This window comes from Streptomyces longhuiensis, from assembly GCF_020616555.1.
In the GTDB taxonomy this organism is placed as follows: domain Bacteria; phylum Actinomycetota; class Actinomycetes; order Streptomycetales; family Streptomycetaceae; genus Streptomyces; species Streptomyces longhuiensis.
In genome coordinates this window covers 6,048,874-6,507,115 of sequence record NZ_CP085173.1, presented here as the reverse complement: position 1 = coordinate 6,507,115, position 458,242 = coordinate 6,048,874, and the positions used below count along the sequence as shown (strand labels likewise).

The 458,242-nt window shown below is 70.8% G+C and carries 402 protein-coding genes, 3 tRNA genes, 3 pseudogenes and 3 riboswitches (2 of these 411 running past the window's edge); of the genes and pseudogenes, 163 read left to right on the top strand and 245 right to left on the bottom strand.

All coding sequences use genetic code 11. The annotated features are described in order from the left end of the window. Positions 1-161, top strand: the 3' end of a protein-coding gene (locus tag LGI35_RS30090) for a DUF427 domain-containing protein (RefSeq protein ID WP_227297330.1). 163 nt of this gene lie to the left of the window's left edge; 161 of the gene's 324 nt are visible here — the last part of the coding sequence; its start codon lies beyond the left edge, outside the window; it ends in the stop codon at positions 159-161. Positions 162-202: 41 nt separating this feature from the next. Continuing rightward, on the top strand, positions 203-982 hold the full coding sequence (locus tag LGI35_RS30085) for an alpha/beta fold hydrolase (RefSeq protein ID WP_227297329.1): 780 nt from the start codon (positions 203-205) through the stop codon (positions 980-982). Between the two features lie 39 nt (positions 983-1,021). On the opposite strand, the gene mnmA is transcribed toward LGI35_RS30085, so the two are convergent. Next, the gene (mnmA, locus tag LGI35_RS30080) at positions 1,022-2,152 is read right to left on the bottom strand and encodes a tRNA 2-thiouridine(34) synthase MnmA (protein ID WP_116509612.1); all 1,131 of its coding nucleotides are present in this window, start codon (positions 2,150-2,152) and stop codon (positions 1,022-1,024) included. An 84-nt stretch (positions 2,153-2,236) separates the two neighbouring features. On the opposite strand from mnmA, the gene LGI35_RS30075 reads away from it, so the two are divergent. After that, positions 2,237-2,941 carry an N-acetylmuramoyl-L-alanine amidase gene (locus tag LGI35_RS30075; protein ID WP_227297328.1) on the top strand — a complete coding sequence of 235 codons (705 nt, stop codon included), beginning with the start codon at positions 2,237-2,239 and terminating at the stop codon, positions 2,939-2,941. A 94-nt stretch (positions 2,942-3,035) separates the two neighbouring features. Here the strand turns inward: LGI35_RS30075 and LGI35_RS30070 are convergent, their stop codons facing one another. The 3 genes from LGI35_RS30070 to LGI35_RS30060 all read right to left on the bottom strand — a co-directional run bounded on the left by LGI35_RS30070 (position 3,036) and on the right by LGI35_RS30060 (position 4,845). After that, on the bottom strand, positions 3,036-4,205 hold the full coding sequence (locus LGI35_RS30070) for a cysteine desulfurase family protein (RefSeq protein ID WP_227297327.1): 1,170 nt from the start codon (positions 4,203-4,205) through the stop codon (positions 3,036-3,038). 79 nt (positions 4,206-4,284) lie between these two features. Then, a complete protein-coding gene (locus tag LGI35_RS30065; protein WP_227300589.1) occupies positions 4,285-4,503 on the bottom strand; it encodes a DUF4190 domain-containing protein in 219 nt (72 codons plus the stop codon). A 180-nt stretch (positions 4,504-4,683) separates the two neighbouring features. Next, a complete protein-coding gene (locus tag LGI35_RS30060) occupies positions 4,684-4,845 on the bottom strand; it encodes a hypothetical protein (RefSeq protein WP_165914619.1) in 162 nt (53 codons plus the stop codon). Between the two features lie 114 nt (positions 4,846-4,959). Between LGI35_RS30060 and LGI35_RS30055 the strand changes: the two genes are divergently transcribed. Both LGI35_RS30055 and LGI35_RS30050 read left to right on the top strand, forming a co-directional pair. Continuing rightward, a complete protein-coding gene (locus LGI35_RS30055) occupies positions 4,960-5,577 on the top strand; it encodes a TetR family transcriptional regulator (protein WP_227297326.1) in 618 nt (205 codons plus the stop codon). Between the two features lie 77 nt (positions 5,578-5,654). Beyond that, on the top strand, positions 5,655-6,512 hold the full coding sequence (locus tag LGI35_RS30050) for an alpha/beta fold hydrolase (RefSeq protein WP_227297325.1): 858 nt from the start codon (positions 5,655-5,657) through the stop codon (positions 6,510-6,512). Here the strand turns inward: LGI35_RS30050 and LGI35_RS30045 are convergent. The 12 genes from LGI35_RS30045 to LGI35_RS29990 form a co-directional block, all read right to left on the bottom strand. Beyond that, positions 6,475-7,449 (bottom strand): helix-turn-helix transcriptional regulator, encoded by a 975-nt coding sequence (locus tag LGI35_RS30045; protein ID WP_227297324.1) that lies wholly within the window; start codon positions 7,447-7,449, stop codon positions 6,475-6,477. The two genes, LGI35_RS30050 and LGI35_RS30045, sit on opposite strands and share 38 nt — an antisense overlap. Positions 7,450-7,539: 90 nt before the next feature. Beyond that, positions 7,540-8,394 carry a thioesterase family protein gene (locus LGI35_RS30040; RefSeq protein WP_227297323.1) on the bottom strand — a complete coding sequence of 285 codons (855 nt, stop codon included), beginning with the start codon at positions 8,392-8,394 and terminating at the stop codon, positions 7,540-7,542. Positions 8,395-8,462: 68 nt separating this feature from the next. After that, positions 8,463-9,134: a trimeric intracellular cation channel family protein gene (locus LGI35_RS30035; protein ID WP_116509627.1), complete on the bottom strand. Its 672-nt coding sequence runs from the start codon at positions 9,132-9,134 to the stop codon at positions 8,463-8,465. A gap of 53 nt (positions 9,135-9,187) precedes the next feature. After that, positions 9,188-10,582 carry a M1 family metallopeptidase gene (locus LGI35_RS30030; protein ID WP_227297322.1) on the bottom strand — a complete coding sequence of 465 codons (1,395 nt, stop codon included), beginning with the start codon at positions 10,580-10,582 and terminating at the stop codon, positions 9,188-9,190. A gap of 95 nt (positions 10,583-10,677) precedes the next feature. Continuing rightward, positions 10,678-12,048: an ABC transporter ATP-binding protein gene (locus tag LGI35_RS30025; RefSeq protein WP_227297321.1), complete on the bottom strand. Its 1,371-nt coding sequence runs from the start codon at positions 12,046-12,048 to the stop codon at positions 10,678-10,680. A gap of 8 nt (positions 12,049-12,056) precedes the next feature. Continuing rightward, positions 12,057-13,157, bottom strand: a complete 1,101-nt coding sequence (locus LGI35_RS30020) for an ABC transporter ATP-binding protein (protein WP_227297320.1) — start codon at positions 13,155-13,157, stop codon at positions 12,057-12,059. Then, entirely contained in the window at positions 13,154-14,161 is a 1,008-nt protein-coding gene (locus tag LGI35_RS30015) for an ABC transporter permease (RefSeq protein ID WP_227297319.1), read from the bottom strand. Before LGI35_RS30015 ends, LGI35_RS30020 begins: the two co-directional genes overlap by 4 nt. A 72-nt stretch (positions 14,162-14,233) precedes the next feature. Next, the gene (locus LGI35_RS30010) at positions 14,234-15,985 is read right to left on the bottom strand and encodes an ABC transporter substrate-binding protein (protein ID WP_227297318.1); all 1,752 of its coding nucleotides are present in this window, start codon (positions 15,983-15,985) and stop codon (positions 14,234-14,236) included. A 57-nt stretch (positions 15,986-16,042) separates the two neighbouring features. Beyond that, positions 16,043-17,041, bottom strand: coding sequence for an ABC transporter permease (locus LGI35_RS30005; RefSeq protein WP_227297317.1), 999 nt, complete (start codon positions 17,039-17,041; stop codon positions 16,043-16,045). A gap of 457 nt (positions 17,042-17,498) precedes the next feature. Continuing rightward, positions 17,499-18,299, bottom strand: coding sequence for an enhanced serine sensitivity protein SseB C-terminal domain-containing protein (locus LGI35_RS30000; protein ID WP_227297316.1), 801 nt, complete (start codon positions 18,297-18,299; stop codon positions 17,499-17,501). Between the two features lie 169 nt (positions 18,300-18,468). Continuing rightward, positions 18,469-19,236 (bottom strand): enhanced serine sensitivity protein SseB, encoded by a 768-nt coding sequence (locus LGI35_RS29995; RefSeq protein ID WP_116509671.1) that lies wholly within the window; start codon positions 19,234-19,236, stop codon positions 18,469-18,471. 106 nt (positions 19,237-19,342) lie between these two features. Further along, entirely contained in the window at positions 19,343-19,960 is a 618-nt protein-coding gene (locus LGI35_RS29990) for an AAA family ATPase (protein WP_116513399.1), read from the bottom strand. 197 nt (positions 19,961-20,157) lie between these two features. Beyond that, a riboswitch (glycine riboswitch) is annotated at positions 20,158-20,261 on the top strand. After that, positions 20,262-20,373: riboswitch (glycine riboswitch) on the top strand. A 47-nt stretch (positions 20,374-20,420) separates the two neighbouring features. Between LGI35_RS29990 and gcvT the strand changes: the two genes are divergently transcribed. From gcvT to LGI35_RS29970, 4 genes are all read left to right on the top strand, one after another. Beyond that, entirely contained in the window at positions 20,421-21,545 is a 1,125-nt protein-coding gene (gcvT, locus tag LGI35_RS29985) for a glycine cleavage system aminomethyltransferase GcvT (protein ID WP_227297315.1), read from the top strand. Positions 21,546-21,637: 92 nt separating this feature from the next. Next, the gene (gene gcvH / locus LGI35_RS29980) at positions 21,638-22,021 is read left to right on the top strand and encodes a glycine cleavage system protein GcvH (protein ID WP_116509676.1); all 384 of its coding nucleotides are present in this window, start codon (positions 21,638-21,640) and stop codon (positions 22,019-22,021) included. Between the two features lie 13 nt (positions 22,022-22,034). Next, on the top strand, positions 22,035-23,294 hold the full coding sequence (gene glyA, locus LGI35_RS29975; RefSeq protein WP_279348655.1) for a serine hydroxymethyltransferase: 1,260 nt from the start codon (positions 22,035-22,037) through the stop codon (positions 23,292-23,294). A 152-nt stretch (positions 23,295-23,446) separates the two neighbouring features. Beyond that, positions 23,447-24,817, top strand: a complete 1,371-nt coding sequence (locus tag LGI35_RS29970) for an L-serine ammonia-lyase (protein ID WP_227297313.1) — start codon at positions 23,447-23,449, stop codon at positions 24,815-24,817. 29 nt (positions 24,818-24,846) lie between these two features. On the opposite strand, the gene LGI35_RS29965 is transcribed toward LGI35_RS29970, so the two are convergent. Further along, the gene (locus LGI35_RS29965) at positions 24,847-25,833 is read right to left on the bottom strand and encodes a L,D-transpeptidase (protein ID WP_227297312.1); all 987 of its coding nucleotides are present in this window, start codon (positions 25,831-25,833) and stop codon (positions 24,847-24,849) included. A gap of 244 nt (positions 25,834-26,077) precedes the next feature. On the opposite strand from LGI35_RS29965, the gene LGI35_RS29960 reads away from it, so the two are divergent. After that, positions 26,078-26,629 carry a glycoside hydrolase family 25 protein gene (locus LGI35_RS29960; protein ID WP_227297311.1) on the top strand — a complete coding sequence of 184 codons (552 nt, stop codon included), beginning with the start codon at positions 26,078-26,080 and terminating at the stop codon, positions 26,627-26,629. Between the two features lie 21 nt (positions 26,630-26,650). Here LGI35_RS29960 and LGI35_RS29955 read toward each other — a convergent pair whose 3' ends face one another. Together LGI35_RS29955 and LGI35_RS29950 are read right to left on the bottom strand one after the other, a co-directional pair. Next, positions 26,651-27,310 (bottom strand): NADPH-dependent F420 reductase, encoded by a 660-nt coding sequence (locus LGI35_RS29955; protein WP_227297310.1) that lies wholly within the window; start codon positions 27,308-27,310, stop codon positions 26,651-26,653. A gap of 108 nt (positions 27,311-27,418) precedes the next feature. Beyond that, positions 27,419-28,111, bottom strand: coding sequence for a FadR/GntR family transcriptional regulator (locus tag LGI35_RS29950; RefSeq protein ID WP_227300588.1), 693 nt, complete (start codon positions 28,109-28,111; stop codon positions 27,419-27,421). A gap of 276 nt (positions 28,112-28,387) precedes the next feature. On the opposite strand from LGI35_RS29950, the gene leuA reads away from it, so the two are divergent. Beyond that, a complete protein-coding gene (gene leuA, locus LGI35_RS29945; RefSeq protein ID WP_227297309.1) occupies positions 28,388-30,112 on the top strand; it encodes a 2-isopropylmalate synthase in 1,725 nt (574 codons plus the stop codon). A gap of 83 nt (positions 30,113-30,195) precedes the next feature. Here the strand turns inward: leuA and LGI35_RS29940 are convergent, their stop codons facing one another. Both LGI35_RS29940 and LGI35_RS29935 read right to left on the bottom strand, forming a co-directional pair. Then, complete coding sequence (locus LGI35_RS29940) at positions 30,196-30,411, bottom strand: EF-hand domain-containing protein (protein WP_127831077.1); 216 nt, start codon at positions 30,409-30,411, stop codon at positions 30,196-30,198. A 41-nt stretch (positions 30,412-30,452) separates the two neighbouring features. Continuing rightward, a complete protein-coding gene (locus LGI35_RS29935; protein ID WP_227297308.1) occupies positions 30,453-31,370 on the bottom strand; it encodes a helix-turn-helix domain-containing protein in 918 nt (305 codons plus the stop codon). Between the two features lie 57 nt (positions 31,371-31,427). Here LGI35_RS29935 and LGI35_RS29930 point away from each other — a divergent pair, with 57 nt between their 5' ends. Continuing rightward, complete coding sequence (locus LGI35_RS29930; protein WP_227297307.1) at positions 31,428-32,072, top strand: GNAT family N-acetyltransferase; 645 nt, start codon at positions 31,428-31,430, stop codon at positions 32,070-32,072. A gap of 28 nt (positions 32,073-32,100) precedes the next feature. Here LGI35_RS29930 and LGI35_RS29925 read toward each other — a convergent pair whose 3' ends face one another. From LGI35_RS29925 to LGI35_RS29900, 6 genes are all read right to left on the bottom strand, one after another. Then, entirely contained in the window at positions 32,101-33,294 is a 1,194-nt protein-coding gene (locus LGI35_RS29925; RefSeq protein WP_227297306.1) for a YncE family protein, read from the bottom strand. Beyond that, on the bottom strand, positions 33,291-34,076 hold the full coding sequence (locus tag LGI35_RS29920; RefSeq protein ID WP_227297305.1) for a polysaccharide deacetylase family protein: 786 nt from the start codon (positions 34,074-34,076) through the stop codon (positions 33,291-33,293). The genes LGI35_RS29925 and LGI35_RS29920 overlap by 4 nt, the downstream gene beginning before the upstream one ends. A 324-nt stretch (positions 34,077-34,400) precedes the next feature. After that, a complete protein-coding gene (locus LGI35_RS29915) occupies positions 34,401-35,009 on the bottom strand; it encodes an ATP-binding protein (RefSeq protein WP_376223558.1) in 609 nt (202 codons plus the stop codon). Between the two features lie 232 nt (positions 35,010-35,241). Then, a complete protein-coding gene (locus tag LGI35_RS29910) occupies positions 35,242-36,009 on the bottom strand; it encodes an enoyl-CoA hydratase/isomerase family protein (RefSeq protein ID WP_116509701.1) in 768 nt (255 codons plus the stop codon). 88 nt (positions 36,010-36,097) lie between these two features. Beyond that, positions 36,098-37,300, bottom strand: a complete 1,203-nt coding sequence (locus LGI35_RS29905; RefSeq protein WP_227297304.1) for a L,D-transpeptidase — start codon at positions 37,298-37,300, stop codon at positions 36,098-36,100. Positions 37,301-37,484: 184 nt separating this feature from the next. Next, positions 37,485-38,678, bottom strand: coding sequence for a L,D-transpeptidase (locus LGI35_RS29900; protein ID WP_227297303.1), 1,194 nt, complete (start codon positions 38,676-38,678; stop codon positions 37,485-37,487). A 174-nt stretch (positions 38,679-38,852) separates the two neighbouring features. Between LGI35_RS29900 and glgX the strand changes: the two genes are divergently transcribed. Beyond that, on the top strand, positions 38,853-41,156 hold the full coding sequence (gene glgX, locus LGI35_RS29895) for a glycogen debranching protein GlgX (protein ID WP_227297302.1): 2,304 nt from the start codon (positions 38,853-38,855) through the stop codon (positions 41,154-41,156). Here glgX and LGI35_RS29890 read toward each other — a convergent pair. The 4 genes from LGI35_RS29890 to LGI35_RS29875 are packed head-to-tail and all read right to left on the bottom strand — an operon-like array spanning position 41,153 to position 44,808. Further along, positions 41,153-41,797, bottom strand: a complete 645-nt coding sequence (locus tag LGI35_RS29890; RefSeq protein ID WP_227297301.1) for a response regulator — start codon at positions 41,795-41,797, stop codon at positions 41,153-41,155. The two genes, glgX and LGI35_RS29890, sit on opposite strands and share 4 nt — an antisense overlap. Next, the gene (locus LGI35_RS29885) at positions 41,787-43,040 is read right to left on the bottom strand and encodes a sensor histidine kinase (protein WP_227297300.1); all 1,254 of its coding nucleotides are present in this window, start codon (positions 43,038-43,040) and stop codon (positions 41,787-41,789) included. The genes LGI35_RS29890 and LGI35_RS29885 overlap by 11 nt, the downstream gene beginning before the upstream one ends. Positions 43,041-43,099: 59 nt before the next feature. Beyond that, positions 43,100-43,873, bottom strand: coding sequence for an ABC transporter permease (locus tag LGI35_RS29880; RefSeq protein WP_227297299.1), 774 nt, complete (start codon positions 43,871-43,873; stop codon positions 43,100-43,102). Continuing rightward, positions 43,870-44,808 carry an ABC transporter ATP-binding protein gene (locus LGI35_RS29875; RefSeq protein ID WP_227297298.1) on the bottom strand — a complete coding sequence of 313 codons (939 nt, stop codon included), beginning with the start codon at positions 44,806-44,808 and terminating at the stop codon, positions 43,870-43,872. The genes LGI35_RS29880 and LGI35_RS29875 overlap by 4 nt, the downstream gene beginning before the upstream one ends. 174 nt (positions 44,809-44,982) lie before the next feature. On the opposite strand from LGI35_RS29875, the gene LGI35_RS29870 reads away from it, so the two are divergent. The 4 genes from LGI35_RS29870 to LGI35_RS29855 all read left to right on the top strand — a co-directional run bounded on the left by LGI35_RS29870 (position 44,983) and on the right by LGI35_RS29855 (position 53,003). Continuing rightward, positions 44,983-46,830, top strand: a complete 1,848-nt coding sequence (locus tag LGI35_RS29870; protein WP_227297297.1) for an ABC transporter ATP-binding protein — start codon at positions 44,983-44,985, stop codon at positions 46,828-46,830. Further along, entirely contained in the window at positions 46,827-48,701 is a 1,875-nt protein-coding gene (locus LGI35_RS29865) for an ABC transporter ATP-binding protein (protein ID WP_227297296.1), read from the top strand. The genes LGI35_RS29870 and LGI35_RS29865 overlap by 4 nt, the downstream gene beginning before the upstream one ends. Positions 48,702-49,066: 365 nt before the next feature. Further along, positions 49,067-51,127 carry a M4 family metallopeptidase gene (locus LGI35_RS29860; RefSeq protein WP_227297295.1) on the top strand — a complete coding sequence of 687 codons (2,061 nt, stop codon included), beginning with the start codon at positions 49,067-49,069 and terminating at the stop codon, positions 51,125-51,127. A 292-nt stretch (positions 51,128-51,419) separates the two neighbouring features. After that, the gene (locus LGI35_RS29855) at positions 51,420-53,003 is read left to right on the top strand and encodes a M4 family metallopeptidase (RefSeq protein ID WP_227297294.1); all 1,584 of its coding nucleotides are present in this window, start codon (positions 51,420-51,422) and stop codon (positions 53,001-53,003) included. Positions 53,004-53,060: 57 nt separating this feature from the next. On the opposite strand, the gene LGI35_RS29850 is transcribed toward LGI35_RS29855, so the two are convergent. The 4 genes from LGI35_RS29850 to LGI35_RS29835 all read right to left on the bottom strand — a co-directional run bounded on the left by LGI35_RS29850 (position 53,061) and on the right by LGI35_RS29835 (position 61,380). After that, positions 53,061-53,582, bottom strand: a complete 522-nt coding sequence (locus LGI35_RS29850) for a GNAT family N-acetyltransferase (RefSeq protein WP_227297293.1) — start codon at positions 53,580-53,582, stop codon at positions 53,061-53,063. 83 nt (positions 53,583-53,665) lie between these two features. Further along, positions 53,666-56,278 (bottom strand): alpha-glucan family phosphorylase, encoded by a 2,613-nt coding sequence (gene glgP / locus LGI35_RS29845; protein WP_227297292.1) that lies wholly within the window; start codon positions 56,276-56,278, stop codon positions 53,666-53,668. 198 nt (positions 56,279-56,476) lie between these two features. Then, the gene (locus LGI35_RS29840; protein ID WP_227297291.1) at positions 56,477-58,795 is read right to left on the bottom strand and encodes a protein kinase domain-containing protein; all 2,319 of its coding nucleotides are present in this window, start codon (positions 58,793-58,795) and stop codon (positions 56,477-56,479) included. A gap of 26 nt (positions 58,796-58,821) precedes the next feature. Next, complete coding sequence (locus tag LGI35_RS29835) at positions 58,822-61,380, bottom strand: serine/threonine-protein kinase (protein ID WP_227297290.1); 2,559 nt, start codon at positions 61,378-61,380, stop codon at positions 58,822-58,824. A gap of 338 nt (positions 61,381-61,718) precedes the next feature. Here LGI35_RS29835 and LGI35_RS29830 point away from each other — a divergent pair, with 338 nt between their 5' ends. The 5 genes from LGI35_RS29830 (at position 61,719) to glgB (ending at position 70,747) form a co-directional block, all read left to right on the top strand. After that, positions 61,719-62,924, top strand: coding sequence for a S8 family peptidase (locus tag LGI35_RS29830; RefSeq protein ID WP_227297289.1), 1,206 nt, complete (start codon positions 61,719-61,721; stop codon positions 62,922-62,924). 194 nt (positions 62,925-63,118) lie between these two features. Next, the gene (locus LGI35_RS29825) at positions 63,119-65,245 is read left to right on the top strand and encodes an alpha-1,4-glucan--maltose-1-phosphate maltosyltransferase (RefSeq protein ID WP_227297288.1); all 2,127 of its coding nucleotides are present in this window, start codon (positions 63,119-63,121) and stop codon (positions 65,243-65,245) included. Continuing rightward, positions 65,242-66,939 carry a maltose alpha-D-glucosyltransferase gene (treS, locus tag LGI35_RS29820; protein WP_227297287.1) on the top strand — a complete coding sequence of 566 codons (1,698 nt, stop codon included), beginning with the start codon at positions 65,242-65,244 and terminating at the stop codon, positions 66,937-66,939. Before LGI35_RS29825 ends, treS begins: the two co-directional genes overlap by 4 nt. A gap of 152 nt (positions 66,940-67,091) precedes the next feature. Continuing rightward, positions 67,092-68,513: a maltokinase N-terminal cap-like domain-containing protein gene (locus LGI35_RS29815; RefSeq protein ID WP_227297286.1), complete on the top strand. Its 1,422-nt coding sequence runs from the start codon at positions 67,092-67,094 to the stop codon at positions 68,511-68,513. Next, a complete protein-coding gene (gene glgB / locus LGI35_RS29810) occupies positions 68,510-70,747 on the top strand; it encodes a 1,4-alpha-glucan branching enzyme (protein ID WP_227297285.1) in 2,238 nt (745 codons plus the stop codon). Before LGI35_RS29815 ends, glgB begins: the two co-directional genes overlap by 4 nt. Positions 70,748-70,805: 58 nt before the next feature. Here the strand turns inward: glgB and LGI35_RS29805 are convergent, their stop codons facing one another. From LGI35_RS29805 to LGI35_RS29790, 4 genes are all read right to left on the bottom strand, one after another. Next, positions 70,806-73,067, bottom strand: coding sequence for a HelD family protein (locus LGI35_RS29805; protein WP_227297284.1), 2,262 nt, complete (start codon positions 73,065-73,067; stop codon positions 70,806-70,808). A gap of 199 nt (positions 73,068-73,266) precedes the next feature. Further along, positions 73,267-73,593 carry a thioredoxin gene (trxA, locus tag LGI35_RS29800; RefSeq protein ID WP_279348654.1) on the bottom strand — a complete coding sequence of 109 codons (327 nt, stop codon included), beginning with the start codon at positions 73,591-73,593 and terminating at the stop codon, positions 73,267-73,269. Between the two features lies 1 nt (position 73,594). Then, positions 73,595-73,999: a MerR family transcriptional regulator gene (locus tag LGI35_RS29795; RefSeq protein ID WP_227297283.1), complete on the bottom strand. Its 405-nt coding sequence runs from the start codon at positions 73,997-73,999 to the stop codon at positions 73,595-73,597. Positions 74,000-74,041: 42 nt separating this feature from the next. Then, positions 74,042-75,841 (bottom strand): DHA2 family efflux MFS transporter permease subunit, encoded by a 1,800-nt coding sequence (locus LGI35_RS29790; RefSeq protein ID WP_227300585.1) that lies wholly within the window; start codon positions 75,839-75,841, stop codon positions 74,042-74,044. 169 nt (positions 75,842-76,010) lie between these two features. Between LGI35_RS29790 and LGI35_RS29785 the strand changes: the two genes are divergently transcribed. Then, complete coding sequence (locus LGI35_RS29785; RefSeq protein WP_227297282.1) at positions 76,011-76,607, top strand: TetR/AcrR family transcriptional regulator; 597 nt, start codon at positions 76,011-76,013, stop codon at positions 76,605-76,607. A 6-nt stretch (positions 76,608-76,613) separates the two neighbouring features. On the opposite strand, the gene LGI35_RS29780 is transcribed toward LGI35_RS29785, so the two are convergent. Beyond that, a complete protein-coding gene (locus LGI35_RS29780) occupies positions 76,614-77,990 on the bottom strand; it encodes a cation:dicarboxylate symporter family transporter (protein ID WP_227297281.1) in 1,377 nt (458 codons plus the stop codon). 182 nt (positions 77,991-78,172) lie between these two features. Between LGI35_RS29780 and LGI35_RS29775 the strand changes: the two genes are divergently transcribed. The 5 genes from LGI35_RS29775 (at position 78,173) to LGI35_RS29755 (ending at position 83,693) form a co-directional block, all read left to right on the top strand. Continuing rightward, entirely contained in the window at positions 78,173-79,804 is a 1,632-nt protein-coding gene (locus tag LGI35_RS29775; RefSeq protein WP_227297280.1) for a sensor histidine kinase, read from the top strand. After that, positions 79,801-80,499 carry a response regulator gene (locus tag LGI35_RS29770; RefSeq protein WP_227297279.1) on the top strand — a complete coding sequence of 233 codons (699 nt, stop codon included), beginning with the start codon at positions 79,801-79,803 and terminating at the stop codon, positions 80,497-80,499. Before LGI35_RS29775 ends, LGI35_RS29770 begins: the two co-directional genes overlap by 4 nt. Positions 80,500-80,619: 120 nt before the next feature. Next, positions 80,620-81,987 (top strand): extracellular solute-binding protein, encoded by a 1,368-nt coding sequence (locus LGI35_RS29765; RefSeq protein WP_227297278.1) that lies wholly within the window; start codon positions 80,620-80,622, stop codon positions 81,985-81,987. Beyond that, positions 81,984-82,862, top strand: coding sequence for a carbohydrate ABC transporter permease (locus tag LGI35_RS29760; protein WP_227297277.1), 879 nt, complete (start codon positions 81,984-81,986; stop codon positions 82,860-82,862). The genes LGI35_RS29765 and LGI35_RS29760 overlap by 4 nt, the downstream gene beginning before the upstream one ends. Continuing rightward, the gene (locus tag LGI35_RS29755) at positions 82,863-83,693 is read left to right on the top strand and encodes a carbohydrate ABC transporter permease (RefSeq protein ID WP_227297276.1); all 831 of its coding nucleotides are present in this window, start codon (positions 82,863-82,865) and stop codon (positions 83,691-83,693) included. A gap of 64 nt (positions 83,694-83,757) precedes the next feature. Here the strand turns inward: LGI35_RS29755 and LGI35_RS29750 are convergent, their stop codons facing one another. Further along, on the bottom strand, positions 83,758-84,444 hold the full coding sequence (locus LGI35_RS29750) for a DUF2848 domain-containing protein (RefSeq protein WP_227297275.1): 687 nt from the start codon (positions 84,442-84,444) through the stop codon (positions 83,758-83,760). 134 nt (positions 84,445-84,578) lie between these two features. On the opposite strand from LGI35_RS29750, the gene LGI35_RS29745 reads away from it, so the two are divergent. Together LGI35_RS29745 and LGI35_RS29740 are read left to right on the top strand one after the other, a co-directional pair. Continuing rightward, positions 84,579-85,934 carry an MFS transporter gene (locus tag LGI35_RS29745; protein ID WP_227297274.1) on the top strand — a complete coding sequence of 452 codons (1,356 nt, stop codon included), beginning with the start codon at positions 84,579-84,581 and terminating at the stop codon, positions 85,932-85,934. Positions 85,935-85,980: 46 nt separating this feature from the next. Continuing rightward, complete coding sequence (locus LGI35_RS29740; RefSeq protein ID WP_227297273.1) at positions 85,981-86,775, top strand: carbon-nitrogen hydrolase family protein; 795 nt, start codon at positions 85,981-85,983, stop codon at positions 86,773-86,775. Between the two features lie 27 nt (positions 86,776-86,802). On the opposite strand, the gene LGI35_RS29735 is transcribed toward LGI35_RS29740, so the two are convergent. After that, positions 86,803-87,429 carry a GntR family transcriptional regulator gene (locus LGI35_RS29735; RefSeq protein ID WP_227297272.1) on the bottom strand — a complete coding sequence of 209 codons (627 nt, stop codon included), beginning with the start codon at positions 87,427-87,429 and terminating at the stop codon, positions 86,803-86,805. A gap of 111 nt (positions 87,430-87,540) precedes the next feature. Between LGI35_RS29735 and LGI35_RS29730 the strand changes: the two genes are divergently transcribed. Further along, positions 87,541-88,254 (top strand): helix-turn-helix domain-containing protein, encoded by a 714-nt coding sequence (locus LGI35_RS29730; RefSeq protein ID WP_227297271.1) that lies wholly within the window; start codon positions 87,541-87,543, stop codon positions 88,252-88,254. A gap of 31 nt (positions 88,255-88,285) precedes the next feature. Here the strand turns inward: LGI35_RS29730 and LGI35_RS29725 are convergent, their stop codons facing one another. After that, positions 88,286-89,311, bottom strand: a complete 1,026-nt coding sequence (locus LGI35_RS29725) for an ATP-dependent 6-phosphofructokinase (protein ID WP_116513406.1) — start codon at positions 89,309-89,311, stop codon at positions 88,286-88,288. A gap of 285 nt (positions 89,312-89,596) precedes the next feature. Between LGI35_RS29725 and pta the strand changes: the two genes are divergently transcribed. The 3 genes from pta (at position 89,597) to pyk (ending at position 94,430) form a co-directional block, all read left to right on the top strand. Further along, a complete protein-coding gene (gene pta, locus LGI35_RS29720) occupies positions 89,597-91,672 on the top strand; it encodes a phosphate acetyltransferase (protein WP_227297270.1) in 2,076 nt (691 codons plus the stop codon). 23 nt (positions 91,673-91,695) lie between these two features. Then, positions 91,696-92,925 (top strand): acetate kinase, encoded by a 1,230-nt coding sequence (locus tag LGI35_RS29715; RefSeq protein ID WP_227297269.1) that lies wholly within the window; start codon positions 91,696-91,698, stop codon positions 92,923-92,925. 74 nt (positions 92,926-92,999) lie between these two features. Continuing rightward, positions 93,000-94,430 (top strand): pyruvate kinase, encoded by a 1,431-nt coding sequence (gene pyk / locus LGI35_RS29710; RefSeq protein ID WP_227297268.1) that lies wholly within the window; start codon positions 93,000-93,002, stop codon positions 94,428-94,430. A 102-nt stretch (positions 94,431-94,532) separates the two neighbouring features. Here the strand turns inward: pyk and LGI35_RS29705 are convergent, their stop codons facing one another. From LGI35_RS29705 to LGI35_RS29690, 4 genes are all read right to left on the bottom strand, one after another. Next, positions 94,533-95,780 carry a hypothetical protein gene (locus LGI35_RS29705; protein WP_376568752.1) on the bottom strand — a complete coding sequence of 416 codons (1,248 nt, stop codon included), beginning with the start codon at positions 95,778-95,780 and terminating at the stop codon, positions 94,533-94,535. Further along, positions 95,770-96,327, bottom strand: a complete 558-nt coding sequence (locus LGI35_RS29700; RefSeq protein WP_227297266.1) for a DUF6114 domain-containing protein — start codon at positions 96,325-96,327, stop codon at positions 95,770-95,772. Before LGI35_RS29700 ends, LGI35_RS29705 begins: the two co-directional genes overlap by 11 nt. 136 nt (positions 96,328-96,463) lie before the next feature. Beyond that, on the bottom strand, positions 96,464-97,081 hold the full coding sequence (locus LGI35_RS29695; protein ID WP_227297265.1) for a DUF6230 family protein: 618 nt from the start codon (positions 97,079-97,081) through the stop codon (positions 96,464-96,466). Between the two features lie 628 nt (positions 97,082-97,709). Further along, positions 97,710-98,678 carry a tetratricopeptide repeat protein gene (locus LGI35_RS29690; protein WP_227297264.1) on the bottom strand — a complete coding sequence of 323 codons (969 nt, stop codon included), beginning with the start codon at positions 98,676-98,678 and terminating at the stop codon, positions 97,710-97,712. A 316-nt stretch (positions 98,679-98,994) separates the two neighbouring features. Between LGI35_RS29690 and LGI35_RS29685 the strand changes: the two genes are divergently transcribed. Next, positions 98,995-99,621, top strand: coding sequence for a TetR/AcrR family transcriptional regulator (locus tag LGI35_RS29685; RefSeq protein ID WP_227297263.1), 627 nt, complete (start codon positions 98,995-98,997; stop codon positions 99,619-99,621). A gap of 30 nt (positions 99,622-99,651) precedes the next feature. Here LGI35_RS29685 and LGI35_RS29680 read toward each other — a convergent pair whose 3' ends face one another. The 6 genes from LGI35_RS29680 to LGI35_RS29655 all read right to left on the bottom strand — a co-directional run bounded on the left by LGI35_RS29680 (position 99,652) and on the right by LGI35_RS29655 (position 104,273). Then, the gene (locus LGI35_RS29680; protein WP_227297262.1) at positions 99,652-100,740 is read right to left on the bottom strand and encodes an alpha/beta fold hydrolase; all 1,089 of its coding nucleotides are present in this window, start codon (positions 100,738-100,740) and stop codon (positions 99,652-99,654) included. A 96-nt stretch (positions 100,741-100,836) separates the two neighbouring features. Then, positions 100,837-102,537 (bottom strand): coenzyme B12-dependent isobutyryl-CoA mutase large subunit, encoded by a 1,701-nt coding sequence (gene icmA, locus LGI35_RS29675; RefSeq protein ID WP_116509789.1) that lies wholly within the window; start codon positions 102,535-102,537, stop codon positions 100,837-100,839. 93 nt (positions 102,538-102,630) lie between these two features. Beyond that, complete coding sequence (locus LGI35_RS29670; RefSeq protein WP_227297261.1) at positions 102,631-102,969, bottom strand: DUF3817 domain-containing protein; 339 nt, start codon at positions 102,967-102,969, stop codon at positions 102,631-102,633. Positions 102,970-103,012: 43 nt separating this feature from the next. Next, the gene (locus LGI35_RS29665; protein ID WP_116509794.1) at positions 103,013-103,522 is read right to left on the bottom strand and encodes a MarR family winged helix-turn-helix transcriptional regulator; all 510 of its coding nucleotides are present in this window, start codon (positions 103,520-103,522) and stop codon (positions 103,013-103,015) included. Positions 103,523-103,632: 110 nt separating this feature from the next. Next, complete coding sequence (locus tag LGI35_RS29660; protein WP_127831024.1) at positions 103,633-103,932, bottom strand: MTH1187 family thiamine-binding protein; 300 nt, start codon at positions 103,930-103,932, stop codon at positions 103,633-103,635. Next, the gene (locus LGI35_RS29655; protein WP_227297260.1) at positions 103,929-104,273 is read right to left on the bottom strand and encodes a DUF3817 domain-containing protein; all 345 of its coding nucleotides are present in this window, start codon (positions 104,271-104,273) and stop codon (positions 103,929-103,931) included. The genes LGI35_RS29660 and LGI35_RS29655 overlap by 4 nt, the downstream gene beginning before the upstream one ends. Positions 104,274-104,437: 164 nt before the next feature. Between LGI35_RS29655 and LGI35_RS29650 the strand changes: the two genes are divergently transcribed. The 4 genes from LGI35_RS29650 (at position 104,438) to LGI35_RS29635 (ending at position 107,090) form a co-directional block, all read left to right on the top strand. Next, positions 104,438-105,076, top strand: a complete 639-nt coding sequence (locus LGI35_RS29650; RefSeq protein WP_227297259.1) for an AIM24 family protein — start codon at positions 104,438-104,440, stop codon at positions 105,074-105,076. Position 105,077: 1 nt separating this feature from the next. Then, positions 105,078-105,728 (top strand): AIM24 family protein, encoded by a 651-nt coding sequence (locus LGI35_RS29645; RefSeq protein ID WP_227297258.1) that lies wholly within the window; start codon positions 105,078-105,080, stop codon positions 105,726-105,728. Next, complete coding sequence (locus LGI35_RS29640; protein WP_227297257.1) at positions 105,725-106,498, top strand: AIM24 family protein; 774 nt, start codon at positions 105,725-105,727, stop codon at positions 106,496-106,498. Before LGI35_RS29645 ends, LGI35_RS29640 begins: the two co-directional genes overlap by 4 nt. Positions 106,499-106,613: 115 nt before the next feature. Next, on the top strand, positions 106,614-107,090 hold the full coding sequence (locus tag LGI35_RS29635) for a MarR family winged helix-turn-helix transcriptional regulator (RefSeq protein ID WP_227297256.1): 477 nt from the start codon (positions 106,614-106,616) through the stop codon (positions 107,088-107,090). Positions 107,091-107,132: 42 nt separating this feature from the next. Here LGI35_RS29635 and LGI35_RS29630 read toward each other — a convergent pair whose 3' ends face one another. Both LGI35_RS29630 and LGI35_RS29625 read right to left on the bottom strand, forming a co-directional pair. Beyond that, on the bottom strand, positions 107,133-108,593 hold the full coding sequence (locus LGI35_RS29630) for a sensor histidine kinase (RefSeq protein WP_227297255.1): 1,461 nt from the start codon (positions 108,591-108,593) through the stop codon (positions 107,133-107,135). Beyond that, the gene (locus LGI35_RS29625; RefSeq protein WP_227297254.1) at positions 108,590-109,255 is read right to left on the bottom strand and encodes a response regulator transcription factor; all 666 of its coding nucleotides are present in this window, start codon (positions 109,253-109,255) and stop codon (positions 108,590-108,592) included. Before LGI35_RS29625 ends, LGI35_RS29630 begins: the two co-directional genes overlap by 4 nt. A 139-nt stretch (positions 109,256-109,394) precedes the next feature. Between LGI35_RS29625 and LGI35_RS29620 the strand changes: the two genes are divergently transcribed. Then, a complete protein-coding gene (locus tag LGI35_RS29620; RefSeq protein ID WP_341483425.1) occupies positions 109,395-110,195 on the top strand; it encodes a PepSY domain-containing protein in 801 nt (266 codons plus the stop codon). 46 nt (positions 110,196-110,241) lie between these two features. Here LGI35_RS29620 and LGI35_RS29615 read toward each other — a convergent pair whose 3' ends face one another. From LGI35_RS29615 to LGI35_RS29605, 3 genes are all read right to left on the bottom strand, one after another. Continuing rightward, positions 110,242-111,492, bottom strand: coding sequence for an MFS transporter (locus LGI35_RS29615; RefSeq protein WP_227297253.1), 1,251 nt, complete (start codon positions 111,490-111,492; stop codon positions 110,242-110,244). Positions 111,493-111,673: 181 nt separating this feature from the next. Continuing rightward, the gene (gene meaB, locus LGI35_RS29610) at positions 111,674-112,630 is read right to left on the bottom strand and encodes a methylmalonyl Co-A mutase-associated GTPase MeaB (RefSeq protein WP_116509816.1); all 957 of its coding nucleotides are present in this window, start codon (positions 112,628-112,630) and stop codon (positions 111,674-111,676) included. A 61-nt stretch (positions 112,631-112,691) separates the two neighbouring features. Beyond that, on the bottom strand, positions 112,692-113,894 hold the full coding sequence (locus LGI35_RS29605) for an acetyl-CoA C-acetyltransferase (RefSeq protein ID WP_116509819.1): 1,203 nt from the start codon (positions 113,892-113,894) through the stop codon (positions 112,692-112,694). A gap of 137 nt (positions 113,895-114,031) precedes the next feature. On the opposite strand from LGI35_RS29605, the gene mce reads away from it, so the two are divergent. The 7 genes from mce to LGI35_RS29570 all read left to right on the top strand — a co-directional run bounded on the left by mce (position 114,032) and on the right by LGI35_RS29570 (position 123,882). Further along, positions 114,032-114,472, top strand: a complete 441-nt coding sequence (mce, locus tag LGI35_RS29600; RefSeq protein ID WP_100595983.1) for a methylmalonyl-CoA epimerase — start codon at positions 114,032-114,034, stop codon at positions 114,470-114,472. 208 nt (positions 114,473-114,680) lie between these two features. Continuing rightward, the gene (gene scy, locus LGI35_RS29595; RefSeq protein ID WP_227297252.1) at positions 114,681-118,769 is read left to right on the top strand and encodes a polarized growth protein Scy; all 4,089 of its coding nucleotides are present in this window, start codon (positions 114,681-114,683) and stop codon (positions 118,767-118,769) included. A 183-nt stretch (positions 118,770-118,952) separates the two neighbouring features. Beyond that, positions 118,953-119,888, top strand: a complete 936-nt coding sequence (locus LGI35_RS29590; RefSeq protein ID WP_100595833.1) for a coiled-coil domain-containing protein — start codon at positions 118,953-118,955, stop codon at positions 119,886-119,888. A gap of 74 nt (positions 119,889-119,962) precedes the next feature. Then, the gene (locus tag LGI35_RS29585; protein WP_227297251.1) at positions 119,963-120,964 is read left to right on the top strand and encodes an ABC transporter ATP-binding protein; all 1,002 of its coding nucleotides are present in this window, start codon (positions 119,963-119,965) and stop codon (positions 120,962-120,964) included. Between the two features lie 3 nt (positions 120,965-120,967). After that, positions 120,968-121,738 (top strand): ABC transporter permease, encoded by a 771-nt coding sequence (locus LGI35_RS29580; RefSeq protein WP_227297250.1) that lies wholly within the window; start codon positions 120,968-120,970, stop codon positions 121,736-121,738. Positions 121,739-121,861: 123 nt separating this feature from the next. Further along, positions 121,862-123,028: an ABC transporter ATP-binding protein gene (locus LGI35_RS29575; protein WP_227297249.1), complete on the top strand. Its 1,167-nt coding sequence runs from the start codon at positions 121,862-121,864 to the stop codon at positions 123,026-123,028. Then, entirely contained in the window at positions 123,025-123,882 is an 858-nt protein-coding gene (locus tag LGI35_RS29570; RefSeq protein ID WP_227297248.1) for an ABC transporter permease, read from the top strand. The genes LGI35_RS29575 and LGI35_RS29570 overlap by 4 nt, the downstream gene beginning before the upstream one ends. Before the next feature lie 44 nt (positions 123,883-123,926). Here the strand turns inward: LGI35_RS29570 and LGI35_RS29565 are convergent, their stop codons facing one another. Next, the gene (locus LGI35_RS29565; RefSeq protein WP_227297247.1) at positions 123,927-124,268 is read right to left on the bottom strand and encodes an ATP/GTP-binding protein; all 342 of its coding nucleotides are present in this window, start codon (positions 124,266-124,268) and stop codon (positions 123,927-123,929) included. Positions 124,269-124,482: 214 nt separating this feature from the next. Between LGI35_RS29565 and LGI35_RS29560 the strand changes: the two genes are divergently transcribed. After that, a complete protein-coding gene (locus LGI35_RS29560; protein ID WP_227297246.1) occupies positions 124,483-125,511 on the top strand; it encodes an LLM class flavin-dependent oxidoreductase in 1,029 nt (342 codons plus the stop codon). A 99-nt stretch (positions 125,512-125,610) separates the two neighbouring features. On the opposite strand, the gene LGI35_RS29555 is transcribed toward LGI35_RS29560, so the two are convergent. Next, positions 125,611-126,003 (bottom strand): SCO5389 family protein, encoded by a 393-nt coding sequence (locus LGI35_RS29555; RefSeq protein WP_116509837.1) that lies wholly within the window; start codon positions 126,001-126,003, stop codon positions 125,611-125,613. A gap of 290 nt (positions 126,004-126,293) precedes the next feature. Here LGI35_RS29555 and nucS point away from each other — a divergent pair, with 290 nt between their 5' ends. Next, the gene (nucS, locus tag LGI35_RS29550; RefSeq protein ID WP_189492137.1) at positions 126,294-126,965 is read left to right on the top strand and encodes an endonuclease NucS; all 672 of its coding nucleotides are present in this window, start codon (positions 126,294-126,296) and stop codon (positions 126,963-126,965) included. A 72-nt stretch (positions 126,966-127,037) separates the two neighbouring features. Here the strand turns inward: nucS and LGI35_RS29545 are convergent, their stop codons facing one another. From LGI35_RS29545 to LGI35_RS29535, 3 genes are all read right to left on the bottom strand, one after another. Beyond that, complete coding sequence (locus LGI35_RS29545; RefSeq protein WP_227297245.1) at positions 127,038-129,605, bottom strand: ATP-binding protein; 2,568 nt, start codon at positions 129,603-129,605, stop codon at positions 127,038-127,040. 217 nt (positions 129,606-129,822) lie between these two features. Beyond that, entirely contained in the window at positions 129,823-130,146 is a 324-nt protein-coding gene (locus tag LGI35_RS29540) for an STAS domain-containing protein (RefSeq protein ID WP_227297244.1), read from the bottom strand. Positions 130,147-130,313: 167 nt separating this feature from the next. Then, complete coding sequence (locus LGI35_RS29535) at positions 130,314-131,162, bottom strand: 3-hydroxyacyl-CoA dehydrogenase family protein (RefSeq protein ID WP_227297243.1); 849 nt, start codon at positions 131,160-131,162, stop codon at positions 130,314-130,316. Between the two features lie 319 nt (positions 131,163-131,481). On the opposite strand from LGI35_RS29535, the pseudogene LGI35_RS29525 reads away from it, so the two are divergent. Next, positions 131,482-131,748, top strand: a pseudogene (locus LGI35_RS29525) (ABC transporter permease); the annotation flags it as partial. Positions 131,749-131,761: 13 nt separating this feature from the next. After that, positions 131,762-132,334, top strand: coding sequence for a cob(I)yrinic acid a,c-diamide adenosyltransferase (locus tag LGI35_RS29520; protein WP_116509852.1), 573 nt, complete (start codon positions 131,762-131,764; stop codon positions 132,332-132,334). Here LGI35_RS29520 and LGI35_RS29515 read toward each other — a convergent pair. Beyond that, complete coding sequence (locus LGI35_RS29515; RefSeq protein WP_227297242.1) at positions 132,331-132,900, bottom strand: hypothetical protein; 570 nt, start codon at positions 132,898-132,900, stop codon at positions 132,331-132,333. The genes LGI35_RS29520 and LGI35_RS29515 overlap by 4 nt on opposite strands. Positions 132,901-133,069: 169 nt before the next feature. On the opposite strand from LGI35_RS29515, the gene LGI35_RS29510 reads away from it, so the two are divergent. The 3 genes from LGI35_RS29510 to LGI35_RS29500 all read left to right on the top strand — a co-directional run bounded on the left by LGI35_RS29510 (position 133,070) and on the right by LGI35_RS29500 (position 136,910). After that, on the top strand, positions 133,070-134,263 hold the full coding sequence (locus LGI35_RS29510) for a sensor histidine kinase (RefSeq protein WP_227297241.1): 1,194 nt from the start codon (positions 133,070-133,072) through the stop codon (positions 134,261-134,263). Further along, a complete protein-coding gene (locus LGI35_RS29505; protein ID WP_227297240.1) occupies positions 134,260-134,904 on the top strand; it encodes a response regulator in 645 nt (214 codons plus the stop codon). The genes LGI35_RS29510 and LGI35_RS29505 overlap by 4 nt, the downstream gene beginning before the upstream one ends. 176 nt (positions 134,905-135,080) lie before the next feature. Further along, complete coding sequence (locus LGI35_RS29500) at positions 135,081-136,910, top strand: glycoside hydrolase family 18 chitinase (RefSeq protein ID WP_227297239.1); 1,830 nt, start codon at positions 135,081-135,083, stop codon at positions 136,908-136,910. A 179-nt stretch (positions 136,911-137,089) separates the two neighbouring features. On the opposite strand, the gene LGI35_RS29495 is transcribed toward LGI35_RS29500, so the two are convergent. The 26 genes from LGI35_RS29495 to LGI35_RS29370 form a co-directional block, all read right to left on the bottom strand. Then, positions 137,090-137,539, bottom strand: coding sequence for a DUF2550 domain-containing protein (locus tag LGI35_RS29495; protein ID WP_116509859.1), 450 nt, complete (start codon positions 137,537-137,539; stop codon positions 137,090-137,092). A 156-nt stretch (positions 137,540-137,695) separates the two neighbouring features. Next, positions 137,696-138,070 carry a F0F1 ATP synthase subunit epsilon gene (locus LGI35_RS29490; RefSeq protein WP_116509861.1) on the bottom strand — a complete coding sequence of 125 codons (375 nt, stop codon included), beginning with the start codon at positions 138,068-138,070 and terminating at the stop codon, positions 137,696-137,698. Positions 138,071-138,212: 142 nt separating this feature from the next. Then, positions 138,213-139,655 (bottom strand): F0F1 ATP synthase subunit beta, encoded by a 1,443-nt coding sequence (atpD, locus tag LGI35_RS29485; RefSeq protein ID WP_227297238.1) that lies wholly within the window; start codon positions 139,653-139,655, stop codon positions 138,213-138,215. Beyond that, positions 139,655-140,575, bottom strand: coding sequence for a F0F1 ATP synthase subunit gamma (locus LGI35_RS29480; protein WP_227297237.1), 921 nt, complete (start codon positions 140,573-140,575; stop codon positions 139,655-139,657). The genes atpD and LGI35_RS29480 overlap by 1 nt, the downstream gene beginning before the upstream one ends. 20 nt (positions 140,576-140,595) lie before the next feature. Continuing rightward, positions 140,596-142,188 carry a F0F1 ATP synthase subunit alpha gene (gene atpA, locus LGI35_RS29475; RefSeq protein ID WP_227297236.1) on the bottom strand — a complete coding sequence of 531 codons (1,593 nt, stop codon included), beginning with the start codon at positions 142,186-142,188 and terminating at the stop codon, positions 140,596-140,598. 120 nt (positions 142,189-142,308) lie between these two features. Next, complete coding sequence (locus LGI35_RS29470) at positions 142,309-143,130, bottom strand: F0F1 ATP synthase subunit delta (protein WP_227297235.1); 822 nt, start codon at positions 143,128-143,130, stop codon at positions 142,309-142,311. After that, positions 143,127-143,675: a F0F1 ATP synthase subunit B gene (locus tag LGI35_RS29465; RefSeq protein ID WP_227297234.1), complete on the bottom strand. Its 549-nt coding sequence runs from the start codon at positions 143,673-143,675 to the stop codon at positions 143,127-143,129. Before LGI35_RS29465 ends, LGI35_RS29470 begins: the two co-directional genes overlap by 4 nt. A gap of 41 nt (positions 143,676-143,716) precedes the next feature. Continuing rightward, complete coding sequence (atpE, locus tag LGI35_RS29460) at positions 143,717-143,956, bottom strand: ATP synthase F0 subunit C (protein ID WP_227297233.1); 240 nt, start codon at positions 143,954-143,956, stop codon at positions 143,717-143,719. A gap of 78 nt (positions 143,957-144,034) precedes the next feature. Next, a complete protein-coding gene (atpB, locus tag LGI35_RS29455; RefSeq protein ID WP_481006929.1) occupies positions 144,035-144,853 on the bottom strand; it encodes a F0F1 ATP synthase subunit A in 819 nt (272 codons plus the stop codon). Between the two features lie 225 nt (positions 144,854-145,078). Then, a complete protein-coding gene (locus LGI35_RS29450; protein ID WP_116509880.1) occupies positions 145,079-145,528 on the bottom strand; it encodes a Cg1360 family ATP-synthase-associated protein in 450 nt (149 codons plus the stop codon). Positions 145,529-145,790: 262 nt separating this feature from the next. Then, positions 145,791-147,179 (bottom strand): MraY family glycosyltransferase, encoded by a 1,389-nt coding sequence (locus LGI35_RS29445; RefSeq protein ID WP_227297231.1) that lies wholly within the window; start codon positions 147,177-147,179, stop codon positions 145,791-145,793. A 129-nt stretch (positions 147,180-147,308) separates the two neighbouring features. Beyond that, positions 147,309-148,577 carry a serine hydroxymethyltransferase gene (locus tag LGI35_RS29440; protein ID WP_227297230.1) on the bottom strand — a complete coding sequence of 423 codons (1,269 nt, stop codon included), beginning with the start codon at positions 148,575-148,577 and terminating at the stop codon, positions 147,309-147,311. A gap of 255 nt (positions 148,578-148,832) precedes the next feature. Further along, positions 148,833-149,474, bottom strand: coding sequence for an arsenate reductase/protein-tyrosine-phosphatase family protein (locus LGI35_RS29435; protein ID WP_116509886.1), 642 nt, complete (start codon positions 149,472-149,474; stop codon positions 148,833-148,835). Next, a complete protein-coding gene (locus tag LGI35_RS29430) occupies positions 149,471-150,118 on the bottom strand; it encodes an L-threonylcarbamoyladenylate synthase (RefSeq protein ID WP_227297229.1) in 648 nt (215 codons plus the stop codon). Before LGI35_RS29430 ends, LGI35_RS29435 begins: the two co-directional genes overlap by 4 nt. 116 nt (positions 150,119-150,234) lie before the next feature. Beyond that, on the bottom strand, positions 150,235-151,074 hold the full coding sequence (gene prmC / locus LGI35_RS29425; RefSeq protein ID WP_100595862.1) for a peptide chain release factor N(5)-glutamine methyltransferase: 840 nt from the start codon (positions 151,072-151,074) through the stop codon (positions 150,235-150,237). An 82-nt stretch (positions 151,075-151,156) separates the two neighbouring features. Continuing rightward, positions 151,157-152,233, bottom strand: a complete 1,077-nt coding sequence (prfA, locus tag LGI35_RS29420; protein WP_227297228.1) for a peptide chain release factor 1 — start codon at positions 152,231-152,233, stop codon at positions 151,157-151,159. Positions 152,234-152,377: 144 nt separating this feature from the next. Then, positions 152,378-152,599 (bottom strand): 50S ribosomal protein L31, encoded by a 222-nt coding sequence (rpmE, locus tag LGI35_RS29415; RefSeq protein ID WP_100595864.1) that lies wholly within the window; start codon positions 152,597-152,599, stop codon positions 152,378-152,380. 172 nt (positions 152,600-152,771) lie between these two features. Next, positions 152,772-153,893 carry an LCP family protein gene (locus LGI35_RS29410; RefSeq protein WP_227297227.1) on the bottom strand — a complete coding sequence of 374 codons (1,122 nt, stop codon included), beginning with the start codon at positions 153,891-153,893 and terminating at the stop codon, positions 152,772-152,774. A 216-nt stretch (positions 153,894-154,109) separates the two neighbouring features. Then, positions 154,110-155,843 carry a trypsin-like serine protease gene (locus LGI35_RS29405; protein ID WP_227297226.1) on the bottom strand — a complete coding sequence of 578 codons (1,734 nt, stop codon included), beginning with the start codon at positions 155,841-155,843 and terminating at the stop codon, positions 154,110-154,112. 142 nt (positions 155,844-155,985) lie between these two features. Then, the gene (gene rho, locus LGI35_RS29400) at positions 155,986-158,007 is read right to left on the bottom strand and encodes a transcription termination factor Rho (RefSeq protein WP_227297225.1); all 2,022 of its coding nucleotides are present in this window, start codon (positions 158,005-158,007) and stop codon (positions 155,986-155,988) included. Positions 158,008-158,385: 378 nt separating this feature from the next. Then, positions 158,386-159,303: a homoserine kinase gene (thrB, locus tag LGI35_RS29395; protein ID WP_116509898.1), complete on the bottom strand. Its 918-nt coding sequence runs from the start codon at positions 159,301-159,303 to the stop codon at positions 158,386-158,388. 272 nt (positions 159,304-159,575) lie between these two features. Beyond that, positions 159,576-160,634 (bottom strand): threonine synthase, encoded by a 1,059-nt coding sequence (thrC, locus tag LGI35_RS29390; protein WP_227297224.1) that lies wholly within the window; start codon positions 160,632-160,634, stop codon positions 159,576-159,578. A 6-nt stretch (positions 160,635-160,640) separates the two neighbouring features. Continuing rightward, entirely contained in the window at positions 160,641-161,930 is a 1,290-nt protein-coding gene (locus tag LGI35_RS29385; protein ID WP_227300583.1) for a homoserine dehydrogenase, read from the bottom strand. A gap of 130 nt (positions 161,931-162,060) precedes the next feature. Further along, the gene (lysA, locus tag LGI35_RS29380) at positions 162,061-163,452 is read right to left on the bottom strand and encodes a diaminopimelate decarboxylase (RefSeq protein WP_227297223.1); all 1,392 of its coding nucleotides are present in this window, start codon (positions 163,450-163,452) and stop codon (positions 162,061-162,063) included. A gap of 19 nt (positions 163,453-163,471) precedes the next feature. Beyond that, complete coding sequence (gene nrtL, locus LGI35_RS29375) at positions 163,472-164,767, bottom strand: ArgS-related anticodon-binding protein NrtL (protein WP_227297222.1); 1,296 nt, start codon at positions 164,765-164,767, stop codon at positions 163,472-163,474. A 90-nt stretch (positions 164,768-164,857) separates the two neighbouring features. Further along, positions 164,858-165,337 (bottom strand): response regulator, encoded by a 480-nt coding sequence (locus LGI35_RS29370; protein ID WP_227297221.1) that lies wholly within the window; start codon positions 165,335-165,337, stop codon positions 164,858-164,860. 147 nt (positions 165,338-165,484) lie between these two features. On the opposite strand from LGI35_RS29370, the gene LGI35_RS29365 reads away from it, so the two are divergent. Then, positions 165,485-165,556, top strand: a tRNA-Arg gene (locus LGI35_RS29365). A gap of 279 nt (positions 165,557-165,835) precedes the next feature. Beyond that, on the top strand, positions 165,836-166,474 hold the full coding sequence (locus LGI35_RS29360; protein ID WP_227297220.1) for a hypothetical protein: 639 nt from the start codon (positions 165,836-165,838) through the stop codon (positions 166,472-166,474). A gap of 7 nt (positions 166,475-166,481) precedes the next feature. Here LGI35_RS29360 and LGI35_RS29355 read toward each other — a convergent pair whose 3' ends face one another. The 3 genes from LGI35_RS29355 to LGI35_RS29345 all read right to left on the bottom strand — a co-directional run bounded on the left by LGI35_RS29355 (position 166,482) and on the right by LGI35_RS29345 (position 168,897). Next, the gene (locus tag LGI35_RS29355) at positions 166,482-166,898 is read right to left on the bottom strand and encodes a hypothetical protein (RefSeq protein WP_227297219.1); all 417 of its coding nucleotides are present in this window, start codon (positions 166,896-166,898) and stop codon (positions 166,482-166,484) included. 177 nt (positions 166,899-167,075) lie between these two features. Further along, a complete protein-coding gene (locus LGI35_RS29350; protein ID WP_227297218.1) occupies positions 167,076-168,290 on the bottom strand; it encodes a damage-control phosphatase ARMT1 family protein in 1,215 nt (404 codons plus the stop codon). Next, entirely contained in the window at positions 168,277-168,897 is a 621-nt protein-coding gene (locus tag LGI35_RS29345) for a TetR/AcrR family transcriptional regulator (protein WP_227297217.1), read from the bottom strand. Before LGI35_RS29345 ends, LGI35_RS29350 begins: the two co-directional genes overlap by 14 nt. Positions 168,898-169,180: 283 nt before the next feature. On the opposite strand from LGI35_RS29345, the gene LGI35_RS29340 reads away from it, so the two are divergent. After that, positions 169,181-170,185, top strand: coding sequence for a class I SAM-dependent methyltransferase (locus LGI35_RS29340; protein WP_227297216.1), 1,005 nt, complete (start codon positions 169,181-169,183; stop codon positions 170,183-170,185). A 44-nt stretch (positions 170,186-170,229) separates the two neighbouring features. Then, positions 170,230-170,595 (top strand): PH domain-containing protein, encoded by a 366-nt coding sequence (locus LGI35_RS29335; protein ID WP_116509971.1) that lies wholly within the window; start codon positions 170,230-170,232, stop codon positions 170,593-170,595. 160 nt (positions 170,596-170,755) lie between these two features. On the opposite strand, the gene ku is transcribed toward LGI35_RS29335, so the two are convergent. Continuing rightward, positions 170,756-171,880, bottom strand: coding sequence for a non-homologous end joining protein Ku (gene ku, locus LGI35_RS29330; protein ID WP_227297215.1), 1,125 nt, complete (start codon positions 171,878-171,880; stop codon positions 170,756-170,758). Positions 171,881-172,123: 243 nt separating this feature from the next. Here ku and ligD point away from each other — a divergent pair, with 243 nt between their 5' ends. The 3 genes from ligD (at position 172,124) to LGI35_RS29315 (ending at position 174,754) form a co-directional block, all read left to right on the top strand. Then, on the top strand, positions 172,124-173,008 hold the full coding sequence (ligD, locus tag LGI35_RS29325) for a non-homologous end-joining DNA ligase (protein ID WP_227297214.1): 885 nt from the start codon (positions 172,124-172,126) through the stop codon (positions 173,006-173,008). A gap of 90 nt (positions 173,009-173,098) precedes the next feature. Further along, positions 173,099-174,001 (top strand): ATP-dependent DNA ligase, encoded by a 903-nt coding sequence (locus tag LGI35_RS29320; protein WP_227297213.1) that lies wholly within the window; start codon positions 173,099-173,101, stop codon positions 173,999-174,001. Between the two features lie 108 nt (positions 174,002-174,109). Further along, the gene (locus LGI35_RS29315) at positions 174,110-174,754 is read left to right on the top strand and encodes a DNA alkylation repair protein (RefSeq protein ID WP_423835777.1); all 645 of its coding nucleotides are present in this window, start codon (positions 174,110-174,112) and stop codon (positions 174,752-174,754) included. Positions 174,755-174,761: 7 nt separating this feature from the next. Here LGI35_RS29315 and LGI35_RS29310 read toward each other — a convergent pair whose 3' ends face one another. Beyond that, positions 174,762-175,565, bottom strand: a complete 804-nt coding sequence (locus LGI35_RS29310) for a nuclease-related domain-containing protein (protein WP_227297211.1) — start codon at positions 175,563-175,565, stop codon at positions 174,762-174,764. A gap of 211 nt (positions 175,566-175,776) precedes the next feature. Between LGI35_RS29310 and LGI35_RS29305 the strand changes: the two genes are divergently transcribed. The 6 genes from LGI35_RS29305 to LGI35_RS29280 all read left to right on the top strand — a co-directional run bounded on the left by LGI35_RS29305 (position 175,777) and on the right by LGI35_RS29280 (position 182,393). After that, positions 175,777-176,046: a hypothetical protein gene (locus LGI35_RS29305; protein WP_227297210.1), complete on the top strand. Its 270-nt coding sequence runs from the start codon at positions 175,777-175,779 to the stop codon at positions 176,044-176,046. A 103-nt stretch (positions 176,047-176,149) separates the two neighbouring features. Continuing rightward, positions 176,150-176,953 carry a hypothetical protein gene (locus LGI35_RS29300; protein WP_227297209.1) on the top strand — a complete coding sequence of 268 codons (804 nt, stop codon included), beginning with the start codon at positions 176,150-176,152 and terminating at the stop codon, positions 176,951-176,953. 397 nt (positions 176,954-177,350) lie between these two features. Then, positions 177,351-178,649: a sensor histidine kinase gene (locus LGI35_RS29295; protein ID WP_227297208.1), complete on the top strand. Its 1,299-nt coding sequence runs from the start codon at positions 177,351-177,353 to the stop codon at positions 178,647-178,649. Between the two features lie 191 nt (positions 178,650-178,840). After that, positions 178,841-180,253, top strand: a complete 1,413-nt coding sequence (locus LGI35_RS29290; protein WP_227297207.1) for an FtsW/RodA/SpoVE family cell cycle protein — start codon at positions 178,841-178,843, stop codon at positions 180,251-180,253. Further along, positions 180,250-181,716, top strand: a complete 1,467-nt coding sequence (locus LGI35_RS29285) for a peptidoglycan D,D-transpeptidase FtsI family protein (RefSeq protein WP_227297206.1) — start codon at positions 180,250-180,252, stop codon at positions 181,714-181,716. Before LGI35_RS29290 ends, LGI35_RS29285 begins: the two co-directional genes overlap by 4 nt. Positions 181,717-181,832: 116 nt before the next feature. Further along, on the top strand, positions 181,833-182,393 hold the full coding sequence (locus LGI35_RS29280) for a DUF3291 domain-containing protein (RefSeq protein WP_227297205.1): 561 nt from the start codon (positions 181,833-181,835) through the stop codon (positions 182,391-182,393). Here the strand turns inward: LGI35_RS29280 and LGI35_RS29275 are convergent. Together LGI35_RS29275 and LGI35_RS29270 are read right to left on the bottom strand one after the other, a co-directional pair. Next, positions 182,374-183,246: a hypothetical protein gene (locus tag LGI35_RS29275; RefSeq protein ID WP_227297204.1), complete on the bottom strand. Its 873-nt coding sequence runs from the start codon at positions 183,244-183,246 to the stop codon at positions 182,374-182,376. The two genes, LGI35_RS29280 and LGI35_RS29275, sit on opposite strands and share 20 nt — an antisense overlap. 68 nt (positions 183,247-183,314) lie before the next feature. Beyond that, the gene (locus LGI35_RS29270) at positions 183,315-184,424 is read right to left on the bottom strand and encodes a ferritin-like domain-containing protein (protein ID WP_227297203.1); all 1,110 of its coding nucleotides are present in this window, start codon (positions 184,422-184,424) and stop codon (positions 183,315-183,317) included. Between the two features lie 149 nt (positions 184,425-184,573). On the opposite strand from LGI35_RS29270, the gene LGI35_RS29265 reads away from it, so the two are divergent. The 5 genes from LGI35_RS29265 to LGI35_RS29245 all read left to right on the top strand — a co-directional run bounded on the left by LGI35_RS29265 (position 184,574) and on the right by LGI35_RS29245 (position 189,426). Continuing rightward, entirely contained in the window at positions 184,574-185,512 is a 939-nt protein-coding gene (locus LGI35_RS29265) for an AurF N-oxygenase family protein (protein ID WP_116510004.1), read from the top strand. Between the two features lie 72 nt (positions 185,513-185,584). Then, entirely contained in the window at positions 185,585-186,310 is a 726-nt protein-coding gene (locus LGI35_RS29260; RefSeq protein ID WP_227297202.1) for a TetR/AcrR family transcriptional regulator, read from the top strand. A gap of 46 nt (positions 186,311-186,356) precedes the next feature. Next, positions 186,357-186,587, top strand: a complete 231-nt coding sequence (locus tag LGI35_RS29255; RefSeq protein WP_227300580.1) for a hypothetical protein — start codon at positions 186,357-186,359, stop codon at positions 186,585-186,587. 161 nt (positions 186,588-186,748) lie between these two features. After that, positions 186,749-187,900 (top strand): C40 family peptidase, encoded by a 1,152-nt coding sequence (locus tag LGI35_RS29250; protein WP_227297201.1) that lies wholly within the window; start codon positions 186,749-186,751, stop codon positions 187,898-187,900. Between the two features lie 800 nt (positions 187,901-188,700). Continuing rightward, a complete protein-coding gene (locus LGI35_RS29245) occupies positions 188,701-189,426 on the top strand; it encodes a hypothetical protein (protein ID WP_227297200.1) in 726 nt (241 codons plus the stop codon). A 285-nt stretch (positions 189,427-189,711) separates the two neighbouring features. On the opposite strand, the gene LGI35_RS29240 is transcribed toward LGI35_RS29245, so the two are convergent. From LGI35_RS29240 to LGI35_RS29220, 5 genes are read right to left on the bottom strand one after another with little or no spacing between them, the layout of a single operon-like run. Further along, a complete protein-coding gene (locus tag LGI35_RS29240; protein WP_227297199.1) occupies positions 189,712-190,965 on the bottom strand; it encodes a styrene monooxygenase/indole monooxygenase family protein in 1,254 nt (417 codons plus the stop codon). 33 nt (positions 190,966-190,998) lie between these two features. Beyond that, a complete protein-coding gene (locus tag LGI35_RS29235; RefSeq protein ID WP_375988987.1) occupies positions 190,999-191,682 on the bottom strand; it encodes a GTP-binding protein in 684 nt (227 codons plus the stop codon). Further along, positions 191,663-192,088 carry a DUF742 domain-containing protein gene (locus LGI35_RS29230; protein ID WP_375988989.1) on the bottom strand — a complete coding sequence of 142 codons (426 nt, stop codon included), beginning with the start codon at positions 192,086-192,088 and terminating at the stop codon, positions 191,663-191,665. Before LGI35_RS29230 ends, LGI35_RS29235 begins: the two co-directional genes overlap by 20 nt. Further along, positions 192,085-192,588 (bottom strand): roadblock/LC7 domain-containing protein, encoded by a 504-nt coding sequence (locus LGI35_RS29225; protein ID WP_227297198.1) that lies wholly within the window; start codon positions 192,586-192,588, stop codon positions 192,085-192,087. Before LGI35_RS29225 ends, LGI35_RS29230 begins: the two co-directional genes overlap by 4 nt. Further along, positions 192,585-195,473: a sensor histidine kinase gene (locus tag LGI35_RS29220; protein ID WP_227297197.1), complete on the bottom strand. Its 2,889-nt coding sequence runs from the start codon at positions 195,471-195,473 to the stop codon at positions 192,585-192,587. The genes LGI35_RS29225 and LGI35_RS29220 overlap by 4 nt, the downstream gene beginning before the upstream one ends. A gap of 344 nt (positions 195,474-195,817) precedes the next feature. On the opposite strand from LGI35_RS29220, the gene LGI35_RS29215 reads away from it, so the two are divergent. After that, entirely contained in the window at positions 195,818-196,606 is a 789-nt protein-coding gene (locus LGI35_RS29215) for a protein phosphatase 2C domain-containing protein (protein ID WP_227297196.1), read from the top strand. A gap of 19 nt (positions 196,607-196,625) precedes the next feature. Here LGI35_RS29215 and LGI35_RS29210 read toward each other — a convergent pair whose 3' ends face one another. After that, complete coding sequence (locus tag LGI35_RS29210) at positions 196,626-197,129, bottom strand: MarR family winged helix-turn-helix transcriptional regulator (RefSeq protein WP_227297195.1); 504 nt, start codon at positions 197,127-197,129, stop codon at positions 196,626-196,628. 218 nt (positions 197,130-197,347) lie between these two features. Between LGI35_RS29210 and LGI35_RS29205 the strand changes: the two genes are divergently transcribed. Then, positions 197,348-198,181: a lysozyme gene (locus LGI35_RS29205; RefSeq protein WP_227297194.1), complete on the top strand. Its 834-nt coding sequence runs from the start codon at positions 197,348-197,350 to the stop codon at positions 198,179-198,181. Positions 198,182-198,252: 71 nt separating this feature from the next. Here the strand turns inward: LGI35_RS29205 and LGI35_RS29200 are convergent, their stop codons facing one another. Further along, positions 198,253-201,099: a M4 family metallopeptidase gene (locus tag LGI35_RS29200; protein ID WP_423835733.1), complete on the bottom strand. Its 2,847-nt coding sequence runs from the start codon at positions 201,097-201,099 to the stop codon at positions 198,253-198,255. 148 nt (positions 201,100-201,247) lie between these two features. Between LGI35_RS29200 and LGI35_RS29195 the strand changes: the two genes are divergently transcribed. Further along, positions 201,248-202,267 carry a helix-turn-helix transcriptional regulator gene (locus LGI35_RS29195; RefSeq protein ID WP_227297193.1) on the top strand — a complete coding sequence of 340 codons (1,020 nt, stop codon included), beginning with the start codon at positions 201,248-201,250 and terminating at the stop codon, positions 202,265-202,267. Between the two features lie 77 nt (positions 202,268-202,344). On the opposite strand, the gene lon is transcribed toward LGI35_RS29195, so the two are convergent. Continuing rightward, positions 202,345-204,768 carry an endopeptidase La gene (lon, locus tag LGI35_RS29190; RefSeq protein WP_227297192.1) on the bottom strand — a complete coding sequence of 808 codons (2,424 nt, stop codon included), beginning with the start codon at positions 204,766-204,768 and terminating at the stop codon, positions 202,345-202,347. A gap of 175 nt (positions 204,769-204,943) precedes the next feature. After that, positions 204,944-205,570, bottom strand: coding sequence for a rhomboid-like protein (locus tag LGI35_RS29185; protein ID WP_376568858.1), 627 nt, complete (start codon positions 205,568-205,570; stop codon positions 204,944-204,946). Positions 205,571-205,969: 399 nt separating this feature from the next. Here LGI35_RS29185 and LGI35_RS29180 point away from each other — a divergent pair, with 399 nt between their 5' ends. The 5 genes from LGI35_RS29180 to LGI35_RS29160 all read left to right on the top strand — a co-directional run bounded on the left by LGI35_RS29180 (position 205,970) and on the right by LGI35_RS29160 (position 213,037). Next, entirely contained in the window at positions 205,970-206,671 is a 702-nt protein-coding gene (locus LGI35_RS29180; RefSeq protein ID WP_227297191.1) for a spermidine synthase family protein, read from the top strand. Positions 206,672-206,764: 93 nt separating this feature from the next. Next, positions 206,765-207,502, top strand: a complete 738-nt coding sequence (locus LGI35_RS29175; protein WP_116510033.1) for a response regulator transcription factor — start codon at positions 206,765-206,767, stop codon at positions 207,500-207,502. After that, positions 207,499-208,689: a HAMP domain-containing sensor histidine kinase gene (locus tag LGI35_RS29170; RefSeq protein ID WP_227297190.1), complete on the top strand. Its 1,191-nt coding sequence runs from the start codon at positions 207,499-207,501 to the stop codon at positions 208,687-208,689. The genes LGI35_RS29175 and LGI35_RS29170 overlap by 4 nt, the downstream gene beginning before the upstream one ends. Before the next feature lie 261 nt (positions 208,690-208,950). Beyond that, a complete protein-coding gene (locus tag LGI35_RS29165; RefSeq protein WP_227297189.1) occupies positions 208,951-212,769 on the top strand; it encodes a multifunctional oxoglutarate decarboxylase/oxoglutarate dehydrogenase thiamine pyrophosphate-binding subunit/dihydrolipoyllysine-residue succinyltransferase subunit in 3,819 nt (1,272 codons plus the stop codon). 85 nt (positions 212,770-212,854) lie between these two features. Beyond that, a complete protein-coding gene (locus LGI35_RS29160; protein WP_019075209.1) occupies positions 212,855-213,037 on the top strand; it encodes a DUF6104 family protein in 183 nt (60 codons plus the stop codon). 33 nt (positions 213,038-213,070) lie between these two features. On the opposite strand, the gene LGI35_RS29155 is transcribed toward LGI35_RS29160, so the two are convergent. Then, complete coding sequence (locus LGI35_RS29155) at positions 213,071-213,919, bottom strand: hypothetical protein (RefSeq protein ID WP_227297188.1); 849 nt, start codon at positions 213,917-213,919, stop codon at positions 213,071-213,073. A gap of 179 nt (positions 213,920-214,098) precedes the next feature. On the opposite strand from LGI35_RS29155, the gene LGI35_RS29150 reads away from it, so the two are divergent. Further along, a complete protein-coding gene (locus LGI35_RS29150) occupies positions 214,099-215,019 on the top strand; it encodes a DUF4097 family beta strand repeat-containing protein (RefSeq protein ID WP_227297187.1) in 921 nt (306 codons plus the stop codon). Position 215,020: 1 nt separating this feature from the next. Further along, positions 215,021-216,061 (top strand): PadR family transcriptional regulator, encoded by a 1,041-nt coding sequence (locus LGI35_RS29145; RefSeq protein ID WP_227297186.1) that lies wholly within the window; start codon positions 215,021-215,023, stop codon positions 216,059-216,061. Between the two features lie 98 nt (positions 216,062-216,159). Here LGI35_RS29145 and LGI35_RS29140 read toward each other — a convergent pair whose 3' ends face one another. After that, complete coding sequence (locus LGI35_RS29140) at positions 216,160-217,122, bottom strand: zinc-binding dehydrogenase (RefSeq protein ID WP_116513425.1); 963 nt, start codon at positions 217,120-217,122, stop codon at positions 216,160-216,162. A gap of 123 nt (positions 217,123-217,245) precedes the next feature. Beyond that, entirely contained in the window at positions 217,246-218,490 is a 1,245-nt protein-coding gene (locus tag LGI35_RS29135; RefSeq protein WP_227297185.1) for an NAD(P)-dependent malic enzyme, read from the bottom strand. 581 nt (positions 218,491-219,071) lie between these two features. Between LGI35_RS29135 and LGI35_RS29130 the strand changes: the two genes are divergently transcribed. From LGI35_RS29130 to LGI35_RS29120, 3 genes are read left to right on the top strand one after another with little or no spacing between them, the layout of a single operon-like run. Then, on the top strand, positions 219,072-220,034 hold the full coding sequence (locus LGI35_RS29130; RefSeq protein ID WP_227297184.1) for an ABC transporter substrate-binding protein: 963 nt from the start codon (positions 219,072-219,074) through the stop codon (positions 220,032-220,034). Between the two features lie 42 nt (positions 220,035-220,076). Continuing rightward, on the top strand, positions 220,077-221,018 hold the full coding sequence (locus LGI35_RS29125; protein WP_227297183.1) for an amino acid ABC transporter permease: 942 nt from the start codon (positions 220,077-220,079) through the stop codon (positions 221,016-221,018). Continuing rightward, complete coding sequence (locus LGI35_RS29120; RefSeq protein ID WP_279348653.1) at positions 221,018-221,785, top strand: amino acid ABC transporter ATP-binding protein; 768 nt, start codon at positions 221,018-221,020, stop codon at positions 221,783-221,785. The genes LGI35_RS29125 and LGI35_RS29120 overlap by 1 nt, the downstream gene beginning before the upstream one ends. A gap of 70 nt (positions 221,786-221,855) precedes the next feature. Here LGI35_RS29120 and LGI35_RS29115 read toward each other — a convergent pair whose 3' ends face one another. After that, positions 221,856-222,629, bottom strand: a complete 774-nt coding sequence (locus tag LGI35_RS29115; RefSeq protein WP_116510054.1) for a class I SAM-dependent methyltransferase — start codon at positions 222,627-222,629, stop codon at positions 221,856-221,858. 91 nt (positions 222,630-222,720) lie between these two features. Here LGI35_RS29115 and LGI35_RS29110 point away from each other — a divergent pair, with 91 nt between their 5' ends. Then, complete coding sequence (locus LGI35_RS29110; protein ID WP_227297182.1) at positions 222,721-223,350, top strand: CGNR zinc finger domain-containing protein; 630 nt, start codon at positions 222,721-222,723, stop codon at positions 223,348-223,350. On the opposite strand, the gene sodX is transcribed toward LGI35_RS29110, so the two are convergent. Next, positions 223,254-223,697 carry a nickel-type superoxide dismutase maturation protease gene (sodX, locus tag LGI35_RS29105; protein WP_227297181.1) on the bottom strand — a complete coding sequence of 148 codons (444 nt, stop codon included), beginning with the start codon at positions 223,695-223,697 and terminating at the stop codon, positions 223,254-223,256. The two genes, LGI35_RS29110 and sodX, sit on opposite strands and share 97 nt — an antisense overlap. A gap of 165 nt (positions 223,698-223,862) precedes the next feature. On the opposite strand from sodX, the gene sodN reads away from it, so the two are divergent. Then, entirely contained in the window at positions 223,863-224,258 is a 396-nt protein-coding gene (gene sodN, locus LGI35_RS29100; protein WP_116510060.1) for a superoxide dismutase, Ni, read from the top strand. A 395-nt stretch (positions 224,259-224,653) separates the two neighbouring features. Here the strand turns inward: sodN and LGI35_RS29095 are convergent, their stop codons facing one another. Both LGI35_RS29095 and LGI35_RS29090 read right to left on the bottom strand, forming a co-directional pair. After that, positions 224,654-225,382 carry an SDR family oxidoreductase gene (locus tag LGI35_RS29095; protein WP_227297180.1) on the bottom strand — a complete coding sequence of 243 codons (729 nt, stop codon included), beginning with the start codon at positions 225,380-225,382 and terminating at the stop codon, positions 224,654-224,656. Positions 225,383-225,482: 100 nt separating this feature from the next. Then, entirely contained in the window at positions 225,483-226,151 is a 669-nt protein-coding gene (locus LGI35_RS29090; RefSeq protein ID WP_227297179.1) for a nitroreductase, read from the bottom strand. Positions 226,152-226,298: 147 nt separating this feature from the next. On the opposite strand from LGI35_RS29090, the gene LGI35_RS29085 reads away from it, so the two are divergent. Then, positions 226,299-226,949 carry an FMN-dependent NADH-azoreductase gene (locus tag LGI35_RS29085; protein WP_227297178.1) on the top strand — a complete coding sequence of 217 codons (651 nt, stop codon included), beginning with the start codon at positions 226,299-226,301 and terminating at the stop codon, positions 226,947-226,949. Between the two features lie 121 nt (positions 226,950-227,070). Here LGI35_RS29085 and LGI35_RS29080 read toward each other — a convergent pair whose 3' ends face one another. Continuing rightward, positions 227,071-227,556, bottom strand: a complete 486-nt coding sequence (locus LGI35_RS29080) for a MarR family winged helix-turn-helix transcriptional regulator (protein WP_227297177.1) — start codon at positions 227,554-227,556, stop codon at positions 227,071-227,073. Between the two features lie 182 nt (positions 227,557-227,738). On the opposite strand from LGI35_RS29080, the gene LGI35_RS29075 reads away from it, so the two are divergent. After that, positions 227,739-228,575, top strand: coding sequence for an ATP-grasp domain-containing protein (locus tag LGI35_RS29075; protein WP_227297176.1), 837 nt, complete (start codon positions 227,739-227,741; stop codon positions 228,573-228,575). On the opposite strand, the gene LGI35_RS29070 is transcribed toward LGI35_RS29075, so the two are convergent. The 8 genes from LGI35_RS29070 to LGI35_RS29035 all read right to left on the bottom strand — a co-directional run bounded on the left by LGI35_RS29070 (position 228,555) and on the right by LGI35_RS29035 (position 234,913). Then, positions 228,555-229,040, bottom strand: coding sequence for a GNAT family N-acetyltransferase (locus LGI35_RS29070; RefSeq protein WP_227297175.1), 486 nt, complete (start codon positions 229,038-229,040; stop codon positions 228,555-228,557). The two genes, LGI35_RS29075 and LGI35_RS29070, sit on opposite strands and share 21 nt — an antisense overlap. Further along, a complete protein-coding gene (locus tag LGI35_RS29065; protein WP_227297174.1) occupies positions 229,037-229,576 on the bottom strand; it encodes a hypothetical protein in 540 nt (179 codons plus the stop codon). Before LGI35_RS29065 ends, LGI35_RS29070 begins: the two co-directional genes overlap by 4 nt. Before the next feature lie 25 nt (positions 229,577-229,601). After that, positions 229,602-231,047 (bottom strand): MFS transporter, encoded by a 1,446-nt coding sequence (locus LGI35_RS29060; RefSeq protein WP_227297173.1) that lies wholly within the window; start codon positions 231,045-231,047, stop codon positions 229,602-229,604. Between the two features lie 85 nt (positions 231,048-231,132). After that, entirely contained in the window at positions 231,133-232,074 is a 942-nt protein-coding gene (locus LGI35_RS29055) for a hypothetical protein (RefSeq protein WP_227297172.1), read from the bottom strand. 100 nt (positions 232,075-232,174) lie between these two features. Continuing rightward, positions 232,175-232,513: a DUF952 domain-containing protein gene (locus LGI35_RS29050; protein WP_227297171.1), complete on the bottom strand. Its 339-nt coding sequence runs from the start codon at positions 232,511-232,513 to the stop codon at positions 232,175-232,177. 62 nt (positions 232,514-232,575) lie between these two features. Further along, positions 232,576-233,802, bottom strand: a complete 1,227-nt coding sequence (locus tag LGI35_RS29045; RefSeq protein WP_227297170.1) for an RNA polymerase sigma factor — start codon at positions 233,800-233,802, stop codon at positions 232,576-232,578. After that, on the bottom strand, positions 233,796-234,212 hold the full coding sequence (locus LGI35_RS29040; protein WP_227297169.1) for a YciI family protein: 417 nt from the start codon (positions 234,210-234,212) through the stop codon (positions 233,796-233,798). The genes LGI35_RS29045 and LGI35_RS29040 overlap by 7 nt, the downstream gene beginning before the upstream one ends. A 101-nt stretch (positions 234,213-234,313) precedes the next feature. Further along, entirely contained in the window at positions 234,314-234,913 is a 600-nt protein-coding gene (locus tag LGI35_RS29035) for a dihydrofolate reductase family protein (RefSeq protein ID WP_227297168.1), read from the bottom strand. Positions 234,914-235,088: 175 nt separating this feature from the next. Between LGI35_RS29035 and LGI35_RS29030 the strand changes: the two genes are divergently transcribed. After that, a complete protein-coding gene (locus LGI35_RS29030; RefSeq protein ID WP_116510086.1) occupies positions 235,089-235,679 on the top strand; it encodes a TetR/AcrR family transcriptional regulator in 591 nt (196 codons plus the stop codon). A 25-nt stretch (positions 235,680-235,704) separates the two neighbouring features. On the opposite strand, the gene LGI35_RS29025 is transcribed toward LGI35_RS29030, so the two are convergent. The 3 genes from LGI35_RS29025 to LGI35_RS29015 all read right to left on the bottom strand — a co-directional run bounded on the left by LGI35_RS29025 (position 235,705) and on the right by LGI35_RS29015 (position 239,021). Beyond that, complete coding sequence (locus LGI35_RS29025; RefSeq protein ID WP_227297167.1) at positions 235,705-236,316, bottom strand: GNAT family N-acetyltransferase; 612 nt, start codon at positions 236,314-236,316, stop codon at positions 235,705-235,707. A 183-nt stretch (positions 236,317-236,499) separates the two neighbouring features. Next, entirely contained in the window at positions 236,500-237,588 is a 1,089-nt protein-coding gene (locus LGI35_RS29020; protein ID WP_227300566.1) for a family 2 encapsulin nanocompartment cargo protein polyprenyl transferase, read from the bottom strand. A 26-nt stretch (positions 237,589-237,614) separates the two neighbouring features. Next, positions 237,615-239,021, bottom strand: coding sequence for a family 2B encapsulin nanocompartment shell protein (locus LGI35_RS29015; RefSeq protein WP_227297166.1), 1,407 nt, complete (start codon positions 239,019-239,021; stop codon positions 237,615-237,617). Between the two features lie 211 nt (positions 239,022-239,232). Between LGI35_RS29015 and LGI35_RS29010 the strand changes: the two genes are divergently transcribed. The 3 genes from LGI35_RS29010 to LGI35_RS29000 all read left to right on the top strand — a co-directional run bounded on the left by LGI35_RS29010 (position 239,233) and on the right by LGI35_RS29000 (position 241,235). Further along, complete coding sequence (locus LGI35_RS29010; protein ID WP_227297165.1) at positions 239,233-239,466, top strand: hypothetical protein; 234 nt, start codon at positions 239,233-239,235, stop codon at positions 239,464-239,466. 209 nt (positions 239,467-239,675) lie between these two features. Continuing rightward, entirely contained in the window at positions 239,676-240,266 is a 591-nt protein-coding gene (locus tag LGI35_RS29005) for an N-acetylmuramoyl-L-alanine amidase (RefSeq protein ID WP_227297164.1), read from the top strand. 48 nt (positions 240,267-240,314) lie between these two features. Beyond that, positions 240,315-241,235: a 1-aminocyclopropane-1-carboxylate deaminase/D-cysteine desulfhydrase gene (locus LGI35_RS29000; RefSeq protein WP_227297163.1), complete on the top strand. Its 921-nt coding sequence runs from the start codon at positions 240,315-240,317 to the stop codon at positions 241,233-241,235. A 7-nt stretch (positions 241,236-241,242) separates the two neighbouring features. On the opposite strand, the gene LGI35_RS28995 is transcribed toward LGI35_RS29000, so the two are convergent. Further along, positions 241,243-242,841 carry a Na+/H+ antiporter gene (locus LGI35_RS28995; RefSeq protein WP_227297162.1) on the bottom strand — a complete coding sequence of 533 codons (1,599 nt, stop codon included), beginning with the start codon at positions 242,839-242,841 and terminating at the stop codon, positions 241,243-241,245. A 53-nt stretch (positions 242,842-242,894) separates the two neighbouring features. On the opposite strand from LGI35_RS28995, the gene LGI35_RS28990 reads away from it, so the two are divergent. From LGI35_RS28990 to LGI35_RS28980, 3 genes are all read left to right on the top strand, one after another. Continuing rightward, a complete protein-coding gene (locus tag LGI35_RS28990) occupies positions 242,895-243,155 on the top strand; it encodes a UBP-type zinc finger domain-containing protein (RefSeq protein WP_227297161.1) in 261 nt (86 codons plus the stop codon). A gap of 256 nt (positions 243,156-243,411) precedes the next feature. Continuing rightward, on the top strand, positions 243,412-243,825 hold the full coding sequence (locus LGI35_RS28985; RefSeq protein WP_100595936.1) for an ATP-binding protein: 414 nt from the start codon (positions 243,412-243,414) through the stop codon (positions 243,823-243,825). Continuing rightward, complete coding sequence (locus LGI35_RS28980) at positions 243,822-244,868, top strand: RNA polymerase sigma factor SigF (RefSeq protein ID WP_116510126.1); 1,047 nt, start codon at positions 243,822-243,824, stop codon at positions 244,866-244,868. The genes LGI35_RS28985 and LGI35_RS28980 overlap by 4 nt, the downstream gene beginning before the upstream one ends. A gap of 34 nt (positions 244,869-244,902) precedes the next feature. Here the strand turns inward: LGI35_RS28980 and LGI35_RS28975 are convergent, their stop codons facing one another. Continuing rightward, positions 244,903-245,370, bottom strand: coding sequence for a hypothetical protein (locus LGI35_RS28975; protein ID WP_227297160.1), 468 nt, complete (start codon positions 245,368-245,370; stop codon positions 244,903-244,905). Between the two features lie 127 nt (positions 245,371-245,497). Between LGI35_RS28975 and LGI35_RS28970 the strand changes: the two genes are divergently transcribed. Together LGI35_RS28970 and LGI35_RS28965 are read left to right on the top strand one after the other, a co-directional pair. After that, on the top strand, positions 245,498-246,466 hold the full coding sequence (locus LGI35_RS28970) for a diacylglycerol/lipid kinase family protein (protein WP_227297159.1): 969 nt from the start codon (positions 245,498-245,500) through the stop codon (positions 246,464-246,466). Positions 246,467-246,784: 318 nt separating this feature from the next. Then, on the top strand, positions 246,785-247,042 hold the full coding sequence (locus LGI35_RS28965; RefSeq protein ID WP_016639615.1) for a WhiB family transcriptional regulator: 258 nt from the start codon (positions 246,785-246,787) through the stop codon (positions 247,040-247,042). Between the two features lie 223 nt (positions 247,043-247,265). Here the strand turns inward: LGI35_RS28965 and LGI35_RS28960 are convergent, their stop codons facing one another. From LGI35_RS28960 to LGI35_RS28950, 3 genes are all read right to left on the bottom strand, one after another. Beyond that, positions 247,266-248,732, bottom strand: a complete 1,467-nt coding sequence (locus LGI35_RS28960; RefSeq protein WP_165914730.1) for a sensor histidine kinase — start codon at positions 248,730-248,732, stop codon at positions 247,266-247,268. Between the two features lie 254 nt (positions 248,733-248,986). Further along, positions 248,987-249,628: a TetR/AcrR family transcriptional regulator gene (locus LGI35_RS28955; RefSeq protein ID WP_227297158.1), complete on the bottom strand. Its 642-nt coding sequence runs from the start codon at positions 249,626-249,628 to the stop codon at positions 248,987-248,989. A 57-nt stretch (positions 249,629-249,685) separates the two neighbouring features. Continuing rightward, complete coding sequence (locus LGI35_RS28950; RefSeq protein WP_227297157.1) at positions 249,686-250,756, bottom strand: SIS domain-containing protein; 1,071 nt, start codon at positions 250,754-250,756, stop codon at positions 249,686-249,688. A gap of 272 nt (positions 250,757-251,028) precedes the next feature. Between LGI35_RS28950 and nagB the strand changes: the two genes are divergently transcribed. Continuing rightward, positions 251,029-251,814, top strand: a complete 786-nt coding sequence (gene nagB / locus LGI35_RS28945; protein WP_227297156.1) for a glucosamine-6-phosphate deaminase — start codon at positions 251,029-251,031, stop codon at positions 251,812-251,814. Between the two features lie 153 nt (positions 251,815-251,967). Here the strand turns inward: nagB and LGI35_RS28940 are convergent, their stop codons facing one another. The 4 genes from LGI35_RS28940 to LGI35_RS28925 all read right to left on the bottom strand — a co-directional run bounded on the left by LGI35_RS28940 (position 251,968) and on the right by LGI35_RS28925 (position 256,671). Next, on the bottom strand, positions 251,968-253,461 hold the full coding sequence (locus LGI35_RS28940; protein WP_227297155.1) for a glycoside hydrolase family 3 protein: 1,494 nt from the start codon (positions 253,459-253,461) through the stop codon (positions 251,968-251,970). Positions 253,462-253,470: 9 nt separating this feature from the next. Next, the gene (locus LGI35_RS28935) at positions 253,471-254,310 is read right to left on the bottom strand and encodes a carbohydrate ABC transporter permease (RefSeq protein WP_227297154.1); all 840 of its coding nucleotides are present in this window, start codon (positions 254,308-254,310) and stop codon (positions 253,471-253,473) included. Further along, positions 254,307-255,293: a carbohydrate ABC transporter permease gene (locus LGI35_RS28930; RefSeq protein ID WP_227297153.1), complete on the bottom strand. Its 987-nt coding sequence runs from the start codon at positions 255,291-255,293 to the stop codon at positions 254,307-254,309. The genes LGI35_RS28935 and LGI35_RS28930 overlap by 4 nt, the downstream gene beginning before the upstream one ends. Positions 255,294-255,390: 97 nt before the next feature. Further along, positions 255,391-256,671, bottom strand: a complete 1,281-nt coding sequence (locus LGI35_RS28925) for an extracellular solute-binding protein (RefSeq protein ID WP_227297152.1) — start codon at positions 256,669-256,671, stop codon at positions 255,391-255,393. Positions 256,672-256,973: 302 nt separating this feature from the next. Here LGI35_RS28925 and LGI35_RS28920 point away from each other — a divergent pair, with 302 nt between their 5' ends. From LGI35_RS28920 to mctP, 3 genes are all read left to right on the top strand, one after another. Then, positions 256,974-257,762, top strand: coding sequence for a GntR family transcriptional regulator (locus LGI35_RS28920; RefSeq protein WP_227297151.1), 789 nt, complete (start codon positions 256,974-256,976; stop codon positions 257,760-257,762). Positions 257,763-257,935: 173 nt separating this feature from the next. Next, the gene (locus tag LGI35_RS28915) at positions 257,936-258,190 is read left to right on the top strand and encodes a DUF3311 domain-containing protein (protein WP_116510150.1); all 255 of its coding nucleotides are present in this window, start codon (positions 257,936-257,938) and stop codon (positions 258,188-258,190) included. Next, positions 258,187-259,818, top strand: coding sequence for a monocarboxylate uptake permease MctP (mctP, locus tag LGI35_RS28910; protein WP_227297150.1), 1,632 nt, complete (start codon positions 258,187-258,189; stop codon positions 259,816-259,818). The genes LGI35_RS28915 and mctP overlap by 4 nt, the downstream gene beginning before the upstream one ends. 69 nt (positions 259,819-259,887) lie before the next feature. Here the strand turns inward: mctP and LGI35_RS28905 are convergent, their stop codons facing one another. Beyond that, on the bottom strand, positions 259,888-260,622 hold the full coding sequence (locus LGI35_RS28905) for a hypothetical protein (protein ID WP_227297149.1): 735 nt from the start codon (positions 260,620-260,622) through the stop codon (positions 259,888-259,890). Between the two features lie 89 nt (positions 260,623-260,711). Beyond that, positions 260,712-260,828, top strand: a riboswitch (cobalamin riboswitch). A 117-nt stretch (positions 260,829-260,945) separates the two neighbouring features. Here LGI35_RS28905 and LGI35_RS28900 point away from each other — a divergent pair. Together LGI35_RS28900 and LGI35_RS28895 are read left to right on the top strand one after the other, a co-directional pair. After that, positions 260,946-263,342 carry a ribonucleoside-diphosphate reductase subunit alpha gene (locus LGI35_RS28900; RefSeq protein ID WP_227297148.1) on the top strand — a complete coding sequence of 799 codons (2,397 nt, stop codon included), beginning with the start codon at positions 260,946-260,948 and terminating at the stop codon, positions 263,340-263,342. Next, complete coding sequence (locus tag LGI35_RS28895; protein WP_116510160.1) at positions 263,342-264,355, top strand: ribonucleotide-diphosphate reductase subunit beta; 1,014 nt, start codon at positions 263,342-263,344, stop codon at positions 264,353-264,355. The genes LGI35_RS28900 and LGI35_RS28895 overlap by 1 nt, the downstream gene beginning before the upstream one ends. Here the strand turns inward: LGI35_RS28895 and LGI35_RS28890 are convergent. Further along, on the bottom strand, positions 264,352-264,528 hold the full coding sequence (locus LGI35_RS28890; protein ID WP_227297147.1) for a hypothetical protein: 177 nt from the start codon (positions 264,526-264,528) through the stop codon (positions 264,352-264,354). The genes LGI35_RS28895 and LGI35_RS28890 overlap by 4 nt on opposite strands. A gap of 94 nt (positions 264,529-264,622) precedes the next feature. Between LGI35_RS28890 and LGI35_RS28885 the strand changes: the two genes are divergently transcribed. Beyond that, positions 264,623-265,585: a GlxA family transcriptional regulator gene (locus LGI35_RS28885; protein ID WP_227297146.1), complete on the top strand. Its 963-nt coding sequence runs from the start codon at positions 264,623-264,625 to the stop codon at positions 265,583-265,585. A gap of 75 nt (positions 265,586-265,660) precedes the next feature. On the opposite strand, the gene LGI35_RS28880 is transcribed toward LGI35_RS28885, so the two are convergent. From LGI35_RS28880 to LGI35_RS28835, 10 genes are all read right to left on the bottom strand, one after another. Then, on the bottom strand, positions 265,661-267,040 hold the full coding sequence (locus LGI35_RS28880) for a bifunctional albaflavenone monooxygenase/terpene synthase (protein WP_227297145.1): 1,380 nt from the start codon (positions 267,038-267,040) through the stop codon (positions 265,661-265,663). Continuing rightward, on the bottom strand, positions 267,037-268,137 hold the full coding sequence (gene cyc1 / locus LGI35_RS28875; RefSeq protein ID WP_423835731.1) for an epi-isozizaene synthase: 1,101 nt from the start codon (positions 268,135-268,137) through the stop codon (positions 267,037-267,039). Before cyc1 ends, LGI35_RS28880 begins: the two co-directional genes overlap by 4 nt. Before the next feature lie 322 nt (positions 268,138-268,459). Further along, positions 268,460-269,110: a peptide deformylase gene (gene def, locus LGI35_RS28870; protein ID WP_116510169.1), complete on the bottom strand. Its 651-nt coding sequence runs from the start codon at positions 269,108-269,110 to the stop codon at positions 268,460-268,462. 65 nt (positions 269,111-269,175) lie between these two features. Then, positions 269,176-270,156 (bottom strand): tetratricopeptide repeat protein, encoded by a 981-nt coding sequence (locus tag LGI35_RS28865; protein ID WP_227297143.1) that lies wholly within the window; start codon positions 270,154-270,156, stop codon positions 269,176-269,178. 150 nt (positions 270,157-270,306) lie between these two features. Beyond that, positions 270,307-271,665: an HD-GYP domain-containing protein gene (locus tag LGI35_RS28860; RefSeq protein ID WP_376218259.1), complete on the bottom strand. Its 1,359-nt coding sequence runs from the start codon at positions 271,663-271,665 to the stop codon at positions 270,307-270,309. Then, positions 271,584-272,909: an HD-GYP domain-containing protein gene (locus LGI35_RS28855; protein ID WP_227297142.1), complete on the bottom strand. Its 1,326-nt coding sequence runs from the start codon at positions 272,907-272,909 to the stop codon at positions 271,584-271,586. Before LGI35_RS28855 ends, LGI35_RS28860 begins: the two co-directional genes overlap by 82 nt. Positions 272,910-273,111: 202 nt before the next feature. After that, positions 273,112-273,423, bottom strand: a complete 312-nt coding sequence (rsrA, locus tag LGI35_RS28850) for a mycothiol system anti-sigma-R factor (RefSeq protein ID WP_116510175.1) — start codon at positions 273,421-273,423, stop codon at positions 273,112-273,114. Beyond that, positions 273,420-274,085, bottom strand: coding sequence for an RNA polymerase sigma factor SigR (sigR, locus tag LGI35_RS28845; protein ID WP_199841903.1), 666 nt, complete (start codon positions 274,083-274,085; stop codon positions 273,420-273,422). The genes rsrA and sigR overlap by 4 nt, the downstream gene beginning before the upstream one ends. A gap of 305 nt (positions 274,086-274,390) precedes the next feature. Then, a complete protein-coding gene (locus LGI35_RS28840) occupies positions 274,391-275,068 on the bottom strand; it encodes an alpha/beta hydrolase family protein (RefSeq protein ID WP_227297141.1) in 678 nt (225 codons plus the stop codon). A 1-nt stretch (position 275,069) separates the two neighbouring features. Then, on the bottom strand, positions 275,070-275,885 hold the full coding sequence (locus LGI35_RS28835; RefSeq protein ID WP_227297140.1) for an SOS response-associated peptidase: 816 nt from the start codon (positions 275,883-275,885) through the stop codon (positions 275,070-275,072). 49 nt (positions 275,886-275,934) lie between these two features. On the opposite strand from LGI35_RS28835, the gene LGI35_RS28830 reads away from it, so the two are divergent. The 4 genes from LGI35_RS28830 (at position 275,935) to LGI35_RS28815 (ending at position 279,498) form a co-directional block, all read left to right on the top strand. After that, entirely contained in the window at positions 275,935-276,657 is a 723-nt protein-coding gene (locus LGI35_RS28830; RefSeq protein ID WP_227297139.1) for a M50 family metallopeptidase, read from the top strand. 56 nt (positions 276,658-276,713) lie between these two features. Beyond that, on the top strand, positions 276,714-278,030 hold the full coding sequence (gene aroA / locus LGI35_RS28825) for a 3-phosphoshikimate 1-carboxyvinyltransferase (RefSeq protein ID WP_227297138.1): 1,317 nt from the start codon (positions 276,714-276,716) through the stop codon (positions 278,028-278,030). 16 nt (positions 278,031-278,046) lie between these two features. Continuing rightward, entirely contained in the window at positions 278,047-279,057 is a 1,011-nt protein-coding gene (gene rsgA, locus LGI35_RS28820) for a ribosome small subunit-dependent GTPase A (protein WP_227297137.1), read from the top strand. A gap of 117 nt (positions 279,058-279,174) precedes the next feature. Beyond that, complete coding sequence (locus LGI35_RS28815) at positions 279,175-279,498, top strand: DMT family transporter (RefSeq protein ID WP_100595965.1); 324 nt, start codon at positions 279,175-279,177, stop codon at positions 279,496-279,498. A 62-nt stretch (positions 279,499-279,560) separates the two neighbouring features. On the opposite strand, the gene LGI35_RS28810 is transcribed toward LGI35_RS28815, so the two are convergent. Continuing rightward, positions 279,561-280,160, bottom strand: a complete 600-nt coding sequence (locus tag LGI35_RS28810) for a TetR/AcrR family transcriptional regulator (RefSeq protein ID WP_227297136.1) — start codon at positions 280,158-280,160, stop codon at positions 279,561-279,563. Positions 280,161-280,300: 140 nt separating this feature from the next. Between LGI35_RS28810 and hisN the strand changes: the two genes are divergently transcribed. Beyond that, entirely contained in the window at positions 280,301-281,095 is a 795-nt protein-coding gene (gene hisN, locus LGI35_RS28805; RefSeq protein ID WP_227297135.1) for a histidinol-phosphatase, read from the top strand. 199 nt (positions 281,096-281,294) lie between these two features. Beyond that, the gene (locus LGI35_RS28800; RefSeq protein ID WP_227297134.1) at positions 281,295-281,696 is read left to right on the top strand and encodes a CBS domain-containing protein; all 402 of its coding nucleotides are present in this window, start codon (positions 281,295-281,297) and stop codon (positions 281,694-281,696) included. A 109-nt stretch (positions 281,697-281,805) separates the two neighbouring features. Here the strand turns inward: LGI35_RS28800 and LGI35_RS28795 are convergent, their stop codons facing one another. Next, on the bottom strand, positions 281,806-283,287 hold the full coding sequence (locus LGI35_RS28795) for a catalase (RefSeq protein WP_279348652.1): 1,482 nt from the start codon (positions 283,285-283,287) through the stop codon (positions 281,806-281,808). Positions 283,288-283,449: 162 nt separating this feature from the next. On the opposite strand from LGI35_RS28795, the gene LGI35_RS28790 reads away from it, so the two are divergent. The 4 genes from LGI35_RS28790 to LGI35_RS28775 all read left to right on the top strand — a co-directional run bounded on the left by LGI35_RS28790 (position 283,450) and on the right by LGI35_RS28775 (position 286,874). Further along, a complete protein-coding gene (locus LGI35_RS28790; protein WP_227297132.1) occupies positions 283,450-283,866 on the top strand; it encodes a Fur family transcriptional regulator in 417 nt (138 codons plus the stop codon). A gap of 197 nt (positions 283,867-284,063) precedes the next feature. Further along, complete coding sequence (locus LGI35_RS28785) at positions 284,064-284,846, top strand: ABC transporter ATP-binding protein (RefSeq protein WP_227297131.1); 783 nt, start codon at positions 284,064-284,066, stop codon at positions 284,844-284,846. Next, on the top strand, positions 284,843-285,706 hold the full coding sequence (locus tag LGI35_RS28780; protein WP_227297130.1) for an ABC transporter permease: 864 nt from the start codon (positions 284,843-284,845) through the stop codon (positions 285,704-285,706). The genes LGI35_RS28785 and LGI35_RS28780 overlap by 4 nt, the downstream gene beginning before the upstream one ends. A gap of 31 nt (positions 285,707-285,737) precedes the next feature. After that, on the top strand, positions 285,738-286,874 hold the full coding sequence (locus tag LGI35_RS28775) for an ABC transporter substrate-binding protein (protein ID WP_227297129.1): 1,137 nt from the start codon (positions 285,738-285,740) through the stop codon (positions 286,872-286,874). 75 nt (positions 286,875-286,949) lie between these two features. Here LGI35_RS28775 and LGI35_RS28770 read toward each other — a convergent pair. The 4 genes from LGI35_RS28770 to LGI35_RS28755 all read right to left on the bottom strand — a co-directional run bounded on the left by LGI35_RS28770 (position 286,950) and on the right by LGI35_RS28755 (position 292,320). Then, positions 286,950-287,023, bottom strand: a tRNA-Met gene (locus LGI35_RS28770). Between the two features lie 138 nt (positions 287,024-287,161). Beyond that, positions 287,162-289,027, bottom strand: a complete 1,866-nt coding sequence (locus LGI35_RS28765; protein ID WP_227297128.1) for a tetratricopeptide repeat protein — start codon at positions 289,025-289,027, stop codon at positions 287,162-287,164. Between the two features lie 209 nt (positions 289,028-289,236). Further along, positions 289,237-289,310: transfer RNA gene (locus LGI35_RS28760), tRNA-Met, on the bottom strand. A gap of 43 nt (positions 289,311-289,353) precedes the next feature. Next, a complete protein-coding gene (locus tag LGI35_RS28755; protein WP_227300562.1) occupies positions 289,354-292,320 on the bottom strand; it encodes a UPF0182 family membrane protein in 2,967 nt (988 codons plus the stop codon). Between the two features lie 140 nt (positions 292,321-292,460). On the opposite strand from LGI35_RS28755, the gene LGI35_RS28750 reads away from it, so the two are divergent. Beyond that, positions 292,461-293,003, top strand: a complete 543-nt coding sequence (locus tag LGI35_RS28750) for a PPA1309 family protein (RefSeq protein WP_227297127.1) — start codon at positions 292,461-292,463, stop codon at positions 293,001-293,003. A 62-nt stretch (positions 293,004-293,065) separates the two neighbouring features. Here the strand turns inward: LGI35_RS28750 and LGI35_RS28745 are convergent, their stop codons facing one another. From LGI35_RS28745 to LGI35_RS28730, 4 genes are all read right to left on the bottom strand, one after another. Beyond that, positions 293,066-294,154, bottom strand: coding sequence for a YlbL family protein (locus LGI35_RS28745; protein ID WP_227297126.1), 1,089 nt, complete (start codon positions 294,152-294,154; stop codon positions 293,066-293,068). Positions 294,155-294,179: 25 nt separating this feature from the next. Beyond that, the gene (locus tag LGI35_RS28740; RefSeq protein ID WP_227297125.1) at positions 294,180-294,416 is read right to left on the bottom strand and encodes a hypothetical protein; all 237 of its coding nucleotides are present in this window, start codon (positions 294,414-294,416) and stop codon (positions 294,180-294,182) included. Between the two features lie 147 nt (positions 294,417-294,563). Beyond that, positions 294,564-295,028 carry a molybdenum cofactor biosynthesis protein MoaE gene (locus LGI35_RS28735; protein ID WP_227297124.1) on the bottom strand — a complete coding sequence of 155 codons (465 nt, stop codon included), beginning with the start codon at positions 295,026-295,028 and terminating at the stop codon, positions 294,564-294,566. A 120-nt stretch (positions 295,029-295,148) separates the two neighbouring features. Further along, positions 295,149-296,261, bottom strand: a complete 1,113-nt coding sequence (locus tag LGI35_RS28730; protein ID WP_227297123.1) for an SDR family oxidoreductase — start codon at positions 296,259-296,261, stop codon at positions 295,149-295,151. A 190-nt stretch (positions 296,262-296,451) separates the two neighbouring features. Between LGI35_RS28730 and LGI35_RS28725 the strand changes: the two genes are divergently transcribed. Together LGI35_RS28725 and LGI35_RS28720 are read left to right on the top strand one after the other, a co-directional pair. Then, complete coding sequence (locus tag LGI35_RS28725; RefSeq protein WP_227297122.1) at positions 296,452-297,915, top strand: zinc-dependent metalloprotease; 1,464 nt, start codon at positions 296,452-296,454, stop codon at positions 297,913-297,915. After that, positions 297,912-298,436: an NUDIX hydrolase gene (locus tag LGI35_RS28720; protein WP_227297121.1), complete on the top strand. Its 525-nt coding sequence runs from the start codon at positions 297,912-297,914 to the stop codon at positions 298,434-298,436. The genes LGI35_RS28725 and LGI35_RS28720 overlap by 4 nt, the downstream gene beginning before the upstream one ends. Before the next feature lie 77 nt (positions 298,437-298,513). On the opposite strand, the gene LGI35_RS28715 is transcribed toward LGI35_RS28720, so the two are convergent. The 4 genes from LGI35_RS28715 to LGI35_RS28700 form a co-directional block, all read right to left on the bottom strand. Continuing rightward, on the bottom strand, positions 298,514-299,269 hold the full coding sequence (locus tag LGI35_RS28715; RefSeq protein WP_227297120.1) for an AIM24 family protein: 756 nt from the start codon (positions 299,267-299,269) through the stop codon (positions 298,514-298,516). Positions 299,270-299,285: 16 nt separating this feature from the next. After that, positions 299,286-299,966, bottom strand: a complete 681-nt coding sequence (locus LGI35_RS28710) for an AIM24 family protein (protein ID WP_227297119.1) — start codon at positions 299,964-299,966, stop codon at positions 299,286-299,288. A gap of 11 nt (positions 299,967-299,977) precedes the next feature. Next, entirely contained in the window at positions 299,978-301,672 is a 1,695-nt protein-coding gene (locus tag LGI35_RS28705) for a TerD family protein (RefSeq protein WP_227297118.1), read from the bottom strand. A 181-nt stretch (positions 301,673-301,853) separates the two neighbouring features. Then, positions 301,854-302,450, bottom strand: coding sequence for a M48 metallopeptidase family protein (locus tag LGI35_RS28700; protein WP_116510229.1), 597 nt, complete (start codon positions 302,448-302,450; stop codon positions 301,854-301,856). Positions 302,451-302,766: 316 nt separating this feature from the next. Between LGI35_RS28700 and LGI35_RS28695 the strand changes: the two genes are divergently transcribed. Next, positions 302,767-303,960 carry a ThiF family adenylyltransferase gene (locus tag LGI35_RS28695; protein ID WP_227297117.1) on the top strand — a complete coding sequence of 398 codons (1,194 nt, stop codon included), beginning with the start codon at positions 302,767-302,769 and terminating at the stop codon, positions 303,958-303,960. A 41-nt stretch (positions 303,961-304,001) separates the two neighbouring features. Continuing rightward, positions 304,002-305,348, top strand: a pseudogene (locus LGI35_RS28690) (ABC1 kinase family protein); the annotation flags it as partial. Between the two features lie 269 nt (positions 305,349-305,617). Here the strand turns inward: LGI35_RS28690 and LGI35_RS28685 are convergent. From LGI35_RS28685 to LGI35_RS28665, 5 genes are all read right to left on the bottom strand, one after another. After that, a complete protein-coding gene (locus tag LGI35_RS28685; protein WP_227300775.1) occupies positions 305,618-305,827 on the bottom strand; it encodes a hypothetical protein in 210 nt (69 codons plus the stop codon). 86 nt (positions 305,828-305,913) lie between these two features. Beyond that, on the bottom strand, positions 305,914-306,237 hold the full coding sequence (locus LGI35_RS28680; RefSeq protein WP_116510236.1) for a hypothetical protein: 324 nt from the start codon (positions 306,235-306,237) through the stop codon (positions 305,914-305,916). Then, on the bottom strand, positions 306,234-306,602 hold the full coding sequence (locus LGI35_RS28675; RefSeq protein WP_227297115.1) for a WhiB family transcriptional regulator: 369 nt from the start codon (positions 306,600-306,602) through the stop codon (positions 306,234-306,236). Before LGI35_RS28675 ends, LGI35_RS28680 begins: the two co-directional genes overlap by 4 nt. Positions 306,603-306,773: 171 nt before the next feature. Further along, entirely contained in the window at positions 306,774-307,097 is a 324-nt protein-coding gene (locus LGI35_RS28670) for a hypothetical protein (RefSeq protein WP_227297114.1), read from the bottom strand. A gap of 163 nt (positions 307,098-307,260) precedes the next feature. Next, entirely contained in the window at positions 307,261-309,480 is a 2,220-nt protein-coding gene (locus tag LGI35_RS28665; protein WP_227297113.1) for an ATP-dependent DNA helicase UvrD2, read from the bottom strand. 218 nt (positions 309,481-309,698) lie between these two features. Here LGI35_RS28665 and LGI35_RS28660 point away from each other — a divergent pair, with 218 nt between their 5' ends. Further along, positions 309,699-309,962 carry a mycoredoxin gene (locus LGI35_RS28660; protein WP_227297112.1) on the top strand — a complete coding sequence of 88 codons (264 nt, stop codon included), beginning with the start codon at positions 309,699-309,701 and terminating at the stop codon, positions 309,960-309,962. A 214-nt stretch (positions 309,963-310,176) separates the two neighbouring features. Here LGI35_RS28660 and nudC read toward each other — a convergent pair whose 3' ends face one another. The 5 genes from nudC to LGI35_RS46300 all read right to left on the bottom strand — a co-directional run bounded on the left by nudC (position 310,177) and on the right by LGI35_RS46300 (position 320,512). Continuing rightward, on the bottom strand, positions 310,177-311,127 hold the full coding sequence (nudC, locus tag LGI35_RS28655) for an NAD(+) diphosphatase (RefSeq protein ID WP_165914633.1): 951 nt from the start codon (positions 311,125-311,127) through the stop codon (positions 310,177-310,179). 85 nt (positions 311,128-311,212) lie between these two features. Continuing rightward, on the bottom strand, positions 311,213-312,625 hold the full coding sequence (locus LGI35_RS28650) for a dipeptidase (protein WP_227297111.1): 1,413 nt from the start codon (positions 312,623-312,625) through the stop codon (positions 311,213-311,215). Positions 312,626-312,635: 10 nt separating this feature from the next. After that, a complete protein-coding gene (locus tag LGI35_RS28645; protein WP_227297110.1) occupies positions 312,636-316,370 on the bottom strand; it encodes an ATP-dependent DNA helicase in 3,735 nt (1,244 codons plus the stop codon). Positions 316,371-316,523: 153 nt separating this feature from the next. Next, positions 316,524-319,862 (bottom strand): ATP-dependent helicase, encoded by a 3,339-nt coding sequence (locus LGI35_RS28640; RefSeq protein WP_227297109.1) that lies wholly within the window; start codon positions 319,860-319,862, stop codon positions 316,524-316,526. Between the two features lie 275 nt (positions 319,863-320,137). After that, a complete protein-coding gene (locus tag LGI35_RS46300) occupies positions 320,138-320,512 on the bottom strand; it encodes an MGMT family protein (protein ID WP_423835730.1) in 375 nt (124 codons plus the stop codon). A 162-nt stretch (positions 320,513-320,674) separates the two neighbouring features. Between LGI35_RS46300 and LGI35_RS28630 the strand changes: the two genes are divergently transcribed. The 3 genes from LGI35_RS28630 to LGI35_RS28620 all read left to right on the top strand — a co-directional run bounded on the left by LGI35_RS28630 (position 320,675) and on the right by LGI35_RS28620 (position 327,101). Then, positions 320,675-323,629, top strand: coding sequence for a lysylphosphatidylglycerol synthase transmembrane domain-containing protein (locus tag LGI35_RS28630; RefSeq protein WP_227297107.1), 2,955 nt, complete (start codon positions 320,675-320,677; stop codon positions 323,627-323,629). 197 nt (positions 323,630-323,826) lie between these two features. Then, positions 323,827-325,371, top strand: a complete 1,545-nt coding sequence (locus tag LGI35_RS28625) for an alpha/beta hydrolase (protein WP_227297106.1) — start codon at positions 323,827-323,829, stop codon at positions 325,369-325,371. A 140-nt stretch (positions 325,372-325,511) separates the two neighbouring features. Then, positions 325,512-327,101 (top strand): alpha/beta hydrolase, encoded by a 1,590-nt coding sequence (locus LGI35_RS28620; RefSeq protein ID WP_227297105.1) that lies wholly within the window; start codon positions 325,512-325,514, stop codon positions 327,099-327,101. 151 nt (positions 327,102-327,252) lie between these two features. Here the strand turns inward: LGI35_RS28620 and moeZ are convergent, their stop codons facing one another. The 12 genes from moeZ to LGI35_RS28565 all read right to left on the bottom strand — a co-directional run bounded on the left by moeZ (position 327,253) and on the right by LGI35_RS28565 (position 342,527). Beyond that, complete coding sequence (gene moeZ, locus LGI35_RS28615; protein WP_116513428.1) at positions 327,253-328,431, bottom strand: adenylyltransferase/sulfurtransferase MoeZ; 1,179 nt, start codon at positions 328,429-328,431, stop codon at positions 327,253-327,255. A gap of 63 nt (positions 328,432-328,494) precedes the next feature. Continuing rightward, positions 328,495-329,244 (bottom strand): spherulation-specific family 4 protein, encoded by a 750-nt coding sequence (locus tag LGI35_RS28610; RefSeq protein WP_227297104.1) that lies wholly within the window; start codon positions 329,242-329,244, stop codon positions 328,495-328,497. Further along, on the bottom strand, positions 329,232-330,191 hold the full coding sequence (locus LGI35_RS28605; protein WP_116510264.1) for an NAD-dependent epimerase/dehydratase family protein: 960 nt from the start codon (positions 330,189-330,191) through the stop codon (positions 329,232-329,234). The genes LGI35_RS28610 and LGI35_RS28605 overlap by 13 nt, the downstream gene beginning before the upstream one ends. A 213-nt stretch (positions 330,192-330,404) precedes the next feature. Beyond that, complete coding sequence (locus LGI35_RS28600; protein WP_227297103.1) at positions 330,405-331,565, bottom strand: hypothetical protein; 1,161 nt, start codon at positions 331,563-331,565, stop codon at positions 330,405-330,407. 722 nt (positions 331,566-332,287) lie between these two features. Beyond that, positions 332,288-334,174 (bottom strand): DUF3492 domain-containing protein, encoded by a 1,887-nt coding sequence (locus LGI35_RS28595; RefSeq protein ID WP_227297102.1) that lies wholly within the window; start codon positions 334,172-334,174, stop codon positions 332,288-332,290. Positions 334,175-334,362: 188 nt separating this feature from the next. Beyond that, entirely contained in the window at positions 334,363-335,940 is a 1,578-nt protein-coding gene (locus LGI35_RS28590; RefSeq protein ID WP_227297101.1) for a dipeptide ABC transporter ATP-binding protein, read from the bottom strand. Next, complete coding sequence (locus LGI35_RS28585) at positions 335,937-336,926, bottom strand: ABC transporter permease (RefSeq protein ID WP_227297100.1); 990 nt, start codon at positions 336,924-336,926, stop codon at positions 335,937-335,939. Before LGI35_RS28585 ends, LGI35_RS28590 begins: the two co-directional genes overlap by 4 nt. Then, positions 336,923-337,921 carry an ABC transporter permease gene (locus LGI35_RS28580; protein ID WP_227297099.1) on the bottom strand — a complete coding sequence of 333 codons (999 nt, stop codon included), beginning with the start codon at positions 337,919-337,921 and terminating at the stop codon, positions 336,923-336,925. The genes LGI35_RS28585 and LGI35_RS28580 overlap by 4 nt, the downstream gene beginning before the upstream one ends. A 4-nt stretch (positions 337,922-337,925) precedes the next feature. Beyond that, a complete protein-coding gene (locus LGI35_RS28575) occupies positions 337,926-339,644 on the bottom strand; it encodes an ABC transporter substrate-binding protein (RefSeq protein ID WP_227297098.1) in 1,719 nt (572 codons plus the stop codon). A gap of 183 nt (positions 339,645-339,827) precedes the next feature. Continuing rightward, positions 339,828-339,920, bottom strand: coding sequence for an Ms4533A family Cys-rich leader peptide (locus LGI35_RS46395; RefSeq protein ID WP_323182959.1), 93 nt, complete (start codon positions 339,918-339,920; stop codon positions 339,828-339,830). 56 nt (positions 339,921-339,976) lie between these two features. Continuing rightward, a complete protein-coding gene (locus LGI35_RS28570) occupies positions 339,977-341,521 on the bottom strand; it encodes a DUF3152 domain-containing protein (RefSeq protein WP_376598535.1) in 1,545 nt (514 codons plus the stop codon). Continuing rightward, positions 341,508-342,527 (bottom strand): alpha/beta fold hydrolase, encoded by a 1,020-nt coding sequence (locus LGI35_RS28565; RefSeq protein ID WP_227297096.1) that lies wholly within the window; start codon positions 342,525-342,527, stop codon positions 341,508-341,510. Before LGI35_RS28565 ends, LGI35_RS28570 begins: the two co-directional genes overlap by 14 nt. 148 nt (positions 342,528-342,675) lie before the next feature. On the opposite strand from LGI35_RS28565, the gene LGI35_RS28560 reads away from it, so the two are divergent. The 4 genes from LGI35_RS28560 to LGI35_RS28545 all read left to right on the top strand — a co-directional run bounded on the left by LGI35_RS28560 (position 342,676) and on the right by LGI35_RS28545 (position 344,560). After that, positions 342,676-342,894: a hypothetical protein gene (locus LGI35_RS28560; protein ID WP_116510277.1), complete on the top strand. Its 219-nt coding sequence runs from the start codon at positions 342,676-342,678 to the stop codon at positions 342,892-342,894. 144 nt (positions 342,895-343,038) lie between these two features. Continuing rightward, positions 343,039-343,680, top strand: coding sequence for a TetR/AcrR family transcriptional regulator (locus LGI35_RS28555; protein ID WP_116510278.1), 642 nt, complete (start codon positions 343,039-343,041; stop codon positions 343,678-343,680). A 144-nt stretch (positions 343,681-343,824) separates the two neighbouring features. Then, the gene (locus LGI35_RS28550) at positions 343,825-344,052 is read left to right on the top strand and encodes a DUF3107 domain-containing protein (RefSeq protein ID WP_227297095.1); all 228 of its coding nucleotides are present in this window, start codon (positions 343,825-343,827) and stop codon (positions 344,050-344,052) included. Positions 344,053-344,293: 241 nt separating this feature from the next. Further along, positions 344,294-344,560, top strand: coding sequence for a hypothetical protein (locus LGI35_RS28545; RefSeq protein ID WP_227297094.1), 267 nt, complete (start codon positions 344,294-344,296; stop codon positions 344,558-344,560). Positions 344,561-344,588: 28 nt separating this feature from the next. On the opposite strand, the gene LGI35_RS28540 is transcribed toward LGI35_RS28545, so the two are convergent. Beyond that, positions 344,589-345,320, bottom strand: coding sequence for a ferritin-like fold-containing protein (locus tag LGI35_RS28540; RefSeq protein ID WP_116513430.1), 732 nt, complete (start codon positions 345,318-345,320; stop codon positions 344,589-344,591). Between the two features lie 337 nt (positions 345,321-345,657). Between LGI35_RS28540 and LGI35_RS28535 the strand changes: the two are divergent. Next, positions 345,658-347,977: pseudogene (locus LGI35_RS28535) on the top strand (DEAD/DEAH box helicase). Between the two features lie 148 nt (positions 347,978-348,125). Then, positions 348,126-349,004: an alpha/beta fold hydrolase gene (locus tag LGI35_RS28530; protein WP_227297093.1), complete on the top strand. Its 879-nt coding sequence runs from the start codon at positions 348,126-348,128 to the stop codon at positions 349,002-349,004. Between the two features lie 15 nt (positions 349,005-349,019). Here the strand turns inward: LGI35_RS28530 and LGI35_RS28525 are convergent, their stop codons facing one another. Continuing rightward, positions 349,020-349,919, bottom strand: a complete 900-nt coding sequence (locus tag LGI35_RS28525; protein WP_116510282.1) for an NYN domain-containing protein — start codon at positions 349,917-349,919, stop codon at positions 349,020-349,022. Positions 349,920-350,182: 263 nt separating this feature from the next. Between LGI35_RS28525 and LGI35_RS28520 the strand changes: the two genes are divergently transcribed. Beyond that, on the top strand, positions 350,183-350,335 hold the full coding sequence (locus tag LGI35_RS28520) for a hypothetical protein (RefSeq protein ID WP_165914635.1): 153 nt from the start codon (positions 350,183-350,185) through the stop codon (positions 350,333-350,335). 110 nt (positions 350,336-350,445) lie between these two features. Here the strand turns inward: LGI35_RS28520 and LGI35_RS28515 are convergent, their stop codons facing one another. The 3 genes from LGI35_RS28515 to LGI35_RS28505 form a co-directional block, all read right to left on the bottom strand. Further along, complete coding sequence (locus tag LGI35_RS28515) at positions 350,446-351,051, bottom strand: MarC family protein (RefSeq protein ID WP_100596641.1); 606 nt, start codon at positions 351,049-351,051, stop codon at positions 350,446-350,448. A gap of 124 nt (positions 351,052-351,175) precedes the next feature. After that, positions 351,176-352,039: a PHP domain-containing protein gene (locus LGI35_RS28510; protein ID WP_227297092.1), complete on the bottom strand. Its 864-nt coding sequence runs from the start codon at positions 352,037-352,039 to the stop codon at positions 351,176-351,178. Between the two features lie 95 nt (positions 352,040-352,134). Beyond that, complete coding sequence (locus tag LGI35_RS28505; RefSeq protein WP_227297091.1) at positions 352,135-352,773, bottom strand: DUF6758 family protein; 639 nt, start codon at positions 352,771-352,773, stop codon at positions 352,135-352,137. Between the two features lie 239 nt (positions 352,774-353,012). On the opposite strand from LGI35_RS28505, the gene LGI35_RS28500 reads away from it, so the two are divergent. Continuing rightward, positions 353,013-354,278: an MFS transporter gene (locus LGI35_RS28500; RefSeq protein ID WP_227297090.1), complete on the top strand. Its 1,266-nt coding sequence runs from the start codon at positions 353,013-353,015 to the stop codon at positions 354,276-354,278. 31 nt (positions 354,279-354,309) lie between these two features. Here LGI35_RS28500 and LGI35_RS28495 read toward each other — a convergent pair whose 3' ends face one another. Further along, positions 354,310-354,906 (bottom strand): suppressor of fused domain protein, encoded by a 597-nt coding sequence (locus LGI35_RS28495; RefSeq protein ID WP_116510288.1) that lies wholly within the window; start codon positions 354,904-354,906, stop codon positions 354,310-354,312. A gap of 459 nt (positions 354,907-355,365) precedes the next feature. Here LGI35_RS28495 and LGI35_RS28490 point away from each other — a divergent pair, with 459 nt between their 5' ends. Next, positions 355,366-356,481: a magnesium and cobalt transport protein CorA gene (locus tag LGI35_RS28490; RefSeq protein WP_116510290.1), complete on the top strand. Its 1,116-nt coding sequence runs from the start codon at positions 355,366-355,368 to the stop codon at positions 356,479-356,481. Positions 356,482-356,513: 32 nt separating this feature from the next. After that, entirely contained in the window at positions 356,514-357,029 is a 516-nt protein-coding gene (locus tag LGI35_RS28485; protein WP_227297089.1) for a hypothetical protein, read from the top strand. 21 nt (positions 357,030-357,050) lie between these two features. On the opposite strand, the gene LGI35_RS28480 is transcribed toward LGI35_RS28485, so the two are convergent. Then, on the bottom strand, positions 357,051-357,803 hold the full coding sequence (locus tag LGI35_RS28480; RefSeq protein ID WP_376218317.1) for a hypothetical protein: 753 nt from the start codon (positions 357,801-357,803) through the stop codon (positions 357,051-357,053). Positions 357,804-357,980: 177 nt separating this feature from the next. Here LGI35_RS28480 and LGI35_RS28475 point away from each other — a divergent pair, with 177 nt between their 5' ends. From LGI35_RS28475 to LGI35_RS28465, 3 genes are read left to right on the top strand one after another with little or no spacing between them, the layout of a single operon-like run. Beyond that, positions 357,981-359,267 (top strand): magnesium transporter MgtE N-terminal domain-containing protein, encoded by a 1,287-nt coding sequence (locus LGI35_RS28475; protein WP_227297088.1) that lies wholly within the window; start codon positions 357,981-357,983, stop codon positions 359,265-359,267. Further along, complete coding sequence (locus LGI35_RS28470; protein ID WP_227297087.1) at positions 359,254-359,829, top strand: DUF1003 domain-containing protein; 576 nt, start codon at positions 359,254-359,256, stop codon at positions 359,827-359,829. Before LGI35_RS28475 ends, LGI35_RS28470 begins: the two co-directional genes overlap by 14 nt. 43 nt (positions 359,830-359,872) lie before the next feature. Further along, positions 359,873-361,006, top strand: coding sequence for an Mrp/NBP35 family ATP-binding protein (locus LGI35_RS28465; protein WP_227297086.1), 1,134 nt, complete (start codon positions 359,873-359,875; stop codon positions 361,004-361,006). A 66-nt stretch (positions 361,007-361,072) separates the two neighbouring features. Here the strand turns inward: LGI35_RS28465 and LGI35_RS28460 are convergent, their stop codons facing one another. From LGI35_RS28460 to sigE, 5 genes are all read right to left on the bottom strand, one after another. Then, a complete protein-coding gene (locus LGI35_RS28460; RefSeq protein WP_227297085.1) occupies positions 361,073-361,732 on the bottom strand; it encodes a hypothetical protein in 660 nt (219 codons plus the stop codon). A gap of 167 nt (positions 361,733-361,899) precedes the next feature. Then, positions 361,900-362,352 carry a sec-independent translocase gene (locus tag LGI35_RS28455; protein WP_227297084.1) on the bottom strand — a complete coding sequence of 151 codons (453 nt, stop codon included), beginning with the start codon at positions 362,350-362,352 and terminating at the stop codon, positions 361,900-361,902. A gap of 249 nt (positions 362,353-362,601) precedes the next feature. Continuing rightward, entirely contained in the window at positions 362,602-364,611 is a 2,010-nt protein-coding gene (locus LGI35_RS28450) for a trypsin-like peptidase domain-containing protein (protein ID WP_227297083.1), read from the bottom strand. A gap of 169 nt (positions 364,612-364,780) precedes the next feature. After that, positions 364,781-365,764, bottom strand: coding sequence for a zf-HC2 domain-containing protein (locus tag LGI35_RS28445; RefSeq protein ID WP_227297082.1), 984 nt, complete (start codon positions 365,762-365,764; stop codon positions 364,781-364,783). After that, positions 365,761-366,534 (bottom strand): RNA polymerase sigma factor SigE, encoded by a 774-nt coding sequence (gene sigE, locus LGI35_RS28440; protein ID WP_227297081.1) that lies wholly within the window; start codon positions 366,532-366,534, stop codon positions 365,761-365,763. Before sigE ends, LGI35_RS28445 begins: the two co-directional genes overlap by 4 nt. A 156-nt stretch (positions 366,535-366,690) precedes the next feature. On the opposite strand from sigE, the gene LGI35_RS28435 reads away from it, so the two are divergent. Then, entirely contained in the window at positions 366,691-367,389 is a 699-nt protein-coding gene (locus tag LGI35_RS28435) for an O-methyltransferase (RefSeq protein ID WP_116510313.1), read from the top strand. A 117-nt stretch (positions 367,390-367,506) separates the two neighbouring features. Here the strand turns inward: LGI35_RS28435 and LGI35_RS28430 are convergent, their stop codons facing one another. After that, complete coding sequence (locus tag LGI35_RS28430) at positions 367,507-367,674, bottom strand: DUF3117 domain-containing protein (protein WP_003966491.1); 168 nt, start codon at positions 367,672-367,674, stop codon at positions 367,507-367,509. A gap of 312 nt (positions 367,675-367,986) precedes the next feature. On the opposite strand from LGI35_RS28430, the gene chcB reads away from it, so the two are divergent. Next, on the top strand, positions 367,987-368,790 hold the full coding sequence (chcB, locus tag LGI35_RS28425) for a 2-cyclohexenylcarbonyl CoA isomerase (protein WP_227297080.1): 804 nt from the start codon (positions 367,987-367,989) through the stop codon (positions 368,788-368,790). A gap of 80 nt (positions 368,791-368,870) precedes the next feature. Here chcB and LGI35_RS28420 read toward each other — a convergent pair whose 3' ends face one another. Next, on the bottom strand, positions 368,871-369,464 hold the full coding sequence (locus LGI35_RS28420) for a DNA-3-methyladenine glycosylase I (RefSeq protein ID WP_116510315.1): 594 nt from the start codon (positions 369,462-369,464) through the stop codon (positions 368,871-368,873). Further along, entirely contained in the window at positions 369,461-369,820 is a 360-nt protein-coding gene (locus tag LGI35_RS28415; RefSeq protein WP_227297079.1) for a DivIVA domain-containing protein, read from the bottom strand. Before LGI35_RS28415 ends, LGI35_RS28420 begins: the two co-directional genes overlap by 4 nt. A gap of 150 nt (positions 369,821-369,970) precedes the next feature. Here LGI35_RS28415 and folP point away from each other — a divergent pair, with 150 nt between their 5' ends. Then, positions 369,971-370,831 carry a dihydropteroate synthase gene (gene folP, locus LGI35_RS28410; RefSeq protein WP_100596624.1) on the top strand — a complete coding sequence of 287 codons (861 nt, stop codon included), beginning with the start codon at positions 369,971-369,973 and terminating at the stop codon, positions 370,829-370,831. An 18-nt stretch (positions 370,832-370,849) separates the two neighbouring features. Here the strand turns inward: folP and LGI35_RS28405 are convergent, their stop codons facing one another. Beyond that, a complete protein-coding gene (locus tag LGI35_RS28405; protein WP_227297078.1) occupies positions 370,850-371,599 on the bottom strand; it encodes an LOG family protein in 750 nt (249 codons plus the stop codon). Between the two features lie 73 nt (positions 371,600-371,672). Next, complete coding sequence (dapE, locus tag LGI35_RS28400; RefSeq protein ID WP_227297077.1) at positions 371,673-372,752, bottom strand: succinyl-diaminopimelate desuccinylase; 1,080 nt, start codon at positions 372,750-372,752, stop codon at positions 371,673-371,675. Positions 372,753-372,814: 62 nt separating this feature from the next. Here dapE and LGI35_RS28395 point away from each other — a divergent pair, with 62 nt between their 5' ends. Both LGI35_RS28395 and LGI35_RS28390 read left to right on the top strand, forming a co-directional pair. Continuing rightward, entirely contained in the window at positions 372,815-373,741 is a 927-nt protein-coding gene (locus LGI35_RS28395) for a heavy metal transporter (RefSeq protein ID WP_227297076.1), read from the top strand. Positions 373,742-374,041: 300 nt separating this feature from the next. After that, entirely contained in the window at positions 374,042-374,500 is a 459-nt protein-coding gene (locus LGI35_RS28390; RefSeq protein WP_227297075.1) for an ATP-binding protein, read from the top strand. 198 nt (positions 374,501-374,698) lie between these two features. Here the strand turns inward: LGI35_RS28390 and LGI35_RS28385 are convergent, their stop codons facing one another. Next, a complete protein-coding gene (locus LGI35_RS28385; protein WP_227297074.1) occupies positions 374,699-375,802 on the bottom strand; it encodes a bifunctional succinyldiaminopimelate transaminase/glutamate-prephenate aminotransferase in 1,104 nt (367 codons plus the stop codon). Between the two features lie 103 nt (positions 375,803-375,905). Beyond that, positions 375,906-376,226, bottom strand: a complete 321-nt coding sequence (gene fdxA / locus LGI35_RS28380; RefSeq protein WP_030573070.1) for a ferredoxin — start codon at positions 376,224-376,226, stop codon at positions 375,906-375,908. Positions 376,227-376,367: 141 nt separating this feature from the next. Here fdxA and LGI35_RS28375 point away from each other — a divergent pair, with 141 nt between their 5' ends. Further along, a complete protein-coding gene (locus tag LGI35_RS28375; RefSeq protein WP_227297073.1) occupies positions 376,368-377,393 on the top strand; it encodes a GNAT family N-acetyltransferase in 1,026 nt (341 codons plus the stop codon). 11 nt (positions 377,394-377,404) lie between these two features. Next, entirely contained in the window at positions 377,405-378,247 is an 843-nt protein-coding gene (locus LGI35_RS28370) for a transglutaminase family protein (RefSeq protein ID WP_227297072.1), read from the top strand. Positions 378,248-378,251: 4 nt separating this feature from the next. On the opposite strand, the gene LGI35_RS28365 is transcribed toward LGI35_RS28370, so the two are convergent. The 8 genes from LGI35_RS28365 to LGI35_RS28330 form a co-directional block, all read right to left on the bottom strand. Then, a complete protein-coding gene (locus tag LGI35_RS28365; protein WP_227297071.1) occupies positions 378,252-378,866 on the bottom strand; it encodes a response regulator transcription factor in 615 nt (204 codons plus the stop codon). Continuing rightward, on the bottom strand, positions 378,863-380,032 hold the full coding sequence (locus tag LGI35_RS28360) for a sensor histidine kinase (protein WP_227300557.1): 1,170 nt from the start codon (positions 380,030-380,032) through the stop codon (positions 378,863-378,865). The genes LGI35_RS28365 and LGI35_RS28360 overlap by 4 nt, the downstream gene beginning before the upstream one ends. A gap of 5 nt (positions 380,033-380,037) precedes the next feature. Continuing rightward, a complete protein-coding gene (locus tag LGI35_RS28355) occupies positions 380,038-380,778 on the bottom strand; it encodes an ABC transporter permease (RefSeq protein WP_116510336.1) in 741 nt (246 codons plus the stop codon). Further along, complete coding sequence (locus LGI35_RS28350; RefSeq protein ID WP_227297070.1) at positions 380,775-381,695, bottom strand: ABC transporter ATP-binding protein; 921 nt, start codon at positions 381,693-381,695, stop codon at positions 380,775-380,777. The genes LGI35_RS28355 and LGI35_RS28350 overlap by 4 nt, the downstream gene beginning before the upstream one ends. Positions 381,696-381,838: 143 nt before the next feature. Then, positions 381,839-383,809 (bottom strand): hypothetical protein, encoded by a 1,971-nt coding sequence (locus tag LGI35_RS28345; RefSeq protein WP_227297069.1) that lies wholly within the window; start codon positions 383,807-383,809, stop codon positions 381,839-381,841. A gap of 143 nt (positions 383,810-383,952) precedes the next feature. Further along, positions 383,953-384,432: a DUF6113 family protein gene (locus LGI35_RS28340; RefSeq protein ID WP_227297068.1), complete on the bottom strand. Its 480-nt coding sequence runs from the start codon at positions 384,430-384,432 to the stop codon at positions 383,953-383,955. Continuing rightward, the gene (gene mshB, locus LGI35_RS28335; RefSeq protein WP_227297067.1) at positions 384,432-385,325 is read right to left on the bottom strand and encodes an N-acetyl-1-D-myo-inositol-2-amino-2-deoxy-alpha-D-glucopyranoside deacetylase; all 894 of its coding nucleotides are present in this window, start codon (positions 385,323-385,325) and stop codon (positions 384,432-384,434) included. The genes LGI35_RS28340 and mshB overlap by 1 nt, the downstream gene beginning before the upstream one ends. A gap of 31 nt (positions 385,326-385,356) precedes the next feature. Continuing rightward, positions 385,357-385,551: a hypothetical protein gene (locus LGI35_RS28330; protein WP_100596611.1), complete on the bottom strand. Its 195-nt coding sequence runs from the start codon at positions 385,549-385,551 to the stop codon at positions 385,357-385,359. Positions 385,552-385,716: 165 nt separating this feature from the next. On the opposite strand from LGI35_RS28330, the gene LGI35_RS28325 reads away from it, so the two are divergent. Next, complete coding sequence (locus LGI35_RS28325) at positions 385,717-387,849, top strand: S9 family peptidase (protein ID WP_227297066.1); 2,133 nt, start codon at positions 385,717-385,719, stop codon at positions 387,847-387,849. A gap of 159 nt (positions 387,850-388,008) precedes the next feature. On the opposite strand, the gene LGI35_RS28320 is transcribed toward LGI35_RS28325, so the two are convergent. The 13 genes from LGI35_RS28320 to LGI35_RS28260 all read right to left on the bottom strand — a co-directional run bounded on the left by LGI35_RS28320 (position 388,009) and on the right by LGI35_RS28260 (position 407,040). Then, positions 388,009-389,082 carry an ABC transporter ATP-binding protein gene (locus tag LGI35_RS28320; protein WP_227297065.1) on the bottom strand — a complete coding sequence of 358 codons (1,074 nt, stop codon included), beginning with the start codon at positions 389,080-389,082 and terminating at the stop codon, positions 388,009-388,011. Beyond that, positions 389,075-390,049 carry an ABC transporter ATP-binding protein gene (locus LGI35_RS28315; protein WP_227297064.1) on the bottom strand — a complete coding sequence of 325 codons (975 nt, stop codon included), beginning with the start codon at positions 390,047-390,049 and terminating at the stop codon, positions 389,075-389,077. The genes LGI35_RS28320 and LGI35_RS28315 overlap by 8 nt, the downstream gene beginning before the upstream one ends. A 6-nt stretch (positions 390,050-390,055) precedes the next feature. Beyond that, positions 390,056-391,072 (bottom strand): ABC transporter permease, encoded by a 1,017-nt coding sequence (locus LGI35_RS28310; protein WP_227297063.1) that lies wholly within the window; start codon positions 391,070-391,072, stop codon positions 390,056-390,058. Beyond that, positions 391,065-391,988, bottom strand: a complete 924-nt coding sequence (locus LGI35_RS28305) for an ABC transporter permease (RefSeq protein WP_227297062.1) — start codon at positions 391,986-391,988, stop codon at positions 391,065-391,067. The genes LGI35_RS28310 and LGI35_RS28305 overlap by 8 nt, the downstream gene beginning before the upstream one ends. 62 nt (positions 391,989-392,050) lie before the next feature. Continuing rightward, the gene (locus LGI35_RS28300; protein WP_227297061.1) at positions 392,051-393,685 is read right to left on the bottom strand and encodes a peptide ABC transporter substrate-binding protein; all 1,635 of its coding nucleotides are present in this window, start codon (positions 393,683-393,685) and stop codon (positions 392,051-392,053) included. Positions 393,686-393,769: 84 nt separating this feature from the next. Next, positions 393,770-395,083 (bottom strand): serine hydrolase domain-containing protein, encoded by a 1,314-nt coding sequence (locus tag LGI35_RS28295; RefSeq protein ID WP_227297060.1) that lies wholly within the window; start codon positions 395,081-395,083, stop codon positions 393,770-393,772. 140 nt (positions 395,084-395,223) lie between these two features. Then, the gene (locus tag LGI35_RS28290; RefSeq protein WP_227297059.1) at positions 395,224-396,354 is read right to left on the bottom strand and encodes an ABC transporter ATP-binding protein; all 1,131 of its coding nucleotides are present in this window, start codon (positions 396,352-396,354) and stop codon (positions 395,224-395,226) included. Between the two features lie 27 nt (positions 396,355-396,381). Then, positions 396,382-397,443, bottom strand: coding sequence for an ABC transporter ATP-binding protein (locus LGI35_RS28285; RefSeq protein WP_227297058.1), 1,062 nt, complete (start codon positions 397,441-397,443; stop codon positions 396,382-396,384). A 10-nt stretch (positions 397,444-397,453) separates the two neighbouring features. Beyond that, entirely contained in the window at positions 397,454-398,431 is a 978-nt protein-coding gene (locus LGI35_RS28280; RefSeq protein ID WP_227297057.1) for an ABC transporter permease, read from the bottom strand. A gap of 109 nt (positions 398,432-398,540) precedes the next feature. Next, positions 398,541-400,337, bottom strand: a complete 1,797-nt coding sequence (locus LGI35_RS28275; RefSeq protein WP_116510366.1) for an ABC transporter substrate-binding protein — start codon at positions 400,335-400,337, stop codon at positions 398,541-398,543. Between the two features lie 104 nt (positions 400,338-400,441). Beyond that, complete coding sequence (locus LGI35_RS28270) at positions 400,442-401,473, bottom strand: ABC transporter permease (RefSeq protein ID WP_116510368.1); 1,032 nt, start codon at positions 401,471-401,473, stop codon at positions 400,442-400,444. 914 nt (positions 401,474-402,387) lie between these two features. Continuing rightward, positions 402,388-404,295 (bottom strand): translational GTPase TypA, encoded by a 1,908-nt coding sequence (gene typA, locus LGI35_RS28265; RefSeq protein WP_227297056.1) that lies wholly within the window; start codon positions 404,293-404,295, stop codon positions 402,388-402,390. Positions 404,296-404,622: 327 nt separating this feature from the next. Next, on the bottom strand, positions 404,623-407,040 hold the full coding sequence (locus LGI35_RS28260; protein WP_227297055.1) for an ABC transporter family substrate-binding protein: 2,418 nt from the start codon (positions 407,038-407,040) through the stop codon (positions 404,623-404,625). Between the two features lie 401 nt (positions 407,041-407,441). Between LGI35_RS28260 and LGI35_RS28255 the strand changes: the two genes are divergently transcribed. Genes LGI35_RS28255 through LGI35_RS28240 form a run of 4 tightly spaced genes read left to right on the top strand, consistent with a single transcriptional unit; the run spans position 407,442 to position 411,317 of the window. Then, the gene (locus LGI35_RS28255; protein WP_227297054.1) at positions 407,442-407,729 is read left to right on the top strand and encodes a hypothetical protein; all 288 of its coding nucleotides are present in this window, start codon (positions 407,442-407,444) and stop codon (positions 407,727-407,729) included. Between the two features lie 20 nt (positions 407,730-407,749). Then, complete coding sequence (locus LGI35_RS28250) at positions 407,750-408,577, top strand: hypothetical protein (RefSeq protein ID WP_227297053.1); 828 nt, start codon at positions 407,750-407,752, stop codon at positions 408,575-408,577. Positions 408,578-408,594: 17 nt separating this feature from the next. Beyond that, positions 408,595-410,547, top strand: coding sequence for a fumarate reductase/succinate dehydrogenase flavoprotein subunit (locus tag LGI35_RS28245; protein WP_227297052.1), 1,953 nt, complete (start codon positions 408,595-408,597; stop codon positions 410,545-410,547). Next, entirely contained in the window at positions 410,544-411,317 is a 774-nt protein-coding gene (locus LGI35_RS28240; protein ID WP_116510382.1) for a succinate dehydrogenase/fumarate reductase iron-sulfur subunit, read from the top strand. Before LGI35_RS28245 ends, LGI35_RS28240 begins: the two co-directional genes overlap by 4 nt. Positions 411,318-411,329: 12 nt before the next feature. Here LGI35_RS28240 and LGI35_RS28235 read toward each other — a convergent pair whose 3' ends face one another. Beyond that, on the bottom strand, positions 411,330-412,013 hold the full coding sequence (locus tag LGI35_RS28235; RefSeq protein ID WP_227297051.1) for a hypothetical protein: 684 nt from the start codon (positions 412,011-412,013) through the stop codon (positions 411,330-411,332). Positions 412,014-412,137: 124 nt separating this feature from the next. Here LGI35_RS28235 and LGI35_RS28230 point away from each other — a divergent pair, with 124 nt between their 5' ends. Next, on the top strand, positions 412,138-414,246 hold the full coding sequence (locus LGI35_RS28230) for a TPM domain-containing protein (RefSeq protein WP_227297050.1): 2,109 nt from the start codon (positions 412,138-412,140) through the stop codon (positions 414,244-414,246). A 56-nt stretch (positions 414,247-414,302) separates the two neighbouring features. Beyond that, positions 414,303-415,016 (top strand): PspA/IM30 family protein, encoded by a 714-nt coding sequence (locus LGI35_RS28225; protein ID WP_227297049.1) that lies wholly within the window; start codon positions 414,303-414,305, stop codon positions 415,014-415,016. A gap of 23 nt (positions 415,017-415,039) precedes the next feature. Here the strand turns inward: LGI35_RS28225 and LGI35_RS28220 are convergent, their stop codons facing one another. From LGI35_RS28220 to LGI35_RS28195, 6 genes are all read right to left on the bottom strand, one after another. Then, complete coding sequence (locus tag LGI35_RS28220; RefSeq protein ID WP_227297048.1) at positions 415,040-417,748, bottom strand: SpoIIE family protein phosphatase; 2,709 nt, start codon at positions 417,746-417,748, stop codon at positions 415,040-415,042. A 300-nt stretch (positions 417,749-418,048) separates the two neighbouring features. Continuing rightward, complete coding sequence (locus LGI35_RS28215; RefSeq protein ID WP_227297047.1) at positions 418,049-418,537, bottom strand: ATP-binding protein; 489 nt, start codon at positions 418,535-418,537, stop codon at positions 418,049-418,051. Positions 418,538-419,016: 479 nt separating this feature from the next. Continuing rightward, positions 419,017-419,412: a (deoxy)nucleoside triphosphate pyrophosphohydrolase gene (locus tag LGI35_RS28210; RefSeq protein WP_227297046.1), complete on the bottom strand. Its 396-nt coding sequence runs from the start codon at positions 419,410-419,412 to the stop codon at positions 419,017-419,019. A 31-nt stretch (positions 419,413-419,443) separates the two neighbouring features. After that, positions 419,444-419,635, bottom strand: a complete 192-nt coding sequence (locus tag LGI35_RS28205; RefSeq protein ID WP_116510396.1) for an SPOR domain-containing protein — start codon at positions 419,633-419,635, stop codon at positions 419,444-419,446. A gap of 195 nt (positions 419,636-419,830) precedes the next feature. Further along, positions 419,831-421,516 carry a purine-cytosine permease family protein gene (locus LGI35_RS28200; protein WP_227297045.1) on the bottom strand — a complete coding sequence of 562 codons (1,686 nt, stop codon included), beginning with the start codon at positions 421,514-421,516 and terminating at the stop codon, positions 419,831-419,833. 154 nt (positions 421,517-421,670) lie between these two features. After that, complete coding sequence (locus tag LGI35_RS28195) at positions 421,671-422,423, bottom strand: GntR family transcriptional regulator (protein WP_227297044.1); 753 nt, start codon at positions 422,421-422,423, stop codon at positions 421,671-421,673. Positions 422,424-422,697: 274 nt separating this feature from the next. Between LGI35_RS28195 and LGI35_RS28190 the strand changes: the two genes are divergently transcribed. Continuing rightward, entirely contained in the window at positions 422,698-425,391 is a 2,694-nt protein-coding gene (locus LGI35_RS28190) for a glycosyl hydrolase family 65 domain-containing protein (RefSeq protein ID WP_423835729.1), read from the top strand. An 83-nt stretch (positions 425,392-425,474) separates the two neighbouring features. On the opposite strand, the gene LGI35_RS28185 is transcribed toward LGI35_RS28190, so the two are convergent. The 9 genes from LGI35_RS28185 to ychF form a co-directional block, all read right to left on the bottom strand. Beyond that, on the bottom strand, positions 425,475-426,902 hold the full coding sequence (locus tag LGI35_RS28185; protein ID WP_227297043.1) for a sodium:solute symporter family protein: 1,428 nt from the start codon (positions 426,900-426,902) through the stop codon (positions 425,475-425,477). Then, entirely contained in the window at positions 426,899-427,129 is a 231-nt protein-coding gene (locus LGI35_RS28180; protein ID WP_227297042.1) for a hypothetical protein, read from the bottom strand. Before LGI35_RS28180 ends, LGI35_RS28185 begins: the two co-directional genes overlap by 4 nt. 60 nt (positions 427,130-427,189) lie before the next feature. Continuing rightward, positions 427,190-428,671 (bottom strand): amidase, encoded by a 1,482-nt coding sequence (locus tag LGI35_RS28175; RefSeq protein WP_227297041.1) that lies wholly within the window; start codon positions 428,669-428,671, stop codon positions 427,190-427,192. Positions 428,672-428,841: 170 nt separating this feature from the next. Further along, complete coding sequence (locus tag LGI35_RS28170) at positions 428,842-429,846, bottom strand: Lrp/AsnC family transcriptional regulator (RefSeq protein WP_227297040.1); 1,005 nt, start codon at positions 429,844-429,846, stop codon at positions 428,842-428,844. A 267-nt stretch (positions 429,847-430,113) separates the two neighbouring features. Further along, a complete protein-coding gene (locus LGI35_RS28165; RefSeq protein WP_227297039.1) occupies positions 430,114-430,512 on the bottom strand; it encodes an Imm7 family immunity protein in 399 nt (132 codons plus the stop codon). Positions 430,513-430,516: 4 nt separating this feature from the next. Further along, entirely contained in the window at positions 430,517-435,181 is a 4,665-nt protein-coding gene (locus LGI35_RS28160; RefSeq protein WP_227297038.1) for a putative T7SS-secreted protein, read from the bottom strand. Between the two features lie 3 nt (positions 435,182-435,184). Then, positions 435,185-435,844 carry a hypothetical protein gene (locus LGI35_RS28155; RefSeq protein ID WP_227300553.1) on the bottom strand — a complete coding sequence of 220 codons (660 nt, stop codon included), beginning with the start codon at positions 435,842-435,844 and terminating at the stop codon, positions 435,185-435,187. Then, positions 435,841-436,287, bottom strand: a complete 447-nt coding sequence (locus LGI35_RS28150) for a hypothetical protein (RefSeq protein ID WP_227297037.1) — start codon at positions 436,285-436,287, stop codon at positions 435,841-435,843. The genes LGI35_RS28155 and LGI35_RS28150 overlap by 4 nt, the downstream gene beginning before the upstream one ends. A gap of 279 nt (positions 436,288-436,566) precedes the next feature. Beyond that, entirely contained in the window at positions 436,567-437,655 is a 1,089-nt protein-coding gene (gene ychF, locus LGI35_RS28145) for a redox-regulated ATPase YchF (RefSeq protein ID WP_116510423.1), read from the bottom strand. A gap of 150 nt (positions 437,656-437,805) precedes the next feature. Here ychF and LGI35_RS28140 point away from each other — a divergent pair, with 150 nt between their 5' ends. After that, on the top strand, positions 437,806-438,477 hold the full coding sequence (locus LGI35_RS28140) for a DUF6542 domain-containing protein (protein WP_376222028.1): 672 nt from the start codon (positions 437,806-437,808) through the stop codon (positions 438,475-438,477). Between the two features lie 145 nt (positions 438,478-438,622). On the opposite strand, the gene ppgK is transcribed toward LGI35_RS28140, so the two are convergent. Next, positions 438,623-439,372, bottom strand: coding sequence for a polyphosphate--glucose phosphotransferase (gene ppgK, locus LGI35_RS28135; protein ID WP_227297036.1), 750 nt, complete (start codon positions 439,370-439,372; stop codon positions 438,623-438,625). A gap of 30 nt (positions 439,373-439,402) precedes the next feature. Then, entirely contained in the window at positions 439,403-440,401 is a 999-nt protein-coding gene (locus LGI35_RS28130; protein WP_116513438.1) for a 4-hydroxy-3-methylbut-2-enyl diphosphate reductase, read from the bottom strand. Positions 440,402-440,499: 98 nt separating this feature from the next. Between LGI35_RS28130 and LGI35_RS28125 the strand changes: the two genes are divergently transcribed. The 4 genes from LGI35_RS28125 (at position 440,500) to LGI35_RS28110 (ending at position 444,270) form a co-directional block, all read left to right on the top strand. Then, a complete protein-coding gene (locus tag LGI35_RS28125) occupies positions 440,500-441,888 on the top strand; it encodes an APC family permease (RefSeq protein ID WP_227297035.1) in 1,389 nt (462 codons plus the stop codon). Positions 441,889-441,988: 100 nt separating this feature from the next. Further along, positions 441,989-443,236: an exodeoxyribonuclease VII large subunit gene (gene xseA, locus LGI35_RS28120; RefSeq protein WP_227297034.1), complete on the top strand. Its 1,248-nt coding sequence runs from the start codon at positions 441,989-441,991 to the stop codon at positions 443,234-443,236. Further along, positions 443,233-443,469 carry an exodeoxyribonuclease VII small subunit gene (locus LGI35_RS28115; protein WP_227297033.1) on the top strand — a complete coding sequence of 79 codons (237 nt, stop codon included), beginning with the start codon at positions 443,233-443,235 and terminating at the stop codon, positions 443,467-443,469. Before xseA ends, LGI35_RS28115 begins: the two co-directional genes overlap by 4 nt. Positions 443,470-443,679: 210 nt before the next feature. Beyond that, the gene (locus tag LGI35_RS28110; protein ID WP_116510431.1) at positions 443,680-444,270 is read left to right on the top strand and encodes a malonic semialdehyde reductase; all 591 of its coding nucleotides are present in this window, start codon (positions 443,680-443,682) and stop codon (positions 444,268-444,270) included. Positions 444,271-444,379: 109 nt separating this feature from the next. On the opposite strand, the gene LGI35_RS28105 is transcribed toward LGI35_RS28110, so the two are convergent. Next, complete coding sequence (locus tag LGI35_RS28105; RefSeq protein WP_116510433.1) at positions 444,380-444,901, bottom strand: DUF4245 domain-containing protein; 522 nt, start codon at positions 444,899-444,901, stop codon at positions 444,380-444,382. A 149-nt stretch (positions 444,902-445,050) separates the two neighbouring features. On the opposite strand from LGI35_RS28105, the gene glpX reads away from it, so the two are divergent. Beyond that, complete coding sequence (glpX, locus tag LGI35_RS28100; RefSeq protein ID WP_227297032.1) at positions 445,051-446,085, top strand: class II fructose-bisphosphatase; 1,035 nt, start codon at positions 445,051-445,053, stop codon at positions 446,083-446,085. A gap of 99 nt (positions 446,086-446,184) precedes the next feature. On the opposite strand, the gene LGI35_RS28095 is transcribed toward glpX, so the two are convergent. Next, a complete protein-coding gene (locus LGI35_RS28095; protein WP_116510437.1) occupies positions 446,185-446,562 on the bottom strand; it encodes a WhiB family transcriptional regulator in 378 nt (125 codons plus the stop codon). A 152-nt stretch (positions 446,563-446,714) separates the two neighbouring features. Further along, on the bottom strand, positions 446,715-447,377 hold the full coding sequence (locus LGI35_RS28090; RefSeq protein WP_227297031.1) for a DUF1707 SHOCT-like domain-containing protein: 663 nt from the start codon (positions 447,375-447,377) through the stop codon (positions 446,715-446,717). A gap of 154 nt (positions 447,378-447,531) precedes the next feature. On the opposite strand from LGI35_RS28090, the gene LGI35_RS28085 reads away from it, so the two are divergent. Beyond that, positions 447,532-449,211 carry a fumarate hydratase gene (locus LGI35_RS28085; protein ID WP_227297030.1) on the top strand — a complete coding sequence of 560 codons (1,680 nt, stop codon included), beginning with the start codon at positions 447,532-447,534 and terminating at the stop codon, positions 449,209-449,211. An 81-nt stretch (positions 449,212-449,292) separates the two neighbouring features. Here the strand turns inward: LGI35_RS28085 and LGI35_RS28080 are convergent, their stop codons facing one another. After that, the gene (locus LGI35_RS28080; RefSeq protein WP_376568971.1) at positions 449,293-450,816 is read right to left on the bottom strand and encodes a ricin-type beta-trefoil lectin domain protein; all 1,524 of its coding nucleotides are present in this window, start codon (positions 450,814-450,816) and stop codon (positions 449,293-449,295) included. 116 nt (positions 450,817-450,932) lie between these two features. Between LGI35_RS28080 and LGI35_RS28075 the strand changes: the two genes are divergently transcribed. From LGI35_RS28075 to LGI35_RS28060, 4 genes are all read left to right on the top strand, one after another. Then, positions 450,933-452,339, top strand: coding sequence for a class II fumarate hydratase (locus LGI35_RS28075; RefSeq protein ID WP_227300548.1), 1,407 nt, complete (start codon positions 450,933-450,935; stop codon positions 452,337-452,339). A 73-nt stretch (positions 452,340-452,412) separates the two neighbouring features. Beyond that, positions 452,413-453,105: a cytidylyl-2-hydroxypropylphosphonate hydrolase gene (fomD, locus tag LGI35_RS28070; protein ID WP_227297029.1), complete on the top strand. Its 693-nt coding sequence runs from the start codon at positions 452,413-452,415 to the stop codon at positions 453,103-453,105. A gap of 93 nt (positions 453,106-453,198) precedes the next feature. Beyond that, the gene (locus LGI35_RS28065; protein WP_376568969.1) at positions 453,199-453,948 is read left to right on the top strand and encodes a class I SAM-dependent DNA methyltransferase; all 750 of its coding nucleotides are present in this window, start codon (positions 453,199-453,201) and stop codon (positions 453,946-453,948) included. 49 nt (positions 453,949-453,997) lie between these two features. Continuing rightward, on the top strand, positions 453,998-456,154 hold the full coding sequence (locus tag LGI35_RS28060; RefSeq protein WP_227297027.1) for an ATP-binding SpoIIE family protein phosphatase: 2,157 nt from the start codon (positions 453,998-454,000) through the stop codon (positions 456,152-456,154). 63 nt (positions 456,155-456,217) lie between these two features. Here LGI35_RS28060 and LGI35_RS28055 read toward each other — a convergent pair whose 3' ends face one another. Further along, positions 456,218-458,242: the 3' portion of a transglycosylase domain-containing protein gene (locus LGI35_RS28055; RefSeq protein WP_227297026.1), read on the bottom strand. Its footprint extends 252 nt past the window's final position; 2,025 of the gene's 2,277 nt are visible here — the last part of the coding sequence; its start codon lies beyond the right edge, outside the window; its stop codon occupies positions 456,218-456,220.

Genomic DNA, 458,242 nt, shown 5'->3' with positions numbered 1-458,242 from the left:
TGACCCCGTCCGACACACAGACGTACTGCCCCTTCAAGGGAACGGCGTCCTACTGGTCCCTGCCGGACGCCCCGGACCTGGTGTGGTCGTACCCGGACCCGAAGCCGGACGTGGCCGAGATCAAGGACCACCTGTGCTTCTACGAGGTGGAAACCGCCTGACCGCGTGATGAGTTCCACCGGGCGGGGGAGTCTTCACGTTCATGGACAAGAAGACGAACTCCCCGGACGGCACGGCCATCGCGTACGAGCGCACCGGCGCCGGTCCGGCGGTCATCCTGGTGAGCGGCGCCCTTTCGGCGGGCTCGTCGATGGAGCCGCTGGCCGCCCGGCTGAGCGGCGGACTCGACGCCGTCCCGTACGACCGCAGGGGCCGTGGCGCGAGCGGTGACACGGCCCCGTACGCGGTCGCCCGCGAGGTGGAGGACATCGCGGCGCTCATCGACGCGGTGGGCGGCAGCGCCGCGCTGTACGGCATGTCCTCGGGCGCGGCGCTGGCCCTGGAGGCCGCGGCGAGCGGGCTTGCGGTGACCCGAGTCGCCGTGTACGAACCCCCGTTCGCGCTCGACGAAGGGGGCGGCAAGGAGCGCGCGGAGTACACACGGCGGCTGTCCGCGCTCCTGGCCGACGGCCGCAACGGGGACGCGGTGGAGCTGTTCATGTCGCTCACCGGCACGCCCGCCGAGATGATCGCGGGCGCCCGGCGGTCACCCTGGTGGCCGGACATGGAGGCGGTCGCGCCGACCCTCGCCTACGACGACGCCGCGATGGGGGACGGTCTGGTGCCGCGGGAGCGGCTGGCCTCGATCACCGTGCCCCTGCTCGCCGTCGCGGGCGGGGCGAGCCCCGCATGGATGCGCGAGGCGGCGCGCACGGTGGCGGAGGCGGTGCCCGACGGGACGTACCGCACGCTGGAAGGCCAGACCCACGCGGTGGATCCGGACGCGCTCGGCCCGCTGCTCACCGAATTCTTCTCGGCGTAGGCCCGCCCGTCCCGTGAGCGACGGACGGGACTGGGCGGACTAGGCGACGGCCTTCGCGCGCGTGGTCGTCGCGATCGTCGCCGAGCCGACCACGCGGGTGCCGTCGTAGAGCACGATGGCCTGGCCGGGAGCGACGCCGCGAGCGGGCTCGTCGAAGGTGACGGTCAGGGTGCCGTCGACCAGCTCCGCCGTCACGGGCGTCTCGTCGCCGTGGGCGCGCAGCTGCGCGGTGTACGTGCCCGGTCCCGAGGGGGCCGTGCCGCACCAGCGGGGCTTGATGGCCGTGAGGGCCGTGACGTCGAGGGAGTCGACGGGGCCGACCGTCACCGTGTTGTTCACCGGCGAGATGTCGAGGACGTAGCGCGGCTTGCCGTCGGGGGCCGGGGTGCCGATGCGCAGCCCCTTGCGCTGGCCGATCGTGAAGCCGTACGCGCCCTCGTGCGTGCCGACCTTGCTGCCCGTCTCGTCGACGATGTCGCCCTCGGCCTTGCCCAGGCGCGACGCCAGGAAGCCCTGGGTGTCGCCGTCCGCGATGAAACAGATGTCGTGCGAGTCGGGCTTCTTCGCGACGGCGAGGCCACGCCGCTCGGCCTCCGCGCGGATCTCGTCCTTCGTCGTGACCGTGTCGCCGAGGGGGAACAGGGCGTGCGCGAGCTGGCGGTCGTCGAGCACCCCGAGGACGTACGACTGGTCCTTGGCCATGTCGGAGGCACGGTGCAGTTCGCGGGTGCCGTCCGGGTGCTCGACCACCTTCGCGTAGTGGCCGGTGGCGACGGCGTCGAAGCCGAGGGCGAGCGCCTTGTCGAGGAGCGCGGCGAACTTGATCTTCTCGTTGCAGCGCAGGCAGGGGTTCGGGGTGCGCCCGGCCTCGTACTCGGCGACGAAGTCGTCGACGACGTCCTCGCGGAACCGCTCGGCGAGGTCCCAGACGTAGAAGGGGATGCCGATCACGTCGGCGGCCCTGCGGGCGTCGCGGGAGTCCTCGATGGTGCAACAGCCGCGGGCTCCGGTGCGGAACGACTGCGGGTTCGCGGAGAGGGCAAGGTGGACGCCCGTCACGTCGTGGCCCGCTTCCGCCGCGCGGGCGGCGGCGACGGCGGAGTCCACGCCGCCCGACATGGCGGCGAGGACGCGAAGGGGGCGGGTGCTCTGCGGGGTCTGCGAAGTCATAGCTCTAACAGGGTACGGGGCCGCGGGAACCGAATCCCGCGAGTATCCGTTGTGGATCTCGTACGACGTGAACGGGGGCGGGTCGTGGGAGCACAGGGAAAGTCCCGGCGGAAGTCCGGGGGCCGCGCGCAGCGCGACGGTGACCGGGGGGTCAGCCGGCGGACGCTGCTGATCGGCGGCGCGGCGACGGCCGTCGGTGTGGGCCTGCTCGCCCGCAGCGACCTGGCGCACATGTGGTGGCAGATGCCCGGCGTCGACAAGCCGCGCAAGGCCGGCGAGGTCGACTTCAGGGGCGCGGAGTGGGTGGCAGCGGCGGCGGCGAACTGGCGCCGGGCGGACCGCCCGGCGGACTACACGATCGACCGCGTGATCATCCATGTCACACAGGGCAGCTACCAGGGCACGCTGAAGGTCTTCAAGGACCCGTGGCACGGGGCGGCCGCGCACTACGTGGTGCGCAAGGACGGGCACATCGCGCAGATGATCCGCGAGCTGGACGTGGCGTTCCACGCGGGGAACAAGGACTTCAACGAGCGCAGTGTGGGGATCGAGCACGAGGGGTTCGTGGACCGCCCGGCCGACTTCACGGACGCCATGTACGCGTCCTCCGCGCGGCTCACCGCCGGGATATGCAGGCGCTACGGGATACCCGTCGACCGCAAGCACATCATCGGGCACGTCGAGGTGCCGGGCACGGACCACACCGATCCGGGTCCGCACTGGGACTGGGACCGGTACATGCGGCTGGTGAAGCGCGCCCATGAGGAAGGGCGCACGGCCAAGGCGTAGGCCGCCGGTCGCGGGCCGGACACACCCTGGCCCAGCCCGGCGTCAGCCCGGCCCGGCCGTCAGCTCGGCGCGGTCAGCTCACCTCGGCCGGCCGTCAGCTCAGCCCGGCCGTCCTGGCCCGCTCCACCGCCGGGCCGATCGCGTCCGCCACCGCTGCGACGTCCGCCTCGGTCGACGTGTGGCCGAGGGAGAAGCGCAGGGTGCCGCGGGCGAGGTCCGGGTCGGTGCCGGTGGCCAGCAGTACATGGCTGGGCTGCGCCACACCGGCCGTGCACGCGGAGCCGGTTGAGCACTCGATGCCCTGCGCGTCCAGGAGCAGCAGCAGGGAGTCGCCCTCGCAGCCGGGGAAGGTGAAGTGGGCGTTGGCGGGCAGCCGGCCGCCGGGGGCCGGGTCGCCGCCGAGGATCACCCCGGGGACGGCCGCGCGCACGGCGTCGACCAGATCGTCACGCAGGCCGCCGATCTCACGGGCGAACCACTCGCGCTGTTCGGCGGCGAGCCGCCCGGCGACGGCGAAGGCGGCGACGGCCGGCACGTCGAGCGTCCCGGAGCGCACATGCCGCTCCTGACCGCCGCCGTGGAGCACGGGTACAGGGGTGTACTCGCGGCCCAGGAGGAGTGCCCCGATGCCGTACGGGCCACCGATCTTGTGGCCGGAGACAGTCATCGCGGCGAGGCCGGACGCGGCGAAGTCGACGGGGAGCTGACCGTAGGCCTGGACGGCGTCGGCATGCAGCGGGACGCCGAACTCTGCGGCCACGTCGGCGAGTTCACGGACGGGCTGGACCGTGCCGATCTCGTTGTTCGCCCACATGACGGTGGCCAGGGCCACGTCGTCGGGGTTGCGGGAGATCGCCTCGCGCAGGGCGTCCGGGTGCACACGCCCGTACGTGTCGACGGGCAGGTACTCGACGGTGGCGCCCTCGTGTTCACCGAGCCAGTGCACGGCGTCGAGGACGGCGTGGTGTTCGACGGGGCTGGAGAGGACGCGGGTGCGGGCGGGGTCCGCGTCGCGGCGGGACCAGTACAGGCCCTTCACCGCGAGGTTGTCTGCCTCGGTGCCACCCGAGGTGAGGACGACCTCACTGGGGCGGGCGCCGAGGGATTCGGCGAGGGTCTCGCGGGACTCCTCGACGGTGCGTCGGGCGCGCCGGCCCGCTGCGTGCAGCGAGGACGCGTTGCCGGTGACGGCGAGCTGGGCGGTCATCACCTCGACGGCCTCCGGGAGCATCGGAGTGGTCGCGGCGTGGTCGAGGTAAGCCATGGTGGGCTCGATTCTACGAGCCCCGGTCCCGGTGCTCCGCGCCGCGTGGGGTCCCGTCCCACGCGGAGCGTGACAGGGGTCAGCCCGTGAGGCTCCAGGACAGCGTGTGGTCTGCGGCGACGAACGCCGCGAGGACCGCCAGGTCGGCCACGCCGAGCCCGAGTCCGAGCAGCGCACGGCCACGGCGGGCGGTGCCGCGCCACAGGGCGAGGCCGGCGAGCACGATGGCGACAGGGCCGAGGAAGAGGTTGAGGACGAGCAGTCCGAGCAGCCCGAGGACGAACGAGGCGACGGCCATTCCGTCGGCGTCGCGCGCACCGGCGCGGGCCTGCTCCGCAGCGGCCGTCCCGGCCACGGCGTCGGTGTGGGTGCTGGTGCCGGTGCTGGTGTCAGCGGTGATGTGCATGGTGGTACCCCCTCTTGGATCAGACGTGATCAGACGTGATCAGACGCGATCAGACGTGATCGGGCTGATGACTCAGTGCTGGTGGCGTCGCCGGGCGGTCCGCTCGCGCACGGCGAAGACGACCAGCCAGATGCCGATGACGGCGGCGGCGACGAGGGTGACGGGAAGAGGCGCGTGGGCCACGGAGCCCAGCGCGACGCCGAGCAGAAGCAGGGCGGCTACGAGGAACAGCATGAGTGCCTCTCATGGTCGGGTCCGTGACGGTTGGGATTACAACCGTTCACTGACTCCCGAGTCTAGCGCGCGCACGGCTTCCGAATTACAGAGAACAAGTGTTAACTGCATGGCATGAGTCACACCCTCGGCGTCCGGCAGGCCCAGAAGCAGAAGACCCGACAGGCGCTGCTCGACGCGGCGTTGGAGCTGCTCGAGGACCAGAGCCTGTCGAGCCTGGGGCTGCGCGAGGTCACCCGGGCCGTCGGGGTCGCGCCGACCGCGTTCTACCGGCACTTCGACTCGACGGCCGAGCTCGGCGTCGCGCTCGTCGAGGAGGCGCTCGGCAGCCTGCACGAGACGATCAGCACGATGCTGACCCAGACGGGGAGCAATGAGGAACGCCTCGGCCGGACGGTCGAGTTGATCGCCCGTCTGGTCCGCACGCACCCCTCCCACGTGCGCTTCATCGCGCGTGAGCGGCACGGCGGCGTCCAGCGGGTGCGGGATGCCATCGGCGGGCAGCTCACGCGGTTCACCGAGGAGGTGACCGAGGGGCTGGCCGCGGACCCCGTGTCCGCCGGCTGGAGCCGCGACGACCTGCGGATGCTCGCCTGGCACTACGTCGAGCACATGGTGATGACCGCGTGCGTCTTCCTGGAGACCCCGCCGGAGCGCATGGACGCGGCGATCGACCTCGCCACACGGCAGTTGCGCCTCGTCAACCTCGGCAGGGCACACTGGCTGGACTGACACCGGCCCACCGGTGACCTGCCGCGGACGCCCGCGCCCCCACACCCCCGGCCGGGACAAGCCCTAGCCTGAAACGCATGACCGCCGACTGGAATCTCGACCGCTCCTACGCCAGTTCGTCCGGTGACGTCGCCTGGGCCGCGCGCGGCCCCGCGGACGCGCCGCCGGTCGTCCTTGTCCACGGCACGCCCTTCTCGTCGTACGTCTGGCGCGGCCCGGCCCGCGCGCTCGCCGCCCGGCACCGCGTGTACGCGTGGGACCTGCCCGGGTACGGCGCCTCGGCCAAGCACGACGGGCAGGACGTCTCCCTGGCCGCCCACGCCCGTGTCCTGACCGAGCTCCTCGGCCACTGGGGCCTGGACCGGCCCGGCGCCGAACCCGCCGTCGTCGCCCATGACTTCGGCGGCTGCGTCGCCCTGCGCGCCCGCCTGCTCCACGGCGCGCGCTACGAGCGGCTCGCGCTCGTCGACCCGGTGGCGCTCGCCCCGTGGGGCTCCCCCACGTACCGCCATCTCGGCGCGCACGCCGAGGTGTTCGCCCAGCTCCCGCCGGCCCTGCACGAGGCGCTGGTGCGCGAGTACATCAGGTCGGCGAGCCACCGCGGCCTGCACCCGGCGACACTCGACCGACTGGTCGCACCCTGGTGCACTCCCGAGGGGCAGCCCGCCTTCTACCGTCAGATCGAGCAGAACGACCAGCGTTTCACCGACGAGATCCAGGGCCGGTACGGGGAGTTGGACCTGCCCGTGCTCATCTGCTGGGGCACCGACGACACGTGGATCCCGGTCGCGCGGGGGCACGAGCTGGCGAAGCTGATCCCCGGCGCCGAGCTGCGGCTGATCGAGGGCGCGGGGCATCTCGTGCAGGAGGACGCACCCGCCGAACTGACCGGTGCCGTCACGGAGTTCCTGTGGGCGGGCCGTACACGCCGGTGATCGCGGCGGCGCAGCGGGCCAGTTCCTCACGGATCTCGGGCGGGCCGGTGACCTCGACGTTGTCGGCGAAGGACAGGAGTGAGCGCGCCTCGCGCACCTCCCCGTAGCCGAGGCGCACGGTGATCCACTCGCCGCGGCCGTCGTCGTCGGGCGGCGCCGTCAGCGCGTTGCCGCACAGCCGCAGGAACAGGTCGAGGTGGGTGCGCCGCACGCGCGCGGTGGCTTCGACGGCGCCCGGCCTGTCCTCGACCTGACGCTTCAACACGGCCCAGGCGTCGACTAGTTGGACCCCCGGGCGCCGCCGTACGGGCGCGTCCGTGAGGGTCGCCTCGCGCACCCGGTCCGCCCGGAAGAGCTGGGGCTCGGCGCGCCGGTCGGCGACGAGGTACCAGACCCCGGCCTTGGAGACGAGTCCGTACGGATCGACGGTGTAGGTGCGGGGCGTGTCGGTGCCGCTGTGCCGGTAGCGCAGGCGCAGACGCCGCTCGGCGAGCACCGCCTCCTGGAGCACGCCCAGGTCCACGGCGGGCATGGGCCCGCCCCGCCAGCGTGACGCCTCCACGAGGATGCGGCGGCTGGTCAGCTCGGCGGCGGGACGATGCGGTTCGGGCAGCGCGGCCATCACCTTGCGCAGGGCTGAGCGGAACGCGGAGTCGAGACCGAGCGCGCTGTGGGCGCCCTGGGCGGCCAGGATGAACAGGGCGCGCGACTCGTCGGCGGTGAGTCCGGTGACGTCCGTGCGATAGCCGGGCAGCAGGGCGATGCCTCCGTGCCGGCCGCGCTCGGCGTACACCGGGACGCCGCTGGCGGAGAGCGCCTCGATGTCGCGGTAGATGGTGCGCACGGACACTTCGAGCCGCTCGGCGAGTTCGGGGGCGGCGACGCGCCCACGGGTCTGGAGCAGCAGCAGGATCGAGAGCAGCCGGTCGGATTTCACATGTCAGAGGATCTCGCGGCGCGCGGCGCCCGAGGGCGCCGGGCTCACGTCACACCCCGACCCTGCGCACGCCGTGCGACCGAGCCCCGTTCAGCTCAGCTTCGCCCGCGCGAGCTGACGGGACTGGGCCACGAGACGGTCCTCGCTGTCCCAGACCTCGGCGTCCTCCTCCAGGAAGCCGCCCGCGAGGTTGCGGGTGGTGATGGAGACGCGCAGGGGGCCGGGCGCGGGGCGGCAGCGCACGTGGACGGTCAGTTCGACGGTCGGGACCCAGCCGGTCAGGCCCATCTCGAACGCGGTCGGGGGCAGTGCGTCCACGGCGAGGAGCAGGGAGAGCGGGTCCGCGTCGCGCCCGTCCGCGAGGCCGAACCAGGCCCGCATCTCGCCCTTGCCGGAGGGCGCACCGACCGCCCAGCCGAGCGTGGCCGGGTCGAGCTTGAGGGCGAGCCGCTCGGTGATGGCGGAGCTGCCCTTGATCGGCGTGGGGCCGTCCTGCGCGCCGAAGCACTGCTCGACCGGCGGGAGGTGCGGGGGCTTCGCGGTGGTGCGGACGTCGTCCGGGAGCGCGTCGAGGTCGCCGTAGGAGGCGAGGACGCGGATCCGCTCGACCTCGGCGCCCTCGTCGTCGTACTGGAAGAGGGAGGCCTGGCCGGTGGAGAGGGTGCGGCCGGTGCGGACCACGTCGGTCCTGATCACGGCGGGTCCTGGCCGGGACGCGGTCAGGTAGTGCGCGGAGATGGTGAACGGGTCCCTGTGCGGCAGCGCGTCACCGAGGGCGCGGCCGAGCACGGCCAGCAGGTAGCCGCCGTTGACGGCGCTGATGATCGTCCAGCCGGCCGAGAGGTCGATGTCGTACACGCCGGGCTCGCGCCGGGTGACCGCGGTGTCGCGGTCGAACTCACTGTCGCCGATGACCGCCTGCGCGGCGGACGATACCTGTGCCATGCAGGTACGGTACAACAGGAAACTACTAAGCGGTAGCTTTTATCGCGAGCCGAGCGCCGGGACCCCGGTCAGGGCGTCTCCTCCGGCACCTCGGCCGCCGACGACCTGCGGTGCCAGGCCCGCGGCGCCCGCCAGTGGTAGCGCATCGCCAGGAGCCGCAGCACGAACGCCGTGATGACCGCGGCGCCGCTGCTGAACGCGGACAGCACGTCGAAGCGGATGCACAGGACGATGATCGTCGACCCGACGATCGCCGGCACCGCGTACAGGTCACGGTCCCAGCGGACCAGGGACGGGACCTCGTTGGCGATGATGTCACGCAGCACGCCGCCGCCCACGGCAGTCGTGAGGCCGAGCGCCGCGGAGGCCGTGAGCCCGAGCCCGTAGTCGTACGCCTTGACCGTGCCGGTGACGCAGAACAGGCCGAGGCCCGCCGCGTCGAAGATGTTCACCGCGACCTGGGTGCGCTCCACCTCGGGGTGCAGGAAGAACACGAGGCCGGCGGCGACCAGCGGGGTCAGGAAGTACCCGAGGTCGGTGAACGCGGCCGGCGGGACGGCACCGATGATCACGTCACGGAACAGCCCCCCGCCCAGCGCGGTGACCTCGGCGAGGACGGCGATGCCGAAGACATCGAAGTTCTTGCGGACCGCGAGGAGAGCGCCGGAGATCGCGAAGACGAAGATCCCGATGAGGTCCAGCCAGTGCTGGACGGAGGGGGTGAAGAGTTCCAGAAGCACCCGACATTGTTACGCACCGCCGGGTGCCCCCCGAGCCAGGTGTGGCGCGGGACCTACAGGGCGGGCTTGCCCTTCGTGTAGAGCCATGTCCGGAAGAGCCCGTCGAGGTCCTGCCCGGAGACCTTCTCGGCGAGGCGGATGAAGTCGGCGGTCTGCGCGTTGCCGTAGCGGTGCGTGGCGGTCCAGGTACGCAGCAGCTTGAAGAAGTCCTTGTCGCCGATCTGCTCGCGAAGGACCTGGAGTGTCATCGCGCCACGGTTGTAGACGGCGCTGTTGAACATGGTGTCGCGCTGCGGGTCGGCGACGACGCTCTGCCAGAAGGACGAGGAGGCGGGGACGGAGTTGTAGGCGGCGAGGAAGGAGTCGTGGGCGCTGGAGCGGCCCTTGTGCTCGTTCCACAGCCAGGGCCCGTAGCTGGCGAAGCCCTCGTTGAGCCAGATGTCCTTCCACTGCCGCACCGAGACGGAGTCGCCGAACCACTGGTGGGCCAGCTCGTGCACGATCGTGCCCTCGGAGCGGACGGCGGAGTAGCTCGGCTTGGACTGCGTCTCCAGGGAGAAGCCCGCCTGCGGCATGTCGTCGACGACCGCGCCGGTCTCCTCGAACGGGTACGGGCCGAACACCTTCGACCAGTAGTCGGTGACCTCCGCGGTGACGCCGTACACGTCGACGTTGTTGCTGTTCTTCAGGACCGGGTCGATGGCTACGTAGATCGGGATGCCCGAGGGGGTCCGACCGGTCCTGACGTCGAACTTCCCTATGGAGGCGGTCGCGAGGTAGGTAGCCATCGGCCGGGACTCGCGCCAGTGGTGCACGGTCTGCCCGCCCCGGACGTCGTACGTGTCGACGAGGCGGCCGTTGGAGACGCCGGTCAGGCCCTTGGGCGCCTTGATGCGGATGTCGTACGTCGCCTTGTCCGAGGGATGGTCGCTGGAGGGGAACCAGGTGGAGGCGGCGTTGGGTTCGCAGGCGACGAAGACGCCGTCGTCGGTCTTCATCCAGCCATAGTCGGAGCCGAAGACGATGGGGCCGTTGAGCGCCTCGGGGACGCCGCCGTAGGTGACCGTGACGGAGAACGTGCGGTGGTCGCGGATCGCGTCGCCCGGGGTGACGCGTATCTCGTCGCCGGAGCGCGTGAACTGGGCGCGTCTGCCGTTCACTTCGACGGAGGTGACGGTCAGCTTCTGGAGGTCCAGGTCGAAGGAGGACAGGTTCTGGGTGGCGCGCGCGGTGACGGTGGTGACGCCGTCGAGGCGGTCGGTCGCGGGGTCGTACGCCACGTTCAGGTCGTAGTGGGTGGCGTCGAAGCCGCCGTTGCCGAGCTGCGGGAAGTACGGGTCGCCGATGCCGTCCGAGCCGGGGGTGGGGGCCGGGGCGGCGGCGATCAGACAGAACGAGGCGGCCGCTGTCGCGACCGCCGCCAGACGTGCCGAACGGGAGAGTGCCATGAGTCGTCCCTTCGCGCGTGTTCCGATGTAACGGACACGCAGACTCTGCACTCTCCCGTCAGGGCGTGTACATGACCTGCTCGGTCAAATCCCCGCTAACTGCCGGACGACTCCTGTACGTCATCCGTCCCGTCCGCGTCACCCGCGTCGTCCGACGGCTGTACGTCACTGTCGTCACCGGCGTCGGCAGCCGCCTCGGGAGCCTCGGCAGACTCCTCGGCCGACGTCTTCACCGGCGCCTCGGCCGACTCCTTGGCAGGCGTCTCGACCGGCGCCTTCGCCGAGGCCTCGGCCGGCTCCGCGGCCGGCTCGTCCGCAGCGTCGTCCGCGTCCGTCCGCGCCAGCGTCACCACCTCGATCGCCTCCTTGGCGACCGCGAGCAGCTTGGTGTCGCCCGGCGCCTGGTCCTCGGCGTTCTCCGGGTGGTGGCAGGCCACTTGGCGGCCGGGGGCGAGCTGGAGCAGCGGCGGTTCGGTCGTCCTGCAGATCTCCGTCGCCTTCCAGCACCGCGTGTGGAAGCGGCAGCCGCTCGGCGGTGAGATCGGCGAGGGCACGTCTCCCTTGAGCAGGATCCGCTCGCTCTTGGCGCCCCGGCGCTTGGGGTCCGGCACCGGCACGGCCGACATCAGGGCCTTGGTGTACGGGTGCATCGGCGCCTCGTAGAGCGAGGTGCGGTCGGCGAGTTCGACGACCTTGCCGAGGTACATCACCGCGATGCGGTCCGAGACATGGCGGACGACGGAGAGGTCGTGCGCGATGATCACGTACGTCAGGCCGAGCTCGGACTGCAGGTCGTCCATGAGGTTGACGACCTGCGCCTGGATCGACACGTCGAGCGCGGAGACCGGCTCGTCCGCAACGACCAGCTTCGGCTTGAGCGCGAGCGCGCGGGCGATGCCGATGCGCTGGCGCTGGCCGCCGGAGAACTCGTGCGGGTAGCGGTTGAAGTGCTCGGGGCTGAGGCCCACCAGCTCCAGGAGGCGCTGGACCTCCTTCTTCACCCCGCCCTCGGGCTCCACGCCCTGGAGCCGGAACGGCGCCGAGACGATCGAGCCGATGGTGTGCCGGGGGTTCAGGGAGCCGTACGGGTCCTGGAAGATCATCTGGATGTCCCGGCGCAGCGGGCGCATGCCCCGCGTGCCGAGGCGGGTGATGTCCTGGCCCTCGAACTCGATCTTGCCGCCGGTGGGTTCGATCAGCTTCGTGATGACCCGGCCCATGGTCGACTTGCCGCAGCCGGACTCGCCGACGACGCCCAGGGTCTCGCCCTTGCGGACCTCGAAGTCGATCCCGTCGACGGCCTTCACCGCGGCGACCTGCCGCTGGAGGATCCCCTTCTTGATCGGGAAGTGCTTCACCAGGCCCTCGACCTTGAGCAGCACCTCCCGGTCCTCGGGGGACGCCGCCTGCGCGGGGACCGTGGCCGTCGCGGTGTCCCCTGCGTCTTCCTTCTTCGTCTCGCTCACGGGCTCACTCACAGCTTCGGCGCAATCTCTTCGGTCCAGATCCGCGTACGGTCCTCCGGCGAGAGGTGGCAGGCGGAGAAGTGGTCGCTGCCGACCTCGTGCAGCTCGGGCCGCTGGGTGCGGGTGATGCCGCCCTTGGGCAGGTCCGCGTACGGGCAGCGCGGGTGGAAGGCGCAGCCCGAGGGGACGTTGATGAGGGACGGCGGCTGGCCCTTGACGGGGATGAGCCGCTCGGTCTGCTCACGGTCGATGCGCGGCATCGATCCGAGCAGACCCCAGGTGTACGGGTGCTGCGGCTCGGCGAAGATCTTGTCGACGGGACCGCGCTCCACGCAGCGACCGCCGTACATGACCAGGACCTGGTCGGCGATCTCGGCGACGACACCCAGGTCGTGGGTGATGAGGACGACCGCGGACTCGAACTCCTTCTGCAGATCCCTGATCAGGTCGAGGATCTGCGCCTGGACGGTGACGTCGAGGGCGGTGGTCGGCTCGTCCGCGATGAGCAGCTGCGGGTTGTTCGCCAGCGACATCGCGATCATCGCGCGCTGGCGCATACCGCCGGAGAACTCGTGCGGGTAGCTGTCGACGCGCTTGGCCGGCTCGGGGATGCCCACCCGGTCGAGCAGTTCGACGGCCCGCTTGCGCGCGGCCTTCTTGGTCACGTCGTTGTGGACGCGGTACGCCTCCACGATCTGGCTGCCGACCGTGTAGTACGGGTGCATCGCGGACAGCGGATCCTGGAAGATCATCGCCATCTCGCGGCCGCGGAGCCGGCGCACGTCGTCCGGGGCGGCCTCGATCAGCTCCTTGCCGTCGAGCCAGATCTCGCCGGACATCTGCACGTTCTTGCCGCGCGCGCCGAGCCGGTGCAGGCCCATGATCGCCAGCGATGTCACGGACTTGCCGGAGCCGGACTCGCCCACGATGGAGAGGGTCTGGCCCTTCTCCAGCTTGAAGCTGAGCCCGTCGACGGACTTGACGAGACCGTCGTCGGTCGGGAAGTGCACCTTGAGGTCGCGCACTTCGAGGAAGGCGGTCGAGGGCTTGGCCGGGCCCGCGGCCACCGGCTCGCCCACGGCGGCACCGGTTTTGGACAGTTCGGTCACGAGAGCCTCACCCGCGGGTCGGCGGCGGCGTAGAGAAGGTCCACCAGGAGATTGCAGAACACGACGAAGAACGCGGCGAGCAGCGTCACGCCGAGGACCTTGGGCAGGTCGTTGTCGGTGATGCCCTGGACGGCGTACTCACCGATGCCGTGCAGGGAGAACACGTTCTCGGTGATGACGGCGCCGCCGAGCAGCAGACCGACGTCCATGCCGAAGACGGTGACGATCGGGGTGAGTGCGGCGCGCAGGCCGTGCCGGCCGACCACCGTGCGCTCACGCAGGCCCTTGGCGCGCGCGGTGCGGATGAAGTCCTCGTTCATCGTCTCCAGCATGCCCGCGCGGGTCAGCCGGGCGTAGATGGCGGAGTACAACAGAGCGAGTGAACACCAGGCCGGGAAGAGGGTGTTGGCCCACTGCGCCGGATTTTCCGTCAACGGTACGTAGGTACGGCCGAAGATCGGAATCTGATAGGTGAAGACGAGTAGCGCCAGCTGGCCCGTGAAGAAGATGGGCAGCGAGACACCGGCAAGGGCCACACCCATGAACGCGCGGTCGAAGAACGATCCGGGCTTGAGCGCCGAGATCACACCGACCGTGACACCGGACACCAGCCAGATGACGGCGGCACCGGCGGCCAGCGACAGGGTGATGGGCAGCCTGTCGGTCAGCTCGGGCCACACCGCGACGTGGTTCTTGAAGGAGTAGCCGAAGCACGGCGCGTTGCAGTGGACCGTGGTGGGGCCGAGGTCGTAGGTGGACCCCGCGAAGATCCCCTTGATGAAGTGCCAGTACTGGGTGTAGACGGGCTGGTCCAGGCCGAGGTTGTGCTTGACCGCCGCGATGTCCGCGGCCGAGGGACTCTTGCCGATGTACTGCTGCGCGAGCTGTTCGGCGGTCTGGCCGGCAATTCTCGGCAGCAGGAAAAAGATGCCAAAGGTGACCGCGGTGACGACCAGCAACAGGATCACTGCCGCGATCAGCCGGCGGATGATGTACGAGATCACGGGGACCGGCGCTGGTGCCCGCGGACCGTGCGGCCCGCGGGCACCAATGCCTTCACCTGCCTTCCGGGGCTGCTACTTCTTCGTGGTGCCGATGTTGAGGTAGTCGTACTGCCCGCTGAAGGCGGCCGTGGACACCAGGTTGGTGGCGTACGGCGAGCGGTACAGCAGGACCTTGAAGTAGGTCAGCGGAACGAGCGCCGCGTCCTCCATGGCCCGCTTGTCGATCTGCCCGTACAGCTCGTTGCGCTTGGCCTCGTCGGGCGCCCCGATTGCCTCGGCGAGCATCGAGTCGACCTTCTTGTCGTCGAGCTCCGACAGGGCGGTGTTGCCGGACTGGCCGATCGCCTTGCTGTTCAGGATCTGCTGCAGGAAGCCGTAGCCGGACGGCCAGTCGGCGCCCCACTGCATCATCATGATGCCGACGTTGTTCTTCTGGTTGAACTTCGGGACACCGGCGTAGTCGGTGAAGTACTTGCCCGACGGGAACTGCTTCAGGCTGGCGTTGATGCCGACCTTCTTCAGGGACTCGATGAGCGCCTGGGCGCCGGAGACCTCTTCGTCACGGTCGCTGCGCGCCGTGATCGTGGTGTTGATCGTCTTCTTGCCGCAGGCCTTCAGGGCGTCCTTGGCCTTGGTCACGTCACCCTTGTTGCCGCTGGTGGCGTAGACGTCTTCCTTGGCGTAGCCCGTGATGTCCGGGGGCAGCACCGTGGTGGCGATGTCACCGCGGATCGGGCCGCCCTCAGCGGTCTGCACCGAGACCTTGTCGATCGCGTACTGGACGGCCTTGCGGCACTCGACGTTCGTGAACGGCTTCAGCTTGGTGTTGATCGCCGCGTAGACGAGACGGCCGCCGTAGGCGTTGTCCGTGTTCGCCATCTTCGACTTGTCGTTGACCAGCTGCGCCTGGGTCTGCGTGTCGACGCCCTTGCCCTGCATGTCGATCAGGGTGTCGCCGGACTGCAGGTCCTTGTCGATCGTCTGCTGGTTGACCTTCAGGTTGACGACGATCTTGTTCGGGTACTGCTTGCGCAGCGGGTCGGTCTTCGGGTCGAAGTTCTTGTTGCGGACCAGGACGGCCTGCTTGCCCTCCTGGTAGCTCTGGAACTGGTACGAGCCCGAGGACACGATGTGCTTGACGTAGTCGATGCCGTCGTCCTTGGCCTTCGGCACCGGCGCGGTCTGCGGGGTGGCGACCAGGTAGTCGAACTCCTGGAAGGCCTGGTTGAGATGGAAGACGATCGTGGTGTCGTCCGGCGTCTCGATGGACTTCAGGCCCTCGTCGCTCTTGTCCTTGTACGGGCCCTTGTACTTGTCGCCGCCCTTGAGGAACTGCTGGAAGTAGTTCGGGCCGAGCGAGAGCACGTCACGCGCGAAGTTCGAGCGCTCGACGGCGTACTTGACGTCCTTGGACGTGATCGGCGTGCCGTCCTGGTACTCGAGACCCTTGCGGATCGTGTACGTCCAGGTCTTGCCGCCGTCGGACTGCTTGCCCGGTGCCGAGGCGAGGTCGGGGACGAGCGTGTTGCCCTTCTCCCCCGCGTCGGGCTTGAACGTCATCAGCGGGCGGGCGTACAGCCGGCTGAAGTTGTACATGTACGCGTAGTACGTGTTGCCCGGGTCGAACGAGTCGGGGACGTCCGACATCGCGTAGGTGACCGTGCCGCCCTTCTTCGTCGAGGCGTTGACGACGTCCTTCGTGGCGGCGTTCGCACCGGCCGACTTGTTGCTGTCGTCGGAGCCGTCGTCGGCCTTGCTGCAGCCGGCGAGCAACAGGCTCACGCTGCCGATGGCCGCGACCGCGGCGATTGATGACCTTCGCATGATGGTCGGAATCCCCTCCATTGTCGGAAACTTGTGGAGCACTCGATGCGGCCCGGGTCAGCGGCTGCGCGGGTCGAGGGCGTCGCGGAGACCGTCACCGAGCAGGTTGAACGCGAGCACGGTGACGAAGATGGCGAGGCCCGGGACGATCATGTATTGCGGATCGACCTGGAAGTAGTCGACGGCCTGGTTGAGCATGCCGCCCCAGGAGGCCTGCGGCGGCTGGATGCCCACGCCCAGGAAGCTCAGCGACGCCTCGAAGATGATGTTCGTCGGGATCAGCAGCGTCGAGTAGACGATGATCGGGCCGACCAGGTTGGGCATCAGTTCCCGGAACAGGATGTACGGGCCACGGGCACCCATCCCGCGGGAGGCGTCCACGAATTCCCGCTCGCGCAGCGCCAGGGTCTGACCGCGCACGATGCGTCCGAGGTAGGGCCAGTTGAAGAACCCGATCACGAAGATCAGTACGCAGATGTGCAGCGGCAGGCCGTTCAGTCCGAACGCGCCACCCTGCAGCGTCGCGGAGATCGAGATCGCGAACAGCAGGAGGGGGAACGCCAGGAACGTGTCCATCATGCGGCTGATGACGGAGTCGACCCGGCCGCCGTAGTACCCGGCGACGACGCCGAGGATCGCGCCGATCACGTTCGACAGAACGGTGGCGCCGAAGGCGACGACGAGCGAGACCCATGATCCCTCGAGGATGCGGGCGAGGATGTCACGGCCGAACTTCGGTTCCACGCCGAGGGGATGGTCACCGCTCATGCCACCCAGCCCGCCCTTGGGAAGCGACGTGGTGGGGTCGATGAGGTCCTGGTGGAAGGTGTTCGGGTCAAGGCCGAGCAGGGACTGGAGCGGGCGCGACAGGGCGGCCACGAGAATCAGGAGGATGACGATGACGCCGCCGGCGACGGCGACCTTGTCCCTCTTGAAACGGTTCCAGGCGATGCGCCCGAGGGAGCGCCCCTCGATCTGCTGCCCCTTGGTGCCGGCGAGCACAGCCTCGGGCTGCACCTCGGCCTGGGCCCCAGTGGTCTCGATCGGTGCGGTCACGGTGTGGTTGACCCCTCTCGGCCGACGGTGGCCGGCCCACGCCCGCCGCGGTAGCGGCTTGATCCTGTTTCACACGCTGGACAGTCCGGGGGCATGGCCTCGTAGTTGACCGTTCAGCTCGTACACAGAGTCGAAACCCCGTGTCTGCAGGGAGTCTTCAATGCGCCTGTGACCAGCCGCCAGCCCTCACAGTGAAAGGTTGCGCAACCGTGATGAGGCGACAGGAGTGCAGTATGCGGACGCGGGAACCGGCTGAGCGGACAATTCGCTCCGGTCCGAGAGCGCTTCGCCGGGTCCGGAATGCTAAACGGTGACCGATGTGGCGAGAATGCCCCGGTGGGGCACCAACTCCGCGGAAAACAGGGCGGAATGGGTGTTTGTCCCGCCGGCGCCGTCGGGTCAGGTCAATCCGGCAGTTTCCGGCGGCAGTTGGAACAGAGCCCCGCGGCGAACGGTTTCAGTACGTCCCGTGCGGCGGCGGGTACCCGTACCCCGCGACGGGGGCGGGCGCGGACGGGGCGGCGTGGGCCTCGCGGTCGTAGAACGGGCGGGCGTTGGCGCGCAGCCACATGGCGACGGGGTCGTGCTCGTCGGACATCGCGACCGTGGAGACGGGCAGTCCGTCGGGCACGGCGACGATCGACTGCTGCATCATCGCGCGCACCGCGTCCACGGACACCGGCGACGTGTCGTACACATCGAGGCCGATCGCCAGATAGGGCGCGCCGAGCGTCGGCTGGACCCAGGCGCGGCGCAGCGAGCGGATCGCGGTGGTCCGGTGCGCGTTCTGCGTCAGCAGGGCGTAGAACTGGGGGATTTCGATGGCGGGGTCGCTCAGCCGCAGGGGCCCGGCGGGCTGGCGGTCGAGACCGCCCGCGATCCGGCGCAGGTCGAGCCACGGGATGCCGACGCCGCCGCCGGGCGCGTGCGGGTTGAGCCAGAGGCCGTAGTGGTCGGGGTAGAGCGTGCGGGCCGCGTCGACCCCACTGACGACCTCGTACGCGCGGCTCCAGCCGGAGGCCGACAACTCCTGGGCGGAGGTGACGCAGGGGGCGTACGAGGTGCCGTCGACGTCCATGTTCCCGTACTGCGCGTCAGGGGATCCGGCCTGGCCGTGCCAGAGCAGCATCCACACCTGGCCGGCGCCGGGATCCGCGAGCGCGTTGAGCAGCGCCTCGTAGGCGTCGTAACGCCCCGGCGTCACCTGGCGCAGCATGTGCTCGACCTGACCGGCCGCGGCCGTGCCCGACGCACTCACCCGTAACCGCCCCTTCGTGACGTACTCGACGATTTCGACCCGCTCCCCGCGGCGGGACCGCCCAGACAGGTCATGAAACCAGCTTAAGCGGCGATCCTGACACCGACTTGACGTACGCGCGGTCGGCCGCTTTCCCGAGTTCTCCCGAACGGGGACCGGCGCCGGGCTTTCAGTGACCCTGCGTGTAGAACGGCCGCAGCGTGGCTCGCATCCAGTCACCGACCGGGTCCTGGGTGATGTCGAGCAGGACGAGGTTCACCGGCCAGGGCGCCGGCACCCGGCCCAGAGCGCGGCCCAGGGCGTCCATGGGCAGGTTGCGCGCGGGACCCTCCCACTGCGACACCTCGACGCCGACGAAGAGGACGGGGTCGCCGCCCTCGACGCTGGCGAGGCAGCGGCGGGCGGTGAGCACGACGCCGGACGCCTCGAACTCCTCGCGCACGGCGGCCAGGAAGTCGACCGGGTCGTTCTGCCAGTCGGGCTCGTAGAGGCTGACCCGGCCGCCCGAGGCGGGCCCGTCCAGCGGCGTGCGACCGGACCTGCACAGCTCGGCGACGGCGGGCGGGGGCAGCGGGACGCCCACGGCGCCGTCCGGGTTCACCGCGATGCCGACCTGCGGGGGCAGCCCGCGCGCGAACTCGACGGCCGGCGCGACCGTGCAGCCCATCCGGTCGCCGACGACCGCGAGGAACTGCTCCTCGGAGCTGAAGACGGGCACATAGGCCTGGCCCTCGATCTCCAGCGTCGGCAGGTCGAGGTTCGGGCTGCCGGGCCCGCCGCCCTGGGGCAGCGGTATCCACACCTGACTGCGTCCGAGGACCTCGACGATCCGGCCGCCCGCCGAGTCGACCCCGAGGGAGGCGGCGAGCACCTCCTCCAGCTCGTTGGCCGGCCACCCGCCGTACGGATGTGCATGAGCCTGCGCCGGAATGTCCATGTGCCTACCACCCGCTCTGGAACCGCTCTGTCTGCGGCCGAACCCTAGCGCGTGCGACCGACATGACACCCTCCGCATCCACACGGCCACAGGGGGTCGCCGGGGGTCAGCCGCCCTCGAACGCGATCCCGTTCAGCACATCCGTCGCGTCCCGGTCCAGCAGCACCGCGGACGCGCAGCCCCACGGCAGGTCACCGCGCTCGGCCGACTCCACGAGACCCGCGACCGCGCGGCGGTGCCGGGCGAACGCGTAGCGCGAGACCCCGCGGCCGCGGTCCCGCTGGCCGGCGAGCGCCGTGTCCGCGTCGACGTCGAGCAGCATCAGATGCAGGTCCGCGCCGCGCCGCCCGGCCTCCCTGGCCAGCCAGCGCCGCACCCAGGCCTGCGTGCCGCAGTCGTGCAGGACGACGCTGCCTCCCGAGCGCAGGGCCCGCCGCAGCCCGGCGAAGTGCGCGAGCCGCACGAGCGGGCGGTACACGGCGTACGGGAGGAGCCGGGGCAGCCGGGCCGCCCAGCGGTCACGGGCGTCCTGCGAGTCGATGCGCACGGCTCCGCCGGCGCCGACCACGCGGCGCATCAGCGTGGACTTGCCGCTGCCCGGGAGCCCCGAGACCACGATCAGGTCACCCCGCGCGAAGCCGAGGCGCCTCGGGGTGCGGCCGCCTCTGCCGCGCAGATCCCTGACGACCGGACCGCGCCCCGTCACCGACCTCGGGCGGGGCATCGCACGCTGTCCGACCCCTGCCGCCGCGTACGCACCCGCCGCTGCCTTATGCACCGTGATCGTCCTCCCCGTTCCGGTCACGCCACCCTTGCCCGTCAAGTGTAAAGAGACGGTAATGCCGTACAAGTGGTTTCCCCGTACGGTCGGCATGCAATGATGTGCGCGCCAAGAGCACGACCAACTGCATACCGGCCGCTTGAATCCGCGCGGGAGAGCTCCCCGGACGCCTACGCGTCCCCGGGGGCGCCGAAGGAGCAAGTTCCTCCCTTGAATCTCTCAGGCCCCGTACCGCGCGGGCGAGGCATATCTGAAAAGCGGGCGGCCCTCGGCCGCTCCACCCAAGGTGCAAGCCGCGACCACCTTTACGTGTGGCGCCGGCGAACCTCTCAGGTTCCGATGACAGATGGGGAGGAAGACCATCGCCCTCGTCTGTCATGCCTGGGATCCTGGAGCACCACTCATGAGCAACGCCCCCCGTAAGACCGCCCTCGACGCACTGCACCGCTCGCTGGGCGCGACGATGACCGACTTCGCGGGCTGGGACATGCCGCTGCGGTACGGCAGCGAGCGCGACGAGCACCTCGCGGTCCGCACCAAGGCCGGCCTCTTCGACCTGTCGCACATGGGTGAGATCACCGTCACCGGGCCGCAGGCCGTCGACCTCCTCGACTACGCCCTCGTCGGCAACATGTCCACGATCGGCCCCGGCCGCGCCCGCTACACCATGATCTGCCAGGAGGACGGCGGGATCGTCGACGACCTGATCGTCTACCGCCTGGGCGAGCAGGAGTACATGGTCGTCGCCAACGCGGGCAACGCGCAGATCGTCCTCGACGCGATCACCGGGCGCGCCGAGGGCTTCGACGCCGAGGTCCGCGACGACCGCGACGCCTACGCGCTGATCGCCGTCCAGGGCCCCGAGTCCCCCGGGATCCTGAAGTCCCTCACGGACGCCGACCTGGACGGTCTCAAGTACTACGCGGGCCTGCCCGGCACCGTCGCCGGCGTCCCGGCCCTCATCGCCCGGACCGGCTACACCGGCGAGGACGGCTTCGAGCTGTTCGTCGCCCCGGAGCACGCCGAGAAGCTGTGGCAGGCGCTGACCGACGCGGGCGCGCCGGTCGGGCTCGTCCCCGCCGGCCTCTCCTGCCGCGACACGCTCCGCCTGGAGGCCGGCATGCCGCTGTACGGGCACGAGCTGACGACGGCGCTGACCCCGTTCGACGCCGGTCTCGGCCGCGTCGTGAAGTTCGAGAAGACGGGCAACGAGGGCCGCTTCGTGGGCCGCGAGGCGCTCGAGGCCGCCGCCGAGCGCGCCGAGACCGCCCCGCCGCGCAAGCTCGTCGGCCTGATCGCCGAGGGCCGCCGCGTGCCGCGCGCCGGGATGTCCGTGGTCTCCGGCGGCCAGGTGATCGGCGAGGTCACCTCCGGCGCCCCCTCCCCCACGCTCGGCAAGCCGATCGCCATCGCCTATGTGGACGCGGCGCACGCCGCCCCCGGCACCGAGGGTGTCGGCGTGGACATCCGCGGCGCCCACGAGCCGTACGAGGTCGTGGCGCTGCCGTTCTACAAGCGCCAGAAGTAGCCCGACCAGTCCTCACGGGGGCCGCCGGAAGTAACCCAGCGCACACCCCTCTCGTTCCGCAGCACCCATTCGCGTACAGGAGAATTCAGATCATGAGCAACCCCCAGCAGCTGCGCTACAGCAAGGAGCACGAGTGGCTGTCGGGCGCCGAGGACGGCGTCTCGACGGTCGGCATCACCGAGTTCGCGGCCAACGCGCTCGGCGATGTCGTCTACGCCCAGCTCCCCGAGGTCGGCGACACGGTGACCGCGGGCGAGACCTGCGGCGAACTCGAGTCGACCAAGTCCGTCAGTGACCTGTACTCCCCGGTCACCGGCGAGGTCGTCGAGGCGAACCAGGACGTCGTGGACGACCCGGCGCTGGTGAACTCCGCCCCGTTCGAGGGCGGCTGGCTGTTCAAGGTCCGCATCTCGGATGAGCCGAAGGACCTGCTCTCCGCGGACGAGTACGACGCGTTCTCCGGCTCCGGCAACTAGGGACACCACGACCATGTCGCTCATGAACACCCCCCTGCACGAGCTCGACCCGGACGTCGCCGCCGCGGTCGACGCCGAGCTGCACCGCCAGCAGTCCACCCTCGAGATGATCGCGTCGGAGAACTTCGCTCCGGTCGCCGTCATGGAGGCGCAGGGCTCGGTCCTGACCAACAAGTACGCCGAGGGCTACCCCGGCCGGCGCTACTACGGCGGCTGCGAGCACGTCGACGTCACCGAGCAGATCGCCATCGACCGGGTCAAGGACCTCTTCGGCGCCGAGTACGCCAACGTCCAGCCCCACTCCGGCGCCTCCGCCAACCAGGCCGCCCTCTTCGCGCTCGCCAAGCCCGGCGACACGATCCTGGGCCTGGACCTGGCGCACGGCGGCCACCTCACCCACGGCATGCGCCTGAACTTCTCCGGCAAGCAGTTCGACGTCGTGGCCTACCACGTCGACGAGGCCGGCCTGGTGGACATGGCCGAGGTCGAGCGCCTCGCCAAGGAGCACCGCCCCAAGGTCATCATCGCGGGCTGGTCCGCCTACCCGCGCCAGCTGGACTTCGCCGCGTTCCGCCGCATCGCGGACGAGACCGGCGCCTTCCTGTGGGTCGACATGGCCCACTTCGCCGGACTCGTCGCGGCCGGACTGCACCCCAACCCGGTCGAGTACGCCGATGTGGTGACCTCCACCACGCACAAGACCCTCGGCGGGCCGCGCGGCGGGATCATCCTCGCGAAGAAGGACTTCGCGAAGAAGCTGAACTCCTCGGTCTTCCCCGGCTTCCAGGGCGGCCCCCTGGAGCACGTGATCGCCGCCAAGGCCGTCTCCTTCAAGGTCGCCGCGAGCGAGGACTTCAAGGAGCGCCAGCAGCGCACCATCGAGGGCGCCCAGATCCTCGCCGCCCGTCTGACCTCGGACGACGCACGCGCCGCCGGCGTGAACGTGCTGTCCGGCGGCACGGACGTGCACCTGGTCCTGGTCGACCTGCGCGAGTCCGAGCTCGACGGTCAGCAGGCCGAGGACCGTCTCCACGAGGTCGGCATCACCGTCAACCGCAACGCGGTCCCGAACGACCCGCGCCCGCCGATGGTCACCTCCGGCCTGCGGATCGGCACCCCGGCCCTGGCCACCCGTGGCTTCCAGGCCGAGGACTTCACCGAGGTCGCCGACATCATCGCCGAGGCGCTGAAGCCGGAATACAACGCGGCGTCCCTCAAGGCCCGCGTCACCGCCCTCGCCGACAAGTACCCCCTGTACCCCGGCCTGAAGTAGTTTCGTACGCATTTGTACGTATGAAATTTCGGGGCACCGCGCACACTGGACAGTGAGAGCGGTGCCCCGCCCCATGCACCGCCCTCCGTATCTGCTTGCGCACCACCCGGCGGACAACGGCGTCCGCCGAAACCCCACCTAGGAGTTCCCCCGTGGCCATCTCGGTCTTCGACCTGTTCTCGATCGGCATCGGCCCGTCCAGCTCCCACACGGTCGGCCCGATGCGGGCGGCCCGCATGTTCGCGCGCCGCCTGAAGAACGAGGGCCTGCTCGCCCACACCGCCTCGATACGGGCGGAGCTCTACGGCTCCCTCGGCGCCACCGGACACGGCCACGGCACCCCCAAGGCGGTGCTGCTGGGTCTGGAGGGCGACTCCCCCCGCACCGTCGACGTGGAGAAGGCCGACGACCGCGTCGAGGCGATCAAGACCTCCGGGAAGATCAACCTGCTCGGCGTCCACGAGATCCCGTTCAGCTTCGACGACGATCTGGTCCTGCACCGCCGCAAGGCGCTCCCGTACCACGCCAACGGCATGACGATCTTCGCCTACGACCACGAGGGCGCCCTCGTCCTGGAGAAGACGTACTACTCGGTGGGCGGCGGCTTCGTCGTCGACGAAGATGCGGTGGCCGGCGAGAACCCGATCGTCCCCGACGACACGGTCCTCAAGTACCCCTTCCGCACCGGCGACGAGCTGCTCCGCCTCGCCGAGGAGACCGGCCTGTCCATCTCCGCCCTGATGCTGGAGAACGAGAAGGCCTGGCGCACCGAGGACGAGATCCGCTCCGGTCTGCTCGACATCTGGCGCGTCATGCAGGCCTGCGTCTCGCGCGGCATGTCCCGCGAGGGCATCCTGCCCGGCGGCCTCAAGGTCCGCCGCCGCGCCGCGAACTCGGCCCGCCAGCTGCGCGCCGAGGGCGACCCGATGGCCCGCGCCATGGAGTGGATCACCCTCTACGCGATGGCCGTCAACGAGGAGAACGCCGCGGGCGGCCGCGTCGTGACCGCGCCCACCAACGGCGCCGCGGGCATCATCCCCGCGGTCCTGCACTACTACATCAACTTCGTGCCCGGCGCCGACGAGGAGGGCGTCGTCCGCTTCATGCTCTCCGCGGGCGCCATCGGCATGCTCTTCAAGGAGAACGCCTCCATCTCCGGCGCCGAGGTCGGCTGCCAGGGCGAGGTCGGATCCGCCTGCTCGATGGCCGCGGGCGCCCTCGCCGAGGTCCTCGGCGGCACCCCCGAGCAGGTCGAGAACGCCGCCGAGATCGGCATGGAGCACAACCTCGGCCTGACCTGCGACCCCGTCGGCGGCCTCGTCCAGATCCCCTGCATCGAGCGCAACGGCATGGCCGCCGTGAAGGCCGTCACCGCGGCCCGCATGGCCATGCGCGGCGACGGCAGCCACAAGGTCTCCCTCGACAAGGTCATCAAGACCATGAAGGAGACCGGCGCCGACATGTCCGTCAAGTACAAGGAGACGGCCCGCGGCGGGCTCGCGGTGAACATCATCGAGTGCTGAGGATCAGCGGGCGTCGAGGGCGGCGGCGGTCACAGGGTCGCCGTCGTGCCCTCCCCGGCCCCGCTCCCCGCGAGCCACTGGTCCCAGCTCAGGTTGAAGGCCGCGTAGCCGTTGTCGGCCGGAGCCTTGGCGCGCGGCGAGCCCGTGATCGTGACGGGGTCGCCCTGCTTGACCTGCCCGTAGAACCACTTGGCGTCGGCCAGCGACAGGTGGACGCAGCCGTGTGAGCCACGGGCGGAGCCGCTGCCCGGGTTCGGGTCGCCGGTCGAGTAGTGGACGTAGGTGCCGGACTGGGTGAGGTGGACGTCCCAGGGCAGCGTCAGGTCGTAGTAGTTGGCGCTGCCCTTGTTGCAGCTGATGCCGACGCTGCAGGAGGTCATGTGGACCTCCTTCTGCTTGTCGATGACGGCCATCGTGCCGTTCCAGGTCGGGAACTCGGCGCTGCCGGCGTTGATCGACAGCGTGCGCACCGCCTGGCCGTTCTTGGTGACCTTCATGGTGTGACCGGTGACGGAGACGTCGGCCCGGACGTCGTCGCCGACCGTGAAGGTGTGCGTGTAACCGTGCACGCCGTAGCGGCCGTTGCCGTTGCTGACGCCCTTCATGTCGGCGTCGATCTTCACCTTCGTACCGGAGGGCCAGTACTCCTTCGGGCGCCAGTCCGCGCGCTTGTCGCCGAACCAGTGCCAGGCGCCGGCCACCGGCTGCGAGGTGCTGACCTTCATGTGCTTCTCGACGGAGGCACGCGCCTTGGCGGCCACCGGGTCGGTGAAGACCACCGAAATCGGCATCGCCACACCGACCTTGGCGTCGTTCAGCGGAGTGATCGTCTCAAGCAGCATGGGCGGACCCTTGGGCTTCGCCGGTTTGGGCGAGGCGCTCGACCTCGGCTTCCCCGCCGCCTTCCCGTCGTTCCCGCCCGCTTCCTTGTCGCCACCGCCGCCGCAGGCGCTCGCGCCCACCAGCACCGCGACCGTCACGAGCGCGATCCCTATTCCGCCCTTGCGCCGTCCCACGACCTGCCCCACTCTCCGAGTCACCCGACGGCCCCCAACGGGACCAACTCCCTGTCAGACAGCGACACGGCTCCGGCAGTTGCACGAAGCCGTGTAAAGCGTGTTCCAAGACTGCGGCCGTCGAAACGTCCTGGCGGCGCCGCGTCACACAGGTGGATCAACGTGCGGAAAGAGGTACCCCCGCGGGATCCGATCGGGGACGATGGATGTTCGACCTCGTCGCCCCACCGACCAGGAGGCCAGCATGCTGCGCGGTATCGACGTCAGCTCGTACCAGTCCACCTTCGACACGGACGGCCAGTCGTTCGTCTTCATCAAGGCGACGGAGGGGCGTTCGTACGTCAATCCGCGGCTCACGGCGCAGACGAAACTGGCCCGCGACGGCGGCTGCGTCGTCGGCTTCTACCACTTCCTGTGGCCGGGCAACCTCACGGCCCAGGCCGAGTACTTCGTGAGCAAGGCCCCGGAGAAGGCGGGGGACCTGCTCGCCGTGGACTGGGAGACGACCGGTGAGGGCACCCGCGCGAGCAACGCGGAGAAGGACCGCTTCATCCGCGAGGTGAAGCGCCTGCGCCCCCATCACCGGGTGCTGCTCTACACGAACCGCAACTTCTGGCTCAACGTCGACACGACGTCCTACGCCGGTGACGGCCTCTGGATCGCCGACTACACGACGGCCGGCAAGCCGCGCATCAAGGCGGCCTGGAAGTTCCACCAGTACACGGACAGTCCGATCGACAAGGACGTCGCCCAGTTCACGAGCAAGGGCGCGCTGCGGGACTGGGCCACCCCGTGACACGCCCTCGCACCGGGTGACTCAGGCGCGCCACTCCGCCGTGCGTTCCGGGGACGCCTCGGCGAGGGCCTTGCGGACGGTGTCCGCGTCCGCCGCGAGGCCGTAGACGGGGGTGCCGGGCTGCTGGCGCCAGGACTCGTCGAGGCCGCCCGTGTCCACGGAGTCGAAGCCGATCCCGTCGAGCAGGGCGCGTACGACCGTCTTGGCCGCGTCGTCGTCGCCGGCGACGGGCAGGGCGATGCGCTCGGGGTCGCCCTTGGGGCGCGGCCTGTCGAGGAGTTCGTGGGCGTAGGTGCCGTTGAAGACCTTGACGACCGGGTGGCCGAGCTGGAGCTCGGTCCAGCGGCTCTCGGGCATGCCCTCCTCGATGGCGGCGATCCGGCCGTCGCGCTGCTGCGGGTAGTAGTTGCCGGTGTCGATGACGGTGACGCCTTCCGGCGCGTCGTCGAGGAGGTCGGCGGGCAGACCGGGGACGGCCTTCATGGGGACGGTGACCACGACGACGTCGGCGCCGCGGGCCGCCTCTGCGACGGTCACCGGCGTGGCACCGGTCTCCCCGGCGAGGTCACGCAGGGTCTCGGGGCCGCGCGAGTTGGCCACGGACACGTCGTGGCCGGCCGCGGTGAAACGGCGGGTGAGATTGCCGCCGATGTTGCCGGCGCCGATGATGCCGATCTTCATGTGGAGCCCTTCCGGAGGAGCGTGCGTACGCGCGTGGTCACGTACCTCCGGGCCGACCGGGCCATGCCGGTCCGGCGCGGGTGCCACACGAACGGGGCCGCACCTGCCTCAGTCCTGGCGCGCCAGTTTGCCCCGCATCACGGCCAGCTCCTCCCGCGCCTCGCGTTCGGCGGCGTCCTCGTCGCCCGACGCGACGGCGTCCACGAGCGCGGTGTGCGCCGCGTCGCCGTGGCCGGCCTCGGCGGCGCGGACGTCGACGAGGTCGAGCAGGTCGACGAGGCCTTGGCGCAGGGCGGGCGCGAACTCGGCGAAGAGGTCGGTGAGTACGGGGTTGTGGGCGGCGGCCACGACCGCCGCGTGGAGCGCGATGTCGGCGTCGACGAACGCGGCGCCGCCCACCTCCGCCGTCGCTCTGCGCGCGTCGAGGGCCGCGCGCATCGCCGTGACGTCCTCGGGGGTGCGGCGGCGCGCGGCGAGGCGCGCGGCCTGGACCTCCATCAGGACGCGGACCTCGTAGACGTCGGCGACGGCCGCGGCGCGCAGCCGCGCGGGCCAGTCCTCGACGGGCCGGTCGGCGGTCACGAAGACGCCCGCGCCCTGCCGGGCCCGGACCAGTCCGGCGCCGGCGAGGGCGCGCAGTGCCTCGCGGACCGTGGAGCGGCCGACGCCGAGTTCCCTGGCGAGGGTCGTCTCGCCGGGCAGCTTGGTGCCGACCGGCCAGTGCCCCGACGCGATCTGCTCGCGCAACCGCTCGGCGGCCTGTTCGACCAGAGGGCTGGGACGGAGCGCGCCGAGCGCCACGGGAATCACCTGCTCTTCTTGAACACCGCTGTTGAACACCGCGGCTCGTCCTGGACACCGCGTGAACGCGGAGACTTTATCCCTCTGCGGACCGGACCTTTCCATTTTCCCGAACAACTTGTCTGAGGACCTGAGCTGTGACTAGCCTACTGCTCGTGATCTTCCGCGGTCTCCTCCTTCTCGGCTGCCGCGGCGGGGCCTGACACGACCGGCACCCCGCCGCGGGATGCCGTGCTGCCGGTCGTCGTCCGACCGAGCCGAAGGACACGTCACCGCATGACCACCGCCCATGACTGGAACCGGCAGCAGCCGGGCCCCATGCCGTACCACCGCTACCGCCCGCACCACGACCGCGTCGACGTCCCCGTGCGGGAGCGGAGCTGGCCGGGCGCCCGGATCGAGCGGGCGCCCCTGTGGGTCCCCGTCGACCTGCGCGACGGCAACCAGGCGCTCGCCGAACCGATGGACACCGGCCGCAAGCGCCGCTTCTTCGATCTGCTCGTCCGCACGGGGTTCAAGGAGATCGAGGTCGGCTACCCGTCGGCGAGCCGCACCGACTTCGGCTTCGTACGCCACCTGGTGACGTCGGGAGCCGTGCCCGACGACGTCACGCCCGTCGTCTTCACGCCCGCGCGGCGCGATCTGATCGAGCGGACCTTCGCGTCGATCGAGGGCCTGCCGCGCGCGGTCGTCCATCTGTACATCCCGACCTCTCGCGTCTGGCGCGACGTCGTGCTCGGCCGGGACCGCGCGCAGGTGTGGGAGACCGTGCGGGACGCCGCCGCGCACATGGCGCGCCTCGCGGACGCCCGGCCCGGCGCGCACATCCGCTTCCAGTTCGCCCCGGAGACCTTCAACGTCACCGAGCCGGACTTCGCCCTGGAGATCTGCGACGGCCTGACCGAGCTGTGGGACGCGAGCCCCGACCGGCCGGTCACGCACAACCTCCCGGCGACGGTCGAGATCGCGACGCCGAACGTGTACGCCGACCAGATCGAGTACATGCACAAGAACCTGTCCCGCCGCGACGCGGTGATCCTGTCCGTGCATCCGCACAACGACCGCGGCACGGGCGTCGCCTGCGCCGAACTCGCGGTCCTCGCGGGCGCCCAGCGCGTCGAGGGCTGCCTCTTCGGCAACGGCGAGCGCACCGGCAACGTCGACCTGGTCACCCTGGCCATGAACCTGTACGCGCAGGGCGTCGACCCGATGGTCGACTTCTCCGACATCGACGCCGTACGGGAGGTGGTCGAGCACTGCAACCGGCTGCCCGTGCACCCCCGCCACCCCTACGGGGGCGACCTCGTCTACACGGCCTTCTCCGGGACGCACCAGGACGCGATCAGCAAGGGCCTCGCGCATCACGCGGCGGCGGCAGCGGCGGCCGGGGTCCCGGCGCGGGAGGCGCGCTGGGACGTGCCGTACCTGCCGATCGACCCGGCCGACGTGGGCCGCAGCTACGAGGCAGTGATCCGCGTCAACTCGCAGTCGGGCAAGGGCGGAATGGCGTATCTGCTCGCCACGCACCACGGCGTCGACCTGCCGGCGCGGATGCGGCCCGACTTCGCGCGGGTGGTCCAGGAGGCCACGGACGACAGCGGGCACGAGGCGACCCCGAAGGACCTGTACGAGCTGTTCCGCTCGACCTGCCTGGAGCCGGGGCGCGGCGCCGGGCACGTGTCCCTGACGGCGTGGTCGACGGACGGCGAGGGGCAGGCGCGCCGGTTCGTGTGCACCCTCCAAGTGGGCGACCGCACGGGCGACTTCGAGGGGCGGGGCGGCGGGACCCTGTCCGCCTTCGTGGACGCGCTCGCGGCGGCCGGGGTCGGCGTCGACATCGTCGACTTCACCGAGGACGCGCACGGCGAGGAGGCGGCGGCGTACGCGCAGTGCCGGGTCGACGGCGTGACGGCGTGGGGCGCGGGCCGCGACCCCTCGCCGCTGGTGGCGTCGGTCCAGGCGGTCCTGGCGGCCGTGAACCGGGCGGTGGCGGCCCGGTAGGAACGCGGCAGGAAGCGCAGGGGGCGCCCGCCGGGAGTCCGGTGGGCGCCCCCTCGAAGACGCTGGAGCTGGGGTATCGGCGCTCAGGCCTTGTTCAGGTTCGCCCAGAACTCGTCGAACGAGAGGACCTTGTCCCCGTTGGCGTCCTGCCGGGCGATGAGCGCCTCGGCGACCGACTCGGTGACGTTGAAGTCGCCCATCTGAGCCATCGCGCTCTTGTACTCGGCCGCCGTGATGAAGCCGTCGCCGTCCGCGTCGAACCGCTGGAACGCCTTGCGTGCTTCCTCGATGTCCGCCACCGGGTCCACCCCTTCTTGCTGTAACACTGACGGAGGTCAGATTAACGGGCGGTGCGAGCGCGCAGTGCGGCGACCACCCACGCGAACTCCTCGTTGTGCCGGGGCAGCGTCTCCAGGCCCCGCACCAGGGACACCAGGTCACGAAAGCGGGCCACGTCGTCGTTGGCGGCGGCCTCCATGCGCTCCAGTACGGCGGCCAGGTCGGCGCCGGCGCCGAGCAGCCCCCGCAGCACCTCCTCCGCCTCGGGCGACTCGGGCGCGACGCCGCGCTCCCGTGCCTCCCCGGCGAGCTGCACGAGGCGGCTCATGAACCACAGCGAGCTGCCCGGCGGCACGTCGGGCCCGCGGTCGGCGGCGTTGAACTCGATCATGCTGCGCATGTGCGCCCGGAAGTCCGGGTCCTGCATCAGCTCGGCCAGCTCCACCCACGCGTCGACCTGCTCGGTCGTCGGGTCGTCCGGCAGGTCCGGGACCATGACCCGCATCCGGGTGCGGATGTCCGGGTCGGCGGCGTCCAGGCCGCCGAAGGTCTGCTCCATGAAGTCGTCGATGATGTGCTTGCGCTCGGCGGCGCTCAGCCGCGCCAGCTTGTTCATCAGGGCCATCTCCTCTGCGCTCGAGTTCCTCTTCGCGACGGTCGAAAGGACGGCCCGGTTCAGCCGCAGCGAGCGGATCTGCGCATCCAGCGCCGCCACGTGCGCGGCGGCCACGGACGCGATGTCCGACTCCCCGTCCACCACGCTGCGTACGTCGTCCAGGCCGAGGCCCAACTCCCGCAGGGTGCGGATGAGTTCGAGCCGTGCGAGGGACTGCGCGTCGTACAGGCGGTAGCCTCCCGAGCTGCGTCCGACGGGTGGCAGGGCGCCCACGTCGGACCAGTAGCGGATGGTGCGCACCGACAGGCCGGTGCGCCGGGACAGCTGCCCGATGGTGAGCAGCCGCGAGCCGTCGTCGATCATGTCGAGGAGTCTGGGCCTTCCAGTGGGTGGAGACTCAAGCGAGCCGAGGGGAACGTCATGCCGGGCACTCTGCGGGACATTCTGGACGCCGCCGCGCGGGGAGTCTTCCCGCCGCCGGACGGGGGCACGACGGTGGTGCCGCAGACGGATCACCGGGACGCGGGTGTGCTGTCCTTCACCGCCCACTCGGTGGTGTTCACGGACGAGGACCCGGGGTGGGTGCACGAGACGCTGCGCGGCCTCGACTGCGATCCGCTGGCGGCGACGATGAATCCGCGGTTCCTCGGCGCGCTCCTGGAGCGGACCGGGCGCCGTCACGACACGACGGACCTGCTCACGGTGGCTCCGGCGCTGCCCGGCGGGCCGCCGGTGGCCCTGAAGGAGATCGCGGAACGGGACCATCCGCGGGTGGCGCGGGCGCGGCTGCGCCGCGACGACGTGCGGATGTGGGCGGCGGAGGGCGGGGTGCTGGTCCTCGGGCGCGGCGTCGCGGGCCGCTGGGAGACGGCGATCGAGGTCGACGAGGAGGCGCGCCACCGGGGCCTCGGCCGCCTTCTCGCGGTGTCCGCCCGGCATCTGGTCCCGGACGGCGGGCCGGTGTGGTCCCAGCAGTCCCCCGGGAATGCCCGCAGTGTGCGGGCGTTCCAGGCGGCCGGTTACCGTCCCGTCGGCGCGGAGGCGCTGTTCACCGCGCCCCGGTAGCGGCCCGGCCCGATCCGGACGAGAGGCCCTAGCGGAAGATGCCGGTGTGGCCGAGCGAGTAGCGGCCGGGCTGCGGGTACACGGCCAGGCCGTGCGGGCCGTCCCCGACGGGGATGCGGGCGATCTGCTTCCCCGTACGCGTGTCGATGGCGTACACCTCGGAGTCGTAGCGGCCGGACAGCCAGAGGACCTTGCCGTCGGAGGAGACGCCGCCCATGTCGGGGCTGCCTCCGTCGGGCAGCGTCCACTTCTTGGTCAGCTTGTTCTTCGCGAAGTCGAAGATGGAGATGGTGCCCTCGCCGCGGTTGGAGATGTACATCTCGCGGGAGTCCCGGCTGACGTAGAGCCCGTGGGTGCCCTTGCCGGTGGGCAGGAGCTCGGGGGTCGTGAAGTTCTTGCCGTCCAGGACCCACATGCCGTTGGCGACCATGTCGGCGATGTAGAACGTCTTGCCGTCCGGGGAGATCTTGACGTCCTGCGGCATCGCGCCCTTGAAGGGCAGCCGCTCCTGGCCGACGACCTTCATCTTCGCGGTGTCGACCTTGAGGAGTTCGCCGCTGAACTCGCAGGAGACGATGAAGTACCGGCCGTCGGCCGAGAAGTCGGCGTGGTTGACGCCGTAGCAGCTGACGGGCACGGTCTTGACCGTCTTCATGGTGTGCGCGTCGCGGAAGACCAGCTCACGGTCGAGCGAGGCCATCACGATGGAGTACTTGCCGTCGGGCGTGAAGTAGAGGTTGTACGGGTCGTGCACGTCCACCGTCCTGCCGGCCTTGCCGGTCTTCGGGTCGATGGGCGTGAGCGTGTTGCCCTTGTCGTTGTTGACCCACAGCGTCTTCATGTCCCAGGACGGCACGACGTGCTGCGGCTGCCTGCCGACGGGGATCGTCTCGATGACCTTGTACGTCTTGGGGTCGATGACGGAGACGGTGTCGGACTCGGTGTTGGGCACGTAGACGCGGGACGGGAAGTCCTTGACGACCGGCGACAGCTTGTCGGGGCGGTCGGCGGCGTAGAGGTCCTTGGGGTCGAGGACGGGCGGCATGCCGGGCAGGCCCCGGTCCACCGGCTTCGGCTTCGGCTCGGCGGCCTTCACGCCGTGCGTACCGAGCGCCTCGGCGGCCCGGTGCGCCTTGGGCTCGGCGCTGCAGCCCGCGAGGGCCGCGAGGACGGTGGTGGCGGCGATGAGACTTGCGGTGGCTCGGGTGCGGCGCGGTGTCATGTCAGCAGCTCCGTGGTGGTCACCGCGGCCAGTCCGCGGCGGTCGATGGCTTCCAGGAGGGCGGGCAGCGCGGCGACCGTGTCCGCGTAACCGAAGTGCAGGCTCACGACCGAGCCTTCGCGGAGTTCCGAGGTGACCTTGCGCGTCACCACGTCGGCACCCGGTGAGGTGAAGTCGAGGGAGTCGACGTCGTACGACAGGACGTGCGGGTAGCCGGCGGCGGCGGCCAGGCTCACGACGAGCGGGGTCGCCCGCTGGGTGCGCGAGGGCCGGAACCAGGTGCCGATGGAGCCGGTGAGCCGGCGGATGCGGTCCGCGCAGCCGGTGATCTCCGCGCGCGCCTCGGCCTCGGACATCGCGTTGATGTCACTGTGGTTCAGGGTGTGGTTGCCCAGGTCGTGGCCGCCGTCGAGGATGCGCCGGGCCACGGCGGGGTGCTCGTCGAGCCAGGTGCCCACGGCCAGGACCGTCACCCTCGCGTGGGCCCGCTCGGCCTCCTTGAGGAGCGCGTACGCGATGGCCGGATCGCCCTGGCCGTGGAAGGTGAGGGCGACGCGGGGGCGGTTGCGGGGCCCGTGGTCGATCTGGGCGGGCTGCCCGGGGAAGCGGCGGGGGCGCGGGGCCACCGGGGCGGCGCGCGCGGGGTGGGCCGGGCTCGCGGAGTGCCCGGCGGCCACGGGGTCGCGGTCCGTGGTGGAGCAGCCGGTGGTGAGGGCGGCGGCGGTGAGTCCGGCGCCGAAGCGGAGGGCTCCGCGGCGGTCGGTCGTGGTCACCCGCCGCATTTAAGTCCAATACGGCACAAAAGGGACTTACCGACCCGAGGGTCTTAATAATTACTGGACGGGGTCATTAATAAATCTTCATTTGCCAGGCTCGTGGCCCACATCACCGACGATTCATTTGGCCTCACGGGCCGAGGTCTGCCATAGTCGGGAACACGACCCCCATTGACCCGGGCTCGGTCGTCGACAGCTGCCGTGGATAACACCCCCACCGTCCACGGCGCTCCACGAAAGCCCCCGCGGCGCCCCACAAGGCGAAAACGGGGGCTTTCGTGTACCCCCGAACGCCCCCGACGCCCGCGCTGCCGCCGGGCGGACCCGCACTCAGCGGTCGGCGACCCGCATCTCGAACCAGGTGGTCTTGCCGCGCGGCAGCAGATCCACGCCCCAGCGGTCGGACAGCTTGTCGACGAGACAGAGTCCGCGCCCGCTGATGTCGAGCTCGTGGACGGGCATCAGACAGGGGAGGCCGCGCGAGGGATCCCGCACCTCGACCCTGATCCAGCCGCGCCTGCGGACCATCCGTAACCCGAAGATCCTGGCCCCCGTGTGCCGCACCGCGTTGCCGACGAGCTCGGAGACGAGCAGCACGACGTCCTCGGTCATCTTCGGGGAGAGCCCCCAGTGCCGCAGGACGACCACCTGGGCGAGCCTGCGCGCGGTCGCCGCCGACTCGGGTCGCGACGGCAGCGGCACCTCCGCCTCGGCCGGATTCCCGAACAACTCCAGTGCTTTCAGAGCCCGTTCGTCCTCGACCGCAGGCGACCAGCGCGCCGCGGTCGCACTCCCGTGCCTCCGCGGCTGTTCGATACCCTCCAGCCCCGCCATGCCCCCATCATGGCTGCCCACAGCGCGTTCCGGGGCCGTTCCTGCTGAATAAGCCCCCCGGAACCTTCCGTTCCGGGGGGCTGGTTTGGCATATGACACTGGCAGTTAGACCGTTGCCGCATACCTGCTGAGCTGCGACGATCGCGCGATTCGACCCGATCACCGACCTCGGCGACCGGAACGGCCTTAAGGTTCTCTTAAGGCTGCGATAAACCGCCCCAACGAGGGACAGCGGTGAGACATCCCGTCAACTGCAAGTGGCTCAGGGGAAGTTGATACGGGCGTCTCGCGCGGTCCGCGAGCCCGTGCACCGGCGCCGGGCGTACCGGCGTACCGGCTAGAGGAACTTGGCCTTGCCCGGGCCCTCTTCGACGAAGCTCCGCATGCCGCGCTCACGGTCCTCGGTGGCGAACAGGCCCGCGAACCAGTTCCGCTCGACCGCGAGACCGGTGTCGATGTCCGTCTCCAGGCCCACGTCGATGGACTCCTTCGCGGCGCGCAGCGCGAGCGCCGGCCCCTGCGCCAGCTTCGCGGCCCAGGCGTGCGCCTGCTCGTAGACCTCCGCGGCGGGCACGACCCGGTCCACCAGGCCGATGGCGAGGGCCTCTTCGGCCTTCACATGGCGCCCGGTGAAGATGAGGTCCTTCGCCTTGGAGGGGCCGACCAGACGCGCGAGGCGCTGCGTGCCGCCCGCGCCGGGGATCAGGCCGAGCAGGATCTCGGGCTGGCCGAGCCGGGCGTCGTCGGCGGCGATGCGGAAGTCGGCGCACAGCGCGAGCTCACAGCCGCCGCCGAGCGCGTAGCCGGTGACCGCGGCGACGACCGGCTTGGGGATGCGCGCGACGGCCGTGAACGAGTCCTGCAGGGCGCGGGAGCGCACGATCATGGCCGCGTGGTCCATGGCCTGCATCTCTTTGATGTCCGCGCCCGCGGCGAACGCCTTGTCGCTGCCGCGGACGACCACGGCGCGCACGTCGTCGCGGCGCGAGGCCTCCTCGGCGAGCTCCTTGATGCGGTCCTGGGTGGCGATGTCCAGAGCGTTCATCGGCGGCCGGTCGAGCCGGATCGTGCCGACGCCTTCGGCGACTTCGAGGTAGGCAGTCATGGACAGCAGGTTAGTGCGCGTTAACGGGAGAGGCCCGGTGCACTTGGTCACAGTGCGCCGGGCCTCTTCGCTCAGGGACGGAAAGGGGTCAGGCCTTCCACTTCTCCCAGGACATGTTCCAGCCGTTGAAGCCGTTGTCCGGGGCCACCGTCCGGTCCTGCGAGTTCTTCACCTCGACGACGTCACCGATCATCGAGCTGTTGAAGAACCAGGCCGCGGGCACCTTGCTGTCGTAGCCGCCGCGCACGTCGCGCAGGCCCACGCAGCCGTGGCTGGCGTTGTAGTTGCCGAAGGCGCCGCCGCCCCAGTAGTTGCCGTGGATGAACGTGCCGGACGTCGTCAAGCGCATCGCGTGCGGCACGTCCTTGATGTCGTACTCGCCGCCGTAGCCCACCGTTTCGCCGTTCATACGGGTCACGGTGAGCTTCTCGCTGATGACCATCTGGCCGTTCCACGTGGAGTAGCCCGGCTTGCCCGTGGTGATCGGGACCTTCTTGATCGTCTTGCCGTCGCGCTTCACGGTCATCATGTGCGTCTTGGCGTCGACCGTGGAGACCTGGCTGCGGCCGATCGTGAACTTCACGGTCTTGGCCTGCTTGCCGTAGACGCCCGGCCGGCCCTCGACGCCGTCGAGGTTGAGCTTGACGGTCACCTTGGTGCCCGCGGCCCAGTACTTCTCGGGGCGGAAGTCGAGACGGTCGTTGCCGAACCAGTGGCCCTCGACCGGCACGGACGGCTCCGTCTTGATCTCGATGGCCTTCTCCACGTCCTCCGGGTGCGTGATGCCCCGGGTGAAGTGGACCGAGAACGGCATGCCGACGCCGACCTTCGAGCCGTCCTCCGGCGTGAACTGGCCGACGAATGTGTTCTTCGGGACCAGCGTCGTGAACGCGACGTCCTTCGCGGACTCACGGCCCGCGGAGTCCTTGGCGACCGCGTGCACCTTGTACTTGGTGGAGGCGGCCAGGTGATGGGCGGGCGTCCAGCCGGCGCCGCCGTCCACGATCTTTCCCTCGACCGGGTTGCCCTTGGTGTCGGCGACCTTCACCTCGGTCAACTTGCCCTTGTCGGCGGTGATCCGGAGGTCTCCGCTGGTGGCCACGCCGTCCGCGCCGTCCTTCGGGGCGATGGTGACGACGGCCTGGGAGGGCTTGTTGGTGTCCGCCTTCCCCGAGTCGCCGCCCTTGCCGTCACTTCCCGCACCGGAGCCGCCGCCCCCTCCGCCGCAAGCCGTGGCCAGCAGCAGAGCGGCCCCCAGCAGAGCCCCCGATATCGGTCGTCGCCCGTTCACGATCTTGTCTCCCCTCGCGCAAGGCCGGTCAGGCCCGCACCCCAGCGCGTCCTAGCGCGCACTGCGACAGATAACCACACGACCTGCGGTTATGGATCCCCAGGTATGTCACCGTTCAGTCCCAACTGGCCCGGCTTTGACGGGGCGTGGGGTGAGGCATGGGCCGGGCCGGCCCTCGCGGGGCTCAGCGCGCTGCCGTGCCCGCCTTCCAGTCCTTCCAGTTCATGTTCCAGCCGCTGAGGCCGTTGTCGGGGGCGACCACCTTGTCCTTGCTGTTGACCACTTCGATGACGTCCCCGACGAGGGTGCGGTCGAAGAACCAACCCGCGGGCGAATCCGAGCTGCCGCCCCTCTCATCGGCCAGCCCGATGCAGCCGTGGCTGATGTTGCGGTCACCGAAGGCGTCCGATGTCCAGTAGTTGCCGTGCAGGAACGTTCCGGATGTCGTCAGCCGGATGGCGTGCGGCACGTCGGGGACGTTGTACTCGCCGCCGAACCCGACGGTGCGGCTGTCCATCCGGGTCATCTCGAGCATCTCGCTGACGACCATCTTCCCGTTGTACGTGGGAGTCTTGGCCGCCCCGGCGGTGATGGGGATGGTGTCGACGAGTTCGCCGTCGCGGCGCACCTCCATGGTGTCCTCGTCCGCGTCCACCACGCTGGTCTGGCTGCGACCGATGGTGAAGGCGATCTTCTTGTGCTGCACGCCGTACACACCGGGGGCCGACTGCACGTCGCGCAGCCCCAGATCGACGGTGACCTTCGTGCCCGGCTTCCAGTAGTCGCGCGGCCGGAAGTCGAGGCGGGTCTTGCCGAACCAGTGCGGGGCGACCTCCACGGCGGGCTTCGTCGTGATGTGGATGGCGCGTTCGACGGCGGCCCGGTTCGCGATGGCCCTGTTGAACTCGAGCGAGACGATCATGCCGGTGCCGACGGTGGACCGGTCCTCCGGCGTGACGTAGCCGACGAACCGCTTGGCGGGGACGGACGTCGTGAACGTGGTGTGGCGGGCCGAGCGGTGACCGTCCTCGTCGCGCGCGACCACGTCCACGGTGTACTTGGCGGCGAGGGAGAGCTGCTTTTCTCCGGTCGGCCGCCATCGCGTGCCGTCTTCGTCGATCCGGCCGCGGACCGGAGCCTCCTCCCCGTCCTGGAGCTTCACGACCTTGACCGTTTGCAGGCGCCCGTCCGGCACCTTCACCTCGATCGGCCGGTCGGCCGCTACGTTCTTGGTCCCGTCGGCCGGGACGACCTTGATCGCTTCCTCGGGGGACCCCGGCTTGCCGAGCAGATCCTCCGCGGCGGTGCATCCGGTGACTCCGGTCAGCACCACCGCCCAGGTCAGTACGGCGGCCAGGGTGGCCCCTGCGTTTCTCACAGTTGTTCTCACACCCGATCAACGACTGTCACCCCGCCGGGGAAACGTGAGTGCGACCCAAGCTCTGGGCAGAACACTGGGGAGGACGACGCGACGGGGAGCCGCGGCCGGGACGCCGCACGCCCTTCCCCTGCCGGTGGCGCCGGCCCGACCGAGCCGCGGGAGGCATGACAGGTGGCGAGCGCACCCGAGCAGGAGGCACCACAGGATGCCCTGGTGGAACGGCCCGCGGGGCTTCCGCAGGCGCGCTCCGCGACCGGACGGAGGGGCCGCCGCACGAGAGAGAGGCCGCCGCCCGTCGAGCCGGTGTGGCCCGGCGCCCCGACCCCGCTGGGCGCGCGCTTCCGGGTGGGACCGGACGGCACGGCGGGCACCAACTTCGCGCTCTGGGCGGGCGGCGCGGAGTCGGTCGACCTCTGCCTCTTCGACGACGCGGGCCGCGAGCGGCGCGCCCCGCTGACCGAGCTGACCCACGAGATCTGGCACGGCTTCGTACCGGACGTGCTGCCGGGGCAGCGGTACGGGTTCCGGGTGCACGGCCGCTGGGACCCGTGGACGGGCGCGCGCTGGAACCCGGCGAAACTGCTCCTCGACCCGTACGCGCGGGCCGTGGACGGGGACTTCGTGCTGCCGCCCGAGGTCTACGGCCATGTGCGTGACTGGCCCGAGCAGCATGTGGCAGACACCGTGCGCGACGACCGGGACTCGGCCCCGTACGTCCCCAAGGGGGTGGTCGTGCACGACGACGCACCCGACGACGAGTGGACGGACGACCGGCGGCCGAAGACGCCGTGGGCGGATTCGGTGATCTACGAACTGCATGTGAAGGGGTTCACCCAGCGGCACCCGGGGATCCCCGAGGAGCTGCGGGGGACGTACGCGGGGCTCGCGCATCCCGCGGCCGTGGAGCATCTGGTGAAGCTGGGGGTGACGGCGGTCGAGCTGCTTCCCGTGCACCAGTTCGCCCATGAGGACCACCTGCTGAGGCGGGGCCTGCGCAACTACTGGGGCTACAACTCCATCGGCTACTTCGCCCCGCACGCGGCGTACGCGGCGTCGGGGACGGGCGGGCAGCAGGTCGGCGAGTTCAAGCGGATGGTGCGGGCGCTGCACGAGGCCGGTATCGAGGTCATTCTCGACGTGGTCTACAACCACACGGCGGAGGCGGGCGAGCTCGGCCCGACGCTTTCCCTGAAGGGCATCGACAACCGCGGCTACTACCGCCTCCAGGACGACGCGCGCCGGTACGCGGACTACACGGGCTGCGGCAACACCCTGCACGTCGTGCAGCCGCACGTGCTGCGCCTGCTCACCGACTCCCTGCGCTACTGGGTGACGGAGATGGGCGTGGACGGCTTCCGCTTCGACCTGGCGGCGGCACTGGCCCGCTCGATGCACGACGTGGACATGCTGTCGCCGTTCCTCGCGGTGATCGCGCAGGACCCGGTCCTGCGGCGGGTGAAGCTGATCGCGGAGCCCTGGGACGTGGGCTCGGGCGGCTACCAGGTCGGCGCCTTCCCACCTCTGTGGACCGAGTGGAACGACCGCTACCGCAATGCCGTACGGGACTTCTGGCGCGGCGCCCTGCCCGATGTGCGGGACCTGGGCTACCGCCTGTCCGGGTCGAGCGACCTCTACGCGTGGGGCGGGCGCCGCCCGTACGCGTCGGTCAACTTCGTCACCGCCCACGACGGGTTCACGCTGCGCGACCTGGTGTCGTACGGCCACAAGCACAACGAGGCCAACGGCGAGGGCAACCGCGACGGCACCGACGACAACCGGGCCTGGAACTGCGGCGCGGAGGGCGAGACGGCGGACGAGGGCGTACTCGCCCTGCGCAGGCGACAGCTGAGGAATCTGGTGACGACGCTGCTGCTGTCCACCGGGGTGCCGATGCTCGTCGCCGGTGACGAGCTGGGGCGCACGCAGGGCGGCAACAACAACGCGTACTGCCAGGACAACGAGATCAGCTGGGTGGACTGGTCGCTCCTCGAAGAGCCGGGCTGGCGGGCCCTGTTCGACCTCACGTCGCGGCTGATCGCCCTGCGGCACGCCCATCCGGTGCTGCGGCGGCGCGCGTTCTTCTCGGGGCGCGCGCACTCGGCGGACGGGCTGCGGGACCTCGCGTGGTTCACGGCCGGCGGCACGGAGATGACGGAGCGGGACTGGTACGCGCCCGCGGCCACCCTCGGGATGTACCTCTCCGGGCGCGACATCCCGGGCCGCGACGCACTGGGCACGCCCGTCACGGACGACAGCTTCCTCGCGGTCCTGCACGCCGGGGACCGGCCGGAGAGCTGTGTCCTGCCCGGCGGACCGTGGGCACGGGCGTACGAGGTCGTGGTCGACACGTCGCTGGAGGAGCAGCAGGACACACCGGCGGTGACGCACGCGGCGGGGGCCGTCATCACCGTGCCCGGGCGCACGGTCCTGCTGCTGCGGGTGCTCCCCTCGGACGCCGGGGAGGACCGCCCTTAGCCGAGGATCTTCCGGTCGTACGCCACGGCGACCGCCGCCGCGCGGTCCTTCACGCCCAACTTGCCGTACACGTGGGTGAGATGGGTCTTCACCGTCGCCTCGCTGATGAACAGGACACGGGCGATCTCCTTGTTCGACGTGCCCTTGGCGACCAGGGCGAGCACCTCGCGCTCCCGGGCCGAGAGGGGTTCGTCGGCGGGGGCGGCCGGGGTGCGGACCGCGGTGACCAGGCGGGAGGCGACCGCCGGGGACAGCACGGTGCGGCCGTCGGCGGCGGCGCGTACGGCCGTGAACAGCTCCTCGCGCGGGGCGTCCTTGAGGAGGTAGCCGGTGGCGCCCGCCTCGATCGCGGGCAGCGTGTCCGAGTCCGTGTCGTACGTGGTCAGGACGAGGACGCGGGAGCGGGCGCCTCGGCGGGTGAGTTCCTTGATGGCGTCCACGCCGTTGCCGCCGGGCATGCGCAGGTCCATGAGGACGACGTCCGGGTCGAGGCGGGCGGTCAGTTCGACGGCCTCGACGCCGTTCGACGCCTCGCCGAGGACCGTGAAGTCGTCGGCCGACTCGAACATGCCGCGCAGGCCGTCCCGTACGACGGGGTGGTCGTCGACGATCAGCAGGGAGATGAGGGAGTCACTGGTCATGGCGGACCAACGGTACGCGAGCCGAGACGGCCGTGCCGCCGCCGGGCTCCGACTCCACCGTCAGCGCGCCCGCGATGCGTTCGGCCCTGGCCCGCATCCCGTCGAGGCCGAACCCGCCGGTGCCGGTGCGGGCGGGCCGCTCCAGAGGATCGAAGCCGCGGCCGTCGTCGCGTACGTCGAGGGTGACCTCGCCCGCCATGTAGGACAGCGTGACGCCGAGCCGTCCGGCGTGGGCGTGCCGGGCCGCGTTCGACAGGGCCTCCTCGGCGATGCGCAGGAGGGTCGCCTCGATCTCGTCGTGCAGCTGCTCGGTGGTGCCGGTGACGGTGAACTCGGCGCGTACGCCGGTGCGCCGGGACCACTCGGTGACGGTCTTCTTCAGCGCCTCGGACAGGGAGGCGTTCTCCAGGGCCGCCGGGGAGAGGTTGTGCACGGAGCGGCGGGCCTCGCCGAGGCTGTGCCGGGCGAGGTCGGCGGCGCGGTCGAGGTGCTGACGGGCCTGTTCCGGGTCGGGGGTGCCCGCGACGACCTGGAGCTGGGCGATGATCCCGGTCAGGCCCTGCGCGATGGTGTCGTGGATCTCGGCGGCGAGCCGGCGGCGCTCGTCGGCGACGCCGGCTTCCCTTGCCTGGACGAGGAGTTGGGTGTGCAGGGCGGCGTTCTCCGCCATGGCGTCCTGGAGGGCCTTGTTCGTGCGCTCCAGTTCGGCGATGGTCTCTGCCTGGACGCGGTTGCGCTCCTCCTCCTTGACGTTGATGTGCATCATGACGGAGACGAGACCCATGTTCACGGCGAGCAGCGCACCGAAGACGGCCCAGGTGAGCGGGCCCTTCGGCGGGAACCCGCCGGCCTCGGAGCCGGCCATGACGACGGCGGTGGCGAACAGTCCGGTGCGCACGAACCGGCGCGGCAGCAGCCGGTCGGCGCTGAAGTAGCCGATGACGGCGTAGAACACGAAGAACGGGTTGAGCCAGGCCAGGACGAAGGCGATGGCCCAGCGCACCGTGTAGTAGCCGGCGCCCGTCGCGGACGGGCCGGGGTGGCGCAGTGCCCGCCTGCCCCACACACTCTCCAGGAGCAGGGCCGCCGCGACGAGGCCGCCGGCGAGATACCACTGGAACCGCTCCCGGCCCATGCCGGCGATGTCCGACGTCGCCAGGACCAAGGGGATGCTGAAGGCCAGCAGGGCGTAGGGGCCGTAGCGGTGGAACATGGCCCACCGCTGCCGGATGGTGGTGTCCATCGCACCTGTGCCGTGCATTTCCATCGCTCCAGTCTGCACGGGCCGGACCTGGCACACGCTCACTCCCAGCGGAACCAGCGCGCGGACGCCGCGGTCAGGACCACGGCCCACGCGGCGAGCACGGCCAGGTGGGACCAGGACGGCCAGTCACCGGCCGCGGCCTGGTTCATGGCCTGGGCCGCGGCGCCGAACGGCGTGAGCTCGACGACGTTCGCCAGGGCCGTCGGCATCGACTGCACCGGCAGCCACACCCCGGCGCAGAACATGCTCGGGAAGAACACGGTGGAGCCGATGGCGCTCGCGACCTTCGCGGTGCGGGCGCGGGCGGAGACCAGCGCGCCGAGCGACAGAGCGACGACGACGGACAGCAGCAGGGCGAGCAGATACCCGAAGGCCTGCTGCGGCAGCTTCACGTCGAACGCGAGCCGCCCGATGGCGAGCGAGAGCAGCGACGAGGTGAGCGCGGCGACGCCGTGGATGGTCATCTGCGCGCCGAGCAGCGCGGGCGGCTGCACGGGCGTGGTCGACATGCGGCGCAGGATGCCCCGCTCCCGGTAGCCGGCGATGACCGGCGCCATCGCCTGCAGACCCGCGACGATCATCGGGAGCAGCACGGTGATGGGGACGTACGCGTCGATGAGGCGCAGTCCGGCCGGGCCCGAGTCGGCCTCCCGGAACGCGGGGATGGAGCCGAGGATCACGAGCAGGGCCGGCGGGAAGACCATGACTCCGAAGAGGCTGCCGGGTTCGCGCAGGAAGAGGCGGACCTCGCTCCTGAGGACGGCGGAGTTGGCTCCGCGGCCGCGGACAGGGGTGGCGGTGATGGCGCTCATGACTGGGTGGCTCCCGTCAGGTCCAGGAACGCGTCGTCCAACGTGGCGTCGGACACGCGGAGTTGGTGGGCCGTGATGTGGTGGCGGGCGAGCAGCGTGATGACGGCGTTGACCGTCTCGTCGGTGCCGCCCAGGGTGACGCGGCCGTCCCGGTGCTCCACGGACGCGAGCGCGGGCAGACCCCGCAGCACCTCCTCGTCGAGGGGCGCGGACGGCGTGAACGACATGACGGTGGACCCCGCGGCCCGGCTGATGAGGCCCGCCGGGGTGTCGAGCGCGGCGATCCTGCCCTTGTCGATCACGGCGATCCGGTCGCAGAGGCGCTGTGCCTCCTCCATGAAGTGCGTGACGAGCAGGACGGTGACGCCGCTGTCGCGGACGTCCTCGATGAGCTGCCAGGTGTCGCGGCGGGCGCGCGGGTCGAGGCCGGTGGTCAGCTCGTCGAGGACGACGACCCGCGGGTTCCCGATCAGCGCGAGCGCGATGAACAGGCGCTGCTTCTGGCCACCGCTGAGCTTCGCGAACCGGGTGCCGAGCTTGTCCGTGAGGCGCAGGCGCTCGGCCAGGGGTCGCCAGTCGGCGGGGTTCGGGTAGAACGACGCGTACAGTTCGAGCGCCTCGCGGACGGTGAGTTTCGCCTGGAGTTCGCTCTCCTGGAGCTGGGCGCCGAGGATCTCGGTGACACGGTCGTGGTCGGCGACGGGGTCGAGGCCCGCGACGCGGACGCGGCCGGCGTCGGGGACGCGCAGCCCCTCGACGCACTCGACCGCGGTCGTCTTGCCGGCGCCGTTCGGGCCGAGGATGCCGAAGATCTCGCCCTCCCCGACGGTGAACGAGAGGTCGTCGACGACGGCCCGCCCGGCATAGACCTTGCGGAGCCCGGCGACCTCGATCAGGGGCCTGTCGCCCCGCACTGCGCTGTGTGTCGTCGTCATGCTCCGAGAATCCCGGCACGGGCCCCTTCGCGGCATCGCCCATCGCGCTCGAAGGGGCATCAGCCGATCGGTTGACTCGGCGCTACGACCCCTGCGGGGCGGGCCTTGGCGCGGGGGCGGGTTCGCCGGAAACCCGGTGGGCGTTGTCAGTGCCGATCCGTAGTCTCACTCCTGATGCCCACTACACATGCACCGGCCACGGATCCCGACCAACTCGTCCCGGCGGCAGAGCAGTCCGCCGTGCGCACACTGCTGCGCCTGTGGCCGTACGTACGGCCGGTGCGGGCGCGCTGGGCGGGAGCGGCGACGGTCGCCGTGGTCGCCTCCTGTCTGTCACTCGTCTTCCCCATAGTCCTGAAGTGGATCGTGGACGGGCCGGTCACGGACCACGACCCGGGCGGGGTGTGGCTGGGCGCGGGCGCACTGCTGGCCCTCGGGGTCGCCGAGGCGCTGCTCTTCGGGCTGAGACGGTGGCTGGTGGCGCGGCCGCTGGCGAGCGTCGAGGCGGCCATGCGGGGGGATCTGTACCGGCATCTCCAGCGGCTGCCCGTCGCGTTCCACGACCGGTGGGCCTCGGGCCAGTTGCTGTCACGCGGGACGACCGACCTCATGGTCGTACGCATGTTCCTGGCCTTTCCGCTGACGTTCCTGATCGTCAACGGCGTGACGATCGTCGCCGGGTTCGTGCTGCTCATCGCGCAGGACTGGGGGCTCGGCCTCGTCCTGCTGGCGCCCGCGCTGCCGCTGATGGTGCTCTGCTACCGCTTCGAGTCGAAGTACGCGTCGGCCGCGCGCCGCGCCCAGGACCAGGTAGGGGATCTGACCACGGTGGTCGAGGAGTCCGTTCTCGGGATCCGGATCATCAAGGGGTTCGGGCGGCACCGCAGCCAGGCGCGGGCCTTCCGTGACCTGTCGCGCACGCTGCGCGGGACCGAGCTCACCAAGGCGCGGCTGCTGGCGGGGATCCTCGGCGTCATCACGCTGCTGCCGGAGATGGCGCTCGGGGCCGCGCTGGTGCTCGGGTCCGTGCAGGTCGCGGACGGGAAGCTGTCCGCGGGAACGCTGGTGGCCTTCCTGTCGACGGCCCTCGCGCTGCGCTGGCCGATCGACTCCATCGGGTTCCTGCTCGCCATGAGCCAGGAGGCGGCGACGGCGACCCGGCGGTTCTTCGAGGTCATGGACGAGCCGGAGGAGAGCGAGGGGGGCTCGGCGGCGGGCACCCCCGCGACGGAGGACGGTGCGGGCGGGCTGCGGTTCGAAGGGGTCCGCTTCCGGTACCCGGACGCCCCCGACGCGTCCGAGCCCGTCCTGGAGCGGATCGACCTGCATGTGCGGTCCGGGGAGACCATGGCGCTCGTCGGGGCGACCGGCAGCGGCAAGACGACCCTGACCGCGCTCGTGCCCAGGCTGCACGAGCTCACCGGCGGGCGGATCACGCTCGACGGGCGGGACATCCAATCCATGGAGCGCGAGGAGTTGCGCACCCTCGTCTCCGTGGCCTTCGAGGAGCCGACGCTGTTCTCGGCGTCCGTCGCGGAGAACGTGCTGATGGGTGCGGTCGACGCGGACGCCGCGCAGCTCGACCGGGCGCTCGGCGTCGCGCAGGCCGGGTTCGTGAAGTCGCTGCCGGACGCGGCCGGCACGCAGGTCGGCGAGCAAGGGCTCAGCCTCTCCGGCGGGCAGCGGCAGCGGCTCGCGCTCGCCCGCGCGGTCGTGGGAAGCCCGCGCTTCCTCGTGCTCGACGACCCGCTGTCCGCGCTCGACGTCCACACGGAGGCCCTGGTGGAGGCAGCCCTGCGGGAGGTGCTCGCCGCGAGCACGGCGCTCGTCGTCGCGCACCGGCCGTCGACGGTGCTGCTCGCCGACCGCGTCGCCCTCCTGTCGGGCGGGCGGATCACCGCCGTGGGCACGCACCAGGAACTGCTGCGCGCGAACGCGGAGTACCGGCATCTCATGTCCGGTGCCGACCTGGAGAGCGAAGACGACGGGCCGCACGGGCCGGAGGGGAAGGGCACGCGATGACCACGACGACCAAGCCGGACCGTACGCCGCAGGATCCGGCCGCCGAGGACGGCGAGGAACTGCGGCTCCCCTCCCCCGGCGACCCCTTCGACCAGGACGATCTGCCCACCCCCAAGGGCGCGACCGGCGCGTTGCTGCGCTCGCTGCTCGCGCCGAGCCGGCGCACGGTGTGGCTGGCCGTGCTGTGTCTGCTGCTCCAGCAGGCCGCCGTGCAGGCGGGGCCGCTGCTCGTCGCGTACGCCATCGACAGCGCGGTGCCCGCCTTCCGTGCCAGTGACCACGGCCCGCTGATCGCGGTCGCGGTCGGCTATCTCCTGGCGGCGTCCTGCTCCAGCCTCTTCCAGTTCGCGTTCGTGCAGGTGTCGGCGCGGGTGAACCAGAACGTGCTGCTCGATCTGCGCGGCCGGATCTTCCGGCACGCGCAGGCCCTCAGCGTCGACTTCCACGACCGCTACACGTCCGGGCGGCTCATCTCCCGCGCGACGACGGACGTCGAGTCCCTGCGCGAGCTGCTGGCCGAGGGGCTCCAGGAGCTCATCAACATCATCCTGGCCTCCGTGTACATCACGGCGATGCTGCTCTGGCTCGACGTCGGCATCGGCACCGTGGCGGCCCTGTCGTTCCTGCCGCTCGCCGTCCTCATCCAGCTGTACCGGCGGCGCGCGGCCCGGGTGTACGCGGAGCGGTCATCGGCGATCGCGCGCGTCATCGTCAAGTTCGCCGAGACGATGAACGGGATCAGGCCGGTGCGCGCCTTCCGCCGCGAGCGCGCCAACGACGCGGACTTCGCCGGGCTGAACCACCGTCACGAGCGGGTCAACGGGGACGCGCTGCTCGAGATGGCGCGCTACGTCGTCGGCTCCCGTCTCCTCGCGAACACCGCCGTGGCCGGAATGGTCCTGTGGGGCGCCTACCGTGTCGCCGACGGCACGCTCGAACTGGGCGTCCTCGCGGCCGCCGTGCTGTTCATCCGCCGCCTGTACGACCCCATCGACCGGCTCGCGATGTTCCTCAACTCCTATGAGTCGGCGGCGGCCTCGCTGCGCAAGATCGCGGGGCTGCTGCACCAGACGCCGACGGTGCCGGAGCCGTCGTCGCCGCGCGATCTGCCCGAGCTCGCCGGCGACCGTCCGGGCCGCGAGGTCGTCTTCGACCAGGTCTCGTTCGGCTATCGCACCGGTGGCGAGGTGCTCCCCCGCTTCGACCTCACGCTGCCCGCGGGACAGACGGTCGCCGTGGTCGGCTCCACGGGCGCCGGGAAGTCGACGCTGGCCAAGCTCCTGGCCCGCTTCTACGACCCCTCGGCGGGCCGGGTCCTGCTCGACGGCGTCGACCTGCGCGACCTGGGCACGGCCGAACTGCGGCGGGGTGTGGTGATGGTGACCCAGGAGGCGTTCCTGTTCTCCGGCACGGTCGCCGAGAACATCGCGATCGGCCGGCCCGAGGCGAGCCGCGAGGAGATCGAGCACGCGGCGAAGGCGATCGGCGCGCACGACTTCATCACGGCGCTCCCGGACGGCTACGACACGGATGTACGCAAACGCGGGGGTCGAATTTCGGCCGGGCAGCGACAGTTGGTCGCGTTCGCACGCGCGCTGCTCGCCGACCCGGCGGTCCTGATCCTCGACGAGGCGACGAGCTCTCTGGACATCCCCGGCGAGCGGGCGGTGCAGCGCGCGATGCTCACGGTGCTACGCGGCCGTACCGCGGTCGTCATCGCGCACCGGCTGTCGACGGTGGAGATCGCCGACCGTGTTCTGGTCATGGAACACGGGCGGATCGCCGAGGACGGCACACCGGACCAACTGATCTGCGGTACAGGAGCGTTCGCCGATCTGCATCGTGCCTGGCGGGAGAGCGTGGTCGGCTGAGGCGGGGCCCGGACGCGGCCGCTCCGCGCCCGGGCGACAGCTCCGTATATCGAACGTGAACCTCCGGGCAACGGACCGTTTCCGGCCAACATAATGACGCGCTCCTGACAGACAACGCTCTCTGCTGCCACTCTTCCCTCGGCCTCGCACAGCTGTCCCACAGCCGAACTGGCGGGTCGCGTTCGTGAACTGCAGCACGACCTGTTGTGCCCAGATGTGCCCAGTTGTGCCCGGCTTCGCAGTTTCACCCCGTAACGCCCAGCACTGCCCTGTTCTGCCTTGTTCTGCCTTGTTCTGCCCGGACGGTCATTCGCCGTCCGGTCTTCCCCGGCCGTGCGATCCGCGGCCCGCAGAAGGAGTCAGCCTTGAGATCGTCCGACACCTCCCACAGATCCGCCTCCCGCAAGCGAGCCACCGCCTACGGCGCGCTCGCTGCAGCCACCGCCCTGCTCGCCGGCGCCGTCCAGGCGGGCGCCACGGCCTCGGCGGACGTCCAGCCGGCCGCGGCGGCCGCCAAGGCCGTCGCGAAGGGTGCCGACCCCGGCGCCCTCCCGGTGAAGCTCTCCCCCGCCAAGCGCGCGGAGCTGCTGCGCGAGGCCAACTCCACCAAGGCGGACACCGCCAAGGACCTCGGCCTCGGCGCCAAGGAGAAGCTCGTCGCACGGGACGTCCTCCAGGACCGTGACGGCACGACGCACACCCGCTACGAGCGCACCTACGACGGGCTGCCCGTCCTCGGCGGCGACATGGTCGTCGACACCGCCAAGTCCGGGAAGACCGAGGGCGTGACGCGTGCCGCGAAGTCGGCGCTCAAGGGCGTCGCCACCACCGCGGCGGTCAAGCCGGCCACCGCGGAGCGGCAGGCGGTCAAGGCCGCGGCGGCCGACGGATCGAAGAAGACCGGGGCGGACCGGGCGCCGCGCAAGGTCGTGTGGATGGCGCAGGGCAAGCCGACCCTCGCGTACGAGACCGTGGTCGGCGGTCTCCAGGAGGACGGCACGCCGAACCAGCTGCACGTCGTCACCGACGCGGCGACCGGCAAGAAGCTGTACGAGTGGCAGGGCATCGAGAACGGCACGGGCAACACGCAGTACAGCGGCTCCGTGACGCTCGGCACGGCCCTGTCCGGATCGTCGTACACGCTCAACGACACCGGGCGCGGCGGGCACAAGACGTACAACCTGAACCACGGTTCGTCCGGCACCGGGACGCTCTACTCCGGCGCGGACGACGTGTGGGGCAACGGCAGCGCCTCGAACACCGAGACCGCGGCCGCGGACGCGCACTACGGCGCGGCGCTGACGTGGGACTACTACAAGAACGTGCAGGGCCGCACCGGTATCCGCGGTGACGGTGTCGCCGCGTACTCGCGGGTCCACTACGGCAACGCGTACGTCAACGCGTTCTGGGACGACAGCTGCTTCTGCATGACGTACGGCGACGGCTCGGGCAACCTCAAGCCCCTCACGTCGATCGACGTGGCGGGCCACGAGATGACCCACGGCGTCACCGCCGCGACGGCCGGTCTCAACTACAGCGGTGAGTCCGGCGGTCTGAACGAGGCCACGTCCGACATCTTCGGCACCGCGGTCGAGTTCTACGCCAACAACGCCAGTGACGTCGGTGACTACCTCATCGGCGAGAAGATCGACATCAACGGCGACGGCACCCCGCTGCGCTACCAGGACAAGCCCAGCAGGGACGGCACGTCCCCGGACAGCTGGTACTCCGGGATCGGCAACCTCGACGTGCACTACTCGTCGGGTCCCGCCAACCACTTCTTCTACCTGCTCAGCGAGGGCAGCGGCGCCAAGGTCATCAACGGCGTCAGCTACAACTCGCCGACCGCGGACGGCCTTCCGGTCACCGGCATCGGCCGCGACAAGGCCGCGCTGATCTGGTTCAAGGCGCTCACCACGAAGTTCACCTCGACCACGAACTACGCGGCCGCGCGCACCGGCACGCTCGCGGCGGCCGGTGAGCTCTACGGCACCACGAGCGCCGAGTACAAGGCCGTGCAGGACGCCTGGGCCGGCATAGCCGTCGGCTCGCGCTCCGGTGGCGGCGGCGGTGGCGGTACGTCGTTCGAGAACACGACCGACGTCGCGATACCGGACGCCGGCGCCGCGGTCACCTCGTCGATCGCCGTGACCGGCCGTACGGGCAACGCCCCGAGCAACCTCTCGGTCGCCGTGAACATCGTGCACACCTGGCGCGGTGACCTGGTCGTCGACCTGGTGGCCCCGGACGGGTCCACGTACCGCCTGAAGAACTCCAGCGGCAGCGACTCGGCGGACAACGTCAACGCGACCTACACGGTCAACGCGTCCTCCGAGGTGGCCAACGGCACCTGGAAGCTGAAGGTCCAGGACGTGGCCGCGCAGGACACCGGCTACATCAACAGCTGGAAGCTCACCTTCCCGTAAACCGCACGCAGTGGTGACACACGGCCGATCGTGAGCTGTTCGGCCCGCACGGTCTGGGCGCGTCGCCCCGGGTGAGTGAACTCCCTGGGACGGCGCGCCCGTTCATGTTCCGTTCGCAATACGTACAAGAGACATCGCTCAACGGACGATTTCCGGCCAACCTGTGATCGCCCTCCTGACATGTACAAGCCTCAACTGGCACGCTTCCCCCACGCACCACACGCACCACACAGCTAAGCGCCACTCAGTTCAGCACCACACAGCTCTCTTACCCCACACACAAGGAGCTTGCGTGACCCCCCACATAGCGCGCTTCACCAAGAAGCGTTCGACTCTGGCCATAGCCACCGCAGTTGCCGCCGGAGCCCTGCTGACCGCCGGAATGACCACCGGCGCGTCCGCTCAGCCCGTGGCCGACGCGACGCCCGCCGGCGCGCCCATGAAGCTCTCGGGCGCCGCCCGCGCCGGCCTCCTCCAGGACGCCGACGCGAAGAAGGCCGAGACGGCGAAGGAGCTGAAGCTCGGCTCCAAGGAGAAGCTCGTCGTCCGTGACGTGGTCAAGGACCGCGACGGCGCGACGCACACCCGCTACGAGCGCACCTACGACGGACTCCCGGTCCTCGGCGGCGACCTGGTCGTGCACGAGTCCAAGGCCGGCAAGTCCGAGGGCGTCACCCGCGCGACCTCGAAGAGAATCGCGGTGGCCACGGCCTCCGCCTCCCTCAAGGCCGTCCCCGAGGGCGCCCGCAAGGTGGTCTGGGCGGCGTCGGGCACCCCGCGCCTCGCCTACGAGAAGGTCGTCACCGGCACGCAGAAGGACGGCACGCCGCGCAAGCTGCACGTCGTCACGGACGCCGCGACCGGCAAGAAGATCTTCGAGTGGGACGCGATCCACACCGGCGCCGGCGAGAGCCAGTACAGCGGCAGCGTCACCGTCGGCTCCACCAAGTCCGGCTCCTCGTACGCCCTCACGGATGCGGAGCGCGGCGGCCACAGCACGTACGACCTCAAGCACGGGTCGTCCGGCAAGGGCACGCTGTTCACCGACGCGGACGACAAGTGGGGCGACGGCACCACCAACGACGCGGCCACGGCAGCGGTCGACGCCGCCTACGGCGCCCAGGTGACGTGGGACTACTACAAGGACGTCCAGGGCCGCAGCGGCATCAACGGCGACGGCAAGGGCGCGTACTCGCGGGTGCACTACGGCAACGCGTACGTCAACGCGTTCTGGGACGACAGCTGCTTCTGCATGACGTACGGCGACGGCGAGGGCGACAAGAAGCCCCTCACGTCGATCGACGTGGCGGGCCACGAGATGTCGCACGGCGTCACCGCGGCGACCGCGGGCCTCATCTACAGCGGTGAGTCCGGCGGTCTGAACGAGGCCACGTCCGACATCTTCGGCACCGCGGTCGAGTTCCACGCGAACAACGCCAAGGACGTCGGTGACTACCTCATCGGCGAGAAGATCGACATCAACGGCGACGGCACCCCGCTGCGCTACATGGACAAGCCCAGCAAGGACGGCGCGTCCCTGGACAACTGGAAGAGCGGCGCGGGCAACGTCGACGTGCACTACTCGTCGGGCATCGCGAACCACTTCTTCTACCTGCTGTCGGAGGGCAGCGGGAAGAAGGAGATCAACGGGGTCTCGTACGACTCCCCGACCGCGGACGGCCAGCCGGCCGCGGGCATCGGCCGCGACAAGGCCGAGAAGATCTGGTTCAAGGCCCTGACGTCGTACTTCACGACGAACACGGACTACGCCAACGCGCGCAAGGGCACGCTGAGCGCGGCGTCCGACCTGTACGGCGCCGACTCGGCGGAGTACAAGGCGGTCGACCGGGCGTGGGCCGCGGTCAACGTCAAGTGACGTAGGACGCGGGCAGGTCGGGGGCGGCGCCGGTGTCGGTGCCGCCCCCTTCGCGCGTCAGCTCTCGTATTCCGTGAGGTCGATCTCGTGCACCTGGAGCGGGTAGCCGTGCTTCGGGTGCGCGAACTCGTGTCCCTCCGTCATGCCCAGCTTGCGGGCGATGTTCTCCGACCCCGTGTCGCCCGGCCGGATCAGGGCGACGACCCGGTCGACGCCGCGGTCCTGGAGGGCGAACTCCAAGGTGGCCTGGGCGGCCTCGGAGGCGTAGCCCTGGCCCCAGAACTGGCGGCCCAGCCACCAGTTGATCTCGATGCCGGGCTGGAGCTCCGACACCGAGAGGCCGACGACGCCGGCCAGCTCGCCGGAGGCGAGGAGTTCGACGGCGAACGGGCCGAAGCCCTCCTCGTCCCAGTCCTCCTCCCAGCGCTCGATGTCCTCGGCCGTCCGCTCCAGGTCGCGCGGCCCGCCGTCGCCGACCCGGCGCATGACCTCCGGGTCCGCCTGGATCTCGGAGAGGGCCACGAGGTCGTCGTCGGACCAGCGGCGGAGCAGGAGGCGGGGCGTCTGGATCTCGGTCATGGGTCCATCTTCGCCGAGACCCACGACGCCGCCGACCATCCGGCCGCCCCTGAAGGCGTCCGCCGTGCGTCCTCAGCGCGTCCTCAGCGCATGAGGACCCCCGCGGCCTCCGCGGTCGCCTCCGAGGGGACGGTCACCAGGCCCGTCTCCGCCGGTGAGGCGAGCAGCCGGTGGGCGGGCAGGATACGGACCGTGTAGCCGTAGGGGCCCGTGCGGTCGAGGGAGAGCGGCCCCTCGTACGCCCAGCGGCCGTCCAGGTCCGGGCCGCCGGCCGGTTTCAGGGCCACCGTCGTCGCGTCGGTGATGCGGTCGCCCGAGTCGACGCGGCCGGCCACCGCCTGGACCTCGACGTCCTCGGGGCCGAGCTCGTCGAGCGCCACCCGCACGCGGAGCACCAGCGTCGCGCCGAGCTCGGCCGCGGACGTCGACGCCTCCACGTGGTCGACGGCCACCCGTGGCCAGGACGCGCGGACCCTCGACTTCCACCGGGCGAGTTCGCGCGCCGCGTCGGGGGTGAGGGCGCGGCCGGAGCGGGCCGCGGGCGCGTACAGCTTCTCGACGTACTCGCGGACCATGCGCCCGGCGAGCACCTTCGGGCCCAGATGGGTGAGGGTGCGGCGGACCATCTCGATCCAGCGGTCGGGCAGCCCTTCGGGGCCGCGCTCGTAGAAGCAGGGCGCGACCCTGCGCTCGACCAGGTCGTAGAGGGCAGCGGCCTCCAGGTCGTCGCGCCGCTGCTCGTCGGTCGCGGTGCCGTCCGCGGTGGGGATCGCCCAGCCGAAGTCGGGCGTGAACCACTCGTCCCACCAGCCGTCGAGGACGGAGAGGTTGAGGCAGCCGTTCAGGGCGGCCTTCATGCCGGACGTCCCGCAGGCCTCCAGGGGACGCAGCGGATTGTTGAGCCAGATGTCGCAGCCGGGGTAGAGCTTCTGCGCCATGGCCATGCCGTAGTCCGGCAGGAACACGATGCGGTGGCGCACCCGCGGGTCGTCGGTGAAGCGCACCAGCTCCTGCACGAGGCGCTTGCCGCCGTCGTCGGCCGGGTGTGCCTTGCCCGCGACGACGATCTGGACGGGCCGGTCCGGGTCGAGGAGGAGGCGCCTCAGGCGGTCCGGGTCGCGCAGCATCAGCGTGAGCCGCTTGTAGGAGGGGACGCGGCGGGCGAAGCCGATGGTGAGGACGTCGGGGTCGAGCACCCCGTCGATCCAGCCGAGTTCCGCCGCGCCCGCGCCGCGCTGGCGCCAGGACGCGGTGAGGCGCTCGCGCACCTCGTCCACGAGGCGGCCGCGCAGCTCACGGCGCAGCTCCCAGATGTCCTGGTCGGCGATCTCGGTGACGGAGTCCCAGCGGTCGGAACCGCCGACGACCAGCGCGTCCAGGGTGCGCTGCTCACCGAGGTGGCGGGCGCCGAGCCGCAGGACCTCGGGGGCCACCCAGGTCGGGGCGTGCACGCCGTTGGTGACGGACGTGATGGGGACCTCCTCCGGGTCGAAGCCCGGCCACAGGCCCGAGAACATCTCGCGGCTGACCCTGCCGTGCAGGGTGGAGACGCCGTTGGCGCGCTGGGCGAGGCGCAGGCCCATCACGGCCATGTTGAAGACGCTCGGGTCGCCGCCCGCGTACGTCTCCGTGCCGAGGCCCAGGATGCGTGCGGCGTCGATGCCGGGGAGTTCGGCGCCGGGCCCGAAGTGACGGGCGACGAGCTCCCGGTCGAAGCGGTCGATACCGGCCGGGACGGGAGTGTGCGTGGTGAAGACGGTCCCGGCGCGTACGGCTTCGATGGCGGCGTCGAAGTCCACGCCGCGTCCGGCGAGCTCGTGGATCCGCTCGACCCCGAGGAATCCGGCGTGTCCCTCGTTCGTGTGGAACACCTCGGGCTCGGGGTGGCCGGTGAGGCGGCAGTAGGCGCGCACGGCCCGCACCCCGCCGATGCCGAGCAGCATTTCCTGGAGGAGCCGGTGTTCGCTGCCGCCGCCGTAGAGCCGGTCGGTGACGTCGCGTTCGCGGGGGCCGTTCTCCTCGACGTCCGAGTCGAGGAGGAGCAGGGGCACACGGCCGACCTGCGCCTGCCAGACGCGGGCGAGCAGCCGGCCGCCGCCGGGCAGGGCGAGCGCGACGCGGCAGTCGGTGCCGTCCGGTTCGCGCAGCGGGGTCAGCGGCAGTTCGTGCGGGTCGAGGACGGGATAGTGCTCCTGCTGCCAGCCGTCCCTGGACAGGGACTGCCGGAAGTAGCCGTGCCGGTAGAGGAGCCCTACGCCGATCAGTGGCACCCCGAGGTCGCTGGCCGCCTTCAGGTGGTCGCCGGCGAGGATGCCGAGGCCGCCGGAGTACTGCGGCAGAGCGGCGGTGATGCCGAACTCGGGCGAGAAGTATCCGATGGCGGCGGGCAGGCCACCGCTCTGCTTCTGGTACCAGCGGTCGCCCTCCACATAGGACCTGAGGTCGTCCGCGGCCTCGCCGAGCAGGCGCAGGAAGCCCTCGTCGGACGCGAGTTCGGCGAGCCGCGCGTGCGGCACGGCGCCGAGGAGCCGCACCGGGTCCCCGTCGGACGCGTTCCAGCGCCCCGGGTCCACGGCCTGGAAGAGGTCGCGCGTCCCGGTGTGCCAGGACCAGCGCAGGTTACGGGCCAGCTCGTGGAGGGGGGCGAGGGGCTCGGGCAGGACGGGACGAACGGTGAATCGACGGATGGCCTTCACGTTCTCACCTCTGTAGGGGGACGCGGCGGGCATACGCGCACACGTGCGAGGAGGACACGCTCCGTCGCGCGGCCTCCGGCTGTCACCTCCGACGGTACGGCCACCGGGCTCCGGCTACCACGGCGCACGGAGTCGCGAAGTCCCCCGTGTCACCCGGTTCCCGGCGGTACGCGGGGGTCGGCGGCGGCCGGAGCGAGGTCACGGGGCGTAACCGGAGACGACCTTGCCCTCGTCGGTGTCGGCGAACAACGCGCCGCCCAGATAAAGGGGTTGGCCCAGGTGTATGGCCGTCGCCCCGGTCCCCGACCCGGTGCGCGGGGTGTCCCTCTTGCGGAGCGTGTCGACGTCGCCCGAGGTGTTCCGCCCTTCGAGGGCGTACGCGCCGAAGGACAGCACCCGTTTGCCCGCGAGGGCGAGGCCGGCGGTCTCCTGGGGCGCGCCGTAGTGCCACAGGCGCCGGCCGGTGCGCCAGTCGTACGCCGTGAGGAAGTGGTCGACGGGGTCCGACGCGTCCTCGTTGCCGGCCGGCACGACGAGCACGCCGTCCGCGCCGACGACGGGTCCGGGCAGCGTGGGCCGCGCGTCGGCCGCGACGGTGCGCCGGGTGGCGAGGGTGCGGCCGTCGAGTTCCCGTACACCCGGGTGTTCGAGGTCCCAGCACAGGACGGACGACGCGTGGCGCAGGAGGGCGAAGCAGGTGGCGGTGGGCGCGGAGGCGGCGCGGGAGCCGTCCTTCGTGGAGAGGGCGAGCACTCCGCCGCCCTCGGCGGCCAGGTAGACCCGGCCGTCGCCGGTCAGGAGCGGGCCCTGCGGCTTGGGCAGCGCGGCGGTCCGCCACAGCTCGTTTCCGTCGGAGGCGCGCCGGGCCCGCACGACCGTGCTGCGGGACATGCGGGTGCCGGGAGTCATGGCGAACTCGGCGGTGTAGACGACGCCCTTCGCGTACGCCAGGGCGAGCAGGCCGGTGTACCGGGGCAGGCGGTGGCGCCAGCGGACGGTGCCGGTCGCGGCGTCGACACCGGTGACTCCGAGCTCGCTGGGCACGAACACGCGGGTGCCGTCGCTCTCGGGCGGCAGCTCCTGGATGCCCTGGAGGTCGTCGGGTCCGGCCGTGAACCCGCGGGACGTCCAGCCGCCCCGGCCGCTCGCGGCGTCGAACGCGGCCGCCGCGCCCTTGCTGTCGCGGCAGATCAGCCGCGGCAGGACCAGCACGCAGCCGCGGCCTCGGTCGTCCAGGGCGGCGGGGCGGTCCACGGACCAGGGCTTCCATCCGTCGGGGCGGGCGGAGGCCCGGGTGCCGACCGTGCCGAACTCTCCTGACCGGTCGGCGGATCCGTAGGCGGTGACGACGCGGGAGGCGCCCGGGGGCCTGGAGCCTTCGTGTCCGGGTGACGTGCCACCGTCCGCGCCCGTGCCGCCCCCACCCGGCAGGACGACCGCCGCGACCGCCACCGCGGCTCCGACGACCGCGGCCGCGACCAGCCACGGCCAGCGGCGGGGCGTCCCGCGGCCGGGCGGGGCCGGGGGTGCCTCAGGCATCGAAGGTGTGGCGGGCGGCGTGGGTCCGGTCCCGGTCGCCGTGTCGGCCGCCGCGAACGACCGTGCGGCCACGTCCTGTTCGCAGCGGGCCACGGCCTCCCGGTGCTCGGCGAAGAGCGAGAGCACCTCGGTGGGCCAGGGCACCGGGGCGTCGGCGGGGCCCGGGTCGAGCCGCCGTGCGAGCTCCGCCGCGCCGGGACGCTCCTCCGGCGCCACCCGCAGGCACGCGGCGACCGTCTCGCGCAGCGCCTCCGGGACCGCCGACAGGTCCGCGTCCCCCTGGGTGATGCGGAAGATGACCGACGCGAGTTCGGGGTCGTCGAAGGGGCCCCGGCCCGTGGCGGCGTGGCAGAGCACGGCGCCGAGCGCGAAGACGTCCGAGGCGGGCACGACGGCGTGGCTGCCCTCGATCTGTTCGGGCGCCATGAATCCGGGGGTGCCGACGACCATCCCCGCGGCCGTGAGCGCCGTGGCCTCGAAGGCCTGCGCGATGCCGAAGTCGATGAGCCTGGGGCCCCCGGGCGTGAGCAGGACGTTGCCGGGTTTGAGGTCCCGGTGCAGGACGTGCGCCGCGTGCACGGCGGCGAGGGCGCGGGCGAGTCGGGCGCCGAGGGCGCGCACCGCGGGGACGGGCAGCGGACCGCAGCGGGCGACCGTCTCGGCGAGCGCGGGCCCGGGCACGTACTCCGTGGCCAGCCAGGGCACTTCGGTGTCGGCGTCCCCGTCGAGGAGCGCGGCCGTGCCAGGGCCGGAGACGGCACGCGCGGCGGCGATCTCGCGGCGGAACCTGATCCGGAACTCGCGGTCGATGTCGAGGTCCGCCCTGACCGTCTTGACGGCGACGAGCGGTGCCCCCGGCCGGTGTTCCCGTGCCAGGTACACCTCGCCCATGCCGCCCGCGCCGATGAGGGCGAGCAGCCGGTAGGGGCCGATGTGCCGCGGGGGCCCGGGCAGCGGGTCGAGCAACGGATCCTCCAAGGACCGGGGCGGTGCGGGACGCGTGACTACGCCGGGATCTCCAGGGACACGACGGTCCCCTGGTCGTAGACGAGCGTCACGACCCCGCCGAGCAGCAGGAGCGTCGGGGGCCGCGGCGAGTCGGCGATGACCGTGCCGGGGTCGGTGTGCTCCTTCACCTGCGGGTTTCCGGGTGCCCCCGGGATCACCGTCGTGCGGGCCTTGCCCTTCGCCCCCAGCGGCACGGACCGCAGCGTGGTGTTGTCGGCGGTCAGGGCGTGGTCGCCGGTGATCAGCGGTCCCGACGAGACCGGCCGCTTGATCACGTCGGTGACGGTCGTGAGGGGTTCCCTGCGGGTGACGCGCCCGTGGCGCGCGTCGGCGACCAGGAGCTTCTCGTTCGTCGTGTCGTAGGCGACCGCGGCGCGGGGTCCGACCGCGCTCACGACGACATCGAGCCCCGGGAAGCCGTCCGGCTGCACCGCAGGCGCCTTGAAGCCGAAGGTGCCCTCGACCGCGAGCGTGCGGGAGTCGAGGCGGGTGACCCTGGTCTGGGGCGTGGTGTCGGGGTCGTCGAAGGAGCCGTCGCCGGACAGGACCTGGGTGCACAGGACCTGTCCGTCCTGCGCCATGAGGGTGCGGCACTGCCCCTTGTCGTACGGGGTGCCGACCCGGGTGCCGGTCCGCTCGTCGAGTGCGACGACGCCCTCTTTCGCGTCTGCGTAGACGAGCCCGCCGTGGGCCAGGTCGGCTGTGTAGGCGCCCAGTTCGGCACCGGCGAGATCGCCGCTGCTGAGCGTGTGGGTCCAGCCGGGAACGCCGTCCTTCAGGCCGAACACCCTCAGCTTCGCGCCCGACGGTCCGTCCACGCCGTCCGCCGAGCCCTCTTGGGACGTGACGAGGCGGCCTTCCTCGGTGAGCAGGGCCGCGGTGAAGTGCGTGCCGCCGTCGGGCGCGGCCGACCAGCGCACGCCGCCCGAGCGGGAGTCCCTCACCTGGAGGCGGCCCTTGTGGGCGATGACCGCGGTGCCGCCGCGGACCGTCGGGGCCAGCGAGTCGCCGGGCATGAACAGCTTGCCGGAGGGACTGATGTAGGCCTCGTCGCCGACGTCACCGTCCGCGGGCGAGCGCCCGTCCGACGTCCACAGCCGCTTGCCGCTGCTCGCGTCGAGCGCCACGTACGTCCCGTCGGTGAGCAGGCAGACGACGGCCCGGGTGTCGGCGGCGCAGCTCATCGGCGCGTGCCCGAGCCTGCCCCGCCACGGCTTCCAGCCCTTGGGCCGCTGCTCCCGGAACTGCGGGACGTAGCCGCTCCGGTCGTCCGTCCCGGCCTTGTCCACCCCGGCCCGCGCGACGAGCGCGGCGGGCGAGAGCGTGGTGGAGGGCGTGGGTCCGGCACCCTGACCGCCCGGGCCGCCGGCCTCGTCGCCCGTGTCGGGGCCGCGCAGCGCGAGCAGCGCGCCGACGGCTCCGCCCGCCACGGCCACCGCGAGGACCGTGGCGAGGACGGTACGGCGGCTCAGGGCCCGGCGCGCGGGTGCGGCCGGCGGGACGGCGGGCCGGGCCGCGCCCATGGTGGGCAGGTCGTGCGGCGCGAGGGCGGGCGGGGTCGAGCCCTGCGTCGGGGTACGGGTGGGGGTGCGCGTGGGCGTGCGGCCGTCCGGCGCGCCGTCCTGCGGGAGCGGCAGCAGGGGCTGTCCGGCGGCGCACAGGTGCGCCACGTCCCGCCGCGTCTCGTCGATCGACTCCACCACGGGGTCCGGCCAGCCGGCGTCGGGCCCGCCGGAACCGGCCAGGGCGGCGAACCGCTCGGCGAGTGCCTCCGGCCCGGGCCGCGCCCCGGGGTCCTGAACGAGACACCCGGCCAGAACGTCTCTCAACTCCTCGCGCACGCCGTCGAGTTCGGCCTCCGCGCGGGAGACCCGGTAGAGGACCGCCGCCACCGGGCCGTCGCCGAACGGGTCGCGCCCGGTCGCCGCGTGGGCGAGGACCGAGGCCAGACAGAACACGTCGGAGGCGGCCACCACGTGCCGCCCGCCCGCGACATGCTCCGGCGACATGAAACCGGGCGTTCCGACCAGCAGCCCGGTCGAGGTCATCGTGGTGGCGCCGGGGGTGCGCGCGACGCCGAAGTCGATCAGTTTGGGTCCGTCGGCGCCGAGCAGGACGTTCGCCGGCTTCAGATCCCGGTGCAGGGCGCCCGCGGCGTGCACCGCGGACAGCGCGCGTGCCATCCCGGCGCCGAGCGCGAGGACGGCGGGCGCGGGCAGCGGCCCGTGCCGGCGCACCGCCTCGGCGAGGGTCGGGCCGGGGACGTACTCCGTGGCGAGCCAGGGCTGCCCGGCGTCGGCGTCACCGGCGACGAGCCGCGCCACGAAGGGGCTCGTCACCGACGCGGCGACGGCGATCTCACGCCGGAACCGGGCGCGGAACGCCGGGTCCCCCGCGACCTCGCGGCGGATCGCCTTCACGGCGACCAGGGACTCCGGGACGCGCGGCCCGTCGGTGGCGAGGAACACCTCGCCCATGCCGCCCGCCCCGAGCCTGGCCAGCGTCTCGTACGGACCTATGCGCGCGGGCGACCCCTCCCGCAGCCGGCCGATCATCCGCCCCGTCCCCCCGTGCCGTTGTCCGGATCCCGCGCCCCAACTGTGCGCGTGCGTACCTTCCGTGACGCTCCGGCAGATTACTGCGTGCGCCGCGGAGCACGGGGGCCGAGGTCCGCGTACCGGCCGGAGGAAGTCCGGTTTTCGCCGCAACCTTCACCGCGATCGCCACCGGAACCTCACGGGCGATATGGCCGATTCCACCCCCTCATGCGGTCTTGTAGGGCCTGACATCGCACGAGAGGCTGCCAAGCGGTGTGCGTGGATTCCGGCCGTCAGGACCGGCGGCCGCGCAACTCCGGTCCTCGCGCGCCGAGTCGAGGAGGGGAACTCGCGACATGACACTGACGCGCAAGAGGCGTCTGCGCTGGGCGGGCGCGCTCACCGCCGCGGCCACGGCGGCGGTACTCTCGGCCGGCACGCTGCCCGCGCATGCCGCGCCCCCGCTGGGGCGCATACTCGGCGCCGGTGAGCCCGGCGCCGTCGCAGGCAGTTACATCGTGACGCTCAAGGGGGGAACGAAGGCGCCGTCCGACATGGGTCAGGGCCTCGCCGAGAAGTACGGGGCGAAAATACGCCACACCTACAGCACGGCGCTGAACGGGTACGCGGTGCGCGCGGACGAGACGCAGGCCAGAAGGCTCGCGGCCGATCCGTCGGTCGCCGCGGTCGTCCAGGACTCACGGGTCTCGCTCGACCACACCCAAAAGAACCCGCCGTCCTGGGGGCTGGACCGCGTCGACCAGGGCGATCTGCCGCTCGACAACTCCTACACCGGGCCCGAGTCGGCGGGCTCGGGCGTGACGGCGTACGTCATCGACACCGGCATCCGGATCTCGCACCGGGACTTCGGCGGCCGGGCGCGCTACGGCTGGGACTTCGTCGACGGCGACGCCACCGCGCAGGACGGCAACGGCCACGGCACCCATGTGGCCGGAACCGTCGTCGGGTCGGGCCACGGCGTCGCGAAGAAGGCGGACGTGGTCGCGGTGCGCGTGCTCGACGACGCGGGCTCCGGGACGACCGCCCAGGTCATCGCGGGCATCGACTGGGTGACGAAGCACGCGCGCAAACCGGCCGTCGCCAATCTGAGCCTCGGCGGCCACGCCAACGCGCAACTGGACGCGGCGGTAAGGAGCTCCATCGCCTCCGGGGTCACGTACACGGTCGCGGCCGGCAACGGCGGGCTCCCCGCGAGCCTCTACTCGCCGGCCCGCGTGAAGGAGGCCATCACGGTCGGCGCGACCGACCGCACGGACCGGCGCGCCGACTTCTCGAACTGGGGCACCCGGCTCGACCTGTTCGCCCCCGGCGTCGACATCACCTCGGCGTCTGTCGCGAGCGACACGGGGAAGGCGACCTACTCCGGTACGTCGATGGCGTCACCGCACGCGGCGGGCGCCGCCGCGCTGTACCTGTCCGACCACACCTCGGCCACGCCGGCCGAGGTGAGCCGGGCGCTGACGAGGCGCGCGGCGACGGGCCGGGTCACGGACACGCTGCCCGGCTCGCCGAACAAGCTGCTCCAGGTCGACAACCCGTAACCGAAGGGTGAGTTCATGGTCCGGTCCCGTCGTTCGCGGCGGGGTCGGACTTGTCTGTGTGCTTACGCGCGAGTAGTTAACAAAGCACCGGATTGCCCACCCTGCGACGGTGGAAGGCTCCCCCGGTACACACTGCGCGACCCTCTTCCTCACCCCCGTTTCCGCAAACCGAACCCCCGCGGTCAGGAGCGGTCATGCCCGCACAGAGTCCCTCGCCGAAGCCGCACAAGGATCCGGCGAAGCAATCGGCCAGAAGCGCGAAATCGCAGAAACCACCGGGCCGGCGGCGCCCACCGGCCACCACCGCCGCCACCACGCTCGGGCGGATCCCCGTCCTGGACGTCCAGCCCCTCGTGGACCACGGCCGCCGGCCCGCCAAGGCGGTGGCGGGCGAGTCCTTCCAGGTCAGCGCGACCGTCTTCCGCGAGGGCCACGACGCGGTCGCCGCGAACGTGGTGCTCCGCTCGCCGCGCGGCCGCACGGGCCCCTGGACCCCGATGCGCGAGCTGGCCCCCGGCACCGACCGCTGGGGCGCGCAGGTCACGCCCACGTCGGAGGGCCGCTGGACCTACACCGTCGAGGCGTGGGGCGACCCCGTCACCACCTGGCGCCGCCACGCGCAGATCAAGGTCCCGGCGGGTATCGACACCGAACTCGTCCTGGAGGAAGGCGCGTTGCTGCACGAGCGCGCCGCCGAGGGCGTGCCGCGCAAGGGGCAGCGCGAGACCGTACTGCGCGCCGCCGCCGCGCTCCGGGACACCGCGCGCCCCGCCGCGGCCCGCCTGGCCGCCGCGCTCACCCCGGAGGTCGACGAGGTCCTCGCCCGCCACCCGTTGCGCGAGCTGGTCACCAGCTCCGACCCGCTGCCGCTCCTCGTGGAGCGCGAGCGTGCGCTGTACGGAGCGTGGTACGAGTTCTTCCCGCGTTCGGAGGGCGCGATCGTGCGCGAGGGGGAACCGCCGGTCTCCGGCACGTTCCACACCGCGGCGAAGCGCCTCCCGGCCATCGCCGCGATGGGGTTCGACGTCCTCTATCTGCCGCCGGTCCACCCCATCGGCACCACGTACCGCAAGGGGCCCGACAACTCGCTCTCCCCCGGGCCGCACGACGTGGGCGTCCCCTGGGCGATCGGCTCCCCGGAGGGCGGTCACGACGCGATCCACCCGGATCTCGGCACCCTCGACGACTTCGACGCGTTCGTGAGCCGGGCCTCGGACCTGGGCCTGGAGATCGCACTCGACTTCGCGCTCCAGTGCTCGCCCGACCACCCGTGGGTGGAGAAGCACCCCGAGTGGTTCCACCACCGGCCGGACGGCACCATCGCGTACGCGGAGAACCCGCCGAAGAAGTACCAGGACATCTACCCGATCGCCTTCGACCAGGACATGCCCGGCCTGGTCGCGGAAACGACCCGGGTCCTGCGCTTCTGGATGGACCACGGCGTGCGCATCTTCCGCGTCGACAACCCGCACACCAAGCCCGTCGTCTTCTGGGAACAGGTCATCAGGGGGATCAACCGCACCGACCCCGACGTGATCTTCCTGGCCGAGGCGTTCACCCGCCCCGCGATGATGCGCGCCCTCGCGCAGGCCGGCTTCCAGCAGTCGTACACCTACTTCACCTGGCGCAACTCGAAACAGGAACTCACCGAGTACGCGACCGAGTTGGCGAAGGAGACGGCCGCGTACATGCGCCCCAACTTCTTCGTGAACACGCCGGACATCCTGCACGCCTACCTCCAGAACGGCGGGCGCCCCGCGTTCGAGGTGCGCGCGGTCCTGGCCGCCACGCTCTCGCCGACCTGGGGCGTCTACAGCGGCTACGAACTGTGTGAAAACGCCCCGCTACGCCCCGGTAGCGAGGAGTATCTCCATTCGGAGAAGTACGAACTGCGGCCGCGCGACTGGGAGTCCGCCGAGCACGAGGGGCGCTCGATCGCGCCCCTCATCACCCGGCTCAACGACATCAGGCGCCGCAGCCCTGCCCTTCACCGGCTGCGTGACGTGCACTTCCACCACACCGACCAGGACGCGGTGATCGCGTACTCCAAGACGGTCGCAGGCGCGCACGGTTCGAACACGGTTCTGGTGGTCGTCAACCTCGACCCCCACCACACCCAGGAGGCGACGGTGTCGTTGGACATGCCGCAACTGGGACTCGGCTGGCACGAGTCCGCGCCGGTGCGCGACGAGCTCACCGGTGAGACCTATCACTGGGGCAGGGCCAACTACGTGCGCCTCGAGCCGGGCCGTGCGCCCGCGCACATCCTCACCGTCCTGCGACCGTCCTCACCGTCGATCGGAGGGTCACCCACACCATGACCGTCAATGAACCCGTCCCGGACACCTTCGAGGACACCCCCGCCAAGGACCGGGATCCCGACTGGTTCAAACGTGCCGTCTTCTACGAGGTCCTCGTCCGCTCCTTCCAGGACAGCAACGGCGACGGCGTGGGCGACCTCAAGGGCATCACCGCGAAACTGGACTATCTCCAGTGGCTCGGCGTGGACTGCCTGTGGTTGCCACCGTTCTTCAAGTCCCCGCTACGGGACGGCGGTTACGACGTCTCGGACTACACGGCGGTCCTGCCGGAGTTCGGTGACCTGGCCGACTTCGTGGAGTTCGTCGACGCGGCGCACCAGCGCGGGATGCGCGTGATCATCGACTTCGTCATGAACCACACGAGCGATCAGCACGAGTGGTTCCAGGAGTCCCGCAAGGACCCCACCGGCCCCTACGGCGACTACTACGTCTGGGCCGACGACGACAAGCAGTACGAGGACGCGCGGATCATCTTCGTCGACACCGAGGCGTCGAACTGGACGTTCGACCCGGTGCGCAAGCAGTACTACTGGCACCGCTTCTTCTCCCACCAGCCGGATCTCAACTACGAGAACCCGTGCGTCCAGGAGGAGATCATCGCGGCCCTGCGCTTCTGGCTGGACCTCGGCATCGACGGCTTCCGGCTCGACGCGGTGCCCTACCTCTACGCCGAGGAGGGGACCAACTGCGAGAACCTGCCGGCCACGCACGAGCTCCTCAAGCGGGTCCGCAAGGAGATCGACGCGCACTACCCGGACACGGTGCTGCTGGCCGAGGCCAACCAGTGGCCTGAGGACGTGGTCGACTACTTCGGCGACTACGCCTCCGGCGGCGACGAGTGCCACATGGCGTTCCACTTCCCGGTCATGCCGCGCATCTTCATGGCGGTGCGCAGGGAGTCGCGCTACCCGGTCTCGGAGATCCTGGCCAAAACGCCTGCCATTCCGTCGAGTTGTCAGTGGGGCATCTTCCTGCGCAACCACGACGAGCTCACGCTCGAGATGGTCACCGACGAAGAGCGCGACTACATGTACGCGGAGTACGCCAAGGACCCGCGGATGCGCGCCAACATCGGCATCCGGCGCCGCCTCGCGCCCCTCCTCGACAACGACCGCAACCAGATCGAGCTGTTCACCGCTCTGCTGCTCTCCCTGCCGGGCTCGCCGATCCTCTACTACGGCGACGAGATCGGCATGGGCGACAACATCTGGCTGGGCGACCGCGACGCCGTGCGCACGCCGATGCAGTGGACACCCGATCGCAACGCGGGTTTCTCGTCCTGCGACCCGGGCCGGCTCTCGCTCCCCACGATCATGGACCCCGTCTACGGCTACCAGGTCACGAACGTGGAAGCGTCCATGTCGTCCCCGTCCTCGCTGCTGCACTGGACGCGCCGGATGATCGAGATCCGCAAGCAGAACGAGGCGTTCGGCCTCGGCTCGTACACCGAACTGCCGTCGACGAACCCGGCGGTGCTCGCGTTCCTGCGCGAGTACAAGGACGACCTCGTCCTGTGCGTGCACAACTTCTCCCGCTTCGCCCAGCCCACCGAACTCGACCTCCAGGCCTTCAGCGGCAGCCACCCGGTCGAGCTGATCGGCGGGGTGCGCTTTCCGGCCATCGGTGAACTGCCCTATCTCCTCACCCTCGCAGGTCACGGCTTCTACTGGTTCCGGCTGCGCAAGGAAGCCTGACCGCCACCCGGGGAGGGTCGGTTTCCACCGCCCCTCCCTGGGCACCCATCACCACACACCCCGACACGTCCCGCACGTACTGCCTCTGCCGCATTTCCGGGACGCCGCCCCGCACCCAGTCGCGGCCCGCCCCGGGGAAAGGACGTGACGCCATGCCGGATGCCGTCACCCGAACCGGCCCGACCGCGCGACCCGAGTTGCTCGCCTCGCTCGATCCGCTCCTGCGTGCGTGGCTGCCCCGGCAGCGCTGGTTCGCGGGCAGAACAGCACCCGCCCTCACCCTGCTCGCCGCCACGGACCTGCTGCCGGCCACGGCACGGCAGCCGGGCCTGATCCACGCCCTCCTGCGCATCGAGCCCACCCAGGACACGTACCAACTCCTGCTGGGCGTACGGGAGTCGCTGCCCCCGTACCTGGCGCCGGCCCTCATCGGCCACGTCACGCAGGGGCCCCTCGCCGGGCGCACGGTCTACGAGGCCCTGCTCGACCCCCGCCTGACGGACCTCCTCCTGGAGCGGCTGCGGCACCCGGGCCGCCTGGACGGACTCCGTTTCGCGCACGACGGCGAGACCCCGATCCCGCCCGGTCTCGCTCCCCGCCCCCTCGACGCGGAGCAGTCCAACTCGTCGATCATTTACGGAGATACGTTCATTCTCAAGGTCTTCCGCCGCGTCACGCCGGGCCTCAATCCGGATCTGGAACTCCAGCGCGCACTGGCCGACGAGGGCTGCGCACGCGCGCTCGCCCCGGTGGCGTGGTTCGAGACGACGGACGGCGACCCGCTCTCGCTCGGCCTGCTCCAGCCCTACCTCACGGGCGCCACGGACGGCTGGGACCTCGCGCTCGGCGAACTGTCCAAGGGGCAGGACTTCCGCCACGAGGCCCGCGAGCTCGGCCGCGCCACGGCCGAGATACACCTCGCCCTGGCGCACGCCCTGCCGACGGTCACCCTGGGCCGCGCCCACACCGTGCAGCTGGCGCAGTCGATGAAGGACCGCCTCGACAAGGCGGCCCGGGCCGTACCGGCGCTCCATCCCTACGCACCCGCGCTGCACACCGCCTTCGACGCCCTCGCCGCCGACACGACCCCCCGCACCGCCCAGCGCGTCCACGGGGACCTGCACCTGGGCCAGTGCCTGCGCTCGCCCGCCGGCGCCTGGTCGGTCATCGACTTCGAGGGCGAGCCCTCACGGCCCCTGCCCGAACGCCGGCTGCCGCACCCGCCCGCCCGGGACGTGGCCGGCATGCTGCGCTCCTTCGACTACGCGGCCCGCACGAACCGGCCGTGGGCGCCGGACTGGGCGCGCCGGTGCCGGGACGCGTACTGCGCGGGCTACGCGCAGGCAGCCGGTGACGACCCGCGCACGGACCCGGTCCTGCTGCGCGCGTACGAGACGGACAAGGCGGTCTACGAAGCCGTCTACGAGGCCCACCACCGGCCGGACTGGCTGTCGATCCCCCTCTCGGCGATCGAGCGCCTCGCCGCGGAGGCCTCCGGCATGCCGCGCCCCCGCCCCGAAGACGCGGCACCGCAGCACCCCATGCCGACCCCGAGCCAGGAGGCCACTCCGTGACGCACGACCCCTCCCGCTCCACACCTCCGACACCCGTCACCGCCGCCCCGGCCCCCACCCCCGCCGCCGACCGCGACCGCCTCCTCGCCGGCACCCACCACGACCCGCACTCCACGCTGGGCGCGCACCCCACGCCCACCGGCACGGCATTCAGGGCGCTGCGCCCGTACGCCCGCACGGTCACCGTCGCGGCGGACGGCCTCAGGGTCCTGCTGCACGACGACGGCGACGGCTTCTTCTCGGGCCTCGTCGACCTGCCCGCGCCCCCGGACGCGTACCGCCTCCTGGTCACCTACGAGGGCGCCGACCACGAGACCCCGGACGCGTACGGGCTGCTGCCCGCGCTCTCCGAGTTCGACCTGCACCTGATCGGCGAGGGCCGGCACGAGCAGCTGTGGCAGGCGCTCGGCGCGCACCCCATGACGCATCAGGGCATCACCGGCACCCGCTTCACCGTCTGGGCGCCCAACGCCCAAGGGGTGTGCGTCGTGGGCGACTTCAACTACTGGAACGGGACGGGCCACCCGATGCGCTCGCTGGGCTCCACGGGGATCTGGGAGCTCTTCGTGCCGTCGATCGGCGAGGGTGAGCTGTACAAGTTCGAGATCACCCGCCCGGACGGCTCGAAGACGATGCGCGCGGACCCGCTGGCCCGCCGCACGGAAGTCCCGCCCGCCAACTCCTCCGTCATCGACGCGTCGCACCACACCTGGCACGACGACGCGTGGATGGCCGGCCGCGCCACGCCGGTCGCGCACGAGGCCCCTTTCTCGGTCTACGAGATCCACCTCGCGTCCTGGCGCCCCGGCCTCACCTACCGCCAGCTCGCCGAGCAACTTCCCCGCTATGTGGCCGACTTGGGGTTCACGCACGTAGAGCTGATGCCGGTGGCCGAGCACCCCTTCGGCGGGTCGTGGGGCTACCAGGTCACCGGCTTCTACGCCCCGACCGCCCGCATGGGCACGCCGGACGACTTCCGGCATCTCGTCGACGCGCTGCACCAGGCGGGCATCGGCGTCCTCATGGACTGGGTGCCGGCCCACTTCCCGCGCGACGACTGGGCGCTCGCCGAGTTCGACGGCCGCACCCTGTACGAGCACGAGGACCCGCTGCGCGCCGCCCACCCCGACTGGGGCACTCTCGAGTTCGACTACGGCCGCAAGGAGGTCCGCAACTTCCTCGTGGCCAACGCCGTGTACTGGTGCGAGGAGTTCCACATCGACGGCCTGCGGGTCGACGCGGTCGCCTCGATGCTCTACCTGGACTACTCACGCGAGCACGGGCAGTGGACCCCGAACGAGTACGGCGGCCGGGAGAACCTGGACGCGGTCGAGTTCCTCCAGGAGATGAACGCGACGCTGTACCGCAGGATCCCCGGCGTCGTGACGATCGCCGAGGAGTCGACGGCATGGGACGGCGTGACCCGGGCGACCCACCACATCGGGCCGGGCGGCTTCGGGGGGCTCGGCTTCGGCCTGAAGTGGAACATGGGCTGGATGCACGACTCGCTCGGCTACGTGTCCCACGACCCGGTCCACCGCAGCTACCACCACGACGAGATGACCTTCTCGATGGTGTACGCGTACAGCGAGAACTACGTCCTGCCGATCTCGCACGACGAAGTGGTGCACGGCAAGAAGGCCCTGGTGTCCAAGATGCCGGGCGACTGGTGGCAGCAGCGGGCCACCCACCGCGCCTACCTGGGCTTCATGTGGTCCCACCCGGGCAAGCAACTCCTGTTCATGGGCCAGGAGTTCGCGCAGGGAGCCGAGTGGTCGGAGGCGCACGGACCGGACTGGTGGCTGCTCGACCCGTCGTACCCGGCGGAGCCCGACCACCGCGGTGTCCGGGACCTCACCCGCGACCTGAACGCCGTCTACCGGGGCGAACCGGCGCTCTGGCAGCGGGACATGGACCCGGCGGGCTTCGAGTGGATCGTCGGTGACGCGGCGCAGGACAACGTGTTCGCGTACCTGCGCCGCGCCGCCGACGGCAGCCCGCTCCTGTCGGTGTCCAACTTCTCGCCGGTGGTCCGCCACGAGTACCGCCTCGGCGCCCCCGACGACGTACCGGCCTGGCACGAGGTCCTCAACACCGACGCGGCCCGTTACGGCGGCGGCGGCGTCGGGAACCCGGACCCGGTCAAGCCGGACGCCCAGGGTGCCCACGGGCGTCCGGCAAGTGTCCGGCTCACGCTGCCGCCGCTCGCGACGGTGTGGCTCAGGCCCGCGTGATCAGGGCCTGCCCCGAGTTCCCGGTCGTCCGCGCGCAGCGCGGGCGACGCGGCGGGCGTCACGCCGCAGGCGGGGAACTCGGGACAGGCTCCAGCACGCCGCGCAGGGACTCGGGCAGCTCCCCGCCGTGCACGACGCCGAGGGTCTGGGTGGCCCGGGTCAGCGCGACGTAGAGGTCGCTGACGCCGTACTCGCCGGGCTCCACGACCAGTACGCGGTCGAACTCGAGCCCCTTGGCCTGGCGGGGGTCGAGCAGCACCAGGTGCTTGGTGAGGTCGGGCTCGCCGCCCGCCACGACGTCCGGCAGCACGGCGGCGAGCGCCGCGTGCAGCCGGCGGGGGGCGATCACCGCGAGCCGCCCCTCCTCGGGCGTCGCCGCGACGGCCTCCTCGGCCACGGCCTTCACGACGTCGTCGGCCGCGCGCGCCCAGGGGCGCACGCCCGTCGAGCGGACCGAGGACGGCGGCTCGAAGCCGGGGTGCTCGGCGCGCAGCACGGCCGCCGCCACATCCATGATCTCGGACGGCGTGCGGTAGTTGACGCCGAGCCGGGTGTGCTCCCAGCGGTCCTCGACGTACGGCGCGAGGATCTTCTCCCACGATCCGACGCCGGCCTCCTCGGCGGTCTGCGCGGGGTCGCCGACCAGTGTCATGGACCGCGTCGGCGAACGCCGCATCAGCAGCCGCCACGCCATGGGCGACAGCTCCTGCGCCTCGTCGACGATGATGTGCCCGAACGCCCAGGTCCGGTCGGCCGCCGCGCGCTCGGCGGCGCTGCGGTGGTCCTCCTCCTCGTACCAGTCGGCGACCCGCTCGGCGTCGACGATGTCGTGCGCGGCGAGTACCTCGGAGTCCTCCTCGTCCTCGAACTCGTACGTCTCGGAGCCGCGCGAGAGTTCGAGGACGCCCTGCGCGTAGGCGATCCGCTCCTGGCGCGCCGCCTCGGCCAGGGCGCGCTCGGCGCTGTCGTCGACGCCGATCAGCTCGGCGGCCTCGTCGAGGAGCGGAACGTCGGCGGGGGTCCAGTCCGCCGGCCCCGTCACGTCCCGCCGGATCGCCTTCGCGTCCTCGCCGGCCAGCTGCACGGGCTCGGCCAGGAAGTCCGCGACGAGGTCCTGCGGGGTGAGCCGGGGCCACAACTCCTCGATGGCGGCGTGCACTTCGGCGCTGGCGGCGACGCCCTTGCCGATCTGGGCGAGGTCGTCGGGACCGAGGAAGTTGGGCCCGCCGTACGGGTCGGCGCCGATGCGCTCCGCGAGCTGGGCCGTGAGCGCGTCGATGATCCGGAAGGCGAAGTGGGGGCGGGCGAGGTTGTGCGGCAGGAGCGTGTCGCGGGCCGCCTGCCGGGCCTCGTAGGCGATCTCCCAGTCGAGGATCAGGTCACCGTCGTCGTGCCGGACGACCATCGGGGCGCCGGGCTCGGGCAGCTGCTGCCGGTCACGCACGGCGAGCGCGAGGGCGTCCACCATGGCCTCGGCGCCCTTGACGGCGGCGGCGTGGGGGGTGTCCTCGGCGGTGGCGTGCACGCCGGGGAACAGCTCGCCGAGCGACGCGAGCAGCACACCGGTCTCGCCGAGCGCGGGCAGGACCTCGCCGATGTAGCCGAGGAAGGCGGGGTTCGGGCCGACGATGAGCACGGCCCGCTTGGCGAGGAGCTCGCGCTGCTCGTACAGGAGGAACGCCGCCCGGTGCAGCGCCACCGCGGTCTTGCCCGTGCCGGGGCCGCCCTCCACCACGAGGACACCGCGGTGCGAGTGGCGGATGATCCGGTCCTGCTCGGCCTGGATGGTCTGCACGATGTCGCCCATGCGGCCGGTGCGGGCCGAGTTCAGGGCGGCGAGCAGCACGGCGTCGCCGGTCGGGTCCTCGAACCCGGTGCGCTCCTCGTCACTCAGGTCGAGGATCTCGTCGTGCAGCTCGGTGACGGTGCGGCCCTCGGTGGTGAGGTGGCGGCGCCGCCTGATGCCCATGGGCGTGTGCCCGGTGGCGAGATAGAAGGGGCGGGCGACCGGCGCGCGCCAGTCGACCAGAATCGGGGTGTGCTCGCTGTCGTCCTCGCGAATTCCGATGCGCCCGATGTGATGCGCGGTGCCGCCCGCCTTTTCGGTGAGATCGATCCGGCCGAAGCACAGCGAACCGTCGACCGCGTTCAGCGCGGCGAGCAGGCCGGAACGCTCGACGACGAGGAGATCCCTTTCGAGCCGCGCCTGCTGGCCGGTGCCGACCGGTGTCAGGGCGTCCGTGACCGACTCCGCGGCGTCGCCGCGCAGTACATCGACACGCGCGTAAAGCCGGTCGATGAATTCCTGCTCTTTCTGCAATTCAGCGATTTCACGCGCTTCACGGGTTGACAAAGCGGCTCCCTGCCAGGTACGGTGTGTTTATTCGGCCCCTCGTGAGGGGCCTTTTCTGTGGGCACACAGAAACACTAAATATACCCCCTGGCAGGGTCCAATTGCACCCCGGGGATTTCACCGCCGCTATTCGGCCCGGTCACCGGCCTCCGTCACACCGGCGTGGTCAGACGACCTCCGCCAATTCCTCCAGCAGTCGCCGCTTCGGGCGTGCCCCGACCCGCGACCACACCGGCTCGCCGTCCTTGAAGACCATGAGCGTCGGCATCGACAGCACCCCGTAGCGCACCGCGGTCTCCGGGTTGCGGTCCACGTCGATGACCACGACGTCGAGCCGCTCCCGTTCCTCGTCCGCGACGGAGCGAAGCACCGGCGCGAGCTGCCGGCACGGCCCGCACCACTCGGCGGTGAACTCCACCAGGACCGGCCTCCCGGCCCCCAGCACCTCCGCGCCGAAGTCCGCGTCCGTGACGTCCCTCAGATCCGTGCTCACATCACCCTCCCAGTTCGCAGCGCGGCGACGGGTCCTCGCCCGCCAGCGCGCCCATGGCCTCTTCGGCGCGCTCCAGCTGCGCGCCGACCTTCTCCCGTACGGCGGTCAACTCGCCGATCAGCGCATCGAGTTCGCCGAGCTTGCGGCGGTACACCGCGAGCGAGGCCGGGCACGAGTCGCCCTCCGGATGCCCGGCCCGCAGGCACTCCACGAAGGGCCGGGTCTCCTCCAGCTCGAAACCGAAGTCCTGCAGCGTCCTGATCTGCCGCAGGGCCCGCAGGTCCGCCTCGTCGTACGTGCGGTAGCCGTTGCCCGCGCGCCGCGCGGGCAGCAGCCCGCGCGACTCGTAGTACCTCAGCGTCCGCGTGGACGTCCCGGCCCGCTCCGCCAGCTCTCCGATGCGCATGTCCTCGACGGTAGACGTTGACGCCGACGGCAAGGCCAGCGATTACGCGTTGCTCTGCGCGGCCGACTCCTTCTCGGGGGCGACCGACGCGCCCTCGGCGTCCGGCTCGGCGGAGGCATCCGCCTCGACAGCGGCGTCCGGCTCAGCGGCGCCATCCGACTCGACAGCAGCATCCGGCTCAGCGGCGCCGGACGGGTCGACGGCGGCGTCCGCCTCCGCCACCCGCTCTCCCCGCCGCGGCAGCAGTACCGCCACCAGCACCGTCCCGACGCCGAGGATCACCGCGCCGACGACGCTCGTGTGGGCCACCGCGTCCGAGAACGCGGAGCCCACCGCGTCGGCCATCTGCCGCGCGCCGCCCGCGAGCTGCTCGGCCTGCGCCTTGAGCTGGGCCGCCTGCTCGGGGCTGGTCGCGCCCGCCGCCTTCTCGGCGATCTTGTGGGCCTGGTCCCCGATGCCCTGCGCCACCGCGTAACCCGCGCCGACCGAGTCCTGCGCGGTGCTCAGCGCGTCGGCGGGCAGCTTCGAACCGGCCGTGTTGTCCGCCAGCCGCGACGAGTACGAGCCGGCCAGGACCGAGCCGAGGATCGCGATGCCGAGTGAGCCGCCGAGTTCGAGCGACGTGTCGTTGACCGCGCCGCCCACGCCCAGCTCCGACTCGGGGAACGAACCCATGATCGCGTCGGTGCACGGCGAGAGGGCGAGGCCGATCGCGAGGCCGAGGATGACGAGGGGCAGCACGAAGTCCCCGTACGAGGACGTGGCGTCGACGCGCGTGAGGAGGGCGAGGGCCGCGGTGCCGCCGACCATGCCGGCCGTCACCGTGATCTTCATGCCGATGCGCGGGGTGAGGTACCCCGTGAGCGCCGAGCCCACGAAGACCGCTCCGGCGAGCGGCAGCATGCGGACGCCGGTGGCCAGCGCGTCGTAGCCGAGGACGAACTGAAGGTGCTGGGTCAGGTAGTAGAAGGCGCCGAAGACCGCGAGGAAGAAGAGGGCGACCGCGAGGTTCGAGCCGGAGAAGCGGCGGTCCGTGAAGCGGCGGACGTCCAGGACCGGGCGCGGGTGGCGCAGCTCCCACAGGACGAAGGCCACCAGGGCCACGCCCGCGACGACCGCGGCGCCGATCGCCTTGGCGCCCCAGCCGAAGTGCGGCCCCTCGATGATCATGTAGACGAGGGCACCGACCCAGACGACGGAGAGCAGTCCGCCGACGTAGTCGATGCGGTGCTGGTGGGCGGCCTTGGACGGCGGTACGAGGACGAGGGCGCCGACGAGGGCGACGGCGGCCACGGGCACGTTGATCAGGAACGTCGACGACCAGCCGTGGTCGCGCAGGAGCGCCCCGGCGACCAGCGGCCCGGCCGCGATGGCGAGGCCCGCGGTGGCGGTCCACAGCACGATGGCCTTGGCGCGCTCGGCGCGCGGGAAGGTGGCCGCGAGCAGCGACAGCGTGGCGGGCATGATCATGGCCGCGCCGACGCCCATCACCGCGCGGGCCGCGATGACGCCGGTGGAGCTGTCGACGAGCGAGCCCGCGACGGCGCCGCCGCCGAAGACGACGAGGCCGAGGACGAGCGCCCCGCGCCGGCTGTACTTGTCGCCGATCGCGCCGAGCAGCAGCATCAGGGCCGCGTACGGGACGGTGTAGCCGTCGATGACCCACTGGAGGTCCGCGCTGGTCAGGCCGAGGTCCTTGGTCATGTCGGGTGCCGCGACGGTGAGCGCGGTGTTCGCCATGACGATGATCAGCAGGCTCAGGCAGAGCACGATCAGGGCCCACCAACGACGGGCGTACGGCCGGTCCATCCTCTCGACCGGTTCCTTCATGACGAGGCGCATTCCCTTGCCACCCTCCGGGGCGCTCGGCCCCCACAGTCCACGAGTCCACGTGTCCGCAGACATTGCACAGCACTGTGCAATTACACAGCACCGTGCAATTTACGTCATTGCACAGCACTGTGCAAAACCACACGTGAACGGGGTCGGGGCCGGGGTGCAGAATGGGCGCGTGACTTCAGGCCGAGCCGATACCAACCGCCGCCGCATCCTCGACGTCGCCCTCGCCGAGCTGCTGCGCGACCCCGACGCGTCCATGGACCAGATCGCCAGGGCCGCGGGCGTCGTCAGGCGTACGGTCTACGGGCACTTCCCCAGCCGCGAGGCGCTCGTCGCCGCGCTGGTCGACGACGCCGTCGTCGCGGTCGAGGCCGCGCAGACCGAGGGGCGCGCGGGCGTGAGCGACCCGGCCGAGGCGGTGGCCCGCTCACTGCTCGCCGTGTGGGAGGTCGCCGACCGCTACCGCCTGCTGGTCGCGCTCGCGCAGCGCGCCGTCACCGTCGAGGGCATCCGAGCCAGGCTCAGCCCGGTCCGCGACAGCTGCACCGAACTGCTCCAACAGGGCCTGGAATCGGGCGAGTTCATCTCTCCCCTGCCGCCGCCGGCCCTCGCGTACGTCCATGAGCAGGTGCTGTTCGGGCTGCTCGAAGCGGTCAACGACGGGCTGGTCCCAGCAGAAGAGGCGGGCCGCTCCGCCGCGGTCACCGTACTGACCGCGGCGGGCGTACCCGCCTCACGCGCCACCGAACTGGTGGCCAGGATCGACTGACCGAGGTCAGGCCTTCGCCAGCTCCTTGTCGTCGCCGCCCCGCTGCTCGGGGACGTCGGCCGCCGGGGCGTGACTCCCGTCGTCCACGAGCGTGCGCTCGTCGAAGGGCAGGTCACCGGCGAGCACGCGCTGGACGCGGTCCTTGTCGACCTCGCCCGTCCACGTACCGATGAGGAGCGTGGCGACCGCGTTGCCCGCGAAGTTGGTCAGGGCGCGGGCCTCGCTCATGAAGCGGTCGATGCCGATGATCAGGCCGACGCCGTCGACGAGCGCGGGCTTGTGCGACTGGAGTCCGCTGGCGAGCACCGCGATACCGGAGCCCGAGACACCCGCGGCGCCCTTCGACGCGACCATCATGAACAGCAGCAGGCCGATCTGCTGGCCGATGCCGAGGGGCTGGTCCATGGCGTCCGCGATGAACAGCGAGGCCATGGTCAGGTAGATCATCGTGCCGTCGAGGTTGAACGAGTACCCGGTCGGCACGGTGATGCCGACGACGGGACGGCTGACGCCCAGGTGCTCCATCTTCGCGATGAGCCGCGGCAGCGCGGACTCGGACGACGAGGTGGACAGGATCAGCAGGAACTCGCGGCCCAGGTACTTCAGGAGCGCGAACAGGTTGTACCCGGTGGCCAGGCGCAGCACCGTCCCGAGGACCACCACGACGAACAGGATGCAGGTCACGTAGAAGCCGAGCATGATCGTGGCCAGGGCCTTCAGGGCGTCCACGCCGGTCTCGCCGATGACGGCCGCCATCGCGCCGAACGCGCCGACGGGCGCGGCCCACATGATCATGCCGAGGACGCGGAAGACCAGCTTCTGGATGTGCTCGACACCCTTGAGGACCGGCTCACCGGCGCGCCCCATGGCCTGGAGCCCGAAGCCGACGAGCAGGGCGACCAGGAGCGTCTGGAGCACCTCGCCCTCCGTGAACGCCGACACGAGGGTCGTCGGGATGATCCCGAGGACGAAGTCGACGGGGCCCTCGGCGGCGTCCTTGGCCGCGGTGTGGCCGACGTCCTTCACGGCCTGCGTGAGGTGCATGCCGTCGCCCGGGTGCAGGATGTTGCCGACGACCAGGCCGATGGCGAGCGCGACCACGGACATCACCATGAAGTAGCCGAGCGCGAGCCCGCCGACCTTGCCGATCTTGGCGGCCTTGCGTACGGAACCGACGCCGAGCACGATCGTGCAGAAGATGATCGGCGAGATCATCATCTTGATCAGGTTCACGAAGCCGGTGCCGACCGGCTTGAGCTCCTTGGCGAAGTCCGGCCAGATGAAGCCGACCGCGATGCCGAGAAGGACGGCACCGATCACGGCGATGTACAGGTAGTGGGTGCGGTCTCTCTTGGCGGCGGCTGCCACCTGGGTCTCGGCCACGGGTGCCTCCTGACGACGATGTCTGGCGTACTGCGCACGCGAACCTGCACGTACGCGCCATGCGTGCGGCTCACGTCTGGCGAATCACGAGGACTATCTCCCGGCTTGTGAGGGCCGTCACCCTTCCGTTCATTTAGTTCACGCTTATACGTTCAGCTCAGACCGAGAGGCACACTGGGCCCATGCGCCTCCCCCTCCTGCCACGCGCCCGCAGCCTGGCCGGCCAGCTCTTCGCGATGCAGGTCGTCCTGGTCGCCGTCGTGGTCGCGGGGTGCGCGCTGTTCACGTACATCAGCGACGGCAACCAGGCCGAGCAGGCCGCCACGCGCCAGGCGACGGCGGCGGCCCGCGCGGTCGCGGACGCGCCCTCCGTCCGCGGGGCGATCACCGGGGGCGGCGACCCGACCCGCACGCTCCAGCCGTACGCGAGCGACGTCCAGCGCCACACCGGCGTGGACTTCGTCACGATCATGGATCCGCACGGCATCCGCTGGACGCACCCCGACGAGCGCCGCATCGGCGAGCGCTTCCTCGGCCACATCGGGCCCGCTCTGCGGGGCCGGACCTTCTCGGAGACGTACACGGGCACCCTCGGCCCGTCCGTACGCGTGGTGACCCCGATCAGGTCGGGACAGCGGATCGTCGGCCTGGTCAGCGCCGGCATCACGGTCGAGGAGATCAGCGCGCAGGCGCGCGGCCAGGTGATGGCGGTGGCCGGCGTCGCGGCGGGCGCCCTCGTGCTCGGCGGCATCGGCACGTACGTGATCAACGCCAGGCTGCGGCGGCACACCCACGGCATGAACGCGACCGAGCTCAGCCGCATGCACGCCTACCACCAGGCGGCGCTGCACGCGGTGCGCGAGGGGCTGGTGATGCTCGACGGGCAGCGCAGGATCGCGCTCATCAACGACGGGGCGCGCGAGCTGCTCGACGTCGGCGACTCGGCGGTCGGGCGCAACGTCGCGGAGCTCGGCCTGCCCACCCCGCTCACCGGCGCGCTCCTCGCGGCGGAGCCCCGCGTCGACGAGGTGCACCTCACCACCGACCGCGTGGTCGTCGTCAACACCTCCCCCGTCTCCAGCGGCGACCGGCGCGGCACCGTGGTGACCCTGCGCGACCACACCGAACTCCAGGCGGTCATGGGTGAGTTGGACTCGGAGCGGGGGTTCACGCAGGCGCTGCGCTCGCAGGCCCACGAAGCCGCGAACCGGCTCCACACCGTCGTCTCGCTGATCGAGCTGGACCGGGCCGACGAGGCGGTCGACTTCGCGACGGCCGAGCTGGAGCTGGCGCAGACCCTCACCGACCAGGTCGTCGCCGCCGTGAGCGAACCGGTGCTCGCCGCGCTCCTGCTCGGCAAGACGGCGCAGGCCAACGAGCACGGCGTGGAACTGGAGATATCCGAGGACAGCCGCATCGACGACGGTCTGGTGCCGCCCACCCTGCCGGCCCGCGACCTCGTGACGATCCTCGGCAACCTGCTCGACAACGCGGTCGACGCGGCGCAGGGCTCCCCGCACGCGAAGGTCACGGTCACGGCCCGCGCGCAGGACGACACCCTCCTGCTCCGGGTCACGGACACCGGCCCGGGTGTCGCCGACGGCCACGCGGACGCGGTCTTCCAGCGGGGGTGGTCCACCAAGCCGGCCGGCCCCGGCGGGCGCGGCCTCGGACTCGCGCTCGTCCAGCAGTCCGTCGCCCGTAACTCCGGCACCCTGACCCTGACCGAATCCCCCACGGGCGGCGCGCAGTTCACCGTCGTCCTGCCCCTCCAGCGCACGAGCGCGACCACGCCCACGGGAGGCACCGCGTGACCGATCCCGACGCCACCGGCGGCACCATTCGCGTACTGGTCGTCGAGGACGACCCGGTGGCCGCCGACGCCCACGTCCTGTACGTGAACCGGGTCCCCGGTTTCACCGCGATCGGCAAGGCGCACACGGCCGCCGAGGCCCACCGCGCCCTGGAGCGCACCCAGGTCGACCTGCTCCTCCTCGACCTGCACCTCCCGGACGGCCACGGCCTCCAGCTGGCGCGCTCACTGCGGGCGGCGGGCCATCACACGGACGTCATCGCGGTGACCTCGGCCCGCGACCTCGCGGTGGTCCGCGAAGGGGTCTCGCTCGGTGTGGTGCAGTACGTACTGAAGCCCTTCACGTTCCCGACGCTGCGCGACCGGCTCGTGCGCTACGCGGAGTTCCGGGCGGCGGCGGGCGAGGCGGGCGGCCAGGACGAGGTCGACCGCGCCCTGGCCACGCTGCGCGCCCCCGGTCCGGCCGCGCTGCCCAAGGGGCTGAGCGCGCCGACCCTCGAGCGCGTCACGCGGACGCTGCGCGCCGCCCCGGAGGGTCTGACCGCCGCAGCGGCGGCCGAGTCCGTGGGCATCTCGCGCATCACGGCCCGCCGCTACCTGGAGCATCTCGTCGAGTCGGGCCGGGCCGCCCGCAGCCCTCAGTACGGCCAGGTGGGCCGACCGGAACTGCACTACCGCTGGCTCACAGCGGTGTAGACCATTGGTCAACCACCCACTCCTGCACGGGGATTGACCTTGGTCCGACCTCGCCCGTACGTTCACCGGGCAGCCCCGCTCGGCAAGCCGGCCGGCGGCGGCCCGTAGGAGGTCGTGCCCGTGCGCCCCACCGCTCCAGTGCTCCTCAGCGCCACTCTGCTCATCGCCGCGACCGGCCTGACGGCCTGCGGCAGCGGCTCCGGGGACGACCCGGACACCGTCAGGATCTCCTTCAAGCAGTCGACCGACAACCAGATACGTGTCATGGACAAATACCTGGCGTCGATGAAGACACAGTTCGAGAAGGACCATCCGGGCAAGAAGGTGAAGCTGGTGCCGATCAAGGCGCCGGACTCCGAGTACTACACCAAGCTCCAGCAGATGCTGCGCTCCCCGAAGACGGCTCCGGACCTGGTCTACGAGGACACGTTCCTCATCAACTCGGACATCACCAGCGGCTACCTGAAGCCCCTCGACCCGTATCTCGCCAAGTGGCCCGACTGGAACCAGTTCATCGACACGGCGAAGAACGCGGCCAAGGCCCAGGACGGCAAGACGTACGGCGTCCCGGACGGCACGGACACCCGCGGGCTCTGGTACGACAAGGGCATCTTCGCGAAGGCCGGCATCAAGACCCCCTGGCAGCCCAAGACCTGGGACGACGTCCTCGACACGGCCCGCACGATCAAGAAGAAGGTCCCCTCCGTCACCCCGCTCAACGTCTACACGGGCAAGCCCGGCGGCGAGCAGTCGGCGATGCAGGGCTTCGAGATGCTGCTGTACGGGACGGGGTCGGACACGGCGGACCCGCTGTACGACAAGGCGTCCAACAAGTGGATCACCGCGGGCAAGCCGTTCAAGGACGCGCTGAACTTCGTGAAGACGGTCTACGGCGAGAAGCTCGGCCCCGACGTCTCCGACGCCCTCGACCCGAACATCGGCACCCGGGTCCGCGGCGAGCTGCTCCCCGAGAGCAAGCTGGCGATCAACCTCGACGGCTCCTGGCTCCCGCAGGACTGGCTGAAGGGCAGCGGCCACGAGTGGCCCGAGTGGTCGCAGAAGCTGGGCCTCGCGCACATGCCGACGCAGAACGGCCAGGCGCCGGGCAAGGTCAGCATGTCGGGCGGCTGGACGTGGTCGATCCCGTCGAAGGCGTCCAACCCCGACCTGGCCTTCGAGTTCATCAAGACCATGCAGACCAAGGCCAACGCCCAGAAGTGGTACATCGCCAACTCGGGCATCGCGGTCCGCAAGGACGTCGCGGCCGACCCGGCGTACGTGAAGGCGCAGCCCGGCATCAAGTTCTTCACCGACCTGGTGGCGTCGACCCACTACCGGCCCGCGTACCCGGCGTACCCGAAGGTCTCCACGGCGATCCAGGAGGCGATGGAGTCGGTCACGACCGGCGACAGCTCGGTGGAGAAGGCGGCGAGCACCTATGACGAGCAACTCAAGACGGCGACGGACGGCAAGGTGATCACCAAGTGAAGGTGGGGCGGGGCGGTGCACGCCGCCCCCTGACACGCGCCCTGCCCCTGGCCCCTTCCCTGGTCCTGCTGCTGCTCTTCCTCGCCGGCCCGATCGCGTACTGCGCGTACATCGCCTTCACGGACCTGCAGCTGACGGGCCAGGCCCACTCCTCCTTCGTGGGCTTCGACAACTTCACGGCCGCGTTCAAGGACGACGCGTTCCTGAACGCGGTCTGGCTCACCCTCGTCTTCACCGTCCTGTCCTCGCTCATCGGGCAGAACACGCTGGGCCTCGCCCTCGCCGCGCTGATGCAGCGAGCGTCGAAGACGGTCCGCACGGTCACGGGCGCGGTCGTGATCTGTGCGTGGGTCCTGCCGGAGGTCGTCGCCGGCTTCCTCCTCTACGCGTTCTTCCGCCGCGAGGGCACGCTCAACGCGATCCTGGACTGGCTCCATCTGCCCACCCAGAACTGGCTGTTCACGCTGCCGATCCTCGCGGTGTCCTTCGCCAACGTGTGGCGCGGGACGGCGTTCTCCATGCTGGTCTACTCGGCGGCGCTCGGCGAGATACCCAAGGAGATCACCGAGGCGGCGGAGATGGACGGCGCGGGCGGCTGGCGCCGCATGTGGCACATCACGCTGCCGATGATCCGCCGCTCCATCGGCACGAACCTCATGCTGAACACCCTGCAGACGCTGTCCGTCTTCGGCCTGATCTGGGTGATGACGCGGGGCGGGCCCGGAAACCGCAGCCAGACCCTGCCCCTGTTCATGTACGAGCAGGCCTTCCAGAAGAGCATGATCGGCTACGGCACGGCGGTCGCCCTGCTCCTCCTGGTCGTCGGCTCGCTCTTCTCGCTGGTCTATATGCGCCTGCTGCGCTCGGAGGCCTGAGTGTCCTCACCCCGCACCGTCCGCCACCGCCTCGCGGCCGACGCCGGACTCCTGATCGTCGCCGCGGCGTTCGTCCTGCCGCTGGCGTGGGTGGTCCTCTCCGCGCTCGACGCGCACGCGAACCTCCAGGTGAAGATCCCCGACGGCGTCACCCTGGACAACTTCGACGCGGTCCTGACCCCCGACATCACCTTCACACCGCTCCTCAACAGCCTGCTGCTGTGCGGCGGCGCGACCCTCCTGACGGTGGCGAGCGCGGCCCTCGCGGCATACCCGCTGTCCCGCTACCGCTCCCGCTTCAACAACCCGTTCCTGGCGACGGTCCTGTTCGCGACGTGCCTCCCCATCACGGCGATCATGGTCCCGGTCTACGCGCTCTTCGTGCAGGTCGATCTGATCGACACGATGCAGGGCACGATCTTCTTCTTCGCCGCGTCCCAACTCCCGTTCGCCATCTGGCTGATGAAGAACTTCATGGACGGCGTCCCGAAGGAGCTGGAGGAGGCGGCCTGGACGGACGGGGCGTCCTCGTTCCAGTCCCTGATCCGCATCGTGCTCCCCTTGATGGGGCCAGGCATATCGGTGGTCACGGTCTTCTCGTTCGTCATGATGTGGGGCAACTTCTTCGTCCCCTTCATGCTCCTGCTCACCCCCGAGCAGATGCCGGCCTCGGTGAGCATCAACGACTTCTTCGGCAACCGGGGCACGGTCGTCTACGGCCAGCTGGCAGCCTTCTCGATCATCTACTCGACGCCGGTGATCCTGCTGTACGTCCTGGTGGCCCGGCGCTTCGGCGGGGGGTTCGCGCTGGGGGGTGCGGTCAAGGGCTGACCGGCCGATCCGCATCCCGCACCCTCGCGCCCCGCACTGATCGACGGGCCGCCCGGCCGTCTCCTCAGCCGATCGGCACCGGCATCCTCACCACGTCGTACGCCAGGTCGATCGTGTCGCCCGTGGCCGGGTCGGTCAGTTCCACGCGCCAGTGGGGGGCGAACTGGTCGACGCCCTCGGCCATCGGGATCGTGCCGGAGATCAGGACCGTGCCGGGCACCAGGTCGCCGCGCTCGCGCAGGACGTCGGCCCAGTAGGCCGGCGTGAGCAGCTCGGCCAGGGTGCCGTCCTGGATCAGGGTCTCCCGGCCGTCGTGGGTCACCCAGGCGCGCAGGGTCAGGTCGTCGAGGCGCTCCTGCACGTCGGCGAGGCGCCAGGCGCGGCGGGCGAGGACGTCGGGGCTCGCGTTCTTGCTCCATGCCACGCCGTGCACCTCCAGCTCGCGGTCGGTGTGGTCGCAGGCGGCCGTCAGCAGCAGGTCGCCGTCCTGATCGACGACCAGCGCCCACTCGGCCTCGCCCGAGGTGCGCCCGTGCTGGACGCGGACCTGGTCGGTGTGCTGGGCGAGGTAGGGGGAGACGGGGTAGAGCGCGGGGGTCACGGACGGCGCGGGCACCCCCAGCTCGGCGAGTTCCGCCACGTGGGCGGCGACGTCGTCCTGGCTGCGCCCGGCGTATCCGGCGTTGAGCACCTGCACGACATCGACCTTGCGGGTGGTGCCGTCGGGCAGTTCGAAGGTCAGCAGCGCCATGGGTTTCTCCACATCGTTCGCGGTATCGGGGAGGTTAACTTTGCGCGGAAGGCTTGCGCATACGACCTGTATACAAGAAGTATGCCGGAAGGTCGACAGTTAACCTCACCCAAGGAACCTCAGGGACGGACGTCGTGAACCACACCAGCACGAGCACGGAAAAGACCCCGCTCGGCGGGTCCGCGGTCCGCCGCGCCTTCTTCGCCAGCCTGACCGGAACCGCACTGGAGTGGTACGACTTCGCCATCTACTCCGTCGCGGCGGCGCTGGTCTTCGGCGATGTCTTCTTCCCCTCGGAGGACCCCGCCACCGGCACCCTGCTGGCGTTCTCCACGTACGCCGTCGGCTACGTGTCGCGCCCGCTCGGCGGTTTCGTCTTCGGCCGCCTCGGCGACAAGCTCGGCCGCAAGAAGGTCCTGATCGCGACACTCGTCCTGATCGGGGCCGCGACCCTCGCGATCGGCCTGCTCCCCTCCTACGCCACGATCGGCGTCGCCGCGCCGATCACCCTCGTGATCCTCCGCTTCGCCCAGGGCGTCGGTGTCGGCGGCGAGTGGGGCGGGGCGGTGCTGCTGTCCAGCGAGTTCGGCGATCCACGCCGGCGCGGCTTCTACGCCTCGGCCGCTCAGATCGGCCCGCCGGTCGGCAACCTGCTCGCCAACGGCGTACTCGCCGCCCTCGGCGCCCTCCTGACGGAGGCCCAGTTCACGTCCTGGGGCTGGCGCGTGGCGTTCCTGCTCTCCGGCGTGCTCGTCTTCTTCGGCCTGTGGATCCGCGCGAAGCTCGAGGAGACCCCCGTCTTCAAGGCGATGGAGGCCGAGCAGAAGCGCCCCGAGGCCCCGATCCGCGAGGTCTTCACGACGCACCCGCGCGCCCTGGCGGCCGCGATCCTCAGCCGCGTGGCCCCGGACGTCCTGTACGCGCTCTTCACCGTCTTCGTCCTGACCTACGCGACCGGCGAGCTCGGCATGTCCCGCGGCTCCGCCCTGGCCGCCGTCCTCATCGGCTCCTCCCTCCAGGTCTTCCTGATCCCGCTGGCCGGCGCCCTGTCCGACCGCGTCAACCGCCGCGTCCTGTACGGGGTCTCGGCCGCGGCCGCCGGCGTGTGGCCGTTCCTGTTCTTCCCGATGATCGGCGGCGGGAGCTGGCCGCTGCTCGCGCTCGGCGTCGTGGTGGCGCTGGTCTTCCACTCCGCGATGTACGGGCCGCAGGCGGCCTTCATCGCCGAGCAGTTCTCCCCGCGACTGCGCTACACAGGCTCCTCGCTCGCGTACACGCTGGCCGGTGTCATCGGCGGCGCCGTCGCGCCCCTGCTGTTCACGGCGCTGCTCGACGCGTACGACTCGTGGATCCCGCTGGCCCTCTACGTCGCGGGCACCGCGATCGTCACCATCGCCGGGCTGTGCCTGGGCCGCGACGGCGACCGCAGCGACGAGGAGCTGCTGAGCGGCGAACCGGTCCGCTCCCCCGCCGCGTCGACGGCGTCCTGACTCCAGACCGCGCATTCCCGAACGCCCACACGAGGAGGAACGTCTCATGCGTATCGCGCTGAGCCAGATCACCACCGGCCCCCGCCCCGAGGAGAACCTCGCGCTCCTGCGCGAACAGGCCCGTCTCGCGGCGGACGCGGGCGCCCGCGTCGTCGTCTTCCCGGAGGCCGCGATGGCCTGCTTCGGGACCCCGCTGGCGCCGCTGGCCGAACCGCTCGACGGCCCGTGGGCCACGGCGGTGCGCCAGATCGCCAAGGAGGCCGACCTCGTCGTCGTCGCGGGCATGTTCACCCCCGCCCCGGACGGAAAGGTGGCCAACACCCTGCTCGCCACCGGCCCCGGCGTCGAGGCGGCGTACGACAAGATCCATCTCTACGACGCCTTCGGCTTCGCCGAGTCCGACACGGTGGCACCCGGGTCCGAGGTCGTCACCTTCGACGTCGACGGCACCCGCATCGGCCTCGCGACCTGCTACGACGTCCGCTTCCCCGAGCTGTTCAGGGCCCACGCCGACGCGGGCGCGGTGGTGTCCGTGCTCCCCGCCTCATGGGGCGCGGGCCCGGGCAAGCGGGAGCAGTGGGAGCTGCTGATCCGCGCCCGCGCGCTCGACGCCACGCTCTGGCTCGCCGCCGTGGACCAGGCGGACCCGGCGGCCTCCGGCGTCACCGCCGCGTCGAACGCCCCCACCGGCATCGGCCACAGCGCCGTCGTCGGCCCGGACGGAACCGTGCGCGAGCGCCTCGAAGAGGGACCGGGGCTGCTCGTCGCGGACCTGGACCTCGACGAGGTCGCCTCGGTCCGCCGTTCCATCCCGGTACTGGCCAACCGCCGGAGCCTTTGACGACGAGCCGGATGCCCGGCAGGCCCGCTATCCCGCGAGCAGCACCTTGAGCGTCGACTCCAGGTGGCTGTCGATCGCGGTGCACGCGGCCTGCCGGTCGCCGGAGGCGATCGCGTCGAGGATCGCCTCGTGCTCATGGAGCACGGACTCCTGCCGGCCGTGCTGGTTGAACAGCGCCACCACCCCGGCCCGGATCTGGCGGCTGCGGAGCCCGTCGTAGTGGCGGTCGAGCAGGGCGTTGCCGGCCGCCGCCACGATCGTCGCGTGGAAGAGGTGATCCACCGCGATGAACTCCTTGGCGTGCTCGGCCCCGCTGAGCGTGCGCTGGCGGTCGAGCAGCGCGGTCAGCTCGGACACGGGGGCGTTGCCCCCGGCGATGACCCGCTCCGCGGAGTACCGCTCGACGATGCCGCGCAGCTCCATCAGCTCGGTGATCTCCCGCCCCGACAGCGGTACGACCTGTGCCCCGCGCTTGGGGACCAGCCGTACGAGGTCCTCGGCGGCGAGCAGCAGGAGCGCCTCGCGGATCGGGGTGCGGGAGACACCGATCCGGTCGGCGAGCTCCTGCTCGGAGAGGAACTCCCCTTGCCTGTCCGGGTCCGCGAGCACGTTCTCCTTGAGAAACGCGTAGGCCTTGTCCCGTCCCGACGTCACGACTGCCCCCAGAGTTGCATACAAGGAGTATACGGATCTGGTCACCCGGAGTCCGGTCCCCGTAGGTTCCTACGACAAGTAACCCGGTGCGAACAGACCGTAGCCACCGGCATGTCCCACACCTACCGTGTGCCCGTGCACCCAAGCGACTCCGCCCCACCGTTCAACGCTCCGGCCGCCCGACGCCTCCGTGAGGCCCTCGGGATGGCGCCCGGGCATGTCGCTTACGGCATGCGCGCCTCGTACGGCCAGCATCACGTCACGCCCGACACGATCATCGCCTGGGAGCGCGGGCTCACGTCGCCGACCTCGGCGGAGCTCACCGCGCTCGCGGGTGCCCTGTGGTGCTCGCCGGGTGATCTCATAGGCGCGGCGCGGACGCTGCGCGAGCACCGGATGGCCCGCGGCATGGCGCCGGAGGACGTGGCGCGCACGGTGGGGGTGGAGATCCATTCGTATCTGCGGATGGAGGAGACCGGCGAGTGGCGCGGCAACGAGCGCCAGTCGGCCACCCTCGCCGAGGTGCTCGGCCTTGCGCCGCCGGACTTCTCGACCGTCACGGGCCGCGACGAGCAGCTGGCGGATTTCCTGCGCAGCGCGGTGACCACGCGCTGGCAGGCGTACACGCGCCCGATCACCAAGCTCGTCCCCGTGCACAAGGGTCAACTGGAGGAAGTCCTCCAGGAGATGCAGCTCGAGTACCAGGCGCTGATGGCCGCGACGCTCAGCTGGGGCGGCGGTGCGGGGCGCGAGTCGGGCGAGGCCGGGCGGGAGTTCCTCGACGGGATCCTCGACGAGTTCTGGTCGAGGATGCGCACGTCGTAGGCGGTGGCGGCGGTCGCCGGACGGTGGAGCTCTAGAAGACCGATTCCGCCTCGTCCATGCGGTCCTTCGGGACCGTCTTCAGTTCGGCGACGGCCTCGGCGAGCGGGACCATCTCGATCTCCGTGCCGCGCAGCGCCGTCATGCGGCCGGAGACGCCCTGGTGCGCGGCCTCGACGGCGTGCCAGCCGAAGCGCGTGGCGAGGACCCGGTCGTACGCGGTCGGGGTGCCGCCGCGCTGGACGTGGCCGAGAATGACCGGCTTCGCCTCCTTGCCGAGGCGGCGCTCCAGCTCGAACGCGAGGGCCGTGCCGATGCCCTGGAAGCGCTCGTGGCCGAAGCGGTCGATCGCGCCGGTCTGGTAGTCCATCGTGCCCTCGGCGGGGTGCGCGCCCTCGGCCACGCAGATGACGGCGAACTTCTTGCCGCGCGCGAAGCGCTCCTCGACCATCTTGACCAGGTCGGCCGGGTCGAAGGGGCGCTCGGGCAGGCAGATGCCGTGCGCGCCGCCCGCCATGCCGGACTCCAGGGCGATCCAGCCCGCGTGCCGGCCCATCACCTCGACGACCATGACGCGCTGGTGGGACTCGGCGGTGGTCTTCAGCCGGTCCATGGCCTCCGTGGCGACGCCGACGGCGGTGTCGAAGCCGAAGGTGCGGTCCGTGGCGGAGATGTCGTTGTCGATGGTCTTCGGGACGCCGACCACGGGCAGGCCCGCGTCGGCGAGCATCCGGGCGGCGGTCAGCGTGCCCTCGCCGCCGATGGGGATGAGGACGTCGAAACCGATCTCGGTGGCGAGTTCCTTGGCGTTCTCGCAGGCGGCGCGGAAGCGGTCGCGCTCGAGCCGGGAGGAGCCGAGGATGGTGCCGCCGCGGGCGAGGATGCCGCTCACGGCGTTCAGGTCGAGGGTGCGGTAGCGCCCGTCGAGCAGTCCCGCGTATCCGTCCTCGAAGCCGATCACCTCGTCGCCGTGGTGCGTGACGGCGCGGTGCACGACCGACCGGATCACTGCGTTCAGGCCAGGACAGTCGCCGCCGGCGGTGAGAACTCCGATACGCATCGTGCGTGTCTCCTGCTCGCTGTTGAGACTTGTGAGCCGCTTCGATTCTTTCACGGCCGTGGGGGCGATGGGGGTCACCGCCGGGCGCGGGGGCCCGTGCGGCGCGTGTTCCGGGGGTCTTTCGGCCCCCGGACCAGGGCCTTTGTCCGGCGGGCGACCTAGCCACCCCCGGAGGTATTGTCAAGAGGGCACGGCTACGACTTTCATCAGAGGCCGGTTCAGCGGCCGAATCTCTGCGGCAGAGGCCCCTTCTCTGCGGCCCGTCCAACGAAAGGGAGAGCACGCGTGACGCGCAGCGTGTACGTGACCGGGATCGACCGGGGTGACGGCCGGCAGGTCGTGGAGCTGGGAGTCATGGAGCTCCTGACCCGGCAGGTCGACCGCGTGGGAGTCTTCCGCCCCCTCGTCCACGACGGTCCCGACCGGCTCTTCGATCTGCTGCGTGCGCGCTACCGCCTCTCCCAGGACCCGGCGACGGTCTACGGCCTCGACTACCACGAGGCGTCCGCCGTGCAGGCCGAACAGGGCACCGACGAACTGGTCTCGCGCCTCGTGGACCGCTTCCACCAGGTCGCCCGCGACTACGAGGTCGTCCTCGTCCTCGGCACGGACTTCGCCGACACCCAGCTCCCCGACGAGCTGGCCGTCAACGCCCGCCTCGCCAACGAGTTCGGAGCGTCCGTCATTCCCGTCGTGGGCGGCCGCAAGCAGACCCCGGAGTCCGTGCACGCCGAGACCCGCAACGCGTACCGCGCGTACGAGGTCCTCGGCTGCGACGTGCTCGCGATGGTCGTGAACCGGGTGGCGGCGCAGGACCGCGAGGAGATACGCGAGAGCCTGGCGGCCCATCTCCCGGTCCCCACCTACGTACTGCCGGACGAGCCCGCCCTGTCCGCGCCGACGGTCTCCCAGATCGCGCAGGCGCTCGGCGGCGAGGTGCTGCTCGGCGACGACGCGGGCCTCGCGCGCGACGCGCTGGACTTCGTGTTCGGCGGCGCGATGCTGCCGGCCTTCATCAAGGCGCTGACGCCGGGCTGTCTGGTCGTGACGCCCGGGGACCGCGCGGACCTCGTGGTGGGGTCGCTCGCCGCGCACAGCGCCGGGACCCCGCCGATAGCGGGCGTCCTGCTGACCCTCGACGAGCGGCCGGGCGAGGAGATCCTGACGCTCTCCGACCGCCTCGCGCCCGGCACGCCGGTGGTGGCGGTGAAGGGCGGTTCCTTCCCCACGGCGGGCGAACTGTTCTCCATGGAGGGCAAGTTGAACGCGGCGACGCCCCGCAAGGCGGAGACGGCGCTCGGTCTCTTCGAGCGGTGGGTCGACACGGCCGGCCTGCTGGAGCGCGTCTCGGCGCCGAGCAGCGACCGCGTCACCCCGATGATGTTCGAGCACAAGCTCCTGGAGCGGGCCCGCGCCGACAAGCGCCGCGTCGTGCTGCCCGAGGGCACCGAGGAGCGCGTCCTGCGCGCGGCGGACGTCCTGCTGCGCCGCGGGGTGTGCGACCTGACGCTGCTCGGCCCGGTGGAGCAGATCCGCAAGAAGGCCGCCGACCTGGGCGTCGACCTGGTGGACTCGCAGCTCATCGACCCGGCCACGTCCCAGCTGCGGGACCGGTTCGCCGCAGAGTACGCGCAGCTGCGCGCCCACAAGGGCGTCACGGTCGAGCTCGCGTACGACGTGGTGGCGGACGTGAACTACTTCGGGACGCTGATGGTGCAGGGCGGTCTGGCGGACGGCATGGTGTCGGGTTCCGTGCACTCGACGGCCGCGACGATCCGCCCGGCCTTCGAGATCATCAAGACGAAGCCGGACGCCGACATCGTGTCGTCCGTCTTCTTCATGTGCCTCGCCGACAAGGTCCTCGTGTACGGCGACTGCGCGGTGAACCCGGACCCGGACGCGCAGCAGCTCGCCGACATCGCGGTCCAGGCGGCCGCCACGGCCGAGCAGTTCGGCGTGGACCCGCGGATCGCGATGCTGTCGTACTCGACGGGTACGTCGGGCTCGGGCGCGGACGTCGACAAGGTGCGCAAGGCCACGGAGCTGGTGCGCGAGCGGCGCTCCGACCTGAGGATCGAGGGCCCCATCCAGTACGACGCGGCGGTCGAGCCGTCGGTGGCGGCGACCAAGCTGCCCGGCTCGGAGGTCGCGGGCCAGGCCAGCGTGCTGATCTTCCCCGACCTGAACACCGGCAACAACACGTACAAGGCCGTGCAGCGTTCGGCAGGCGCCATCGCCGTCGGTCCGGTCCTGCAGGGTCTGCGCAAGCCGGTCAACGACCTGTCGCGCGGCGCGCTCGTGCAGGACATCGTCAACACGGTCGCCATCACGGCGATCCAGGCCCAGACGCCGGCCTCCTGACCCCTACGAAGAGGTAAGCACCTGTGACCGCCACGCCCAGCCGAGTTCTCGTCCTCAACTCCGGCTCCTCGTCGCTGAAGTACCAGCTGCTCGACATGGAGAGCGGCGCCCGGCTCGCCGTGGGCCTCGTCGAGCGCATCGGCGAGGAGACGTCCCGCCTCAAGCACACGCCGCTGACCGGAGGCGGCGAGGCACGCGAGGTGAACGGCCCGATCGCCGACCACGACGCGGCCCTGAAGGCGGTCGCCGGGGAGCTGGCCCGCGACGGGATGGGCCTGGACTCCCCCGAGCTCGCCGCGATCGGCCACCGGGTGGTGCACGGCGGCATGTTCTTCACCGAGCCGACCGTCATCGACGACGCGGTGCTCGCGGAGATCGAGCGGCTGATCCCGGTCGCTCCGCTGCACAACCCGGCCAACCTCACGGGCATCCGCACCGCGATGGCGTTGCGCCCGGACCTGCCGCAGGTCGCCGTCTTCGACACGGCGTTCCACACGACGATGCCGGAGTCGGCGGCGCGCTACGCGATCGACGTGAAGACCGCCGACGAGCACCGCATCCGCCGCTACGGCTTCCACGGCACGTCGCACGCGTACGTGTCCCGCAAGGCGGCCGAGCTCCTCGGCAAGGACCCCGAGGAGGTCAACGTCATCGTGCTGCACCTGGGCAACGGCGCCTCGGCGTCGGCGGTGCGCGGCGGCCGGTGCGTGGACACGTCCATGGGCCTGACGCCTCTGGAGGGCCTGGTGATGGGGACGCGTTCGGGCGATGTGGACCCGGCCGTCATCTTCCATTTGATGCGGGTGGGCAACATGTCCGCCGACGAGATCGACGTACTGCTCAACCAGAAGAGCGGTCTCGTCGGTCTCTGCGGCGACAACGACATGCGGGAGATCCGGCGCCGTATCGACGAGGGCGACGAGGAGGCGCGGCTCGCCTTCGACATCTACATCCACCGTCTGAAGAAGTACATCGGCGCCTACTACGCGGTGCTCGGCCGGGTGGATGCCGTGGTGTTCACGGCGGGGGTCGGTGAGAACGCGGCGCCGGTGCGCGAAGCTGCCGTCGCGGGTCTGGAGGAGCTGGGCCTCGCGGTCGACGGCGAGCTCAATTCCGTACGTTCCGACGAACCGCGGCTGATCTCGCCGGAGTACGCGCGGGTGGCGGTCGCCGTCGTCCCGACCGACGAGGAACTGGAGATCGCGCGGCAGGCCTACGCCCTCGTGCACGACCCCGCGTCCCGCAACGACTGAGCGCACCACCGCCCATTTGTAGATTCCACCAGACGGAATATTCCGTAGCGAAACAAACCGATAGGATCGCCCCCATGCGCCGTTCCAAAATCGTCTGCACGCTGGGCCCCGCCGTCGACTCCGAAGAGCAGCTCGTTGCGCTGATCGAAGCCGGCATGAATGTGGCCCGCTTCAACTTCAGCCATGGCACGCACGCCGAGCACCAGGGGCGGTACGACCGTGTCCGGGCCGCCGCGGAGAGCACCGGCCGCGCCGTCGGCGTCCTCGCGGACCTCCAGGGCCCCAAGATCCGTCTCGAGACCTTCGCCGAAGGCCCCGTCGAGCTGGTGCGCGGTGACGAGTTCACCATCACCACCGACGATGTCCCGGGCGACAAGTCGATCTGCGGCACGACCTACAAGGGTCTGCCCGGCGATGTCTCCAAGGGCGACCAGATCCTCATCAACGACGGCAACGTCGAGCTGCGCGTCGTCGAGGTCGACGGGCCGCGCGTGAAGACGATCGTCGTCGAGGGCGGTGTCATCTCCGACCACAAGGGCATCAACCTGCCCGGCGCGGCCGTGAACGTGCCCGCGCTGTCCGAGAAGGACGTCGACGACCTGCGCTTCGCCCTGCGGATGGGCTGCGACATGGTCGCCCTGTCCTTCGTGCGCGACGCCGACGACGTCCAGGACGTCCACAAGGTGATGGACGAGGAGGGCCGCCGGGTCCCCGTCATCGCCAAGGTGGAGAAGCCGCAGGCGGTCGACAACATGGAGGGCGTCGTCGCGGCGTTCGACGCCGTGATGGTGGCCCGCGGTGACCTCGCCGTCGAGTACCCGCTCGAGAAGGTCCCGATGGTGCAGAAGCGCCTCGTGGAGATGTGCCGCCGCAACGCCAAGCCGGTGATCGTCGCGACCCAGATGATGGAGTCGATGATCACCAACTCCCGCCCCACGCGCGCCGAGGCGTCCGACGTCGCCAACGCGATCCTGGACGGCGCGGACGCGGTCATGCTGTCCGCCGAGTCCTCCGTGGGCGCCTATCCGATCGAGACCGTGAAGACGATGTCGAAGATCGTCGTCGCGGCCGAGGGTGAGCTCCTGTCCAAGGGCCTCCAGCCGCTCGTGCCCGGCAAGAAGCCGCGCACGCAGGGCGGTTCGGTCGCCCGCGCGGCCTGCGAGATCGCCGACTTCCTGGGCGCCAAGGGCCTCGTGGCCTTCACCCAGTCCGGCGACACGGCCCGCCGCCTGTCCCGCTACCGCGCGGCCCAGCCGATCCTGGCCTTCACCACGGACGAGGGCACCCGCAACCAGCTGACGCTGAGCTGGGGCGTCGAGTCGCACATCGTGCCGTACGTCGACAACACCGACGCGATGGTCGACCTGGTCGACGCCGAGATGGTGAAGCTGGACCGCTTCAACGACGGTGACACCGTGATCATCACGGCCGGTTCGCCCCCCGGTGTCCCCGGCACCACCAACATGGTCCGGGTGCACCACCTGGGCGGCGGAGAGCGCGACTGACGCCTCCCCCCGAACCGCGCCGAGGGCGCCCCCTGTTGAAGGGGGCGCCCTCGGCGTTTGTGCGGCTCCCGGACGGGTCCGTGGCTGCGCGCGGCAGCGGGGTCAGTCGGTGAGGTACTGGTGGAGACCCGGCACGTGCAGGTCACCACCGAACTGACCGGCCTGCTTGACCTTCACGTTCGTGAAGTAGATCAGCGGGATGTTCAGCGGCGGCGGGTGCTCCGCGTCGAACGTGATCGGGATCAGCCCCAGGAGGTTGCCCGAGATCGACTCCGTGTACATGGTGGTCTTCCCACCACGGATGGTGGACGTGGTGCCCTTGCCGGCCTGGACGTGGTACGTCTTGCCGCCCGGGCCGTCGACCGTCTGGTGCAGGTCACCGATGTCGGTGCCGTTCGAGATGACGTACTTCAGGACCTTCTTGACCGTGCCGTTGGGCGTGCGCACGTTCACGACGCCCTGGTAGTCCGCGCCCTTGAGGGTCAGCGAACTGGCCTCCAGGTGCCACGAGTCGTTCGGGACCTGAGCAGGGGTCTGCTCGTTGCCCCCCTCGTCGTCCGTGGCGACCGGGCAGTTGTCCGGCACACCGGTCTCGCTCGCCGAGGGCGTGGGGACCACGTCGGTGGCCTTGTCCGCGGTGTCGTCGACGGCCTTTCCGGCCTTGTCCACCGTGTCCTTGACCGCGTCCCCGGCCTTGTCCGCCGTGTCCTTGACGGGGTCGGTGACCTTGTCGACGGTGTCCTTGACGGTGCCGCCCACATCCGCGGACTTGGACGCCGAGGGGGTCGGGGTCGCCGACTCCTTCTGATCCGGCGTCAGCAGGTCCTTGAGCGCGTCGCCGACACCCAGCGGGTCGAGCGGGTTCTTGGTCTCGGTGGGCGTCGGGGTCGGCGTGGCCGTCTTGCCGCCGGCCGTGCTGTCGTCCGAGGGAGCGTCCGTGGACTTGGACGCGGAGGGCGACGGGGTGGGCTCGGCCTTGTCGCCCGAGTCCGCCTTGTCGTCCGACGTGTCCTTGCTCGCGGACGCGGAGGGCGACGGGGTGGGCGAGGCGGACTCGTCCCCCTTGTCGTCGGCCGCGTCCTTGCCGTCCTTGGACGCCTTGATCGCGTCGGCGCACGCCTTGTAGTCGTCCGCCGAGAACTTGGTGGGGTTGTCCTTGGCCTGCGCGAGCGTGGGGGTCAGCCCCATGCCCATGAGCACGGCCGTGGGCATCGCCGCAATGGCGATGGCTTTGCCCGCGGGCATGTGCAGCCTGGTGAACAGCGGCTTTCTGGGGGCTGCATGCCGCGGCCCGGTTCTCTCACGGAACTCTGCAGCAGAGTTCTCGTGGTGCACCTCGTCAGCCGGCACGGTGCCTCCCGTTCGTCCCGTCGTTGCCGTTCGGGCTCGTTCCTGACAGATCGTCCGACGCACCACCGAAGGCATCGAAGGCCGCCGTCTCGCTCTTCGCGGAGTCGGCGTCGTCCGCGGGCTTCATGCCGCCGGTCTCCGTCTTCGCGGCCCGTGAGGGCCCCCAGGAGATGCCGAGAGCGCCACCGAGCAGCGCCAGCAGGAAGCCGATGACGAAGCCACCGAAGTTGGAGACCACCAACGAGACCAGGGCGAGCAGGATCGCCGCGACGCCCGCGAAGACGCGGGACATCGGCTGGAACCAGAGCGTCAGGCCGAGCACCACAAGCAGGACGCCGATGATCAGCGAACCGGCGCCGGCGGTCGTCGACATCCGGATGGTCATCGAGCCGAGCGTGAGGTTCGCGTACGGGAAGTACATGATCGGAATGCCGCCCAGCAGCGTCAGCAGACCACCCCAGAATGGGCGCTGACCGCGCCACCCTCGGAACGATCGGCGCGTCCGGCCGAGCCTGTCGCCCAGCCCTGCTTGCGCTTCGGCGCTCATGTCGTACAGCTCCTCGGGAATGGCGTTGTTCTGTGGTGATGGTGCGTGTCGGATACGGGCACGGGGACGTCCCGGAGCTTCCCGTTCGTCCCCGCGCCCGGCCGTTCAGCGCTGTGAGTGAGCTAGACCCTGGGGCCTAGTAGCACTCGTGTGCGCCCTTCTGCACCTGCATGTGCAGGCCGGAGAGCTTGAAGGTGCCGGCCGTGGTCGCCCACGCGCGCTGCTTGACATCTTCGAAGTGCACCGAGTCGGCCTGCTGCGAGAACGAGTCCGGGACGTACTTGTCGCCCTTGGCCGGACCCGGGCCCTTGGTGGTCGAGTCGATTCCGACGCCGATGTCGATGTTCTTGAACGTGGCGTTGGTCGACAGGTCGTCGGCGTCGATGTACAGCTTCTTCGCCTCGACGCGGGGGCCGCCCGCACCGCCCGCGCTGAGCTTCATCGACACGTCGCCGAAGACCGGCACCGGCACGACGACCGACTGGCACAGGTTGGTGATCTTCGCCTCGTTGAGGCCGACGACGGCAACCGGGTGTGCACCCGACTTACCGCTGTCGAGGGCCCCGTACTGGACGAATCCCGTACCGTCGAGCGAGTCTGCCGTCACCTTGAACGACTGGCCCGAAACACTGAACGATGCCGCAAGCGCACCCTGCGAGAGGGCGACGCCTATCACGGCAGTCGCCGCGACGCTCGGCACCATGACTACGGCGAACCGCTTCCATCTGGTTCCGCCACGAGCCACGGACTCCATGACTTTCCTCCTTCTCGGACGTACATCTCCGGCCCTGACAGCGCCTCTTGGGACGCTCAGCCGGGCAGGGATGGGAGAAGTGCTACGTCCTCGGGAAGGAGAGCGCCCGCATCGGGGGCGCGCATTGGCACCCGAATCACCGGCGATCACCCCCGAGCGACAACCACTGGTCGCACCTGACAGTCACGCGCAACCTGCTGGACAGGCCCTGCCGGAAAGCAGAGACCCCCCTGCCCAAGGCCGGCGGCACTGCTACCGGCCTGCTCGGTGGGGACCCTGAAACCCCGCGACCCGATTGGCTGTCGGACTGCGGGATGAGGACCGAGCGTCGCCGATCGTGGTGCATTCTCGGCGCGGGCACAAGGGGGTTCGTTACTCGCTAGTAACGGACGGATAACCGAACAACGACCCGACGGTGTCACCCGACAACGCAGGGTGGCGTCAAGCGAGTTGCCAAAACAGAGGAAGGAGGGGCGTAACCGGACAGAAGGCGGCCTCTGACTTACTCCAAGTAACAGCAGCCGCCTTTACCAAGTTTTGGTAAAGCGCGACCGCTGTGTACCCGTGGGAACAGAACTTTCACCTGGGCACCACATCGCCCGGCGTTTAGGAACTGGTCAGAAACGGCTCAGAAGAGAACCCGGGCCAGAGCCGCACGGCCCGTAACCACCCGCGGGTCGTCGGCACCGACGACCTCGAAGAGTTCGAGCAGTCGCACGCGTGCGGCGTCCCGGTCCTCGCCCGCCGTGACCCTCACCGTGTCGACAAGTCGGCCGAACGCGTCCGCGACATGGCCTCCGACCAGGTCGAGGTCGGCCGCGGCGATCTGCGCCGCCACGTCGGAGGGGCGGTCCGCGGCGTCCTGACGGACCTTCTGCGGATCCAGGTCCTGCACACGCAGGAGCAACTCGGCCTGCGCCAGGCCGAGCTTGGCCTCGGTGTTGGCGGGGTCGTCGTTCAGCACGTTCTTGTACGCCTGGACGGCACCGGCGAGGTCGCCGGCGTCAAGAGCCTGCACGGCCGCTTCGAGCAGAGCGTCGTGCGGACCGGCCGGAGCCTCCACGACCGGTGCAGATCCCTCCGCATCGGGGTCGACCGTGATGCCGGTCAGACCGAAGCGCTCCTCGGCGACCTGGATCAACTGGTCGAGCGTCGCGCGGATCTGCTCGGCCGGCGCGGCCCCCTGGAAGAGCGGCAGGGCCTGCCCGGCCACCACCGCGAAGACCGCCGGGATCCCCTGGACCCCGAACTGCTGCATCAGCATCTGGTTGGCGTCGACGTCGATCTTGGCGAGCACGAACCGGCCGTTGTACTCGGCCGCGAGGTCTTCGAGCAGCGGGCTCAGCTGCTTGCACGGCTCGCACCACTCCGCCCAGAAGTCGATGACGACGGGCACCTCGGCCGAGCGCTGGAGGACATCGCGCTCGAAACCGACCTCGTCGACGTCGATGACGAGGCTCGACGGGGAGACGGCCCCGCCCCCGCCCTGCCGAGCGGACTCGGCACGCGCCTGCTCCGCCTTCGCCTTGGCCTCCTGGGCCGCCTTCACCGCGGCGAGGTCGACGACTCCGCTCATGGACATGTTCCGTGGCTGCATGAGTACATCCTCCCCCTTCCGCGGCGCGTTGTGGGCCGGGACCACCCGTCTCGGCCTCCCGCCGGACTGCGGGTGCCGTCGAGGATGTGGTCACGGACTTGGTCTGCGGCCCCGAGAGGGGCTGTTCTGCGGCCCGAAGGGGCCCTGTTCGGCGCCGGGTCCCCACCCGGGCCTCGTGGTTGTCGCAAGGCTCACTGAGCTTTCGCTACGGGTCGTAGCGTAACTCTCGCGCGGGCCGCGTGGGGAGGGGGTCTCCGTGATCTTCGCTGTGGTCTGCCTCACGGCGCTATCCCTACCGGCCGGTATCGTCACTTTCATGCAGAGCCGCACGCCCCCGCCCCTCCCGAGAACGGGCCGTCCTCGAAGCGCCGCCGCCGACGCGGCGATCCTCGAGGCGACCCGCGCGGCGCTGGTGGACCTCGGCTGGTCCAAACTCACGATGGGCGACGTGGCGACCCGCGCGGGCGTCGCCAAGACGACGCTCTACCGGCGCTGGGCAGGCAAGAACGAGCTCGTCGTGGACGCGGTGGCGGTCCTCTTCGACGAGCTCGAACTCCCGGACAACGGCAGCCTCGCCGCCGACATCGGGGGTGTGGTCCTCCAGTTCGCGGCGCTCCTGAACCGCCCGGAGACCAAGACGGCGCTGATGGCGGTGGTCGCCGAGTCGACGCGCGACGAACCGCTGCGCGAGCGCATCCGCACCTCGATCGTGGACCGGCAGAAGCGCCTGGTCCTGGAGGGCCGCGCCCGCGCCCACGCCCGCGGCGAACTCCCCCTCGAATCCGACCCGGCCGCCGCCGCCCGCACCGCCGACCTCATCTTCGACGTAGTCGCGGGAGCCGTGGTGCACCGCACGCTGGTGAGCGCGGAGCCGGTGGACGAGGAGTGGGTCGACCGCTTCACCGCGCTGCTCCTGGGCGGACTCGCCTCCGTACAGGCCTAGGGCTCTTCGTTCGGACCAGGCCGGACCCGGTCAGCCGTTCCAGGCGCAACTGCCCAGCGTGGCACGCTTCTTGGCGACCAGTCGGGCCGCCTCGTCCGCCGGCAGGACGCGGGTGTGCGAGCTCCGGCACACGACCGTGCGGTCCCCGTGTCCGGCGAGGTCCACGAGGATCTGGTCCCAGTGGCGGTACTGCACGTCGTGCGCGGAGTCGGCGTAGGTGCGGACCGTGACGCGGTCCGCGGCGAACTGCTGCCGCCAGGTCGCGAGGGTGGCCGGCGGGACCGTGGTGTCCTTGTCCCCGCCGTACAGATGGACGGGGGCCGTCAGCTTCGACAGGTCGGGGCCCGGCCGCCCGCAGTACAGCCTCTGCTCGTGGACCTGCGGCGCCGGATCGGCCTGCTGACCACGCTGGTTGTAGGTGCGGGCGCCGTCCTCGTACGCCGTGTCCGCGAAGCCCGGTATGGACTTGACAGGGCTGTCGTCGGGGAACGCCCACCACTTGCGCGGGTCGGTGATGGAGTCCTTCAGGGCCGCGGTGAGCGCGTCGTCGGACATCGCGCAGTACGCGGGCTTCTCTCCGTACGGGGGCAGGGCGGCGACCAGGTGCAGGGCGGAGACGCGGCCGGGTGCGCGGGCGGCGAGTTCGGCGGCGTAGGGACCGCCTCCGGAGATCGCGACGATCCTGAACTTCTCGACGCCGAGGCGGTCGAGCACGTCCAGGGCGTCCCGCGCGAAGTCGGCCGTGCCGAGGGCGGGATCGTACGCGGTGTCGCCGAAGCCGTTGCGCTCGACGGAGATCAGCCGCAGGCCCAGGTCCGAGCGCGTGGTGCGGAAGAAGTCGGTCATGTGGACGGCCCGCGCGCTGGTCCCGGTGCCGCCTATGTAGAGGACCGGAACGCCGTCGCGCGGGCCCGAGTCGGTGTAGTGGGCCGTGCGTCCGGAGGGCAGCTTCGCGGCGCGTACGTCGGGGCCGAGCGGGTCGAAGGTGTTCTGCACCTTGGGCTCGGCCGGCGGGCTCGCGCTCACCGCCCCGGATCCGCCGAGGACCATCCCGCCGAGCAGGGCGAGGGCGGCACAACCGACGGTGGTGGTAGTGCGGTTGAGTCCGGACAGGCGCACGGGAACTCCTGGGGCAGGCGACGATGGACGTGCCCGCGCCTACCCCGGCCCGCGCCGGGTGACACCTGTCACTCTGTCCCCCGGCGCGAACTCCCGTCAGAATCCGGCGGGTTCGGTGTACACGCCCCACTCGTCGCGCAGCACCCCGCAGATCTCGCCCAGGGTGGCCTCGGCGCGCACGGCGTCGAGCATGGGCGGGATCATGTTGCCGCCGTCGCGCGCGGCCTTCAGCATCTCGTCGAGGGCGGAGCGCACGCGGGCGTCGTCCCTGGCCGCCTTGCGCGCGCCGAGCTCGCGCACCTGCTCGCGCTCGACCTCGTGGCTGACCCGCAGGATCTCCAGGTCGCCGGTGACGGACCCGTGGTGCGCGTTGACGCCGACGACCCGCTTGTCGCCCTTCTCCAGCGCCTTCTGGTACTGGAACGCGGACTCGGCGATCTCGCCGGTGAACCAGCCGTCCTCGATACCGCGCAGGATGCCCGAGGTCATCGGCCCGATCGGGTGCTGCCCGTCCGGGTGGGCGCGCAGGCCGCGCTCCTTGATCTGCTCGAAGATCTTCTCGGCGTCGGCCTCGATCCGGTCCGTGAGCTGCTCCACGAACCACGAACCGCCCAGCGGGTCCGCGACGTTGGCGACGCCGGTCTCCTCCATGAGCACCTGCTGTGTGCGCAGCGCGATCTCGGCGGCCTGCTCGGAGGGGAGCGCCAGGGTCTCGTCGAGGGCGTTCGTGTGCAGCGAGTTGGTGCCGCCGAGCACGGCCGCGAGCGCCTCGACGGCGGTCCGCACGACGTTGTTGTACGGCTGCTGCGCGGTCAGGGAGACCCCGGCGGTCTGGGTGTGGAAGCGCAGCCACTGCGCCTTGTCGGTCTTCGCCCCGTACACGTCCCGCATCCAGCGCGCCCAGATGCGGCGGGCGGCACGGAACTTGGCGATCTCCTCGAAGAAGTCGAGGTGTGCGTCGAAGAAGAAGGAGAGGCCGGGCGCGAAGACGTCCACGTCGAGCCCGCGCGACAGGCCGAGCTCCACATAGCCGAAGCCGTCGGCGAGCGTGTACGCCAGCTCCTGCGCGGCCGTGGAGCCGGCCTCGCGGATGTGGTACCCGGAGACCGAGAGCGGCTTGTACGCGGGAATGCCCTCCGCGCAGTGCTCCATGAGGTCGCCGATCAGGCGCAGATGCGGCTCGGGCTGGAAGAGCCACTCCTTCTGCGCGATGTACTCCTTGAAGATGTCGGTCTGCAGCGTGCCGTTGAGGACGGCCGGGTCGACGCCCTGGCGCTCGGCGGCCACGAGGTACATGCAGAAGACGGGCACGGCGGGGCCCGAGATCGTCATGGACGTCGTGACGTCCCCGAGCGGGATGTCCTTGAACAGGACCTCCATGTCGGCGGCGGAGTCGATGGCGACGCCGCAGTGCCCGACCTCGCCGAGCGAGCGCGCGTCGTCGGAGTCGCGGCCCATCAGCGTCGGCATGTCGAACGCGACGCTCAGCCCTCCTCCGCCGGCGGCGAGGATCATCTTGTACCGCTCGTTGGTCTGCTCGGCGTTCCCGAACCCGGCGAACTGCCGGATCGTCCACGTACGGCCCCGGTACCCGGTCGGGTACAGGCCGCGCGTGAACGGGTACTCGCCGGGCCATCCGATCCGCTCGAAGCCCTCATAGGTGTCCCCGGGACGTGGCCCGTAGGCCGGTTCGACCGGGTCCCCGGAGAGCGTCGAGAAGTCGGCGTCCCGCTTGCGGGCGGAGTCGTACCGGGCCTGCCAGCGACGGCGGCCCTCTTCGATGGCGTCAGCGTCCATGCTTCCCATGCTTTCAAATTTACTAGGACGTCCTAGTAAATGTCGATGGCAAACCGCCCGCACATCGTGCGGGCGGTGGAGTGGCGCGGTTCGTCAGGCCTTGGCGACGGCGGGGGCGCCGTCGGCGACCTTGGAGTCCAGCTCGCGGGAGACCTTCCGCTCCACGAAGAACGCGGCGGTCGGGATCGTGCCGGCGATCAGCACCCACAGCTGCTTGCCGACCGGCCACTTCGCCTTGGAGCCCAGGTCGAAGGCGAAGACCAGGTAGATCACGTACAGCCAGCCGTGCGCGATGGCGACGACGCGCGTGACGTCCGCCGCGCCGTCGATGCCGAGCACGTACTTGGCGATCATGCCGAGGCACAGCAGGACCAGCAGGACGCCCGTGACAAAGGCCATCACCCGGTACCGGGTCAGCACGCTTCGTTTCATGGATACGAGCGTAACGGCCCGTTTTGCGCGATCTTCGCGCGGGTCAGGCCTCGTCGAAGTCGTGGGCGGCGACCCGCAGCGGCCGCAGCATCGCGAAGATCTCGCCGCACTCCTCGGCGTCGTACACCCCGAGCCCGAAGTCCATGGCCATCAGGTCGCGGGTGGCGGCGTCGCAGACCTCGCGGCCCTTGGCAGTGATGGAGGCGAGCGTTCCGCGGCCGTCGTTCGGGTTGGGCCGCTTGTCGACGAGCCCGGAGCGCACCAGGCGGTCGACCGTGTTCGTGACCGAGGTCGGGTGCACCATGAGCCGCTCGCCGATCTTCGACATCGGCAGCTCGCCGGCCTTGGAGAAGGTGAGCAGCACCAGCGCCTCGTAGCGCGCGAAGGTCAGCCCGTACGGCTTCACGACCGCGTCGACCTCGGCGAGGAGGATCTGGTGCGCGCGCATGATCGAAGTGATCGCGCCCATGGACGGCACGGATCCCCAGCGCTGCTTCCAGAGTTCGTCTGCACGGGCGATGGGATCGAAGGCAAGGCTGAGCGGCTTCGGCACGCCCAAGACCTTACCGGCCGGTCATATGCTGGTCAGCCCCGTCTCGCCCTTCGGTCGGGGCCACGCGAAAGCCCCGGCCCTACCGGGCCGGGGCTCACGGGAAAAGAGGGTCACTCGGCGGCGAGGTGCCGCTCGACCGTCGCGACCTTCGACGTCATGCCGTCCGTCACACCGGGGCGGATGTCCGCCTTGAGGACGAGCGATACGCGCGGGGCACGCGCCTCGACGGCGGCGACGGCGCGCTTCACGACGTCCATCACCTCGTCCCAGCTCTCGCCCTCGATGGTGGTGAACATCGCGTCGGTGCGGTTCGGGAGGCCGGACTCGCGGACGACCCGGACGGCGTCTGCCACGTACTCGCCGACGTCCTCGCCGACGCCGAGCGGGGAGACCGAGAAGGCGACGATCATGCGTTCACGACCTTCTCCTGGCGGGCGCGGGACGCGATGACCGCGGCCTCCGCCTCGCGCTTCAGCTTGCGCTCGGCGAAGAAGCCGCCGGTCGGCAGGACGGAGAGGACGAAGTAGAGGGCGGCGGTCTTGAAGCCCCACTTCGTACGGTTCCACGCGTCGAGCCAGAAGATCACGTAGAGAACGAACAGGACGCCGTGCACCATGCCCATGACCGGGACGGCGTCGAACTCCGTGGTCCGCTTCAGCACCGAGCAGACGAGGAGCAACAGGAAGGAGACGGCCTCAGGAGCGGAGACCAGGCGGAGTCGGCGGAGTGCGGAGGCGGTCTTGATGTCCACGGGGCACCTTCGGCAGAAGCGGTGAGGGGGCGAGCGTTCGATCTTGTGAACGTAAGCACAAGCGCTGCCCATTGTGGCATCGGGGATGACCCGGGGCTCGCTCAGGGTTCGTTCAGGGCCGGGACCCCTGTCCCGGGGGGCATCTCGCCCATTACCGTCACATCGTGGCTACGTTCCGGCTTCAAGGCAGCAGAGTGCTCGCCGTCGACATGACGGGCGACAGCGTCAAGGCGAAGAACGGCTCGATGGTCGCGTACGACGGCCGGATGGCGTTCAAGAAGATGACGGGCGGCGGCGAGGGCATCCGCGGCATGGTGACCCGCCGCCTCACCGGCGAGGAGATGACGGTGATGGAGGTGAAGGGGCAGGGCACGTGCTGGTTCGCGGACCGGGCGAGCGAGATCAGCGTCGTGAACCTGCGGGGCGACAAGCTCTTCGTCGAGTCGAGCAATCTGCTCTGCACGGACGCGGGCCTGCGCACCGGCACGTCCTTCACCGGCGTGCGCGGCGCCTCGCAGGGCAACGGCCTGTTCACGACGACCGTCGAGGGCAACGGCCAGGCAGCGATCATGAGCGAGGGCCCCGCCGTCGCGCTCCGCGTCAGCCGGGACCACCCCCTGACCGTCGACCCGGGCGCGTACGTCGCGCATCAGGGGAATGTGCGGCAGTCCTTCCAGTCCGGCGTCACGTTCCGCACCTTCATGGGCGAGGGCGGCGGCGAGGCCTTCCAGATCCGCTTCGAGGGCGACGGCCTGGTCTACGTACAGCCCAGTGAGCGCAACACGATCGCGGGAGACGTGTGAGATGCCCTTCCGTGAGATCAACTCGAAGATGGTCGAGGCGACGGTCGTCCCCGGGCAGCGGATCTACAGCCAGCGCGGCGCGATGCTCGCCTACAGAGGGGACGTCACCTTCACGCCCAGCATCCAGGGCGGCCAGGGCGGCGTGATGTCCATGATCGGGCGCCGCGTGGCGAACGAGGCGACGCCGCTGATGACCGTGGACGGCAGCGGCACCGTCCTGTTCGGGCACGGCGGCCATCACGTCCAGGTGATCGCCCTCTCCGGAGACACCCTCTATGTGGAGGCGGACCGTCTGCTCGCCTTCGACGGGAGCCTTCGGCAGGGCACGATGTTCATGGGCTCGCAGGGCGGCGTCATGGGGATGGTGCGCGGCCAGGTCACCGGGCAGGGCCTGTTCACCACGACCCTCGAGGGACATGGCGCGGTCGCCGTCATGGCGCACGGCGGCGTCATCGAGCTGCCGATCACGCCGGGCCGCCCCGTCCATGTCGACCCGCAGGCGTACGTCGCGCACCACGGCGACGTGAGGAACAAGCTGTCGACGGCCCTCGGCTGGCGCGACATGGTGGGGCGCGGCTCCGGCGAGGCGTTCCAGCTGGAGCTCAGCGGCAGCGGCGCGGTGTACGTCCAGGCCTCGGAGGAGAAGCTGTGAGCACCCCGGTGATCTTCGACCCGGCCACCCTGCCGGCCGACGACAATGTGAACGCGTACACGTTCTGCGTGGAGCTCAAGGGCAGCAGCTGGTTCCTGCAGAAGGGCAAGATGATCGCCTACTACGGGCGCATCGACTTCAACGGGATCGGGCACGGCCGCCTCGACCGCCTCGTACGGACCTCCTTCCACTCCCCGCTGCACGCGAGCGACTGGGTCGTGGCGGAGGGCTCGGGCAAGATGCTGCTCGCCGACCGGGCCTTCGACGTGAACTCGTACGACCTGGAGAACGGGAACCTGACCATCCGCTCGGGCAACCTGCTCGCTTTTCAGCCAACTCTCGCGCTGAAGCAGTCGATCGTTCCCGGCTTTCTGACACTCATTGGCACGGGCAAATTCGTGGCGGCCTCGAACGGCCCGGTGGTCTTCATGGAGCCGCCGATCCGCGTAGATCCACAGGCCCTGGTCGGCTGGGCCGACTGCCCGTCACCCTGCCACCACTACGACCACTCCTATCTGACGGGCGTGATCGGCGGTCTACGTGCGATGACGGGCGTCGGAGGCGTGTCCGGGGAGGAGCACCAGTTCGAGTTCGTGGGCGCCGGGACGGTGTTACTGCAGTCCACGGAGACGTTGATGGCTGAACAGGCGACGGGTGCCGTGCCGCATCAGGCGGGGGTGCCGGGTGGTCAGGGGGTGCCGGGGCAGCAGCCGGGGGTACCGCGTCTTCCCGGACAGCTCGGCGACCTCCAGCGTCGCTTCGGACTGTGAGCGGTAACCTGCGGAGTGTGACGTCGAACGCGTGACCCCTTTGTGCCACCAGGGGTGGGAGGCGTCACACCCCCCACTTTCGTTCGCATTTCAACTTCTTAGGTAGAATCAATATATGGAGACCGAGACGGCCACACGCTGGCTGACCGACGAGGAACAGTGCGCCTGGCGCACGCACGTAGAGGTCAACAGAATGCTGACGTATCAGCTCGAGAAGGACCTCCAGCCGTTCGGCCTGACGATGAACGACTACGACATCCTCGTGCATCTCTCCGAGACGGACGACCACCGGATGCGCATGAGCGATCTCGCGACCGCCACTTTGCAGTCCAAGAGCCGACTCTCCCATCAGATCACTCGTATGGAGAACGCCGGACTCGTCCGCCGTGAGAACTGCGAGTCCGACCGCCGCGGCCTCTACACCGTCCTGACCGAGGACGGCATGGAGACCATGAAGAAGGTCGCCCCGCACCACGTGGCGTCCGTACGGCGGCACTTCGTCGACCTGATCTCCCCGGAGGAGCTCGACGCCCTCCACAAGGCCCTGACCCCGATCGCCGAACACCTGCGTTCGCAGCGCGGCAAACCGTGACCATTGCGAACGGGGAACACCGGCCTTCCCCGTCCGCGGGCCTCAGGTCACCGGCGCCACCGGCAGCCTGAGTTCGAAGAGCGCTCCGCCCGCGGGCGACGAGCGGACCGTCAGGGCGCCGCTGTGCCGCACGGCGACGTCCCTGGCGATGGCGAGTCCCAGACCCGCCCCGCCGTCGTCCCGGGCCCGCGCGTCGTCCAGGCGCACGAACCTCTCGAAGATCCGCTCCCGCTCGGTCTCCGGCACGCCCGCGCCGTCGTCCGCGACCTCGACAACCGCCCACGGCCCCTCGTCCCGCACGGCGATGTCCACGCGGGACCGGGCGTGACGCTGCGCGTTGTCCAGCAGATTCCCGACCACCCGCGCCAACTGGCTGCGCGAGCCCACCACTTCGACGGGTTCGAGGTGCGTCCGGACCGCGACGCGGCCCGCCGGGCGCTGCGACAGCTCCTCGCCGGCCAGCGTCGCCAGATCGACCCGCGCCTCCCCCGGCCGCTCCCCCGCGTCGAGCCGGGCGAGCAGCAAAAGCCCCGAGGCGAGTTCCTGGAGCCGCACCGTGTCGGCCACCGCCCCCTCCACGTCGAGCAGTTCGGGGTGGGCGGCGCCCACTTCCAGCTGGGTGCGCAGCGACGCGATGGGGCTGCGCAGCTCGTGCGAGGCGTCGGCGACGAACCGGCGCTGGCGCTCCACGGACGTCTCCAGCGCGGCGAGCGTCTCGTTCGTGGTCCGCGCGAGGCGCGCCACCTCGTCGTGCGTGGCCGGCTCCGGCACCCGGCGCGCCAGGTCCTGCGACGCGGTGATCGCGGACATCTCGCTCCGGATGTCCTCGACGGGGCGCAGCGCCCTGCGGGTCATGAGCCAGGTGACCGCGCCGACGACGCCGAGCAGCACCGGGAAGCCGATCAGCATGACGGTCAGCGCGGTGCCGACGGCGCTCTGCTCGGCGGACAGCGAGGCGCCCGCGTACACGGTGAGGTCGCCCTGCCGGGTGTTCTTCACCTCCAGCGAGGCGAACCGGTGGTCCCGGGTCTCCCCGTCGACGGTGGCCGAGCCCTGGCCGCCCTCGGCGTCGTCGGCGATCTCCCCGTAGGCGTACGAGTCGTCGTCCCCGCCCTTGCCCCCATGACGGTCGGAGCCGCCGCCGTCGTCGTCGCCACCGTCGTCGTCGACCGGCGGGGTCACCGGCTTGACGGCGGACGAGCCGGTCCCGCTGATCCGCTCCAGGTCCTCACTGGCGGCCAGCAGCCGGCCGTCACCGTCCACGACCTGCACCGGGGTGTCGTCCCCGTCCGGGAGTTCGAGGGCGGCGGGCGCGGTGCCGGTCGCGATCGACACGGCGACCTTGCGGGCGGAGGACTCCGCCTCGCTCGACGCCTGGTCGGTGAGGTTGGACCGCAGCGCGAGCAGCACGGCCGCCCCGGCGGCGAGGAGCGCCACGGCGACGACGAGGGTCGCGCCGAGCGTGGCTCTGGCGCGTACGGAACCGAACAGCCGCCGCCTCATCGCGGCGCCTCCAGGCGGTAGCCCGCGCCGCGCACGGTCCTGATCAGCTCCGCGCCCAGCTTCTTGCGCAGGGTGCTGACGTACACCTCGACGATGTTCGGGTCGCCCTCGTACGCGAAGTCCCAGACGTGCTCCAGGATCTCCGCCTTCGAGACGACCTCGCCAGCCCGCACCACCAGTTGCTCGAGGACCGCGAACTCCTTTGTCGTGAGAGGTACTTCGGTCTCGCCGTGCAGGACGCGGCGCGCGCCGGTGTCGACCCGCAGCGGGCCGAGCGTGCGCACGGACGAGCCGCCGCCGGTGCCACGCCGCCGCAGGAGCGCCTTCACGCGCGCGACGAGGACGACGTACGAGAACGGCTTGGTGAGGTAGTCGTCGGCGCCCGTGTCGAGCCCCTCGGCCTCGTCGTACTCGCCGTCCTTGGCCGTGAGCATGAGGATCGGCACGTCGTGGCCGGCGGCGCGCAGGGCGGCGCAGACGCGGTAGCCGTTCATGCCCGGCAGCATGATGTCGAGCACGACCAGGTCGTACGCGCCCTCGCCCGCCCGGTGGAGCCCTTCGAGGCCGTCGTGGACGACGTCGACGGCGAACCCCTCCGCGGTCAGGCCCCGGGCGAGGGACAGGGCGAGACGCTTTTCGTCTTCCACGATGAGCAGGCGCATGAGGGCCAGGGTCGCAAACGGACCCTGAAGAAGTCTTCAGGGTCCTTCAGCGGGGCTTCAGCATCGGTCGGCCACTGTGGTCCTCGTCGAAGCGCACCGGATGTCCGGTGGGCCGGGAACCGTCTCGGGGAGGACCCTCATGAAGCGCAACATCGTGATCGCCACCATCGCCGCCGTCGCCCTGATCGGCGGCGGCACCGCGACCGCCGTCGCGGTGTCGGGCGGCGACGACGACACCACGTCGGCGGGCACGTCGACCGCGTCGCGGGGCACGGGGCACGACGACGACCGCGCGGAGCACGTCACCGAGCTGAAGACCGCGAAGGTGACGGCCTCGGACGCCATCGCCGCCGCCCTCAAGTCGGTGCCCGGCACGGCGGTCTCCGCCGAGCTCGACGACGAGAACAACCGGGTGGTCTGGGAGGTCGAGGTCCTGAACGGCACGACGTGGCACGACGTCCTCGTCGACCCCGCCACGGGCAAGGTCACCGGCTCGCACACCTCGCGCCACGACGACACGGCCCGCGTCACCGCCGTCCTGAAGGACGCGCGGACGACGGCGCAGGACGCGGCACGGGCCGCCGCCGTGAAGGGGACGGTCACCGAGATCGACCTCCACGACGACGGCACGGCCCACGCCTGGGAGGCCGAGACCACGGCGGCGAACGGCACCGACGCCGACTGGCGCGTCGACCTCCGGACCGGCGCGGTGACCCCGGACCGCTCGTCCCACGACGACGGTGACGACCACGGCCGTGACAACACCGCCACCCACGACGCCGGTGACGACCACGGCCGTGACAACACCGCCACCCACGACGCCGGTGACGACCACGGCCGCGACAACACCGCCACGCACGACGCCGGTGACGACCACGGCGACCACGGCCGCGGTCACGACGACCACGGCGACCACGGCGACCACGGCGACGACGACTGACGTCGGCGCCGACCGACGAGCCCGGCTCGGCGCGGATCGGCTCAGCTCATCGCGCCGCCGTGCCCGTCTCCTGAGCCGCGTCCGGGACACCGTCCCCGGGCGCGGCTTCCGCCGTCGTACGGACGCCGCGCGCACCCCGTACCCCCCACGCCGCCGCAGCGACCGGCGCCGCCGCGGCCACCGCGAAGCAGACGGCGAGCGGGAGGCGGGCCACCAGGAGGCCCGCTCCCGCGGTGCCGGCCGAGATCCCGGCGTTCACCGCTGTGTTGACCCAGGCCCCGCTCTGGGTGCGGAACGCGGGCCCGGCCGCCTCGTCCGCCACGAGATACGCGGTCGTCAGGGCGGGCGCGACGAAGAGGCCCGCGATCACGGCCGTCGCGCCGAGCGTCACCAGGCCGGGCGCGAGCGCCGCCGCCCCCAGCGCGGCGGCGAGCCCCGCGGCGAGGAACGGCAGCCGCACGCGGGCGGGGGTGGACCAGGGCACGGCGCCGTTCGCGAGGCCGCCGATCGCGCTGCCCGCCGAGAGCGCGGCCATCACCCAGGCCACGGCGTCGGCGTGCTGACGCGCGTCGGCGAAGGCGAGGACGAGCAGGTCGAGGGCGCCGAGGGCGAGGCCGACGCCCACGGCGACGACCACCGGCTGCGCGAGGCCTCGCACCGGCGAGATCCCGCCGGAGGGCCCGCGCCGCCCCGCGTCCCGGCCCGCGAGGCCCCGTACGGCAGGGGACGCCACGAACGCGGCGGTTCCCACGGCCACCAGGGCCGCGCTGGCGGCGACGCCGAACGCCGCGGGGGCGAACTGCACGAGCACGCCCACGAGGAGCGGGCCGGACACGAACAGCAGCTCCTCGGCCACCCCGTCGAGGCTGTACGCGCGCTGGAGCAACCCCTCGCGCTTGCCGACGAGTTCGCTCCACACGGTCCGCATGGTCGGCCCGAGGGGCGGGGTGCACGCGCCGGCGGCGAGGGCGGCGACACCGAGCAGGAGCCCGGAGGCCCCCGGCCGCCAGGTCAGCGCCGCGAGCACGCCGAGCAGGACGGCGTACGCCCCCGTCATCGGCGGGAGCGCGCGGCGCGGCCCGTACCGGTCGACGAGGAGCGCGCGCAGGGGCGAGAGGAAGACGCTCGCGGCGCCGAAGAGGGCCATGGCCGTGCCCGCGACGGTGTACGAGCCGGTGGCGGACTTCACCGCGAGCATCAGGGACAGGGACACGGTCCCGTAGGAGAGCCGCCCGAGCAGGGCGGCACCGAAGGTGCGGCGGGCATGCGGAACCCGCAGCAGGGCTGCGTACGACATGGGTGGGAGTTCCTCGGAACGAAGGGCACACGGACGCCGAGGACCGCGACGTCACCGTTCGACGGTGGTCGCGGCCGGGTCGTGCCCTACGCACAGAGAAGGAACATACGTCCAACGTACCAGCGGGGGGCGGGAGTTGGCGATGGGCGAAACCGCGGCACGGTCCCGCCCTGCCGTCCTCTCAGGCCTCCGTCAGGCCCTCCACCAGGGAGTCCGCCGCCCGGTACGGGTCGAGTTCGCCCGCCACGATGCGCTCGGCCAGCGAGCTGAGGCGGCGGTCGCCGTGCAGGTCCGCGATGCGCTCGCGCAGGGCCGTGACGGCGATCGTCTCGACCTCACGGGAGGCGCGGGCGAGGCGGCGCTCCTGGAGGACACCGTGCTCCTCCATCCACGCCCGGTGCTTCTCCAGCGCCTCGACCACCTCGTCGATGCCCTCGCCGCGGGCGGCGACGGTCTTGACGATGGGCGGGCGCCAGTCACCGGCGCCCCGGGACTCGCCGAGGCCCAGCATGTGGTTGAGCTCGCGGGCGGTCGCGTCCGCGCCGTCGCGGTCGGCCTTGTTGACGACGTACACGTCGCCGATCTCCAGGATTCCGGCCTTGGCCGCCTGGATCCCGTCGCCCATGCCGGGGGCGAGCAGGACGACGGACGTGTCGGCCTGCGAGGCGATCTCGACCTCGGACTGGCCGACGCCGACCGTCTCCACCAGGACGACGTCGCAGCCGGCCGCGTCGAGCACGCGGATCGCCTGCGGCGCGGCCCACGCGAGCCCGCCCAGGTGCCCGCGCGTGGCCATGGAGCGGATGTACACGCCGGGGTCGGACGCGTGCTCCGACATGCGGACACGGTCACCGAGCAGGGCGCCGCCGCTGAACGGCGACGACGGGTCGACGGCGAGCACACCGACCCGCTTCCCGGCCCGTCGGTAGGCGCTGACCAGGGCGGACGTGGACGTGGACTTGCCCACGCCCGGCGACCCGGTCAGCCCGACGACGTACGCGTGCCCCGCGAGCGGGGCCAGCGCCGCCATCACCTCGCGCAGCTGCGGGGACGCCCCCTCCACCAGGGAGATCAGCCGGGCCACGGCCCTGGGCCGGCCTTCCCTGGCCTGGGCCACCAGGGTGGAGACGTCCTGCATCACAGCTCCGTTCACTCGGTTTCGTCCGACATCCGTACCGGCATGCGTGCCGGCGGAAGGGTTACGCCTTGGGTACCCGCACGATCAGCGCGTCACCCTGGCCACCGCCGCCGCACAGCGCGGCCGCGCCGACGCCGCCGCCGCGCCGCTTCAGCTCGAGCGCGAGGTGCAGGACGACACGGGCGCCGGACATCCCGATCGGGTGACCGAGGGCGATCGCGCCGCCGTTGACGTTCACCTTTTCCGAGGACACGCCGAGGTCCTTCATTGACTGCACGGCGACGGCCGCGAAGGCCTCGTTGATCTCGACGAGGTCGAGGTCCTCGACGCCCAGGCCCTCCTTCTTGAGGGCGTGCCGGATGGCGTTCGACGGCTGCGACTGGAGCGAGTTGTCGGGGCCCGCCACGTTCCCGTGGGCGCCGATCTCGGCGATCCACTCCAGGCCGAGCTCCTGCGCCTTCGCCTTGCTCATGACGACGACCGCGGCGGCGCCGTCGGAGATCTGCGAGGACGTGCCGGCCGTGATCGTGCCGTCCTTGGTGAACGCGGGCCGCAGCTTGCCGAGCGACTCGGCGGTCGTCTCGGCGCGGATGCCCTCGTCCTTGCTGAACAGGACCGGGTCGCCCTTGCGCTGCGGGATCTCGACGGGGGTGATCTCCGCCTCGAAGAGGCCGTTCTTCTGGGCGGCGGCGGCGCGCTGGTGCGACTGGGCGGCGATCTCGTCCTGCTCGGGACGCTTGATGCCGAGGCGGGTGTTGTGCTTCTCCGTCGACTCACCCATCGGGATGTTCTCGAAGGAGTCGGTCAGGCCGTCGTACGCCATCGCGTCGAGCATCTCGACGGCGCCGTACTTGTAGCCCTCACGGGACTTGGGGAGCAGGTGGGGAGCGTTCGTCATGGACTCCTGGCCGCCCGCGACGACGACGTCGAACTCGCCGGCGCGGATCAGCTGGTCGGCGAGCGCGATGGCGTCGAGGCCCGAGAGACACACCTTGTTGATGGTCAGCGCCGGCACGTTCATGGGGATGCCGGCCTTGACGGCCGCCTGGCGCGCGGGGATCTGCCCTGCCCCCGCCTGGAGCACCTGGCCCATGATCACGTACTGCACCTGGTCTCCGCCGATCCCCGCCCGGTCGAGCGCCGCCTTGATGGCGACCCCTCCGAGGTCGGCTCCGGAGAAGGACTTCAGCGAGCCGAGCAGCCGGCCCATGGGCGTACGGGCGCCCGCGACGATCACTGAGGTGGTACCGGTCGTTCCAGACATGAGGCACGGCCCCTTGGAGATGAGGAGTGAACGAGGGTTTACTCGAATGTACTGAGCAGTACCTCCCACGTCACCGGCCGAACGGTGTGATCGCGCGCACGTTGCGTAACCACCTCCGACCGCGCTGCACTTACAGCATGCTGACGCGAATCGACCACATCGGAATCGCCTGTTTCGACCTCGACAAGACCGTTGAGTTCTACCGCGCTACCTACGGCTTCGAAGTGTTCCACTCCGAGGTGAACGAGGAGCAGGGCGTGCGCGAGGCCATGCTCAAGATCAATGAGACGAGTGACGGCGGCGCCTCCTACCTCCAGCTCCTCGAGCCCACCCGGGAGGACTCCGCGGTCGGGAAGTGGCTGGCCAAGAACGGCGAGGGCGTCCACCACATCGCCTTCGGCACGGCGGACGTCGACGCCGACTCCGCGGACATCAGGGGCAAGGGCGTACGCGTCCTGTACGACGAGCCGCGCATCGGTTCGATGGGGTCCCGCATCACCTTCCTGCACCCCAAGGACTGCCACGGAGTACTGACCGAACTCGTCACTTCCGCACCGGTTGAGTCACCTGAGCACTGACCTCCGTATATCTGGGCCGGTAGGGTTGGGGGCGGCCGTCCGTCACACGGACGGCCGCGGGCCGGGGTCCGGGTTTCGGGGGGCGAGCGACGGGGCAGCAGCCCATGCTCCGCCGTTGATCTGACACCATTCCCCGGGGGCCCCGTTCGGCGGATGGACGGTGCTCGTTTGGAGAGACTTGCGACCAGGGGACGGATGGGACCGCGCAGTGCGGGGCTACGAGAGCCAGGACAGCCGGCGGCCGGCTGAGACCGACCATCTCTCGCGGTTCGAGGCCGAGATGGACCGGCTGAAGACCGAGCGGGAGAAGGCGGTCCAGCACGCCGAGGACCTGGGCTACCAGGTCGAGGTGTTGCGCGCCAAGCTGCACGAGGCGCGCCGCAACCTCGCGTCCCGTCCTGCCTACGACGGCGGGGACATCGGGTACCAGGCCGAGCAGCTGCTGCGTAACGCGCAGATCCAGGCCGACCAGCTGCGCGCCGACGCCGAGCGCGAGCTGCGCGACGCCCGCGCCCAGACGCAGCGCATCCTCCAGGAGCACGCCGAGCAGCAGTCCCGGCTGCAGTCCGAGCTGCACGCCGAGGCCGTCTCGCGTCGCCAGCAGCTCGACCAGGAGCTGGCCGAGCGCCGCCAGACCGTCGAGGCGCACGTCAACGAGAACGTGGCGTGGGCCGAGCAGCTGCGCTCCCGCAGCGAGCAGCAGGCCCGCCGGCTCGTCGACGAGTCCCGCGCCGAGGCCGACCAGGCGCTCGCCGCCGCCCGCGCCGAGGCCGAGCGGGTCGCCACCGAGGCCCGCCAGCGCCTGACGTCGGAGGCCGAGACCGCCCGCGCCGAGGCCGAGGCCCTGCTGCGCCGCGCCCGCACCGACGCCGAGCGCCTCCTGAACGCCGCGTCGACACAGGCGCAGGAAGCCACCGACCACGCCGAGCAGCTGCGCTCGTCCACGGCCACCGAGTCGGACACCGCCCGCCGCCAGTCCGCCGAGCTGAGCCGCGCCGCCGAGCAGCGCCTGTCCGAGGCCGACACGGCGCTGCGCGAGGCGCGCGCGTCGGCGGAGAAGGTCCTCACCGAGGCGAAGGACTCCGCGGCCAAGCAGCTCGCGAACGCCGAGTCGGCGAACGAGCAGCGCACGCGCACCGCCAAGGAGCAGGTCGCCCGGCTCGTCTCGGAGGCCACCAAGGAGGCCGAGGCCACCAAGGCGGAGGCCGAGCAGGCCGTCACCGACGCCAAGGAGCAGGCGGAGAAGATCCTCGCCGAGGCCGGCGAGAAGGCACGCAACGTCACGGCCGAGGAGACCGCCTCCCAGCTCGCCAAGGCCGCCCGCACGGCCGAAGAGGTGCTCAACAAGGCCTCCGAGGACGCCAAGGCCACCACGAAGGCCGCCTCCGAGGAGGCCGAGCGGCTGCGCAGCGAGGCCGAGGCCGAGGCGGACCGGCTGCGTGGCGAGGCGCACGACATCGCCGAGCAGCTCAAGGGCGCCGCGAAGGACGACACCAAGGAGTACCGCGCCAAGACGGTCGAGCTCCAGGAGGAGGCCCGCCGGCTGCGCGGCGAGGCCGAGCAGCTGCGGGCCGAGGCCGTCGACGAGGGTGAGCGGATCCGCAGCGAGGCGCGCCGCGAGGCCGTCCAGCAGATCGAGGAGGCGGCCAGGACCGCCGAGGAGCTGCTCGCCAAGGCGAAGGCGGACGCGGACGAGCTGCGGGCCGGCGCGCAGACCGAGAGCGAGCGGGTCCGCACCGAGGCCATCGAGCGCGCCACGAACCTGCGCAAGCAGGCCGAGGAGACCCTGGAGCGCACCCGCGCCGAGGCCGAGCTGCACCGCGAGGAGGCCGGCGAGCAGGCCGAGGCCACCAAGGCGGAGGCCGAGCGGGCCGCGCAGGAGCTGCGCGAGGAGACCGAGCGCGCGGTCGCGGCCCGGCGGGCCGAGGCCGCCGACGAGCTGACCCGGCTGCACACCGAGGCCGAGCAGCGCCTGACGGCGTCCGAGACCACGCTCACCGACGCGCGGGCCGAGTCGGAGCGCATCCGCCGCGAGACCGCGGACGAGACCGAGCGGCTGCGCGCCGAGGCGGCCGAGCGGATCCGTACGCTCCAGGCGCAGGCCGAGACGGAGGCCGACCGGCTGCGCACCGAGGCCGCGTCGGACGCGTCCGGGACCCGCGCCGAGGCGGAGAACGTCGCCGTACGTCTGCGGTCCGAGGCCGCGGCCGAGGCCGAGCGGCTCAAGTCGGAGGCGCAGGAGAGCGCGGACCGGGTGCGCGCGGAGGCCGCGGCCGCGGCCGAGCGGGTCGCCACGGAGGCCGCGGAGGCGCTGTCCGCCGCCCAGGAGGAGGCCGCCAGACGCCGCCGCGAGGCCGAGGAGACCCTCGGTTCCGCGCGCCAGGAGGCCGACCAGGAGCGCGAGCGGGCCCGCGAGCAGAGCGAGGAACTCCTCGCGGTCGCCCGCGCCCGCGTCGAGGAGGCGCAGGCGGAGGCCGTACGTCTCGTGGAGGAGGCCGACCGGCGCTCCACCGAGATGGTCGGCGCCGCCGAGCAGACCGCGCAGCAGGTGCGCGACTCCGTCTCCGGGCTCCAGGAGCAGGCGCAGGAGGAGATCGCGGGCCTGCGCAGCGCCGCGGAGCACGCGGCCGAGCGCACCAAGCACGAGGCGCAGGAGGAGGCCGACCGGGTCCGCGCCGACGCGTACGCGGAGCGCGAGCGGGCCACCGACGACGCCAACCGCGTCCGCGGCGAGGCCGCCGCCGAGTCGGAGGCCGCCAAGTCCCTTGCGGAGCGCACGGTTTCGGAGGCGATCACCGAGTCGGAGCGGATGCGGTCCGAGGCGTCGGAGCACGCCCAGCGGGTCCGTACGGAGGTCTCCGAGCGGCTCGCGTCGGCCGAGCAGGACGCGTCCCGTGCCCGGGCCGACGCCCGCGAGGACGCCAACCGGATCCGTTCGGACGCCGCCACGCAGGCGGACACCCTCATCACGGAGGCCACGAGCGAGGCCGAGCGCCTCACGAACGAGACCAACGCCGAGGCGGAGCGCGTCCGCGCCGAGTCGACGGCCGCGGCCGAGAAGCTCGTCGGCGACGCCACGGAGGCCGCCGAGCGCCTCACGAACGAGACCAACGCCGAGGCGGAGCGGGTCCGTTCGGAGTCCGTCGCTCGCGCCGAGCAGCTCGTCGGCGACGCCACGACCGAGGCCGCCAGGCTGCACGCGGAGTCCACCGCCGCGGCCGATCAGCTCACGAACGAGACCCTCACCGAGGCCGAGCGGGTGCGCGCCGAGTCGGTCGCCAGGGCCGAGAAGCTCATCGCGGACGCGACCGGGGACGCCGAACGGCTGCGCGCCGAGGCGGCCGACACCGTCGGGTCCGCGCAGCAGCACGCCGAGCGGATCCGCAGCGAGTCGGAGCGCGTCAAGGCGGAGGCGGCAAAGGAGGCCGAGCGGCTCACGTCCGCGGCGCGCGCCGAGGCCGAGCGGACCCTCGACGAGACCCGCAAGGACGCCAACAAGCGCCGCTCGGAGGCCGCCGAGCAGGTCGACAAGCTCATCACGGAGGCGAGCGCGGAGGCCGAGAAGCTGACGTCCGAGGCGCAGCAGGCCGCGCTGAAGGCGACCGCGGACGCCGAGTCGCAGGCCGACACGATGGTCGGCGCGGCCCGCAAGGAGGCCGACCGGCTGGTCTCCGAGGCGACCGTCGAGGGCAATTCCCTGGTGGAGAAGTCCCGTACGGACGCGGACGAGTTGCTCGTCGGCGCGCGCCGCGACGCGACGGCGATCAGGGAGCGCGCCGAGGAGCTGCGCGAGCGCATCACCGGCGAGATCGACGAACTGCACGAGCGGGCGCGGCGCGAGTCCGCCGAGGCCATGAAGACGGCCGGCGAGCGGTGCGACGCGCTGGTGAAGGCCGCCGAGGAGCAGCTCACCGAGGCGCAGGCGAAGGCCAAGGAGATGGTCTCGGAGGCGGGTTCGGAGGCGAGCAAGGTCCGGATCGCCGCCGTGAAGAAGGCCGAGGGCCTGCTCAAGGAGGCCGGGGCGAAGAAGACCGAGCTGACCCGCGAGGCCGAGCGCGTCCTGTCCGAGGCGCAGGCGGAGGCGGAGCGCACGGTCGCCGAGGGCAAGCGCGAGCTGGAGGTCCTGGTCCGCCGCCGCGAGGACATCAACGCCGAGATCTCCCGCGTCCAGGATGTTCTGGAGGCGTTGGAGTCCTTCGAGACCCCGTCCGCCGGCGGCGGCGCCAAGGAGGGTGCCGTCAAGGCGGGAGCCGCAGCGGGCGCTACCCGATCGGGTGGCAAGGGGTCGGATGGGTAGCCAGGACAGCAACGGGCGTGCTTGGTAAGGACCTTCGGCGCTGCCGCTGGCAAGCCATCCTGCGGTTAGCCACTCAAAAGGGGTGTCATTCTCCAGATCAAACGGGCATCTGCTCGATGACACGCCGCTTTGACCCCTAGGATTCCCCCTATCACCTCACCGGTCTCATTCGACAGGAACCCCATGAGCGACACTTCCCCCTACGGCTTCGAGCTTGTGCGGCGTGGGTACGACCGCGCTCAGGTGGACGAACGCATTTCCAAGCTCGTCTCCGACCGTGACAGCGCTCTCGCTCGTATCACTGCTCTGGAAAAGCGCATCGAAGAGCTCCACCTCGAGACGCAGAACGCCCAGGCGCAGGTGAACGACGCCGAGCCGTCGTACGCCGGTCTCGGCGCGCGCGTCGAGAAGATCCTCCGCCTCGCCGAGGAGGAGGCGAAGGACCTGCGCGAGGAGGCCCGGCGCGCCGCCGAGCAGCACCGCGAGCTCGCCGAGTCGGCGGCCCAGCAGGTGCGCAACGACGCAGAATCGTTCGCTGCGGAGCGCAAGTCCAAGGCCGAGGACGAGGGCGTCCGGATCGTCGAGAAGGCCAAGAGCGAAGCGGGCACCCTGCGCGCCGAGGCCCAGAAGGACGCTCAGTCGAAGCGTGAGGAGGCGGACGCCCTCTTCGAGGAGACCCGCGCCAAGGCCGCCCAGGCCGCCGCGGACTTCGAGACGAACCTGGCGAAGCGCCGCGAGCAGTCCGAGCGCGACCTGGCCTCGCGTCAGGCGAAGGCCGAGAAGCGTCTCGCGGAGATCGAGCACCGCGCGGAGCAGCTCCGCCTGGAGGCCGAGAAGCTGCGCACCGACGCCGAGCGCCGCGCCCGCCAGACGGTGGAGACCGCGCAGCGTCAGGCCGAGGACATCGTCGCCGACGCGAACGCCAAGGCCGACCGGATCCGCTCGGAATCGGAGCGCGAGCTCGCCGCGCTGACGAACCGCCGCGACTCCATCAACGCGCAGCTCACCAACGTGCGCGAGATGCTGGCGACGCTCACCGGTGCGGCCGTCGCCGCCGCGGGCGCGCCCGCGGAGGACGAGCCGATCTCGCGTGGGGTTCCCGCCCAGCAGACCCGCTGAGCAGCCGCAGTCGAACGCCGAAGCCCCTTGCCGCTCCAGTGGCAGGGGGCTTTGTCCCGTTCTAGCGTTGCCGCATGATCGAGCTCGAGGGGCTGACCAAGCACTACGGCGAGAAGCTGGCCGTCAACAACCTCACCTTCACCGTCAGACCGGGCATCGTCACGGGGTTCCTCGGCCCCAACGGCGCCGGCAAGTCCACGACGATGCGGATGATGCTCGGGCTCGACAACCCGTCAGCCGGCGATGTGCGCATCGACGGGAAGCACTACGCGCAGCTGAAGGACCCGCTGCGGTACATCGGCGCGCTCCTCGACGCGAAGGCCATGCACGGCGGCCGCAGCGCGTACAACCACCTGCTGTGCCTGGCGCAGAGCAACGGCATCCCGCGCACCCGCGTCGCCGAGGTCCTCGACACGGTGGGTCTGACGACCGTCGCCAGGAAGAAGGCGAAGGGGTTCTCGCTGGGCATGGGCCAGCGCCTCGGCATCGCGGGCGCGCTCCTCGGCGACCCGCGGATCCTGATGTTCGACGAGCCGGTCAACGGGCTCGACCCCGAGGGCATCCACTGGATCCGCAATCTGATGAAGTCCCTCGCGGGGCAGGGCCGTACCGTCTTCGTCTCCTCGCACCTGATGAGCGAGATGGCGCTGACCGCGGACCACATCGTCGTCATCGGCCAGGGCCATCTCCTCGCCGACACCTCGATGTCCGACTTCATCCAGCAGAACTCCCGCTCGTACGTGCGTCTGCGCTCGCCGCAGCAGGAGCGGCTCCTCGATGTGCTGCACGAGGCCGGGATCACGGTCGTCGAGGCGGGCAACGGCACGCTCGAGGTGGACGGCCACAGCCCCGAGCAGCTCGGTGACCTCGCGGCCGCCCACCATCTCGTCCTGCACGAGCTGAGCCCCCAGCAGGCCTCGCTCGAGGAGGCGTTCATGCAGCTCACCGCGGAGTCGGTGGAGTACCACGCGCACACCGACGAGCCCGGGGTGCCGCCGCCGGTCGGGCTGCCGCCACCGCCACAACAGCAGGGCTGGGGCGAGAGCTGGGACCGTACGAGGAACAAGGGAGCCTGACCGATGGCCACGACCCAGGTCCTCCGGTCCGAGTGGACCAAGATCAGGTCCGTCGCTTCGACGGTGTGGACGCTCGGCCTCGCGGCGGTCCTGACGATCGCGCTCGGCGTGCTGATCTCGATCCTGTCCAGGAACGAGTTCAAGAACATGAACGCGAGGGACCGGCTGTCCTTCGACCCCACCTTCATCAGCTTCGCCGGGATGAGTCTCGGTCAGCTCGCGATGATCGTCTTCGGTGTCCTCGTCGTCTCGAACGAGTACAGCACCGGGATGATCCGCACCTCGCTCGCCGCGGTCCCCCAGCGCGGCACGTTCCTGTTCAGCAAGGTCGCCGTGGCCACCGTGCTGGCGTTCGTCGTGGGCCTCGCCACGAGCTTCATCGCGTTCTTCCTCGGGCAGGCGATCCTCGGCGCGCACCGGGCGCAGATCGGTGACCCGGGCGTGCTGCGCGCGGTCATCGGCGGGGGCCTCTACATGACGCTCATCGCCATGTTCTCGATGGGCGTCGCGTCGATGCTGCGCAGCCCGATGCTGTCGCTCGGCATCCTGATGCCGTTCTTCTTCCTGATCTCGAACATCCTGGGCAACGTCTCGGCGACGAAGAAGATCGGCCGGTTCCTGCCCGACCAGGCCGGCAGCAAGATCATGCAGGTGGTGACGCCGATCGACGACGACACCCCGTACGGGCCGTGGGGCGGTCTGGGCATCATGGTGATCTGGGTGATCCTGGCCCTGTTCTTCGGATATGTGGTCCTCAAGAAGCGGGACGCCTAAGGGTTCCGGGCAGCTCCAGGGGCTTTGCCTCGTCTTGGCCGGAACCGTCAGCGCCCCGATATCCTCCTAACCCTTACGGGGGCTTGTGCCCCGATGTCCTGAACCTTTCGATGGGTGCGGAGAATGATCGAGGCAGTCGGCCTGACGAAGCGCTACGGCGCCAAGACAGCCGTGTACAACCTTTCCTTCCAGGTCCGGCCGGGTACGGTGACCGGCTTCCTGGGTCCGAACGGGTCCGGCAAGTCGACGACCATGCGCATGATCCTGGGTCTCGACCAGCCGACGACAGGCCAGGTGACCATCGGCGGCTACCCGTACCGCAAACTCCCCAACGCCCCGCGCCAGGTCGGCGCCCTGCTCGACGCCAAGGCGGTGCACGGCGGCCGGCACGCCCGTAACCACCTGCTCTGCCTCGCGCAGCTGTCCGGCATCCCGGCCCGCCGCGTGGACGAGGTGCTCGGCGTCGTCGGCCTCCAGGACGTGGCGAAGAAGCGCTCCAAGGGCTTCTCGCTCGGCATGGGCCAGCGCCTCGGCATCGCGGCCGCGCTGCTCGGCGACCCGCAGGTGCTCCTCTTCGACGAGCCGGTCAACGGCCTCGACCCGGAGGGCATCCTCTGGGTCAGGAACCTGATGAAGTCGCTCGCCGCCGAGGGCCGCACCGTCTTCGTCTCCTCGCACCTGATGAGCGAGATGGCGCTGACCGCCGAGCATCTGATCGTCATCGGCCGCGGGCAGCTCCTCGCCGACATGAGCGTGCGGGACTTCATCTCGCACAACTCGGCCGACTTCGCGCGGGTGCGCACGCCGGAGACGGAGCCGCAGCAGCGCGAGAAGCTGACGGCCGCGCTGACCGAGGCGGGCGGCCAGGTGCTGCCCGAGCAGGACGGCGCGCTGCGCGTCACGGGCCTGCCGCTCCCCCGCATCAGCGACCTGGCGCACGGCGCCGACGTACGGCTGTGGGAGCTCTCGCCGCACCAGGCCTCGCTGGAGGAGGCGTACATGCGGATGACGCAGGGCGCCGTCGACTACCGCTCGACCGTCGACCAGCGCGCCGGTCTGCAGCAGCAGCTCCCGCCGGGCGCGATGCCGCAGCAGCAGTTCCCCGCGCCCGGCCAGGGCCAGCCGGACTGGTACGCGCCGCCGCCGCCCCAGCAGGGCGGTCAGCCGTTCGCCCCGCCGCAGGCCGCGCCGGGCGGGCCGAACCCGTACGCCGCCCCGCCGCAGCAGCCGCCGGCCGCGCCCGCGGCCCCTGCCCCCGCCGACCTGAACAAGCCCGAGGACCCCCGATGACGACGCCGCCCCCGCAGCCGGCTCCGCAGGCCTACGCCCAGCAGAGCGCGCCCAACTGGCAGGGCGCGCCCGGCACTTCGTACACCTCGCCCATCCCGGTCACGCGCACGCACCTGGGGCACGCACTCGCCTCGGAGTGGACGAAGATCAAGTCCGTGCGCTCCACGCTCTGGACGCTCGGCATCTTCCTGTTCCTGGTGCTCGGCGGCGGCCTGTTCGTCTCCGCGCAGACCGAGGACCTCAACTACCAGGACCTGCCCTTCACGTTCCCGGCCTTCATCGGCCTGCTGCTCGGCCAGATCTGCCTGATCACGCTGGGCGTCCTGGTGACGTCGTCGGAGTACGGCACCGGCATGATCCGCACGACGTTCACCGCGTCGCCGCAGCGCTACCGGGTGTTCGCCGCCAAGATCCTGGTGTTCTTCGCGGTCTCGTTCGTGGTCTCCGCGGGCTCCATCCTGCTGGTGGGCCTGCTCACGTCGTCGATGCACAGCGGCCCCGAGGCGGGCGACCTGAGCTGGGGCGGCACGGTCCTCAAGGGCGGGCTCTACGTGTCCCTGCTCGGCGTCCTCGGCCTCGCCGTGGGCTCGATGCTGCGGCACTCGGCGGGCGCGATCACCGCGATGCTCGGCATCGTGCTGCTGCCGTCGATCCTGCCGGTCTTCCTGATGATCTCGCGCAGCACGCGGACGCTCGGCGAGAAGATGCAGGAGTACAACGCCATCAACTCCCTCGCCAAGATCTTCGGCGCGGACGGCGGGAGTTCGGGCGGGTCCCAGGTCTGGCTGCTCGTCGGCGTCACGGCCGCGGCCGTGGTCGGCGCGTTCGCGCTGCTCGAGCGGCGCGACGTGTAGAGCTGTCGGCCCGGGGAGCCGTCGGCCCCTGCCGGCGAGGCGCGTCAGTAACGAGGCGCGTTCCTGGACCGCTGCACCCGTGTGGTGCGGCGGTCCTTCGCGTTCCAGCAGGCCTTGTGCCAGTGCCGGCGCTCGTCGACACCCGAGTGCTCGGGCCAGGCCACCACGTGTGCGACCCCGGAGGGGATCTCCTGGTCGCAGCCGGGGCACCGGTACGTCTTGCCGGCGGCGCTCGCGCCCGCGACCTGGCGCACGCTCCACTCCTCGCCCTGCCAGCTCTCCCTACGCTCGAACCCGCCGTAGCGGCTGCCCTGCTCCTCGTCCGGTGCCTTGCTGGACGGTCGGCCGCCGCGACGGGGCGACGTCTGGTTTCGGCGCGGGGACACCGGATCTCCTCTAGGACTTGTACAGGTGCCTGCACAGGGACTGGGGCTCACGTCCAGCGTACGCGGACGCCTCTCGGGTACCCGCACACCGTCACCCCCATGAGTTCTACGGAAAATCTGCCAATCTCCATGGCAAGCCGTGCCCTTGGCACTTGTCAGCCGTTAATGCCTGTAGGGGGAGTGCCGCGTCGGCGCCAAGAAAGGCAGGAGTGCGATGCGCGTAGGAACTTTTGTACTGGCGGCCCAGTTCCCCGGCCAGGGACAGGGGGAGGCGCTGCACCGGGCGGCGCGGTCCGCCGAGGTGGCCGAGGAGGCCGGCCTCGACTCGGTCTGGCTGGCGGAGCACCACTTCGTGCCGTACGGCACGTGTCCGTCCGCGGTGACGCTCGCCGCGTTACTGCTCGGCCGCACCCGGCACATCCGCGTCGGCACGGCGGTCAGTGTGCTGCCGACCGCCCACCCCGTCGCCCTCGGCGAGCAGGCGGCGCTGCTGCACGTGACGTCCGGCGGCCGCTTCTCGCTCGGCGTCGGCCGCGGCGGCCCCTGGGTGGACCTGGAGGTCTTCGGCTCGGGCATCGAGGCGTACGAGGAGGGGTTCCCGGAATCCCTGGACCTGCTCCTGCGCTGGCTGCGCGAGCCCCGCGTCGAGGCCGAGGGGGAACGGTTCGGCTTCCGCGAGGTCGCCGTGGTCCCGCGCCCCGACGAAGCGCTGAACTCTCCCGACGGTCCCGAGGTGGTGGTGGCCTGCACCTCACCGAAGAGCGTGCGCCTCGCGGCGGAGCGCGGCCTTCCGATGCTGCTCGGCATGCACGCCGGGGACGAGGAGAAGGCCGAGATGGTCTCCCTGTGGCGCACACACGCGCGGGCCGCCGGCCACAGCCCGGAGGAGATCCGCGCCGCGGCCCACGTCTCGGCCGGAGTGGCCCAGATCGGCGATCGCGAGGCGCAGGCGCGGGAGACGCTCCTCAAGGCGATGCCCGGCTGGCTGAAACAGGGGCTCGACGCCCATGTGACGGTGGACGGCCGCGCGCGGTCCATGCGGGACCCGGTCGCGTACACGGAACTGCTGTGCGAGCTGCACCCGGTGGGGACTCCCGAGCAGTGCGCGGACCGGCTCGCGGCGACCTCGGAGCGCACGGGCATCACGCGTTTCGCGCTGCTCGTCGAGGGCTCCGGAGATCTCGCGGCCACCGAGGAGAACGTGCGCAGGCTGGGCGCCGAGGTACTCCCCCAGCTGCGCTGAGACGCGTCACCGCCGTGCGGCCCGTAGTCCACCGCTCCGTACTTGTGCACCTCCCGCGTACGGAGCGGCAGACCATCCGATTCCGCCTCCAACCGGCTGTCAGCAGTCCCTGAGTTCAGGGGACTGGTTCAACAGCTGGTTGCGGGCCGAGGTGAAGCGGGCCAGCGTGCCGTCCACCGACGGGTCCTGGGGGAACACCGCCAGACGGTGGCAGTTCTGGAAGGCCAGCCGTACACCGAAGTGCCGCTGCAGCGCGCCACGAATCGCGTCACTCGCGAGCGCACGCAGCAGCTGCCCACGTGCCTGCTCGTCCGGCGGAGGCGTCTGGTTGTCGGCGAAGTCTCCGCCGTCGACCTTCAGCTGGGCCACCAGGGAGCTGATCATCTCCCATGCGTAAGGCAGGGAGGTCCGGACGCAGTCGACGAAGTCAGCTTCGTCGACCTCGCCTCGCTCGGCCTGTTCCAACAGTGCCGGTGAGACGTCGAGCGACATGGGTTCTCCTCTCGCACCCCCGCGGGGAGCGGGGGCTGACGGGCAGGTAAGGAGCGCGCGACGACGTACGACCACGAACACGCTGCGTACAGGCGTCGCGACCTCCCGCTTATACGGTAAGCAACCTGCGGGGCCCGCAACAGAGGATCGCAGGCACAGTCGGTTCACAACCGGCCAATAACGAACGGCGACAAATGGGGGCGACCCGGAGGGTCTCTGCATAAGGGCGGTGGCGGGCGACGGGTGGGCGAATCGCGTGGACCACTCTTCGTCGAGTAGCGTTGCCGACCATGCGTCTCGTCATCGCCCGCTGCTCCGTGGACTACGCGGGCAGGCTCACAGCCCATCTCCCGTCGGCTCCCCGCCTGATCCTCGTGAAGGCGGACGGCAGCGTCTCGATCCACGCGGACGACAGGGCCTACAAACCGCTCAACTGGATGTCCCCGCCCTGCACCCTGAAGGAGGGCACGGGCGACGACAGCGGCACCTGGACCGTCATCAACAAGGCGGGCGAGAAACTCATCATCACGATGGAGGAAGTCCTCCACGACTCCTCGCACGAACTGGGCGTGGACCCGGGCCTCATCAAGGACGGCGTCGAGGCGCACCTCCAGGAGCTTCTCGCCGACAGGATCGACACCCTCGGCGAGGGCTACACGCTCATCCGCCGCGAGTACCCGACGGCGATCGGGCCCGTCGACATCCTGTGCCGGGACGGCGACGGCGCGACCGTGGCCATCGAGATCAAGCGGCGCGGCGAGATCGACGGCGTGGAGCAACTCACGCGCTATCTCGAGCTGTTGAACCGCGACCCGCACCTCGCCCCGGTGCGCGGCATCTTCGCCGCCCAGGAGATCAAGCCGCAGGCCCGCGTCCTGGCCACGGACCGCGGCATCGGCTGCACGGTCCTGGACTACGACGCCCTGCGCGGCATCGAGGACGACAAGCTCCGCCTGTTCTGATCCGTCAGGCATGACTGAGGGCCGGGTTCACAGGAACCCGGCCCTCAGTCATGTGCCGCGTACGTACGGCCGTCAGATCGTCGACGAGCCGCCCGGCCCGCCGGGCGAACCCGGCGAGCTGTCCGCCGGGCTGCTCATCGCGGAGCTGTCGCTCGGCGCCGGACCACTGGCCGAATTCGACGTGTCCGGGGACGACGGCGGGGTGGTCGGCGGCTCGGACGACGGGGGCGGGGAGCTCGTCGGGGGCTTGGACGTCGGCGGCTTCGACGTCGGGGGCTTGGAGGTGGGCGGCTTGGTGGACGGCGGCTTCGACGTGGTCGGCTTGTCCGACGGCTTGCCGGAGGGCTTGCCGCTCGGCTTGTCCGACGGCTCGCCGCTCTCGGACGACGGCCCGGTGCTGGGCGTCGGGTCGTCCGACGTGTTCGGGATGCCGTCCTTGCCCGGGTCGGCGGGCCGCCGGGTGGAGCCCGCGTCGTCGCCCTGGTCCGCCTTGTCCGCGCCGATGTCGCCGCCGTCCTCGCCCTGCGAGGCCGACGGGTTCACGTTGACGCTGTCGGACGGGGTGTCGTTGTTCGACGTGGCGCCGAGCGTCACGACGGTGCCGAGGACGGCCGCGAGGAGCGCTCCGGCGCCCGCGGCCACGAGGTTGCGCCGCGTGCCGGTGAGGACGGCACGACGGGCCCCACCGGGCTTGGCGCCGGGTCCGGGTCCGGCCTGCCGGGAAACCAGCGTGTCGGGCTCCGGGCGCGGCGGCGCGGGCGGCGCGAACGCGGCCGGCACCCCGCCGGGGGGCGACGCCGATTCCTCGTGGCGCGCGGCGGTGACCTCTTCGCCCGCCGCCGTACGCCCGCCGGGGAGTGCGCCGCCGGAGCGGTCCGCGACCAGGGCGAGGGCGCGGCGGCCCGCGATGGTGCCCCGCTTGTCGGCCAGCGCGCCGCGCAGGGCGATGGAGGCCTCCAGCTCGGCGCGGGCCCGGTCGAGTTGCCCGCCGAGCAGCGCGAGGATGCCCAACTCGTGGTGGAAATAGGCCTCTTCGGCCACTTCGCCGGAGAGCCGCGCGGCCTCCTGGCCGGCCCGCAGGCACCGCTCCCACACGGTCCAGCTGAGCCCGGCGGCGAACGCGGGCGCGGCGGTACGGGCGAGCAGCACCGCGACGCTGCCCTCCTCGTCCGGACCGGCCGGCGCCGTGACGGGGACGAGCACGGTCAGCGCGGCGAGCAGCGCGTCGGCCTCGGCCGCGACCCGCTCGGGCCCGACCGAGGGATGTCCGGCCCACCACGCGTAGTGCTGGGCGGCGGTGTGCGCCTGGCCGCCGGTGTCGTCGGCGTACCCCGCGGCCGCCAGCTGCTCCGGCACGCCGGAGGCCAGGCGGTAGCGGCCGCCGACCGGGGTGACGAGGGCGCAGCCGACGAGTTCGGCGAGGGCCGCGTCGGCGTGCGTGTCGCCCACGAGGGCGGGCAGGTGGGCCTGGTGCGGTATCTCCCCGCCGAGCGCGACCGCGAACCGCAGGGTGGCGCGGGCCGATTCGCTGAGCCGGGACGCGAGCAGGGCCGCGGGCGCGGCACCGTCGGCGAGCGAGGGCAGCGGCACGTCGTGGCCGTCCTCGGCGTCGAAGGGCGCGTCCACGGGCGGGGCGCCGGGGCCTCCGAAGTAGCCGAACTCGTCGAAGGCGTTCGGGTCGGCGCGCAGCTGGTCGCGCTGGCGCAGGAGCGCGCCGGCCTGCACGAAGCGCAGCGGGAGCCCCTCCGACTCGAACCAGAGGTCGCCGGCCCAGTTCGCCTCCTCGTCCGTGAGGACGCGGCCGACGGACCGCTCCAGGAGTTCGAGGCCACCGCCGCGGCCGAGGCCGCCGAGGAAGACCTCTTCCAGGTGCGAGTCGGCGGACGGCGCGGCGACATCGGGTGTGGCCGCGACCAGGAAGGCACACTCGGGCGTCGCTTCGAGGAGCTCGTCGAGCGCGGCGCCGCCGAACTCGAGGTCGTCGAGGACGACGACGGCACCGATGTCGTGGACGAGTTCGAGGAGCAGGGCGCGGTCGGGGCGGTGCAGCGGCGCGTTGTACACGGCCGCGAAGAGGTCGTACAGCAGGTCGTTCGACGAGCGGCGGTGTCCGGAGAGCCGGACGACGCCGTCGGGCGCGATGTCCGCGCAGTCCTCGGCGACGGTGTCGAGCAGCGCGGTGCGCCCGGAGCCCGAGGGTCCGGTGAGCCGCACGGAGCGCCCGCGCGCGACGAGCCGGACGAGCCGCTCGCGCTCCTCCTGCCGCTCCAGGAGCGGCAGCCGGGGCAGCGGGGGTCCGGCCGGCAGCGGCGGACGGGCGGCGCGGGCCATCTCGGCGCGTTCCGCCGGTGCGTACTTGACGGGCCGTCCCGGCCGCTCCCCCGGCGGGCAGGGCTCGATCTCGCTGCCGTCGACGGGGTTGACGGTGAGCAGGAAGTCGCCGGACACGAGCTGCACGGTGCGGGCGAGCCCCTGTGAGGGCTGGCCGAAGTCAGGAGTGAGGGGATCCCTGGGCGGGCGCGGGCGGCTCGCCTGGGCGTCGCTCTCGTCGTCGTGGTGGCCACGGTCCGCGCGGTCGTAAGGATCCCCGCCGTACGGATCGTGCCCGAAGTCTTCCGGTCCCCGGTTCATCGGGTCCATGGTCAAAGCCCCCCAAAAGCGTGGTGTGCCGATGCCCCTCCCGGCCTGTGCACACTGCGCTGTCGCTTCTGGTCCGGTGCCTGCGAGTGGGTCCGTCAATCCGCGGGCGACCGAACCCTAGACCTGGGTCAGTATCTCCGAACAGCCGGGGTGCCGCGCCGTCCGAGACGTCACAGTCTCGTGAGGATTGTGGGCGCTGCACACCGGAACGCCCGATTCACACCCTGGGCAGCGATTCGACCCCGATGCCGCCCTCGATGGCGAGGATCCGGTGCAGTCGCGTCGCCACCAGGAGGCGCTGCATCTGGGGCGGCACACCCCGCAGCACGAGCCTGCGGCCGCAGCGTCCGGCCCGCCGGTGGGCACCCATGATGACGCCGAGACCCGTCGCGTCCCACGAGTCCAGCTCTGACAGGTCGAGCACCAGGTCGCCGACGCCGTCGTCGAGGGCCGTGTGCAGGACCGTACGGGCGTCCGCCGCGCTGCGGACGTCGAGGCGGCCCCCGACGACCAGCCCGGCGTGGTCGCCCCTGATGTACATATGCGCTCCCCGAGAGTGCTTGTGTGCCGTGATTCCAGTGGTCTCTGTGTCGTACGGCGATCTGGGTATGTCACTGCAACTGACTGGCGCGGGGGCGCAGAAGTTGCCGTCTGTAAGCGAACCGATACCGAATTCACCCCATGGGGTTACCCACGGAGTGGCGAGGATCAGTGCTTGTAGAACCCCTGCCCGCTCTTGCGCCCGATGTCACCGGCGTCAACCATCCGGCGCATCAGCTCGGGCGGGGCGAACTTCTCGTCCTGGGACTCGGTGTAGATGTTGCTGGTGGCGTGCAGCAGGATGTCGACGCCCGTGAGGTCGGCGGTGGCGAGCGGTCCCATGGCGTGGCCGAAGCCCAGTTTGCAGGCGATGTCGATGTCCTCGGCGGTGGCGACGCCGGACTCGTACAGCTTGGCGGCCTCGACGACGAGGGCCGAGATCAGCCGCGTGGTCACGAAGCCGGCGACGTCGCGGTTGACGACGATGCAGGTCTTGCCGACCGACTCGGCGAACTCCCGCGTGGTGGCCAGCGTTTCGTCGCTCGTCTTGTAGCCGCGGACCAGCTCGCACAGCTGCATCATCGGGACCGGCGAGAAGAAGTGGGCGCCGACGACGCGCTCCGGGCGCTCCGTGACGGCCGCGATCTTCGTGATCGGGATGGCGGAGGTGTTCGAGGCGAGCACGGCGTCCTCGCGGACGATCTTGTCGAGCGCCCGGAAGATCTCGTGCTTGACCTCGAGCTTCTCGAAGACGGCCTCGACGACGATGTCGGCGTCGGCGACCGCGTCCAGGTCGGTGGTCGTGGTGATGCGCCCGAGCGCGGCCTCGGCGTCCTGCGCGGACAGCTTGCCCTTGCTCACGAACTTGTCGTACGAGGCCTTGATGCCGTCGGTGCCACGGGCCAGGGCGGCGTCGGTGACGTCGCGCAGGACGACGTCCCAGCCCGCCTGCGCCGAGACCTGGGCGATTCCGGACCCCATGAGTCCGGCTCCGATGACGGCGAGCTTCCCTGCCACTGTGCGACTCCCCTTACCCGCTGACCGCGTACCACTTGCAACTGACCGCTAACCGCTGTTCACGTATCTCTCCGGCGGACATTAGCGTCCGTGAGGGGTCGTGTGGCCGCGAAGTAATGCGCGTCACGTCTCGAATGACGGACATCACACCGGACGGGCCATCAGGCTTCGCGTGCGGCGTAGTTGAGCACCGGCTCGCCCAGGAGACCCTCCATCTGGTCGAGCAGGCCCGGTGCTTCGCGGGACACCTCCCCGGCCGGCCCGGCCTTGATCATCCCTGCGGCGACACGGGAGAACAGCGCCGTGTGAGGCCGACCGGCCGCAGGAGTTCGGCCCGATCGTCAACACCGTGTCGATGCCGTCGATGCTCCTGTCCGGGCCGATGCCGCCGATGGCGCTCGCGCCCGGCCGGCTCGACGTCCTGTCGCACGTCACGCCGATCCGCTGTGCGGTGGACGCGATGGGCGACGCGTACGTCGGCCACCACGCGACGGCGCACATGCCGTACGGGGTCCTGGTCGCCCTCGCCCTGGCGGCGCTCGCCGTGACGGTCGGCACACGTGGCTTCCGCGGGGCGGCCGCGTAACTACGCTGACCCCATGGTCAATCTGACGCGTATCTACACCAGGACCGGCGACCAGGGCACGACCGCCCTCGGCGACATGAGCCGGACCGCCAAGACCGATCTGCGGATCTCCGCCTACGCCGACGCCAACGAGGCCAATGCCGTCATCGGCACGGCGGTCGCGCTCGGCGGGCTCGACGAGGAGGTCGTGCAGGTCCTCGTACGGGTCCAGAACGACCTGTTCGACGTGGGCGCCGACCTGTCGACGCCGGTGGTCGAGGATCCGAAGTACCCGCCGCTGCGCGTCGAGCAGTTCTACGTCGACAAGCTGGAGGCGGACTGCGACCGCTTCAACGAGCGGCTGGAGAAGCTCCGGTCCTTCATCCTGCCCGGGGGCACGCCGGGTGCGGCGCTGCTGCACCAGGCGTGCACGGTGGTCCGCAGGGCCGAGCGCTCCACGTGGGCGGCGCTCGAGGTGCACGGCGAGTCGATGAACCCGCTGACCGCGACGTATCTGAACCGCCTCTCCGACCTCCTGTTCATCCTGGCGCGTACGGCGAACAAGGAGGTCGGGGACGTGCTCTGGGTCCCGGGCGGCGAGCGCTAGCGGGCCGAGGGCGGCGAGCCCTGCCGGTCGAGGGCGGGCGCCTTCTTCGGGAACAGCGTGTAGCTCAGCGCGATCACGAGGTTGAGACCGATCACGAAGAGCATCTTCTGCTGCCACATCCGCAGCGAGCCGGTGTTCCCGTCGGCGCCCACGTACCAGACGGCGCCCTGGAGCAGGGTGAGCGCCACGGCGCAGGCGAGGATCCAGCGCGCGGCCGTCCGCCACTCGTGGGCGGCGCGCGCGGCCCCGTACCTCGGCGGCTTCACCGGGGGCGGTCCCCCGGCGAACCGGTGGGCGACGCGGGCGTCCACCCACTTGACGGTGGAGTGGCCGAGCCCCACGGAGAAGCCGATGTAGACGGCGGCGAGGCCGTGCTTCCAGTCCGGTTCGGCCCCGTTCTTGAGGTCCGTCGCGGTGACGACGAACAGGACGACCTCCAGGAGCGGCTCGCACAGCAGGACGCCGACGCTCGTGCGCGGCATCTTCGCCACGTAGCGCAGGGCGAGTCCCGCGGCGAGCAGTACCCAGAAGCCGATCTCGCAGGCGACGATCAGCGTGACGATCACGGCGGGCTCCTCGGGACGGGCTTGTGTTTCCTTCCAGCGTCCCGTCGGTACGGCCGCCGATCGTCGTCGGCGGTGACGAATCGGGACTGCATCCTTCGATGTACGTCGGCCGCACGGTCCCGCCCGCAAGGTGCAGGCGCCGCCCCGTCCGGCCGTATTCAATGGAGGCATGCCCCTGCCCCTGTCCCGCCCGCACCGCGACGACGTCCGTATCGCGGCGGTCGGCCTGCTCGGCGGTCTCCTGTTGTGGGCGCTCGGCCTGACCAACAGCCAGGGCTGGCGGGTCCTCGGCGACGGCTGGCTGCTGGTACCGCTCTGCGCGATGGCGGGTCTGGAACTGCTGCGCAGGACCGCGCCCCAGACCGCCCTGGTCCTCGGCACCCTCGTCCTGATCGCGGACCAGTTCACGCTGGGCAGTCTCGCGACGACGCTGATGTTCACCGACCTCGTCTACGCGGCCGTCCTGTACGGCACCCCGGCCGCCGCCCGCCGCATCCCGGTGACCACGGCGCTGATCACCATCGCAGTGGCCCTGGGTTTCCTCGCCTGGTTCCGCAAGCCGGAGGCGCTTCTGATCGGGGTCGTGACCGGCCTCGTGTCGTTCGCGCCCGCGGCCACCGGCGTCCTCGTACGCAACCACCGGGAGGCCGCCGAGTCCGCGCGGCTGCGCGCCGAACAGACCGCGCTGCTCGCGGAGATGGACCGCACGCAGGCGGTCGTCGCCGAGCGGGCGCGGATGGCCCGCGAGCTGCACGACATGGTCGCGAACCACTTGTCCGCGATCGCCATCCACTCCACGGCCGCGATCTCACTGGACGATCCGAGGACCACGCAGCAGGCGCTGACCGTCATCCGCGAGAACAGCGTGGAGGGCCTCGCCGAGATGCGGCGCCTCATCGGCATCCTGCGGGACGACAGCGGCGACTCCCCGGGCGAGCCCGTCGCCGCGCCCACGCTGGACGGCCTCGGAGCCCTCGTCGAGCAGTCCCGCACCAACGGCCTCGACGTCGCGTTCACCCTCGGCGAGAGCGTCGGCGGCCTGCCCGCGCCGATCGAGCTCGCCGCGTACCGCATCGTGCAGGAATCCCTCACGAACGCCCTCAAGCACGCGTCGCACGGCACCGTCTTCGTGGCCGTCCACCGCACCGACGGGGCTCTGACCGTGCGGGTGACCAGCCCGTACGGGGATCTGGACGGCCCGCGCGCACCCGGCTCGGGCGCCGGGCTCATCGGGATGCGCGAGCGCACCGCTCTGCTGCACGGCACGTTCGAGGCGGGTCCCGAGAGCGGGCCCGACGGCAAGATCTGGCAGGTCTGGGCGGAGCTGCCCGTCGACCCGGCCGACGAAGGAGTGTCCGAGTGATCCGCGTGCTCGTCGCCGAGGACCAGTCCGCCGTGCGGGCGGGGCTCGTCCTGATCCTGGGCAGCGCCCCCGACATCGACGTCGTCGGGGAGGCGGCGGACGGCGAGCAGGCGGTGGCCATGGCGCGCGCACTTCGGCCGGATCTCGTCCTCATGGACATCCAGATGCCGCGCCTCGACGGCGTCTCGGCGACCCGTCAGGTGGTCTCCGAGGGGATCGCGGACGTGCTCGTCCTGACGACGTTCGACCTCGACGAGTACGTCTTCGGGGCGCTGCGCGCGGGCGCCGGCGGGTTCCTGCTGAAGAACACCGAGGCGAAGGACCTGATCGAGGGGGTCCGCACGGTCGCGCGTGGTGAGGGGCTGATCGCTCCGGCGGTGACCCGCAAGCTCATCGCCGAGTTCGCGGCGAAGCCCGTACGCCCGGAGCCGGGGCCCGCGCCCGCGGGGCTCGACACCCTCACGCGCCGGGAGCGGGAGGTGCTTTCCTGCCTCGGTGACGGGTTGTCGAACGCGGAGGTCGCGCTGCGTCTGGGGATGGCGGAGGCGACGGTGAAGACACACGTCAGCAGGCTGCTCGGCAAGCTGGAGCTGCGCAGCAGGGTGCAAGCGGCCGTTCTGGCACAGGAGTTGGGGCTGTGAGCGGCCGATTCCTTTAATTGGTTTAGACCTTGACCGCTGGTCCAGACCTTTCTATTCTCACGGCACTGCGGTGAGCGCAGCCATGCACATGACCAGCACGGCGATGCTCACGGGCGGCGCAGGGTTTTACCCCCCGTCATGTCCCCCGGACACCACCCGAGGAGCACCCCTTGCGCTTGAGACTCAGACAGAGAGCCGTGGCAGGCCTCACCACCCTGCTGCTCCCGGCCGCCGCCCTCGTCGGCCTCGCCACCCCCTCGCACGCGGCCGCCGCCGCGAGCACCGCCACCGCGACCTACGCCAAGACCCAGGACTGGGGCACCGGCTTCGAAGGCAAGTGGACCGTCAAGAACACCGGTACCACGGCCCTCAGTTCATGGACCGTCGAGTGGGACTTCCCCGCCGGCACCAAGGTGACCTCCGCCTGGGACGCCACCGTCACCAACTCCGCCGACCACTGGACCGCCAAGAACCTCTCCTGGAACGGGTCGCTCGCCCCCGGCGCCTCGGTCTCCTTCGGGTTCAACGGCTCGGGCCCCGGCGCGCCCTCCGGCTGCAAGCTCAACGGCGCCTCCTGCGACGGCGGCGACGTCCCCGGCGACGCGGCCCCCTCCGCGCCCGGCACCCCCACCGCCTCCTCCGTCACGGACACCTCGGTCAAGCTCGCCTGGACCGCGGCCACCGACGACAAGGGCATCAAGAACTACGACGTCCTGCGCGACGGCTCCAAGGTCGCCACGGTGACCGGGACTTCGTACTCCGACACCGGGCTCACCGCCGGCACCGACTACTCGTACACCGTCCAGGCCCGTGACACCGCCGACCAGAGCGGACCTGCCTCCGGCTCCGTCAGGGTGCACACGACCGGCGGCGGCACGGACCCGGGCCCCGGCGGCAAGGTCAAGCTGGGGTACTTCACCGACTGGGGCGTCTACGGCCGCCAGTACTTCCCGAAGAACCTGGAGACCTCCGGCTCCGCCGCGAAGGTCACCCACATCAACTACGCCTTCGGCAACGTCCAGGGCGGCAAGTGCACCATGGGCGACTCCTACGCCGACACCGACATGGCGTACACCGCGGCCAACTCCGTCTCCGGCCAGGCCGACACCTGGGACCAGCCGCTGCGCGGCGCCTTCAACCAGCTGCGCCAGCTGAAGGCCAAGCACCCGAACCTCAAGATCATCTGGTCGTTCGGCGGCTGGACCTGGTCCGGCGGCTTCCCGGAGGCCGCGAAGAACCCGGCCGCGTTCGCACAGTCCTGCTACGACCTGGTCGAGGACCCGCGCTGGGCCGACGTCTTCGACGGCATCGACATCGACTGGGAGTACCCCAACTCCTGCGGCCTGTCCTGCGACACCTCGGGCCAGGACGCCCTGAAGAAGCTGGCGTCCGCGCTGCGCGCCAAGTTCGGCTCCAACAACCTGGTGACGGCGGCGATCACGGCCGACGCGTCCACCGGCGGCAAGATCGAGAAGAACGACTACGCGGGCGCGTCCCAGTCCTTCGACTGGTACAACGTCATGACCTACGACTTCTTCGGCGCGTTCAACGCCCAGGGTCCGACAGCCCCGCACTCCCCGCTCACCTCGTACGCCGGCATCCCGCAGCAGGGCTTCAACTCCGCTGACGCCATTGCCAAGTTGAAGGCCCAGGGAGTCCCGTCGAGCAAGCTCCTGCTCGGCATCGGCTTCTACGGCCGCGGCTGGACCGGCGTCACACAGAAGGAACCGGGCGGCACCGCGACCGGCCCCGCCGCCGGCACCTACGAGCAGGGCATCGAGGACTACAAGGTCCTCAAGACCAAGTGCCCCGCCAACGGCACCGTCGCCGGCACGGCCTACGCATACTGCGGCAGCGACTGGTGGTCCTACGACACCCCCGCGACCATCAACTCCAAGATGGCCTGGGCCAAGAGCCAGAACCTCGGCGGCGCCTTCTTCTGGGAGTTCAGCGGCGACACCACCAACGGCGAACTGGTGACCGCCATCGACAGCGGCCTGAAGTAGCAGCGCCGGGCCGCACATGACGGAAGCCGGGTGAACGGGGCCGCCCCCTGTTCACCCGGCTTCTCCATGCGAAACCTCAGGCCACGCCCACGCCGCCACGCGACGTTCACCCTCCCCCAAGGAACTCCGCTGCGCTCCGCCCCAGGGGGGACCCCCATCCAGCGGGGCCCCGAACGCCGCTACGCGACGTTCACCCGCTGTCCCGGAGGCGCCGCCTCCAGCCAAGCCAGGAAACCGGTCAGCGCGTCCTCGCTCATCGCCAGTTCGAGACGCGAGCCGCGGTGCGAGCACGCGAGGACGATCGCGTCCGAGAGCAGGGCCAGCTCCTCCTCGCCCTCCGGCGCGCGCCGTCCCGTCACCTCGATCGCCGAACGCTCCAGGGTGCGACGGGGCCTGATCGCGTAGGAGAAGACCCGGAACCACTCGATCCGGTCGCCGTTGTAGCGGGCCACGCCGTAGCCCCAGCCCTTGCCGGAGGCGTCGCCCCCCTCGGGCACGTCCCACCGCAGGGAGCAGTCGAAGGTGCCCCCGGAGCGCTGGATCAGCCGGCGCCTCAGGCCGAAGACGAACAACCCCAGCAATACGAGTACGACGACCGCGACCACGCACAGCACGAGAACGAGGACCATTCGTACCGACCTCCTCGCCTCATCTGATAACGGGCCCGACAGCGGATCCGATAACGGAACTGCAAAATTGACCAAGGATCGCCTCAGCCGCGACCCGGTCCGGAGAGGTTCTCCGGTCCTGGCCGCGGCTGAGTCATGTCACTCCGCGCGCTGGTCTCAGCGCGTCGCCACCGCACGCAGTCGGACGTCCGCGCGACGCTCGGCGGATGCGTCGGCATCCGACTTCGCGCGCTCGAGCGCCCGCTCCGCACGCTGGACATCGATCTCGTCCGACAGCTCGGCGATCTCGGCGAGCAGGGACAGCTTGTTGTCGGCGAACGAGACGAAACCGCCGTGCACAGCGGCGACAACCGTCCCGCCGTCGCTCGTGCGGATCATCACCGGGCCCGACTCCAGCACACCGAGAAGCGGCTGGTGACCGGGCATGACGCCGATGTCGCCGGACGCGGTGCGCGCGACGACCAGGGTGGCCTCGCCGGACCAGACACTGCGGTCCGCGGCGACGAGCTCGACATGCAGCTCAGCAGCCAAGGTGGGCTCCTCGGGTCACCACCCGGCGGTTGCTGCCGGGTGTTGGGTCAAAGTCTAGTCGGCGTACGGAGAGGGGCGGGACACACCCTGCGGGTATCCCCCGCCCCTCTCCCACGAGTCTGTGCTTCCGGAGAAGCCAGAATCAGGAGACGCCGAGCTCCTTGGCGTTGGCCTTCAGGTCCTCGATGCCACCGCACATGAAGAACGCCTGCTCGGGGAAGTGGTCGTACTCACCGTCGCAGATCGCGTTGAACGCGGTGATCGACTCCTCGAGCGACACGTCCGAACCGTCCACGCCGGTGAACTGCTTGGCGGCGTGGGTGTTCTGCGACAGGAAGCGCTCGACGCGACGGGCACGGTGGACAACGAGCTTGTCCTCCTCGCCCAGCTCGTCGATACCGAGGATCGCGATGATGTCCTGAAGATCCTTGTACTTCTGCAGGATCGTCTTGACGCGCATCGCGGCGTCGTAGTGGTCCTGCGCGATGTAGCGCGGGTCCAGGATGCGGGACGTGGAGTCCAGCGGGTCCACGGCCGGGTAGATGCCCTTCTCGGAGATCGGACGGGAGAGAACCGTCGTCGCGTCGAGGTGGGCGAACGTGGTGGCCGGGGCCGGGTCGGTCAGGTCGTCCGCGGGGACGTAGATCGCCTGCATCGAGGTGATCGAGTGACCACGGGTCGACGTGATGCGCTCCTGGAGGAGACCCATCTCGTCGGCGAGGGTCGGCTGGTAACCCACCGCGGAGGGCATGCGGCCGAGCAGGGTCGAGACCTCGGAACCGGCCTGCGTGAAGCGGAAGATGTTGTCGATGAAGAACAGCACGTCCTGCTTCTGCACATCGCGGAAGTACTCCGCCATGGTCAGACCGGCCAGGGCGACGCGAAGACGCGTGCCCGGCGGCTCGTCCATCTGGCCGAAGACCAGCGCGGTCTTGTCCAGAACGCCGGCTTCCTCCATCTCGACCATGAGGTCGTTGCCCTCACGGGTGCGCTCGCCGACACCGGCGAAGACGGAGACACCGTCGTGCAGCTTGGCCACACGGACGATCATTTCCTGGATCAGAACGGTCTTGCCGACACCGGCACCACCGAACAGACCGATCTTTCCACCCTTGACGTACGGGGTGAGAAGGTCGACGACCTTCAGGCCGGTCTCGAACATCTCGGTCTTGGACTCGAGCTGGTCGAAGGCCGGGGCCTTGCGGTGGATCTCCCAGCGCGGGGCCGCCGAGACGCTGGACGCGTCGTCGTTCAGCACGTCGCCCAGGGTGTTGAACACGCGGCCCTTGGTCAGGTCACCGACGGGCACCGAGATGCCGGCGCCGGTGTCCGTCACGGCGGCCTGGCGGACCAGGCCGTCGGTGGGCTGCATCGAGACCGTACGGACCACGCCGTCACCCAGGTGCTGGGCGACCTCGAGGGTCAGCGTCTTCTTCGCGCCCTCGGTGGCCGGGTCGTCGACCTGGACGTGCAGGGCGTTGTAGATCTCCGGCATCGCGTCGACGGGGAACTCCACGTCGACGACCGGGCCGATGACCCGGGCGACGCGGCCCGTGGCAACGGCCGTCTCAACAGTGGTCGTCATTACTTGTCACTCCCCGCGGTCGCGTCGGCCAGGGCTGCAGTGCCGCCGACGATCTCGCTGATTTCCTGGGTGATTTCGGCCTGGCGGGCCGCGTTGGCAAGTCGGGAGAGCGAGTTGATCAAGTCTCCCGCGTTGTCGGTGGCCGACTTCATCGCGCGGCGCGTGGCGGCGTGCTTGGAAGCAGCCGACTGGAGCAGCGCGTTGTAGATACGGCTCTCGACGTAGCGCGGCAGCAGGGCGTCGAGGACGTCCTCCGCCGACGGTTCGAAGTCGTACAGCGGAAGGATCTCGCCGCCCTTGGACTTCGACTCCTCCGCCACCTCTTCGAGGCTGAGCGGAAGCAGACGGCCGTCAACGGCCGACTGCGTCATCATCGAGATGAACTCCGTGTAGACGATGTGGAGTTCATCCACGCCGCCCTCCGCCGAGTCCTTCTCGATCGCCTCGATCAGCGGGCCCGCGACCTTCTTGGCGTCCGCGTACGTGGGCTCGTCGGTGAAGCCCGTCCACTGCTCCGCGATCTTGCGCTCACGGAAGTTGTAGTGGGCGACACCACGGCGGCCGACGATGTAGATCACGACCTCCTTGCCCTCGGCCTCGAGGCGCGCGGTCAGCTTCTCCGCGGCCTTGATGGCGTTCGAGTTGAAGGCGCCGGCGAGACCGCGGTCGCTCGTGAGGAGCAGCACCGCGGTGCGCGTCGCCGTCTCCGGCTCCGTCGTCAGCGGGTGGTTCGTGTTCGAACCGGTGCCGACAGCCGTGACCGCGCGGGTGAGCTCGGTCGCGTACGGCGTGGAGGCCGCCACCTTGCGCTGTGCCTTGACGACACGCGAGGCGGCGATCATCTCCATCGCCTTGGTGATCTTCTTGGTCGCGGTGACGGATTTGATGCGACGCTTGTAGACCCGGAGCTGGGCTCCCATGAGTCAGGTCCCTTCCGTCGTCACTTACCGGCGGCGGCCGGAGCGTCCTCGCCGAGAAGCTTCCCGTCCGAGGTCTCGAACTGCTTCTTGAAGTCCGCGATGGCCTCGGCGGTGGCGGTCAGGGTGTCGTCAGACATCTTGCCGCCCTCCTTGATGGAGGTCATCAGGCCCTGCTCCTTGCGGTGCAGGTGGTCGAGCAGCTCCCGCTCGAAGCGCCGGATGTCCACGACCGGGACGTCGTCCATCTTGCCGGTGGTGCCGGCCCAGACGGAGACAACCTGGTCCTCGGTCGCCATCGGCTGGTACTGGGGCTGCTTGAGCAGCTCCACCATGCGCTGACCGCGCTCCAGCTGGGCCTTCGACGCGGCGTCCAGGTCGGAACCGAAGGCGGCGAACGCCTCGAGCTCACGGAACTGGGCGAGGTCCACACGGAGGCGGCCGGAGACCTGCTTCATCGCCTTGTGCTGCGCGGAACCACCGACTCGGGAGACGGAGATACCGACGTTCAGCGCGGGGCGCTGACCGGCGTTGAACAGGTCCGACTCCAGGAAGCACTGGCCGTCGGTGATGGAGATGACGTTGGTCGGGATGAACGCCGACACGTCGTTCGCCTTGGTCTCGACGATCGGCAGACCGGTCATCGAGCCCGAGCCCATCTCGTCCGAGAGCTTCGCGCAGCGCTCGAGGAGGCGGGAGTGCAGGTAGAAGACGTCACCCGGGTAGGCCTCGCGCCCCGGCGGGCGGCGGAGCAGCAGGGACACGGCGCGGTAGGCGTCGGCCTGCTTCGAGAGGTCGTCGAAGACGATGAGGACGTGCTTGCCCTCGTACATCCACTGCTGACCGATGGCCGAACCGGTGTACGGCGCCAGGTACTTGAAGCCGGCCGGGTCGGACGCCGGGGCGGCGACGATGGTCGTGTACTCCAGCGCGCCGGCCTCTTCCAGGGCGCCACGCACGGAGGCGATGGTCGAGCCCTTCTGGCCGATGGCGACGTAGATGCAGCGGACCTGCTTCTTCGGGTCGCCCGAGCGCCAGTTGTCGCGCTGGTTGATGATCGTGTCGACAGCCAGGGCGGTCTTGCCCGTCTGGCGGTCGCCGATGATCAGCTGACGCTGACCGCGGCCGATCGGGGTCATCGCGTCGACGGCCTTGTAGCCGGTCTCCATCGGCTCGTGCACCGACTTGCGCTGCATGACCGTGGGGGCCTGCAGCTCAAGGGCACGACGCGCGCTGGTCTCGATCTCGCCGAGGCCGTCGATCGGGTTGCCGAGCGGGTCGACGACGCGACCCAGGTAGCCCTCGCCGACGGCGACGGAGAGCACCTCACCGGTGCGCTGCACCGGCTGGCCCTCCTCGATACCGGTGAACTCACCGAGCACGATGGCACCGATCTCGCGCTCCTCGAGGTTGAGGGCGAGGCCGAGGGTGCCGTCCTCGAACTTCAGCAGTTCGTTGGCCATGGCCGAGGGCAGGCCCTCGACCTTCGCGATGCCGTCGCCGGCAAGGGTGACCGTACCGACCTCCTCGCGCGAGGCCGCGTCCGGCTTGTACGCCTGGACAAAGTTCTCCAGCGCGTCCCGGATCTCCTCCGGCCGGATCGTGAGCTCCGCCATCTGGGTTCCCTGCTCTCCTTGTTGGGCCCGAAGTTTTCTTGGGGGGTCTGGGGTCAGCCCCCAGGAATCCTCTGCACGGCCCAACTAGGGCCGTAGGTACTACTACGTTGTGCGAGTCGGCTAGCCGGCCATGCGGCGGCTGGCGTCCTCAATGCGGTCCGCGATGCTTCCGTTGATGAGCTCGTCGCCCACCTGCACGTTGATCCCGCCGAGGACCTCGGGGTCCACGTCGAGGTTCAGGTGCATCTGACGCCCGTAGAGCTTCGCCAGGGCGGCGCCCAGGCGCTGCTTCTGCGCGTCGCTCAGCGGAACCGCTGTGGTGACGACGGCCACCGTGCGGTCCCGGCGCTCCGCGGCGAGCTTGGACAGGGACTCGAGTCCCCCCTCCAGGCTACGTCCACGCGGCTGGGTCACAAGGCGCTCGACCAGACGCTCGGTGGTGGCCGTGGCGCGACCGCCGAGCAGGCTGCGCAGCAGCTCACCCTTGGCCGTGCCCGTGGCGATACGGTCCGTGAGCGCGGCGCGCAGCTCGGTGCTCGAGGAGACGATCCGGCCGAACCGGAACAGCTCGTCCTCGACGTCGTCCAGCTCGCCCGCCTTCTGCGCCGCGGTCAGCTCGGCGATACTGGCCAGCTCCTCGACGGAGTCGACCAGGTCGCGCGGGGCGGACCAGCGGGAGCGGACCAGGCCGGCCACCAGATCGGCGGTTGCACCGCTGACCTGGCTGCCCAGCAGGCGGCCCGCGAGCTCGGCCTTGGCCTCGCCGGACTGCGCCGGGTCGGTCAGGACCCGACGCAGCGACACCTCGCGGTCGAGCAGCGCGGTGACCGCGGCCAGCTCTGCGGCAAGCTGTCGGGCGTCGACCGAGGTGCTGTCGGTCAGCGCGTCGAGACGCTCACGTGCGGAGGCGAGTGCCTCGCGGCTCGCTCCGTGGGCAGTCATCGAACAGCCTCGGCCTTCTCCTCGAGGTCGTCGAGGAAACGGTCGATCGTGCGCGACTGCCGGGCGTGGTCCTCGAGGGACTCGCCGACCAGCTTGCCGGCCAGGGTGGTGGCCAGCTGGCCGACGTCCTGGCGCAGCGCCTGAGCGGCGGCCTTGCGGTCGGCCTCGATCTGCGAGTGACCGGCGGCGATGATTTCCTCACGCTGCCGCTGGCCTTCCGCGCGCATCTCGGCGATGAGCGTGGCGCCCTGCTCCTGCGCCTCCTGGCGCAGCCGCGCGGCCTCGTGACGGGCCTCGGCCAGCTGAGCCTTGTACTGCTCGAGCACGCTCTGGGCCTCGGTCTGTGCGGCTTCGGCCTTCTCGATACCGCCTTCGATCAGCTCGCGACGCTCTTCCAGCACCTTGTTGATGCGCGGGAGGAGCTTCGTGGCGAAGAAGAAGAAGACGATGGCGAAGGCGATGGTGCCGACGAGCAGCTCGGGGCCGGGCGGGATAAGCGGGTTCTGCTTCTCCTCGGCCGCCAGCTGTACCAGGTTGGCGATCACATCAGTGCCTTTCGTCGAATAGTGGTCGGTGAGGAGTTAGATCACTGACCGTAAACGAACGGCAGAACGATGCCGATGAGGGCGAGCGCCTCACAGAAGGCGAAGCCCAGGATCTGGTTGGCACGGATCAGGCCGGCGGCCTCGGGCTGACGGGCCAGGGCCTGGGTGCCGTTACCAAAGACGATGCCGACGCCGATGCCGGGGCCGATGGCAGCGAGACCGTAGCCGATGGAACCGAGGGAGCCGGAGACGCCAGCGGCGAGTTCGATGGTCGCGGACATGCCGTTACTTCCTTCTCTTTAACGAACCGGTGGGGGTTGGCCACCGGACGAATGAAATATGACGGGACGGGACTTGGCTCAGTGGTGCTCGGCGAGCGCGCCCTGGATGTACGAGCTGGCGAGGAGCACGAAGACGTACGCCTGGACCGCCTGCACGAAAAGCTCGAAGAGGATCATGACCATGGTCATGACGAAGGAGACGCCCGCGGCCGGAATCATCCAGCTGTTCAGCAGGTACCAGGAGGCGACGGTGAACATCACCAGCATCAGGTGACCGGCGAACATGTTGGCGAACAGTCGCACCGCGTGCGTGAACGGCCGGACCAGCAGGTTCGAGAAGAACTCGATGAACGAGACGAGCCACTTGATCGGGCCGAGCGAGCTGTCGTAGCCCGTGATGTTCTTCCAACCGCCCACGAAACCATGCCGCTTGAAGGTCAGCGGCACCCAGATCAGGTAGACGATGGCCGCCAGGACCACGGGGTACGCGAAGATCGACGCGACCGGGAACTGGGTCAGCGGGACCACGGACCAGATGTTCATGATCCAGATGAAGAAGAACAGCGACACCATCAGGGGGACGTACTTCTCGCCCTCCTTCTTGCCCATCGTCTCGTAGACGATGCCGCGGCGTACGAAGTCGTACCCCGCCTCGGCCGCCATCTGAAGCTTGCCCGGGACGACCTTGGCCTTGCCGAACGCCGCGTAGAAGACACTGACGACGACGAGCGTCGTCAGGAGGGCGAGCAGCATCACCTTGTTGAACTCGAACCCACCGACGGTGAACAGCGGCTTGAAGAGGAACGAGTGCAGGCCGGGAGCCGGAAAGCCGCAGCCGTTGTCGGACATGATCCGACAGCTCCAGTCAAAGGCGAGCTCAGTCTGGTCAGCACTCACCACGGGCTCCTTCGGCGTGACGCATAGGTACGGCAACCTCGTTGTGTCGTTGCGGCGCGCAGCCGCGGATCGGCACCGGTCTGGTGTTTCGGATGTGGGGGCGGCAGGCAGGCAGTGAGCCTCGCAGTCGAGCAGGCGTCAGCTCAGATGCCCGCGCCCGCAGTGCCGCAGTTGGCACCGGACGATAGCAGTAACGCGAACCCGCACTTATCCCGGCCCTACCCCTCATGAGGACGACCCTGAATTCTCGGGCTTGTCGCTCTTCTCGGAGTCTTTCGCCGAGTCGGGATCGATATAGAAAATCTTGGCCTTCATGTGCGCACGCGCCTGCGCGGCCATCCATACGACGGTGGCGGCGACGAGTGATGCGGCGAAGGCCTTGGGGTTGAACAGCGTCGTGTCCTTGAAGACGGCGACGAAGATCAGAAGCAGCAGCAACTGGGCGACGTAGAGCATCAGCCCCATCGCCTGGAAGAGCTGCGGAAGCGATTTTGCCGTCCGCTGGAGGACGATCTGCCCGAGGCCCATGAAGGCGATGACGACCACCGTGCCGATGACTGCACCGAGGGCCCCCTTGCCGCCGGCGACCACACCACTGATCACGGCGGCAAGCGCGCCGGCAATGGCTGTGGGCACAACGGCCTGCAGGAGGATCCGTGCGTCGTTGGAGGGCATGGCGGCAGCTCCCTTTAGTGGGTGGGGGCAGGGTGTCGTCATGGACGAGCGTAAACCGGGGCCGAGAGGGAACTTCGGGCCAATGGGCCGTCGCACTACGGTCCTTCGGCTCTATCCCCGGGTCTCGTGAACGGTATCACAAACTATTTGATGAGGTCTTTACCTGTGTAGTGTGCTCACTGTCACACGTGAGAGGTAATCCGCGCGTCTGTGCAAAAAAGCGGCCAACTTGTCTGGTAATGAGGCGTTTTCGTCTCTCGCGTCAGCGCGACGAGTGCGCCTTGCGTCGATCCAGGAAGCGCGAACGGGGGCCAATGGCCGTCGCCCCGTTGACTCCTGCGGGCATCGGCGTGCGCGCGCCCTCGTCCTCGGGCGCCTGTGCGTCCCCACCTGCCCCGGCCGCATCCTCGGCCGGCCCGGCCGCTGCCTGAGCCGCGTACGACGGCGACGCCTCGGGCTCCTGGGCCGCCGCCCGCTCGGCCCGCCTGCGCCGGTAGCGCGGCGGCAGGAAGGCCTCCGCCCAGCGCGGGGCGCGCGGCGTGAAGCGCGGCAGCAGAAGCAGTACGAGACCGACGAAACTCAGCGCGACGATCGCCAGGACGATCCACATGGACGTCGAGTGAACGGAGTAGGCGACCGCTCCGAAGGCGAACAGCGCCGACCAGAAGTACATGATCAGGACCGCGCGGCTGTGGGAGTGGCCGATCTCCAGGAGCCGGTGGTGCAGGTGCCCGCGGTCGGCGGCGAACGGCGACTGGCCCTTCCAGGTGCGGCGCACGATCGCGAGGACCAGGTCCGCGAACGGGATCGCGATGATCGTCAGCGGCATCAGCAGCGGGATGAAGACCGGGATCATCGCGTGGGTGGCGTCACGGGTGCCGCCGAAGTTCAGCTTCATCAGGCTCGGGTCGACCTGGCCGGTGATGGAGATGGCACCGGCGGACAGGACGAGGCCGATGAGCATCGACCCGGAGTCGCCCATGAAGATCCTGGCGGGGTGCATGTTGTGCGGCAGGAAGCCCAGACACATGCCGATCAGGATCGCCGCGAACAGCGTCGCGGGGGCGGCCGCCTCGATGCCGTAGCCGTACCAGAGGCGGTACGAGTACAGGAAGAACGCCGACGCCGCGATGCACACCATGCCGGACGCGAGACCGTCGAGGCCGTCGACGAAGTTGACCGCGTTGATGCTGATCACGACCAGGGCGACGGTGAGGAGTGTGCCCTGCCACTGCGTGAGCGAGACCGTGCCCACACCCGGGATCGGCAGCCACAGGATCGTCAGACCCTGCATGACCATGACGCCGGCGGCGATCATCTGGCCGCCCAGCTTGATCAGGGCGTCGATCTCGAACTTGTCGTCCAGGACACCGATCAACCAGATCAGGGCGGCTCCGGAGAGCAACGCCCGCGGCTCGTTCGACATCTTGAAGACGGGGCTGAGGTTCGTCAGGTGGTCCGCGACGAGGAGACCCGCGCACAGGCCGAAGAACATGGCGATCCCGCCGAGCCGGGGCGTGGGCTCCCGGTGCACGTCGCGGGCGCGGATCTCCGGCATGGCGCCGGCCACGATCGCGAACTTCCGCACCGGGCCGGTCAGCAGGTATGTCACCGCGGCCGTGATGCAGAGCGTCAGCAGGTATTCACGCACGGGCTTCCCCACAGATATCGCTGGCCATCTCAGCCCCACACCCTAGCTTCGCGCGCATGTGGTGGAGGACTGCCGGGTAGCGATGATGGTTGCACGAGTGACGGACCACCCATGCCCGCCTACCCCTGTCTAGTCCGGATACGGCGGAAATCTTCCGGTGAGATCGCGCACTTCCGCACGGGCCGTACGCGGATCGACCTCGTCCCGCAGCACCCCGGCGAAGACCACCGCGATGCGCGCCATCTCCTGCTCGCCCATGCCCTGGGTGGTGACGGCGGCGGTGCCGAGGCGCAGGCCGCGCCCGTCGCCGAAGGGCAGCGCGCAGGTGTCGAGGACCATGCCGGCCGAGGCCAGCCGCCCCCGGGCGGTCGGGCCGTCGACGCCCAGCGACGTGGGGTCGGCGGTCAGCAGATGGGTGTCCGTGCCGCCGGTGGTGACCGCGAGGCCCTCGGCGGCGAGCGCGGCCGCGAGGACCCTCGCGTTGGCGACCACCTGACGGGTGTACGCGGCGAAGGCCGGGGTCTCCGCCTCGCCGAACGCGACGGCCTTGGCGGCGATCGTGTGCATCTGGGCGCCGCCCTGCGTGAACGGGAAGACGGCCCGGTCGATGCGTCCGGCGAGCTCGGCCCCGCACAGGACCATGCCGCCGCGGGGGCCGCGCAGCACCTTGTGCGTGGTGGCGCAGACGACATCGGCGTACGGCACGGGGTTCGGCGCCGCTCCCCCGGCGACCAGGCCGATGGGGTGCGCGGCGTCGGCGATGAGGTAGGCGCCCACGTCGTCGGCGATGTCGCGGAAGGCCGCGTAGTCGATGTGCCGGGGATAGGCGATCGAGCCGCAGACGATCGCCTTCGGGCGGTGGGCGCGGGCCAGCGCGCGGACCTGGTCGTGGTCGATGAGGCCCGTCTCCGGGTCGACGCCGTAGGGCACGAAGTCGAACCAGCGGCCCGAGAAGTTCGCGGGCGAGCCGTGGGTGAGGTGGCCGCCGTACGGGAGCCCCATCGCGAGGACGGTGTCGCCGGGGCGCAGCAGGGCGGCGTACGCGGCGAGGACCGCCGAGGAGCCGGAGTGGGGCTGCACATTGGCGTGCTCGGCGCCGAAGAGCGCCCTGGCCCGGTCGACGGCGATCCGCTCGGCCACGTCGACGAGCTCGCAGCCGCCGTGGTGGCGGGCGCCGGGGTAGCCCTCGGCGTACTTGTTGGCGAGCGGGGAGCCGAGGGCCGCGAGGACGGCCGGCGACGTGAAGTTCTCGGCGGCGATCAGTTGCAGCGACGTGGCCTGCCGGGCCGCCTCGCCGAGGATGATCTCGGCGATCTCGGGGTCCTGCCGACGCAGCACGTCGAAGCCGGCGTGCGCGTACGTCGCACCGGCGGGGGCTTGTTCAGTGGTGACCGGCATCTTGGGCTCCGGGCCTCGCGGGGGTGACCTCAAAACCAATGTAGGCCCGCACCGCCCGCGGCGCCCGAAACTCAGGTACGAGCGGGTAATCCGGCAGTCGCTGTCACCACGTTCAGCGGCAGGCCGGAACACCCGTCAGCGACGTCACCACGGGATCCAGGGCACCGCCGAGCCCCACCCCGACGCCCCACTCGCACCGCTCGGCCCCGAAGGGCCCCCGGCTTCGCCCTGCTGCGCCGGACCCCGTCCGCCGGTTCAACGACAGGCCGGAACACCCGTCAATGCCGTCACCACGGGATCCAGGGCCTCGCTGATCTCCTCGCCGACCGAGCGGAAGAAGGGCAGAGGTGCGCCGTACGGGTCGTAGACCTCGTCGGCCTCGGCGTTCGGGGCGAGAAGCCACCCGCGTAGAGCCGCCGCGGCGCGCACCAGTGCGCGTGCGCGCTCCACCACGCCGCCGTCCAGCGGGTCGGGCAGCGTGGCCGGATCGATGGCCTGGACGAGGCGCGTGAACTCCTTCAGCGTGAAGGTGCGCAGGCCCGCGCTGTGGCCCATGGAGATGACCTGGGCGCGATGGTCGCGGGTGGCCGTGAGGACCAGGTCCGCGCGGATCACGTGGTCGTCGAGGAGCTCGCGCCCCACGAAGCCGGAGGCGTCCGCACCGAAGTCCGCGAGGACGGTCTCGGCGTTGGCCTCCATGGGCGCGCCCTCGTGGCCCCAGGTGCCCGCGCTCTCGACGATCAGACCGCGTACGAGGGGGTCTCCGAGCCTGCCCACCAGGGCATGCCGGGTCAGCCGCTCGGTGATCGGCGAGCGGCACACGTTGCCGGTGCTGACATGGAGGATGCGGAAGGAGTCCCCGGTGCCTATGCCACGCCCCGTCTCAGGGGCTGTCAATTCGCCACCTCGAGGTCGGGTACGACCTTGCGCAGCTCGTCCGCGGTCAGGGCACCCGCGCGCAGGAGCACCGGAACCTTCCCGGTCACGTCGACGATCGAGGACGGGACGATGCCGGGCGTGGGGCCGCCGTCGAGGTAGACGGAGACGGAGTCGCCGAGCATGTCCTGCGCGGCGTCGCAATCCTCGGGGGCGGGGTGCCCCGTGAGGTTCGCGGAGGACACGGCCATGGGGCCGACCTCGGTGAGCAGCTCGATCGCGACCGGGTGCAGGGGCATGCGGACGGCGACGGTGCCACGGGTGTCGCCGAGGTCCCACGCCAGGGACGGCTGGTGCTTGGCGACGAGCGTGAGAGCGCCCGGCCAGAACGCGTCGACGAGTTCCCAGGCCATCTCGGAGAAGTCCGTGACGAGGCCGTGCAGCGTGTTCGGGGAGCCGATGAGGACAGGGGTCGGCATGTTGCGACCGCGTCCCTTGGCCTCCAGCAGGTCACCGACGGCCTCGGGGGTGAAGGCGTCGGCGCCGATGCCGTACACGGTGTCGGTGGGCAGCACGACCAGCTCACCGCGGCGGACGGCGGACGCGGCTTCACGAAGACCGGTCGTACGGTCCGACGCGTCGTTGGTGTCGTATCGCCGAGCCATTTAGCGGGCCTCCTCGTACACGAAGTACACGTAGTCCATGCGAGAGATGCGGGAGAAGCGGGAACTGCTGGTGCTGGTACCGCTGTTGCTGCTGTTGCTGCGCTGATTCTGTCGCGTCACGGCATCGCCTTGCGGGCGGTCGCGAAGCGCGGGCGGTTGTTCAGGTCGGGGTGGTCGGCGGCGTCGGCCCAGCCCCGTTCCTCGGTGAAGATCCACGGGACCTGGCCGCCCTGGGTGTCGGCGTGCTCCACGACGACGACGCCACCGGGGCGCAGCAGGCGGTGCGCCGTGCGCTCGATGCCGCGGATCAGGTGGAGCCCGTCCTCGCCGGAGAACAGCGCGAGTTCAGGGTCGTGGTCGCGGGCCTCGGGGGCGACGTACTCCCACTCGGTGAGCGGGATGTACGGCGGGTTGGAGACCACCAGGTCGACCTGGCCGTCGAGCTCGGGGAAGGCCTCCAGGGCATCTCCCTGACGCAGGTCGACCCTGGACCCCTCGACGTTCTTGCGCGTCCAGCGCAGGGCGTCCTCGGACAGCTCCACGGCGTGCACACGGGAGCGCGGGACCTCCTGCGCGAGAGCGAGCGCGATGGCGCCCGAGCCCGTGCACAGGTCGACGATGAGCGGCTCGACGACGTCCATGGCCCGTACGGCGTCTATGGCCCAGCCGACCACGGACTCCGTCTCGGGCCGCGGCACGAACACGCCCGGCCCCACCTGGAGTTCGAGGTAGCGGAAGTAGGCGCGCCCGGTGATGTGCTGGAGCGGCTCACGGGCCTCGCGGCGCGCGGTGACCTCCCAGTAACGGGCGTCGAAGTCCGCGTCCTTGACCAGATGCAGCTCGCCCCGCTTCACGCCGTGCACGAAGGCGGCGAGCTCCTCCGCGTCGTTGCGGGGCGAGGGCACGCCCGCGTCGGCGAGGCGCTGGGTGGCCTGGGCGACTTCCGCGAGCAGCACGCTGCGGGGGTTTGGGGGTCGCCCCCCAAGATGTTGCTGCACGCTGGTCCTCCGGGGCTGAGCTGGTCTTTTTTGGTGTGGCTTAGGCGGCGGCGAGCTTGGCGGCCGAGTCGGCGTCGACACAGGCCTGGATCACCGGGTCGAGCTCACCGTCGAGCACCTGGTCCAAGTTGTACGCCTTGAAACCGACGCGGTGGTCCGAGATGCGGTTCTCCGGGAAGTTGTATGTACGGATCTTCTCGGAGCGGTCGACGGTACGGACCTGGCTGCGGCGCGCGTCCGCGGCCTCGGCCTCGGCCTTCTCGACCGCTGCCGCGAGGAGCCTGGAGCGCAGGATACGCATCGCCTGCTCCTTGTTCTGGAGCTGGCTCTTCTCGTTCTGGCAGGAAGCGACCACTCCGGTGGGCAGGTGCGTGATGCGCACCGCGGAGTCCGTCGTGTTGACGGACTGACCGCCGGGGCCCGACGAGCGGTAGACGTCGATGCGGAGGTCGTTCGCGTGGATCTCGACGTCGACGTCCTCGGCCTCGGGCGTCACGAGGACGCCGGCCGCGGAGGTGTGGATACGGCCCTGCGACTCGGTCGACGGCACACGCTGCACGCGGTGCACGCCGCCCTCGTACTTCAGACGGGCCCAGACGCCCTGGCCGGGCTCGGTCGCGCCGTTGCCGCCCTTGGTCTTCACGGCGACCTGGACGTCCTTGTAGCCGCCCAGCTCGGACTCGGTGGCGTCGATGATCTCGGTCTTCCAGCCGACGCGCTCCGCGTACCGCAGATACATGCGCAGCAGGTCGCCGGCGAAGAGGGCCGACTCGTCGCCGCCCGCGCCCGCCTTGACCTCGAGGATGACGTCCTTGTCGTCGTTGGGGTCCCGGGGGACCAGCAGGAGCCGCAGCTTCTCGGTGATCTCCTCGCGCTGCTTCTCGAGGTCCTTGACCTCGGCGGCGAAGTCCGGGTCATCCGCGGCGAATTCACGCGCGGTCTCGATGTCGTCACCGGTCTGCTTCCAGGAGCGGTAGGTGGCGACGATCGGGGTCAGCTCGGCGTAGCGCTTGTTGAGCTTGCGCGCGTTCGCCTGGTCGGCGTGGACCGAGGGGTCCGCGAGCTTCGTCTCGAGATCGGCGTGCTCACCGATGAGGTCCTCGACGGCCTCGAACATCTCCGGCTCCTGAAGTGAGGTACAGCGAAAGGGAACGGCCACCGGCCGGCCGGGGAAGACCCCCGGGTCCCCGGCCAACCAAAAACAAGCACGCCGGTCCCGGCCCGCCCCGAAGGGCGGCCGTGGACCGGCGCAAGTGGCTCGCTACTTGTTGGCGGCAGCAGCCTTGCCGAAGCGGGCCTCGAAGCGGGCCACGCGGCCACCGGTGTCGAGGATCTTCTGCTTGCCCGTGTAGAACGGGTGGCACTCGGAGCAGACCTCGGCACGGACGGTGCCGCTGGAGATCGTGCTGCGGGTGGTGAACGACGCGCCACAGGTGCAGCTGACCTGCGTCTCGACGTACTCGGGGTGGATGTCGCGCTTCAAGGTGTCTCCTATGATCTCGGAGGGCTCCGGGTCGCTTCCGCGGATTGCGGGGGCGTGAACCGGGGCCGACGTACCAGTCTGCCAGGACTGGCCGTATCCCCCAAAACCGGGGTCGGGGCGGAACTATTCCCGAAGGGTCACCGACAAGTGGTGACCGGCGTCCGGTGGCCGGCTAGTGGCTGCTCACGACGGAGCCCGCGGAGCCCTTGTCACCGGCGGAGCCCTTGAACGCGGAGGCCGGAACGGGCTGGTCCGTCTTGAGCGCCTCCCAGACCCGCGCGCCCGCCTTCTCCAGCGGGAGTACGCGGTTCGGGTCGGCGGGGTCGTACTGGACGGGGAGCGTCACCATCTTCATGTCGTCCGCGCCGATGCCCTTGAGGCCGCCGGCGAAGCCCACCAGTTCGTTGACCGAGTTGAGCTCGGAGTCGGTGGTGACGGCGCTGGTGGCGGTGTCCGCGAGGTCGTAGAGCTTCTTGGGGCTGGTGAAGACGCCGACGTCCTTGATCTGGTTGATCAGCGCCTTCATGAAGGCCTGCTGGAGCTGTATTCGGCCCAGGTCGCTGCCGTCGCCGACGGCGTGCCGGGTGCGGACGAGGCCGAGCGCCTGCTCGCCGGTGAGGGTGTGCTTCCCGGCCGCCAGGTGCAGATGGCTCTTGTCGTCCTCTATGGCCTGCTGGGTGGTGATGTCGACGCCGCCGAGGGTGTTGATGAGCTTCTTGAAGCCCGAGAAGTCGACCTCGACGTAGTGGTCCATGCGGATCCCGGACATCTTCTCGACGGTCTTGACGGCGCAGGCCGGGCCGCCGACCTCGTACGCCGTGTTGAACATCTGCTGGTTGCCGCCCGCGACCGTGTTGCCGGCGCTGTCGGTGCAGGCCGGGCGGGTGACGAGGGTGTCGCGCGGTATGGAGACCACGCTGGCCTTGCGGTGACCCTTGTACACGTGGACGACCATCGCGGTGTCGGAGCGGGCGCCGCCGCCGTCCTTGCCGTACTTGGCGTTCGCGCCGGAGCGCGAGTCCGAGCCGAGGACGAGGATGTCCATCGAGCCGTTGTCGACGTTCGCGGGGCGGTCGGTGCCGAGCGCGGCGTTGATGTCGACGCCCTTGATGTTCCCGTTGAGCTTGAAGTACAGGAAGCCGGCGCCCGCGCCCGCCAGGACGACGAGTCCCGCCGCGGTGCAGGCCGTGATGACGAGGGCCTTGCTGCGCTTGGCGCGCGGCTTGCGCCGCCGGCCGCCGCCGCGGGTGGGGCGGCGCGGATCGGTGGTCGCGGGGCTGCTCTCGTCGGGCATGTGCTCCTCAGTCCTCAGCTGCTCGGTTGGCCGGTTACCCCCTGTTTGCAGGGTCAGGCGCGGACGGACGTCTCTTCGTCCGCCTCTTCGTCCGTCTCTTCGCGAGACGTGGAAACCGGGAAGAAGGGTTGCACAACGCGCTGTGCCCGCCGCGAAGCTCGCGACGGGCACAGAGAGTGCTGACGAGAGCCGACCGTCCGGCTCTCACCTGCGGGTTTATCCGAAGATGTTGTACTGCGTGTAGCCGGTCCCGATCTTGATGCGTGTGGCAAAGATCTCCGAGGAGGCGGTCCCCGTGCCCGGGTACAGGTAGAGCGTGCCGCCGGGCGTGCGGGCCACGTAGTCGGCCTTGCCGTCGCCGGTCACGTCACCCGGCGCCGCGAACGCGTTGTACCCGTCCCAGGTGCGCACCTGCACGCCGGCCTCGAAGGGCGCGGACGCCTTGCCGGTGCCCTTGAGGAGGTACAGCTTGCCGCCGCTGCCGCGGGCGATCAGGTCGCTCCTGCCGTCACCGGTGAAGTCGCCCTTGCCGCGCAGGGAGTTGAAGACCTGGTAGCCGCTGCCGACGGTGGTGCGGGTGCCGTACGTCCCGTCGCCCTTGCCCGGGTACAGGTAGAGCGTGCCGCCGGAGGTCACCGACAGCAGGTCGGGGTACCGGTCACCGGTCACGTCGCCGGGTACCACGATGAACTTCCGCGTCGTCCAGTCGCTCGCGATCTTCGTGTCCGTGTACGTCGAGCTGGACGCGGACCGGTGCCGCCAGTAGACGTTCCCGTCCGACCGGCGGCGGATGATGAAGTCCTGGTAGCCGTCGCGGTTCATGTCGGCCTGGAGGACGAGGTTGTACGCGCTCCAGGACCCGCTCAGCGTCTTGCGCGTGGCGAACCCGCTGCCCGTGGACTCCTTGACGTAACCCTTGCCGCCGGAGGAGGCCCGGACGAAGAGGTCGGCCTTGCCGTTGCGGCTGATGTCGGTGTCGTCGATGCGCGGACGGACCTTGGGCTGGTACGTGGAGACCTTGGTGAAGGCCTCGTACGTGCCGGCGACGTTGCAGAGCTGGCTGCCCTGGCTGATGCCCCAGGAGACGATGCCGACGACCTTGTCGCCCACGACGAGCGGGCCGCCCGAGTCACCCGGGCACGTGGTCTTGCCGGTGCTGTCGTCGCCGGTGCCGAGCTGTCCGGCGCAGATCATCTTCCCGGCCTGGAAGTACGGGTCCAGGTTCTGGGTGCAGGCGTCGTCGGAGTTCAGCGGCAGGGTGACCTTCTGCAGCTGGGACGCGATGTCGGCGGTGTCCTCGTTCGAGCTGGTGAGACCCCAGCCGTACACGGTGGCGTTCGTGCCGGCGGCGTACAGCGCGCTGTCACTCGGCCCGGCCAGCTCCAGCGTGGTCTGGGCGACCGGCTTGGCGAGGGTGAGCAGGGCGACGTCGTTCGTGATGGCGTCGGGGTCGTAGCCGTCGCGCACCCAGCTGCGGGTGACGTCGATGTACGTGGCGCCGTTGCCGGCGACGGTGACGCTCTTGCTGGTGCCCACGGCGACTTCGCCGTACTTGCCCCAGTCCTGCCGGTTGCCGTTCTCGTCGTGCAGGCAGTGCGCGGCGGTGAGCACCTTGTTCGGCGCGACCAGCGTGCCGCCGCAGACGAAGTACGAGCCGCCCGCGGGGTCGTTGTAGACGAGCTGCACCATCCAGGAGGCGGCGCTCGAGGTGCCGCCGATGATGCGGGGCGTGACCGTCTTGTCACCGGTCGGCGACGCGGACGCGGTGGTGGCGTCGGCGGTCTTCGTGCCGGGCGGGGGCTGCACGACCCGGCCGGTGTCGGACTCCCCCGCGTACGACGTGACGGCGAACGCGCCCGCGCCGATCAGGGCGAGCCCGGCCGCGGCGGCCGGCAGCACCTTGCCGAGTCTTCGACGGTGCCGGCCGGAGCCGGATACGGATATGTCCACGCAAGTCCCCCCAGGGAGCGATGAGTTGAACGTTGGATGAAGAGCGCGATCGTACAACCCGCCCCGGAGCGCACAAAGGGCCGCCCCCGTCACATCCGTGACGGGGGCGGCCCTTGAGCGGTACTACCGCCGAGCGAAGCGCTTAGTCGTTGCCGTTGCCCGGCGTCGGCGTCGTCTTCGCGATCTGCATCAGGAACTCGGCGTTCGACTTCGTCTGCTTCATCTTGTCGAGAAGCAGCTCGATGGCCTGCTGCGAGTCGAGCGCGTGCAGCACCCGGCGCAGCTTCCAGACGATCGCCAGCTCTTCCGCGTTGAGCAGGATCTCTTCCTTACGGGTGGAGGACGCGTCGACGTCCACCGCCGGGAAGATGCGCTTGTCGGAGAGCTTGCGGTCGAGCTTGAGCTCCATGTTGCCGGTGCCCTTGAACTCCTCGAAGATCACCTCGTCCATGCGCGAGCCGGTGTCGACCAGCGCGGTGGCGAGAATGGTCAGCGAGCCGCCGTCCTCGATGTTGCGCGCCGCACCGAAGAAGCGCTTCGGCGGGTAGAGCGCGGTCGAGTCGACACCACCGGACAGGATGCGGCCGGAGGCCGGCGCCGCCAGGTTGTAGGCACGGCCCAGACGCGTGATCGAGTCGAGCAGGACGACCACGTCGTGACCGAGCTCCACGAGACGCTTCGCGCGCTCGATGGCGAGCTCGGCGACCGTGGTGTGGTCCTCGGCCGGACGGTCGAAGGTCGAGGAGATGACCTCGCCCTTCACCGACCGCTGCATGTCCGTGACCTCTTCCGGACGCTCGTCGACCAGGACGACCATCAGGTGGCACTCGGGGCTGTTGGTGGTGATCGCGTTGGCGACCGCCTGCATGATCATGGTCTTGCCGGTCTTCGGCGGGGCCACGATCAGGCCTCGCTGGCCCTTACCGATCGGCGACACGAGGTCGATGATGCGGGTGGTCAGAATGCCCGGATCGGTCTCCAGACGGAGCCGGTCCTGCGGGTAGAGCGGCGTCAGCTTGTTGAACTCCGGCCGCCCGCGCCCGGATTCGGGCGCCATGCCGTTGACGGAGTCGAGGCGGACCAGCGCGTTGAACTTCTCGCGGCGCTCGCCGTCCTTGGGCTGGCGGACCGCGCCGGTGACGTGGTCACCCTTGCGCAGGCCGTTCTTGCGGACCTGGGCGAGCGACACGTAGACGTCGTTCGGACCGGGCAGGTAGCCGGAGGTCCGGATGAACGCGTAGTTGTCGAGGATGTCCAGGATGCCCGCGACGGGGATCAGGACGTCGTCCTCGGAGACCTGCACCTCGTTGCCGAAGCCGGCCTCGTCGCGGCCACGACGGCCACGGCGGTCGCGGTAGCGGCCACGGCGTCCGCGGCGGCCACCCTCGAAGTCGTCGTCGTCCTGCGGACCGTTGTCACGCTGACGGTCCTGGCGTCCGCCGCCCTGCGGCTGGCGGTTGCCGCCCTGCTCCTTGCCCTGCTCGTCGCCCTTGCCACGGCGGTCGCCGCGGTCACGGCCACCGCGCTCACCGCGGTCGCCGCCACGGTCACCGCGGTCACGACGGTCACGGCGCTCGCGACGGCCCTCGGCGCCGTTGTCACCGGCGTCGCCCTTGGCCTCGCCCTGGGCGTCCGTCTTGGTCTCGGTCTTCGCCTCGGCCGTGACGGTCTCGGGGCTGCCGGCCTCGGAGGTGGCGCGGCGGCGGCGGCGCTCGCCGGCCTTCTCGTCGCTCGCCGGCTGGCCGGGGATGTCGATCTGCTGCTGAGCGGCGGCCTTCGCGGCCTTGGCGTCCTCGGCCTTGGTCGCCTTGGCGGCGGGGGCCTCGGTGCCGTTCGCCGCGGCCTCGTCACCGGTGCGCGCCTTGGAGGTGGCGCGGCGCTTCGGCTTGGTCTCGGTGGTGTCGGCGCTCTTCGCGGGAGCGCCTCCCCCGGCCTGCGCCTCCTTGATGACCTCGATCAGCTGGCTCTTGCGCATACGCGCGGTGCCCCTGATACCGAGGCCCGATGCGACCTGCTGGAGCTCGGCCAGCACCATGCCCTCGAGGCCGGTACCGCGGCGCCGCCGGGAGCCCGAAGCACCGGCAGCAGGGGCATCCGCAGCGGCGGAGGGCGCGGCAGCGGAGCTGTCGGCGCTCACGCCCATCAGATCGGTGGTGTCGCTCACGAAGGGTCCTTCCCTGGAGCGGACGTCGGCCTGTCTGGCTCGGCGACCGGTTGTGCTGTCCGGCGGTGGTCCTGTCGGTATGGACCGTGCCGGGGCGGTGGTCCGCCAACGCGGCGGAAGAATTCATTGGTGACGGCGAGTCCCGAAGCCGCGGGTTTCACTGAAATGTCTGTGTCACCCGGCTCGATCACACCGGTTCCGGAGCATGCTCGAAACGGCTCAGTGCATTGCACAGAGCAATTTGCGGGGCTCCCGGAAGAATGGTTGTCCCGGAGGGGGACACACAGCACCTCGCCATGGTGGGGTCGGGTGCAGACTTGAGGTTAACACTACCGGATCCAACAAATATTCCCCCTCTCGAATTCCGGCAACCGTGTGTCAGTGAGCAAGCGGCAGCACGCTCGCTCCGTCGACATCGAGGTCGAGGCGGTTCGCCGCCCATCCCTCGCCGGCCAGCCGGGCGACCTTGTCGGCCGCTGACTCCTCCACAAGGGCAAGGACCGTGGGGCCCGCCCCTGAGATCACCGCGGGAACGCCGTCGGCCCGCAGCCGTTCCACGAGTGCGAGGCTCTCCGGCATCGCGGGAGCCCGGTATTCCTGGTGGAGCCGGTCCTCGGTGGCGGGCAGCAGCAGCTCGGGGCGCCTCGTGAGGGCCTCGACGAGCAGGGCCGCTCGGCCCGCGTTCACCGCGGCGTCCACATGAGGGACGCTGCGCGGCAGGAGACCGCGTGCGGTCTCGGTGAGTACCGGCTTTCCCGGTACGAAAACCACCGGAACGATGGAACCCGCGGGATCCATCCTGATCGCCCGGGCCGCGCCGCCGTCCATCCAGGAGAGCGTGAAGCCGCCGAGCAGGCAGGCCGCGACGTTGTCCGGGTGCCCCTCGATCTCGGTCGCGAGCTCCAGCAGGGCCGCGTCGTCGAGGCGGGCGTCGCCGCCTATCGTCACGGCGCGCGCGGCGACGATGCCGGCGCAGATGGCGGCCGACGAGGAGCCGAGGCCGCGGCCGTGCGGGATCCGGTTGGCGCAGACGACCTCGAGGCCGCGCGGCTGTCCGCCGAGCAGGTCGAAAGCGGTGCGCAGGGAACGTACGAGCAGATGGGACTCGTCGCGCGGAAGGGTGTCGGAGCCCTCACCTGCGATGTCGATGTTCAGGCCGGAGTCGGCGACCCGGACGACCACGTCGTCGTAGAGACCCAGCGACAGGCCGAAGGCATCGAAGCCCGGGCCGAGGTTGGCGCTGGAGGCGGGGACGCGCACCCTGACGGCGGCGGCGCGGAAGGCGGGACCGGCCATCGCTCGATGACACTCCTTGAGCTGCGGTTCTTGCGTGATGAACGAGGTGACTGCGGTAGAGATCCGATGATTGCTGCCCGTGTGAGAACCCGAAGGCCGCGTGGGCTACGACAACGCCCGCGGCACCGCGGCATATGCGTATGCGGCGGGGTGGGTTCGGTACAGCTTATCGAAGGAAGGTTCTGTGGCGACATAGGGCGCACAGGAGGCGCACGATGCGTGTCGAAAGCCCCCTGTGCACCCCCTGTGCGGAGTTGACCGGTCCGGTCCGCTTACGCCAGGCCGAGGCGTTCGGCCGCGGTGGCCGCGTCGACCGGGACGGTGACGGGCTGCGGGGCGCCCGCGACGGCCCAGTCGGGGTCCTTCAGGCCGTTGCCCGTGACGGTGCAGACGATCTTCTGCCCCTTGTCGACCTTGCCCTGCTCGGCCGCCTTGAGCAGACCGGCGACGGAGGCGGCCGACGCGGGCTCCACGAAGACACCTTCCTGGGACGCCAACAGCTTGTAGGCGCGCAGGATTTCACGGTCCGTCACTTCGTCGATCAAGCCGCCGGACTCGTCACGGGCGGCCAGCGCGAAGTCCCAGGACGCGGGGTTGCCGATGCGAATCGCGGTGGCGATCGTCGACGGGTCCTTGACGATCTCGCCGCGCACGATCGGCGCGGACCCCGAAGCCTGGAAGCCCCACATGCGCGGCGTGTGCGTGGCGATGCCGTCCGCCGCGTACTCCTTGTAGCCCTTCCAGTAGGCCGTGATGTTGCCGGCGTTGCCGACGGGAAGGACGTGGATGTCCGGCGCGTCGCCGAGCGCGTCGACGATCTCGAACGAGGCGGTCTTCTGGCCCTCGATACGGAACGGGTTGACCGAATTGACCAGCGCCACCGGGTAGTTCTCGGAGAGGGCGCGGGCCAGGTTCAGGCAGTCGTCGAAGTTGCCGTCGACCTGGAGGATCTTCGAGCCGTAGACCAGCGCCTGGCCCATCTTGCCGAGCGCGATCTTGCCCTGCGGGACGAGCACGGCGCAGACCATGCCGGCGCGCACGGCGTAGGCCGCGGCAGAGGCGGAGGTGTTGCCGGTGGAGGCGCAGATGACGGCCTGCGCGCCCTCCTCCTTGGCCTTCGTGATCGCCATCGTCATGCCGCGGTCCTTGAAGGACCCGGTCGGGTTGGCACCCTCGACCTTGAGGTGGACCTCGCAGCCCGTGCGCTCGGAGAGCACCTGGGCGGGCACGAGCGGCGTGCCGCCCTCGCGCAGCGTGACGACCGGCGTGGTGTCGGACACCGGAAGCCGGTCGCGGTACTCCTCGATGATTCCGCGCCACTGGTGGGTCATTGCTCGTTACTCCCCTTCAACACGCATGATGCTGGCGACACCACGCACGGTGTCGAGCTTGCGCAGCGCGTCGACGGTCCCGGTGAGGGCCGCGTCCGCCGCACGGTGGGTGACCACGACGAGGGAGGCCTCGCCGTCCTTGCCCGATTGGCGCACCGTGTCAATGGATACGCCGTGCTCGGCGAAGACCGTCGCGACCTGGGCGAGGACGCCCGGCTTGTCGGCCACGTCGAGGCTGATGTGGTAGCGCGTCACGACCTCGCCCATGGGCGAGACGGGCAGCTGGGTATAGGCGGAGTCACCGGGTCCGGTGGCCTCGCCGAGCTTGTTGCGGCACACGGCCACGAGGTCGCCGAGCACGGCCGACGCGGTGGGCGCGCCGCCGGCCCCGGGCCCGTAGAACATGAGCTGGCCGGCGGCATCGGCCTCGACGAACACGGCGTTGTACGCGCCGCGCACGGAGGCCAGCGGGTGGTCGAGCGGGATCATCGCGGGGTGCACGCGCGCGGTGACGGACCCGCCGTGCGCCGCCCGCTCACAGATGGCGAGCAGCTTGATGGTGCAGCCCATCTCCTTCGCGGAAGCGAAGTCGGCGGCGGTCACCTCGGTCATGCCCTCGCGGTAGACGTCGTCGAGACGTACGCGGGTGTGGAAGGAGATCCCGGCGAGGATGGCGGCCTTGGCGGCGGCGTCGAAGCCCTCGACGTCGGCGGTCGGGTCGGCCTCGGCGTAACCGAGCGCGGTGGCCTCGTCGAGGGCCTCCTGGTAGCCGGCGCCCGTCGAGTCCATCTTGTCGAGGATGAAGTTCGTGGTGCCGTTGACGATGCCCATCACGCGGTTGATCTTGTCTCCGGCGAGGGACTCGCGCAGCGGCCTGATCAGCGGGATCGCACCGGCGACGGCGGCCTCGTAGTAGAGGTCCTTGCCGTGCTCCTCGGCGGCGGCGTGCAGCGCGGCGCCGTCCTGGGCGATGAGCGCCTTGTTGGCGGAGACGACGGAGGCGCCGTGCTCGAACGCCGTCATGATGAGACCGCGGGCCGGCTCGATGCCTCCGATGACCTCGACGACCACGTCGATGTCGCCCCGTTTGACCAGCGCGGTCGCGTCCGTCGTCACCAGCGAGGGGTCGATGCCCTCGCGCACCTTCGACGGGCGCCGGACGGCGACCCCGGCCAGTTCCACGGGGGCGCCGATCCGGGCCGCGAGGTCCTCGGCGTGCGTCGTCATGATGCGCGCCACCTCTGAGCCGACTACCCCACAGCCAAGGAGCGCCACCTTCAGCGGACGCGTACGCATCATCGACCTACGCCTTTCATTGAACCCAGCTCGGAGAGCTCAGCCTGCTTGATACTGCTTCAGTGGACCAGTCTCACCCACCGGACCGGGGTTTCTGCCCCCGGTCCGAATCCTGAGACGTGTATTTCATTTATCCGACGTCGAGACGCAGGAGATCTTCCTCCGTCTCACGCCGGACGATCACCCGCGCCGCACCGTCGCGCACGGCGACGACGGGCGGGCGAAGTGCGTGGTTGTAGTTGCTGGCCATGGACCGGCAGTACGCGCCGGTCGCCGGTACGGCGATGAGGTCACCGGGTGCGAGGTCCGCGGGCAGGAAGGCGTCCTTGACCACGATGTCGCCGCTCTCACAGTGCTTGCCCACCACGCGGACGAGCATCGGCTCGGCGTCGGAGGTCCGCGAGACGAGGGCGACCGTGTACTCGGCGTCGTAGAGGGCGGTGCGGATGTTGTCCGACATGCCGCCGTCCACGGACACGTACGTACGGAGGGTTTCGAGCGGCTTGATGGTGCCGACCGTGTAGAGCGTGAAGGCGGTCGGGCCGACGATGGCGCGGCCCGGCTCGACGGAGATACGCGGCGTGCGCAGACCGGCGGCCTCGCACTCGCGCGTCACGATCTCACCGAGCGCCTTGGCGATCTCGTGCGGCTCACGGGGGTCGTCATCGGAGGTGTACGCGATGCCGAGCCCGCCGCCGAGGTCGATCTCGGGCAGCTCGACACCGTGCTCGTCGCGCACCTCGGCCAGCAGCGACACGACGCGCCGCGCGGCGACCTCGAAGCCCGCCATGTCGAAGATCTGCGAGCCGATGTGGCTGTGGATGCCGATGAGCTCGAGACCGTCGAGCTTGAGCGCACGCCGTACGGCCTCGGCGGCCTGTCCCCCGGCGAGCGCGATCCCGAACTTCTGGTCCTCGTGCGCGGTGGCGATGAACTCGTGCGTGTGGGCCTCGACGCCGACCGTCACGCGGATCTGCACGGGCTGGCGCTTGCCGAGCCGCTCGGCGATGTGCGACACCCGCACGATCTCCTGGAACGAGTCGAGCACGATCCGCCCGACGCCGACCTCGACGGCCCGCTCGATCTCTTCCTCGGACTTGTTGTTGCCGTGGAAGGCGATGCGCTCCGCGGGCATCCCGGCGGACAGCGCGGTGGCCAGCTCTCCACCGGAGCAGACATCAAGATTGAGCCCCTCCTCGTGCAGCCAGCGCACCACGGCGCGGGAGAGGAACGCCTTGCCGGCGTAGAAGACGTCGGCGTCGGACCCGAAGGCGTCACGCCAGGCGCGGCAGCGGGTCCGGAAGTCGTCCTCGTCGAGGAAGTAGGCGGGAGTGCCGAACTCCTCGGCGAGCCGGGCCACTTCGATGCCGCCGACACGGACCGCGCCGTCGCCCGCACGGGTGACGGTCCGCGACCACACCTTCGGGTCGAGGGCGTTGAGATCGGCGGGCGGGGCGGCGTAGTGCCCCTCGGTCAGGACATCGGCGTGGCGGGGCCCGGCGGGGTGTGCGGAACGGCTCATGACTGTCTTCTGCGCTCTCTCAGAGATGTTCGGGTGCGTCGATACCGAGCAGGGAAAGGCCGCCGGCGAGCACCGCCCCGGCGGCTTCGGCAAGCGCGAGCCGGGCACGGTGGGCGGCCGAGGGTTTCTCCTCCCCCTGCGGCAGCACGGTGTGCTGAAACCCGAGCAGCGCATCGGCCACCACGACAAGCTGCCGGGCAAGCCGGTCGGGTGCGTGGTGGGTGGCGGCGAGGGTGAGGGCCTGGGGGTAGGCGGACAGGGCGGTGTGGAGGGCGGCCGCGGCGTTCGCTCGGGCGCGGACGGCGACCCCCGAGTCGATCGCCGTGTCGTGGTCGCGGACGTCGCCGGGGGTCGATGGGGCGTCGGGGGCGGACGGGGCGTCGGCGAGGGCGGGGGTGGCACTGGGGGCGCCTGTGGTACTGGGGGCACCGGTGGCCCTTAGGGCGCCGGTGGTGCTGGGGGCGTCACCTGCGGCGGACGCCTGGTCGCGGACGTCGCCGGGTTCGGCGGTGAAACCGAGAGCGGCGGCGTTGCGGGTCAGGGCGCCGGTGGCACTGGAGGCGTCACCTGCGGCGGACGCCTGGTCGCGGACGTCGCCGGGTTCGGCGGTGAAACCGAGAGCGGCGGCGTTGCGAGTCAGGGCCTTGGTGCGTGCGTGGGCGTAACGAACGCGGAAGAGGGGGTTGCCCTCGCGCTGGGCGAGATGCTCGTCGTCGATACGGGGCCGGTCGTGCGCGGCGGGCAGAAGCAGGGCCCAGCGGGACGCGTCGCGGCCGAGGACGGCGGGGTCGCAGGGAGCAGGCACGGGGCGCAGATTCACGACGTGCGCGGCACTCGACTCGGCCGTCTCACCATGGACCACGTGAGCCTGGGCCCCCTGCGTGGCGAGGATGCGGCGGAGAGAATCGGCGACGACCTCGGCCCTGACCTCGTACGGAATACGGATCTCAATGCGCTGACCTGCAAGAACATCACTGGCCCCATACCCGCCGCCCCGAGCGAGGATCTCGCGGGCAAGCGCGCCGGGGTCGTCGTCGGCGAGGGTGAGATTGAGGAATCCGGGACCGGTGACCTCGACGCCGGCGATGCCGGGGCTGTCGGAGAGACGCCGCGAGAGAAGTTCGGCGACGTGCCGGGGCGGGCGTCCGGCGGGCCCGGCGAGTTGCAGCGCGACGTTCGTGGAGTAGTCCCCGCACCCACCGGGCCGCGGCCGCTCGACCACGACGCGTGCCGGCACGGCCACGCTCAGCTCACCGTCGTCGACCGCGCGGCGCACGGCGCGCAGGACGGTACGGGAGAGCTCTACGGGGGTCACGGGACAAGCGTATGGGAGGAGGGGGGTGGGTGAGCGACCCGGTTTACGGGATGGTCCGGCATACGGACACGCTCCGCGCCCCCGTACCGCCTAGCCCCCGGTACGCCCGGCGCGCTCGGCTTCTTCGGCACCGCGACCGCCGCCGCGCCCACGCTCACTCAACTGCCGTACGACCCGTACGAGTTCACTGGGCTCGAAGGGCTTGGCGAGAAAGTCATCGACCCCGACATCAAGTCCCGTATCAACCTCTTGGATGGTGCAAGCGCTGACGATCACGATGGGGACACCGCGCGTATGGGCGTCGGAACGAAGCCGCGCGGCGGTCCGCAGCCCGTCGAGTCGGGGCATCACGACGTCCAGGGTGATCACATCAGGCCGAACCTGATGCACCACATCCAGACACTCGGCACCATCGGCCGCGGTCACGACCTCGAAGCCCTCCAGCTCGAGATTGACCCTGATCAGCTGCCGAATCACCTTGTTGTCGTCCACAACAAGCACTCGGCCGGACGCGCCTGGCACAACTCGAGAGTAGGTCCGCCGACGCCACCGCGTCCGGGTTTTCCCCACTTCCGCCCCGTACAGGGGACTACCACCCTCCAGCGCCCCGCGCACAGCCCTCCGAGGACGCCACCTCGCAGGCGAATTAACTGTTCATGGGGACCCCGACAGAGCTGGTACTGTTCTACCCGTCGCCACGCCAGCCGCGGCGAACACGCCCCCGTAGCTCAGGGGATAGAGCAACGGCCTCCGGAGCCGTGTGCGCAGGTTCGAATCCTGCCGGGGGCACCTTGTATGAGGTGCCCAAAGACCCCGCCATCAGCGCTTTCGCTGAGGACGGGGTCTTCGTGTGTCTACGGGCGTGTGCAGCTCTGCGCCGCCCAAAGCCGCCATGTGTCGGGGTCCGGGGACGACCTGTGGACGGGATCTTGGAGCGTTTCCGCAGGTGGGATCAGCTATCCGCGCTTCCCGGCATTCTGGACCCCACGGCCTCCCGTCACAGGAACCGGGCATGTCAGAGGCGTGCGCTTGGATGAGCGAGTGACCGTTCAAGACGTTGCTCGGCAGATGCCCGAGATATCCGTGCTCCGCGAGCACTGCCGTTCCTTGTCTGTGCTGGACGCCATCCTGAGCCCTGAATGGGAGGACCGGTACTACTCCTTCAACGACCGATGGTCCGAGACGGAGTCGCTGGCCTCCATGCGGAACGGGTCGGGCGACGAGTTCTCGATCGTCTTCTCCCTCGTCGGCGCCTACGTTCGCGGGTTCGCGCACGAATCACCGATGAGCCCCTACACAGAAGACGGGCCCTGGCCGGGGGTGCTCGACGAGGTTCCCGACGTCTTTCGACCGTGCGTCGAGGAGCCGGCGTTCTGCGACGAGGACGGGATGCCCGTCGTCACAGCGTGCATGTGGCGAGAGACAGACCATGCCTCTTGGAAGGCAGGAACGATCGACTACCCCGACGAGCAGCCGGACGACCCTGACGGCGCGGGGTACCTTTTCCAACTGCTCGTGGACCGCTCACCGGAAGCGTTCCAGCAGTGGGCCGAGGACTACTACGAAGTTCCGGTCGCATTGGAGGCCGTGTCCCATGTCTTCGCTTCCCGTCCTCTGAGCGACTCAGTCGTCAACGCGTTGAACCCAGAGGTCACCGTGGCCGATCTCGCCAAGGATCTCGCGGAGATCGGCTACCCACTGAACTAGTGCCGCATCAGGCCGCGTTCGCCCTGGTGAGGAACCAAGCCAACACAGCCACGCCGATGGGCAACGCAACAAGGTAGCCGACGAGGATACCGACGCCCGGATCAGCCAGCGCAGGAAAGGCCCAGTTCACTGCTGCAGCCACGAGCAGGCTCACCGTTGCCAGCGCAAGGAGAGCGGCGACAACAGCAAGCCGACGCGGCGTGCCCGCCCCGCGGTACAACTCAGCCGCAGGCTCGAACGCGATAAAGCCCGTCACGATGAGGACGAAACCAGTGTCGGGCAGCCACCCGAACGGCCACCCCACCAGAGCGACCAACCCGGAGACAGCAAGGCCGCCCAGTTCCAGCGCGACGGTGGCCACTACCGGGTGGTCCCACGAGGGACGTCGGATCGAGCCACTCCCACTGTCCTCTTCATCGGCCACATCGTCAGAGTAGCCATCGGCAGGGCGAACGTTGCCTGATGCGGCACTAGATCCGATGAGAAGTGACGAGGCCCCTGGACTAGTTGCCAGGGGCCTCAGTTGACGAAATCGGTGTCACTCGTACTCGCGCAGCAGGTCCTCAATGCGCCGGTGCATGAGGCAGCGCGGCTTCCGTCGTCACTCGCCCCGTACCTGGATCACGGCGTGCGTACCGCTTGTTCGCCATGCACGGTCTTCCGATTCGTTCAGCGTTCGTTCCATCTCCTCGGTCAAGCCCGCGATGACGTCCGACTTGAGGGTGCGCAGGGCAGCCACCGGGGACGGGAAGTAGGACGTGAGGGCGGTGAACGAGGTTGCGGGGGGACGGAGTTGGTCTCCTAGCAGACGGCGGTAGTTCAGGTCGCCCTTCAGGATCGTGAGAGTGGCTGTCTCGAACGACTTCTTCAGGTCGTCCGGCATTGCGGCGTACGGCAGTGGGGCGCAGGAAAAGGGGTGCGTGCGGAGTTGTAGGTGGCCTGCTGAGGTTGCGTGCCATAGTCGTTCGCCCGCATTGCCCGCCTCGCCCGGGGCTTGTTTCAGGTGGCGTAGGGCGTCGATCACGTCCATGGGGGTCGCGTCGGAGACGTAGTACGGGTGTGGCTTCACCTGGAGGATCACTTGTTCCGCGTGTGCGTGGCGCAGGAAGTGGTCGATGAGGAGGAGGTCGGGCACCAGTTCGCGGCCCGCGTTGTCCGCCACCACGTGGACCGTGCTCCCGGCCCCCGGCGGCAGCAGCGACCACAGATGCTCCGAGTCGTCCGCCAGGAGGGGTGTGGTGGCGGTGTCGGTGGCGTTCGCGGTGAGTTGGAAGCCCAGGTCCGCACGGTTGCCCCACAGGGAGCCGTGGAGCAGGGCCCGGGCCTGGGTTTCCCGTGGTTCCTGCGCGAGGCGGTCCAGGGCCGTCAGTTCCGCCTGCGCCTCCGGACTCCGTAGCTCCGCCCGCTTGAAGGGGCGGAACGGGTCGATGCCCTGCCACGGTCCGGCGGCGTCGAAGTAGCCGACCGCGTCCAGGAGCCTGCGGTAGAAGTAGCTCTCCGCCCACAGGAACGGCGCGTCGAACCACGACCCGCCCACATGCTCACCGCTCCCCCACCCCTCCCACTGTTCGCGGTCCCGGGCGTCGGCCGGCAGCGGTTCCATCACGCCGGCCGGATCCGTGCTCTCCCTCAGGAGCGCGTCCAGCGCCCGCCGCCGCTCCGGGTCGTACGGGAACGCGTCGCGCATCCGCCGGATGAGCGCCGGGTGCCGTTCGCGCAGCACGCTGTACGGGAACGATCCCGGGGCGTTGCTCCGGATCACCTCGCCAACTTCGCCGACATCGCCGACATCGCCGACGCCTTCAACGTTCTCCATGGCCGATTGATCCTCCGGTCGTCGGGCCCAGCAGCATCGTCACCAGTCTTTCGGTCTGCTCGCCCGGATCGCGTGCCGTGTCTCCCCATGTCGTCATCAACAGGTGGTGGACCGTCCCGACCAGCGCCAGCGCCAGCGCCGTCGTGTCCGTGGCGGAGGCGAGACGGCCCCGTTCCACTTCCGCGTCCAGGTAGTGCGCGATCGACTGCTGGATCGCGTCGAAACCCGGGGCGCCCGTCTCCAGAGCCTCCCGGATACGCAGCGAAGCCGCCGGGGTCGAGACCGCCAGGCCCGCCGTCGTGGGGTTCAGGGACGTCAGGAGCGCGTAGCCGATCGTCTTCAGGTTGGCCGCCACCGTGGACTCGCCCGCGCGGCCCGGGAGCTCCTCCGCCAGACGCGCCGTGCTGGCGAAGCGCGCCAGGACCAGCTCCGCGACAAGTTCGTCCAGGCCCGCGAAGTGCTTGTGCAGCATGCCTTTCGCGCAGCCGGCCTCGGTCGTGATCGCCCTGCTCGTCAGGCCCGACGGGCCCTCCCGCGCCAGGATCCGCTCCGCCGCGTCGAAGAGCCGCTCTCTTACATCGGGGATCGCCACTCCGCGCGGGGACATGCTGCCTCTTCCCATCAAGTGTGTGTGCGTGCGCCATCGGTCCGGCCGCCACGTCCGGTTCCGGTCCGGCCGTCACGTCCAGTTCCGGTCCGGCCGTCACGTCCAGTTCCGGTCCGGCCGTCACGTCCGGCTTCGGTGCGACCGTATGTCGACCGTCCCGGGCCATGCGTCACCCTCAGCGCCCTTGCATCGGTATGGGCGTGCGCCCATACTTTGTTTGGGCGCACGCCCATACTAGTCGCCGTCGGCCGCCCCGCCATCACGAGGACAAGGGGATTCCGTCATGCCGCACATCGTGAACGTCGATCAGTCCCAGGCCTGGAACGGGTACGAAGGCGAGCACTGGGCCCGCAACCAGGACCGCTGGGACGCCGTGAACGCAGGGTTCGACCAGCCTCTCCTCGACGCCGCCGCAGTCCGCCCCGGCGAGCGGGTCCTCGACGTCGGCTGCGGCGCCGGGGCCACCACCCGCCTCGCCGCCCGGCGCGCGGGCCCGGGCGGGCGGGCGCTGGGGGTCGACCTGTCCGGGCCCATGCTGACCCGGGCCGAGGAGACCGCTCGGGAGGAGGCCGCTCGACAGGAGACCGGTCGGGCAGAGACCGGTCAGGAGGAGACCGCGCAGGAGGAGACCAGTCGGCAGGCAGGGGCGGTCGACGTCAGCTTCGAGCGGGGTGACGCCCAGGTCCATCCCTTCCCCGCCGGGGCCTTCGACGTCGCCATCAGCCGGTTCGGGGTGATGTTCTTCGCCGACCCCGTCGCCGCCTTCGCCAACATCCGGCGCGCCCTCCGGCCGGGCGGGAGGCTGGCGTTCATCTGCGCCGCCGAGCCCGAGCGCCACGACTGGCTGCGGGCCATCGCCGGGCTGCGGGCCATCCTGCCCGTCGGCGACTTCGGGGCTTCGGGCGAGCGGGGCACTTCGCGCAGCCCGGGGATGTTCTCCCTGGCCGACCCCGACGCCACGCGCGGCGTGCTGTCCGACGCCGGGTTCGCCGGCGTCGGGGTGCGACGCATGGAGGGGTACGGACTGTGGGGGCGGGACGCCGGTGACGCCGCCGCGTTCCTGCTCGACTCCGGACCCGGAAGGCACCTGACCGAACAAGTCGACTGCAGGATAAGAGAGTTGGCTCACCGCACCCTCACGAACACCCTGCACGCATACGAGCGCGCCAGCGGCGGGGATGCGGACGGGAGCGGCGAGGTGTGGATGAAGAGCGTGGGATTTCTCGTCACCGCACACAACCCGGAAGAGGCCCCCTGCCCCCTGGCCAACACCTCACATACAGTGTGAAGATCCTGTGCCTACGCAGGAGTTCATCATCTTTGGGGGGCCTCATGGCACTGTTCGGAAACGCGCACACCGTCGACCCTGTCGGCGCGCAGCAGGAGTACGCCAAGCTGTTCGGTCAGGGCGAGCAGGTGCAGGCCGCGTACCTGCTCATCCGCGACACCATCCTCTTCACCGACCGGCGCCTGATCCTCGTCGACAAGCAGGGGATCACCGGCAAGAAGGTGGAGTACCACTCCATCCCCTACCGCAGCATCACGCACTTCTCCGTCGAGACCGCGGGTCACTTCGACCTCGACGGTGAGCTCAAGATCTGGATCTCCGGCACGGCGGCGCCCGTCCAGAAGACGTTCAGCAAGGGCGTGGACATCTACGAGGTGCAGGCGATCCTGACGCAGTTCGTGGCCCGCTAGGCGCAGCGGACACAACAGTGGCCTGGCGGCGGCGCCTTCGTACGTATGCGTATCCGCGTACGACCGCCGCCAGCCCACCGCCCCCTACCTGAGCACACCACCCTCTCCCAGCTCACCGCCCCCTCCTGAGCCCACCGCCCTCGCCCAAGTCGCCCGTCGGCTAAGACGCCCGTCTGCGCGACGCCGTCTTCTTCGCGGATGACTTCTTGGCGGTCGTCTTCTTGGCCGCGGCCTTCGAGGCGCTCGCCTTCGACGTACCGGCCTTGGACGACGCACCGGCCTTGGACGTACTCGCCCTCGACGTGCTCGCCTTGTCCGCGGCCTCCGTCCTCGACGAGGCGGCCGACTTCTTGGCCGTCGTCTTCCTCGCCGTGCCGCTCCCGGACGCCGCCGGCTTCGCCTTCGTCGACGTCGATTTCTTCCCGCCGACCTCCTTCGGCGCCGTACGGGACTTCAGCGGGGTCACCGGGCTCGCCTTCGCCTCCCGCTCGGGCGCGGCCGCGTCGCCCCGGGCCTCCTTGGCCGCCTTGACGCTGCTCTTCAAGGCCGCCATCAGGTCGATGACCTTGCCGCCACCCTCGGGGGCGGCGGGCGCCTCCACCACGCCCTCGCCGGACGCCTTCGCCTCGATCATCTCTTCGACCGCGGAACGGTAGTCGTCGTGCAACGACTCCATGTCGACCTCACCGAGGGTGTCCATCAGCGCGTCCGCCAGGTCGAGTTCGGCCTCGCGCACGGTCACCTGGGTCTCGGGCGCCGCCTCCTCGGGGGCGCGCACCTCGTCGGGCCACAGCAGACCGTGCATCGCGATCACGTCGTCGACGACGCGCAGCATGCCGAGCCGCTCCCGCCCCCGAAGGGCGAACTTGGCGATGGCGACCTTCTTGTTCCGCTTGAGCGCCTCGCGCAGCAGGGTGTACGGCTTCGCGGCGGGGACGCCATTCGCGGAGAGGTAGTAGGCGGCGTCCATCTGGAGGGGGTCGATCCGGTCGGCGGGGACGAAGGCCACGATCTCGATGGTCCGCGCGGTCGGGATCGGCAGGGAGGCCAGATCCTCCTCCGTGATGGGGATGATCGCGCCGTCCGCCGCCTCGTACCCCTTGCCGATCTCCGCCGACGCGACCTCCTTCTCCTCCAGCTCGCAGAACTTGCGGTAGCGGATGCGGCCGCCGTCCTCCAGATGGATCTGCCGGAAGGAGATCGAGTGGCTCTCAGTGGCGTTGACCAGCTTGATCGGGATGCTGACAAGGCCGAATGAGATGGCGCCGTTCCATATGGATCGCACGGTGTCCCTCTCTGCGTAGTGCTCTGCCGTGTGCTCTGCCGTGTGCTCTGCCGTGAGCTCTGCGCAGTGCTTAGCGCTCTGCCGCGTGCCCTGCGCAATGCCCTGCCGCGTGGCCCTGCTCTGCGCCCTGCCGGAGCCGAGCCCGTCGGCCACCCCTCCGTCGCCGCAGCCGAAGCCACCACCGCAGCCACCACCGCAGCCCTTTGGGATAGCTCGTCACGATTTCCGTGGGATTCTCATCGTATGACGCCCATCACAGAGGTGGAGGGGCGGCGGCTCGCGCTCAGCAACCTCGACAAGGTGCTGTACCCGGCGACCGGGTTCACCAAGGGCGAGCTGCTGCACTACTACGCGACCGTCGCCGGGTCCCTGCTCGCACACCTGTACGACCGGCCCGTGTCCTTCCTGCGCTACCCGGACGGGCCCGAGGGCCAGCGGTTCTTCACCAAGAACGTGCCGCCGGGCACGCCGGCGTGGGTGCGGACGGCGGAGGTGCCGCATTCGAGGAGTGCCCCGTCCCGCCAGGTCCTCGTACAGGATCTGGCGTCACTCATGTGGGCGGCCAATCTGGTGACGGAGTTCCATACGCCACAGTGGCAGGCGGACGCGCCCGGAGAGGCCGACCGGCTGATCCTGGACCTGGATCCCGGGGAACCGGCGGACGTGGTGGAGTGCTGCGCGGTCGCCCTCTGGCTTCAGGAGCGGCTGAGTGTGGACGGGCTTCACTCGTACGTGAAGACCTCCGGTTCCAAGGGGCTGCACATGCTCGTGCCGCTGGAACCGACGCCGTCCGATCGGGTGAGCGCGTACGCGAAGACCCTCGCGGTGGAGGCCGAGGCGGAGCATCCGGAGCTGGTCGTCCACCGCATGACCCGCAGCCTGCGCCCCGGCAAGGTCTTCGTCGACTTCAGCCAGAACGCCGCCGCGAAGACGACGGCGACCCCGTACACGTTGCGTGCCCGCCCGGAGCCGACCGTGTCGGCGCCGGTGACGTGGGAGGAGGTCGAGGCCTGCACGGACGCGCGGGAGCTGACGTTCCTGGCCGACGACATCGCCCCCCGCCTCGAACGCTACGGGGACCTGCTCGGCCCTCTGATCAACCTGAACCGCGCGGGTCGGGTGCCGTGAGCGGCGGCGCCGGGGCTGTCCCGGTGACAGTCCGACGCGAAGGGCGAGCCTCTCCCCACCCGGCGGGCCGGCCGGGCAGACCCTGACGGAATGGACGAAAACGCGCCGGCAGTAGCCCTGCGACCGCCCGTCGACGTCATGCGTCCCCAGGCTGTGGACGAAATCCCGGCACAATCAGGCGCGCCGGAGCGTCTCCAGTACTCCCTCAAACTCGACGGATTCCGCGCCCTCGCCTTCGTCCTCGAAGGCGGCCGGGTTTTCCTGCAGTCCCGCTCACAAAGGGACCTGGCCCGGGAGTTTCCCGAAATCGCCGCATATCTCGGAGAGCATCTGCCCGCCGGAACCGTGCTGGACGGCGAACTGTGCGCCTACCGCGACGGGCGTCTGAGCTTCACCGATCTCCTGCGCTCCCACGCCGATCGCGAGCGGTCGGGCATCCCGGTGTCCTACGTGGTGTTCGACATCCTCGGCGTCCCGGGCCGCGATGTCAGAGCCCTGCCGCTGAGAAAACGCTGGGAGCTGCTCGGTGCCGCGCTGCAGAACGTCGGCCCGCCCCTTCAGCCCGTACTGGCGACGCTGGACGAGGAAACCGCCCGTATCTGGTTCCGCGACATGAGAGCGGCCGGCGTCGAAGGAATCGTGGCGAAGGAACTGCGCTCGACCTATCGGGCAGGTGGAACGCGGGCGTGGAGAAAGATCAGGCACGCGGACACGACGGACGGGGAACTCCTCGGCGTATTCGGCCCGTTGGACAGACCGCAGGCGCTTCTCGTGCACCTCCCGGATGGTCGCACCGTGAAGACGTCGCCCCGCCTGACCCCGACGCAGTCACGGCAGGTCGGCGCATTCGTGCACGATCGGCTGGAGCAGCTGACCGACCACCCGGAACACGGCCCGGTGAGGATGCTGACAGCCCCCCTCCTCATCGAGTTGCGCCAGGCGGCCGGACGCCACGAGACCGTCCGCTTCGTACGGGTGCGGTCCGACGGATAGGCAGTGGTCCCGTCGTCATAGGGTGAAATCTCGCGCGGGACGGACGGGACGGACGGGAGGACCGAGGTGGCCGAGACGACGCCGACCGGGACGACGGTCGCCGAGGTGATGGCCGAGCTGGCCGCGCTCGAGGACCCGAAGGCACGCGCCGTGAACGAGAAGCACGGTGACGATCACGGCGTGAACCTCGGCAAGCTCCGCGCGCTCGCGAAACGGCTGAAGACGCAGCAGGACCTCGCGCGCGGGCTCTGGGAGACGGACGACACCGCGGCACGACTCCTCGCCCTCCTCATCTGCCGCCCGAAGGCGTTCGGGCGGGACGAGCTGGACGCCATGGTGCGCGAGGCGCGCGCGTCCAAGGTGCACGACTGGCTCGTGAACTACGTGGTGAAGAAGAACCCGCACGCCGAAGAGCTGCGACTGGCCTGGTCGGCCGATGAGGATCCGGTCGTCGCGAGTGCCGGCTGGGCGCTGACCACGGAACGCGTGGCGAAGAAGCCGGATGGCCTCGACCTCTCGGCGCTCCTCGACATCATCGAGGCGGAGATGAAGGACGCCCCGGACCGCCTTCAGTGGGCGATGAACCACTGCCTGGCCCAGATCGGGATCGACCACGCCGACCACCGCACCCGGGCGATGGACATCGGCGAGCGCCTCCAGGTACTCAAGGACTACCCGACGCCCCCCGGCTGCACGTCCCCGTTCGCACCTGTCTGGATCACCGAGATGGTGCGCCGCAGGCAAGCCCCGTAGAGCGGCCTCAGACCCGCAGCCACGTGTGGCGGTCGCGGGCCATCGCGTGCAGGGCCTCGACGTCGGCCGGTTTCAGGACGCCGCCCGTGCGCGCGAGTGACTGGAGTTCCGTGTCCAGGACGATGCGTACGTCCCGTGGGGGTGCCGCCACCTCGACGGTCGTGGCGCCCGCCACGGCCAGGACCGGGCGGACCTCCGCGGTCAGGGCGAACGACGCGCGGGACGCGTCCGCGCGGACGCGGCGCAAGAGCGGGTGCGGCTCCGAGCGGCCGGTCATCACCATCGGGTCGGCGACGCGGACGCGCTGCTTGCGGGCCGGGAGCGTGTGCAGCGCGTAGAGGCCGCCGGGGCCGATGAGGAGGTGGTGGATGCGGGCGCCGCCGGGCAGCGGCACGGAGTGCAGCGCGCGCCAGCCCGCCCGCTCGAACGCGTCGAGCGCTCCGCCGACGGCCTGCTCGGCCTCCAGGGCCCGGCGCCGCGGGTCCCCGCGCAGGCGCCGCGGCGGGCCCGGGTCGCGGTCGACGGCGATCTGGAGGGCCTCGCCGGGCCGGTTCGGCGCGAGGTCGTCGTCCGGGTGGAGGGCGAGCCTGGCGAGTTCGGCCGGGGTGGGCACCGGGGGCGGTCCGACCGTGACCTGGCCGGTCAGGAAGGGCCCGAGGACGTCGAGAACGGCGTCCCGGCGGGCCTCGCTGATCAGATTGACGCGGCCGGCCTCACGGTCGTACCAGGCGACGTTCCTGCCGTCGTCGTCGCAGACATAGAGCCGCTCCCGACCGTGCCGCCAGGTCGGTATGACGCGCAGACGTCTCATGCACCATCACCCCACGACCATGGGAACAGCCCCGGAGCCGCAGGGCAATATGCCGTCCGGCCCCTCGGTGACACCACCGCCCGAAGAGCTTCGGCCCGCTGTTACACAGCTGCCGAATTGCCGTGATGAGGGTTCCTTACGGTGAAGACGTCCGCTTTTACGCCACCTGGTGGAGCGCACCGCACCGGGAGCAGAGCAGAGGAGACGTTCCGTGAGCACCACCCGTCGAGCAGGCCTGCTGGCCCGGGGCACCTTCGTCGCCGCCGTTCTCGGCGGCGCGCTCCTGGTCCCGACGGCCGCGTTCGCGCACGCACAGCCCGACCGGCACGCGGCCTCCGCTCCGGCGAGCTCACCGGAGCAGGCCGACTCCGACGCACCCGAAACGCACCCGCTGTTCCTGGCGGCGGGCGGCGGAATGGCGATGGCGGGCGCGGGCGGACTCGCCTTCTCGATGTACCGGCGCGGACGCACCGACGACTGAGGGTTCGAGGTGCGCACGGTCCCGTGGGTCAATAAAAAGGGATTCCTCACCAAATAAGGTGTCAATGGAGTGACCGACCGGCACGCGGACAGGCGGGAGTCCAGTGAATTCCAGGCGCACCTGTACCGCGGCCGCAGCCGTGACGGCGTCGTCGGCACTGCTGCTGGCGGGGTGCGGCGACTCGGGCGAGCTGCGCAGCGCGGGTCCGACGTCCACGGCGGTGGGGCCGGCCCGGCTGTGGCCCACACTGCCGCCGGCGTCCGCCGCGGCCGACGACTACGGCTCGGGCCACACCGAGGTCGTGAAGGGCATCACCGCCAAGGGTGACGACATCCACCGCGTGAACCCGGTCGACGTGGTCCGCGCCCAGGCGGCGGCCGTCGCGGCATCGCCGAGCCCGTCCCCGAGCCCGGACAACGTCGTAGGGCTGAACGACTGCGGCACGGACGCCGGTACCAAGTGCCCGGTGCTGAAGGCGTACTACCGGGACCTGACCGGCGACGGCAAGGACGAACTGATCGTGGGGATCCGGCTGCCGAAAGGCCAACTGGCCGTGCGCTGCTACATGTTCGAGGACCACAAGCTGACGCAGATCATGGGAACGTCGGACGCGGTGGTGAGCGTGGAGATCGCGGGCCGCGACGTGATCCTGCGGGCGGTGGCGGACCTACCGGGCTACGAGTACCGCACGGCGTGGTCCTGGGACGCGCACCAGCGCGCGATGCTCCCCACCCGGGACGAAATCCTCCGCACAGGCCCACCCGCATCCCCAACCGAGCCCCCCAGGCCCAGCCCCACCTCCCCGACAACCTCCCCCACCCCCACCCCTCCGAAATCCCCGACAACCTCCCCCACCCCCACCCCTCCGAAATCCCCGACGACAACGCCATCGGCCCCGCCGCGATGACGACACACACGAGCCCGGGACCACGCCCCCACACAACGGGCCGGCACCCGCCCACGCACACGGCCCGGCGGACACCGCCCCCGAGGCGGCCGCACCCGCGCGCGAACGGAAGGGGCCGGGCCGGTATGTCCGCCCGGAACCGGCACACACAACTGACGCGCACGAGATCCGACGCCGAACCATCCAAGCGAGGACGGACATACCGGCCCGGCCCCGCACCCGCCCACAAACGCAGCGCGCAGAACCCCGGCACCGACGCCAGCCCCGGCACCGGCACCGGCACCGGCACCGGCACCGGCCTCACTCCCACCCACACCCACACCCACACCCCCACCGCCCGGCACGAGACCACCGCCCCAGAACACCCGCACCCCCGGCAGCCCCCCAAGAGCCGCCCATGACCCCCACCACATCCGGCGCCACCTCCCGCGCCACGAGCCACGCCAGACCCAAACCCCGACTCCCCGCCTGGACCGCCACCCTCACCTGGAAGGCCGCGGTCTTCATCACGGTGATGTGCTGCGCACTCGCCGCACTCCTGGGCGCCCTGGTCCACGTATCGGTCGCCAACCAGACCGTCGGCCAGGCCCGCGACCGCGCACTGGGCCGGCTGGACGAGGCCACCGCGGCGTACGAGGCCGGAGCGAGGCTGGGCCCGCTCGCGGGGATCGATCCCCCCGGCCTGCCCGACTCGCTGCGCAGGCTCGCCGCGGGCGGGGATCGCGGCACGATGGTGAGCCGCGCGAAGGCACCCACGATGTGGGCGGCGGGACCGATCGACGGGAACCGCGTACTGGCGGTGGAGGTCGACTACTCGCAGGGCGCCCGCACGATCGACGGCCTGGACCAGGCGATCGTCGGCTCGTCCGTGCTGGCGATCGGCGCGACGCTGCTGGTGGGAGCGTTCGCGGTGACCCGTGTGACGCGGCGCCTGCACGCGACGGCGAGGGTGGCCCGGCGGATCAGCGGCGGGGACCTGGACGCGCGCGTGGACGATCCGAGGACGAGAAATCCGGCCAGGCACCAGGACGAGGTGGCCGCGGTCGCGGGCGCGCTGGACAGCATGGCGTCGTCGTTGCAGCGCAAGCTGCTCAGCGAGCAACGGTTCACGGCGGACGTGGCGCACGAACTGCGGACACCGCTGACGGGCCTGCACGCGGCGGCCGAACTCCTCCCGCCGGGCCGCCCGACGGAGCTCGTACGGGACCGGGTCGCCGCACTGCGGACCCTCACCGAGGACCTGCTGGAGATCTCGCGCCTGGACGCGCGCAGCGAGCGCCTGGACCTGGACGACAACTGGCTCGGTCCGCTCACGGAGCGGGTGGTGCGGGGGTCAGGCACGGAGACGGAGGTGGTCGTGGTGCGCGACGTCTGCGTACTGACGGACCGCCGGCGCCTGGAGCGGGTGCTGGGCAACCTCGTCGCGAACGCGCACCGGCACGGCAGCCCGCCGGTGGTCCTCACGGTGGACGGCCCGGTGATCACGGTGCGGGATCACGGGGAGGGCTACCCGGACTACCTGGTGGAGGGCGGTCCGCAGCGCTTCAGGACGGAGGGCGGCGCGAGGGGCCACGGCCTCGGTCTGACGATCGCGCTGGGCCAGGCAAAGGTGCTCGGCGCCTCGCTCAGGTTCGCGAACGCGGAGGACGGCGGAGCGCTGGCGACACTGACACTGCCGTACGACGACCAGCCCTGACCGCACCACACCCACCCGGAACCCGCGCGGAACCCCTCCCGCACCCCACTCCCACGCCCTCGCGGAACCCCTCCCGCAACCCCCACCCACACCCCCGCAGAACCCCTCCCGAAACCCCCACCGGACACACACCCAGTCAGATTAAAGCGACATAGCGGCATTTCCCGGCTGTCGCTTGTTACGTTCCCGCCATGACCGGATCGACCGGATCGACAGGATCGGCGGGACCCACGGGCCCGGCAGGCACGGGAGCCGGCGTCGGCCCTCCCGCTGTCCCCGCTCTCCGCCTCCCGCGGCGCCGTGGCACCGAACTCGTCCTGATCGTTCTGGCCGTCCTGCTCAGCGTCTACGGATACTGCGCCGTAGGACTCGCCAAGAACGGCTCCGTACCGCCCGGCGCCGCGGGTTACGGCGCGGGGCTCGGCGTGCTGGCGCTCGTGGCGCACGGCGCGATCCGTCTGCGCGCCCCGTACGCGGACCCGCTTCTGCTGCCCATCGGCGTGCTGCTCAACGGCCTCGGCCTGGTCCTGATCTACCGGCTCGACCTGGAGACGCCCGACGACCAGGCGGCGCCGACCCAGCTCGTCTGGTCCACGCTCGGCGTGGCCCTGTTCATCGCGGTCGTGATCTTCGTGCGCGACCACCGGGTGCTCCAGCGGTACGCGTATCTGTCGGCCGTCGCCGCGCTGTTCCTGATGGTCCTGCCGATCTTCTTCCCGGCGGTGAACGGCGCCCGCATCTGGCTCAGGATCGGCGGATTCTCCATCCAGCCGGGCGAGTTCGCCAAGGTGCTGCTCGCGATCTTCTTCGCCAGCTATCTCGCGGCGAACCGCAACGCGCTCTCGTACACGGGAAAGAAGATCTGGCGCTTCCAGCTCCCCACCATGCGGGTCTTCGCGCCGATCCTGGTCTTCTGGCTGATCAGCGTGGGCGTCCTGGTCCTGGAGCGTGACCTGGGGACCTCGCTGCTGTTCTTCGGCCTCTTCATCGTGATGCTGTACGTGGCGACGGGCCGCGGCAGCTGGATCGCGATCGGGCTCCTCCTCGCGGCGGGCGGCGCGGTCTTCGTCGGCGCGCTCGAACCGCATGTGAACAGCCGCGTCCACGACTGGCTGCACCCGTTCGCCTCGATCGACGCGGGCGAGGGTCCCGGTCAGCTCGCGCAGTCGCTGTTCGCGTTCGCGGCGGGCGGCATGCTCGGCGAGGGGCTCGGGGCGGGGCACTCGATCCTCATCGGGTTCGCCGCCAAGTCGGACTTCATCCTGGCGACCGCGGGCGAGGAGCTGGGGCTCGTCGGCCTGACGGCGATCTTCCTGCTGTACGCGCTGCTCGTGGAGCGCGGCTACCGTGCCGGGCTGGCGCTGCGCGACCCGTTCGGCAGGCTCCTCGCGATCGGTATCGCGTCGATCGTCGCGCTCCAGGTGTTCGTGATCGCGGGCGGCGTGATGGGCCTGATCCCGCTGACCGGCATGGCGATGCCGTTCCTCGCGCAGGGCGGCTCGTCCGTCGTCACGAACTGGATCATCGTGGCGCTGCTCGTCCGGATCAGTGACTCCGCGCGTGACCAACTCCTGCCGGACGAAGCGCTGGAGGCGCATCGGTGACCCGCTACATCCGCCGCGCCTCGGTCTTCTGCCTGCTGCTGCTCGTCGCGCTGCTGGTCAACTCCGCCCGCGTAATGATCTTCGAGGCGGACTCCCTCGACGACAACCCGGCCAACCGCCGCAACACCATCGCGCGCTACGCCCAGCCGCGCGGCAACATCCTCGTCGACGGCAAGACCGTCACCGGCTCCAGGAACACCGGCGAGCAGCTCCGTTACGAACGGACGTACAAGAAAGGCCCGTTGTACGCGCCGGTGACCGGGTACGCGTCGCAGGTGTACGGCACCTCGCTGCTGGAGTACGCCGAGGACGACATCCTCTCCGGCACGGACCCGATGCTCGCCCCGCTCCCCCTGTTCAACGACCTGACGCGCTCGCAGCAGCCGGCCGGCAATGTGGCGACCACGATCAACGCGGCGGCGCAGAAGGCGGCGTACTCCGGGCTGGCCGGGCGCCGGGGCGCGGTCGCGGCGCTCGATCCGGCGACCGGGGAGATCCTCGCCCTGGTGAGCAGCCCCTCGTACGATCCGGGGGCGATCGCGGGGACGGATGCGGCGACGACATCGGCGTGGAAGCGCCTGAACGGCTCGCCGAGTCAGCCGATGCTCAACCGGGCGATCCGGCAGACGTATCCGCCCGGCTCGACCTTCAAGATCGTCACCGCGGCGGCGGCCCTCGACTCGGGCGTCGTGTCGGATGTGGACGAGCCGACGGAAACACCGAGCCCCTGGCGCCTGCCCGACACGTCGACCTTGCTGCAGAACGAGGCGCGCGGCTGTGAGGACGCGTCGCTCGCGGACGCGATCCGGGTCTCCTGCAACACGGTGATGGCGAAAATCGGGGTCCAGGTGGGGCTGAAGGGGATGGTGTCGGCGGCCAGGAAGTTCGGCTTCAACGATGCGGGGGTGAGGATCCCGTCGAGCGTCTCGCGGAGCAACTTCGACACCGACATGGACCGTTCGCAGCTGGCGCTCTCGTCCATCGGCCAGTTCAACACGACGGCGACGCCGCTGCAGATGGCGATGGTCTCGGCCGCCGTAGCCAACGGCGGGGTCCTCATGGCGCCGCATCTGGTCGAGCGGACCACGGACAAGCACGGCAACACCGTGGCGCAGACCGGTTCGAAGGCGTACCGCCAGGCCATGAACCCGGCCACGGCCGTGCAGCTCCAGCAGATGATGCAGGACGTCGTGGACTTCGGCACGGGCACGAACGCGCAGATCCCCGATGTGATCGTGGGCGGCAAGACGGGCACGGCGCAGCACGGCGTGGGCAACAAGGGCGCCCCGTACGCGTGGTTCATCTCCTGGGCGCGGGCCCCGGAGGCGGGCAATGCGGAGGTCGCGGTCGCGGTGGTCGTCGAGGACGCGTCGGCGAACCGTTCGGACATCAGCGGCGGCGGGAGCGCGGCGCCGATCGCGCGGGACGTGATGGAAGCGGCACTGAACTCGGCGGAGCGATAGCTCGGCGGAGCGGCAACTCGGCGGAGCGGCAAGGGAATCGGCCCGCAAGTGGCCCCCGATACCAACAGGTGAAATGGCCCTCTACGGCGCCGCGCCCCCTGCCTATCGTGCAGCCCATGACTGACAACGGGACTGCGAAGACGACGGAATACGGGACTCGCCACGAACTCGCCCAGGTGAACATCGGCCGCCTGACCGCCCCGCTCGACTCGGAGCAGCTGAGGGACTTCGCGGAGGGACTCGATCCGGTGAACGCCGTCGCCGACGCTTCGGACGGGTTCGCGTGGCGCCTGAAGGACGACAGCGGGGACGCGACGAGCTTCCGGATCTTCGACGACGCGTGGCTGCTCGTGAACATGTCGGTGTGGCGGGACACGAACGCGCTGACGGCGTTCATGTACCAGGGACAGCATCGTGAACTGCTCGCGCGCCGCCGGGAGTTCTTCGAGCGTCTCGACGAGGCGGTGACCGCTCTGTGGTGGGTGCCGGCCGGGCACCGGCCCACCCTCGAGGAGGCGGAGGAACGCCTGGTCCATCTGCGGACGCACGGCCCGACGCCGTACGCGTTCACTCTGCGTACGGCGTTCCCGGCGGGCGACGCCGGCCCCGAACCGGAGCCGGAGTCGGAGTCGGAGTCGGAGTCGGAGTCGGAATCCGTCAGCCGATCGGCTTCCTGATCTCCGAGCGGATCTTCGCCGCGGTCGCGGCCGCCGCGTCGAGGTCCACGTCCGAGGGGTCCTCAAGGGCGATCTCGGGGGTGATCTCGGCGACGGTGGCGCCGGTGTTCCCGTCGGCCCAGGCGCACATCGGGATGGTCGCCTGCTGCTTGGTGAGCACCTGACAGGTGATGGTGACGTCGGAGCCGGCCGGCTTGAAGTCCTTCGCGGGCACGGCGACTTCGGCGCCGTCGCTCTTGGCGGCGCCCTGCATCATGTTCTTGCGGGCGAGGTCGGTGTTCTTGAAGCGGCCGTACATGCCGGAGATCACCACGCCCGCGTTCTTGTGAGCGGGGTCGGTCGCGGCGTACTGGCCGACGGCCGCCTTGGTGTCCCGCGCGTCCCAGGCGCCGTCCGCCTCGTCCTCGATCTCCTTGCCCTGGGTGCCGGACAGATCCTGGGTGAGGGTGTACCTGCCGTCGAGGACGGTCTTCGGGATGGTCAGCTTGTACTCGGCCTTCGGGAAGCTCTTGTCGACCTCCGAGCCGAGCATGGCGACCGCGACGATCCCGACGACGACGACGGCGAGCGCACCGCCGACGATGCCGAGGATCATCCCGACCCGCCGCTTCTTGGGCGGCGGACCCATGGGGGCACCGCCCCATCCGGGGTAGGGGGCACCGCCCGGGTAGGGCTGCTGGCCGTACGGACCGGGCTGGCCCGGCTGGGCGTACGGGCCCGGCTGGCCCGGCTGGCCGTACGGACCGGGTTGACCGGGCTGCTGCGGCGGGCCGTAGGGGCCGGGCTGGCCGTAGGGCGCGGCCGGGGGCTGCTGGCCGTACGGGTTGGGCTGGGGCGGCTGAGGCGTGGACACGTCAGCAAACTACTGCATGCGGGTGACACGCCCTCACGCCCCGGACACCACGGGCCCCCGGGCACGCCCTAGGGCAGTTGCGCGCCCTCCCCGATCGTCGACTCCACCTCCGCGACGCGCTCCAGCTCCTCCGCCGCGAAGCGTTCCGCGTCGAGCTTCTCGGCGATCTCCTCGTCCTCGGCCATCAGCTGGTCGAGATTCGAGTTGCCCATCTCGAAGACGCCCATGTCGACGTACGCCTGCTGGAGGCGCTTGCCCCACAGGCCGATGTCCTTGACGCAGGGCACGATCCGGGAGAAGAGCAACTGGCGGAAGAGGGCCAGGAACTCGGACTGCTCGCTGTACTCCTCGGCCTCCGCCTTGGAGATGCCGAAGTTCTCCAGGACCTCGACGCCGCGCAGCCGGTCGCGCATCAGGTAGCAGCCCTCGATGACGAACTCCTCGCGCTCGCGCAGTTCGGCGTCGGTGAGCTGCTTGTAGTAGTCGCGCAGGGCCATCCGCCCGAAGGCCACGTGGCGGGCCTCGTCCTGCATCACGTACGCGAGGATCTGCTGGGGCAGCGGCTTGTCCGTGGTGTCGCGGATCATGCCGAACGCGGCGAGCGCCAGGCCCTCGATGAGGACCTGCATGCCGAGGTAGGGCATGTCCCAGCGGGAGTCGCGCAGGGTGTCGCCGAGGAGCGACTGGAGGTTGTCGTTGATCGGGTAGAGCATCCCGATCTTCTCGTGCAGGAAGCGGCCGAAGATCTCCGCGTGCCGGGCCTCGTCCATGGTCTGGGTCGCCGAGTAGAACTTGGCGTCCATGTCGGGGACGGACTCGACGATGCGGGCGGCGCACACCATCGCGCCCTGCTCACCGTGCAGGAACTGGCTGAACTGCCAGGACGCGTAGTGCTTGCGCAGCTCGCCCTTGTCCCGGTCCGTCATCTTCGCCCAGTGCCGGGTGCCGTAGAGCGTGAGCGCCTCGTCGGGGGTGCCGAGCGGGTTGTGGGGGTCGACCTCGAGGTCCCAGTCGATGCGCTTGGCGCCGTCCCACTGCTTGTCCTTGCCCTTCTGGTAGAGCGCGAGGAGGCGGTCCCTGCCCTCGTCGTACTCCCAGCTGAATCTTGCCGCGCCGGCCGCCGGTATCTGCCAGCCGAGCTCCTCGGGCGCCCTGGTGTACAGCTCATGCGTCGACATACAGGCAGGCTCACACGCTCGTGGACACCGGGTCAACAAGTCGCGCACAAGGGATTGACGGCCTTGCTGACAGGCAGTCTCATAAGACGTGACCGCCGGTAACTCCTGTGCCGCGGAGCCCGTTTCCCGTACGACGAGGTGGGACAGCCATGACGACCGTGACGGAAGCCGACGCGTTCGAGGGTCTGCGCGACGCGCTCGGGCTGCTCAAGGACCGCGAGCAGGTGGCCGAGCGCCTGCTCGACTCCTCCGCCAAGCACTCCTTCGACCCGGACAAGGAGCTGGACTGGGACGCCCCCGACGTCGAGGGCATGTGGTACTGGCCCCCGGAGCTCTGCTCGCTCTACGACACCCCCATGTGGAAGCGGATGCCGCAGGAGCAGCGCATCGAGCTCTCCAAGTACGAGGCCGCCTCCATGGCGTCGATGGGCGTCTGGTTCGAGATCATCCTGATGCAGCTCCTCGTACGGCACATCTACGACAAGTCGCTGACCAGCAGCCATGTGCGCTACGCCCTCACGGAGATCGCCGACGAGTGCCGGCACTCCATGATGTTCGCCCGCATGATCAAGCGGAGCGTCGGCGAGAGCTTCCCCATGCCGCGCGTGCACCACAACCTGGGGCGCGTGCTCAAGACGATCTCCACGACGCCGGGATCCTTCGCGGCCACGCTGCTCGGCGAGGAGATCATCGACTGGATGCAGCGGATGACGTTCCCGGACGAGCGCGTCCAGCCCCTGGTGCGCGGCATCACCCGCATCCACGTCATCGAGGAGGCGCGGCACGTGCGCTACGCCCGCGAGGAACTGCGCCGCCAGATGGTGACGTGCGGCCCGGCCGAGGCGGCGTACACCCGGATCGTGTGTGGCGAGGCGGCCCGCGTGATCTACACGGCGTTCCACAACCCGGCGGCCTACGAGCGGGCCGGGCTCGACCCGAAGGAGGCGCTGGCGCAGGTCAAGGCCAGCGGCCACCGCCGCGAGATCATGCAGACCGGCGCCAAGCGCCTGACCGACTTCCTGGACGACATCGGGGTCATGCGGGGCGTCGGACGCAGGCTGTGGAAGTCGTCCGGGCTGCTCGCCTAGGACCGCGCCCGGGACCGTGCGGGGCGCCTCCGTACAGGACCTCCGCACGAAAAGCCGGTTACGCTGCGGGACATGACCTCGGCACCCGGCACCCGCGCGTACCGACGGCTCAGCGTCGAGGAGCGTCGCAGTCAGCTCCTCGTCGCCGCGCTGTCCCTCTTCGCGCACCGGGCACCCGAGGAGGTGTCCCTCGACGACGTGGCGGAGGCGGCCGGTGTCTCACGGCCGCTCGTCTACCGCTACTTCCCCGGCGGCAAGCAGCAGTTGTACGAGGCCGCTCTGCGCTCCGCGGCCGACGAGCTGGAGAAGTGCTTCGCGGAGCCGCAGGAAGGTCCGCTGAGCGGCCGGCTCACGCGGGCGCTCGACCGCTACCTCGGGTTCGTGGACCAGCACGACATGGGGTTCGCCGCCCTGCTCCAGGGCGGCAGCGTCGTGGAGACGTCACGCACGACGTCGATCGTGGACGGCGTGCGCAGGGCGGCGGCCGAGCACATCCTGAGCCATCTCGCCGTGGCGGACCCGGGTCCCCGGTTGCGGATGACCGTACGTATGTGGATCACGGCGGTGGAGGCGGCCTCGCTGATCTGGCTGGACGAGGACAAGAAGCCGCCGCTCGACGAGCTGCGCGACGGGCTCGTCGACCAGTTCATGGCGGTCCTCACGGCGACGGCCGGCCGCGACCCGCAGACCGCCGGGGCGGTGCGGCACGCGCTGGCCCTGGAGACGCAGGACGGACCCGTGGGCCGGCTGGCGCGCCTGGTGCTGCCCGTGGTGAGTGACGCGGCACATCTCTTGTGACACTGGTGCCGTGAAGAGCGAAGAGACGCCGTTCGTCGGCGGGCCGATGGACGGACGGGTGCTGCCCGTGCTGCTCGGGCCCACGGGGCATCCGCCGAAGGTGTACCGCATCCCCGTGCCGGGCCTCGACGGCTCCGCGGGCACGGTGCTCATCTACCGGCGGGTGCCGATGGTCCCCGGCAAGATCCGGTTCACCCGCCGCTGGAAGTACGAGTACGACCCCTCGGGGCGCGACGACAGCGGCCTGCGGTGGCCGTGGTCCAGGCCGCGTCCGTAGCGGCCGACTACGTAGATCACCTTCTTAGATCACCTTCGTGGAGTCCCCCGGCAGGGTGAGGTCCTTGGGCCGAACCGCCCAGCAGGAGACGCGCGGGCAGGCGGAGGTGTCGATGCTCACGGTGCGGGACGGACGGGCTGCCCCGCACCGGAGGTGATGATGTGTCAGGAAGCCTTCTGCGGTGGGCCTGTGCCGCGACGGTGGCCTCGGTGCTCGCGGCGCCGGGACCCGCGACCGCCGCGGCCGCACCGGACCCCGCCCCCCTTCCGGCGCCCGGCAGCAAGTCGGTCGCCACACTTCTGACGGATCTTCAGCGCCTGTACCAGGAGGCCGAGAAGGCCACCGAGACGTACAACGCGACCGCGGAGAAGCTCAAGAAGCGTCAGAAGACGGCCGGTGACCTGGCCCGCAAGCTGTCCGGGGCCCGCACCTCGCTCCACGACAGCCGCACCGCGGCCGGCCGCCTCGCCCGCGAGCAGTACCAGGGCAGCAGCAACATCTCCCCGTACTTGCGCCTGCTCCTCGCCCGCGACCCCCAGCACGCCCTCGACCAGGGCCATGTGATCCGGCGCGTGGCCCAGGAGCGCATCGCGACCGTGGACCGGCTCGTCGGCGGCGAGAAGCGCGCCGACGACCTGGCGGCCCGGGCGCGCAAGGCGCTCGCCGAGCAGACCCGGCTCTCGGATCGGCAGAAGAAGGAACGGGACACGGTCCGGACCCGCCTCAAGGCCGTCGAGAAGCTGCTCACCTCGCTCAGGCCGGACCAGCTCGCCGAGCTGACCCGTCTGGAGAACACGGGGATGGCGAAGGCCCAGAGGACGTTCATGGCGTCGGGCGCGCTCAGCTCGCGGCGGGCGCCGTCGCGGGCCGGGGACACGGCACTCGCGTACGCGGTGCAGCAGATCGGGAAGCCGTACGTGTGGGGCGCGGAAGGCCCCGCGTCGTTCGACTGCTCGGGGCTCACGTCGAAGGCGTGGGAGCACGCGGGCCAGGTCATCCCCCGCACATCGCAGGAACAGTGGGCGCGGTTGCCCCGCGTCCCGCTGAACGAGCTGCGGCCCGGGGACCTCGTCGTGTACTTCCCCGAGGCCACGCACGTGGCGATGTACCTGGGCGACGGCTTGGTGGTGCAGGCGCCACGGCCGGGCGCGAAGGTCAAGGTGTCACCGATCGCGGCCAACCCACTGCTCGGCGCCGTCCGCCCCGACCGGGGCGCCACGTCGATGAAAGGCTACACCCCGCCGGCGCTGCCCGAGGGCGCGACGGGCGGTGACGACACCGGATACGGCGCCGCGGGGGCGCCCACCGGCTGACCGGTGCGCCCCGCCGCGGATCAGCCGGAGACGGACGCCAGGTGGGCGTCCGTCTCGTCGGGCTTCGGGGTCCGGCGTGTGGCCGCGTGCTTTGACCTGGGCACAGAAGTCGTTTCTGAGGTCCAGGTGGCGCTGGGTGAGTGCGTTTCGGGGGACGCCGGCTTTCTGGGCGAGGGCGACGATCGTCAGAGCTCCGTCGGAGTTCTGAGGCTCCGAAGGGCTGCGGGTCGCTGCCCTTCGGAATAGGCCGCCGAAGGGGCTGGCGTCCAGTCCGTGGCCAATGGTCCGCTGCCCTCCGTAATACGAATTAGCCATGCCTCATTGCCTTTCCGGTCGCATATGCGGCATCGCCATTGCGGACGGCAGAGCCGGTCGGCCGGCCCATCGAGCTGGTAAAGCGGAGGTATAATCGCCGCATAAGAAGATCTCGGATGACAGGGAGGTCGCGTCCACGACGCGATCAAGAGCCGGAGCGCATGTCATTCCACGTCTGAGCCGTGACTACGAGGGCGTGTGGCGAATTTCCGTCCGTCCATAGGCCGTGGGCGCCCGGCATCTGGACTGCCCCCTCGGGAAACGATTTTCCGCCGCGCAAACGGGCGGCTCAGCCCCCACCAAGCCGCCGGTTCTTCGCTGGTCAAATCAAGTCACGTCTTGTCGCGACGTGCCGGGAGGCCTCCAGCCCGATTCATTGGAAGCAGATCCCGTCGGGGCAGCCCCGGACAACAGGGAGCCGCGAATATCCCAGATTTCCATGCGAGGCGAATGCAGAACTCCTCAATTCCGAATTGAGAATTCCGATGACCAAGCGTTCCTGGAATCGCCGTCTTGTGGTGGTCTCGGCTTCCGTGGTGCTGGCCGGTGGCGGCCTGACACTGCCGATGACCGCCATGGCTGCACCGGTAGCCCTGCAGCATGGCCCAGCCGCCTTGGATGACGACCCTGACGGCGGCAACGAAAGAGATACTTCCAACGACGACGGGTTCGGCGTCCAGCTCCCCGTCGACCCGCCCGCCGACGACACCGAAACCCAGAACAGCACGCACTACACAGAAGACCCCGACGGCGTCAACGAAACAAACACACCCAACGACGACGGATTCGGCACCCAACTCCCCATCGACCCACCCACCGACGACACCGAAACCCAGAACAGCACGCACTACACAGAAGACCCCGACGGCGTCAACGAAACAAACACACCCAACGACGACGGATTCGGCACCCAACTCCCCATCGACCCACCCACCGACGACACCGAAACCCAGAACAGCACGCACTACACAGAAGACCCCGACGGCGTCAACGAAACAAACACACCCAACGACGACGGATTCGGCACCCAACTCCCCATCGACCCACCCACCGACGACACCGAAACCCAGAACAGCACGCACTACACAGAAGACCCCGACGGCGTCAACGAAACAAACACACCCAACGACGACGGATTCGGCATCCAACTCCCCATCGACCCACCCACCGGAGACACCGAAATCCAGAGCCGCATCCAGGCCCCCTTCTAGTTCCGGGGCGCCGGCTCGGTCAGGGACCCGGTGAAGGGCGTGGCGCGCGAGGACCGTAGACCTCTCCGCCCGACGGATGGCGCCGGTCCCGGGCCGCGCTCCTTCTCCAGCGCTCCCTGCTGGTGTCCGGGGCTTGGGTGAAGCGCTCGGGCAGCCTCTCCGGATCGCCGTGACAGGCTCGACTCCGACCACCTGACGCCCGGGCCGTCCGTGGGCCGTGAAGCAACGGCCCACGACGGCCGGCAACGACCAGTAACGATGACAACGTTACTGGTCAAAGCCCTATCAGGCCCCGGATACGGAGGCCAGGTAGGCGTTCGTCTTCTCCGGCTCGTAGAAGAAGTTCTCGAAGTCGGCCGGGTTGTTGAAGCCGTTCGCGAAGCGGTCGGCGACCGGCTGGAGCTGGCCTGCGGCGCCGATCAGGTTGAGGACGTGCTCCGGCGGGACGCCCAGCATCGCGTTGGTCCACTTCACGACGTGCTGCGCGGTGTCCCAGTAGCGGTCGAAGGTGGACTGCATCCACTCCTCGTCGAACGGCTTGTCGCCGTGCTCGACGATGGAGTCGAGGTACGAGGCGGCGCACTTGGACGCCGAGTTCGAACCCTGGCCCGTGATCGGGTCGTTGGCGACGACGACGTCGGCGACACCGAGGACCGCGCCGCCGCCGGGCAGCCGCCCGATCGGGTTGCGGACGGTCGGCGCGTAACGGCCCGCGAGGGTCGCGTTGGCGTCGGTCAGCTCGACCTTCGTGGCGCGCGCGTACTCCCAGGGCGTGAACTTCTCCATCAGCTCCAGGGTGAGGGCCAGGTGCTCCGAGGGGTCCTTGACGCCCTTGAAGGCGTCCAGCGGACCGCCGGGGATGCCCTCCCAGAACAGGATGTCCGCGCGGCCCGAGGTGGTGAGGGTCGGCATGACGAACAGCTCGCCGACGCCGGGCACCAGGTTGCAGCGCACCGCGTCGAAGTCCGGGTGCTCGGGGCGGGGGCCCATGCCGTGCACGTACGCGACGGCCAGCGCGCGCTGCGGCTCGGTGTACGGGGAGCGCGACGCGTCGCGGCCGAACATCGAGACCAACTCGCCCTTGCCGGCGGAGACGAGCACGAGGTCGTAGGTGCGGGCGAAGTAGTCGAGGTCGGAGACCGCGGCGCCGTGGATGACGAGCTGCCCGCCGCGCTGCGCGAACGTCTCCATCCAGCCGGCCATCTTCACGCGCTGGTCGACGGACTGCGCGTAGCCGTCGAGCTTGCCCACCCAGTCGATGGCGCGCTGCGAGGGGCCCGGGTCGAAGGAGCCGGGGGCGGCGACGGAGACGCCGAGGCCCTCGATCTTCGGGGCCTGGGACTCCCAGAAGTTCACCTGGAGGTCGCGCTCGTGCTGGAGCGCCGTGTCGAACATGCACTGCGTGGACATGACCCGGCCGGACCGGATCTCGTCCGCGGTGCGGTTGGACATCAGGGTGACCTCGTACCCGTTCGACTGGAGGCCGAGGGCGAGCTGGAGACCGGACTGACCGGCTCCGACGACGAGTATCTTCCGCATGCGGGTGCCTCTTCTACTGCTGAGGGGTGGTGGCTATTCGGGGGTGGCGTCGAGCGCGTGGCCGACGAGGGCCAGGAGGGTCTCGACGACCGAGATGCGCTGCCGCGCGTCCATGATGAGGACAGGGATGTGCGGCGGCACCGTCAGGGCCTCGCGCACGTCGGCGGCCGCGAACTCGTCGGAGCCGTCGAAGTGGTTGACGGCGACGACGTACGGGAGCCCGCAGCTCTCGAAGTAGTCGAGGGCCGGGAAGCAGTCGGGCAGCCGCCGGGTGTCGGCGAGCACGACCGCGCCGATCGCGCCGCGCACCAGGTCGTCCCACATGAACCAGAAGCGCTGCTGCCCCGGCGTGCCGAAGAGGTAGAGCACCAGGTCGTCATCGAGCGTGATCCGCCCGAAGTCCATGGCGACCGTGGTCGTGGTCTTGTCGGGGGTGGCGGTGAGGTCGTCGGTCTCCTCGCTCGCCTGGGTCATCAGCGCCTCGGTCTGGAGGGGCTGGATCTCCGAGACGGCGGTGACGAGGGTGGTCTTGCCGACGCCGAAGCCGCCGGCGACCACTATCTTCGTGGCGATCGGGGCGCGGGTGCGGTCCGTCTGCCAGGCCTGGAGCTCCTCCTGGGGCTCGAAGGCGATGGCATCACGGCCGGACGACGGCTGGGCAGGTACGAAGGCGGGCGTGGCGCCCTCGGTGACGCCTTCAGAGACGACGGAGTCCACTCAGCACCCTTTCAAGCAGTGCGCGGTCCGGCTGGCCCGGGCCGTGGCCGGTTCCGTAAACGCGGATCTTTCCCTGGTCGGCGAGGTCGCTGAGCAGTACGCGGACCACGCCGAGGGGCATCTTCAGGAGCGCGGCGATCTCGGCGACCGTGCGCATGCGGCGGCACAGCTCCACGATCGCCCGCATTTCCGGCATGATCCGCGTCGAGAGCGTGCCCTGGCCTATCTCGAGGCGTTCCTCGGGCGCTTCGAGCGCGGCGACGAACGTCTCGACGAGCAGCACGTGGCCGAAGCGGGTGCGGCCGCCGGTGAGCGAGTAGGGGCGCACCCGGGCCGGCTTGCGGTCGCCGCCCCGGGTGGGAAGTTTCTGGCCGCCGGTACTGAGGTTCGTGATGCTGCTGCTCACTTGGCGTTCTCCATCGACTGGCGCAGTTCACTGCGGAGTTCGGGCGTGAGGACGTGCCCGGCACGGCCGACGAAGAGCGCCATGTGATAGGCGACGACGCTCATGTCGCAGTCCGGGGTGGCGTGCACGCCGAGCAGTGAGCCGTCGCTGATGGACATGACGAAGAGGCTGCCTTCCTCCATCGCGACCATGGTCTGCTTGACGCCCCCGCCGTCCATCAGCTTGGCGGCGCCGATGGTGAGGCTGCCGACGCCGGACACGATCGTGGCCAGATCGGCACTGGAGCCCTTGGGCCCGCCGCTGTGGTCGGCAGGGCGCTCATTGTTCCTGCCGGGGTCGGAGGAGAGCAGGAGCAGCCCGTCGGAGGAGACGACCGCGACCGAGAGGAGCCCTGGCACCTCCTCCACCAGATTGGTGAGCAGCCAGTGCAGGTTGCGGGCTTCGGTGCTCAGTCCGAATCCAGGGGTGGACGCACTCGGCGTGCGACTGGGCGCAGTCAACTGCTTGCCTCCTCGACTGTGTCCCCCTTGGGTTCTGCGGTCGGATCCGTTCCGCCGATCTCGGCCTCGACGTCCCGCCGGCCTTTGCTGGCCCCTTGGTGGAATCCGCCGAGGCGGCGGCGCAGGGCGTCGGCGTCGACGGATCCGGTGCGCGGTGCCGCGGCGGGCGCGGGGGCCGAGATCTTGGGGGTCCTCTTGGGCAGGCCCTTGTCCGTGACGCGCTCCCACTGGGAGGTGCGGGCCGCGGGGATCGCGGGCTCGCCCGCCGCCTCGGGGGCGGGAGGCGTGTCGGCCTTGGGCCGGGTGGGCAGGCCCGGGGTTCCGCTGGTCTCCGCGGCGTCCGTCTCGTCGGCGACCCGCTCGTGCGCGGGCTCGTCGTCGAGGTGCAGGGACCGCGGCGCGGGCTCGGGGGCCGCCGCCGGTACGGGTTCCGGGTCGACGGCGCGTACCGGCTCCGGATCGACGGCGGGGATGGGCGCGGTCAGGGTCATGGTCGTCTCGGCGGGCGACTCGGGCGGGACCGTGGGCTCGGTGGGCGCCGGTTCGGGGTCCGCCTCGGGCGCCCGCGGCGCTTCGGCGTCCGGCCCCGCTTCCCGTACGGCGTGCTCCGCCGCGGCGATCAGCGGGTCGTGGCCGTCCTTGGAACGGCTGCTCAGGACGTTGGAGTTGGCCTCGGCCTCGGATCCGGGCAGGTGCACGGCGGGCGCGGCGCCCGCCACCGGGACCCGCGGGGGCGCGGCCGCCGCGGGGGCCGCCGCGAGGAGCGCCCTGGGCAGCACGACGACGACGGCGATCCCGCCCTGCTTCTGCTCGCGCAGCTGCACCCGCACGCCGTGGCGCGCGGCGAGGCGGGCCACGACGTACAGGCCGAGGCCGAGTCCGTCACCGTCCTCGGGGTCGAACATCTCGTCGTCCGCGAAGGCGGCGAGGCGGGCGTTGAGCTCCTTCATCCGCTCGTCGGTCATGCCGATGCCCTCGTCCTGGACGGAGAGCATGACCTCGCCGCTCTCCAGGAGCCAGCCGGACACCTCGACGGAGGCGTCGGGCGGCGAGAACGAGGTGGCGTTCTCCAGGACTTCGGCGACGAGGTGGCTGAGGTCGTCGGCGGCGAACCCGGCGAGGTGCGCGTGCGGCGGGAGCGCGGAGATCCGGACCCGTTCGTAGCGCTCGATCTCGCTGACCGCGGCGCGCACGACGTCGACCAGCGGGACGGCGCCGGGGTTTCCGTGGCCGTGCTCGGCGCCGGCGAGGACGAGGAGGTTCTCGCTGTGCCGCCGCATGACGGTGGCGAAGTGGTCGAGCTTGAAGAGGGTCGCGAGGCGCTCGGGGTCCTGCTCGCGCTCCTCCAGGTTCTCGATGACGCCGAGCTGGCGCTCCACGAGGCCGAGGGTGCGCAGGGCGAGGTTCACGAACGTGCCGTGGATGCTGTGCCGGACCCGGTCCAGGTGGGCCGCGGCCGAGGCGAGTTCGGCGCGCAGCTTCTCGCGCTCGTCGGCCATGGTCGCGCGCTGGCCGATCAGGTGCTTGCGGTCGGCCTCGAGCGTGGTGAGGCGCTCGTGGAGGCCGAGTGCGTGCGCGTGCAGTGCGTTGACGGACCGTACGACCTGGGCGAACTCGTCGTTGCGGCCGGTGAACTTGACCGGCTCCTCGCTCGCCGGGTCCGCGGCGAGCCGGGCCGAGCCGAGGCGGAGCACCGCGAGCGGCCTGGTCAGCGTGCGGGCCATGGCCATCGAGACGCCGACGGCGACGAGCAGGCACAGACCGGCCAGCGCGATACGGACCTCGAGCGCGGTGACGTCGTCGTCGCGCAACAGCGCGAGGTCCTTGGTACGCCGGTCGTAGAGGGACGACTCGGCGCCGCGCATCAGGTCGATACGGGCGGAGAGCGCGGCGTCGATGTTCTTGGGACTGGCCGCGAGGTCGCCGGCGGACAGCGTGGGCTCGTCCGTGAGGGCGGCCAGGTACTTGTCGGCCTTGGTGACGTCGGGCCCGGTGACCGTCGCGTCGTAGGAGGCGACGGACGCGGCCGGGCCGGCGTCCTCGAAGTCGGCGAGCGCGGCCTGTTCGCGTACGTGGGCCTGCTGGGCGGCGGCGCTCAGGGCGTCGCGCTGCTTGCCGTCGGCGGAGTCCTGGGAGACGACCGTCTTCGGGAGTCCGGTGACCGGGTCGATGACCGTGGACGTCTGGTTGGTGCGGGGCACGGCGAACGCGGCCAGCAGGAGCCCGCGCGCCGCGGAGGCCTGCTCGACGGCCCGGTCGAGGTCGGCGAAGGCGTGCGCCCCGGAGCCCGCGCGGGGCGGGGTGCTCTCGGCGAGCTGCTCGGCGGTGCCGTGCAGCTCGTTGATCGCGCCGGAGTACGCCTTGTGCGCCTCGAGGGCGCTGCTCTTGCCGGTGAGCGCGGCCCGGCGGACGGCCGCGATGCCGGCGAGGTCGCGTCGCAGGGGGGCCGGGGCGTCGGTCCGGAGCTCTTCGAGCTGCCGGTCGACGCGGGCGCTGCGGCTCTCGGAGAGCCCCTGTCCCTTGGGCCGCCCGGCGGCGATGAAGGCGGTGACCTCGTCGCGCTCGTCGGCCAGGGAGTGGGAGAGCGTGACGGTCTGCTGGGTGCGTGCCGCGAGGTCGACGAGCTCCTGCGAGTCGCTGACCTGACCGGACGCGGTCATGAGGGCGGGTGCGGCAGAACCGGCGATCGCCGCGGCGACGACCGCTACGGCGACGATGAGCCGGTTGCGCACCCGCGCGGTGCGTCGTCCTTCGGGGTCGGCGGGGCTGCCCGCTGGGGTGTGCACGGCGGATCCTGCGGGAACCGTCGTGCGCCCCTCGTCCGCTTCGGAGGCCGCTTGCTTGCCCTTGCGTCGAGGCCGCATCTTCCGCACCGGTGCTCGCATTCCTGACTCGTCTACCCATGGGCCCGGGTGACGATCTGTCAACACGCGCGCCCCCTGGTATGGCTCCAGACCATTCCAGTGCCGGTGAGCAGTGGTCGCGCATCACCTAGCCAGCCACCCGAAGGAGTGAACATCGAGCGGGAGTTGGGGAGCAAGTCCCGGTGGCATGGGCACGGGGCCCGAACGGGGCGCCGGTTGGACGTCTCTCACAGGCTTTGGCAAGATGCCCCGCCACTCCCCGACGGAGTTGATCATTCCGGTCTAAACCAGGCGTCTGACCTGCCGATGCGGCTCAACTCCCGGCTCAACGGGCCGCTTGTGAAGGCCTCGTGCAGACTGGCCGGATGCGCATCGAACTCGCGACGGAGCCCGGAAACCCCGACCGGCCCAACGAGGACTTCGCCTCGGCGGCCGTACCCGCCTCCGGACAAGGGGGAACACTGGTGGTCCTGGACGGGGTCACACCACCCCGGAGCGAGAGCGGCTGCCTGCATTCCGTCCCCTGGTTCACGGCCCGGCTCGGCGGCGCATTGGGTGAACTGTCCGTTTCGCGGCGGGATATGACGTTGACCGCCGTCCTCGCCGAGGCAATCCGCCGCACCGCCGACACCCATCGGCACACCTGTGACCTTTCTCACCCCCGCACGCCTCAGGCAACCGTGGCCCTGGCGCGGTGGGACGAGGAGCGGGTCGAGTATCTGGTGCTGTCCGACTCGGTGTTGCTGGTCGAGGACGCGTCCGGTTCGGTCACGGCGCTGGTGGACGACCGGCTCGACCGCGTGCCGCGCTCCTCCCTCGTCTCGGACGAGGTGGCCGACGCGACCGTACGCAACAAGGAGGGCGGCTTCTTCACGGCGGCCGCCGACCCCTCGGTCGCCGCCCGCGCGGTCACGGGCGAACTCCCCCGCGCGCGGACACGCACGCTCGTGGCGCTGACCGACGGAGTCACGCGCTGGGTCGAGAAGTTCCACGAGGGCGACTGGGCGGACCTGTTCGCGCTCGTACGCAAGGAGGGCGCCGAAGCGGTGGTCGCGCGCGTACGGGCCCTGGAGGACGCGGACGAGCGGGACCGGGTCTTCCTGCGGCGCAGCAAGACCCACGACGACGCGACGGCGGTGTACGTGGAGCTCTAGGGCCCCCGCGCGCGAGGCCCTAGCTCTCGGCGCCCGCGTTCAACTGGTGGAGCAGTCGGGCCAGTTCCGCCACCTCGCTGCGGTCCCAGCCCGCGAGCTGGCGTACGTACGTGGCGCGGCGGGCGTCGCGGACCTGCCGGAAGTTGGCGCGGCCCTCGTCGGTGAGGTGGACGAGCCAGGCGCGGCCGTCGGCGGGGTCGGGCTCGCGCGCGACGAGACCGAGGTCCTCCAGGGCGCGCAGCTGCCGGCTCATGGTGGCCTTGCCGACGCCGACGTACGCGGCGAGTTCGGTGGCCCGCTGCCGGCCGCACTCCTCCAGGCGCGCGAGGAGACCGTAGGCGGCGGGTTCGAGGTCCGGGTGGACGGCGCGCGCCATCTCGCCGGAGGACGCGCGAGCTCGCCTGAGGAAGACCGTCAACTCCCTTTCCAGGGACAAGAATTCGTGGTCCACACCACTCTCCGTCGCATCGAATTCGGCGCCCGGCCGCGCGCCGTTCCCGTCCTCGTGCACGTCAGCACCCATGCCAGGGTTTCCCGTTTCTGAAAGTTTCCGCCATTCGCGGCCATTGCCGCAGCTCCGCCAGTATTTCGCAGGAGTAGACCAACGGCAGCATCCGGGCCCCCTTCCCTCCCTGCGGTCTACGTGCGTAGCTTCATTGGTGACATGTCCACACCAGTGACATGTCGAAAGGTCCCCCCACCGAGCTCGCAGAAGCTCAACGAGGCCTTCGGAGGCACGCAATGCCCGTGCACAGATCCGGAACCGTCCGCCGCCCGCGCCTGAGGCGCTTCCCGGCGGCCGGAGTCATCCTCGCAGCGCTCTCGCTGCTGTTCACCCTGCCCACCGCGGCCCAGGCCGCCGACGTCCCCGCCCGTGGCTCCGCCACGATGGGCATGGGCGTCGCCGAGCACGACGGTCGAGGCGGCCTGCCCGCCGGCGACAAGGCCGTCCAGACCGAGGGCGTGGACACCAGCAGCCACAACGGCAACGTGGCCTGGTCGACGCTCTGGAACAGCGGCGTGAAGTGGGCCTACGTCAAGGCCACGGAAGGCACGTACTACACGAACCCGTACTTCGCCCAGCAGTACAACGGCTCCTACGACGTCGGCATGATCCGCGGCGCGTACCACTTCGCGACCCCGGACACGACGACCGGCGCCGCCCAGGCCAACTACTTCGTGGATCACGGGGGCGGCTGGTCCAAGGACGGCAGGACCCTGCCGGGCGCGCTCGACATCGAGTGGAACCCCTACGGCGCGTCCTGCTACGGCAAGACCGCGGCCGGAATGGTCAGCTGGATCCGTGACTTCCTGAACCAGTACAAGGCCCGCACCGGCCGCGACGCCGTCATCTACACGGCGACGAGCTGGTGGACCGAGTGCACCGGCAACTCCGGCGCGTTCGGGGCGACCAACCCGCTCTGGATCGCGCGCTACAACACCGACCCGGGCGCGCTCCCGGCCGGCTGGGGCTTCTACACGATGTGGCAGTACACGTCGTCCGGCCCGACGGTCGGTGACCACAGCAAGTTCAACGGCGCCTACGACAGGCTTCAGGCGCTGGCCAACGGCTGAGCGGCACCAGCGAGAGGCGGCCGGGCTCTCCCCTCCGAGAGCCCGGCCCCTTTCGTGTTCAGTGCGTCAGATCAGCACTTGCCGGCCGGCCTGTCGCGCTTGACCAGGTTCGTGTAGCCGGTGGTGCCGTCCAGCCACAGGACCCGCTGGCCGGTGTCGGCGGCCGGGTAGACCTGGTCACCGCGGTTGCAGGAGACGCGCTGCGCGCCGCCCTTGCCGTCGGGCGCGACCTGGTACAGCTTCGGCAGCGTCTCGTTGGCCCACGACGTGGCCGGCGGCAGCGTCAGCACGGTGACCGCGTCGTCGGAGGCCGTCAGCTGGTAGGCGTACAGCGAGCCCGCTCCGGACTCCGGCGTGACCGTGGTGCGGTTCGTGCCGTCGAAGTCGGCGCGCATCACGGCGGCCTGACCGGTGTCGGTGATGTCGTCGTCCTCGACCCAGAAGACACCGTCGTCGGTGATCTCGGTCTGGCCGATGCCGTAGACGGTGCTCTTGTCGATCGGCATCAGCTGCCGCTTGCCCGTGGCGGTGTCATAGACCTCGACGCCGAGCTTGTAGCCGTCGGACTCGCCCCACAGCTTCGCGTAGGCGATCTTGCCGTCGTGGACGGAGGCCAGGCCCGTCACCATGACCGGGTTGGTGCTGAGCTCGGTCACCGCACCCGTCTTGATGTTGACGTAGCGGCTCTGGGTGGCACCGCTCTGCGGGTTCACGTAGCTGTAGACCAGGGCGTCGCCGTCGAGGGAGACCGAGGTGACGTTGGCACCGACCGCGGTCACGACCTTGTCGACACCGCCGCCGACCGGGCGCACGTGGATGTGCACCGAGTCATAGGCGTACTCGGCCCACGCGACGTTCTTGCCGTCGGTGCTCGCGTAGACGTTGTAGTTGCCGTTGTTGGGGCTCACCAGCTGCGGCTGGCCCTTGCCGGAGGTGTTGCCGGCCCACACCGCGTACGGCTCGCTGCCGTCCTCGTTGGAGCGCGAGACCGCGTACTTGCCGCCGCCCGCACCGACGCCGGTGCCCGCGACGTTGTCCTTGGCGATGAGCGTGTCGGTGTCGACGCCGAGTGCCGTCTCCCAGCCCGGGACGATGCCGTGCGCGGCGAACGCCCGCTTGACGTCAGTGAGTTGGGTCTTCGTGACACCGAGCTCCTGCGCGGCGGCGATGACCGCGGCGCGGCCCTCGGTGAAGCCGTCGAGCGGGGTCATGTAGGCGGTCAGCGCACGGTAGACGATCTGGTCTGCCAGCTCTGCGCCCACGTCCTGGCGGATGTCCCACAGCGCGCCGGAGAAGATCGTGGAGTTGAGGTGCACACCGCCGTTGTCACCGCGGTAGCTGGTGCCGATGAAGTCCTTGGACGTGGTGTGGCCGTCGTTGAGGTCGCGCAGGGCGCACTCGCGCGGGCTGAGCGTCGTGCACAGGTCCTCGCCGAGCAGGCCCGCGTCCGGGTCGTCCATCGACTGACCATTGGCCTCGAGGTCGATGGCGTTGCCGAAGTAGTCGGAGATCGCCTCGTTCATCGCGCCGGACTGGCCCGCGTAGACCAGGCCCGCGCTGTGCTCGGTGACGCCGTGCGTCATCTCGTGGCCGACGACGTCGGTGTCGGCGGAGAACGTGCGGAAGTCGCCGCCGCCCTTGCCGTACACCATCTTGGAGCCGTCCCAGAAGGCGTTGTTGTACGGCTGGCCGTTGGCGGTGACACCGACCAGCGAGTACATGAACCCGTCGTTGTCGTCGATCCCCTTACGGCCGAAGTGGTCCTTGTAGTACGCGTACACCTTGTTGGCGGCCCAGTGGGCGTCCACCGCGCCGGAGTTGGTGAAGTCCGCACCGAGGTCCGGGGTGGTCGACTTGAAGATCGACGCGCCGCTGGGCCAGGCGCCCGACGCGGCCGAGACGTCGACGCCGCGGGCGTCCCAGGTCTGCAGCAGGGGGCCGGAGAACGGGGTGGCGGCGTCCCGGAACCCGTAGTCGTACATCTGGTAGGTGCCGTCGGAGCCCTTGTACAGGTTCAGATCGGCCTTCTGGCCGTTGTAGCGGGTTCCGGAGCCCTTGACGACGAACGACGGAGCAGCCGTCGGGGTGGCGTCGTCCGGGAGCGTCGCGGCGCCGGCCGCGGCGCCGGAGGCTGCGGCGGTCGAGCCGAACGTCTGGATGCCGCTGTACTGCATGACCGGGAAGCCGGAGTGGGCGTCGACGTACACCTCCTGCTTGACGGCCGTGCCGTCCGCCGGATCGGTGCCCGTGACGGTGATGTGCCGGGTGAGCACGCCGGTGCCCTGCGGCAGGACGGTGACGCCGACGGCCTTGCCGGTGAGTTCGGCCTTCGCGTTCTTGTCGCCCTTGGCCGGCGCGTGCAGCGGGGCGCCGCCGAGCTGCGAGATGACGGCGCCGATGGCGCGCTCGACCGCGACGTCCTCGGAGACCTTCGGGGTGACCGTGTCGAGCTTCAGCTGGGTGAAGTACTTGCCGGAGGTGCCGGTGACGGTGCGCTTGCCGTCCTTCTTCGTCATGCGGACGACGTACTCGCCGCCGAGGACGGACACGCCCTTGTACTTCTGCTGGAGACGGACCGTCTCCTTGCCGCCCTTGGCGTCCTCGGTGGAGACCGTCTTGAGGTCGCCCTTCGCGTCGGCGATGTGGTAGCGGCCCTTCTTGGCCGCGAGGTGCTCACGGGCGGCGTCGGCGGCGCTCGCGCTCGCGTCGGCCGACTCGTTCAGACCGGTGACGAGCGAGGGGGTGTCGGTGTCGTCGCCCGGGCTCACGGACGACGCGGCGGTGGGGGTGTCGGTGTCCGCGTGGGCGGCCGGCATCGCGGTCACCATGAGGCCCGCGGCGGCCAGCAGTGCGGCTACGCCTTGGCCGACGGCTATGCCTCTGGCCCTGTCTGTCGTTCTGCGTGCTGAAGTCCGCACGGTGCTCCTCCGGTGCCACTGGTACGTGAACGGATGTCGGATGCGGACATGCAAATACCGGTGACGGTGTCTGAACAATGCGTTCCGGCTGTCTACTTGTGTACGTCCACACTTGTGTGGACCACTCCGACCGGCCAAGATCTCCGGCGTGGGGTGGGACGGTCCGGACAACGACGCACAGTGGCAGGCCCTCGGACTCGGAGCCGACGAACTCCGGGTGTACGAGGCCCTGCTGAACGTTCCCGCGCCTGCCTCACGGTCGGCCCTGGCCCGGTCCGTCGGCCTGTCGGTGCGCCGGGCCACCGCCTCGCTGGACCGGCTCGACGAGCGCGGCTTCACCCAGCCCGTCCGGGAGGGCGGGCTGCCGAGCGCCGTCCCGCCCGCCACCGCACTGCGCAGCCTGATCCACCTCCACCAGGCGCAACTGCTGCACAGGTCGGCCGAGCTGGAGGAGCTGACGGGTTCCGTGGACCGGCTGGCGGCCGGGCTCCTGAACACCGCGCACGCGACCCGCGCGATCGGCATCGAGACGATCCGCGGCAGCGCGGCCATCGCCGAGCGCGTCGCCGCGCTGCTGGTCTCCGCGACCGAGGACGTGGCGCTCCTGGACCGGCCGCCCTACGCGGCGAGCGAGCCGGACGGCATGCCCGCCCCGCTCGACGTGACCGATCCGGTGCGGCGCGGGGCGCGGGTGCGGGTGGTGGTGGACCGGGAAGGGCTGAGCTTCCACGGCCGCGCCCGGGGCCTGGTCGACCTGTCCGCGCAGGGTGTGCAGATCCGGGTGGGCACCCAGCTGCCGACGAAGCTGATCACCGTCGACCGGCGGGTGACACTGCTCCCGCCGACCGACGCGGCGGACCCGACGGCGACCGCCCTGGTGGTGAGCGACTCCCTGCTCAGCCATGCTTTGGTGCCGCTCTTCGACGCGGTGTGGGGGCGTGCCGTGCCCATCGGGTCGGTCACGGACGAGGAGATCACCGAGGAGGACCGGGAGTTGCTGACACTTCTCACGTCCGGCCTCAAGGACGAGGCGATCGCCCGCCGCCTGGACGTCCACGTGCACACGGTGCGCCGGCGCATCACCCGGCTGATGGTGGTGCTGAACGCGGAGACCAGGTTCCAGGCGGGGGTTCAAGCGGCACTGCGCGGCTGGCTGACGATCGACTAGGGCCTGTCCGCACCGGGCACATGCGGAAGGCCCGAGCCCCCAAGGGGACTCGGGCCTTCGTCATCCGGCAGCGTCCGTCACGCCGCCACCGGAACCTCCACCGCGGCCGGAGCCAGCGCCAGTTCGAGCACCTGACGCACGTCCGTCACCGGGTGCACGTCCAGCTTCTCCAGGACCTCGGCGGGGACGTCGTCCAGGTCCGCCTCGTTCCGCTTCGGGATGACGACCGTGGTGATGCCGGCCCGGTGCGCGGCGAGCAGCTTCTGCTTGACGCCACCGATCGGCAGCACGCGCCCGGTCAGCGACACCTCACCGGTCATCGCCACGTCCGTACGGACCTGGCGCCCGCTGAGCAGCGACGCGAGAGCGGTCGTCATGGTGACACCCGCGCTCGGGCCGTCCTTCGGCACCGCGCCCGCCGGGAAGTGGATGTGCACGCCCCGGTCCTTCAGGTCGGCGACGGGCAGCTCCAGTTCGGCGCCGTGCGAGCGCAGGAAGGAGAGCGCGATCTGCGCCGACTCCTTCATCACGTCACCGAGCTGACCGGTCAGGGTCAGGCCGGCCGCGCCGGTCTCCGGGTCGGCGAGGGACGCCTCCACGTAGAGGACGTCGCCGCCCGCTCCGGTGACCGCCAGTCCGGTGGCCACGCCCGGCACCGCCGTGCGCCGCTCGGCCGGGTCCTGCGCCGCCTCGGGCACGTGATGCGGGCGCCCGATGAGGCTCCGCAGGTCGGTGTCCTCGACGGTGAACGGCAGCTCGCGCTCGCCCAGTTCGTGCTGGGCCGCGACCTTCCTCAGCAGCCGTGCGACGGACCGCTCCAGGTTGCGCACGCCGGCTTCCCGCGTGTACTCCCCCGCGAGCTTGCGCAGCGCGCTCTCGCCGAGCGTGACCTCGCCCTTGTCCAGGCCGGCCCGCTCCAGCTGGCGCGGGAGCAGGTGGTCACGGGCGATGACGACCTTCTCGTCCTCGGTGTAGCCGTCGAGGCGGACGAGCTCCATACGGTCGAGCAGGGCCTCCGGGATGGCTTCCAGGACGTTCGCCGTCGCGAGGAACACGACGTCGCTGAGGTCGAGTTCGACCTCCAGGTAGTGGTCGCGGAAGGTGTGGTTCTGCGCCGGGTCGAGCACTTCGAGCAGGGCGGCCGCCGGGTCGCCCCGGAAGTCGGACCCCACCTTGTCGATCTCGTCGAGCAGCACGACCGGGTTCATCGACCCGGCCTCCTTGATCGCGCGCACGATCCGGCCCGGCAGGGCACCCACGTACGTACGCCGGTGTCCGCGGATCTCCGCCTCGTCCCGTACGCCGCCGAGGGCGACGCGGACGAACTTGCGGCCCATGGCGTGCGCCACGGACTCGCCGAGCGAGGTCTTGCCGACGCCGGGCGGGCCGACGAGCGCGAGCACCGCGCCGCCCCTGCGTCCGCCGACGACGCCGAGCCCGCGCTCGGAACGCCGCTTGCGCACGGCGAGGTACTCGGTGATGCGCTCCTTCACGTCCTCCAGGCCGGAGTGCTCGGCGTCGAGGACGCGCTGGGCGCCCTGGATGTCGTACGCGGAAGCGCTGTCATCGGTTCGCTCGTTCCACGGCAGTTCGAGGACGGTGTCGAGCCAGGTGCGGATCCACGAGCCCTCGGGGGACTGGTCGCTGGACCGCTCCAGCTTCTCGACCTCCTTGAGCGCGGCCTCACGGACCTTCTCGGGAAGGTCGGCGGCCTCGACCCGCGTGCGGTAGTCGTCGGACTCCTCGCCCTCCGACTCGCCGTTCAGCTCGCGCAGCTCCTTGCGTACGGCGTCCAGCTGGCGCCGCAGCAGGAATTCGCGCTGCTGCTTGTCGACGCCTTCCTGCACGTCCTTGGCGATGGACTCGGCCACGTCCTGCTCGGCGAGGTGCTCGCGCAGCTGCTCGGTGGCCAGCTTGAGCCGGGCGACCGGGTCGGCCGTCTCCAGGAGCTCCACCTTCTGCGAGGTGCTCAGGAAGGGCGAGTAGCCGGAGTTGTCGGCGAGCGCGGAGACGTCGTCGATCTGCTGGACGCGGTCCACGACCTGCCAGGCGCCACGCTTCTTCAGCCAGTTCGTGGCGAGTGCCTTGTATTCGGTGACCAGCTCGGTCACGGAGCCGGGCAGCGGCTCCGGCACGGTCTCCTCGACCGCGAGGCCCTCCACCCACAGGGCGGCGCCGGGGCCGGTCGTGCCCGCGCCGATCCGCACGCGGCTGCGGCCGCGGATCAGGGCGCCGGGGTCGCCGTCGGCGAGCCGGCCCACCTGCTCGACGGTGCCGAGCACGCCGGTGTTCGCGTACGTGCCGTCGATCCGGGGAACAAGAAGCACCTTCGGCTTGCTGCCGCCCACGGATCCGCTGGAACGGGCCGCTGCCTGGGCGGCCTCCACCGCGGCGCGTACGTCGTTGTCGTTGAGGTCCAGGGGCACCACCATTCCGGGCAGCACGACCTCGTCGTCGAGCGGCAGCACGGGCAGGGTGAGCGGTGTGGACGTCGATGCCATGATCTCCCCTTAAGCAGTCAAGTTGAGCTATGGAGACTCAATGCACGTGAGCCCCTGAATGTTCCCCCGGCACTGTTCGCTCTCGGCGATCAGTGGGCGGGCAGGGGAAAGCCGCAGCTCAGAAGGGGTTTGTGACGCGTACGACAAAGGGCCGGCCGAGGGACGGGAGGACGCGTCAGACTGCGGACGCTCCCGGCACGCCGCGCCACCGGCGCACCAGCGGCCAGGTCCCGACGCCGATGGCCAGCGCCATGAGGTGACCCCAGCTCGTCATCGGGTCCGCGAACACGACGAGGTCCTCGACCAGCATTCCGCCGACGACGACGAGCACGGCCCAGCGCAGCCAGGGCGTGAGGAGACCGGCGAGCGCGCCGATGCTCGCGGCCACGCCGAAGCTGATCCCGTAGTCGAGGCGGTGCAGCGAGCTCTCGGGCAGATGCCCGGCCATCACGGAGAGCCCGACGGGGACCTCGGTGGCGAGCGTCGCCACGGTGTGACCGAGGACGAAGACACCGGCGGTGCACCACCCGCCGATCCGGCGCTCCAGGGCCGTGAGGACGACCAGGAAGGCGACCGCGAACGGGGACGTGATCCCGCCGTCGATCCACAGCGCACTGGCGACCAGCACGAACACAGGGGTGTGCGCGAGGTGCGCCACGTCGGTGCTGGAACCCCGCAGCGCGGACGCGACGACGCCGGGATCGGCGAACAGCGCGAAGAGGGACGTGCCGACGAGCACGGCGGCGTAGGCGAAGGTGAACGGCGCCCCCGTGGGCGTCGGCAGCAGCCGCCAGGGGCGCATCCGGCGCCTGGGTCCGGCGGTCTCGGGCGGGGTGCGCTCGCCGGTAGAGGATCCGGGAGCGGCTGGTGCCCCGCCACAGGCCGCCGGCTGGGCCGGGACGGCATCGAGCAGGGGCCGCGAAGCCTCGAGCAGGGCCCCCGAAGAAAGCGCCCCCGGAGAAACGGTCCTCGAGGAAACAGCCTTCGAAGAGACGTCCGCCTCGTCGGCCTCGACCGTCACGCCACGCTCCACCTGCGGCATCCTTTCCCTTCCGGTCCGCCCCAGCCTTCGCCTCCTGTACCCGCGCTGTCCATGACCGACGCCACGTGCGGCATGATCCACAGGACCTGCACAGGAGCGCCCCCAACTCCCTTTCCAGGGACGGCCAGGCGTCGCGCAGGTTGCGGCAGGATGGACACCATGTCCACCTCGTACCCCGTCCCGTACGACACCGACCACACCGCCCCCGTCGTCCTCGACCGGCGCGAAGGGCCGTTCGGAGAGGTCGTACTGCGGCGCCACGGCGCGCTGCTCCAGATCATCGCCAACGGCTGCTTCCTGATGGACACGTCCGACGGCCGCTCCGAGCGCCTCCTGGTCGACGCGGCGCTGGACGCTCTCGACGACCGCCCGGCGCCCGGAATTCTCATCGGCGGGCTCGGTGTCGGATTCTCCCTCACACACGCGGCTGCCAATTCCCGCTGGGGCCGCATCGCCGTCGTCGAGCGCGAGCCGGCGATCGTCGACTGGCATCGCGAGGGCCCGCTGTCCGAACTGTCACGGTCCGCGCTGGCCGATCCGCGCACGGAGATTGTGGAGGCGGACCTTGTCTCGTACGTCCGGGAATCGACCGAGACGTACGACGCACTGTGCCTCGATATCGACAACGGACCCGACTGGACGGTGACGGAGGGTAATGACAGTCTCTACTCACCGGTAGGTATCGCGGCCTGCCTGGCGCGGCTCGCGCCTGGCGGCGTGCTCGCCGTGTGGTCCGCACAGCCCTCCGCAAATTTTGAAGGAACCTTGCGGAATGCCGGATTCCGGTCGGTCCGCACCGAAGAGATCCCGGTTGTCCGGGGCGTTCCGGACGTCGTACATCTCGGGGTCAGGCCTGCGTAGCCGACTCGCGGTAACTCCCCGTACGCTGACTGCCGAAACCCAGATCATTCAAGCGTCAAGCGCACACGGATGTGCGCATTCAGGGGCGGGGCGATGGAGCAGACACACACCTCCCACAACGGCAGCACGGCGACGCCGGGTGCCCAGCGACGGGTCCTCGTGGTCGAGGACGACCCCACGATCGTCGATGCCATCGCCGCGCGGCTGCGTGCCGAGGGATTCCTCGTGCAAACGGCACAGGACGGTCCGGCGGCGGTCGACACGGCCGAGGCATGGCAGCCGGACCTGCTGATCCTCGACATCATGCTGCCCGGCTTCGACGGGCTCGAGGTCTGCCGCCGTGTGCAGGCGCAGCGGCCGGTGCCGGTGATGATGCTCACGGCGCGCGACGACGAGACGGACATGCTCGTCGGGCTCGGCGTGGGTGCCGACGACTACATGACGAAGCCCTTCTCGATGCGGGAGCTCGCGGCGCGCGTGCACGTCCTGCTGCGGAGGGTCGAGCGCGCGGCGCTCGCGGCGGCCACGCCCAGGAGCGGCATCCTGCGGCTCGGCGAGCTGGAGATCGACCACGCGCAGCGCCGGGTACGGGTGCGCTCCGAGGACGTCCATCTGACGCCCACGGAGTTCGACCTCCTGGTCTGCCTGGCCAACACGCCCCGCGCCGTCCTCTCGCGTGAGCAGCTGCTCGCCGAGGTGTGGGACTGGGCGGACGCGTCGGGCACCCGGACCGTCGACAGCCACATCAAGGCGCTGCGCCGGAAGATCGGCGCCGAGCGGATCCGCACCGTCCACGGTGTGGGCTACGCGCTGGAGACGCCGACGCCATGAGCGGCAGCGGCGGCGCATCCGACGTACGGGACGCGGACGGGTACGAGCCGGGGCCGCCGGGCCTGCCGCCCGGCACTCCCCCGGCCGCCCGGCCCCTCGCGGGCCACTGGGTGCAGAGCGGTCTGCGGCCGTTCTCCATCAAGACCAAGCTCGGCACGCTGGTCGTCGTCTCGGTGTTCATCACGACCGGACTGCTGATGGTCGCCGTCCGCACCCAGACCGAGCTCCGCTTCATCACGGTCTTCTCGGTCATCGCGACGCTCCTCATCACCCAGTTCGTGGCGCACTCGCTGACCGCGCCGCTCGACGAGATGAACACGGTCGCCCGCTCCATCTCGCACGGTGACTACACGCGCCGGGTCCGCGGCGCCGACCGGCGCGACGAGCTGGGCGACCTGGCCGCGACCATCAACCGCATGGCCGACGACCTGGAGGCCCAGGACCAGCAGCGCAAGGAGCTCGTGGCGAACGTCTCGCACGAGCTGCGCACGCCGATCGCGGGTCTGCGCGCCGTCCTGGAGAACGTCGTGGACGGGGTCTCGGCCGCCGACCCCGAGACCATGCGCACCGCCCTGAAACAGACCGAGCGCCTGGGCCGGCTGGTCGAGACACTGCTCGACCTCTCGCGGCTCGACAACGGCGTGGTCCCGCTCAAGGCGCGCCGCTTCGAGGTGTGGCCCTATCTGTCGGGCGTCCTGAAGGAGGCCAACATGGTCGCCTCGCAGCGCGCCGGCATCGCCTCGGGCTCCGGCACCCACACGCGTACGGACGTGCATCTGCACCTGGACGTGTCCCCGCCCGAGCTGACCGCGCACGCGGACCCCGAGCGGATCCACCAGGTGGTGGCCAATCTCATCGACAACGCCGTGAAACACAGCCCACCGCACGGCCGCGTGACCGTGCTCGCGCGGCGCGGCCTCTATCCGGAGTCGCTCGATCTGGAGGTCCTCGACGAGGGCCCCGGCATCCCCCGCTCCGAGTGGCACCGCGTCTTCGAGCGCTTCAACCGGGGCGGCCATGTGAAGGGCGCCGCGCACGGCCCCGGCAGCGACGGCGGCACCGGTCTCGGCCTCGCCATCGCCCGGTGGGCCGTGGACCTGCACGGGGGCCGGATCGGTGTGGCCGAATCGGCTCGCGGCTGCCGGATCCAGGTCACTCTTCCGGGCCTGCCCCGCGCTCAGAGTTGACGTAGGGTTCGAACCGGAAGCACAAGATCGCCGTGCCATTCGTCACGGGGTGCGGGCCCAGGGGCCGCACTCGTACAAGGACGTACCCAAGGTGAACCGGAACCCCGCTTGTTTCCCGCCATTTCCAGCGCCGAAACACGGCTTCCGGTGTGACTTACGCGACGGATGACCGGCCCGGTCTGCAAGTCCCGGTGTTGGAGGCGTAGCCTTTATTCCCGCTGTCCATCACCTTGTGAGAAGCGGAAGAGGGCGGTTACCGCCGTGTCGCCACAGTCCCCCAGTAACTCGAGCACCTCGACCGACCAAGAGGGGCAGGGCAAGAGCCCTGCTGCCGCTTTCGGTCCCAATGAGTGGCTCGTCGACGAGATCTATCAGCAGTACCTCCAGGACCCGAATTCGGTTGACCGAGCCTGGTGGGACTTCTTCGCCGACTACAAGCCGGGTGCCCCGGCCCAGCCGACGACCGGAGCCCCCGCACAGGGTTCCGGTCCCGGCACCGCCGGTACCGCAGCCGCGGGGGCTGCGGGCACTGCCGCGGCGCCCGCCGCTCCGGCAGCCCCGGCTCCGGCCGCGGCTCCGGCTCCGGCTCCGGCCAAGGCGGCTCCGGCCGCCCCGGTGGCCAAGCCCGCCGCAGCGGCGCCCGCGAAGCCGGCCGCCGCTGCCGTGAAGGCCCCGGCTCCCGCCAAGGCGCAGCCCGCGACCGAGGCCGCCGGCGGCCCCGAGTTCGTGACGCTGCGCGGCCCGAGCGCCGCCGTCGCGAAGAACATGAACGCCTCCATCGAGGTCCCCACGGCCACGTCCGTGCGCGCGGTCCCGGTGAAGCTGCTGTTCGACAACCGCATCGTCATCAACAACCACCTGAAGCGTGCCCGGGGCGGGAAGATCTCCTTCACCCACCTCATCGGCTACGCGATGGTGCAGGCCATCAAGGCCATGCCGTCGATGAACTACTCCTTCGCGGAGAAGGACGGCAAGCCGACGCTGGTCAAGCCGGAGCACGTGAACTTCGGCCTCGCCATCGACCTGGTGAAGCCCAACGGCGACCGCCAGCTGGTCGTCGCGGGCATCAAGAAGGCCGAGACGCTGAACTTCTTCGAGTTCTGGCAGGCCTACGAGGACATCGTCCGCCGCGCCCGCGACGGCAAGCTCGGCATGGACGACTTCACCGGTGTCACGGTCTCGCTGACCAACCCCGGCGGCCTCGGCACCGTCCACTCCGTGCCGCGCCTGATGCCCGGACAGTCGGTCATCATGGGCGTCGGCTCGATGGACTACCCCGCGGAGTTCCAGGGCACGTCCCAGGACACCCTGAACAAGCTCGGCATCTCGAAGGTCATGACGCTCACGTCGACCTACGACCACCGGGTCATCCAGGGCGCCGCCTCCGGCGAGTTCCTGCGGATCGTCGCGAACCTCCTCCTCGGCGAGGGCGAGTTCTACGACGAGATCTTCAAGGCGCTGCGCATCCCCTACGAGCCGGTCCGCTGGTTCAAGGACATCGACGCCTCGCACGACGACGACGTCACGAAGGCCGCCCGCGTCTTCGAGCTGATCCACTCCTTCCGGGTCCGCGGCCACGTCATGGCCGACACCGACCCGCTGGAGTACCGCCAGCGCAAGCACCCCGACCTGGACATCGCCGAGCACGGCCTCACCCTGTGGGACCTGGAGCGCGAGTTCGCGGTCGGCGGCTTCGCCGGCAAGTCGATGATGAAGCTGCGCGACATCCTCGGTGTCCTGCGTGACTCGTACTGCCGCACCACCGGCATCGAGTACATGCACATCCAGGACCCGAAGCAGCGCAAGTGGCTCCAGGACCGCGTCGAGCGCCCGCACACCAAGCCGGAGCGCGAGGAGCAGCTGCGCATCCTGCGCCGGCTGAACGCGGCCGAGGCGTTCGAGACGTTCCTGCAGACGAAGTACGTCGGCCAGAAGCGCTTCTCCCTGGAGGGCGGCGAGTCCGTCATCCCGCTGCTCGACGCGGTCATCGACTCCGCCGCCGAGTCGCGCCTGGACGAGGTCGTCATCGGCATGGCCCACCGCGGCCGTCTGAACGTCCTGGCGAACATCGTCGGCAAGTCGTACGCGCAGATCTTCCGCGAGTTCGAGGGCAACCTCGACCCGAAGTCGATGCACGGCTCCGGCGACGTGAAGTACCACCTGGGCGCCCAGGGCACCTTCACCGGCCTGGACGGCGAGCAGATCAAGGTCTCGCTGGCCGCGAACCCGTCCCACCTGGAGACGGTCGACCCGGTCATCGAGGGCATCGTCCGCGCCAAGCAGGACATCATCAACAAGGGCGGCACGGACTTCACGGTCCTGCCGGTCGCCCTGCACGGTGACGCGGCCTTCGCGGGCCAGGGTGTGGTCGCCGAGACGCTCAACATGTCGCAGCTGCGCGGCTACCGCACGGGCGGCACGGTCCACATCGTCATCAACAACCAGGTCGGCTTCACCGCCGCCCCGGAGTCGTCGCGCTCCTCCATGTACGCCACGGACGTGGCCCGCATGATCGAGGCGCCGATCTTCCACGTGAACGGCGACGACCCCGAGGCCGTCGTCCGCGTTGCCCGACTGGCCTTCGAGTTCCGCCAGGCGTTCAACAAGGACGTCGTCATCGACCTGATCTGCTACCGCCGCCGCGGGCACAACGAGTCGGACAACCCGGCGTTCACGCAGCCGCTGATGTACGACCTGATCGACAAGAAGCGCTCGGTGCGCAAGCTCTACACCGAGTCCCTCATCGGCCGTGGCGACATCACGCTCGAAGAGGCCGAGCAGGCGCTGCAGGACTTCCAGGGCCAGCTGGAGAAGGTGTTCGCCGAGGTCCGCGAGGCCACGGCGCACCCGGTGTCGGCCCCCTCGGCCGACCCGCAGGCCGAGTTCCCGGTCGCCGTCAGCACCGCGATCTCCCAGGAGACCGTGAAGCGGATCGCCGAGTCGCAGGTCAACATCCCCGACCGCGTCACCGTCCACCCGCGTCTGCTGCCGCAGCTGCAGCGCCGCGCGGCGATGATCGAGGACGGCACGATCGACTGGGGCATGGGCGAGACGCTCGCCATCGGCTCCCTGCTCCTCGAGGGCACCCCGGTGCGCCTCTCGGGCCAGGACTCGCGCCGCGGCACGTTCGGCCAGCGTCACGCGGTCCTGATCGACCGTGAGACGGGCGAGGACTTCACCCCGCTGCTGTACCTCTCGGACGACCAGGCGCGTTACAACGTCTACGACTCCCTGCTCTCCGAGTACGCGGTCATGGGCTTCGAGTACGGCTACTCGCTGGCCCGTCCCGAGTCGCTCGTGATGTGGGAGGCGCAGTTCGGCGACTTCGTCAACGGCGCGCAGACGGTGGTGGACGAGTACATCTCGGCCGCCGAGCAGAAGTGGGGCCAGACCTCCGGCGTCACGCTGCTCCTGCCGCACGGCTACGAGGGCCAGGGCCCGGACCACTCGTCCGCCCGCCCGGAGCGCTTCCTCCAGCTGTGCGCGCAGAACAACATGACGGTCGCCATGCCGACGCTCCCGTCGAACTACTTCCACCTCCTGCGGTGGCAGGTGCACAACCCGCACCACAAGCCGCTGGTGGTCTTCACGCCGAAGTCGATGCTGCGCCTCAAGGCCGCCGCGTCGAAGGCGGAGGAGTTCACGACGGGCGGCTTCCGTCCCGTCATCGGCGACAGCTCGGTGGACCCGGCCGCGGTCCGCAAGGTCGTCTTCTGCGCGGGCAAGGTCTACTACGACCTTGAGAACGAGCGCCAGAAGCGCGGCGTGACGGACACGGCGATCATCCGCATCGAGCGCCTGTACCCGCTGCCGGGTGCCGAGCTCCAGGCGGAGATCTCCAAGTACCCGAACGCGGAGAAGTACCTGTGGGCGCAGGAGGAGCCGGCGAACCAGGGCGCATGGCCCTTCATCGCCCTCAACCTGATCGACCACCTGGACCTGGCGGTCGGCGCCGACGTCCCGCACGGTGAGCGCCTGCGCCGCATCTCGCGGCCGCACAGCTCGTCGCCGGCGGTCGGCTCGGCGAAGCGTCACCAGGCGGAGCAGGAGCAGCTGGTGCGCGAGGTCTTCGAGGCCTGAGCAGCCTGACCTCGTACGTACGATTGTGGGGCCCGGAACGTTGTTCCGGGCCCCACGTCCGTATCACCCCAGGAGCGACTGGACCATGTACTTCACCGACCGCGGCATCGAGGAACTGGAGAAGCGGCGCGGCGAGGAGGAGGTCACCTTCGAGTGGCTCGCCGAGCAGCTGCGTACGTTCGTCGATCTGAACCCGGACTTCGAGGTGCCGGTCGAGCGGCTGGCGACATGGCTGGCACGGCTCGACGACGAGGATGACGACGAGTAGGACGAGTAGCGGGTCCCGTCCCGGGAGCAGGCCTCAGTCCCAGGCGCGCAGCCGGTCGTAGGCGAGGCCGAGCGCGCCGTGTACGACCAGGAGCGCGCCCGCGAGCGCCCAGCCGGTGCCGCGCCGGCGCAGGCCCCACACGGTGAGCGGGATGCCCACGGCGAGCTGGACCGCCGCCGCCGTGCGCGCCTTGGGACCGCGCAGCCAGGGCCCTATGGCGCTGCGTTCCACGACGTCGAGTTCCGCGCGGACGGCGTCGCGCCAGCCGGACCACTCGATGTGTTCGGCGCCGGGCTGCACGCGCGCGACCTCGCGCAGCCGGTCGGCGGGCTCCCCGGGGGTCAGGCCGGCCGGGAGAATCAGCCCCGCGCGCGTGAGGACCGCGAGCAGGCCGAGCAGACGGGCGCGGGAGTCCGCCCCGCTGTCGGACCGGGTGAGTTCCTCCAGGGACTGCATGTCCAGGACCGGGTCGAGGCCGAGGCGCCCGGCGAACGTGCGCATCGCCTCGTCCTCGCCGACAGGTGTGCCGTTCGCCAGCCATACGTAGCCGACGGGGCGGCGGAACCCCGACGCGAGGGTGTAGCCGCTGTGTTCGGCGTCCCACCACAGGGCGAGCACCGGCCAGGGGACGCTGACGGCGAGGGCCGCGGCCCAGCCCGCGAGGACGCTGTCGATCCGTTCGCCGTCGTGCAGCCAGGGCTTGCCCTCGGGGACCAGGACGCTCCACTCGGGTCCCGCCGGGGCGAGGAGCATGCGCTCGCGCAGGAGCTGGGCGGCGGGACCGGCGGTGGCGGGGTCGGCGCGGCACAGCAGCAGCGCTCCCGCGGCCCTGGCCTGCGGGGCGGGGGTGCCGGCGGAGTCGGCGGTGGCGTCGGACGGCATGAATCCAACGCTAGGTCAGTTCGTGCGGTTTGGCCCATGAATACCCCTGTACAGGGTGGCCCGTACGGCGGAATCCAGTCGCGACTGTCTTGACTTTCCGTATCCGCGATATATCGTGTCTTGCAAGGGTGCGATACAAGGCGTCCGCTCCCGATCCGTCCCGCCGAGGAGGTCGCACCATGCCCGAGTGGTCCGTGGCAGAGCCCCACAAGCTCGCCTTCGACGAGCCCGTGACGACGCTCCACGTACGCATCGTCAACGGAACGGTGAACGTCGTGGGCACCGACGAAGGTTCCACCCGCCTCGAGGTGTCCGAGATCGAGGGCCCGCCGCTCCAGGTGACCCTGGCGGACGGCGTGCTGACCGTCGCGTACGACGATCTGCCCTGGAAGGGCTTCCTGAAGTGGCTCGACCCCAAGGGCTGGCGCCGCAGCGCGGTCGTGTCCCTGGCGGTCCCGGCCGGTACGGGAGTCGAGGTGGGCGTCGTCGGAGCCGGCGCGGTCGTGTCCGGGATGCAGGGGCGTACGGAAGTCAAGGGCGTCACCGGCGACACGACGCTGGTCGGCGTCGCGGGCGATGTGCGCACGGACACCGTCTCCGGGAATGTCGAGGCCCAGGCGGTGACAGGGGACCTGCGCTTCAACTCCGTCTCCGGGGACCTGACCGTCGTCGAGGGCGCGGGCCCCTCCGTGCGGGCCGACTCGGTGAGCGGCTCGATGATCGTGGACCTCGACCCGGCCGCCCGGGCGACGGATGTGAACCTGACGAGCGTCTCGGGCGAGATCGCGATCCGTCTCCCGCACCCCGCGGACGCGGAGGTCGAGGCGAACACGGCGAGCGGATCCGTGTCGAACGCCTTCGAGGATCTGCGGGTCGGCGGCCACTGGGGTGCCAAGAGCATCACGGGCAGGCTCGGCACGGGCCGCGGAAAGCTGAAGGCGACGACGGTCTCCGGATCGATCGCGCTCCTGCGGCGGCCTCCGGCGGAGGACGACGCCCATGCTCCCGCCACGGGCGCCCCCGTCGAGCACTCCCCCGCCGACTCCCCCTCCGCCCCTGACGCCGCCACCGGCGGCCCGGCCGACAAGAAGGTGCTCTGACATGGCCCCCGTCTTCGCCCACGGCCGACTGCGCCTCTACCTCCTGAAGCTGCTCGACGAGGCCCCGCGCCACGGGTACGAGGTGATCCGGCTCCTGGAGGAGCGCTTCCAGGGCCTGTACGCGCCCTCGGCCGGCACGGTGTACCCGCGCCTGGCGAAGCTGGAGGCCGAAGGGCTGGTCACTCACACCACGGAGGGCGGCAGAAAGGTCTACTCGATCACCGACGCGGGCCGCGCCGAGCTGGCCGACCGCAGCGGTGAACTGGCCGACCTGGAGCTGGAGATCCGCGAGTCCGTGGCGGAGCTCGCCGCCGAGATCCGGGACGACGTGCGGGGCGCGGCGGGCGATCTGCGCCGCGAGATGCGCGCGGCCGCCTCGGAGGCGCGGAACGGTTCGGGGACGACCACGCGCAAGAGCGAGCGGCCGGGCCCGTTCGGCGACTTCCAGGACTTCGGGGACAAGGAGGCGTGGCGCGCGGCCAAGGAGGAGCTGCGCCGCGCCCGGCAGGAGTGGAAGGAGCAGGCGCGGCGCGCGAAGGACGAGAGCCGCCGGGCCCGCGAGGAGGCCCAGCGGGCCCGCAGGCAGGCCAAGGAGGCGCAGGAGCAGGCGCGCGAGCAGGCGCAGGAGCAGGTCCAGCGGCTGGCGAAGCGGGTGCAGGACCAGGTCCAGGACCACTTCGCGCAGGGCGACTGGCCCACGGGGGTCCGGGAGGGCCTGACCGAACTGGCCAAGGAGTTCGGTGACTTCGGCAAGTACTTCGGCAAGGAGCCGGGCGGCGCGGCCCGTTCGGACGGCGCCGGGCCCGAGGTGCGGGTCACCCATGGCGACATCCCCGCGGAGTATCTGCCGTCGTGGAGCCACGAGGACTCGACCGGCGACCCGGCCCGTGATCTGGACCGCCTCCTCGACCGCTTCCGCGACGACATCCGCGACACGGCCAGGGACCGCGGGGTGACGGAGGACCAACTCCGTGAGGCCCGGCGCCGGTTGTCGGAGGCGGCGGCACACATCGGGGCGTCCTTGCGGACACCCAAGGGCTGACCCGCGCGACGTCCGGGGACGGGACGGGTCGAGGGGCGCGCCGCCCCTCGACCCTCACGGATCCGCAAGGTCAGACAGGATCCAGCAAGGTCAGACCGTCAGACCGTCAGCACGATCTTGCCGAACTGGCCGCCGGCCTCCATCCGCTCGAAGCCCTCGCGGGCGCGGTCCAGCGGGAGGGTCTCGTCGATCACGGGGCGCACACCGGTGGCCGCACAGAACGACAGCAGGTCCTCCAGCTCGTCCTTCGAGCCCATCGTCGAGCCGACGATCTTCAGCTCCAGGAAGAAGACACGGGTCAGCTCGGCGTGCGAGGGACGGTCACCGCTGGTGGCACCGGAGATGACGACCGTGCCGCCGGGCCGGAGCGACTTGATGGAGTGCGACCAGGTGGCCGCGCCGACCGTCTCGATGACGGCGTCCACGCGCTGCGGCAGCCGCGCACCCGACTCGACGGCCTCGACGGCGCCGAGCTCCAGGGCACGCTTGCGCTTGGCCTCGTCACGGCTGGTCGCGAAGACCTTGAGACCGGCCGCCTTGCCGAGGACGATCGCGGCCGTGGCGACCCCGCCGCCGGCGCCCTGCACGAGCACGGAGTCACCGGGACGCACACCGGCGTTGGTGAACAGCATGCGGTACGCCGTCAGCCACGCGGTCGGCAGGCAGGCCGCCTCCTCGAAGCTGAGCTCCTTCGGCTTGGGCAGTACGTTCCACTCGGGCACGGTCACCTGCTCGGCGAAGGTGCCCTGGTACTTCTCGGTGAGGATGGACCGGCCCTCCCGGGGCCCGACCCCGTAACCGGCCTGGCCGATGACGGAGTGCAGGACGACCTCGTTGCCGTCCTGGTCGATCCCGGCGGCGTCGCAGCCGAGGATCATCGGGAGCTTGTCCTCACCGAGTCCGACCCCGCGCAGGGACCACAGGTCGTGGTGGTTGAGGGAGGCGGCTTTGACGTTCACGGTCGTCCAGCCGGGGCGGGCCTCGGGGGCCGGGCGATCCCCCAACTCAAGGCCGTTCAGCGGCTGGTCACGGTCGATTCGGGCGGCGTAGGCAGCGAACATGACCTTGACCCTAGGTCCGCCGGGTGCCGTGCGGAACACCGTAGGGCTGTGACACGCGCCGCGCCCCGTGCCCCACGGAGTCGATCCGTGGCGCACGGGGCGCGGTCGGGGCCTGCGGCGTGATCAGCGTCGGGCGACGCCCTCGGCGCGCGCGGCGGCGGCGACGGCCGCGGTCACCGCGGGAGCGACCCGCTCGTCGAACGGCGAGGGGATGACGTACCCGGCGTCCAGGTCGTCACCGACCACGTCGGCGAGCGCGTCCGCAGCGGCGATCTTCATGCCCTCGGTGATCCGCGACGCCCGCACCTGGAGCGCACCGGCGAAGATGCCGGGGAAGGCGAGGACGTTGTTGATCTGGTTCGGGTAGTCGGAGCGCCCCGTCGCGACGACCGCCGCGTACTTGTGGGCCACGTCCGGGTGAACCTCGGGGTTCGGGTTGGCCATCGCGAAGACGAAGGCGCCGGGCGCCATCGAGGCGACCGCGGGCTCCGGGACCGTACCGCCGGAGACGCCGATGAAGACGTCCGCGCCGGCGAGCGCGGTCTCGAGCGAACCCGTGATGTTGGCCTTGTTGGTGATCTCGGCCAGCTCGCGCTTGACGTCCGTGAGGTCCTCGCGGTCCCGGCTGACGATGCCCTTGCGGTCCGCGACCGCCACGTCGCCGAGCCCCGCCTCGAGGAGGAACTTGGCGATGGCGACACCGGCCGCGCCGGCGCCCGAGATCACGGCGCGCAGCTCGCCGAGCGTGCGCCCGCTGAGCTTGGCCGCGTTCTTCAGCGCCGCCAGCGTGACCACGGCGGTGCCGTGCTGGTCGTCGTGGAAGACCGGGATGTCGAGCCGCTCCTGGAGCCTGCGCTCGATCTCGAAGCAGCGCGGCGCCGAGATGTCCTCGAGGTTCACACCGCCGAACGAGGGAGCGAGGCGGACGACGGTCTCGATGATCTCGTCCGTGTCGGTCGTGCCGAGCGCGATCGGCACCGCGTCGACGCCGCCGAACTGCTTGAACAGGATCGCTTTGCCCTCCATCACCGGGAGGGACGCCTCGGGACCGATGTCCCCGAGGCCGAGCACCGCGGTGCCGTCGGTGACGACGGCCACGACGGACGATTTCCACGTGTAGTCGTGGACGAGCTCGGGATTCTCCGCGATCGCGGAGCAGACCTTCGCGACGCCCGGCGTGTACGCCAGGGACAGGTCGTCCTTGTTGCGCACCGGCACGGTGGCCTGCACGGCCATCTTGCCGCCGCGGTGCAGTGCGAAGGCCGGATCGAAGGGCTCTTCGGTGCTTTCGTTGCCGGTATGCGCCGGGCCCGCACTGGCCTGGCCGGAACCGGCGTCGCTGCGAGGATTGACGATCTCCGCTGCCACTTGTATGACCCCTTAAGTCTTAATCATCAGTTGAGGGTGGGTCCGCTCCTGGTTGAGGAACGGGCGGGCACCGCGTATGACCCACGTGTCGGGTGTCTTGCACTCGTACGGGTCAGTACGCGATGGGCGCGCCGCACGCGCGCCCTGAGCCCCGGATGAGGGGTGTAAAGAACCTTCTTACCTGACGGACGCCACCTCGGACGAGTCCATTTGTGATCGATCACAGCGCGGTGACATGACTCATAGCCGAGGATCCGGATATTAGGGGCCGGACCTCAAGTCGAGCTCAAAGCCGATGGGGCGTCGCTCACATGGTGAGACGCGAGCCGCGGGGCCGCAGATCTTCCGGCCTGATGGCGCTGTCGCCGCAGATATTCGCTCGCCCGTTGGGGCGATGTACCGACCTGTCGGGGTTCGGGAGCGGTACGGGGGTAACCCGTTATCCGATTTTGACATAGGAGGGGCCCTGAATGGCCCGGTCCGAATGGCAAGATGCCGTAATCACACGAGGTCGCGACACTCGAAGATGTGTGCCGGATCTCTGCATCGGCTACTCCCTCACCCTGCCGGAGGAACCAGAAATGACCGCAAGCACCACCCGTCGTTCGACCGCTGCGAAGTCCGCGAAGTCCCGGATTGCCGTGGTCGGCGCGATCGCGGTCGCAGGCACTCTGCTGCTGTCCGGCTGCGGTGACCAGACCAAGGACAAGAGCGCGCCCGCCGACTCCACCAAGAGCGCCCCGCTCGCGGACAAGCTCCCCAAGGAGATCCGCGACAGGGGCGTCATCAAGGTCGGTTCGGACATCGCTTACGCGCCGGTCGAGTTCAAGGACAAGTCCGGCAACACGGCGGGCATCGACCCCGACCTCGCGGCCGCCATGGGCAAGCAGCTCGGGGTGAAGTTCGAGTTCCAGAACGGCACGTTCGACACCCTCATCACCGGTCTGCGCTCCAAGCGCTACGACATCGCGATGTCGGCGATGACGGACACCAAGGACCGGCAGAACGGTGTCGACTCCGACACCGGCAAGAAGGTCGGCGAGGGCGTCGACTTCGTGGACTACTTCGACGCGGGCGTCTCGATCTACACGCCGAAGGGCAAGACCCAGGGCATCAAGACCTGGGACGACCTGTGCGGCAAGAAGATCGTCGTCCAGCGCGGCACGGTCTCGCACGACCTGGCCAAGGCGCAGGCGAAGAAGTGCCCGGCCGGCAAGAAGCTCGCCATCGAGTCCTTCGACGACGACCAGCAGGCCCAGACCCGACTGCGCTCGGGCGGCGCGGACGCCGGCTCCTCCGACTTCCCGGTCGCCGCGTACGCGGTGAAGACCGCGGGCGGCGGCAAGGACTTCGAGATCGTCGGCGACCAGGTCGAGGCCGCCCCGTACGGCATCGCCGTCGCCAAGGGCAACGACCAGCTGCGGGACGCCCTGAAGGCGGCGCTCGACGCCGTCATCAAGAACGGCGAGTACGAGAAGATCATCGCGAAGTGGGGCGTCGAGGCGGGCGCGGTCAAGGAAGCCACCGTCAACGGCGGCAAGTGACCGCACCCCTCTCGTCACCCAGCCGTTTGAAAGGCAACACCCGTGTCTGTTGACATAGACAAGACGGACGGGCCCGAGGACGTCCCGACGCCCAAGGCGGGACCCGAGGCCATCAGGGCCATCCCGGTCCGGCACTACGGCCGCTATGTGGCCGCGGTCGTCGCGATCGCCGTCCTCGTCGCGATCGTCTACGCGTTCGCCCAGGGCAAGATCAACTGGGGTGCGATCCCCGACTACTTCTTCGACAACCGCATTCTCAAGGGTGTCGGCCAGACCCTGCTGCTGACGGCGATCTCCATGATCATCGGCGTGGCGGGCGGTGTCCTGCTCGCCGTGATGCGCCTGTCACGCAACCCGGTGACGTCGTCGATCGCCTGGTTCTACATCTGGTTCTTCCGCGGGACGCCGGTCCTGGTCCAGCTGTTCGTCTGGTTCAACCTGGGCCTGGTCTTCGAGTACATCAACCTCGGTCCGATCTACAAGGACTACTGGTCCTCGTTCATGACGCCGTTCCTGACGGCGCTGCTCGGACTCGGCCTGAACGAGGCCGCGTACATGGCCGAGATCTGCCGCGCCGGTCTGCTCTCGGTCGACGAGGGCCAGACGGAGGCCTCGCACGCCCTCGGCATGAGCCACTCCAAGACCCTGCGCCGGATCGTGATCCCGCAGGCGATGCGGGTGATCGTGCCGCCCACGGGCAACGAGGTCATCAACATGCTGAAGACGACCTCGCTGGTGTCGGCGGTGCAGTTCTACGAACTCTTCCGCTACGCCCAGGACATCGGCCAGAACTCCGGCGCACCGGTGGAGATGTTCTTCCTGGCCGCGGCCTGGTACCTGGTGATGACATCGGTCCTGAGCGTCGGCCAGTACTACCTGGAGCGCTACTACGCCCGCGGCTCCAGCAGGTCGCTTCCTCCGACGCCGTTCCAGAAGATCCGGGCCAACCTGCTGTCGCTCGGCCGGCCGAAGGGAGCCGTGTGATGACCACCAACGCCATGGTGAAGGCCGAGGGCGTCCACAAGTCCTTCGGCCACGTCGAGGTCCTCAAGGGCATCGACCTGGAGGTCAAGGAGGGCGAGGTCTTCTGCCTCATCGGCCCCTCCGGCTCCGGCAAGTCGACGTTCCTGCGGTGCATCAACCACCTGGAGAAGGTCAACGCCGGCCGGCTCTACGTCGACGGCGAGCTGGTCGGCTACCGGCAGAAGGGCGACAAGCTCTACGAGCTGAAGGACAGCGAGGTCGCGCTCAAGCGCCGGGACATCGGCATGGTGTTCCAGCGCTTCAACCTCTTCCCGCACCTGACGGCGGTGGAGAACGTCATGGAGGCGCCGGTCCAGGTCAAGCGCCAGTCCCGGTCACAGGCGCGGCAGCGGGCCAACGAGCTCCTGGAGCGTGTGGGCCTCGCCGACAAGGCGGGGAACTACCCCTCGCAGCTGTCCGGCGGCCAGCAGCAGCGCGTCGCCATCGCGCGGGCCCTCGCCATGGACCCGAAGCTGATGCTCTTCGACGAGCCGACCTCGGCCCTCGACCCCGAGCTCGTCGGCGACGTCCTCGACGTGATGCGTGACCTCGCCGAGTCCGGCATGACGATGATCGTCGTGACGCACGAGATGGGCTTCGCGCGCGAGGTCGGCGACAGCCTCGTCTTCATGGACGGCGGCGTGGTCGTCGAGTCGGGCAACCCGCGCGACGTCCTGACGAACCCGCAGCACGAGCGCACGCAGTCCTTCCTGTCGAAGGTGCTGTAGCTCCGCGTACGCAGAAAGAGGGGGCGGTACGGACCTGGTGTCCGTACCGCCCCCTCCCTTGTGCGCGGGGCTACTTGACCGCGAGCACGAGTGCGTCCGAGGGCGAGCGCCACACGGGGCGGGCCTCGGCGAACCCGGCGGCGCGCAGGGTGCGGGCGTGCCAGTCGGCCGACGGGGTCTCGCCGTCGGCGTGCTCCCCGTAGATCTCGAAGCGCTTCGCGGTGGGCCCGGCGAGTACCGGGTCCTTGGCGGCGAGGGCCCACCACTCGGCCCAGTCGAGCGCGCCGGAGGCCTTGGCGCGGTCCATCTGCGCGTGGCGGTGGGCGCGTTCGGCGGCGTTGATCCGGGGCGTGGTGTCGTCGATCATGTGGTCGGCGTTCATGAAGACACCGCCGTCGCGGACGAGGCCGGCGATCTGTCCGTAGAGGGTGGCGAGCGGCTCGTTGTGCAGCCAGTGCAGGGCGGTGGCGGTGAGGACGGCGTCGTACGAGGTGTGCGGCAGCCGCGCGGCCCAGTGCGGGTCCTTGAGGTCGGCGGTCACGAAGGTGACGCGGTCGTCGCCCGCGAAGGTGCCCTCGGCGATGGCGAGCAGCGCGGGGTCGAGGTCGACGCCGACGCTGGTGGCTCCGGGGAACCTCTTCAGGAGCCGGTCCGTAATACTTCCCGTACCGCACGCGAGGTCGAGCACGCGCGGCGTGGGCCCGGCGAAGGCCTCCACCATGTCGAGCATGACCCGCAGCCGCTCCTCGCGGTCGGGCATGTACCACTCCTGCTGCCGGTCCCAGCTGTCCTGCCAGGCGCGCCAGTCGGCGGTGACTCCGGCGGTTTCCGTAGATCCCGTCATCGAGAACCCTCCCGTACGTAATACCCTCGAAGCAAGAGCAGCTATTACTCCCGTCACTGACGAAGATAGACCGCCCCGGTAAGGACTACAAGTGGAACTGGCCTATTACTCGGACTACGCCGTGCGTCTGGTCAACAGCGAGGAGCCGGGGCGTGGCAAGGACTCCCTGACCACGGTCGAGGCGGTGCGCGACCTGTTCGGCGCGAACCAGTCGGCGGCCCGGCGCGCCACGGACGCCGACCTGACCCGCTTCCGCGGCGTACGGGCGCGCCTGCGCTCGGTGTTCGAGGCGGCGGACGGCGGCGACGAGACGCTCGCGGTCGACCTGCTGAACTCGCTCCTCCTGGAGTTCCCGGTGAGCCCGCAGATCTCCGGGCACGACCACCGGGACGACGACGACCGCCCGTTGTGGCACATGCACCTCGCGGACCACCCGTCGAACGCGACAGCGGGATACGCGGCGATCGCGGCGATGGGCCTCGCCTTCCACCTCACGGAGTACGGCGTGGACCGCCTCGGGCTGTGCGAGGCGTCGCCGTGCCGCAACGCCTACCTGGACACGTCGACGAACCGCTCCCGGCGCTACTGCTCGGACCGCTGCGCGACCCGCGCCAACGTGGCCGCCTACCGCGCCCGCAAGCGCGCCGAGGCGGACCGGTCGGACAGCACGGGGCGCAGCGCCGAGAAGGCCCACGAGGCCACGGCCGCCACGGACCGCTGACGCTCACCCTCCACCCACGGCTTGCGGCGGCGCAGGCGCCCGCGGACCTTGGCGAGCACGAGGTCGTCGGGCACCGCCCCGTACACCTCGCTGTCGCCACCGGCGTCGGGGTTGTCGCCGAGCACCCACCAACCCCCGTCCCGCCGCGCGGAAATCCGCTTCACCACGAGCAGATCCTGCTGGAAGGGGTGCCGCAGAATGACCACGTCGCCCGGGCGCACCCGGGCGCCGTGCTGCACGAGCATCCAGTCGCCCGGATACAGCGTGGGCACCATGGACGGCCCGTCCACCTCGATGATTTGGAACGGCACCCTGGCCTCCCGCGTCTCCTTTGCCGTCTCAGGCATCAGACATCCTCCCCGGTTCCGCCCGCCGGTCCTGCGGTCCCATCCTCCACCAGTCCCGGTCTGGCCCTGGACTTTTGTCCTAAGCCCATGGGGGCACCCGAGAAAACCCCTCTGTCACGGAGTAATGTCCCACCTGAGAAGACGATCACGAGGAAGGACAGCTACATGCTTTCCCGCCTGTTTGCCCCCAAGGTGAAGGCCAGCGCGCACTGCGACCTGCCGTGCGGCGTGTACGACCCGGCCCAGGCCCGCATCGAGGCGGAGTCGGTCAAGGCCGTCCAGGACAAGATGGCCGCCAACGACGACCCGCAGTTCCAGACGCGCGCCATCATCATCAAGGAGCAGCGCGCCGAGCTCGCCAAGCACCACGTGTCGGTGCTGTGGAGCGACTACTTCAAGCCCCCGCACTTCGAGAAGTACCCGGAGCTCAGCCAGCTGGTCAACGACACCCTGAAGGCCCTCTCGGCCGCCAAGGCGTCGAGCGACCCGGCGACGGGCCAGAAGGCTCTGGACTACATCGCCCAGATCGACAAGATCTTCTGGGAGACGAAGAAGGCCTGATCTTCGATCATGCCTTTTGACCTGCGATTCCTCAGGTCGCAGTGTCTCCTGGTCCGCACCCGGTCCGCGCAGGACGCCGAGAACGGCGTCCATGGCGGTCCGGGTGCGGTTTTTTTCGCCCGGCCACAGATGGGCGTACGAGCCGCGACATGATGACGGCGCACGCGTGACCGGGGGTCAGCCGGGCCTGCTCGACGCTCACTCCGCCGGCCATGAGGGCGAAGACGCCTTCCGGCGACGGTGGTTGAGAGGCTCGGCGGCGGTCGTTGAGGGGCGCGCCCTCCTCCGCCGTGAAGAACGGCCCGCCCCTGGCCGCCGTGCCGAGTTCTTTCGTCACCCACGGCAGGCCAGGGCTTGATCCCTGCGGCCTGCGCGCCTGGCGGGCCGCGAGCGGGTCAGGAGAGCCAGTCGGCGTAGCGGGTGGGGGCGAGGTGAGCGTTCTTGTCGGTGAGGACGTCCCCCTTGACGGCGCCGAACATACCGGCGGTGGGGTCGGTGACGACGGTGCGGTGGTCGCCCTTGTGGGACAGGGTGATGCGGCCCAGCTCGTCCAGGGTGAAGATCTCGGGGCCGCCGATGTCGCGGATGCCGTTCAGTGGCGCGCCGGCGGCGACCTGCGCCACCTCCTCGGCCACGTCCTTGGCGGCGATCGGCTGGATCGGCGTGGCGGGCAACCGAACGGTGTCGCCGTCGGCCGTCCACGACAGAGCGGCATCCATGAACTCCATGAACTGCGTCGCCCGGACGATCGAGTAGGGAACCGACGCGTCCACGAGGAGCTTTTCCTGGAGCACCTTGGCCCGGTAGTAGTCCAGCTCCGGCACCTGGTCCACACCGACGATCGACAGGATGACGAAGTGGCCGACGCCGCCCTTGCGGGCCGCGGCGAGAAGGTTGTCCATCGAGGCCTGGAAGAAGGCCGGGGAGGCTTCGTCGAAGGTCGGGGAATTCGTCAGGTTGACGACGACGTCGGCTCCCGCCACCGCCTCCTCCACTCCCCGGCCGCTGATGACGTCGACTCCGCTGGACTTCGAGTGCGGTACCGCCTCGTGCCCGGCAGCGTTCAGGTTCTTGACGACCTGCGAACCGATCAGGCCGGTACCGCCGATGACTGCGATCTTCATGACATGCCTTTCGTGGGAGTACATGCGCAATGTGGCACATGAACGCATATGTGGACGCAGCAAGAAACGGCGCCTCGACCAGTTGAAGAGGTGGACGGCGTCACGGACCGTCGACGAACGTGACCGTCTCCTCGAGCGGCGCCCGGCTCGCACGGGCGTCACTCACCGTGACGTCCTCGAATCCGATCGACATGCCACAGAAGAGCATGAGCTCGTCCGGGGGTGACACGACCTCCGCAACGGTCCGGTGGAACTTCGCCCATGCCATCTGCGGGCAGCTGTGCAGCCCTTCGGCGCGAAGCAGCAGCATGACGGTCTGCAGATACATCCCGACGTCGGACCATTGGGGCCGCCCCAGGTCGCGGTCGATGTAGCAGAACAGGGCGGCGGGCGCACCGAAGCAGTCCCAGTTCGCGGCAGCGGCCCGCTGACGCGCCTCCGTGTCCTCCCGCGGGATGCCGAGCGCTCCGTAACGCTGCTCGCCGAACGCGAACCGGCGCTCGCGGTAGGGGGACGTCAGTGCGGGCGGGTACATCTCGTACTCCGGCTCGTCCCAGGAGTCACCTGCGGCCAGGCGCTCACCGCAGCGCTTCTTCAGCTCGACCAGCGGCGCACCCGTCACCACAAAGGCGTGCCACGGCTGGAGGTTCGAGCCGGACGGCGCCCAGGCCGCGGCGGACAACACGCGCTCCAGCGCCTGCCTCGGGACGGGCCGGCCGGTGAATCCGCGCACCGCCCGTCGAGTGGTGACCGCCTCATAGGCGTCCATGATCACCCTCCTCCTTCTGTTCAAGGGGATCGCCTTCGCTACACTCACGATGGTATCAATCGCGACTATCTCGTGTGCAACCATCATCGAGCATGAATCCCCGGCCCCTGGTTCCCCGCCTCGGGCACCATTGATTGGAGAAAGTCCATGGCCACGCTGCTGCACATCGACTCGTCCGTGTTTCCCGGCGAGGCGTCCTCGTCCCGTTCGGTCACGGCCGCCTTCCGCAGGACCTGGGAGGAACAGCACCCGCAGGGCACGGTGATCTACCGCGACCTCGCCGCGAACCCCGTCCCGCACATCACCGCCGACGCCTGGTCCGCCGGTTACACCGCCCCGTCCGGGCGCACCCCGGAACAGTCCGCCGCGTTCGCCGCGCGCGTGAAGCTCATCGAGGAGCTGGAACGGGCGGACGCCGTCCTGATCGGCGCACCCATGTACAACTACGCGATCCCGTCGACCCTCAAGGCATGGCTGGACAACGTGCTCCTGCTCGGCCGCACGGCGGGCGAGACACCCTCCGCCCAGGGCACACCCGTCATCGTCATCGCCAGCCGCGGCGGCTCCTACGCTCCGGGTACTCCGCGCGAGGGATACGAGTTCGTACAGAACTACCTGGAGGCCGTGTTCACGGGCACCCTCGGCCTGGATCTCGACTTCATCGTCACGGAGCTCACCATGGCACCCCGCAACCCGGCCATGTCCGAACTGGTCCCCCTCTACGAGGCCTCCCGCCGGCGCGCCTTCGAGGACGCGACCGCCAAGGCCAAGGAACTCGCGGAGCGCCTCGCCGCGTAACCCCCGGGCCCGCAGACGCCGCGTGACGGCTCACCCCAGGACGTCGCGCGGCCCCCTCAGCACCTGCGCGCGCTCCGGCGGTACGGGTGGCGCCGTGACCCCGGGCCGACCGCTTCGGTGCTTACGCGTCCCCGCCCTCGGGATAGGTGATCCGAGTCAGCAGATCCGTCAGCTGCGCGGACTCGCCGGGCCCCAGGTCGAGAACCAGGCGCCCGGCCAGCGGTTCCGCCGCCGCGTGGGCCGCGTCGAAGAGTTCGAGCCCCTGAGGCGTGATCTCCACCGCCCGCGCCCGCCGGTCCCCCGGAACGGCCTTGCGTACAGCCAGCCCCTTGCGCTCCAGGTCGTCCACGACCCGCATGATTCCGGCCTTGTCCGAGCCCGTCGCAGCCGCCAGGTCCCGCTGCACCGTGGGCCCATGGTTGACCAGCTCGATCAGCACGGCGAAATGCCTCAGCTCGATGCCGAGCGGCCTCAGCGCCTCGGTCATCACCGCGGCCGCGCGCCAGTGCGCCCGGCGCAGCAGCAGGCCGAGAGCGAAAGGGGACGTGTCCCCCGGGCGATCGGTCGCACGCGGGGTGGCGTCTTGGTGAGGAGCGTCAGCGGCCATCAACACAAAATACCAGCCATCGACTCATTCGATACGGTATCGCTCGTGACCAAGTGCGCCGCATCGACGAAGAAGGCCGGACGCCATCACGTCACCTGTCCGACAGCACCCGGCTCCACCCGGCGTCCGCGTGGAGCCGGGTGCTGTCGGCGTCTTCGGCCCCCTCGGGTAGCGTCGCCCGGATGGACCACTCGCGTCGCCCCCGCATCCTCTACGTCACCGATCTCGCCTACCCGGCCCGTGGCCGCCGCTACTGCGACGAGGACATCGCCCTCTCGGCGCGGCTTCGCGAGGACTTCGACGTGGCGCTGTGCCATCCGCTGGACGCCGCCGCGCTGATGGACGGCTTCGACGCGGTCGTCGTGCGCAACAGCGGGCCCGTGCTGCACTACCAGGCCGCCTACGACGCGTTCCGCGAGCAGGCGCTCGCGCGCGGGGTGCGGGTCTACAACGCGCTGTCCGGGAAGGCCGACATGGCGGGCAAGGGGTATCTGCTCGACCTGACCGCGGCCGCGTATCCCGTCATCCCGACCGTCGCCCGCGCCGCCGATCTCCCGCTGCTGCCCGAGGCGGACGAGTACGTGGTCAAGCCGCTGCTCGGCGCCGACTCCATCGGTCTCGAGTTCGTCGGCCGCGAGGCGCTGCCCGGCCTGGAGTTCGACGGCATCCTCGTCCAGCCGCGGATCCGCTTCCGGTACGAGGTGTCGTTCTACTTCGTCGACCGCACTCTCCAGTACGCCCTGTACGCGCCCCGGCCGGACGAGCGGTGGGTCCTCGAACCGTACGAACCCACCGACTCCGACCGGGAGTTCGCGCAGAAGTTCGTCGACTGGAACACCATCGGCCACGGCATCCAGCGCGTGGACGCGTGCCGCACGCCGGAGGGCGAACTGCTCCTGGTCGAGCTGGAGGACCTCAATCCGTATCTGTCCCTGGACCTGGTCGACGCGGGCACACGGGACGCGTTCGTGGCGGCGATGGCGGACTCGCTGCGGGGGCTACTGGCCGACGGGGCCTGAGGAGGACGGCCGGCTGAAGCGGAGCTTGTCCTTCTCGCGGGCGCCCAGGCGCCGGTAGAAGCGGATCGCCCCGTCGTTCCAGACCGGCGTCTGCCACTGGATCTCGCCGATCCCGAGCGCTCGGGCCTCCGCGGCCACGGCGTCCATGAGGAGCGGTCCGAGGCCGAGTCCGCGGTGGCCGGGGCGGAGGTACAGGCAGTCCATGTGGAGGTACTCGAACCCGTCCCAGGTGGAGATCGCGGGCTCGCAGGTCGCGTAGCCGGCGAGCGGGCCGCCGGCGGGCTCCGCGACCAGGCAGCGCAGGCGGGGCGTGGCGGTGGCGAACAGGAGCGTGTGCAGACGGTCGGCGAGGCCGGGCGCCGGCGGGTCCGCCTTCTCGTACGCGGCGTGTTCCGCGGCGAGTCGGGCCACTTCGGGCAGGTCGCCGGGCCGGGCGTGCCGGACGCTCACCTGTGCGTCGGTCACCGGGCGTCCTCCTTCGTGACGTCCGCGGACCAGGCCGCGAGGCGGTCCGCGAGGGGGCCTTCGCCGTCGAGGACGTGGCGGGTGAACGCGGTCCGCTCGTGGGCGAGTACGGCCGCCTCCCAGACGCAGGGGGCGAGGCCGGTGCGGCCGGGCCGCAGCAGTTCCGGGTGGCCCGCGGGTCCGGTGAAGACCGCCAGGTCGGACATGTGACCCTCGATCCAGGTGTGGACGAGGACGTAGTCCCCGTCTCCCCCGGCGTGCAGCAGGACCACGGCGAGGCCGAGCGAGCCCCGGACGGCACCGAGCGCCAGATGGGCGTCGACGAGCGGCGTGACCGCGGCGACGTCCCGCTCCGTCACCGCGCGCCCCGGCGCCTCGACGGCGTACGTCTTGACGAGGTGACCGCCGTGCTCACCGCTGCCCAACGGGCGTACGGCGCGGGCGTGGTGGCCGTCGGCGAGGACGAGGAGCGCGTCCTGGTCGACGGCCACCGGGAGGGCCGGTACCGCGGCTGTGTTCTCCGTGTGGTCGGACATGGCCCCATCATGCAGGGCCGGGGGTTCAGGCGTCCGTCCTGTCACGCGGTCGCCGGGGCGCGAGGAACAGCGCGGCGAGCGCCGAACCTGCGGCCACCAGGAGGGAGTTGACGAGTACGGCCGTGGAGACTCCGGACAGGACCGCGTCCGGACCGCTCGCCCCGCCCATGCGGGCCGTGGCGATCGCGCTCATCACCGGGATGCCCAGGGTGATCCCGACCTGCTGGGTCATGGTCGCGAGGCCGGTGGCGAGGCCCTGCTCCTCGTCGGGCAGCCCGGAGGTGGCCGTCACCATGAAGCCGACGATCACCAGCATGTTGCCGATGCCCCCGACGAACGTGGCGGCGAGGAGCAGCCAGATCCAGGCCCCCGACGTGCCGAGCGCCACCAGGGCGAGCGTGGCGACGGCCTGGACGGCGCCGCCGACGACGATCGTGGTCCGGTTGCCGAGGCGTCCGACGGCGCGGCCGCCGAGCGTGCCGCCGATCACGGTGCCGAGCCCGAGGACACCGAAGGCGAGCCCGGTCGCGAGCGGCGAGTAGCCGAGGACTTCCTGGAGGTAGAGCGTGAGCAGGAAGACGAGGGACGTCTCGGTGACGAAGGCGATGAGCCCGGCCGCGTTGCCCCAGATCACGGTGCGCCGCTTGAGGATGCGGAGCGGTACGAGGGGCGCGGCGGCCCGCTTCTCGACGAACCGGAAGGCGACGAGGAGCGCGGCTCCGGACAGGAGCGGGGCCAGGGTCGCGGGGGCGCCCCAGCCGGTCTCGCCGGCCTGCGTGAGCCCGTAGACGAGGAGCAGGAGTCCGCCGGTGACGGTCGCGGCGCCCGGTACGTCGAGACGCGGGCGGCGGTCGGGGCGTGAGTCGGTGATGACGGACGGGGCGAGGACGAGGACGAGCGCGGCGACGGGGACGTTGACGAAGAACGCCCAGCGCCAGGAGAGCAGGTCGGTGAGGAGCCCGCCGAGGATGGCTCCCGCGGTGAACCCGGCGGACATCAGGGCGCCGTTGAGGCCGAGGGCGCGCTCACGCAGCGGCCCCTCCTTGAAGGCGGTGGTCAGGAGGGCGAGCCCTGCCGGGGTGACGGCCGCCGTCGCGAGCCCCTGCAACACCCGTGCCACGAGCAGGATGTCGGGCGAGGTGGCGAGGCCGCCGAGGAGCGAGGAGGCGCCGAGGACCGCCATGCCGGCGAGGAACAGCCGCTTGCGGCCCACGAGGTCGGCCACGCGGCCGAAGAGGAGCGTGAATCCGGCGGCGGCGAGCGCGAACGCCGTGGCGATCCACTGGAGACGGGAGAGCGGGAAGCCGAGCCCCTCGCCGACGACGGGCAGCGCGACGTTCAGGATCGAGAAGTCCACGGCGATCATGAACTGAGCGCCGAGGAGGAGGGTGAGGACGAGCTTCTGGCGGGCCGTCATGCGCGGGGATGGTGCGACGGCCGGGGCGGGGGCGGTCTGCGTGGGCGCCGACATGGGGCACTCCTTAAATGGTTCTGCGTTCCCGTTAAGGCACCCCAAACGTAGCAGCACGGAGGGCCTTAAGGGAACTACAGTCCCGTTACTTGGTGGCGAGCACCTCGCGCATGTTGTCCCGCACCGCCTCCTGGCCCCGGCGCACCGACTCGTACGCGGACCTGTGGCGCGCCAGGTCGGTCCGCTGCTCCTTCGACAGCACGGACCACCACACCCCGGCCGTGTTGTGCTCGCGCTTGCACTCGACGTCGGCGACGGCCGTGTTCCGCTCGCGCCGCGAATGCGAGGTGTTGCCACCGTTGCCGCGCTTCCACGCCTTGTCGCGGAAGGCGTCGTCGGGGGTGGCGTACCGCTTGAGCCCCTTGTCCACGACGCACTGCGACCAGGCCTTGAGCACCTGCCTCATCCGCCTGTCCTTCATGGCCGCCTTCTCCAGGACGACCTCCCGCCGCGCGACGTACGCCCATGTCCGGCGTATGTCGCGCACGCCGCGGTAGAGGCGCGTGTCCGCGCGGCCCAGACAGCCCTCCTCGGGGACACGCCTGCCGAGGATCGTCGGCCTCCCGCCCGTCCGGTGCCCCCAGTAGACGTACGACTCGTCGACCGTCATACGACGCCCCGCGGGCTCGACATCGACGTCCCGCTTCGGGTCCCAGCCGTATCCCCAGCGCCGCGCCTTCTCCAGATCGAACTCCCCCGCGGGATCCTGGTTCACGGCCACGATGGCCAGCGCGCCGGGATTCGGGCTCTTCGGGTCACGCGGGAAGTCGGCGAACCCGAAGTCCCGCATGCACCGCTGGGCGAGGAGCCTCTGGGCGCGCTTGAGCGTGCCGTACGCCTCGTCGTCCTCGGCGGTGAACTGGTAGCGGTGCAGCGGTAGTTCGGGCATGTCCTTCGCCTCGCGGACGATCGGGACTCCGTCCGCCGTCCGCTGCCCGCCGGGCGGCGCACCGTCGCACCCCGCCAGCAGGATCATTGCCACCGCCGCCGCGACCCCTACGGGGCCGCCCCCTCGCCGTACGCGCACCGAACCCCCTCGGCCGGCTCGCGCCGGCCCGTCCCCGTCCGGGGGCGAGCCGCCCCTGGATCCGAACGCCCGTCCGACTGACGGGCGGAACGAGGGGACCTTAGCGGACCGGCCCGCCGCCCCAGACCCTCACCTCGGTGACGGCCTCGACCGGCAACGGCCCGTAGATGTGCGGGAATTCGTCGGCACCCGGCTCCGGCGCCTCGAACCTGACCGGCGCGGGCACCCGCTCGCTGTCGACGACCAGCACCACCAGCTCGTCGGGCCCGTCGTACCCGCCGTACAGGAAGTCGGCGACCCCCCGCAGCTGGTGCTCCAGCGAGCAGTGGATGAAGCCCTCCTCGGCGAGGGTCCTGCCGCGCGTGGACATCTCGTAGGCGCCGGACGCGCGGGCCGCGTCCCACAGGGAGCGCTCGGTGATGTGCAGGAGTTCGGTCATGCGCACCAACCTACGAGCTGATCGCTCGGGCCGGTATCGTCCCTCGGCCGACGCGGCCCGCGTCAGCCGAGCCGGGCCGCACGCAGCTGGAGGTAGCGCTGCTCCGGGCGGCTGAGCGTGCCGGCCGCCGCCTCCTGATAGGCCGCCCGCGCAGCGCCGCGGTCCCCGGCCAGCTCCAGGAGGTGGCCCCGGACGGCGGCGAGCCGGTGGTGCCCGCCGAGGGCGTCCGCGAGCTTGTCCGTCTCCGTCAGGCCCGCCTCGGGGCCGTGCACCATGGCGACGGCGACGGCCCGGCCGAGCGCGGCCATCGCCTCCCCCTCGGGCACGACCCGCACGAGCACGTCGTAGAGGGCGAGGATCTGCGGCCAGTCGGTGTCCTCGGCGTCAGCCGCCTCGTCGTGCAACGCGGCGATGGCCGCCTGGAGTTGATATGGGCCGACCGGTCCGCGCGGGAGGGCGAGGGCGACCAGGGCGACTCCTTCGTCGATCTCGGCGCGGTCCCACAGGGTGCGGTCCTGTTCGTCGAGGCGGACCAGTTCGCCCGCCGCGTCGGTGCGGGCGGCGCGGCGCGCGTCGGTCAGCAGCATGAGGGCGAGCAGCCCCTCGACCTCGCTGTCGCCAGGCAGCAGCGCCCGCACGGCCCGGGTCAGCCGGATCGCCTCGCGGGCCAGGTCGGCGCGCTGCAACTGGGGCCCCGACGTGGCCGTATACCCCTCGTTGAAGATCAGGTAGAGGATCTGGAGCACGGCGGGCAGCCGCTCGCGCCAGTCCTCGGGCAGGCGGAACCGCACGCCTCGTACGCGCTGCTTGGCGCGGCTGATGCGCTGGGCCATCGTCGGCTCGGGGACCAGGTGGGCGCGGGCGATCTCGGCGGTCGTGAGGCCGCCGACGGCGCGCAGGGTGAGGGCGACCTGGGCGGCGGGGGTCAGCTCCGGGTGGCAGCACAGGTAGAGCAGGGTGAGGGTGTCGTCCTCGGAGGGGGCGCGGCTCTCGCCGGGCGGCGGGGCCGTGAACGCGTCGCGCGGGGTGAGCGCGGCGTCCGCCTCCTCGCGCCTGCGCCGCGCGTCGTCACTGCGCAGGGTGTCGACGAGGCGGCGCGACGCGACCTTGATGAGCCAGCCGCGCGGGTTGTCGGGCACCCCGGCGTCGGGCCACTGGCGTGCGGCGGCGAGCAGCGCCTCCTGCACGGCGTCCTCGGCGGCGTCGAAGTGCCCGTAGCGGCGGACCAGCGCACCGAGGACCTGCGGCGCGTGGCGGCGCAGCAGGTCCTCGGTCGACGCGGTCAGCAAAGGTCGCCACCGCTGTCCAGGATGGGGCGGATCACGACGGGGCGGGCCGGTGCGCCCGCGGGGGCGGGGCACTCGGCCACGCGCTCGGCGATCTCGGTGACCCGGTCGAGGCTCTCGCACTCGAGGATCCAGAAACCGGCGAGCAGTTCCTTCGTCTCCCCGTAGGGGCCGTCACTGACGACGGGCCGCCCCTTTGCGTCCGGCGTGACGAACCGGGTCTTCGCGGGCTCCGCCAGACCTTCCCCGGCGAGCATCTCGCCGGTCTCGGCGAGGTCGTCGTTGATCTTCTGCATGTGGGCGAACATCGCTTGGATGTCCTTCTCGCCCCAGGCCGGATTGCCCTCGGACGCCTTGCCCGCCATGGCCTCGTAGTCGAGCTGGGTGCCCGTCACCATCATCAGGTACTTCATGGCTGTGCGCTCCTTCGGCCAAGCCGCCCGCCGGGCGCGGGCGGCTTCACTGGAGACGTCGGAGCGGCAGCAGCGTTCTCGACACCGCCCGGAGAAAAATTCTAGCCGGGGAGCCCCTGCCTCTTCCTGCTGTACGTCCGCACGATCACGCCGTTGCCGAACGTCCGGTTCTCCTCCAGGGCGAACTCGCCGATCGCGAAGCCGGAGCCGAACATCGGCATGCCCGAGCCGAACACCAGCGGGTACGTCTTGATCACCAGCTCGTCCACCTCGTCGGCGAGCACACCGGCGAGCGTCGCGCCGCCGCACAGCCAGACGCCGAACTCGCTTTCCTCCGCCTTCAGTTCGCGGACCTTGCCGACGACGTCCTCGGCGACGATCTCCACGTTCGGGTCGGGGGACTTCTCGATCGAACGCGCCGCGACGTACTCGCGCAGGTGCCCGTACGGGCTGGTCAGGCCGGCGTCGAGGCCGACCTGGTAGCTGGCCCGGCCCTGGATGACGGTGTCGAACCGCTTGTTGGCCAGGTGCTCCAGGCCGAGGATCCGCCGGCCCTCCGCCGAGATGGTCTCGGGGTACTCGGTCGTGAGGAACTCGAGGAACTCCTCGTCCACGAAGGGCATGAAGGCGTTCGCGTCTCCGTCGGGACCGCCGATGAAACCGTCGATCGACACGGCGACGAAGTACGTGAGCTTTCGCAAGTGGGTCTCTTTCCGCAGGTGACAGGGGTGTTCGGGTGGGTCGCTGCACGGGCTCGCCCGCCGGTGGCCTCGCTCGAACAACTACAGTTATAGTGCTTCATCTGTAGTGGTTGCAAGGGGATGCGGGAATCCGGTTCGGCGGGCTTCCGGATCTCCGGTCGGAAGGAGCGCACGGATGGCACGGAACGCGGAACGCAGGGTGGCCCTGGTGAACGCCGCGGTGGAGGTGCTCGCGGCCGAGGGCGCGCGCGGCCTGACCTTCCGCGCGGTGGACGCGGCGGCGGCCGTCCCCACGGGCACGTCGTCGAACTACTTCACCAGCCGGGACGACCTGCTGCACCAGATCGACGCATGGCTGCACGAGCGGCTGGCACCGGACCCGGCGGTGGTGGCGGAACTCCTTCGGCGGCCGCGGGACCGCGAGCTGGTCGCCGCGTTCATGCACGATCTGCTGGGCCGCGCCCAGCGCGACCGCACGGGCTATCTGGCCATGATGGAGATGCGCCTGGAGGCGGGTCGCAGGCCCGAACTGCGGGCGTCCCTCATGAAGTCGCTCCGCGGCGACCTGGACTTCGGGATCTCGTTCCACACCGAGTCCGGGCTCCCCGGCGGCGCGGAGACGGTGACCGTGCTCTACCTCGCCGCGCTGGGGCTCATCCTGGAACACCTGACGATGCCGGGGATGCTGGACGGCGCCGTGCCCGGCGTCAGTGTCCCCGAAGGGCTCATGGACCGGATCGTCCGCACGATCGTGCCGCAGGAGTAGCCGCCCGCACCCCGACGGCCGGGGCTCAACTCGTCCGCGGGTCGCGCCACATGGGCCACATCGTCGGCCCGTCCGGCAGCGCGATCCCGCTGCCGGTGCACGTGAAGCCGAGCCGCTCGTACAGCACACGGCTACGGTCGCTGCTCGCCTCCAGGTACGACGCCACGCCGTCGCGGTCGCAGCGGTCGAGGACGGGCTCCATCAGCGCGGTGCCGAGGCCCTGACCCTGTCGCGCCGGGTCCACGGCGATCATCCACAGGTACTCGTGCGCGCGGTCGCGCGGGTGGATCCCGGAGGTCAACCGGCCGATCTCCTCGACCCGTTCGTTGTCCGGGTCCACGGCGGCGCGCAGCTGCGCGGGGCCGTCGTCACCCTCGTCCGGGCCGCCCGTCCCGTGCGGCTGGGCGGGCACGGACAGCCAGAGCGCGGCTGCGGCGCCGTCCTCGGTGATGTCGACGTATCCCTCGCTCAGCGAGATGTCGATGAAGGCCGCCATGAGTCCGGCGTGCCTGCGGCGCCGGTGCGCCAGGCCGGGGAAGACCCAGCCGCTCACCGGGTCGTCCATGAACGCCTCGTCGAGCAGCCGGACAAGGTCCGCCCGATCGCCCTCCGTGGCCCTCCGGATCGCCACGCCCATGGCCCCGCCCCCTCACGTCGCGGCCCGCCTCAACGAGCCGTGTCCCTGCGCCGGTCGGCCGCCACGCGCCGGCCCGCTGCAGCCTAGGCGATCGGTTCCGCACACGCGTACGGACCCCGCGCTCCTCCCGGAGTGCGGGGCCCGCCGTCGGTTCAACTCCCCTCCGCTGCTGGTGGATTCCCCCTAGTGGCTGCGCCGCGTCACGAACTCCGCCAACGACAGCAGTCCGTCCGCGGCCTCCGGTGCCGGAACCGCCCTGGACAGCTGGTGCACCGCCCGGGACATCCGGTCCGCCGCGTGCAGCTGCGCCCAGTCACGCCCCCCGGCGCGCTCGACGACCAGCGCCATGGCCTCCAGCTCCCCCTCCTTCGGCGGGCCGTCCTCCGGTCTCAGCACCCCGTAGAGCGCGGCCAGTTCACCGGCTTCGGGCGTATCCGAGGCCAGCGCCGCCACCACCGGCAGCGACTTCTTGCGCACCGCGAGATCGGCGCCCGCCGCCTTGCCCGTACGGGCCGGATCCCCCCAGATCCCTATGACGTCGTCGATCAGCTGGAACGCGAGCCCGGCCTGTCTGCCGAACCCGTCGAGGGCCGCGACCTCCTCCTCTCCGGCCCCCGCGTACAGCCCCCCTACCGCGCAGGCGCAGCCGAGCAGCGCACCCGTCTTCGCCTCCGCCATGACGAGGCACTCGTCCAGCGTGACCTGGTCGGGTTCGCGCCTCTCCAGGGCGACGTCGGCGACCTGCCCCTCGCACAGCTCCATCACACAGGCCGCGATCCGGGCCGCCGCAGGCCGGGCCGCCGGGTGCGGGTCCTCGGCGAGCAGCCGCTGCGCGAGCGCCTGGAGCGCGTCGCCCGCCAGGATCGCGTCGGCTTCCCCGAAGACGGTCCACGCGGTCGGCCGGTGCCTGCGCGTGGTGTCACGGTCCATCACGTCGTCGTGCAGGAGCGTGAAGTTGTGGACGAGTTCCACGGCCGCCGCCGCCCGCACCGCGGGCTCCGGAGCGCCCCCCAGCGCCCGTACCGCGGCGAGGACGAGCGCCGGCCTGATGGCCTTGCCCGCGTGCCCCGCGGCCGCGGTGCCGTCCGCCTGCTCCCACCCGAAGTGGTAGCGCGCGATGCGACGCAGCGCGGTGGGCAGGGTCTCCACGGCCCTGCGCAGCTCCGGGTCGACCTGCGCCCTGGCCTGCGCCAGGATCACCGCCGCTTCCTGGCCGTCCACGGCCACCTCTGCGTCCCGTCCGCCCGGTCCCCCTTGCTGCTGCGGCGCTATGGCCTGCTTCGTCTGCGTCTTGAGCTTCAACGCCACCTGCCGATCTCGACGTTCTCCAGGACACCGAGCGCGTCCGGCACGAGCACCGCCGCCGAGTAGTACGTCGTCACCAGGTACGAGATGATCGCCTGCTCGCTGATGCCCATGAACCGCACCGACAGGCTCGGCTCGATCTCGTCCGGGATGCCCGCCTGCTGGAGGCCGATGACGCCCTGCTCCTCCTCGCCGGTACGCATGCAGATGATCGACGTCGTGCGCGCGTCGGACACGGGGATCTTGTTGCTCGGGAAGATCGGCACCCCGCGCCACGTCGGGATGCGGTTGCCCCCCACGTCGATGGACTCCGGGACGAGCCCCCGCTTGTTGCACTCGCGGCCGAACGCGGCGATGGCGCGCGGGTGGGCGAGGAACAGCTTCGAGCCCCGGCGGCGGCTGAGCAGCTCGTCCATGTCGTCCGGGCTGGGCACGCCGTCGTGCGGCTGGAGCCGCTGCTCGTACTCGCAGTTGTTGAGCAGGCCGAACTCCCGGTTGTTGATGAGCTCGTGCTCCTGGCGCTCCTTCAACGCCTCGACGGTGAGCCGGAGCTGGTGCTCCGTCTGGTTCATCGGCTGGTTGTACAGGTCCGCCACGCGCGAGTGGATGCGCAGGACCGTCTGCGCGACGCTCAGCTCGTACTCGCGCGGCGCCGCGTCGTAGTCGACGTACGTGCCCGGGAGCACCGCCTCGCCGACGTGGCCGGCGGAGACGTCGATCTGCTTCTCGCCGAACTTGTTCGCCCGCTGCTCCGGGATGGACCGCAGCGCTCCCAGGTGCCCGGCGAGGCTCTCGGAACGCTCCGCGACCTGCTCCAGGTCCTGGCGGGGCAGCGCGAGCACGGTGCACGCGGTCACGGCGCGCGCCGTGTACTCCCAGATGGCCTCCGGGTCGAGCAGCGACTGCTCGCCGAAGTACGCCCCGTCGGCCAGGACTCCGAGGACGGCGTCGTCCCCGTAGGGGCCGGTGCCGATCTTCTCGACCCTGCCGTGGGCGAGCAGGAACACCTCGTCCGCAGGGCTGCCGAACGAGACGAGCAGTTCACCCGGCGCGTACTCCCGCTGCCGGCACCGCACCGCGAGCTCCTCGAGCACCTCCTGGTCCCCGTAGTCCCGCAGCACCGGCAGTTCGCCGAGCTCAGCGGGGATGACCCGCACCTGGTCTCCGGTCTTCACGAACGTCACGCGTCCGTCGCCGACCGAGTAGCTGAGCCGCCGGTTCACCCGGTACGTGCCGCCCTGCACGTTCACCCAGGGCAGCATCCGCAGCAGCCACCTGGAGCTGATCTCCTGCATCTGTGGCGCGGACTTGGTGGTGGTGGCCAGATTCCGCGCGGCGGATGTGCCGAGACTCTGCTGCTGCCCGGCCTGCTCCGTACGGACTTCTTCGCCTACCGACATGGGCTATGCCTCCCGATCAAGAACTGACCTGCGGCGACAAGACTTCCAGCACGCATTGTGGCCGCGCCATTACACAAACGAGCGGGGTTGGGTGAGAGTGGACGGGGCACGATGCCCGTTTTTCCGGGTAGGGAACTTTTTGCCGGCGGAACTTCAAGATCCCGGCGGCCGTTCAACTGGTACACCGAGGCACCGATGACGGGAGACAGCGATGACAGGCTTCCTGGACCGCGCCAAGGAGCAGGCGCAGCGAGGGCTCACGCAGGGCAAGCAGAAGCTGGACGAGGTGCAGGCGCAGCGGGCGGGCGGCGACCTCCTGAAGAAGCTGGGCGCCGCCTGCTACGCGGAGCGGAAGGGCACCGGCACCCCCGAGGCGACCCAGGCCGCGCTCGGAGCGCTGGAGCACCACATCGCGGAACACGGGGACGGCTTCCTGCGGAGCTGAGGCCGCCGCACCGCCTCCCGCCCGACCGCACGCGGGCACATAGGTATGCGGGCCCGCCCGCCTGCACGCCTCCCTGACCGGAACAGCCCGCGATGTCCGGAACGGCTCGCACGCGATGCGAACAAGTAGTTCCGGTGGGCCGGTTCGGGTACAAGCGGCGTACGAGACGGACGCGCCCCGCTTCCGTCGCACCCGCGAAGGAGGCGGCCATGGCCCCACCCATGTCCGCGAGCAGCTTCCTGGACGCCCTCAGGCGTGAAGGCCTGACGGTGGTCGAGGTCGGCGACTGGAGACACCACAACCGCAACCACAAGGGACCCTGGGGCCCGGTGAACGGCGTGATGATCCACCACACCGTGACCTCGGGCACCCGGCAGACCGTCGACCTCTGCCGGAAGGGACGCGCGGACCTGCCGGGGCCGCTGTGCCACGGCGTCATCACGAAGGACGGCCACGTCCACCTCGTCGGCTACGGGCGGGCCAACCACGCGGGCCTCGGCGACGACGACGTGCTGCGGGCGGTCGTCGCGGAGAAGGCACTGCCCCACGACAACGAGGCGAACACGGACGGCAACCGCCACTTCTACGGCTTCGAGTGCGAGAACCTCGGCGACGGCGAGGACCCCTGGCCCGCCGCGCAGCTGGAGGCCATCGAGCGGGCGGCGGCCGCGGTGTGCCGCCACCACGGCTGGACGGAGCGCTCGGTGATCGGCCACCTGGAGTGGCAGCCGGGCAAGGTCGACCCGCGCGGCTTCACGATGGCCTCGATGCGGGGACGCATCCGCGACCGGCTCAAGTAGCCACCCTCCGCCACGCGGCCCGCGCCCTCCCGCTTGCACAATGAGCAGGTGACCACGCACCTCGCGCGCCCGCCCCTGCACCCCCGGCTGCCCTCGCCGGTGGAGCCGATCGCCGACGACCGGTTCCACCGTCACGGGGTGCGGCTCCTGCTCAAGCGCGACGATCTCATCCACCCCGACCTGCCCGGCAACAAGTGGCGCAAGCTGGCCCCGAACCTGGCGGCGGCGACCGCCGCGGGCCACGGCACGCTGCTCACGTTCGGCGGCGCCTACTCCAACCACCTGCGCGCCACGGCCGCCGCGGGCCGCCTGTTGGGCCTGCGGACCATCGGCGTCGTCCGAGGCCAGGAGCTCGCGGGGCAGCCCCTGAACGCCTCTCTCGCGCGCTGCGCGGACGACGGCATGCGCCTGCACTTCGTCGACCGGACGACGTACCGGGAGAAGCGGGATCCGGCCACGCTCGCGCGCATCCTGCGCGAGGTGGCGCCGCCGGGCGAGGACACCCCCTACGTCGTCCCCGAGGGCGGCAGCAACGCCGAGGCCGTCCGCGGCTGCGCGGAGCTCGGGCAGGAACTGCGAGGCGCGGCCGGCGTGGTGGGCGTCGCCTGCGGCACGGGCGGCACGCTCGCCGGACTCGCCGCCGGGCTCGGCGAGGGGCAGCGCGCGCTCGGCATACCCGTCCTGAAGGGCGGCTTCCTCGGCGACGAGATACGCACCCTCCAGCAGGCGGCGTTCGGCGGTCCGCGGGGCGACTGGTCCCTGGACGAGCGCTTCCACTGCGGCGGCTACGGCCGCACCACCCCCGCCCTCCTCGCCTTCGCCGAGGACTTCGAACAGCGTCACGACCTGCCCGTCGAGCGCCTCTATGTGGCCAAGCTCCTGTACGGGCTGCTCACCCTCACCGAGGAGGGCGCGTTCGCACCGGGCACCCGGCTCATGGCCGTCGTCACGGGCACGCCCTCTCCGTAGCGACCGGTCAGTCGCCCACCTCCCGGTAGGCGGCCGCCTCCTCCAGGTCGAGCTTGCGCAGCAGCGTGCGCATCATCTCGTCGTCGATCCGCCGCTCGTCCCGCATCCGTACGAAGACCTCGCGCTCGGCCGCGATGGCCTCCCGCGTGAGCCTGCGATAGGTGCCGTCGGCGGACTCCCCCGTCACCGGGTTGGCCTGGCCGAGCCGCTCCCACACGGAGTTGCGGCGGCGCTCCAAGACGGTCCGCAGCCGGTCCTCCAACGGCTCGGGCAGACAGTTGCGCTCGTCCTGCATCAGCTCGTTCACACGCTCCTCGGCGGCCTGCGAGGCGGCGTTCTGCGCCTGCGCCTCGGCGAGCGTCTCGGCCTGCGTGTCGCGTCCCGGCAGCTTCAGGATTCTGATCAGCCAGGGCAGCGAGAGCCCCTGCACGACGAGGGTTCCGATCACCGTCGTGAACGTCAGGAACAGGACCAGGTTGCGAGCGGGGAAACGGCTCCCGTCGTCGGCGAACAGCGGGATCGAGAAGGCGATCGCGAGCGACACGACACCGCGCATCCCGGCCCAGCTCACCACGAGCGGCCGCCGCCAGTCGCTGTCCTTCTCCCGCTCCCTGATCCGCGCCGACAGCCACCAGGGCAGGTAGGTCGCCGGATACGACCACACGAACCGCATCACCACGACGAGCACGAACACCACGACGGCGTACCCGAGGGCCTCTGCGACGCTGTACTCGCCGAGGTCCTTGAGGACGACGGGCATCTGGAGTCCGATGAGCGCGAAGACCGCCGACTCCAGGATGAAGGCGACCACCTTCCACACGGCGGCCTCCTGGAGCCGTGTCTCGAAGTCGACCTGCCAGGAGCGGTGGCCCAGGTAGAGGGCGACCGTGACCACGGCGAGCACTCCGGAGGCGCCGACCTGCTCGGCGGCCGCGTAGGCGACGAACGGGATGAGCAGGGAGAGCGTGTTCTGGAGGATCGCCTCCTTCAGGTGCGTCCGCAGCCAGTGCAGCGGCACCATCAGGACGAGGCCGACGCCGACGCCGCCGACCGACGCCACCAGGAACTCCCTGATCCCGCCCGCCCAGCTCGCGCCCTCCCCGATGGCGGCGGCCAGCGCCACCTTGTAGGCGGTGATCGCGGTGGCGTCGTTGACCAGGGACTCGCCCTGGAGGATCGTCGTGATCCGCGAGGGCAGCCCCACCTTGCGCGCGATGGCCGTCGCGGCCACCGCGTCCGGCGGGGCGATCACCGCGCCAAGCACCAGCGCGGCCGTCAGCGGCAGATCGGGGATCAGCTCGTACGCGAGCCAGCCGACGGCGACGGTCGCGAACAGCACGTACCCGACGGAGAGCAGCGCGACCGGCCTGACATTGGCCCGCAGGTCGAGGTACGAGCTCTCCAGGGCCGCGGTGTGCAGCAGCGGAGGCAGGATGAGCGGCAGCACGATGTGCGGGTCGAGCGTGTACTGCGGCACTCCGGGCAGGTACGACGCCACCAGTCCGACCGCGACGAGCAGCAGCGGCGCGGGGACCGGGGTCCGGCGCGCGGCCCCCGCGACCGCCGCGCTCGCCGCGATCAGTGCCACCAGGGGCAATACGTCCATCAACCCGTCCCTCCGCCGTCCGCCACGCCGCCACCCGTCGTAACCTGGCCATCATGAACGAGTGCCCGCACGTCGACGCGCTGCCTCAGCCCGAACCCGCGCCCCTGAGCGACACCTGCCTGGAGTGCCGCGCGGCCGGCAGCCACCCGGTGCAGCTGCGGCTCTGCCTGGAATGCGGGCATGTGGGCTGCTGCGACTCCTCGCCCTTGAAGCACGCGACGCAGCACTTCAAGGAGTCGGGCCACGCGGTGATCCGGACGTTCGAGCCCGGCGAGAGCTGGCGCTGGTGCTTCGTGGACAACCTGCTCGTCTGAGGACCGCGCCGGTTTGCGGTTCGACCGTGCGAGGCCTGGGTACGTCAACCCGGCGCCCGCTCTTTCCAATTGAGACCGCACACCCTCTAGCCACTGTCCGTACTCATAGGCTTACTATGAGTGACACCAACGGGCCGGGGGTCCCCGGGACAGAAGACTTGGGCGCGCGGTAGCGTCACCGCTGAACACATAGCGCGTCACCCGGGGGACGTACCCTCCGGAGCCCGAAAGTGCTTGTACCACCATGGAGGTGAGGGTGTCCCAGATCGCAGGCGAGCCCGGGAATCAGGACTTCGTAGAAGTCCGGCTGCCGGCTGCGGGTGCCTACCTGTCGGTGCTGCGGACGGCCACGGCCGGCCTCGCGGCGCGTTTGGACTTCACCCTCGACGAGATCGAGGACCTCCGCATCGCGGTCGACGAGGCGTGCGCGATCCTGCTCCAGCAGGCCGTGCCCGGCTCGGTGCTCAGCTGCGTCTTCCGGCTCGTCGACGACTCGCTGGAGGTGACGGTCTCGGCGCCCACCACCGACGGCCGCGCCCCGGAGCGCGACACCTTTGCCTGGACTGTGCTGTCGGCCCTCGCGGGCAAGGTGGACTCCACGGTCGCCGACGACAACACCGTCTCGATCAGCCTCTACAAACAGCGCGGCGCGGGTCCCGGGCCGGCGTGACGAACGGGGACGGGCCGGTGCGGGACGAGAAGCACGGCACACAGGACCTCCCGGCCGACGGCGGGGACGGGATGCGGCGGCTCGCCGACGGCATCCCCGAACAGCAGGCCCGGCCGCACCCGGAGGACCCCGCGGACCTCGAACGGCCGGGTCCGCCGGCGGTGGCCGATGCGTCGGAGCAGGCAGAGCCGGCCGGCGGGGAGAAGATCTCCGCAGGACCGGACGCGCGACGGGCGGGATGGATGAGCGAGCACGAGCGACACGGTGACCAGCAGCGCACGCACGATCCGCGGGACCGCAGCGGCGCACGGCTGATGTTCATCGAGCTGCGCACCCTGAAGGACGGCAGCCCGGAGTACGCGGACCTGCGCAATCAGCTGGTCCGCATGCATCTGCCGCTCGTCGAGCACCTGGCCCGCCGCTTCCGCAACCGTGGCGAGCCGCTCGACGACCTGACCCAGGTCGCCACGATCGGCCTGATCAAGTCGGTGGACCGCTTCGACCCGGAGCGCGGAGTGGAGTTCTCCACGTACGCGACGCCGACGGTGGTCGGTGAGATCAAGCGGCACTTCCGCGACAAGGGCTGGGCGGTGCGCGTCCCGCGGCGCCTTCAGGAGCTGCGTCTCGCGCTGACGACGGCGACGGCCGAGCTGTCCCAGCTGCACGGCCGCTCCCCCACGGTCCACGAGCTCGCCGAGAAGCTGGCGATCTCGGAGGAGGAGGTCCTGGAGGGCCTGGAGTCGGCCAACGCGTACTCCACGCTGTCCCTGGACGTCCCGGACACGGACGACGAGTCGCCTGCGGTGGCGGACACGCTGGGATCCGAGGACGAGGCGCTGGAGGGCGTCGAGTACCGCGAGTCCCTCAAGCCGCTCCTGGAGGACCTGCCGCCGCGTGAGAAGCGGATCCTGCTTCTTCGCTTCTTCGGGAACATGACGCAGTCGCAGATCGCGCAGGAGGTCGGCATCTCCCAGATGCACGTCTCGCGCCTGCTGGCCCGCACCCTGGCCCAGCTGCGCGAGAAGCTCCTCGTCGAGGAGTGAGACCCGGGGGTGAGACCCGAGACGTACGGGCCGGTTACTCCCGGCCCTGTACGTCGCCCGTGGCGCCCGGGGTCGTGATGCCGAGCGCCCGGGTCGTGGCCGGGTTCACCAGGAGCACCAGCGCCGTCACGGCGACGACGGCGAGCGCGATCCCGCCCGGGATCATCACACTGTCGGCCTGGAGCAGCGTGTAGGCGACCGGCAGCGCCATGATCTGCGTGATGATCGCGGGCCCCCGGCTCCAGCTGCGCCGCTTCAGCAGCCCGCGCGCCGCGATCAGCGGCAGCAGCGCGAGGACGACGAGCGTGACGCCGCCGGTCACGGCCTGCTCGGGGTTGTCGGGGTGACCCGCGAGGCCCATGACGAGCATGGAGACACCGCCGACGAGCAGGGCGGCCCCCTCGAGACCGGCCAGCGCGGCGGCCGCGGTCAGCCGCCCGGGGCGCGGGCCGTCGTCGGTGGTCGCGGCGTCTTCGGGGCTGGGGTTCTGCTCTGAGGTCACCCAAGCAGGGTAGCCCTCGGCCCGTGCCTCCCGGCCGCCCCGGGTGGGGCCCGCGGCGACGCCGGTTTCTTACCCGACTCCTACCTCGGTCTGGGCCGAGTACCACCCGGTAGGTACCCTGCTTCGCATGCGTGCACTTCTTGTGGTCAATCCGGCGGCAACCACCACCAGTGCGCGTACGCGTGACGTACTGATCCACGCGCTCGCGAGCGAGATGAAGCTCGAGGCGATCACCACGGAGTACCGCGGGCACGCCAGAGACCTCGGCCGGCAGGCCGCGGAGAGCAAGGACATCGAGCTGATCGTGGCCCTCGGCGGCGACGGCACGGTCAACGAGGTCGTGAACGGCCTGCTGCACCACGGCCCCGACCCGGACCGCCTCCCCCGCCTCGCCGTCGTCCCCGGCGGCTCCACCAATGTCTTCGCCCGCGCCCTCGGCCTGCCGAACGACGCGGTGGAGGCGACGGGCGCCCTGCTCGACGCTCTGCGCGAGGGCCGGGAGCGCACGGTGGGTCTCGGCCGCGCGGGCGGCACGCCGGGTACGGCGGACGAGGCCGCCCCGTCCCGGTGGTTCACGTTCTGTGCCGGTCTCGGCTTCGACGGAGGGGTCATCGGCCGGGTCGAACAGCAGCGCGAACGCGGAAAGCGATCGACACACGCGCTCTATTTGCGTCAGGTCGTACGCCAGTTCCTCGGCGAGCACGACCGCCGGCACGGCGCGATCACACTGGACCGGCCGGGTGAGGACCCCGTCACCGATCTGGTCCTGTCCATAGTCTGCAATACCTCCCCATGGTCATATCTGGGGAACCGGCCGCTCTACGCATCCCCCCGAGCGTCCTTCGACACCGGCCTTGACGTGCTCGGACTCAAGAAATTGTCCGCCCCTTCGGTGGCCCGTTACGGCACCCAGCTGCTCACCTCGTCACCCGACCGGGGGCCCCACGGGAAGAACGCCGTGACCCTGCACGACCTGACCGACTTCACCTTGCATTCGAAGGTCCCCCTGCCCCTCCAGATGGACGGTGACCACCTGGGGCTGCGGACGAGCGTGACGTTCACAGGCGTACGCCGTGCACTGCGTGTGATTGTGTGAGTGGAAGAGCCCAAAGTCCTTTATCTCGAACGTTTGGGCCAGGATCCACCCCATGGAAGTACGGCTGTGACCTAGCCGACACCGAGGAATCAAAAAAAACTTTCCTGAAGGGGTTGTATCCGCCGCCGAGGTTTGCGAATCTCTACATGGCGCTCGGGACGGCCCGCAACATCGGCCCCACAGAGAGCCCGAACCCCCTCCTCAACACACAGGACATCGTCGCAGATGTGACGGAAGTCCCTTCCGTTGTCGAGGGATTCGTGAAAGCGTTCACATTCACAAGCAACCCGCACGTAATACCAAGGAGAGGTAGCAGCCATGGACTGGCGTCACAACGCCGTTTGCCGCGAAGAAGACCCCGAGCTCTTCTTCCCTATCGGCAACACCGGTCCTGCGCTGCTGCAGATCGAGGAAGCCAAGGCCGTCTGCCGCCGCTGCCCCGTCATGGAGCAGTGCCTGCAGTGGGCGCTCGAGTCCGGCCAGGACTCCGGCGTCTGGGGTGGCCTCAGCGAGGACGAGCGCCGCGCAATGAAGCGTCGCGCCGCCCGCAACCGTGCTCGCCAGGCCAGCGCCTGACGCCCACGCCCCCCACGAGCCTGAGCCCGGCGGCGCGTACAGCGAGTACGCAACTCCCGCCCCCGAGCCGCAGCGCGCAGTACCCCCGATGCTCCACCCAGGCTCCGCCCGGGATGTAGACCCGGGCAACGCGAACAGTGAGCCCCGGACCCAACGGTCCGGGGCTCACTGGCGTTTGCGGCTGCGTCGGTTTGCCGACGCGGCGCCCCCGGCGCCGGGCCGGCTACTTGTCGGCGGTCACCGGGATGTCGAGGACGACCCGGGTGCCGCGGCCGGGCGCCGGGACCATGTCGAACGATCCGCTCAACTCGCCCTCGACCAAAGTGCGTACGATCTGCAGGCCCAGGTTGCCGGCGCGCTTCGGGTCGAAGCCCTCGGGCAGGCCCACGCCGTCGTCGGTGACGGTGATCAGGAGGCGGGCGTCCTTGGTGGTGCCGCCGCGCACCGCGGAGACCTCGACCGTGCCGGTGTCGCCCTGACGGAATCCGTGTTCCAGGGCGTTCTGCAGGACCTCGGTGAGGACCATCGACAGCGGGGTGGCGACCTCGGCGTCCAGGATGCCGAAGCGGCCGGTGCGCCGGCCCGTGACCACGCCCGGCGAGATCTCCGCGACCATGGCGAGCACCCGGTCGGCGATCTCGTCGAACTCCACGCGCTCGTCCAGGTTCTGGGAGAGCGTCTCGTGGACGATGGCGATGGAGCCGACGCGGCGCACCGCTTCCTCCAGGGCCTCGCGGCCGCTGTCGGAGTCGATGCGGCGGGCCTGGAGGCGCAGCAGGGCGGCGACGGTCTGGAGGTTGTTCTTCACCCGGTGGTGGATCTCCCGGATGGTCGCGTCCTTGGTGATCAACTCCCGCTCACGGCGGCGCAGTTCGGTGACGTCGCGCAGGAGGACGAGGGAACCGATGCGGGTGCCCTTGGGCTTGAGGGGGATCGCGCGCAGCTGGATCGACCCCTCCTCCCCCTCGATCTCGAACTCGCGCGGCGCCCAGCCGCTGGCCACCTTGGCGAGCGCCTCGTCCACCGGGCCGCGCGACGGGGCGAGTTCGGCCGTCGTCCGGCCGAGGTGGTGACCGACCAGGTCGGCGGAGAAGCCGAGCCGGTGGTACGCGGAGAGCGCGTTCGGCGACGCGTACTGGACGACGCCGTCCGCGTCGAGGCGGATGAGGCCGTCGCCGACGCGCGGGGAGGCGTCCATGTCGACCTGCTGGCCCGGGAACGGGAAGGACCCGGCCGCGATCATCTGGGCCAGGTCGGAGGCCGACTGGAGGTACGTCAGTTCGAGGCGCGAAGGCGTACGGACCGTGAGCAGGTTCGTGTTGCGGGCGATCACACCGAGGACGCGCCCTTCCCTGCGTACGGGGATGGACTCGACCCGTACCGGGACCTCCTCGCGCCACTCGGGGTCTCCCTCGCGGACGATCCGGCCCTCGTCGAGGGCGGCGTCCAGGAGGGGGCGGCGGCCGCGCGGGACGAGATGTCCGACCATGTCGTCCTGGTACGAGGTGGGGCCGGTGTTGGGCCGCATCTGCGCCACGGAGACATAGCGGGTGCCGTCGAGCGTGGGGACCCACAGCACGAGGTCGGCGAAGGAGAGGTCGGAGAGCAGCTGCCACTCCGAGACCAGCAGATGCAGCCACTCGAGGTCGGAGTCGCCGAGGGCCGTGTGCTGGCGTACGAGGTCGTTCATGGAGGGCACGGAGCCGAGGGTACCTGGCGGGTTCGGCCCCGAAGACACCCGCGGGCCGCGGCGCCTGGGAGGGACCCTCAGCCCTCCCGGCACCGCAGCCCGGAGTTGCAACAGCCGTCGGGTGTGCGGTCCCGTCGGCCATGTGAGGACCCGCCGCAGTCAGGGCAGAGAGCGCCGGCTCCTCGGTCCGTCCTCCTGTGCGGGGAGGACGGAGGCTTTACCATCGCATTGTGGACTAGACCATTCTGTCATGTCTACGCGTTGGACGATGTTTGTTGTTGTCTCTTCGTATCCGCTTTCGCGGCCGCGGGCCAGGCCTGCATCGCCAGGCCGGCGAGCGACTCGAGATCGCTCCGGCTCGCGCCGTCCCGGGCCTGCTGGGACATCCCCTGGAGGACCGCCCCCATATAGCGTGCCAGAGCCGCCGCGTCCGTGTCGGGTGGAAGCTCCCCTTCCGCGACACCGGCCCGGATTCGGGTCTCGAATGCGGCGATATCCGCCTGCCGCCGGTCGCGCAGGGCGTCCTCGACGCCTGGTGTGGTGCAGTTGGTCGCCGCGTGGACGACCAGGCAGCCGCGCGGCAGGCCGGGGCGGGTGAACGCGGCCGCTGCCTCGTGGAGCAGGCGGGTCAGCGCGGCGCGGGCCGTGGGTTCCTCGGCGCAGGCGCGCTGCCCGAACGAGGCGTGCGCGGCGCCGTAGAACCTGACGACCTCGTCGAACAGCGTCTTCTTGTCGCCGAAGGCCGCGTAGAGGCTGGGAGCGCCGATGTCCATGGCCCGGGTGAGGCCGGCGACCGTCGTCGCCTTGTAGCCGTGTTCCCAGAAGGCGCGCATCGCCTTCTCCAGGGCGGCGTCCCGGTCGAAGGAGCGGGGCCGTCCGCGCTGCTTGGTCGCCATCCGCGAATTCTATAGCGGGCGCTAGAGAAGGGTGGATGCCGGAGAGGACAGAGGGAGTCAGTGCGTCTCCGTCACCTTCGCCAGCGCCCTCGGGGCGTCCGGGTCCTGGCCGCGGGCGATGGTGACCTCGTACGCGAGGAGCTGGAGCGGGATGATCTCCAGGACCGGCTGGACCTCCTCCGCGACGCCCTCGGTCGGCAGGACGAACCCGGCCGACGCCCGGTCCACCTGCGCCTGGGGCCCGATGACGACGAGGTCGGCGCCGCGGCCGCGCAGCCGGTCGAGCACGGGCTGGAGCATGCTGCCGCCCTTGCCGTCCGTGACGACGGCGATGACCGGCGAGATGTTGTCGACCATGGCGAGCGGGCCGTGCAGCAGGTCGGCGCCCGAGTAGGACAGGGCCGGGATGTAGCTGGTCTCCATGAGTTTGAGGGCGGCCTCCTTGGCGGTCGGGTAGCCGTAGCCGCGCGAGGTGATCACCATGCGGTTCGCGAAGCGGTAGCGGGAGGCGAGGGTGCGCACCTCGTCCTGGCGGTCCAGGAGCTGCTGGGCGAGGTCGGGCAGCACGCCGGCGGGTGAGCCGTCGCCGCCGCGCAGGCCCTCGACGAAGAGGTAGAGCGCGAGCAGCGACGCGGTGTACGTCTTCGTGGCCGGGAGCGCCTTCTCGGGGCCCGCCATGATGTCGATGTGGTGCTCGGAGACGGCGGCGAGCGGTGAGTCCGGGTTGTTGGTCACCGCGAGGGTGATCGCGCCGGCCGCGCGGGCCGCCTTCGTGGAGGCGACGAGGTCGGGCGAGCCGCCCGACTGACTGACGGTGACGGCCAGGACGTCGCGCAGGTCGGGCCGGGCGCCGTACGCCGTCGTGGTGGACATGGAGGCGAGGCCGCAGGGCATCCCGAGCTGGATCTCCAGCAGGTACTTCGCGTAGAGGGCGGCGTTGTCGGAGGTGCCGCGGGCGGTGAGCAGGACGAAGCGGGGTGCCTGCGCCGCGACCAGCCGGGCCACCTCGTGGATGCGGGGAGTGCCGGTGTCCAGGAGGCGGCGCAGCACCGCGGGCTGCTCGGCCATCTCGCGGGCCATGATCAGGCCCGGCTGCTCGCTCTTCGGGGCCGAGGGGGTGGCGGTCATGCGGACTCCTCCACAGGGGCGGTCTCGGGTGCGGCGGGCGGGGCCGGCCGGGCTCCTCCTGTGCACGCTCCCCTCCACTCTGGCGGCTGACGCGGGCGCGCGCCCGGCCGAGTCGGTTCGGACACGTCTGCTTCGAGGTGCCGTCGGCACGGGGAGCGCCGAGCATGGTCGGACGGCGGGTGTACGCCCCGTGACCGGCCGGGCCACCTCTGCTAGATTGGTCTATACCACATGCGCAGCATCACACCCTCGACCAGATCGGCAGGCCCAGCGTGGAAGTTGTGATCGTCCCGGACGCCAAGGCAGGCGGCGAGCTCATCGCCGAGGCGATGGCCCAGCTGCTGCGCCGCAAGCCCGACGCCCTGCTCGGCGTGGCCACCGGCTCGACCCCGCTGCCCATCTACGAGGCGCTGGCGGCCAAGGTCGGCGGCGGCGAGGTCGACGCGTCGCAGGCCCGTATCGCCCAGCTCGACGAGTACGTGGGACTGCCGACCGGACACCCCGAGTCCTACCGGGCGACCGTGCTGCGCGAGGTCGTCGAGCCGCTCGGCCTGAACGAGGGCTCCTTCATGGGCCCGGACGGCAGCGCCGAGGACGTGCAGGCGGCCTGCGCGGCGTACGACAAGGCGCTCGCCACCGCCGGCGGTGTGGACCTCCAGCTGCTCGGCATCGGCACCGACGGACACATCGGCTTCAACGAGCCGTGCTCGTCGATCGCCTCCCGTACGCGGATCAAGACGCTCACGCAGCAGACCATCGCGGACAACGCGCGCTTCTTCGACGGCGACCTCGACCAGGTGCCGCGCCACGTCATCACGCAGGGCATCGGCACCATCCTGGAGGCGCGGCACCTGGTGCTGCTCGCCACCGGTGAGGGCAAGGCGGACGCCGTGGCGGCGACCGTCGAGGGGCCGGTGGCCTCGGTGGTGCCGGCGTCGGCGCTCCAGTTGCACCCGCACGCGACCGTGGTCGTCGACGAGGCGGCGGCGTCGAAGCTCAAGCTCGCCGAGTACTTCCGGCACACGTACGCGAACAAGCCCGCTTGGCAGGGGCTGTGAGCGAGTTCGGGACGGCATGAAGGTGCCGGTCACCCCTGGTGAGGGGTGACCGGCACCTTTTCGTTCGTCGTCCGCGGAGCGTCGTGGCGCCTCGCGCCCACGTGGCGAAGCCGCACCATGCCTCAGCCCCGCGCCCCTGAAGGGGCGCTCGGCTCACCCGGCGACGATCACCTCGGCGGCGGCCAGACCGCACACCCGGGCCGCGCCGTGGGTCGCCACGTGCAGGGCGCCCTGCGGCGGCGCCTGCGGTACGCCCATCTCGACCACGACCGTGTCGGGGCGGGCCGCGAGGAGCGTGTCCAGCGACTGAGCCATCCACGCGTGGCGGTGGGCGTCGCGGACCACGGCGACGATGCGCCGCTCCCCCGCCGCGGCCAGGGCGGCGGCGCCCGCGTCCGTGCCGGAGAAGCTGCCGGTCTCCGTGCCGGGCAGCAGCCGCTCCAGTTCGGCGGCGACACCCCACGGCGTCTCGTCGCCGACCGCGATGTTGGCGACGGGCGTGAAGGCGGCGACGTACGGCGCCTCGGTGACGGGCGCCGCGTGCTCACCGCGCGTGACGGTCACCGCCCGCCGCGCGGCGACCAGTCCGATCCCGGAGTCGGGCGCGCCCCCCGCATGCTCGGCCGCGCCCGGCTCCGAGGTCCACCGGGCGAGCGAACGCACCCGCGCCGCGGCGTCGGCGAGCCGCTCCTCGGGCAGGTCACCCGCGCGCACCGCGGCGACGAGAGCGTCGCGCAGCCGCAGGACCGTGTCGTCGTCGGCGAGCCCACCGCCGACACAGATGGCGTCGGCGCCGGCCGCGATGGCGAGGACGCTGCCGCGCTCGATGCCGTACGTGGCGGAGATGGCCTGCATCTCCATGCCGTCGGTGACGATCAGCCCCTCGTAACCCAGTTCCTCGCGGAGCAGTCCGGTCAGGATGCGGCGCGAGAGGGTGGCGGGGCGGTCCGGGTCCAGGGCGGGGACGAGGATGTGGGCGCTCATCACCGCGCGCGTGCCGGCCGCGATCGCCGCGCGGAACGGCGCGAGCTCACGCGCGTGCAGCACGTCGAGGCCCACGTCGATGCGGGGCATGTCGTGGTGCGAGTCGACGGCGGTGTCGCCGTGGCCCGGGAAGTGCTTGGTGCAGGCGGCGACGCCCGCGGACTGGAGCCCGGTGACGTACGCGGCGGTGTGGCGGGAGACGAGGCCGGTGTCGGCGCCGAAGGACCGTACGCCGATGACGGGGTTGGCCGGGTTGGAGTTGACGTCCGCGGACGGGGCCCAGTTGAGGTTGACGCCGCAGGCGGCGAGGCGGCGGCCCAGTTCGGCGGCGACGGACCGCGTGAGCTCCACGTCGTCGACCGCGCCCAGGGCGTGGTTGCCGGGGAACGAGGAGCCGGAGCGCACCTCCAGGCGGGTGACGTCACCGCCCTCCTCGTCGATGGCGACCAGGACGTCGTCGCGCTCCGCCCGCAACTGGGCCGTCAGCGCGGCGAGTTGCTCGGGTGAGGCGATGTTCCGGCCGAACAGGCCCACGGAGGCGAGGCCTTCGCCGAGCCGGCGCAGCAGCCAGTCGGGGGCGCTGGTGCCGGTGAAGCCGGGCTGGAGGACGGTGAGCGCGTCCCGGGTGAGGGTGTCGGTGCCGCGTTCGGTGAGTGTCGTCATCTGGCGGTGTTATCCCTTCACGGCGCCGTCGGTGAGGCCGCTGACGGCCCTGCGCTGCAGGAAGACGAAGAGGATCAGGATCGGGATCGCGAAGAGCGAGGACGCGGCCATGGTCGCACCCCAGTCGTCGCCGAAGGCGGTCTGGAAACTGGAGAGCCACAGCGGCAGCGTCTGCGCCTCGGGCGACTTGTTGAGGACGAGGACCATCGGGAACTCGTTCCAGGCGGTGATGAAGCCGAACATCGAGGTCGACATCAGGCCGGGTGCGAGCAGCGGCAGGATCACCCTGCGGAAGGCCTGCATGCGGGTGCAGCCGTCGACCATCGCGGACTCCTCCAGCTCCCTGGGCACGGCGGCGACGAAGCCGCGCAGCGTGAGGAGGGTGAAGGGCAGGATCATCACCATGTAGAAGAGGGTCAGCGGGACGAGGCTGTTCAGCATCGACGCGTCGCGCACGATCATGTAGATCGCGATGACCATGACTTCCCAGGGCGCCATCTGGGCCAGCATGAACCCGACGACGAAGCCGCGGCGGCCCTTGAACCGCATCCGCGCGAGGGCGAACGCCGCGGCCAGGCCGATGACCAGCGAGAAGACGACGGCGAGCACGGTCACGGTGACCGAGTTGCGCACCAGCGTCCAGAAGTTGTCGGCGCCGAACGCCGTCCTGAAGTGCTCGAACGTGATGTCGGTCGGGAACCAGACGGGGTTCTCGCTGATGATGTCGCCGGTCGGCTTGAGCGCCGTCGCGAACATCCAGTAGACGGGGAAGACGAAGCCGATGAACAGGATCACGGCCGTCACGTTGGGCCAGGCGCGGCGGAACGTCGACGAAGCAGAGCGCTTCACAGCTCGTCCTCCTCTTGCTTGAGCACGATCCGGAGGTAGTAGGCGGTCAGCACGAGCAGGATCAGGATCGTCAGGACGGCGATCGCCGCGCCCATGCCGAAGTGCTGGTTGCCGACGCCCTCGATGTACGCGTACACGGGCAGGATCTCGGTGAGCCGGTCGGGGCCGCCGCCGTTGATCGTGAAGACCTGGACGAACGCCTTGAAGACCCAGATGATCTCGAGGAACGTCGTCGCGTAGAGGAAGGGCCGCAGATACGGCAGGGTGACCGAGAGGAAGCTCTTCCAGGGGCCGGCGCCGTCGAGGGACGCGGCTTCGTAGAGCTCCTTGGGGATGGTGGTCGTCGCGGCGTAGAGGTTGATCGCGACGAACGGGATCGACATCCAGACGATCAGCACGGTGACGACGAAGAACGTCGACATCTGGCTGCCGGTCCAGCTGTAGTCGGCCATCGAGTGCCAGCCGAGCTTGTCGAGGACCCAGTTGACGACGCCGAAGCGCTCCGCGAACAGCCACTGGTAGACGGTGGTCGCGGCGACGACGGGCATCGCCCAGGCGAGCACGAGCCCGACGAGGAGCAGGACGCGCATGCGCTTGCCGAGCCGGGCGAGGAGCAGGCCGACGAGCGTGCCGATCACCATGATCAGGACGGCGTTGACGAGGGTGAAGACGATGGAGCGTCCGGTGACCCGCCAGAAGTCCGAACTGGTCAGTACTTCTTGGTAGTTGTCGAAGCCGTTCCACTCGGTGACATGCTGGATCAGCTGCCCCATGTTGAGGTTCTGGAACGACAGGAGCGCGTCCTTGAGCAGCGGCCAGCCGAGGAGCAGCACGGTGGCCGCGACCGCCGGAAGCAGCAGCAGATAGGGCGCGAGGGCCCCGGCCCGTGCGCGGGCCTGCGTTCTCGGTCCGCCGGATCCCCCGCCGTCCGCTTTCAGGACCTCCGCCGGACCGGAGGGCGGCCGTTCGGTCTGCACGGTCATGCTCGCCATCTCTTTTCTGGGCCTGCCGGGACACCGTGGACCCCGCCGGGGCGGAGAGACACGCGCTCTCTCCGCCGCGGCGGGGCCTGTTGCTGCCTTACTGCTTCTGCGAGAGGCGCTTGTTGAACTCGGCCTCGACCTGCTTGGCGGCGGCGGCCGGGGACTTACCCTTCAGCACCGCGGTCATGTAGGTCTTGATCGGGTTGGGCGCGTTCTCGACCGGGGCCCACTCCGGGATCAGCGGGGTGGTGCCGCCGCCGGCCGCGGCGGGAGCGGCGGCCTCGGCGGCCGCGTTGCCCTTCAGGTTGGACTGCAGCGCCTCCTTGTTGGGGATCACGCCGCCTTCCTTGGCGAGCTGACCCTCGAACTTGTCGGAGAGCGCGAGCTTCAGGAACTCCTTGGCGAGGTCCTGCTTCTTGCTGCCCGCGGCGACGGCGAGGTTGGAGCCGCCGAGGAAGACACCCTCGGGCTTGTCGGCCGTGGCACCGGGGACGGTGAAGTAGCCGATCTCCTTCTCGATCTTCGGGTTGGCCTTGATGGCGAGGGCGGACTCCCAGCCCATGCCGATGAAGGAGCCGGTCTTGCCCTTGGCGAAGACCTCGGCCTGCTGCGGGGTGGCCTCGTCCTTGTCCTTGGGGGCCTTGGACAGGGCCTGGAACTTCTTGTACGTCTCCATGGCGGCGGCGACCTTGGGGTCACCGAGGTTGGAGACGTACTTGTCGCCGTCCTTCTTGACGAGCTCGGCGCCCTCGCCGATGGTCAGGCCGACGAAGTGGTACCAGTTCTGACCGGGCAGGTAGATCGGCTCGGCGTCCGTCTTCTTGCCGATGGTCTGGAGGTCCTTGTAGAACTCGTCGCGCGTCTTGGGGGTGTCCTTGATGCCGGCGTCGGCCCAGATCTTCTTGTTGTAGATGACGACGCGGTTCACGACGAACCACGGGGCGGCGTACTGCTTGCCGTCCGAGACCGCGGACTTGTTCATCGACTCGGCCCAGTCGGCGCCGACCGAGGACTTGAGGTCGGAGAGGTCGGCGAGGCCGCCGGTCTTGGCGTAGGCGGGAGTCTGCGTGTTGCCGACCTCGAAGACGTCGGGCGGGTTCTCCTCGGACAGGGCGGTGGTCAGCTTCTGCTGGATGCCGTTCCACTGCTGGATCTCGATCTTCAGCTTCGCGCCGGTCTTCTTCTCGAAGGCCGCCGTGACGTCCTTCTGCCAGGTGTCCGGCGTCGAGCCGTCCATGGCCCACACGGTGAGCGTCTGCCCCTTGTAGCCGTCGGCGCCGGCCTTCTTGTCCTTGCCGCCGTCATCACCACTGCCACAAGCCGCGATCGAAACCAACATGCCCGCGACACCGATAGCCGCAATGAGCCTGCGCTTCACGTCACCCTCCTCAGGGATGCCAGCAACCCCCCGCCCACAACGACGGATACGACGAACACAACAAACTCGACGTGGTACTGCACGTGGGACTGGGACCTGGTCTTTAATGGTGTAGACCAGTACCCGGAGCTTGGCCTAGACCTTTAGGGGTGTCAAGGGTGTATAAGAAGGGCTGTCACGTCCGTTATCGGACCGACACCTGAGGGAGCACGGCTCCCCCGGGGAGGGCCGTGCCACGATGTGAGCCGCGACAGACGGAGGAGCCGGTGACGGCAGCACCACAGGAGCCGGGAAGGCGGACCATGGCCACCCATGCGGGCAGCAGCGGAACCGATGCGGGCGGCGCCACGACGGCGGAGGCACCCGCAGCGGGCCGCACCGCGCGCGTGCCCAAGTACTACCGCCTGAAGCGGCACTTGCTGGACATGACCGAGACGCTGCCCCCGGGCACCCCGGTCCCGCCCGAGCGCACCCTCGCCGCCGAGTTCGACACCTCCCGCACGACCGTGCGCCAGGCCCTTCAGGAACTGGTCGTCGAGGGCCGGCTCGAGCGCATCCAGGGCAAGGGGACGTTCGTCGCCAAGCCCAAGGTCTCGCAGGCGCTGCAACTGACCTCGTACACCGAGGACATGCGCGCCCAGGGCCTGGAACCCACGTCGCAGCTCCTGGACATCGGCTATGTGACCGCCGACGACACCCTCGCCGGGCTCCTCGACATCACGGCGGGCGGCCGCGTCCTGCGCATCGAGCGGCTCCGCCTCGCGAGCGGCGAGCCGATGGCCATCGAGACGACACACCTGTCGGCCAAGCGCTTCCCCGCGCTGCGCCGCTCCCTGGTCAAGTACACGTCCCTGTACACGGCGCTGGCCGAGGTCTACGGCGTGCGCCTGGCCGAGGCCGAGGAGACCATCGAGACGTCCCTGGCCACCCCGCGCGAGGCGGGCCTGCTCGGCACGGACGTGGGCCTGCCCATGCTGATGCTGTCGCGGCACTCCCTGGACGGCACGGGGCAGCCCGTCGAGTGGGTGCGCTCGGTGTACCGGGGCGACCGCTACAAGTTCGTGGCCCGCCTCAAGCGCCCGACGGACTGACGGGCGTCGTACGCGAATCCGCTTGTGCCGACCGATGTGTCGGCACATGAACGGCATGTCGGCCACGCATTGTCCGTTATCCGGACGGGGGTTCCATACGAAGAGATCGTCGCCTAGATTTCCGCCACGTTAAGCATGGGATAAGCGGGATCAGCGAGGGGACGGACCGCCGTATGTCGGATGTGCCTGAAGTGAAACGGCCGGTGGTCACACCGGTGCGAGTGGTCATTGCCCTGTGTCTCGTCGCGCCGTTCGTGGCGATGCTCTGGGTCGGCTCCTACGCGAAGGTCGACCCGACCTTCATCGGTATTCCGTTCTTCTACTGGTACCAGATGCTGTGGGTCCTCATCTCCACGGCGCTGACGATGATCGCGTACAAGCTGTGGCAGCGTGACCAGCGCGCCCGGAAGACGGGTGGGCAGGCATGAACGGCGGAGTCAACGGCGTCGCGCTCGGCGTCTTCATCTTCTTCTTCATCGCCGTCACGGTCATGGGCTTCCTGGCCGCGCGCTGGCGCAGGTCCGACAACGAGCAGAGCCTCGACGAATGGGGCCTGGGCGGACGGTCGTTCGGCACCTGGGTCACCTGGTTCCTGCTCGGCGGCGACCTCTACACCGCGTACACCTTCGTGGCGGTCCCGGCGGCGATCTACGCGGCCGGCGCCTCCGGCTTCTTCGCCGTGCCCTACACGATCCTCGTGTACCCGCTGATCTTCACCTTCCTGCCGCGCCTGTGGTCGGTGTCGCACAAGCACGGCTATGTGACGACCTCCGACTTCGTGCGCGGGCGCTTCGGCTCCAAGGGCCTGTCCCTCGCCGTCGCCGTCACCGGCATCCTCGCCACGATGCCGTACATCGCGCTCCAACTCGTCGGCATCCAGGCCGTCCTGGACGTCATGGGCGTCGGCGGTGACGACTCGACCAACTGGTTCATCAAGGACCTGCCGCTGCTCATCGCGTTCGCGGTGCTCGCCGCGTACACGTACTCGTCGGGTCTGCGGGCCCCCGCCCTGATCGCGTTCGTCAAGGACGGCCTGATCTACCTCGTCATCGCCGTCGCGATCATCTACATCCCGATCAAGCTGGGCGGCTTCGACGCCATCTTCCACGCGGCGAACGAGAAGTTCGCGACGCCCAATCCGGCGACGGGCAAGCCGGTCGGGTCGCTCGCCCCGGCGCCGGCCGGGCAGTGGACGTACGCGACGCTGGCCCTCGGCTCGGCGCTGGCGCTCTTCATGTACCCGCACTCGATCACGGCGACGCTGTCCTCGCGCAGCCGCAACGTGATCCGCCGCAACACCACCATCCTGCCGCTGTACTCCCTGATGCTGGGCCTGCTCGCGCTGCTCGGCTTCATGGCGATCGCGGCCGGGATCAAGGTGCAGAACGGGCAGCTGGCGATCCCGCAGCTCTTCGAGGACATGTTCCCCGACTGGTTCACGGGCGTCGCGTTCGCGGCCATCGGCATCGGCGCGCTCGTGCCCGCCGCGATCATGTCCATCGCCGCGGCGAACCTGTTCACGCGCAACATCTACAAGGACTTCATCAAGCCGGACGCGACGCCCGAGCAGGAGACCAAGGTCTCCAAGCTGGTGTCGCTGCTCGTGAAGGTCGGCGCGCTCGCCTTCGTCCTCACCATGGACAAGACCGTCGCGATCAACTTCCAGCTCCTGGGCGGCATCTGGATCCTCCAGACCATGCCGTCCCTCGTCGGCGGCCTGTTCACGCGCTGGTTCCACCGCTGGGCGCTGCTCGCCGGCTGGGCGGTCGGCATGGTCTACGGCACGCTCGCCGCATACGGGGTCGCGTCCCCGACGCAGAAGCACTTCGGCGGCAGCGCCAAGGAGATCCCGGGCATCGGCGAGATCGGCTACATCGGCCTCACGGCGTTCGTCATGAACGTGGTGGTCACCGTGGTCCTCACCTTCGTCCTGAAGGCGCTGAAGGCCCCTGAGGGCGTCGACGAGACGTCTGCCGCGGACTACACGGCGGACGCCGGCGACCCGGGCGTCCTGAAGAAGCTGCCGGAGGCGACGGCGGGAGCCGGCGGGCACTGACCCGACTTCCCCCCGAGTACGGCAACGGGCCGCCGGATCCCTCCGGCGGCCCGTTGCCGTACCCCGGGTTCACGAAGCTCCGTAGAGGTCCTTCCCGACCCGCCGCGCCGCCTCGGCGGCCGAGGAGAGCGTCAGGTCCATGTCCGTGCCCGCCCCCACCATCACCAGGACGCCGCCGACCCGCAGTTCGACCTCGTAGTGCGGCCTCCCGTCGTACTCGTCGCCGCCCGTGGTCCGCGTGGTCTCCAGGAGCGCCTCGTCACCGAGGTCCGGCAGCGGCCGGACCTCGTGGTGCTCCTCGACGGGCGCGGCGTCGGTGTCGACGGTGACGCGGCCGCACGCCTCGTGGAGCGCGCGGCGCAGTTCGAGATAGCGTCCGGCCCGCCCGGCCGGCATCGAGACCAGGCGCTCGTGGACGAAGGGGTCGTCCTCGTCCACCGCCGCGGGGTCCGGGCGGAACGTCCGCTCGGCGCTGGCGCCCCGCATGCGCCACAGTTCCCCGTGCGCGTCCCGGCCCGCCACGCAGGTGCTCCAGTCGCCTCCCCCGGAACCCTGGTCGAAGAGTCCCAGGTAGACCTCCAACGCCTTCGCGCCCTTGCCGACGGCCTCGGCCGGAAGGAGAGCGGCGCCCAACTCGGCGCCCGTGAAGACCTTCGCGGGATCCGCCGTACCGTCGACGCCGGACGCCGACGACCGCTTGCTCCCGCCCTCGCCCCGCTGGCCCGACCCGCCGTCCCCGCCGCTCCCGCACCCGGCGAGCAGCATCAGCACTACGGCGGCACATCCCGCTCCACGGCCTCGCACCCGTACCTCCCCCTGCTGGGGCACCAGTTCGGCCGCAACCCTAGTCGACACAAGATGTGGGGCTGTCATCCAAGGCCGACACAAGATGTATGCTCATGCTCGCTGTCGCCGCAGGGGAATCCGGTGCAATTCCGGAACTGTCCCGCAACGGTGTACGTATGCACGCATACGCGAGTCCGAGGACCTGTCGACAGCCTGCCCGAGCCGTCCGGCCCGGGATGACGACGTCCGGGTCTCGTGGAGTGGGCCGGTGACGCGGGCCCCGCCATGCCCCCGTGCCCTCCTCCCCGTCAGGCCCAGAGCCGAGCGAGGGAGAGCCCCACGTGACCATCGCGCCCGCCGAACCGGCCTCAGAGCTGGCAGGGAACCCCGAGCAGCACGACGCCCCGGGAACCGCGCTGCTGCGCACCCTGACCGAACTGACCGCCGACCTCCCGGACACCGACCCGGGCAAGGTCGCCGCCGCCGCGCTGCGCGGCAGGTCCGCGGTGGCGGAATCCGGCGTCACCGCCGAACTGCGCTCCCTGGCCACCGAGGCCGCCGCCGGCCTCATCTCCGACGACCCTGCGTACTCGCGGCTGGCCGCCAGGCTCCTGACGATCAGCATCGCCGACGAGGCCGCGTCGCAAGGCGTCACCTCGTTCTCCGAGTCCGTCGCGGTGGGCCACCGCGAGGGTCTGATCGCCGACCGGACGTACGACTTCGTGACGCTGCACGCCGAGCGCCTCGACGCGCTCGTCACCGCCTCCGTCACCGAGGGCGCCGACGACCGCTTCGGCTACTTCGGACTGCGCACCCTGCACAGCCGCTATCTGCTGCGCCACCCGATCACCCGGCAGGTCGTCGAGACCCCGCAGCACTTCATGCTGCGCGTCGCGTGCGGCCTCGCCGAGGACGACTCGGTCCGCGCGCTCGACGAAGTCGCCTCCCTGTACCGCCTGATGAGCCGGCTCGACTATCTGCCGTCGTCGCCGACGCTCTTCAACTCCGGCACCCGTCACCCGCAGATGTCGTCCTGCTACCTCCTCGACTCGCCCCTCGACGAGCTGGACTCCATCTACGACCGCTACCACCAGGTCGCGCGGCTCTCCAAGCACGCGGGCGGCATCGGACTCTCGTACTCGCGGATCCGCTCGCGGGGTTCGCTGATCCGCGGCACGAACGGGCACTCCAACGGCATCGTGCCGTTCCTGAAGACCCTCGACGCGTCCGTCGCCGCCGTGAACCAGGGCGGCCGGCGCAAGGGCGCCGCGGCCGTCTACCTGGAGACGTGGCACTCCGACATCGAGGAGTTCCTGGAGCTGCGGGACAACACCGGCGAGGACGCCCGGCGCACCCACAACCTCAACCTCGCGCACTGGATCCCCGACGAGTTCATGCGCCGCGTCGCCGACGACGGCACGTGGTCGCTCTTCTCGCCGTCCGACGTGCCCGACCTCGTCGACCTGTGGGGCGAGGAGTTCGACACCGCGTACCGCGCGGCGGAGGCCGCGGGTCTCGCGCAGAAGACGATGCCGGCCCGCGAGCTGTACGGCCGCATGATGCGCACCCTGGCACAGACCGGCAACGGCTGGCTGACCTTCAAGGACGCCGCCAACCGCACCGCCAACCAGACGGCGGAGCGCGGCAACGTCGTCCACTCCTCGAACCTGTGCACCGAGATCCTGGAGGTCACGGACGACGGCGAGACCGCGGTCTGCAACCTGGGCTCGGTCAACCTCGGCGCCTTCGTGCTGCAGGGAGCCGGCGGCGGGGAGATCGACTGGGAGCGCCTCGACGAGACCGTCCGCACGGCCGTCACGTTCCTCGACCGCGTCGTCGACATCAACTTCTACCCGAGCGAGCAGGCCGGCCGCTCCAACGCCAAGTGGCGCCCGGTGGGCCTCGGCGCGATGGGCCTCCAGGACGTCTTCTTCCAGCTGAAGCTGCCCTTCGACTCCCCCGAGGCGAAGGCCCTGTCCACGCGGATCGCCGAGCGCATCATGCTCGCCGCGTACGAGGCGTCCGCCGACCTCGCCGAGCGCAACGGCCCGCTCCCCGCCTGGGAGAAGACCCGCACCGCGCGCGGCGTGCTGCACCCCGACCACTACGGCGTCGAGCTGACCTGGCCGGAGCGCTGGGCCGCGCTGCGCGAGCGCATCGCCGCCACCGGCATGCGCAACTCCCTGCTCCTCGCCATCGCGCCCACCGCCACGATCGCCTCCATCGCGGGCGTCTACGAGTGCATCGAGCCGCAGGTCTCCAACTTGTTCAAGCGCGAGACGCTGTCCGGCGAGTTCCTCCAGGTCAACTCCTATCTGGTCCAGGAGCTCAAGCGGCTCGGCGTGTGGGACGCGCAGACCCGCGAGGCGCTGCGCGAGTCCAGCGGCTCCGTGCAGGGCTTCGGCTGGATCCCGGCCGAGGTGCGCGAGCTGTACCGCACGGCGTGGGAGATCCCGCAGCGCGGCCTCATCGACATGGCGGCGGCCCGTACGCCGTTCCTCGACCAGGCGCAGTCGCTGAACCTGTTCCTGGAGACGCCCACCATCGGCAAGCTCTCGTCGATGTACGCGTACGCCTGGAAGTCGGGTCTGAAGACGACGTACTACCTGCGCTCGCGCCCGGCGACGCGGATCGCCCGCGCTGCGTCCGCCGCCCCCATTCCCGTACAGCAGGCCGCCGATCCCGAGGCCGTCGCCTGCTCCCTCGAAAACCCCGAGTCCTGCGAGGCCTGCCAGTGATGACCAGCGAGAACAAGAACCTGCTCGACCCGGGCTTCGAGCTGACCCTGCGTCCCATGCGCTACCCGGACTTCTACGAGCGCTACCGGGACGCGATCAAGAACACCTGGACCGTCGAGGAGGTCGACCTCCACTCGGACGTCGCCGACCTCGCGAAGCTGTCGCCGGGCGAGCAGCACATGATCGGCCGTCTGGTCGCGTTCTTCGCGACGGGTGACTCGATCGTCTCGAACAACCTGGTCCTGACGCTGTACAAGCACATCAACTCCCCCGAGGCGCGCCTGTACCTGTCGCGCCAGCTGTTCGAGGAGGCCGTGCACGTCCAGTTCTACCTGACCCTCCTGGACACCTACCTCCCCGATCCGGAGGACCGTGCGGCCGCGTTCGACGCGGTCGAGGAGATCCCCTCCATCCGCGAGAAGGCCGAGTTCTGCTTCAAGTGGATGGATTCGGTCGAGAAACTGGACCGCCTGGAGACGAAGGCGGACCGCCGCCGCTTCCTCCTCAACCTGATCTGCTTCGCCGCGTGCATCGAGGGCCTGTTCTTCTACGGGGCGTTCGCCTACGTGTACTGGTTCCGCAGCCGCGGCCTGCTCCACGGCCTCGCGACCGGCACCAACTGGGTGTTCCGCGACGAGACGATGCACATGTCGTTCGCGTTCGAGGTCGTCGACACCGTCCGCAAGGAGGAGCCGGACCTGTTCGACGACCGGCTCCAGGAGCAGGTCGTCGCAATGCTGCGCGAGGCGGTCGAGGCCGAGCTCCAGTTCGCCCGCGATCTGTGCGGTGACGGCCTTCCCGGCATGAACACCGACTCGATGCGCCAGTACCTGGAGTGCGTCGCCGACCAGCGCCTCCAGCGCCTCGGCTTCGCGCCGGTCTACGGCTCGGAGAACCCTTTCTCCTTCATGGAGCTGCAGGGCGTCCAGGAACTGACGAACTTCTTCGAGCGCAGGCCGTCGGCGTACCAGGTCGCGGTCGAGGGCTCGGTCGGGTTCGACGAGGACTTCTAGGCGACGGTTGTGAACTCGGCATGGCGGGACGGGCGTTCGGCGTCCCGCCGTGCCTGACCGGCCTGCCGGAGCTGCCGGTCGATCCGGCGGTCGCGGGCGATCCCGAACAGGGACGGGGCGGCCAGGAGGGCGAGGACGAAGAGGACGGTGAGGTAGTTCATCGCTGTGTTCATGTCCTCCACTCTCGTCCCCCGCGGACGCATCCGGCAGTGGCAGGACTGTCACTGACCCTCGAATTACTGCCAAGCCTGCGGCACACTGGACGGCATGCTGAAGAACGTGGCCGCAGTGCTGCTCGACGGTGTGCATCCCTTCGAACTCGGCGTCATCTGCGAGGTGTTCGGACTCGACCGCAGCGATGCCGGGCTGCCCGTGTACGACTTCGCGGCGGTGTCCGCCGAGGGGCCCGACCTGGCCACCCATGTGCCGGGCATGACGATCTCCACCCCGTTCGGCCTGGAGCGGCTCGACGAGGCCGACCTCATCGCCGTCCCCGCGGCGGGCCGCGTCCGCAAGGGCTACCCTCCCGAGCTGCTCGACGCGCTCCGCCGGGCCGTCGACCGGGGCGCGCGCGTCCTGAGCGTCTGCTCGGGGGTGTTCGTGCTCGGCGAGGCCGGACTGCTCGACGGCCGCCGGTGCGCGGTGCACTGGCGGTACGCGCACGAGCTCGCCGTCGCGTTCCCGCGCACCCGCGTCGACCCCGACGTCCTGTACGTCGACGAAGGGCCGGTCATCACCTCGGCGGGGACCGCCGCCGGCATCGATGCCTGCCTGCACATCGTCCGCACGGAGCACGGCTCCGAGGTCGCCAACGCCATCGCCCGCCGCATGGTGGTCCCGCCGCACCGCGACGGCGGGCAGGCCCAGTACGTGGAGCGCCCGCTGCCCGTCACTCCCTGCGACACCGTGGGGGGCGTACTGGCGTGGATGGCGGCGCATCTGGACGAGGCGCTCACGGTCGAGGAGCTCGCGGCGCGCGCCCTGATGTCGCCGCGCACCTTCGCGCGCCGCTTCCAGCAGGAGACGGGCACGACGCCGTACCGCTGGCTGCTTCGCCAACGGGTGCTGCTGGCACAGGAGTTGCTGGAGCAGACGGACGAGACGGTGGACTCGATCGCCGGGCGGGCCGGGTTCGGCAACGCGGCGGCGATGCGGCATCAGTTCATGAAGGCGCTGGGCACGACACCCAACGCCTTCCGCCGCACGTTCCGCGTACGGTCCGCGGCCTAGGGCCCTGCGGGTGGATCGGGCCGGTCTCGCGGGGAGCCGGCGGACCGGCCCCCCGCACATCCGTGAGCGTCGCGGCTACGCACGTGCCTCCACCCGCAGCAGCGCCCGCTTGGGCTGGAGCGTGATCCCGATGCGGGCCGTGCTGTCCGTCTCCGCGACCGGAACCAGCCGCCAGCGGGGCGCCACCGTGGCCAGGATGATGGCCAGTTCGGCCATGCTGAAGTGATCGCCGGGGCACTTCCGGTTGCCGACGCTGAACGGCATCATCGCGCTCTGCCGGCTTTCCGCGGCGCGCTCCGGAAGCCAGCGGTCGGGGTCGAACTCCAGATGGTCACGGAAGGACCGCGGATCGCGCTGCATCGCATACGGGCTGTAGACGATGTCCGCACCGGCCGGAATGTGATAGCCGCCGAGCTCGGTATCGACGGCGGCCTGCCGCGTCAATATCCATACGGCGGGCCGTATGCGCATCGCCTCCGTGATGACATTGCGCGTGTGGATTAGGCCCTTGAGGTCGGCGAATGCGACGGGGCGGCCATCCGTCACGGATTCAACCTCCTCGTGCAACCGGCTTTCCTGCTCGGGGTGTTCCGCGAGGAGCTGGAACGTCCACGTGAGGGTCGACGCGACATTCTCCGCGCCGGCCACGACGAGGGAGACGACTTGGTCGTGCACCTCCTGCTCGCCGACCGTTTCGCCATTCTCGTCCTCGGCGCCGAGCAATGCCGCGAGCAGATCACCCGGATTGACGCCGGATGCGCGCCGCTCGGCAATGATCTCGTCCACCAGCCGATGCAAATCGGCCAACGCCCGCTCGAAACGGCGATTGGCCGGAAGTGGCAGCCGGTAGAAGGGTCCGACGGACAGGACCATGCGCCGGTACAGGCCGCTGAAGACCGTGTGCAGCGAGGAGCTGAGCCGGTCGGCGCGCTCGTCGACCGAGTCGACGTGCAGGACGGAGCGGGCGACGATGCGGACCGCGGTGCGGAACACCTCGGCGCCGATGTCGACCGTGTCGCCGGGCTTCCAGCGCGCCGCCATGGCGCGCGCCTCCTCCTCCATCACGGTCGCGTGATCGGCGATGCGGTCGGTCCGGAACGCGGGCTGGATGGTGCGCCGCTGGCGCCGGTGCATGGGGCCGTTGCTGGTCGCCACGCCCTTGCCGAGGAGGACTCCGAGGGTCTCCCACAGGGGGCCGCCGACCATGTAGTCGGGGCTCTTGAGGAGCGCGGCCACGAGGTCGGGGTCGCAGACCGCGTACGCCGTCTTCGGGCCGAGCCTGAGGCGGACCAGGTCGCCGTCGCCGCGCAGTCCCGCGACGAAGGCGAGGGGGTCGCGCACGAGGTTCCAGGCGTGCCCGAGGAGGGGCGCGCCGCCGCCTGCGTACGGCGGCGTGCGCCGCTCACCGGGCTCCACGACGGCCGGAACCGAGGATTCTGCCGATTCGACGCTCATTCGTCACCTGCCTGGTCGCTGATGTACGGAGGAGTGGCGCGGTCGTCCCAGCTGTCCACCTGATAGCGGCCCGACTCATGGTGGAACCAGTACACGGAACTGAACCAGTTCCGCATATTGGAGACGCACGACCTGAGTGCCACCGCGAGGCTCTCGCCCGCTAAAGTCCCGTCGGCCGCCTCGTCCGCCATTCGCAGAACTTCGGGCTCGGCCTCCAGGAATTCGGTAATGCATTCGCAGACCCTTCGGCGGACTTCTTCCACGGCCACTTCGAGGGAAAGTCCCTCGTGCTGGATGAGGCTTATCCCGAGGTTGTGGAGTTCATCGCCCGCGAGTTCCTTCGGCAGCGAGCAGAGGTCGTTGTACCAGGCGGCGAAATCCTGGCACGCGAGCGCGGCCCGCCGGTATGCGGGGCTTTCGAGCACCCATTTCGGGAGCTCGTACTGCGCGGTCGGCTCGAGGAGATCGAGCCATATCCAGTGCGCGAAGGTGTTCCTTCGGAGTTCGATGTACTCCTCGACCGTGGGCACCGTTCCCGAGGTCCGGTTCCGGAATTCCTGGTCGTACGCGTCGATCACCACGTGGAAGTGGCGGGCGAACCGGGCGTTCCATGAACGGGTGAGGGAGCCGTTCAGGCGGACGATGCTGTCTGCGAACGCGGCCACCAGTGGGTCCTTGTGGTGCAGATGGAGCTGGGGCGCCTCGAGTGCCGCGTGGAGCTGGACGGCGAGGCGTCGCCAGGCGCCGGCCCGGCCGTGGATCACGTCACGGTCGTGGCGGTCGTCCCAGACGAAGAACCACGCGCTGTAGTCGCAAATCGCGGAGAGGAGGTCGTCGGGGGCTCCTATGTAGTAGCCCGCCATGAGGTCGGTGTAGCAAAGGCCATCGGCATATTTCTCCACCTTGTCGGCCGACATGAGCCGCTTTTGGAGCAGCCAGGACCGCGTCTTCTCCTGGAGCTTTGGCCAATACGGATGCAGGTTGCGAGGAAACGCCTCCTCGATCACCGGTAGTGCCAGCGCCGGTGGGACCGCTGTCTGCGTCTGTGTCTGTGTCTGCACCCGAGTCCGTGAAGTGCTGTGTGAGAAAGCAGGCACGAACAAACCCCTCTCAGCCGCCTGATGGCGTGCGCCCCTGTGCTGTGCCGGGCGCGCGCCGTTGCGTATCCCCGCACTTTCTATTCAGCACCACAACTGACCGTTCTGGGAACGGATTTGCTCCCCCCACTCCCCCCACGCGCCGGAAAAGTCCCCTTAGATGACTGATTCTGGATCATCCACGGCCGGTCCGGTTCGCACACCTGACCGCCGGGGTGGCCCGGGCCCCGAACACGCGAGCGGCGCCCGGTCAGTTGGAAATCCGGCCGGACGCCGCTCGTGTGTCACTCGGTGCGCTCGGGCCCCAACGGGCCCTTCCCGCTCAGTCGTTGGGGACGACCTCGTAGCGCGGGGTGCCCTCGGCCATCTGCTTCAGGGCGTCCTTGCGCTCGCGCTTGGAGAGGCGGTCGATGTACAGGTACCCGTACAGGTGGTCCGTCTCGTGCTGGAGGCAGCGCGCGAAGTAGCCGGTGCCGCGGACCTTGATCGGGTTGCCCTTCTCGTCCTGCCCGGTCACCACCGCGTAGTCGGGACGCGCGAGCGGCGCGTACGCCGTCGGCACGGACAGGCAGCCCTCGTTCGAGTCGTCGAGGCGGCGCTGGTCCGCGGGCAGCTCCTGGAGCACGGGGTTGCAGACCACGCCGGTGTGGCGCGCACCGTCGTCGTCCGGGCAGTCGTAGACGAAGACCTTCAGGTCGACGCCGATCTGGTTGGCGGCGAGGCCCACGCCCTCCGCGGTGCGCTGGCTGGCGAACATGTCGTCGACCAGCTGCGCGAGCTCGTCGCCGAACTCGGTGACGTCCTTGCACTCCTTGTGCAGGACGGGGTTCCCGACAACGGTGATCGGCCGCGACGTGCCGCGCGCGACGGCGGCCTCCTCGCGGGCGGCGTTGTCCTCGGTGTCGAGGACGAAGCCCTCGTCGTCCACGGGGAGCACTCCGGCGTGCTCGTGCTCGGTGTCCTGCTGCGCCATGTCCGACGTACGCCTTCCGGTACCTGCTGCGACAAATTTTCCGGGGTACAGCCTACGGGGACCGGTCAGCAGACCTCTTCAAGGTCCCGCCAGTCCCTGGAGTCCGGGCTGTCCGCGACCCAGCCGTCGAGCAGACCCCGCACGAGCGACGCGGGAGCCGCGACACCGCACTCGCGCTCGGGAACCCACAGCTGGCCGTCCGTGCGGTGACCGAGCGGCCCGGGATGTCCGGGCTCGCTGTGGTCGTGCGGGTCCGGGTGCCGGCCGTCGCCCTCGTCGGACGGCATCCGCGACTCGGAGCACATCCGGCACAGCAGCCGCACGGAGGACGACCAGTCCTCAGCGGCGAAACCGGCGTCGGAAGCGAGCTGCTCCAGGGCGTCCCGGTCGTCCTCGGTCGCCGCCTCCAGGAGGACGACCCAGGTCGGGACGGGCGAGGGGGCCCACAGCTCGATCTCGTCGAAGACGGGGTACGAGTGCCCGGCGGCCGTCGTCCGCTCCCCGTGGGGCACTCCGTCGTGCAGCACGACCTCGCCCCAGCGGCGCCCGGAGGACGGCAGCGGGATGGACAGGACCTCCATGCGGGCGGGGTCGAGCCTGCGCCCCCACACCACCTCGGCCTCGCCCTCCGGCGAGAGCCGCACGGCGGCACTGCCCAGATCCATGCCGGTCGGCTCACCGGCGGCGGTCGCACCGCCCGGCACCTTCAGTCCGTACGCCTGCCAGGCCCTCCGCGCGAGCGGCCAGTCCTGCAGGGCAGTGGCCGCGATACCGACGTTCCACCAGTCGGGGGCGCCGCTCTCGCGGTCCAGGAGGGCCACCGCACGCAGACCCGCGGCCCGCGCCTGCTCCCAGTCGTGCCGGAACTTGTGCAGCAGCGCGAGGTTGAACCAGGACTCCGACAGCCACGGCTCGAGGTCGGCGGCCCGGGTGAGCAGGGCCCCGGCGTCCTCGTACCGGCCGTCGCCGATGAGCGTGAACGCCCGATCGGTGGCCTGCCGCCATGAGGCGGAGGGCCGGTGCCGTCCCTTGCCGAAGATCCTCACGATTCCCGCCTGCATTCCCGCCTGTCGGTCCGGGGCACAGTGCCCTCGGGGGGCCTTCCCCCAAGGAGCACGGCCGGGGCCTGGGCGCCCGGACATCCTCTTCTTCGCATCCAACCACGTACGGCCGGACAGCCGCTCATTACCCATGGGTTACCCAGCCGGAGGCAGGGTCACCCCGCCCCTCGACACGACCCTGGCCAGGGATTCCACCACATCGGGCTGGTAGTCGCGCCCCGTGGCCAGACGCAGTCGCTCCAGGGCGGTGAGGGGGCCCTGGGGGCCTTCTCCCCGGGCCATCTCGTCGTATGCGTTGGCGGTGCGGACGATGCGCGCGGTGAGCGGCTGCTCACGGTAGGGGTCGGCCTGACGCTCGACGACGACGGCGACCTCCGCGTCCACGCCCGTCTGACGCACGACGGCCCCGCCGAGCAGCGCGATGCGGCGCTGCTCCTGGGCGGGCAGGGCGGCGGTGGCGCCGTCGGCCACCGGGTCGACGAGGGACAGCTGCCCGATGTCGTGCATGAGGGCCGCGTACTCCAGGACGGTGAGGTCGGACTCGGAGAGTCCCAGCTCACGGCCCACGGCGCGGCTGAGCGCCGCCACGCGCAGGGCGTGGCCCTGGGGTGTGTACCCGGCGATCTCGGTGGCGCGGGCCAGCGAGGTGATCGTCTGCCGGTACGTGGTCCGCACGGCGGCGTACCGGCGGAACGCGAGCTGGGTCAGGAGGAGGGGCAGGCAGAAGACGGGCAGCGCCCACAGTCCGGCGACGGCCACGGCGAGGGCGATGACCGCGCCGGTGGCGCACACCGCGGAGCCGATGCCGCTCATGGCCCGCAGCTCGTCCCTGAGCAGCGGCCCGAACGGCCAGCCGGTACGGGCGTGCGCCATGACCGCGGCCAGGACGGCGTCGCACAGCGCGGTCAGGACGAGCAGCCCGACGAGCAGCAGCGCGTAGGCCGCGCCGTCACCGACCCAGGCGCCGAACCTGCCCTGGTTGTAAAGGGGTTGGAAGCAGACGGCGGCGAAGGCGACGGTCAGGGCGCGCCGCGCCATGTGGTCGGCGGACGGGCCGTGTCCGAGCGCGAGGTGCGGTACGGAGCCGACGAGCGCGGCCGCGACGCAGACGGCGACGACCTGGAACGCTCCGTGATGCGTCGCCTGCCCCTCCGTCTCCCCGAGCAGCGCGTACGCGAGCGCGCCGGCGGACCCCAGAGGCGCGGGCTCCCGGTCCCCTCCGGGTGATCCCCAGCGGGCGAGTTCACCGACGGCGATGAGCACGCCGAAGGCGAGCGCCGTCCCGGGTTCCTCGACGCCGTTCCACACGGTGGCTCCGAGGGAGACGGCGGTGAGCACGACTGCGAGGCCCTGGACGGCCGCGACCGTGGTGCGGGCCCGGCCGCTTCCCGGACCCGGGGACCGCGTCCACGTCACCGCGGGGCCGCCCGCCGCGCGACGCGCGCCCCGGGCACCTGTGCGGCGGCCTCGTCCGCGGTCACGGCGGGGTGCCACCCGTGCCGCCCGAGCGCCCGCACCAGCGCGCCGACCATCTGCGGGTCGAACTGCGCGCCCGCGCACCGGGACAGCTCGGCGAGCGCGACGTCGACGGGCCGGGCCCGCGAGTAGGACCGGGTGGATGTCATCGCGTCGAACGCGTCCGCCACCGCCACGACCCGCGCGAACTCCGGGATCTGCGGCCCCGTGAGCCCGTAGGGGTACCCGCTGCCGTCCATCCGCTCGTGGTGATGCAGGATCGCCGCCCGCGCCTCCCCCAGGAACCCGATCCCGCGCACCATCTCGTGCCCGTACTCGGGGTGCAGTTCGATGATGCGCCGCTCCTCGGGGGTCAGCGGGCCGTCCTTGCGCAACAGGCGGGTGGGTACGCCGAGTTTGCCGACGTCGTGCAGGATCCCGGCGAACCGCAGGACCTCGGCGCGCTCGTCCGCCATGCCGAGCTCGCGGGCGATCATCATGGACGCCTGGCCGACCCGCTCGCTGTGGCCGCGTGTGTATCCGTCCTTGATGTCGACGGCCTGCACGAGGGCCCGGATCGTCTCCTGGTGGGCGGCGCGCTCTCGGTGGTACTGGGCGAACACCCAGCAGGAGATGTACATCGGCAGCAGCACGAGGAGCGCGGCGAAGGGGCCGTACGGGCTGCGCCACAGGACGGCCATCATGAGGCCCGCGAGGCCGTGCACGGCGACGGGCCCGAGGGCGCGCGGGAAGAGGCCGCGCCAGGCGGCGCGCAGCGGGACGCGTTCGGCGGTGGCGAGGATGCCGCCGTCGAGCAGCGCGAGGGCGGCGCAGAAGACCAGGACGGCCGCTCCGGCGGGCACGAGCGCGTACGGGAAGTGGGGCGCGGAGACGGCCGCGGTGCCGCCGAGCGCCCCGTGGACGCGGGCGGCGGCCCAGGTGGCGAGGGCGAGCTGGGCGGCGCGCCAGACGCGGCGCAGGCCGGCCGGGCGCCGGTCGGTGCGCGCCATGAGCGCTCCGGGCACGGCGACGAGCGCGGCCGCCGCGGGCGGCAGGAGGAACGCTCCGGCGAGCAGCACGGGGAAGAACGTGCCCATGCCCTTGGGTACGCGCCGCCCGATCACGCGGCACTGGCCCGCGTGCTCGCATCCCGTGTAGAGGACGGCGAGGAGCCCGACGGCGGGCCACGGCGTGGCCGGGCCCGCGGCGGGTGCCAGGCACGCGAGGGCGCCGCCGGCCGCGCACAGGACGTAGCCGAGGGCCACCGGCGGAACCGTGCGCATACCGACCCCCCTCCCCGTGATCCCGCTTCAGGTTCCGGAGGATAGAGCGGTGGGCAGGGCGCGCGGGCGGCATCGCGAGGATTCCCCGGGCCACCCGACGGGGGATTAGCACATTCGGGTGACGGGGGCGGGCAACGGCGGCGGGACGTGACGTAGCGCCGTCACGTCCCGCTCATCACCGCTCGGCCTCGCGGCCGTGGCCTCAGGCCTCCCGCAGCTTGGGAGCCGACGCCGTCACGTCCTGGTCGGGCACGGCCTGCCCCGACCGGATCAGGTCGATGCGGCCCATGACCTTCGACCGCAGGTCGCTCGGTACGTCGTCCTGGCCGCAGCAGCGCTTGACCAGCTTCTTCACGGCCTGCTCGAGGCCGTACTTCTCGAGGCACGGAGAGCACTCCTCGAAGTGCGTCTCGAACTTCGTGCAGTCGCTGTCCGGCATCTCGTGATCGAGGAACTCGTAGAGATGGTCGAGGACTTCACTGCAATCCGTCTCGTGCGGCTCTCCGCAGCTCATGAGCCCGAGCCTTTCGCTTCGTTCGACTCTCCGGCGCCGGCCGGGACCAGTCCGCGGTCGCGGGCGTAGTCCTCGAGCATGCCGCGCAGCTGGCGACGGCCCCGGTGGAGCCGGGACATCACCGTCCCGATGGGTGTCCCCATGATGTCCGCGATCTCCTTGTACGCAAAGCCCTCTACGTCGGCGAGATAGACCGCGATACGGAACTCCTCGGGGATCGCCTGGAGCGCCGACTTCACGTCCGAGTCGGGCAGGTGGTCGAGCGCCTGCGACTCGGCGGACCGCAGGCCGGTCGACATGTGCGACTCGGCACGCGCCAGCTGCCAGTCCTCGATCTCCTCGGCGGCACTGCGCTGGGGCTCGCGCTGCTTCTTGCGGTACGAGTTGATGAAGGTGTTCGTGAGGATGCGGTACAGCCACGCCTTGAGGTTCGTGCCCTCGCGGAACTGGTGGAACGACGCGTACGCCTTCGCGTAGGTCTCCTGCACCAGGTCCTCGGCGTCGGCCGGATTGCGCGTCATGCGCAGCGCGGCCGAGTACATCTGGTCGAGGAACGTGAGCGCGTCACGCTCGAAGCGCAGACTGCGCTCCGCGGCGGTCTCCTCGGGCTCTTCCGCCTGCCCGTGTTCGGTCCCTGCGTCGGTGCCAGTGACCGGACCCACCTCCTCCAACGACGTGGCGGGGCCGAAGGAGACCCCACTCGAATCGGAGAATAGACGACCCTCGGTAGGAGCGGCCTGGCGATCAGCTCCGCCCGCCGTCCGAACGGGGGCGGTCTTCGCCGCGTGCAGCACGCTCCACTCCAGGTCAGCGGCGCTGCTGCGGCTCGGGCAGATGGTCGAACCCATGCGGCGGACTTCCTCTCGTCAGCACTCGTGACAACTCGTGACTTCTCGCAAGTCTTCGACAGCACTCTCGTACCGTCTGTTCCGGACAACAGACGTCCGGGCCCCAACATTCCCGGGGGTCACGCGAGTGATCCGGCCCACTTCACGACGGCGTCCACGATGAGCGCGAGGGCCTCGTCCTGGCCGATGTCCGCCCGCTTCGGCACCGCGAACCCGTGGTCCCCGTAAGGGATTTCGACGAGCTCGTACGCGGTGGAGCCGGGGAATTCGGCGGGCTTGCCGAAGGGGTCGTTGCCGCCCTGGACGACGAGGGTGGGGACCCCGGCGCCGAGCAGTTCGTCGGCGCGGGACTTCTCGGGGCGGCCCGGCGGGTGGAGCGGGAAGCTCAGGGCGAGGACGGCGGCCGCGCCGAGCTCCTGCGCCGTGCGGCACGCCACGCGCGCGCCCGCGCTGCGCCCGCCGGAGGCGACCGGCAGCCCCGGTTCCTCCAGGGCGGGCCACACCCCGCGCCAGCCGACGTCCAGGGTCTTCGGTGCGGGTGCCACCTTCTTGCCGGCCACCCGCCACGGCTGCTCGACGAGGGCGACGGTGACACCGTGGGCGGGCAGCTCGGCGGCGACGGCCTTCAGGTCACGCGCCTCGATGCCGCCACCGGCGCCATGGCTGAGGGCCAGGACGAGCCGGGCCTTATTGGCGGGGGCCGGATGCCAGGTGATGCGCGCTTCGCCCGCGCCGGTCTCCACGGTCTCGGTCCTGGCGGTGGGCTCGGCGGCGTTCGTGGTCGTGTTCTTGGTCACGTCAGAAGAGTGTGCCCTCCTCGGGCCCCTCCAGCTCCTTGAGCAGCTCCGGGCCGTTGTTGCGCACGTTGCTGACCGACGTCGACACGGGGTACGCCCGCATCAGGCCCTCCGGCGGCGGCGCGAGCAGGGACTTCAGGTCGTCGACGTCGGTGCGGGCCGGGTCGAGCCAGGCGTCCCACCGGTCCGGCGTGAGCATGAGCGGCATCCGGGGGTGGATGTCGAAGAGCGAGCGCGGCCCCTCGTCGGGCGCGACGGCGAGCGGCGCGGTCTCCGCCTCGGTGGTGATGACGGTGCAGGTCACCCACCAGGCGAGGGGGTGCTCGTCGGGCAGGGTGCGGTCGCGCCAGAACTCGTACAGGCCCGCCATCGCGAAGACGGAGCCGTCGGCCGGCGTGACGAAGTAGGGCTGCTTGCGCGGCCGCTTCTTCTTGCCCTCGACCTCCAGGTCGCGCTCGCCGACCCCGGTGACCCACTCGTAGTAGCCGTCGGCGGGCAGGATGCAACGGCGGCTGGAGAAGGCGCGGCGGTACGAGGGCTTCTCGGACACCGTCTCGGCGCGGGCGTTGATCATCCGGGCGCCGCCCTCGGGGGTCTTCGACCACGACGGCACGAGGCCCCACTTGAGAGTGCGCAGCTGGCGAACCGGATTCCGGTCGGCGGCGTCCTTCACAGGGCGGTCGAGTACCGCGTAGACCTCCTTGGTCGGGGCCACGTTGAAGTCGGGCGCGAGGGTCTCCTCGGGCTCCCACTTCTGGATCTCAAAGATTCCTGCGAGATCCTCGGGCCTACGACTCGATGCATACCGTCCGCACATACGTGCCACAGTGCCAGATACTGGCCCGCCAGAGGGAGCCGCTCCAACCATGTACGTCACCGCGAGTACCGGCGCCGCCGACCTGTGGGACCGGGTCTTCGGCAGCCAGTCCGACCCCGACCAGTGGGTGGTGTTCGCCACAGCGGCGGTCGCGCTCGCCGCGGTCGTCCCCCACTCCATATGGCGGCTCGCCCGCAACGCGATCACCATCGCCCACGAGGGCGGGCACGGCATCGTGGCCCTGCTCAGCGGGCGCCGTCTCGACGGCATCAGGCTGCACTCCGACACCAGCGGCCTCACCGTCAGCCGCGGCAAGCCGTCGGGCCTCGGCATGATCCTGACCGCGGCCGCCGGCTACACCGCTCCCCCGCTCCTCGGCCTCGGCGGCGCCGCGCTGCTCGCCGCGGGACACATCACGGCCCTCCTGTGGCTGGCCACGGCCCTGCTCGTGGCGCTGCTCGTGATGATCAGGAACGCGTACGGCGCGCTGACCGTGATCCTGACCGGCGGCACCTTCGTGCTCGTGTCCTGGCTGGCGGGACCGCAGGTGCAGGCCGCCTTCGCGTACGTCGTGGTGTGGTTCCTGCTCCTGGGCGGCGTACGGCCCGCGTTCGAGCTGCAGAGCAAGCGCAGGCGGGGCGGGGCCGGTGATTCGGACGCGGACCAGCTGTCACGGCTCACGCACGTGCCGGCCGGGATGTGGCTGTTCTTCTTCCACGCCGTCTCACTGTGCTCACTGCTCGGCGGGGGCCGCTGGCTGCTGGGACTCTGACCCCGGGTGGGGGCTCGTGATCCGGCCCGATCGCCTGAGCCCACTAAAGTAAAGGCATGACCGAAATCCCCGCGCACACCTCCCTCTGGCCCGCCCCGCACGCGAGCGGCCCCGTCTTCGCGACGGTCCATGTGCCGGGGTCGAAGTCGGTCACCAACCGCGCGCTCGTCCTGGCCGCGCTCGCCGCCGAGCCGGGCTGGCTGCGCCGCCCGCTGCGCTCGCGCGACACGCTCCTGATGGCGGCCGCCCTGCGCGCCATGGGCGTCGGCATCGAGGAGGGCGTGGGCCCGGACGGTTCCGGCGAGGCCTGGCGCGTGATCCCCTCGGGGCTGCGCGGCCCGGCCACGGTCGACGTGGGCAACGCCGGTACGGTGATGCGCTTCCTGCCCCCGGTCGCGGCGCTCGCCGACGGCCCGGTGCGCTTCGACGGCGACCCCCGTTCGTACGAGCGGCCGCTGAACGGCGTGATCGACGCGCTGCGCGTGCTCGGCGCCCGGATCGACGACGACAGCCGCGGCTCGCTCCCGATGACCGTGCACGGCACCGGCGCCCTCGACGGCGGCCGGGTCGAGATCGACGCGTCCTCGTCGTCGCAGTTCGTCAGCGCCCTCCTGCTGTCCGCGCCGCGCTTCAACCAGGGGGTGGAGGTGCGCCACGTCGGCGGCCCGCTGCCCTCAATGCCGCACATCCGGATGACCGTCGACATGCTGCGCACGGTCGGTGCCCAGGTCGACACCCCGGAGTCCGGCGGCGAGCCGAACGTCTGGCGGGTCACGTCGGGCGCCCTGCTCGGCCGCGACCTGACCGTCGAGCCCGACCTGTCGAACGCCCAGCCGTTCCTGGCCGCGGCCCTCGTCACCGGCGGCAAGGTCGTCGTCCCCGACTGGCCGGAGCGCACGACGCAGCCCGGCGACAGGCTGCGCGAGATCTTCACGCTGATGGGCGGCTCCTGCGAACTGACCGAGCAGGGGCTCGAGTTCACCGGTTCCGGCTCGATCCACGGCATCGACGTGGACCTGAGCGAGGTCGGGGAACTCACGCCCGGCATCGCGGCCGTCGCGGCCCTCGCCGACTCCCCCTCCACGCTGCGGGGCGTGGCGCACCTGCGTCTGCACGAGACGGACCGCCTGGCCGCGCTCACCAAGGAGATCAACGAGCTCGGCGGCGACGTCACCGAGACCGCCGACGGCCTGCACATCCGGCCGCGCCGCCTGCACGGCGGGATCTTCCACACGTACGACGACCACCGTATGGCCACCGCGGGCGCGATCATCGGCCTCGCCGTGCCGGGCGTGGAGATCGAGAACGTGGGGACGACCGCCAAGACCCTGCCCGACTTCCCCGACCTGTGGGCCGGGATGCTGGGGAACTGACGGGCGGATCGAGATCATGCGCCGCTACGGCAAGAACCCCGACGAGGACGACATCCGCGTCCGCCCCAACCGCAAGGGCAACCGCCCCCGCACGAACATCCGCCCGAAGCACGAGGACGCCGCCGACGGCATGGTCCTGACCGTGGACCGGGGACGCCTCACCGTCCTCATCGACGACATCCCCGTCACCGCGATGAAGGCCCGCGAGCTGGGCCGCAAGGCGGCCGTGGTCGGCGACCAGGTCTCCGTCGTCGGGGATCTGTCCGGCAAGAAGGACACCCTCGCGCGCATCGTCCGCATCGGGGAGCGCACGTCCGTCCTGCGCCGCACCGCCGACGACGACGACCCGTACGAGCGCGTGGTCGTCGCCAACGCCGACCAGCTCGCCATCGTCACGGCCCTCGCGGACCCCGAGCCGCGCCCGCGCATGATCGACCGCTGCCTCGTCGCCGCGTACGACAGCGGCCTCTCCCCCCTCCTCGTCCTGACCAAGTCGGACCTCGACCCGCCGGACAAACTCCTGGACCTGTACGGGGCGTTGGGCGTCCCCTACGTCGTCACCAGCCGGGACGAGCTGGAGAGCGGGGCCGCGGTGTCGCGGGTGCGCGAGCAGCTCGACGGCAAGATCACCGTGTTCGTCGGCCACTCCGGCGTCGGCAAGACGACGCTGGTGAACGCGCTGGTGCCGAAGGGCAGCCGGCGTACGACGGGCCATGTCAACGCGGTCACCGGCCGCGGCCGGCACACCACGACGTCCGCGCTCGCGCTGCCCCTGCCCGACGACAACGGCTGGGTGATCGACACCCCGGGCGTGCGCTCCTTCGGCCTGCACTACGTCGACCCGTCCCGCGTCATCCACGCCTTCCCCGACCTGGAGCCGGGCACGGAGAACTGTCCGCGCGCGTGCAGCCACGACGAGCCGGACTGCGCGCTCGACGAGTGGGTCACTCAGGGACACGCCGATCCCACGCGTCTGTACTCACTGCGGCGGCTGCTCGCCACGAGGGAACGACGCGAGGGCGACTGACCTCAGCGTTGTTTGCGACCGCCCCGCGACGGTAAGTGCATAATCGCACCCAAGCCGGACGCAAGATCGAAACCGTACGAAGCGGTCACGGAAGTCGAAGATGCTGGAGGCAAGCACATGGCGTGGCTGCTGGTCATCGTGGCGGGGATTCTCGAGACCGGCTTCGCGGTCTGCCTGAAGCTCTCGCACGGCTTCACCCGGCTCTGGCCGACGATCGCGTTCTCGTGCTTCGCCCTCGGCAGCTTCGGCCTCCTCACGCTCGCCCTGCGCAAGCTCGACGTGGGTCCCGCGTACGCGGTGTGGACGGGCATCGGCGCCGCGGGCACCGCGATCTACGGCATGGTCTTCCTCGACGACCTGGTCTCCACCCTCAAACTCGTCTCGATCTCGTTCGTGATCGTCGGCGTGATCGGGCTTCAGCTGTCGGGCTCGGCGCACTGAGCTGACGGCCGGCGGCACTCGCGGGGCCGCGCGGCCTCAACACGGCCTCTCCTGCGGGCCGTTCACCCTGTTCGTCGCCGGTGAGGTGTCAGCGCGTCCCGCACGAGGCGCGTGACGCCGCCCTCGCCGACGGGGGCGAGCAGACAGGACAGGGCGAGCCGGACGGCCAGCTCGCAGTCGCGGGCCAGCCGGTCCGCCTCCGCCCGCGGCCGCCCCGCCGAACGGAGCGCGGCCTCGGCCCGCTCGCGGACCAGCCTCACCAGGTCGCCGGGGCCGGGGAGCGGCCCGTCGGCCCGCCGCTGTGCGGGCACGGGGGACGACGAGGGCACCCCGCCGGGCACCGGCGCCGGCAGCCGCTCGCCCCAGCAGCCGGTGAGCACGGCCCGTACGAGTGCGCTGGAGCCGGCCGCCGTGACGGTCCACTCGGCGACGGCCTCGATCCCGGCCTCCTTCAGGACTCTGTCGACGCCGGCCAGATAGGCGTCGGCCTCGCGCCGGACCAGGGCGCGCGCGAGCCCGTCCTTGGTACCGAACTCGTTGTAGAGGGTCTGCCGGGACACCCCGGCGACGGCCGCCACGTCGATCATCCGCACCAGGGGCCAGGGGCGCCCGGCCAGCGCCGTACCGGCCGCGTCGAGCAAGGACTCCCGTGCTGTGGGCATCGTCGCCTCCCCACGCCGTGGCGCCGTAGCGGCTCAACCGCCAGGGTTGACGCGCCCGTGTGCCCTGTCAATAGCCCTCGCGGGCCGCCGGACCCTGCGCCCTGTGGCCCCGGACCGACCTCGATCGATACTGTTCACCCATGTCCGACTATCACGATGATCTGCGTCTCGCCCACGTCCTCGCGGACGCCGCCGACGCGGCGACCATGGACCGGTTCAAGGCCCTCGACCTCAAGGTCGAGACCAAGCCGGACATGACGCCGGTGAGCGAGGCCGACAAGGCCGCGGAGGAGCTCATCCGCGGTCAGCTCAAGCGGGCAAGGCCGCGGGACGCGATCCTCGGCGAGGAGTACGGGATCGAGGGCACGGGCCCGCGCCGCTGGGTCGTCGACCCGATCGACGGCACCAAGAACTATGTGCGCGGCGTGCCGGTCTGGGCGACGCTCATCTCGCTGATGGAGGCGGGCGAGGGCGGCTACCAGCCGGTGGTCGGCGTCGTCTCCGCGCCGGCGCTCGGCCGCCGCTGGTGGGCGGCGAAGGGCGCGGGCGCCTACACGGGCCGCAGCCTGACGTCGGCCTCGCGCCTGCACGTCTCGAAGGTCGGGCGCCTCGCGGACGCGTCCTTCGCCTACTCCTCGCTGAGCGGCTGGGAGGAGCAGGGCCGGCTCGACGGCTTCCTCGACCTCACGCGCGCGGTGTGGCGCACGCGCGGTTACGGCGACTTCTGGCCGTACATGATGGTCGCCGAGGGCTCGGTCGACATGGCGGCGGAGCCGGAGCTCTCGCTGTGGGACATGGCGGCGAACGCGATCATCGTGACGGAGGCGGGCGGCGTCTTCACCGGCCTCGACGGGCGCCACGGCCCGCACAGCGGCAACGCGGCGGCGTCGAACGGCCTGCTCCACGGCGAGCTGCTGAGCTACCTGCAGACGTGAGCGTCCCGCCGCTACGGCGTGCGGAAGCACCGTAGCGGCACAACGGACCTTCCGCGCCCCCTTGTTGACGGCCCGAACGGCTGCGACTCTGAGAGTCCCCCCACTTGTGAACTTGTGAATCCGTTCTCCAGGTCGGGACCGGAGGCAATCCTTCGGCATCCCGGAGGTCGCGGATTCACCAAGGAGGTGGCTCACGCCCATGCTCGTCCGCGACGCCATGAGCACGATGGTCCTCACCATCGGCCCCGCCCACACGCTGCGCAGGTCGGCCCGACTGATGTCCGAGCGCCGCGTCGGCGCGGCGGTCGTCCTCGACCCCGACACCTGCGGAATCGGCATTCTGACCGAGCGCGACATCCTCAACTCACTCGGCCGCGGCCAGAACCCGGACCACGAGATCGCCGGCACCCACACCACGACCGACGTCGTCTTCGCCGCCCCGGCGTGGACGCTCCAGGAGGCCGCCGAGGCCATGGCCCACGGCGGCTTCCGGCATCTCATCGTGCTCGACGACCAGGAGCCGGTCGGCATCGTGTCGGTCCGCGACATCATCCGCTGCTGGGCCCCGGCCCGGCGCCGGTCGACGACACTCGTGAGTTAGGGCCTTCAGTTCGGACCCAGGGCAGTTCGGACCCGGGGCCTCGCGCGATGCGCACAAGAGGGCCGGCCCCCGAAGGGAGCCGGCCCTCTGCCTGCGTCAAGCGTCCCGGTCAGCCGCGAAGGGCCTGGACCGCGGCCTCGAGGCGCTTGCCGAAGTCACCGTCCGCCTGGCGGAAGTTGCCGATCGCGCGCTCGGCGATGTCGTCGCGGGAGACGCCCGCGATGTTGCCCGCGAGGTTCTCGATCAGACGGGCCTTCTCGTCCTCGGACATCAGGCGGTAGAGGTTGCCCGCCTGCACGAAGTCGTCGTCCTCGACGTGCGAGGGAGCCTCGTGGTTGCCGGTGCCGCCGGTGACCGGCGTCGACACCCACAGCGGCCGGTCCGTCTGGAACGGGCCGCCGAAGGAGTTCGGCTCGTAGTTCTTCGCGCCCTTGTGGCGCCCGTCGTACAGGAAGCCGTCACGGGAGTTGGTGCGCGCCTCGGTGGCGTGCGGGCGGTTCACCGGCAGGTGGTCGGCGTTGATGCCGACGCGGTAGCGGTGCGCGTCGCCGTACGCGAAGAGCCGGCCCTGGAGCATCTTGTCGGGCGAGGGGCCGATGCCCGGCACGAAGTGCGCGGGACTGAAGATGGACTGCTCGACCTCGGCGAAGATGTTCTCCGGGTTGCGGTTGAGCTCCAGCTTGCCGATCTCGATCGCCGGGTAGTCCTCGTGCGGCCAGACCTTGGTGAGGTCGAACGGGTTGAAGCGGTAGTTCGCCGCGTCGGCCGCCGGCATGATCTGCACCTGCACGGTCCAGGACGGGAACTCGCCGCGCTCGATGGCCTCGCGCAGGTCGCGCTGATGCGAGTCCGGGTCCTCCCCGGCGAGCTTCGCGGCCTCGCCGGCGGTGAGGTTCTTGATCCCCTGGTCGGTCTTGAAGTGGTACTTGACCCAGAAGACCTCGCCGGCCTCGTTGTTCCACTGATACGTGTGCGAGCCGTACCCGTTCATGTGGCGCAGCGTCGCCGGGATGCCGCGGTCGCCGAAGAGCCAGGTGACCTGGTGCGTCGACTCGGGGCTCAGGCCCCAGAAGTCCCACACGTTGTCGGCCTCCTGCGAGCCCGTGTAGGGGTCGCGCTTCTGCGTGTGGATGAAGTCGGGGAACTTGATGGCGTCCTTGATGAAGAACACCGGGGTGTTGTTGCCGACGAGGTCGTAGTTCCCCTCCTCGGTGTAGAACTTCAGCGCGAAGCCGCGGGGGTCACGCACGGCGTCCGCGGAGCCGAGGCTGCCGGCGACGGTGGAGAACCGCAGGAACGTCTCGGTCTGCTTGCCGACCTCGGAGAGGAACGCGGCCCGCGTCCACTGCGAGACGTCCCGGGTCAGCGTGAACGTGCCGTACGCACCGGCGCCGCGGGCGTGCACGATGCGCTCCGGGATGCGCTCGCGGTTGAAGTGCGCGAGCTTCTCGAGCAGCGCCTGGTCCTGGACCAGTACAGGCCCGCCGACGCCCGCGGTCTCGCTGTTCTGATTGTCGGCGACCGGCGCGCCGGCCTCCGTGGTGAGCGGTCCCTGCGACGTCACGTGCGCCTCCTGCCCCGGTGCGAGCACCGGCTCCACTGGAGCGGCTGTTGCCGCGCCCTCATCTGCTGCAAGTCCTGTCCCTTGGCCAAAGCCGTTTCCGATCCTACAATGGACAATGTCTAAGTCAAGTGAGCTTCCAAAGTCACACCCGTTCGGGACCTGGTCCCTCCGCCTGTTAGGCTGGCCCTCATGAGTGACCTGTTGGAACGACTGCGCGGACGCGGCTGGCGTATGACCGCACAGCGGCGCGTCGTGGCCGAGGTCCTCGACGGGGACCACGTACACCTGACGGCCGACGAGGTGCACGCGCGCGCCGTCGCCAAGCTCCCCGAGATCTCCCGGGCGACGGTCTACAACACGCTCGGCGAGATGGTCTCCCTCGGTGAGGTCATCGAGGTCGCCACGGACAAGCGCGCCAAGCGCTACGACCCGAACGCGCACCGCCCGCACCAGCACCTGGTCTGCGCCCGGTGCGGCGCGATCCGGGACGTCCACCCGAACGGCAACCCGCTCACCGACCTCCCCGACTCCGAGCGCTTCGGCTTCACGGTCTCGGACGTCGAGGTGACGTACCGGGGCGTCTGCCCGAACTGCGCGGCGGCGTAGCACACACGACTTCCCCGAAGAGGGCCCGCACCGAACGGTGCGGGCCCTCTTCACTTACCCCTCTTCGCTCCCCCCTTCACTTGCCCCCCTTGCACACCCCTTTGGTACGTATCTCAACAACCCGCCCCCTTCCCCAATCTGACGACCCGTCATATCGTCGGCGGCGCCCACCTCCACCGCACCCCGGGAGGGAAACCGTGGGAGATCCGCACCCCAAACTCCAGGCCCGCACACTCACCCGGTCCTTCGGCCGAGGCCACCGCACCGTGGCGGCCCTCGGCCCCCTCGACCTCACCATCGCCCCCGGCGAGTTCACCTGCGTGGTCGGCCCCTCCGGCTGCGGGAAGTCCACCCTCCTGCGCATCGCCGCCGGCCTGCTGCGCCCGACCGCCGGCGAGCTGGCCATCCGCACCGACAGCGCCCGGCCGGCCGCGATGATCTTCCAGGACTACGGGATCTACGACTGGAAGACGGTCCTGGCCAACGTCCGCTTCGGCCTCGACATCCAGAAGATCCCCCGCCGGGAGGCCGACGCCCGCGCCACCGACTGGCTCGCCCGCATGGGACTCGCCGACTTCGCGGACGCCTATCCGTCCGCGCTGTCCGGCGGCATGCGCCAACGCGTCGCCATCGCCCGCGCGCTCGCCGTGGAGCCCGAGATCCTCCTCATGGACGAGCCGTTCGCGGCCCTCGACGCCCAGCTGCGCACGATCCTCCAGGACGAACTCCTCGACCTCACCCAGACCACCCGCACCACCACCCTCTTCATCACGCACAGCCTGGAAGAGGCGATCGTGCTGGGCGACCGCGTCCTCGTGATGTCGGCCCGGCCCGGCCGCATCATCGCCGAGCGCCGCCCGCCGTTCGCCCGGCCGCGCACCGGCGACATCCGCTCGACGCCCGAATTCACCGCGCTGAAGGGCGAGTTGTGGGATCTGCTGCGGGGCGAGGTACGGCGCGACGAGGTGGTCCCGGCATGACGACGACCGCCCCGAAGGAAGACACGGCGCTCCTGGTCAGACGGCCGGGCCCACAGGAGCTGCACCCCGCCCGCACCCACCGCAGGCGCCGCGCCCTCGAACTCTCGCTCGCCGTCGCCGTCCCTCTCGTCCTGGTCCTGCTGTGGCAGCTCGCCGCCACCCAGGCGTGGATCGACGACCGCGTCTACCCGGCGCCGTCCACGATCCTCGTCGACGGCTGGCACCGCGCCGCGGACGGCGACCTGTGGCCGGACGTGTGGGCCACCCTCAAGCGCGTGCTCGCCGGATACGCGATCGGCACCGTCACCGGATACGCCCTCGGCCTCCTGATGGGCTCGCTCTCCGTCGTCCGCGCCGCCCTCGAACCGATGCTGGACGCGCTCTACGTCGTCCCGAAGCTGGCCCTGCTGCCGATCTTCCTGAACATGTTCGGCCTGGGCGAGGGCCCGCAGATCGCGCTCGTCGCCACGACGGTCTTCTTCTTCGTCTGGATCTCGACGATGGCGGCGGTGCTCGCCGTCCCCTCCGGCCACCGGGACGCCGGCCAGGTCTTCGGTGCCTCGCCGTGGCAGATGTTCCGGCACGTCCTGCTTCCCGCGTCGCTGCCCGCGGTCCTGGTCGGTGCCCGCATCGCCGCGGGCGTCGCGGTCCTCGTGATCGTCGCCTCCGAGCAGATCGCTGCCACGAACGGCCTCGGCCACCTGATCTTCGATGCCCGCGCCCTCTTCCAGAACGACGTGATGTTCGTCGGCATCGTCTGTGTCGCCGTGCTCGGCGTCGTCTTCTCCGAACTGGTGCGCGTCGCGGGCCGGCTGCTCACCCCGTGGGCGCCGCGCGACCGCGGCCGCGGCCAGTCCTGACCTCCACCGCCCCTTCCCGTACGGAGAATTCATGCGCACCAGACTCGTCTGTACGACCCTGCTCACGACCGGCGCCCTGCTCGCCGCGGCCGGTTGCGGCGGAAACAGCGACTCCTCGTCGGACACGGCCGCGAAGCCCCGCACGATCAAGGCGGTGGCGGGCTGTGGGACGACCGGCTGGACCGATCCGTCGGACCTGGCCGCCGACCGCGCACCCGCCCGCTGCGACAAGGGCGCCCCGGCCCCCGTGAAGCTCACGAAGACCCGCAAGCTCACCATCGCGACCGGCACCCTGAGCGCCGAGTACGTGGCCCCGCTCGAACTGGCCCTGCAGAAGGGTGAGTTCAAGAAGGAGGGTCTCGACGTCACCCTGAAGGTCCTGCCGACCCCGGACGCGCTCCCGCTGCTGGCCAAGGGGGACATCGACGCACAGTGGGCGGCGCCCGAGGCCGCGGTGATGAACGGCATCGACGGCGGCTTCGACATCAAGTGGGTCGCCGGGAACTTCTCCCCGGACCCGAAGTCCAAGAGCGGCATGTGGGTACGCCTGAAGAAGGGGCAGAGCCCGGACCACGTCCCGATGGCGGGACGCAGGCTCGGCACGATGATCGGCAAGGGCTCGGTCATCTCGTACCCCATGGACAAGGCGCTGAAGAAGCACGGCGGCGGCCTCGACAAGATCCAGTTCCAGCAGCTCGGCTCGGCCGACGTCCTGACCGCGCTCCAGAACGGCGGGGTCGACTCGGCCTGGCTGCTCGACCCGGTGTGGCGCAAGGTCGACGGCGACAAGCGGTACGCGTTCCTGGGCGGCCAGCCGCTCGGCGAGCCCCTCGGCGGTCTCCTGTTCGGCCCGAAGCTCCTCAAGGAGGACCCGGACGCCGGGGTCGCGCTCCTTCGCGCGTACATCCGCACGGTCAACACGTACTTCGCGGGCGACTACAAGAAGGACCCCGCGTTCGTCACCGCCCTCGCCGGGCTCCTGAAGACCGACAAGGCCGTACTGGAGTCCACGCCGTCCCTGCGGATGGACTGGGAGATCAGGGCGGGCACGACGGACCGGCTCCAGGCCGCGTACCGCGCGGCGGGCGTCTCCAAGGGCGACCCGCTGCCGGAGGACAAGGTCGTGGACCGGGCGCTGTACGGGGAGGCGGTGGGCCACAAGCCGTGAGCCGGGCCGGGGGCGCACCCGGCCGGAAACAGAGCTGAGGCCCGGAACCAATGGTTCCGGGCCTCAGGCCTTCAGTAGCGGGGACAGGATTTGAACCTGCGACCTCTGGGTTATGAGCCCAGCGAGCTACCGAGCTGCTCCACCCCGCGTCGGTGAACACGACTCTACGCGAACGCCCCCGACCAGCGCAAATCCCTTCCGGCGCCTGGCCTGCGCGGGTGAAAAGGGGTGGAAGAGGGGGCGGCGGGGGCCCGTCCGGACCCCCGCCGCCCCCTCACCTGCCTCCGCTACGCGGACAGCTCCGACCGCAGCGCGTCTCGCAGCCGCCCGGCCCGCTCGGACACCTCGGCCGGACCGAGCTCCACGGCCCGGTGCGCCCACCGCTGCCCCTCGACGAGGTCACCGCGGCGCGCGCACAGCAGCGCGAGCCGCAGAGCCGCGCGCCCGTGCCCGGCGTCGGCCGCGCGTGTCCACCACAGCGCGGCCTCCGGCTCGCTCCCCTCCCGGGCGAGCAGCAGCCCGAGGTTGAACGCGCCGTTGCGCGAGCCCGCCTCCGCGGCCTCGCGGTACCAGCGCGCCGCGCAGACGATGTCGCCCCGCGCCGCGGCCAGCATCCCGACGCGCACCTGCGCGCGCCGGTGCCCCTGCTCGGCGGCCCGCTCGTACCACTCCTCGCACTCGGCGCGCTCACTGACGCACTCGCCGAGCGCGGGTGGCCCGACCGGCGGCTGCCGCGCGTCGAGCACCGTGGCCAGGCGGTACGCGCCCTCCGCGCTGCCCCCGCCGGCGGCGCACCGCAGATGCCGCTCGGCGTCCCGCTCGTCGCCGTCCCGCAGCCGGGCGATCCCGGCCTGGAGCGCGGCCTCGGTGTGCCCGCCCGCCGCGGCCCGCTCGTACCACTGGAGGGCTGCGCCCTCGTCGTCCCGGCCGGCGTACAGGATGCCGAGGTTGAAGGCGGCGTCCACACTTCCCGCCTCGGCGGCCTTGGAGAACCACGGTTCGGCGCCCGCCGCGTCGCCGCCCTGGAGGAGCAGCACGGCCAGCGCGTTCGCCGCCTCGCGGTGGCCCGCGTACGCGGCACGCCGGTACCACTGGTCGGCCTGCGCGGTGCGGCCCTGTTCGGCGCAGAGCAGGCCGAGGTTGTACGCGCCGTTGATGTCGCCCGCGTCCATGGCCGCGCGGTACCAGCGCTCGGCGGTCTGGGTCTCGCCGCGCTGGGCGTGCAGGGCGCCGAGCGCGTTGGCCGCGTTGCCGTCGCCCTCCTGGGCGGCGCGCAGCCACCAGACCGCGGCACTCTCCTCGTCACCGGCGTCGCGCAGCAGGAAGCCGAGCGCGCAGGCGGCGCGGGGCTCGCCGTCCTTCGCGGAGTTCAGGTACCAGCGGCCGGCCTCCTTGAGCTCGCCGCGCTTCTCCAGGATCGCGCCGAGGTGCAGGGCGGCCCGGCGGTGTCCGCGCGCGGCGGCCTGCCGGTACCACTGCTCGGCCTCCGCGGCCGTGGGCAGCTTCCTGCGGGTGCCGGTCGCGGTCGCGTCGCCGGGGGTGTCGCTGTCGTCGGCGGGCGTGGGCGCACCACGGAGCGCTCCCTCGGGGCGCTCCTGTGCGGCGCGCCGGTCGAGGGTGCGGGCGAGCCGGTAGGCGGCCTCGCGGTGGCCGTGCTCGGCGGCGGCGCGCATCCAGCGTTCGGCGCCGACATCGCTGCGGTGTTCGAGGAGGTCGGCGAGCGCGTACGCACCGAGGGCGTGGCCCTGTTCGGCGGACTGCCGCAGCCAGTACTCGGCGGCCGGCTCGTCGCCGCGCTCGCGGTGGTGGCGGCCGAGCGCGTGCGCGGCGGGGGCGGATCCGGCGACGGCGGCGATGCGCCACCAGCCGGCGGCCTCGTCCGCGTATCCGCGCTGGTGCAGCAGGACACCGAGGTTGTTGGCGGCGGCGCGGTCGCCCGCGGCGGTGGCAGCGCGCAGCTGGGGCTCGGCTCCGTCGAGGTCACCGCGGCGCAGCAGCATGGCTCCGAGGACACTCATCGCCTCGACGTCGCCGGACTCGGCGGCCGGCCGATGGCGTGCTTCCTCGGCGGCCGCCCCGGGTTCCTCCCGGTCGGCCGGCTGCACAAACCGCCCTGTCTCCAACAGAGTTGCCTTGTCCCCCATAACGTCCATCGTCGCACCACCTGCAACCTGGGTACACCTGGTATACCGCAGCCAGTGAGGTCACTACAGCGTTTTGTCGACATGCCCACAGAGAGATAAGTGAAACACAAAAACCCCAACTACCCCCGGGAGAGGCACGCTTCGCACGTACGGACGGTTCCGCGCACACGACGAAGGCCCGGATCCTGAGAGATCAGGATCCGGGCCTTCGTCTTCAGTAGCGGGGACAGGATTTGAACCTGCGACCTCTGGGTTATGAGCCCAGCGAGCTACCGAGCTGCTCCACCCCGCGCCGTTGTGTTCAAACCGTACCACGGCGCGAGGTGGGTCTTCGCTCAGCTGCTCGAGTCCCCACTGTTCTTGTCGGTGCTCTGATCAGCGCTCTTGTCGCTGGACTTGTCTGCGGACTTGTCTGCGGACTTGTCTGCGCTCTTGCCGTCGCCGGCCGCCTTGTCGGCCGCGGACTGCGCCTTCTCGGCGCGCTGGAGGGCCTCCTCCAGCTTGTCCTGCGCGTCGGCGTAGGCGTGCAGGTCGCCCTTCTTCATGGCGGCCTGGCCCTCCTCGAAGGCCTTCTCCGCGTCCGCGAGGGCTTCCTTGACGGTGGAGTTCTCCGATGGCTTGGTGGTGTCGCCGCCAGGCTTCTCCGGCTCGGCCGGCTGCGCGCCGTCCACACCGAACGCCTGGTTCAGCGCGTCCCCGAGGTTGTCGGCGAATCCGGTTCTGTCGCCGTAGGAGACCGCGACCTTGCGCAGCAGCGGATACTCCGCGTTGCGCCCCTGTGCGTAGATCGGCTCGACGTACAGGAAGCCCTTGTCGAGTGGCACCGTCAGCAGATTGCCGTACAGGACCGTCGAGTCGGCGCCCTTCATGTCGCGGACGAAGTTCGCCACGGACGACAGGGAGTTGAGCTTGTTCTGCACCTGCTCCGGGCCGTAGACCTTGTCCTCGGTGACCCGCAGCAGTCTTATCGTGCCGTAGTCCTTGCTGGTGGCGTCGGCGTCGACCGCCATGAACGCGCGCAGGTTGGGGCGCCCGCTCGGGGTGAACGTCGTCGTCAGCGAGAACTGCTGGTCGCTCTGGCCCGGCATCTTCATGGACAGGTAGTACGGCGGGACCGCGCTGTTGTCCTTCTTCGTCGGGTCGTTCGGGACCTGCCACGCGTCGGACGCGTTGTAGAACTGGTCGGAGTCCGTGACGTGGTACAGGGACAACAGCTCGCGCTGCACCTTGAACATGTCCTGCGGGTACCGCAGATGGTCCTTGAGCTCCGTCGGGATCGCGCTCTTGGGCTGGACCGTGTTGGGGAACGCCTTCTTCCAGGTCTTGAGGACCGGGTCCTTGTCGTCCCACGTGTACAGCTTCACCGTGCCGTCGTAGGCGTCGACGGTGGCCTTCACCGAGTTGCGGATGTAGTTGACCTGGTTCTGCTGGGCCACCACCGCGCGCTGGTTGTCGCCCTCGTTGAGGGAGTCGGCCGTCGTGTCACCGAGCGTCGTACGGGACGCGTACGGGTATCCGTTCGACGTCGTGTACGCGTCGACGACCCACTGGATCTTGCCCTTGACGATCGCCGGGTACGCGTCGCCGTCGATGGTCAGCCAGGGGGCGACCGCCTCGACGCGCTCCTTGGGCGTGCGGTTGTACAGGATCTTCGAGCCGTCGCCGATGGCTCCCGAGTACAGGATCTGCGGCTCGCTGAAGGACACCGCGTACGCGGCGCGGGTGATCGGGTTGGAGAGTCCGACGCCGCCCTTGCCGCTGTAGCTCGTGGTCTTCTGGGTGCCGTCGTCCTGCTCGTAGTCGAGCTCCTTCTGGGGCCCGCCGACGATCGAGTACTGGCGCGTCTTCTCGCCGTAGTAGATCCGCTGCTGGTACGAGCCCAGGGTGCCGCCGGCGGGCAGGCCCGACTCGGTGAACAGGGGCGCGCCCGGGGAGTCCGGGTCGGTCTGCGTGCCCTTGGCCGCGACCGCTCCGAAGCCGTGCGTGTAGGTGAAGTGGTCGTTGATCCAGTTCCGCTTCTCGACGCCCGCGAGGTTGAGCTCGCGCAGGCCGATGACGGTGTCCTGGCCCTTGTAGCGGTCGACGTCGAGGGTCTTCGGGAACTGGTAGTACTTCCGCTCCTGCTCCAGCTGCTGGAACGTCGGCGAGACCACGTTCGGATCGTTGACCCGGTAGCTGGCCGCCGAGTCGGCGTCCGTGCGCTGCTTCTTGGAGTCCTTGACCGTGCCCTTGCCGGTGTAGTCCACCGGGGACACCCCGGCGATCCCGTACGCCTTGCGGGTCGCCTCGATGTTCTTCTCGATGTACGGGGCTTCCTTGGACTGCTCGTTCGGCTGCACCTGGAACTTCTGGACGATGGCCGGGTACAGGCCGCCGATGAGGATCGCGGAGAGCACCATCAGGCCGAAGCCGATGACAGGCAGCTGCCAGGTCCGCCGCCACAGGGTCGCGAAGAACAGCACGGCGCAGATCGCGGCGATGCAGAACAGGATGGTCTTGGCGGGCAGATACGCGTTCGCGTCGACGTACCGCAGGCCCGTCCAGTTGTCCGTGGCCTTGAAGTCGCTGGACTTCACCGCGAGCCCGTACCGGTCGAGCCAGTACGCGACCGCCTTGAGGGCCACGAACACGCCGAGCAGGACGGAGAGATGACCGGTGGCCGCGGCGGTGGCGCGCGCGCCCGGGCTGGTGATCCGCAGCCCGCCGTACAGGTAGTGGGTCAGCGCGGCCGCGATCAGGGAGAGGATCGTCGCCGCGAAGCCGAAGCCGAGCAGGAACCGGTACCACGGCAGGTCGAACGCGTAGAAGGCCACGTCGAGGTGGAACTGGGGGTCCTTCTGGTGGAACGGCACGCCGTTCACCCACATCAGCCACGTACGCCACTGGGTGGCGGCGGAGGCGCCCGCGATGAGGCCCACCAGCGCCGTGATGCCGACCAGCAGCCACTTCTTGTACGGCGCGATGCTCATGCGGTACCGGTCGAGGCTCTGCTGCTCCATCGACATCGCACTCAGCGGGGGCCGCAGCCGGTGGGCGAGCCAGACGTTCAGTCCGACGGCGATCGCCATCAGCAGTCCGAAGACGAAGAACAGCCCGATCTTCGTCCACAGGGTGGTCGTGAAGACGGACGAGTAGTTGACCGATCGGTACCAGAGCCAGTCGGTCCAGAACCCTGCGAACATGACGAACGCCATGCCCAGCACGGCAAGGACGCCGAGCGTCATGAGCAGGGAACGGACGCGCCGGGACGGTCGGCCCACTCTCATCCGTGGCCCCGTCGGGCCTCCGCCGCGGTCCGGCATCTGGAAAGCCAAGGTGCGCACCTCGAAAAGTTCGAAATCGATCGGTCAGGCCCCCGTGATCGCGGACCCATCACCTATGCAACTTACTCACGCTTTACTCAGTTCCCGGTTCCGGGTACTAACGAGGCAGGATTGTGACCATGTCCAACACTCCCATGGCAGCCAGCCCGCTCACCCGGGCCGTACTCGAGATCGACGAGTACGCCTCCGGCCTCGGCTGGGACCAGCCCGCCCGCCTCTTCGCCCTCGTCGACACCGCCCGTCTGCGGGCCCAGGAACCCGGCCTCGCGGCCCAGCTCGGCCTGGACGGCGAGCAGGAGGCCACGGCCTTCACCCCGATCGAGCAGGACGAGGTGCCCGCCGACAAGCCGCTCGACGAGTTCCTCGGCACCATCGCCTGGCCCGACCCGGTGGTCGGCTGCGCGCTGACGGTGGAGCGGCTGATGCTGCCGCCGTCCGCGGAGGCGTCCGTTCCGGAGGGTCTCGGTGAGGCGGAGCTCGCCCGGTGGGTGGCGAAGCACCCGGGCCGTCAGGAGGTCCGGATGACGGTCGCGGTCCTGCGGGACGGTGCGCGCGAGTCGGCGCTGCGCCTGCGCGAGAAGGACTCCCCCACCGAGGTCCTCACCGGGTCGGACCTGGTCCCGGGCCTGGCCGAGGCCCTCGCGGCGACGTTCGCGGAGTAGCACCCTCACTGCACGAAAGGGGGCGCCGCACGATGTGCGGCGCCCCCTTCATGAGCCTCTCGTCACCCCTTGACCGTGCACTTCGGCAGGTCGGCGGTGTTGCCCGAACGGATGTCCTTGAGGGCGTTCATCGCGTCGTCGATGGTGTTGACCTTGACGAGGGTGAGTCCGCCCGGGACGTCCTTGGCCGCCTCGGCGCAGTTGTCCTTCGGGGTCAGGAAGTAGCGCGCGCCCTTGCCGCGGGCGCCGACGGTCTTCATCTGGATGCCGCCGATCGGGCCGACCTTGCCGTCGTCGTCGATGGTGCCCGTGCCGGCCACGAACTTGCCACCGGTGAGGTCCTCGGGCGTCAGCTTGTCGACAATGCCGAGCGCGAACATCAGTCCGGCGCTGGGGCCGCCGACGTCGGCGAGCTTGATGTCGATGGCGAACGGGAACGTGTGATCGGTCCCGGCCTGGATGCCGACGATCGCGCGGCCGTCCTTGGCCTTCTGCGTGGTGACCGTGACGTTCCGCGTGCGGGTGGCCTGCTTGCCCTCCTTCTCGGCGGCGGCCGCGTCCTTGACGGGCACGATCGTGAAGGAGACGTCCTCGCCCGGCTTGTGCTTGGTGACGAGCTTCGCGACGTCGGCCGGCTTCTCGACCTCGGCGCCGTCGACGGCCTTGATCACGTCACCGGCGTGCAGCCGCCCCTCGGAGGGGCTGCCCTTGATGACCGACTGGACGATCACCCAGGACTTCACGGGGATCTTCAGCTCGTGCAGGGCGGCGACCTTGGCGCTCTCCTGGGACTGGCTGAACTCCTCGGCGTTCTCCTGCGAGGACTGCTGCTCGGTCTTGCCGTCGGGGTAGAGCGTGGCGTGCGGCACGACGATGCTGTCGTGCGCGAGCCAGCCGTAGACCGCCGAGACGAGGTTCATGTTGTAGTCGGCGCTCGTGACCCGGACCGTCGTCATGTTGAGGTGGCCGGTCGTCGGGTACGTCTTGCGGCCGGAGATCTGGAGCACCGGCTCGCCGTCGTGGTCCCCGAGCGTGTTGACCGTCGGTCCCGGGGTCATCTCCGCGTACGGAACTTTGATGAGCACTCCCGCGCAGAGCAGCGCGATCAGCATCAGGGTCGAGGCGAGCATCGTCGCGGTGCGGCGTGGCATGGAACGACAGTACGGGACCGGTCTGTCAGTGCACCGCTGGGGCGTCCGTCCGGGACTCGACGCCGGGCATCGAGCCGGCAGTCGGGCCGAGGGGATCCGTTTCCGTCCCGGCGTGCGTACGTTCCATGGCCTCGCGGAAGCGGGCGTACCCGTTGAGTTCCGACACGTCGCCTGTCTTGCGGTTCCGTGCGGCCCAGCTGCCCCACAGACCGGCGCCGACCGCCGCGACAAGCGGAATGAGCAGCCACAAGAGCGCAGCCATGCCGGACCTCCGACCCCATGAGCCACTACAACTGACTGATCAGCAGATTAACCATCCGCTGCGTCAACGCTCGCCGCAGGGGTGCAGTTACGCAACCGGAACCGCCCGTGTGGGCGAAGGCGGTGATCGTGGCCGGGGTCCGGGAGGTCAGCAGGCGCCGACCCACTCCTCGGTGCCGTCCGAGAACTTCTGGTGCTTCCAGATGGGCACCTCGTGCTTGAGATCGTCGATCAGCTTGCGGCAGGCCTCGAAGGCCTCCCCACGGTGCGGGCAGGACACGGCGACGACGACCGCGATGTCGCCGACCGCCAGATCGCCCACCCGGTGGACGGCCGCGAGCGCGCGCACCGGGAACTGGGCGACGACCTTCTCGGCGACGGTCCGCATCTCGGCCTCGGCGGAGGGGTGGCACGAGTACCCGAGCGCGTCGACGTCGGCGCCGCCGTCGTGATTGCGCACCGTCCCCACGAACAGTGCCGTACCGCCCGCCGCGTCCTCCCCGACGGCCCGGAACACCTCGTCCACGGACAAGGGCGTGTCTCGGATCGCGACGAGCCGGATGGGGTCCTGCGCCGACTGCTCTCCGGGGTGGTCGTTCGTGGTGCGTGCCATGAGGTCATCGTGCCGTACGCGGCCACCGGCACGGAATAGCGCTTTCCACCGGCACGCGCGCGTAGTGGGTTGGAGCCTCCTACAGAAAGAGCCGGTCCGGGAGCCGCCCGGGGCGGGCCGTCAGATCCTGCGCCTGGCCTTGCGGGCCCGGCGCACGACGGCGGCCGCGCCGAGCAGGGCGACGGTGGCCCCGGCCGCTCCGGCGGCGGTCGCGTCCTTGCGTCCGAGGCGGCGGCCCGCGACGGTGTGCCGTCCGGAGACCTCTTCGAGGAGTTCGGCGAGGACCTCCTCGTTGGTCCACTGGGGGCGCCATCCGGCGTCGTGCAGCCGGCTCACACTGACCACCCAGGGGTACATCGTGTACGCGAGGTCGCCGGCGGGGGACGGGGTGAGCCCGATCCGGTGAAGCCGGGCCGCGGCGCCCAGGGCGACCGCCGAGGGCAGCTCCATGCGGCGGATCCCGCTGAGTTCCTCGACCTCCTCCTGCTCCAGCCAGCCGTCGCAGCCGACGGCGAGTTCCCCTTCGACCTTCTCCAGGACGGCGTACTCGAGGGCGCTGCACAGGTCCTCGACGTGGCAGAACTGCCAGGCCGGCCGGGATCCCGCCACGACGAGGAGCCGCGGCGACTCGAAGTACCTGGTCAGGGCGGTGTCGGTGCCGCCGACGAGGGTGGCGGGGCGGACCACGGTCACATTGAGTCCGGGGTGGGCGCGCGGTGCGCGGCGGGCGAGCCGCTCGACCTCCAGCAGGTCGCCGACGCCGGTGGCCTCCGCGGTCGCCCGCAGTTCGGCGTCCTCGGAGAGCGGCAGTTCGTTGTCCTCGAGCGCTCCGTAGACCATCGCCGAGGTGCACAGGACGACACGGTGGACGCCGGCGGCGGCCGCGGCGGTGAGCACCGTCTGGGTGCCGCGCACGTTGTACGCCGTACGGGCGGCGGGGTCGGTCTCCAGGTCGAGGTCGAGCGCGAGGTGCACGACGACGTCCGCGCCGCGCAGCTTCTCGGCGATCGCCGGGTCGCGCACGTCAAGGATGTGCCAGGTCGCGGACGCGCACTCGCCGCGCCGCTCGTCGATGGCCAGGACCTGCTTGATCTCGTCGGATGCGGCGAGGCGCGCGGTCAGGAGCGCGCCCACGCCGGAGGCGGCACCGGTGACCGCGACGACGGGGCCGCGCCCCCCGGAACTGGTCGAAGGGTTTCGCGCTGCGCGAACCTGTGGATCTGGGGAACTCACCGGGCGTCTCCAGCGGTTGTATTCAGTACGTACGTGTATGACGCGTACGTACCAGGAGGCATCCATCCTGCCGCAGGCCATGAGTCGGCGGAGCACCGAGGCCCGATCGCGCCACGGTGTCTACGCTGGGTGTGTAGTCGGGCAAACGCCGCCGGGACAGAACCGGTGGCCTTACCAGCCGAGGAATCCCGTGAGTGACACCCCATTCGGATTCGGCCTTCCGCCGGAGGAGCCGGACGACGGCGACGAGGGCAAGAAGAAGGATCAGCAGGGCGGTGGCGGTCAGGGCCCTGCCAACCCCTTCGGTTTCGGAGGGCTGCCCGGCGCGGGCGGCGGGGACAACCCGTTCGCCGCGATGTTCGGTTCCCTGAACCCCAATGACCTGGGAGCCGCCTTCCAGCAGCTCGGCCAGATGCTCTCGTACGAGGGCGGCCCGGTGAACTGGGAGATGGCCAAGGACATCGCCCGTCAGACGGTCTCCCAGGGCACCGCCGACGGCACCAAGGACGCGAGTGTCGGCCCCGCCGAGCGCTCGCAGGTCGAGGAGGCCGTTCGCCTCGCCGACCTGTGGCTCGACGACGCGACGTCGCTGCCGTCGGGCGCCGGGTCCGCGGTGGCGTGGAGCCGCGCCGAGTGGGTCGAGGCGACCCTCCCGGTGTGGAAGGAACTCGTCGACCCGGTCGCCGAGCGTGTCGGCCTGGCCATGGGCGACGTCCTTCCCGAGGAGATGCAGGCCATGGCCGGCCCGCTCATCGGGATGATGCGCTCCATGGGCGGCGCCATGTTCGGCTCGCAGATCGGGCAGGCCGTGGGCGTCCTCGCGGGCGAGGTCGTCGGCTCGACCGACATCGGTCTGCCGCTCGGCCCGGCCGGCAAGGCGGCGCTCCTGCCGGTGAACATCGAGGCGTTCGGCAAGGACCTCGGCATCCCCAAGGAGGAGGTGCGGCTCTACCTGGCGCTGCGCGAGGCCGCCCACCAGCGGCTCTTCTCCCACGTGCCGTGGCTGCGCTCGCACCTGTTCGGCGCGGTCGAGGGGTACGCGCGCGGTATCAAGGTCGACACGGCCAAGCTGGAGGACGCGGTCGGCCAGCTCGACCCGCAGAACCCGGAGCAGCTGCAGGAGGCCCTTCAGCAGGGCATGTTCCAGCCGGAGGACACTCCGGAGCAGAAGGCCGCCCTGGCCCGCCTGGAGACCGCTCTCGCGCTCGTCGAGGGCTGGGTCGACGCCGTGGTCCACGCGGCCGCGAAGCCGCGCCTGTCGTCGGCCGACGCGCTCCGTGAGACGCTGCGCCGCCGCCGGGCGACCGGTGGCCCCGCGGAGCAGACGTTCGCCACGCTGATCGGCCTGGAGCTGCGTCCGCGCCGTCTGCGGGACGCCTCGCGGCTGTGGGCCTCGCTGACGGACGCGCGCGGTGTGGACGGGCGCGACGGTCTGTGGGCGCACCCGGACATGCTGCCTACGGCCTCGGACCTCGACGACCCGGACGGCTTCGTGCACCGCGAGCAGCTGGACTTCTCCGAGATCGACAAGATGCTCGGCGAGGCGGCGCGCGGCGGCCTGGACAAGCCGAACCTCTCCAAGGAGGACGACTCCAAGGGCGACGGTCCCGCGGACGGCTCCGAGCGCGACTCCAAGGACGACGAGGGCCAGTGACACTGCACGACGACGCGGTCCTCGTACTGAAGGCCTACGAGGGCCAGCCGGAGCTGCGCCAGGCGTACCTGGACCACCTCTCGGCCCATCCCGAGGACGGCATGTGGAAGGCCTGCACGGACGGGCATCTGACGGCGAGCGCGCTGGTCGTCGACCCGTCCCGCGGGCGAGTGCTGCTGACGCTGCACAAGAAGCTCCAGATGTGGCTGCAGATGGGCGGCCACTGCGAGCCGGGTGACCTGACGCTCGCCGACGCCGCGCTGCGGGAGGCGACCGAGGAGTCCGGCATCCCTGGGCTCACGCTCCTGCCGGGCGGCCCCGTGCGGCTCGACCGGCATCCCATCCCGGGACCGTGCACGCGGCATCTCGACACGCAGTACGCGGCTCTCGCTCCCGCCGACGCGGTGGCCGCCATCAGTGACGAGTCGCTCGATCTGCGCTGGTTCCCGTACGACCAGGTCGCGGACGTGGCGGACGAGTCCGTCGTGCGCCTGGTGGAGGCGACGCGCGCCCGACTGTGAGCGGGCATGTGTAAGGGGCGGCCACCGCGGTGGCCGCCCCTTACACATGCCACATGCCTCATGGCCGTCCCTCGCGGTCAGCTCCAGACGTTGCCCTGGTTCTGGCCGCGGGCGCCCTGCTGCCCCATGCCGTACTGGGCGCCGAGGCCCTGGCCGATCACCGCGTTCTGCGGGGGCAGCAGCTCGCTGGGCTGCACGAGGGCGTAGCCCTGGCCCATGAAGCTGAGCTCCCAGCCCTCGCCCGTGTTGCCGCGGCGCCGCCACACTCCCGAGGAGTGCGTCTGGGCCTGCATCTGCACGCGCAGGCCGTTGGACCAGGCGACGATCGCGTCCGCGTCGGCGTTGACGTAACGGTCCGGGGTGACCTGGAGCATCAGCGGCTGCCCGGACGTCATCAGGGCGACCTTGCCTCGCCCGGTGATGTTGAGCTGGTACTTGCCGGAGCCGGAGATGCCGTACTGGCTGTCGACGGCGACGACCTGGTGGCTGAGCGAGGAGTCGAGCGCGAGGACGTAACTGCTGTCCACGGTCAGACCGTCCTGCTCGACCTCCACCACGTGGATGTACTGGGCCAGGTTGGCGAGGTAGACGGTGCCCTGCCCGTGGCAGCGCATCAGGTCGAGGCCCTCACCGGTGTTGGCGCGGGCGCGCCGCTGACCGGAGGTCTGGATCTCGCCGTCGAACTCGACAAGCCCCTGGTAGGCGACCATGGCGCCCTTGCGGGCGAGGATGTCGTCGTGGCCCTCCAGAGTGACCCGCAGCATCTGCGGGTTCTGGACGGCGTAGCGCTCCTGGGTCTGCTGCTCGGAGTGCGCGAAAAGCGGGCTCTGCATGGTGTTCCGTTCCCCCTCAGCCCCGGACTCGGAGGCGGTCGGTGCTGTCCTCACTGGGCTGTACGACGACGATGCCTTCCCCGGAGAAGCCCATCTGGTAGGCCTCGCCGCTGCCGCGCCCGATGAGCGAGCCGGCCTTGAAGCTGCGCTTGCCCTTCACCTTGAGGTTCGGGGACCAGGCGATCAGCGCGTCCGGGTCGACGTACGTCTCGTCCTCGCCGCGGCCGCAGTCGACGACGATGGGGGTACCCCGGGACGTGAGGGCGACGTAGCCCTGCCCGGAGATCTTGATGTTCCACAGGCCCTGGCCGGCGAACTTGGCGAGGCCCTTGACGCGCTCGACACCCCACTGGAGGTGCGCGTCGAACGCGAGCAGGTTCGTGCCGTTCACCGAGATCGAGTCGCCACCGAGGTTGATGACGACGATCTCGGCGCCGTAGTCGGCGAGGTAGAGGATGCCGTCTCCGGTGGCCTTCATCAGGGGCGCGCCCTCGCCGGTGATCCAGTCGCGGGCGATCTGGCGGACGGCGGGCGGGTTGGGCTCGTACTGGACGAACCCTTCGTAGGCGACCATCGAGCCCACGCGCGCGAGGAGGTCGTTGCCGGTCTGCATGGCGACCTTGAGCATGTTGGTGCCGTGGTTCTCCATACGGGCGGCTACCGGGGTCGGGGCGTAGCCCGCGAGCGGCTGGTTCATGACGGGCTCCCTCAGACCTCGAACGGCTGGACGACGATGAAGTTCCCTGGCGCACCCCGGAACTGGAGGTTCACGCTCTCCCCGCTGTGCCCCGGGTAGGCGTTGTAGCGCATGCGCACCTGGCTGGACACGATCGCCTGCGCGGCGGCCGACCAGGCGACGACCGCGTTGCAGTCGGCGAACGTCGTCGGCGTCACGGGCAGCACGACAGGCGTGCCGTGCGTCTTGACGACGACCGTGCCCGTGCCCTGGAACTGCATGACGAACAGGGCGCCGCCGGGAATGCCGTGCCCCTCGATCCTGCGCACCTCGTGCTGGAGGCTCTCGTCGAACGCCAGCACGTTCTCCGCGGATACGCAGATCGCGTCGCCCTGGAGCTCGATGGGGTGCAGATGTGTGGCCTCTTCCGCGAGGAAGACCTGGCCGCGGCCGGTGCAGCGCATCAGCTGCATCTCCTGGCCGGTCGCGTTGCCCACGATCCGGCCGGCGAAGCCCGCGCCCTTGTAGCTGAACTCGACCTTGCCCTGGTAGAGCACCATGCTGCCCTGACGGGCAAGCACCGGCTGGTCGCTGGCGCCGAGGTCGACGCGGATCAGCTTCTTGTTCTGCAGGGTCCACCGCTGACCGGTGGGCGCCTCGCGGAACGCCGCGAGCGCGGCGGCGACACCGGGGGCACCTCCGCCCTGCGGCACACCCTGAGGTGCCCCGTACGGCGACGGAGCGCCCTGCTGGCCGGGGAACTGACCGGGCGGCTGCTGCCCGTAGCCGGGAGGCGGCGTCGGCTGACCGTAGCCCGGGGGCGGGGTCGGCGCCTGGGGCTGCTGCCCGTAGCCGGGAGGCGCGGTCGGCTGCCCGTAGCCGGGGGGCGGGGGCGCGGTCTGACCCGGGACCTGTCCGATGGGCGGCGCGTGCGGGGTGGGCGCGGCCGGCGGCTGCATGGTGCCGGGCGGTGTGGCCAGCGGCGCGATGATCGTCGGCGCGGCGTGCACCGACGGCGGGGCCGGGGCGGGCGCGGGCGGCGGGGTGGCTCCCTGCGGCGGCGCGTAGCCCTGCTGGGCGGGCTGCGGGGCCGGAGCGGGCGTCGCGGGCGCACCGAACGCGGGTGGCGCCGTGGCCTGTGCGGGCGGCGCGAACGACGGCGCAGCGGACTGCTGCGGCGGCGCAGCAGCGGGCTCCTCCTCGGCGACCTCACCGCCGAAGTTCTTCAGCAGCGCGTCGAGTCCACCGTCGAACCCCTGCCCGACGGCCGCGAACCGCCAGACGTCCTTCAGGTAGAAGTCGCCCAGCATGACGGCACGTTCGGTCGAGAACTCCGTGCCGTTGAACGAATAGCGGGCGACTTCTTCGCCGCCCGCGACGATCCGTACGTATCCGGGGGCGATCTGCGACATCTGTCCCGCGCCGTCGATCGTCGCGGTGAACGAGAGCTTCTGGATGTTCGCCGGGATCCGGTCGAGGGTGACGCGGAAGGATTCGCTGTCGCCGGCCTGCGCGCCGAGAAGCTGAATCGACTCCTCGGGCGATTTCGGCTGGTTGAAGAAGACGAAATACCGGTCGTCCGAGAGCCGTTCGTCGGCGTCAAGACCGAAGCAGCTGATGTCGAAGGTCAGCCCGGGCCCCGTGATCTGCACGCCTACGTACAGATCGGTACCCGCGGTGAGGTCACTGATCCTGGCCTTGTGGCCGCGTTGGAATTCCCTGGCCATACGTAACGACCGTCCCCCATCCCGAAGGTGAATACGTCGCGTCAGGCTAACCGCTAACGCTGACAGCGGCGGCAGCCGGTACAGCCCTGGTACACAACGGGCACGTGACGGGCGGAATCAGCGAAGGGGCGACGGACGGTCAGGCCCGGACGTTCGCTCCTTCACGGTCGCTCCTGTGCGGTCACTCTTCGCGAGCGGCCGGCAGGTGCGGCAACCGGTCGGCCGCGACGACACCCTCGAGATAGCCCCGCGCCCGCTCCGTGCGCGGATACGCCTCGAGGAGACGCCAGAACCGCGGCCCGTGCCCCGGCACCAGCAGATGCGCCAACTCGTGTACGAGTACGTAGTCGACGACGTACTCCGGCATGCCCTGCAGCCGGTGCGACAGCCGGATGCTGCCCTCGGACGGCGTGCACGACCCCCAACGCGTGTTCTGATTCGTCACCCAGCGCACGGACGTGGGGCGGGCCCGGCCCTCGAAGCACTGCTCGGACAGCCGCTCCGCCCTCTCGGCGAGCTCCGCGTCCCCCAGGACCCGCTTGCTCTCCTGCGCGGCCAACTTGTCGAGCATGACGTTGACCCAGCGCTTCTCCTCGGCCTCCGACATGCGGGCCGGAATGAGGACGACGGTCCGGTCACCCTCGCGATACGCGGAGACCGTCCGGCGCCGCCGGGCGCTCCTGCGGACCTCCACCGCGCTCGCCCTCGGGCCGCTCGGCGGCGGGCTGGTCGTGCTGCGCTGCGTGTTCGTGGCACGGTGCAGTGGGTCGGCGGGCACGCCCCGACGTTACCCGCTGCACATAGGGGAAGTCCCGCCTCCGGGAGTCTTCGGTGCGGCCCCGCGCCCCTCCCGCGCGATTTATACGACTAACACCCACCCCCTGTGGATAACTTTTCACACGGATTCCCCCCGCCGTGCATCCTGGCAATCGACCGAGCCGCCATCCGAATTCCGGACCACGGTCAAGTCACCAACTTCACCAGGTTCACCAGGTTCACCAACCTCATCAACTTGACCACCAGAGCGAGAACACAGGCACATCACGGGGGAACAGATGGGCACTTCACCGCCGCCGGCCATCCATCCGACAGCCATGCATCCGATCCTGAAACCGGCGCTGCGCCGCGGCTGGCGCGACCTCAATACCGTCCAGTTCGGCGTCGCACCCGCTCACGCCGTCGTACTCGGCCCGGTCGACACCGCGACCGGCACCTTCCTCACCCTCCTCGACGGAACCCGCGGCGTGGCCCTTCTGCGCGAGGAAGGCCGCCGGATGGGACTGCCCGACGGTCATGTCGACGCCCTGCTCCAACGGCTGACCAGGGCCGGTCTGCTCGACGACGCCACCGGCGGCGGCCCGGCATTCGAGGCGCTCCGCAAACGCCAAGGAGTCCTCGACCGTCTCCGTCCCGACCTCGCCGCTCTCACCGTCCTGTCCCCCGAACCAGCCTCGGGGGCAGAGAAGTTGGCGGCCCGCCGCAGCATGCGGATCCAGGTCCGGGGAACCGGCCGCGTCGGGACCGTCATCGCGTCCGTCCTGTCCGCCGCCGGCGTCGGCCACGTCGACGTGCGCGACGGAGGCTGCGTCGAACCGTGGGACGTCGCCCCGGGCGGACTCCCCGTCGAATCCGTCGGAGAACGCCGCGACACGGCCGCGTACCGAGCCGTGCGCAAGGCTGCCCCCGACCGCCCACCCCGCCCCGACCGCCGCTCCGGCCCGCCCCCGTCCCAAGCCCAGCCCCAATCCCCCTCGGAGATCCGAGCCCTGCCCCCAGCCGAGGAACCGGCCCTCTCCCTCGTGATCATCGCCCCGCGCGACGGTCTGTCCGCCCACACCCCAGACCCTCTGGCCGCAGAAGAACTCATCGCCTCGGGCACGCCCCACCTCTACGCCGGAGTGGTCGAGGCCACCGGAGTCGTGGGCCCCTTGGTACTGCCCGGCGGCACCGCCTGCGCCGGCTGCCTCTCACTGGACCGCACGGACCGCGACCCGACCTGGCCCCGGCTGCTCGCCCAATGGCGTTCCGGGCGTCAACTCCAGGTACCCGCATGCGACCTGGCCCTAGCCACGGCCGTCGCCGGACTCACGGCAGCACACGCACTGGCCTTCCTCGACGGCGAACTGCCGTCCAGCACCGGCGCGCGATGGGAGGCGTCCGCTCCCGGACTCGACTGGCACGCCCGCCCGGTATGGGCGCATCCGGACTGCTCATGCGGAGCAAGTGGGAGAAGTAAGGGGGAGCAGACCTCCGAGGGTGGAGAGCAGCACGACACAATGGCCGGGTAACCGCCACTGGCGGCACGGCAGGCTGGGACTTGGAGGGGCGCATGTCTGATCTTCCCCGGAAGGCGGTAACCCGTACCGCCAAACTGGCCGCGCTGCCACTCGGCTTCGCCGGGCGCGCGACCTGGGGCCTCGGCAAACGCATCGGCGGGAAGTCGGCCGAGATCGTCGGGCGGGAACTGCAACAGCGCACGGCGGACCAGCTCTTCAAGGTTCTCGGTGAGCTCAAGGGCGGAGCCATGAAGTTCGGGCAGGCCATGTCCGTCTTCGAATCCGCCCTCCCCGAAGAGGTCGCGGGCCCGTACCGCGCCGCGCTGACCAAACTCCAGGAAGCCGCACCCCCGATGCCCACCAGGACGGTCCACGCCGTCCTCGCGGAACGGCTCGGCGACGACTGGCTGGAGAACTTCCTGGAGTTCGACGACAAGCCCGCGGCCGCCGCATCGATAGGGCAGGTCCACCGCGCCATCTGGCACGACGGCCGCGAGGTCGCCGTCAAGGTGCAGTACCCGGGAGCCGGCGAGGCCCTGCTCTCCGACCTGAACCAACTCGGCCGCTTCGCCCGCCTCCTCGGCCCCCTGATCCCCGGCATGGACATCAAGCCGCTCATCACAGAACTGCGCGACCGGGTGTCCGAGGAACTCGACTACGGACTGGAGGCACAGGCCCAGCGGGCCTGCGCCGAAGAGTTCGCCGACGATCCCGATGTGCACGTACCCGGCGTGGTGCACCAGTGCGACCAGGTCCTCGTCACCGAATGGATAGACGGAACACCGCTCTCCGAGGTGATCATCGACGGCACCGACGAACAACGGGACCGGGCAGGACAGCTCCTCGCCCGCTTCCTGTTCTCGGGCCCGGCCCGCACCAGCCTGCTCCACGCCGATCCGCACCCGGGAAACTTCCGGCTGCTGCCCGACGGAAAGAACGGCTGGCGACTGGGAGTCCTCGACTTCGGCACCGTGGACCGGCTCCCCGGCGGCCTCCCCGAAACCATAGGCACCTCACTGCGTATGACTCTGGCGGGCAACGCCGAAGCGGTCTACGAACTGCTGCGCACAGAGGGCTTCGTCAAGGAGACGATCGACCTCGAACCCGACGCGGTGCTCGAGTACCTGCTGCCGATCATCGAGCCGGCCCTGGTCGACGAGTTCACCTTCACCCGCGGCTGGATGCGCAGCCAGGCCGCACGCATCGCCGACCTCCGCTCCCCCGCCCACCAACTCGGCAAGCAGCTGAACCTGCCGCCCGCCTACCTCCTGATACATCGCGTGACCCTCAGCACCATCGGAGTCCTGTGCCAACTCGGCGCGACGGTACGGCTACGGGACGAACTGGAGACGTGGCTACCGGGTTTCCTGGCGACGGACGAGGAGCCGGTTGACGAGACGGCAGGCGCCACGGCTCACGGCACGATCGAGGGCGCGACCGGCAGCACGACCGATGGCACGGTGGAGGGCACGGCCGTCGCTGTGGTCGAGGGCGCGGCCGTCGGCACGGCTGTCGGCACGGTCGAAGACATAGCCGCGGAAGCAGCCGCGAGCGCGGGGACAACCGAGGGCGCCTCGGCTGCTGAGGCGTGATCGAAAATTGGGGGTGGGGTGGGGAGGGGGCGGGGGCCGGGGGGGGGAAGCCCCCCCAAGGAATGTCCCGCCGAAGCTCACCACCACTCCGAATCGAGCCGCCCCTCGATAGCCCGCAGGTTCTCTCGGGCGCAGCGGTCGCAGTAGTGCCGGCCGGTTCCGTTCTCCACTGAGTAGGTCCAGGTCGGCGGGGAGCCCTGGGCGGTGGTGCCGCAGAGGGCGCACACGATGGTGCCGGGTTCGGGCTCGGGTCGCTGCGCTGAGTCGCCGTCAGGATGAGACGTCACGTGGTGACGATATCTCCGTCTTACGAGGGTGCGGCGTAACGCACCGCGGGGGCCGATCCGTTGTGGATCGGCCCCCGCGGGGTGGGTCACTGCATGACCGCCATGGCGAGCGCGCGGCGGGCGCGCAGTGATGCGCGCTCGGCGCGGCGCTGCATCCGGCGGGCCGTTGCCAGGCGCAGTGCGCGGCGTTCGGCCTCGGCGGAGCGCAGCTGCTCGTGCATATGCGCACGAGCCAGCGCTTCTGGGATGAGTTGCATCTCTCGGGTCCTGTTCTGGCGCGAGTCGTTCGCGTCGGTGGTGGTGAAGTCTGGGGTCGCAGAGCCGGTGGGCTCGCTGGTGGACGGCTTCATCGGGGCCTGCTTCTGGGGGTCGTGCGTCAGGGGGCGGTCGATCGTTCCTCGTGCGTTCATGCCGCGACCGGGTTCTTGCGCGGGCGGCCACGCGGCCGCTTCCGGGCTACGACGACGCCCTGGACGAACAGCTCGCCACCCCAGACGCCCCAGGGCTCACGCCGCTCCTTGGCGCCGGCGAGGCAGGCCTCGACGAGCGGGCAGGTGCGGCAGAGGGACTTGGCGTACTCGACGTCCGCCGGCGACTCCGCGAAGAAGACCTCGGGGTCGTAGGCACGGCAAGGGACGGGTACGCCGAGGTTCTCGATGGCATCGTCGAGCGCGGTGAGCGTAGTCAGGGGGTTCAAGGTGGAGTCCTCCGTGAGACCGGGCGGGGGGAGAGTGTCTGAAGGCGGTACTGACGGGGCGTGCGCTTCGAGTTGCACGGTGTTGTCTTCCTCGTCTGGTCGTTCCGGCCTGTGGGCCGGATGGCGGTGGTACCGGGTCTTTTCTTGTCCCGAGGCCCCTTCGTTCTGTTGTCCCGTGCGGGCAAAACAGAAGGGCCGCGGATCCCGGGTGGGGTTCCGCGGCCCTGAAGGCGCCGGCCTGATCGAAGATCAGGCTGGATCACTCCAGGGTTCGAGCCCACGGAAGGCCCACATCGTGTGGTGGTGCGTCGTCTGCTTCCGGGATCCGGCACCGGCCGCCGCAAAGGCATAGGCCTGGGCCTGTGCCGTTGCTACTGCTTCCGGTGCCTTGGTCGGTCGCTCATTGCCCTCGCGGACCGGAAGGTCGGCGAGAGACAGGAAGGACTCCGGACGGGCGGCGGGGATGCCGGACGCACCGGTGCCCAGGTTCGAGAAACCGAGCAGGCAGGAAGCGACGACCGAGCGATCGGTCATTTTGGCGGTGCTGATGAAGCTGGCGTTGATGCTGATCACTGGAATTCGCCTCCTCTCGGCGTCTCTGGGACCGGTGTGAACCGGTCCGACGGCTTTAGTACAACACGGAACCAGGGCCTCGGAGAAGAGGCGCTGTTCCCGTGCTTAAGAACCTATGGGGATTGCTGGGGCATGCGCAAACTATTTTTTCGACGAGTTTGCATCAGTCGTCCTCGTCGACTCCTCCAACGCCCGTATCTGGGGCCCCACCTGCGCAGATGGTGAGCACGTCGGTGCCGAACCGGTTGAGCTTGCGCATGCCGACGCCGGGGATCCGGGCGAGTTGGGCCGCGTCCTCGGGCATGGCTTCGGCGATGGCGACGAGGGTCTTGTCGGTGAAGACGCAGAAGGCGGGCTGTCCGAGCTGTTGTGCCTGGTCGGCGCGCCAGTCGCGGAGTCGCTCGTAGAGGCCCTCGTCCATGTCGGAGGGGCAGTCCTCGCAGCGCATGAGTTTCATCTCGCCGGCGTCGGTGAGGGTGCGTCCGCAGACGTGGCAGCGGGCGACGGTTCGGGGGGTGCGGCGTCGGACGGGTCCGGTGGTGGTGCGGGGCGTCGTCGGCGTGCCGTGTTCGATGCCGCCTTGTCCGGTGCTCGTGGTGCGGGCCGTGGCTCCTGAGGTGCCTGGCCGGATGCCGTCGAGGAAGCGGCTGGGGCGGCGGTTGGGGCGGCCGCCGGGTGAGCGGGAGAGGGCCCAGGACAGGCTGAGGTGGTGGCGGGCCCGGGTGACGCCGACGTAGAGGAGGCGGCGTTCTTCCTCGATCTGTTCGTCGGTCTTGGCGTACGTGATCGGCATCATGCCTTCGGCGAGGCCGACGAGGAAGACGGCGTCCCATTCGAGGCCCTTGGCGGCGTGCAGGGAGGCCAGGGTGACGCCTTCGACGGTGGGTGCGTGCTGGGCGGCTGCGCGTTCGTCGAGTTCGGTGACGAGGTCGGTGAGGGTGGCGGTGGGTTTGGCGCGGGCGAAGTCCTCGGCGAGGCGTACGAGGGCGGCGAGGGATTCCCAGCGTTCGCGGACGGCTCCGGAGCCGTCGGGGGGTTGGCTGGTCCAGCCTTCGCCGGAGAGGACGGCGCGGACCTGGGAGGGGAGGTCGACGGCTTCGTCGAGGAGGGAGTCGTTGTTTCCGAAGCGGGCGGCGCTGCGGAGGGCGTGGCCGGCTTTGCGTACTTCCGCGCGTTCGAAGAAGCGTTCCGCGCCGCGGAGCTGGTAGGGGATGCCGGCGTCGGCGAGGGCTTGCTCGTAGATCTCGGACTGTCCGTTGGTGCGGAACAGGATGGCGATCTCGCCGGCGGAGACGCCGTTGTCGATGAGGGCGCGGATGCGGCGGGCGGTGCCTTCGGCTTCGGTCGGTTCGTCGGCGTAGTCCGTGTAGGCGGGTTCTGGTCCTCGGTCCCGTTGGGAGATGAGTTCGAGGCGGTGTTCGGCGGCGCGGCCTCGGGCGTGGGAGAGGAGGGTGTTGGCGAGGTGGACTACCTGGGGGGTGGAGCGGTAGTCGCGGACGAGTTTGACGACGGTGGCGTTGGGGTGGCGGGTGCGGAAGTTGAGGAGGTGGTCGGGGGTGGCGCCGGTGAAGGAGTAGATGGTCTGGCTGGCGTCGCCGACGACGCAGAGGTTGTCGCGGTCGCCGAGCCAGAGTTCGAGGAGTCGCTGTTGGAGGGGGCTGACGTCCTGGTATTCGTCGACCACGAAGTGCTGGTACTGGGAGCGGACCTGGTCGGCGATGTCGTGGCGGTCCTGGAGGATGCCGACGGTGAGCAGGAGGACGTCTTCGAAGTCGATGAGGGTGCGGTCGCGCTTGAGCGTTTCGTAGGCGGCGTAGATCTGGGCGGTCTCGGCGTTGTTGCGGGGGGTGAGGCGTCCGGTTTTGGCGGCTGCTGCGGCGTAGTCGGCGGGGACGGTCTGGGTGACTTTGGACCACTCGATTTCGGCCGTGACGTCGCGGAGCTCGCCGCGCTCGAGGCGGATGCGGCAGGCGGCGGCCGCGTCGGCGACGAGTTGGATCTTGCGGTCGACGATGCGGGGCAGCTCGCCGCCGACTGCTTTCGGCCAGAAGAACTGGAGCTGGCGCAGGGCCGCGGCGTGGAAGGTGCGGGCCTGGACTCCGCCGGCGCCGAGATGGCGGAGGCGGCCGCGCATTTCGCCTGCTGCGCGGTTGGTGAAGGTGACGGCGAGGATGCTGTTGGGCTGGAGGATGCCGGAGCGGACGCCATAGGCGATGCGGTGGGTGATGGCGCGGGTCTTGCCTGTGCCCGCGCCGGCGAGGACGCACACCGGTCCGTGCAGGGCGGTGGCGACGGCGCGCTGTTCGGGGTCGAGCCCGTCGAGCACCGCGTCGGCCGTGTCCGGAACCTGCGGGAAGAGGGTGGAGTGCGTTGCTGCTGTCACCCCGCCATGCTGCCAGGTCGGTGGGGGCGGGTGCGTCGCGTTGTCCACAGGGGGCGGGTGCAGTCGTATTAATGCGGTGCGTGTCACGTCTGCGGGTGTGATGGGCGTCATGCGTGGGTGGTGGTGGGGGCTCGGGCGGGTTCGGGAATGGTGGCCGGGTCGCTTACGTTCGACTCAGTGCGAACGAGCATTCCGAGCCGTGAAGGAGCATGAGGAACATGCCGGGGACTGTGACGATGTACAGCACGACGTGGTGCGGCTACTGCCGTCGGCTGAAGGGCCAGATGGACCGCGAGGGCATCGAGTACAACGAGGTCAACATCGAGCACGACCCGGATTCGGCGGCGTTCGTCGAGAAGGCGAACGGCGGAAACCAGACGGTTCCGACGGTTCAGATCGTTCCGGCGAACGGTGGGGCTGAGGTCGTCATGACGAACCCGAGCCTTGCGCAGGTCAAGCAGGCGCTCGCCGGCGCCGCCTGATCGCTCCTTCATACAGACTGGCCCCCGCTTCGGCGGGGGTCTTCTGCGTTCCTGGGTTCCTGGTCACTTGGCGTTGCCGCGCTCGAGACCGAGCGCTTGGGGCTCACAGTCCCCTTCAGCTCGGTCATCCCGCGTCCAAGCGGATGCCCTGCCCGACCTGACCGGGGTGGGGCGCCCAGTCAGGCCAGTCAGGTCAGGTCAGGGCGGGGCGGGGTTATACGGCGTCGCCGGGCTTGGGGAGGGGCTTGCCGTACCAGAGCTCGATGAGGCGGGCCGCGATCGAGATTCCGTACGGGGGCATGACCTCGCCGGACTCGAATGCGGCGCGCAGGTCTTCGCGGGAGAACCAGCGGGCTTCGTGGATTTCTTCGCCGTCGACGTTGATCTCGGACGAGGTGGCGCGGGCCATGAAGCCGAGCATGAGGCTGGAGGGGAACGGCCAGGGCTGGCTGGCGACGTACTCGACGTCGGGGCCGACGACGACTCCGGCTTCCTCGAAGACTTCGCGGCGTACGGACTGCTCGATGGACTCTCCGGGTTCGACGAAGCCGGCGAGGGTGGAGAAGCGGCCTTCGGGCCAGTGGACCTGGCGGCCGAGGAGTGCGCGGTCCTCGTCGTCCGTGACGAGCATGATCACTGCGGGGTCGGTGCGGGGGTAGTGCTCGGCTCCGCAGGCCTGGCAGCGGCGGATGTGGCCCGCGGCGGCGATGACGGTGCGTTCGCCGCAGCGGGAGCAGAAGCGGTGCAGTCGCTGCCAGTTCTCGAGGGCGACGGCGTGCACCATGAGGCCGGCGTCCCTGGGGGACAGGAGGAGTCCGGCTTCGCGCAGGCCGGCGGGGCGCGCGGACTGGTCGATGCGGCCGGGGAGGGTGTCCTTCTGGAGCGCGAAGTAGCTGACGCCGTCGTCGTCGGTGCCCAGGAAGTAGCGGTGGGCTTCGGTGAGGGGCGCTTCGAAGGACGGGGTCATGACCAGTTCGGTGGCGCCGTCCGGCGTCTCGTCGATGAGGACCTGTCCGCCGGAGACCACGAAGACGCGGGTGGTGGGGTGGCTCCAGGCTGCGGCGAGCCAGGCCTCGTCGAGGCGGTGGTGTGCGGCGCGGTCGATGCCGCTGGGTGCGGAGAGCGAGAGCGGACGGTCGGCTGTGCGGTCGGTCCAGGTGGTCACGGGTGCTTCCAACTCCCCCGATGGAATGGGTGTTTCGGCGGGACGGTTCGGCTGGGCGGGTGCGGGGTGTGGCGGGTGGGCTGGCTCAGTGTGCATCGCGCCAGTTCTCCGCGAGGTCGCCCCACAGGTGGGCGGCTGTTTCGACGCCCTTTTTGAGGAGGTCGAGTTCGACTTTCTCGTTGGGGGCGTGCCAGCCGTCGGAGGGGACGGAGATGCCGAGGAAGAGGACGGGTGCGTCGAGGACGTCCTGGAGGTCGGCGGCGGGGCCGGAGCCTCCTTCGCGCGTGAAGCGGATCTTCTGGTCGAAGGCGAGGTGCATGGCGCGGACGACCGACTGGAGGGCGGGGTGGTCGAGGGGGGTGAGGCAGGGGCGGGTGGCGGCGCCGAAGGTGATGGTGTGGCGGATGCCGGCGGGGAGCTGTTGGGCGACCCAGTCGGTGACGGCCTTTTCCACGTGATCGGGGTCCTGTCCGGCGACGAGGCGGAAGGACAGCTTCAGCGTGGCTGAGGAGGGGACGATGGTTTTGCCGCCGGGGCCTTGGTAGCCGCCTCCGATGCCGTTGACCTCGGCGGTGGGGCGGGCCCAGATCCGTTCGAGGGTGGTGTGGCCGGCCTCGCCGTGGGTGGCGTGCGACTTGGCGGTGCGCAGCCATTGGGCTTCGTCGAAGGGGAGCTCGGCGAAGAGTTCTCGTTCGCGGTCGGTGAGGGGGGTGATGCCGTCGTAGAAGCCGGGGACGGCCACGCGCGCGTGGTCGTCGTGGAGGGCTGCGACGAGGCGGGCGGCGGCGGTGGCGGGGTTGGGTACGGCGCCGCCGAAGGATCCGGAGTGGATGTCCTGGTCGGGGCCGTGGAGTTCGATCTCGCAGTCGGCGAGGCCGCGCATTCCGGTGCAGACGGTGGGGGTGTCCTCGGACCACATGCCGGTGTCGGAGACGATCACGGCGTCCGCGGTGAGGCGGTCCCTGTGCTGCTCGACGAGGGCGCGGAAGTGGGGGGAGCCGGATTCCTCTTCGCCCTCCACGAGGAGCTTGAGGTGGACGGCGGGGGTGGTGCGGCCGGTGGCGGCGAGGTGGGCGCGGACTCCGAGTGTGTGGAAGAACACCTGTCCCTTGTCGTCGGCTGCTCCGCGCGCGTGGAGACGGTTTCCGATGACGACGGGTTCGAAGGGGTCGGTGTTCCAGCCGTCCTCGCGGGCCGCGGGCTGGACGTCGTGGTGCCCGTAGACGAGGACGGTGGGGGCGTGCGGGTCGTCGGAGGGCCAGTCGGCGAAGACGGCGGGGGCGCCGGGTGTCTCCCAGACCTCGGTGGTCGGGAAGCCGGTCTCCCGGAGTTTCGCGGCAAGCCAGTCGGCGCTGCGGCGTACGTCGGGTGCGTGGTCGGGCTGGGCCGACACGGACGGGATGCGGAGCCACTCGGCGAGGTCCTGGAGGAACGCGTCGTGGTGGGTCTCGATGTACGCACGGACGGTGCTGACGGCGTTGTCAACGGGCTTGCTCATGGTCCCGAGCCTATCCGTCCGCCGGGGCGTGCTCGTCCGGTGGTTCCGGTGCTCTCCGGTCGCCGGGGCCGGGGGTGGGGTCTTCGAGGAGGAGGCGTTCCAGTTCGGCGCGTCCGGGCAGGTCGCGGGGGGTGACGGTTTCGCGGTCGCGTACGTAGACGAACGTCGCCTTGACGGCCTCGGGCGCGAGGCCGTGCTGCTCGGCCCAGGCGAGTCGGTAGACGGCGAGCTGGAGGGGGTCGGCGGTGCGGCCGCGGGTGGTCTTCCAGTCGACGATCTCGTACGTGGTGTCGTCGCCTTCGCCTTCTTTGTAGACGGCGTCGATGCGGCCGCGGATGACGCGGCCGGCGATGGCGAGCTGGAAGGGCGTTTCGACGCGGTGGGGGGTGCGGTGGGCGTAGGGCGTGCTGTCGAAGGCTTCCTTGAGGGCTTCGAGGTCGCGTTCGTCGGCGATGTCGGCCTCGCTGCCGGGGAGCTCTTCGGGGTCGAGCATGGGCAGGCGGAGCTCTTCGAAGCGGGATTCGACCCAGGCGTGGAAGCGGGTGCCGCGGCGGGCGGCGGGCTGGGGCGGGCGGGGCATGGGGCGGGCCAGGTCCTGTGCGAAGCCGTCGGGGTCGGCGGCCAGGCGCAGGAGCTGGGAGGCGGTGAGTGTGGTGGGAAGGGGGACGTCTCGGACAGCCTGGCGGGAGCGCAGGAGTTCGCCGGTGAGGGCGTCGAGGTCGCGGTCCCAGGAGGCGAGTGTGCGGGTCTCCTCCGGAGTTGGCCGGTGGCGCTCCGGGGGGACGGTGGGGGCTGTGCCGGTGGGTGCGCGGTCGGGATGGGGGCGGGTGTCGGCGTCCTGGGGCGTGGTGGGGTGCGGGATGGCGCCCAGGGGATGCGGGGGCGTGTGCGGGGCGCCACGCATGGGTCGGGCGTCGTCCGGGTGTGGGCGCGGGTGCGCGTCGTTGTTGTGCGGCGCATCGGCCGCGGACTGCTCGTCCGCGGGGGTGCCGGTCGGGTGCGGGAGCCTGGGGCGTTCGTGCGGCAGCGCGTCCCAGTCGTCCCACTCGTCCCAGTCCGGTCCGGGGCCGTCCTCCGGTGAGCTGACGAAATCGCCCTCTTCATAAAGAGGCTCGTCTCCGTGGAAGGGCTCGTCTCCGTAGAGGGGCTCGTCTTCGTAGAAGGCCTCTTCGTCCGGCGGGGCCGGCCAGTCCGGGTCGGTGTACGTGGCCGGGTGGCCCGTCTCCTGGGCGTGGGCGTCGGCGTCGGCCGGGGTTTCGAGGTGGGCCAGCACCGTGGCCGCGGCCGCGCGGCGGCGCGCCATGGCCTCGTCGTCGAGCGGGAGCGGCCACGCGTGCTCGGCGGAGGCCTCCTGGAGCGCGGGGTTCTCCTCGTCCTCCTCCGGTTCGTCGGCCCAGGCCTCGATCTCCCCGTGTCCGGCGGCGCAGTGGTCGTACAGCGCCTGGAGGAAGTCGGAGGGGCCGCGGGGGCGCTTCTGGGCGGGGCCCCACCAGTGGCCCGAGCCGAGGAGGAGGGTGCGGGGGCGGGTGTACGTGACGTATCCGAGGCGGAGTTCCTCGGTGCGCTGGTGTTCCTTCATCTCTTCGTGGAAGGCCTTCATGCCCTTGGAGTCCCACGCTTCGATGTCGGGCAGTGTGGCGGCGTCGCCGCGCAGTTCGTGCGGAAGGACCTTGCTCTGGGCGGTCCATTTCTCGCGGCCCTGGGCGCTGGGGAACGTCCCGGTGACGAGGCCGGGGACGGCGACGACGTCCCATTCCAGGCCCTTGGACTTGTGGGCGGTGAGCACCTTCACGGTGTTCTCGCCGCCGGGCAGCGCGTTGTCGAGGCCCTTTTCGTACTGGGCGGCGGTGCGCAGGAAGCCGAGGAAGGCGAGGAGGGTCGCGGAGCTGTCGTTCGCGGCGAAGGAGGCGGCGATGTCGAGGAAGTTGGAGAGGGTTTCGCGGCGTCGGGCGGCCAGGGCGTGCGGTGAGGCGGCGAGTTCGACTTCGAGGCCGGTGACGGCGAGGACGCGGTGGAGTACGTCCATCAGCGGGTCGGCGAGTGAGCGGCGCAGGTCGCGCAGCTCGGTGGCGAGGCGCGCGAAGCGTACGCGTGCCTCGGGTGAGAAGGGCAGCCTGTCGTCGCCCGGTTCGTCGAGGGGGGTCTCCAGGAACGTGTCGAGGGCGTCGGCGAGCGATATCACTTCGGAGGGGTCGACCCCCTCGACGGCTTCGGCGAGACGGCGGTCGGGGTCGTCGTCGCCCCCGCGCGCGTGGGCGACGAGGAGGCGGGCGCGGCGGCCGAGGAGGGCGAGGTCGCGGGGGCCGATGCGCCAGCGGGGGCCGGTCAGGAGGCGGACCAGTGAGGCGTTGGCGCCGGGGTCCTGGAGGACTTCGCAGACGGCGACGAGGTCGGCGACCTCGGGGAGGTGGAGGAGGCCGGAGAGGCCGACGACCTCTACGGGGATGTCGCGTGCGACGAGGGCGCCCTGGATGGCGGCGAAGTCGGTCGCGGTGCGGCACAGCACGGCGATCTCGCCGGGGGCGGTGCCGGTGCGTACGAGGTGGGCGAGGGAGTCGCCGAGCCAGTCGATCTCCTCGGCGTGGGTGCGCAGGAGGGCGCAGCGGACGATGCCGTCGCGTTCGGCGCCGGGGGCGGGGCGCAGGGCTTCCACGCCCGCGTGGAGTGCGCGCAGCGGCTGGGCGAGGCCGTTGGCGAGTTCCAGGAGGCGGCCGCCGCTGCGGCGGTTCTCGCTGAGGGAGAAGCGGGTGGCGGGGCGACCGTCGGTGTCGGCGAAGTGTTCGGGGAAGTCGTCGAGGTTGGCGACGGAGGCGCCGCGCCAGCCGTAGATCGCCTGGCAGGGGTCGCCGACGGCGGTCACGGGGTGGCCGGTGCCCGCGCCGAAGAGGCCGGCCAGGAGGATCCGCTGGGCGACGGAGGTGTCCTGGTACTCGTCGAGGAGGACGACGCGGAACTCGTCGCGGAGGATGGCGCCGACCTCGGGGCGGGTACGGGCGAGGGTGGCGGAGAGGGCGATCTGGTCGCCGAAGTCGAGGAGGTCGCGGGCGCGCTTGGCTTCGCGGTACCGGGTGACGAGGCCGGTGAGGTCGAGGCGAGCGGCGGCGGCCTCGGGGACCTTGCGCAGGTCGGCGTTGGTGAGTTTGCGGCCTTCGAGGGTGTGCAGGAGGCGGGTGTCGTAGGCGCGCAGTTCGTCGGGCCGGACGAGGTGTTCGGCGAGCTCGCCGTCGAGGGTGAGGAGGTCGCTGACGAGGTCGGCGAAGGAGCGGGTGAGGGCCGGGTAGGGGCCGGGGGCCTCGCGCAGGACGCGGGCGGCGAGCTGGAAGCGGGTGGCGTCGGCGAGGAGGCGTGCGGTGGGTTCGAGGCCGATGCGCAGGCCGTGGTCGGTGAGGAGGCGGCCGGCGAAGGCGTGGTACGTGGAGATCACGGGCTCGCCCGGGGGGTTGTCCGGGTCGATGGCGTCGGGGTCGGTGACGCCTGCCTTGATCAGTGCCTTGCGGACGCGCTCGGCGAGTTCGCCGGCGGCCTTGTTGGTGAAGGTGAGGCCGAGGACCTGTTCCGGGGCGACCTGGCCGGTTCCGACGAGCCATACGACGCGGGCGGCCATGACCGTCGTCTTGCCGGAGCCGGCTCCGGCCACGATCACCTGCGGGGCGGGCGGCGCGGTGATGCAGGCCGTCTGCTCCGGGGTGAACGGGATCCCGAGGAGCTCTTTGAGCTGCTCGGGATCGGTGAGGCGTGTGGTCACCTCATCGAGGCTAACCGGCCCCACTGACAGCGCCGGACCGATCCGGTGGAGGCGCACGTCACGCCGCGTCCGGCGCGGTCGATGCGCACGTCGCTGGGCACCCGGCACGGTGAGGCGCGCATCGCTGGGCACCCGGCACGGTGGAGGCGCGCGTCACTCGACGACGTGCTTGCCTTCGGGGCGGGCGCTGCACGAGGCGCGGAAGGCGCAGTGGGTGCAGTGCTGTCCGGTGGTGGGGGTGAAGCGTTCGTCGAGGACCTTGCCGGCGGCGGTGGCGAGGAGGTCGCCGACCCATGCTCCCTCCCCCTCGCCTTCCCCGTGTTCGCCGAGTGGTTGTTGCGCCTGCACCTTGGGGAGGGTGTCGCCGCCGTCCTTCTTGGCGGCGCCCTGGCGCAGCTGGACGAGTTCGGCGCCGCCTGGTTCGGGGCGTTCGCCGTCGAAGGGTTCGTCGACGGCGCCCTCGCGGACGGCGAGCTGATAGACGGCGAGCTGGGGGTGGCGGGCGACGTCGGCGGCGGAGGGGGCCTGCTTGCCGGTCTTGAAGTCGACGACGTAGGCGCGGCCTTCGGTGTCGCGTTCGACGCGGTCCATGGAGCCACGGATGCGTACTTCGTAGGAGCCCGCTTCGAGGGTGACGTCGAAGGCGTGTTCGCTGGCTACGGGGGTGCGCACGCGGCTGGAGTCGACGTGCCAGCGGAGGAAGCGTTCGAGCGCCACGCGCGCGTGCTCCTTCTCCTGGGCCGACTTCCAGGGGGCGTCGAAGGCGAGGGCGTCCCAGACCGAGTCGAGGCGCTCCATGAGGACGGCGAGGTCGGCCGGGGTGCGTCCGGAGGCGACCTCGTCGGCGAGGACGTGGACGACGTTCCCGAATCCCTGGGCGGCGGTGGCGGGGGCGTCGGCCTTGACCTCGCGGCCGAGGAACCACTGCAGGGAGCAGGTGTTGGCGAGCTGGTCGAGGGCGCTTCCGGAGAGCACGACGGGCTGGTCGCGGTCGCGCAGGGGGATCCTGCTCTCGGTGGGGTCGTCCATGCCCCACCAACGGTAGGGGTGCGCGGACGGTACGAGGGGGCGTCCGTCGTCGTCGGTGAGGGCGGCGAGGCGGGCGAGGCGGCGGGCTGCGGCGTCGCGCAGGGTCTCGGAGGCGCGGGGGTCGACGGTCGTGGCGCGCAGTTCGGCGACGAGGGCGGCGACGGACAGGGGGCGGCGCGGGCGGCCGGTGACGTCCTGGGGGTCGACGCCGAGTTCGGTGAGGAAGCGGGACGGCTGGTCGCCGTCGTCGGCGGGTGCCTTGACCGCGGTGACGACGAGGCGTTCACGCGCGCGCGTAGTGGCCACGTAGAACAGGCGGCGCTCTTCGGAGAGGAGCGCTCCGGGGGTGAGGGGCTCGGCGAGGCCGTCGCGTCCGATGCGGTCGGCTTCAAGGAGGGAGCCGCGGCGGCGCAGGTCGGGCCAGAGGCCTTCCTGTACGCCGGCGACGACGACGAGGCGCCATTCGAGGCCCTTGGAGCGGTGGGCGGTCATGAGGCGTACGGCGTCGGGGCGTACGGCGCGTCCGGCGAGGGTGTCGGCGGCGATGTCCTGGGCTTCGACCTCTTCGAGGAAGTTGAGGGCGCCGCGGCCTCCGGTGCGCTCCTCCGCGCGGGAGGCGGTCGCGAAGAGGGCGCATACGGCGTCGAGGTCGCGGTCCGCGTTGCGTCCTGCGGCGCCGCCGCGGCGGGCGGCGCGTTCCAGGCGCTGGGGCCAGGAGGTGCCGTTCCACAGCTGCCAGAGGGCTTCCTCGGCGGTGCCTCCGGAGGTGAGCGTTTCGCGGGCCGCGCGCAGCAGTGCGCCGAGGCGCTGGGCGCCGCGCGCGTGGGCGGGGTCTTGGGCGGTGAGGCGTTCTGGCTGGGCCAGGGCGCGTGCGAGGAGTTCGTCGGAGGGCGGCGGCAGGTGGTTGCCGGCGGCGCGTTCCTCCTCGCGCAGGGCGCGGCCGAGGCGGCGCAGGTCGGCGGCGTCCATGCCGGCGAGGGGTGAGGCGAGGAGGGTGAGGGCGGTCTCGGTGTCGAGCCAGACGGGCGGTTCCCGGTCTTGGTCGTCGTCGGGTTCGGGGGTGTCCTGCGCGACGCTGAGGGCGACGGCCCTGAGTGCGGTCAGCAGGGGCGTGACGGCCGGTTCGTGGCGCAGGGGCAGGTCGTCGCCGTCGATGTCGAGGGGGACGCCCGCGGCGGTGAGGGTGCGGCGGATCGCGGGGATGGAGCGGGTGCCTGCGCGGACGAGGACGGCCATGTCGTTCCAGGGGATGCCGTCCTCGAGGTGGGCGCGGCGCAGGATGTCCGCGATGTTGTCGAGTTCGGTGCCGGAGGTCGGATACGTGTAGGCCTCGACGCGGCCGCCGTCCCGCGCGGGGGTCAGCTCGCGGTGGGCGCGGACCTTGTCGGCGGGCAGCCGGGTCAGGGGCATGCGCCGGGTGATGCGGCGGGTGGCGTCCAGGAGGTGTGCTCCGGAGCGGCGGGACGTGGTGAGGACCTCTACGGGGGCGGGGCTTTTGTCGGCGCGGGGGAACTGGTCGGGGAATTCGAGGATGCCGTTCACGTCGGCGCCGCGGAACGTGTAGATCGACTGGTCGGGGTCTCCGAAGGCGAGCAGGGTGCGGCCGTCGCCCGCGAGGGCGTGCAGCAGCCGCACCTGGGCCGGGTCGGTGTCCTGGTACTCGTCGACGAACACGGCGTCGTAGCGCGTGGCGAGTTCGTCGGCGACGGGGGTGCGGTGGGCGAGGAGGACCGCGCGGTGGACGAGTTCGGCGTAGTCGAGGACGCCGTGCAGGTCGAGGACGTCGAGGTATTCGGCGAGGAAGGTGGCGGCGGCCTTCCAGTCGGGGCGGCCGATGCGGCGGGCGAAGGCGTCGAGTGCGGCCGGTCCGAGGCCCAGTTCGCGGCTGCGGGCGAGGACGGCGCGTACCTCGTCGGCGAAGCCTCGGGTGGTCAGGCAGGCCCGCAGATCGTCGGGCCAGCGGACGTGGGCGAGGCCGGCCTGTTCCAGGTCGATCTGGCCGGCGAGCAGTTCGCGTACGGCGACGTCCTGTTCGGGTCCGGACAGCAGGCGCAGGGGTTCCGCGAACAGGCCTGCGTCCTGGTGGGCGCGGACGAGGGCGTAGCAGAACGAGTGGAACGTGGTGGCCTGTGGCGCGTGGGCGGCGCCGATGCGCAGGGCCATGCGGTCGCGCAGTTCGACAGCTGCCTTGCGGCTGAAGGTGAGGACCAGGATGCGCTCGGGGTCGGTGCCTTTGGCGATGCGTGCGGCGACGGCCTCGACGAGCGTGGTCGTCTTGCCTGTGCCCGGTCCCGCGAGGACGAGCAGCGGGCCGTGCACGTGGTCAACCACCGCGCGCTGCCGTGCGTCCAGACGAGGGGGGTCCACCGGGGCCGGCGGGGTACGCACCAGTCGGTACGCGCCGGGGGTCCCCTGTCGTACCGGGCGGTGCGACAGGTTCCGGGTGGAGGAAGAGGGGCTCACGTGGATCGCTGGTCCTGGTGGGTGTGCTGGCGGGACGGGGAGGCGGCCGGCCGTCCGAGCGGGGCGGTGGCTGCGGGGTGAGGGAGGTGCGCGCCGTCGACGCTACGCCGTCGAGTGTGGCGGAAGCCGGGCTTCCGCCGGGTCCCCCAGGTCCCGTGCGGCACAGGTGTGCCGTGATTCACGAACGTACGCGATGGCGGCGAAGTGCCCCTCTCGCCCCGTTTCCCCCGTACGGGCCGCGGGCCACACGTGCGGGGGCGCGATGGCGGAAGCTGTCAGGTGTGAGATTCCGCGCGTTCTTCGCCGTCCCATCGCGCGTGCCTCATGTCGAGGCGCGGGATGTGTCCCTCGGACGTGCGGGAGACCTGGCGCAGGGGGGTGCTCTCCGCGCGGTAGTGCGCCATGGCGTCCAGTTCGTGGCCGGGCAGCAGCACGCCGTCCGAGCGCACGACGCGCCACCACGGAACGGCTCCCCCGTAGAGGGCCATCACACGGCCGACCTGGCGCGGGCCGCCCTCCCCGAGCCATTCGGCGACGTCTCCGTAGGTCATGACGCGCCCGGGCGGGATCAGCTCCGCGACCTCCAGCACCCGCTCCGCGTACTCCGGCAGCTCTCCTGCCGCACCGCTCTCCTCGCTCATCCGGCCCATCCTGCCGCACCCCACCGACACGGTGACGTTCCGGTCACGGGGCGTGGAGACGCGTATGAAGAAGCACGAATCCACGGTTGCGAGATACTTTGCTCCCCCGCATCGCACCCTGATGCCCCCCTGTGTCAGTGGGACGTGCCACCATCGTGCGGGCGGTGACCGGTGATACGAGATCAAGAAGAAACGACGGAGCAGCAGGGCGTGCATCCCGATAAGGCGGAGGGCACCTCTGGAGCTTCGGCGCGCCCGGACAGCGACGAGGCCGACCACTCCCCCGTGGCCGAACGCCTGGGCCGGCCGGCCGGGGCGCCCCCGGCGGACGCGCCCGAGGAGACCGCGAAGACCGCACCCGAGAAGACCGAGGGGGCCGGGCCCGAGCGGACCGAGGTCCCTCTCGTCGACCCGGAGTGCATCGACGCGGACGCGCACTCCGAGCGGGTGGACGGCGACGAACCGCTCCTCCCCGCGCGCGTGCACCGCCCCTCAGACCTGATGCGTCTCCTGGTGGGCGTTCTCGCGATCGCCGTGCTCCTGTCGATCGCCGCCTTCGCCCACGGCACGACCTCGGGTCTCCAGCAGGACATCAGCAAGGGCACGGGCGCCGCCCCCGACCTCATGATCAAGTTCGCGGGGCTCGCGTCGAGCATCGCGATCCTCCTCGTCCCGGTCGCCTTCGCGATCGAGCGGCTGATCAAACGCGACGGGCTGCGGATCGCCGACGGTGTTCTCGCGGCCGTCCTCGCGCACGGAGTGACGCTCGCGACGGACCTGTGGGTCGCCCAGGGCGCCCCGCAGTCGATCCAGGACGCGCTCACCCGCCCGTCGCCTGGCGACATCCACGCGCTGACCGATCCGGTGCACGGCTATCTGGCGCCCGTCATCGCCTATATGACGGCCGTGGGGATGTCCCGAAGACCACGCTGGCGCGTGGTGCTGTGGGTGGTGCTGCTGCTCGACGCGTTCGCGATGCTGGTCACCGGCTACACGACACCGTTCTCGATCATCCTGACGGTCCTCATCGGCTGGGCTGTCGCCTACGGCACGCTCTACGCGGTCGGTTCGCCGAACGTGCGGCCCACCGGCCAGACGCTCCTCGCGGGCCTGCGGCACGTCGGCTTCCACCCGGTGAGCGCAGCCCGCGAAGAGGCCCACGAGGGCGCTACGGAGAACGGCGACAGAGGGCGGCGCTACTTCGTCACCCTGGAGGACGGCCGCCCTCTCGACGTCACCATCGTCGACCGAGAACAGCAGGCGCAGGGCTTCTTCTACCGCGTGTGGCGCCGGCTGACGCTGCGCGGGATCACCACGGGCCGCAGCCTCCAGTCCCTGCGCCAGGCGCTGGAGCAGGAGGCGCTCCTCGCGTACGCGGCGATCGCGGCCGGGGCCAACGCACCGAAGCTGATCGCGACGTCCGAGCTCGGCCCCGACGCGGTGATGCTCGTGTACGAGCACACGGGCGGCCGTTCACTGGACATGGTGCCGGACGAGGAGATCACCGACGAGCTGCTGCGCGACACCTGGCACCAGGTTCAGGCGCTCCAGTCGCGGCGTATCGCCCATCGGCGACTCACCGGCGACGCGATTCTGGTGGATCGTTCCGGCACGGTGATCCTGACGGATCTGCGCGGCGGCGAGATCGCCGCCGGCGACCTGATCCTGCGCATGGACATCGCGCAGCTCCTGGCCACGCTGGGCCTTCGTGTGGGCGCCGAGCGTGCCGTGGCGTCCGCCGTGGGAGTGCTCGGCCCCGACGCGATCGCCGACTGTCTGCCGCTGCTCCAGCCCATCGCCCTGAGCCGTACGACGCGCTCGACACTGCGCAAGCTCGGCAGGGAGCGTTCCGAGCGCGAGCGCGAGGCCGTGCTCGAGGCCTCGCGCAGGGCGAAGCAGGCCCGCCTGGAAGAGGCCTCCCTCACCGAGCCCTCTCCGGCCGAGGAATCGACGCCTACGGAGGGGGCCGCCGAGAAAACGCCCTCTACGAAGACGGTCGCCGAGCGGATCACGCCCCCGTCGGCCAAGACCTCAGCGAAGGTCGAACGGCAGGCGGAGAAGGCCGAGCGGCAGGCCGAGAAAAAGGCCATCGACGAGGCTCTGGACGAAGCACGCGAGGAGGACCTCCTCACCCAGATCCGCCACCAGGTGCTCCGCATCCGGCCACAGGCACCCGTCGAACCGGCCCGCCTGGAGCGCGTCAAACCGCGCACCCTCGTGAGCTTCATCGCGGGCGCCATCGGCGCGTACTTCCTTCTGTCGCAGCTCACCCACATCGAGTTCGGCAAATTGTTCGACCAGGCCCAGTGGGGCTGGGTCGCCGCCGCCGTCCTGTTCTCGGCGCTGAGCTACTTCGCCGCCGCGATGAGCCTGCTCGGCTTCGTGCCGGAGCGGGTGCCGTTCCTGCGGACGGTCGCCGCCCAGGTCGCCGGTTCGTTCGTGAAGATCGTGGCACCGGCCGCCGTCGGCGGTGTGGCGCTCAACACCCGCTTCCTGCAACGCGCGGGCGTGCGCCCCGGGCTCGCGGTGGCCAGTGTCGGCGCCTCCCAGCTCTTCGGCCTGGGCGCCCACATCATGATGCTGCTGACCTTCGGCTATCTGACCGGCACGGAGAAGACCCCGTCCCTGTCGCCGTCCCGGACGGTCATCGCGGGCCTGCTGACCGTCGCGGTCCTCGTGCTCGTGGTCACGTCGATCCCGTTCCTGCGGAAGTTCGTCGTCACGCGCGTACGGTCCCTGTTCGCCGGCGTCGTACCGCGCATGCTGGACGTGCTCCAGCGGCCGCAGAAACTGATCACCGGCATCGGCGGCATGCTCCTCCTGACGGCCTGCTTCGTGATGTGCCTGGACGCGTCGATCCGCGCCTTCGGGGACGAGTCGACGACGCTCAGCCTGGCCAGCGTCGCGGTCGTGTTCCTCGCGGGCAACGCGCTCGGTTCCGCCGCGCCGACGCCGGGCGGTGTGGGCGCGGTCGAGGCGACCCTGACGGTCGGCCTCATCGCGGTCGGACTGCCCAAGGAGGTCGCGGCCCCGGCCGTGCTCCTCTACCGGCTCCTGACGCTGTGGGTACCGGTGCTGCCGGGCTGGCTCTTCTTCAACCACCTCTCCCGGAGGGGCTCCCTGTAGGAGCGCGTTTCCCGGAGCGCTCCCTGTAGGGACGCGTTTCCCAGAGCGCTCCCTGTAGGGACGCGTTTCCGGGAGGGTTCCCTTCAAGGCCACCCTTCCGGGAAGCTCTTCGAAGAGCCCTCCCCCGCAGCCACCGTCGCTCACCCGCACGGCCCCCGCCCCGAGCGCCCCGTGAGCCGTCGCCGCAGGATGGGTGCATGCCCAATCCGTCCCGGCCGCGTGCCGCTGCCCTGGCCGCCGCCGCCCTCGTCATGACCTCCGCCCTCGCGGCGTGCAGCAGCGACCCCAAGGACGCGGACCTGTCCTCCCAGACCCTCAGCTGGAAGGACTGCCCCGCGCCCTCGGAGTCGGAGGGCGGCGGCCCCGCGCCGTCCCCGCTGCCGGGCGGCGCCGCCTGGCAGTGCGCCACCATGAGGGCGCCCCTCGACTGGGACAAGCCCAAGGGCGACACGATCGGCATCGCGCTCATCCGTGCCAAGTCCTCCGGCGCCGCGGACCAGCGCATCGGATCGCTCATCTTCAACTTCGGCGGGCCGGGCGGCTCCGGAGTCACCACGCTGCCCGCGTTCGGCAACGAGTACGCGAAGTTGCGCACCCGCTACGACCTGGTGAGTTTCGACCCGCGCGGCGTCGGCCGCAGCGACGGCGTGAAGTGCGAGAACGACCAGCAGCTCGACAAGTACTTCCAGCAGGACGCGATGCCCGACGACGCCGCCGAGACGAAGGAGCTCGTGGGCAACATCACCCAGTTCAACGACGCCTGCGAGAGGAACTCCGGGAAGGTCATCCCGCACGTCGCGACGACGGACGCGGCGCGCGACATGGACCTGATGCGGCAGGTTCTCGGCGACGACAAGCTGCACTACTTCGGGATCTCGTACGGCACCGAACTGGGCGGTGTGTACGCCCACTTGTTCCCCAAGAAGGTGGGCCGCGCCATCTTCGACGGCGTCGTCGACCCCACCGAGAACTCCGAGGAGGGCTCGCTCAGCCAGGCCAAGGGCTTCCAGCTCGCCCTCGACAACTACGCGAAGGACTGCACCTCCAAGGTCGAGGACTGCCCGGTCGGCGACACTCCCGAGCAGGTCAAGGCGAAGATCGCGAAGCTGCTCAAGGACCTGGAGTCCAAGCCGATCCCCGGGGTCTTCCCGCGCGAGCTGACGCAGACCGCCGCGACGAGCGGCATCGCGCAGTCGCTGTACTCCAAGGACTTCTGGGAGTACCTCACCGAAGGCCTCGTCCAGGCCTACGAGGGCGACGGCAAGATCCTCATGCTCCTGTCGGACTCCATGAACGGCCGTAACGAGGAAGGGCAGTACAGCAACATCCAGGCGGCCAACGTCGCCGTCAACTGCGCCGACGACAAGCCCCGCTACACGCCGGCATACGTCAAGTCGAAGCTCCCCGAGTTCCGCGCCGCCTCTCCCCTGTTCGGCGACTACCTCGCGTGGGGCATGCTCAGTTGCACGGACTGGGCGGTCCCCGGCGCCGCGGACCACCCCGACGTGAGCGCGCCCGGCTCGGCGCCGATCCTCGTCGTGGGCAACACGGGCGACCCGGCCACCCCGTACGAAGGTGCGAGGAAGATGGTCGACGCGCTCGGCAAGGGTGTCGGGGTGGAACTCACCTACGAGGGCCAGGGCCACGGTTCGTACGACAGCGGGAACAAGTGTGTGCGAGGCGCTGTGGACGGCTATCTGCTGAACGGGACGGTGCCGCCGGCGGGCACGGTCTGCAAGTAGCGGCGCGAGTGAGCGTGTTCGGCTCGCGCGCCCGGCTGTCGATGACGCGCTGCCGCAGATGATTGTCAGTGACGCTGCCTAGGATGGTCTGACTGTCTTCGGATCGGAGGCAGGCGAGGGGGATCACCAGGGGGGTGCCTGTGTCGCGTCATGTTCGTGCGTTCGCGCTGCTGGCCGCGGGGCTGCTGGTGGCCGGGGCCGCCGCGGGCTGCGGCGGGCCGGGAGACAAGGCCGGGCACGGCGAGGGGAAGGGGCGCACACAGCCGGCGCGCTCCACGTCGCCACCGCCAGGCTCGGACAAGGCCGGCCGCGCCGGCAAGCTGCCCGCGCTGCCTGCCGCGCTCACGTCCCAGCGGCTCGACTGGGGCCGTTGCAAGGCCACCGACGACGGCCCCGCGCCCGGCTCCGACTGGCAGTGCGCGACGCTGAAGGCGCCGCTCGACTACGCGAAGCCGGACGGGGAGACCATCGGCGTCGCCCTCATCCGCGCCAAGTCCACCGGCGGGAGCGGGCGTTCCGGCTCGCTCCTGTTCAACTTCGGCGGGCCGGGCGGCTCCGGGGTCTCGATGCTCCCCGCCTTCGCACCGGACTACACGAAGCTGCGCGAGCGCTACGACCTGGTGAGCTTCGACCCGCGCGGCGTCGGCGCGAGCGAGGGAGTGCGCTGCCGCGACGACAAGGCGATCCAGGCCGCCGAGTCCGTCGACCTCACGCCGGACACCCCCGCCGAGGAGCGGGCGTACTTCAAGGACGCCGCCGACTTCGGCGCGGGCTGCGCCCGGCGGGCCGGCAAGCTGCTCGGGCACGTGTCGACGGATGACACGGCCCGCGACATGGACCTGGCGCGCCAGGCGCTCGGCGACGAGAAGCTGCACTACATGGGCGTCTCGTACGGGACTCAACTCGGCGGCGTGTACGCGCACTTGTTCCCCGGCAAGGTGGGACGGCTCGTCCTGGACGCCGTGGTCGACCCGGCCGCGGACACCGTGGGCCACGCCGAGAACCAGACGAGGGGCTTCCAGCGGGCCCTCGACAACTACCTCAAGTCCACCGGCCAGGACCCGGATCAGGGGTCCCGGGAGATCGCCGCCCTGCTGAAGCGGATCGACACGAAGCCACTACGGACCTCGGGCGGCCGCGAGCTCAACCAGTCGCTCGCCACGATCGGCATCACCGTCACCCTGTACAGCCAGAGCAGTTGGCCCGCCCTGACGCGTGGCCTGGAAGCGGCGGAGAAGGGGGACGGGACGGCGCTGCTCGCGCTGGCCGACGCGTACAACGAGCGGAGTCCCGCCGGGCATTACAGCTCGCAGAGCCACTCGCAGCGGGCGATCTCCTGCCTCGACGACAAGGAGCGGCCGACACCCGCGGAGGCGAAGAGGCGGCTCGCGTCGTTCCGCGAGATCTCGCCCGTCTTCGGGGAGTTCATGGCCTGGGACACGGCGGGCTGGTGCCACGACTGGCCGGTGCCGGGCCAGTACGCGACGCCCGAGGTGAGCGCGCCGGGCGCCGCCCCGATCCTCGTCGTGGGGAACACGGGCGACCCGGCGACCCCGTACGAGGGCGCCCGCCGGATGGCGGACGAGCTCGGCAAGGGCGTCGGCGTCGAGCTCACCTGGAAGGGCGAAGGGCACGGCGCGTACGGCAGCGGGTCGAACTGCGTCGACTCGACGGTGAACGGCTATCTCCTGGAGGGCCGAATACCGCGCGACGGGAAGGTCTGCTCCTGACGCGGACGCCGACGCGGCGCCCTGTGCGGCGCCGCGTGCAGCGTTCCATGCGGTGCTCCATGACGAACGGGCCCCGCACGCGAGGTGCGGGACCCGTTCGGAAAAGCTGACCCCTGACCGGCGGCGTCGGCCGCGCGGGCCGGCGGGCGGTCTAGTAGACCGGCTTCTCGGGCTCGATCTGGTTGACCCAGCCGATCACGCCGCCGCCGACGTGCACGGCGTCCGAGAAGCCCGCGGACTTCAGGACGGCGAGGACTTCCGCACTGCGGACACCCGTCTTGCAATGCAAGACGATCTTCTTGTCCTGCGGGAGGCTCTCCAGGGCGGTGCCCATGAGGAACTCGTTCTTCGGGATCAGCCGGGCGCCGGGAATCGAGACGATCTCGTACTCGTTCGGCTCGCGGACATCGATGATCTCGATGTTCTCGCCGTCGTCGATCCACTCCTTGAGCTGCTTGGGAGTGATCGTCGAGCCGGCCGCCGCCTCCTGGGCCTCCTCGGACACGACGCCGCAGAAGGCCTCGTAGTCGATGAGTTCGGTGACGGTCGCGTTCGGGCCGCAGACCGCGCAGTCGGGGTCCTTGCGGACCTTGACCTGGCGGTACTGCATCTCCAGGGCGTCGTAGATCATCAGGCGGCCGACGAGCGGCTCGCCGACACCCGCGAGGACCTTGATCGCCTCGGTGACCTGGATGGAGCCGATGGACGCGCACAGCACGCCCAGGACGCCGCCCTCGGCGCAGGAGGGGACCATGCCGGGGGGCGGGGGCTCCGGGTAGAGGCAGCGGTAGCACGGGCCGTGCTCGGACCAGAAGACCGAGGCCTGGCCGTCGAAGCGGTAGATCGAGCCCCACACGTACGGCTTGTTGAGCAGCACGCACGCGTCGTTGACCAGGTAGCGGGTCGCGAAGTTGTCCGTGCCGTCGACGATCAGGTCGTACTGGCTGAAGATGTCCATCACGTTCTCGGCCTCGAGCCGCTCTTCGTGGAGGATCACGTTCACGTACGGGTTGATGCCGAGGACGGAGTCCTTGGCGGACTCGGCCTTGGAGCGGCCGATGTCGGCCTGGCTGTGGATGATCTGGCGCTGGAGGTTCGACTCGTCGACCTCGTCGAACTCGACGATGCCGAGTGTGCCCACACCGGCCGCGGCCAGGTACATGAGCGCCGGCGAACCGAGGCCGCCCGCACCCACGGCGAGCACCTTGGCGTTCTTCAGCCGCTTCTGCCCGTCCATCCCGACATCGGGGATGATCAGGTGGCGGGAGTACCTGCGGACCTCGTCTACGGTGAGCTCAGCAGCTGGCTCTACCAGGGGTGGCAGCGACACGGGGGCTCCGTTGATCGTCATTTCGGAACAGTGGTTCTTGCGTCAACACTGCCACGCCCCTCTTCATTCCGAGACACCCGTTCCGACCCGCGAGACGATGTCGTCCCAGTACCCGGGCATGGCCTCCCAGGGATCGGCGGCGCCGCCGCGGTCCGTGCGGTCGGTGAAGTAGATCGTCCCCGCGCCCTGCCAGCGGGCGATGCGCAGCGCCTCGTCGAGGTGCCCACGGGGTACGCCGTGCACGAAGTGGCAGAAGCGGTCGGGCGGGTAGTCGGCGGTCCACTCGGCGACCTGGGACCAGCGGTAGTCGCTCCACGGCCCGGAGAAGGTCACCAACTGGTCGGCGGTCTCGGCGTATCCCGGGTACGGGTGCGTGCCGTGCCCGAGGACGATGTGGGCGTCCACGCACAGGGCGCGCAGCGTGGTGACGATGCGGCGGACCTCGGGGAGGGCCGCCCGCTCGGTCGGGCAGCGGTCGAGGGAGAACCCGTCGACGCGGTACCAGTCGAGATAGCGATGGGCGTCGGAGACGACCTCGCCGAACGAGCGGGCGCCGTAGGTGAGATCGAGGTGGCCGAGGACCCGTACGTCCCGGTTGCGCAGCCTGCCCGCGGCTTCGAGGCAGTGCGGGTCGGGACGGGCCCCGGGTCCGTCCGCCACGTTCAGGACGACCCAGTGCAAGGGGGTGCCGGGGCGGGTGAGTTCGGCCCATTCGACGGGCGCCATGAGGGGGTGTGCGTAGCCGGGGATGCCGAAGCCGAGCCGTATGTCGGTGCTCGCGGTCCCGGGGGCGGTGGGGGTCAGATACGGCATGCCGCTTCCATCCAGATGTCGGCGAGTGATTCCTCGAGGTTGATGCGGGGGCGCCAGCCGAGCCGGTCGCGTGCGGTGCGCACGTCGGCCTGCTGCCAGCTGCCGCAGCCGTCCGGGTACGGGTACGCGGCGGGTGCCACGTGGTCGGGGTCGGAGCGGGGGTGGCCGAGCGTCGGGCGGACGGGGCCGCCGGGTGAGTCGAGCTCGTGGAGCGCGCCGCCGAAGCCGGCGACGCGGGCGAGCACGGACGCCGCGTCCCGCAGCCGGACGGCACGGCCCGAGCCGATGTTGATGACGCCCTGCGCGGCGGAGAGCGAGGCGGCGTGGACGGCGCGGGCCACGTCGCGTACGTCGATGAAGTCACGCTGCGCGCCGAGTCCGCCGAGCTTGAGTTCGCCGTCGCCGGACTGCATGGCGCGGCGCATGGCCTCGGCGAGACGGCCGAGGGGCGAGCCGGCGGGGGTGCCGGGTCCGGCCGGGGAGAACACCCGCAGGACGACGGCGTCGAGGCCGGAGCCGAGGACGAGTTCCGTCGCGGCGAGCTTGCTCACACCGTACGGTCCGCCGGGCCTCGGCACCGCGTCCTCGGCGGTGGAGGAGCCGGGCTGGGAGGGCCCGTACTCGGCGCCGCAGCCGATCTGGACGAGGCGGGCGCCGCAGCCGCTGCGCCGCAGTGCCTCGCAGATGGTCGCGACGGCGACGGTGTTGTGGCGGGTGAGGTCGCGGGCCCCGCCGCGGGTGGCTCCCGCGCAGTTGATGACGACTCCGGGGTGGACCGCGTCGAGGAAGCGGGTCAGTGCGCCCGGGCTTCCGGTGGCGAGGTCGAACCGTACGTCCGCGTCGTCCCCCCTGCCGAGCGCGGTGAGCTGCACGGCGGGGTCGGCGAGGAGGCGGTCGGCGACGAAACGGCCGAGATATCCGTTGGCTCCGATCAGCAGCACCCTCATCGAGCGGCTCCCTGGGTGAGCTCTCCGAGCTCTCCGGGAAGTCCTGGGCGCCCAGGGTGTCTCGATGGTCCGGGGCCTCCGGGGGGAGGGGTGGTCATCTCGCGTTCTCCTTAGGGGTGTTGCCGTGGGTCTTCGGAAGGCCCGCGGTGTCGGCCCCGCGGGAGGGGAGCGGCCGGCCGGCCGCTGCGTGTGGTCGTACGGCTTCGGGCGCGGTCACGGAGTGGTGTCCGTGGGCGCGTGGGCGGAGGCCCGGGTGAGCGTGCGGGCCGCGTGGACGAGGAGCGTGAGCGCGGCGGCGCCGCAGGCCAGGCCGGGTACGGCGCCGGGCCCCCAGGCGTCGACGGCCGTCTCTACGGGGACGGAGAGGAAGCCGCAGCCCGGGAGGCGGCCGGCGAACACCGTGCAGACCGCGAGCACCTCGGCCGCGGCGGCTGCGCCGAGGACGACGGCGGGTGCGTGGGTGCGGCCGTGCGCCGTGAGCATGCGGGCGAGCAGCAGGAGTGCGCCGAGCGTTCCGGCACCGGCGTATGCGGCGTCCTGGCCGAGTACGGCGCCGGCCACCCCGATGAGGGTCCACAGCGCGCACAGGAAGAGCGCGAGGACGCCGAGGAGGAGGGGGCGGACGGAGGCGGAGAACTCTTCGAGGCCCCGGCTGGAGGCGAGCCTGCGGCGGGCCACGGCACCGAAGAGTCGGGCGCACCATGCGCCGGGCGCGACGGCGAAGACGAGGGCGAGGAGGGGGGCGGTGGCGGGTGCCCAGGCCTCGTCGGGACCGCCTGCCACGGCGGCGCTCAGGAGTCCGTCGCCGAGGAGCGCGTAGGCGAGGAGCCAGCAGGTCCAGGCGCGGGTGGCGGGCACGGTGTGGGTGGTGGCGCGCAGCGGGCCCCGGCGCAGCGCCGCGCGGAGTGCGGCGGAGACGGCGAGCACTCCGGCGGCCCCGACCGCGAGCCGCAGTCGTCCGCCGGTGAAGTCGAGTCCTACGAGGGTGAGGGCGCCCAGCGTGCCGGGCAGCAGCGCGAGGACGGCCCAGACGGGGCGCCGGCCGCGCGGCGTGTCGGATACGGCGTGCCGGGTTTCCGGTTCGATGTCGCTGTCGCGGGGCACCCGCGCGTACATCTCTTCGGCGAGCGAGAAGACGTCGCGGTGCCGGAAGCGGGCAGCGGTCCGGTCGGTCACGCCGTGGGCCTCCAGACCGGCGGCGATCTCCAGCGCGTCGACGGCGCGCTCGCACAGCTCGCGATGCCGGTGCATCAGCGCTTTCACGGGGTCCACGCTCGTACGACGGCGGCTTCCGCCGGTGACCTCGTCGGCCTTGGCGGGGCCGCCGGAGTTGGCAAGGCTGCCGGGAGGGGAGGCCGGCGGAGGGGGTGGCACGTCGCGGAGCGGGCTGCCCGTTGATGGGGCTGGGACAGAGGCGCGCCAGGCCGCGGGTTCGTTCAACAGCGCTTCGTCGGCCACGGCGGAGTCGAGCCCACGGGCCGGCAAACCCGGTTCAGCCTCCGGCTCCGGCTCCGGCTCCGGCTCCGCTCCAAACTCCGGCCCGGGCTCCGCACGCCGCTCCGATTCCGGTCCAAACTCCGGCTCGGGCTCCGCACACCGCTCCGGCTCCGTTCCAAACCCCGACCCCGGCTCCGCACACCGCTCCGATTCCGGTCCAAACCCCGGCTCGGGCCCCGCACACCGCTCCGGCTCGGGCCCCGCACACCGCTCCGGCTCCGGCTCCGGCTCCGGTTGAGCCTCCGGCTCTAGTTCAGCCTCCAGCTCCGGCCCCGCACACCGCTCCGATTCCGGTCCAAACCCCGACCCCGGCTCCGCACACCGCTCCGATTCGGGCTCCGCATCCGGCCCCGTAACCGGCTCAACACTCGCCCCCGTAACCGGCTCAGCACCCGCCCCCGAGCCCGACCCGACATCCGACCCCAACCCGGCACCCGCCCCCGGCACAGGCTCCGCCCCCCGGGCCGCCCCCGGCTCAGCACCCGCCCCCGGCTTCCCCAACGCCTCCTGCGACCCGGCACCCCACGCATCCGCGCCACCCGGCACCTGCGGCGCGTCCGGGCCCACGCCCATGACCGTCTCGCCCAGCCCCTGCCCGCTCACGCGTCCGCCTCCCCACCGGGAAAGGCACCGGCCAACTGGCCCTGCTCACCGGCCGGCCGCTCCCCGCCACCGCCCGAGCCAACCGGACCGCCCGAGCCGATACCCGCACTCGCACCCCCACCCGCGCCAACGGCCCCGCCGCCCCCAGCGGCAGCCGCCTCCCCCTCCGTCCCCGCCCAACTGGGCGCGCCCCCAGAAGCGGAGCCCCGGGTCAGCCACGTGCCGAAGCCGCCGCCCGACTCGCTCGTCGGTGCGGTCCAGCGGCCCGGTACATGGGCCTCCGGAGGGTTGGCGAAGGGCAGGGGGTCGCCCGCGTCGTCCACGGGTTCACGGCGCACGGGGCAATGGGAAACGATCTCCAGGTAAATGCCGTGAAATGCCGTGATGTTCTGCTCGACGGTGAAGAGTTCGAGCGCTCGTGCCCGTGCGGCGGCGCCGAGCCGTTCGCGGCGCCCCGGGTCACGCAGCAGCGAGACACACGCCTCGGCGAGCGCCCGCGGATTGCGCGGCGGGACCACCAGGCCAGTGCCGCCGATGACCTCGACGACGGCGCCCGCGTCGGTCGAGACCGTCGCGCGTCCGCAGAACATCGCCTCGACGAGGCTGATGGGGAAGCCCTCGACGATGCTCGACAGGACGACGACGCTCCCGGCGGCGTACGCGTCCGCGAGGTCGGGCGTCTCGGGCCCGCCGATCTCCTCGAAGGAGACCGGGTTGTCGCCCATCGCGTGGGCGCCCTCCGCCTCGTCGGGGAAGAGCTGGGCGGCGAGGGCCTTGCAGTGGGCGAGGTAGGCGGCGGCGTCGGGTCCCTCGGCGGGCGCTCCGACGAGGCGCAGCCGGGCCTTGGGCTCCTCCTTGCGGATCTCCGCGAAGGCGTGGAGGAGGGAGATCAGGTCCTTGGAGGGTTCGATGCGGCCGACCCAGACGAGGGTGCCGGGCTCCCCCGGCTCCTCGCGCTCGCCGATCTCGGCGAAGCGGGAGGCCTCCATGCCGGGGTGGACGGTGCGCAGTTTCGCGCGGTCGGCGCCGCACCGCTCCTGCCAGCGCCGGGCGTGCGTGTTGCCGGGGGTGATGATCGCGGCCTGCCGGTAGGTCTCGGCGGCGAGCCGGCCGTGGAAGGCCGCGAGCATCGCCCGTACGGGGGCGCTGAGTTCGGCGTCACCGGCCGCGATGTAGTGGGCCCGCAGCTGTACGCCGTACTCGGTCACGAGGAGGGGGACACCGGAGAAGTGGTGGGCGACGAGTCCGGGGAGGGCGGCGGGGCCGCCGGAGGTGGCGTGGCACAGGTCGACCGAGCCGAGGCCGTCGTCGCCGTACCAGTCGAGGGAGAGCGGGCGCAGGGCGCGTTCGATCTGTCCGGCGACGGCGAGGAGGTCGGGGACGCGGGCGGCGCGGGCCGCGCGCAGTGCGCCCGGTGCGCGGCAGGCGCGCTCCAGCGTGCGCACCGCGGTTTCGGAGCGCAGGGCGCCGACGAGTCCGCCTTCGTCGCGGGCGAGTTCGGCGAGGGCGTACAGCGCGCTGCCGAAACGGTCCGCCTCGGCACCGGCGGAGTCGGCGGGCGCGCCGGCGTGGCCGGTGGTGTCGGGGGACGCCCCGGTGCAGACGGCCGCGGCCAGCTCCGCGTAGGCGTCGGCGAAGCGCCGCCTGCTGCGGCGTCCGTAGCCGGTGCCGTCGTCGGCGGTGTTCCACATCGGCGCGGTGCGCACCCGGCTGACCTGCGGGGGCAGTTCGATCCAGCCGCGGTCCTCCTGGTCCTGGGTGCGGCTGAGCGCGTAGAGGTCGAACTCGTGCTGCTCGAGCCCGCGCACGAGCCGGTCGCACCAGAGCCTGGCCTCACCGCTCACATACGGATAGCCACCCTCCGTAAGCAGTCCGATGCGCACGAGCACACCCCCGATCTCCCGTCTGGGGAGCCGCCGTTGGCCCGGCGGCTCAGCGGGACGAACGTATGCGGACATGCCGGTGGCGTGATGGACGGTTGTCCATCACGCCACCAAAAGGGGTGAACGGCCGTAACTTTCCCGTGCGGGTAGCGTTCTGTCGCGCTACACACTCATTCAGTCACGGCGCGTCATGCTGCGGCCAGCTCCCTGCGGGCGGAGCGTCGTCGCGCGGCGACGGCCGGATCGAGTGCCGGCACGGCGGCGAGCAGCTGCCGGGTGTAGGGGTCCTGTGGCGCTCCGTAGACCTCGTCCACGGTGCCGTACTCGACGACGCGTCCCTTGCGCATGACGGCGACCCGGTCGCTGACCTGGCGGACGACGGCGAGGTCGTGGGCGATGAAGACGAGGGCGAGGCCCAGTTCGTCCTGGAGTTCCCGCAGCAGGCCGGTGACCTGGGCCTGGGTCGTGACGTCGAGGGCGGAGACGGCTTCGTCGCACACGATGATGCCCGGTTCCGCGGCGAGCGCGCGGGCGATCCCGACGCGCTGGCGCTGGCCACCGCTGAACTCGTGCGGATAGCGCCCGTAGTGCGCCGGGTCGAGCCCGACGCGTTCCAGGAGTTCCTCGACGCGGCCGCGCACCTCCTTGTCGCCGCGCGCCCGCAGCGGTTCGGCGACGGACTCCCCCACGCTGCGGCGGGGGTTGAGGGAGGAGACGGGGTCCTGGAACACCATCTGCACGCCCGTGTCGGCGCGCGCCCCTGAGCGGAGCACCTGCCCGGACGTCGGTTCGAGGAGCCCGACGAGCATGCGCCCGAGCGTGGTCTTGCCGCTGCCGCTCTCGCCCACGATTCCGAGGGTCTCGCCCCGGCGCACGGTCAGGGAGACCGCGTCGACGGCGGCGAAGGCGCGCTTGCCGCGCCCGAACTCCCTTCGCAGGTCGACCGCTTCGAGCAGGACGTCGCCCGTCGCGTCCGGGCGCTGCGGCCGTGCCGCGTCGACGCGGGGCACGGCACCGAGCAGTTCCTTCGTGTACGCGGCGGAGGGTGAGCCGAGAACGTCGGCGACGGCTCCGCGTTCGACGGCACTGCCGTGGCGCATGACGAGGACGTCGTCGACGCTCTCGGCGGCGACGCCCACGTCGTGGGTGACGAGGACGAGGCCCATGCCGGTCTCCTGGCGCAGTCCGTGCAGCAGGTCGAGGATCTGCGCCTGGACGGTGACGTCGAGGGCGGTGGTCGGCTCGTCGGCGACGAGGAGGGCGGGTTCGCAGGCCAGGGCCATGGCGATCAGGGCACGCTGGCGCATGCCGCCGCTGAACTCGTGGGGGCGTGAGCGCGCGCGGCGGGCGGCGTCGGGGATGCCGACCCGGTCGAGCACTTCCACGGCACGCGCGCGTGCGGCGCGCCGGGACGCCTTGGAGTGCACGCGGTACACCTCGGCGATCTGGTCGCCGACGGCGTAGTACGGGTCGAGAGAGGACAGCGGGTCCTGGAAGACCATCGCGGCCGTCCCGCCCCGCAGCCGCCGCAGCGCCTCGTCGTCGGCTTCCTGTACGTCGGTGCCGGCGACCCGCACGGACCCGGTGACGCGCGCGCCGGTCCCCCGGTGGAGGCCGAGGAGCGCGGAGGCGACGGTGCTCTTGCCGGATCCGGACTCGCCGACGACGCCGAGCGCCGCGCCCTCCTCCAGGCGGAAGGAGAGCGTGTCGACGGCCCGCAGGTCCCCGAACTCGACGGTGAGCGCGTCCACTTCGACGAGGCTCATGACAGGACCACCCGTCGGTCGGCCACCGCGTACAGGACGTCCGCGACGGCATTGGCGAGTACGACGAAGAAGCCGGTGACGAGGACCATGCCGACGACGACCGGCAGGTCGACGACGTTGACGGCGTGCACGAGTTCTCGGCCGAGTCCGGGGATGCCGAACAGGGTCTCGCTGAGCACGGCGCCGCCGAACATGGAGCCGAAGTCGTTGGCGTTCAGGGCGATGACAGGGGCGACGGCCCCGCGCAGGGCGTGCCGTCCGATGATGGAGCGTTCGCCGACCCCGTAGGCGCGGAAGGTGCGCACGTGGTCCTCGGCGAGGGTCTCCAGCATGGAGGCGCGGGTGAGGCGCGCGTACTTGGCGGCCTCGATGAGCGCGAGCGACAGCCAGGGCAGGAGCAGGTTCCACGCCCACTGTTCGGGGTCGTCGGTGAAGGGCACGTACTGCGGGAAGGGCAGCCACTGGAGCTGTCCGCAGACGACGATCATCAGCAGCAGGCCGATGACGAAGACGGGCGTGGCGGTGCCGGCGAGGGTGATGCCGGTGAGGATCCGCTCCGTGGGACGGCCACGCCGCCATGCGGACAGGACGCCGGTGCCGACGCCGAGGATCAGCCACAGGACCATGGCGCCGAGCGCGAGCGAGGCGGTGGCGGGCAGCTTGGTGAGGATCAGCTGCGTGACCTGCTGGTCGGTCTGGTACGAGAAGCCGAGGCAGGGGGCGTCGCAGTGCTGGAGCGCGGTGCCGGTGGAGAAGTCCTGTCCGACGAAGATGCCCTGGAGGAAGTGCCAGTAGCGCAGGTACAGCGGGTCGTCGAGCCTCAACTGGTCGGCGACCTGCTGCACTTGGGCGGGCGAGCAGCGGGGGCCGCAGCTGATCTGGGCGACGTTGCCGGGGGCCGCGTAGAAGACGACGTAGATGATCACGGAGATGGCGAGCAGGGTGACGGCGGCGCCGATCGCCCTGCGCAGCAGGAAGCCGGTCATGCGCCGGCCTCCCGCTTGCGGCCCGTGCCGATGCGCAGGCGGGACGCGGCGCGCGGGTCGAGCGCGGTGCGCACGCCGTCGCCGAGGACGGTGAGCGCGAGCACGGTCACGAAGAGCGCGCCTGCGGGCAGCAGTAGGTACTGCGGTGCGGCCTGGTACCAGACGTCGGCGGCGGTGAGCATCTGTCCCCAGGAGGGTGTGGGCGGCTTGACGCCGACGCCGAGGAACGAGAGGGCCGCCTCGACGGTGACGTTCGTCGGGACGAGCAGGGACGCGTACGTGATGACGGGCGCGGCGAGCGAGGGGAGCAGTTCGCGGCGGGCGATCTGCCAGGCGGGCCAGCCGCTGAGCCGGGCCGCGGCCACGAAGTCGCGTTCCTTGAGGGTGATGGTCTGGGCGCGCACGATCTTGGCGGTGCCGCCCCAGGCCACGAGCCCGATCACGAGGGCGACGAGGACGGGCCGGGGAAAGCCGCTCGGGACGATCGCCATCAGGGCGAGCGCGAGGATCATCAGGGGCAGCGCGACGATGACGTCGGTGGCGCGGCTGAGGATCTGGTCGACCCACCGGTTGCCGAGTCCGGCCGCGATGCCGACGGTGACGCCGATGAACACCTGCACGACGGTGGCGGCGAGTGCGACGCCGAGGGAGACCCGGGCCCCGTAGACGAGGCGGGTGAACAGGTCGCGTCCGGTCTGCGGTTCGACGCCGAGCCAGTGCTCGCCGCCGGCCCCGCCGAACGCGCCGACGGGCACGCCGCCGCGCGCGGAGTCGATGAGGTGGGGGTGGTACGTGTTCGGGTCCTGGCCCTCGATCAACGCGAGGAGCGGGGCCCCGAGCGCGATCAGGACGAGCAGGGCGACGACGGCCGCCGCGACGAGGGCGGCGCGCTGCGTGCGCAGGCGCCGCCAGAACTGACGGGCTCCGGAGACGGGGGCGGGCGCCGTGACGGCGCCCGCCCCTGTGGTCTCCGAGGCCACAAGTGCCTCGGTCATCGCGTCACTTCACCGAGACTTGCGAGATGTCGAGCACGCCGGTCCAGTCGCTGATGACGATGTTCTTGACGTCCGGTCCGTACAGGCGCTTGTACACGGGGTGGAACAGCGGCACGGTCAGCGCCTGCTCCCCGATCTTCTTGTCCAGTGCGCCCCAGCGCTCGGCGGCAGCGTCAAGGTCGGTCAGCTTGTTGATCGAGTCGATCTCGTCATTGACGGACTTGTCGTCGAGGAAGCCGGTGTTGAAGTTCGCGCCGTCCTTGACGATCTGCCGGCCGTCGAAGATCGGGGCGAGGAACGGGCCGCCGGAGGGCCAGTCGGCTCCCCAGTGCGCGAGGAAGAAGCCGGGCTCCTTCTTGGCGCTGTGGATCGTGTCGGAGTAGTCGTTCGCCTCCAGACCCTGGAGCTTGACGGTGATGCCGGCCTTCTTCAGGGCGTCCTGGAGGGCGGTGGCGATCTCCGGGCTGGTCTCGAAGTCCTTGTCGTTGGAGTGCGTGAGGGTGACGGTCAGCCCCTTCTTGTGACCGGCCTCCTTGAGCAGCTCCTTGGCCTTCTGCGCGTTGCCCGAGGCACCGGCCGGGAAGTGGTCGTACGCGGTGTAACCGAAGGACTTCTGGTTCGGCAGGTAGGTCGTCGCGGGCTCGGCGAGCGAGGAGCCGCCGGCCGCGTTGATCACCGACGAGCGGTCGACGGCGGTGGCGATGGCCTGACGCACCTTCGGGTTGTCGAACGGCTTCACCTTCGGGTTGAAGGCGATGTAGTTCGTGTAGCCGAAGTGGCCGGTGCCGACGCGGGCGGCGAGCTTCTTGTCGCCGCTGACCTTGGCGAGTTCGGCGGGGCCGAGGTTGGTGTCGGTGGTGACGGCGGCGGCGTCGGCGCCCTGACCCGCGGAGAGCCGCTGGTTGATGACGGACGAGTCGAGGCCGGAGCGGACGTCGATGCGGTCCGGGTAGGCCTTGCGCTCCTCGTCGGTCGTCGCGGACCAGTGCGTGTTGCGCTCCAGGACGAGGCGCTCGCCGTCGTTCTCGTTCTTCACGACCTTGTACGGGCCGGACGAGACGGGGTGCTCCTCGTACTTCGTGCCGGTGTCCTTGGCCTTGGGCACGGGCGTGAACTGCGTCTGCGTGGCCAGGTAGGGGAACTCGCCCTCGGGCTTGTTCAGGTGGAAGACGATGGTCCGCGCGTCCGGGGTCTCGATCGAGTCGAGGCCCTTCTTGTCCTTGTACGGGCCCTGGTAGTCGGCGCCGCCGATCAGCCAGTCCCTCAAGTACGGTGCTCCGCCGGACAGTTCGGCGGCGAACGACCGCTCGATGCCGTACTTGATGTCGGCGGACGTGATGGGCGAGCCGTCCTCGTACGCGACGCCCTTCTTCAGGGTGTACGTCCACACGGTCGCGTTCTTGCTGGGCTTGCCCAGGTCGGTGGCGAGGTCGGGGACGACCTTCGCGCCCGCTGCGCCGTCCTCGCGGTTGCGGGTGGTCAGCGTGCGGAAGACGAGCGAGGGGACGTTGCCGCCGCCGGAGGTGTAGAGCCGCGCCGGGTCGAAGTCGGACTGCGGGTTGGAGTTGAGGACGGTGAGGGTGCCGCCCTTCTGCGGCTTGGCGTCGGAGCTCCCCCCTGCGTCGCTGTCCTTGGGCCCGGCGCAGGCGGCGGCGCCGGCGGCGAGGACCACGCTGACGGATGCGGCGGCCACGCGGCGCGCTATGACGGACGGTTGACGCATCGGAAATCGACCCCTTGGGGAATGTGCGCTGCGCGGGGCAGCAGAGGGCAGGCAGGGAAATGCGCAGAACTCGCCCGAGGCACGTCGACAGCCGGAAACGGCGAAACCGGAAACCCTGAGAAGAAATAAGGGTGGATACCGGAAAGGGAGATTGAATGCGACGCAGCACGCCAGGGGCGGGCGTCAGCAACAGTGCACGTCGGCGACGCACAGCGCGGTCACGCCGATGAGCGTGAGCTCAATGGCGGTGCGCGAGGGTGCGTGGCGGTGCGACATGCGGAGAAATATGAACGAACTTTCGCGGGATGTCAACGCGACCTCTGCCCCGCGGCTCAACTCTCGGGAAAGGCCCAGGGGTTGGGCTTGCAGGTGATTCCGTCGAAGGTCAGGAACTTGGTCTGCTGCTGCATGACGGGCGCGAGCGCGCCGTTCTTCGTGCAGGTCACGTGGTTGAACCCGAGCCGGTGCCCGACCTCGTGGTTGATGAGCATCTGCCGGTACAGATGGATCTTGTTCCCGTACGTCGTCGATCCCTGCGCCCACCGATAGGCATTGATCATGACGCGGTCGGTGGCGGCGGAATCGCAGGACACATTGTCCTCGGTCGTGTCGAGCCCGGATTTCGCGCACCAGACGCCGGTGGTGCCCGGACTGGCGAGCGTGATCACGAAATCGGGCTTTCCAGAGGAAATCCGCTCGAAAGTCCTGCCGCCGTCGTGGGCCCAACTGCGGTCGTCGTTCAGGGTCTTCTGCACGGCCTGCGCGAAAAGCGCTCCGTCGAGCCCGAGCCCGTTCTCGACATCGATCCGGTACCGGAACTTCTCTCCCTTGCCCGGCGCCTTGTCGAATCCGGGCACCGCGGTGAACTTCCCGGAACCCTTGAGCTTGGCGGACAGGGGATACGTCTTACCCATCTTCTGGTCGTACGTCAGCGGGGTGACGGGCCGCGCCTTGCCCCTGGGGGTGGCGCGGTCGTCCGAACGGGACGCCGACCCGGCCGTCGACCGCGTGCCGGGCCCGGCCGCGGACTGCGCGTGGGCGTCGGCCGCGTTGCCACGCCCTTGGACGACGTGCCCGACGACGACGACGGCGAGCACAGTGGTCACGGCGGCGGCCGCGATGCCGGTGTACGTACGGCCCTTGCCCCGTTTGTCGCCCGGCTCCTCGTCCTCGGCGGACCCGGCGGCGGCCACGTCGGGCTCGCCGCCCTCCGCGTCCCGGTCGGTGACGGCGCCGTACGGGTCGGAGGGACGGACAGGCGGGGCGAACGCGTCCACGTAGTCCTGTCGCGGCCTGCTCCGGGGCGAGGGCACGACCGGCGCGGACGCGTAGCCGACGCCTGTGCGGGTCTCGCCCCGGGCGCCCCCCTCGAACTGCTCAGGGTGCCCACCGCGCACATGCGGAACGCCGTGCGCGGGCGTGCCCTGCGGGAATCCGTGGGAGGGCGTCACACGGGGCGACCCATGAGCCGGAGTCCCCTGTGCCGGAGCCCCCTGCACCGGGAAACCGTGCGGCGGGGTCGCCTGCGGGAAGCCGTGTGCGGGCGTCGCCTCGGAGAACCCACGCGTGGTGGGCCCCTGCGGCGGAGCCGCCTGCGGGAAACCGTGCGGCGGGGTCGCCTGGGGAAAGCCGTGTGCGGGCGTCGCCTCGGAGAACCCGCGCGGCGGCCCGGCGTTCGGTGAGGCGCCGCGGTACGGGGCCGGCCCCGCCTGCCCGCGCGGAGCGCCCTGCTGCGACTGGGGTCCCGGCGTGCTGGGACCCGGGACATCGGGGGCGCCGCGCCTGCGGCGACCGTGGCCTGCGGCGACCGGTGCCCCGGCCGCCTCCGCGTCGTCCAACGGTGCCGGTGCCGGCCCCCGGCGGCTATGCCGTCCCACTCGCCGCCTCAGCTCCCCGCCCGCTCGTCTCGTCGCTCTCGGTCGATCCCCCCGCGTCCGCGAGGAGCTCACGCATCGCCGTGGCGACCGTCTCCGGATATTCCATCATCGCCACGTGCCCGGCGTCCGGCAGCGTCAGGAGCCGCGAGGAACGGAACGTCCGCGCGGCCCGCGCCGCCATCCGGTAGGACACGAGCTGATCGCGTCCACCGTAGACGAGGAGCGTGGGCGCCAGGACACGTTCGGCCTGACGCCACAGCCCATGCTGCCCGCCCAGGGTGTACGCGTTCACGACGCCACGCGCCGAACGGGTCATCGCGTCCCAGAAATACGGCAGTTGAAGCCGCCGCTCCATCTCCTCGACGGCGGCCTGGTACCCCTCGGGGGTGACCCGCTGGGGATCCCCGTAACAGAGCGCCGTGACGCCGCGCACCCGCTGTTCGGCGGTCCACTCCTTGGTGAGGCGGGTGAAGAGCGAGGCCACGCCCGGCACGGCCAGCAGTGCGGTCGGCACCGCCGTGCGCTGCACGCGGATCTCGGGCAGCGCGGGCGAGACGAGGGTGAGCGTGCGGACGAGATCGGGCCGTACGGCCGCGACCCGTGTCGTGATCGCGCCGCCGAGGGAGTTGCCGACAAGGTGGACGGGCCCGCGGCCCGCCGCGTCGAGGTGGCGGATGACGGCGCGGGCGTGCCCGGTCACCGAGTAGTCGCCGTCGTCCGGCGGCGGCGAGTCGCCGAAGCCGGGCAGGTCGAGCGCCTCGCCGTCGACGACGTCCTCGAGGAGCGGCATCAGGGCCGACCAGTTCTGCGAGGAGCCGCCGAGACCGTGCACGTACAGCGCGGGCGGCAGCCCTGCGCGGGTGCCGGGGCGGGAGCGGATCGTGAGCGTGAGCCCCGGCAGGCCGACCGAGCCGAGCCGCTCACCCTCCACGACCCGGACGGTGCCCGGCTTGGGCGCCGCGGCCGCGAAGGCGGCAGGCACACGCGGCGACTCGGTCGAAGACATGCGGGATATGTTACGAGACGATCACGCACTGGATCGTGTGTTCGCCGTCACAGATCGCATCGCGCCCCGTTCCGGTGTCTCCTACGCTCGGATCTGGGCACCCGCCCACATGAGGACGCACCAGGACACATGAGGGAAGGGAGCCGCCATGACGGTCGACCCATCCGACCCTGACACATTCGAGCGGCAGGAGGACGACGCGGAGTTCGGCGTCGAGGCCCCCGAGGCGGACGCGGCCGAGCAGCTCACGGAGCTCTCGCCGCACCGGGACGACCCTCCGGCGGACGCCGACCCGGACGCCGCGAACGAGGCGGACCGCGCCGAACAGGCCCGCGTAGTGGATCTGGACGAGGACGACTATCGGTGACCTGCCCGTATTTGCCCGTATGCGGACGGTTTCCATAGCTGTCCGGTCCGTGAAATTGTGCCTCCGCAGCGCGCACACCACGGTTACCGAAAAGTACGATGGCGAAGCGGCGCACACCGCGCACAGACAATCTTGGGAGGCGGCGTGACAGCCATCGAGCAGACAGAGGCAGCACGCCCTCGGGGCACGCGCCTGCCGCGCCGTGCCCGACGCAACCAGCTTCTGGGCGCGGCCCAGGAGGTATTCGTCGCGCAGGGCTATCACGCGGCGGCCATGGATGACATCGCGGAGCGCGCGGGCGTCAGCAAGCCGGTGCTCTACCAGCACTTTCCCGGCAAGCTCGACCTCTATCTGGCCCTGCTCGACCAGCATTGCGAGGCGCTTCTCCTGGCCGTGCGCACGGCACTGGCCTCGACGTCCGACAACAAGCAGCGGGTCGCGGCCACGATGGACGCGTACTTCGCCTACGTCGAGGACGAGGGCGGCGCGTTCCGCCTGGTCTTCGAGTCGGACCTCACGAACGAGCCCGCGGTGCGCGAGCGCGTGGACCGCGTCAGCCTGCAGTGCGCGGAGGCGATCTCCGACGTGATCGCCGAGGACACCGGCCTGTCGAAGGACGAGTCGATGCTGCTCGCCGTCGGCCTGGGCGGCGTATCGCAGGTCGTGGCGCGCTACTGGCTCTCCAGCCAGTCGCAGATCCCGCGCGACAAGGCCGTGACGCTCCTGACCTCCCTGGCCTGGCGCGGTATCGCCGGCTTCCCGCTGCACGGCACCGACCACCACTGACCAGGCGCGGCGCGCGGCGGTTCAGGGGCTTGTTCGCTCCTGGCGTGCAGCGTGGACGCCGGGTACGTCCCCTCACCGGGCTAATGTGTGCTGGGTACGGCGCGGTCGTCCGCGCACATCACGGATCGTCGGAGGGACAAGGCCGTGGAGGTCAAGATCGGCGTGCAGCACACGCCCCGCGAGATCGTTCTGGAGAGCGGCCAGACCGCCGAGGAAGTCGAGAGCGCGGTGTCCGAGGCACTGTCCGGCAAGGTGCAGCTGCTGACTCTCGTGGACGAGCACGGCCGCAAGGTCCTGGTGCCGGCCGAGCGCCTGGCGTACGTGGAGATCGGTGAGCCGGCGGTGCGCAAGGTGGGCTTCGGCCCGGTGTAGAGCCCCGCGCACGGCGGCACGAAAGACATACGGGAAAGGCCCGGTGGCATCCGCCACCGGGCCTTTCCCGTGCCTGCTCACGTGCCTGTTCACGTGCCCATTTACGTGCCGGTCCGCGACGTCGTGGCCCTCACAGGGCGGACACAGCGAACCCATACGGGGAGGATTGCATTCCGGGGCCCGGGGGTACACCGGTCAAGACCGATTTGCACCACGGCCAATGCGGGAGGGACCTCACACAATGCTCCTGGAAGCGCTCGGCTCCGCCCTGCTCGGCCTCGGCCTTGCCTGGACCGCGACTGTCCGCCTGCCCGGCCGGCTCCCGGCCCGGGCGCTCGTACTGCCGACAGGAATCGCGGGTGCGCTCTTCGGGGCATTTCTGACCCACACCGCGCTCGGCTCCGGCCACACCCTCGCCACCCTCGCAGGAGCTGTCGTCGTGGGGGTGGCGTTCCTGTCGCTGCTGCTGCGCCCCTCAGCGCGAGTGCGCCGGTCGGCGCCGGCCTAGACCGTGACCGACCGGCGGTGAGGCGGCTTCAGGCCGCGAGCCCCAGCGCGGCCATCCGCTTGGTGTGCGCCTCGGTGATCCGCGAGAACATCCGGCCGACCTCCGCGAGGTCGAACCCGTCGGCCACGCCGCCGACGAGCATCGTCGACAGGGCGTCCCGGTCGGCGACGACCCGCTGCGACTGCGAGAGCGCCTCGCCCATCAGGCGGCGAGCCCACAGCGCGAGCCGACCGCCCACGCGCGGCTCGGCCTCGATCGCGGCCCGCACCTTCTCCACCGCGAAGCTGGCGTGCCCGGTGTCGTCGAGGACGGCGAGGACGAGGGAGCGGGTGTCCGAGTCGAGCCGGGCCGCGACCTCACGGTAGAAGTCACTGGCGATCGAGTCGCCGACGTACGCCTTGACCAGACCTTCCAGCCAGTCCGACGGCGCGGTCTGCTTGTGGAAGCCGTCGAGCGCGGCGACGAAGGGCTCCATCGCCTCGGTCGGCTCGACGCCGATCGCCGAGAGCCGGTCGCGCAGTTGCTCGAAGTGGTGGAATTCGGCGGACGCCATTTTCGCGAGCTCGGCCTTGTCGCCGAGCGTAGGCGCCAGCTTCGCGTCCTCGGCGAGCCGCTCGAATGCGGCCAGCTCTCCGTACGCGAGTGCGCCGAGCAGGTCCACGACCGCCGCGCGGTAATGGGGGTCGACGGATGCCTTCGCCCAGTCCTGGGCGGCGATTCCGGTGGGTTCGTCGGCTGCTGCGGTGTCAGGCGTCTCCATGAAGCGCACAATAGCCCGCCGACCACCGCCCGGAAGTCCCTGGTCAATGAGTGTGACGACGACTACGTGACCAATTCGGCCATCGCGCATGCGCGATTCCGGGGTATGGTGGTAAAGAGCCCGCCGGGTACGAGCAGAACTTTTACGTGTCTGTTTGTACGCGTTTTCGACGGGCTTCATGAATGAGGATGCCCGGTCGGTGGCCCGATCGGCTCCGACCCGACAGCCCTCCGGGCGGTACGTCACACGACGTACGGCATGAGGAGGGAATCCCTCAGCGGCACGAGCGCTCGAGCGTCGGCAGTGGTCCCGCGTCACCCGGCCCGCCCGCCTCTGGCTGGCGACCGACGATCAAGGCACGGTCACGACCCCCGCGTTCGCCTCGCACCGCGTCTCACAGAAGAGGCAACACCCTGACTACGCAGCAGCTTTCCACGTTCCGAGAGCTCGGGATCCTTCCCGAGACCGCCGAAGCCCTCGAGGCCGTCGGCATCATCAACCCCTTCCCCATCCAGGAGATGACGCTCCCCGTAGCGCTCTCCGGCACCGACGTCATCGGCCAGGCCAAGACCGGCACCGGCAAGACGCTCGGCTTCGGGCTTCCGCTCCTCGAGCGTGTCACCGTCCCCGCGGACGTCGAGGCGGGCCGGGCGCAGCCCGAGCAGCTGACCGACGCCCCGCAGGCGCTCGTCGTCGTCCCCACCCGTGAGCTGTGCCAGCAGGTCACGAACGACCTGCTGACGGCCGGCAAGGTGCGCAACGTGCGCGTCCTCGCCATATACGGCGGGCGTGCCTACGAGCCGCAGGTCGAGGCCCTCAAGAAGGGCATCGACGTCGTCGTCGGTACCCCGGGCCGTCTTCTCGACCTCGCGGGCCAGAAGAAGCTCGACCTGAAGCACATCAAGTCCCTCGTCCTCGACGAGGCCGACGAGATGCTCGACCTGGGCTTCCTGCCCGACGTCGAGAAGATCATCAACATGCTTCCGGTCAAGCGTCAGACGATGCTGTTCTCCGCGACGATGCCCGGCGCCGTCATCGGCCTGGCCCGTCGCTACATGTCGCAGCCGACGCACATCCGCGCCACCTCGCCCGACGGCGAGGGCGCGACGGTCGCGAACACCTCGCAGCACGTCTACCGCGCGCACAACATGGACAAGCCGGAGATGGTCGCGCGCATCCTGCAGGCCGAGGGCCGCGGGCTCGCGATGATCTTCTGCCGTACGAAGCGCACCGCCGCCGACATCGCCGACCAGCTGCAGCAGCGCGGCTTCGCGTCCGGCGCCGTCCACGGTGACCTCGGCCAGGGCGCGCGTGAGCAGGCCCTGCGGGCGTTCCGCAACGGCAAGGTGGACGTGCTCGTCTGCACCGACGTCGCCGCTCGCGGCATCGACGTCGAGGGTGTGACGCACGTCATCAACTACCAGTCCCCCGAGGACGAGAAGACGTACCTGCACCGCATCGGCCGTACCGGCCGCGCGGGTGCCAAGGGCATCGCGATCACGCTGGTCGACTGGGACGACATCCCGCGCTGGCAGCTGATCAACAAGGCGCTGGACCTGAAGTTCCCCGACCCGGTCGAGACGTACTCGTCGTCTCCGCACCTGTACGAGGAGCTGAACATCCCGGCCGGCACGAAGGGCGTGCTGCCGCGCTCCGAGCGCACCCGGGCCGGCCTGGCCGCCGAAAAGGTCGAGGACCTCGGCGAGACCGGTGGCCGTGGCGGGCGCGGCGGCCGTGGTGGCCGTACGGCCGCTCCGGCTCCCGTCCAGGAGCGCGAGCGCGAGCCGCGTCCGGCACGTACGACGCCGCGTCGCCGTCGCCGCATCCGTAACGGCGAGCCGGTGGCCGCGCCGACGGTGAACGAGCCGAGGACGGCTCCGGCCGAGGCGGTCGCCGCCTCCGAGGCCGCGGACGCCGCGGTGGTGGAGCCGCGTACGCCGCGTCGTCGCCGTCGCACCCGTTCGGGCGCCGCGCCGGAGGCTGTCGTCGAGACCGCCTCCGTCGCGACGGCCGAGGTTGTCGCCGACACGGTCGAGGCGCCCGAGGCCACGGAGACGAAGCCGAAGCGCACCCGTAAGGCCGCCGCCCCCAAGGCCGCTGCCGAGGAGGTCGCCGAGACCGTCGAGGCGACGGTCCCGAGGCCGCGCCGCCGCACCCGCAAGGCCGCTGAGGCCGTGGTGGACACGGTCGAGGCCGTCGAGCCGGTCGAGGCTCCCGCGGAGGTCAAGCCCAAGCGCACCCGCAAGGCCGCGCCCAAGGCCGAAGCCGTGGCGGACACCGTCGAGGCGACGGAGGTCGCGGAGACCAAGCCGAAGCGCACCCGCAAGGCCGCCGCCCCCAAGGCCACCGCCGAGGCGGTCGTCGCCGAGGAGGCCGAGACCAAGCCGCGCCGCCGCACCCGCAAGGCCGCACAGGCCGTGGTGGACACGGTCGAGGCCGTCGAGGCGACGGAGGTCGCGGAGACCAAGCCGAAGCGCACCCGCAAGGCCGCCGCCCCCAAGGCCGCCGCCGACGCGGCCGCCGAGGTCACGGAGACGAAGCCGAAGCGCACGCGCAAGGCCGCTGCCCCCAAGGCCGCCGCCGAAGCGCCCGCCGAGGAGGCGCCCGCCAAGCCCCGCCGCCGCACCCGCAAGGCCGCGGAGCCGGCGGAGAGCTGAGCAGGACCACGTAGCAAGCCGATGGCCCGGGCCCGCGAAAGCGGGGCCGGGCCATCGGCGTTCACGGTCACGGAGGTCTCGGAGGTCACGGGGAGGCCCCGCCCCATCCCCGAATGACCCGCGGCGGCACTGCGGTTAGCCTCGTCGCATGAGTCGGCCTCCCGCATTCGTCCCGCCGCCCGGCGCCGTCGCCCACGCCCTTCGGACCGAGCGCGGCGACTTCGCCGCCATCAGCGCCGGTCCGCCGGACGCCGGGCACACCGGTACCGCGCTCCTGCTGCCCGGGTTCACCGGCAGCAAGGAGGACTTCATCGCCCTGCACGTGCCGCTCGCCGCCGCCGGGTACCGCACGGTCGCCGTGGACGGGCGGGGGCAGTACGAGTCGACGGGACCCCTCGACGACGAATCCCCTTACGCACAGCGGGAGTTGGCCCGCGATGTGCTCGCGCAGACGGCCGCCGTGGACGACGGGACACCGCTGCATCTCGTGGGGCACTCGCTGGGCGGCCAGATCGCCCGGGCGGCCGTGCTCGTCGACGCGACGCCGTTCGCCTCGCTCACCCTGATGTCCTCGGGCCCGGCCCAGATCTCGCCGTCGCAGCAGGAGCGGGTCAAGCTGCTGCGGGACGCGCTCGCCGTGCTCGACATGGCGCAGGTCTGGGACGCGATACAGGCGCTCGACGCTCCGGAGGAGACGGACGCCCCCGGAGCGGGCGCGGACGACGCCGCCGCCCTGCGGCACCGCTGGCTGCTCAACAGCCCGGCCCAGCTCATCGCGACCGGCCGCCAGCTGTGCACGGAACCCGACCTGGTCGACGAGCTGGCGGCCGTCCGGCTGCCCAAGCACGTGCTGTCGGGCGAGCGCGACGACACCTGGCCGGTGCAGCTCCTCGACTCCATGGCCGTACGCCTCTCGGCCCGCAGGACCGTCATCGCGGGCGCGGAGCACTCCCCGAACACGGACCGCCCCCAGGAGACGGCGACGGCCCTGGCCGCGTTCTGGGACCTGCACCCGCCGGTGGTCTAGCCGGCGGGCGCGGTACTAGTACTGCGCCTGGAGGTGGCCCCAGAAGCCGTCCCGCAGGGCGCGCCGCAGGTCGGACTGCCCCCGCAGCGAGTACTGCAGCAGCGCCTCCGCCTCGACCAGCAGCTCCTGGTCGACGGGCCCGGGCAGATACGGGTGTCCCGGCAGCAGCTCCACCAGCGACTCCCTGCCGCGCGCGGCGAGCCACTTCGCGGCGATCTGCGCGCCGACGAAGCGCACGTCCTCCCGCGAGGGGCGGGGCACGCCCGCGTTCTCGTACGTCGCCGCGGTGGTGCGCCGGGACACGTACGGCTTGAAGAACGCCAGGTCGAACGTGCGCTGGCTGTCGACCTCCCACAGGAGCGGGTCGGCCTGGTTGCGGCCCTCGGGCGCCTCGATGCCCCACAGGTGGACGCGTGCGCCGTAGCCCTGCGCCGCCTCGACCGCGGAGACGAGGTCCTCGTCCCCGCCGATGAGCGCGGCGTCGCTGATGGCGCGGTGCCGGGCGAGCGATTCGAGGTCCGTGCGGATCAGGGAATCGACGCCCTTCTGCTGGTTGTGGGCGTTGAGGTTGCCGAGCCTGACCTTGACGTCGGGCAGCTCGGCGATCGACTGCTGTTCGTTCGTGTGGATGCGGCGCCGGGCGCCGTCGTACCAGTAGACGCGCAGCAGCCGGCTGTCCGCGAAGATCGTGCGGGCCTTGTCGATGAGGGCGTCGACGATGCCTTCGGCGTCGAGGTCGAAGGCCCTGCGGTCCTCGGTCCCGGTGACGAGGCGGCCGGCGGCGGCGTAGAGGTATCCGGCGTCCACGAAGATCGCGTGGGTGGACGGGGTCTTGGCCACTTCGGCGAGCATGCGCTTGAGCAGCTCGTTCGTGCGGTCGAGCTCCGCGCGGATGGCCGTCAGGTCGTCGTTCATATGTGCCCCATTGTCACGGTCGTCACGCTGCGAACACAACCGGTGCCGCTACCCGTGGGTAATTAGCCACGCGAAAAATTTCCTTAGCGTAGGGAATGTTTGCTGGGGGCAACTCGTTGATCCCTACAGAACGCGGGGCATTGAAGCCGCGCAATCCACTCTTAACGGTCAGGCAACCGCCTGGCCGTACGACGGGGCAAGACTGTTGTCCCGTACCAGTAGTTCTCCTCCAGGAGGATGACCAGACGAAGGGAGAAGCGTTCATGCGCTTCGAAATCATGCGACTCGACGATGTCGACGGAACCGCCGTGGACAGCACCGTCGTGGACGCCGCCTCCGTCAACCGGATCGTTCAGCAGGCGGCCGCCATCGGGCAGCGCCTCTACATCCGCCCGGCCGAGTCGCCGGCCTCGTAACGCGACGACGACTCCTGATACACCGTACGCAATCGAATAAGACGCTTCAGAGCCCCCGTACGACATCCGTACGGGGGCTCTTTTGCGTGCGCGGCAAAGGCTCGGCGCCGTCAGGAGCCCTGGATCACCTGGGTCACACCGTTGATGATCTGCTGCACGGCGATCGCGGAGAGCATCATGCCCGCGAGGCGCGTCACCAGGACCACGCCGCCGTCCTTGATGACGCGGATGATCAGCAGCGAGTAGCGCATCACGAACCACAGGACGACATGGATGGCGACGATCGCCGCCCATACCGACACCTGCGTCGCGGCACTGTCCGCCTTCTGCACGGCGAGGATGACGGACACGATCGCGCCGGGGCCCGCGAGCAGCGGCATGCCGAGCGGCACGAGCGCGACGTTCACGTCCTTGGTCTGCTTCGGTTCGTCGGTCTTGCCGGTGAGCAGGTCGAGCGCGATGAGGAGCAGCAGCAGCCCGCCCGCGATCATCAGCGCGGGAACGGAGACATGCAGGTAGTCGAGGATCTGGTGGCCCAGCAGGCCGAAGACCGCGATGACGCCGAAGGCGACACAGACGGCCTGGAAGGCCATCCTCTTCTGCACCTTGGCGGGTCGGCCCGCGGTGAGCGCGAGGAAGATCGGGGTGATCCCAGGGGGGTCCATAATCACGAATAGCGTGAGAAAAAGGGATCCGAAGACAGCGACATCAAACACGGGTGTGGCCTTGCGAGTGGGGTCCACGGGATCAGCCGGGACGCGTCGTGCGTGGGGGTGCGGTGCGTGAGCCCGCACCGGGGCATGAGGGGGAGCGGCCCGCCGGATCGCGGCAGGGCGCGGGTTACGCGGTGGTTCCGCCGGCCCCGGGCACGGGGAACGCCCCGGTCGCCCGGCGTGTGATCTCCCCGTACACCTCGGGGTCGGTGGTGAACTCGCCGAGCACACAGGTCTTCCGGCTGCCGTGGTAGTCGGAGGATCCCGTGGCCAGGAGGCCGAGGTCGGCGGCGAGGCCGCGCAGGCGGGCCCGCGTGGCCGGTTCGTGGTCCATGTGGTCGGTCTCGACGCCGTCGAGTCCGGCCGCGGCGAGATCGGCGATCACCGACTCGGGCACGACCTGTCCGCGCTTGACGGCCGCCGGGTGCGCGAAGACGGTGACGCCACCCGCGGCCTTGACCAGGCGGATCGCGTCGAAGGGGTCGAGCTCGTGCTTGCCGACGTACGCGCGGCCGCCGTCGGCGAGCCAGTCGGGCGTGAAGGCGTCGGAGACGGAACCGACGACGCCGAGTTCGACGAGGGCCTCCGCGACGTGCGGGCGGCCGACGGACCCGTCGCCTGCGATGCGGGCGACCTGTTCCCAGGTCACGGGCACGCCGAGGTCCCGGAGCTTGGCGACCATGCCCTGCGCGCGCGGCACCCGGTCGTCCCGTACGAGCTCGCGCTCGCGCAGCAGCTCGGGCTCGTCGGGGTCGAAGAGGTAGGCCAGCATGTGCAGGCCCACGCCGTCGAGGCGGCAGGAGAGTTCGGCGCCGGTGACGAGCGTGAGTCCGGCCGGGAGTGCGGCGACGGCCTCCGCGTACCCGCGGCTCGTGTCGTGGTCGGTGAGCGCGACGACGTCCAGACCGGCGGCGGCCGCGTTGCGGACCAGCTCGGCCGGGGTGTCCGTGCCGTCGGAAGCGGTGGAGTGGGTGTGCAGATCGATGCGCACGCGCGTACTCCAGGCTCTGAACGGACGGAAGGGGACGCTCAAGGATAACGGGGATCCGGAGCGATCCCGTCACCGTCGTCTCCCGCTATGACCCCTTACGTCAGGATGCGCGGGGACAGCGCGCCGCAGGGCACCACGTCGACCTCGGCGCCCACGTCGCGCAGGTCGGTCAGGACCAGCTCGTCGTACATCAGGAGCCCGGTCTGCTCGGGCCACACGATCGCCCACACCCACAGGCCGCGCGCCTCGCCCGCGAAGACCGCGCGGTCGTCGGGGGTGCCGGAGACGTGCCACATCGGGGTCGGGCGTCCGGCGGCCAGAACCTTGACCTGGGGCGGCTTCTCGACGTTCATGTACGGGCCGGGGTCGGGGCCGTCGATGCCCGCGTACCGGGCGCCGAGGCCGACGCCGAGCTCCTCGGCGACGAGCAGCATCTCCCCCACGCCGCCGAGCGGCCCGGGGCCCGAGCACGCCACCGCGGTCGCCTTGCCGCCCGTGCGGTCGTCGCCCGCACTGACCACTCCGGTGAACAGCCACCCGACGGGCAGCGGCCAGGGCATCCACACCGGCACCTGAGCGCGGTGCACGACCACGCCGAGCGCCTCGACACTGGGCGGGATCACGGGCTGCAGCGGATGCACCGCCCCGTGCACGTCACACTGCCAGGAGTCGGAGAAAAGGCCGGGAGCCCTGACCCGGCCACCACACTTCGGGCAACTGGGTTCGCCCCTCATAGGGTCCAACGGTCCTCCCCGTCTCGCGCCCCGTCAAGGACGATCACCCGTCCGAGGGCGGGGTCTCCCGGGACTTCCCCGGAAAAATTAGATGTAGCTTGCATTAGTTAGCCGAGCTAATTTATTATGTGTATACGCCAACGATCGCTCCCGGTCGCCGACGGTCACGAGCGGCACCCGTGCGTACGACACCGAGCGCACGGCACCGCGTGAACGACACACGAATGCGAGGAACCGGCATGAGCCACAGCCGTACCGGAAGTGCGGGAGATCCCGCCGAAGGGGACACGTCGGACGCGGGGGCGACCAGCCTGCTGCGTCAGCCGAAGGCGGTCTGGGCGACCGCCGGGGCATCCGTCGTCGCCTTCATGGGCATCGGCCTCGTCGACCCGATCCTGCCCTCCATCGCCAAGGGCCTCGAGGCGACGCCCAGCCAGGTCTCCCTGCTCTTCACCTCGTACTTCCTGATCACCGCCGTCGCGATGCTCGTGACCGGGTTCGTCTCCAGCCGGATCGGCGGCAAGAAGACGCTGCTCGCGGGGCTCGCGCTCGTCGTGGTCTTCGCCGGGCTGGCCGGCACCTCCGGCTCCGTCGGTGAGCTCGTCGGCTTCCGCGCCGGATGGGGCCTCGGCAACGCGCTGTTCGTCTCGACGGCCCTCGCCGTCATCGTCGGCGCCGCGGCCGGCGGCTCGGCCGCAGCGATCCTGCTCTACGAGTCCGCGCTCGGCCTCGGCATGGCCTGCGGCCCGCTGGTCGGCGCGCTGCTCGGCAACGCCAGCTGGCGCTACCCGTTCTTCGGCACCGCGGCCCTGATGGCCATCGGCTTCCTCTGCATCACGGCGTTCCTGAAGGAACAGCCCAGGCCCGCGAGGAAGACCTCGGTCCTCGACCCGATCAAGGCGCTCGGCCACGGCGGGCTCGCCTCGGCCGCCGTCTCGGCCTTCTTCTACAACTACACGTTCTTCACGATCCTGGCCTTCACGCCGTTCGTCCTGAACATGACCCCGTACAAGTCGGGCGGTGTCTTCTTCGCCTGGGGTGTGCTGCTCGCGTTCTTCTCGGTGATCGTCGCGCCGCGCATGCAGGCCCGCTTCGGGTCGCTCAAGGTGCTCGGCGGCTCGCTCGTCCTGCTCGCCGCCGACGTGCTGGTCCTCGGGTACGGCGGCCACACCGCCGCCATCGTCTGCACGATCGTGTCCGGCGCCTTCATCGGCGTGAACAACACCGTGTACACGGAGCTCGCACTCGGCGTCTCGGACGCGCCGCGGCCCGTGGCGAGCGCCGGCTACAACTTCGTCCGCTGGTTCGCCGCCGCGGCCGCCCCGTACTTCGCGCCCAAGATCGAGGAGTGGACCGACATCCACATCCCGTTCGTGGTCGCCGCGGTCACGGCGCTGCTCGGCGCGGGAGTCGTGTGGGTGCGCAGGAGCGCGCTCACCCACGAGGCCGAGGAACTGGCGCCGCAGCACGCCGGTGAGGACGGGATCTCCGTCTTCGCGAACTGACGCCTGCTGACCCCACCGGCCCCCACCGCCCCTACTGATCCAGGGACACGGACCTGCGCAGCGGATCGCGCAGGTCCGTTCCGCTGTTCAGCCACTTCTCCTCGAGGGCGGCCGCACCGTGCACCCGCTTCCACGCCGCCTCGTTCTGCGTCATCGGCAGCAGGGGCAGGAACCGTACGGGATCCAGCGGATCGTCCAGTTCCAGGTCCTCCACGAGGCCCCCGGACTCCGCGACGAGCACCGAGGTGAACGGGGCGCCGGGCCACAGGGGTTCGCCCACGTCGAGCGAGGCGCCCGCCGCCACGACGACCCCCTCGACCTGCGGCGACGCGGCGAGCACGGCGAGCGGGCGCAGCACCTTGTCGGTGTCGGCGCGACCGGCGCGCACCGACAGCACGAGCTCCGCGCGCGGGCCCTTGAGCGGGTCGGCGAGGGCGGACGTCGGGTCGGCCATGGGGGCGGCCGACATACCGAGCGTGGCGTAGCGCACGAGGCCGGTGTCCGCCGCGTCCGTGAAGCGCAGAACCTCGATGCGGTCGGTGCCGAGGAACGTGACCGCGGCGCGCGCGTCCGGTTCACCGAGGGCCGTACGCAGCCGGGCCTCGACCAGAGCAAGAACATCTCCCATGCCGCGAGCATAGAACTCGCATCCAATGGGTAAAGGGTGGGCTCGCTTCTTCAGTCGGCTGATAGTCTTGGCCGCTGGTCGGGGCAGCACGCCAAGCGTTGCTTTCGAGCCCCTGACCTACATGCGTCCCCTGCGAGGGATGAGACGTCGTCCCTCACGGGGGACCGGCTGGAGGAGGTGGGGCTGCAATGGACCGAAGTCGACCGTGCAGTACCACCCGCTCTTCCGGCCACTGAGCCGCATTTTCCCGGCTTTCCGCGCACGCTCGAGTCTGTCTGCGCACCACGGAAGAGCACTTCGTTTCCGCCTGATCTGAATCAGTAGCGAAGCCGCCACCGCGCCGGTGCGGTGCTCCCCGCTTTGTGGACGTGCACAGGATCCGCAGTCAGGACGTCCTCATTCCGGTTAGCGCCGACCCGTATGGCCACCGGCGGCTCCCGCCCGCGAAGGAGCCTGCCCATGTCGATGATCCGTGACCTGCGTGCCGCCGTCCGCCCCGCGCCGCGCGAGACCGGCAGCACGTCAGCCCCGTACGACACCACCCGCGACCCTTCGACGTCCACGGCCGTCGTCGACTGCGCCGTCTACCGCGACGGAGCCCGCGTCCACGACAGCGACTGCCTGACGCCGGGCGGCGCGATCCTCAAGGCGCGCCGCGACGGCGGGTTCGCCTGGATCGGTCTGCACGAGCCGACCGAGTCCGAATTCGCGGGCATCGCCGCCGAGTTCGGGCTCCACCCGCTCGCCGTCGAGGACGCCGTGCACGCCCACCAGCGCCCCAAGCTGGAGCGCTACGACGACACCCTGTTCACCGTCTTCAAGACCATCCACTACGTGGAGCACGCCGAACTCACCGCGACGAGCGAGGTCGTGGAGACCGGCGAGGTGATGTGCTTCACCGGCCGGGACTTCTTCATCACCGTCCGGCACGGCGGCCAGGGCTCTCTGCGGGCGCTGCGGCACCGGCTCCAGGACGACCCCGAGCTGCTCGCCAAGGGCCCGTCCGCCGTCCTGCACGCCATCGCGGACCACGTCGTCGACGGGTATCTCGCCGTCGCCGACGCGATGCAGGACGACATCGACGAGGTCGAGACGGACGTCTTCTCGCAGACGGGCAAGGGCGCTCCGCGCGGCACCGACGCCGGACGGATCTACCAGCTCAAGCGCGAGGTCCTCGAGTTCAAGCGGGCGGTGGCCCCGCTCCAGCGGCCCATGCAGCTGCTGAGCGAGCGGCCGATGCGGCTCGTCGACCCGGACATCCAGAAGTACTTCCGTGACGTCGCCGACCACCTCGCGCGCGTGCAGGAGCAGGTCGTCGGCTTCGACGAACTGCTCAACTCCATCCTCCAGGCCAACCTCGCGCAGGCGTCCGTCGCGCAGAACGAGGACATGCGCAAGATCACGTCCTGGGCGGCGATCATCGCCGTACCGACGATGGTCTGTGGCGTGTACGGCATGAACTTCGAGCACATGCCGGAGCTCCACTGGCGGTTCGGCTACCCGCTCGTCCTCGGCGTCACGGTGGGCGCCTGTTTCGCGATCCACCGCATCCTGAAGCGGAACGGGTGGCTCTGAGCGGCCGACGGACAGGCTCTAGGCTGGCGCCCATGACGGATCTGCTGCTCGACCAGGCCCTCGTCGAGGAGGCCACCAAGAAGTCCGGCCTCATCTGGGTTCGGGGCGCCTCCGGCCCCGAGCGCGCGCTGTGGCACGTGTGGCACGAGGGCGCGGCGAACCTGGTCGGCGACGGGCCCGGCGAGCAGCCGCTGCCCGGCCTCGCCGACGGCGGGGCGGCGACCGTCACCGTGCGCAGCAAGGACAAGGGCGGGCGCCTCGTGGGCTGGGCGGCCAGGGTCGTCGAGCTCGCCCCGCACTCCGAGGGGTGGGAGGCGGCCGTCGCCGAGCTGAAGGGCAAGCGCCTGAACGCGCCGGACGGCGAGGCGATGCCGGAGCGCTGGGCACACGAGTGCCGGGTGCTCCGCCTGGAGCCGACGGGGACCACGGTCCCGTCGTCGTCCGAGGCGCTGGCCGCGGCGCCCCTCGCCACGACCGCGACCACCCGTCGTGAGGCCCCCAAGGCGCTCCCCCACATCCTGTTCCGCCGCAAGCGGCGCGGGAAGTAGGGCGAGCCGGCCCTCGGTGGCTCAGGACGTCGGGAGCTGGGCCCCGTAGTCCACCGTGTCGCCCTTGCCCGGCTCGCGGAGCGTGAAGTCCTTGCCCCAGTCGGAGAGTTGGAGCGTGCCGGCGTCGCCCGCGCGCTCCAGGCGCAGCGGGTACGGGGTGCCCTCGAGGGAGACGTCGAGCGTGCCGCCGGCGCCCTTGTCGCCGGTGAGTTCGACCGTGCGTACGCCGCCCGCCGAACCCCGGTCGCCCTTCTCCACCTTGCCGTGCAGGGTGAGCAGTCCGTCCAGGAGCGCGCCCTTGACGGTGAAGCCGCTCAGGCGTTTGTAGGCCGGGTCCCCCTGCGGGACCTTGACGTACTTGCCGTCGAGCTTGTCCGCTGCGGCGGCCGTGCCCCCGTGCGCCGTGCCGCCCGAGCCCTTGCTGTCCTGGTGCGTCCAGAAGTCCGCGTCGGCCTTCAGGAACAGATGCTCCTTGACCCGTAGCAACTGGAAGGTCCGGCCGCCCGTCGTGACGGACCCCGTGCCGCCCTCGTCCTTGAGCCGCATGTCGATCCTGTACGAGTGCCCGCTGCTGACGACCGTGCCGGACAGGCGGACGGCTCCGGCGCCCTGCGCGGCCTTGACGGTGCGGCTCTGGATCTTCGGGGCGGTCAGTTTGGCGACGCCGTTCGTGCCCGCGTCCGGATCCTCGCCGCTGCATGCCGCGAGCCCGAGGCACATCACTCCCACCAGAAGAATCCCAGGGGAACGGCGGGCCAGGGGAAGTACGGTCACGGCTCGCGCTACCTCTCGTACGACGTCTTGCTCGGCGGCAGAACGGCAGCGTACCCGTGTCACCTGCGGTGAACGGAGCCAGTCCGTCCGGACGCAGCGCAAAGGCGCACGGGACCGGGACGGGCTAGCCTGAAGCACACCTTCAGGACACATGAGGATGTAAAGGAGGCGCGGCGCATGGCGGCAGGCGCCCCCCGGGTCTTCGTCTCGCATCTCTCCGGCATCGCCGTCTTCGACCCCAACGGCGACATGGTGGGGCGCGTCCGCGATCTCGTCGCCATGCTGCGCGTCGGCCGCCGCCCGCCCCGGCTGCTCGGGCTCGTCGTGGAACTCTCCACGCGGCGCCGCATCTTCCTGCCGATGACCCGCGTGACCGGCATCGAGTCCGGCCAGGTCATCACCACCGGCGTACTGAACGTGCGGCGCTTCGAGCAGCGGCCCACCGAGCGGCTCGTCCTCGGCGAGATGCTCGACCGGCGGGTACGGCTCGTCGAGTCCGGCGAGGAGGTGACGGTCCTGGACGTCTCCGTCCAACAGTTGCCGGCCCGCAGGGACTGGGAGATCGACCGGGTCTTCGTACGCAAGGGCAAGAGCGGTGGCGCCTTCCGCCGCGCCAAGGGCGAGACGCTCACCGTCGACTGGTCGGCCGTCGACGGGTTCTCGCTGGACGAGCACGGGCAGGGTGCCGAGAACCTCCTCGCCACGTTCGAGCAGCTGCGCCCGGCCGACCTGGCCAACGTCCTGCACCACCTCTCCCCCAAGCGCCGGGCCGAGGTCGCGTCGGCCCTCACGAACGAGCGCCTCGCGGACGTTCTCGAGGAGCTGCCCGAGGACGACCAGATCGAGATCCTCGGCAAGCTCAAGGAGGAGCGCGCCGCCGACGTCCTGGAGGAGATGGACCCGGACGACGCGGCCGACCTGCTCGGCGAGCTGCCCGAGGACGACAAGGAGCGGCTGCTCGCGCTGATGCAGCCCTCGGACGCGGCCGACGTGCGGCGGCTGATGGCGTACGAGGACAAGACCGCGGGCGGTCTGATGACGACCGAGCCGATCGTGCTGCGGCCCGACGCGACCGTCGCCGACGCGCTGGCCCGGGTCCGCAACCCCGACCTCTCCCCCGCGCTGGCCGCGCAGGTGTACGTGTGCCGGCCGCCCGACGAGACGCCCACCGGCAAGTACCTCGGCACGGTGCACTTCCAGCGGCTGCTGCGCGATCCCCCGTACACGCTGGTGTCCTCGATGCTCGACGAGGACCTCCAGGCCCTCGCGCCGTCCGCCGCGCTCCCCGTCGTCGCCGGGTTCTTCGCGACGTACGACATGGTGGCGGCGCCCGTCGTCGACGAGAGCGGTTCGCTGCTCGGCGCTGTCACCGTGGACGACGTCCTCGACCACATGCTGCCGGAGGACTGGCGCGAGCAGGAGTTCCACCTGGCCGACGAGGAGGTGGACCATGGCGCCCGCTGAGCGCGAGCGCGACGGCCGCCCCGAGGCCGCGCGGGCGCCGCGCTTCCGGCTCGACCTGCCGCGCCCCCCGCGCCGCAAGCTGCTGCCCGACTACGACCCGGAGGCCTTCGGACGCCTCTCGGAGCGCATCGCCCGCTTCCTGGGGACGGGCCGGTTCATCGTCTGGATGACGGTGATCATCATCGCGTGGGTGGTGTGGAACGTCTCCGCGCCGAGCAGCCTGCGCTTCGACCAGTACCCGTTCATCTTCCTGACCCTGATGCTCTCGCTCCAGGCCTCGTACGCCGCTCCGCTCATCCTGCTCGCGCAGAACCGGCAGGACGACCGCGACAAGGTCAACCTCGAACAGGACCGCAAGCAGAACGAGCGCTCCATCGCCGACACCGAGTACCTCAGCCGCGAGGTCGCCGCCCTGCGGATGGGCCTCGGCGAGGTCGCCACCCGCGACTGGATCCGCTCCGAACTCCAGGACCTGATCAAGGAGCTGGAGGACCAGCGCGTCACCTTCCCGGCCGGGTCCGCGCCCGACGCAGGTCACGGACGTGACGTAGACGACCGCTGACAGGGCTTTCCGGACAAGGGTTACCGCGCCGTACTATCGGCGTATGGCTACGGAAGACGCGGTGCGCGAAGCACTGGCGACGGTGAACGACCCCGAGATCCAGCGACCCATCACCGAGCTGGGGATGGTCAAATCGGTGGAGATCGGCGCGGATGGCGCGGTCGCGGTCACCGTGTACCTCACCGTCTCCGGCTGTCCCATGCGCGAGACCATCACGAAGAACGTGACCGACGCGGTCGCGGCCGTCGAGGGCGTCACGCGCGTCGACGTCACGCTGGACGTGATGGGCGACGAGCAGCGCAAGGAGCTCGCCGCGGCGCTGCGCGGCGGCACGGCCGAGCGTGAGGTGCCCTTCGCCAAGCCCGGCTCGCTGACCCGCGTGTACGCGGTGGCGTCCGGCAAGGGCGGCGTCGGCAAGTCCTCGGTGACGGTGAACCTCGCGGCCGCGATGGCCGCCGACGGCCTGAAGGTCGGCGTCGTGGACGCCGACATCTACGGCCACAGCGTGCCGCGCATGCTGGGCGCCGAGGGGCGTCCCACCCAGGTCGAGAACATGATCATGCCGCCGTCCGCGAACGGCGTGAAGGTCATCTCGATCGGCATGTTCACGCCGGGCAACGCGCCGGTCGTGTGGCGCGGCCCGATGCTGCACCGCGCGCTCCAGCAGTTCCTCGCCGACGTCTTCTGGGGCGACCTGGACGTCCTGCTCCTCGACCTGCCGCCGGGCACGGGCGACATCGCGATCTCCGTCGCGCAGCTCGTCCCGAACGCGGAGATCCTCGTCGTCACGACGCCCCAGCAGGCGGCGGCCGAGGTCGCCGAGCGCGCCGGCTCCATCGCCGTCCAGACCCACCAGAAGATCGTCGGCGTCGTCGAGAACATGGCGGGCCTGCCGTGCCCGCACTGCGGCGAGATGGTCGACGTGTTCGGCACGGGCGGCGGAGAGCGCGTCGCCGAGGGCCTCACGAGGACGACCGGGGCGAACGTGCCGGTGCTCGGCTCCATCCCGATCGACGTCCGGCTGCGCGAGGGCGGCGACGAGGGCAAGCCGGTGGTCCTCTCCGACCCCGACTCCCCCGCGGGCTCGGCCCTGCGCGCCATCGCCGGCAAGCTGGGCGGCCGCCAGCGCGGCCTGTCGGGCATGTCGCTGGGAATCACCCCGCGCAACAAGTTCTGACCCCCAGGGAGTACGCCGATGGGGCACGGTCGCCGCGACCGTGCCCCATCGGCGTACTCGGAACCTCTACGCCTCGTAGGCGCCGATGTCCTTGATCATCGAGAAGCCCAGACCGTACGCGCTCATGCCGCGCCCGTACGCCCCCAGGTGCACGCCCTCCTGCGTCGACCCGGCGAGGACCCAGCCGAACTCCGACTCACGGTAGTGGAACGGCGTCGGGACGCCGTCCACCGGCAGGGACAGCATCGTCCAGTCCGCACCCTCGAGGTCGTCCGCGAGGACCCACGCCGTCTCGGTCTGCTGGTCCAGCCAGTCGTCGCGCAGGGTGTGGTCCATCTGCCCCGGCCACGTGACGTTGAGCAGGCCGACCCCGGCGAGCCAGGCCGCCGAGGAGACCGAGGTCGCCTCCAGGACACCCGTACCGTCGGCGCTGCGCCGGACGGGACTGGCCGCCACGGTCACGACGACCGTGAACCGCGCCTTGTCCTCCGTGCCTTCGCTCCGCAAGACGGGCTCGTCGCCGTGCCCGATGGAACCGTGCTCCACGGCGCCCTCCGCCGAGGTGCCGACCTGCATCAGCCACCGCGGTCCCGTGTACGCCTCGTCGAGGCCGTACCACGGGAAGGGCGCCAGCAGGTAGCCGTCGACCGTGCGCCGGGCCGTCAGGACCTCGGGGGTCCCTTCCGCCGCGGGCGCCTGCGCGCCTACCCGACTCGTCGTCTCCATGTACCCGGCCGCCTCCTCGCTCAGTCGGACCGCGGCGGCCCACCCCCCTCGGGCGTCCTCGCCACCGATCCGCGCAACAACAAGGCAGGATGCCACACCGGGGTACGCGAGCCCGGGTTCCGGCACTTACGCGGGTCGCCGGGCCGCTGCGCAGCGAGCCGGGACGCTCAGGTCGCGTCGGCGTCGTACGGCGCGTGGTCGTCCGCCGCCGGCTTCTCCGGCTTCTTCTGCATGTCGATCTTGGCGGGAGCCGAACCGGGCGACGCGGCCGCGGCCCCGGAGCCGGACGAGGCCTCGTCCGCGCTCTGCACGGCCTCCGTGACCTCGGCCATCTCCTTCTTCAGGTCGAAGCCGTTGCGAATCTCTTTCAGCCCGAGCTCGTCGTTGTCCAGCTGCTTGCGGATGAACGTCTTCGGGTTGAGGTCCTCGAACTCGAAGTCCTTGAACTCCGGGCCCAGTTCCTCGCGGATGTCCCGCTTGGCACTGTCCGAGAACTCGCGGATCTTACGGATCGTGCGCGTCACGTCCTGGATGACCTTCGGCAGCTTGTCCGGGCCGAAGACGAGCACCGCGAGGACGACGAGCGTCAGCAGCTCGAGTGGGCCTATGTCGTTGAACACCTTGCGCTCCTAGCGTGTCCTCAGGCCCGCAGCAGGTCTCCGTGGCAGGTCTTCCGGGTTCCGGACCGGGTCCACGGTACCCGGCGTTGCTGTCCGTCCGGTAGCCACTGGGCTACGTCTGGGCTCAGCCGTCGCACAAGCGCTTGCCGCCGGCACCTCACCGGAGTCCCGCCATGGCCCTGCCGGAGGCCGGGGCGGGCTTCGGCGGGGCGCCGTCGCGCACCGCGGCCCGCCCCGTCGGTTGCCCCGTCAGCTGCCGTCCGCCGAGCCCAGGACGAGGGTGACCTTGCGCTCCTTGCCGTCCCGTTCCACGGTCAGGGCCAGGCGGTCCTCGGGCCGGTGGGAGCGGATCTTGACGATGAGTTCCTCGGCGGAGTGGATACGCGCCCCGTCCACCGCGGTGACGACGTCGCCGCCCTCGATCCCGGCCTTGGCGCCGGGGCCGCCCGGGTTCACCGGCGAACCGCCGTTGTTGCCCTTCGTCGCGACACGGGCTCCGTCACCCGAGTAGTCCATGTCGAGCGTGACGCCGATCACGGGGTGGGTCGCGCGGCCCGTGTTGATCAGCTCCTCGGCTACGCGCTTGCCCTGGTTGATGGGGATGGCGAAACCGAGGCCGATCGAGCCGGCCTGGCCGCCCTCCAGGTCCGAGCCGTTGTCGGCGGAGCGGATGGCGCTGTTGATGCCTATGACGCGGCCCTGCGCATCGACCAGCGGTCCGCCCGAGTTGCCCGGGTTGATGGGCGCGTCGGTCTGCAGCGCGTCGACGTAGCTGATGTCGCTGCCGTCGCCCTTCTCGCCGCCGGCCGTGATGGGCCGCTCCTTGGCGCTGATGATCCCGGAGGTCACCGTGTTGGCCAGGTCGAAGGGGGCGCCTATGGCCACAACGGGGTCACCGACCTGGACGTTCTCCGAGTTGCCGAGGGCGAGGGGCTTGAGCCCGCGTACGCCGGTGACCTTGACGACGGCGAGGTCGTAGCCGGAGTCGTGGCCGATCACCTCGGCCTTGGCGGTCTCACCTCCGCTGAAGGTGACCGATATGTCGCCGCTGCTGCCGGCCGGTTCGACGACGTGGTTGTTGGTGAGGATGTGGCCCTGGGCGTCGAGGACGAAGCCGGTGCCGGTGCCCTGGGCGTCGGAACCGCTGACGTGGATCGTGACGACGCCCGGCAGGGCGCGGGCCGCGATACCGGCGATGCTGCCGGGGTCGCGCTTCACGGACTCGTTGCCGGACTGCGGCAGTTCCACGTCGGCGGACGAGCCGTCTCGCTCCAGATACGTGCCGACGAGGCCACCTATCCCGCCCGCGACGAGCGCGACCACGGCGGTCCAGACGACGAGCAGCCGCCGCCCCCGCTTGGTCCCGCGCCGCCGGCCGTCCGCGGGGGCGGGCGCGTTCCAGGGGTCGTAGCGCTGCCAAGGCCCTCCGGGCGGGGGCGGGTTGATCCCGGGGCCGCCCGGGACCGCCCCGGGTCCCGCCGGGCCGCTAGCGAGCGGCGGGGCCGCATGGTGGGCCTGCTGTTCGACGGGCACCGGTGCCTGATCCGCCGGGTGCGGGGCGTACGGGGCGGCGTGGGGTATCGGTCCGCCGGCGTACGGCGGCGGGGTGCCGTGCTCCGGCGGCATGGGCGTGCCGTGGGCCGGGGACGGCACAACCGTGCCCTGTGCGGGCGTGGCGGCGGCCGGGTGCTGGACCGGCGGCGCGGGCGCCCAGGGCCCGGGCTCACCGTAAGGCGGCGTGCCGTAGGGGTCCGGGGCATGCAGAGGACGCGGCCGCGCCTGCTGCACGGCGCCCTGATCAACCGCTACGACTTCACCAGGCGCCCCGGCGGCCCCCTCGGCAACAAGGGAATCGGCCACCTGCGTGGATTCGACCTCGTCCGACACGGCACCGGCCACCCGCGCAGGTTCAACCCCGCCCGACACAGCACCGGCCACCCGCGCAGGTTCAACCCCGCCCGACACAGCACCGGCCACCCGCGCGGGATCACCAGGAGCTTCCGCAGTTACCGCATCGGAAACGGCAGAGCTGTCACCGGAACCCTCATCGGCACCCCCGCCCGCAACTGACGCCCCGTCACCCGCGCCCTCGTCGTTCCCGGCGAGGGGCTCAGCGGCCTCGGACACATCCCTTGAGCTCGGCACCACAGGCGCGGGCGCCGGCTCGGCCAGTTCGAAGTCCCCGTCGTCGCGCGGAGCGCCCCCGGTCGGTCGGGGGCGGCTCCACCACTTCGCCTTCGTGGGCTTCCCCTCGTCCATGTTCCGCCGCTCTCCCCACACCTGGCCCGCGGCAACGACCCACGGGCAGCCACACGGCGATCTCCCCAGTCGGACCGCCCCTCGGCGCCGCACCCCGGGATCGCCCGGCGGGCGCGGCCGCTCACCATGGATTCAACCAGGTTCGCGGACCGGCGCGCAGAGGGCAGGGTCAGCGGGCGGAGGCCGTGGGCGTGCCGGAGGGCGACGCCGCGGGGGCCGCCGCGAGGCTCGACCCGGGGCTGGGCTCCGGGCCCTGCCCAGGGCTTTCGAAAGCGGTGCCGACGCCGGACAGGGGCACTGCGGGGACGGATGCGGCGGGACGTATCAGCGGAGACAGCGTCTGGGTCCTGCTGAGGAGCGGGGCCGCGAGCGGGTAGACGGCACTCTGCGCGCCCGGCTGCGTGGCCATGCCGGACAGCAGGGGGGCGCCGGACTCCGTGGCGGCGACCGGCGCGTTCAGCGCGCCGCCCGCCCGCTGTCCGAGCATCGGTGACAGGTTCCGGCGGCGTTGCGACTCGGCCGCCGTGGCGACGCCGGCGCTCTGGGTACGCAGCGGTGTCGCGTTGCTGCCCGCGCCGCCGCCCCGGACGTCACCTCGCGTGTCGGCGGGAACGCCGGTGGAGACACCGCCGAGCGCGATCGCGGCCAGCGACACCGCACCGGCGGCGGCGAACGCGAAGCGGCGCCCGCGGGAGGCCGCGCGGTCGCTGTCACCGCGGCCGACCTCATGGATGCGGAAGCCGCGCTCCGCGGCCGGGGCGCTGGCGAGCAGTGCGTTGTGGCGGCCGGTCGGGGCGTAGCCGAAGGGGTCGGGGTCTACTCCGAAGACTCCGTTCCCGAAGCCTCTGCCGCCGAGTCCGCCCCCGCCGAACGGGGTGCCGCCGCCGTGTGAGTCGTCACCTCCCCCGGGGAGCCCCTGGAGCCGTGCCAGGAAACTCTCGGTGGGCGGCGGTGGTGCCGCCTCGGCGAAGACGCTCTTCAGCCGCCGCTGCGCGTCGGCCTCGGCCTTGCACTTCGGACAGGTCGCCAGATGGGCGAGGCCCCGCTCGCGGGCGTCATGGCCCAGCTCGCCGTCGACCAGGGCGGCGAGCCGGTCTCCCAGATGGTGCTCGGAGAGCTGCCGCTCGGTGGGGTCCGGACGTGATCCACTCACGCGGTCGCGCCCCCTCCTCCAAGCGCGGGAACGCCCGTGGTCGCGAGCGAGCGACGCTCGGCGCGGGCCTCCGGCGACCGGTGCTGCAGGGCCTTGCGCAGCTGCGAGCGGCCACGGTGGATCCGGCTGCGGACCGTGCCGAGCTTGACGCCCAGGGTCGCGGCGATCTCCTCGTACGAGAGGCCCTCGATGTCGCACAGGACGACGGCCGCACGGAACTCGGGCGCGAGGGTGTCCAGCGCCTGCTGGACGTCCGCGTCGAAGTGCGTGTCGTGGAAGACCTGCTGCGGCGACGGCTCACGGCTCGGCAGGCGCTCGGCCGCGTCGTCGCCGAGGGCGTCGAAGCGGATGCGCTGCTTGCGGCGCACCATGTCGAGGAAGAGGTTCGTGGTGATGCGGTGCAGCCAGCCCTCGAAGGTACCGGGCGTGTACGTCGACAGCGAGCGGAAGACGCGGACGAAGACTTCCTGAGTGAGGTCCTCGGCGTCGTGCTGGTTACCCGTCAGGCGGTAGGCGAGGCGGTAGACCCGGCCGCTGTGCGTGCTGACGATCTCCTCCCAGGTCGGAGGAGTCCACGCCTGCGATTCCGCATCAGCGGCGAAGGTCGCGGTCTGCGCGGAACGGGCGGCGTTGGAACGGTCAGCAGTGTTGGTCACGGATTTCGGCTCACCCGCCGACCTGAGAAAGCGCCGCAGCACTCCTCCCCGATCCACAGGCGCAGCCGCACCTCCCCTATCGGCTCTGGTGGTGTCCAGTCGAGCCCCTACCATAGCCACCTCGCCCGTTAGCTCCGGATAAGCGTTTTTACTGAGATTTGCCTGAGGGCGCCGGGCGCTTCGCCTGCGCTGATTGCTCCGTCGATCCACCGGCCACCCCCGCGCTCTTCCCTGCTCCGTTTTCCCCTGCCCCCTTAAACGCCCGGTCCCATCTGCGAGTTCCCGCCACCAACGGATACAGTCACGCGCAGGCAACCACGGGGACAGGAGAGGGCCATTACCGGCAACCGGCAGACGAGCTGGGCGTTCGCCGACGCCTTTGTCGCCGAGGACGACGCGCTGCGCTGGGCCCGGGACCGGGCCCGGGAGGCCGGCACCCGCCCGGTGTCGCCCGGCGCGGGCGCCGCGCTGCGGATGCTCGCTGCCACCGTGGGCGCCAAGGCGGTGGCCGAGATCGGCACGGGGACCGGGGTGTCCGGAATCCATCTGCTGCACGGCATGCGGCCCGACGGCGTCCTGACCACGGTGGATCCGGAGCCGGAGCGGCAGCAGTTCGCCCGGCAGGCGTTCCGCGCCGCGGGATTCGCGAGCAATCGGGCGCGTTTCATCCCCGGACGGGCCCTCGACGTGCTGCCCCGGCTCGCAGACAGCGGGTACGACCTCGTCTTCTGCGACGGCGACCGCACCGAGTGCCTCGACTACCTCGCTGAATCGTTGCGCCTGTTGCGACCTGGTGGGCTCGTCTGTTTCGAAGGCGTCTTCGCCGACGGCCGGACCGTCGATTCGGGCCCCCAGCCGGTGGAGGTCCTGCGGATGCGGGAGCTGCTGCGGGCGGTGCGCGAGGCGCAGGATCTGGTGCCCTCGCTGCTCCCGGTCGGCGACGGGCTGCTCTGCGCCGTCAAGCGCTGACGCCGCGTCCCGAGCTTCGTGGAAAGCGCTTCTGCACGCTATCTGACCTGCGCATACACGACTGCCCCGGCACCGCTTGCGGTACCGGGGCAGTCGACAGGTATGGTCGCTTCCGCGTCAGCCGACGACCTTCTTGAGGGCATCGCCGAGTGCATCGGCCTCGTCCGGAGTCAGCTCGACGACAAGCCGACCGCCGCCTTCGAGCGGAACGCGCATGACGATGCCCCGCCCCTCCTTGGTCACCTCGAGCGGGCCGTCGCCCGTCCGCGGCTTCATGGCCGCCATGCTCGTTCCCCTTCCTGAAACCAGCTCATCGCAGCCGACAACCCAGGTGTCACCGGCATCGAACACATTGCTTCTTGGCCATTATCCCGCATCGCGGGACCCGATGACCAACTTCGGTCCGCATCGCTTGCACAACGCGCTTGAGCAAAACCACTCAATTCGGCGATGTGGCTGCGATACTGCGCCTCCTTCACCACTCCCCCAAGACTTTTTTCTTTGACGCAGGTCACATGCGCGGGCCCCGCCGCGGCCCGTGATCTCCGTCATGCTGAGCACTGACGACGACCGAGCCGCATCAGTTGGAGGGGATCCATGGCCGACAGCGTTCTCTACGAGGTGAGCGACGGGCTCGCGACCATCACGCTCAACCGCCCCGAGGCGATGAACGCGATGAACACCGAGTCCAAGGTCGCCTTCCGGGACGCGGCGCAGGCGGCCGCGGCGGACGGTGCGGTACGGGCCGTGCTGCTCACCGCCGCGGGTGACCGGGCGTTCTGTGTGGGCCAGGACCTGAAGGAGCACGTGGGCTCCCTGATGGCCGACCGCGAGGCGGGCACGGGCCGCACCATGAACACCGTGCGCGAGCACTACAACCCGATCCTGCGGGCCCTGACGCAGATGCCCAAGCCCGTCGTGGCCGCGGTCAACGGTGTGGCCGCCGGGGCCGGTTTCGGCTTCGCGCTCGCCGCCGACTACCGGATCGTCTCGGACACGGCGGCCTTCAACACGTCCTTCGCGGGCGTCGCCCTGACCGCGGACTCGGGTGTTTCCTGGACGCTGCCGCGCGTCGTGGGCCCCGGGCGGGCCGCCGACCTGCTGCTGTTCCCGCGCTCGGTGAAGGCGCAGGAGGCGTACGAGCTGGGGATCGCGAACCGGGTCGTGCCCGCGGCCGAACTGGCCGGGGAGGCACGGAAGCTGGCGCGTTCGCTGGCCGAGGGGCCGACGCTGGCGTACGCGGCGCTGAAGGAGTCCCTCGCCTTCGCGGCGGGTCACACGCTGGACGAGTCCCTCGACAAGGAGGACGAACTCCAGTCGAGGGCGGGCGCGTCGGAGGACCACGCCATCGCGGTCCAGGCGTTCATCGCCAAGGAGAAGCCCAAGTACCTGGGCCGGTAGCCCAAGTAGCTGGGCCGGTAGCCCAAGTAGCTGGGCCGGTAGGACGCGTGCGCGGCCCGGAGCGTGCCTGAGGCCCGTCCTCAGCGCTTGCGGGCCACGCAGTCCACCAGGTGGTCGTTGACCAGGCCGCAGGCCTGCATCAGCGCGTACGCCGTCGTCGGGCCGACGAAGCGCAGGCCGCGCTTCTTGAGTGCCTTGGACAGGGCCGTCGACTCGTCCGTGATCGCGGGTACGTCGCCGATGACGCGCGGCGCCGGACGGGCGGCCGGGTCAGGGGCGTGCGACCAGATGAGGGTGTCCAGCTCGCCCTCGGGCCAGTCGGCGAGCACGCGCGCGTTGGCCAGCGTCGCGTCGATCTTGGCGCGGTTGCGGATGATCCCCTCATCGACGAGGAGCCGCTCGCGGTCGGTGTCCGTGAACGCGGCCACGTCGGAGATCTTGAACCCGGCGAACGCGGCGCGGAAGCCCTCGCGGCGGCGCAGGATCGTGATCCAGGACAGGCCGGACTGGAACGCCTCCAGGGAGACCCGCTCGAACAGCGCGTCGTCGCCGTGGACGGGGCGGCCCCACTCCTCGTCGTGATACGTCACGTAGTCCTCGGTGGACAGGCCCCACGGGCAGCGCAGCGCCCCGTCCGGGCCCGGTACGGCGCCGCCTGCGCTCTCGTCGCTCACTGGTGGTCCTCTCCGGGGTGCCGGCCGAAACCGTGTCCCTGGGGTCGCAGCTGGGCCCGCGCCCCCGACAGGGCGGTCTCGAGGTCGGCGATGCGCTGGTCCCGCTCGGCGAGCTCGGCGCCGAGCCGCCCGAGGGCGTCGTCCACCTCCGCCATGCGGTAGCCGCGCAGCGCGACGGGCAGGCGCAGGGCCTCCACGTCGGCGCGGCCGACCGGCCGGTCGTAGGGCAGCGGGTCGGCGAAATGCTCGGGCGGCGCCTCCGTCAGCGCGCCGCTGTCGCCGCCGCCGAGCACGGCGAGCGTCACCGCGCCGACGACCACGACGAGCGCGACGACCAGAAACAAGAACATGACCATCTTCGCTGTCCCCTGGCTCGAAGCCCGGATCCGGTCCCGATCCCGGTCCGGAAACTGTCAGGGTCCGATCGTGCCATGTGGGTGTGACAGTTAAGGTCGCAGACGACCGGTCGACAGGTTTCACAGCAGCCACAAGGAGAGTCACAGGGGATGCTCAGGCTTGGCCCGCGCGAGTTCGGCGCACACGAGCCGGTGATCATGGCGATCGTGAACCGGACCCCTGACTCGTTCTACGACCAGGGCTCGACGTTCCACGACGAGCCCGCGCTCACCCGGGTCGAACAGGCCGTGGCGGAGGGCGCCGCGATCATCGACATCGGCGGGGTCAAGGCGGGCCCCGGCGACGAGGTGAGCGCGCAGGAGGAAGCGCGCCGCACGGTCGGCTTCGTGGCCGAGGTGCGCCGCCGCTTCCCGGACGTCGTCATCAGCGTCGACACCTGGCGGCACGACGTGGGCGAGGCGGTCTGCGAGGCCGGCGCCGACGTCCTGAACGACGCGTGGGGCGGCGTCGACCCCAAGCTGGCGGAGGTCGCCGCGCGTTACGGGAAGGGCCTGGTCTGCACGCACGCGGGCGGCGCCGAGCCGCGTACGCGCCCGCACCGGGTCGCGTACGACGACGTGATGGCGGACATCCTCGACGTGACGGTGGGTCTCGCCGAGCGGGCGGTGGCGCTGGGGGTGCCGCGTGAGTCGGTGCTCATCGACCCGGGGCACGACTTCGGCAAGAACACCCGGCACAGCCTGGAGGCGACACGCAGGCTGGGCGAGATGGTCGAGACGGGCTGGCCCGTCCTGGTGTCCCTGTCGAACAAGGACTTCGTCGGCGAGACGCTCGACAGGCCGGTCAAGGAGCGCGTGATCGGGACCCTCGCGACGACGGCGGTGTCGGCGTGGCTGGGCGCGCAGGTGTACCGGGTCCACGAGGTGGCCGAGACCAGGCAGGTGCTCGACATGGTGGCCACCATCGCCGGGCACCGGCCCCCGGCGGTCGCCCGCCGGGGGCTCGCGTAGGCGCCTGTCCTCAGGGCCTTACTTGCCGACTTCCTTGGTCACGAGGGAGATCGCCTCTTCCACGTCGTCCGTGACGTGGAAGAGGAGCAGGTCGGCCTCGGAGGCCTTGCCCTGGGCGATGACGGTGTTCTTCAGCCAGTCGATCAGGCCGCTCCAGTACTGCGTACCGAAGAGGACGATCGGGAAGCGCGTGACCTTCGTGGTCTGGACGAGGGTGAGCGCCTCGAACAGTTCGTCCAGGGTGCCGAGGCCTCCCGGCAGGACGACGAAGCCCTGCGCGTACTTCACGAACATCGTCTTGCGGACGAAGAAGTAGCGGAAGTTCAGACCGAGGTCGACGTACTGGTTGAGGCCCTGTTCGAAGGGCAGCTCGATGCCGAGGCCAACGGAGATGCCCTTGGCCTCGACGGCGCCCTGGTTCGCGGCCTGCATCGCGCCGGGCCCGCCGCCCGTGATGACCGCGAACCCGGCCTCGACGAGCGCCTTGCCGATGGCGACTCCGGCCGCGTACTCCGGCGAGTCCGTCTGCGTACGGGCCGAACCGAACACGCTGATGGCGGGCGGGAGTTCGGCGAGCGTGCCGAAACCCTCGATGAATTCCGACTGGATGCGCAGGACCCGCCAGGGGTCGGTGTGCACCCACTCGGAGGGACCTTCGGAGTCGAGGAGGCGCTGGTCGGTGGTGCCCTCCTGGACCTGGTCGCGGCGACGGATCACCGGGCCGAGCCGCTGCTCCTTGGGGCGCTTCCTGCCCTCGGGGTTGCTCATTCGCTGCTCCCTCCACTGCGTACGTTCAGCAAGGGTAGGTCTACGCGGGTTACGTGCGGGGGACCTCGGAGTGTCAGGCCGTGAGCCAGGAGCGCAGACGCTCCTCGGCGGCGAGGATCTTGCGCGTGTCCACGTGCTCGTCCCGCTTGTGGGCGAAGATCGGGTCGCCGGGTCCGTAGTTCACGGCGGGGACGCCGAGCGCGCTGAAGCGGGAGACGTCCGTCCAGCCGAACTTGGGGCGGGCCTTGCCGCCGACGGCCGCCATGAAGGCGGCGGCGGCCGGGTGGTCGAGGCCGGGGCGCGCGCCGCCGGTGTGGTCGTCGACCACGTAGTCGTCGATTTCGCAGCCGGCGAAGAAGTCCCGGACGAAGGCCTCGGCCTCCTCGGGGCTGCGGTCGGGCGCGTAGCGGAAGTTGACGGTGACGGAGCAGGCGTCGGGGATGACGTTGGTGGCGACGCCGCCCTCGATGCGCACGGCGTTGAGGCCCTCGTGGAACTGGAGTCCGTCGACGACGGGCTTGCGGGGCTCGTACGCGGCGAGGCGTTCGAGGAGGGGGGCGGCCTTGTGGACGGCGTTGGAGCCCATCCACGCGCGCGCGGAGTGCGCCCGCTCGCCCTTGGTCGTCAGGATGACGCGCAGGGTGCCCTGGCAGCCGCCCTCGACCTCGCCGTCGGTGCCCTCCAGGAGGATCGCGAAGTCGCCCTCCAGCCAGTCGGGGTGGGCCTCGGCCACATGTCCCAGACCGTTGAGGTGTGCGGCGACCTCTTCGTTGTCGTAGAAGACGAACGTGAGGTCGCGGTTGGGCTCGGTGACGGTCTGCGCGATGCGCAGCTGCACCGCGACGCCCGACTTCATGTCGCTGGTGCCGCAGCCCCACAGGATGCCGTCCTCGTCGAGGCGGGAGGGGACGTTGTCCGCGATCGGGACCGTGTCGATGTGCCCGGCGAGAATGACCCGCTCGGCGCGCCCCAGGTTCGTCCGCGCGACGATGTTGTTGCCGTACCGGTCGACCGTGAGGTGCGGCAGGGCGCGCAGGGCCGTCTCGATGGCGTCGGCGAGGGGCTTCTCCTGCCCGCTCGGCGACGCGAAGTCGACCAGCTGGGCGGTGAGCAGCGCGGCGTCCCGCGTGAGGTCAAGGGCGGTGAGGTCCATGATGTCGACCCTAATGCCCGGCGGCCGCGGGCCCTGTCGGTGGCCTCCAGTACCTTTGTCGCGTGCCTGAGCCCCCCACCCTCGTCCGGCGCGGCCGTCTCCTCCGTATCGGGGCGGCCGTCGTGGTGCTGCTCGCTGTCGCCGCGTATCTGGTGGTCCAGTACATCTCGGGCGGCAGACCGGCCCCGCGCTGCACGGTCGTGTCCGGGAACGGCGACGGCGCGTCCTACGCGTTCACCTCCGAGCAGGCGGTGAACGCGGCGACGATCTCGGCCGTCGGCACCTCACGCGGCATGCCCGAGCGCGCCGTCACCATCGCGCTCGCGACCGCGCTCCAGGAGTCGGGCCTGCGGAACATCCACCACGGCGACCGCGACTCGCTGGGCCTGTTCCAGCAGCGCCCGTCGGAGGGCTGGGGCACCCAGGCGCAGATCATGGACCCGGTGTACGCGGCGGGGCGGTTCTACGAGCATCTGGACAAGATCCCGGGCTATTCGCGGCTGCCCCTGACGGTCGCCGCGCAGCGGGTGCAGCGCAGCGGCTATCCGCAGGCGTACGCGAAGCACGAGCCGGACGCCACGCTGCTCTCCGCGGCGCTGACCGGCCGGGCGGGTGCCTCGCTGACCTGCGAGGGCCGGCCGAGCGGCACGGAGGTCAGGAAGCCGGGCGATCCGGCGAAGGTGCGGGCGGCGCTGGTGCGTGACTTCGGGCGCGAGGTGTCGCCGACGGCCGGCGCGGGCGGGCACGACGTGACCGTCCCGGTGCCCGCCACGGTGGACTCGGCCGAGGGCGGGGAGCGGCAGCGCGGCTGGGAGCTGGCGCACTGGGCGGTGGCCAACTCCTCGGCCCTGCGCATCGAGCGGGTGTCCTACGCGGGCCGCGACTGGACCGCGGGCGACGCCGGAGGCAAGTGGAGCGCAGCGGCGGCGCAGGCCGCGGCGGGGGCCGAGAAGAGTCTCGGAGAGGTCCGGATCATCACCGCGCAGTAGTGCGGTTGATAGCTCGATCGGGCGATGTACGTCATCCGGCGGCGACGCCCCGCACGGTTCTTCGCAGGACCCGTGGGCATATGCGGAAATCCCTTGCGGGCAAAGGGGCGTAGACGTTTTACGACCTCGCGGGGCGCGTGGTGTTTGCCCGTTTTTCGCCGCAGATGATAATGCGACACATTGCCAACTCTTTACGTTGCGGGAGCGAAACCTTCGCGACCTTCGAGCGGTAGTCACTGCGTCCGAGCGCCGGGCACCCGGCGCCTGACACCACCGTTCTCTCCCGTCTAAGGAGCATCAATGTCCCTCCCCCTGACCCGCCGGATCGCCCGTGCCGCGCTGCTGATCGCAGCGGGAGCGGCTCCCGTGGTCGGAGCGGCCGGATCCGCGAGCGCCGTAGACCTCCCGGCCACCCCGAACGTGGGCGGCCTCACCGCGCTCGACGGCGCGAACGTCGGCAACACCGTCGACGGCGCCGCCAAGAACGTCAGCGGCCTCGCCGGTGACACGGGCAGCAAGGCCGTGAAGAAGGCCGTGCCGGCCGCAGGCAAGGCCCTGGGCCGGAGCGCCAAGACGGCCACCCCCGCCGCCCAGAAGGCGGCCGGTGACGTCGCGGGCGGCGCCGGTGACGTGGTCGGCAAGACCACGGGCGCGGCCACCCATGGCGGCCTCCCGACCGACAAGCTCGGCAACGGCCTGCCCACCGGCGCGCTCCCCGCCACGGGCGAGCTGCCGACGCAGGGCCTGCCGCTCGGCTGAGCATCCGGCACACAGCGAGAGTGAAAGGGGCGGGGAGCCTGTGACGACAGGCTCCCCGCCCCTTCGCTGTGCCGTGAAGCTGTCACTCAGGCGCCCCAGCTCAGACGCCCTGGCTCAGGCGCCCCAGCTCGGAGGCCCTGGCTCAGGCCTCCTGGCTCAGGCCTCCTGGCTCAGACGCCCTGGCTCAGGCCCTCTGACTCAGACACCCTGGCTCAGTCGCTCGACCGCCGCGGCCACGCGCTCGTCGCTCGCCGTCAGCGCCACGCGGACGAACCGGTCACCCGCGGGACCGTAGAAGTCGCCGGGCGCGACCAGGATCCCCAGCTCCGCCAGGTGCGCCACGGTGTCCCAGCAGGACTCGTCGCGCGTGGCCCACAGGTAGAGGCTCGCCTCGCTGTGCTCGATGCGGAAGCCGTGCTCGACCAGGGCGTCGCGCAGGGCCGCACGGCGGGCCGCGTAGCGCCCGCGCTGCTCCTGTACGTGCTCGTCGTCGCCGAGCGCCGCGACGACGGCCGCCTGCGTCGGGGCGGAGGTCATCATGCCGCCGTGCTTGCGGATCTGGAGCAGGTCGCCGAGGACGGCGGCGTCACCGGCCAGGAAGGCGGCCCGGTAGCCGGCGAGGTTCGACCGCTTCGAGAGCGAGTGGACCGACACGATCCCCTCGTACGAGCCGCCGCAGACGTCCGGGTGCAGGACCGAGACCGGGTCCGCCTCCCAGCCGAGCTCGATGTAGCACTCGTCGGAGAAGACGAGGATGCCGTGCTCGCGTGCCCAGGCGACGATCCGGGTCAGCTCGTCCTTGGACAGGACGCGGCCGGTCGGGTTCGAGGGCGAGTTGAGCCACAGGAGCTTGATCCCCGTCGGGTCGAGCTCCGTCGGGTCGTCGTACGCGACGTGGTCCGCGCGGGCGAGGCGGGCGCCGACCTCGTACGTCGGGTAGGCCAGCCGCGGGTAGGCGACCTTGTCTCCGGGGCCGAGGCCCAGCTGCGTCGGGAGCCAGGCCACGAGCTCCTTGGAGCCGACGATCGGCAGGACGTTGTGGTGGGTGAACCCGCGCGCGCCGAGGCGCCGCTCGCTCCAGCCCACGAGTGCGTCCCGCAGCTCGGGCGTGCCCCACACCGTGGGATAGCCCGGCGAGTCCGCGGCCGCGATCAGCGCTTTCTGGATCAGCTCGGGCACCGGGTCGACGGGTGTGCCGACGGAGAGGTCGACGATCCCGCCCTCATGGGCGGCGGCCGTCTTCTTGTACGGCTCGAGCTTGTCCCAGGGGAACGTGGGAAGGCGGTCGGAGACTGCGGACACCTGGCTCACTTCTTTCGTACGTGCATGCGCACTTGGGCAAACGCCTCGGTCCCGTACAGCGGGCGTGCCGTACGGGACCGGGGCGGCGCAATATGCGGCCCGATTACTGGTTCTGCGGCGGAAGCGCGGCGATGAAGGCGTGGTCACGCTCGATCAGGCCGAGCTTGCTGGCGCCGCCGGGCGAACCGAGCTCGTCGAAGAACTCGACGTTCGCCTTGTAGTAGTCCTTCCACTCTTCGGGAGTGTCGTCCTCGTAGAAGATCGCCTCGACCGGGCAGACCGGCTCACAGGCTCCACAGTCGACGCATTCGTCCGGGTGGATGTACAAGGACCGGGAGCCCTCGTAGATGCAGTCGACCGGGCACTCCTCGATGCACGCCTTGTCCTTCACGTCGACACAAGGCTGCGCGATGACGTAGGTCACGCTGTCGTTCCTCCTCGATAGGGCGCGGCGGGCCGATCTGCGGCTCCGTCCGCGTGGCGCGCGGGAGCGCGGCGTCGTCGATGCCCGCACCTAGTATCTCCGTTCCTGGGGATGATCCGAACAGGAGGGGTGGACCGAGCTGTGGAATTCACTGCGGGCGGACGGCTCGAGGTTCGCTTGACGGCCTCTGACGTGGGAAAACGTGTGTCGGTGCGACGGCTGACCGAGGGCGGCTCGCCGGGGGCGAAGTTCACCGACACGGTCGGAGTTCTCACATCGTGGAACGACGGTGTGCTGCTCATCACAACACGGGGTGGCGAACAGGTCCGCATCGCGGAATCGTCGCTGGTCGCGGGGAAGGTCGTGCCGGCCGCGCCGGCCCGGCGCCGCGGGCCCGCCGCGTCGTACGAGGAACTGGCGCGGGCTGCCGCGCGCGCGTGGCAGCCGGTGGAGAGCGAGCGGCTCGGCGACTGGGAGCTGCGGGCCGCCTCCGGGTTCACCCGGCGGGCCAACTCGGTGCTGCCACTGGGCGATCCGGGACTCCCCCTCGACGAGGCGCTCGCACGTGTCCGCGCCTGGTACGAGCTGCGCGGCCTGCCCGCGTACATCCAGACCGCGACCGGCGCCGAGGGCACGCAGGAGCTGCTGTGCGCGGAGCTGGAGGCGCGGGGGTGGGTGCGTGAGGTCACCGCGGAGATGTGGATCGCGGGGCTCGCGCCGGTCGCGGACGGCATGGACCCCGGCGACGGGATCGAGCTGACGCGGGAGCCGGGCGAGGCGTGGCTGGGCCGGTATCAGCGCAAGGGCGCCGACGAGGTGGCCCTGAAGGTGCTGGGCTCCGGGCCTTCCGTGTGGTTCGCGACCGTGCCGGGCGAGGGCGGGGAGCCCGACGCGATCGGGCGGTGCGTCGTGGACGGGCGGTGGGCCGGTTTCGCGGCGGTCGAGGTGGCTCCGTCACGGCGGCGCCAGGGCCTGGCGTCCGCCGTGATGACGGCGCTCTCGCGGCGCGCACTGGAGGAGGGCGCGTCGGCGGCCTGGCTCCAGGTGGAGGCGGACAATGAAGGGGCTCGGGCGCTGTACGGGCGAATGGGTTTCGCCGCGCACCACGCGTACCACCACTACCGCGCACCGGACCCGGACCTGGACCCGGATCAGGCCGGACACTGAGCGAGGCAGGTATGTCCCCCCACATCTCACCCCGCTCCGAGGAGCTGCGCCGGCGGTTCGCCGAGGAGGCTCGGGCGGAGCGGCCCGATCTGTCGCAGCTGTGCCTGCTGGTGGCCGCCGAGGCGGACGGCTCGCTCGACGAGGCCGGGATGGACGCGGTCCAGATGGACCTCGACCGGCTCGCCGGGCAGGTGCCGTTCCGGCCCGGCGGGCCACTGGCGTGGGCGACGGCGCTGGCCGAGCTGCTGGGCACCCGCTGCGGTTTCCGTGGCACGCCGGGCGACTACGAGCGTCTGGAGTCGTCGCTGCTGCACGAGGTGGTGCGGCGCAGGCGGGGGCTGCCGATCCTGTTGTCGGTGGTGTGGATGGAGGTCGCCCGGCGGGCGGGGGCGCCGGTGTACGGGGTGGCGCTGCCGGGGCACTTCGTGGTCGGGTTCGGCCCGGCGCAGGATCAGGTGCTCGCCGACCCGTTCGACGGGGGCCGGGTGCTGACCGGTGCGGACGCGGAGCTGCTCGTGGCCGGTGCGACGGGGGCGCCGCTGAACGCGGCGATGCTGCAGCCGGCCGATCCGCTGGACGTCGTGCTGCGGATCCTGAACAACATCGGGGCGTGGGCGGCCACGCGGCCGGAGCGGTCGGACGTGGCGTTGTGGGCGGTCGAGCTGTCGCTGCTGCTGCCCGCGCACCCGGCCCGGCTGCGCTACGAGCGGGCCCAACTCCTCGTCCGCAGAGGGGACTTCCTCGCGGGGGCGGCAGAGCTGGACGCGTACGCGGATGTGGTGGGCGCCGTGGACGCCCCGGCCGCCGAGACGGTGCGCGCGCAGGCGCGGGCGGCCCGGGCGATGCTCAACTGACCGGCTACAGCCACCCCTTCTCGCGGGCGATCCGCACCGCCTCCGCCCTGTTGCGCACGGCGAGCTTCTGGATGGCCGTCGAGAGGTAGTTGCGGACCGTGCCCTGCGACAGGTGCAGGGCCGCCGCCAGCTCGGCGTTGGTCGAGCCGTCGGCCGCGGCACGCAGGATCTCGCGTTCGCGGTCGGTCAGCGGGTTGGCGCCCCCGGCGAGCGCGGCGGCCGCGAGGGTGGGGTCGATGACGCGCTCACCGGCGAGCACCTTGCGTACGGCTTCCGCGAGTTGGGCCGCGGGGGCGTCCTTGACGAGGAACGCGTGGGCGCCGGACTCCATCGCCGTACGGAGATAGCCGGGGCGGCCGAACGTGGTGAGGACGACGACCTTGAGGGCGGGCAGGTGCTCGCTGAGCTGGGCGGCGGCCTCGATGCCGGTCATGCCGGGCATCTCGATGTCCAGGAGCGCCACGTCGGGGCCGTGCGCGCGGGCCGCGTCGAGCACCTCGTCGCCGCGCGCCACCTGGGCGACGACCTCGATGTCGGGTTCGAGGCCGAGGAGCGCCGCGAGGGCCTCCCGCACCATCGACTGGTCCTCCGCCAGCAGGACCTTGATCTGAGCGCTCATGCCGCGGATCCTACGGATCCCACGGGCACCCGGGCCACCAGCAGGAACCCGCGGTCCCGCACGGGCGCCGCCTCCAGAGTGCCGCCGACGCCCTCGACGCGTTCGCGCAGGCCCGTCAGTCCGTTGCCGGGTACGCCGCCGCCCGCCGCGGCACCGGCCCCGTCGTCCTCCACCGTGAGCTCCATGACGGGGCCGTCCAGGGTCTGGCGGCGGGCGATGCCGACCGTGCAGCGGTGGGCACCGCTGTGCCGTACGGCGTTGGTGACGGCCTCGCGCAGGGTCCAGGCGAGGGCGGCCTCCTGCTCGGCGGGCAGGTCGTCGGGCGCGTCCGCGGGGACCTCGGCCTCGATGCCGGCGGCGGCCAACGCGGCGCGCGCTCCGGCCAGTTCGGCGCCGAGGCGGGGGCGTCGGTAGCCGGTGACGGCCTCCCGGACGTCGACGAGTGCCTGGCGGCTGACCTGCTCGATGTCGGCGACCTGCTGGGCCGCCTTCTCGGGGTGGTCGGGGAGCATACGGCCGGCGAGCTCGCTCTTGAGCGTGATCAGGGAGAGCGAGTGGCCGAGGAGGTCGTGCAGGTCGCGGGCGAGGCGCAGGCGCTCCTCGTTGGCCGCGAGCTGGGCGACGGTGGCGCGCGCCCTGCGCAGTTCGACGGTCGTGCGCACGAGCTGCCGTACGCCCGTCATCGCGAAGCCACCGAGGAGGGCGGGCACGACCAGGCCGAGGTCCCAGCCGCGGCCGAGCGGGATCCCGAGGAGGACCATCGCGGCCGTGACCGCGACGATCGTCCAGCGGGCGTACCGCATGGGCAGCACGGCCCCGCAGGACACGGAGACGTACACGAACAGGACGAGCCAGGGGGCGCCGAGCGTGAGGGACATGACGACGGCGACCGCGGCGAGCGCCCCGAGGATCGCGGCCAGCCGCCCCAGGCGCAGGGCGCGGGCCGTGTGGCGGAAGACGAGGGCCAGGTAGACGCCGACGAAGGCGACCAGGCCGAGCCAGCCGAGCGCGGTGGCCCAGGCCGTGTGGCCGCCGTTGACGAGGTCGTCGATCGGATCCGCCATGAAGACCAGCCAGATGCCGATCCACAGCAGCTTGCGCAGGGCCTCACGGTGGTTGCGGGGCGGCTGCCCCATGCCGGTGAGCCTGATCTCGTCCGACGTCATGGCGTTCACGCCTTCAGGGTGTCCTTCCGGTACAGCCAGGCCGCGCCGCCGGCGAAGACCAGGAAGTAGGCGACGATCAGCGTGACGTCCTTGCCGTGCGGGGCGTTGCCCAGCTCGATGGCCTGGCCGAGGGCAGCGTACGCGTGTGTGGGCAGCCAGGACGCGATGTCGCTGAGCCACTGCGGGAAGCCGGTCGAGGGGAACCACAGGCCGCCCAGGATCGACAGGCCGAAGTAGACGATCATCGTGATGGGGCGGACGGCGTCGCCGGTCGCGAGGTAGCCGATGGCGACGCCGAGCGCGGCGAAGCACAGGCTGCCGGCCCAGATCGCGACGACGAGGGCGAGCCACTGCCAGGCGTCGAGCCGTACGCCCTTGGTGACGGCCGCCACGACGAAGACGACGACGATGGACGGCAGGCTGACCACGGCGGCGCTGGCGGTCTTGGCGAGGACGTAGCCGCGCCCGGGGAGCGTCGTCAGGCGCAGCTGGCGCACCCAGCCGCTCTCGCGCTCCTTGGCGATGCGCTCGCTGTTGCCCATGAGGACGGCGGTCAGGGCGCCGAAGGACGCCATCGACACCATCATGAACGCGGCCAGGTTCAGGCCGGTGCCGTCGACCATGGTCGAGCTGTCGGAGCTGCCCGCGATGAGCAGGAACAGGACCGACGGGTACACGACGGAGAAGAACAGGAACTTCTTGTTGCGCAGGGCTCGGGTGATCTCGAGCTTGATCAGGCTGTTCATGACGTCCTGGCCTCCTCGGCCGTGGTGATGGCTACGAAGGCCTGCTCCAGGCCGAGGCCCGCGACCTCCAGGTTGCGCGGGTAGACGCCGAGTCCGTACAGGGCGTGCACGGTGGCGTCGGCGTCGCTCGACTGGAGGCGGACGGTGCGGCCCGACACGTCGAGGGTGGTGAGGAACGGCAGGGCGCGCAGGGCCTGTTCGTCGATGTCGCCCTCCAGGTCGAAGGCGACCTTGCGGGCGCCCGCCCTGGCCTTGATCTCGGCGGCGGTGCCGTCGGCGAGGAGGCGGCCGCGGTGCAGGACGAGGACACGGTCGGCGATCGCGTCGGCCTCCTCCAGGTAGTGCGTGGCGAAGAGGACCGTGCGGCCCTGGTCGGCCTGTTCGCGCATCGTGGCCCAGAACGCCTGGCGGGCCGAGACGTCCATGCCGGTGGTCGGCTCGTCGAGCACGATGAGGTCGTTGGCCCCTGCGGTGGCGAGGGCGAAGCGGACGCGCTGCTCCTGGCCGCCGGAGAGCTTGTTGACCTTGCGGTCGGCGATCTGCGCGATACCCGCCCGGGACATCACCTCACCCGGCTTGTACGGCTTGGGGTGCAGGGCGCAGGCGAGCTTCACGAGCTCGGCCACGGTGACCTCGTCCATCAGGCCGCCGCTCTGCAGCATGGCGCCGACGCGGCCCTGGACGATCGCGTCCCGAGGGCTGGTGCCGAAGACGCGGACGGTGCCGGTGTCGGCCGGGCGCAGGCCGAGGAGGAGGTCGAGGGTGGTCGACTTGCCCGCGCCGTTCGGGCCGAGGAGGGCGACGGTCTCGCCCGGGTGCAGATCGAGGGTGAGCCCGTCGACGGCCCTGACGTCCCCATAGCTCTTGCTCACCCGCTCGAAGCTGACCACCTCGGTGGCCTGTGCTGTCGTTGTCATGGAACCCATGGTGGCGGGCGGGGGCGGGTGCCCGGCAGTGTCGGGAGGCCGGAGTCCGGGATGACAGATGTCATGTCCGCGGGCGGCAGCACGGCGGGCGGGCCCCCGTGAAGGGACCCGCCCGCCGTGTGACGCGCGTGCCGTTATCCCGGGTTGGTCTCGATGACCCCGGTGCGCTCGGCGGGCGTCTTGCCCTTGAGTGCCTGCCGCATTGCGCCGGCCACGTCGTTGGGCGTCACCGGCGTCTTCTTGCCGGTACCTCGGGTGATGAGGATGCCGTCGAACGTGTTGCCGTACAGCTTCTTCAGCGCCTGCAGGTCGTAGACGTCGACGAGCTTGCCGTTGACCGCCTTGACACCGAGGATCTGCGGCAGCGACTTGGCGGGGCCGAACGGGATCTGTGCGTCGCCCGCCTTGATGACGACGTTCGCGGACATGGCCGGCTCCGCGAACTCCTTCATCATCCGGTCGACCTCGGCGTTCGGGACGGTCGGCTTGCGGGTCGTCGTCGCCATCGGCACGGGCCGCGAGGCGCCCGTCTCCACGTGCGTGCGGTACGCCTCCTCGACGGAGGAGGAGGACCGGGCGACGTCGATGCCCTTGCCCGTCTTGCCGTACACGGCGATGGCCTTGCCGGGGACGAACTTGATCGTGCCGTCGCCCGAGGAGGCGCCGCCGGCGGCCCGCTCGAGGGCGGCCTGGAGCTTCTCCTCGTCGACGGGCATGACCGGCTCCACGACGCGCTCGTTGCCGAACAGCGAGCCGATCACGGAGACCGGGTTGTAGTCGCTGCCCGCGGCCGCCGCCACCGTCGCCGTGCTGTCGAGGCTCAGTCCCGCCTGGTCGGGCCGGAGCGGCACGGACTTGCCGTCGACCGACAGCTGGAGCGGGTCGGTGGTGCGCTTGCCGAAGGCGGTGTCGAGCTTGGCCGCGGCCTCGTCACGCGTGCCGCCGCCGATGTCGACGCCGAGCACGGTCGTGTTCTTGGGCACGTCCGAGTGGTTCATCAGCAGACCGGCGCCGTACGCGACACCGGCGAGGCCCACGACACCCGCGCCCACGAGGACGAGCTTGTTGCGGCCCTTCTTCTTGCGGGGCGCGGCCGGGGCGCTCTGGCCGACCGGGTCGGGGAGCTTCGGCGGGGTGTGCGGCAGGGGTCCGTCGGGGCGCGGGCCGCCGGGGGCGAACGGCGCGTTCGGTCCGCCGAGGCCCGGCGGGACGACCGGGATGCCGCTGGTGAGCGTCTCGCCGGAGACATGGCCGCCCGGGCCGGGCTCGGGCGCGGGCCTCTGCGGCGTGAGGATCGCGGTGTCGTCGCTCATCTGCGGCGGCCGCTGACCGCCGGGAGGGCCACCGACAGGTCCGCCCGGAGGGCCACCGGCAGGTCCGCCGGAACGCGCCATCGGGCTGTCGCCGCCGGCGGGTCCCGTGGTCGGGCCCGAGGGGCCGCGCGGGGGGACGCCGGGGCCCGAGCCGTCGGCGTTCCCGGCGAAGTAGGGCAGGTCACCGCGGTGCGGGTCGCCGGAGTTCCCGAGCTGCGACGGCCGAGCGTGCGGCTCAATGCCGCCGAGCGGCCCGGCCGCGACCGCGCCGGACACGTCGAACGCGCCGGAGCCGCCCGACGGGCCGGGCACCGCACCGGAGTTGCCCGGAGCGGGATCGACGGCGGAGGCGCCCCGCTGAGGGGGAGCCGACTTGCGCGGCGCGAACCAGTCGCTCGTCTTCTCCTCCGCGGCCGGTGCGCCCGGGCCGTCACCCGAAGGAGCGGTCCGGGGAGCGGGGGCGGTGGGGGTCTGCGGTGCCGGGGCCGGCGCGGCGGCCGGGTCCGGGGTGGTGGGTCCCGCGTCCACGTCGCTCATGGGCGTGCGCATCACTACGGGCGGGATGGGACGCGATCCGGGGATGTTGATCCGGATCCGCGTCGTCAGCGTGGTCTCCGTCTTGCGTTCCTCGGGGACCGGCCGGCCCTCGGCGGGCTGCCCGGCATCGCCGGGCGCACCGTCGCCGGACCCGGCGCCCTGGGTGGGGGTGCCGTACGGAGGCGTCCCCGAGGGGTACGCGGCACCGCCGCGCCCCTGGGGCCCGGAGGACGAACTGTCAGTTTCACGGCTCAAAGCAGGATCTCCCGGTTGGCTCCGCCGCCCGTCTCGACCTCACGCGGGCTGCTCGGCGGCGCGCACCACCATACTGGCCGCGGCCGGAACGCATCCGGTGACCGCCGACGAAACCCGTGCGGGGCACGGGCCGAAGTGGTACGTCACTTCCCAAGTCGGGCGGCGGGCCCCGGTGGTTGCTGCGACAGGCCAAGGGTGGCGCACATCACAGCGACGGCCATCCCCCCGAGAAGGAACAGGTAGGAGCCGGTTCCCGCACCGAAGAGGAAGTCGCCCTCGGGCCGGCTCGCCGTGAGCAGGATGACCGCGACGGCCCAGCCCACGGCGGGAGCGACGGCCCCTCCCCTGGTGCCCGTCACCCGCGCCCCGCCGAGGAACGCGCCGGCCGCGCCGAGCAGCGCGAGCAGCAACCCGCCCGGGAACAGGCCCCCTTGGACGAGGGAACCGGCCAGACCGACGAGCGCGCCGAGCACGAGGAGCCCGGCCAGCACGGCGATGTGCCCGGCGCCGAGACCGGTCGCAGCCGGCCGGGCGGGCGGGCCGCCCGCGGGCTTCGCGGCGCCGCTCGACGCCGCCGCCCGGCCGGACCTGGCCGGGTTGCCCGACTTGCCTGCGCCACTCATCACGCCACCACTCCCGCGAACAGGTCCGTCTCGTACGGCGCCGCTGCCTCGCCCCGCGCCAACTCGTAATACTCCACGTCGAAGACAGGCTGGGCGAGCCCGTTCGACAGGGCGAAGACCGGCTCGCCGCCGGGTGCGATCTCGACCTGCGTGGTGTGGGCGCGCATCGCGGCGGTCTTGGCCTCGACGAAGGCCCTGCCGTCGATCTCGGCGGTGACCCGCTCGTCGTCGACGACACCCGGCACGTCGCCGATCCCGGCCGCGGCCTCGTACGGGGTCGAGCCGAGGACACCGGCCAGCCACCGGAAGCGCTCCTCGGCCACGGACCTGGGCACACGGTTCCAGTAGATCTTCGCGACGGTGTGGGTGTCGCCCAGGTCCCGGCGGAACGCGGGCTCGGCCGCGAGTTCGGCGGCGCGCATGGCGACGCGGTGGGCCTGGATGTGGTCGGGGTGGCCGTAGCCGCCGTCCGGGTCGTAGGTGACGAGGACCTGGGGGCGGACCTCGCGGATCACCTCGACGAGGTACGCGGCGGCCTCGTCCAGGTCGGCGGACCAGAAGGCGCCCGGCCGGTCGTTCTGCTCGGCGCCCATCATCCCGGAGTCGCGGAAGCGGCCGGGCCCGCCGAGGAAGCGGTGGTCGGTGACCCCGAGCTCCGTCATGGCGGCGGTGAGCTCGCCGATGCGGTGCGGGCCGAGGATGTCCTCGCGGTCCGGGGCGAGGTGCGCGAGAACGTCGGGGATGACCTCGCCCTCCTCGCCGAGGGTGCAGGTCACCAGGGTGACGTGGGCACCGCCGGCCGCGTACTTGGCCATGGTGGCGCCATTGTTGATCGACTCGTCGTCGGGGTGCGCGTGCACGAGGAGCAGACGCCGGTCGGGCAGTTCCGTCATGCGCCCCAGCCTAGGACTCCCGACGGCGCGACTAGAACTTGATCCCGCCGATCATGCCCGCGACGTTCGTCGTGAGCTCGCTGATGGTGGGGGCGATGGAGGAGCTGGCGAGGTAGAACCCGAGCAGGACGCAGACGATCGCGTGTCCGGCCTTCAGACCCGACTTCCTGATCAGAATGAAGACGATGATCGCGAACAGCACCACTGCCGAAATCGAGAGTGCCACAGCGGTCCACCTCCCTTGATCCGAGTCCAACTGCCGTACGCCACGCGGCAGCCGAGCGTTTCTTACCCACGCAGCGCTATGGATCATAACTATCCGTCCCGACGCATGAGTCGGTGCATGGCAGCAAGGGGGGCGCACGGCGGCACGGCCCCATAGGGTCGGGGGATGACCACCGAGCCTCTCTCCTTTCCGCGCCAGCACGCCCGCACCCAGCGCTTCACGCTCGGCGCACCACGGGCGTTCACGGTGGCGCCCGACGGCGAGCGCGTCGCCTTCCTCCGGTCCGGATCCGGTACCGATCGGGCGAACGCGCTGTGGGTCCTGGACGTGACGTCCGGCGAGGAGCGCGTCGCCGCCGATCCCCGGGTGCTCCTCGGCGGCGCCGAGGAGGATCTGTCGGACGAGGAGCGCTCGCGGCGCGAGCGCAGCCGCGAGGGCGCCGCGGGCATCGTCACCTATGCGACGGACGCGGCCGTGGAGCTGGCCGCGTTCGCGCTGTCGGGGCGGCTGTTCACCGCGGAGCTGCGCGCGGGCACGACCCGTGAACTCCGCGAGCCCGCACGCCATGGCCCGCTGATCGACCCGCGCCCCTCTCCGGACGGCCGCCATGTCGCGTACGTGTCCGGGGGCGCCCTGCGCGTCGTCGGCGCGGACGGCGAGGGCGACCGGGCGCTCGCCGAGCCGGGCGAGGACGAGGCGTCGGCCGTCACCTATGGGCTCGCGGAGTTCATCGCGGCCGAGGAGATGGGCCGCTCCCGGGGCTTTTGGTGGTCGCCCGACTCGGACCGGCTCCTGGTGGCCCGGGCGGACGACGCGGCGGTGCGGCGCTGGTGGATCGCGGATCCGGCGCACCCGGACCGCAAGCCCGCCCGCAACGCGTACCCGGCGGCGGGCACGCCCAACGCGGAGGTGCGGCTCTTCGTCATCGGCCTGGACGGGGCGCGCACCGAGGTGTCGTGGGACCGGGCGAGGTACCCGTATCTGGCGCGGGTGCACTGGTCGGCCGACGGGGCGCCGCTGATCCTCGTGCAGGCCCGTGACCAGCTCAGTGAGCTGTATCTCGCGGTGAACGTCGGGGACGGTTCGACGCGGATGGTGCACGCGGACGAGGACGGGCAGTGGCTGGAGCTGTTCCCCGGTGTGCCGTCGTGGTCGCCGAGCGGGCAGCTCGTGCGGATCGCGGACGAGGGCGGGGCGCGCGTCCTCGCGGTCGGCGAACGGCCGCTGACCGGGCCGCAGTTGCATGTGCGAGCGGTCCTGGACGTGGGTGAGAGCGACGTACTGATCTCGGCGTCTGCGGGCTCGGCGGCACCGGACCGGGAGACCGGCGAGGTGCATGTGTACCGGGTCAACGAGCTGGGCGTGGAGCGCGTCTCGGACGAGCCGGGCGTGCACTCCGCGGTGCGCGCGGGCGGCGTGACCGTCCTGGCGTCCGCGCGCACCGGCGAGCCGGGCACCCGGGTGCGGGTGATGCGGGACGGCAAGCAGATCGCGACGGTCGCCTCGCATGCCGAGCGCCCCTCGCTGAGCCCCCGCCTGACGCTCACGGAGGCGGCCGGCATCCCGTGCGCCGTCCTGCTCCCGTCCTCGTACGAGCAGGGGGACGGGCCGCTGCCGGTGCTGCTCGACCCGTACGGCGGCCCGCACGGGCAGCGGGTGCTCGCCGCGCACAATCCGCATCTGACGTCGCAGTGGTTCGCCGACCAGGGCTTCGCGGTGGTCGTCGCGGACGGCCGCGGCACCCCCGGCCACTCCCCCGCCCGGGAGAAGGCGATCCGCGGCGACCTCACGCTCACGCTCGACGACCAGATCACGGCGCTGCACGCGCTGGCCGACGCCTTCCCGCTCGACCTGACCCGGGTGGCGATCCGCGGCTGGTCGTACGGCGGATATCTGGCGGGGCTCGCGGTCCTGCGCCGTCCGGACGTCTTCCACGCGGGCATCGCGGGCGCTCCGGTCACGGACTGGCGCCTCTACGACACCCACTACACGGAGCGCTACCTGGGCGACCCGAAGACCTCGCCGCAGGTGTACGCGAAGAACTCGCTGGTCACCGACGACGGTCTGGCCGAGGCGGCGGGGCAGCACCGGCCGCTGATGATCGTGCACGGCCTGGCCGACGACAACGTCGTGGTGGCGCACAGTCTGCGGCTGTCGTCGGCGCTCCTCGCCGCGGGCCGCCCGCACGAGGTGCTGCCGCTGTCGGGCGTGACGCACATGACGCCGCAGGAGCAGGTCGCGGAGAACCTGCTGCTGCTCCAGGTGGACTTCCTGAAGCGCTCGCTCGGGCTGGTCTAGAAAGGCGACCGGCCGGGGCGACATGGCGCGCCCCGGCCGGTCCACGGCACCCGCACGGCCGTACGCCATTCAGCCTGACGCGTTCGTATATCGGTGCCGCGACGGTCAAGTTGCCTGTGTGTTAACGCAGTTGATGTGCATTTGTCGCGACACGTACGCCTAGTCGGTGGGGACGACGTGCTTCTCCTCGGCGAAGTGGCAGGCCGAGTCGTGCTTCGCCGGTGACTCCCCGATGCGGAACTCGGCGGGCACCGCGAGCGCCGGCACCTCCAGTTCGCACCGCTCCTGCGCCTTCCAGCAGCGGGTGCGGAATCGGCAGCCCGAGGGCACGTTGGCCGGGGACGGCACGTCTCCGGTGAGGATGATCCGCTCGCGGCGCTCGCGCGCCTCCGGGTCGGGGACGGGCACGGCGGACAGGAGCGCCTGCGTGTAGGGGTGCGTGGGGTGTTCGTAGATCTGCTCGTCGGTGCCGATCTCGACGATGCGCCCGAGGTACATGACGCCGACCCGGTCGGAAATGTGCCGCACGATCGACAGGTCGTGGGCGATGAAGACGTACGAGAGGTCGAACTCGTTCTGGAGGCTGTCGAGGAGGTTGATGACCTGCGCCTGCACGGAGACGTCGAGCGCGGAGACCGGCTCGTCGGCGACGATGATCTCGGGGCGCAGGGCGAGGCCGCGCGCGATGCCGATGCGCTGGCGCTGACCGCCGGAGAACTGGTGCGGGTACCGGTTGATGTACTCCGGGTTGAGCCCGACCACGTCCAGGAGGTCCTGCACCTTGCGGCGCCGGTCGCCCTTGGGCGCGACTTCGGGGTGGATCTCGTACGGCTCCCCGATGATGTCGCCGACCGTCATGCGCGGGTTGAGGGACGTGTACGGGTCCTGGAACACCATCTGGATGTTGCGGCGTACGGCCTTCAGGGCGCGGCCTGACAGCTTGGTGATGTCCTCGCCCTTGTACTTGATCTGCCCGGCGGTCGGCCGCTCCAGGTTGACCAGCATCTTGGCGACGGTCGACTTGCCGCAGCCGGACTCGCCGACGATGCCGAGGGTCTCGCCCTGGCCGAGCACGAAGTCGACGCCGTCGACGGCCTTGACCGCGCCGACCTGCTTCTTGAACAGGATCCCCTGGGTGAGCGGATAGTGCTTGACCAGCCCGATGACCTCCAGGATCGGCTCGCCGGCCGGCACGGGGGCGGCGGCGTGCGCCTCTTTCGCCAGGTCAGCCATCGAGCGTCTCCTTCCAGAAGTAGCAGGCGCTCCGGCGCGTCGGGCTCACCTCGAAGAGCGGGGGTACGTCCGCGCGGCACACGTCCTGGGCCATCGGGCAGCGCGGGTTGAAGGCGCAGCCGGGCGGGATGTGCATCAGGTTGGGCGGCAGGCCCTTGATCGCGTACAGCTCCTGGCCCTTCTGGTCCAGGCGCGGGATCGATTCGAGCAGGCCCTTGGTGTACGGGTGGGCGGGCGCCTTGTAGATCTCGTGCACGGGCGCCGTCTCGACGATGCGGCCCGCGTACATGACGGCGATCTTGTCGGCGACGTCGGCGACCACGCCGAGGTCGTGCGTGATGAGGATGAGGCCCATCCTGAGCTCGCGCTGGAGGTCGGCGAGCAGCTCCATGACCTGGGCCTGGACGGTGACGTCGAGGGCGGTGGTGGGCTCGTCGGCGATGATCAGGTCCGGCTCCAGGGCGAGCGCCATCGCGATCATGATGCGCTGGCGCATGCCGCCGCTGAACTGGTGCGGGTACTGGCCGACCCGCTCCTTGGCGGCGGGGATCCTGACGTGGTCCATCAGCTCGATGGCCTTGGCCTTGGCGTCCTTGCGGGACATCCCCTTGTGGACGGTGAACATCTCGCCGAGCTGCTCGCCCACGGACAGCACGGGGTTGAGGGAGCTGAGCGCGTCCTGGAAGATCATCGCCATCTTCGCGCCGCGGATCTTGCGCCGCTCGTCCTCCTTGAGCTTGAGGAGGTCCGTGCCCTGGAAGAGGATCTCGCCGCCGGCGATCTTCCCGGGCGGGGTGTCGAGGATGCCCATGATCGCCTGGGCGGTCACGGACTTGCCGGACCCCGACTCGCCGAGCACGGCCAGGGTCTCGCCCTCGTCGACGGTGTAGCTGACGCCGTTGACGGCGTTGGCGGTCCCTTCGCGCGTCCGGAACTCCACGTGCAGATCGCGCACTTCGAGCAGCATGGGCGCCTACCTCAGCTTGGGGTCGAGGGCGTCGCGCACCGCGTCGCCGAGCATGATGAACGCGAGCACGGTGATCGCCAGGGCGCCGGCGGGCCAGAGCAGCATGTGCGGGGCGTTGCGGATGTACTGCGACGCCGCGGAGATGTCGATGCCCCAGCTCACGGTGGGCGGCTTCAGGCCGACGCCGAGGTACGAGAGCGTCGCTTCGAGCGAGATGTACGTGCCGAGCGCGATGGTGGCGACGACGATGACCGGCGCGATCGCGTTGGGCAGGATGTGCCGCAGCATCATCCGGGAGTTGGAGGCGCCGAGCGCCCGCGCCGCCTGCACGTAGTCGTTCTGCTTGGCCGTGATGACGGAGCCGCGGGCGATGCGGGAGAGCTGCGGCCAGCCGAGCAGCACCATGAAGCCGATGACCGGCCAGACGGTGGAGCTGGTGACCACGGACAGCAGCACCAGGCCGCCGAGGACGACGGGGATGGCGAAGAAGACGTCGGTGATGCGGGACAGGATCGCGTCCCACGCCCCGCCGAAGAACCCGGCGAGCCCACCGAGGACGCTGCCGAGCAGGGCGACGCCGACGGTGGCGCAGACGCCGACGGTGACGGAGGTGCGGGCGCCGTACACGGTGCGCGTGTAGACGTCGCAGCCCTGGCCGTCGAAGCCGAACGGATGGCCGGGCTGGGAGCCCTCCTGGGCCTTGGCGAGGTCGCAGGAGAGCGGGTTGCCGGAGGCGATCAGCGAGGGCCAGATCGAGATGATCACGAGGAAGACGATGATCAGGCCCGAGATGATGAAGATCGGGTTCCGGCGCAGATCGCGCCAGGCGTCCGACCAGAGGCTCCTCGGCCTGCCCGCGGGTCCGGTGCCTTCGGGGCCGCCCGGAGTCTTCTCCAAGGTCGTCCCCTCGCTGGTGGCGAGGTCCATGGCGCCGCCCGCGCCCGTCGCGGCGATGGCTCCTCCGTCATCCGGGACGCGGCCCCCGCCCGACGAGTAGGGCTCCGGCGGCTCGGGTTCAGGCATAGCGGATCCTCGGGTCGAGTACGGCGTACAGGAGGTCGACGATCAGGTTGGCCGCCAGGAAGACGAGGACGAGGACGGTCACGAAGCCGACGACGGTCTGGGTGTTCTGCCGGACGATGCCCTGGTAGAGCTGGTAGCCGACGCCGTGGATGTTGAAGATCCGCTCCGTGACGATGGCGCCGCCCATCAGGGCCCCGACGTCGGTGCCGATGAAGGTGACGACCGGGATCAGCGAGTTGCGCAGCAGGTGCCGGACGATGACGCGACGGCGCGGCAGACCCTTGGCGATGGCCGTACGGACGTAGTCGGCGCGGCGGTTCTCGGCGATCGAGGTCCTGGTGAGCCGGGTGACGTACGCGAGGGAGACCGAGGCGAGCACGAGACCGGGGACGATCAGTTCGGAGAACGTCGCCTCCGTGGACACCGCGGGTTTGATGATCCCCCATTCGACGCCGAGCAGAAGCTGGAGGAGCAGACCGGTGACGAAGGTCGGGACGGAGATGACGACCAGGGTGAGCAGCAGCACGGTGGTGTCGATGGGACGTCCACGGCGCAGGCCGGTGACGACGCCGAGCGAGATGCCGATGACGATCTCGAAGAGGATCGCCACGATGGTCAGGCGGATCGTCACGGGGAAGGCGGCCGCCATCAGTTCGGTGACCTTCTGGCCGTTGAACGCGGTGCCGAAGTCGCCGGTGAAGACGTTCCCCATGTACGTCAGGTATTGCTGCCAGACGGGCTTGTCGAGGCCGAACTCCTTCTCGAGCTGAGCGGCCGTGGCGGGGTCGCACTGCTTGTCGCCGCACAGTCCCGCGATGGGGTCGCCCATCACGTTGACCATGAGGAAGATGAGCAGCGTCGCGCCGAAGAAGACCGGGATCATCTGCAGCAGACGCCTGATCACATACCGTCCCATACGGGCTCCCGAATCGGGGGGAGCGGCCGCCCTTCAGGCCCCGGACTGCCGCTCCCCTGGCGTCACTTGACCTTGATCTCGTTGTAGACCGGCACGCTGAACGGGTTGAGCGCGACGTTGGAGACCTTGTCGGAGTAGCCGGCGCTGCCGTTCTGGTACCAGAGCGGGATGGCCGCCATGTTGTCCCTGACGACGCCTTCGGCCTGCTGGAAGATCTTGACGGCCTTGGCGCGGTCGGACTCGGCGTTGGCCTGGTCGACGAGCTTGTCGAACTCCTTGTTGGACCACTTCCCGTCGTTGGACGAGGCGTTGGTGTAGTACAGCGGCTGCAGGAAGTTCTGGATGAGCGGGTAGTCCATCTGCCAGCCGGCGCGGAACGGGCCCGTCATCTTCTTCTGCGTGATCTTGTTGCGGAAGTCGGCGAAGGTGCCGGTGGGCAGGCCGACGCAGGCCTTGTCGTTGCCCAGCGCGTTGTTGATGCTGTTGCAGACGGCGTCGACCCACTCCTTGTGGCTGCCGGTGTCGGCGTTGTAGCCGATCTTCACCTGGCCGCCGGGGATGCCGCCGCCCTCCTGCACCAGCTTCTTGGCCTCGGTGGGGTTGTAGTCGCAGCTGTCGCCGCACAGGCCGTCCTGGAAGCCGCCGTCCTTGCCGAGGACCGGCGAGGTCCAGTCCGTGGCCGGGGTGCGGGTCTTCTGGAAGATCGTCTCGGTGATCTGCTTGCGGTTGATCGCCATCGACAGGCCCTTGCGGACCTTGTCGCTGTCCGCCTTGTTCCACGCGGGGTCGTAGAAGGGGAAGGCGAGCGTCTGGATGATGCCGGCGGGGGTGTTGATGTACCGGCCGCTGAGGTCGGCGTTGACGTTCTTGAGCTGCGAGGCCGGGACGTCGTCGACGAGGTCGAGGTTGCCGGCCGTCAGGTCGGTGTAGGCCGTGTTGTTGTCGGTGTAGACCTTCAGGTCCACGCCGCCGTTCTGCGCCTTGTCGGTGCCCGGGTAGGCGTCCCACTTGCGCAGGGACATCTGGGAGCCCTTGGTGTAGTTGTCGATCGTGTACGGGCCGTTGCCGATCGGCTTGCTCACCCACGCGGAGTGGTTGTCGAAGAAGGCCTTGGGGAGCGGGGCGAAGGCCGCGTAGCCGAGAGTGTCGGGCCACAGCGAGAACTTCTGGTTGAGCTTGACCGAGAAGGTGAGGGGGCCGGTGACCTTGAGCCCCGACAGATTGGTGGCGCTCGGGGTGCCGGAGTCGGGGTGGACCTTGTCGTAGCCGTCGATCTGGCCGAAGAAGTAGGCGTTCTTCTGGTTGTTCTTCAGGTTCGCGCCGTAGTTCCAGGCATCCACGAAGGACTGCGCGGTGACCTTCTCCCCGTTGGAGAACGTCCAGCCGTCCTTGACAGTGATCTTGAAGTTGATCGAGTCCGTCGTCTCGATCTTGTCCGCCAGCATGTCCTCGGCGGCGCCCGTCTTCGAGTTGTAGCGCTTCAGACCACGGAAGAGCATGTCCATGACCTTGCCGCCCTGGACCTCGTTCGTGTTCGCGGGCTCCAGCGGGTTCTGCGGGTCGCCCCAGGACGAACGGACGACCCCTGAGCCGTCGCCGCCACTGCCGCCACTGCCGCCCCCACCACCACAGGCCGTCGCGGCGAGAGCGACGGCCACCGCGCATACGGCCCACTTGGCGTGCGTGGCTCCACGCATGGAGTGCCTCCTCGGAGTGCTTCTGGGTCAGCGCCTTACGGCACTTAGGCCCAAATATCGTCCGTAAAGGCACATAACGCACTTTCAGCCCGGCCGTACGGGCCCCAGTTCGCACGGGTGGGTCAGCAGATTGCCGAGCAGTCCTTCCCGGTCGCCCTCTTTGTAGGCACGCGCCACCCCGGTCAGCCGGCCCGCGTCCAGACGCAGTTCCAGACCGAGCACCGGACTGCCGACCCTCGCGTCGGCGGTCGGCAGTTGTACGGGGAAGGAGCCGCGCAGCGCGAGGGTGGCCGTGGCGTCGACGGGGGCGGCGGCGGTCCCGGCGCCGGTGGTGAGTTCGGCGCGGGCGCCCGGCAGGATCCGCAGCCGCAGCGGGACCTCGCCCTCCGGTGTCGAGGCGTGGCCCGCCCACTCCCCCTCCTCCAGGGTCACGGGGCGCGCGGGCACGGAGAACACCGGTGAGATCAGTTCGGGTGCGAAGCCGGGTATCAGCTCACCGAGGACGTGGTGGACGACTGCGTCGCGGGCCGCCTTCGCCGTCGTGTTCGTCAGGACCGCCACGGACAGACCGAGTTCCGGCGCCGACACCGCCAGCGCGGCCACGCCGCCCATGCCGCCGCCATGGCTCACCAGAAGAGGCCCTTCGCCGCGCGAGACGCACCAGCCGAGGCCGTACCCGAGGTGCTCGCCGATCGGGACGGCGTCGAGGACCGCGGCCACCGTCTCCGGCTTCAGGAGCCGCGGCCAGGACTGGGCGAAGAGGGCCAGCTGAGGGGCCGTCGCCCAGCCGAGCGTGGCGCCGGGATGGCTGGTGCGCAGGCCTTCCGGGTAGGGGCGCCCGTCGGGGGTGTAGCGGGTCGCGGCTTCCGGGCACGCCGTGGCGATGCGGAAGCCGTCCAGCCCGAGCGGCCCGAGGACCCGCTCCCGGGCGTAGGTAGCGAGGTCCTGTCCGGTGGCTTCCTCCAGGAGCAGGCCGAGGAGCCGGTAGCCGAGGTTCGCGTACTCGAAGCCGGAGCCGGGCGCGCGGTGGAGCCGCGTGTACGGCTCCGCGTCGACGGCCGGCTCGCCCTCCTCCCCGTAGTGGAAGTCGTAGTGCGCGCCGAGCCCGCCCCGGTGCCGCAGGAGCTGACGCGGGGTCGCGCCGAGCGGGCCGGGCGCGTCCAGGTCGAGCAGCCCCTCGTCGGCGGCGACGCAGACCGCCGCGGCCGTGACCGGCTTGGTGACGGAGGCGAGGGCGTACGGGGTCCGCGTCGTGGCCGGGATCCCCGCACCGGTGTCCGCGAACCCGTACGCCTCGGCCAGGATCACCTCGCCGTGCGCCGCGACCGCGACCGAGACGGACGGGCACCCGTGCGCCGCCATCGCCTGCTCGCACCGCGTCCCGAGGTCGTCCAGCATGTCGGGCCCCTCTCCGTCGCCTGCTCGTTCCTGGATCATCGCCCACGCCGGGACCGTCACGACCGCCCGCCCTCGAACGCCGACGGCCCGTCACCGGCGTGTCACCGGTGACGGGCCGTGGTCGGCCGGAGCGTGGACGGTCAGGCGCCCTGGCCGGACTCGTCCTCGAGGGCCGCGAGGGCCGGGTCGAGCACGATGTCCTCGCCGCGGTCCTCCGTCGTCGGCTCCTCCGGGAAGTGACAGGCCGTGAGGTGACCCTCGCGGCTGCCGGAGATCTGGACGAGCGGCGGCTCCTCCGTGGCGCACTTGTCCTGCGCCTTCCAGCACCGGGTGCGGAAGCGGCAGCCGGACGGCGGCGAGATCGGCGAGGGGACGTCGCCCTCCAGGCGGATCCGCTCCTTCTTCACCGCGTCGATGTCCGCGTCCGGCACGGCCGACATCAGCGCGTGCGTGTACGGGTGACGGGGGCGGTTGTAGAGCGAGTCGCGGTCGGCGATCTCCACGATCTTGCCCAGGTACATCACCGCGACGCGCTGCGAGAAGTGCCGCACGATGGCCAGGTCGTGGGCGATGAAGACGAACGCGATGCCCATCTCCCGCTGCACCTTCTGCAGCAGGTTGACGACCTGGGCCTGGATCGACACGTCGAGCGCGGAGACCGGCTCGTCCGCGACGATCAGCTTCGGCTCCAGGGCCACGGCCCTGGCCACGCCGATGCGCTGCCGCTGGCCGCCCGAGAACTCGTGCGGGAAGCGGTTGTAGTGCTCCGGGTTCAGGCCGACGATCTCCAGCAGCTCCCGCACGCGCGCCTCGCGGCCGCCGGGCGGGTTGATGCCGTTGATCTCCATCGGCCCGGAGATGATCGAGCCGACCGTCTGACGCGGGTTCAGCGACGCGTACGGGTCCTGGAAGATCATCTGGATCTCGGACCTGATGGGCGCCAGCTGCTTGCGGTTGGCCGTGCTGATGTCCTGGCCGTTGTACGTGATCGTGCCGTGGGTCGGCTCGTACAGGCGGGTCAGCAGACGGCCCGTCGTCGACTTGCCGCAGCCGGACTCGCCGACGAGGCCCAGGGCCTCGCCCTTGAAGACGTCGAAGGAGACGCCGTCGACGGCCTTGACGGCGCCGATGGTCCGCCGGATCGGGAAGCCGCCCTTGATCGGGAAGTGCTTCTTCAGGTCCTTGACCTGGAGGAGCGGTGTGCGGTCCGCGTCCCGCTGCTGCGGGATCGCTTCCGCGACCGCCGTGGTGGTCTGGTTGTTCTCGCTCATGGTCATGCCCCAGTCGCCGGTTTCAGCTCAGCCCAGCCGGGGCTGAATCGTCTCGATGAACACCTGCTGCTTCTGATCTGCCGTCAGGTGGCAGGCAGAGCCGCGGTCGGCCGGCAGCGTGGGCCTGTCGCCCTTGCACTTGCCGCCTTCCACCTTGTCGGTGAACGCACACCGGGGGTGGAAGGGGCAGCCGCTCGGCGGGTTCAGCAGCGACGGCGGCGAGCCGGGGATCGGCAGCAGCGGTTCGTCGACGTCCGAGTTGAGGCGCGGCATGGAGCCGAGCAGCCCCCAGGTGTAGGGGTGTTCGGGCGACTTGAGCACCTCGCGCACGGAGCCGCGCTCCACGGCCCGGCCCGCGTACATCACGAGCAGGTCGTCGGCCATGTTCGCCACGACGCCGAGGTCGTGGGTGATCATGATGATCGCGGAGCCGAACTCCTGCTGGAGGTCCTTGAGCAGGTCGAGGATCTGCGCCTGGACGGTCACGTCGAGCGCGGTGGTCGGCTCGTCGGCGATCAGCAGGTCGGGGTTGCAGACCAGGGACATGGCGATCATGGCGCGCTGGCGCATACCGCCGGAGAACTGGTGCGGGTAGTCGTCCACCCGCTGCTTGGGGTGGGGGATGCCCACCTTCTCCAGCATCTGGATGGCCCGGTCCCGGGCCTCCTGCTTGCTGGCCCCGGTGTGCTTGCGGAACGGCTCGGAGATCTGCCGGCCCACCGTGTAGTACGGGGACAGGGCGGTCAGCGAGTCCTGGAAGATCATCGCCATCTTGTTGCCGCGGAGCTTCTCGAGCTCGGGCTCGGTGGCGGTGATCAGTTCCTTGCCCTCGAGGAGGATCTCGCCCTCGACGTGGGTGCTCTTGCGGTTGTGCAGGCCGAGCACGGTCAGGTTCGTCACCGACTTGCCGGAGCCCGACTCGCCGACGATGCCGAGCGTCTTGCCGCGCTCGATGTCGAAGGAGAGCCCGTCCACAGCCTTGACGATGCCGTCCTCGGTGGAGAACTGCACCTTCAGGTCGCGTACCGAGAGGAACGCGTCGCCGCCGGTGGGGGCCGGGGCGTCCTCGGTCTTGGTGAGTGTGGTCACGGTCGTTCTCCTAGGACAGACGCACGCGCGGGTCGACGACGGCGTACAGAGCGTCCACGACGATGTTGCAGACGATGATGAAGGCGGCGCTGAGGATCATGACGCCCATGAGGACGGGGAGGTCCTTGCCGATGACCGAGTCACGGGCGAGACGGCCGATGCCGGCGAGGCCGAAGGTCAGCTCGGTGACCATGCCACCGCTGAGCAGACCGCCGATGTCCATGCCCAGGATGGTGATGATCGGGATGAGCGAGCCGCGCCAGGCGTAGCGGAAGAAGGCGTAACGAGCGCTCATGCCCTTGGCCTTGGCAGCTCGGACGTGCTCTTCCTGCAACTGCTCGATCATCGAGGAGCGGGCCATACGTGTGTAGTTGGCCGTGAAGATGGTCGCCATGACGATCCAGGGGATCAGCAGGCCCATGAACCAGCCCCACGGATTCTCGCTGATCGGCACGTACTTGGGCTTGTCCAGCCAGCCGGTGCTGAAGACCAGGAGGCCCATGACGACCGGGCCGATGAAGTAGATCTGGAACGAGCTGGTGACCAGCGAGGCGCCGCTGAAGGTCTTGTCGAGCCAGGTGCCGCGGAAGCGGGCGGCCATCAGGCCGGCGCCGAGACCGGCGAACAGGAAGACGACGAGGGAGCCGAAGGTGAGGGAGACCGTCAGCGGGAGACGGTCCAGCATGGTGTCCCACACCATCTGGTTGTTACGGAACGAGACGCCGAAGCAGGGTGCGGAGCAGTGGCCCACCGCGAAGTCGCGTCCGACGAAGATGCCGCTGAGGTAGTCCCAGTACTGCACGGGGACCGGCTTGTCGAGGCCGAGGTTCTTGTGAATGAGCGCCAGCGCATCCGGGGTGCAGTTCTTGCCACATGCGAGCGTCGCCGGGTCCTGTGGGATGGCGAAGTACATGAAGTACGTGAAGGCGCTGATCAGCAGGAGGATGAGTGCTGCGCCGAGCGTCCGGCGTATGAGAAATCGAAGCATGGCAATGAGCTGCTCTCAGGACGGCGGCGGTGGGAGGCCAGGAGGGAGCCGGCGACCCGGGGATGAGGGCACCGCCGCGCCCTCATCCCCGGGAACTGCCTTGTACTGACTACTTCTTGAGGTAGACCGCGGTCGGGTCGGTGTAGCTCGTCACCGTCGAGTACCGCAGGCCACCGACGTTGGAGCCGGCGATCTGGAACACCTTGGTGTAGTAGATCGGGGCAGCCGGGTTGATCTTGGTGCTGATGTACTGGGAGAGCTTCTCCCACTCCTTGGCAGCCTCGGCCGTGTCCGTGATCTTCTGGATGCGCGCGATCTCGTCGTTCACGTGCTTGTCGTTCGTGTGCGAGTAGTTCGACGCGCCGTCCTGGATCTGCGCACCGTCGAAGGACGGCGGGAAGACGGTGTTGCCGGACGCCCAGTCCTGACCCCAGCCGGTCATGTAGAGGTCAAAGCCGTTCTTGACCTTGCCCATCTGCTCGTACCAGGTCGCGGCGTCGACTTCCTTCTTCTGGATGTCGAGGCCGATGCGCTTCAGGTTGTTGATGATGAGGTTCGCCTGGGTGGTACGCACCGGGGTGTTGGCGTACGCGTAGACGAGCTTCTTGCCCTTGGCGCCGGCCTCGTCGATCAGCTTCTTCGCCGCGGCGATGTCACCGTTCGGCTTCTTGACCCGGTTGAACGGGTCGAAGGTCTTGTCGTAGCCCGGCGTGGTGGGCGACATCAGGCTGGTCGCGGGCTCGCCGCCGTAGGCACCGCCGTCGGCGCGGCCGGCCGCGGTGGCCGGCATCGCCAGGGCGATGGCGTCACGGATGCGCTTGTCCTTCACGCGGTCCATGTTGAAGTTCAGCTGCCACACGTACGGGGCGTAGCCCTGCACCGTGCGCTTCATGACCGCCTTGTCGGTGGTGATCTTCTGCAGCTGGGTGGCGTCGATCTGGCCGGTGAACATGATGGCGTTCTTGGCCTCGGCACGGTCGGCCAGGATCGTCTTGGTCTGCGTGGCCTTGTCCTGGTTGTAGTCGATGTTGAAGCCATCGACGTACTGGTGACGCATCGGGTCCGTCTTCGGGTCCCAGTTGGTGTTGCGGACCAGCTTCATGCTCTTGCCGGACTTGTAGTCCGAGATCTTGTACGGACCGGTCGCGACGGGCGCCTGGTCGTACTTCTCCTTGGTGTCCGTCTTCTCGGGGACGACCGAGTAGGCGGCCATCGCCATCGCCTGCGGAGTGTCCGTCTGCGGCTTCAGGAAGTGGAAGACGATCGTCTTGTCGTCCGGGGTCGCGATGACCGAGTCCGGCAGGTGCTTGCCCTTGTACGGACCGGCGTACGCCTTGCGGTACTTGGTGCCCGTGCCGGACAGCCACTGCTGGACGTAGGTCGGGCCGTCCGTCTCGAACGAGGCGTAGAGGCGCTCGAACGTGTGGCGGATGTCGCCGGAGGTGATGACGTTGCCGTTCTGGTCCTTCACGCCGTCCTTCAGCGTGTAGGTCCAGGTCTTGCCGCCGTCCGAGGACTTGCCCGCGTCGGTGGCGAGGTCGCCGACGACCGTCGAGTTGCCCTTGTCGTCCTCGACGTACGTGGTCAGGCCACGGTAGAGGAGCTTGGAGAGCAGACCGCCGTCGGAGACGTAGATCTGACCCGGGTCCAGGTGGGAGAAGTCCGTCTCCTGGTAGACCTGGACGGTGCCGCCCTTACGGGCGCCCGGGACCTCCTTGGCGGGGCCGACGGACTGCTGGGCGGTGCCCATGACGACCGGCTTGGCCTGCGCGAGGGCGTCCTTCTGGGACTTGCCCGCGGGCTTGTCGGAGCTCTTGCTGCCACTGCTGCAGCCGGTGAGTGCCAGCGCGCCGGCGGTCACCGCGACGACCGTTGCCTGCGCCGTGCGCGTACGAAGGATGCTCATGGAGTTAGATCCACCTGCCTGTGAGTAGTGATCCTTTGGTGCTGCCTGGCGCATCCGGTGTGGGCCGGCGCCCGGGTGGCAGCTCCCCCTCGGAGGTGCTGGGTTCAGCGGCCCGTCTTGGGATCGAACGCATCCCGGACGGAGTCCCCGAGGAGGTTGAACGCCACGAAGAAGACGACCATGGCGACACCCGGGAAGAACATGTAGGTCGGGTCCTGCTCGTAGATGTTCGCGCCGGTGGCGAACATCAGGCCCCAGTCGGGGGTCGGGTCCTGATACCCGACGCCGACGAAGGACAGGAAGGCGACCGAGAGGATGGTGCTGGGGAGCAGGTACGTGCCCTGCACGATGATCGGCGTGATCAGGTTGGGCAGCAGCTCCTTGCGGATGATCCGCCAGGGCGAGGCGCCCGCGACCTTCGCCGCCTCCACGAACTCGCGCTCACGCAGGGAGAGCGTGACGGCGCGCACCAGGCGGGACAGGCTCATCCAGGTGAGGAGCCACATCACGCCGAGGATGGCGAGGAAGCGGATGTAGACCGGGGTCTCCTCGTCGGGCGCCACGAACACCGTGACCACGACGGGCATCACCGCGACCATGAACAGCTGGCTGGGCAGGGCGAGCATGAAGTCGGTGAGCCGCCCGAGCCAGTAGTCGATCTTGCCGCCGAAGTACCCGGAGACGAGACCGATGAGCACGCCCACGATGACGATGCCGATCGTGGCGAGGAGCGCCGTGTAGAGCGACGTACGCATGCCGTAGAGCAGGTACGAGAACACGTCGCGGCCGTAGTTCGGGTCGATGCCGAACCAATGCTCGGGCGAGATACCGCCGTTGGGGCCGGCCGGCAGGTTGAACTCGTTGAGGAGTGTGGGGTCGTCCTGCCCGTAGAACGTGTACGGGTCCTTGCCGTACACCTTCGCGATGACCGGCGCGAGCGCGGCTATCAGGAAGAAGAACAGGACGATGAAGGCGGAGACGACGCCCGTCTTGTCCCGTTTGAAGCGACGCCACATCAGCTGTCCGGGGCTGCGCCCCTCGAGCTTCTTGGGCCCCTTCGCGTCAGCCTGCGGCGCGCTGTCCTTGTCCAAGGCGGAAGAGGTCTCGGCGCCCTCAATCTCGATTGGACTCGTCATGATTCGTCCATTTCACAGGTGTTGGAGGTCGTCGGCACACGGCGGGCTCCTCCCTGTGGGACGGAGCACCGGACCGACGGCCGTCGCACGGCGTACGCCACTCCAGCTGGATTGCCACCAGGGGGTACGACGACCTACGGGCGGTACACGGCAACCCAAGGCCGGATGCGCGCGGTTGAGCTACGACTGGGGTGAACTCACCCCGGGGGAACCTGACCCGACCGGGCAGGCCGAGCCGTCAGAGACTGTCGCGGCGCTTGAGCGCCGTGCCGACCACGGAGCTACTGCCCGCGAGTCCTGTACCTGCCATCGGGGACGACGCGACCCATATGGCGCTTGTGGCACCTCGCATGGGTTCCTCCTCATGAGTCCACTTTTGTTCACTACAAGTGGAGGCACATGCCACCTGACCGACACCCCTGACGGTGAGGATTGAAAGTGCCTCAGTGTGCTCGCGAGTCCGCGCTCCCCACAGCGCGTGACCCATTGACCCGAGCTCTACGCGCTCAACTATCTGGCATGAGAATCGGGCCGACCACAGTGTTTTGGTCTCGGTTCGATCACACCTGATGCGTACTTAGCCCAAAATCCGGACAAACTGATCCTAGATAGATCCCTGCGAAACGGACTCGTTACACATCTATCGGTCAATGGAGTCCGGATTCCGGACAGCAGCCCCTGAAAAACGAGTTGCACATCACGAGCCCTTGCGCAGGGCTGTGGGAAGACTCTCAGCGGGCGGATCAACGCGCGTGGATCGCGCGGGAACGCGTCCAGGATGCCACGAGGGTAGTGAAGTACCACCTGGTGCGGGCGACGATCCTGTAAAAACTCCTGCGCGGGCCTCCCGGCGCAGGACATACGACAAAGGCCCGGGCCCCCCGAAGGGGAGCCCGGGCCCAACCGTCTCGGGATCAGCCGTGCTTGGCGCGCGAGGCCGTGCGGCCGCGCTCCTTCTGGTCCAGGACGACCTTACGGATGCGGACGGCCTCCGGGGTCACCTCGACGCACTCGTCGTCGCGGCAGAACTCCAGGGACTGCTCCAGCGACAGCTTCCGCGGCGGGACGATCGCCTCGAAGGAGTCGGCGGAGGAGGAGCGCATGTTGGTGAGCTTCTTCTCCTTGGTGATGTTCACGTCCATGTCGTCGGCGCGCGAGTTCTCGCCGACGATCATGCCCTCGTACACCTCGGTGCCGGGGTCGGTGAACAGCACGCCGCGCTCCTGGAGGTTCGTCATCGCGAAGGCGGTGACGGCACCGGCGCGGTCGGCGACCAGCGAGCCGTTGTTACGGGTCGTCAGCGTGCCGAACCACGGCTCGTGGCCCTCGTGGATGGAGTGGGCGATACCCGTACCGCGGGTGTTCGTCAGGAACTCCGTGCGGAAGCCGATGAGGCCGCGGGACGGGACGACGAACTCCATGCGGACCCAGCCGGAGCCGTGGTTCGACATGTTGTCCATGCGGCCCTTGCGGACGCCCATGAGCTGCGTGACCGCGCCCATGTGCTCCTCGGGGACGTCGACCGTGAGGCGCTCGACCGGCTCGTGCGTCTTGCCGTCGACCTCGCGGGTGACGACCTGCGGCTTGCCGATGGTCAGCTCGAAGCCCTCGCGGCGCATCTGCTCGACCAGGATGGCGAGCGCGAGCTCACCGCGGCCCTGGACCTCCCAGGCGTCGGGACGCTCGGTGTCGAGGACGCGGAGCGAGACGTTACCGATCAGCTCACGGTCCAGGCGGTCCTTGACCTGGCGGGCGGTGACCTTGCGGTCCTTGACCGCCGACTTGGCCTGGGCGCCCTTGCCGGTGCCGCCACGGCCGACCAGCGGCGAGGTGTTCGTACCGATGACCATGGAGATGGCCGGCTCGTCCACCGTGATGAGCGGCAGCGCGACCGGGTTCTCCGGGTCGGCCAGGGTCTCGCCGATCATGATGTCGGGGATACCGGCGACGGCGCAGATGTCACCGGGGCCCGCGACCTCGGCGGGCTTGCGGGTGAGCGCCTCGGTCATCATCAGCTCGGTGATGCGGACGTTCGAGATCGTGCCGTCGCGCTTGATCCAGGCCACGGTCTGGCCCTTGCGCAGCTCGCCCTGCTCCACGCGGAGCAGCGCGATACGGCCGAGGAAGTTGTCGGCGTCCAGGTTGGTGACGTGCGCCTGGAGGGGGGCTTCCTCCTCGTACGTCGGGGCCGGGACGTGCTCCAGGATCGTGGAGAAGAACGGCTCCAGGCTGGTGGAGTCCGCCGGGACCGTGCCGTTCTCCGGCTTGGTCAGCGACGCGATGCCGTCACGGCCGCACGCGTAGACGATCGGGAACTCGATCTGGTCCTCGTCGGCGTCCAGGTCGAGGAAGAGGTCGTACGTCTCGTTGACGACCTCGTCGATGCGCGAGTCGGGGCGGTCCGTCTTGTTGATGCACAGGATGACGGGCAGGCGCTGCTGGAGGGCCTTGCGCAGCACGAAGCGGGTCTGCGGGAGCGGGCCCTCGGAGGCGTCCACGAGCAGGACCACGGCGTCGACCATCGACAGACCACGCTCGACCTCGCCACCGAAGTCGGCGTGGCCCGGGGTGTCGATGATGTTGATCGTGATGACGTCGCCGCCATCCTTCGGGTGGTACTTCACCGCCGTGTTCTTGGCCAGGATCGTGATGCCCTTCTCACGCTCCAGGTCATTCGAGTCCATCATGCGATCGTCGAGCGACTCGGCGGCGTGCGCGGCGAACGAGCCGGCCTGCTTGAGCATGGCGTCGACGATGGTCGTCTTGCCGTGGTCGACGTGAGCGACGATGGCGACGTTACGGATGTCGTGGCGCGTGGCCATATTGCGGCGTACTCCCGGAGTGAGTGGACGGCTGCGCGTACGTCTCTTCGTACACGCGCCCTGCCGGGCTGGACACGCCACGGCCTCACCCCATCGTACGTGGCTTCGGCCGGGGAGGCCTTCTGGGGCCATGGGGTCAAGGATGCACAGTGAGTGAACGTCGCGGAGAGGCGTGAGGGGCGCCCCTGAGAAACCGCAGGTCAGTGGTGCTACGAACCTTGCCCGCCGGAGGGACCGGCGGGCAAGGGACTTGAGCGAGATCTGAGCTGGGCGATCTTCGGGACGATCCTCCAGGGGCTCTCAGGGTCACTCAGGGTGCGATGTGCGTCACTTCTCGGACGGCTCCTCGGACGGCTTGTCGGGCGTTTTCCCGGCCGGGCCGGCGGAGGAGCTCGCGGACGCGCTCGCCCTGCCGGAGGCGTTCGGCTCGGCACCCGGCCGGGCACCCGCCTTGAGGAAGCCGATGTCCTCGTAGTCGGGCGCCTGGAAGCCGAAGGCCCCCGCGTTGGCGACGCTGCGACGGGCGGCCACCAGCTCCGGGCGCTGGTAGAGAGGAATCGATCCTGCTGCGGCCCAGATACGGGCGTCGGCCTGCTGGACCAGGGAGCGCTCCTCCCCCTCGTCGAGCTCACCGATCGCCTGGTCGAAGAGCTGGTCGATGTGGTCCGTACCGACCCGGGTGTAGTTCTGCTCGACCGTGAGCGAGCCGTCGGCCGCGGGCACCGGCTTGGCGTAGATCGGGCGGGCGTCGGTGGCCGGGAAGGCCGACGCGGGCCACGAGTAGAGCGCCAGGTCGTACTGCCCGGACGCGATGTGGTCCTTGAAGTAGCTGGCGTCGGCGACCTTCGACGTCTCCGTGCGGATGCCGATCTTCTCCAGCATCTGCGAGATCCGGTCGGCGACCGCGCGCAGCGAGTCCGAGCCGGGGCCCGACGGGAGCACGAAGCGCAGCGTCAGCGGCTTGCCGTCCTTGGCGAGCGGCCCGGCGGGGGCACCGGCGGGTGCGGCCGTCCCCTTCGGGGCGTACGCGCCCGGGACGCCGCCCTGGGCGGCCTCCTTCGCGAACCGGTCCGTGTGCTTCTTCTCCTTGTCGGCCTCGCGCAGCTTGCGCGCGTCGGCCTGGTGCAGGAGGGCGGCGTACCGGTGGGCGGCGGTGCGCTCGGGGTCGAGCAGCGGCGGCTGACGGTCGCCCGGCTTCTGGTCGCTCTCACCGACGATGTACGTGCCGTCGTCCGAGTCGGAGGCCGCACCCTTCTTGTCCTCCGTGCCCGCCTTGCTCTTCTTGCCCTCGCTGCCGGACTCGCTGCCGGACACGTTGCCGGCCGTCTTCGGCTTGGTGGTGGAGGTCTCCTTCTTCAGGGGACCGCCCGACACCCAGCCCGCGTCCGCGAGCAGCGCCCGGGCCTCGGTGGTGTCCTGGCTGCCGAGCGCACCACTGCTGTCGGCGTACGCCTGCTGCCCGGCGAGGGCGAGATGGCTGCCGACGGGGTCCGCGGGCAGGCCGAGCGGCTTGAGGACGACCTCGGCGAGCTTCTTGCGGTCGATCGCGCGGGCGACGGCGCGGCGCACCCGCTCGTCGGCCAGGGGCCCCTCGGAGCCGTTCAGCGCGAGCTGCGTGAAGGCGGGTTCGAGGGACTTGCGGAGGACGTAGCCCTCCAGGCGCGACTGCTCCTTCTTGTACTTGTCGCCGGCCTCGCGGTTCTTCGCGCGGACGTCGAGCTCCGCGTCGGCCGCGGCTTCGTCGTCTCCGTGCGCGACGGCCCAGGACCGCATCGACTGGGCGGGCGTCAGGGCGCCGGGACCGTGGGCGAGCGGGCCCGAGGTGCCCTTGTCGCGGTCGGCGAGGGAGATGCGGGAGGCCTCTTCCGGGTCGACGGCGGCGAGGTCGACCTTCCCCGCGACGAGCGCCTCGGCGCGGTCCTCGCGGGGCACGGCCCGCAGGACGAGCTGCTCCAGCTTGGCCTGGCGGCCCCACCAGCGCGGGTTGCGCACCAGCGTGATGTCCTTGGCGTCGCGGTCGATCCCCTTGATCGAGAAGGGGCCGGCGGTGACCTTGAGCTTGCTCCGGGCTCCCTCGTTGAAGGCGTCCGGGGTCCCCATGACGTCCTTGGGGTACAGCGGCGAGAACAGCGAGCGCCAGTCCGCGTACGGCTTCGCGAAGGTGACCCGCACCTCCAGGTTGTTCTTGCCGCGCTCGATCTTCTCGATGCGGTCGTAGCCCGCGTTGTGGGCCGTCCAGTAAGCGGAGTCCTTGCCGGACAGGGCGCGCCACTGGGCGGCGAAGTCGGCGGCGCCGATCTCGCGGCCGTCGCTCCACACGGCCTGCTGGTTGAGCTTGTACAGGACGACCTGCTTGGGCTCGCGCTCGACGACCTCGGCCTTCTCGAGGAAGTCCGCGTCGCGCACCGCCCTGCCCTGCTTGTCGAGCCGGAACATCGAGGGCAGCACGGCGCCGGCGACGCGCGACGTGCCCGCGTCGGCGTCGGCCTGGAAGGAGTTGAGGGTCCCCGGCAGGGCGTCGACCGCCCAGCGCAGGGTGCCGCCGTCGGCGATGTCGCCGCGGTCCGCGGGCGCGATGTCCTGGGGGGCGGCCGAACTGCTGGACTGTGCTTCGTCGTCGCCCGAGCTGCAGCCGGCCAGGGCGGTCACCGCGAGCGCCCCCGACACGAGGAACGCGGCCGAGCGCAGGACGGGACGCCGCGCGGGACGCCTGGCGGGGCGAGATGTGGCGCCGTCATGGGACATCACGGGTACCTCCGGGGCTAGCCCGGCCGCCCGCTTGCCAGGACCGGGCCGGGTTTGATCACGTTTGGCGGTATATGGAGCTGATCACATCTATCGCCCCACTGAAGGGGACGGGCCGAGCAGGCCGTCGGCGACACGGCGCTGGGGTGCCACAACCCCACTCGTGCGGCCCAATGACGGCCCCGTCGCGGACACGGGGAACTCTGCGGCACGCCCCCACAGCCCCGCACCCGCCGGCGAAACCCCACCACCCCGCCCCTGAGGCACCGCCTCCCGGAGGGGGCGCACGAAGCCCCGCACTCCAGCAATCCGCGCAGATCCCTTCACAAGGCGTGATGTGACGCGCGACACTCGCAGGCGCATGAGCATCTCCGCCGCACCAGCGGAAGCGAGGGCAAGTCATGTCCCTGAACGACGACTTGGCGGCAGCCGAGCGCTGCCTCGACGAGCTGTGCCGGACCGTGGGGCGCCTGGAGCGGCAGCTCGACGGCGGCCTCGACGTACGGCGCGTACGCACCGACGCCGACCATCTGCGCGAGAGCGTCGCGCTGCTGCGGGCGGCTGCCGCCGCTCCGCCGCCACCGCGCCGGCCCGAGCTCGTGCCCGTCCCCGACACCCCGTACGACAGCTCGCTCTGGACCGACTCGGACGACGAAGGACTCGGCGCCCGGGACCGGCACGCCCCCTGACCCTCTGAGCGGAGGCTTCGTTGGCCACCGGCACGGAACCCCATCCCCAAGCGGGCGCGCACGGCGTCCGGGGCAGGACGCGCGCCGCGATCGCGTCCGGGCACCTGCGCACCGATCGCTGGTGGCTGGCGCCCGCCAGTACCGCCGCGGGACTGCTCGCCTTCATCGTCTACTCGACGTGGCGGGCCTTCGCGAACACGGACTACTACCACGCGCCGTACGTCTCGCCCTTCTACTCCCCGTGCATCGCGGAGAACTGCAAGCCGATGCACGCGGGCCCCAACTGGGAGATATTCGGCAGCTGGTGGGGCCTGTCCCCCGCGCTGCTCATCCTGATCTTCCCGCTCGGCTTCCGGCTGACCTGCTACTACTACCGGAAGGCCTACTACCGCGGGTTCTGGGCGTCTCCGCCCGCCTGCGCGGTCGCCGAGCCGCACAAGAAGTACACGGGCGAGACCCGCTTCCCGCTGATCCTGCAGAACATCCACCGCTACTTCTTCTACGCGGCGATCCTCGTGGCGGGCATCCTCACGTACGACACCGTGCTCTCGTTCCGCGACGAGACCTACGCGTGGGGCCACATGGGTCTCGGCACGCTCGTCTTCCTCCTGAACATCACGCTGATCTGGGCGTACACCCTGTCCTGCCACTCGTGCCGGCACATCGTCGGCGGCAAGCTCAAGCACTTCTCCAAGCACCCGGTGCGCTACCGGATGTGGCAGTGGGTCGGAAAGCTGAACAACCGTCACATGCTGCTTGCCTGGGCCTCATTGATCAGCGTCGCGCTCGCCGACTTCTACGTGTTCCTGCTGTCGTCCGGCGCCTTCGACGATCCGCGCTTCTTCTAGATGGGGTGGCACTTCTGATGTCTCAAGTGGAGCGGCAGCAGTGGGACGTCGTCGTGGTGGGAGCGGGCGGTGCGGGCCTGCGCGCGGCGATCGAGGCGCGCGAGCGCGGCGCGCGTACGGCCGTGATCTGCAAGTCCCTCTTCGGCAAGGCGCACACCGTGATGGCCGAGGGCGGCATCGCCGCGGCCATGGGGAACGTGAACTCCGGCGACAGCTGGCAGGTCCACTTCCGTGACACGCTGCGCGGCGGCAAGTTCCTCAACCAGTGGCGGATGGCCGAGCTGCACGCGCGCGAAGCACCCGACCGCGTATGGGAGTTGGAGACCTGGGGCGCGCTGTTCGACCGCACGGAGGACGGCCGGATCTCGCAGCGCAACTTCGGAGGCCACGAGTACCCGCGCCTCGCGCACGTCGGCGACCGCACGGGCCTGGAGCTGATCCGCACGCTCCAGCAGAAGATCGTGGCGCTCCAGCAGGAGGACTTCAAGGAGTTCGGCGACTACGAGGCGCGCCTCAAGGTCTTCCAGGAGTGCACGGTCACCCGTGTGCTCAAGGCGGTGTCCGACAGCGGCTCCGCCGCGGGCGACCGCGTGTCCGGCGCGTTCTGCTACGAGCGCGAGAGCGGCCGCTTCTTCGTCCTGGAGGCGCCGAGCGTGGTGCTGGCGACGGGCGGGATCGGCAAGTCGTTCAAGGTGACGTCGAACTCGTGGGAGTACACGGGCGACGGTCACGCACTGGCGCTGCTCGCCGGGGCGCCGCTGCTGAACATGGAGTTCGTGCAGTTCCATCCGACGGGCATGGTCTGGCCGCCGTCGGTGAAGGGCATCCTCGTCACGGAGTCGGTGCGCGGCGACGGCGGGGTCCTGCGCAACTCCGAGGGCAAGCGGTTCATGTTCGACTACGTCCCCGACGTCTTCAAGGAGAAGTACGCCGAGTCGGAGGACGAGGGTGACCGCTGGTACGACGACCCGGACCACAACCGGCGCCCGCCCGAGCTGCTGCCCCGCGACGAGGTGGCGCGCGCCATCAACTCCGAGGTGAAGGCGGGCCGTGGCTCTCCGCACGGCGGCGTCTTCCTCGACGTCTCCACGCGCATGCCGGCCGAGCGCATCCGGCGCCGGCTGCCGTCGATGTACCACCAGTTCAAGGAGCTGGCGGACGTCGACATCACGGCCGAGCCGATGGAGGTCGGCCCGACCTGCCACTACGTGATGGGCGGCATCGCCGTCGACTCGGACACGGCGGCGGCGCGCGGCGTCCCCGGCCTGTTCGCGGCCGGCGAGGTGGCGGGCGGCATGCACGGCTCGAACCGCCTCGGCGGCAACTCGCTCTCCGACCTCCTCGTCTTCGGCCGCCGCGCCGGGCTGCACGCGGCCGAGTACGCGGCCGGGCTCGACGAGCGCCCGGCCATCGACGCGGACCAGGTCGACACGGCGGCGGCGGAGGCGCTGCGCCCGTTCTCCGCGGAGGGTCCCGCGGACGGGGGCGTCGCCGAGAACCCGTACACGCTCCACCAGGAGCTGCAGCAGGCGATGAACGACCTGGTCGGCATCATCCGCCGCGAGGAGGAGATGGCCGAGGCGCTCGACCGGCTCGCCGGGCTGCGGATGCGGGCGCGGCGGGCCGGGGTGGAGGGGCACCGCCAGTTCAACCCCGGCTGGCACCTCTCGCTCGACCTGCGCAACATGCTGCTCGTCAGCGAGTGCATCGCGCGGGCCGCCCTGGAGCGCACGGAGTCGCGCGGCGGCCACACCCGCGAGGACCACCCGACGATGGACCGCCGCTGGCGCCGCACGAACCTGCTCTGCCGCCTCGTCGATCCGACCGGCGGCCTGGCGGCCACCGACCCGGTCCGGGGCCAGATCGACCTCGTGCGCGACACCACCGAGCCCATCCGCCCGGACCTGCTCGCCCTCTTCGAGAAGGAAGAGCTGGTCAAGTACCTCGCCGAAGAGGAGCTGTACGAGTGAGTTCGTACGATGCGCGTTTCAGGGTCTGGCGCGGGGACGCCGAGGGCGGTGACCTGACGGACTTCTCCGTGGAGGTGAACGACGGCGAGGTCGTCCTCGACATCATCCACCGGATCCAGGCGACCCAGGCGTCCGACCTCGCGGTCCGGTGGAACTGCAAGGCGGGCAAGTGCGGTTCGTGCTCGGCGGAGATCAACGGCCGGCCCCGCCTGATGTGCATGACCCGCATGTCGGTCTTCGACCGCGAGGACGTCATCACGGTGACGCCGCTGCGCGCCTTCCCCGTGGTCCGCGACCTGGTCACGGACGTCGGCTTCAACTACGCGAAGGCCCGCGAGATCCCCGCGTTCGTCCCGCCGGCCGGCGTCGGCCCGGGCGAGTACCGCATGCAGCAGGAGGACGTGGACCGCTCGCAGGAGTTCCGTAAGTGCATCGAGTGCTTCCTGTGCCAGGACACGTGCCATGCGGTGCGCGACCACGAGGAGAACAAGGCGGCGTTCGCGGGCCCGCGCTTCCTGATGCGGGTCGCCGAGCTGGACATGCACCCCCTCGACGCGGCGTCGGACTCCGGCCTCGACCGCAAGCGCACCGCCCAGGAGGACCACGGCCTCGGCTACTGCAACATCACGAAGTGCTGTACGGAGGTCTGCCCGGAGGGCATCCACATCACGGACAACGCCCTGATCCCCTTGAAGGAACGAGCGGTGGACCGCAAGTACGACCCGGTGGTGTGGCTGGGGAACAAGATCCGGCGGAGGTCGTCCTCGTAGGGCCGAGCGGCGCTACGGAGTGCTCACCCGGCGCATCAGCGCGCCCATGTCGCCCGCCACGAGCGGCCGCAGCCGCTCCGGCGTGACGCGCCCGCCGGCCGGTACGGTGCTGACGCTCAGGGTGAACTCCGCGTCGCCGTCGAGGACGTGGACCGTCGCGGTCCGGCCATGGACGACCGTGTACGCCCGGTCGCCCAGGCCCTTCGCCGTACGCACCTCGGTCCGGCCCGGGATCCGCTCGGCGGCCGTCGTGCGCGCCGCGTCGAACTCCGCGCCGGGGTCCGTCCGCTTGTGCAGGACCACGGACGCCGTGAGGGTGGCGGCCCGCCCCGTGCCCTCCTTGCGTTCCAGCTCCCCCGAACAGTCCGCCGTGTCCACCGCATCGCTGCTGCTCCGCGTGGACTCCCAGCGCGATCCGCGGTCGAAGGCCGTGGCGAGGTGGGGCATCGCGAGGAGGGAACAGAGGCGGTCGCTCACCCGGTAACCCCTCAGGTCGGGGCCCTGCGCGCCGAACGCGTACAGTCCGGCGACCCAGACGGCGGACGCGGCGAGCGCGCCGACGAGCAGCGCGCCGAGGGGGCGCCGCCGGCGTGCGGCAGGCAGGCGCCCGGGGCGGTTCGCAGGGGCCGCGGGTCCGGACCCGACAAGCTCCGGTTCGCTGATCGCGCCGGCTGCGGCCCAGGGTCCGTTCTCCATGCCGGAAACCTATGTTGAGCAGCGGTTTTGCCGGAAGGTCCGGCGATAACAATGCGGATTCGGCACAACCGGATCGTGTCGATCCCGGTCGCGGTACCCCAGATCCGGTCATACGCTCCCAACTGTGACGCCGCCTTCGAGTCGCCCCCGTCCGGTACGGATAGCCGCGCGGTCGGCCGTGGCCGCCCTGCTCGCGCTCTGCTGGGCGCTTCTGCCCGCCGCGACCGCCCGTGCCGACGACCCCGTCACTCTGTCGAGAACCGGCCAGATCACCGACAAGGTGGACGCCCTCCGCGACCGTGAGACCGATGTCGCCTCGGCCCTCGACTCGCTCGACAGCGAGCACAACACTCAGCTCTTCGTGGTCTACGTACGCGACTTCTCCGGCCGCTCCGCCCAGAAGTGGGCCGACGACACGGCCGCCAAGAACGGCCTCGGCCTCAACGACGTGCTCCTCGCCGTCGCCACGCACGACCGGCAGTACGCCTACTCCGTCGACCAGGACTCCCAGCTCACCGACGCGCAGCTCAAGGACGTCGCGCAGACCGCGATCGAACCGGCGCTGCGCAGGAACGACTGGGCGGGCGCCGGGATCGGCGCGGCCGACGGCATCTCCGCCACGCTCGCGGGCCGTGCCGTCCCCGCCCCCACGATCACCCCGGGCCCGGCCGACCCCGGCGGCTCGGACACGGCTCCCAGCGCGGCCGACCTCGCTCTGCCCCTCATCGTGGTCGGCGGCGCGGGCGCCCTCGCGGCGTTCACGTACACTCGCCGCAAGAGGCGTACGCGTACGCGCACCACGCCCGGCGGCGGCTGGGGCGGGGGCGCGGGACCGAAGGTCACGCCGCTCCCCGAGCTGGACAGGCAGGCCAGGCAGCTGCTGGTGGAGAGCGACGACTCGATCCGCACGAGTACGGAGGAACTCGGCTTCGCCACCGCCCAGTTCGGTGACGAGGCCGTCAAGCCGTTCACCGAGGCGGTGGCGTACGCCCAGTCGGAGCTGACGACGGCCTTCCGGCTGCGCCAGCAGCTCGACGACGCGCACCCCGAGGACGACGCGACGAAGCGGCAGATGCTGGACGAGATCATCAGCCGCTGCACCGAGGCGGGGCGCAGGCTCGACGCCGAGGCCGCGGACTTCGACCGGCTGCGGGCCCTGGAGCGCACCGCGCCCGAGGCTCTCGCGCACGTGGAGGTCACCTCCCGTGACCTGGCGGCCCGCACGGCGACGGCCGAAGAGACGCTGACGGCGCTCGGCTCCCGCTATGCACCGTCGGCGCTGCTTCCCGTGGCGGGCCACATCGAGCAGGCCAAGGACCGGCTGGTGTTCGCCACGACGAACCTCGGTCAGGCGCGCAGCTGCGTCGACGGAGGCGACAACGGCAGGGCCGCGGTGTTCCTGCGGGCCGCCGAGTCGGCCGTCGACCAGACGGGCACCTTCGTGGACGCGGTCGACCGGCTCGGCCAGGAACTGGCCGAGGCCGCCGGGAAGCTGCCGGCCGCGCTCACCGAGTCCGACACCGACCTCGCGGACGCGCGCGGACTCCTCGAAGGCATGACCGAGGGCGCGTCCACGGCCGATCTGCGCGGGCGCATCGCGCGCGTGGAGACCGTCGCCGCGGGCGTGCGCAAGGAGATGGCCGCCGGCCCCTACGACCCGATCGACGCGCTGCGCCGCGTGGAGGAGGCCGATTCGGCGCTCGACGCGTCCCTGGCCGAGGCCCGCGAACGCGAGTCCGGCACCGCCCGCGCGCGCTCCCTGCTCGACCAGGCGGAACTCACGGCCCGCAGCAGCGTCGGCGCCGCGTCGGACTTCATCACCACGCATCGCGGGGCGGTGGGCAGCGAGGCCCGTACGCGCCTGGCCGAGGCACAGCGGCACCTGGAGTACGTACGGACGGCGGCACAGACGGATCCCGCCGCCGCCCTGGCCGGCGCCCAGCGGGCCGACGCGCTGGCCCGGCAGGCACAGCAGCTCGCCGAGCACGACGTGCGGTCCTTCGGGAATCCGTACGGCGGCGGGGGCGGGGGCGGGCGTGGCGGAGGGGGCATGGGCGGCGCGGTGCTCGGCGGGATCATCCTGGGCGAACTCCTGGGCGGGCGGTCCGGCGGAGGGTTCGGCGGGCGGTCCGGCGGGGGCGGCGGCTTCGGGGGCGGGTTCGGCGGCGGCGGTCCGGGGAGTTTCGGCGGGGGCGGGACCCGTGGCCGCAGGGGCGGCGGCGGACGGTTCTGACCTGGCGGCACCCACCCAGTTCCTCACGTATCTCCCTCGTACAAGGAGCACCTCTCATGACCAAGCAGACCGTTCTCGGCCGCGTCGCCCAGCTGGCGAAGGCGAACATCAACGCCCTCCTGGACGGCGCCGAGGACCCGCAGAAGATGCTCGACCAGCTGATCCGCGACTACTCGAACAACATCGCCGAGGCCGAGCAGGCCGTCGCGGCGACCATCGGCAATCTGCGGATGATGGAGCAGGACCACAAAGAGGACGTCGAGGCGGCCGCCGAGTGGGGCGGCAAGGCGCTCGCCGCGAGCAAGAAGGCCGACGAACTGCGGGCGGCGGGCAGTGCCGCGGAGGCCGACAAGTTCGACAACCTCGCCAAGGTGGCGCTCGGTCGGCAGCTGAGTTCCGAGAAGGCGGCGAAGGACGTCGAGCCGACGATCGCCGCGCAGAGCGAGGTCGTCGGAAAGCTGAAGTCCGGCCTCGACCAGATGAAGACGAAGCTGGTCGAACTCCAGTCGAAGCGGGACCAGTTGGTGGCGCGCGCGAAGACGGCGCAGGCCCAGAACCAGATGATGGACGCAGCCGAGAACATCAACGTCCTCGACCCGACGAGCGAGCTGAGCCGCTTCGAGGAGAAGGTGCGCCGCGAGGAGGCCAGGGCGCTGGGCAAGCAGGAGCTCGCCGACTCCTCGCTCGACGCGCAGTTCGAGCAGCTGGAGGGCCTCGGCGACACCGCCGAGATCGAAGCGCGCCTGGCGGCGCTCAAGACGTCCGCGTAGAGCCGGGGAGGCGGCGCGCCCGGTCAGTACAGGCTGAGCAGCGCCTCCGTCGGGTCCACGGCCGCCGAATCGCCGTCCGGCAGCGGGAGTTCGAACCAGACGGTCTTGCCGCGCGGCGTCCTGCGCGAGCCCCAGGAGGCGCTGAGCAGGCCCACGAGTTGAAGCCCGCGGCCGCCCTCGTCCGTGTCGCGCGCGCGGCGGCGGCGCGGCTGGACGAGGCCCGCGTCCCACACCTCGCACACGAGGGTGCGGTCGAGCAGGAGGCGCAGCCTGATCTCGCCCTCGCCGTACCGCAGGGCGTTGGTGACCAGCTCACTGACCAGCAGTTCCGTCGTGTCGACGAGCGGCTCCAGGTCCCATTGGGTCAGCTGGGCGCGGGTGAATTCGCGGGCGCGGCCCACCGAGCGCGGCTCGCGCGGCAGCGTCCAGTCGCCCACGGCGTCGGCCGGCAGGCCCTGCACGCGGGCCATCAGCAGCGCGATGTCGTCCTCGCCGTGATGGGTGTCGAGCGTGGTCAGCACGTGGTCGCAGACGTCCTCGAGCGCGGGCGAGGGATCGTCCAGGGCGCTGCGGAACGCGGAGAGGCCCTCGTCGAGGGGGTGGTCGCGGGACTCGACGAGCCCGTCGGTGTAGAGGGCGAGGAGCGAGCCCTCGGGCAGTTCGACCTCCACCTCCTCGAAGGGCTCCCCGCCGACGCCGAGCGGCATGCCCGGGGGTACGTCGAGCATGAGCGCCCCTTCGCCGGGCTCGACCAGGACGGGCGGCAGATGGCCCGCGTTGGCGAAGGTGCAGCGCCGGGTCACGGCGTCGTAGACCGCGTACACGCAGGTGGCGAGGTAGACCTCGGAGAGGTCGGCGTCGCCGGTCCTGCGGGCGGCGCGGGTGGCCTGCTGGACACCGCCGCCGGGGCCGGGGGCCGGGGACGACGGGCTGCCGGGAGCGCCGAGGCCGCGGGCGATCTCGTCGAGCGCGGAGAGGACCTCCGCGGGTTCGAGGTCGAGGAGGGCCAGGGTCCGTACGGCGGTGCGCAGTTCGCCCATGGCGACGGCGGCGCGCAGGCCGCGGCCCATGACGTCGCCGACGACGAGCGCGGTTCTGTGCCCCGGCAGCTCGATGACGTCGAACCAGTCGCCGCCGACCTCCGTGGCCGCGTTGCCCGGCAGGTAACGGCAGGCGATGTCGAGGCCGGACGCCTCGGGGTCGTCCGGCGGGAGCAGCGACCGCTGGAGTATCAGGGCGCGCTCGTGCTCGCGCCGGTAGAGGCGGGCGTTGTCGATGCAGACGGCGGCGCGCGCGGCGAGTTCGACGGCGAGGGCGCGGTCGCGGTCGTTGAAGGGCTCGCTGCCCTTCGTACGGGCGAAGCGCGCGAGGCCGACGACGGTGTCGTGGGCGACCATCGGCACGGCCAGCGTGGACTGGATGAGGCCGCCGGACGCGGCGGGGACGAACTGGGGGCGGGCGGTGCGCAGGGCGTCCGCGCAGGGCGAGTTGAAGGAGTAGCGGTGGACGGCCCCGACCTCGACGACCCCGTCGCCTCCGGACGCTTCGAGGTACGGCACGTCGGCGACGGCGCTCGCGGCGGCGACCCTGCGCAGCTCGGCGCTGCCGTCGGCGAGGCTGCGGCTGTTGAGCGCCGACTCGTCGCCGGCGAGGAGCCCTTGGTAGAGGTCGACGGAGGCGAGGTCGCAGAAGCCGGGGACGACGACGTCGAGGAGCTCGCGGGCGGTGGTCTCCAGGTCGAGCGAGTTGCCTATGCGGGCGCCCGCTTCGTTGAGGAGGGCGAGGTTGCGGCGGGCGTGCGCGGCCTCGCGGGCGGCGGCGTGCCGCCGGGTGACGTCGGTGGCGAGCCCGGCGACGCCGATGGGCCGGCCGCTGCCGCTGTGCACGCGGTAGAGGTTGATCGACCAGTGGCGGCGCTCGGCGGAGTCGGGCGCGGGCCCGACGAGCTGCATGTCAGTGACGGACTCGCCGCTCTCCAGGACGCGGCGCAGCGCGGCCTGGACGCGATCGGCCTCGCCGCGGGGCAGGTAGTCGTGGACGGTGCGGCCGCGGTGGTCGTCGGCCCGGCCGCCGAAGACGGCGGCGAAGGGCCGGTTGGCCCGCTGCACCTTCAGGTCGGTGCCGAACAGCAGGAAACCGAAAGGAGATTGGCCGAAAATGGCCTCCGACGCGGCGAGGTCCGTCTCGATGCGGCGCAGGGCGCGGACGTCGACGACGATGCAGACGGCGGCGCGCTCGCCGGACTCCGTCTCGGTCGGCATCACATAGACCTCGGCTATCCCCTCCGTATACGGAGCGGGGCCGTGCTGACCGGGGATGTGCTGACCGGGGACGCGCGGATCGCGCTCACCGGAGGCCGATCCGTCCGTCTCCGCCGCCCGGTCCCTGGGCATCCGGAAGGGGACGACGCCGGTCCACTCACGGCCGTCGAGGATCTCCGCCATCTTGCGGTGGCCGCGCTCGCGCAGTTCCGTGGAGACGAAGGCCTCGATGGGGTCCTTGCCCACGGCTTCCTGCGCACTGACGCCGAAGAGCTGCGCCGCGCGCCGGCTCCACTGGTCGATCAGCCCGTCGGGGCCGATGGAGAAGGAGGCGACCTTGATGTAGTCGTACATGGAGCCGGGCGGACTGCTCTGCCATGTCTCGGCCCGGAGCGGGCCTGCCGCATCGCGCGCGGCCGTCCCGCCCGAGGTGTCCTCGGACGACGTGGCCTTCGCTGGTATCTCGCTCACGCGAACCGTCCCCTCCAGCTCACCGCGTCCGGCACCGGTCACCGGGGCGGCTGCCCGCAGTATCCAGCACTACGGAGCCGCGCAACACGGTGTTCACGATCACACCACGGTCCCGACGCTTTTTGGCCCGTCCCGACGTAACAGGACGACAACCAGATCCGCGGCTGTCCTGTGATTCTTCCTGGCCGGCCCCTTCGCCGATCAGCATGCTCCCTGTCTCCTAACCAGGGAGGGTTCCTCCTAACCGGCGCGACGCCACCGGTTCCGGCCGCAGGTTCAGGCCACCCGTGACGGCCGCGGTCAGTACCGGCCGGGCAGCGACAGTTCGAACCAGACCGTCTTGCCCGCGTCACCGGGCCGCGTCCCCCACCGCCGCGCCGCCCCCGCGACCAGCTGGAGCCCCCGCCCGCTCTCCTCTTCCGGCCCCGCGACCCGCTCCAGCGGCGGATCCGGAAGGGGATCGGAGACCTCCACCCGCAGGGTGTGGGCCGGCTCGGCCGACCGCAGGAGACGTACACCGATGGGGCCCGAAGCGTGCCGGAGTGCGTTGGTGACCAGCTCGCTGACGAGTAGTTCGGTGACATCGCCGAGCGAATCGAGGTCCCAGACACCGAGCTGACCGCGGACGGCGGCACGAGCGGAACGGACTGTGCCCGGTTCGTCGGGGAAGACCCACTGGGCGCACTCCCCGTCGCCGTCGGTGTCGAACACGCCGATCACTTCCCAGGCAGCAGTAGAACCCCGTCCACCCCTTCGGATCTCGTCCGATTTCGTAGGGTTAATCGGCATATACCCGGGTGACTGTGAGAGCTACCGTCTCACACGAACACTCCGCGAAGGGCGGCACGAACGGAGCACTTCGGACGGTACGACGGGTGACACAACCGGCAGCACGAGGGCGGCAGCCGACGGCACGACGGCGGCAGCCCGCAGTCGGCGTCACGGCGATGGCGGCTTGCGGCACACAACCGGCAGCACGGCGATGGTGGCTTGCCGCACACAACCTGCAGCACGACGGCGGCAGCCCGCGTGACGGCGATGGCGACTTGCGGCACGCAGCCGACAGCACGGCGATAGCGGCTTGCGGCACACAACCAGCAGCACGGCGATAGCGACTAGCCGCACACAACCAGCAGCACGGCGATAGCGACTAGCCGCACACAACCAGCAGCACGGCGATAGCGGCTAGCCGCACACAACCTGCAGCACGACGGCGGCAGCCCGCGGCACGACGACCGGTAGCGCGGACAGGGCTGCCGGGGGACGGATCACGGCCGTTGCGCCGCGAGCACCGCCTTCACCGCCGGCACGTCCTGGTCGAGCCAGTCCACGGACCAGATCTCGTCGGGGCCGAGCCAGCGCAGCTCGTCGTGGTCTTCCAGGGGGCGCGGGCTGCCGGACAGCAGACGCGCGGTCCACACCCGCAGCACGTATCCGGGCTTCAGGGGCCACTCCCCCGGGACGCGCGCCACGAGCTCGGCGCCGATCCCGAGTTCCTCGCGCAACTCCCGTACGAGAGCCCGCGTCGGGTCCTCGCCGGGTTCGACCTTGCCGCCGGGGAGTTCCCAGCGGCCCGCGAGCTCGGGGGGCGCACTGCGTCGCGCGGCGAGCAGACGCCCGCTCTCCTGGAGGGCCGCCGCGACGACGACGGTCGGTTCAGTCATGTCCCGGAGCCTACGGCCGCGGGCCGGGACGTCAGCGCGCGGTGCCGTTCTGCGCCTGGCCGAGGCGCTCGACCCAGTAGAGCTGCTTGTGGCCGCGGTCGTCGAGACTGTCGGCGATCTTCTGGGCTTCGGCCCTGGTCGCGTACCTGCCGACGCGATAGCGGTTTCCGTTGTCGTCCTGGCGTATGACGAGCCACACAAGCGTGGTCGTGCCCTCGTTCATCGCGCCCCTCCACTCCCCGACCCCGGCTCGCACAGCGCCCCGCTTTCTGAGGAAACCCCACTCCGCATATGCCCGAGCGTACGCCTGACCTTCACGCAGCGGATACGCATTGGCACAAAGAGATACGCAACCAGCCAATTTGCAGGGGGCGCACTCCGAAGAGAGCGCCCCCTGGACGTTCCGTGGCTCGGGCGGTCAGCCGGTACGCACCGTCGGCATCGGCATCAGCACCGGGCCCGCCTGCGGCTCCTTGCGGCAGGCGTCGCCGCACTCCGCGTCCAGCGAGCAGCACAGCGAGCAGATCGGGCCCGACCGGACGGGGCAGTCCGCGATGTCCGGGAGTTCGTACGCCGTCTCGCAGACGCTGCACGTGTGGGTCGCCGTGATGTCGGCGATCTCGACGCCGGGGCCGTTCACCGGGTTGGGCCTGGCCAGGTAGTACTTGCCCTTGGTGGCCCAGGCGATCAACGGGCAGAGCGTCAGGGCGAGTCCGGCCGCGATGAACGTCGAGAAGGCCTCCGCGTACTCGCCGAACACCCCGAAGAACGCGACGATCGAGACGGCCGACGCGATCACCATGGCGCCGAAGCCGGCCGGGTTCACGGCATACAGGTACGCCCGCTTGAACTCGATGTACTTGGGGCTCCAGCCGACCCGCTTGTTGATGACGAGGTCGGCGGCGACGGCCGCGATCCAGGCGATGCCCACGTTCGAGTAGAAGCCCAGCAGTTTGTTCAGGGCCGCGAACATGTTCATCTCCATCAGCGTCAGCGCGATGGCGAGGTTGAGGAAGATGTACCAGACCCGGCCCGGGTGGCGGTGGGTGATGCGGGAGAAGAAGTTCGACCAGGACAGCGAGCCGCTGTAGGCGTTGGTCACGTTGATCTTGATCTGGGAGACGACCACGAAGAGCGCCGCGGCGGGCAGGGCCACCGAGCCGAGCCACGGCTTGAGCGCCTCGACCTGCGGCGCGATCGGCTCCAACGCGTGGGTCCCGCCGACGGCTTCGAGGGCGACGAAGGCGAGGAGCGCGCCGCCGAGCTGCTTGGCGGCGCCGATGATCACCCAGCCGGGTCCGGCCGCGAGAACGGCCAGATTCCATCGCTTCCTGTTCTTCTCGGTCTTGGCCGGCATGAAGCGCAGGTAGTCGGCCTGCTCTCCGATCTGCGCGATGAGGGAGAGCGCGACACCGGTGCCGAGACCGAAGCCGAGCCAGGAGAAGCCGCTGCCCGCGCCCTCCGTGCCGCCGAAGTGGGTGAAGTCGCCGAAGGAGCCCGGCGCGTGGAAGGCCAGGATCACGAAGGGCAGCACGAGCCCGATGAGCCAGACCGGCTGCGTCCACGCCTGCACTTTGGCGAGGGCGCCCATGCCGCGGAAGACGATCGGGATGACGATGAGCGTGGTCAGCAAGTAGCCGACGGGCAGCGGCAGTCCGACGACCTCGTGCATGGCCTGCGCCATGATCGAGCCTTCGAGGGCGAAGAAGATGAAGGTGAACGAGGCGTAGATGAGGGACGTGAGCGTCGAGCCGAAGTAGCCGAAGCCCGCGCCCCGGGTGATGAGGTCCATGTCCAGGCCGTACTTGGCGCAGGCGCGGGCGATGGGGATGCCGGTCAGGAAGATGATCGTCGCCGCGCACAGGATCGAGGCGAGCCCGCTCGTGAAGCCGTACGTGAACACGATGGAGGCGCCGATCGCGAAGTCGGCGAGGTAGGCGATGCCGCCGAGCGCGGTGGACGCGACCATGGTCGGGGACCAACGCCGGTAGGAGTGGGGCGCGTAGCGCAGCGAGAAGTCCTCGCGGCTCTCGTCCGCGGCGAGCTTGGCGTAGCTGCGCCGCGGCGGGGCTGCCTCTGTGTCACGGGTGACCGTGTCCGTCATGAGGGTTCCTGTCGTCCGGCCGATTGCGGGTACGGACGGAAGTTAGGAGCCGTGCATGACAATGCGGGGCGGGCGGTGATTGCCCCGGCGTTACGAGAGGCGGCCGCGGGTTAAGTCGCCGTCACGCGCCCCGGACAGGGCGTTCGCGTATCGGTCACTTCACGGGCAGGTGGTATGCGATCCGGTACCGGTCGGCGGGGACGACGACGTCCGCCGTCTCGACCGGTCTGCCCGACGCGAAGTACGTGCGCTGGATGACGAGGACGACATGGCCGGGCACTCCGCCGAGCGCCATGAGCTCCTCGGCGAGGCCGGGGCGGGCGCCGACCTCCTCCGTCACGTTGTCCACGATCACGTCGATGGCGGCCATGCGCTCGACGACGCCGCAGCCGCCGAGGGGGCCCTCCTCGGGGAGCATCACCGGGGTGCGTCCCGTGACCGCGAGAGGCTCCCAGGAGGTGGAGAGCATCATGGCCTCCCCCGCGTCCCGGTAGACGTACTTCGTACACATCACGCGGTCGCCGGCCCGGACACCGAGGCGCTCGGCGATGACGCCGCTCGCCTCGACCTGCTCGCTGCGGGAGTCCCACGTGCCGCGCGCCGCCTCGTCGGCCTGCTCCTGCTTGAAGGGGGTGGAGCCGCTGCTCGGCCGGTATCCGGAACGGGCGACGCGGCGCGGTACCGGCGTCTCGCGCACATACGTGCCCGATCCCGAGCGCCCCTCGACGAGACCCTCGGCCATCAGCACCTTGCGGGCTTCGAGGGCGACGGTGTCCGAGACGCCGTACTCCTCGCGGATCCTGGCCTGTGACGGGAGCCGGGTGTGCGGTGGCAGCGATCCATTGACGATCTTCTTGCGGAGATCACCCGCGACGCGCAGATACGCCGGCTGCTCACCGAATGTCACTGGCTGCACTCCCTAAGACCCATGGCGACCCGTCAGATTGACAGACAGCAACAGCGTCGCAACCCTGGGTTGTGCGCCGCAAGCAAAGGCCAAAGAATCACTCGAAGTGATGACATGCGCCCGCGCAGGCCTTTACGCAGGGACTTTCTCCAGGTAAGGGGGTGCTTACGCCTGGCCGTCGGGACGGGTGGGGGCGAGGACACCCCCGCCATCCGTGGGACCTCCGGCGCGGGTTGCCCGACTCCCGTCCGCAACCGCCCGCATCGTCGGATGCGTGACCCGACCCCGCCGATCCCCCGCCCGCCTCACCGTCCTCCTCGCACTCGCGGTGCTCGGCGCCTCACCGGGCGCGGCCCTGGCGACGCCCGGCCCCGGCCCGGCGCCCGCGTCCGCCGATCCCGCCCCCGTGCCCGCGGGCTCCACCTCAGGTGCCTCCCAGACCCCCATGGCCCCCGAGGCCTGCACCGGCGACCCCGCCTGGGCCCCGGCCACCACCCGTGTCGACCCCGCGAACACCTATCACGCGTACACCGGCAACGGTTATCTCGGTGTGCGCGTCCCGCCGTCCGGCGCGGGCTACGCCGCGCCCGGCGACAGGACCGGCTGGCCGCTCTACACGCCGCGCTACGACGGGGCGTTCGCCACCGGGCTCTACGCGCGCGGCCCCGAGAACACCGCGCACCGCGAGGCCGTCGCCGCGCTGCCGAACTGGACCGCGCTCGACCTGACGGTGGGCGACGAGACGTACGGCCCAGGCAGCCGGATCTCGCACTACCGGCAGACCCTCAGCCTGCGCTGCGGATTCGTCCGTACGTCGCTGACCTGGACGCACAAGGACGGCCGGCGCACCGACCTGACGTACGACGTGCTCACCGACCGCTCGCACGCGCACACCGGAGCCGTGCGGCTGCGTGTCACGCCGCACTGGAGCGGTGAGGCGACCGTCACCGACCTGATCGACGGCCGCGGCGCCCGCCGGATCGCGGCCACCGGCGGCGGCCCCGCGGGCAAGCGCACGATGGCGGTGGGCTTCCGCACGGACGGCACCCGCGAGGACGGCGTCGTCGCCTCCACCCTGCGCGCCCCCGGCCGCACCCACCCGGCGGGCCGCGCCGATACGTTGACCAACCGTCAGTCCGCCACCTTCTCCGTCGACACGGGCCGCACGTACACCGTCACCAAATACATCGGCGTGGACACGGCTCTCACCTCCCGCACCCCGCACGACTCGGCCGTCGGCGCCTCGCAGCGGGCGGCCTCCGCCGGATGGGACGAGCTGTTCCGCCGACACGGCGCCGCCTGGCAGAAGTTGTGGACGTCGGACATCGAGGTCCCGGACCGGCCCGACCTCCAGCAGCAGGTGCGGGCCGCGCGGTACGGGCTTCTCACGGCGGTGCGCGCCGGTGGTCGCGACAGCGTGGCGCCCGCCGGGCTCACCGGCGACGCCTACGCGGGCATGATCTTCTGGGACGCCGAGACGTGGATGTTCCCCGCGCTGCTCGCCGACCGTCCCGAACTGGCGCGCCCCGTCCTCGAGTACCGCTACCGCACGCGCGAGGCGGCCGCCGACAACGCCCTGAAGACGTCGGTCAAGGGCCTCATGTACCCGTGGACCAGCGCGAGCCGCGGCGCCCTGTGGACGGAGTGCCAGAGCTGGTTCCCGCCGCACTGCGTCACCCAGAACCACCTCCAGGGCGACATCGCGCTCGCCGTCTGGCAGTACTACCTGGCCACGGGCGACCGCGCCTGGCTGCGCTCGCGCGGCTGGCCGCTGCTCGAGGGCCTCGCGGAGTACTGGACTTCACGCGTCACGAAGAACACCGACGGCTCGTACTCCATCAAGGACGTCGCAGGCCCCGACGAGTACAGCAACGGCGTCGACGACGGGGTCTACACGAACGCCGTCGCGGCCACGGCCCTGCGCTCCGCCGCCCGCGCCGCCCGGCTCGTGGGCGCCGCGCCCCCGGCCGCGTGGACGACGATCGCCGACGGGCTCCGCATCCCCTACGACCCCAAGCGCAAGATCTTCCTCCAGTACGAGGGCTACAACGGCTCGACGATCAAGCAGGCCGACGCGGTCCTGCTGCTGTATCCGCTGGACTGGAAGCCGATGCCGAAGGGCGCGGCCGCGGCGACCCTGGACTACTACGTCGCGCACACCGACCCGGACGGGCCCGCGATGACGGACTCCGTGAACGCGGTGGCCGCCGCGTCGGCCGGGGAGCCGGGCTGTGCCACGTACACGTTCCTGCGGCGCGCCTCGAAGCCGTTCTTCCGGGAGCCGTTCGGGCTGTTCTCGGAGGCGCGCGGCACGAAGGCGGGGTCCAGCGACCCGCTCGCGGGCACGCCCGCGCAGGACTTCCTGACCGGAAAGGGCGGCTTCCTCCAGGTGTTCACGCACGGCCTGACCGGCCTGCGCCTCGAGGAGGACGCCCTGCGCCTGGACCCGTCGCTGCCGCCGCAGCTCGGCAGGGGCGTGGCGCTGCGCGGGCTGACCTGGCGCGGACGCACGTACGACATCGCGATCGGGCCGGAGCGTACGACGGTCAGGCTGACCGCGGGCGAGCCGTTCCCCGTCGTCACGCCCACCGGGCGCGCCACCGTCGACCGCGGCGGGCTCGTCCTGCGCACCCGGCGCCCCGACCTCGAACCCACCTCCGACCTGGCCCGCTGCCGCACCGCGACGGCGACGTCCGAGGAGCCGGGCCTGTACGCGGAGGCGGCGGTGGACGGCAATCCGGCCACCCCGTGGCAGCCGGCGACCGTGCACGCCTCCCTCACGGTCGACCTCGGCCGGACGGCGGAGCTCTCCGGGGTGGACGTCACGGGCACGCGCGCGTACGCGGTGACGACGTCCGCCGACGGGGCGGCCTGGCGGGCCTTCGCGCCGGGACACACGGCCCGGTACGTACGCGTCACCGAGAACGGCGAAAAGCCGGAGCCCGTAAAGGAGTTGAGGGTGAGGTAGGGCCTGCCGCCCGACCGGCAGGCCCCGGAGACCACCGGGCGCCGCACACGGCCCCACACCGCGCGACGGCGCCCGGCGGCCGGTCAGTTGGCCTCGGCCGGCACGGCGGCCAGGGAGCGGGACCGCACCACGAGTTGAGCGACCGCCGTCACCACCAGGTTCGGCACGAGCGCGATGAGCCCGGTGTCGACCGTGCCGACGTCCACGCTCCCGAAGGTGAGCCAGATCAGGACGCCGACGCCGGTCAGGATGCCGAGCAGTGCGGGCACGGCGTCCAGACGCACCTTCTTCGCCAGGCCCATGACGATCGCCGGGGCGAGCTGGGTGAGGCCTCCGTAGGTGAGCAGCAGCAGGTCGGACAGGAGTCCGGGCCTGGTCAGGCCGAGCACGAGGGCGAGCGCGGCGGCCGCGACCACGCAGAGGTGATTGGTGCGCAGCTGCGTACGTTCGTTGCGCGCGCTCAGCAGGTTGCGGGACAGCAGGCTGGAGATGCCCACGACGATGGCCGCCGAGGGGACCATGGCGGCCGAGGCCGCGGCGACCGCGACGACGCCGACGAGCCAGCCGGGCAGGGTCTGGCCGGCGAGGGTGAGGGCGACGGAGTTCGCGGGCGAGCCCGGCTTCACCATGAGGATTCCCGCGAAGCCGACGATCACCGGGATGCCGAGTGCTATCTGGTAGAGCGGCAGCCAGACGGCGTTCTTGCGCAGGGCGCGCCCGCTGACGGCGGCGAGGACCGGCGGCCACAGGTGGGCCATGGTGCCGAGTCCGCCGCCGATGCCGGAGATGATGACGGCGGTGACGAAGAACGTGGCGTCGTACCCCTCCTGATGGAGCGTCAGGAGCTGTGGGTGACTGTCCCGCACGGTCTCGAAGAGGCCGCCGATCCCGCCCTTCACGGAGACCGCGACGCCGATGATCAGCACCAGAAGCCCGACGATCATCAGGGCGTCCTTGAGATAGGCGACGCGGGCGATGCCGCGGATGCCGGACCACAGGACGAAGGCGACGGTGAGGACGGTGGCGAGGACCATGCTGAGGTTGCCGCCCGTGCGGCTGCCGGTGGCGAGCTGGACGATCATCCCGAGCCCGGTGATCTGGAGCTGGAGGTACGGCAGCAGGAAGACGGCGCCGACGACGGCGACGACCTTGCCGAGCAGAGGGCTGCGGTAGCGGTCGGCGAAGAAGTCCGCCTGCGTCAAGTAGCCGCCCTTGCGGCCGAGTTCACGCATCCGGGGCGCGGTGAAGTACTGCAGGACGAAGTTGATCGCGAGGTAGCACAGCGCGAACGCGGCGGCGACACCTCCGCCGAAGGCGATGCCCGCGAGACCGAGGAAGCTGAAGGTCGTGAAGGCCTCGCCCGCCTGGAGGAACCAGGTGGTGAAGGTGGAGAACTTCCGTTTCCCCACGGTCCATTCGCCGAGTTCCCCGCTGCGCGGTCTGCGCCCGCTCACGCCGACGACGGCGATGGAGACCATGCCGATGAGAGTGATGACCATGGTGGTGTTCATGCGGCGGCCTCCTCGGCCTCGTCGCGGTCGGCGCGTTCGTTGTCGGTGCGCGCGAGGTGCTCGACGAGGGCGAGCGAAGCCGTCGTACCGGCCGTCCACAGCAGGCACCAGGCCAGGACGGAGGGGATGCCGAACCAGAGGTACGGGCCGTTGACGAAGGGCAGGAACGGGGTGCTGAGGAAAGCCAGTACGGGCACGACGGCCCAGATCACGTGCGGTTTTCTCATCAGGGCTCCATACGACTGCGGAGGGTGCGGCAACGGGAGGTGGGGCTATGGGAGGGAGGGCTACGAGAGGGAGGGGCGACGGCGTCCGTGCCCGGTGGCGGCCTCGTAGGCGGCACCGACCTCGAGCACGGTCCGCTCGGCGCGGGGCGGGCCGACGATCTGGAGCCCGACGGGGAGCCCGGCTCCGGTGAAGCCGGCCGGTACGGAGAGGGCGGGTGCGCCCAGGACGGAGAGGAAGTACGCCGAGCGCATCCAGTCGAGGTAGGTGTGCTGCGGCTGCCCGTCGATGACGGTCGGGTACTCCGCCTCCACCGCGAAGGGGGTGACCTGGCTGACGGGCGCGACCAGTACGTCGTAGCGCTCGAAGAAGCCGACGGCCGCGAGGTGGATGCGGGCGTGCTCGGCGGTCGCGCGGGCGAGGTCGGCGCCGGTCAGGCGTCGCCCCTCCTCGATGTTCCAGACGAGGCTGTCCTTCAGGGAGGCGCGGTCGCTGTCGAGGAGCGCGCCGAGCCCCTGGTTGAACTCCTGGGCGCGCAGCGTGCGGAAGACGTCCTCGGCACCGTCCAGGTCGGGGCAGTCCTCGGTGACGACGCAGCCGAGTTCCTCGAAGACCTCGGCCTGCCGCTCGAAGACGTCGCGCACGTCGCGGTCGACGGCGACCCGCCCTCCGAGGTCGGGCGCGAACGCCACCCGCAGCCCGGCCGCGTCCCGCCCGAGCGGTGCGCGGAAGGCGGCGCCCGGCCCCTCCAGGGAGATCGGGACGCGCGGGTCGGGCCCGGCCATGACGGACAGCAGCAGCGCGGTGTCGGCGACGGTGCGCCCCATGGGCCCGGCGACGGCGAGGGTCTCCCACAGGTTGCCGGCCGGGTGCGAGGGGACGCGGCCGGGGGTGGGTCGCAGGCCGACGACGTTGCAGAAGGACGCCGGGTTGCGCAGGGAACCGCCCATGTCGCTGCCGTCGGCGAGCGGCTGGAACCCGGCGGCGAGCGCGGCCGCGGCCCCGCCACTGCTGCCGCCCGCCGACCGCTTCGTGTCGTACGGGTTCCTGGTCGCGCCGAAGACGGGGTTGAAGGTGTGCGAACCGGCCGCGAACTCGGGGACGTTGGTCTTGCCGATGCGGATGGCGCCCGCGTCCTGGATGCGCCGCACGAGCAGCTCGTCCTCGTCGGGGACGTGCTCGGCGAAGAGGGGCGAGCCGTGGGTGGTGCGCATGCCGCGGGTGAGGTGGGTGTCCTTGAACGCGATGGGCAGACCGTGCAGCGGCCCGAGCTCCTCACCGCGCGCCTGACGCTCGTCGGCGACGGCGGCCGCGGCGAGGGCGCCCTCGGGGTCCAGGGTGACGATCGCGTTGAGGGCGGGGTTGAGGCGTTCGATGCGGTCGAGGTGAGCCTGGACGACCTCGCGGGCCGACAGCTCACCGCGACGGACGCGCGCCGCGAGGTCGACGGCGTCGAGGACACAGAGTTCGTCCGCCGCGGGAGCGGAATCGGCGGGGCCGGGGGCGGCGTGGCCGGAGTCGGCGGGACCGGTGGAAACGGGCATGGCAGTCCTAGGGCAGCAGGCAGAGAGGCGCGGCCGACCGGAGGCGGGATCGGCGACGCGTGTGCTGCACCACACTGAAGGCGCTGACGTTTTCAGTCAACACCTAAAGATGTATGAACTTTTAAGACGCGAGCCTCACGACTATGAAGATTTCAGTCGCATTACGAACGTCAGCGGCTGGACGTCGGGAACTCCACCCCGCTGCGCTTGAACGCGTCGACCACCAGATGCGACTGCACGGCCTCCACATGCCGCACCCAGGGCGAGGACGTCAGGAACTCGTACAGCGCGGCCTTCGACGGCTGCGTCACGTCGACCAGGAGCTGGTGCTCACCCATGACCACGGCGGCGTACCGCACGAGCGGCGAATCGACGAGCAGCCGGCCCACCTTCTCGACCTCGTCGGGCCGGGTCCTGATCCACAGGAGCGCCTCGACCGGGAGGCCGAGCAGCGCGGGCTCGACGGCGGCCCGGATGCTCACGTGCCCGTCGCGGGTCAGCGTCTCGACGCGGCGGCGGGCGGTCGCCACGGAGACACCGGCGACGGCGGCCAGGTCCTCGTGGGTCCGCCGCCCGTCCTCGGCGAGCGCCCCCAGAATCGCCCACTCCTCGGGCCCGACCTCGACATCCGGGAGCCCGATCTCGTCGACGGTCCCGGACGGGCCACCCAGCGCCTCGATCTCCCCGGCGTCGAGGATCCCCGGCGACCACTCGTGCACGGTCCTGAAGTACCGCAGCACCGGCGACACGCTCTGCGAGAGGAGACCGGGCAGCGCGGGCACCTCGTCGAGCATCAGCGGCCCCAACTGCCCTTGCGGAAACTGGAGTTCGGCCACACAGTCGACCGGTCCCGCGAGCGCGTACGAGAAGATGCAGTCCGCGCGCCGGGCGGCCGCCACGGCCGCGTCCCGCACCGACCCCGGCCGGCAGGTCATCCGCAGGATCACGGTCTCGCCCCGCACGACGAGCCCGCGCACGGCCACGTCCCCGCTCTCCAGCAACCGCAGCCCCCGCCGCGCCACCTTCCGCTCGGGCTGCCCGATCGCGCCCGCGATCCGCCGCCACGACGCCCGCCCGTCGATCTGCAGGGCGGCGACGATGCGCCGGTCGAGGGGATCCAGGGGGGCGGGGGCGTTCGCGGCGGTGGTCGGGGCGGCCGGTACTGGGTGCGTCACAGGACCGACCATAACGAGCGGGGGTGGCGGGGCAGATCGGGACCGGGGCCCGGCACTCACACCCGTCCGGACAACGACCCAAGGCCCCCGAAGAGGCGGACCCTGGATGACCTGCGAGTGAGCACGTCGCTGCGCAGCTGGACGGCCTCGGGACGGCAGAGCGGACCATCCGCCGGAGAAGGCGCGGACGCCAGAAGTGCGAGGGGCCGGACAGTGTGTGATGGTCCGGCCCCTCGCCCGGGAGGCTCCCGGCACGCCTCGTAGGGTTCAGTCCTCGATCACCGGATTGCACGGCGACAGGAAGGGATCGAGGCGCTCCTCGACGGCCCCCCTGCGCATGACGCGCACCCGGAACGCGTTGTCTGCGTTCGGGATGTCGTTCTCGTCGGAGCGGTCGTGGAGCAGCCCCCATGCGCCGGGGAAGCGGCGCGCTATGTACGCCACCAGTTCGTCCAGCTGCTCGGCTTCGTAGCCCTTGTGGTTGGTCTGGCCGGCGGCGGTGACGACGGGCAGCCCGTTGAAGACGTCGAGCACGACCTTGCAGCTGGAGGACCACTGGACCGCGTCGATCCGTGCGCGCAGCTCCTCGACACCCGACCTCAGAGACTGCGCGTCGTCCTCGTACGGGTCCTCGGAGATACCGAACCAACCATGGAACTCGTACATGCCCTCACTCCAGCGGAGTCGTGTCGATCACCGGCTCGACGCCGTACCGGCGCCCGTATTCCTGGAGCTTATCGATCACGCCTGGCCCGGGCGGTCCGTCGAACTGGAAGTACGGAGTGCGGCCACTTTGGATCGCCGCCTCGAACGTGGCTTGCGCCTGCTTGCGGAACTTCTTGTTCAGGGTGAAGTCCGCGGGCTTCGCCTGGGCCACGTACTCGTCGCTGATCGCGTCGAACTCACGTCCGTCCGGGTCGTTCGCGAACCTCCTGCGGGGCTCTCCGCCGAGCTTCTCGGCCAGCTTGTCCGCGTCGGGGTCGGGCTTGTTGACCTCGTGGAGTTCGCCGAGCCCTCCGTTGTCCTCGTACGGCGCGAGGCCCAGCGGATCGCTGAACCGGTGCGGGTTGTGCACGTACGCCGTCGGGTTGGGCGCGGGCGCGAGGCCCAGCGGGTCGGGCGTGGTGTATCGGGCGGTCTGCGGGTCGTAGTAGCGGTGGTGGTTGTAGTGGAGGCCGGTCTCCGGGTCGAAGTACTGGCCGGGGAACCGCAGCGGCGTGTACGCGGACGCGTCGGCGTTCCACGTCGTGATGCCCCACAGCGTGGTGCGGCTCTGCCAGGCGATGCGCCCGTCCTCGTCGATGAGCTCGGTCGGGGTGCCGATGAGGTCGGTCGCGATCGCGAAGAACCGCGCGTCGACCTCCCGCTGCGTGGCCGCGTCGGTGAGCCGTTCGGTCTGGGCGACCGGGGTCAGGCCCTCGTGGTCCCAGCTCAGCGTGGTGTGGTGAGGCAGCTCGCCGGGGAACTCCGTGGTCTGCTCGGCGAGCACGGGACCGTCCCAGACGAAGCGCGTGCGCTCGGCCACCGCCTCGCCGTCGGCCGCCATCCGCTCCTTGGCCACGCGCCGGCCGAGCGGGTCGTACCGGTAGCGCCACACAGTGCCGTCCGGGGTCGTGACCTCGGTGAGCCGGTCCTCGGCGTCGTACGCGTACGTCCACACGTCTCGCTTCTTCGACAGCCGGGTCTTCGAGCGGCGGATCAGCCGACCGGCGTCGTCGTACACGTAGCGGTTGGCCCCGGCCTGCGTGATCCGGGTGCCGGTGTAGGAGCGCTCGCCGCGCGCGTCGCCACTGGCGTGGCGGTCCGGCCAGGCGGCGGAGATGTTGTTGCCGCCGCTGTCGTACGCGTAGGACTCGCTCCACCCGTCGGCCGTGACGGCGGTGACCCGGCCCGTCGCGTCCAGGCCGAAGCGGCGCGGGCCGCGCAGGGCGTCGTCGGCCGCGACGAGATGGCCGTCCTCGCGGTACGCGTACGTCCGCAGGTTCAGCCGGTGGCCGCCGCGAGCGATCTCCTGAGCGGTGAGCCGGCCGGCGTCGTCCCAGTCCGACGTCAGCGTCAGCGTCCGTCCGACGCTGCGGGTCAGCTCGCGCCCCGCGGCATCACGCGTGAACACGATGTCGTGGCCCGCGACGGTCAGCGCGGCGGCACGGCCTGCGCTGTCGTGCGTGTACGAGGTGACATGGCCGCCCGGGGTGACGCGCCGGGTGCGACGCCCGGCCGCGTCGTACGAGAACGACAGCGCACGCCCGTCGGTCAGCTCGGTCTTGACGTGGCCCCTGCGGTCGTACGCGTACGTCAGCTCCGCGTCGGGTCCGACGGCCCGCAGCAGCCGTCCCGCGGGGTCGTATTCGTACGTGGTCACGGCGCCGCCGCTGTCCTTGCGGACGACTTGGCCGAGCAGGTCCCGCTCGTAGCGGACGGCCGCGCCGAGCGGGGTGGTACGGGTCAGCACCCGGCCGAGCGGATCGACGTCGTAGGCGAGGGTCCGGCCGTCGAAGTCGGTCTCGGCGACGAGGCTGCCGACCGGGTCGTAGGTGTAACTCCACCGCAGGCCCAGGGGGTTGCGGACCTCGGTGAGGCGCAGCTCGGTGTCGTGCGTGAACTCGTGGCGGGTGCCGTCGGGGTCGGTGCGGGCCGTGAGCAGGTCGAAGTGGGTGTACTCGAAGGCCGTGGTGCCGCCCTCGGGGTCGGTGTGGCGGACGCAGTTGCCCTCGCCGTCGTACGTCCACGACTCCACGGCGCCGTCCGGGCCCGTCAACCGCGCGAGCCGGCCCTCAGGGGTCCACTCGAAGAGGGCGCCGGCGCCGCTGGGTCCGGTGCGCTCTGTGATCCGGCCGAAGGCGTCCCGCACGTACGACGTGCGGCCGCCGTCCGGGGCGGTCTGCTCCAGGAGAAGGCCTGCGGCGTTGTGGCGCAGCAGGGTCGTGGCACCGAGCGGATCGGTGACGGAGGTGACGTGGCCGAGCGCGTCGTGGGTGTAGTGGGTGGTGCGCCCGGCGGGGTTGGTGACCGAGGCCCGGTTGCCGCGTTCGTCGAACTCCTGCTTCCAGCGCAGCCCGCCCGGCTCGACCAGCTCGACCGGGCGGCCGTCACCGTCGTAGGCCGCCGTCTGCACGCTGCCGTCGGGACGGGTCGTCGAGACGAGACGGCCCTCGTCGTCCCAGCGGAACTCGGTGCGCGCGCCGAGGGGTTCGGTACGGGACAGCAGCCGGTCGTCGCGGTCGTAGGCGTACCGGATCGTCGCGCCCGTGGGCCAGGTCTCGGCGACGACCTGGAGGTGGCTGTTGACCGTGTAGCGCCAGGTGTGGCCGAGGGAGTCGGTGACCGTGGTGGTGGTCAGGCCCGTGTCGGGGTGCGGGTCGCTGTAGTGGAACTCCGAGGCCAGGTGCCCCTCGGCACCGGTCTGGGACACGCACCGGTCGTTGTCGTCGTACACGAAGCTGTAACTGGAGCCGTTCGTGTCGGTCCAGGCGGTGATGCGGCCTTCGGTGTCGTAGGCGAACCGGGTGGGGACGCCGGAGGACTTGGTGACCTCGGTGAGATGGCCTTCCTCGCTGTATCCGTACCTGGCGATCTCGGTGCCGTCGAGGCTCAGCGAAGTGATCCGGCGGTTCTCCGTGGTGAACGTGAGGCGGTAGCCCCCCGAGTGGGTGAGGGCGAGCGGGGCGCCCTCCTCGTCGTACTCGGCGATGATCGTGCGCCCGTGCCGGTCGGCGATCTCGGCGAGCGGCGCGGTGCCGTTGTCACCCGGCTCGGTTCCGGGCGGGGCGAGGAAGTGCCGGACGGTGCCCGTGTCCGGGTCGGTGAGCGTGTAGCTGCCGTCGGCATGCCGCTCCAACGGCCGGCGCGGTCCCGCCTCGGGGAGCACCGGGGTGCCGGGGGCAGGGTGCGGATACGGGACGAGCAGGTTGTCCTCACCGTGGAGGACGACACCGATCGGGTCGACGGTCAGGCGCTGGTCGATCGTCGACGACCAGCTTTCGCCGAACCAGCGGCCGGCCCGGTACGAGGACTCGAAGTCCCTGCGGAACAGCAGCGGCAGGCTGCCCGGCAGCAGCACGTCCTCCTGTGGCAGGAACATGCGGCCGGTCGCGAAGTCGACGGGCTCACGGCCGCACCGCTTGCCGTCGGGCCTGCGGACGGTCTCCCTGAGCCTCTTGGCACGGCGCGCCTTGGCGGCGTCCGCGAGCTCGTCCGTGAGCCTCGCGCCCTTCGCGGCGGCTCCGGCGCCACCCGTCGCGGCGGTGAGGATCGCGTCCGGCACCATCGTGCCGAGCCCTTCCGCCGGGTCCTTCATGAAGTTGTCCAGCATCTGCTTGCCGGTGCCCCAGGGGTCGTTGGCGACCTGGACGAGTCCGGCGACGGTGCTGTTGAGGTTCATCACGTAATCGGCGGGATGCGTGATGTTGTACGGGTCCATCGGGTTGAGGCCCCGGACGAAGTTCACGAGGCCCGCGGTGCCCTTGACCACGCCCATGGTGAAGTGGGTCTTCATCAGTTCGTACTCGTCGAGCCCGTCCTGCAGCTGTTCGCTGTAGGAAGGCTTGGGCGGGGCCGCGTCCCGGGCCTTCTGGACGGCTTTGCGGGCGGTCTCGGCGGCGGAGTTCCGCTGCTTGCGCGCCTCGGCGAGGATCTCCTGCGCCTCCTGCATCTTCCCCTTGCCGGGGTCGGAGAACTCGCCCGGCTTCGGCGGCAGGGTGGCGGGATCACGCTTGTCGGCGGGCATCGCGTTGTACTTGTCGACCGCGTCGTTGTAGCCGTCGACCTTCTTCTTGTGCGCGTCCACGGCGTCCGCCGAGGCCTTCGTGCCTGCCTTCCACTTGTCGATCGCGGCCTGCGCCTGGCCCTGCGCCCAGGTCACCGTGTCCGCGAACGACTCCAGCGCCTTCGTCGCCTCCTCGAACGCGTCCGCGCCCTTGAACCACTTGCGCGGCTCCAGTTTCACCGTCTTACGGAACGCGTCCGCGGCCTCACCCTGCAGCGAGTCCGACTCGAGCCCTTCGAGACCGAGCCCGACGTCGTTGAACGAATCCGTGAAGTCACGCAGGTGGGAGGCGGTGGAGCGCAGCTTGCCCGGCGAGCCGTAGATGAGCTTGGTCTTGTCCTCGGTCTGCCCGAGGTCCATCTCGTCGACCTCGGCACCCATCCGGTTCGCCAGGGAACGCGACTTCTCGCGCACCCAGTCCGCACCGGACTCCCAGCCGACGTCATCGAGCCGGTCCGCCGTCCAGTCGCCGGCGTCCTCGACCCGGTTTCCGGCCCACTCGACGCCGTCCTCGACCGCGTCCTCGACGACATCCGGCGTGAGGTCACTGACGATGTCCCCGATGCCCATACGTCAGTTCCCCCCGGCTTCGTTCTGCTGCTGTTGCTGCTGGGCCCGCTCCTCGGGCGACGGCCCGAAGGTGTCGTCGACGGCCTTGTCGAACTGTTCCTGGTCGATGCCGAAGAGCTCGTTGAGCCTGCGCGACTGTTCGCCGCCCTGCCCCTCGGTGACCAGCGCGCGCCCGGTGTCCTTCCAGGTCTGACCCATCTCGTCACCGGCGCGGTCCCACGACTCGGCGCTCCAGTCCGGGTTCAGCGCGTCCGGGGTGAACACGTCGCCCCAGTCCTGCTTGGCGATGTCCTCCTCGGAGGCGTACGGGCTGCCGCCGGCGAGCGAGTTGACGCCGTACTTCAACGCGCTCTCGACGTACCGGTCCTCCTCCCACAGCACGCCCGCGGCCAGGCCGAGCTTCGCCGCGATGGTGTTGGCGTCCTGGATCAGCGCCCGCACGCCCCATTCCCACCGCTCGCAGAAGTCCTCGAAGTCCACGGACAGGCCGTGGTGCCCGGCTTCCATGCCGGTCATCGCCATTTCGGAGAAGCCCTTGCCGAGCACCCCTCCGGTGCTCGTGCCGATCTCCTTCAGCTCACCGATCGCGTCACCTATGCCCTGAGTGAGCCGCTGGACGGTGAAGTGATCGACACCGAGATCCTTCGCCCCGTCGCCCATCAGAGGGCACCCCCTGCGGTCCCGCCGGCGAGCTTGTCCGGTGTGTCGACGGCTACTTCGTCCGGAACGATGCCCATGGCAGGCGGGAAGAGCATGGACCCGTCTGGGTCCGCCACGTCGACGGCGAGGCCCGCGGGTTCACCCATCGCCGGGACGATCTCGTCGAGCAGCCGGGCGCCGAGCAGTTCGGCGAACTCCCAGGGCCGCGCGCAGTCCTGGGAGCTCCCGGACTCCCGCGCCCGCGATTGCGCGAAGCGGGCCAGGGCCTCCTCCCCGGTGAACGCGAACACCCAGCGCACACCGCCGAGATGCCCCGTCCACAGCCCGCCCCGGTCCAGCGGCACGAGCATCCTGGCCCGCCTCAGCTCCCCGAGGAGCGCCCGCGGATCACCCGCCCCGGCCCGCCGCTCAGCGATCTGCTCGGCGAGCGCAGTCCCGTCCCCCACTTCATTGCCTCCCCCGGCATCGGCAACAACAAGCCTTCCCAGGAAACACGTCCCACCCACATCCGGCGGTTCCCGGCCACTGCCCCATGCCGTTCCCGACCAGGGGAAGACCTCGCGGCTTCGCTCGCAGCGCCACCAGCGAAGCCCCATGGATGACGGCCCATCAGGACACCCGGCACCATCCCGGCACGGAAACGGCAAGGGGCCGGCTCCCGCAAGAGCCGACCCCATTTGACCTGCATGTCCGCCAGGTCATCAACGTGGTGTTACCTCACCCGCTCAGACGTTGAAGCGGAACTCCACCACGTCCCCGTCCTGCATCACATAGTCCTTGCCCTCCATGCGGGCCTTGCCCTTGGCGCGGGCCTCCGCGACCGAGCCCGTCTCCATCAGGTCGTCGAAGGAGATGACCTCCGCCTTGATGAAGCCCTTCTGGAAGTCGGTGTGGATGACGCCGGCTGCCTCGGGGGCCGTGGCCCCCTTCTTGATGGTCCAGGCGCGCGTTTCCTTCGGGCCTGCCGTCAGGTACGTCTGGAGGCCGAGGGTGTCGAAGCCGACGCGGCCGAGCGTGGCCAGGCCGGGCTCTTCCTGGCCCATCGACTGGAGGAGTTCGAGCGCCTCGTCGTCGTCGAGCTCGATCAGCTCCGACTCGATCTTGGCGTTCAGGAAGATCGCCTCGGCGGGGGCGACCAGGGCGCGCTGCTCGTTCTTGAAGTCCTCGTCGACCAGCTCGTCCTCGTCCACGTTGAACACGTAGAGGAAGGGCTTGGTGGTGAGGAGGTGCAGCTCGTGGAGCAGGCGGCCCTTCTCCGTGCCGGCGGTGATGCCCGCGGCGAAGAGCGTCGTGCCGGACTCGAGGATCTTCTGCGCCTCCTCGACCGCGGCGAGCACCGCGACCTTCTCCTTCTGGAGGCGGGACTCCTTCTGGAGGCGCGGGACCTGCTTCTCGACGGACTGGAGGTCCGCGAGGATCAGCTCGGTGTTGATCGTCTCGATGTCGTCCTTGGGCGAGACCTTGCCGTCGACGTGTACGACGTTCTCGTCCTTGAAGGCGCGGATGACCTGGCAGATCGCGTCCGACTCGCGGATGTTCGCGAGGAACTTGTTGCCCAGGCCCTCACCCTCGGAGGCGCCGCGCACGATGCCCGCGATGTCGACGAAGTCGACCGTCGCCGGGAGGATCTTCTGCGAGCTGAAGACCTCGGCGAGCTTGGCGAGGCGGGGGTCGGGGACACCGACCACGCCCACGTTCGGCTCGATCGTGGCGAACGGGTAGTTGGCCGCCAGCACGTCGTTCTTGGTCAGGGCGTTGAAAAGGGTCGACTTGCCGACATTCGGCAGGCCGACGATTCCGATCGTGAGCGACACGTTGCGACTTCCCGTACGTGAGGATGGAGGACCCCCAGTCTACGGCGTGCCGCACCACCCCCCGGCGCCGTATCGAACGCTTGGCCAAGGTCGGCGAAACCGGCGTGTCCCGGAGCGGATTCCACACATAACCCGACCTAAGTTGGTGCGGTGGAACAACCCCGTCGCACTCAGCCGCGCACCCCGCAGAACCCGTCCCGCCGCACGCCCCCGCTCCCGCCGCAGGCGCAGGGCGGCAGCGACGGACGCAACGGACCCGCCGGGTCCGGTTCCAGCACGGTGTACCGGGCGTCGGGCAAGGGCGGCGGCACGGCGCCACGGCCCGCGTCACCGGTCGCCCTCACACTGCGCCGCTTCCCCGACCCGCGCCTCACTGGCCTGGGCAGCGGGCTGTTCTGCACGGCCACGATGTTCGCGCTCGCCTGCCTGGACGCACTGCTGTTCGACGGCTCGGTCACCGTGTACGGGGTGCTCTTCCTGCTGGTCAGCACGCTCACGGCGATGTGGGTGCGGCGCGCCGACCTGGTGAGCGCGCCCGTCGCCGTGCCGATCGGCTTCGCCGTCGGGATCCTGCCGGTGGCCGACGGTTCGGGCGGGTTCGGCGGGCAGGTGATGGGGCTGGTGACGGCCCTCGCGATGCACGCAGGCTGGCTCTACGGCGGCACCCTCATCGCCGGACTCGTCGTGACCGTGCGCGGCATCCGCCACATGGCCCGGCGCGCGGCACGCCGACGAGCCCTCGCACAGGCCCGCGCCGGCTCCCCCGGCACGGCAGGACAACAGGTGACGTCAGCCCCGCGCCCCCGACGGCGCACGGCCTAGGTAGCGAGTCCTCCGGCGCCGCACGGCCTGCGCCCCGCGCACCCGCGCACCCGCGCACCCGCCTGCGTACGGCCCAGCGCGTCTCGTCCGGCGCCGCGCGGCCCGTCGCACGCCGCACGGCCCGTCCCCCGCGCCACCGCCCCCGCTACTTCTGCTGCGCCGCCGCCATCGCCGCCCCCACGATCCCCGCGTTGTTCTGCAGCTGCGCCGGGACGATTTCCGCCTTGATGCCCTTGATCAGGGGCAGGAACTTGTCGGCCTTGCGGCTCACGCCGCCGCCGATGATGAACAGCTCGGGGGAGAACAGCATCTCGACATGTGCCAGGTACTTCTGGACACGGTGCGCCCAGTGTTCCCAGCTCAGGTCGTGGTCTTCCTTCGCCTTCGTCGAGGCGTGCTTCTCGGCGTCGTGGCCGTGCAGCTCCAGATGGCCGAGCTCGGTGTTCGGGACGAGCTGTCCGTCGATGAACAGGGCACTGCCGATGCCGGTGCCGAAGGTGAGGAGCAGCACCACGCCCTTGCGGCCGCGGCCCGCGCCGAAGTGCATCTCGGCGACGCCGGCCGCGTCCGCGTCGTTGAGGACCGTCACGGGGAGCCCGTCGAGCCGCTCGCCGAGGAGGGCTCGGGCGTCGACGTCGATCCATGATTTGTCCACGTTGGCGGCCGTACGGATCATGGCGCCGCCCGTGACGACGCCGGGGAAGGTGATGCCGACCCGGTCGGGCCGCGTGCCGAAGTGCTCCACGACCTGCTGCACGCCGTCGGCCACGCCGTCGGGCGTGGCCGGGTGCGGGGTCAGGACCTTGAACCGCTCCTGTGCCAGGTCTCCGCGGTCCAGGTCAACGGGTGCGCCCTTGATCCCTGATCCGCCGATGTCCACGCCGAAGATCTGCATGGACACCACGTTACGACGAGTGGCTCAACGTCACTTCTCGGAAGAGTCGTCCCCCGCGAGCGCCGCGGCCTCCGCGCGCAGGTCACGGCGGAGTTCCTTCGGCAGGGAGAAGGTGATCGACTCGTCGGCGGTCTTCACGGTCTCCACGTCGCCGTAACCGCGCTCGGCCAGCCACTCCAGTACGCCGTCCACCAGCACGTCGGGGACCGAGGCGCCGGAGGTGAGACCGACGGTGGTGACGCCCTCCAGCCAGGCCTCGTCGATCTCGGCGGCGAAGTCCACCAGGTGGGCGGCGGGCGCGCCCGCGTCCAGGGCGACCTCGACCATGCGGATCGAGTTGGAGGAGTTCTTGGAGCCGACGACGATGACGAGCTCGGCGTCCTCGGCCAGCTTCTTCACCGCGATCTGGCGGTTCTGCGTGGCGTAGCAGATGTCGTCGCTGGGCGGGGAGAGCAGGTTCGGGAACTTGTTCTTGAGGGCGTCGACCGTCTCCATGGTCTCGTCCACGGAGAGCGTGGTCTGGGAGAGCCAGACGACCTTCGACTCGTCCCGCACCTCCACGTTCGCGACGTCCTCGGGGCCGTCGACCAGCGTGATGTGGTCGGGGGCCTCGCCCGAGGTGCCGATGACCTCTTCGTGGCCCTCGTGGCCGATCAGGAGGATGTCGTAGTCCTCCTTGGCGAAGCGGACGGCTTCCTTGTGGACCTTGGTGACCAGCGGGCAGGTCGCGTCGATGGTGGCGAGCTTGCCGGCCGCGGCCTCGTCGTGGACGACGGGCGCGACGCCGTGCGCCGAGAACATCACGATGGAGCCCTCGGGGACCTCCTGCGTCTGCTCGACGAAGATCGCGCCCTTCTTCTCCAGGGTCTGCACGACGTACTTGTTGTGGACGATCTCGTGGCGGACATAGATCGGGGCCCCGTACTGCTCGAGGGCCTTCTCGACGGCGATCACGGCACGGTCCACACCGGCGCAGTAGCCCCGGGGGGCGGCGAGCAGGACGCGGCGGGGGCCAGTCGTAGCAGTCATGCCCACCATCGTAAGGCCGTGTCCAACAGGTCAAAGATCCACCGCTTGGCGAGACTGAAGGCCCGTGCGCGACACCGTGCGCGGCAAACGGAGGCCCGATGTCCGCCCACACCGCTCCACCAGCCGGGGAAGACGGGCCGCCGCCCGGCGGGGAAGAAACGCTGCGGCGCAGCCTCGGGTTCCGGGACCTCGTCGTCTACGGGCTCCTGTTCATCGCCCCGATGGCCCCGGTCGGCATCTTCGGCACGCTCGACGCCAGGTCGCACGGCGCCGTCGCGCTGGTGTACGTCGTCGCGACGGTCGCGATGGCGTTCACCGCGTTCAGCTACGCGCAGATGGTGCGGGTCGCCCCGCAGGCCGGCTCCGTCTTCACCTACGCGCGCGTGGGGCTCGGTGAGGCGCCGGGGTTCGTCGCCGGGTGGATGGCGATGCTCGACTACCTCCTCATCCCGGCGGTCGCCTATCTCTTCTCCGGGATCGCGATGAACGCCCTGGTGCCGTCGGTGTCGCGCTGGGTGTGGACGGCTCTGGCCGTGATCATCACGACGTGCCTGAACCTGTGGGGCGTGCGGGCGGCGGCCCGGGTCGGCCTCGCGGTCCTGGCGATGGAGATCGTCGTGCTGCTCGTGTTCCTCGGGTCGGCGATCGTCGTACTCGTACGCGACGGGGCGGAGCGCGGCTGGCTGTCGCCGCTGACCGGGGACGGGTCGCAGGGCGCGTTCGCGCTGTCGGCCGTCGTCGGCGCGGTGTCCGTCGCCGTGCTCTCGTACCTGGGCTTCGACGCGATCGTGTCGTTCGCGGAGGAGGTCACGGGCGGCTCGGCGAAGGTGGCGCGGGCGGTGCTGTTCTGTCTGGCGCTCGCGGGTGTGCTGTTCATCGCGCAGACGTATCTCGTGGCGCTCCTCGAACCGGTGTCGTCGGCGGAGCTCGCCGCGGACCCGGCCAAGCAGGGGTCCGCCTTCTACGACGCCATCGACGTGTCGGTCGGCGGGTGGCTGCACGACCTGGTGGCGGTCAGCAAGGCGATCGGCGCGGCGTTCGCGGCGCTGGCCGGGCAGGCGGCGGCCGGGCGGCTGCTGTTCGCGATGGCCCGCGACCGGCGGCTGCCGAAGGCGCTGGCGCGGACGGACTCCGGGGTGCCGCGGGTCGCGCTGCTGTGCGCGGCGGTGGTGACACTGGTCGCGGCGGTCTGGGCCGCCCGCAGGGACGACGGCCTGGACCATCTGGTCTCGGTCGTGGACATCGGCGCTCTCACGGCGTTCGTGCTGCTGCACGCGAGCGTGGTGGGCTGGTTCGTGGTGCGGCGGGGCGGGGGGACCTTCAGCTGGTGGCGGCATCTGCTCGTGCCGGTGGTCGGCGCGGCCATCACGGTCGCGGTGATCGTGGAGGCGTCGGGCACGGCCCAGGTGGTGGGCGCGATCTGGCTGGCGGCGGGGCTCGTGGTGCTGGTGGCGCAGAGGGGGCGGCGGGGCGGGCCGGTGGTCTGACGGGGCGTCCGGCTGCGGCGCACGCACCGGCGCCCGCCCCGTCCCCGTACACCCTTCGCGTCACGGAGCGTTGTCGGTGGGTGCGGCTACGCTCACCGGCATGGCTGTGAATACGTCCGCGGACGCCCCGCTGCCCGTCGGGGAGGTGTCGCGGCTCATCGGGCGGTGGATCGACCGGCTCGGTGCCGTGTGGGTCGAGGGACAGATCACCCAGCTGTCCCGGCGCCCCGGCGCCGGCGTCGTGTTTCTGACGCTGCGCGATCCGTCGCACGACATCTCGGTCGGCGTCACCTGCTACCGGCAGGTGTTCGACGCGGTCGCGGACGTCGTCAGCGAGGGCGCGCGCGTCGTCGTCCAGGCGAAGCCGGAGTGGTACGCGCCGCGCGGCCAGCTGTCGCTGCGGGCCTCGGAGATCAGACCGGTGGGCGTCGGTGAACTGCTCGCCAGGCTGGAGCAGTTGAAGAAGACCCTGACCGTCGAGGGGCTCTTCGCGCCCGAGCGCAAGAAGGCGCTGCCGTTCCTGCCGCAGCTCATCGGGCTCGTGTGCGGGCGCGCGTCGGCCGCCGAGCGGGACGTCCTGGAGAACGCGCGGCACCGCTGGCCCGCCGTCCGTTTCGAGGTGCGCAATGTGCCGGTCCAGGGTGTGCACGCCGTGCCGCAGGTCGTGCAGGCGGTCAAGGAGCTGGACGCGCTCGACGACGTCGACGTGATCATCGTGGCGCGCGGCGGCGGCAGCGTCGAGGACCTCCTGCCGTTCTCGGACGAGCAGCTGGTGCGGGCCGTCGCCGCCTGCCGTACGCCGGTCGTCTCGGCGATCGGCCACGAGCCGGACAATCCGCTCCTCGACCACGTGGCGGACCTGCGCGCCTCCACTCCGACCGACGCGGCGAAGAAGGTCGTGCCGGACGTCGGCGAGGAGTACGAGCGGGTGCAGGGGCTGCGGGACCGGGCGCGGCGCAGCGTCGAGTCGTTCGTGGACCGGGAGGAGCGCGGGCTCAGGCATGCCCTCGCCCGTCCGGTCATGGAGGACCCGCACCGCATGATCGAGGTGCGCGAGGAGCAGGTGACGTCGCTGGCCGAGCGCGGCCGACGCACGCTCGGGCACCTCCTCGACCGCGCCGGGTCGGAGCTGTCCCACACGCACGCGCGCGTGGTGGCCCTGTCCCCCGCCGCGACCCTCAAGCGGGGTTACGCGGTGCTGCAGAAGGCCGACGGGGACGTCGTGCGCGCCGCGGACGACGTGGCGGCGGACGAGGTGCTGCGGGCGCGGGTCGCCGAGGGCGAATTCACCGTACGGGTCGAGAACGGGAACGTACGGGTCGAGACCGGGAACCAGGAGAACGCATGACCACGAAGACCGACGAGGCCGGGCTCGGTTACGAGCAGGCGCGGGACGAGCTGATCGAGGTCGTCCGGCGGCTCGAGGCGGGCGGCACGTCGCTCGAGGAGTCGCTCGCGCTGTGGGAGCGGGGCGAGGAGCTGGCGAAGGTGTGCCGGCGCTGGCTGGACGGGGCGCGGGCGCGCCTGGACGCGGCGCTGGCGGAGTCCGGTCCGGACGGGGGCGCGGACGAGGAGGGATGAGCGGCGGGACCTGCGGACGACCGGCGGGGCGAGCAGCGGTGATCAGCCGGGCGGAGGCGATCGGGACTTTGTGAAGCAGGTCACGAGCTTCCGGTTTTGATTGAAAGTTAAACGGTACTGACGTACTGTCGTGTGCATCGGGTGATCCGTTCGCAGCGTCGCGACGGACCGCCCGCACCCCCAGCACGTACGTATCGAGAAGGTTGATCCATGTCTCTCGTTCTTGACCCCGCCGCCCAGGACCTGCTGTTCCGCGAGGCCCGCACCGCGAACACCTTCACCGACGAGCCGGTGACCGACGAGCAGGTCCAGGCGATCTACGACCTGGTCAAGTTCGGCCCGACCGCGTTCAACCAGTCGCCGCTGCGCATCACGCTGGTCCGCTCCCCCGAGGCCCGCGAGCGCCTCGTGCAGCACATGGCCGAGGGCAACCGTCCGAAGACGGCGTCCGCCCCGCTGGTCGCGATCCTCTCCGCGGACAACGAGTTCCACGAGGAGCTCCCGGCGCTGTTCCCGCACTTCCCTCAGGCCAAGGACGTCTTCTTCGCGGAGCGCCCCGCCCGTGAGGGTGCCGCCGCCCTGAACGCCACCCTCCAGGCCGCGTACTTCATCATCGGCGTCCGCGCCGCCGGCCTGTCCGCGGGCCCGATGACCGGCCTCGACTTCGCCGGTGTCCAGAAGGAGTTCCTGGACGACGACCACACCCCGCTGATGGTCATCAACATCGGCAAGCCGGGCGAGGACGCCTGGTTCCCGCGCTCCCCGCGCCTGGAGCACGACCAGGTCATCACCACGATCTGAGTCGCTCCCGCACACTTCACGGGAAAGGAAAGGCCCCCCGGCAACAGCCGGGGGGCCTTTCCCCTGCGCCGAATCCCCGAGATCCCCCGCGCGGAGATCCCGGAAGCACCTACTTCGCCCGCAGCGCCTCGGCCATCTTCGTCAGCTGCGCGAACGACGCCGTGCCGGTCACGACGGTTGTCGACTTGTCGGCCTTGAGCACCAGGGCGTCGTACTGGTCACCCTTGTAGCGCCGCCAGGTCTCGCCGCCGATGCGCTGCGTCGCGCTGGTCTCGGTGGCACCCTGGCTCGCCCGGTCGATGAAGGCCGACGCCTTCTCGGTGGACTGCTCGATGCCCACGTACTGGCCGTCGGCGTCGTGGAAGCCGAGGTGCCAGGCGTCGAAGTTCGAGCCCTGGAACCGCACCGACGTCGCCTTCCAGGACTTCGCGAGTCCCTCGGGTGCCGCCACCGGGTACGGGGCGGCGCGTCGCGCCGTCAGCAGCTCCACGCGGTAGTCCACGCGCTTCACCGGCGGGGTGCCGGAGTCGTCGTGCGGGACGAACACGTAGATGCCTGCCGCCGCGATGACGGTCGCGCCCATCGAGAGGACCAGACTGCCCACGGTCTTCTTGCCTTTGGTACCTGCCACGCCCCCATCGTCGCAGGTACGTGAGCGATCACCGCACGTGGGCCCGGTCTGCTCATACGTGGGGCCCTCTGCTCATTTTGTCGGCCTGACGATAGAGTCGGGGCCATCACCCTCATCCGGCCGTCGTCGTATCAGAAAGGTGCGTCTCGATGACCGAGCATCACCAGTTGCCGTCCGAACTCGAAGTCCCCGCGGAGGCTCCCGACCGGAACCTCGCCCTGGAGCTCGTCCGCGTCACCGAGGCCGCGGCCATGGCCGCCGGCCGCTGGGTCGGCCGCGGCGACAAGAACGGGGCGGACGGCGCCGCCGTGCGCGCCATGCGCACCCTCGTCTCCACCGTCTCGATGAACGGCGTCGTCGTCATCGGTGAGGGCGAGAAGGACGAAGCCCCGATGCTCTACAACGGGGAGCGCGTCGGCGACGGGACGAGCGCCGAGGTCGACATCGCCGTGGACCCGATCGACGGCACCACGCTCTGCGCCAAGGGCATGCCGAACGCCATCGCGGTCCTGGCCGCCGCCGACCGCGGCACCATGTTCGACCCGTCCGCCGTGTTCTACATGGACAAGCTGGTCGCGGGCCCCGAGGCCGCCGACTACGTGGACATCAACGCCCCGGTCGCGGTGAACATCCGCCGTATCGCCAAGGCCAAGCGGGCCGCTCCCGAGGACGTCACGGTCGTCATCCTGGACCGGCCGCGCCACGAGGGCATCATCAAGGAGGTCCGCGAGGCCGGCGCCCGGATCAAGCTGATCTCCGACGGCGATGTCGCGGGCTCCGTGCTCGCGGTGCGCGAGGACAGTGGCGTCGACCTGCTCCTGGGCATCGGCGGCACCCCCGAGGGCATCATCTCGGCGTGCGCCATCAAGTGCCTGGGCGGTGTCATCCAGGGCAAGCTGTGGCCCAAGGACGACGAGGAGCGCCAGCGGGCGATCGACGCGGGCCACGACCTGGACCGGGTCCTGTCGACGAACGACCTGGTCTCCGGCGAGAACGTGTTCTTCGTCGCCACCGGCATCACGGACGGCGAGCTGCTGCGCGGCGTCCGCTACCGCGCCGAGAGCGCCACGACGTCCTCGCTGGTGATGCGCTCCAAGTCGGGGACGATCCGTCAGATCGACTCGCAGCACCGGCTGTCGAAGCTGCGCGCGTACAGCGCGATCGACTTCGACCGCGCCAAGTAGGCCACGACCGGCAGGTCGCGCCGGACAGGTTCTTTCCCCTTACGCGTTCGGGGCGCCCCTTTGTGCGGAGGGGCGCCCCATTCGCGTATCGGGGGGTCGTCAGCCGGCCGCGCGGATCTGGTCGACCGAGCTCGTCGCCTTCTGGAGCTCGACCTCGCGCCGGCGCCTGCGGGCGAGGACCACACGGCGCTCGGCGGCGGTGAGGCCGCCCCACACCCCGTAGGGCTCGGGCTGAAGGAGCGCGTGCTCGCGGCATTCGACCATCACGGGGCAGCGGGCGCAGACGCGCTTGGCCGCCTCCTCGCGGGACAGGCGGGCCGCGGTCGGCTCCTTGGAAGGGGCGAAGAAAAGGCCGGCTTCGTCGCGCCTGCACACGGCCTCCGTGTGCCACGGGGCGTCCTGGTCCCGATCTCGCACTGGCCCCCGCTGCGGGGGGACGGCGGCGACCTGCAGGGACTGATGCGGCGGATGCAGCACGGTCTACTCCTGACGACGGCTTCGCGAGCGAGCGACGATGCAGCAACCTCTACCCGCTGTGTGCGCGCCTATGCACTGAGTTCCGAAGGACGGGAGTTCCCCGGTCCCGGGCCGCCGCGCCCGCTCCGTGCGTCCACCGCCCCCGGGGCGGGTCAGCCGTCGAGGTGTTTGCGCATGCGGTCGTGCAGATCGCGCAGGCGCTTGCCGCGCTTGGGCTTGGCCTCGATGTTGCCGAGGACCGCGATGCCGTCGACGTAGACCACGGGCGCGTCCGGGTCGGCCGAGTCGAGCGTGTCCACCTCGAAGTTGCCCAGGACGCCGCCGCCGCTGCCGCGCAGCGAGACGTTCTCCGGGACGCGGACCTCCACGTTCCCGAAGACGGAGACCGCCTTGATCACGACCTGCTGGTACTCGAAGATCGCCTCGCTGAGGTCGATCTCGATGTTGCCGAAGACGGCGTACGCGTGAGTCCTGCGGCCCACGCGCCAGCGGCCCTTGCGGGCCGAGGTGCTGAACACGGCGACCAGGTTCTCGTCGGCGACCGCCGGGACCGCGGTGGGGCGGTTCGGGGCCGGCGAGAAGGCCACGGGCCGGCGCTGGTTGTGGGCACCGGGGAGGTCCCTGACGAACGGCTCCAGCTCGGCGTGGGTCTTGGCGCGGTACACCCCGTCGATCCGCTCGGCGTGCTCATCCGCGGTGAGCCGGCCCTCCGCGAGGGCCTCGCGCAGGATGTCCGCGGTGCGGTCGCGGTCGGCGTCGGAGGCGCGCAGATCGGTCTGCGGCGCGGGCTGGTCGGGGCGCTTCTCAAGGTCCACCGGGTCAGCGTACCCAAACGCGATAGATCGCGACTAGGGGGCGACGGCGGGAACTGAGCCTTACCTCACAGGCTCGCCCGTGCCGTCAGGTTCTACGCTGGTTGGCGCTGCCAATGGATGCCAGCTGCTAACGGCCGAAAGAGGAATGGGCGAGATGCCTGAGTTCGCGTACACCGATCTGCTCCCCCAGGGCGAGGACACCACCCCCTATCGCCTGGTGACCACGGAGGGTGTCTCGACCGCCGAGGGGCCGGACGGCCGTACGTTCCTGAAGGTCGAGCCGGAGGCGCTGCGCAAGCTCGCCGAAGAGGCGATCCACGACATCCAGCACTACCTGCGCCCGGCCCACCTCGCCCAGCTGCGCCGCATCATCGACGACCCGGAGGCGTCGGGCAACGACAAGTTCGTCGCGCTCGACCTGCTGAAGAACGCGAACATCGCGGCCGCCGGCGTGCTCCCCATGTGCCAGGACACCGGCACGGCGATCGTCATGGGCAAGCGCGGCCAGAACGTGATCACGGAGGGCGGCGACGAGGCGGCCCTCTCGCGCGGCATCTACGACGCGTACAAGAACCTGAACCTGCGCTACTCGCAGATGGCCCCGCTGAACATGTGGGACGAGAAGAACACCGGCTCGAACCTGCCGGCGCAGATCGAGCTGTACGCGACCGACGGCGGCGCCTACAAGTTCCTGATCATGGCCAAGGGCGGCGGCTCGGCCAACAAGTCCTTCCTCTACCAGGAGACGAAGGCGGTCCTCAACGAGGGCTCGATGATGAAGTTCCTGGAGGAGAAGATCCGTTCGCTCGGTACGGCGGCCTGCCCGCCCTACCACCTGGCGATCGTCGTCGGCGGCACGTCCGCCGAGTACGCGCTGAAGACCGCGAAGTACGCCTCCGCGCACTACCTGGACGAGATCCCCGCCGAGGGCTCCGAGCTCGGCCACGGCTTCCGTGACAAGGAGCTGGAGGAGAAGGTCTTCGAGCTGACGCAGAAGATCGGCATCGGCGCGCAGTTCGGCGGCAAGTACTTCTGCCACGACGTGCGCGTGGTGCGCCTGCCGCGGCACGGCGCGTCCTGCCCGGTCGCGATCGCCGTGTCCTGCTCGGCCGACCGCCAGGCCGTCGCGAAGATCACCGCCGAGGGTGTCTTCCTGGAGCAGCTGGAGACGGACCCGGCGCGCTTCCTGCCGGAGACGACGGAGGAGACCCTCAGCGAGGGCGACGAGGCCGGCGACGTCGTGAAGATCGACCTGAACCAGCCGATGGACGACATCCTCGCCGCGCTGACGAAGTACCCGGTCAAGACCCGCCTCTCCCTGACCGGCCCCCTGGTCGTGGCCCGCGACATCGCGCACGCCAAGATCAAGGAGCGCCTGGACGCGGGCGAGGAGATGCCGCAGTACCTGAAGGACCACCCGGTGTACTACGCGGGCCCGGCGAAGACCCCGGAGGGTTACGCGTCCGGTTCCTTCGGTCCGACGACGGCCGGCCGCATGGACTCCTACGTCGAGCAGTTCCAGGCGGCGGGCGGCTCGAAGGTCATGCTGGCCAAGGGCAACCGCTCGCAGCAGGTCACCGACGCGTGCAACGCTCACGGCGGCTTCTACCTCGGCTCGATCGGCGGCCCGGCCGCCCGTCTCGCGCAGGACTGCATCAAGAAGGTCGAGGTCGTCGAGTACGAGGAGCTCGGCATGGAAGCGGTCTGGAAGATCGAGGTCGAGGACTTCCCGGCGTTCGTCGTCGTGGACGACAAGGGCAACGACTTCTTCAAGGACCCGGCCCCGGCGCCCACGTTCACCAGCATCCCGGTGCGCGGCCCCGGTCTCGCGTAACACCTGACACACGCAAGCAGGGCCGCCCGTCGCCGTCACGGCGACGGGCGGCCTTTGCGCTGTCCGCCTGTCCACGAAAGCTCATGCGAACCGCTGGCCCGCCGAGCCGTCGCAGTTCTGGAGCCGTACGTTGTCCTTCGCCGAGGCGAGGGTCAGGCACAGGCCCGTCGCGGCGGCCGGGCGCAGCGTGTCGCCCTGGCGGACGAACTGCTGGTTGGCGCCGCCGTGGCAGTTCCACAGGACGAGGGCCGTGCCCGCCTTGTAGGCGCTGCCGGGGACGTCCACGCAGCGGTCCTGGGTCAGTTCGGAGTGCAGGGCCCGGCCGGCCGTGTCGTACCACCAGCCCTGGTTACGGGTCCCCGAGCAGTCCCAGCCGATGACGGCGGTGTTGTTCGCGCTGCTTCCCCCCTTGGCGTCGGCGCACGTGCCGGTGCCCGCGTTCTTCAGTGGCCGGTACGCGTCGTCCCAGCCGCCCTTGTAGAGCTTGGGGGTGCCGGTACTGGCGGAATCGGCGCAACCTGCTTCCCGGTAGCCGGAGTTGTAGAGCTGGGTGAGGCAGGAGGCGAAGGCGCCGTGGCCGCGCGCGTTCGGGTGGAAGGACTGGCGCACGGAGTTGGAGTCGGGCGGGAACGGGTTGGAGACGTCCACGTAGAGGCCGCGGGCCCAGGCGTCCTCCATGCAGACCTCGTGGCCCTGGAAGAGGCGGGAGTTGTCGAGGTAGAAGGCGCCGGACTCCTGCGCGGCCTTGCGCATGCCGCGCTCGAAGGCGGGCACGGCCGCGTTGCGCCCCCAGGCGGCGTCGGAGTCGTAGCCGAGACAGCCGCCGGGCAGCTTGCCGGGGAAGCTGGGGTTGTCGTGGATGTCGGGGCCGATGGGGCTGGGGTAACCCATCAGGACGAGCTTGTAGTCACTGTCGGCGTAGCCCGCGCCGCGCATCACGGTCTTCAGGTCGGCGACGGTCGCCTCGACCTTGGGCACGAGCCCGTCGACCCTGGCCTGCCAGCCCGGCGCGTACTTGGGCTCGCACGCGCCCTGGAGGGTGAGGTAGCGGGTCACGCAGTCGGTCATGACGGGACCGAACTGGAGGTCGTCGTTGGCGCCCGCGACGAGCACGATCATCTTGATCTTCGTGTTGCGCGCCTTGACGGCGAGCGCGTCGCTCTGCACGAGCTCGTCGGCGTACTGCTTGCTGCCGCCGATGCGGATGTTGCCGGTGTACGCGCCCGAGCAGGAGACGTTGTACGTCACGTCGGCCGGGATCCCAGTGCGGTGGATGGCGGAGTCGGGCGAGCGGTGACACCAGTTGTCCGGCCCGTTCGTGCCGGCCTCATAGGTGCCGACGCCCTCCCCCGAGATCTCGCTGTCCCCGAGCGAGATGAGGGCCGTCCTACGGTCGGCGAGGGGCCGCTCGGCCGGGTCCCCGTAGAGCTTGGTGGCCTCGGCGGCGCGGATCTTCTCCAGGTCGGGCGGGAGTGGAGTGGTGGCCGCGGCGGCGGGTGCCGCGGACGCGGTCGGCGCGGTCAGGCCGACAAGTGCGGCGGCCGTCGCCGCGACAACGGCGACGGCGCATCTGATGCTGGGTCTGGTGCGGTGCAGGACGTTCATGACGCCTCCCCGGTTTGGGTGTTACCCGAGGTATTTACTGGCGGGTAAGAGACTTGGGAATAGCCAGAACAAGACAAGTGCTCACGTTTGACGGAGGGATGACGATGACGACGGCGATGAGTGACGGCGGCGGCGACAGCGGCCGGTACCGGATCGAGCACGACTCCATGGGCGAGGTACGGGTCCCCGCGGACGCCAAATGGCGGGCCCAGACGCAGCGTGCCGTGGAGAACTTCCCCATCTCCGGGCAGCGCCTGGAGCGCGCCCACATCGAGGCGCTCGCGCGCATCAAGGCGGCCGCGGCCCATGTGAACGCCGAGCTCGGGGTCGTGGACAAGGACATCGCGCAGGCCATCGCGGAGTCGGCCGGCGAGGTCGCCGACGGGCGCTGGGACGACCAGTTCCCCGTGGACGTCTTCCAGACCGGCTCGGGCACGTCGTCCAACATGAACACCAACGAGGTGCTCGCGACGCTCGCGACGGAGCGCCTCGGCCGCGACGTCCACCCGAACGACCACGTGAACGCGTCCCAGTCGTCGAACGACGTCTTCCCCTCGTCGATCCACATCGCGGCCACCGCCGCCGTCACCCATGACCTGATCCCGGCGCTCGGCCATCTGCGGGCGGCCCTGGAGCGCAAGGCGGAGGAGTTCGCCGACGTCGTGAAGTCGGGGCGTACGCATCTCATGGACGCGACGCCGGTGACGCTCGGGCAGGAGTTCGGCGGCTACGCGGCGCAGGTCGCGTACGGCATCGAACGGCTTCGGGCCTCGCTGCCGCGCCTGGCCGAACTGCCGCTCGGGGGAACGGCGGTGGGCACCGGCATCAACACGCCGCCCGGGTTCTCAGCCGCCGTCATCGAGGAGGTCGCGCGGACCACGGGCCTGCCGCTGACCGAGGCGCGCAACCACTTCGAGGCGCAGGGCGCGCGCGACGGCATCGTGGAGACCAGCGGGCAGCTGCGGACCATCGCCGTCGGCCTGACGAAGATCGCCAATGATCTGCGCTGGATGGCGTCGGGCCCCCGCACCGGACTGGCCGAGATCAGCCTGCCGGACCTCCAGCCGGGCTCGTCGATCATGCCGGGCAAGGTGAATCCGGTCATTCCCGAGGCGGTGCTCATGGTCGCCGCCCAGGTCACGGGGAACGACGCGACGGTCGCCGCCGCTGGCGCCGCCGGGAACTTCGAGCTCAACGTCATGCTGCCGGTCATCGCCAGGAACGTCCTGGAGTCGATCAGGCTTCTCGCCAACGTCTCGCGCCTGCTCGCCGACCGGACCGTCGACGGCATCACCGCGAACCGCGAGCGCGCCCGCGAGTACGCCGAGTCGTCACCGTCCGTGGTGACCCCGCTGAACAAGTACATCGGCTACGAGGAGGCCGCGAAGGTGGCCAAGAAGTCACTGGCCGAGCGCAGGACGATCCGCGACGTCGTCCTGGACGGCGGCTACGTGGAGCGCGGCGATCTCACGGTCGAACAACTCGACGAGGCGCTGGATGTCCTGCGGATGACGCGCCCGTAACAGCGCCCGGCGACTGACCGAATTCGTGACGCGCACCGCAGCGTCACGTGCCGGGGGCACCTAATATCTGTCCATGACGGACCGGACGAGCATTCTGGCGGGTGGGACCGACGGCGGCGTTGGGCGTTGGGCGCCCGGCAGCCGGATTCTGTGGCGCTACCGGACGAACGGCGGGGACGGCTTCCACATCTGCCGCCCCGTCACGGTCGTCGAGGACAGCGCCGAGTTGCTCGCCGTGTGGCTGGCACCCGGCACCGAGTGCGTGAAACCGGTCCTGGCCGACGGCACACCGGTGCACGAGGAGCCGCTGGCCACCCGGTACACGAAGCCGCGCACCGTGCTGCGCGACCGGTGGTTCGGCACCGGCGTCCTGAAGCTGGCGCGGCCCGGCGAGCCCTGGTCGGTGTGGCTGTTCTGGGAGCCGGGCTGGCAGTTCAGGAACTGGTACGTGAATCTGGAGCAGCCGCAGGTGCGCTGGGCCGGCGGCGTGGACTCCGAGGACCACTTCCTCGACCTGTCGGTCTACGCGGACCGCACCTGGCGCTGGCTCGACGAGGACGAGTTCGCGCAGGCGCAGATCGCGGGCCTGATGAGCGCGGCGCAGGCGGAATCCGTACGCAGAGCGGGGCGCGCCGCGGTCGAGGTGATCGAGGACTGGGGGCACCCGTTCCCCGACGGCTGGCAGCACTGGCGGCCCGATCCGTCGTGGCCGGTTCCCGCGCTTCCGGGTGACTGGGACCGTACGCCCGCGCAAGTGTCCTCATGAGACCCTTGATGCGCCCCCGTGGTTCAAACGTAGGATCGTCCTCCGCAAGTGCACACAGGTACAACTCTTCGTGCTTGCAGCAGGTCTGACACGATGTCAACGAGGTCATCGAGGGGCGGCGGGACCGTGAGTCACGGCAGCGAGGGTTACGAGACGTACGAGGAGTCCGGGAACAGCCGCCGGACCCCGGCGCCCGACCGTACGGGCCAGGCCGAGGCCTTCGACGCGATCGGCGCCCGCTACGACGACGCCTTCCCGCACAAGGAGGGCCAGTTGGCCGCGGTCGACGCGCTCCTCGCGGGCCTCGCGCCCGGCTCGCGCATACTCGAGGTGGGCTGCGGTACGGGAGTTCCGACGAGCCGTCAACTGGCGCACGCGGGACACTCGGTGGTCGGCGTGGACCTGTCGGCCGGCATGCTGGAGCTCGCCCGCAAGAACGTGCCCGAGGCCGAGTTCCACCAGCTGGACCTCGCGTCACTGAGACCCGAACCGGGCCAAGAAAAGGGCGAGTTGGGCCAGTTCGACGCCGTCACCTGCTTCTTCACGCTGCTGATGCTGCCGCGCGCGGAGATCCCCGCGGCGCTGCGGCTGCTGCGCTCGATGCTCCGGCCCGGTGGGCTGCTCGCCCTGTCGATGGTCGAGGCCGATCTGGACGACGCCGAGATTCCGTTCCTGGGGCACACAATCCGGGTATCGGGTTTTCTGCGGGACGAGCTGCGCCAGGTCGTACGCGACGCGGGACTGGAGATCACCGGCGAGCACACGTACGCGTACGCTCCGGCAAGCACCGATGTACCACCCGAACACCAGCTGTTCTTCAACTGCCGGCGCGCCGGAAAGTGAAGCGGCACGTCGTTAGGCGCGCAGCCCAGGACGGACGGATTCGAAACGCGTGACGGAGCACCCCACCTCCCACGAGGGCCGCCGGCCGGCCGCCCGCCCCGCCGCCCCCGCGGACCCCCGCGGGGCACTGAGGCGCGCCTCCGACGCGTTCCCCGCTCAGGGGCGCCCCGGAGCGACCGCGTCCGCCGACGACGCCGATCCCGCGCGCCGCGCGCCCGCGTCAGGCGCCTCCGCACCGCGCGGCGCCGCGCCCGAGCGCTCCGGCGCGGCACCCGCACCCGAGCCGCCGCGCCGTGAGAGCGGTGGCGGTGGCGTGCCCGGGCGGCGCAAGCCCGGTTCCGCCTCCGGGGCCGGTGGGAGCGCGCCCGAGCACGCCCTGTCGGACGCCGGACCGGACGATCCGCACCGGCCGAGGCCCGTGCCCGACCGGCGGAGCGGACAGCCGCGGCCGCCGGGGACACCCGTCCCGATGCGGCGGGACGGGGACCGGCTGCGCTTCGTGGGCGCCGCGACCCGGCGGATCGCCCGCGGAATCGATCTCGACGAGATCGTCATGGGCCTGTGCCGCGCGTCCGTACCCACGTTCTCCGACGTGATCCTGGTGTATCTGCGGGACCCGCTGCCGGTCGGCGACGAGCGGCCCACCGGGCCCGTCGTGCTGCGGCTGCGCAGGACGGACCGGCTGCGCCTCATCGAGGAGGGCGCCGAGGACCCGGACACCGACGGCGGCGGACTCCTGACGATGGCGGCCGGCACCGCCCAGGGCGACCCCGTCACCGCCGAGCTGTGCGAGGTGCGGACCGGCGGCGCGCTGGCCGAGGTGCTCAGGGGCGTACGGCCCGTGTTCGCGGACTCGCCCGCCGCCCTGGCCGCGCTGCCGGAGCTCCTCGGCGACGACCCGGACCTCGCCCTGCCCACCGGGCAGCGGGCGATCCTCGCGCCGCTGCGCGGGCGCCGCCGTGTCATCGGCGCGGCCGTCTTCCTGCGCCGCCCCGAGCGCCACGCGTTCGAGAACGACGACCTGCTGGTCGCGGGGCAGTTGGCCACGCACAGCGCGCTCGGCATCGACAAGGCCGTCCTGTACGGCCGCGAGGCGTACATCGCCGACGAGCTCCAGCGCACGATGCTGCCCGAGACGCTGCCGCGGCCGACGGGCGTGCGCCTCGCGTCCCGGTATCTGCCGGCCGCGGAGACCGCGCGCGTGGGCGGCGACTGGTACGACGCGATCCCGCTGCCCGGCAGCCGCGTCGCCCTGGTCGTGGGCGACGTCATGGGCCACTCCATGACGTCCGCCGCGATCATGGGCCAGCTCCGCACGACCGCGCAGACCCTCGCCGGTCTCGACCTGCCGCCGCAGGAGGTCCTGCACCATCTGGACGAGCAGGCCCAGCGCCTCGGCAGCGACCGCATGGCGACCTGTCTGTACGCGGTCTACGACCCGGTCTCGCACCGCATCACCATCGCCAACGCGGGCCACCCGCCGCCGGTCCTGCTGCATCTGGGCGGCCGCGCCGAGGTGCTGCGGGTCCCGCCGGGCGCCCCGATCGGTGTCGGCGGCGTCGACTTCGAGGCGGTCGAGCTGGACGCCCCGGCGGGCGCGACGCTCCTCCTCTACACGGACGGTCTGGTCGAGTCGCGGCTGCGGGACGTGTGGACCGGGATAGAGCAGCTGCGGGAGCGGCTCGCCGCGACGGCCCAGCTGACGGGTCCCGACCATCCGCCGCCACTCGAGGCGCTGTGCGACGAGGTCCTCGACATGCTCGGCCCGGGCGACCGGGACGACGACATCGCGCTGCTCGCGGCCCGGTTCGACGGGATCGCGCCGAGCGACGTCGCCTACTGGCTCCTCGACCCCGAGGACGCGGCGCCGGGCCGGGCCCGCCGCCTGGCGCGCAGCGCGCTCGCCCGGTGGGACCTGGAGGAGCTGACGGACTCGGTGGAGCTCCTTGTCAGCGAGGTCGTGACGAACGCCGTGCGGTACGCGTCCCGGCCCGTCACGCTGCGCCTGCTGCGGACCGACGTGCTGCGCTGCGAGGTCGGCGACGACGTGCCTCAGCTGCCCCGGCTGCGCCAGGCCCGCGCCACCGACGAGGGCGGGCGCGGCCTGTACCTGGTCAACAGGCTGGCGCGGCGCTGGGGTGCGACGCGGCTGAGCACCGGCAAGGTCGTGTGGTTCGAGCTGCCGCACGGGAACGGCACCGCCTGAACCCGGACACACGCGAGTGGGCCCGGAACCGTACGGTTCCGGGCCCACTCGTATGGGTCGCTCTCAGCCGTTCAGGCCGCGTGGCTTGTTGCTGCCCGAGTCGGCCGGGTCCTCGGGGATTCCGAAGGTCGGCGACGACGGGCCGGTCGGGGGCGTGACACCGCCTGACGGGTCGTCGGTCGGCGGGGTGGACTCCGGGGTCGACTCGGGGGCACTCGGGGTGTCCTCGGGGGTGGACTCGGGAGCGCTCGGCGTGTCCTCCGGGGTCGACTCGGGGGCACTCGGGGTGTCCTGCGGGGTGGACGGCACCTCGACGGCCGCGCCCATGTCCGTGTCGAGGTCGAACTCGGCGCTAGGACTCGCCGAGTTGAAGGTGTACTGGGCCCAGATGCGGGCCGGGAAGCTGCCGCCGTCGACGCGGGGCAGACCGCCGGCGCCCTTCATCGGCACCTGGTTGCCTGCCTCCGAGGTCTTCAGCGCGCCCTCGCCGAACAGACCCACCGAGGTGACCAGATCCGGCGTGTAGCCGGTGAACCAGGCCGACTTGTTGTCGTCGGAGGTACCGGTCTTACCCGCGACCTGCCGGCCGTCGCGGGCCGGGTTGTCACGCACCGAGACCTTCGCCGTACCGTCGTCGACCACGCCGGTCAGGACCGAGGTGATCGAGTCCGCGGCGCCGCGGCTGATCACCCGGTTGCCTATCGCGTCCGGCAGCGGGACGTCCTGGCCCTGCTTGGACACGGACTTCACGATCTGCGGAGTGACCTGCTTGCCGTGGTTGTCGAGCGTCGCGTAGACACCGGCCATCTCCATCGGGCTCGCGCCCATGGTGCCCAGGGTCTGCGCCGGGTACGGCTTGAGGTCGGCGTCGTCCATGCCGAGCTTCTTGGCCGTCGCCATGACCTGGTCCATGCCGACATCGACGCCCATCTGCGCGAAGACGGAGTTGATGGACTTGTTCATGGCGGTCTGCACCGTGACCGGGCCGTAGCTGTGGTCGTCCTCGTTCGGCGGCGCGAAGCCGACCTTCTTCCCGTCGACCACGACCGGCCGCTTGTTGGTGCCGTCGTAGATCGTGCTCGCCTTGATCGACTGCCCGCTCTGCGTCGTGGCGTTGTTCTCCAGGGCGGCCGCGAGGATCAGCGGCTTGAAGGTGGAGGCCGGCTGGTAGTCGGTGCGGGTCGCGTTGTTGACGTAGTGCTCGCTGAGCCCTTCACCGCCGTACAGCGCGAGGACCTTGCCGGTCTTCGGGTCGACCGAGGCGGCACCGGCTTGCACCCGGGAGTCGGGCTTCTTGGTCTTCGGGTCCAGGTGGTCGGTCAGCTGCTGCTTGACCGACTTCTCCAGCTGCTTCTGCTTCTTGCGGTCGATGTTGAGGGTGACCGTGTAACCGCCCGCGTCGAACTGCGCCTCGGTGAGGTTCAGGTCCTTCATCACCTCGGCCTTGGCGGCGGTGTAGAGGTAGCCCTCCTGGCCCTCGAGCCCGGCGGCGGCCTTCGGCGCCTTCGGCTTGGGGAACGTCATACCCTTGCGCTCGCTCGCGCTGAGCCAGTGCATGTCGACCATGTTGTCCAGGACGTAGTTCCAGCGGGCCACGGCGAGCCTCTTGCCGGTGTCCGAGGCGATGCCCCAGTCGTACTGGTTCGGGGCCTGGAGGAGCGCCGCGAGATACGCGCCCTGCTCCACGGTCAGCTTCTTGGCGTCGACGTGGTAGTAGGCCTGGGCGGCGGCCTGGATGCCCCACGAACTGCGGCCGTAGAAGCTGGTGTTGATGTAGCCCGCGAGGATGTCGTCCTTGGACTTCTTGCGGTCCACCTTCAGCGAGATGACCAGTTCCTTCAGCTTGCGCGTGACGGTCTGGTCCTGCGTGAGGTAGTAGTTCTTCACGTACTGCTGGGTGATCGTCGAACCACCCTGCTTGCCCTTGCCGGTGACCGTGTTGATCACACCGCGGGCGGTGCCCTTCAGGTCGATGCCCTTGTCCTTGTAGAACGTCTTGTTCTCGGCGGCGACGAAGGTCTCCTGGACCGGCTTGGGCACCTCGGAGAGGTCGACGATCTCGCGGTTCACCTGGCCGATACGGGCCAT

Coding starts and splice junctions, on each gene's coding strand:
- LGI35_RS30085 (WP_227297329.1), top strand. CDS start 203: ATGGACAAGAAGACGAACTCCCCGGACGGCACGGCCATCGCGTACGAG.
- mnmA (WP_116509612.1), bottom strand. CDS start 2,152: ATGACTTCGCAGACCCCGCAGAGCACCCGCCCCCTTCGCGTCCTCGCC.
- LGI35_RS30070 (WP_227297327.1), bottom strand. CDS start 4,205: ATGGCTTACCTCGACCACGCCGCGACCACTCCGATGCTCCCGGAGGCC.
- LGI35_RS30065 (WP_227300589.1), bottom strand. CDS start 4,503: ATGGCCGTCGCCTCGTTCGTCCTCGGGCTGCTCGGACTGCTCGTCCTC.
- LGI35_RS30060 (WP_165914619.1), bottom strand. CDS start 4,845: ATGCTGTTCCTCGTAGCCGCCCTGCTTCTGCTCGGCGTCGCGCTGGGC.
- LGI35_RS30055 (WP_227297326.1), top strand. CDS start 4,960: ATGAGTCACACCCTCGGCGTCCGGCAGGCCCAGAAGCAGAAGACCCGA.
- LGI35_RS30050 (WP_227297325.1), top strand. CDS start 5,655: ATGACCGCCGACTGGAATCTCGACCGCTCCTACGCCAGTTCGTCCGGT.
- LGI35_RS30040 (WP_227297323.1), bottom strand. CDS start 8,394: ATGGCACAGGTATCGTCCGCCGCGCAGGCGGTCATCGGCGACAGTGAG.
- LGI35_RS30030 (WP_227297322.1), bottom strand. CDS start 10,582: ATGGCACTCTCCCGTTCGGCACGTCTGGCGGCGGTCGCGACAGCGGCC.
- LGI35_RS30010 (WP_227297318.1), bottom strand. CDS start 15,985: ATGCGAAGGTCATCAATCGCCGCGGTCGCGGCCATCGGCAGCGTGAGC.
- LGI35_RS29995 (WP_116509671.1), bottom strand. CDS start 19,236: ATGGACATTCCGGCGCAGGCTCATGCACATCCGTACGGCGGGTGGCCG.
- LGI35_RS29990 (WP_116513399.1), bottom strand. CDS start 19,960: ATGCCCCGCCCGAGGTCGGTGACGGGGCGCGGTCCGGTCGTCAGGGAT.
- gcvT (WP_227297315.1), top strand. CDS start 20,421: ATGAGCAACGCCCCCCGTAAGACCGCCCTCGACGCACTGCACCGCTCG.
- gcvH (WP_116509676.1), top strand. CDS start 21,638: ATGAGCAACCCCCAGCAGCTGCGCTACAGCAAGGAGCACGAGTGGCTG.
- glyA (WP_279348655.1), top strand. CDS start 22,035: ATGTCGCTCATGAACACCCCCCTGCACGAGCTCGACCCGGACGTCGCC.
- LGI35_RS29960 (WP_227297311.1), top strand. CDS start 26,078: ATGCTGCGCGGTATCGACGTCAGCTCGTACCAGTCCACCTTCGACACG.
- LGI35_RS29955 (WP_227297310.1), bottom strand. CDS start 27,310: ATGAAGATCGGCATCATCGGCGCCGGCAACATCGGCGGCAATCTCACC.
- leuA (WP_227297309.1), top strand. CDS start 28,388: ATGACCACCGCCCATGACTGGAACCGGCAGCAGCCGGGCCCCATGCCG.
- LGI35_RS29935 (WP_227297308.1), bottom strand. CDS start 31,370: ATGATCGACGACGGCTCGCGGCTGCTCACCATCGGGCAGCTGTCCCGG.
- LGI35_RS29930 (WP_227297307.1), top strand. CDS start 31,428: ATGCCGGGCACTCTGCGGGACATTCTGGACGCCGCCGCGCGGGGAGTC.
- LGI35_RS29925 (WP_227297306.1), bottom strand. CDS start 33,294: ATGACACCGCGCCGCACCCGAGCCACCGCAAGTCTCATCGCCGCCACC.
- LGI35_RS29920 (WP_227297305.1), bottom strand. CDS start 34,076: ATGCGGCGGGTGACCACGACCGACCGCCGCGGAGCCCTCCGCTTCGGC.
- LGI35_RS29910 (WP_116509701.1), bottom strand. CDS start 36,009: ATGACTGCCTACCTCGAAGTCGCCGAAGGCGTCGGCACGATCCGGCTC.
- LGI35_RS29890 (WP_227297301.1), bottom strand. CDS start 41,797: ATGACCAGTGACTCCCTCATCTCCCTGCTGATCGTCGACGACCACCCC.
- LGI35_RS29885 (WP_227297300.1), bottom strand. CDS start 43,040: ATGGACACCACCATCCGGCAGCGGTGGGCCATGTTCCACCGCTACGGC.
- LGI35_RS29880 (WP_227297299.1), bottom strand. CDS start 43,873: ATGAGCGCCATCACCGCCACCCCTGTCCGCGGCCGCGGAGCCAACTCC.
- LGI35_RS29875 (WP_227297298.1), bottom strand. CDS start 44,808: ATGACGACGACACACAGCGCAGTGCGGGGCGACAGGCCCCTGATCGAG.
- LGI35_RS29870 (WP_227297297.1), top strand. CDS start 44,983: ATGCCCACTACACATGCACCGGCCACGGATCCCGACCAACTCGTCCCG.
- LGI35_RS29865 (WP_227297296.1), top strand. CDS start 46,827: ATGACCACGACGACCAAGCCGGACCGTACGCCGCAGGATCCGGCCGCC.
- LGI35_RS29850 (WP_227297293.1), bottom strand. CDS start 53,582: ATGACCGAGATCCAGACGCCCCGCCTCCTGCTCCGCCGCTGGTCCGAC.
- LGI35_RS29835 (WP_227297290.1), bottom strand. CDS start 61,380: ATGATCGGCCGGCTGCGGGAGGGGTCGCCCGCGCGCATAGGTCCGTAC.
- LGI35_RS29830 (WP_227297289.1), top strand. CDS start 61,719: ATGACACTGACGCGCAAGAGGCGTCTGCGCTGGGCGGGCGCGCTCACC.
- LGI35_RS29825 (WP_227297288.1), top strand. CDS start 63,119: ATGCCCGCACAGAGTCCCTCGCCGAAGCCGCACAAGGATCCGGCGAAG.
- treS (WP_227297287.1), top strand. CDS start 65,242: ATGACCGTCAATGAACCCGTCCCGGACACCTTCGAGGACACCCCCGCC.
- LGI35_RS29815 (WP_227297286.1), top strand. CDS start 67,092: ATGCCGGATGCCGTCACCCGAACCGGCCCGACCGCGCGACCCGAGTTG.
- LGI35_RS29795 (WP_227297283.1), bottom strand. CDS start 73,999: ATGCGCATCGGAGAGCTGGCGGAGCGGGCCGGGACGTCCACGCGGACG.
- LGI35_RS29790 (WP_227300585.1), bottom strand. CDS start 75,841: ATGCGCCTCGTCATGAAGGAACCGGTCGAGAGGATGGACCGGCCGTAC.
- LGI35_RS29775 (WP_227297280.1), top strand. CDS start 78,173: ATGCGCCTCCCCCTCCTGCCACGCGCCCGCAGCCTGGCCGGCCAGCTC.
- LGI35_RS29750 (WP_227297275.1), bottom strand. CDS start 84,444: ATGGCGCTGCTGACCTTCGAACTGCCCGACGGCACCACCCGCAAGGTC.
- LGI35_RS29740 (WP_227297273.1), top strand. CDS start 85,981: ATGCGTATCGCGCTGAGCCAGATCACCACCGGCCCCCGCCCCGAGGAG.
- LGI35_RS29730 (WP_227297271.1), top strand. CDS start 87,541: ATGTCCCACACCTACCGTGTGCCCGTGCACCCAAGCGACTCCGCCCCA.
- LGI35_RS29725 (WP_116513406.1), bottom strand. CDS start 89,311: ATGCGTATCGGAGTTCTCACCGCCGGCGGCGACTGTCCTGGCCTGAAC.
- pyk (WP_227297268.1), top strand. CDS start 93,000: ATGCGCCGTTCCAAAATCGTCTGCACGCTGGGCCCCGCCGTCGACTCC.
- LGI35_RS29700 (WP_227297266.1), bottom strand. CDS start 96,327: ATGAGCGCCGAAGCGCAAGCAGGGCTGGGCGACAGGCTCGGCCGGACG.
- LGI35_RS29695 (WP_227297265.1), bottom strand. CDS start 97,081: ATGGAGTCCGTGGCTCGTGGCGGAACCAGATGGAAGCGGTTCGCCGTA.
- LGI35_RS29690 (WP_227297264.1), bottom strand. CDS start 98,678: ATGCAGCCACGGAACATGTCCATGAGCGGAGTCGTCGACCTCGCCGCG.
- LGI35_RS29685 (WP_227297263.1), top strand. CDS start 98,995: ATGCAGAGCCGCACGCCCCCGCCCCTCCCGAGAACGGGCCGTCCTCGA.
- icmA (WP_116509789.1), bottom strand. CDS start 102,537: ATGGACGCTGACGCCATCGAAGAGGGCCGCCGTCGCTGGCAGGCCCGG.
- LGI35_RS29670 (WP_227297261.1), bottom strand. CDS start 102,969: ATGAAACGAAGCGTGCTGACCCGGTACCGGGTGATGGCCTTTGTCACG.
- LGI35_RS29660 (WP_127831024.1), bottom strand. CDS start 103,932: ATGATCGTCGCCTTCTCGGTCTCCCCGCTCGGCGTCGGCGAGGACGTC.
- LGI35_RS29645 (WP_227297258.1), top strand. CDS start 105,078: ATGCCCTTCCGTGAGATCAACTCGAAGATGGTCGAGGCGACGGTCGTC.
- LGI35_RS29635 (WP_227297256.1), top strand. CDS start 106,614: ATGGAGACCGAGACGGCCACACGCTGGCTGACCGACGAGGAACAGTGC.
- LGI35_RS29630 (WP_227297255.1), bottom strand. CDS start 108,593: ATGAGGCGGCGGCTGTTCGGTTCCGTACGCGCCAGAGCCACGCTCGGC.
- LGI35_RS29625 (WP_227297254.1), bottom strand. CDS start 109,255: ATGCGCCTGCTCATCGTGGAAGACGAAAAGCGTCTCGCCCTGTCCCTC.
- LGI35_RS29620 (WP_341483425.1), top strand. CDS start 109,395: ATGAAGCGCAACATCGTGATCGCCACCATCGCCGCCGTCGCCCTGATC.
- LGI35_RS29615 (WP_227297253.1), bottom strand. CDS start 111,492: ATGTCGTACGCAGCCCTGCTGCGGGTTCCGCATGCCCGCCGCACCTTC.
- meaB (WP_116509816.1), bottom strand. CDS start 112,630: ATGCAGGACGTCTCCACCCTGGTGGCCCAGGCCAGGGAAGGCCGGCCC.
- LGI35_RS29605 (WP_116509819.1), bottom strand. CDS start 113,894: ATGTCTGGAACGACCGGTACCACCTCAGTGATCGTCGCGGGCGCCCGT.
- mce (WP_100595983.1), top strand. CDS start 114,032: ATGCTGACGCGAATCGACCACATCGGAATCGCCTGTTTCGACCTCGAC.
- LGI35_RS29590 (WP_100595833.1), top strand. CDS start 118,953: ATGAGCGACACTTCCCCCTACGGCTTCGAGCTTGTGCGGCGTGGGTAC.
- LGI35_RS29585 (WP_227297251.1), top strand. CDS start 119,963: ATGATCGAGCTCGAGGGGCTGACCAAGCACTACGGCGAGAAGCTGGCC.
- LGI35_RS29580 (WP_227297250.1), top strand. CDS start 120,968: ATGGCCACGACCCAGGTCCTCCGGTCCGAGTGGACCAAGATCAGGTCC.
- LGI35_RS29575 (WP_227297249.1), top strand. CDS start 121,862: ATGATCGAGGCAGTCGGCCTGACGAAGCGCTACGGCGCCAAGACAGCC.
- LGI35_RS29570 (WP_227297248.1), top strand. CDS start 123,025: ATGACGACGCCGCCCCCGCAGCCGGCTCCGCAGGCCTACGCCCAGCAG.
- LGI35_RS29560 (WP_227297246.1), top strand. CDS start 124,483: ATGCGCGTAGGAACTTTTGTACTGGCGGCCCAGTTCCCCGGCCAGGGA.
- LGI35_RS29555 (WP_116509837.1), bottom strand. CDS start 126,003: ATGTCGCTCGACGTCTCACCGGCACTGTTGGAACAGGCCGAGCGAGGC.
- nucS (WP_189492137.1), top strand. CDS start 126,294: ATGCGTCTCGTCATCGCCCGCTGCTCCGTGGACTACGCGGGCAGGCTC.
- LGI35_RS29545 (WP_227297245.1), bottom strand. CDS start 129,605: ATGGACCCGATGAACCGGGGACCGGAAGACTTCGGGCACGATCCGTAC.
- LGI35_RS29540 (WP_227297244.1), bottom strand. CDS start 130,146: ATGTACATCAGGGGCGACCACGCCGGGCTGGTCGTCGGGGGCCGCCTC.
- LGI35_RS29520 (WP_116509852.1), top strand. CDS start 131,762: ATGGTCAATCTGACGCGTATCTACACCAGGACCGGCGACCAGGGCACG.
- LGI35_RS29510 (WP_227297241.1), top strand. CDS start 133,070: ATGCCCCTGCCCCTGTCCCGCCCGCACCGCGACGACGTCCGTATCGCG.
- LGI35_RS29495 (WP_116509859.1), bottom strand. CDS start 137,539: ATGGTCCTCGTTCTCGTGCTGTGCGTGGTCGCGGTCGTCGTACTCGTA.
- atpD (WP_227297238.1), bottom strand. CDS start 139,655: ATGACGACCACTGTTGAGACGGCCGTTGCCACGGGCCGCGTCGCCCGG.
- LGI35_RS29480 (WP_227297237.1), bottom strand. CDS start 140,575: ATGGGAGCCCAGCTCCGGGTCTACAAGCGTCGCATCAAATCCGTCACC.
- atpA (WP_227297236.1), bottom strand. CDS start 142,188: ATGGCGGAGCTCACGATCCGGCCGGAGGAGATCCGGGACGCGCTGGAG.
- LGI35_RS29470 (WP_227297235.1), bottom strand. CDS start 143,130: ATGACTGCCCACGGAGCGAGCCGCGAGGCACTCGCCTCCGCACGTGAG.
- atpE (WP_227297233.1), bottom strand. CDS start 143,956: ATGTCCGCGACCATCGAACTCGCCGCTGGCGTCTCCGGCTCCCTCGGT.
- LGI35_RS29450 (WP_116509880.1), bottom strand. CDS start 145,528: ATGCCCTCCAACGACGCACGGATCCTCCTGCAGGCCGTTGTGCCCACA.
- LGI35_RS29440 (WP_227297230.1), bottom strand. CDS start 148,577: ATGCCGGTCACCACTGAACAAGCCCCCGCCGGTGCGACGTACGCGCAC.
- LGI35_RS29430 (WP_227297229.1), bottom strand. CDS start 150,118: ATGGCTCGGCGATACGACACCAACGACGCGTCGGACCGTACGACCGGT.
- prfA (WP_227297228.1), bottom strand. CDS start 152,233: ATGTTCGAGGCCGTCGAGGACCTCATCGGTGAGCACGCCGATCTCGAG.
- LGI35_RS29410 (WP_227297227.1), bottom strand. CDS start 153,893: ATGCCCGACGAGAGCAGCCCCGCGACCACCGATCCGCGCCGCCCCACC.
- thrB (WP_116509898.1), bottom strand. CDS start 159,303: ATGGCCGGTCCCGCCTTCCGCGCCGCCGCCGTCAGGGTGCGCGTCCCC.
- thrC (WP_227297224.1), bottom strand. CDS start 160,634: ATGACCCACCAGTGGCGCGGAATCATCGAGGAGTACCGCGACCGGCTT.
- LGI35_RS29385 (WP_227300583.1), bottom strand. CDS start 161,930: ATGCGTACGCGTCCGCTGAAGGTGGCGCTCCTTGGCTGTGGGGTAGTC.
- lysA (WP_227297223.1), bottom strand. CDS start 163,452: ATGAGCCGTTCCGCACACCCCGCCGGGCCCCGCCACGCCGATGTCCTG.
- LGI35_RS29360 (WP_227297220.1), top strand. CDS start 165,836: ATGCCCGAGATATCCGTGCTCCGCGAGCACTGCCGTTCCTTGTCTGTG.
- LGI35_RS29350 (WP_227297218.1), bottom strand. CDS start 168,290: ATGGAGAACGTTGAAGGCGTCGGCGATGTCGGCGATGTCGGCGAAGTT.
- LGI35_RS29345 (WP_227297217.1), bottom strand. CDS start 168,897: ATGTCCCCGCGCGGAGTGGCGATCCCCGATGTAAGAGAGCGGCTCTTC.
- LGI35_RS29340 (WP_227297216.1), top strand. CDS start 169,181: ATGCCGCACATCGTGAACGTCGATCAGTCCCAGGCCTGGAACGGGTAC.
- LGI35_RS29335 (WP_116509971.1), top strand. CDS start 170,230: ATGGCACTGTTCGGAAACGCGCACACCGTCGACCCTGTCGGCGCGCAG.
- ligD (WP_227297214.1), top strand. CDS start 172,124: ATGACGCCCATCACAGAGGTGGAGGGGCGGCGGCTCGCGCTCAGCAAC.
- LGI35_RS29320 (WP_227297213.1), top strand. CDS start 173,099: ATGGACGAAAACGCGCCGGCAGTAGCCCTGCGACCGCCCGTCGACGTC.
- LGI35_RS29315 (WP_423835777.1), top strand. CDS start 174,110: ATGGCCGAGCTGGCCGCGCTCGAGGACCCGAAGGCACGCGCCGTGAAC.
- LGI35_RS29310 (WP_227297211.1), bottom strand. CDS start 175,565: ATGAGACGTCTGCGCGTCATACCGACCTGGCGGCACGGTCGGGAGCGG.
- LGI35_RS29295 (WP_227297208.1), top strand. CDS start 177,351: ATGACCCCCACCACATCCGGCGCCACCTCCCGCGCCACGAGCCACGCC.
- LGI35_RS29290 (WP_227297207.1), top strand. CDS start 178,841: ATGACCGGATCGACCGGATCGACAGGATCGGCGGGACCCACGGGCCCG.
- LGI35_RS29280 (WP_227297205.1), top strand. CDS start 181,833: ATGACTGACAACGGGACTGCGAAGACGACGGAATACGGGACTCGCCAC.
- LGI35_RS29270 (WP_227297203.1), bottom strand. CDS start 184,424: ATGTCGACGCATGAGCTGTACACCAGGGCGCCCGAGGAGCTCGGCTGG.
- LGI35_RS29265 (WP_116510004.1), top strand. CDS start 184,574: ATGACGACCGTGACGGAAGCCGACGCGTTCGAGGGTCTGCGCGACGCG.
- LGI35_RS29260 (WP_227297202.1), top strand. CDS start 185,585: ATGACCTCGGCACCCGGCACCCGCGCGTACCGACGGCTCAGCGTCGAG.
- LGI35_RS29255 (WP_227300580.1), top strand. CDS start 186,357: ATGGACGGACGGGTGCTGCCCGTGCTGCTCGGGCCCACGGGGCATCCG.
- LGI35_RS29245 (WP_227297200.1), top strand. CDS start 188,701: ATGACCAAGCGTTCCTGGAATCGCCGTCTTGTGGTGGTCTCGGCTTCC.
- LGI35_RS29240 (WP_227297199.1), bottom strand. CDS start 190,965: ATGCGGAAGATACTCGTCGTCGGAGCCGGTCAGTCCGGTCTCCAGCTC.
- LGI35_RS29220 (WP_227297197.1), bottom strand. CDS start 195,473: ATGCGAGCACCGGTGCGGAAGATGCGGCCTCGACGCAAGGGCAAGCAA.
- LGI35_RS29215 (WP_227297196.1), top strand. CDS start 195,818: ATGCGCATCGAACTCGCGACGGAGCCCGGAAACCCCGACCGGCCCAAC.
- LGI35_RS29210 (WP_227297195.1), bottom strand. CDS start 197,129: ATGGGTGCTGACGTGCACGAGGACGGGAACGGCGCGCGGCCGGGCGCC.
- LGI35_RS29205 (WP_227297194.1), top strand. CDS start 197,348: ATGCCCGTGCACAGATCCGGAACCGTCCGCCGCCCGCGCCTGAGGCGC.
- lon (WP_227297192.1), bottom strand. CDS start 204,768: ATGGCATCGACGTCCACACCGCTCACCCTGCCCGTGCTGCCGCTCGAC.
- LGI35_RS29185 (WP_376568858.1), bottom strand. CDS start 205,570: ATGCGCCCCTGGCGGCTGCTGCCGACGCCCACGGGGGCGCCGTTCACC.
- LGI35_RS29180 (WP_227297191.1), top strand. CDS start 205,970: ATGTCCACCTCGTACCCCGTCCCGTACGACACCGACCACACCGCCCCC.
- LGI35_RS29175 (WP_116510033.1), top strand. CDS start 206,765: ATGGAGCAGACACACACCTCCCACAACGGCAGCACGGCGACGCCGGGT.
- LGI35_RS29170 (WP_227297190.1), top strand. CDS start 207,499: ATGAGCGGCAGCGGCGGCGCATCCGACGTACGGGACGCGGACGGGTAC.
- LGI35_RS29160 (WP_019075209.1), top strand. CDS start 212,855: ATGTACTTCACCGACCGCGGCATCGAGGAACTGGAGAAGCGGCGCGGC.
- LGI35_RS29155 (WP_227297188.1), bottom strand. CDS start 213,919: ATGCCGTCCGACGCCACCGCCGACTCCGCCGGCACCCCCGCCCCGCAG.
- LGI35_RS29150 (WP_227297187.1), top strand. CDS start 214,099: ATGCCCGAGTGGTCCGTGGCAGAGCCCCACAAGCTCGCCTTCGACGAG.
- LGI35_RS29145 (WP_227297186.1), top strand. CDS start 215,021: ATGGCCCCCGTCTTCGCCCACGGCCGACTGCGCCTCTACCTCCTGAAG.
- LGI35_RS29140 (WP_116513425.1), bottom strand. CDS start 217,122: ATGTTCGCTGCCTACGCCGCCCGAATCGACCGTGACCAGCCGCTGAAC.
- LGI35_RS29130 (WP_227297184.1), top strand. CDS start 219,072: ATGACCGCAAGCACCACCCGTCGTTCGACCGCTGCGAAGTCCGCGAAG.
- LGI35_RS29120 (WP_279348653.1), top strand. CDS start 221,018: ATGACCACCAACGCCATGGTGAAGGCCGAGGGCGTCCACAAGTCCTTC.
- LGI35_RS29115 (WP_116510054.1), bottom strand. CDS start 222,629: ATGACGGGATCTACGGAAACCGCCGGAGTCACCGCCGACTGGCGCGCC.
- sodX (WP_227297181.1), bottom strand. CDS start 223,697: ATGCCTGAGACGGCAAAGGAGACGCGGGAGGCCAGGGTGCCGTTCCAA.
- sodN (WP_116510060.1), top strand. CDS start 223,863: ATGCTTTCCCGCCTGTTTGCCCCCAAGGTGAAGGCCAGCGCGCACTGC.
- LGI35_RS29095 (WP_227297180.1), bottom strand. CDS start 225,382: ATGAAGATCGCAGTCATCGGCGGTACCGGCCTGATCGGTTCGCAGGTC.
- LGI35_RS29090 (WP_227297179.1), bottom strand. CDS start 226,151: ATGGACGCCTATGAGGCGGTCACCACTCGACGGGCGGTGCGCGGATTC.
- LGI35_RS29085 (WP_227297178.1), top strand. CDS start 226,299: ATGGCCACGCTGCTGCACATCGACTCGTCCGTGTTTCCCGGCGAGGCG.
- LGI35_RS29080 (WP_227297177.1), bottom strand. CDS start 227,556: ATGGCCGCTGACGCTCCTCACCAAGACGCCACCCCGCGTGCGACCGAT.
- LGI35_RS29075 (WP_227297176.1), top strand. CDS start 227,739: ATGGACCACTCGCGTCGCCCCCGCATCCTCTACGTCACCGATCTCGCC.
- LGI35_RS29065 (WP_227297174.1), bottom strand. CDS start 229,576: ATGTCCGACCACACGGAGAACACAGCCGCGGTACCGGCCCTCCCGGTG.
- LGI35_RS29060 (WP_227297173.1), bottom strand. CDS start 231,047: ATGTCGGCGCCCACGCAGACCGCCCCCGCCCCGGCCGTCGCACCATCC.
- LGI35_RS29050 (WP_227297171.1), bottom strand. CDS start 232,513: ATGACCGAACTCCTGCACATCACCGAGCGCTCCCTGTGGGACGCGGCC.
- LGI35_RS29040 (WP_227297169.1), bottom strand. CDS start 234,212: ATGAAGTACCTGATGATGGTGACGGGCACCCAGCTCGACTACGAGGCC.
- LGI35_RS29030 (WP_116510086.1), top strand. CDS start 235,089: ATGGCACGGAACGCGGAACGCAGGGTGGCCCTGGTGAACGCCGCGGTG.
- LGI35_RS29025 (WP_227297167.1), bottom strand. CDS start 236,316: ATGGGCGTGGCGATCCGGAGGGCCACGGAGGGCGATCGGGCGGACCTT.
- LGI35_RS29015 (WP_227297166.1), bottom strand. CDS start 239,021: ATGTCGGTAGGCGAAGAAGTCCGTACGGAGCAGGCCGGGCAGCAGCAG.
- LGI35_RS29010 (WP_227297165.1), top strand. CDS start 239,233: ATGACAGGCTTCCTGGACCGCGCCAAGGAGCAGGCGCAGCGAGGGCTC.
- LGI35_RS29005 (WP_227297164.1), top strand. CDS start 239,676: ATGGCCCCACCCATGTCCGCGAGCAGCTTCCTGGACGCCCTCAGGCGT.
- LGI35_RS28995 (WP_227297162.1), bottom strand. CDS start 242,841: ATGGACGTATTGCCCCTGGTGGCACTGATCGCGGCGAGCGCGGCGGTC.
- LGI35_RS28990 (WP_227297161.1), top strand. CDS start 242,895: ATGAACGAGTGCCCGCACGTCGACGCGCTGCCTCAGCCCGAACCCGCG.
- LGI35_RS28970 (WP_227297159.1), top strand. CDS start 245,498: ATGCGTGCACTTCTTGTGGTCAATCCGGCGGCAACCACCACCAGTGCG.
- LGI35_RS28965 (WP_016639615.1), top strand. CDS start 246,785: ATGGACTGGCGTCACAACGCCGTTTGCCGCGAAGAAGACCCCGAGCTC.
- LGI35_RS28960 (WP_165914730.1), bottom strand. CDS start 248,732: ATGAACGACCTCGTACGCCAGCACACGGCCCTCGGCGACTCCGACCTC.
- LGI35_RS28955 (WP_227297158.1), bottom strand. CDS start 249,628: ATGGCGACCAAGCAGCGCGGACGGCCCCGCTCCTTCGACCGGGACGCC.
- LGI35_RS28950 (WP_227297157.1), bottom strand. CDS start 250,756: ATGACCGCCACCCCCTCGGCCCCGAAGAGCGAGCAGCCGGGCCTGATC.
- LGI35_RS28940 (WP_227297155.1), bottom strand. CDS start 253,461: ATGACGACACTCACCGAACGCGGCACCGACACCCTCACCCGGGACGCG.
- LGI35_RS28930 (WP_227297153.1), bottom strand. CDS start 255,293: ATGACCGTGCAGACCGAACGGCCGCCCTCCGGTCCGGCGGAGGTCCTG.
- LGI35_RS28920 (WP_227297151.1), top strand. CDS start 256,974: ATGGCCACCCATGCGGGCAGCAGCGGAACCGATGCGGGCGGCGCCACG.
- LGI35_RS28915 (WP_116510150.1), top strand. CDS start 257,936: ATGTCGGATGTGCCTGAAGTGAAACGGCCGGTGGTCACACCGGTGCGA.
- mctP (WP_227297150.1), top strand. CDS start 258,187: ATGAACGGCGGAGTCAACGGCGTCGCGCTCGGCGTCTTCATCTTCTTC.
- LGI35_RS28895 (WP_116510160.1), top strand. CDS start 263,342: ATGACCAGCGAGAACAAGAACCTGCTCGACCCGGGCTTCGAGCTGACC.
- LGI35_RS28890 (WP_227297147.1), bottom strand. CDS start 264,528: ATGAACACAGCGATGAACTACCTCACCGTCCTCTTCGTCCTCGCCCTC.
- LGI35_RS28885 (WP_227297146.1), top strand. CDS start 264,623: ATGCTGAAGAACGTGGCCGCAGTGCTGCTCGACGGTGTGCATCCCTTC.
- LGI35_RS28880 (WP_227297145.1), bottom strand. CDS start 267,040: ATGAGCGTCGAATCGGCAGAATCCTCGGTTCCGGCCGTCGTGGAGCCC.
- def (WP_116510169.1), bottom strand. CDS start 269,110: ATGGCGCAGCAGGACACCGAGCACGAGCACGCCGGAGTGCTCCCCGTG.
- LGI35_RS28855 (WP_227297142.1), bottom strand. CDS start 272,909: ATGCGCACGGTTCCGCCGGTGGCCCTCGGCTACGTCCTGTGCGCGGCC.
- rsrA (WP_116510175.1), bottom strand. CDS start 273,423: ATGAGCTGCGGAGAGCCGCACGAGACGGATTGCAGTGAAGTCCTCGAC.
- LGI35_RS28835 (WP_227297140.1), bottom strand. CDS start 275,885: ATGTGCGGACGGTATGCATCGAGTCGTAGGCCCGAGGATCTCGCAGGA.
- LGI35_RS28830 (WP_227297139.1), top strand. CDS start 275,935: ATGTACGTCACCGCGAGTACCGGCGCCGCCGACCTGTGGGACCGGGTC.
- aroA (WP_227297138.1), top strand. CDS start 276,714: ATGACCGAAATCCCCGCGCACACCTCCCTCTGGCCCGCCCCGCACGCG.
- rsgA (WP_227297137.1), top strand. CDS start 278,047: ATGCGCCGCTACGGCAAGAACCCCGACGAGGACGACATCCGCGTCCGC.
- LGI35_RS28815 (WP_100595965.1), top strand. CDS start 279,175: ATGGCGTGGCTGCTGGTCATCGTGGCGGGGATTCTCGAGACCGGCTTC.
- LGI35_RS28810 (WP_227297136.1), bottom strand. CDS start 280,160: ATGCCCACAGCACGGGAGTCCTTGCTCGACGCGGCCGGTACGGCGCTG.
- hisN (WP_227297135.1), top strand. CDS start 280,301: ATGTCCGACTATCACGATGATCTGCGTCTCGCCCACGTCCTCGCGGAC.
- LGI35_RS28800 (WP_227297134.1), top strand. CDS start 281,295: ATGCTCGTCCGCGACGCCATGAGCACGATGGTCCTCACCATCGGCCCC.
- LGI35_RS28790 (WP_227297132.1), top strand. CDS start 283,450: ATGAGTGACCTGTTGGAACGACTGCGCGGACGCGGCTGGCGTATGACC.
- LGI35_RS28780 (WP_227297130.1), top strand. CDS start 284,843: ATGACGACGACCGCCCCGAAGGAAGACACGGCGCTCCTGGTCAGACGG.
- LGI35_RS28775 (WP_227297129.1), top strand. CDS start 285,738: ATGCGCACCAGACTCGTCTGTACGACCCTGCTCACGACCGGCGCCCTG.
- LGI35_RS28765 (WP_227297128.1), bottom strand. CDS start 289,027: ATGGACGTTATGGGGGACAAGGCAACTCTGTTGGAGACAGGGCGGTTT.
- LGI35_RS28755 (WP_227300562.1), bottom strand. CDS start 292,320: ATGCCGGACCGCGGCGGAGGCCCGACGGGGCCACGGATGAGAGTGGGC.
- LGI35_RS28750 (WP_227297127.1), top strand. CDS start 292,461: ATGTCCAACACTCCCATGGCAGCCAGCCCGCTCACCCGGGCCGTACTC.
- LGI35_RS28745 (WP_227297126.1), bottom strand. CDS start 294,154: ATGCCACGCCGCACCGCGACGATGCTCGCCTCGACCCTGATGCTGATC.
- LGI35_RS28740 (WP_227297125.1), bottom strand. CDS start 294,416: ATGGCTGCGCTCTTGTGGCTGCTCATTCCGCTTGTCGCGGCGGTCGGC.
- LGI35_RS28735 (WP_227297124.1), bottom strand. CDS start 295,028: ATGGCACGCACCACGAACGACCACCCCGGAGAGCAGTCGGCGCAGGAC.
- LGI35_RS28715 (WP_227297120.1), bottom strand. CDS start 299,269: ATGCAGAGCCCGCTTTTCGCGCACTCCGAGCAGCAGACCCAGGAGCGC.
- LGI35_RS28710 (WP_227297119.1), bottom strand. CDS start 299,966: ATGAACCAGCCGCTCGCGGGCTACGCCCCGACCCCGGTAGCCGCCCGT.
- LGI35_RS28705 (WP_227297118.1), bottom strand. CDS start 301,672: ATGGCCAGGGAATTCCAACGCGGCCACAAGGCCAGGATCAGTGACCTC.
- LGI35_RS28695 (WP_227297117.1), top strand. CDS start 302,767: ATGCATCCGATCCTGAAACCGGCGCTGCGCCGCGGCTGGCGCGACCTC.
- LGI35_RS28680 (WP_116510236.1), bottom strand. CDS start 306,237: ATGAACGCACGAGGAACGATCGACCGCCCCCTGACGCACGACCCCCAG.
- LGI35_RS28660 (WP_227297112.1), top strand. CDS start 309,699: ATGCCGGGGACTGTGACGATGTACAGCACGACGTGGTGCGGCTACTGC.
- LGI35_RS28650 (WP_227297111.1), bottom strand. CDS start 312,625: ATGAGCAAGCCCGTTGACAACGCCGTCAGCACCGTCCGTGCGTACATC.
- LGI35_RS46300 (WP_423835730.1), bottom strand. CDS start 320,512: ATGGGCCGGATGAGCGAGGAGAGCGGTGCGGCAGGAGAGCTGCCGGAG.
- LGI35_RS28625 (WP_227297106.1), top strand. CDS start 323,827: ATGCCCAATCCGTCCCGGCCGCGTGCCGCTGCCCTGGCCGCCGCCGCC.
- LGI35_RS28610 (WP_227297104.1), bottom strand. CDS start 329,244: ATGCCGTATCTGACCCCCACCGCCCCCGGGACCGCGAGCACCGACATA.
- LGI35_RS28605 (WP_116510264.1), bottom strand. CDS start 330,191: ATGAGGGTGCTGCTGATCGGAGCCAACGGATATCTCGGCCGTTTCGTC.
- LGI35_RS28590 (WP_227297101.1), bottom strand. CDS start 335,940: ATGAGCCTCGTCGAAGTGGACGCGCTCACCGTCGAGTTCGGGGACCTG.
- LGI35_RS28585 (WP_227297100.1), bottom strand. CDS start 336,926: ATGACCGGCTTCCTGCTGCGCAGGGCGATCGGCGCCGCCGTCACCCTG.
- LGI35_RS28580 (WP_227297099.1), bottom strand. CDS start 337,921: ATGACCGAGGCACTTGTGGCCTCGGAGACCACAGGGGCGGGCGCCGTC.
- LGI35_RS28575 (WP_227297098.1), bottom strand. CDS start 339,644: ATGCGTCAACCGTCCGTCATAGCGCGCCGCGTGGCCGCCGCATCCGTC.
- LGI35_RS46395 (WP_323182959.1), bottom strand. CDS start 339,920: ATGTCGCACCGCCACGCACCCTCGCGCACCGCCATTGAGCTCACGCTC.
- LGI35_RS28565 (WP_227297096.1), bottom strand. CDS start 342,527: ATGTCTTCGACCGAGTCGCCGCGTGTGCCTGCCGCCTTCGCGGCCGCG.
- LGI35_RS28560 (WP_116510277.1), top strand. CDS start 342,676: ATGACGGTCGACCCATCCGACCCTGACACATTCGAGCGGCAGGAGGAC.
- LGI35_RS28545 (WP_227297094.1), top strand. CDS start 344,294: ATGCTCCTGGAAGCGCTCGGCTCCGCCCTGCTCGGCCTCGGCCTTGCC.
- LGI35_RS28540 (WP_116513430.1), bottom strand. CDS start 345,320: ATGGAGACGCCTGACACCGCAGCAGCCGACGAACCCACCGGAATCGCC.
- LGI35_RS28530 (WP_227297093.1), top strand. CDS start 348,126: ATGAGTCGGCCTCCCGCATTCGTCCCGCCGCCCGGCGCCGTCGCCCAC.
- LGI35_RS28525 (WP_116510282.1), bottom strand. CDS start 349,919: ATGAACGACGACCTGACGGCCATCCGCGCGGAGCTCGACCGCACGAAC.
- LGI35_RS28520 (WP_165914635.1), top strand. CDS start 350,183: ATGCGCTTCGAAATCATGCGACTCGACGATGTCGACGGAACCGCCGTG.
- LGI35_RS28505 (WP_227297091.1), bottom strand. CDS start 352,773: ATGAGGGGCGAACCCAGTTGCCCGAAGTGTGGTGGCCGGGTCAGGGCT.
- LGI35_RS28500 (WP_227297090.1), top strand. CDS start 353,013: ATGAGCCACAGCCGTACCGGAAGTGCGGGAGATCCCGCCGAAGGGGAC.
- LGI35_RS28495 (WP_116510288.1), bottom strand. CDS start 354,906: ATGGGAGATGTTCTTGCTCTGGTCGAGGCCCGGCTGCGTACGGCCCTC.
- LGI35_RS28490 (WP_116510290.1), top strand. CDS start 355,366: ATGTCGATGATCCGTGACCTGCGTGCCGCCGTCCGCCCCGCGCCGCGC.
- LGI35_RS28485 (WP_227297089.1), top strand. CDS start 356,514: ATGACGGATCTGCTGCTCGACCAGGCCCTCGTCGAGGAGGCCACCAAG.
- LGI35_RS28475 (WP_227297088.1), top strand. CDS start 357,981: ATGGCGGCAGGCGCCCCCCGGGTCTTCGTCTCGCATCTCTCCGGCATC.
- LGI35_RS28470 (WP_227297087.1), top strand. CDS start 359,254: ATGGCGCCCGCTGAGCGCGAGCGCGACGGCCGCCCCGAGGCCGCGCGG.
- LGI35_RS28465 (WP_227297086.1), top strand. CDS start 359,873: ATGGCTACGGAAGACGCGGTGCGCGAAGCACTGGCGACGGTGAACGAC.
- LGI35_RS28460 (WP_227297085.1), bottom strand. CDS start 361,732: ATGGAGACGACGAGTCGGGTAGGCGCGCAGGCGCCCGCGGCGGAAGGG.
- LGI35_RS28450 (WP_227297083.1), bottom strand. CDS start 364,611: ATGGACGAGGGGAAGCCCACGAAGGCGAAGTGGTGGAGCCGCCCCCGA.
- sigE (WP_227297081.1), bottom strand. CDS start 366,534: ATGGTAGGGGCTCGACTGGACACCACCAGAGCCGATAGGGGAGGTGCG.
- LGI35_RS28430 (WP_003966491.1), bottom strand. CDS start 367,674: ATGGCGGCCATGAAGCCGCGGACGGGCGACGGCCCGCTCGAGGTGACC.
- chcB (WP_227297080.1), top strand. CDS start 367,987: ATGGCCGACAGCGTTCTCTACGAGGTGAGCGACGGGCTCGCGACCATC.
- LGI35_RS28415 (WP_227297079.1), bottom strand. CDS start 369,820: ATGGTCATGTTCTTGTTTCTGGTCGTCGCGCTCGTCGTGGTCGTCGGC.
- folP (WP_100596624.1), top strand. CDS start 369,971: ATGCTCAGGCTTGGCCCGCGCGAGTTCGGCGCACACGAGCCGGTGATC.
- LGI35_RS28405 (WP_227297078.1), bottom strand. CDS start 371,599: ATGAGCAACCCCGAGGGCAGGAAGCGCCCCAAGGAGCAGCGGCTCGGC.
- dapE (WP_227297077.1), bottom strand. CDS start 372,752: ATGGACCTCACCGCCCTTGACCTCACGCGGGACGCCGCGCTGCTCACC.
- LGI35_RS28390 (WP_227297075.1), top strand. CDS start 374,042: ATGTCCCTCCCCCTGACCCGCCGGATCGCCCGTGCCGCGCTGCTGATC.
- LGI35_RS28370 (WP_227297072.1), top strand. CDS start 377,405: ATGTCCCCCCACATCTCACCCCGCTCCGAGGAGCTGCGCCGGCGGTTC.
- LGI35_RS28365 (WP_227297071.1), bottom strand. CDS start 378,866: ATGAGCGCTCAGATCAAGGTCCTGCTGGCGGAGGACCAGTCGATGGTG.
- LGI35_RS28360 (WP_227300557.1), bottom strand. CDS start 380,032: ATGACGTCGGACGAGATCAGGCTCACCGGCATGGGGCAGCCGCCCCGC.
- LGI35_RS28355 (WP_116510336.1), bottom strand. CDS start 380,778: ATGAACAGCCTGATCAAGCTCGAGATCACCCGAGCCCTGCGCAACAAG.
- LGI35_RS28350 (WP_227297070.1), bottom strand. CDS start 381,695: ATGACAACGACAGCACAGGCCACCGAGGTGGTCAGCTTCGAGCGGGTG.
- LGI35_RS28340 (WP_227297068.1), bottom strand. CDS start 384,432: ATGAGTGGCGCAGGCAAGTCGGGCAACCCGGCCAGGTCCGGCCGGGCG.
- mshB (WP_227297067.1), bottom strand. CDS start 385,325: ATGACGGAACTGCCCGACCGGCGTCTGCTCCTCGTGCACGCGCACCCC.
- LGI35_RS28325 (WP_227297066.1), top strand. CDS start 385,717: ATGACCACCGAGCCTCTCTCCTTTCCGCGCCAGCACGCCCGCACCCAG.
- LGI35_RS28320 (WP_227297065.1), bottom strand. CDS start 389,082: ATGGCTGACCTGGCGAAAGAGGCGCACGCCGCCGCCCCCGTGCCGGCC.
- LGI35_RS28315 (WP_227297064.1), bottom strand. CDS start 390,049: ATGCTGCTCGAAGTGCGCGATCTGCACGTGGAGTTCCGGACGCGCGAA.
- LGI35_RS28310 (WP_227297063.1), bottom strand. CDS start 391,072: ATGCCTGAACCCGAGCCGCCGGAGCCCTACTCGTCGGGCGGGGGCCGC.
- LGI35_RS28305 (WP_227297062.1), bottom strand. CDS start 391,988: ATGGGACGGTATGTGATCAGGCGTCTGCTGCAGATGATCCCGGTCTTC.
- LGI35_RS28300 (WP_227297061.1), bottom strand. CDS start 393,685: ATGCGTGGAGCCACGCACGCCAAGTGGGCCGTATGCGCGGTGGCCGTC.
- LGI35_RS28295 (WP_227297060.1), bottom strand. CDS start 395,083: ATGCTGGACGACCTCGGGACGCGGTGCGAGCAGGCGATGGCGGCGCAC.
- LGI35_RS28290 (WP_227297059.1), bottom strand. CDS start 396,354: ATGAGCGAGAACAACCAGACCACCACGGCGGTCGCGGAAGCGATCCCG.
- LGI35_RS28280 (WP_227297057.1), bottom strand. CDS start 398,431: ATGCTTCGATTTCTCATACGCCGGACGCTCGGCGCAGCACTCATCCTC.
- LGI35_RS28275 (WP_116510366.1), bottom strand. CDS start 400,337: ATGAGCATCCTTCGTACGCGCACGGCGCAGGCAACGGTCGTCGCGGTG.
- LGI35_RS28270 (WP_116510368.1), bottom strand. CDS start 401,473: ATGACGAGTCCAATCGAGATTGAGGGCGCCGAGACCTCTTCCGCCTTG.
- typA (WP_227297056.1), bottom strand. CDS start 404,295: ATGGCCACGCGCCACGACATCCGTAACGTCGCCATCGTCGCTCACGTC.
- LGI35_RS28260 (WP_227297055.1), bottom strand. CDS start 407,040: ATGTCCCATGACGGCGCCACATCTCGCCCCGCCAGGCGTCCCGCGCGG.
- LGI35_RS28255 (WP_227297054.1), top strand. CDS start 407,442: ATGTCCCTGAACGACGACTTGGCGGCAGCCGAGCGCTGCCTCGACGAG.
- LGI35_RS28245 (WP_227297052.1), top strand. CDS start 408,595: ATGTCTCAAGTGGAGCGGCAGCAGTGGGACGTCGTCGTGGTGGGAGCG.
- LGI35_RS28235 (WP_227297051.1), bottom strand. CDS start 412,013: ATGGAGAACGGACCCTGGGCCGCAGCCGGCGCGATCAGCGAACCGGAG.
- LGI35_RS28225 (WP_227297049.1), top strand. CDS start 414,303: ATGACCAAGCAGACCGTTCTCGGCCGCGTCGCCCAGCTGGCGAAGGCG.
- LGI35_RS28215 (WP_227297047.1), bottom strand. CDS start 418,537: ATGCCGATTAACCCTACGAAATCGGACGAGATCCGAAGGGGTGGACGG.
- LGI35_RS28210 (WP_227297046.1), bottom strand. CDS start 419,412: ATGACTGAACCGACCGTCGTCGTCGCGGCGGCCCTCCAGGAGAGCGGG.
- LGI35_RS28205 (WP_116510396.1), bottom strand. CDS start 419,635: ATGAACGAGGGCACGACCACGCTTGTGTGGCTCGTCATACGCCAGGAC.
- LGI35_RS28200 (WP_227297045.1), bottom strand. CDS start 421,516: ATGACGGACACGGTCACCCGTGACACAGAGGCAGCCCCGCCGCGGCGC.
- LGI35_RS28185 (WP_227297043.1), bottom strand. CDS start 426,902: ATGAACACCACCATGGTCATCACTCTCATCGGCATGGTCTCCATCGCC.
- LGI35_RS28180 (WP_227297042.1), bottom strand. CDS start 427,129: ATGAGAAAACCGCACGTGATCTGGGCCGTCGTGCCCGTACTGGCTTTC.
- LGI35_RS28175 (WP_227297041.1), bottom strand. CDS start 428,671: ATGCCCGTTTCCACCGGTCCCGCCGACTCCGGCCACGCCGCCCCCGGC.
- LGI35_RS28165 (WP_227297039.1), bottom strand. CDS start 430,512: ATGTACGAGTTCCATGGTTGGTTCGGTATCTCCGAGGACCCGTACGAG.
- LGI35_RS28160 (WP_227297038.1), bottom strand. CDS start 435,181: ATGGGCATCGGGGACATCGTCAGTGACCTCACGCCGGATGTCGTCGAG.
- ppgK (WP_227297036.1), bottom strand. CDS start 439,372: ATGCAGATCTTCGGCGTGGACATCGGCGGATCAGGGATCAAGGGCGCA.
- LGI35_RS28130 (WP_116513438.1), bottom strand. CDS start 440,401: ATGACTGCTACGACTGGCCCCCGCCGCGTCCTGCTCGCCGCCCCCCGG.
- LGI35_RS28125 (WP_227297035.1), top strand. CDS start 440,500: ATGTCCGCCCACACCGCTCCACCAGCCGGGGAAGACGGGCCGCCGCCC.
- xseA (WP_227297034.1), top strand. CDS start 441,989: ATGGCTGTGAATACGTCCGCGGACGCCCCGCTGCCCGTCGGGGAGGTG.
- LGI35_RS28115 (WP_227297033.1), top strand. CDS start 443,233: ATGACCACGAAGACCGACGAGGCCGGGCTCGGTTACGAGCAGGCGCGG.
- LGI35_RS28110 (WP_116510431.1), top strand. CDS start 443,680: ATGTCTCTCGTTCTTGACCCCGCCGCCCAGGACCTGCTGTTCCGCGAG.
- glpX (WP_227297032.1), top strand. CDS start 445,051: ATGACCGAGCATCACCAGTTGCCGTCCGAACTCGAAGTCCCCGCGGAG.
- LGI35_RS28085 (WP_227297030.1), top strand. CDS start 447,532: ATGCCTGAGTTCGCGTACACCGATCTGCTCCCCCAGGGCGAGGACACC.
- LGI35_RS28080 (WP_376568971.1), bottom strand. CDS start 450,816: ATGAACGTCCTGCACCGCACCAGACCCAGCATCAGATGCGCCGTCGCC.
- LGI35_RS28075 (WP_227300548.1), top strand. CDS start 450,933: ATGAGTGACGGCGGCGGCGACAGCGGCCGGTACCGGATCGAGCACGAC.
- fomD (WP_227297029.1), top strand. CDS start 452,413: ATGACGGACCGGACGAGCATTCTGGCGGGTGGGACCGACGGCGGCGTT.
- LGI35_RS28065 (WP_376568969.1), top strand. CDS start 453,199: ATGTCAACGAGGTCATCGAGGGGCGGCGGGACCGTGAGTCACGGCAGC.